This is a genomic window from Streptomyces sp. MMS24-W38, from assembly GCF_059889265.1.
Genome location: NZ_JCBCPP010000001.1, coordinates 1,152,492 through 1,613,864, shown reverse-complemented (window position 1 = coordinate 1,613,864; position 461,373 = coordinate 1,152,492). Strand labels below are relative to the sequence as shown.

Sequence of the window (461,373 nt, the reverse complement as noted above, 5' to 3'; positions counted from 1 at the left end):
TCAACACCGCCCGCCGGCTCGGCATGACCCGGGACGGGGTGCGGCGCGAGGCCCATCTCCACCACGGCGTACGGCACGACCTGGAGGTGTGGTCGGTCCTGGCCCCCGAATGGCGGCGGGCACGCGCGCGCGTGGACCGATAACCTTCCGGCGCCTTGCGATCGCACGCTCCCCCAAGCTCTCGGCTTTGCTCGAGCAGGGGGACCCCATGACGCCGCAAGCCGATCAGGCGCCCATTTTGTTCGGAGCTCTTAAGCCGTCCACGAGCACCTCACGGACGGTCTAAGGCCCCTCACGCGTATCTTCCCGCATGTCTAAGGCCCCGACGGCCGCTGAAGATGCGGAACTCTTCCGATGTGGCCGACCCGCCTGGGAGACGAAGGTGGAGGCATCGCGGAAAGCGATGTCCGACCCCCACTCTCCGAGGGATCACACCATGTACGAGTACGAGATCCACAAGTACCGTTCCACCGAGCTCATCCGCGAGGCAGAGCAGGATCATCAGGCCCGCGAGGCCGTCCGTCTCGAGCGCGCCGCCCGCCGCGGAGCCGCCGCGCGGGGCGCCGAGCCCGAGAGCCATAGCCGCGGCCCACGCCGGCACCGGTTCGCCCGAGCCGTATGAACACCGAGGTGAGCAGAGGGATCCGGCCCGCTCCCGTCGCCGACGGGCGTCGTCCGGTGGTGCTCCACGCGGTGAAAACCGGTGCCGCGATGTCGGACCCTCGTGCGATGCTCGGGGCCGTGGAGACCAGGTCCGTCAGTCCCGTGTTCGTCGGTCGTGCCGGTGAACTCGACGCGTTGAACACCACGCTCGCCCGCGCCACCGAAGGCGCGGGCGATCCGCAGGCGTTGCTCATCGGGGGAGAGGCCGGTGTCGGGAAGACCCGCCTCGTCGAGGAGTTCGCCGCCGAGGCCCGCCGCCGGGGCGCGGTCGTCGCGCTCGGCGGCTGCGTCGAGATCGGCGCCGACGGACTGCCCTTCGCCCCCTTCTCCACCGCCCTACGACAGCTGCGCCGCGAACTGCCCGACCAACTCGCCGCCGCGGCCGCCGGGCAGGAGGAGGAACTGGCCCGCCTGCTGCCCGAACTCGGCACCGTCGCCCCCGAGGCCCGGCGCGACGAACAGGGCATGGCCCGCCTCTTCGAACTCACCGCCCGCCTGTTGGAGCGCGTCGCCGCCGAGCACACCGTCGTCCTCGCCCTGGAGGACCTGCACTGGGCGGACGCCTCCACCCGGCATCTGCTCTCCTACCTCTTCCGCACCCTGCGCACCGGCCGCCTCGTCGTCCTCGCCACCTACCGCTCCGACGACATCCACCGCCGTCACCCGCTGCGCCCCCTCCTCGCCGAACTCGACCGGCTCCGCACGGTCCACCGCATCGAACTCCGCCGTTTCAACCGCGAGGAGGTCGGCCGTCAGATCGCCGGCATCCTCGCCCGGGAACCCGAACCGGACCGCGTCGACGAGATCTTCGAACGCTCCGACGGCAACGCCTTCTTCGTCGAGGAGCTCGCCGTCGCCTCCCACGAGGGCTGCCGCACCGGTCTCACCGACTCCCTGCGCGATCTGCTCCTGGTCAGGGTCGAGCGGCTGCCGGAGAGCGCCCAGCAGGTGGTCCGGTTCGTCGCCGAGGGCGGCTCCACCGTCGAGTACCGGCTGCTGGCCGCCGTCGCCCGGCTCGCCGAGGACGACCTCCTCGACGCGCTGCGCTCGACGGTGAACGCCAGCATCCTCACGCCCGCGCCCGACCGCGACGGCTACCGTTTCCGCCACTCCCTGGTCCGCGAGGCCGTCAGCGACGACCTGCTGCCCGGCGAACGCTCCCGCCTCAACCGCCGCTACGCCGAGGCCCTGGAGGCCGACCCCACGCCCGTGCCCGCCGACGAGCGGGTGACGCGCCTGGCCAGCTACTGGTACCACGCCCACGACGCGGCCAAAGCGCTGCCCGCCGTCCTCGACGCCTCCGTCGAGGCCCGTAGGCGCCACGCCTACTCCGAGCAACTGGGCCTGCTGGAAAGGGCGATGGAACTGTGGGACGCCGTCCCCGACGGCTTGCGGGCCACCCTGCGCCCCGCCGACTACGCCGCGATCTACCCTTCCCCACTGCCTGAAGGGCGTGGGGGGACCCCCAGCGGCAGCGACCCCGAGACCACCCCCCTGCGCTACCTCGACCTGATGGCCGAGGCCGCCGTCGCCGGACGGCTCTGCGGGGAACGCGAACGTGCCATGAAGATCACCAAGCGGGCGCTGCGCGTCCTCGAGGAGGAACCGGACCCGCTGCGCGCCGCCTGGTTCTGGGTGCAGCGCTCCCGGCTGACCACGTCCCTCTCCCGGGGCGACGGCTGGACCGAACTCGGCTTCGCCCAGGACCTGGTGCGCGGCCTGCCGCCCTCCGAAGTGCATGCCGAGGTGCTCGCCTCCGCCGCCGGCTGGTCCATGCTGCACGAACCGGGCCCCGACGCCATGGCGGCCGCCGAACGGGCCGTCGAGTACGCGCGCATGGTCGGCGCCCACGACATCGAACTCAACGCCCGGCTCACCCTGGGGGGCCTCATGGTCGACGCCGGCGCCATCGACGCCGGCCTCGCCGAGATGTACGAGGTCAAGGAGCGGGCGACCGAACTGGGTGTGGACACGGTGGTGGGCCGCAGCCACATCAACCTGCCCTCCGTCCTCGAAGGCATCGGCCGCTCGGAGGAGGCGGCCGGACTCCTGCGCGAAGGCGTGCGGGTCACCCGCAGGCTCGGGCTGCTGGACGCGGAGGGCTGGGTGTGGGGCAACCTCGCCGAGTCCCTCCACTCCCTCGGCCGCTGGGACGAGGCGGCCGAGGCCGCAGCCGGCGCCCAGCACCTGGAGCAGAGCGCCAAGCCGCGGGCCGGGGCCTGGGTACGGCTGGCCCATCTCGCCCTCGACCGGGGCGACCTGGCCACCGCGCACCGTCATCTCGGCGCGGCCCGCGCCTCCTTCGGCACCCACGACTCCATGCCGCAGTACTCCCTGCCGATGGCCTGGGTCGCCGTCGGGACGGCCGCCGCCGAGGGCCGTCTCGCCGACGCCCGAACCGAACTGCTCACCGCTCTCGGCGACTTCGACTCGGGGTTCCCACCCGGCACCCAGCGCTACGGCTGGCCGCTGCTGCTCGCCGCCGCGACCGCCGAGGCCGACGCCCACGGAGACCCGGCCACCGAACCGGATCGCCCGCGGATCCTCGGACGCCTCCGCACGGCGGCCAAGAGCCTGGCGACCGGCGTGCCGCTGTGGCAGGCGTACGAGGTGTGGCTGCGCGCCGAACTGCTGCGCGCCGAGGGCCGGTCGGTGCCGGGGGAGTGGGCCGCCGCCGTCGCCGCGCTGGAACCGCTGGAGCGGCCCTACGACCTCGCGCGGGTCCGCTTCCGGCTCGCCGAGGCGCTGCTCGCCTCCGGGGCGGGCGAGGACGAGCGCGCCCGCGCCACGGAGCTGCTGCGGCTGTCCGGAGCCGTCGCCGAGCATCTCGGAGCCGCCCCGCTGGCCCGGTCGGTCGCCCTGCTGGCCCGGCGCGCCCGCATCACACCGGCCCCCGCCGCCCGTGAGTCCGCCCCGGCGCCCACGGATCCGGCCGACGCCCTCGGCCTCACCGGCCGGGAACGCGACGTGCTGCGCCTGGTGGCCGCCGGCCACACCAACCGCCGCATCGCCGAGCAGCTGTTCATCTCACCGAAGACGGCCAGCGTCCACGTGTCCAACATCCTCGCCAAACTGGGTGTCTCCGGCCGGGGCGAGGCGGCGGCACTGGCCCATCGCCTGGACCTCTTCCCGGCCGAGACCGACCGGCAGGCCGCGGGATAATGGGTGCCACGCCCACGCGGCCCTGAAAGGGGGGGAGCGATGTTCAATTTCTTCGAGGAACTGTTCGCACCCGGCCGCAAACACACCCACGACGAGCAGAAGCGGCTGGAGCTGACCCGGGAGGACGTCGGCGACGCCGACCCCGGACGCGGCCCGATAGACCTCGCCTCCGGAAAGGTCGTCGTACGCCCGTCACCGGCCCACCCCGAACCGGAACCGAACGAGGGGCCTCAGGACCTGTCCGGCGGATCATGCCGCAGACACGGGATCCGGGACGCCCTACCCCAAGCTCTTCGAGCAGGGGCCCCAGCGGCGTTGTCGTCGGTTGCCGACTCCCCCACTCTCGACTTCTCCCCCACTCTCGACTTCGCTCGAGCGGGAGGGACCCCCGTGAGCGGGAGGGACCCCCATTGCCCCCGCTCGCCCGCGCTGACAAGGCGCCGTCGATCTCCTGCTACCTGATCCGCCGGACAAGTACTAGCTCACCCGCACCTCCAGGATGCGGTCGTCGCCCTTCTTCGGGGTGAGGCGGCCGTCCGTGTTGCTGGTGACCAGCCACAGCTTGTCGCCGCCGGCCGACGCCACCGTGCGCAGCCGGCCGTACTCGCCCTCGAGGAAGGCCTGCGGGTCCGCCGAGACCTCCGTTCCCTTGAGCGGGATCCGCCACAGGCGCTCGCCGCGCAGGCCCGCCATCCAGATCGACCCCTCGGCGTACGCGATGCCGCTGGGGGAGGCCTCGTCCGTCCTCCACTGGGCTACCGGATTGTGGAAGCCGCCGTGGTCGGACGAGCCCTCGGCCTCGGGCCAGCCGTAGTTGTCACCGGGCTTGATCGCGTTCAGCTCGTCCCAGGTGTCCTGGCCGAACTCCGAGGCGAACAGGCGCTGTTTGCCGTCCCAGGCCAGGCCCTGCACATTGCGGTGGCCGTACGAGTACACCGGGGAGTCGGGGAACGGGTTGCCCGGTGCCGGCTCACCTTCCGGGGTCAGTCGAAGGATCTTGCCGCCCAGGGATTCCTTGTCCTGGGAGAGTCCGGTGTCCCCGCTCTCGCCCGTGCCCACATACAGCATCTTGTCCGGACCGAACGCGATCCGCCCGCCGTTGTGGACCACGCCCTTGGGGATGCCCCGGAAGACGGTGTCGGGTGCGCCCAACTGCTGACCCGCGGGCTTCTTCTCGTCGTAGATCATGCGGACGATGCGGTTGTCCGAGGCCGAGGTGAAGTAGGCGTAGACCATGTGGTCCGAGGCGAACTCCGGGGAGAGCGCGATGCCGAGCAGACCGCCCTCGCCGGACGGCGCCACCCCCGGCACCTCGCCCAGCTCGGACTTCTCGCCCGTCTTCGTGTCGACCCGGGTGATCGTCGCCTCGTCCCGGGAGGACACCAACAGATCGCCGTCGGCCAGGGGCGCGAGACCCCAGGGGGTGTTCAGGTTCTCGGTGACCGTGCGGAGCACCTTCACCGAGCCCTTCGCCGGGGGTGTCTCCTCGGCGCCGCGCTCCGCAGGCGAGGACTGCCCCGTCGCACGGCTCGACGGGGTGTCGCCTCCACCCGACGCTCCTCCGTCGCCGGAGGAACAGCCGGCCGTCAGCAGAAGTGCGGCGGCGGCCAGCACGGCCGTAACGGCTCGATGGTGCACGATCTTGTCCCTTCGACGCGGCAGGTTCTACCTGTCATACCCCGCTCGCGCCTCACAGGTTCCCGATCACGCGAGTCCGAATCGTCGATCACCGCGCAGCCCTGTCTCAGCCCCGGCCCCGGTCCGGCCTCGGCCCCCGGCCCAGTCCCGCCTCAGTCCCACGACCCCTGCGCCGCGGGCAGCGCCGCGATCTCCGCCAGGTCCGTTTCCGTCAGGCGCAGCTCCGCCGCCCCGGCGTTCTCGGCGACCCACCGCTCCCGCTTGGCGCCCGGCACCGGGACCACCTGCCCGCCCAGGGACAACACCCAGGCCAGAGCCACCTGCGCCGGGGTGACGTCCTCACCGTGCCGACGGGCGATACGGCGCAGGCCGACCACGATCGGCTGGTTCGCGGCCATCATCTCGGCCGTGAAGCGCGGGTGCCGGGCGCGCAGATCGTCCGCCTCGAATCCCTCACCCGGTGTCAGCGTTCCGGTCAGGAAGCCGTTGCCGAGCGGCATCGCGGCCAGGAAGCCCACACCGCGTGCCCCGCACCACGGCAGCAGCGCCTCCACCGCCTCCGGCGACCACACCGAAAGCTCCGCCTGCACCGCGCTCACCGGGAAGACCTGCTGCACCCGCTCCAGCTGCCGGATCGTCGTGTCGTGCAGCCGCGCCCCCGGCCGCCGCGCCGACCGCGCGCCGACCGCGCAGAGCCCCAGCGCCCGTACCTTTCCGGCCCGGACGAGATCGGCCATCGCGCCCCAGGTCTCCTCGACCGGCACCTCCGGGTCCGCGCGGTGCAGCTGGTAGAGATCGATGACGTCCGTCTGGAGCCGACGCAGGGACGCGTCACAGGCTCTTCTCACGTATCCGGGGCGGCCGTTGGCCACGATGTGCTGATCGCCCACCAGCAGACCGACCTTCGTCGACACGAAGGCGTCGGCACGCCGCTCCTTCAACACCCGCCCCAACAGCAGCTCGTTGGTGAACGGGCCGTACATGTCGGCCGTGTCCAGCAGCGTCGAGCCCAGGTCGAGTGCCCGGTGCACCGCCCTGAGCGAGTCCTCGCCGCGCTGCCGCGAGGTGCTGTAGGCCCAGCTCATCGGCATGCATCCGAGTCCGACGGCCCCCACCGCGAGCGCCGTCGCGCCGATCGTCCTGCGCTCCACCTGGTCGTGACCCTCCCTCTCCCGGCCACCAACCTAACCTCTGCCGCCGTACGCCCCTGACATAGCCTCCTGGCCATGACTGCTGACGTATGGCTTCCCCTCCCGCCGGACGAGATCGAGGGCCTTCCCGAGGGGCCCGAATACCGCTTCTGGGACGGCGCCGAGGACTTCCCCGCCGACCCGGCCGACTGCGTGTTCTACGTCGTGCCGTACATGAAGCCCAGCGAGGTCGGGGTGCGCCCGCTGCCGCTGATGAGCTCCGTCCGGGTCGTGCAGACCCTGTCCGCCGGCATCGACCACGTGCAGCCGGGTCTGCGGCACCTGCGCCCCGGCGTGCGGCTGTGCAACGCGCGGGGTGTGCACGAGGCGAGCACGGCGGAGCTGACGCTCGCCCTGATCCTGGCCTCGCTGCGCGGCCTGCCCGATTTCGTGCGGGCGCAGGACAAGGGGGAGTGGCTCGGGGGATTCCGGCTCGCGCTCGCCGACCGGAACGTGCTCATCGTGGGGTACGGATCGATCGGCGCGGCGATCGAGGACCGGCTCGCCCCGTTCGAGCTCGCGCGGGTGGCGCGCGTTGCGCGCTCCGAGCGCACCACGGCGCGCGGCCCGGTGCATCCGTTCACCGAACTGCCCTCGCTGCTGCCGGAGGCGGACGTCGTCGTCCTCGCCACCCCGCTGACCGAGTCCACCCGGCACCTCGTGGACGCCGGCTTCCTGGCCCGGATGAAGGACGGCGCCCTGCTCGTGAACGTGGCGCGGGGGCCCGTCGTCGACACCTCGGCCCTGCTCACCGAGGTGGAGAGCGGCCGTATCACCGCGGCCCTCGACGTCACCGATCCCGAACCCCTTCCCGCGGAACATCCCCTGTGGCGGGCGCCGGGCGTCCTCATCAGCCCGCACGCCGGCGGACCCACCTCCGCCTTCCGGCCGCGTGCCGAGCGGTTGCTGGTGGACCAGTTGAACCGTTTCCTGAACCAGGAGGAGCTCCGCAACGTGATCCTGGTGACGGGGGCGGCAAGCGCGTAGTCCGCTTCGAGCACGGTCCGCGACCGTTCGGGTGCGATGGGTGCTCACGCGTCGGGTGATCGTTACGGAGAGTAGAGAAGCTATGTCCCTGAGTGACGAGACTGGTGTATCGTCCCGACAGGGGCTGCGCCGCCGACCGATCGGCGCGGGGGATTGACATTGCGGACTGTGAGGGGGGCGACGGGCGATGCACGGCCTATGGACGAGCGATCCGACGCGACGGAGCCGCCGTCGGCGACCCTGGCGCACGACTGCGCGCCGCCGGGGTCACCGCGGCGAGTGGCCGCCCCGCCCCGCGCCCCGGAACCCGGGGGGCGTGGAGGTGTCGCGGCATCCGAGGAACGTGGAGGCAGCGCGGACCGGGAGGGACCGGTGAGTGCGCCGGCCTCCACGTCCACGCTAGAGGGGACGGTGCGGACGCAGTCCGCCCCGGGAGTGACGCCGGCCCGCCCGACGGCCGTGGACCGCCGGGCGGGCCTGGTCCCGCAGCTCGTCCTGGCCTTCGTCTGCGCGGTCTATGCCATCGGGGCCGCGCTCGGTTGGGGATCGGACCGACTCGCTCTGGTCATGGGTGACTTCGGGCTGAGCGCCGCCGCGGCCGCGGCGGCCGTGTCCTGCTTCCTCTACGCGCGCGGCCGCCGCGTCAGCTTCCGGCCCGCCTGGTTGCTGTTCGGCATCTCCTCCGCCATGGCGTCCCTGGGCAACCTGGTCTGGGGGTGGTACGAGGTCGTTCTCGGGCTGCCCGTGCCCAGCCCCAGCTACGCGGACCTGTTCTTCCTGTGCTTCGCGCCCCCCGCCATCGTCGGGCTGCTGGTACTCGCCAAACGGCCCGTGACCAAGGCCGGCTGGGTCTGTCTGGGGCTGGACGCCTGGCTGATCGGCGGCTCCCTGCTGACCCTCGCCTGGAGCCTCGCGCTCGCCCAGGCCGCGCAGGTCGGCGGTGAGGACGTGGCGCACACCGCGCTGTCGCTGGCCTATCCGCTGCTCGACATCGCGCTGGTCAGCATGGTGCTCGCCCTGCACTTCCGGCGGTCGGCGGTGAACCGCTCCGCGGTCAACACCGCGATCGGCGCGCTCGCGCTCACCGTGATGTGCGACGCCGTGTTCACCTCCCCGCTGCTGCACGACACCTACCGCTCGGGACAGCTGCTCGACGCGGGCTGGTTCGCCGGCTCGCTGCTCCTGGCGTACGCACCCTGGACCGGATCGAGGGGCGACCGGTCCGAGGACGAGGGGCACACGCGCGTGGTGCGCGAGCACCTGCCCGGACAGCGCGGCGGACCCGGCCACCACCATCTCCCCGGACCCGGCGGTGAGCACGGCCGTTATCCGGTCTCCCGGCCCATCGCCGGTTCCCTCGCCGCGCTCACCCCGTACCTCGCCGCGGCGGTGTGCACCCTGGGCATCCTCTACACCGTCCTCAACGGCCGCAGCGTCGACCGCGTGGTCCTGCTCACCGGTGGCACCGTGGTGCTCGCACTCGTCGTGCGCCAGGGCATCATGCTGCTCGACAACATCACCCTCACCCAGGAACTGGCGTACAAGGAGAACCACTTCCGCTCCCTGGTGCAGGGCTCCAGCGACGTCATCATGATCGCCGCCCCCAGCGGCGTGCTCCGCTACGTCTCCCCGGCCGCCGCCGGGGTGTACGGCCGTCCCGCGGAGGAGCTGGTGGGTACGGAACTGGCCCAGCTCATCCACCCGGAGGACCTGGGCTGCGTCGTGCACGAGGTGCGCCGTTTCCTCTCCGCCAGCCCCGTCGAGGAACCCACCACGCGCATCGAGTGCCGTTTCCGCTCCGGCGGCGGGGGCACCTCCCGCTCAGGGAGGTCCCCCCGCTCGAGCGAAGCCGAGAGTGGGGGAGAAGCCGAGAGTGGGGGAGGCTGGCTGAACGTGGAGTCGACCGTCAACCGGCACCACGGCGGCCTCATCTTCAACAGCCGGGACGTCACCGAGAGAGTGCGCCTGCAGGCGCAGCTCCAGCACAACGCCGAACACGACCCACTGACCGACCTGCCCAACCGCGCCCTGTTCACCCGGCGCGTCCAGCAGGCCCTGTCCGGCCGCCGCGCCTCCGACCGGGGTGCCGCCCTCAGGGGCACGGCCGTGCTCTTCATCGACCTCGACGGCTTCAAGGCCGTCAACGACACCATCGGCCACCAGGCCGGGGACGAGCTGCTCATCCACGCCGCCCGCAGACTCCGGGACGCGGTCCGCAAGGGCGACACCGCCTCCCGGCTGGGCGGCGACGAGTTCGCCGCCCTGATCGTGGGCGACGGAGCCCGTGACCGGGAGGCCCGCGAGCGGCACATCCTGGAGCTCGCCGACCGCCTCAGAGTGACCCTGTCCCAGCCCTACCTCATCGACGGCAACGATGTCCGGGTCAACGCCTCCATCGGTGTGGCCTTCGCCGAACCGGCCCTCGGCGCGGGTGAACTGCTGCGCAACGCGGACCTCGCCATGTACCGGGCCAAGGCCGGCGGCAAGGGCCGGGTGGAGCTGTACCGGCCGCAGATGCAGCAGGACGTCGTCCGCAGGGCGGAGCTGGCCACCCGGCTGCGCGCCGCGCTGCACGACGGGGAGTTCGCGCTGCTGCACCAGCCGGTGGTGTCCCTGGAGGACGGCAGGATCACCTCGGTCTGCGCGCAGGCGCGCTGGCGTTCCGCGCAGGGGGTGCTGTTCACCCCCGCGGAGTTCCTGCGTGTCGCCGAGGACAGCGAGAAGACCGCCGAGCTGGGCCGCTGGTTGCTGGAGGAGGCGGTCGAGCAGGCCGCCGAACGGCAGGCGACGGGGGTGTCGGTACCCGTGGCCGTCCGGCTCGGCGCCCGCAGGCTGCTGGACCGCTCACTGCCGCTCAGCTCGATCGAGGCCCTGCTCACCCGGCACGGACTGCCCTCCGGCTCGCTGGTCGTCGAGGTGGCCGAAACCGACCCGCGGGTCTGCCTGGACGAGCTGGAGCGCCGCCTGACCGCCCTCAGGCGCGTCGGCGTCCGCATCGCCCTGGACGGCTTCGGCGACGGCTACGCGGCGATTACCGCCCTCAGGCGGCTCCCCGTCGACGTGCTCAAACTCGACCGCAGCCTGGTCGAGGGCGTGGTCGAGTCCGCGCGGCTGCACAAGATCACCAGCGGACTGCTGCGGATCGCCGGCGACCTCGGGATGCAGTCCGTGGCCGACGGGGTGGACCTGCCCGAGCAGGTCGTCGCCCTCCGCGCGATGGGGTGCACGCACGGGCAGGGCATGGCCTTCTCCGGCCCCCTGGACGAGTACCGGCTGCGCAGGGCGCTCGGCGCCGGTCACTGTCCGATGCCGCACGGGCCGGCCGAACCCGCGTTCGCGGGCGGCGGCTCCGGCGGGTACACGTCGGGGGTGGCCACCATGCTCAGAGGCGGCACGACTCTACGCTCACATGATGAGACGCCCGTCCCACCCACTTGACAGTCGGTGCACGTCGGGGGGAGGGTCAATGCCATGCGCACCCGAATTCTCGTACTTGGAAAGCGCGTCGGCTGACGCTGAGCATCGACTGCTCGGCGCCCCCGCCCGGCGCGCTCCCCTCGATTGCCTTTTGGCACGAGGGGTTTTTTGTTGCACCAGCACCTGCCGCACCGCCCGCACACACCTCGCAAGAACCCTCAGCATCGAGAAGAGAAGCCGATGACCGAGCAGGCCACCGGGGCCCATCCGCAGCCGCGGCCCCGATCCGGAGGACAGCAGTCCGCCCCCGAGAGCGTCACGGGCGCGCAGTCCCTCATTCGCTCTCTCGAGGAGGTCGGCGCCGACACGGTATTCGGCATCCCCGGCGGTGCGATCCTTCCCGCCTACGACCCGCTGATGGACTCCACCCGGGTGCGTCACGTCTTGGTCCGCCACGAGCAGGGCGCCGGCCACGCGGCCACGGGGTACGCGCAGGCCACCGGCAAGGTGGGCGTCTGCATGGCGACCTCGGGCCCCGGCGCCACCAACCTGGTCACCCCGATCGCCGACGCGCACATGGACTCCGTGCCGCTGGTCGCGATCACCGGCCAGGTCGCCTCCAAGGCGATCGGCACGGATGCCTTCCAGGAAGCGGACATCGTCGGCATCACCATGCCGATCACCAAGCACAACTTCCTGGTCACCAAGGCCGAGGACATCCCCCGGGTGATCGCGCAGGCCTTCCACATCGCCGCCACCGGCCGCCCCGGCCCGGTGCTGGTGGACATCGCCAAGGACGCCCTCCAGGCGCGCACCACCTTCTCCTGGCCGCCCACCATGAACCTGCCCGGCTACCGGCCCGTCACCAAGCCGCACGCCAAGCAGATCCGCGAGGCGGCCAAGCTGATCACCTCCGCGAAGCGGCCGGTCCTCTACGTCGGCGGCGGTGTCATCAAGGCCCGCGCCACGGCCGAGCTGAAGGTCCTCGCGGAACTCACCGGTGCTCCCGTCACCACCACCCTGATGGGACTCGGCGCATTCCCCGACAGCCACCCGCTGCACGTGGGAATGCCGGGCATGCACGGTGCGGTCACCGCCGTCACCGCGCTGCAGAAGGCAGACCTGATCGTCGCCCTCGGAGCCCGCTTCGACGACCGCGTCACCGGCAAGCTGGACAGCTTCGCCCCGTACGCCAGGATCGTCCACGCCGACATCGACCCGGCCGAGATCGGCAAGAACCGCGCCGCCGACGTGCCGATCGTCGGTGACGCCCGCGAGGTCCTCGCCGACCTCGTCCAGGCCGTCCAGAAGGAGCACGCCGAGGGCCACTGGGGCGAGGCCGCCAGGTCGCGGTATGCGGCCTGGTGGAAGGACCTGAGCCGCTGGCGCGACACCTACCCCCTGGGCTACGACCAGCCCGAGGACGGTTCGCTCTCCCCGCAGCAGGTCATCGAGCGCATCGGACAGCTGGCGCCCGAGGACACGATCTTCGCCGCGGGCGTCGGCCAGCACCAGATGTGGGCCGCGCACTTCATCCAGTACGAGAAGCCCGCCACCTGGCTGAACTCCGGCGGCGCCGGGACCATGGGCTACGCCGTCCCGGCGGCCATGGGCGCCAAGGCCGGACAGCCCGGCCGGGCCGTCTGGGCGATCGACGGCGACGGCTGCTTCCAGATGACCAACCAGGAACTCACCACCTGCGCCCTGAACAACATCCCGATCAAGGTCGCCGTCATCAACAACGGCGCTCTCGGGATGGTCCGCCAGTGGCAGACCCTGTTCTACAACCAGCGGTACTCCAACACCGTGCTGGGCTCCGGCCCCGTCGAGACGAACAACGCCCCCACCGGCCTGAACGGCGGCTCCGCCGTGGGACCGGCCACGCAGCGGAGCGTGGGCACCCGCGTCCCCGACTTCGTCAAGCTGTCGGAGGCCATGGGCTGCCACGCGATCCGCTGCGAGGACCCGGCGGACCTCGACAAGGTCATCGAGGAGGCGAACTCGATCAACGACCGCCCGGTCGTCGTCGACTTCATCGTCCACCAGGACGCCATGGTGTGGCCGATGGTCGCCGCCGGCACCTCCAACGACGAGATCATGGCCGCCCGCGACGTCCGCCCCGACTTCGGCGACAACGAAGACGACTGAGCGAGAGAGACCCAAGAGATCATGTCCAAGCACACGCTCTCCGTCCTGGTGGAGAACACCCCCGGCATCCTGGCCCGGATCGCCGCGCTGTTCTCCCGCCGCGGCTTCAACATCGACTCGCTCGCCGTCGGCGTCACCGAGCACCCCGACATCTCCCGCATCACCATCGTGGTGAGCGTCGAGGAGTTCCCGCTGGAGCAGGTGACCAAGCAGCTCAACAAGCTCGTCAACGTTCTGAAGATCGTCGAACTCGAGCCGTCGCAGGCCGTCCAGCGCGAACTCGTCCTGGTGAAGGTGCGCGCCGACAACGAGACGCGTTCCCAGATCGTCGAGATCGTCCAGCTGTTCCGCGCCAAGACCGTGGACGTCTCCCCGGAGGCCGTCACCATCGAGGCCACCGGCAGCAGCGACAAGCTGTCCGCCATGCTCAAGATGCTGGAACCGTTCGGCATCAAGGAGCTGGTCCAGTCCGGGACGATCGCGATCGGACGCGGTGCCCGTTCGATCACCGACCGGTCGCTGCGCGCTCTCGACCGGTCGGCGTAAGACGGAACGGGGCGGTCGGCGACACTCCCGGCCGCCCGTATTCCGAGACCCCGAAACTTCCCGTCCCCTCACCGTCATACGGTGGGACGTGACACCCGCACACAAGGAGAGAACCCAAAGTGGCCGAGCTGTTCTACGACGCCGACGCCGACCTGTCCATCATCCAGGGCCGCAAGGTCGCGGTCATCGGTTACGGCAGCCAGGGCCACGCCCACGCCCTGTCGCTCCGTGACTCGGGTGTCGACGTCCGTGTCGGTCTGCACGAGAGCTCCAAGTCCAAGGCCAAGGCCGAGGAGCAGGGCCTGCGCGTGGTGACCCCGTCCGAGGCCGCCGCCGAGGCCGACGTCATCATGATCCTGGTCCCGGACCCGATCCAGGCCCAGGTCTACGAGGAGCACATCAAGGACAACCTGAAGGACGGCGACGCCCTGTTCTTCGGTCACGGCCTGAACATCCGCTACGGCTTCATCAAGCCCCCGGCCGGCGTGGACGTCTGCATGGTCGCCCCCAAGGGCCCGGGCCACCTGGTGCGCCGCCAGTACGAGGAGGGCCGCGGCGTTCCCTGCATCGCCGCCGTCGAGCAGGACGCCACGGGCAACGCCTTCGCGCTGGCCCTGTCGTACGCCAAGGGCATCGGCGGCACCCGCGCCGGCGTCATCAAGACCACCTTCACCGAGGAGACCGAGACCGACCTGTTCGGTGAGCAGGCCGTCCTCTGCGGTGGCACCGCGGCACTGGTCAAGGCGGGCTTCGAGACGCTGACCGAGGCGGGCTACCAGCCGGAGATCGCATACTTCGAGTGCCTGCACGAGCTGAAGCTGATCGTCGACCTCATGTACGAGGGCGGCCTGGAGAAGATGCGCTGGTCGATCTCCGAGACCGCCGAGTGGGGCGACTACGTCACCGGCCCGCGGATCATCACCGACGCCACCAAGGCCGAGATGAAGAAGGTCCTCGCCGAGATCCAGGACGGCACCTTCGCCCAGCAGTGGATGGACGAGTACCACGGCGGTCTGAAGAAGTACAACGAGTACAAGAAGCAGGACTCCGAGCACCTCCTGGAGACCACCGGCAAGGAGCTGCGCAAGCTGATGAGCTGGGTCAACGAAGACGCGTGAGCCGAGCACTCCGCGACGGCGCCGTGCCCGGGCCGCCCCGGCCCCGCCGACGCCGTCGCGGAGACTTCGCCCCACACCCCCGTATCTCCAAAGCCACAGGGGCTGGATTCTTCGTCGGCAGGCCTGCCCGGCCACTTCCGGATGATCCTTCCGCAGTGACGCAGGACGATGCCCCGGCGCCACTACACTGCTGAGACATACGCGTCAGGCCCACAGCGTCGTGCGTCTTCCACGCGGCTAAGCGACACCGAGGAATGCAGGCCACCCCGGCGCCGCTCCCCTCCACCGCATGCGGCCGTCGGGACGGCCGTCCTCCCCCGTAGCGCCACCCGCGCACGGGCGGTGCCCCCATGGACATGTGAGGACTCACGTGAGCTCGAAACCTGTCGTACTCATCGCCGAAGAGCTGTCGCCCGCGACCGTGGACGCGCTCGGCCCGGACTTCGAGATCCGCCACTGCAACGGCGCGGACCGGGCGGAGCTCCTGTCCGCCGTCGCCACCGTGGACGCGATCCTGATCCGTTCCGCCACCAAGGTCGACGCCGAGGCCATCGCCGCCGCGAAGAAGCTCAAGGTCGTCGCGCGGGCCGGCGTCGGCCTGGACAACGTCGACGTCTCCGCCGCCACCAAGGCGGGCGTGATGGTGGTCAACGCCCCCACCTCGAACATCGTGACCGCCGCGGAACTCGCCTGCGGTCTGATCGTCGCCACCGCGCGCAACATTCCGCAGGCCAACGCCGCGCTGAAGAACCACGAGTGGAAGCGCAGCAAGTACACGGGCGTCGAGCTCGCCGAGAAGACCCTCGGAGTCGTGGGGCTGGGGCGGATCGGCGCCCTCGTCGCGCAGCGCATGTCCGCCTTCGGCATGAAGATCGTCGCCTACGACCCCTACGTGCAGCCCGCGCGGGCCGCACAGATGGGCGTGAAGGTGCTGTCGCTGGACGAGCTGCTCCAGGTCTCCGACTTCATCACCGTCCACCTGCCCAAGACCCCCGAGACGCTCGGCCTGATCGGCGACGAGGCGCTGCGCAAGGTCAAGCCGGGCGTGCGCGTCATCAACGCCGCGCGCGGCGGCATCGTCGACGAGGAGGCGCTGTACGCGGCGCTCAAGGAGGGCCGCGTCGCCGGCGCCGGCCTCGACGTGTACGCCAAGGAGCCCTGCACGGACTCCCCGCTCTTCGAGTTCGACCAGGTCGTGTGCACCCCGCACCTCGGTGCCTCCACCGACGAGGCCCAGGAGAAGGCCGGCATCGCCGTCGCCCGCTCGGTGCGCCTCGCGCTCGCCGGTGAGCTGGTCCCGGACGCGGTGAACGTGCAGGGCGGGGTCATCGCCGAGGACGTCAAGCCGGGCCTGCCGCTCGCCGAGCGCCTGGGCCGGATCTTCACCGCGCTCGCCGGTGAGGTCGCGGTGCGCCTCGACGTCGAGGTGTACGGCGAGATCACCCAGCACGACGTGAAGGTACTGGAGCTCTCCGCACTCAAGGGCGTCTTCGAGGACGTCGTCGACGAGACGGTGTCCTATGTGAACGCGCCCCTGTTCGCCCAGGAGCGGGGCGTCGAGGTGCGGCTGACCACCAGCTCCGAGTCGGCCGACCACCGCAACGTGGTCACCGTGCGCGGCACCCTCGCCGACGGCGAGGAGATCGCGGTCTCCGGCACGCTGGCCGGACACAAGAACGTCCAGAAGATCGTCGCGGTCGGCGACTACGACGTGGACCTCGCGCTCGCGGACCACATGGCCGTGCTCCGCTACGAGGACCGTCCGGGTGTCGTCGGCACCGTGGGCCGGATCTTCGGCGAGGCGGGCATCAACATCGCCGGCATGCAGGTCGCGCGCGCGGCGGTCGGCGGCGAGGCCCTCGCGGTCCTGACGGTCGACGACACGGTCCCCTCCGCGGTGCTGGCCGAGGTCGCGGCGGAGATCGGCGCGACGTCCGCCCGCTCGGTGGAGCTGGTCTGATCCCCCCGCCCCCGGGTCCCCGTTCGGACTGAAAGGCGCCGGGCGGCCGAGAACGTTCTCGGCCGCCCGGCGCCTTTCCCGTCGGCCGGGTGAACGAGACCGTCACCCGGCACCGACGCGCCTCCCGGTGATCACAGGCGGTGCGCCTTCAGCGCCATGTGCAGCAGGAGCCGGTCCTCGCCGTCGTCCAGGTCGAGGCCGGTGAGCTGCTCGACGCGGGACAGGCGGTAGTACAGGGTCTGCCGGTGGACGCCCAGTTCGGCGGCCGTGCGGCCGGCCTGGCCCGCGCAGTCGAGATAGGTCTCGGCGGTGCGGGCGAGTTCCCGGTGTGCCGGGGCGAGCAGCGGGCCGACGACGGGGTCGTGGGCGGCCCGCGCGGGGAGCGCGGTCAGGAGCCGGTAGGGGCCGATCGAGGTCCACCGGGCCGCCGGGCCGAGCCGGGGCTCGGCCAGGGCGGCGCGGGCCGCCGCCGATGCCTCGTCCCAGGCGACGTCGAGTTCGGCGAGGCCGGAGCGGGGCGCGGCGATCCCGGCGGCCACGGCGGGACCGGAACGGCCGCCTTGGCCCTCCCGCGCGCCGACCGCCCCGTCCCGGTGTCCGGGGCCGCTCCCGTGCGCCCGTTCCAGGAGCCGCGAGGCGGCAGTCGTCGCCGGGGTCAGCACGTCGGACGCGCGCAGCCGCAGCAGCAGCGCCAGCGACACGTCCGAGGCCCCCCACGGCAGGGTGCACAGCGCCGTCGCGCCCGGCACCGTACGGACCGACGGGGCGTCCTCGGGGTCGGCGGAGGGCCACGGGGCCACACAGACCATGGTGTGCGGGCCGTCGGCGCGGCCACCGAGGGCGGTACGGAGTTCGGCGACCGCCATGTCGCGCTGCCAGTCGCGTTCCGCACTGAGGACGGCCCGCAGCTCGCGGGTCAGGTCTGCGCCGTGCTGCGCCTCGTCGGCGAGCAGCGCCCCGATCCGGGCCGCCACACCCATGGCCGCGCTCAGCTGCCCCTCGGAGGGGCCCGGGTCGTAGTCCAGCAGCCAGACGTAGCCGAGGACGACACCCTTGTGGCGTACCGGCAGGCAGATACGACCCCGGTGCACGCCGGCCTCCGGGGTTCTCGGGACCCGGACCGGACCGGTCGCGCGGGTGATGCCGAAACCCTCGAACCAGGCCCGGACGGCGGCCGTCGAGCGACGGGTGAGGATCGAGCGGGTCCGCACCGGGTCCAGCACGGACGGATCGAGGTCGCCCTCGCTGTCGTACGCGCCGAAGGCGATCAGCTCGAAGTCACGGTTCTCCAGGGTCGCCGGAGCGCCGAGCAGCTCCGAGATCTCGTCCACCAGCTCCTGGTACTCGCCCCTGCGTTCCGACGTCACCCCCGCATTGTCCCGCAGAACCGCGCGGCCTTCATACAACTGTCTGAGATCGACGGCACGGATGCGTGACAGCTGTCGATGGCTCACGCTCGAAGGAATCCCTAGGTTTCACGGTGGTTCTCCGTGCCGTACCCGAAACGTCGGGCAGCGGCCGTCTCGCAGCTTGTGGAGGTGCCCGTGCTGGGTCCCGTGATTCTCGCCGCGTCGCGCAGCGACCGGATGCGACGCCTGGTCTCGGCGGCCCCGGTGACCAAGCAGGTCGTCGACCGTTTCATCCCCGGGGAGACCGTCGACGAGATCCTGCCCGTCATCCAGGGGCTCACCGGCAGCGGTCTCGAACTGACCATGGACGTCGTCGGCGAGGACATCACGACCCCCGGCCAGGCATCCGCCGCCCGCGACGCCTACCTGGAACTGGTCCGCAGGCTCGCGCCGCTGGAGCTCGGCACCCGCGCCGAGATGTCGGTGAAGCTGTCGATGTTCGGCCAGGCGCTCCCCGGCGGCCATGAACTGGCGCTCGCCAACGTCCGCCCGGTCGTCGAGGCCGCCGCCGCGATCGGCACCACCGTCACCCTCGACGCCGAGGACCACACCACCCTCGACTCGATGTTCGCCATCCACGAGGAGCTGCGGAAGGACTTCCCGCAGACCGGCTGCGTCATCCAGGCCTACCTCTTCCGCACCGAGGCCGACGCGCGCCGCCTCGCCGCCGACGGCAGTCGCGTACGGTTGGTGAAGGGCGCCTACAAGGAGCCCGCCGAGGTCGCCTACCAGCAGAAGCACGAGATCGACAAGGCGTACGTGCGCGTCCTGCGGACCCTGATGGAGGGCGAGGGGTACCCGATGATCGGGTCCCACGACCCGCGTCTGATCTCCATCGCCCAGGAGCTGGCGCGCGGCGCCGGACGCAAGACCGACGAGTACGAGTTCCAGATGCTCTACGGCATCCGCGGCGACGAGCACCTGCGCCTGGCCGCCGAAGGCCACCGCATGCGGGTCTACACGGCCTACGGCACCGACTGGTACGGCTACTTCATGCGCCGTCTGGCGGAGAAGCCGGCGAACCTGCGCTTCTTCCTGCGCTCGATGGTCAGCAAGGGCTGAGCCCGAGCACCACCGCTCACCCACTCACCGCTCAAGTCAAGGAGTACGGAAACAATGGACGCTGTGACCCAGGTCCCCACGCCCGTCAACGAGCCGGTGCACGGCTACGCCCCCGGCTCGGCCGAACGCGCCCGGCTGGAGGCCAAGCTCAAGGAACTGGCCGACAACCCGGTCGACCTTCCCTGCACCATCGGCGGCGAGAAGAGGATGGGCGGCGGCGAGCGCTTCGACGTCGTGCAGCCGCACAACCACAAGGCACGTCTTGGCACCTACGCCAACGCCACCCGGCAGGACGCCCAGGACGCGATCGACGCCGCCCTGGCCGCCGCCCCCGCCTGGCGCGCGATGTCCTTCGACGACCGCGCGGCGATCATCCTGCGCGCCGCCGAACTGCTCTCGGGCCCCTGGCGCGAGACCATCGCCGCCTCCACCATGCTGGGCCAGTCCAAGACCGCCCAGCAGGCCGAGATCGACAGCCCCTGCGAGCTGATCGACTTCTGGCGGTTCAACGTCCACTACGCGCGCGGCATCCTGGCCGAGCAGCCCCCGGCCAACTCGCCGGGCGTGTGGAACCGCATGGACCACCGCCCGCTGGAGGGCTTCGTCTACGCGATCACGCCGTTCAACTTCAGTGCGATCGCCGCCAACCTGCCCACCGCGCCCGCGCTGATGGGCAACGTCGTGGTCTGGAAGCCCTCCCCGACCCAGACCCACGCCGCCGTGCTGCTGATGCGGCTGCTGGAGGAGGCCGGACTGCCCAAGGGCGTCATCAACCTCGTCACCGGTGACGGCATCGAGGTCTCCGAGGTCGCGCTCGAGCACCGGGACCTGGCGGGCATTCACTTCACGGGCTCGACCAAGACCTTCCAGCACCTGTGGAAGACGGTCGGCAACAACATCGAGAAGTACCGCACCTACCCGCGGCTGGTCGGTGAGACCGGCGGCAAGGACTTCGTCGTCGCCCACCCGTCGGCCGACCGCGCGATCCTCAAGACGGCGCTGACCCGCGGTGCCTTCGAGTACCAGGGCCAGAAGTGCTCGGCGACCTCCCGCGCGTACATCCCGGCGTCCATCTGGAACTCCGGGTTCAAGGAGGAGTTCGCGGCCGAGGTCGACGGCATCAAGATGGGTGACGTCACCGACCTGTCCAACTTCATCGGCGCCGTCATCGACGAGCGGTCCTTCGCCAAGAACAAGGCCGCGATCGACCGCGCCAACGAGGACCCGTCCTGCACGATCGTCGCGGGCGGCAGCTACGACGACTCCGTCGGCTACTTCGTCCGTCCGACCGTCGTCGAGTGCGACGACCCGGACAACGAGGTCTTCCGCACCGAGTACTTCGGTCCGTTCCTCGCCGTGCACGTCTACGACGACAGCTCAGCCGAGAAGTACGACGAGATGCTGACCCAGATGGAGGCGGTGTCCGACTACGCGCTGACCGGCTCGGTCATCGCGAACGACCGCGCGGCCGCCGCGTACACGATGGAGAAGCTGCGCTACGCGGCCGGCAACTTCTACATCAACGACAAGTCGACCGGTGCCGTCGTCGGCCAGCAGCCCTTCGGCGGCGGTCGCGCCTCCGGCACCAACGACAAGGCCGGCGCCCCGCAGAACCTGATGCGCTGGACCCTGACCCGTGCCATCAAGGAGACGCTGGTCCCGCCGACCGACTACACGTACCCGCACATGGGCTGACGCCCCCCGGCACCGGGGCCTTCGTACCCGCTGCCGCTGCCCCGTCGGACGGGCCAGGTCGTACGGACCTGGCCCGTCCGGCGTTTTCGCAGGTCGCGGGGGTGTGACGTGGTCCACTGTCTCAGATAGTAGGAAGTCCGAGTAATTGTGCAGACAGATGCCCCGCACGCCCTTAGTTTTGTAGGAGCCGAACGTCTCGCTCGACCAAGCGAACGGCGGTCGTGAGCCGGGCCCCGTGCAGGCAATCCCTGCGGCCCCCGCTCCCCGCCCCTTCCGGTGACGCGTTTCCCCTCCGCATTCCCGTCTCACCAGGCTTGTCGAAGGAGTCGATTCCCATGCCCGAGACCGCTGTCCGCCGCCGCGTCCGCCACGCCTCCCGTACGAGCGAGTCCGACCGCAAGAACGCCGCGGCCGCCCTCCAGCGTGCCCTCGACCGCCGGGACAACGGCGGTTCGACCGGCCACTGAGCCGCTCCGGGCGGTCCCGGTCGGCGATCCCCTCATGCGGGTGTCCGCATCCCGGACGGCTCGTGTCAGAGCATGGGACGAGGAGTAGGGTGCCCGCATGTCTCGCAGCATCAATCTCGCAGTGATCCCCGGTGACGGCATCGGCCAGGAGGTCGTGACCGAAGGTCTCAAGGTCCTCTCCGCCGTCCTTCCGCAGGATGTGAAGCTGGAGACCAGGGAGTACGACTTCGGCGCGCGGCGTTACCACGCCACCGGTGAGACCCTCACCGACGCCGACCTCGACGCGCTGAAGCAGCACGACGCCATCCTGCTCGGTGCCATCGGCGATCCGAGCGTCCCCTCCGGGGTTCTGGAGCGCGGCTTCCTGCTCAAGCTCCGCTTCGCCTTCGACCACCACGTCAACCTGCGGCCGTCGAAGCTCCTGCCGGGTGTGTCCACGCCGCTCGCGGGGCAGCCGGAGATCGACTTCGTCGTGGTCCGGGAGGGCACCGAGGGCCCGTACACCGGCAACGGCGGCACCATCCGCAAGGGCACCGAGCACGAGGTCGCCACCGAGGTCTCCGTCAACACGGCCTACGGTGTCGAGCGTGTCGTGCGTGACGCCTTCGCCCGCGCCCAGGCCCGCCCGCGCAAGAAGCTCACGCTGGTCCACAAGAACAACGTGCTGACCTTCGCCGGCCACCTGTGGACGAACGTCTTCAACAAGGTGGCCGCGGAGCACCCCGAGGTCACCACCGACTACATCCACGTCGACGCCGCGACGATCTACCTCGTCACCCAGCCCGAGCGTTTCGACGTGATCGTCACCGACAACCTCTTCGGTGACATCATCACCGACCTCGCCGCGGCCGTCTCCGGCGGCATCGGCGTCGCCGCGAGCGGGAACATCAACCCGTCCGGCGAGTTCCCGTCGATGTTCGAGCCCGTGCACGGCTCGGCCCCGGACATCGCCGGCCAGGGCAAGGCGGACCCGAGCGCCACGGTTCTCTCCGTCGCCCTCCTCCTGCGCCACCTCGGCCACGACGCCGAGGCGGCCCGCATCGAGGAAGCCGTCTCCGCCGACCTCGCGGAGCGCGGAGATCTACCCGCGCGCAGCACCTCCGAGATCGGCGACGCGCTCGCCGTACGCGTAGCCGGCTGACCGGGCGCGCGCACTCGACACCATTCGAAGCCGCCGGTCGCAACCGCCCGGCGGCTTCCCCATGTCCCCGCCGGGTGCCACCATCGACCACCGGGCCGCATTCACCCCGTGTTCCCTCCGCCGCAGCCCCCGGGCGATAATCGAACTCGGGGCCGCGGAATGAGGGAATGCTCGGACGTCCTACCACTGGCCACCGGCCGTACGGGCGTGAGCGCGGCCCGTCACTACAACCGGTGAAGGACAACCACTCATGACGACGCCCACGATCGAGCTCAAGCCCTCCGCCCACCCCCTCTCGGACGCCGAGCGAGAGGCGATCCTGGCCGACCCGGGGTTCGGCCGTCACTTCACCGACCACATGGTGACGATCAAGTGGACCGAGGGCCGGGGCTGGCACGACGGACAGCTCGTCCCCTACGCGCCGATCCCCATCGACCCGGCGACCCACGTCCTGCACTACGCGCAGGAGATCTTCGAGGGCCTGAAGGCCTACCGCAGGCCCGACGGGTCCGTCGCCACCTTCCGCCCGGAGAAGAACGCCGAGCGTTTCCAGCGCTCCGCCCGCCGCCTCGCGATGCCCGAGCTGCCGGTCGAGACGTTCCTCGAGGCGTGCGACGCGCTGGTCGGGCAGGACAAGGCGTGGGTGCCGGCGCACGGCGGTGAGGAATCCCTCTACCTGCGCCCCTTCATGATCGCCACCGAGGTCGGCCTGGGCGTCAAGCCTGCCAACGAGTACCTGTTCCTGGTGATCGCCTCCCCGGCCGGCGCCTACTTCCCCGGTGGTGTGAAGCCGGTCTCCATCTGGGTCTCCGAGGACCGCGTCCGCGCCGTCCCCGGCGGCATGGGCGACGCGAAGACCGGCGGCAACTACGCCGCCTCGCTGCTCGCCCAGGCGGAGGCCGCGGCCAAGGGCTGCGACCAGGTCTGCTACCTCGACGCCGTGGAGCACAGCTGGGTCGAGGAGCTCGGCGGCATGAACCTGTACTTCGTGTACGGCGACAAGATCGTCACACCGGCCCTCACCGGCTCCATCCTGGAGGGCGTCACCCGTGACTCCCTGCTGAGCGTCGCCCGCGACCTCGGCTACGAGGCCGTCGAGGAGCGGGTCTCGGTCGACCAGTGGCAGCGCGACTCCGAGAACGGCACCCTCACCGAGGTGTTCGCCTGCGGCACCGCGGCCGTCATCACTCCCGTCGGCACCGTCAAGCGGGCCGGTGGCGAGTGGCAGCAGAGCGGCGGCGAGCCCGGCGAGGTCACCCTGCGCCTGCGCCAGGCCCTGCTCGACATCCAGCGCGGCACGGCCGAGGACAAGCAGGGCTGGATGCACCCCCTGGGCTGACGCCCGTCCGCCCCGGCAGGGCCGCCCGGACCACCGTCCGCGGCGGCCCGCTCGCGGCGGCGGCCCGTTCGGCAGGGGCGGTTCGTCCGATCGCCGAAGGGCGGACACCCAGCGCCCGCATCCTGAGACGGACGGTGATCGTCGGGCCGGGTTGTGCCACACTTCCCCCGTGCTCTCGTTCGCCATGATTATTGGCAGCAGGCGCGCCGGTCCGCAGTGACCGCCCTTACGACAACGTACAGGCGGACATCGTCGTCCTCGACCCGCGCGCAGACCTCTCGCACCCGCGAGAGGTTTTTCTGTTTCCTGGCCCACCAGAAGCCGGGGAGCCGGCGCGAGGGACCATGGGGGGACGGTGGAACCGGTCATTCCGGTAGACCGAGATCCAACATCAGGAGCCTTCAGACCATGACCGCAACCAGCGAGCCCGACGACTCGTTCCACGTCTTCGACACCACCCTGCGCGACGGCGCCCAGCGCGAGGGCATCAACCTCACGGTCGCCGACAAGCTGGCCATCGCACGGCACCTGGACGACTTCGGTGTGGGCTTCATCGAGGGCGGCTGGCCGGGCGCGAACCCGAGGGACACCGAGTTCTTCGCCCGTGCCCAGCAGGAGATCGAGTTCCGGCACGCCCAGTTGGTCGCCTTCGGCGCCACCCGCCGCGCCGGCACCACCGCCGCCGAGGACCCGCAGGTCAGGGCGCTCCTCGCCTCCGGCGCGCAGGTGATCACGCTGGTCGCCAAGTCCCACGACCGTCATGTCGAGCTCGCCCTGCGCACCACCCTGGACGAGAACCTGGAGATGGTCCGCGACACCGTCGCCTTCCTCAAGGCCGAGGGCCGCCGGGTGTTCGTCGACTGCGAGCACTTCTTCGACGGCTACCGCGCCAACCCCGAGTACGCCAAGTCGGTCGTCCGCACGGCCGCGCAGGCCGGTGCCGACGTCGTGGTCCTGTGCGACACCAACGGCGGCATGCTCCCCGCCCAGGTCCAGGCCGTGGTCTCGACGGTGCTCGCCGACACCGGCGCCCGGCTCGGCATCCACGCCCAGGACGACACCGGGTGCGCGGTCGCCAACACCCTCGCCGCCGTCGACGCGGGCGCCACCCACGTCCAGTGCACGGCCAACGGCTACGGCGAGCGCGTCGGCAACTCCAACCTGTTCCCGGTGGTGGCGGCGCTGGAGCTCAAGTACGCCAAGAAGGTCCTGCCCGAGGGCCGGCTCCGGGAGATGACGCGCATCTCGCACGCCATCGCCGAGGTGGTCAACCTGACCCCGTCCACCCACCAGCCCTACGTGGGTGTCTCCGCCTTCGCCCACAAGGCCGGTCTGCACGCCTCCGCCATCAAGGTCGACCCGGACCTGTACCAGCACATCGACCCCGAGCGGGTCGGCAACACCATGCGGATGCTGGTGTCCGACATGGCAGGCCGCGCCTCCATCGAGCTCAAGGGCAGGGAACTCGGCATCGACCTGGGAGACGACCGCGAACTGGTCGGCCGGGTCGTGGCGCGGGTCAAGGAACGCGAACTCAAGGGCTACACGTACGAGGCAGCCGACGCCAGCTTCGAACTGCTGCTGCGCGCGGAGGTCGAGGGCAGACAGCTGAAGTACTTCGACGTCGAGTCCTGGCGCGCGATCGTCGAGGACCGCCCCGACGGCACCCACGCCAACGAGGCCACGGTGAAACTGTGGGCCAAGAGCGAGCGCATCGTCGCCACGGCGGAGGGCAACGGCCCGGTCAACGCCCTGGACCGGGCCCTGCGCGTAGCCCTGGAGCGGATCTACCCGCAGCTCGCCAATCTGGAGCTGGTCGACTACAAGGTCCGCATCCTCGAGGGCAAGCACGGCACGCACTCCACCACCCGGGTCCTGATCTCCACGTCCGACGGTGCGGGGGAGTGGTCGACCCTGGGTGTCGGGGACAACGTCATCGCCGCGTCCTGGCAGGCGCTGGAGGACGCGTACACCTACGGTCTGCTGCGGGCCGGGGTCGAACCGGCGGCCTGAGGGGACCGGGCCCGGCGGGGCCCCGCGCCGTCGCGGGGGCCCCTGCCGGGCCCGATGCCCGTTTCCGGTCCGGTTCGGGTAGCTTCGAACATATGAAGGAGGCGCTGACGCGTACCCTCGTACGCCTGCTGATCGTGCCCGTGGCCGCCGCGCTGGCGGTTCTGACGGCCGGGGCGCCGGGCGCTCACGCGGCCACCGACCTCTCGGCCGTGGCCCAGGCCCTGCGCGAGAGTCCCGTCTACGTCGATCCCGAGGCGAGGGACGTCCTTTCCGAATCGGACGCCGAGGCCCTCGCGAACAAGATCGAGGACGCGGACAAACCCGTCCTCGTGGCGGTCCTGCCGGCCGGTTACCCCACCGAGAACCTCTTCCGGAACCTGCGCACCGAGACCGGCGTCACCGGTCTGTACGGCATCCGTCTCGGCGACCGGTTCGACGCGCGCGCCGACAGCAGCGTGCTGAGCCGCCAGGGCGTGCAGAACCTGGTCACGGCCGTGCAGGGCGCGGGGGACGCCAAGGCCCAGCTGAACGACTTCGTCGACGACGCGCTGCGCAACACCGGCGGTTCGGCGCCGAGTTCCTGGAGCGGCGGGTCCGACGGCGTCCCCGTCGGCGGACTGATCACCGTCGGCACCCTGCTGGTCGCCGGCGGCGCGGGCGCGTACGCGGTGTCCCGGCGCAACCGGCGTCGGACCATGGAGCACGCTGCGGAGCAGCGGGCCGCGCTGGAGAAGCTGCGGGTGGTGGTCGACGAGGACATCACCGCGTTCGGCGAGGAACTCGACCGGCTCGACTTCCACCCCGGTGAGCCCGGCGCCGACGACGCCATGCGCGCCGACTACGAGCGCGCGCTGGACTCCTACGAGCAGTCCAAGCGGTTGATGGACGCGGCCGGCAGGCCGGAGGACGTCCGCGCGGTCACCCAGGCCGTGGAGGACGGCCGCTTCGCGCTGGCGCGGCTCGACGCCCGCCGTGCGGGCCGGCCGCTGCCGGAGCGCAGGCCGCCCTGCTTCTTCGACCCGCGCCACGGCCCCTCGGTCGCCGACGCCCTCTGGACACCCCCCGGCGGCACCGAGCGGGAGGTCCCGGTCTGTGCGGCGGACCGGACCCGCCTGGCCGACGGCCACGACCCGGCCGTCCGCGAGGTCGACACCGACCTGGGCCGCCGCCCCTACTGGGAGGCGGGCCCGGCCTACGGCCCCTGGGCGGGCGGCTACTTCGGCGGCGGCCTGCTGCCCGGTCTGCTCCTCGGCACGATGCTCGGCGGCATGATGGCCGGCCCCTCCTACGCGGCCGACTACGGTTCCGGCTACGGAGACTTCGGCGGCTACACGGGCGGAGACGTCTCCGGCGCCGACTTCGACAGCGGGGACTTCGGCGGCGGCTTCGGCGGGGGAGACTTCGGCGGCGGGGACTTCGGCGGAGGGTTCTGAGCGCCGGGCCACGGGGAGACGCAGGACACCGGGTCCGCGCCCGGTTCCGGGGGCAGGTCCGGACATGCCGAGCGCCCGCCCTCCCGTACGGGGGTACCGGGGGCGGGCGCGCTCAGGGGCGGCGGCGGTCAGGGCCGCGCCGTCGGCGGATCAGGCGTTGCGGATCGCCGAGATGTCGAAGTTCAGCTTGATCTTGTCGGAGACCAGGACGCCACCCGTCTCCAGTGCCGCGTTCCAGGTCAGGCCCCACTCGGAGCGCAGGATCTCGGCCTTGCCCTCGAAGCCGACGCGCTGGTTGCCGAACGGGTCGGTGGCGGAGCCGTTGAACTCCAGGTCGATGGTGAGCGGCTTGGTGGTGCCGAGGATCGTCAGGTCACCGGTGATGCGGTAGTCGTCCCCACCGAGGGCTTCGGCCTTGGTGGAGCGGAACGTCATCGTCGGGAACTCGTCGGTCTTGAAGAAGTCCGAGCTCTTCAGGTGACCGTCACGGTCGGCGTTGCCCGTCTCGATGCTCTCCATCACCACGTCGAGGGTGGCGGTGGAGTTGGACGGGTTGGAGCCGTCCAGGTGCAGCGTGCCGGTGAAGTCCTGGAAGCTGCCCTTGACGTTGGTGACCATCGCGTGCCGGGCGACGAAACCGAGGGTGGTGTGCGCCGGGTCGATCGTGTAGTCGCCGGTCAGGGCGGCCAGGGCCGGGCTCACGGCGGCCGGGGCGGCCGCGGTCTCGTTGCTCTTGCGGCTGAAGATGCCCATGGTGTGTTCCTCCTGGGGACGGGGATCGAATGATCCCGTTGAACGTTCAATCACTTTCGACGTGACCCACTGTAGACACATTCCCTTTAAAGTTCAACATCTTTCGGGGGGTGCTTTCGAGGGTGCCGAAGGCGGGTCCCCTCCGACCCCGCCCTTCATGTCCCGTACCGGTCCGCCCTCTCGAGCCGCTACTCTCTGCGGGGGTGGGTCGACCCGAACGGGTGAACCCCGGAAGAACATCCGTGAACGCCCTGGAGTGCGGGCGGAAAACCGCCAGGGGCCCGGCGAATCCCCGGGCGCAGGGCGCCCGGCCGGGGTCGGGCCGCACCCTCCGGGAGGTCCGTGCCGCGCGGGGGTGTGAGGGGTACCCCAGCCTCCAATTTTATTGGAACCCTACAGACAGCAGGCCCTTCAAGCAGTCGGAACGCCTGCATGCCGTCCCGGTTCTGTTCAGTGGCACCAGGAAAACGCCTCGGAGACTGTGAGGAGTCGACGGCTCGCATTCCCGGGTGAGCTTCGTAAGGTCACTACATGACCGTTTTGGATGAGGCGCTGGGTGGGCCTACCGACGCGCGCGGACGCGTGGCCGAACTGCACGAGATTCGCGCGCAGGCGCTGGCCGGCCCGAGCGAGAAGGCGACCCGGGCGCAGCACGCCAAGGGCAAGCTGACCGCGCGGGAGCGCATCGAACTGTTGCTTGACCCGGGCTCCTTCCGTGAGGTCGAGCAGCTGCGCCGACACCGGGCGACCGGCTTCGGTCTGGAGGCCAAGAAGCCGTACTCCGACGGTGTGATCACCGGCTGGGGCACGGTGGAGGACCGTACGGTCTTCGTCTACGCCCATGACTTCCGGATCTTCGGCGGTGCGCTGGGCGAGGCCCACGCCACCAAGATCCACAAGATCATGGACATGGCCATCGCGGCGGGTGCGCCGCTGGTCTCCCTCAACGACGGCGCGGGCGCCCGTATCCAGGAGGGTGTCTCGGCGCTCGCCGGCTACGGGGGTATCTTCCAGCGCAACACCAAGGCGTCCGGTGTCATCCCGCAGATCAGCGTGATGCTCGGCCCGTGTGCGGGCGGCGCGGCCTACAGCCCTGCCCTGACGGACTTCGTGTTCATGGTCCGCGAGACCTCACAGATGTTCATCACCGGTCCGGACGTGGTCAAGGCCGTCACCGGTGAGGAGATCACCCAGAACGGCCTGGGCGGCGCGGACGTGCACGCCGAGACCAGCGGTGTCTGCCACTTCGCCTACGACGACGAGGAGACGTGCATCGCCGAGGTGCGCTACCTCCTCTCGCTGCTCCCGCAGAACAACCGCGAGAACCCCCCGCGGGCCGAGAGCGCCGACCCCGCGGAGCGCCGCGGCGAGAGCCTGCTGGACCTGGTCCCGGCCGACGGCAACCGCCCGTACGACATGACCAAGGTCATCGAGGAGATCGTCGACGACGGCGAGTACCTCGAGGTCCACGAGCGCTGGGCGCGCAACATCATCTGCGCGCTGGCCCGGATGGACGGCCAGGTCGTCGGCATCGTCGCCAACCAGCCCCAGACGCTGGCGGGCGTGCTCGACATCGAGGCGTCCGAGAAGGCCGCCCGCTTCGTGCAGATGTGCGACGCCTTCAACATCCCGATCCTCACCTTCCTGGACGTCCCCGGCTTCCTCCCGGGCGTCGACCAGGAACACGGCGGCATCATCCGCCACGGCGCCAAACTGCTCTACGCCTACTGCAACGCCACCGTGCCGAGGATCTCGCTGATCCTGCGCAAGGCGTACGGCGGCGCGTACATCGTCATGGACAGCCAGTCCATCGGCGCCGACCTCACCTACGCCTGGCCCACCAACGAGATCGCCGTGATGGGCGCGGAGGGCGCGGCCAACGTCATCTTCCGCCGCCAGATCGCCGACGCCGAGGACCCGGACGCCATGCGGGCGCGCATGGTCAAGGAGTACAAGGCCGAGCTGATGCACCCCTACTACGCGGCCGAACGCGGTCTGGTCGACGACGTCATCGACCCCGCCGAGACCCGCGAGGTGCTGATCCGGTCCCTGGCGATGCTCCAGAGCAAGCACGCCGACCTGCCCTCCCGTAAGCACGGCAACCCGCCGCAGTAACCCGGCGGACCCGCCGCGGCAACCCCGCGGACCTCTCTCCCAGGGAGACTGACACCCATGAGCACACCTGACATCCGTGTCGAGAAGGGCCACGCAGAGCTCGAGGAAGTCGCCGCCATCACGGCGATCCTCCTCGCCCGCGCGGCCACCCGCCCCACCTCCGACGCCCGGGTCCACCGCGGCCGCGCCAAGGCCGGCTGGCGCCGCCTCGAACGCGAGCCCGGTTTCCGCGCCCCGCACAGCTGGCGCTGACCTCACACGCGAAGAGGCCCCTCCTTCTCAAGAAGGAGGGGCCTCTTCGCGTGGCACCACCGGGGCAGCCGGCTGTGCGGGGCACGGCACACAACAGCCCCCGGCAGCCCAGTGGCCGCAGGGGGCAGTGCGCAAACCGGCGCGGAGCGGCTACCGCAGCCGCGCCATCAGCGCGTGCTCGACCAGGGTGATCAGCGCGCTCTTGGCGTCCGAGCGGTGCCGGGCGTCGGTGGTGATGATCGGGGCGTCGGGACCGATCTGCAGTGCCTCCCGCACCTCGTCCGGGTTGTACGGCTGGTTGCCGTCGAAGCCGTTCAGCGCGATGACGAACGGCAGGCCGCTGTTCTCGAAGTAGTCGACCGCGGGGAAGCAGTCGGCGAGCCTCCGCGTGTCGACGAGAACGATCGCGCCGATGGCGCCGCGGACGAGGTCGTCCCACATGAACCAGAAGCGGTCCTGGCCGGGTGTACCGAAGAGGTACAGGATCAGGTCCTGGTCCAGGGTGATGCGGCCGAAGTCCATGGCCACCGTGGTGGTGGTCTTGTCCCCGGTGTGGGTCAGGTCGTCGATGCCCGCCGAAGCGGACGTCATGACGGCCTCGGTGCGCAGGGGATTGATCTCCGAGACAGCGCCGACGAACGTGGTCTTGCCCACGCCGAAACCGCCCGCCACCACGATCTTCGCGGAAGTGGTGGAGCGGGAAGGACCGCCGCTAGAGCTTGCGAAGTCCACTGAGCACCCTTTCGAGCAGTGTCACGTCTGGCTGGCCGCCGGCGCTCTCGTCGCCGCCGGGCTGATGGATGGCGACCAGTCCTGCCTCCGCCAAGTCGGCGACGAGAATCCTGGCCACACCGAGAGGGATGGTCAGCAGGGCCGAGATCTCGGCCACCGACTTGATCTCCCGGCAGAGGTGGCAGATCCGCTGATGCTCGGGCAACTGGCCCTGCATCTGGTGCGGCTGCGCGGTGGTGTGCACCAGCGCCTCGATGGCGAGCTGGTACCGAGGCCTGGTGCGGCCGCCCGTCATCGCGTACGGGCGCACCAGGGGATTGTTCGACGCCCCGGAGGGCGTCGGCTCGGGGGTACGGCGCTGCGGCTGCACGGGCTGGATGCGCGGCGCGTGCGGCTGTTCGTACGGCGAAGGGCCGGGGCCCTGCGGCGCGTACGGCTGCCGGTGGTCCGGTGGGGAGGGGTAGTCGTACCGGTTCTGGGAACCGTCGTTGTGACCCTGTGCAGGGTCGTACGACCAGTTGCCCGAAGACGATCCGTCTGGTGGTGTTACCACTTTCTCCTCCTCCGACTGTGCCTGGCACCCATCGTGTGGTAGCCGCGTCCCGAAACCTTACGGCCACGGGACGCCAAACCGCACCGTCCGTCCGTCAGTTGAGCAGGCTCCCTTGGAGTTCCGCACGCAGGTCCGGAGTCAGGACCGTACCGGCTCGGTCGACCAGAAGGGCCATCTCGTACCCGATGAGACCGATGTCCGCATCGGGATGTGCGAGAACCGCGAGGGAGGAGCCATCGGAAATGGACATGATGAACAGGAATCCCCGCTCCATCTCCACAACCGTCTGGTTCACGCTGCCACCCTCGAAGATCCGGGAGGCGCCTGCCGTCAGCGACGTCAGCCCGGAGGCCACGGCCGCGAGCTGGTCCGCGCGGTCGCGGGGGAATCCTTCGGACATCGCCAGAAGGAGGCCGTCGGCGGAGACCACCACCGTGTGGGACACCCCCGGGGTGTTGTCCACGAAGTTGGTGATCAACCAGTTCAGGTTCTGTGCCGCCTGGCTCATCGGGCTCACACTAACGCTCCTGGTTGTAGGTGCTGTCAGGACCACTGCGGTGATTCCCAGTGGCCTGGCCGTTCGTTTCACTGCCTGCGTTGCGGCCTTGTTGGACGCCGCGCCGCAGGTTGCTCAGCCTGCCCCGGATGTCCTCCGGGGCGCGGGAGACCTGGGGGCCTCCCTGAGGGGTGGTCTCGGCGGTGCCCTCGACCAGGTTGGCCTTGGGTACCCGCCGCGGCAGACCGGATGAGGTCACCCCGCCCGCCTTGGGCTTCCGCAGCGAGGACGCCTGCTGCCAGCGCTCGTCGTTCGCCGAACGCCAGTTGTCGCCGTCGCCCTGCGGAGCCGGTGCCGGAGCCGCAGCGGAAGCCGGTGCCGGGACCGTCGGCTCCTGGTTCGGCCGCCGCGCTCCGCCGGTACCGCTCGCGGTGGACCCGCGGCGCGGAAGTCCGGCGTCGGTGAGTTCGTGGGAGGCGGAGGGGGCCGGTCCCGGACGGTCGAAGCCTACGCTGTCCTGCATGCCCGCGTCAGCGGCCGGGGCGGGCTCCGGCTCCGGGGCGGTCGCGGGGTACTGCGCCGGGTAGCCGTTCTGGTAACCGTCCTGCTGCGGCCAGTCGTCCTGGACCGGCTCGGCGTAGGAGGGATCCGGGTAGCCGCCGTTCGGCTGGTAGTACGACTCGTCGTACGCCGGCTGCCGCTGTCCCTCGTACGCGGTCTGCTGCCCGTCGCCGTACCCCTGCTGGTCGTATCCGGCGGGCTGCCGCTGGTCCGGGTAACCGGCCGGACCGCCGTCGAAGCCCTGTCCGTCGCCGTCGTACCGCTGGCCGTTGTCGTAGCCCTGCGGGGCGGCGAACTCGTCGGTGCCGGGCTGCTCCGGTCCGGACAGCGCGGGCTGCGGGCTCTGCGGCTCCAGGGCCGCCCGCCGCTCCTCGCGCATCCGGGAACGGCCGACCGGGTCCAGGCCGCGGATGTCGTCCGGGACCTCGTAGCGGCTGTCGTCGAAGCCGAGTTCCGCCGCGGTGCGCATCGGCTGCTGCTGGCTGAAGTCCTCGCCCGGGTAGTTCTGCTCCGGGATGATCTGGGAGACGGTGAACTCGTCGGGGCCGGTCTGCGCCTCGCCACCACCACCGTGGGTGATCGCGTCCGGCAGCATGACCAGCGAGGTCGTACCGGCCTGCTCGCCCGAGGGGCGCAGCTGGACGCGGATGCCGTGCCGGTCGGACAGCCGGCCGACCACGAACAGACCCATGCGCTGCGAGATCGCGGCGTCCACGGTCGGGGGGTTGGCCAGCTTGTGGTTGATGTCCGCGAAGTCCTCGGCGGTCAGGCCGATGCCCTTGTCGTGGATCTCGATCATCACGCGGCCGTCGGGGAGACGGGTCGCGGTGACACGGACCTTGGTCTGCGGGGAGGAGAACGTCGTGGCGTTCTCCAGGAGCTCGGCCAGCAGGTGCACGAGGTCGGTCACCGCGCGGCCGTGGATCTCGGCCTCGGGAACACCGGACAGCTCGACCCGCTCGTACTGCTCCACCTCGGAGGAGGCGGCGCGGATCACGTCGACCAGCGGCACCGGCTGGTCCCAGCGGCGGCCGGGCTCCTCGCCGGCGAGGACGAGGAGGTTCTCGCCGTTGCGGCGCATACGGGTGGCCAGGTGGTCCAGCTTGAAGAGGTTCTCCAGCTGGTCCGGGTCGGCCTCGTTGTTCTCCAGGCCGGTGAGCAGGGTCAGCTGACCCTCGATCAGCGACTGGTTGCGGCGCGAGAGGTTGGTGAAGATCGCGTTGATGTTGCCCCGCAGCAGTGCCTGCTCGGCGGCGAGCCGGACGGCCTCGCGGTGGACCTGGTCGAAGGCGCGGGCGACCTCGCCGATCTCGTCCGTGGAGGTGATCGGGATCGGGGCGACCCGGGTGTCGACCCGGCCGGGGTCGGTGCGGGAGAGCTGGTCGACCAGCGTCGGCAGCCGCTGCTCGGCGATGCCGAAGGCGGCGTGGCGCAGCTTGCGCATGGAGCGGCTCATCTGGCGGGCCACCATGCCGGCCAGGATGAACGCGGCGAGCAGGGCGACCACGACGGCGCTGCCGGTGACGAAGGCGTCGCGCTGCGCGTCGCCGGCGATGGTGGCCGCCTCGTCCACCGCGGTCTCGGCGAGGTCCGACTCGATCTGGCGGTAGCCGTCGAACTTGAGGGTGTTGAGCGCCCACCAGTTCTCGGCGGTGATGCCGCGGCCGGCTATCTCGGCGCGGGCGGCCGGGTCGGTGGAGTTGAGGCGTGCGACCTCGGAGACCATCGTGCGCTCGTCGGAGGGCGGCGGGACGTAGTCCGGATCCTGGGCCGCGGCCTCCTTGGCCTGCTCCGCCCCGTCCGCCTTGATCTCCTGCTCGAGCTGAGTCAGCTTGGTCTTGTCGGACTCGGTGCCACCGCCGATGTACTCCTGGACGGCGATGCCCTCGAGGTAGGCGTAGGAGGAGAGCGCGACGCGCTGGCTGGCGAGCTGGCTGTCGGTGGGTCCGGGCTTCACCAGCAAGTGCGTACCGATGGACCGCTGCAGCGACACCGCCGCCTTGGTCAGTGAGATCGCGTAGACCGTACGGCCGTAGCTGGTGATGTTGCCGGTGCCCAGACCGAGTTCGTTGGCGAACTGCATCAGAGGGTTGGCCACCTGGACGTAGCCCTCTTCGGTCTCCACGCCCTTGAGCTTGGAGGTGTATGCGGCGGCGCGCAGCGCCGTGAGCTCGGGCTCGGCCTTGCGCAGCACGTCCAGCCGGCGCTGCAGGCCCGGCTTGGACGGCATGTTCTGCGCGGCCGCGTCGAACGCGTCGGCCGCCTCGTCCGTGGCGGCACGGGCCTTGACGACGACCGGATCGTCCTCGCCCTTGCCCTGCAGCAGCGGGGCCGCGGTGAGGTCCCGCTCGCGGTAGAGGGCGTCGGCGTAGGTGAGGGAGGCCTGCACCAGACGCGCGGTGTTCTCCGCGTCCTCGGCCTCCTGCCAGGTGTCGATCGAGCCCTTCACCTGGAAGCCGCCCATGACCAGGCCGACCAGCACGGGTACGAGCAGGATCGCGTTCAGCCTGGTCGCCACCCGCCAGTTGCGCGGGGAGAAGCGACCGCCGCTCGGAGCGGGCGGGGCCGTTGGTTCCGAGTCGTGCACGGGGGTGGGCGCCGCTGCGCGCGGCGGCGGGGTGAAGTTGCCTCGGGCCGACGGCTCGGGACTGCTCGTGCTTCGCCTCACTCGACCAACAACCTCTCGGCGGTCGGCACCAACGTTGTGCCGCAGTGTCTCAGAGCCCGGCATGCCAACGACTACTGAGTGCGTCTTTGACCAATGGGCAGTTCAGGCATTCCAGCATGCCGACCAGTGCTCTTCCAAACAGCGGACGGAGGGGTTCCGGCGTGATGTGAGCCGCAGATAAAACGGTCAAACGGAGCGAGCCCCGCCAAAAGGCGGGGCCTTCGTACGCATAGGGGAACTGGCCGAACGCGTCGAGTGTCGGCATGGCTCGATTCCTCTGCCGAAATGTTATGAATACCGGGGCCGGCCGTGTCCAAGGACACAGCCGGCGCCGGAACATCTACGGCAACTGCCGTATGCAGCTATGGCGTTGACTACCGGAGACGCGCCATGAGGGCGTGCTCGACCAGGGTGATCAGCGCGCTCTTGGCGTCCGAGCGGTGCCGGGCGTCGGTGGTGATGATCGGGGTGTCGGGACCGATCTGCAGCGCTTCGCGTACTTCCTCCGGCTGGTACGGCTGCTGTCCGTCGAAGCCGTTGAGGGCGACCACGAACGGCAGGCCGCTGTTCTCGAAGTAGTCGACCGCGGGGAAGCAGTCGGCCAGCCGGCGGGTGTCCACCAGCACGACCGCGCCGATGGCGCCGCGGACGAGGTCGTCCCACATGAACCAGAAGCGGTCCTGGCCGGGTGTACCGAAGAGGTACAGGATCAGGTCCTGGTCCAGGGTGATGCGGCCGAAGTCCATGGCCACCGTGGTGGTGGTCTTGTCCCCGGTGTGGGTCAGGTCGTCGATGCCCGCCGAAGCGGACGTCATGACGGCCTCGGTGCGCAGCGGGTTGATCTCCGAGACGGCTCCGACGAACGTGGTCTTGCCCACGCCGAAACCGCCCGCCACCACGATCTTCGCGGAAGTGGTGGCACGGCTTTCGGAGACCGCCTCGCCGCTAGAGGTTGCGAAGTCCACTGAGCACCCTTTCGAGCAGTGTCACGTCCGGTGCGCCGGTGTTCTCGTCGCCGCCCGGCTGGTGAACGGCGACGAGACCCGCCTCCGCGAGGTCCGCCACCAGGATCCGGGCCACGCCGAGCGGCATGTTCAGAAGTGCCGACACCTCGGCGACCGACTTCACCTCACGGCACAGATGGCAGATGCGCTGGTGCTCCGGGAGGAGCCCCATGAGCGCTGCCGGGTCGGCCGTCGTACTGATCAGTGCCTCGATGGCCAGCTGATAGCGGGGCCTGGTCCGGCCACCGGTCATCGCATACGGACGTACCAGTGGCTGGTCGCCCTCGTCCTCGTACGGCTCCGCGTACGGATCATGAGAGGCGGTGGGCGGGGTCATGGGTCCTCCGGACGGGACAGCAAGTCGGTCAGTCAAGCCGTCTGACGAGGCCGGTGGGGGGATTGTGGCGGCCGGACGGTGATTTGGTGAGACGGGTGGTGCCGGGGCCGGTCAGTGAAGCAGACTTCCCTGTAGTTCGGCGCGCAGGTCCGGGGTGAGGACCGCCCCCGCACGGTCGACCAGGAGCGCCATCTCGTAGCCGACGAGGCCGATGTCGCACTCGGGGTGCGCGAGGACGGCCAGCGACGAACCGTCCGAGACGGACATGAGGAAGAGGAAGCCCCGCTCCATCTCGACGACCGTCTGCGCGACGCTGCCGCCTTCGAAGATGCGGGAGGCGCCGGCCGTCAGGGAGGTCAGTCCCGAGGCCACGGCCGCGAGCTGGTCCGCGCGATCGCGGGGGAAGCCCTCGGACATCGCCAGAAGGAGGCCGTCGGCGGACACGACGACGGTGTGGGACACCCCGGGGGTGTTGTCCACGAAGTTGGTGATCAACCAGTTGAGGTTCTGTGCCGCCTGGCTCATCGGGCTCAACTAACGCTCCTGCTGGTGAGTGGGTCGAGGGAAGCTACCGGTCTGGGTGGACCCGGCCTGACGACCCTGTGCGATACCCCGACGGAGATTGGTCAGCCGTCCACGCACGTCGTCGGGCGCGCGTGAGACCTGCGGACCACTCTGGTGGGTCTGTTCCTGAGCCGTGCCCGGGACGAGGTTCGCCTTGGGCACCCGGCGCGGAAGGCCGGAGGTGGTGACGCCGCCCGCGGCCGGCTGCCGGACGCGTTCGGCCTGCCGGACCAGCTCGTCGTTGGGCGAGCTGCGCCAGGTGGAGGTGACGGCCCGCTGCGGGCCGGTGGGCCCCTGCGGCTGCTGCTGCTGCGGCTGCGACGGCTGCTGAGGTTGCTGCTGTTGCGGCCGCTGGGCCGGAGCCGGGGGATTGCCCTGCTCCTGTTCCCGGGCACCGTGGAACCAGTTGGTCTCCAGGGTGTCGTAGAGGGGGGTGCGCCCGTCACCGGGACCGGACGCCGGCGGCAGTGCCCAGGCGTCGCTCGGCGCGCGGCCGTCGCCGGGCCGCTGAGGGGCGGGCCGCTGCGGCGCGGGCCCGTGGCCCGGCTGCTGACGGTCCGGCTGAGGCTGCGGAGCCGCGGGACGCTGGGCGCCGAAGTCGGGGCCTGCCCCTCCACGCGGTCCGTTCGGCTGCGGACGCTCGAACTGGCCGGTGGAGGTCGGGTCCGCGAGGTTCGGGCGCTCCGGGAGAGCGTGCCGCGCGGGAGCGCCGCCGTTCCGCTCCGGAGCCGGGTACCGGCCGGCCGAGCCGTTGTCATAGCCCCGCGGGGCGGCGAACTGGCCGGTGTCGGACGGGTTCTGTCCGCTGTACTGGTCCGAGGGAGCGTCGTAGACGTCGCCGCGGACGAACTGGGCGTTGTTCGCGTCGGGTCGGCCGTACTGGCCGGTGTTCTGTGGAGAGCCGGCACCGGGGGCGCCGTAGGAGGCGGGCGAGCCGGGGTTCTGCCGGTCGTCGAAGCGGGGTATCTCGGCCGTCGCGCCGGGGCCCTGGCGGTCGTCGAACCGCGGCATGGCGCTCGTCCGGGAGACGTCCGGCTCCTCGTGCCCGCGCGGGGCGTCCAGCGGGGCCCGGGGCACCGGCGGCTGGGCGTTCTCGTCGCTCCAGCTGGGCACCCGCGGCTGCTGCTGGTCGCCGCCGGGCAGCTCGGCGCGCGGACCACCGCGCGGCGGCAGCTGCGGACGGCGGCCGCGCTCGGCGTTGCCGTTGCCCCGCTGCGGCGGCACGGAACCCCGGCCGCCGAACAGGTCCTGGCCCTGCGATCCGCCCTGCCCCGAGGACTGCAGCCCCTGCGGGGCGCCCGGAGCCTGACCGCCGTAGCCGGCACCCGCGCCCGCGGGGGCCGGACGGCCCTGGCCCTGCGCGGAGGGAGGACCGCCCTGCTCGAACAGCGACGGCGCCGAAGACCTGCCCGGCTGACCCTGCGGGCCACGTGCCCCGCCCGGGGCACCCGGCCGGCCCTGGCCGTCCCGTCCGGGCAGCGCGGCCCGCGGACCCTGACCGGCGGCGAGCCTGCCACCGCCGGGCGCACCGCCACCGAGGGCACCGGCGCCGGACTGACCGCCACCGGCGGACCGCCGCGCCGCCGCCGCACCGGCCGCGGCCTGCGCGGCAGCGGGACCGCCGGCACCCGGCTGACCGGGCTTGCCCTGGGGCTTCTTGCCGCCCTGGGCGACATCGACGGGCAGCATGACCAGCGCGGTCGTACCACCGGAGTCGGACGGGCGCAGCTGGATGCGGATGCCGTGCCGCTGCGACAGCCGGCCGACCACGAACAGACCCATGCGGCGGGAGACGGAGACGTCCACGGTGGGCGGCGAGGCGAGCCGCTCGTTGATCGCCGCCAGGTCCTCCGGCGACAGACCGATACCGGTGTCGTGGATCTCGATCAGCACCCGGCCGTCGGGCAGCGCGTGACCGGTGACCTTGACCTTGGTCTGCGGGGAGGAGAACGAGGTCGCGTTCTCCAGCAGCTCGGCGAGCAGGTGCACGAGGTCGTTGACGACGCGGCCGGCCACTTCGGTGGTCGGTACGGCGGACAGCTCGATGCGCTCGTACTGCTCCACCTCGGACGCGGCGGCACGCAGCACGTCGACCAGCGGGACCGGGCGGGTCCACCGTCGGCCGGGTTCCTCACCCGCGAGGACGAGCAGGTTCTCACCGTTACGGCGCATACGCGTGGCCAGGTGGTCCAGCTTGAACAGCGAGGACAGCTGGTCCGGGTCGGCCTCGCGGGACTCCAGTTCGGAGATGAGCGAGAGCTGGCGCTGGATCAGACCCTGGGAGCGGCGCGAGAGGTTGGTGAACATCGCGTTGACGTTGCCCCGCAGCAGGGCCTGCTCGGCGGCGAGGCGGACCGCCTCGCGGTGCACGTCGTCGAAGGCCGCGGCCACCCGGCCGATCTCGTCCCGGGAGTGCACACCGACCGACTCCACGGACGTGTCGACGTCCTGCGGGTCGGACTCGGACAGCTGCTTGACCAGCTCGGGCAGGCGTTCCTGGGCGACCTTGGTCGCGGTGTCCTCGAGCCGCCGCAGCGAGCGGATCATGGAGCGGGCCACGACGAAGGCGCCGACCAGCGACACACCGAGCACGATCAGGATCAGCGCACCGGAGATGATCGCGTCGCGCTCGGTGGCGCTGCGCAGCTCACGGGCCTTCTGTTCCATCTCCTCGAGCAGCCGGAGCTCGACGTTCTTCATCTGCTGGATCTTGGTGGAGCTGTCGTCCAGCCAGTCCCGGTAGGACCGCTTGGCCATCGACTCCAGGCCGTCGGCCGAGACCAGGGCACGGCCCGCGTACTTGTCGGTGGCCTTGATGATGGCGCTGCCGTCCTCGATGGGCAGCAGCAGCTCGGTGGCCTTGTCCTCGCCGTAGATGCTCTTGAAGCTGCGCAGCTCGGACTTCTGGCTCTCCAGCGCCGACTCGGCGTAGAGCCGGTCGTTGTCGGAGAGGTCGCCGAAGGTGGTGTTGCCGGCGGGCAGCGCCGCCGCGAGGACCGCGCGCTGGATCGACGCGTACTCCTTGGCGGCGGAGAAGGAGGCCAGGGCACGGGTGCGCTGGATCATCTCGGGGTTGCTGGTCGCCTCGGCCATGTCCTGGGAGAGGTCGATCAGGTTCTCGATCAGACGGTGGTACCCCTCGACGGTCTGGGTGGAGTTGCCCTCCGCCACGTAGGCCGTGTTGCGGATCTTCTCGAGGTCGCCCAGGTCGCCGGCGAGCTGGACCAGGTTGTCGCGGATGCCCTTGAGGTCGCCGTCCCGGCTGACGTTGTTGATCTCCTCGGAACTGTCGAGGAAGTTCTTCCGAGCGCGGTCGGTCTTCTCGCGGTGGCCCTTGACCCCGAAGTCGGTGGCCTTGCCGCCGTGCGCCAGCGGGCCGGCCGACTGGTCGCGCTCCTCCTGGAGCGCGGCGGCGAGCTCGGTGGCCTCCTGGGTGATGTCCGTCAGCAGCTTCATGTTGTCGAGCTGCTGGATGTCGTCCATCGACTGGGCGATACGCAGGCCGCCCAGTGAGGTGGCCGCGACCACCGGGAGCGCGAGCAGTGACACCAGACGGGTGGAGATGCGCCAGTTGCGCAGGGCCATGCGCGGTCCCGGGCCGTCGGGACCCTTCGGGGGCTTCGGCGGAACGGGGGGAGTGCCCGCCGGTCCCGCGGGCGTGGCTCCGGGGCGGCCGGGGCGTTCGCCGCCTTCACCGTTCGTGGCCGGGCCCTGGTTCTGGGCGTGCTGGGGCGAGGAGCCGACGGCCCTGGGGCCAGTCCCGCCGTGCTGCTCCGGCTCCGCCGAAGCGCTGCCATCCCTCTTGAAACGTCCCTGCACTAGCGTCGCAACCTCTGGACCAGGCGCCCCTCCGCGCGAACGGCGGGACACGGTGTCGGCGTCATAGGGGCGCCCTGAATACGCCCCCGTGGTGGTCGTGAGTGACCGGCGTGGGTTCCCCCTTGCTCACCGCCACAATGGCGCGTTTGTGCGCCCCCTGTGCGCCGGATCGATAACCGCGGCGGTCCGGGGAATTCCAGCACAGTGCGGGATGCCCCAACAAGGCCCGCGGGTCATGCCGTGACTTACGTGACACCGCGTGAGGGGTGGGTCACCGGGCGTAGGAAGTGATCTCGAACAAAGGGGGCGAATGGGGTTGTTTCGAGGGGGCCCGGAAGGTGTCCCAGTCGCGATGATCAGGAGCGGAATGATGCATTCAGGGGGTCAATGTCCGTTTCGGCGGGGTGGCGCACCGGTCCGGATTGACCCATTTGGCTGTCGATTCGTGAGAAAACTCACACGGTGATCGTGGCCCCTCGCGGCGGTCGGCGGGGAATCAGATGTTTAGCCTGACGCTTTACAGGGATGGCAAAACAGACAACCCGCGCCCGACGGACGGTCTCCGGACCCCGTCGGACGCCCCGTGAACAGGACAGGTTCGAGTAAACAGTGAAGACGACGACGATGTTCCACAAGATCGCCAACCCGCGACGCACGACGCTGGCGCACCTCGACGGCGCCGCCGAACTGCAGACGCCGGTCCACCAGGAGCACACCGTCGAACTCCCGGCCCAGACCGCCAACCCCAGGCGTACCATCCTTATGGAGATCCCGGTCGCGGCCGCCGCCGCGAACTAGCACTTTCCTCAGCCTTTCCGGTACCGCTACCGACCAGTACGCGCGTCGGCCCCGAAACGCTCAGGGCGCACGGGCCCGGCCGGTCCTGTGCCGGCCCCACGCTCACAGGCGGCGCCCCCCTCTTCCAGGGGGGCGCCGCCTGTCATGCGCCAGGCGTGCGTGCCCTGCCGCGTTAGCCTGGAGCGTCAGACTCCAGCCAGCTCAGTCAAGGTCAAGGGGCCAAGAATCCCGTGCGCATCGCCAGATTCTCCATCGACGGGAACGTCGCCTTCGGCGCGGTCGAGGGCGACCAGCAGGACGAGCTCGTCCTGGACATCATCAAGGGCATCCCGTTCGCGGACTTCGAACTCTCCGGCACCAAGGTCCCGGTGAGCAAGGTCAGGCTGCTGCCCCCGGTCCTCCCCAACAAGGTGGTGGCCTTCGGCCGCAACTACGCCGAACACGCGAGGGAGATGGGCAACGAGGTGCCCGACGCCCCGTTCGCCTTCTTCAAGCCCGCCACCTCGGTGATCGGCCCCGGCGACGACATCCAGTACCCCTCCTTCTCCCAGGAGGTGCACCACGAGGCCGAACTGGCCGTGGTGATCGGCAGGATGTGCCGTGAGGTCCCGCGCGACCGGGTCAAGGACGTGATCTTCGGCTACACCTGCGCCAACGACGTCACCGCCCGCGACGTCCAGCGGCGGGAGAGGCAGTGGGCGCGGGCCAAGGGCTTCGACACCTCCTGCCCGCTCGGCCCCTGGGTGGAGACGGACCTGGACCTCGCCGCAGCCGGCGACCTCACCGTCCAGCTCACGGTCAACGGCGAGCAGCGCCAACTCGGCCGTACCAGCGAGATGATCCACTCCATCGAGGACCTGATCGTCAACATCTCCGAGGCGATGACGCTGCTCCCCGGCGACGTGATCCTCACGGGCACCCCGGCCGGCGTCGGCCCCCTCAACGTCGGCGACGAGGTCGCCGTCACCATCGAAGGCATCGGCACTCTCACCAACAAGGTTGTCAAGCGTGGCTAGCGCACCCGGATCTCCTGTACGCGTCCGTTTCTGTCCCTCCCCGACCGGCAACCCCCATGTGGGCCTGGTCCGCACCGCCCTGTTCAACTGGGCGTTCGCCAAGCACCACCAGGGCACGCTGGTCTTCCGCATCGAGGACACCGACGCGGCCCGCGACTCCGAGGAGTCCTACGCCCAGCTCCTCGACTCGATGCGCTGGCTCGGCTTCGACTGGGACGAGGGCCCCGAGATCGGCGGCCCCCACGCCCCCTACCGCCAGTCGCAGCGCATGGACATCTACGCCGACGTCGCCGCCAAGCTCCTCGAGGCCGGCCACGCCTACCGCTGCTACTGCTCCCAGGAGGAGCTGGACAGCCGCCGCGAGGCCGCCCGCGCCGCCGGCAAGCCCTCCGGCTACGACGGCCACTGCCGCGACCTCACCGACGCCCAGGTCGAGGAGTACAAGGCCCAGGGCCGCGAGCCGATCGTCCGCTTCCGCATGCCCGACGAGACGATCACCTTCACCGACCTGGTCCGCGGCGAGCTGACCTTCACCCCGGAGAACGTCCCGGACTACGGCATCGTCCGCGCCAACGGCGCCCCGCTGTACACGCTGGTCAACCCGGTCGACGACGCCCTGATGGAGATCACCCACGTCCTGCGCGGCGAGGACCTGCTCTCCTCCACCCCGCGCCAGATCGCCCTCTACAAGGCGCTGACCGAACTCGGCATCGCGAAGCAGATCCCGGCCTTCGGTCACCTGCCCTACGTGATGGGCGAGGGCAACAAGAAGCTCTCCAAGCGCGACCCCCAGTCCTCGCTCAACCTCTACCGCGAGCGCGGCTTCCTCCCCGAGGGACTGCTCAACTACCTCTCCCTGCTGGGCTGGTCGCTCTCCGCGGACCAGGACATCTTCACGATGGAGGAGATGGTCGCGGCCTTCGACGTCGCGGACGTGCAGCCGAACCCGGCCCGCTTCGACCTGAAGAAGTGCGAGGCGATCAACGCCGACCACATCCGCCTGCTGGAGGTGAAGGACTTCACCGAGCGCTGCCGCCCCTGGCTGAAGGCGCCCGTCGCCCCCTGGGCCCCGGAGGCCTTCGACGAGGCCAAGTGGCAGGCCATCGCCCCGCACGCGCAGACCCGCCTGAAGGTGCTCTCCGAGATCACCGACAACGTCGACTTCCTCTTCCTCCCGGAGCCGGTCTTCGACGAGACGTCCTGGAACAAGGCCATGAAGGAGGGCAGCGACGCCCTCCTCCGCACCGCCCGCGAGAAGCTGGACGCGGCCGACTGGACCTCCCCCGAGTCCCTGAAGGAGGCCGTCCTGGCCGCCGGCGAGGCCCACGGCCTCAAGCTCGGCAAGGCCCAGGCCCCGGTCCGCGTCGCCGTCACCGGCCGCACGGTCGGCCTGCCCCTCTTCGAGTCCCTCGAGGTCCTGGGCAAGGAGCAGACCCTGACCCGCATCGACGCGGCCCTGACGAAGCTCGCCGGGTAGCCCGGTCCGACCGCGGGTGAGGGGCGGCGTCCGGAGCATCCGGGCGCCGCCCCTCACCGTTCTTGGGTACGGTCGGTCCCATGGCGATCCGAGCCGTCGTCTGGGACGTGGACGACACACTCTTCGACTACACCTCCGCCGACCGCGAGGGGATGCGGGCGCACCTGCTGGCCGAGGAGCTGTTGGCCGGGTACGCCTCCGTGGAGGAGGCGCTGGCGCGGTGGCGGGAGGTGACCGATCTCCAGTGGGCCCGGTTCGCCGCCGGCGAGGTCGACTTCGAGACGCAGCGGCGCGACCGCACCCGGGTCTTCCTGGGGCGTGAGCTGACCGACGACGAGGCCGACGACTGGTTCGGGCGCTACGTCGTGCACTACGAGGCGGCCTGGTCGTTGTTCCCGGACGTCCTGCCGGTCCTCGACGCGCTCGCCGCCAGCCACCGGCACGCGGTGCTGTCCAACTCCAGCCTCCACGTCCAGGACCGCAAGCTGCGAGTCCTCGGCGTCCACGACCGCTTCGAGGCCATCCTGTGCGCCGCCGAGCTGGGCGTCTCCAAACCCGAGGCCGGCGCCTTCCTGGCGGCCTGCGAGGCCCTGGCGCTCCCTCCCGCCCAGGTCGCGTACGTGGGCGACCACCCGGAGATCGACGGCCGGGGTGCGGCGGAGGCCGGTCTGCTGTCGGTGTGGATCGACCGGGGCGGTGCGTACGCGACCCTGGAGCCGCCCGTCGGGCCGCGCAGGATCGCCTCCCTCGGCGAACTTCCCGCGATCCTCGGCACGGATACCCGTTTTGGAGCCGGGTCCGGCATCGGGTAATGTTCTTCCTGCGCCGCGGGGGACCGGGCCGGAAGGCCACCAACCTCAAGCGCACTGCTAGAACAAGGACCCTCCGGGGCTTGCGTTCCAGTGGCCTATGGTGTAATTGGCAGCACGACTGATTCTGGTTCAGTTAGTCTTGGTTCGAGTCCAGGTAGGCCAGCTCGCAGAGCTTATCTGCACCTGCGGATCTCATCCGCGAAGCCCCCGTTGTGTAGCGGCCTAGCACGCTGCCCTCTCAAGGCAGTAGCGCCGGTTCGAATCCGGTCGGGGGTACAGATCCATCCCGCGAGGGCGGCCGGGTAGCGCCCACTGTCCTCACGGTGAAACCATCCGGCTCCGGCCGGGTGAGGATCGCCAGGGCCCCCGTTGTGTAGCGGCCTAGCACGCCGCCCTCTCAAGGCGGTAGCGCCGGTTCGAATCCGGTCGGGGGTACTGAACTGGTCTAAACCATCATTGGTCTATGGTGTAATTGGCAGCACGACTGATTCTGGTTCAGTTAGTCTTGGTTCGAGTCCAGGTAGACCAGCTCGGACCTGCGGAAACGCAGAGTCCACGCCCCCGTTGTGTAGCGGCCTAGCACGCCGCCCTCTCAAGGCGGTAGCGCCGGTTCGAATCCGGTCGGGGGTACACAGGAAGAGAGAAGGAAAGCCCTCCACCTCGGTGGGGGGCTTCTTCGTGTCCGCGTACCGAGGCGCGGCGGGACACGAGCCCGGGGGAGGGCCTGCCGCGGCGTTGAGGCGGGCCCGTTCCCGAGGGGGCGGGTGGGGTCAGGAGCGGCGCAGCGCCTCGGAGAGGCGGGCCGCGGAGTCGATGACGGCCTGGGCGTGCATACGGCCCGGGTGACGGGTCAGGCGCTCGATGGGCCCCGACACCGAGACGGCGGCCACCACGCGGTTCGAGGGGCCGCGCACCGGCGCGGAGACGGAGGCGACGCCGGGCTCTCGCTCCCCGATCGACTGAGCCCAGCCGCGGCGCCTGACGCCCGACAGGGCCGTCGCCGTGAAACGGGCGCCCTGCAGGCCGCGGTGCAGGCGCTCCGGCTCCTCCCAGGCCATCAGGATCTGCGCGGAGGAGCCGGCCTTCATCGTGAGCGTGGAACCCACCGGGACCGTGTCCCGCAGGCCCGACAGGCGCTCCGCCGCGGCGACGCAGATGCGCATGTCGCCCTGCCGGCGGTAGAGCTGGGCGCTCTCGCCGGTCACGTCGCGGAGATGGGTGAGCACCGGGCCCGCCGTGGCGAGCAACCGGTCCTCGCCCGCCGCCGCGGCCAGTTCGGCCATGCGCGGGCCGAGGATGAACCGGCCCTGCATGTCGCGCGCCACCAGGCGGTGGTGTTCCAGTGCCACGGCCAGGCGGTGGGCCGTGGGTCGTGCCAGTCCGGTAGCACCGACCAACCCCGCGAGGGTGGCCGGGCCGGACTCCAGAGCGCTCAGGACGAGGGCCGCCTTGTCCAGAACGCCGACGCCGCTACTGTTGTCCATGCAACGATACTTGCGTCTCACTCTGTGAAACGCAAGTTCAGTTTTCGGTGGAACGCGCCACTCTTGACGTACGAGGCAATCGGCACGACGCATTCCGCACGACGCGATCGGTGCTGTGCGCTGATCAGTAGGAAGCACCGTGGCCCGTGTCACCGGGCCTGGCGGCGACGCCCGGGACCAGGGGCGGGGCGCCGTCTCCTCACAGATCTCTAGTTGGGTCGGCGCGTGTGTGCCGGCCGGAGGGAAAGCGATGGGTAGGACACTCGCGGAGAAGGTCTGGGACGACCATGTCGTCCGGCGCGCCGAGGGCGAGCCCGACCTCCTCTTCATCGATCTGCACCTGCTGCACGAGGTGACCAGCCCGCAGGCCTTCGACGGTCTCCGTAAGAGCGGCCGCGGGGTGCGCCGGCTCGATCTGACCATCGCGACCGAGGACCACAACACCCCGACCCTGGACATCGACAAGCCCATCGCCGACCCGGTCTCCCGCGTCCAGCTGGAGACGCTGCGGGCGAACTGCGCGGAGTTCGGTGTCCGGCTGCACTCGCTGGGCGACGTGGAGCAGGGCGTCGTGCACGTGGTGGGGCCGCAGCTGGGGCTGACCCAGCCCGGCATGACCGTGGTCTGCGGGGACTCGCACACCTCCACGCACGGCGCGTTCGGCGGCCTGGCCTTCGGCATCGGCACCTCCCAGGTCGAGCACGTGCTGGCCACCCAGACCCTGCCGATGACCCGCCCCAAGACCATGGCGATCACCGTCGAGGGCGAACTGCCCGACGGGGTCACGGCCAAGGACCTGATCCTGGCGGTCATCGCGAGGATCGGCACCGGCGGCGGCCAGGGCTACGTCCTGGAGTACCGCGGCGAGGCCATCGAGAAGCTCTCGATGGAGGCCCGGATGACCATCTGCAACATGTCGATCGAGGCCGGCGCCCGCGCGGGCATGATCGCCCCCGACGAGACCACGTTCGCCTACCTCAAGGGCCGCCCGCACGCTCCGAAGGGCGAGGACTGGGACGCGGCCGTGGCCTACTGGAAGACGCTGCGCACCGACCAGGACGCCGAGTTCGACGCCGAGGTCGTCATCGACGCCGCCGAGCTGTCGCCGTTCGTCACCTGGGGCACCAACCCCGGCCAGGGCGTGCCGCTGTCGGCCGCCGTGCCCGACCCCGCTTCGTACGAAGACGCCTCGGAGCGCCTGGCCGCCGAAAAGGCCCTGGAATACATGGGGTTGACAGCAGGACAGCCGCTGCGCTCCATCAACGTGGACACCGTCTTCGTAGGCTCCTGCACCAACGGCCGGATCGAGGACCTGCGCGCCGCCGCCGACATCGTCAGGGGCCGCAAAGTCGCCGACGGCGTACGGATGCTGGTCGTCCCCGGCTCCGCCCGGGTGGGCCTGCAGGCCGTCTCCGAGGGCCTGGACGTGGTCTTCAAGGAGGCAGGCGCCGAATGGCGGCACGCGGGCTGCTCGATGTGCCTGGGCATGAACCCCGACCAGCTCGCCCCCGGTGAGCGCTCCGCCTCCACCTCCAACCGCAACTTCGAGGGCCGGCAGGGCAAGGGCGGCCGCACCCACCTGGTCTCCCCCCAGGTCGCCGCCGCCACCGCGGTCCTCGGCCACCTGGCTTCTCCCGCCGACCTCGCCGCCGACACCCCCGCGCCCGCTGGAGTCTGATCAGTCATGGAAGCCTTCACCACCCACACCGGCCGGGCCGTCCCGCTGCGCCGCAGCAACGTCGACACCGACCAGATCATCCCCGCCCACTGGCTCAAGAAGGTGACCCGGGACGGGTTCGAGGACGGGCTGTTCGAGGCCTGGCGCAAGGACCCCGAGTTCGTCCTCAACCGCCCCGAGCGCCAGGGCGCCACCGTGCTGGTCGCCGGCCCCGACTTCGGCACCGGCTCCTCCCGCGAGCACGCCGTCTGGGCCCTGCAGAACTACGGCTTCAAAACCGTGATCTCCTCCCGCTTCGCCGACATCTTCCGCGGCAACTCGCTGAAGAACGGCCTGCTCACCGTGGTCCTCGACCAGCAGACCGTGGACGCGCTGTGGGAGCTGACGGAAGCGGACCCCACCGCCGAGATCACCGTCGACCTCCAGGCCCGCGAGGTGCGCGCCGAGGGTGTCACCGCCGCCTTCGAGCTCGACGAGAACTCCCGCTGGCGGCTGCTGAACGGGCTCGACGACATCTCCATCACGCTGCAGAACGAGGCGGACATCGCCGCGTACGAGGTGAAGCGCCCGTCGTACAAGCCGCAGACGATCACGCCCCCGGCCGCCTGACGCGAAGTCCTCGCGGCAGGTCGACTTTCAGCCACCCCAACCCCCCTCCGTACCCCCGATCGGACCGATCGGGGGTACGGCCGTGCCTGCACCCGTTCGGCCCCGCGCGTCCTCTTGAGGCCTTGCAACTTCCCACGTTATGAAGGTGGTTGCCGGGGTACACGTGTCACGTGCGCGTGATCTCCGAGTGTGCTCGGACCGCCGTCCGAGGCGGCAGTTGCCCCCTGCGCAGGCGACAACTCGCCCCAGATGGCACAATCTGTGCATGGAACGCGACGGCCAACTCGAGCTCTACACGCTGGTCGCGGCCCGGCTCAAAGAAGCGCATGCAAGGGTGCGCGCACTGCAAGTACCGGAGGGCGTACGGATGGCGCTGACCCGGAAGCTGCTGGTCATTACGGCCGCGGCCAAGCACGATCTCGCCAACGCGGCAAGGCGGCTGGAACTGTTCATCGCGGACCTCGACGAGGGTCGATTCCCCGAAGAGGAACGCTGAATCAGTCACGGCAGCCGAGTTCATTGCGGCACAAGGGTGATAAGCCCGTTTCGTGTTTGATTTGCGGTATATATCTGCCTAACGTGCGAAAACGCTTGAACGGATTCGTTCGGGCGATGTCTCCGAAGGGGAAGACGTGAACAAGGCGCAGCTCGTAGAAGCGATTGCCGACAAGATGGGCGGTCGACAGCAGGCCGCCGACGCCGTCGACGCGGTCCTCGATGCCATCGTCCGCGCCGTGGTCGCGGGGGACCGGGTCTCCGTCACCGGTTTCGGTTCGTTCGAGAAGGTCGACCGTCCGGCCCGCTACGCCCGCAACCCCCAGACCGGCGAGCGGGTCCGGGTCAAGAAGACGTCGGTGCCGCGCTTCCGCGCGGGACAGGGGTTCAAGGACCTGGTGAGCGGCTCGAAGAAGCTGCCGCGCGGTGGCGAGGTCGCCGTCAAGAAGGCGCCTAAGGGCAGCCTGTCCGGCGGGGTTTCGGCGACGGTGAAGAAGGCCGCCGCCAAGAAGACCGCGAAGGCGGCCGCCGCGAAGACGGCCGCCGCCAAGAAGGCCGCCGCCAAGAAGACGACGGTGAAGAAGGCCGCCGCCAAGAAGGCCCCGGCGAAGAAGGCCACCACCAAGCAGGCCGCGCCAGCCGCCAAGACCGCCGCGGCGAAGAAGACGGCCGCCAAGAAGGCCCCGGCGAAGAAGGCCACGGCCACCAAGGCGCCCGCCAAGAAGTCGACCGCACGCAAGACCACCGCCAAGAAGACCACCGCCCGCAAGAAGTAACGGCGGCCGAGCGGTACTCACGCGCCGGGCCGGACTCCGTCACGGAGCCCGGCCCGCGGTGTGTCCGGCTCCCCGCCGTGCGCCGCGGCGGGTCAGAACGTGTGGAGCGTCACCAGCGTGATCCGCCGGGCCCCGCCCTCGCCCTCGGTCTCGATGCGCACCCGCTGCCCCGGGCGCAGCAGCCTGAGGCCCCCGGCGTCGAAAGCCCGCGCGTCGAAGGGCACCGGTGTGCCGTCGTCCAGCAGCACCTGGCCGCTGCGGCTTTCGGGATCGTAGGTGTACGCGGTCGCCTGCATGTCGGCAGCCTACTGCTCCGCGATCAGCAACCGTGCGGTGGCGGCCGCCGTGCGGGGCCCCACGCCCAGCGCCAGCGCCGCCCGCAGATCGTCGCCCGTGTCCACGTCCTGCCGTACGGAATCCACCGCGTCGAGGCAGAGTTCGATGGCTCCGAACGCCCGGTGCCGGGCCCGGGAACCGGGGCCGAAGGAAGGACTCAATTCCTCGTTCGGTGCCGCGGAGAGCAGCGTGGTGCCGACGGCCGCGGCATCGGGGAGGAATGCGCGCGGGAATACGGCGGCCCGGTCGAGGACGCGGGCCAATTCGGCCGGGCGCAGCGCCGGGAGATCGGCGTTGAGGGCCGCCACGGGTCCCGCGCCCCGGAAGGCCCGCACGGCGACGGCCGCGTGCGCGAGTGCCGCGTTCAGGCCGCCGCCGGGTTCGTCGGAGACGATGTGGGCACCGAGCGCGGCCAGCTCACGGCCGGCCAGGGCGTCGCCCGTGACGACCACCACTTCGCGCACGGCGCGGCAGGCCAGCGCGGCCGCGACCGTGTCCTGTGCGAAGGCCAGGGCCAGCCCCGGACGCACCGCGTCGTCCGCGGTGCCCGCGAGCCTGCTCTTGGCCTCGGCCAGTGGTTTCAGGGGTACCACCAAGGTCCACTGCACGCGTGTTACGTCCCTCTCTTGTCGTCGCCATTGTCCCCCGTGGCACCCGGTGGCCGGGGGGCCGGGGCGTACGGTGTTCTCGACAGACCGGCGGCCCGGGGCGACACTTGTGCGGCCCGCCTGGCCCCCGGTTCCAGGACTTAGAGGAAGGTGTCCCTGTGCCGCGCCGCAGAATCGGCTTTTGGTACCGCTTCGCCGCGGTTCTCTGTAAACCGCCGCTGGTGGTTCTGCTCAAGCGGGACTGGCGCGGAAAGGAGAACATTCCGGCCGAGGGCGGATTTATCACCGCGGTGAATCACAATTCGCATATCGATCCCTTCGCCTATGCGCACTTCCAGTACAACACCGGGCGCGTTCCGCGATTTCTGGCGAAGAGCGGTCTTTTCAAGAAGGGATTCGTCGGTGCCGCAATGCGGGGCACCGGACAGATTCCCGTCTACCGGGAAAGCACGGACGCGCTCAGCGCCTTCCGGGCCGCGATCGACGCCGTGGAGCGCGGTGAGTGCGTCGCCTTCTACCCCGAGGGCACCCTCACCCGCGATCCGCACGGCTGGCCCATGACCGGCAAGACCGGTGCCGCGCGGGTGGCCCTGCAGACCAAGTGCCCCGTCATCCCGGTCGCGCAGTGGGGCGCCAACGAGGTGCTTCCGCCGTACGCCACCAAGCCCCGCTTCTTCCCGCGCAAGACCCACCGCGTGCTGGCCGGACCGCCCGTGGACCTGGACCGCTTCTACGACCGGGAGATGACTCCGGAGCTGCTCAAGGAGGCAACCGAGGCGATCATGGCGGCGGTGACCCGTCTGCTGGAGGAGATCCGCGGGGAGAAGGCCCCCGAGGTGCCCTACGACCCGCGCCGCGAGCGCTCGGAGCAGGGCCGCAAGACCCGGACCCAGACCCGGCCGAGGCGGCAGGAGGGGTCGCCTGAGCACGGATCGCCGGAGGACTGGCGACAGGAGGAGCGCAGGCCCGGCGAACGGGCCGTCGCGCGGGAAGAAGGGCTGGGCAAGTGAGCAAACCGGTCAAGGCCGCTGTCTTCGGCACCGGATCGTGGGGCACGGCCTTCGGCATGGTGCTCGCCGACGCGGGATGCGACGTCGTGCTGTGGGCACGGCGTCCCGAACTCGTGGAAGCGGTCAACTCCACCCGCACCAACCCCGACTACCTGCCCGGTGTCGAACTCCCGGAGAACCTGCGGGCCACCACCGACGCCGCAGAGGCCGCGCGCGACGCCGACTTCACCGTCCTCGCGGTCCCCTCGCAGACGCTGCGCGGCAACCTCGCCGGGTGGAAACCGCTGCTCGCCCAGGACACGGTCCTGGTGTCGCTGATGAAGGGCGTCGAACTCGGCTCCGCCATGCGGATGAGCGAGGTGATCGAGGACGTCGCCGGAGCCGGCGCCGACCGGATCGCCGTGGTCACCGGACCCAACCTCGCCCGTGAGATCGCCGCCCGGATGCCGGCCGCCGCAGTCGTCGCCTGCACCGACGAGGCCGTGGCCCAGCGGCTCCAGGCCGCCTGCCACACGCCGTACTTCCGCCCGTACACCAACACCGACGTCGTCGGCTGCGAACTGGGCGGCGCGGTGAAGAACGTGATCGGGCTGGCCGTCGGCATCGCGGACGGCATGGGGCTCGGCGACAACGCCAAGGGCTCGCTCATCACCCGCGGGCTCGCCGAGACCACCCGGCTCGGCGTGGCGCTCGGCGCGGACCCGCTGACCTTCGCCGGACTCGCCGGCCTGGGCGACCTGGTGGCCACCTGCTCCTCACCGCTCTCGCGCAACCACACCTTCGGCACCAACCTCGGCAAGGGCATGACCCTCGAGGAGACCGTCGCGGTCACCAAACAGACCGCCGAGGGCGTCAAGTCCTGCGAGTCGGTGCTGGACCTGGCCCGTCGGCACGGCGTCGACATGCCGCTCACCGAGACGGTCGTCGGCATCGTGCACGAGGGCAAGCCGCCGGTGGTCGCCCTCAAGGAGCTGATGTCGCGCAGCGCGAAACCCGAGCGACGCTGAGCGACCACGGGCGGCGTCCGTGCGACGGCGGCGCGGGCGACCCTCCGTTTGCCGCGTTGTGGGCGCTTCATCGTGGCTGTACCACCGGGTACTCTCATCGCCATATGAGCACCGAGAACCTTCCCCAGAGCCCCGAGCAGCCGCCTCGCAAGCCGCGTGTGGCCGTTGTGTTCGGCGGGCGCAGCTCCGAGCACGGGATCTCCGTGGTCACCGCCGGCGCCGTCCTCAAGGCCATCGACCGGACCAAGTACGAGGTCCTGCCGATCGGCATCACCCAGGACGGCCGGTGGGCGCTCACCGCCGACGAGCCGGACCGCATGGCCATCGTCGACCGGCGGCAGCCCAGCGTGGACCAGCTCGCCGACTCGACCGAGGGCGCGGTGGTGCTCCCCCTCGATCCCGGCAACCGTGAAGTCGTCCACAGCGAGCCCGGTTCGGTGCCCAAGGCGCTCGGCGAGGTCGACGTCGTCTTCCCGGTGCTGCACGGCCCCTACGGGGAGGACGGCACCCTGCAGGGCCTCCTGGAGCTCTCCGGCGTCCCCTACGTGGGCTCCGGGGTGCTCGCCTCGGCCGTCGGCCAGGACAAGGAGTACATGAAGCGGGTGTTCACCTCCTTCGGGCTGAAGGTCGGCCCGTACGTGGTGATCCGGCCGCGCGAATGGGAGCGCGACGAGTCCGCCGCCCGCAAGAAGATCATCGATTTCGCCGGCGAGCACGGCTGGCCGCTGTTCGTGAAGCCCGCACGGGCGGGCTCCTCGATCGGCATCACCAAGGTCGACGACCTCTCCGGCCTGGACGAGGCGATCGCCGAGGCCCAGCGGCACGACCCGAAGATCCTGGTGGAGGCGGCCCTGCGCGGCCGTGAGATCGAGTGCGGTGTGCTGGAGTTCGAGGACGGCCCGCGCGCCTCGGTCCCCGCCGAGATCCCGCCGCCCGACGCGCACGCCTACTACGACTTCGACGCCAAGTACATCGACTCCACGCCCGGCCTGGTGCCCGCACCGCTGACCGGCGAGGAGACGGCCGAGGTGCGCGGGCTGGCGGTGGAGGCGTTCGAGGCGGCCGGCTGCGAGGGGCTGGTGCGCGCGGACTTCTTCCTCACCGAGGACGGCGAGTTCGTGATCAACGAGATCAACACGATGCCCGGCTTCACGCCCATCTCGATGTACCCGAAGATGTGGCAGGCCACCGGCGTCGAGTACCCGGAGCTGGTGGACCGACTGGTGCAGGCGGCGCTCCGCCGCCCGACCGGACTGCGCTGAGCCCAGCCGGTACCCGGACGGCGGGGCAGGTTCTAGGAGGCGATCCCCTCGGGGATCGCCTCCTTGACGGCCGGGGCGAGATCGATCAGTACGCCCGTGCTGTCCCGCCCGTCGGTCACCCGCACCTCGACATAGGCTTCACGGCCGGCGGTCGTGAAGCGGTACGTCTCGTCGTCCTGCTGTTCCATCAGCCAGTCGACGCCGTTCACGCCCCCCGCCATCGCGTCCGGGTCGTTGCCGTTCGCCACCTTGGGATCGATCATCTTCGGCGGCTGCCCGACACCGCACCGCAGTATGATCGCCACGCCGCCCCAGCCCGCGGTCAGTTCGGACGCGGGTTCGGGATCGTCGCGATCCTCACCGTCCACCGTCGCCGGCAGGGCCCTGTCCAGGTTCCGGCACAGCTCGGTGACCTTCGCGTCCGGGCTGGGAACCGCCGTCGACGCGCTGTCGTCTGCCGAGGAACAGCCCGCGGTGGTGATCAGCACGACGGCGGCGAGTGCGGGCAGGACTGCGTGACGGTGACGGAAGGAGCTCACCGGCACAGGGTAGACGGGGGCTACAGATGGACGACCGGGCAGGTCAGGGTGCGGGTGATGCCTTCCACCTGCTGGACTTTCGCGACCACCATGCGCCCCAGGTCGTCGACGGTGTCGGCTTGGGCGCGCACGATGACGTCATAGGGTCCGGTCACGTCCTCGGCCTGGATGACTCCAGGGATCTCGCCGATCAGATCGGCGACGGTCGACGCCTTGCCGACCTCCGTCTGGATCAGGATGTACGCCTGTACCACGAAACCTCCAGAGCGGACACGAGGATCATGTGGGGAAAAGGAACGCCACGGTATCGCGTCGCCGCTCTTCGCGGGGAGACCTGCGGGACCCGGACCCCGCGCGCCGGGGTCCGGACTGGACAGAAGGTGACGGTCACTTCGACCGTAGCGAGGACACAGACGACTCGCGACCGGGAACGGGACCGGGAACGGAACCGGGAACGGACAGGGAAAGAAGGGGAGCTGGGAAAATGAAGGGCACTGTTGGTGAGCTCGGGGAGTTCGGGCTCATCAGGGAGCTCACCTCCCGTCTCACCACCACGCCGGCGGTCCGGGTCGGCCCCGGCGACGACGCCGCGGTGGTCGCCGCACCCGACCGCAGGGTCGTGGCCAGCACCGACATCCTGCTGGAGGGCCGCCACTTCCGCCGCGACTGGTCCACCGCCTACGACGTCGGTCGCAAGGCCGCCGCCCAGAACCTCGCCGACATCGCCGCCATGGGCGCCGTACCGACCGCGCTGCTGCTCGGCCTGGTCGTCCCCGCGGAACTGCCGGTGACCTGGCCCTCGGAGCTGATGGACGGCCTGCGCGACGAGTGCCAGGTCGCGGGCGCCGCGGTGGTCGGCGGAGACGTCGTCCGCGGCGACACGATCATGGTCTCGATCACCGCGCTCGGTGACCTGCGCAACCAGGAGGCGGTGACCCGGGGCGGCGCACAGCCCGGCGACCTCGTCGCGGTGACCGGCTGGCTCGGCTGGTCCGCGGCCGGGTACGCGGTGCTCTCGCGCGGCTTCCGGTCGCCGCGCGCCTTCGTCGAGGCGCACCGCCGCCCCGAACCGCCGTACCACGCGGGCCCCGCGGCCGCGGGGCTGGGCGCGACGGCGATGTGCGACGTGAGCGACGGACTGATCGCCGACCTCGGTCACATCGCCGAGGCCAGCAAGGTACGCATCGACATCCGTTCCGGGGCGATCGACATCCCCTCCCAGATGAACGACATCGGGCAGGCCGTCGGTGTCGACCCCATGCAGTGGGTGCTGACCGGGGGAGAGGACCACGCGATCGTGGCCACCTTCCCGCCGGACGTGAAACTGCCCGCCCGCTGGAAGGTGATAGGCGAGGTGCTCAACCCCTCGGCACTGCCCCAGGTGACGGTCGACGGGGCCCCCTGGACCGTTCAAGCCGGCTGGGACCACTTCGGGGACATCGAGTCATGAGCGCCGGGGTCGCTCCACCGAGAGTGCTGACCGTGGCCGGCTCGGACTCCGGCGGGGGCGCTGGAATCCAGGCCGACCTGAAGACGATGCTCGCGCTGGGCACGCACGGCATGAGCGTGGTCACCGCGGTGACCGCGCAGAACTCCCTGGGTGTGCAGGGCGCCTGGCCGCTGCCGGTGGAGGCGGTACGGGCCCAGTACCGCAGCGTCGTCGACGACATCGGCGTCCAGGCGGTCAAGACCGGCATGCTGGCCTCCGCCGAACTCGTCGAGGCGGTGGCCGATCTGATCTCCGGGACCCGGGCGCCGGTGGTCGTCGACCCGGTCGGAGTCTCCAAGCACGGGGACGCGCTGCTGGCGTCCTCCGCGCTGGACTCCGTACGGACGAAGCTGCTGGCGGTCGCGACCGTGGCCACGCCGAACCTGGACGAAGTGGCGCAACTCACCGGTGTGCGGGTGGAGTCGGAGAAGGACTTCCGCCGGGCCGCGGAGGCGCTGCTGGAGTTCGGGCCGCGGTGGGTCGTGATCAAGGGCGGTCACCTCGCCGGGGACACGGGCGAGGCCGTCGACCTGCTGACGGACGGTTCACAGGAGCACTGGCTGCGCGCTCCGAGGTACGACAACCGGCACACCCACGGCACGGGCTGCACCCTCGCCTCGGCGATCGCCGCGCACCTGGCGAAGGGCCGGCCGGTGCCGGCGGCGGTGACGGCCGCCAAGGAGTACGTCACGGGGGCGATCGCGGCCGGATTCGCGCTGGGCGGCGGAATCGGGCCGGTGGATCACGGATGGGCGCTGACGGGGTCCGACGCGGGCTGAGAGCGTCCGCCCGGCAGACGTACGTGCGGCAGGCGTACGTACGGGAGCCGTCCGTGCGGGCACGGCAAAAAGCCGGTCCACCCCGGGTGGACCGGCTCAGTGCGATGGACCAGCTGTGGCCGCGCGCTCAGTGAGAGCGTCAGCGCGAGACCTTGCCGGCCTTGATGCACGAGGTGCAAGCGTTCACGCGCTTCGGCGTCCCGCCCACCACGGTACGCACGCGCTGGATGTTCGGGTTCCAGCGACGGGGCGTACGGCGGTGCGAGTGCGAGATGTTGTTGCCGAAGCCCGGCCCCTTGCCGCAGACGTCGCAGTTGGCAGCCACCGGTCACTCCAAAGACTTCAGATGCACTTACGGTTGATCCCGGCACGGCCGGGATCAGGATGCCGGAGCTCCAAGAGCCCTTGGGAATCTGAGTGGCTTTGCCAGGGAGAGGCCCGATTCGGATCGGGCAACCGGAGCAGCATACAACGGCTGCACCAGCAGAACGAAACTACCATGGCAGCTCAGGGGCCTGCCCCAGCCCGCTTCCGCCGCCCGGCACCCCAAGGTCTACGCTGCGAGCCACGGCCGGCAGCTCAGGGAGGCGCAGGTGGCGCAGGTGCCGCAGACATTCTTCGATGCTCTCGCGGTGCGTGCCTGGTGCGGACTCGCGCTCGACGCCCTCGGCCGGGCGCGTGAGGAGATCGACGCGATCAATGTCTACCCCGTGGCGGACGGCGACACCGGTACGAATCTCTACCTGACGGTCGAGTCCGCCGCCACGGCGGTCGAGGCAGTGTTCGCGGGGCACGAGGCCGAGCGGACCGACCGGGCCCATGACCCCGGCGGGCCCGAGAGGCCCACGCTGGCCGAGGCGGCGCGGGCGATGGCACACGGTGCGCTGATCGGTGCCCGCGGGAACTCCGGGACGATCCTGGCCCAGTTGCTGCGGGGGATGGCACAGGTGCTGGCCGGGTACGAGACGGAGACCCATGCCGACGGGCAGGGGCTGCGGCAGGCCCTGCGCAACGCGGCCGACTCCGCGCGTCAGGCCGTGGCCCACCCCGTCGAGGGCACCGTGCTCACCGTCGCCTCGGCCGCCGCCGACGCGGCCGACGGAGCGGAGGGCGACTGCGGGGCGGTCGCGCGGGCGGCCTACGAGGGAGCCGGCGCGGCCCTCGCCGCGACACCGGGCCAGCTGGCCGTGCTCCGACGGGCGGGAGTGGTGGACGCGGGCGGCAGGGGACTGGTGGCGGTGCTCGGGGCGCTGGTGGAGACGTTCACGGGGGAGACGCCGAGAAGCCCGGCGCCCGATTCCGTGCGCCACGCGCGCGTGGCGCACGGCGCGTCCGCCGGGTCCGCGCAGTGCGCCGACGGTGAGGGTGCGACGGGGCTCACCGGGCCCGCCTTCGAGGTGATCTACCTCCTGGAGGCCTCGGACGCGGCTGTGGAGCGGCTGCGGCAGCGGCTCGACGGTCTCGGGGACTCGCTCGTCGTGGTCGGCGGCGACGGACTGTGGAACGTCCACGTCCATGTCGACGACGCCGGCGCCGCCGTGGAGGCGGGGGTCGAGGCCGGACGCCCGCACCGTATCCGGATCACGCACTTCGGCGCCGGTGACGCACACACCTCCGGTGCCGGGCGTCCGCTCCAGGAACGTGCCCGGCGGGCCGTGGTGGCCGTGGTGCCCGGAGAGGGGCTGGTCGGCCTGTACACCGAGGCCGGTGCGACCACCGTGCTCGCCCGGCCCGGTGAGCCACCGGCGAGCGGTGAGCTCGTCGAGGCCGTGCGGCGGGCGCACGCGCGTGAGGTGGTGCTGCTGCCCAACGACGAGGAACTGCGTCACACCGCCGCCGCGGCGGCCGAACAGGCCCGTGCCGAAGGGCTCCGGGTGGCGCTCATCCCGACCCGTTCCGCGGTCCAGGGCATCGCGGCGCTCGCGGTGCACGAGCCGGAGCGCCGCTTCGACGAGGACGTGGTGGCGATGACCTCGGCGGCGGGTGCGACCCGGTACGCCGAGGTCACCGTCGCCGAACGGCAGTCCTGGACCATGGCCGGCATCTGCCAGGCCGGCGACGTCCTCGGCCTCATCGACGGTGATGTGGCCGTGATCGGCGACGATGTCACGGCCACCGCCGCGGCCGTCCTGGACCGGATGCTCGCCGCGGGCGGAGAGATGGTCACCCTGGTCCTCGGCGACGAGACCCCCCACACCCTCGCCGCCCACCTGGAGGCCCGGGTCCGTGAGGGCTACCTGGCCGTCGACACGGTGCTCTACCACGGCGGCAGACAGGGCGCCCTGCTCCTCATCGGCGTGGAGTGAACAACGGGGCCCTCCCGTCGTGAGCGCGGTCGCTCTGGACCGGCCCGTACGACCGGCCCGTACGACCGGCGCGTGCCGGAGCGCGTCGTCCTGAAGCCCCGGTGACTCGCCCGGCCAGGGATTTCCCGAGACGTCCAGGGGCGTTCCGGCTCCGGCGTTCCCGCTTTGTCAGTGCCTTGGTGTGCAATGGATCTCGTGCCCGCACTGCGAGAACCACTGGAACAGCCGCTGAAGTCGGTGCTCGGCCCTCCCACCGCGAAGGTGATGGCCGAGCACCTCGGCCTGCACACGGTCGGCGACCTCCTCCACCACTACCCCCGCAGGTACGAGGAGCGCGGTCAGCTCACGCACCTCGTCGACCTCCCCATGGACGAGCACGTCACCGTGGTCGCCCAGGTCGCCGACGCCCGCCTGCACACCTTCGCCTCCTCCAAGGCCCCGCGCGGCAAGGGCCAGCGCCTGGAGGTCACCATCACGGACGGCAGCGGCCGGCTCCAACTGGTCTTCTTCGGCAACGGCGTCCACAAACCGCACAAGGAACTCCTGCCGGGCACCCGCGCGATGTTCGCCGGCAAGGTCTCCGTCTTCAATCGCCGACTCCAACTCGCCCACCCCGCTTACGAGTTGCTGCGCGGCGACTCGGAGGAGAGCGTGGAGACCTGGGCCGGCGCGCTGATCCCGATCTATCCCGCCACCGCCAAGCTGGAGTCCTGGAAGATCGGCAAGGCGCTCCAGACCGTCCTGCCCAGCGCCCGGGACGCCGTGGACCCCCTCCCCGGCGCACTGCGCGAGGGGCGCGGCATGGTCCCGCTGCCCGAGGCCCTGCTGAAGATCCACCGCCCGCAGACCAGGGCCGACGTCGAGGACGCCCGCGCCCGCCTCAAATGGGACGAGGCCTTCGTCCTCCAGGTCGCCCTCGCCCGCCGCCGCCATGCCGACACCCTGCTTCCCGCCGTCGCCCGCAGACCGAGGCCGAACGGCCTGCTCGCGGCCTTCGACGACCGCCTTCCCTTCACGCTCACCGAGGGCCAGCAGAAGGTCTCGAAGGAGATCTTCGACGACCTGGCGACGGAGCACCCGATGCACCGGCTGCTCCAGGGCGAGGTGGGCAGCGGAAAGACCCTGGTCGCCCTGCGCGCCATGCTCGCCGTCGTCGACGCAGGGGGACAGGCGGCCATGCTCGCGCCCACCGAGGTGCTCGCCCAGCAGCACCACCGGTCGGTCACCGAGATGATGGGCGAGCTGGCCGAGGGAGGAATGCTGGGCGGGGCGGAGAACGCCACCAAAGTGGTGCTGCTCACCGGCTCCATGGGCGCGGCGGCCCGCCGCCAGGCCCTGCTCGACCTGGCCACCGGCGAGGCCGGCGTCGTGATCGGCACCCACGCGCTGATCGAGGACAAGGTCCAGTTCCACGACCTGGGCCTGGTCGTCGTCGACGAGCAGCACCGGTTCGGCGTGGAACAGCGCGACGCCCTGCGCGGCAAGGGCAAGCAGCCCCCGCACCTGCTCGTCATGACCGCCACCCCCATTCCGCGCACGGTCGCGATGACCGTCTTCGGTGATCTGGAGACCTCCGTCCTCGACCAGCTCCCGGCCGGCCGCTCGCCCATCGCCAGCCATGTCGTCCCCGCCGCCGACAAGCCCCACTTCCTGGCCCGCGCCTGGGAGCGGGTGCGCGAGGAGGTCGAGGGCGGCCATCAGGCGTACGTGGTCTGCCCGCGCATCGGCGACGAGGAGGACGAGCCGAAGGCAGGGAAGAAGAAACCCCCGGTGGCCGCGGGGGAGGCCGATGCCGAGAAGCGTCCGCCGCTCGCCGTCCTCGACGTCGCCGACCACCTGGCGAAGGGGCCGCTGCAGGGTCTCCGTGTGGAGGTCCTGCACGGCAGGATGCAGCCCGACGACAAGGACGCAGTCATGCGCCGCTTCGCCGCGGGCGAGACCGACGTCCTGGTCGCCACCACCGTCATCGAGGTCGGGGTCAACGTCCCCAACGCGACCGCGATGGTGATCATGGACGCGGACCGCTTCGGCGTCTCCCAACTCCACCAGTTGCGCGGCCGGGTCGGACGCGGCTCGGCCCCCGGCCTGTGCCTGCTGGTCACCGAGATGCCCGAGGCGAGCCCGGCCCGGCAGCGGCTGGGCGCGGTCGCCGCCACCCTCGACGGCTTCGAGCTCTCCCGCATCGACCTCGAACAGCGCCGCGAGGGCGATGTTCTGGGCCAGGCCCAGTCCGGCACCCGCTCCAGCCTGCGCATGCTCGCCGTCATCGACGACGAGGAGATCATCGCCGAGGCCCGCGAGGAGGCGGCCGCGGTCGTCGCCGCAGACCCCGCCCTGGAGCGCCTGCCGGGGCTGCGCACGGCACTGGCCGCCCTGCTGGACGACGAGCGGGAGCAGTACCTGGAGAAGGGCTGACAGACTGGAGCCACCCTTCGGGCCCGCGGCACCCAGCCGCGTACGCGAACGCATCCCGAACGCACCGACACACATCTCCCGAACACATTCCGAGCGCACCGACAAGGACGAGGACCAGGACATGACCCGCGTGATCGCCGGCCGGGCCGGCGGGCGCCGCCTGGGCGTACCGCCGGGCAACGGCACCCGACCCACCTCCGACCGTGCGCGCGAAGGCCTCTTCTCCACCTGGCAGGCCCTCCTCGGCGGCCCGCTGGACGGCGAGCGCGTCCTCGACCTGTACGCCGGCTCCGGCGCCGTGGGCCTGGAGGCCCTGTCCCGGGGAGCGGGGCACACCCTCCTCGTCGAGGCCGACGCCAGGGCCGTCCGCACGGTCCGGGACAACATCAGGGCGCTGGGACTGCCCGGCGCCGAAGTCAGACCGGGCAAAGCGGAACAGATCATCCGTACGTCCCCGCCGGCGGCCGGGCCGTACGACATCGTCTTCCTCGACCCCCCGTACAGCGTCTCCGACGACGATCTTCGCGAGATCCTGCTCACACTCCGCTCCGGGGGGTGGCTCGCCGAGGAAGCCGTCGTCACCGTGGAGCGCAGCACCAGAGGCGGAGAGTTCGGGTGGCCGCCCGGTTTCGACGCGATCCGGGCCCGTCGCTACGGCGAGGGAACGTTTTGGTACGGTCGCGCCGCCTCTACGTGCGAAGACGCACGATGACCGGACCAGAGAGCGAGGGATCACAAGTGCGCCGCGCCGTATGCCCCGGGTCGTTCGACCCGATCACCAATGGACATCTCGACATCATCGGCCGCGCCTCCAGCCTCTACGACGAGGTCTACGTCGCGGTGATGATCAACCAGTCCAAGAAGGGCCTGTTCGAGGTCGAGGAACGGATAGACCTGATCAGCCGGGTCACCGCCGAGTACGGAAACGTACGGGTCGAAGCCTTCCACGGTCTCCTCGTCGACTTCTGCAAGCAGCGCGACATCCCCGCGATCGTCAAGGGTCTGCGCGCGGTCAGCGACTTCGACTACGAGCTGCAGATGGCCCAGATGAACAACGGCCTCTCGGGTGTGGAGACCCTCTTCATCCCCACCAATCCCACCTACAGCTTCCTGTCGTCCTCCCTGGTCAAAGAGGTCGCCACCTGGGGCGGCGACGTCTCGCACCTGGTGCCCCCGGAAGTCCTCTCCGCTCTCTCCGAGCGGCTGCGCAGGGACTGAGCGCCGCCGGGGCGGCCGCTCCGGGCCGGCGGGGACCCCGGCAATCCGACGGCCGGTGTTCCCCGCCCGGCCCGGGGCCGTACAGTCGTTGCGTCCGTCTCCAACACAGCTGTAGAGAGTGGCGAGCACACGGTGGACGTGCAGAAGAAGCTGGACGAGATCGTCGCCGCGGTCTCCGGTGCCCGGTCGATGCCCATGTCGGCCTCGTGCGTGGTCAACCGCGCAGAGCTGCTCTCGATGCTCGAAGAGGTGCGCGCGGCGCTGCCCGACTCCCTCGCCCAGGCCCAGGAACTCATCGGCGACCGCGAGCAGATGGTCGAGCAGGCCCGCCAGGAGGCGGAGCGGATCATCGAGGGCGCGCACGCCGAGCGCGGCTCCCTGATCTCCGGCACGGAGGTCGCCCGCCGCTCCCAGTCCGAGGCCGACCGGATCCTCGCCGAGGCCCGCAGGGAGGCCGAAGAGGTCCGCGCGGAGGCAGACGACTACGTCGACTCCAAGCTCGCCAACTTCGAGGTCGTCCTCACCAAGACACTCGGCTCCGTCGGCCGCGGCCGCGAGAAGCTGCTCGGCACCGGGCCCCGCCTCGACGAGCAGGGCTATGCGGACCCCGAGGAAGACGACGCCCCCGAGCGCAGTCACGACCCGGAGACCCTGCGCCGCAGCGCCGACGAGTACGTCGACGTCAAGCTCGGTGCCTTCGAGGCGGTCCTCGCCAAGACCCTGGAGGCGGTGGGCCGGGGCCGTCAGACCCTGCACGGCCGGATCGCCAGCGACGACCTCGGTGCCCTCGCCGAGGACCCCACCACGATCCAGCACTCCAGCGACGCCGACTACCTCGCCGACCTCGCGGCCATGCCGGACATCCCGGCCCAGCGGGCCCCGCAGCAGCCGCAGGAGGCGCCGCAGGTCCCCCAGCAGGCGCCGCACATCCCCCAGGACCCGCAGCAGCAGGACTACGCCCAGCAGCAGGCGGCGTACGGCTACCAGCAGCCCGACCCGTACGGCGGCTACCAGCAGCAGTACGGTGGCGGGCAGGACCCGTACGGCTACCAGCAGCAGGCCGCCGAGCAGGACCCGTACGCCGCCTACCAGGGCTACGAGACCCCGCAGCAGCCGGCGTACGACCCCGGCCAGGCCCAGCAGGGCTACGTCCCGCAGCAGCAACAGACCCCGGCCGTCCTCGACGAGACCAGCCTCTTCGACACCAGCATGATCAGTGCCGAACAGCTGCGGGCCTACGAACAGGACCGCGGCAACGGCTGACCGCCCCTTCGCCGGTCGCCCCGGGGCCGGATTGGGCGGAGAGCCGAAGGTCCAGTATCCTGGCTCCTCGGTCGTGTGCACATCCGCGATCCACGCTGCCCGGGAACTCCACGGGTCGGCGTTCCCCCAAGCTCGAAGATCGAAAGCAGGAATGGCTCTGAACGCCCGCCTCGACCACCGCAATCCCCTCGTGTTCGACACGCACGAGCTGGGACGGAGGCCGGGTGCGCTGCAGCGGCTGACCCGCTCGGTCGAGGCGCCCGGGGAATTCGGTATCCAGGGAGTCGTCGGAGTGCCGGAAGGCGCCCCGGTGGAGCTTGAACTCCGGCTCGAGTCGGTCATGGAAGGGGTGCTCGTCACGGGCACCGCCCGTGCGACGGCCGAGGGGGAGTGCGTAAGGTGTCTGGAGCCGCTCGAGCTGGAGCTCGTGGCGGATTTCCAGGAGATGTTCTCGTACCCTGACGCCGACGACCGGGGCCGTGTGATCGCGGAGCCGGGCGACGACGCCGAGGACGACGAGGACAGGCTCTTCCTCGAGGACGGCATGTTCGACCTCGAGACCGTGCTGCGTGACGCGGTGGTGCTCGCACTGCCGATGCAGCCGGTGTGCCAGGACGACTGCCCCGGCCTGTGCTCCGAATGCGGAGCCCGGCTCGCGGACGACCCGGACCACCACCACGACGCCGTCGACATCCGTTGGGCGGCACTGCAGGGACTCGCCGGTTCACTCGAAGATGGCGAGAAGGACGAGATGAGCGGCGACGGGTCAGGATCCGCGGACGCCGCCGAGAAGCAGGAGAAGTAGCCGTGGCTGTTCCGAAGCGGAAGATGTCGCGCAGCAACACGCGCCACCGCCGGTCGCAGTGGAAGGCTGCGGTCCCCACCCTGGTTGCGTGCGAGCGCTGCCACGAGCCCAAGCAGCAGCACATCGCGTGCCCGTCTTGCGGCACCTACAACAAGCGCCAGGTCCTCGAGGTCTGAGCGGCTGGTGAGAGGCACTGTGTCCACGCCCAAGAAGCAGTCGTCCCGCGTGAGCGGGAGCGGATCGGCGGACAACAACCAGGCCTCGTCCCACACGCTTCTGGAAGGGCGGCTCGGCTACAGGCTCGAGTCCGCCCTTCTGGTGCGTGCGCTGACCCACCGTTCCTACGCGTACGAGAACGGCGGCCTGCCGACGAACGAGCGGCTGGAGTTCCTGGGGGACTCCGTGCTCGGCCTCGTCGTCACGGACACGCTGTACCGCACCCACCCGGACCTGCCCGAGGGCCAGCTGGCCAAGTTGCGGGCCGCGGTGGTCAACTCGCGTGCGCTGGCGGAGGTGGGCCGCGGGCTCGATCTCGGTTCCTTCATCCGGCTCGGCCGCGGTGAAGAGGGCACGGGTGGCCGGGACAAGGCGTCCATCCTCGCCGACACCCTCGAAGCGGTGATCGGCGCGGTCTATCTCGACCAGGGCCTCGAGGCGGCCTCCGAACTGGTGCACCGCCTGTTCGATCCGCTGATCGAGAAGTCCTCGAACCTCGGTGCCGGCCTGGACTGGAAGACCAGCCTCCAGGAGCTCACCGCGACCGAAGGGCTCGGCGTGCCCGAGTACCTGGTCACGGAGACCGGCCCCGACCATGAGAAGACCTTCACTGCTGCCGCCCGCGTCGGAGGCGTCTCGTACGGCACCGGCACCGGCCGCAGCAAGAAGGAGGCGGAGCAGCAGGCCGCCGAGTCCGCCTGGCGGTCCATCCGGACCGCGGCCGACGAGCGTGCCGCGGCGGCGGCCAAGGCCAAGGCCGAGACCGACGAGCCGGCCGCCGACGTCGACGCGGGTGCCGAACCGGCCGCCGACGCACCGTCGGCCTCCGCCTGACACCACACACGCCGAGCGCGACCCGAGCGCCTGCCCCTGACGGGGTGGGCGCTCGGGGCGCGCTCGTGGACCGATCCTCGGAGGGGGAACGATGCCCGAGTTGCCCGAGGTCGAGGTCGTACGGCGGGGACTGGAGCGGTGGGTCGCCCACCGGACCGTCGCCGAGGCCGAGGTGCTGCACCCGCGTGCGGTACGCCGCCACGTCGCCGGCGCCGAGGACTTCACGCACCGTCTGAAGGGTCGTCGTGTCGGTGTCCCCAGCCGCCGCGGCAAGTACCTGTGGCTGCCCCTGGAGGGCACGGGCGAGTCCGTCCTGGCCCACCTCGGCATGAGCGGCCAGCTGCTGGTCCAGCCGCACACGGCGGTGGACGAGAAGCATCTGCGGGTCCGGGTCCGCTTCACGGACGCGCTGGACACCGAACTCCGCTTCGTCGACCAACGCACCTTCGGTGGGCTGTCGTTGCACGAGAACACTCCTGAGGGCCTGCCCGACGTCATCGCGCACATCGCCCGCGACCCGCTCGACCCGCTCTTCGACGACGACGCCTTCCACCGGGCACTGCGCCGCAAGCGCACCACCATCAAACGGGCCCTGCTGGACCAGTCGCTGATCAGCGGCGTCGGCAACATCTACGCGGACGAGGCGCTGTGGCGGGCCCGCATCCACTACGAGCGCCCGACGGAGACCTTCACCCGCCCGCGCTCCCAGCTCCTCCTGGACCATGTGCGGGACGTGATGAACGCCGCCCTCGCGGTGGGCGGCACCAGCTTCGACAGCCTCTACGTCGACGTCAACGGCGAGTCGGGCTACTTCGACCGGTCCCTCGACGCCTACGGGCGGGAGGACCTGCCCTGCCGTCGCTGCGGCACGCCGATACGACGGCGGCCCTGGATGAACCGGTCCAGCTACTTCTGCCCGAGGTGTCAGCGGGCTCCGCGCGCGTCGTAACTCTCTCGCGCCAGGAGCACGTCGTTCATGCTGTCCTCCAGGAAGTGGATGAGGGACAGCACGCGCCGCGCGGCCTCGTGGCCCAGCGGGGTGAGTTCGTAGTCCACCCGGGGCGGGTTGGTCGGCTGTGCCTCGCGGTGCACCAGGCCGTCGCGTTCCAGCGCGTGCAGCGTCTGGGACAGCATCTTCTCGCTCACACCGTCGACGCGGCGGCGCAACTCGTTGAAGCGCAGCGAGCCCTCGGACAGCGCCCCGAGCGTCAGCGCGCCCCAGCGCCCCGTCACATGCTCCAGCGTGCCGCGTGAGGGGCACTCCTTGGCGAACGCGTTGTAGGGAAGCCCCGGATCTCCCGGGTACCGCCGCGTGGTCGTCATGCGATCAGCGTACTTCAGTGCAGCGCTTACCAACAGAATGCACTAACTGGAAGTTAGTGCCGAGAAACGCGGACGGCGGCCCGGGAAGCCCCGAACCGCCGTCCACACCACGCGTACCGCTGAGGCCCGGCTAGTAGCCGAAGTTCTGGGTCCACCACGGGCCGCCCGACCCGAAGTGCACGCCCACGCCCAGCGTCTTGAAGTCGCAGTTCAGTATGTTCGCCTTGTGGCCGGGGCTGTCCATCCAGGCTTCCATCACGGCCGCGGCGGTCGCCTGGCCGCGGGCTATGTTCTCCCCGCCGAGGTCGGCTATCCCGGCCGCCTTCGCCCTGTCCCACGGGGTGTCGCCGTCGGGGTCGGTGTGGTCGAAGAAGCCGCGCTCGGCCATGTCCTGGCTGAACGCCGTGGCCAGGCCCGTCAGTGCGCTGTTCGCGGCGACCGGGCTGCAGCCCACCTTGGCACGCTCCTGGTTGACCAGCTGGAGCACCTGGGCTCCGGCGGCGGCCTCCTCCGAGACGGTCACCGGGCTGCTCGGCGCCTGCTTCTCCGGCTCCGGAGTGGCCTTGCGAGGCGGCGTCGTCTCGGGCTTCTCGCTCGGCGTCACCGTCGGCTTCTGCTGCTCCGGCGCCTTCGTCTCCGGCACCTTGGTCTCCGGCGTCTTCGACTGCTCGGCCGAGGGGACCGACGGCGAGGGCTTCGGCGAGGTGGAGCGTTCGGAGTCGCGGCTGGCGGGGGTGCCGGCCTCCCGGCTCGGGCTCTCAAGACTGCCCGAGGTGCCGCCCTGCTCACCGGGTGTGTTGGTCGGGGTGCCCGCGGCTTCCACCGTCTCGCCGGGAGAGCTGTCGCCGCCGAGCTTGTAGTTCTCGAGGCCCGGCACCGCGCCCGTGGCCACCGCGACCGTGCCGAGGGCCACCGCGGCGGAGACCCCGAGCAGTCCGGTGCGCACCGGCGTCGCGGCCTTCTTCTTCCGGCGCCGCCCGCCCGAGCCGCCCGAGTGCCGGTCGCCGTCGCCGGGCGTGAAGCCGTCGTCGGGGAAACCGCCCCGCGGGGCGTCCCCGGGCGGGAGGCCGTCGCTCGCGAAGACAGCCGTCTCGGCGGCGGCCGAGGAGCGGTCGGGCCTTGCCGGGAAGCCGCCCGGGTGGTCGTTCCCGTGGTCTGCCTGGAAGGAGGTTCCGGAGTGGGCGCCGTACGTGAAGCCGTCCTGCGTGAAGCCGTCCTGGGCGAAGTCGCCGACGGCGTGACCGTCGCCGGGGCCGTCCTCCGTCGCGAAGAGGTAGGCCTCGCTCCTCGCGGACGTCTCGGCGTACGCCTCCGGATTCAGGTAGGGAGCGATACCCATCGTCGGGGCGTCCGCCGCGTGTGCGCTCAGCGGGTCGTGGCTCCCGTCGTACCGGCCGTCGTGCTGAGTGACCTCCGTGGCGGCGCGGCCCGTGGCGGCGCGGCCGGCGGCGGAGCGTCGGTGGCGTCCCATGTCCTGGCCTTCCTGGTCCTTGCGGTCGACCCGTCCTCGCGATCAACATGAAACTCACACGATCGTGTGAGTTTCATATGAGATTCGTTCGATCGGGACGGTACCGCATGGCATAAGGGGAGGGAGTGCCCCGAGTGACATTGTCCGGTTAGGTTGCAGTCATGAGCGAGGATGTGCGACTGGTCGCCTGGGTGCGAGGACGGGTCCAAGGTGTGGGTTTCCGCTGGTTCACGCGGGCCAAGGCGCTGGAGATCGGCGGCCTGAGTGGCTTTGCTCTCAATTTGGGTGACGGACGGGTCCAAGTGGTCGCGGAGGGCTCCCGGGAACGCTGCGAAGGCCTGCTCGACTGGCTCCAGGACGGCGACACGCCCGGACATGTGGACGGGGTCACCGAGATATGGGACACACCCCGCGGTGGCTACGAGGGCTTCGCCATCCGCTGATCCCGCCGCCCTCCCGGAGTCCCCGGGGTCCGGAGAGGGGGCCCCGGTCGGCCCGAAAGCGCGGAAAGTCCCTGGTGATTGCCAAGAACGCCCCCGTCGTGGGAAGCTCGCCCGCACATCCGACCCACCGCGCCCCGGGGGCCGGCACGAGCGGCGCCGCCACCGCTCGACAGTCGTGCACGCTCGGCCATCCGTCGATACGGGGCGTGATCGTGTTGACCGTCAAACTTTTTGGTGAGACGCTGAAAGCCCCGCGCACCTTAGCTGTTTGGCATGGCTGAACGGCAGCACAACTCCAGGTCTGCCAAGCACCGCGGGTGCTCATCCCTCACGACCCACACCGCACAGGTCGGTCACGCATTGTGGAGGACCATCCATCATGGCAAAGGCGCTTCTCGGTTACGTCGGCGGCTCCGACCCTCGACTCCTCGCCGAGATGCGACGGCTCCAGCGGCGCGTCCAGGACCTGGAATCCGAAATCGTACGGATCCAGGCGGAGAACGACGAGCTTGCGGCTGCCGCTTCTCACGACAGGATCATGGAGAGCGTTGACGCACACCAGGCGGAGCCTGCGCTGACCTGATCGCTGCACCGCTCCACCCCGGCAAGGCAGCGGTCGGTTCACCCGTCACCACCGCCACGTTGTCAGAAGTGCAAGGGACGCCCCGGCGTCCCTTCTTTCCTGCCTCCGTACCCCCCCGGCACCCCCTGCGCCGCCCGGTTTCCCCAGTTCCCCCGGTTCCTTGACTCGCGCATCCTTTCACCGTCTTTAACGTTTGGTGTGCCCTGCGCGTTCACCCGTGAAACCGCCGGTTCATGGAGTGGGACATCTCGGGCGGGTAAAGTCCGGCCACGTGCACCTCAAGGCCCTGACCCTCCGAGGCTTCAAGTCGTTCGCCTCGGCGACCACACTCCGGTTCGAACCGGGCATCACGTGCGTCGTCGGTCCGAACGGCTCGGGCAAGTCCAATGTCGTGGACGCGCTCAGCTGGGTCATGGGCGAGCAGGGCGCCAAGTCGCTGCGCGGCGGCAAGATGGAGGACGTCATCTTCGCCGGCACCACCGGCCGCCCGCCGCTCGGGCGAGCCGAGGTGTCGCTGACCATCGACAACACCGACGGGGCCCTGCCCATCGAGTACGCCGAGGTCACCATCACGCGGATCATGTTCCGCAACGGCGGCAGCGAGTACCAGATCAACGGCGACACCTGCCGTCTCCTCGACATCCAGGAACTGCTCTCCGACTCCGGCATCGGCCGTGAGATGCACGTCATCGTCGGCCAGGGCCAACTGGACTCCGTGCTGCACGCCGACCCGATGGGCCGCCGTGCCTTCATCGAGGAGGCAGCCGGTGTCCTCAAACACCGCAAGCGCAAGGAGAAGGCGCTGCGCAAGCTGGACGCGATGCAGGCCAACCTCGCGCGCGTACAGGACCTCACCGACGAACTGCGCCGCCAGCTCAAGCCCCTCGGCCGCCAGGCCGCGGTCGCCAGAAGGGCCGCCGTCATCCAGGCCGACCTGCGCGACGTCCGCCTGCGTCTCCTCGCCGACGACCTCGTGCGGCTGCGCGACGCGGTCGCGGCGGAGATCGCCGACGAGGCCGCCCTCAAGGAGCGCAAGGACGCCGCCGAACAGGAACTGCGCAAGGCGCTCCAGCGGGAGGCGGTCCTCGAGGACGAGGTGCGCCGGCTCACTCCGCGCCTGCACAGTGCCCAGCAGACCTGGTACGAGCTCTCCCGGCTCGCCGAGCGGGTGCGCGGCACCATCTCGCTGGCCGAAGCGCGCGTGAAGAGCGCCACCTCCGCGCCGCCCGAGGAGCGCCGCGGACGCGACCCGGAGGATATGGAGCGCGAGGCCGCCCGCATCCGCGAGCAGGAGGCCGAGCTGGAGGCCGCCCTCGAGGCCGCCGAACACGCCCTGGAGAACACGGTCGCCCACCGCACGGAGCTGGAACGCGACCTCGCCCTGGAGGAAAGGCGGCTGAAGGACGCCGCGCGCGCCCTCGCCGACCGGCGCGAGGGACTCGCCCGGCTCACGGGCCAGGTGGGCGCGGCCCGTTCGCGTGCCGCGGCGGCCCAGGCCGAGATCGAGCGCCTGGCCGCGGCCCGCGACGAGGCTCAGCAACGGGCCGTCGCCGCCCAGGAGGAGTACGAGGTCCTGCAGGCCGAGGTCGACGGCCTCGACGCCGGCGACGTGGAACTCGCCGGACGTCACACGGAGGCCGAACAGCGGCTCGCCGAGGCCGAGGCCGCCCTCACCGCGGCCCGTGAGGCGGTCACCGCCGTCGAACGTGAGCGCGCCGCGACCCGGGCCCGCCACGAGGCCCTCGCCCTCGGCCTGCGCCGCAAGGACGGCACCGGCGCGCTGCTCGCGGCGCAGGACCGGCTGGCCGGGCTGCTCGGCCCCGCCGCCGAACTGCTCACCGTGACCCCGGGCCACGAGGTCGCCCTCGCCGCCGCCTTCGGGGCCGCCGCCGACGCCCTCGCCGTCACCGGCCCCGCCACCGCCGCCGACGCGATCCGCCTGCTGCGCAAACAGGAAGCGGGCCGCGCCACCCTGCTGCTCACCGGCACCGTTGCCGGCGGACTGCGGGAAGTGCCCGCCGACGCACCGCACGAGCCGCGCGCGGATGCTCCCGGCAGTCCCCCGTACGCCGCCGACCTGGTGCGCGGTCCTGCCGAACTCCTGTCTGCCGTAAGCCGGTTGCTGCGCGGTATCGTCGTCGTCGGCACCCTGGAGGACGCCGAGGAGCTGGTGTACGCGCGGCCCGAGCTGACCGCCGTGACCGCCGAGGGCGACCTGCTGGGCGCGCACTTCGCGCACGGCGGCTCGGCGGGAGCCCCGAGCCTGCTCGAGGTGCGGGCAGCCGTGGACGAGGCCGCCGCCGAGCTGGAAGAGCTCGGTGTGCGGTGCGAGGAACTGGCCCTGGCACAGCACACGGCGGCCGAGGAACGCGGCCGGTGCGCGGCCCTCGTCGAGGAACTGGGGGAGCGGCGCCGGGCCGCCGACAGGGAGAAGTCCTCCGTCGCCCAGCAGTTGGGCCGGCTCGCCGGGCAGGCACGTGGTGCGGCCGGGGAGGCCGAGCGCTCCGCCGCCGCGGCCGCCAGGGCGCAGGAAGCCCTCGACGAGGCGCTCACCGATGTGGAGGAACTCGCCGAACGGCTCGCCGTCGCCGAGGAGAGTGCCCCTTTCGGGGAGGGAGAGGAGCCCGACTCCTCCGTGCGCGACCGGCTCGCCGCCGACGGGGCCAACGCCCGCCAGACCGAGATGGAGGCCCGGCTCCAGGTGCGTACGCACGAGGAGCGGGTCAAGGGACTCGCCGGGCGGGCCGACTCCCTCGACCGGGCCGCCCGCGCGGAACGCGAGGCACGCGCGCGTGCCGAGCAGCGGCGGGCCCGGCTGCGGCACGAGGCAGCCGTCGCCGAGGCCGTCGCGGGCGGTGCCCGTCAGCTGCTCGCGCACGTCGAGGTGTCCCTCGCGCGTGCCGAGGAGGAGCGCACCGCCGCCGAGGCCGCGAAGGCCCGCAGCGAACAGGAGCTCGCCCGGGCACGCACCGAGGGACGCGATCTCAAGGCGGAACTCGACAAGTTGACGGATTCAGTTCACCGGGGCGAGGTACTCGGCGCCGAGAAGCGGCTGCGGATGGAGCAGTTGGAGACCAAGGCGCTGGAGGAACTGGGTGTCGAACCGGCCGGACTGGTGGCGGAGTACGGACCGCACCAACTGGTGCCGACCTCGCCCCCCGCCGACGGGGAGGACCTCCCGGACGACCCCGAGCACCCGCGCAACACGCCTCGCCCCTTCGTGCGGGCGGAGCAGGAGAAGCGGATGAAGGCCGCCGAGCGGGCCTACCAGCAGCTCGGCAAGGTGAACCCGCTCGCGCTGGAGGAGTTCGCTGCTCTGGAGGAACGCCATCAGTTCCTCGGCGAGCAACTGGAGGACCTGAAGAAGACCCGCGCGGATCTGCTCCAGGTCGTCAAGGAGGTCGACGAGCGCGTCGAGCAGGTCTTCAGCGAGGCCTACCGGGACACGGCCCGGGAGTTCGAGGGCGTCTTCTCCCGGCTGTTCCCGGGCGGTGAGGGGCGGCTGGTGCTGACCGACCCCGACGACATGCTCACCACGGGCGTGGACGTCGAGGCGCGTCCGCCGGGCAAGAAGGTCAAGCGGCTGTCGCTGCTCTCGGGCGGCGAGCGGTCACTGACCGCCGTGGCGCTGCTGGTGTCGATCTTCAAGGCGCGGCCGAGTCCGTTCTACGTCATGGACGAGGTCGAGGCCGCGCTCGACGACACCAACCTCCAGCGGCTGATCCGCATCATGCAGGAGCTGCAGGAGGCCTCGCAGCTGATCGTGATCACCCACCAGAAGCGCACGATGGAGGTCGCCGACGCGCTCTACGGCGTCTCCATGCAGGGCGACGGTGTCTCCAAGGTCATCAGCCAGCGCCTCCGCTAGACAAGTGCAACCTGCACGCATTCATGATCACCCATCACGCGTCTCACACGCTTGGCTTCGACTTTTGAACCCAACCTCGCGAGATCCGCGGGTATCCGTTCCGTAACCCTCTATTGACTTCAAAACTTGAACGCATAGTCTTCGCCATGTTGCTTTCACCTTCAGGTACCTTCAGGTGGACCTCGAAGGGCTGACCCCACCCGGCGATGTTGCCGGTGGCCCGAGGAGTTACACGTGACCAGCTCAGCGCAGGCACAGAAGTCAGGAGCCGGGACGGCTCAACCCGAGCATCTCGGGCACGTCATCTTCATCACGGCGGCAGCCGCCATGGGTGGCTTCCTCTTCGGCTACGACAGCTCCGTGATCAACGGCGCCGTCGAGGCCATCCGGGACCGCTACGGCATCGGCTCGGCCGCGCTCGCCCAGGTCATCGCCGTCGCGCTGATCGGCTGTGCCCTCGGTGCCGCGACCGCCGGCCGCATAGCCGACCGCATCGGCCGCATCCGGGTCATGCAGATCGCCGCGCTCCTGTTCGCCGTCAGCGCCATCGGCTCCGCCGTCCCCTTCTCCCTCTACGACCTCGCCTTCTGGCGGATCGTCGGCGGCGTCGCCATCGGTATGGCCTCGGTGATCGGCCCGGCCTACATCGCCGAGGTCGCCCCGCCCGCCTACCGCGGCCGGCTCGGCTCCTTCCAGCAGGCCGCGATCGTCGTCGGCATCGCCGTGTCGCAGCTGGTCAACTGGGGCATCCTGAACGCCGCAGGCGGCGAGCAGCGCGGCACGCTGCTGGGTCTGGAGGCATGGCAGTTGATGCTCGGCGTCATGGTCGTCCCGGCCGTGCTGTACGGACTGCTCTCCTTCGCCATCCCCGAGTCCCCCCGCTACCTGATCTCCGTCGGCAAGCACGAGCGCGCCCGGAAGATCCTCGAAGAGGTCGAGGGCAAGGGCGTCGACCTGGACGCCCGCGTCAGCGAGATCGAGACGGCGATGCACAGCGAGGAGAAGTCCCGCTTCAAGGACCTGCTCGGCGGCAGCTTCTTCTTCAAGCCGATCGTCTGGATCGGTATCGGCCTGTCGGTCTTCCAGCAGTTCGTCGGCATCAACGTCGCGTTCTACTACTCGGCGACGCTGTGGCAGTCGGTTGGCGTCGACCCGGCGGACTCGTTCTTCTACTCCTTCACCACGTCGATCATCAACATCGTCGGCACCGTCATCGCGATGATCTTCGTCGACCGCATCGGTCGCAGGCCGCTCGCGATCATCGGCTCCGTCGGCATGGTGATCGGCCTCGCACTGGAGGCCTGGGCGTTCTCCTTCGACCTCGTCGACGGCAGGCTGCCCGCCACCCAGGGCTGGGTCGCGCTGGTCGCCGCCCACATGTTCGTCCTCTTCTTCGCCCTGTCATGGGGTGTGGTCGTCTGGGTCATGCTCGGCGAGATGTTCCCTAACCGGATCCGCGCCGCCGCGCTGGGAGTGGCCGCCGCCGCGCAGTGGATCGCCAACTGGGCCATCACCGCGAGCTTCCCGTCGCTGGCCGAGTGGAACCTGTCGACCACCTACGTGATCTACACGTTCTTCGCGGCGCTCTCCATCCCGTTCGTCCTGAAGTTCGTCAAGGAGACGAAGGGCAAGGCCCTGGAGGAAATGGGCTGACCGCGCCCGCGGACCGACGGTCCACGGACCCGTCCCGCAAAAGCCCGAGGAGAGGGGTTCAAGTCCCCGCTGCCCCTCTCCTCGTACCCTGCCGCCCCGCTCCGGACACCGTCCGGGCCGGGGCGGCGGTGTGTCCGTGCCGTGTGCCGCACGTCCTGACCCGTACGTCGTCGGCCGCCGACCACCAGGTCGCCGGCCCGGGACGGCACGGGCCGTTCCACGGGGGCCGACCTCGGCTCGACCGGGCTGCCCATGGCTGATACTGGACCCGTTATGGACATCGTCATCCTTGCTGTAGTCATCGCCGTGGTCGTGTTCGGTGTGCTCGGCGGGCTCATCGTCGGCAGCCGCCGCAAGAAGCAGCCGCCGCCGCCGCCCACCGCGCCCGACATCACCGCCCCTCCAGCCGAGCCACACGTCGGCGACGAGGCCGAGACGCCGCGGGAGGAACCGCGGCGCACCATCGAGGAGGTTGATCTTCCGGACGGCTCCGCCCCGGTCGTCGTCGAGGAGCCGCCCGCCGAGGCTCCCGCGATCGAGATCCCGGAGCCCACCGCCGGCCGGCTCGTCCGGCTGCGAACCCGTCTCTCCCGTTCGCAGAACGCCCTGGGCAGGGGCCTGCTCATCCTGCTCTCCCGCGAGCACCTCGACGAGGACACCTGGGAGGAGGTCGAGGACACCCTGCTCACCGCCGATGTCGGCGTGCAGCCCACCCAGGAACTGGTCGAGCGGCTGCGCGAGCGCGTGAAGGTGCTCGGCACCCGCACCCCCGCCGAACTGCGCGGGCTGCTCCGCGAGGAGCTGATCACCCTGGTCGATCCCACGATGGACCGCACCGTGCGCACCGAGACCGGGACCGGCGGTCCGGGCGTCGTGATGGTCGTGGGGGTCAACGGCACCGGCAAGACCACCACCACCGGCAAGCTCGCCCGGGTCCTGGTCGCCGACGGCAACACCGTCGTCCTCGGCGCCGCCGACACGTTCCGCGCCGCCGCCGCCGACCAGCTCCAGACCTGGGGCGAGCGCGTCGGTGCCCACACCGTGCGCGGCCCGGAGGGCGGCGACCCGGCCTCCGTCGCGTTCGACGCGGTCAAGGAGGGCAAGGAGATGAGCGCGGGCGTCGTGCTCATCGACACCGCCGGCCGACTGCACACCAAGACGGGCCTGATGGACGAGCTCGGCAAGGTCAAGCGGGTCGTGGAGAAGCAGGCCCCGCTGGACGAGGTGCTGCTCGTGCTCGACGCCACCACCGGTCAGAACGGTCTGGTCCAGGCCCGGGTCTTCGCCGAGGTCGTCGACATCACCGGCATCGTGCTCACCAAGCTGGACGGCACGGCCAAGGGCGGCATCGTGATCGCCGTCCAGCGCGAACTGGGCGTCCCGGTCAAGCTGATCGGTCTCGGCGAGGGCGCGGACGACCTGGCACCGTTCGAGCCCGACGCGTTCGTGGACGCGCTCATCGGGGAGTGACCCCGGGGCGACCCGCCGGACGGCACCCGCACCGACGCGAAGAAGCGCCCGCTTCCGGAAACCCGGAAACGGGCGCTTCGCCGTGCTGCCCCATGTACGGCTCCGGGGCCTGTGCCTGCGGCCTTCGGGGCCTGTGCCTACCCTGCGACCGGTGCACGACGTACGCCAGCGTGCCCAGGACCAGACGGGCCTCGGGCGGGTGGGGAACCGAATCGAGGGCGGGAGAGCGCAGCCAGCGCACCGGACCGAGGCCGCCCCGGTCCGACGCCGGTGCCGTGATGTGCGTACCGGGACCGAGGCCGCGCAGGTCGAGGGCGGCCGGGTCGTCCCAGCCCATGCGGTAGAGCAGCTCGGGGAGCGCGGCGGCGGCGCCGGGGGCGACGAAGAACTGGGCCCGGCCGTCCGGGGTGGCGGCGACCGGGCCGACGGGCAGGCCCATGCGCTCCAGCCGGGCCAGGGCGCGGCACCCGGCGGGTTCGGCCACCTCGATCACGTCGAACGCCCGCCCGACCGGCAGCATCATCGCGGCGCCCGGGTACCCGGCCCAGATCTCCGTCACGTCGTCCAGCGGAGCCCCGGCGGGGATCTCCGGGGCGAGGTCCAGCGGATGCGCCCCCGGCGCCCGGCATCCCGCCCGGCCGCAGGAGCAGGCGCCGGCCGCGGCGCGGGCACCCGGCACCACGTCCCAGCCCCACAGCCCGGTGTACTCCGCCACTCCGGTGCCGTCCGACGCGCGGCCCCGACGGCGTGAGCCGGACCGGATGTCGCGGATGCCCCGGCTGATGCCGATCGTGAAGCCCATGCCCCCTCCAACGGGTCCGACGCACCGACGGTTACGCAGCGGGCGTGACGCGTGACTCTCTGTTTTCGACTTCCCCGTACCGATCGGCTCAGTCGGCGCCCGGAAGCGCCCGGGGTGGTGTGCGGGGCGGCTTGCGCCCCAGAGCGCCTCGCCGCATCCACTGTGGCTGCCCTGTGTCAAGTGAATCGTGAGTCGGCCACCGTGAGTTCATTCGATGGGGTGGCGAATGGTGGCGATTACCGGTTCGCCATGGCTGGACGGGTGATCGTAGCGCTACGTTGTGTGCACGGCTTCTTGTGGCACATGCACACACGGGTATGCCGGAGGCAACTCGGCTTTCCGTTCGGTGGGTGGCATCCGCCGGACGGCGGCCCCGGCAACCGGCATTCTGATAGGGCTTGGCGCACTCAGCGGCGAGTGGTTTCAGGGATGGGGGCGTTCCAGTGAGCGGCAACGGCGGTGGCGGGACGAGCGCTGCGGGTACGGAGAAACGTCCGAACGAGCTGCTCGCCTCGTGGTTCATCCGCAGCGGCTGGTCCAAGGGCGAACTCGCCCGCCAGGTCAACCGCAGAGCCCGCCAACTGGGTGCCAGCCACATCTCCACCGACACCTCGCGCGTGCGCCGCTGGCTGGACGGCGAGAACCCGCGCGAGCCCATCCCGCGCATCCTGTCCGAGCTGTTCTCCGAGCGCTTCGGCGTCGTCGTGTCCGTCGAGGACCTGGGCCTGCGCACCACCAGGCCCTCGCCCTCCGTGACCGGCGTCGACCTGCCCTGGACGGGCCCGCAGACCGTGGCCCTGCTCAGCGAGTTCTCGCGCAGCGACCTCATGCTCGCGCGGCGCGGCTTCCTCGGGAGCTCGCTGGCCCTCTCCGCGGGCCCGTCCCTCATCGAGCCCATGCAGCGCTGGCTCGTCCCCGCACCGTCCGCCGCCCAGTCCCGCCCGGAGTCCGAGCCCGCCGTCCTGGGGCACATCCGCGGCCGGCTGTCCCAGCCGGAGCTGGACCTGCTGGAGGCCACCACCGTGATGTTCCGGCAGTGGGACGCCCAGTGCGGCGGCGGCCTGCGCCGCAAGGCCGTCGTCGGCCAGCTGCACGAGGTGACGGACCTGCTCCAGGAACCCCAGCCCGAACCGACACGGCGGCGGCTGTTCAAGGTCGCCGCCGAGCTCGCCGAACTGGCCGGCTGGATGTCGTACGACGTCGGGCTCCAGCCCACCGCGCAGAAGTACCTCGTGCTCGCCCTGCACGCGGCCAAGGAGGCGGGGGACCGGCCACTGGGCTCGTACATCCTGTCGAACCTGAGCCGTCAGATGATCCACCTCGGCCGGCCCGAGGACGCCCTGGAACTCATCCATCTCGCGCAGTACGGCAGCCGTGACTGCGCGAGCCCGCGCACCCAGTCGATGCTGTATGCGATGGAGGCCCGCGCCTACGCCAACATGGGCCAGCCCGGCAGGTGCAAGCGCGCGGTCAGGATGGCCGAGGACACCTTCGCAGAGGTCGGCGAGTGGGACGAACCGGACCCCGACTGGATCCGCTTCTTCTCCGAGGCCGAGCTGTACGGCGAGAACTCCCACTCCTTCCGCGACCTCGCCTACGTCGCCGGCCGCAGTCCCACGTACGCCTCCCTCGCCGAGCCGCTGATGGAGCGGGCCGTGGAGCTGTTCGCCCAGGAGCGCGCCGACTACCAGCGGTCGTACGCGCTCAACCTGATCGGCATGGCCACCGTGCATCTCCTCCAGCGTGAGCCCGAGCGGGGCGCGGTCCTCGCCACCGAGGCCATCAGGGCGGCCAAGAAGGTCCGCTCCGAGCGGGTCAACACGCGTATCCGAAAGACGGTCGACACGGCCGTCCGTGACTTCGGCGACCTCGCCGAGGTCGTCGACCTCACCGAGCGGCTCGGCACCGAGTTGCCGGAGACCGCCGAAGCGGTCTGACTCCCGAAGCGGTCCGATCCCCGAACTTCGACAGGAACCCCCGAAGGACCGCAGGAACCCCCGAAGGACCGCAGGAACCCCCGAAGGACCGCAGGAACCTCCGGGAAAACCCCAGGCCCCGGCCGCGGCCGGCCCTCCCGAACTGCCCGACTCGGCTCCCCCATGCCAGGTCATCGGAAGGCCCGCCGCGGTCGGTTTTTTTGCGCCCGAGCCGACGCCGCTTTCGCGGACCTGGTGCTCGCCTTCGTGGTTGCTTCATCGATGGCCGCGGTGCCACGGGCAGAGGCCGCGCGAATCCGGCAGTTCACCGACGCTTAACACACCAGGTGCCTTCGTCACGGCGGCGAAACAGCGAGGGGCTTCCACCGAAACGGCGCTGCGCGAATCTCTTGGCGCAGAACCGGCCCACCCCTCACGACCCGCTCGGGTTTCGCCCGCACGGGGCCGTACCGACGACGAGGAGATGCCGATGGCAGCGGCCATCACCCTTGCCGCGGAGACGCCCACGCTCTCTGCCGCCAACACAGGGTTCATGCTCATCTGTTCCGCCCTGGTGATGCTCATGACCCCGGGCCTGGCCTTCTTCTACGGAGGCATGGTCCGCGTCAAGAGCACCCTGAACATGCTGATGATGAGCTTCATCAGCCTGGGGATCGTCACCGTCCTGTGGGTGCTGTACGGCTTCTCCATGGCGTTCGGCACCGACTCCGGCGGTCTGGTCGGATGGAACTCCCACTGGGTCGGCCTCGGCGACATCGGTCTGACCGAGCTGTGGGGCGGCTACACCATCCCCGTCTTCGTCTTCCTGGTCTTCCAACTGATGTTCGCCGTCCTCACCCCCGCCCTGATCAGCGGCGCGCTCGCGGACCGCGTGAAGTTCACCGCGTGGGCGCTGTTCATCGCACTGTGGGCCACCGTCGTCTACTTCCCGGTCGCCCACTGGGTCTGGGGCGCCGGCGGCTGGGCCTTCGAGCTGGGCGTCATCGACTTCGCCGGCGGGACAGCCGTCCACATCAACGCCGGTGCCGCCGCGCTCGGCGTGATCCTGGTGATCGGCAAGCGGGTCGGCTTCAAGAAGGACCCGATGCGCCCGCACAGCCTGCCGCTGGTCATGCTCGGCGCCGCGCTGCTGTGGTTCGGCTGGTTCGGCTTCAACGCCGGCTCCTGGCTCGGCAACGACGACGGCGTCGGCGCGCTGATGTTCGTCAACACCCAGGTCGCCGCCGCCGCCGCCGTACTCGGCTGGCTCGCCTACGAGAAGGTCCGCCACGGCGCGTTCACCACGCTGGGCGCCGCCTCCGGCGCGGTCTCGGGCCTGGTCGCCATCACACCGGCCGGCGGCGCGGTCTCCCCGCTCGGCGCGATCGCCGTCGGCGCCGTCGCCGGTGTGCTGTGCGCCATGGCCGTCGGCCTGAAGTACCGGTTCGGCTACGACGACTCCCTGGACGTCGTCGGCGTCCACCTGGTCGGCGGCGTCGTCGGCTCCCTGCTCGTCGGCTTCTTCGCCAGCGGCAAGGGTCAGTCGGACGTCCGGGGACTCTTCTACGGCGGTGGCCTCGACCAGTTCTGGAAGCAGTGCGCCGGAGTCTTCGGCGTCCTCGCCTACTCCCTGGTCGCCTCCGCGGTCCTCGCCTTCCTCCTGGACCGGACGATCGGCATGCGCGTCTCCGAGGACGACGAGGTGGCCGGCATCGACCGGGCCGAGCACGCAGAGACCGCGTACGACTTCGGCGGCGCCGGCGGCGGTGCCGCCCGCAACGCCGTCCAGGCGCCCCTCGCCCCGGCCGAGAGCAAGAAGGTGGACGCATGAAGCTCATCACCGCCGTCGTCAAGCCGTATCGGCTCGACGAGATCAAGGAGGCCCTGCAGACCTTCGGGGTGCACGGCCTGACCGTCACCGAGGCCAGTGGTTACGGCCGCCAGCGCGGCCACACCGAGGTCTACCGCGGTGCCGAGTACACCGTCGACCTGGTGCCCAAGATCCGCATCGAGGTGCTGGTCGAGGACGACGACGCCGAACAGCTCATCGACGTGATCGTCAAGGCGGCCCGCACCGGCAAGATCGGCGACGGCAAGGTCTGGTCGATCCCGGTCGGGACCGCCGTACGGGTCCGCACCGGTGAGCGCGGCCCGGACGCGCTCTGAGCCGGGCGAACGGAACAGGAGCCACCGGATGACGGGGACGGGCAGGTACGAGGGGACGAAGGGCTCGGGGCCCGGCGGCTACGCGGCGGCCCGGCTGCACCTCCTCACCGAGGAGACGCGGTCCGGGCCGCCGCGCCGCGCCGCCCTCGCGAACCTCACGGACGGCTGGCTCGCCGGGCTCTTCGCGGCGGGTGCCGAGGGGGTGCGCGGGGTGTCTCTGGTCGCCGTGGGCGGCTACGGGCGCGCGGAGCTGTCCCCGCGCAGCGACCTCGACCTGCTCCTGCTGCACGAGGGCGGCGACCCCGAGGCGGTCGCCGCCCTCGCCGACCGCCTCTGGTACCCCGTCTGGGACCTGGGCCTCGCCCTCGACCACTCCGTCCGCACCCCGACCGAGGCGCGCAGGACCGCGGGCGAGGACCTGAAGGTCCAGCTCGGCCTGCTGGACGCCCGGCACATCGCCGGCGACCTCGGCCTCACCGCCGCACTGCGCACGGCGGTGCTCGCCGACTGGCGCAACCAGGCACCGAAGCGGCTCCCCGCCCTCCGGGAACTGTGCGCCGAACGCGCCGAACGCCAGGGCGAGCTCCAGTACCTCCTCGAACCCGACCTCAAGGAGGCCCACGGCGGGCTCCGCGACGCCACCGCCCTGCGCGCCGTCGCCGCCTCCTGGCTCGCCGACGCCCCGCGCGAAGGCCTGGCCGACGCCCGCCGCCGACTCCTCGACGTACGGGACGCACTGCACCTGGCCACCGGGCGAGCCACCGACCGACTCGCGTTGCAGGAGCAGGACCGGGTCGCGGCCGAGCTGGGCATGCCCGACGCGGACGTGTTGCTGCGGCAGGTCTACGAGGCGGCCCGCGTCATCGCCTACGCCGGTGCCGTCACCTGGCGCGAAGTGGGACGCGTCCTGCGCTCCCGTGCGGTGCGGCCCAGACTGCGCGCCATGTTGGGTGGGGGGAAACCGGCGCCCGAGCGCTCCCCGCTGGCCGAAGGGGTCGTGAAACAGGACGGCGAAGTGGTGCTCGCCCGCGCCGCGCGCCCCGAACGCGACCCCGTGCTCCCGTTGCGCGCCGCGGCCGCCGCCGCCCAGGCCGGGCTCCCGCTCTCCCCGCACGCCGTACGGCGCATGGCGGCCACCGCGCATGCCCTGCCCACGCCGTGGCCCGCCGAGGCGCGGGAACAGCTGGTGACCCTGCTGGGCTCCGGCCGGTCCACGGTCCAGGTCTGGGAGGCGCTGGAGGCGGAGGGCCTGGTCAACAGCCTGCTTCCGGACTGGGAACGGGTCCGCTGCCGCCCCCAGCGCAACGCCGTGCACCTGTGGACCGTGGACCGGCATCTCATCGAGACCGCCGTCCGCGCCTCCGAGTTCACCCGGCGCGTGCACCGGCCAGACCTGCTGCTGGTCGCCGCGCTGCTGCACGACATCGGCAAGGGCCGGCCCGGCTACCACTCGGTGGCCGGCGCGGTCATCGCCAGGGGCGTGGCCGCCCGCGTCGGCTTCGACCGGCACGGCGTCACGGTGATCGCCGCCCTCGTACGCCACCACCTTCTGCTCGTCGAGACCGCCACCCGGCGCGACCTGGACGACCCGGCCACCGTGCGCGCGGTCGCCGACGCCGTCGGCGACCGGGGCACCCTCGAACTGCTGCACGCCCTCACCGAGGCGGACGCCCTCGCCACCGGACCGGCCGCCTGGTCGTCGTGGCGCGCCTCGCTCGTCGCCGACCTGGTCGAACGGGTCTCCGCCGTGCTGTCCGGGGACCTCCCGGCGGGCCCCGAGGAGACCGCGCCCACCGTGGAACAGGAACGCCTCGCCATCGAGGCGGTCGCCACGGGCGCTCCGGTGCTGTCCCTGCGGACCCGGACCGAACCGCCCACCGAGCCCTCCGGCGACCCCGAGCCGCTGGGCGTGGAACTGCGCATCGCCGTACCCGACCAGGAGGGCGTGCTGCCCGCGGTGGCCGGGGTGCTCGCCCTGCACCGGTTGACCGTACGGACCGCGGAGCTGCGGGCGCTGGACCTCCCGGCCGGCGTCGGCGGCTCCGCGCTGCTGCTGGACTGGCGGGTCGCCGCCGAGTACGGCTCCCTGCCCCGGGCCGCCCGGCTCCGCGCCGACCTCGTACGCGCCCTGGACGGCGGCCTCGACATCGCCGGCCGGCTCGCCGAACGGGACGCCGCGTATCCGAGGCGGCGGGGCGTGTTCGCACCGCCGGCCCGGGTGACGGTCGCCCCGGCCGCCTCCCGGCACGCCACGGTGATCGAGGTCCGGGCGCAGGACGTGCCGGGGCTGTTGTTCCGCATCGGGCGGGCGCTGGAGGACGCGGGGGTGCGGGTGCGCAGCGCGCATGTCAGCACGCTGGGTGCGAACGCCGTGGACGCCTTCTACGTGACCGGCTCCGAGGGCACGCCCCTGCCCGCCGAGGAGGCTGTGGCGGTGGCCCGGAAACTGGAGGAGACGTTGCGGGCGTGACCTTCTGATCAGGTCATGCGTTCACCTGGTGTGCTCCCGCCGATGCGGGGATGGTCCGATGGGCAGCATCTCCAAGCTGCTTGGGATTCTCTGCTCCCCGCCGATGCGGGGATTTCGTCCCTGACCGCTCTCTGTAGCGGGCAGGGACGATTTGCTTGCCGGGCCGGATACCCTGGAGGGCAGCCCAGTTCCGCCCCCGACCCCGAGGACCGACGCCGCCGTGTTCGATACTCTCTCCGACCGCCTCAGCGCGACCTTCAAAAACCTCCGCGGAAAAGGCCGGCTGAGCGAAGCGGACATCGACGCCACGGCGCGTGAGATCCGCATCGCTCTGCTGGAAGCGGACGTGGCCCTCCCCGTCGTCCGGGCATTCATCAAGAATGTCAAGGACAGGGCTCTGGGCGCCGAGGTCTCCAAGGCGCTCAACCCGGCGCAGCAGATCATCAAGATCGTCAATGACGAACTGATCACCATCCTCGGCGGCGAGACCCGCCGGCTGCGCTTCGCCAAGCAGCCGCCGACCGTGATCATGCTGGCCGGTCTGCAGGGTGCCGGTAAGACCACGCTCGCGGGCAAGCTCGGCAAGTGGCTCAAGGACCAGGGGCACTCCCCTGTGCTGGTCGCCGCCGACCTCCAGCGTCCGAACGCGGTCAACCAGCTCAGCGTCGTCGCCGAGCGCGCGGGCGTCGCCGTCTACGCGCCCGAGCCGGGCAACGGCGTGGGCGACCCGGTGAAGGTCGCCAAGGACTCCATCGAGTTCGCGAAGACCAAGGTGCACGACATCGTGATCGTGGACACCGCCGGCCGCCTGGGCATCGACCAGGAGATGATGCAGCAGGCTGCGGACATCAGGGACGCCGTTCACCCCGATGAGATCCTCTTCGTCGTCGACGCGATGATCGGTCAGGACGCCGTCAACACCGCCGAGGCCTTCCGCGACGGCGTCGGCTTCGACGGCGTGGTGCTCTCCAAGCTCGACGGTGACGCCCGCGGTGGTGCGGCGCTGTCGATCCGTCAGGTCACCGGCAAGCCGATCATGTTCGCGTCGAACGGTGAGAAGCTCGACGACTTCGACGCCTTCCACCCGGACCGGATGGCCTCCCGCATCCTCGACATGGGTGACCTGCTCACCCTGATCGAGCAGGCGGAGAAGACCTTCAGCCAGGAAGAGGCCGCCCAGATGGCCTCCAAGCTGGCGTCCAAGAAGGGCCAGGACTTCACCCTGGACGACTTCCTGGCCCAGATGGAGCAGGTCAGGAAAATGGGCTCGATCTCCAAGCTGCTCGGCATGCTGCCCGGCATGGGGCAGATCAAGGACCAGATCAACAACCTCGACGAGCGGGACGTCGACCGCACCGCCGCGATCATCAAGTCGATGACCCCGGCCGAGCGGCAGGACGCGACCATCATCAACGGCTCCCGCCGCGCCCGTATCGCCAAGGGTGCCGGTGTCGAGGTCAGCGCCGTGAAGTCCCTGGTGGAGCGGTTCTTCGAGGCCCGCAAGATGATGTCCCGCATGGCCCAGGGCGGCGGCATGCCGGGGATGCCCGGGATGCCGGGCATGGGCGGCGGCCCCGGCCGGCAGAAGAAGAAGCAGAAGCAGGCCAAGGGCAAGCAGCGCTCCGGCAACCCGATGAAGCGCAAGCAGCAGGAGCAGGAGGAGGCCGCGCGCCGCGCGGCGGCCGCGGAGGGCGGCAACGCCTTCGGGCTGCCGCAGCAGGGCGGCCAGGACTTCGAGCTGCCCGACGAGTTCAAGAAGTTCATGGGCTGAGAAGTCCGGGACTCACGGCCCCGTCCGTACGGCACGGGGCACCCCTTGGCCAAGGGGTGCCCCGTGACGGCGTCAGGGCGTTCGTGCGATCAGGTACCGGAACACGTTCGGCATCCACACGGTGCCGTCCTGCCGCTGGTACGGGTGCAGCGCCTCAGTCAGTTCCTTGTTCACCTGCACCTGGTCCGTCGCGACGATCGCCGGGTCGAACAATCCCGTCGAGAGCAGTCCCCGTACGGCGCTGTCCACGTCGGCGTATCCGAAGGGGCAGGCCACCCTTCCCGAGCCGTCCGGCCGGAGACCCGCGCGCCGGGCGACCTCCTCCAGATCGTCGCGGTGCGCGGGGCGCCAGTCGCCCGTGCCGCGCACCGGCTCCGCCAGCCTGGTGGCCACCCGGAGCACGGACGCCGTGGCGCAGCGTTCCGGCGGGCCCCAGCCGGTGAGCACCACGGCCGCTCCGCGTCCGGCGAGCGGCGTCGCCTCGGCGAGCAGTCCCCCCAGTTCTTCCGCGTCGCCCGCGAGGCATCCGATCGGTTCGAAGGCGGTCACCACGGTGTACCCGGCGGTGCCCGTTCGGGCCGCCCCGGGGGAGCCGTCCACGATCCGGGTGTCCGTGCGCCCCCGCGTGCGTGGGCCCCGCCCGGCGGGCAGCAACCGTTCGCGTGCGTGGGCCAGTCGGGCGGACGAGGCGTCGACACCGGTGACCGCGGCGCCCCGGGAGGCCGCCATCAGCAAGGCGAGCCCCGAACCGCATCCGAGGCCGAGCAGCCGTGTCGCGGGCCCCACGTCCAGTCGCTCGTAGACGGCCTCGTAAAGAGGTACGAGCATCCTCTCCTGTATCTCGGACCAGTCACGCGCGCGTGCCCGCCGGTCCACGCGAGGACCGTGCCCCGTAGGGCCGTGCTCCGTACGAGGAAGGTGCTGCCCCACGAGCGTAGGTGTCATAGGTAAGCGCCCCAATCAGCCGAGAGTTGCCGCCGTGCCCGATCACTTGACCCCGTGCAGTGCGCTCGCACTCCCCCCGTATGCCAGGAAACTCCGCCCTCGACCCGGCGTCCAGTGGAACGGGGCGGCGGCTTGGGAGTCGCTCGTGCCAGTGGCAAGAATTCACATTCCGGAAATCGCGGGGTGATGAGCCGGTTCCGGCCAAGGTCCGCAAACCCCTGATCGAGGTCGTGTCCGGTCGTGTCCCCCCCATAAGGGCCGGGCCGGTGCCGGGTACCGTCGGCGGACCCGGTAACGTCGCGGTCGCGGCACTCGCCCACCGGGCGTCGTGGCACTCGTCCACAGGGGCCGGGGCGCTCCGCCGTGAGAGAGCGGCCGAAACGCCTCTTGCGTACCGGTGGATCGCAGACGCACCGGCGCGCGGGCCCCGCGTACGCGCCGGACAGGGGGACGGTGTACGTCAGCCTACGCACCACCTTGAGGTGAGCTGCGAGGCTTCTCCGCAGATCAGCGCACCCGCCCGTCGTCGGGACGCATGAGCGGGTACTGACGGGTAAGGGCAAATTATTTGGGATGCCCCGGAATCGGAACACAGAGGCACCCCGGCTCGTTGTCATTACGTGAGCACGACACAGACACCACCTGTACTCGCCGCAGAACTGGCGCAGGCGTGGGCCGACATTCAGCGGTACCACCCCGAGCTGCCCGATCTTGCCGCGCCCGAGTCCCTGATCGGGGAGTCGTCGTCCGCGTGCGGTCACGAACTCTCCTTCGAGCGACTGCTGCACGAGGCAGTCCATGGCGTCGCCGCCGCGCGCGGCGTACGCGACACCTCCCGCGCCGGCCGCTACCACAACCGCCGATTCCTCGCGATCGCCGAGGAACTGGGTCTGGACCATCCCGACGAGCCGCATCCCAGCAGCGGCTTCTCGCTGGTCGTACTCACCCCGGAGGCGAAGCGCCGCTACCGCCCGACGACGGAGCGTCTCCAGCGCGCCCTGAAGGCGCATTCCGCCGCGACCGCGGGTGACACCGCCCGCAGCTTCCGAGGTCCGGCGGCACGGCACGGTTCGTCCGGCGGTGGTGTGCGCGTCAAGGCCGTCTGCGACTGCGGTCGCAATGTGCGCGTCGTCCCGTCGGTGCTGGCCCAGGCCCCCATCGTCTGCGGTGGCTGCGGCAAGCCGTTCAGGATCCCTGAGACGGTGGCCTCGGCGGCGAGCTGACCGCGACCCGGCATCTCGTGGGTGCCGGACGCGTCGGGACGGGCCCCGGAGGCGTGCGGGTGCCGTCCCGCATGCCGCTCCGGGGCCGGTCGTGCCGCAGGGCGGACCCGCCCGGCGCGATGGCGCCGCCGCGCCGGGCGGGTCCGAGCCCTGCCCGCGTGCGGGCCCGCGGTCCCGGGTGCCCCGCGGTGTGTGGCACAATGACTAGCTGTACTCGACAGCCGCACAGGAACCCTCTCGCCTCCGGCTGACGCGTCCATCGGGCAATCGGGTACCGCAACCCCACGCGGCCGTCCCGCCGTGCCCAACCACGTCAAATCCAGGAGAACTCACTCCCGTGGCAGTCAAGATCAAGCTGAAGCGTCTGGGCAAGATCCGTTCGCCTCACTACCGCATCATCGTCGCCGACTCCCGTACCCGCCGTGACGGCCGGGCCATCGAGGAGATCGGCAAGTACCACCCGACGTACAACCCGTCGGTCATCGAGGTCGACGGTGAGCGCGTGGCGTACTGGCTCGGTGTCGGCGCCCAGCCGACCGAGCCCGTGCTCGCCATCCTCAAGAAGACCGGCGACTGGCAGAAGTTCAAGGGCGAGCCCGCCCCGGCCCCGCTGCTGCAGCAGGCCGAGAAGGCCGCGCGCCCGTCGTTCGACGCGCTCGGCGGCGAGGACGAGGGCAAGGGTGAGGCGATCACCCAGAAGAAGAAGACCGAGAAGAAGGACGAGGCCGCCGCTGAGTCCTCCTCGTCTGCGTCGACCGAGGCCTGAGCATGCTCGAGGAGGCTCTCGAGCACCTCGTGAAGGGCATCGTCGACAATCCTGACGATGTGCGGGTCGCCTCGCGCGACCTGCGCCGCGGGCGGGTGCTCGAGGTCCGGGTCCACCCGGACGACCTCGGCAAGGTGATCGGCCGCAACGGCCGCACCGCACGCGCTCTGCGGACCGTCGTGGGCGCCATCGGCGGCCGCGGTGTCCGTGTCGACCTCGTCGACGTGGACCACGTCCGCTGACGCTCAGCGCAACCGGCTCGGGCCGGGGAGGGCCTCAGGGCCGTCCCCGGCCCGTCGTCGTACGACAGGAGATCAAGCACAGTGCAGCTGGTAGTCGCTCGCATCGGCCGTGCCCACGGCATCAAGGGTGAGGTCACCGTGGAGGTCCGCACCGATGAGCCGGAGCTGAGGCTCGGGCCCGGCGCCGTCCTGGCCACCGATCCCGCCACCGCCGGTCCGCTCACCATCGAGACCGGCCGGGTGCACAGCGGTCGCCTCCTGCTGCGTTTCGAGGGCGTCCGCGACCGCACCGGCGCCGAGGCGCTGCGCAACACCCTGCTCATCGCCGAGGTCGATCCGAACGAGCGGCCCGAGGACGAGGACGAGTACTACGACCACCAGCTGATCGACCTGGACGTCGTCACCGAGGACGGGCAGCACGTCGGCCGGATCACCGAGATCTCCCATCTGCCGACGCAGGACCTGTTCGTGGTGGAACGCCCCGACGGCAGCGAGGTGTTCGTGCCGTTCGTGGAGCAGATCGTCACCGGGATCGATCTCGAGGAGCAGCGCGCGGTCATCGACCCGCCGCCGGGCCTGATCGACGACCGGGGTGCCGACGACGAAGTCGCTGATGGACGCGGTGCTTCCTCGCGGGACGAGGCATGATGCGGCTCGACGTCGTCACCATCTTCCCCGAGTACCTCGAACCGCTGAACGTCTCCCTCGTGGGCAAGGCACGCGCGCGTGGACAACTGAACGTCCAGGTCCACGACCTCCGCTCGTGGACCCACGACCGGCACAACACCGTCGACGACACCCCGTACGGCGGCGGCCCCGGCATGGTCATGAAGACCGAACCGTGGGGTGAGGCACTCGACGAGGTCCTGGCGGACGGCTACGAGACCGGCTCGCACACGCCCGTCCTGGTCGTCCCCACCCCCAGCGGCCGCCCCTTCACCCAGGAGCTCGCCGTCCAGCTCTCCGAGTGTCCCTGGCTGATCTTCACCCCGGCCCGTTACGAGGGCATCGACCGGCGCGTCGTCGACGAGTACGCGACCCGTATGCCCGTCCACGAGGTGTCCATCGGCGACTACGTGCTGGCCGGCGGCGAGGCAGCCGTCCTCGTGGTCACCGAGGCCGTGGCCCGGCTGCTGCCCGGCGTCCTGGGCAACGCCGAGTCCCACCGGGACGACTCCTTCGCCCCGGGCGCGATGGCGAGCCTCCTGGAAGGGCCCGTCCACACCAAGCCGCCCGTCTGGCGGGGCCGGGGGATTCCCGAGGTACTGCTCAGCGGGCACCACGGGAAGATCGCCCGCTGGCGGCGCGACGAGGCGCTCAAGCGCACCACCGCGAACCGGCCCGACCTCATCGAACGCTGTGAACCGGGGGCCTTCGACAAGAAGGACCGCGAGATGCTTTCCATCCTGGGCTGGGAACCGGACCCGGAGGGGGAGCCCCACGGCCGATTTTGGCGCAGGACCGGCGGCGTGGAAGAATAGGCCGCTGTTGTGCGCCGTCCGGCGTGCGCCCCTGCCGCAGGGGGACACGACGCCCGCCCCGAAGCGCACGTCCTGGATCCGAACCTCTAGTTGCCGTTGATGACCTGCGGCATCAGCGAAGAAAGCAGACGAAATGTCTCACCTGCTCGACTCCGTCGACTCCGCGTCGCTGCGCAGCGACATCCCGGCCTTCCGTCCCGGTGACACCGTCAACGTCCACGTGCGCGTCATCGAGGGCAACCGCACTCGTGTGCAGCAGTTCAAGGGCGTGGTGATCCGCCGCCAGGGTGCCGGCGTGCGCGAGACCTTCACGGTCCGCAAGGTCTCCTTCTCCGTCGGCGTCGAGCGCACCTTCCCGGTGCACACCCCGATCGTGGAGAAGATCGAGCTCGTCACCAAGGGTGACGTCCGTCGCGCCAAGCTGTACTACCTGCGTGACCTGCGCGGCAAGGCGGCGAAGATCAAGGAGAAGCGCGAGAACTGAGCGCTTTTCCGAGGTGAGCCCGGGGCCGGATAACATCTGGCCTCGATGGACACCGAAGCACAGCCGACGGAGCGCGACCGCTCCTCCCACCCGGCCGGACCCGAGGAGACCTCGGAGGCCCCGGGTCCGGAGGAACGGTCGCGTTCCTCGTTGGTGCCGCGTCTCGTGGGCGGACTCCCCGGAGGGTGGATCACCGCGACCCTGCTGTCGGTGATGCTGCTCCTGTTCGCGCTCAGCACGTTCGTGGCACGGCCGTTCCAGATCCCCAGCGGATCGATGGAGCCCTCGTTGAGGGCCGGGGACCGCGTTCTCGTACTGAAGTCGGCATACCGTTTCGGAGCCGGGCCGCAACGCGGCGACGTGGTGGTGTTCGACGGCACCGGGTATTTCGGGGACACCGACTACATCAAGCGCGTTGTCGGTGTGGGTGGGGACCACGTGGTCTGCTGCGACAGGGAGGGGAGGATCCGGGTGAACGGCCGGTCGGTCGACGAGTCGGGCTTCCTGTTCCCCGGCGAGAGCGCCTCCACCGTGCCCTTCGACGTGGTCGTGCCCGAGGGGCGCCTGTTCGTCCTCGGTGATCACCGAGGCGACTCCAGCGACTCCCGCGACCATCTCGGATCGCCCGGCGGCGGCATGATCCCGGTGAGCGCGGTGATCGGCCGCGCCGACTGGATCGTCTCGCCCTTCGACCGCACCACCCGGCTGCACCGCCCCGACGCCTACGCGCGCGTGCCGGCACCGGGGACGAACGCGGCGCACCCCGGGGAGGGGGCCCATGGGTAACCGCGGCAAACCCCGCGGCGGCCCGGTGAGCGCCGCGGAGAACCTGCTGCCCACCGGCGTGCGCCGCACGGTCAGCGCGGCCGACGGACGGAGCCGGGCCGACCGGCGCAAGCTCCAGCGGAAGGTCAAGCGGCGGCGCAGGCGCGGCGCGGTCAAGGAGATACCGCTCCTGATCGGGGTCGCCGTCGTGATAGCGCTGGTGCTGAAGACGTTCCTCGTCCAGGCCTTCGTCATCCCGTCCGGCTCCATGGAGCAGACGATCCAGGTCGGCGACCGCGTCCTGGTCGACAAGCTCACCCCGTGGTTCGGCTCCAAGCCGCAGCGCGGGGACGTCGTCGTGTTCAAGGACCCCGGTGGTTGGCTGCAGGACGAGCAGACCACTCCCACGAGGGACGACCCGGTCGGCGTCAAGCAGGTCAAGGACGGCCTCACCTTCATCGGGCTGCTGCCGTCGGAGAACGAGAAAGACCTCATCAAGCGGGTCGTCGGAGTCGGCGGCGACCAGGTCAGGTGCTGTGACACACAGGGCCGGGTCACCGTCAACGGCGTACCCCTGGAGGAGGGCGACTACCTCTACCCGGGCAACGCCCCCTCCACGACGCCGTTCGAGGTCACCGTGCCCGAGGGGCGCCTGTGGGTGATGGGCGACCACCGGTCCAACTCCGCCGATTCCCGGTCCCACCAGGACACCGACTACGGCGGCACCGTCTCCGAGGAGGAGGTGGTGGGCCGGGCCATGGTCATCGCCTGGCCGTTCGCCCACTGGAACACTCTGGACGAACCAGAAACCTATGCGTCCGTGGCGGACCCGACACGCGGGTCGACCGCTGCCGCCCCGCTGTCGCATAGGGTTGCCCAGAACCATTCGAACGGAATGGTTCAGCTCCCGAGCCCTGCGGAACTCCCGCTCGTTATGGGAGTGGTGGGCCTGCGCCGCGCATGGGGCAGGCGGCGGCACAGAGTGAGGAGCTGGCGTGGGGGATGTGGCGGTTGGCGCACGATCCGGAGCCGACGGCGAGGAGCATCGCGATCGGCCCGCGGAGCCGGAGGTCCCGGCCGGGGACAGCGCCGCGACCTCCGGGAATGACTCCCCGGCGGTCGAGGAGGACAGCGTGAGGGACGACCGGACGAAGACCGGGGACCAGGGGTCGGGCGATTCGCCCCGTCAGGAGAAGAAGCCACGCTCCTTCTGGAAGGAACTGCCCATCCTGGTCGGTATCGCGCTGGTGCTGGCGCTGCTGATCAAGACATTCCTGCTGCAGGCGTTCTCGATCCCGTCGGACTCGATGCAGAACACCCTCCAGCAGGGTGACCGCGTCCTGGTCGACAAGCTCACCCCCTGGTTCGGTTCCGAGCCCGAGCGCGGCGAGGTCGTGGTCTTCCACGACCCCGACAACTGGCTGGCGGGCGAGCCGACGCCGCAGGCCAACGCGCTGCAGAAGGTCCTCAGCTGGATCGGCCTGATGCCGTCCGTGGAGGAGAAGGACCTGATCAAGCGGGTCGTCGGGGTCGGCGGAGACGTCGTCGAGTGCAAGGGCACCGGGCCGCTGACGGTCAACGGCGCCGCCCTGAACGAGGCGTCGTACGTCTATCCGGGCAACACACCGTGCAGCCAGGACGACCAGGGCGGCCAGTTCAGGGTCGTGGTGCCCGCGGGTCACATCTGGGTCATGGGTGACCACCGGCAGAACTCCCGGGACTCCCGGTACAACCAGGCCGACAAGAACCACGGCATGGTCCCGGTGCAGGAAGTCGTCGGCCGTGCCGTCGTCATCGGCTGGCCGGTCAGCCGCTGGGACTACCTCGAGGTCCCGGCCACCTTCGACCAGCCCGCGCTGAACAACGAGGCGTCGGCCGGGGCGGCCCTGTCGGCGGCGCCCCAGGGGCTCGCGCTGATGGGCGCCGTGCCGCTGGTGCTGTGGCGGCGCAGGACCGGTGGTGGTGGCGAGCGCTGAGCGCCGCCGAGGAGGGGCTGCCCCGGTTCGGTACCGCCGGGTAGGGTGCCGTCCATGACTGGTCGGAGCACGACGCGTACGGCTTCGCGGGGTGGCGGTGCGGGCCGGGGCCCGGCGGGTGGCCGGACCGGGCAGCGACTGTCCTCACTGGCCGTGGCGCTGGGCATGGCGCTCTTCCTCGGCGGGTTCGCGTGGGGAGCGCTCGTGTACCGGCCGTACACCGTGCCCACCACCTCGATGGCGCCGACGATCGGCGCCGGTGACCGGGTGCTGGCCCAGCGCATCGACAGCGGTGACGTCCGCCGCGGTGACATCGTGGTCTTCGAGGACACGAACTGGGCGAACGTACCGGTCCTCAAGCGGGTGGTCGCCGTCGGCGGCGACACCGTCTCCTGCTGCGAGGACGGTCGGCTGAAGGTCAACGGTACGAAGATCGACGAACCGTATCTCTCCGAGGACGAGGTGGCCGGGTTCAGCGGCTTCCCGGAAGTGACCGTGCCGAAGGGCCGACTGTTCCTGCTCGGTGACGAGCGCGCCGGTTCCGTGGACTCCACCTCCCATCTCACCGACGCCGCGAACGGCACCGTCTCGCGCAAAGCCGTCCAGGCCCGGGTCGACGCCGTGGTCTGGCCGATGGAGGGCATGCTGAGGGCCCCCACCGGCTTCGAAGAACTCGGCGCCCTCTCCTCACCGGGGCCGCTGCGGACGGTCGTCGCCCTGGTGATCGCCGGCGCGGTACTCATCTTCGGCGGCGCCGCGTACGGCCCCCTCGCCGAGCGGGCCGGAGCCTCCCGGGCGCGGAAGGCGGACGCGGGGGCGTCCGGTGGCCGCTGAGCCGGTCCGCCCGGCCGAGGACTCCTACGACGGCGGGCTGCGCAGGGTCGCCCGCGTGGTGCTGCTCGACCCGCGGGACCGCATCCTGCTGCTGCACGGTCATGAACCGGACGACCCGGCCGACGACTGGTGGTTCACACCCGGCGGCGGCGTGGAGGGCGACGAGAGTCGGGAGCAGGCCGCGCTGCGGGAGCTCGCGGAGGAGACGGGCATCACCGAGGTGGAGCTGGGGCCCGTGCTGTGGCGGAGGCAGTGCTCCTTCCCGTTCGCGGGCCGCCGCTGGGACCAGGACGAGTGGTACTACCTCGCCCGCACCACCCGGACGGTCACCAAAGCCACGGCGCTGACCGAACTGGAGCAGCGCAGTGTCGCCGGAGCGCGCTGGTGGACGTACCCGGAACTGGCGCGGGCGCATGAGACGGTGTACCCGACCAGACTCGCCGAACTGCTGCGCACGCTGCTCGAGGAGGGCCCTCCGGCCGGACCCGTGACCCTCGACACCGAGATCGTCTAGCGAAAGGTCCCGGGAGCTGTCCGGCAGGGCAGACCGGCTTCAGGGAACGGAGGCCCCTGGGACTGGCGCACAATGGTGGGATCGCACGGGTGAAGGGGAACATGCCATGAGCGCCGAGGACCTCGAGAAGTACGAGACCGAGATGGAGCTCAAGCTCTACCGGGAGTACCGCGACGTCGTCGGTCTGTTCAAATACGTGATCGAGACCGAGCGCCGCTTCTATCTGACCAACGACTACGAGATGCAGGTGCACTCGGTCCAGGGCGAGGTGTTCTTCGAGGTGTCCATGGCGGATGCCTGGGTCTGGGACATGTACCGGCCGGCCAGGTTCGTGAAACAGGTGCGCGTCCTCACGTTCAAGGACGTGAACATCGAGGAGCTCAACAAGAGCGATCTGGAGCTCCCCGGCGGGTGACAGGAGCCCCCGGCGGGTGACAGGAGCCCCCGGCGGGTGACGGAGTTGTCCACAACCGCCGGGTTGTCCACCAAGATCCACTTCGGGCGGCCGACTGCGTGACGGTTGGTGCCGGAGGTGGTGCCGACATGAACACCCAGCAGGCACGCAGCGCACTCGGCAGGTACGGCGAGGCGCTGGCCGCGCGGCGGCTGGCGCAGGCCGGAATGACGGTCCTGGAGCGCAACTGGCGCTGCGGCAGAACCGGCGAGATCGATATCGTGGCCAGGGACGGAGACGTCCTCGTCGTCTGCGAGGTGAAGACCCGCAGGGCCGCGTCCTTCCAGCACCCCATGGCGGCCGTCGACCCGGCCAAGGCGAGCCGCCTGCGGGACCTGGCGCAGCGCTGGCTCCAGGCGCACGGGGGAGCACCGCCCGGCGGCGTCCGCATCGACCTGATCGGCGTCCTGCTGCCGGAGCGGGGCGCGCCCCGGGTCGAGCACGTCCGGGGGGTGGCCTGAGATGGGGTTCGCCCGTACCTGCTCGGTGGCGCTGGTGGGCGTCGAGGGCGTGGTCGTGGAGGTCCAGGCCGACCTGGAACCGGGAGTGGCGGCGTTCACCCTGGTGGGGCTGCCGGACAAGAGCCTGACGGAGAGCCGGGACCGGGTCAGGGCCGCCGTGGTCAACTCCGGTGCGGAGTGGCCGCAGAAGAAGCTCACCGTGGGACTCAGCCCGGCTTCGGTGCCGAAGGCCGGCAGTGGCTTCGACCTGGCCGTCGCCAGTGCCGTCCTGGGCGCCGCCGAGCGGATCGATCCGCGGGTGCTCGCCGACCTCGTGATGATCGGTGAGCTGGGACTGGACGGCAGAGTGCGACCGGTCCGGGGCACGCTGCCCGCGGTCATCGCGGCGGCCGACGCGGGGTACGAACAGGTGGTGGTGCCCGAGTGCGCCGCCGCCGAGGCCTCGCTGGTGCCGGGTGTGTCGGTACTGGGCATCCGCAGTCTGCGCCAGCTGATCGCCGTACTCACCGACGAACCCGTGCCCGAGGAGGAACCCGGCGGCCAGGGGCGGCCCGATCCGCTCCTGGCCGGGCTGCGGGTCCCCGGCACCGGCGCGGCCACCGGCATGCACAGCGCCGGCTCGGCCCACTACGACCCGGGCTGTGACCTTGCCGATCTCGCCGACGTCGTCGGCCAGCTTCCGGCGCGGACCGGGGTGGAGGTGGCGGCGGCCGGCGGGCACCACCTGTTCCTCGAAGGACCGCCGGGCGCGGGTACACACTGAAGGAGACAGACTAGCAGCATGCGCCAAACAGGCCGCTGACCTGCAAGGATGCGCTACAGAACGAAGGTTCCGATGCCTGGTTCGGTCCTCAGTAGTCCAGCCTCGCGGATGTCGACAAGGGCCCGTTGTGCTGTCGAGTTGGCCACGGAGAACTCAGCGGCAATCTCCAGCACGCTGGGAAACTTCGACCCGGCGGGATAGGTGTCGTCTTCGAGACGCTGCAAGAGCACGTCCCGTACTTGCGTCCACGCTGCCCGGGTCCTATCGATCTCCATACGGCGATGATCGGGTTTCGCGGACTTTCAGGCATCCGAGGGTTTCGAGGCTTACGCTGGCTTCGAGGGTTTCGACCCTTGCCACAAAAAAGACCCCGGCAACGCGGGCTAGGCGTTCCGGGGCTGTGGCCGATCACGCGAAGGGTGACCGACATGAGCGAGCGTACCGAGACTTTCCCTGGGCTCCGCCGTCTTCCGTGGCGTACCGAGAGCGGCAATCCCGCATACCTGGACAGCGACGACCCGAACAGTCTCCTGTCCCTCATGGCTGACAGCGTCGAGAACCAGCACATCGAGAGCGCTGAAACCATGCTGGGGCTTGTCCGGCCCATGTACGCGCCTGAGGCACGCCTGACGGCCGATGAAGCTCTCTTCATGCTGCGACGCACGGCGGAGTGCCTGAGCGACGTAATCGACGTGGCGCGGATGCGTGGCGAACGGTTGGGGACAGCGGACTGACCAGACGCAAAGAAGCCCCTACCCGCTGACCATGCCGGGCCAGTAGGTAGGGGCTTCGTTGTGCGGAGTGTGCCTAATGGCTGCAAAGCTAACGCTGTGTCAGAAACCTGTTGTCAAGCTGCCTGAGCGCCCATCAGAAGCGGAGTGAGCACGACGAAGCCCCGTACCGGCCACCAGGAAGGGCAGCGGGTACGGGGCACGGTCATGCGGTCATTGTCAGGTACCTACGGCCGGTCCGTTCGGACACTCCAAAGTGGTCAGCCACCATGCGGCCGGTCACGGGTCGGCCATTCCGGGACTCAAGCACGGCCACGGCTGCCCGAATGTCCTCAGCGGAAGGCGGAGTTACCAGGGACGTGTCCGGCTCGCTGTCCTCAAAGTCCTGCCACAGGTCATCAGTCGGCCAACTGTCCGGCAAGCCCTGTGCGCCGTCCTGAGGGGCTATCACTGTCGCGCTGGGCTCAGGCTTTATCAGGGTGGCCGTAGGGCGCTCAGGCAGGCGCTCAGGGCTTTCCGTGCGATGCATCCGCCAGACGGTCAGCGGGAAGACGGCATGCAGTCCAGCGGACACCCATGTGCCTACGGCCATCAGGGATTCTGTCGTGAGGACACCAGCCACATTCGCGGCCACGGCAACGGACACGGCCAGCGCGATATCCCGCCGTGACCGGACGGCCCAAACCATGAATAGGTCAACGGCCACGGGAACGGCCGGAGCAACGGACTCAGGCACTCCGTGCGCTAGCGCTAGATCCCGCTGTGTCGCATACGAAATAACCATGGCCGCAGCAAGGGCCGCGTACCGGACAACATCAGTGAAAGACAGTCGCTTAGTCATTGGTCACTCTCAGGGCATAGGAAAGCCCCGGCCAGTGAGTGACCAGGGCTCAGGGGTTATCGCTTCGGGTAGTGGCGAATGTCATCGGGCTTCAATGCTTTCAGCCAATCCGGATCACGCTGCGCGAACGGGTCCAGCGCGTTGCCCCAATTGATGGCCCTCAGAATGTCAGCTTCCCGCGCTGTAATGCGCCCAGCGTCGACATGGCGGGCAATCGCAGCGTGGAATGCCTGAGCCGTAGGCCGGTCAATTGAGCCAGCGGAGCGGAAGGCGCTATGCAGCGCATCGAAGGTGCTAGTCGTCAAGGCCAGCCACCAGCCGTAGGGCCGCAGCACTGGACTCCGTAAGGCCAGCATCGCCATAATCCTCGTAAGGCTCACGACCGTTCTTGACCATGGCGCGATTCCTCGCAGCCGCATACGGATTGAGCCCCAGGGAGTTTTGCAGCGCGCGAATACCGGCCGAATACATGTTGATGATGGTTATTGCCGGATGCTTGACAGGTACGCCGTTGGCGCCGGTCAACACCATTCCATCTCGGCTCAGTTGACGCTCAGCCTCAGCTACACGCGCGACCGACAGGCAATAGGTCGTTGCCGCATCCCGCTGACTTGCCGGAATGTCAATATCAGCGGTCATGCGCTGCCATGCTGCGGAAGCATCGGCCGTTGTCTGGGGGTCCGCGCAAAATTCGGCGGACCAATCAGGTTCAATAATCAAGGTTTACACCATCCTTTGTGCCACGAAAAAGGTCTTGACCCCCGGCGCTAGCTTTTTCCCTCCCTGTCGCGCCCGGTCAGAAGGGGCCGGGGGTCCATCCCCAGGGGGTAGGGCTCAGAACGGCGGCTCTTCGGCCTCAGCGTCGCGCTTGCCGGTCCAGTGCTTCCATTCCCGCTGAGCCTGTGTCTGTCTCTGCCGCTCAGCCACGACACCACCAGGCTGTGCACGGCCAGTCTCACGGTTATGACAGCTAACGCACAATGCCCTCAAGTGTGCGTGCGCATTGGGATCAGCGACGCCACGCTTAACCAGTTCCTTCCTGCTCACAGGGAAGTGATCGGCCACACGCGAAGCGCGACCACACAACACACACCATGCGTTTAGGTAAAGGAATGACTCTCGCTTCCGTGGCCAATCCTTGCCGTATGCACTGGTGCCTTTCTCGGCGCGAACGGCAGTCAACATGTGCACATGATCGGCGCATGCCCGCGCCTTGCCGCTGATCAGGTTGGGGCATATGGGGGTGGCAGTGCAACGGCGCCGGGGCAGGCTAGGCATAGGGGGTCCCTTCGGGAGAGGGCAGGGGGCGCAGAGCGCGGGTAGGCGGGGGGCACCTACGGATTTCCGGAGGTGAGGGCACGGAATAGCTCAGCATCGGGAAGGCAGTGGATTGCTGCCACGGTGTCTAGCTCTGCCTGTGCGTCGTCCAATGTGTCTAGCTCATCTTCCGCAGCACACAGCATGTTGCGGATTGCGTGCACCAGTCGCGCGGCTTTCTCAGGGTCGGGCTTTCCCTCTTCGAGCATGCGGCGAATGTCTTCGGAATAGGTGCGCGCGTAGCTTAGGGCTTCCACCAGGGAAGCGGCATGCGAGTTTGCACAGTCGTCAGCGAGCATGGGCAGACTCCTTCACGCCAGCACACGCGCCAGCGAAGTTACGGTGGACTATAAGCCCTGGTCAGAGAATGTGTGGATTCTCGCCGGCTCCGGGTGCCTGGTTGCGTCAGCACACACTGGGCAGGCGCTCTTGACCACGTGCCTTGAAGGCAGCAAGGTTGGCGCCCATGGATGCAGGATTGGCCGCAGTGCTCGGCGCATTGGCAGGGTCAGTAGCGACGATTGGCGCAGCGCTGGCAACAGGATGGGCGCAGCGAGAAGGTGCGCGTATTACCGCGCGGTCGGAACATCGCAGAGAGAGGCGTGAGCCCCGACAAGACATCTACAAGGAGTTCATTTCCTCGGCATACACGATGCGCGCCGAAACTCGCCTTTACGCAGCTGATAGGGAATTTGTTCCCGACGAAGTCAGTGAGGCTGAGTACCGCGGGTTGTTCGGCCTTGCCACAGAAGTAAAGGAGAAGTCGATTGAAGTTGCTTTGGCGGGTCCGAGGAAAGTTACCGAAGCAGCGCTTGAGATTGGAATTTTGAGTCAGGAACTAGCGGCTAATCTTGGGGCCATTGGTCAATTGGTGACGCTCAACGGGGAACGTGACGGCAGGGCACGACAGGGCATGCAGCGTCACATATCAAGACTCGCTAGGAACTTGGACGGCGCCTTGGATAAATTCGTGCTTCAAGCGCAATCCGCTTTGGATGATGACGGCAGCAAGAAATAGGCGCCCTGTGCGGGTGAGACACAGGGCGCTTTCTGCTACTGCGGCAGGATGACCGGCGGAGTAATCATGGCAACGCCGCTGTCTAGTGGATAAGCCTTGCTGCCCTCAATCCGGTAAAGCTCACCGGTAACACCCCGGGCATATCGCGCGGAAGGCGTCAGCGGCTCACCAGTCACAGCATCGCGCGGCCAATTGGGGTAGTTCCACTCAGGGCCGGGGCTCAGTAGGGCCAGGTCAATCGGCTGTCCAGTCTCGAAGTTGCCAGACTCATTAGACATCGGCGTTCCCCTTGCTGATGTGCTTCTCACGCTCAGCCTCAAGAGCGTCGGCAAACTCGCTTACGCGCCGTTCGGCTTCGCCTTCCACAATCCGGGTAATGAACCCAATGACGTCAAGCTGATACGGCCGGTCATCCGGCACGGTGCTCTGAGCGGACGAAATACCTAGCGTGGACTCAGCGCGCCGGGCATGGTCCATCACAATGCGCCGCTTCTCACGGCCAGCGGTGAACCGAATAAGCCCTTCAAGGAACCCCATGGATTCCGGGTCATACTCGACCGCCGTACTGCCCTCAGATTCCTTAGCCTCAGCGGCAATTGCCGTCCAGCGAGCGTGGAAGTCAGCGTCATACTCACGTGCCCGCTCAGCGCGCTGTGCGGCAATCTCAGCCTGTCGGGCAGCCTCAGCGGCCTCAGCCTCAGCCAACTTCGCGGCAGCCGCCTCAGCGGCCTTACGCGCCTTCTCAAGGTCAATCGTCGTCATCTTGCTTCGCATCCCTTCCGGGTCAGTTGGCAGAGCCATAGCCGCGCGCAATGCGCTGAGCGGGGGTCAGGTCATCCGTGCTGACGCTGGTCTCTCGCTGCGGAACGTCGCCTAGCTGGGCAGCCGCCTTACGGGCCACCTGTGCATAGCCCATCTGAATACGCATGGACGGGCTAATCTCAACTCCGCGCGCCTCAGCCGCCTTTAGGTGAACAACCATGGCGTCAGCCTCAGGGCTGGCCATTGAGGCAATGCTTTCCAGGTGCTTGCGCTTAGCCTCAGGGCTGCCCTTCTCGATGGCGCCCGGGTCAACACCACGCATGTACCAGGGGGTATTAGTCATTGGGCTTTCTGCCTTTCTTCGTTGTGGTCACTTACGGAAATCCGTAGGTGGGTTGAGGTCATAGTCATACGCAAGGCCATGCACCCGCTGATGAGGCTTCTGACCGTTAACCGGGTATCCCGCACGGGCAAGTAGTCGCCGGAATGCCGACATTGGCGGGGGCACACGGTTCTGACCCACACACCAGCCAATAACCAGGCCATAGAAGAGGCCGAATGGCAGTGCGTGGCGTTTGTCGTCCCGTGTCAGCGCACGGAGCGCGTCATATACGTTGGCAGTGTGCTGGTGGTCAGCCTCACGCAGCTCAGGCATCAGACTTCTCTCCCAGCGCCATCAGGCGGAGCACAGACAGTGCATCGAACAGCTCAGCGCGCGGAAGCTCATCCCTGGGAACGGTGCAATGCTCTTCGAGAATGCGGAGCGCTTGTGTGAGAGTTATTGTTTCCATGGGTACTCGATTTCCGATAGGGGCTAGCCGGCTCAGATCTGATGGTTTTTCAGAGCACGGCCTAGCGGAATAGGTCAGACCACATCCGGAAATCCGTAGGTGATGGGCCCAAACAAAAAACCCCCGGCAGCGCTAGCCCTTCACTACGTAGGCGGCAAATCCCGCAGTGAAGGAACCGGCGCTGACCGGGGGTTGGTTTATGTGAGAGGTCCGGGGAAATAGGTTGCCGCCTACCCGAACGCTGCCCTCTAAGGTGTTTCTAGAGAGTCGACGGCCCGCAAAGCATTTCAATTCAGACATGCTAGACACGTCAATTTATGTGATTCGCGTCACGCGATGGATTAGGCGGCGTTCTTCTTTGCGGCTCGATAAAAGGCGGTCTTACAGCGGTCCGAGCAGAACCGGCGTGGACGGCCCACACCTTCCCAACCTGTGTTTTCTCCGCAGTGAGCGCACGGCGCTTCCCAGCGTTCTTCGTCCAGCGCAAGTCGGACGGCCGTTCGCTGGCGTTCGCGCTCAGCCTGCATTTCCCGGCATGTGGCGCTGGTCTGCTCAGGGAAGGAGCAAACGCGTTGCTTGCCCCTCAGCGGCCGGAAGGGTGCCCCGCATAGCTCACAGGTCATCTCGGCCGGTTGCGTCGCCCTGGTGGCCCTGTACGCCTTCATACGGCAGCGGGCAGAGCAGTACAGCCGGTCAGCGCGTACGCCTTCCGGGAGATCTGAGCCGCAGCCCATGCAGTCATAGCGTCGCTCAGTCATGGTGTGTTCCTTATCTGAAATGCATCGTGACGGCTCTCCCATTAAAGGCTCTATATATGGGACTCAGTTGGGAGAGTGAGAACATTACATATTGGATTAGGAACAACTAACAGAGAGTAGTTGATTGCCCAACCCATTTCGCTGTCTAGCCCTGCCGACTAGCCCTGTGAGCGGCCTTCCGGCAACGGTCAGAACAGAAGCGCCTGTGTCGACCTATCCCGCTGTAGCTGAGCGCGTTCTCACAGGTAAGAGCCTCACAGCGGGGGCCAGCGGCTTGCATCTCAGCAATGCGTAGGGCGGCGGCAATGGCCTGGTGCACGGCCGTGGCCTTATCGCTGTCGGGCTTCCCTACGGCTTCCCATGCGAGTGATTCGGCGTTACGCAGTGCAGTCATAAGGTCAGTGGTCATGTGTACTTCCTTGAGACGTAATGGGACGGAACCCCATTTCGATGGGACGGAACGGGGACGGAATGCAATACCGGTGAGACGAAACGAGACGAAACGAGGGCAAGGAAAAGCCGCCTGGTCACGAAACCAGACGGCTTACGTCCCCGGGCATAGCCCTAGACCAACGCAAGACCCTTACGGCTCTGCGCTTCCCGCTCCATGTAGACCGACAGAAGACCGATTCGCTGTGCTTGTAGCTCAGCACTGTTACCCATGTTGTTCTGAAACGCGCGTGCCAGTCGTCCACGGTGGGAATCCTCAGACACCCAAGACAGAATGTGCTTGAAAACGTCATCAGCGCTCACGTGGTCTCTCCTCCTGCTGTGTGCCCTCAAGGTGGGTCTAAGGTGTCGACAGCCTGCCGGTCAATGAATCCATGAGAATTCCGCACCAGGGCAGATGACTTTGCCAATCCTTTACTAATCAACAGTTCATGACGGTGCGTCAGTGAAGCCCTGAGTGCCTGTCTGGGTGCCTGTCAGCCTGCCGCCGGTACACAGCGCCACCAGGACGACGAACGGCACTCGCAGGGCCGCGCAGGGCGCTTCGCGGGCATGAGTAAGCCCCGGGGTGCTGGCGGTACCTCCGGGGCTGACTGGCTGTGTCTCAGCGGAACAAGGCCGTTCCTGACCACCTGTCACGTAGCCGCTTGAGCGCCTTACTCCGGGCTGCCGCAACGTGCCCCTTCGGAATGCCCAGCGCTGCCGCTATCTCCGCATCACTCATGCGCCCATGGGCGTCTATGCCGTACGTCATTTCCAATGCTGCCCGCTGTTGCTTGCCCAACCCCAGCAGCATCCATGCCACAGGGCCGCTAGAGCGCTCTGAGGGCTCCGCCGGGGTCCTAGTGCCCACGTCCTCTGATAGGGGCTCAGCGGGGCTCACAGCGGCTCGCACGGCCTTCGCTGTCTCGGCGCTAGCCCGCCATGCCAACTCCCCGGAGCGCATGAGCCGTTCGGCTTCGTCGGCGTTGCCATTCGCGCGTTTGTAGGCAGAGCGCCACAGCTTCGCTTCGTCCAGGCTGATACCCGGATAGCGCATGGTGCAGTGCGCATCCATCATCGCGCCGGTAACCGTGCGGTCAGCGAAGGAAACGAATTGCCCGGCGGACCCACCAGAAAACCGGCTCAGGCAGCGCCACAGGGCTTCGCGGCCTTCCTGTGCAAGGTCTTCCGCGTGCTGCCGGTCAATGCGCCGTGCCCGCGCCCTGATGAGCCGGTCAAGTGCCCGGAGAATGGCCGTGGTGGCTTCCTGGTCACCTTCCAGCGCTGCCCTGAGCTGAGTTTCATCAATGCTCATTCAACTGCCCCCCTTAGTCTCTGCTGAAGAATAAAGAGGATTTCTCGGAATGTCCATTTTCCGTAGGTGGCCTGGATTTTCCGTAGGTGGTCACCCGCTTACGGAAATCCGTAGGCTGACAGCACTGAGCCCCCGCCCGGCAAGTGCCAGAACGGGGGCTCAGTGAATCCGTCAGAATCCGTCGGCTAGCGCCTCTTCGCGGGCAACTGCCTCAAGCGCTACTGCCTCAGGATCATCGAAATGCAGACCTACGCTGACGCGCTCCGGGTCCCACTTACGGCCCTTCGTCGCCGGAGCGATATTCGCCCGAACATGCATGGACAGCAGGAGCAGGCGCCTAGCCGCTGTGTCGGCATTCTCCCAGCGCTGTGCGACCGTTTCGCCAGTCGGTACCCACTTCCATTCAGGTTCGGTCACAGGCTCCGCCTGAGCCTCTTCTAGCGCTTCCTGCCTGGATTCAAGCTGGGAAAGTACGGCTGCCTTCGCTGCACCCCTCAATCCGACCAGCGAAGCGGCAAGCTCCGCAATATCGGATTCGAGTTCTTCGATGATTGCCGCTGTGTCGTTGCCGCCGACCAACACCCGTTCTGAGTAAGGGGTGTTACCGAACTTCGTCAGAAGCCACTTTTCTACTGCGGCTTCTGCCTTCTCGGCGTTCACGCTGATTCCAGCGCACTTGTCACGCCGGTTCTTGTCACGCGCTGCCGGACATGCGTACTGATCCATGCGGCGGCCTTGATAGACCCGCGTGTTGTAGTGCATGACGTCGTTGCACAGCGGGCACCACGCCACGTGCAGAAGCATGGTTGCCTTCTTACGCGGCCTTTTCGTCTCAACTCCGTTTGCGTCCAACGTGGCTTGCAGCGTGCGCCACGTCTTGTCATCTATCAGCGCCGGACCGACCCGGACGGGCTTGCCTTCGCTGTCTCGCACCACGCGCCGTTCATCGCGCTTCCCCTGCACGCGATACCCGCGAAGCACTTCGGATCGAAGATGCTGATACAGCGCGGAATAGGTCCACTGAGCGCGCTTTTCCCCCAACTCTTCCCCGCGCTGCACCTTGCGGTAATCGCCCGGGGAGAGTTCGCCGGAACTATTCAGCCGCTCCACTTCGGCGCTGAGTCTGTGCCCCTCGTTCACACGGTCAATGACTTCGGAGAGTACGGCGGCGGCTTTCTCGTCTATGTCCAGCCGCTTGTTTCCTTCGCTGTCCGGCACGATGCGATAGCCGTAAGGGGCAGCGCCGCCCAACCATTTGCCACCCTGCCGGAGTTCAACCCGGCTTCGAAGAATGCGCTGTTGGATGGTCTCCCGTTCAAGCTGAGCGAAGGCAACCATCAGCGTCACGACGAAGCGGCCGTATGGGCTTGTGAGGTCCGCCTGCCCCTGTACGTCGGCAAGGGTGGTGCCTCGCTTGTCCAGCAATTCGACCAGGGTTGCGAAGTGCGAAGTTACGCGCGAGAAGCGGTCAACGCTGCGAGCGACCACCACATCAATGCCGCTGAGCGCAGCAACGATCTCCCCGAACCCTTCGCGGTCTTCCGGCCGGACACTGCCGCTGACCCCTACGTCATGCCGGACCATGACCACTTCATAGCCGCGAAGCTGGCACCACGCCCGTGCGTCCTGCTCCTGCGTAGTAATAGAGGTAGAGGAGTCGTCGTCGCGAGAGATGCGACAGTAAATAGCGGCACGCATCGGGCGGCTTGCCTGAGCTGGGATCACTGTTCCTCCTGTGTCTCGGACAGTGTGTCCCACCGGGCGCGGGCAAGACCATGCTCGCGGAGCGGCTGCCCTCGCTCCTGCCCCCGCTCGACCGACAGGAGTCGCTGGAGGTCACGGCGGTGCACTCGGTGGCCGGCCTGCTGCCCCCGGGCAAGCCCCTGATCGACACCGCCCCCTACTGCGCCCCGCACCACTCGGCCACGATGCAGGCGCTCGTCGGCGGCGGCCCTGGGATCGCCCGGCCCGGAGCGGTGTCCCTCGCGCACCGGGGTGTGCTCTTTCTGGACGAGACCCCCGAGTTCGGCGGCCGTGCCCTGGACGCCCTGCGCCAGCCGCTGGAGGCCGGGCACGTCGTCATCGCGCGCAGTTCCGGCGTGGTGCGCTTCCCGGCGAGGTTCCTGATGGTACTCGCCGCCAACCCCTGTCCCTGCGGCCGCTTCTCGCCGAAGGAGGCCCTGTGCGAGTGCCCGCCCTCGTTGATCCGCCGTTACCAGGCCCGGCTGTCCGGCCCGCTGCTCGACCGGGTCGACCTGCGGGTCGAGGCCGAGCGCGTCACACGTGCCGAACTGACCGCTGACGGGGCCCGCGGTGAATCCACCGCCACGGTCGCCGACCGGGTGCGCGCGGCCCGCGAACGCGCCGCCGCGAGGCTCACCGGCACCCCGTGGCGCACCAACGGCGACATCCCCGGACGGGAGCTGCGCCGCCGCTGGCACGCGGCGCCCGGCGCGCTGGAGGACGCCGAGCGGAGCCTGGAGCGCGGTGTGCTCAGCGCCCGTGGACTCGACCGGGTGCTGCGGGTCGCCTGGACCGTCGCCGACCTGGTCGGTCACGACCGGCCCGACGCCAGGGACGTCGCCCTCGCGCTGCAACTGCGCACCGGCGTCCCCCGCGGCGTGCCTATGGCCATCGGAGCGCTGACATGAGCCGCGCCGACGAGCCCGCGGGCGGGCGGCCCGGCCGTGAACCGGCCGACGGCCGCGGTGACGAGTTCCTTGCCCGGATCTTCCTCACCCGTGTCCTCGAACCCGGCGACGAGACCGGTGGGCGGTGGGTGCGGGAACTGGGCGCGCGGAAAGTGGTGTCACGGCTGCGGGACGGAGCCGAGCCGCTGCCGGGGGTGAGCGGCCGGCGGTGGGCCGGAATGTTGGCGCGGAGCGCGCGGGCCGAACCGGACCGGGATCTCGCCGTCGCGCGGGACGCCGGGGCGCGGTTCGTGTGCCCCGGGACGGCCGAGTGGCCCCGGCAGCTCGACGACCTGGGGGACGGCCGGCCCCTCGGGCTGTGGGTGCGCGGCCCAGCCGACCTGCGGATGTGGGCGCTGCGCTCGGTCGCCGTCGTCGGTGCCCGCGCCTGCACCGAGTACGGCGCGCACATGGCTGCCACCCTTTCCGCCGAACTCGCCGAACGCGGCTGGGTCGTGGTCTCCGGCGGCGCCTACGGGGTCGACGGCGCCGCCCACCGTGGTGTGCTCGGCTCGGGCGGCGCCACCGTCGCCGTACTCGCCTGCGGAGTCGACCGGCCCTACCCGCGCGGACACACCGGACTGATCACCAGGATCGCGGAACAGGGGCTGGTGATCGGCGAGCTGCCGCCCGGTGATCACCCGACGCCGAGCAGATTCATCCTCCGCAACCGGGTCATCGCCGCGCTCACCCGGGGCACCGTGGTCGTCGAGGCCGCCCACCGCAGCGGCTCCCTGGTGACCGCCAGGGCGGCCCGGCGCCTGGGACGCCACACGATGGGGGTACCCGGGCCGGCCACCAGTGGGCGCTCCGCCGGGGTGCACGAACTGCTGCGGCAGGAGGCGGTGCTGGTCACCGACGCCGCGGAGATCATCGAACTGGTCGGAGACATGGGGGAACTGGCCCCGGACCGGCGCGGCCCGGTACTGCCCCGCGACCTGCTGGAACCGGCCGCCCGCCAGGTACTCGACGCGCTGCCGGCGCGAGTGGCGGCCGGAGTGGACGGGATCGCGCGCGGTGCGCGCACCACCCGCGACGACGCGATCGCGAGACTGTACGAACTGCGAGCACTTGGATACGTCGAACGACATGGCGACGACTGGAAGTTGACACGCCAGGCGGTGATCCCGGTCGGGGACGGTTCCGATGATCACTGACGGAGCGTGTTCGGCCGTCCGGGGGAACGTCCACGCCCCTTGGAAAATACGTCAGTTGGGACACCCGGGTGAACACGCAGAGCGACGAATGCGACCCGGCGGGGCCGGGGTCGGGACACCTCCACGCGCGCCCCGGCCTCACTTCTTCGCGCACCGCGACTCCGCAGTCACGCTACGCTCACAAGCGTCCCGATACGGAAAGACAGCGCGGAAGGGCACCACGGCAGGCGATCCGGGCAGGCACAGACGGGCGGCTCGGTATCGGACAGACAGCTCACGCAGACGGCAACGGTCCGCTGCAGAACGGCACAAGGCGACGAATGCCCCAGCACACCTCCGGGTCCGACCGGGCGGCGATCCCCCCAGCCGCCCGTGACGGTGGCAGCGTGCGGCCGCCCGCTCCCTCGACGCTCGACGAGCTGTGGCGGTCGTACAAGGAGACAGGGGACGAGCGACTGCGGGAGCAGCTGATCCTGCACTACTCGCCGTTGGTGAAGTACGTCGCGGGCCGGGTCAGCGTGGGGCTGCCGCCCAATGTGGATCAGGCGGACTTCGTCTCCTCCGGGGTGTTCGGACTGATCGACGCGATCGAGAAGTTCGACGTCGACCGGGAGATCAAGTTCGAGACCTACGCGATCACCCGCATCAGGGGCGCGATGATCGACGAGCTGCGGGCCCTGGACTGGATTCCGCGCTCGGTGCGGCAGAAGGCGCGCAACGTCGAGCGGGCGTACGCGACGCTGGAGGCCCGGCTCAGGCGCACGCCGACGGAGAGCGAGGTCGCAGGCGAGATGGGTATCGCCGTGGAGGAGCTGCACGCGGTTTTCAGCCAGCTGTCCCTCGCGAACGTCGTCGCCCTGGAGGAGCTGCTGCATGCAGGGGGCGACAGCGGCGACCGGCTCAGCCTGATGGACACCCTGGAGGACACCGCCGCCGACAACCCGGTGGAGGTGGCCGAGGGCCGGGAGCTGCGACGGTTCCTCGCACGGGCGATCAACACGCTCCCGGAGCGCGAGAAGACCGTTGTCACGCTGTACTACTACGAGGGGCTCACCCTGGCCGAGATCGGCCATGTGCTGGGGGTCACGGAGAGCAGGGTCAGCCAGATCCACACCAAGTCCGTACTCCAGCTGAGGGCGAAACTGGCGAGCTTCGGCGGCTGAACCGGCGGCTCGGCAGGCTGCGGGGGCACCTGTCCCACCTGCGGTTTCGGTCTGGGGACTCCCCCCTCGTGCGGGGCGTCCGTAAAGTGGTGGGCGTGCCAAGGATTCGAGCGGCCTCCGTGGCCGAGCACCGGTCGATGCAGCGAGCCGCCCTGCTGGACGCGGCACGCTCCCTGCTGTCCGAGGGCGGTACGGAGGCGCTGACCTTCCCTTCCCTCGCCGAGCGCACCGGCCTGGCGCGCTCCTCCGTGTACGAGTACTTCCGCTCCCGCGCGGCCGTCGTCGAGGAGCTGTGCGAGGTCGACTTCCCGGTCTGGGCGGCCGAGGTCGAGTTCGCGATGGCCGCGGTCGAGGGCGCCGAGGCCAAGGTCGAGGCGTACGTCCGCAAGCAGCTGGAACTGGTCGGGGACCGGCGTCACCGTGCCGTGGTGGCCATCTCCGCGAGCGAACTCGACGCGGGTGCCCGGGAGAAGATCCGCGCGGCGCACGGCGGACTCGTCGCGATGATCGTCGAGGCGCTGGGTGAACTGGGCCACGAGCAGCCCCGGCTCGCGGCGATGCTGCTCCAGGGCGTGGTCGACGCCGCTGTGCGCCGGATCGAACTGGGCGCCGCGGAGAACCCGGAGACGATCACAGAGGCGGCGGTCGCCATGACCCTCCGGGGCGTCCGGCCCTGACCCGTCCGGCCCTGGCCCCCCGCTTCTCCGGTGTCCCGGTCACTCCGGCAGCGGTACGCCGAGGACCGGGAGGAGTCTTGAGGGGCCGCCGAGCAGGTGGGGCGGGAGCAGGGCGAGCGGGTTGAGGTAGACGTCCGCTCTCAGCAGGCCCCAGTGCAGGCAGGGTGCCGTGCAGTGGGAGCCCGTGGCCGCCACCGTGCCGATCACCTCGCCCGGTGCCACCTCGGCCCCTTTCTCCACCGACGGCAGGACCGGCTCGTAGGTCGTACGCAGAGGTGGGGCCCCCGTGCCGGACAGCTCCACCGAGACGACGCCCCGGCCGGCCACCCGGCCGGCGTAGGAGACCCGGCCCGCCGCCACCGCCCGTACCGGGGTCCCCGGCGCCGCCGCCAGGTCCACGCCGCGGTGCCCGCGCCCGTACCTGGTCTCCGGCGGTTCCCAGCCGCGCAGCACCCGGGGCCGTACCCCCACGGGCCAGGCCCGCCCGACGGCCGGCACCCCGGACCCGGGGTCCGCCGCCCCGGCACCGGAACCGGTATCGGCGGTATCAGCATCAGCGGTATCAGTGTCGGCATCCGGCGGAGCCGTGTCACCCGTCCGAGCCACGAGCAACGGCAGCGAAGGCGGCGGTGGTGACAGCAGCACCGTCGAAGTCAGGACCAGCAGGACGGCCGTGCGCGCACACGTCCTCAGAAATCGGCTCACTTGCATGCGGGGAGCCTCCCCGAGATCCGTGATCACCGCCGGGACCTGTGGACCACCGGCCGGTTGTGGACAACGACGTCACCCGGTGCCCCGTGGGTCCCGTACACTTCTGGGTGGCGATCCGGGTCACCGGGTCGACTTCGCACGCCCCGACATCAGGTCCGGTCACGATCGCACGGTCGCGACCGCTCCCGGTGTCAGCGCCCCTCGGTCCTCTGTGGCAACGGCGCGTCGTGGGCGTCAGGCGCGGGAACCGCCGGCTCCCGCGGCACAACCGAGAAAACCAAGGAGATACGGCCATGGCCGTCGTCACGATGCGGGAGCTGCTGGAAAGCGGCGTCCACTTCGGTCACCAGACCCGCCGTTGGAACCCGAAGATGAAGCGCTTCATCTTCACCGAGCGCAACGGCATCTACATCATCGACCTGCTCCAGTCGCTGTCGTACATCGACCGCGCCTACGAGTTCGTCAAGGAGACCGTCGCCCACGGCGGCACGGTCATGTTCGTCGGTACGAAGAAGCAGGCGCAGGAGGCCATCGCCGAGCAGGCCACCCGCGTCGGCATGCCCTACGTCAACCAGCGCTGGCTGGGCGGCATGCTCACCAACTTCTCGACCGTCTACAAGCGTCTGCAGCGCCTCAAGGAGCTCGAGCAGATCGACTTCGAGGACGTGGCCGCCTCCGGCCTCACCAAGAAGGAGCTGCTGGTCCTCTCCCGCGAGAAGGCCAAGCTGGAGAAGACCCTCGGCGGTATCCGCGAGATGCAGAAGGTGCCCAGCGCCGTCTGGATCGTGGACACCAAGAAGGAGCACATCGCGGTCGGTGAGGCCCGGAAGCTCAACATCCCGGTCGTCGCCATCCTCGACACCAACTGCGACCCCGACGAGGTCGACTACAAGATCCCGGGCAACGACGACGCGATCCGCTCGGTCACCCTGCTCACCCGCGTGATCGCCGACGCGGTCGCCGAGGGCCTCATCGCCCGCTCCGGTGTCGCCACCGAGGGCAAGGGCGAGAAGGCCGCCGGCGAGCCCCTCGCCGAGTGGGAGCGCGACCTGCTCGAGGGCGAGAAGAAGGCCGACGAGACCCCGGCCGCCGCCGAGGCCGAGAAGCCGGCCGAGGCTGCCGAGGCCCCCGCGGCCGACGCCGCCCCGGCCGACGCCGACGCCGCCCCGGCCGCCGCCGAGGCCGACCAGGCCTGACCGGCCCGTCCGTGCGGATACGGCGGGAGCGGGCCGCATGAAGTCTGCTCCCGCCGTTCACCCGTAGGTCAGCGGTGAGTCCGCGATCCGCGTCTACACGTAGATCGCGGACCCGCAGATCTCCGAACCTCCAGACTTCGAGAAAGACTCACAGACTCATGGCGAACTACACCGCCGCCGACGTCAAGAAGCTCCGGGAGCTCACCGGCGCTGGCATGATGGACTGCAAGAAGGCGCTGGACGAGGCCGAGGGCAACGTCGAGAAGGCCGTCGAGGCGCTCCGTATCAAGGGCCAGAAGGGCGTCGCCAAGCGCGAGGGCCGCTCCGCCGAGAACGGCGCCGTGGTCTCGATCATCGCCGACGACAACGCCTCCGGCGTCCTCGTGGAGCTGAAGTGCGAGACGGACTTCGTCGCCAAGGGCGAGAAGTTCCAGGGCGTGGCCACCGCCATCGCCGAGCACGTCGCCAAGACCTCCCCGGCCGACATCGAGGCCCTGCTCGCCTCTGAGATCGAGGCCGGCAAGACCGTCCAGGCGTTCGTCGACGAGGCCAACGCCAACCTGGGCGAGAAGATCGTCCTGGACCGTTTCGCCCAGTTCACCGACGGCTACGTGGCGGCGTACATGCACCGCACGATGCCCGACCTGCCCCCGCAGATCGGTGTCCTCGTCGAGCTCGACAAGCCGAGTGCCGAGGTCGCCAAGGGCGTCGCCCAGCACATCGCCGCGTTCGCGCCGAAGTACCTCTCCAAGGAGGACGTGCCGGCCGAGGTCATCGAGACCGAGCGCCGCGTCGCCGAGGAGACCACCCGCGCCGAGGGCAAGCCCGAGGCCGCCTTGCCGAAGATCGTCGAGGGGCGCCTCAACGGCTTCTTCAAGGACGCCACGCTGCTCGGCCAGCCCTACGCGCTGGACAACAAGAAGTCCGTCCAGCAGGTTCTGGACGAGGCCGGTGTCACCCTGAAGCGCTTCACGCGCATCAAGGTCGGCATCTGAGTCCGCACCGCGACGGGCGCGCGACCCCGATAGGGTCGTCAGCAGTCGTTCGGACACGCCGTCACGCACGTGCGCGTGCCGGGTGACAGCAGATCTGACGAGGAGGCCATTGCCGCATGGGATGCGAAGCACACCCCACCGGCAGTGGCCTCCTTCGTATGTGCAACACGTGAAAGAGGCGGGATCCCCATGACCACCAAGGCCGAGAAGAGCGACGACGGCAAAGTACGCGGCCGGTTTCTGCTGAAGCTGTCCGGAGAGGCATTCTCCGGTGGCGGCGGCCTGGGCGTCGATCCCGACGTGGTGCACGCCGTGGCACGCGAGATCGCGGCGGTCGTCCGTGACGGCGCGCAGATCGCCGCCGTCATCGGCGGCGGCAACTTCTTCCGCGGCGCGGAACTGCAGCAGCGCGGCATGGACCGGGCCCGCTCCGACTACATGGGCATGCTGGGCACCGTGATGAACTGCCTGGCGCTCCAGGACTTCCTGGAGAAGGAAGGCGTGGACTGCAGGGTGCAGACCGCCATCACCATGGGCCAGGTCGCGGAGCCCTACATCCCCCTGCGAGCCGTACGGCACCTGGAGAAGGGCCGCGTGGTCATCTTCGGCGCCGGTATGGGCATGCCGTACTTCTCCACCGACACCACCGCCGCCCAGCGCGCCCTGGAGATCGACGCCGAGGCGCTCCTGATGGGCAAGAACGGTGTGGACGGGGTCTACGACTCCGACCCGAAGACCAACCCCGACGCGGTGAAGTTCGACCATCTCGGGTACGGGGAGGTCATCACGCGTGACCTGAAGGTCGCCGACGCCACGGCCATCACCCTGTGCCGCGACAACAAGCTCCCGATCGTCGTCTTCGAACTGCTGACGGAGGGCAATATCGCGCGCGCCGTCAAGGGTGAGAAGATCGGCACACTTGTGGGTGACCAGACGGACCGGAACTGACCGGACCAGAACCACCCGTCCGAGTCAGGACACTCCTGGGGACGGACGGGACGGGCCGGGCCGGGGGATGGACAATGTCCCGCTGGTCGGGAACCGTGCAGGAAGAAGACGCGACGCAGCTGGCCGCCGCCCCGCCAGGGAACCGCGGCTGGGCCTACTCAAGACACGCAGGAGCAAGTGGTGATCGAAGAGACCCTCCTCGAGGCCGAGGAGAAAATGGAGAAGGCCGTCGTGGTCGCCAAGGAGGACTTCGCCGCGATCCGCACCGGTCGTGCGCACCCGGCGATGTTCAACAAGATCGTGGCTGACTACTACGGCGCACTGACGCCGATCAACCAGCTGGCCTCGTTCTCCGTGCCCGAGCCGCGCATGGCCGTGGTGACGCCGTTCGACAAGAGCGCCCTGCGCAACATCGAACAGGCCATCCGCGACTCCGACCTGGGCGTCAACCCGAGCAACGACGGCAATATCATCCGCGTGGTGTTCCCCGAGCTCACCGAGGAGCGCCGCCGCGAGTTCATCAAGGTCGCCAAGGCCAAGGGAGAGGACGCCAAGGTCTCCATCCGTGCCGTGCGCCGCAAGGCCAAGGACGGCATCGACAAGATGATCAAGGACGGCGAGGTCGGCGAGGACGAGGGCCGCCGTGCGGAGAAGGAGCTCGACGACACCACCGCGAAGTACGTCGCGCAGGTGGACGAGCTCCTGAAGCACAAGGAAGCGGAACTGCTCGAAGTCTGATGAACGACTCTTCCTGGGGGGCGCCGCCGCAGGCCGGGTACTGGGGGCCGCCCGAGCAGGGGTCCGCCCAGGGAGCTGTCCCGGCGGCTCCCACGTACGATGCGCACTACGCGCAGCAGACTCGCCCCATGCCCATCGTGCCCGACCTGCCCGAACACGGTGCCGATCAGGACATGGGCCGGGGGACCGCTCGGCTGAGCGGCCCTCTGTTCCCAGACGAGACGACGCGGGCGCGCCCCCATCCGGGGGAGATGCCGCAGAATCCGGAGCCCATGCCCGACGCCCCGCAGCCGGCGCCCCCGCCGCAGAAGAAGAGCGCGGGACGCGACCTGGGCGCCGCCATAGGGGTCGGTGTCGGGCTCGGCGCGGTGATCGTTGTGTCGCTGTTCGTCGTCAAGGCGGTCTTCGTCGGCGTCGTCGCGGCCGCCGTCGTGGTGGGCCTGTGGGAGCTGACCAAGCGGCTGGAGGAGTGCAAGGGGATCCGGGCGCCGCTCGTGCCGCTCGCGTTCGGCGGCGCGGCCATGGTCGTCGCCGGGTACGTCCGGGGCGCCGAGGGCGCGTGGGTCGCCATGGCGTTCACCGCGCTGGCGGTGCTGGTCTGGCGGATGACCCAACCGCCCGAGAACTACCTCAGGGACGTCACGGCGGGGATCTTCGCCGCGTTCTACGTGCCGTTCCTGGCGACCTTCGTCACGATGATGCTGGCCGCGGACGACGGGCACTGGCGGGTCCTGGTGTTCCTGCTGCTCACTGTCATAAGCGACACCGGTGCGTACGCCGTCGGCTGGCGCTTCGGCACGCACAAGCTCGCCCCGCGCATCAGCCCCGGCAAGACCCGCGAGGGCCTGCTGGGCGCGGTCGGGTTCGCGATGGCGGCGGGCGCGCTGTGCATGCAGTTCCTGATCGACGACGGCACCTGGTGGCAGGGGCTGCTGCTCGGCCTCGCGGTCGCTGTCAGCGCCACCCTCGGCGACCTGGGCGAGTCCATGATCAAGCGGGACCTGGGCATCAAGGACATGGGCACCCTGCTCCCCGGCCACGGCGGCATCATGGACCGCCTGGACTCCCTGCTGCCCACGGCCCCGGTGGTGTGGCTGCTGCTGGTGATCTTCGTCGGCAGCTGACCCCGTCGGTCCCGGACCTCTTCGAGCCCCCGCGTCCCGCCGGACGCGGGGGCTCGACCCGTCGAAGGAAGGGCCCGGCCACCCCGAGCACGTCCGCCGCCGTTCCCCCGCCCTGTCCGGCGCGTGCACCCGTGGGTAGGGTTCCGCCATGGCGCAGGCACGGCTGGGGGACGACGGCAGGTACCGGGGTGAGCTGCCGTGCCGATGGTGCGACACCTTGATCGACCAGGGCGGGCGGCGCAAACCGCGTCTGTACTGCCGGATGTCCCACCGCTGGAAGAGCTCGGCTCCTGGGCCGTGGCTCTGGTCGGCGGGTTGTTCTGAGCGCTCCAGGGTGCCCTCGGACGGCTCGCGCGGTCACCCGATTGGATCTGCGACACTGGTACCGCCATGCCTAAGCCCGGAGAACTCACTTTTGTCGCGCCGCGCGGAGCCAAGAAGCCGCCGCGGCACCTTGCCGACCTCACGCCCGCCGAGCGCAAGGAGGCGGTCGCGGCGGCCGGTGAGAAGCCGTTCCGCGCCAAGCAGCTCTCGCAGCACTACTTCGCGCGGTACGCGCACGACCCTGAGCAGTGGACCGACATTCCCGCCGGTTCCCGTGCCAAGCTCCAGGAGGCGCTGCTCCCCGAGCTGATGACGGTCGTCCGGCACCTGTCGACCGACCAGGGCACCACCCGCAAGACGCTGTGGAAGCTGTTCGACGGAACCCTCGTCGAGTCGGTGCTCATGCGGTACCCGGACCGGGTGACGATGTGCATCAGCTCGCAGGCGGGCTGCGGCATGAACTGCCCCTTCTGCGCGACCGGGCAGGCCGGGCTCGACCGGAACCTGTCCACCGCGGAGATCGTGCACCAGATCGTGGACGGCATGCGGGCGCTGCGGGACGGCGAGGTCCCCGGAGGGCCCGCCCGGCTGAGCAACATCGTCTTCATGGGGATGGGCGAGCCGCTCGCCAACTACAACCGGGTGGTGGGTTCGATCCGCCGCCTGACCGACCCGGAGCCCGACGGGCTCGGGCTGTCGCAGCGCGGGATCACCGTCTCGACCGTCGGGCTGGTGCCGGCGATCAACCGGTTCTCCGACGAGGGCTTCAAGTGCCGCCTGGCCGTCTCCCTGCACGCGCCCGACGACGAACTGCGCGACACCCTCGTCCCCGTGAACACGCGGTGGAAGGTGCGCGAGGTCCTCGACGCCGGTTTCGAGTACGCGGCCAAGTCGGGGCGACGGCTGTCCATCGAGTACGCGCTGATCCGGGACATCAACGACCAGGCGTGGCGCGGCGACCGGCTCGGGCGGCTGCTGAAGGGCAGGCCCGTGCACGTCAACCTCATCCCGCTCAACCCGACGCCCGGCTCCCAGTGGACCGCTTCGCGGCCCGAGGACGAGAAGGCGTTCGTGGACGCGATCGCCGCGCACGGTGTGCCGGTGACGATCCGGGACACCCGTGGACAGGAGATCGACGGGGCCTGTGGCCAGCTCGCCGCGAGCGAGAGGTAGCCTGTCCGGCGTAGAAGACGTTGCAAGGACAACAACTTCATATCGGGTAAACATACGTTCATATTCCGACAGGGGAGCGCCACAGCGCTGAGAGTGCGGCATCGGCCGCAGACCCTCCGAACCTCGCCCAGGTCATTCTGGGTAGGGAGATCGGTCATCACTCGAGCTGTTGTGCCCTGCCCGGGGCACCCGTGAGGGGTCCCGGACAGGGCCGCGTCTCTTCCTGGTCACCCCCAGGAGGAATCCGGTGAATCCGGTGAGCATCACCAAGAAGGTCACGATCCTGGCCGTCGGGCTGGGGCTGGTCACCCTGTCCGCCTGCGGCTCGTCCGGCGGCGACGACCGGGAGTCCGGGTCCGGCGGGTCCGGGACCGTGACCCTGGTCAGCCACAACTCGTGGGCCGTGTCGAAGGACGTCATCGCCGCCTTCGAGAAGAAGTCCGGCTACAAGGTCAAGGTCCTGGAGGACGGCGACGCCGGATCGGCCGTGAACAAGGCGATCCTGACCAAGGACAACCCCCAGGGCGACGTCTTCTTCGGCGTCGACAACACCCTGCTGTCCCGCGCTCTCGACAACGGGCTGTTCCAGTCCTACGAGGCCGAGGGCTCCGACCTGATCCTTCCCGAGTACCGCGTCGACGAGGACAAGCACCGGGTCACGCCGGTCGACACCGGCGACGTCTGCGTCAACTACGACAAGGAGTGGTTCAGCGAGCGCGACCTGACCCCGCCGAAGACCTTCGACGACCTGATCAAGCCCGAGTACAAGAACCTCCTCGTCGCCGAGAACGCCTCCACCTCCTCGCCCGGCCTCGGTTTCCTCCTCGGCACCGCCGCGAAGTACGGGGACGAAGGCTGGACGGACTACTGGAAGAAGCTCAAGGTCAACGGCGTGAAGGTGGTAGACGGCTGGGAGCAGGCCTACAACGAGGAGTTCTCCGGCTCGGCCGGCGGCAAGCAGGCGGGGGGCGACCGGCCGCTGGTGGTGTCCTACGCCTCCTCCCCGCCCGCCGAGGTGATCTACGCCGACCCGAAGCCGACGACCGCTCCCACCGGTGTCGTCGACGGCACCTGCTTCCGTCAGGTCGAGTACGCGGGGCTGCTCGGCAACGCGAAGAACCCCGAGGGCGGCAAGGCACTGCTCGACTTCCTGCTCACCAAGGAGTTCCAGGACGACATGCCGCTCAACATGTTCGTCTACCCGGTGCGGGAGGGCGCCCAGGTGCCCGAGGAGTTCACGAAGTACGGGCCGCAGGCGAAGGACCCGGAGACGATGGACCCGGCGAGGATCGCCGACAACCGTGACCAGTGGGTCAAGTCGTGGACCTCGCTCGTACTGAAGTGAGCCGGACCGCCGCCGTGCGAGAGCGCGGGCGAAGGCGGCGGCGCGGGACCGCGGCGCGGCTCGGCCTGATGGCCGTGCCCGTCGCGTTCTTCGCCGTCTTCTTCGCCTACCCCGTCACCGCGATCGTCGCGCGCGGTCTGAAGGCCGACGGGGTCTGGCAGCTCGGGCGGATCGGGGACGTACTGGCGCAGTCCGACGTCCGGCAGGTGCTGTGGTTCACCACCTGGCAGGCGCTGGTCTCCACCGCCCTCACCCTGCTGATCGCCCTGCCCGGCGCGTATGTCCTCGCCCGCTTCGAATTCCCCGGCAGACAACTGCTGAGGGCGGTGGTCACCGTCCCCTTCGTGCTGCCGACGGTCGTCGTCGGTACGGCGTTCATGGCGCTCGTCGGGCGCGGCGGCCTCCTCGACGAGTTGTGGGGTCTGCGGCTGGACACCACCGTGTGGGCGATCCTGCTCGCGCACGTGTTCTTCAACTACGCCGTCGTCGTGCGGACCGTGGGCGGACTCTGGGGGCAGCTCGACCCGCGGCAGGAGGAGGCCGCGCGGATGCTCGGCGCCTCACGGTTCACCGCCTGGCGGACCGTCACCCTGCCCGCGCTCGCGCCCGCCGTGGCCGCCGCGGCGCTGATGGTCTTCCTGTTCACCTTCACCTCCTTCGGCGTGGTGCAGATCCTCGGCGGGCCCACCTTCGCCACCCTCGAAGTGGAGATCTACCGGCAGACCTCGGAGATCTTCGACCTGTCCACCGCCGCCGTCCTGACGATGATCCAGTTCGTCGCGGTGGGCGCGATCCTCGCCCTGCACGCCTGGACCGTACGGCGGCGGGAGACCGCGCTGCGACTGGTGGACGCCTCCGTGACCGCGCGCCGGCCGCGCGGCGGTGGGCAGTGGGCGCTGCTCGCCGGGGTCGTCGCCACCGTCGCCGTCCTGCTGCTCCTGCCCCTCGCGGTGCTGGTGGAACGGTCCTTCGGCGACGCCGGGTCCGGCTACTACCGGGCGCTGACCCGGGACGACGGGGGAGTGTTCCTGGTCGCGCCGATCGAGGCGGTCGGCAACTCCCTGCAGTACGCGGCCCTGGCCACCGTCATCGCCGTGGTGATCGGCTCCCTGGCGTCCGTCGCACTCACCCGGCGGGACGCGGGACGGCTGGTGCGCGGCTTCGACGCCCTGCTGATGCTGCCGCTCGGGGTGTCCGCCGTGACCGTCGGCTTCGGGTTCCTGATCGCTCTCGACGAGCCGCCACTGGACCTGAGGTCCTCCTGGATCCTGGTGCCGCTCGCACAGGCGCTGGTCGGTGTCCCGTTCGTGGTACGGACCATGCTGCCCGTGCTGCGGGCCGTGGACGTGCGGCTGCGGGAGGCGGCGGCGGTGCTCGGGGCGTCGCCGTGGCGGGCCTGGCGCGAGGTGGACCTGCCGATGGTGCGGCGGGCGATGCTCATCGCGGCCGGGTTCGCCTTCGCGGTGTCGCTGGGCGAGTTCGGCGCGACGGTGTTCATCGCGCGGCCGGACCACCCGACCCTGCCGGTGGCCGTGGCGCGGCTGCTCAGCCGGCCGGGGGACCTCAACTACGGTCAGGCGATGGCCCTGTCGACGATTCTGATGATCGTGTGCGCGGTGGCGCTGCTGGCGCTGGAGCGGCTGCGGACCGATCGATCCGGGGAGTTCTAGATGCTGTTGAGCCTCGAGGCCGCCACCGTCCGGTTCGGCGGACGGGCGGTGCTGGACGCCGTCGACCTGGGGGTGGCCGAGCACGAGATCGTGTGCGTGCTCGGGCCCAGCGGCAGCGGCAAGTCCACGCTGCTGCGGGCGGTGGCAGGACTGCAGCCCCTCGACGCGGGGCGGATCTCGCTCGCCGGGCGCGACCAGACGGACGTGCCCGCGCACCGGCGCGGGGTCGGGCTGATGTTCCAGGACCACCAGCTGTTCCCGCAGCGGGACGTGGGCGGCAACGTGGCCTTCGGGCTGCGGATGCGCGGCACGTCACGGACCGAACAGGCGGACCGTGTGGAGGAGTTGCTGAACCTCGTCGGACTCCCCGGAGCGGCCGGGCGGGCGGTGGCGGCGCTCTCCGGTGGAGAGCAGCAACGTGTCGCCCTGGCACGCGCCCTGGCGCCCAGCCCGAGGCTGCTGATGCTCGACGAACCGCTCGGCCAGCTCGACCGGACGCTCAGGGAGCGGCTGGTCGTCGAACTGCGTGAGCTGTTCGGTCGGTTGGGCACCACCGTGCTCGCCGTGACGCACGACCAGGGTGAGGCGTTCGCGCTGGCCGACCGGGTCGTGGTGATGCGGGACGGACGAATTGCCCAGTCCGGTACGCCCCTTGATGTGTGGCAGCGTCCGGCCGACGCGTTCGTGGCTCGCTTCCTGGGTTTCGAGAACGTGGTCGAGGCGACGGTCGGCGCGGACGTCGCGGTGACGCCGTGGGGCAAGGTCCCGGTGCAGGCGGGCACCCCGCAGGGCACGCGGACGCTGCTCGTCCGGCCCGCCGGGGTCCGGCTGGTCCCGGCCGAGACGGGGCTGCGCTGCACGGTGACTGCGCGTACCTTCCGGGGCACCCATGTCGCGGTCCGCCTCCAGCCCGAGGAGGCGCCCCGGCTGGAGGCCGCCTGCGCGCTCCGAGCGGCACCCGAGGTCGGGGACGAGGTCGGGGTGGAGTTCGACGCGGCCGAGGTCGTCGTACTGGACTGACCTGCGGCGGACGCGCGATGGCCCGCCCCGGCGGGGACGGGCCATCCTGCGGTGCGTGAGATGTCAGCTGTCGCTGCTCGTCCCGCGACGGCGCATGCCGAAGAAGACCGCACCGCCACCGACGGCGACCAGGGCCGCCGCGATACCGGCGACCAGACCGGTGTTGGAGTCCGCGCCGGTCTCGGCGAGGTTCGAGTCACCGACGGCAGGCGACGGAGCGTTGTCCGAGGTGTCCGCCGGGGCGGGGGCGGTGGTCTCGGGCTCCGACTCCGACGGGGCCGGCGTGCCGGGCTCGGCGGGCTCCTCGGCCGGGGCCGAGGCGGAGGCCGACGGCGTGGGCTCCGGGGCCGGAGTCTCCGGAGCCGAGGTCTCCTTCTCTCCCTTGCAGGCCGTGGCCGGGGTGGTCAGGTTCGGCTTGATGTCCTCGTCCACGTAGGGCGCGGCCTTGACGTGGATGCGGTACTCGGCGTTGGGCTTCCAGTCCTCCTCAAAGGTGATGGTGACGCCCTCGCGGGAGCCCTTGACCACCTGCTCGCCGATCTTCTTCTCGTCGGCGCCGTTGTTCTCCAGGAACACGGTGACGGTGGCGGGAACGCCGGCCGGGTCCACGTCGGTGACGGTGATGACACCGTTGTCACCGACGCACTTGGCCTCGGCCGAGAACTCGTTGATGTTGCAGGCGGCCGCGCTGCCTGCGAGACCGACGGTGAGCGCGGCCGACGCGGAGGCGACACCGAGGGCGCGCACGGTACGTGCGACGGTACGGCGCGAGGCCGTACGGCGTGATACGGACAGAACTGCCACGTTTGTCCTTTACGGGATACGTAAGTGCGGGGGGTTGAGGGAGGGTTGACGGTACATCAGCACTCCCGTGAGGCTCCCAGGTCTATAAGCGGCGCATAAGTAGTGTCAACGCATATGCCGATAGCAGGACATGGCTTTACCTTCTTATTGCCCATCCGGGCGTTTCAACGTCTCCGAAGCCGCCTCGATCCGCTCCGGGGGTGCCGGGAGGAGGGCGGCATGAGCGGGGAGCGTCTCCACCCGCGCATGCCGGACCGTGCCGTACGGGCTTCTCCTCAGCCCTCCACGACGGACGGGTCCATCCACACGATCTCCCAGGTGTGGCCGTCCGGGTCGTCGAAGGCGCGGCCGTACATGAAGCCCTGGTCCTGGGTCTCGCCGCTGACCGAGCCGCCCGCCGCGACGGCCTTCTCGACCAGTTCGTCGACCTGCTCGCGGCTCTCGGAGCTCAGGGCCAGCAGCACCTCACTGGTCGTGGCGGAGTCGGCGATCTCCTTCTTCGTGAACTCCGCGTAGCGCTGCTTGGTGTGCAGCATCGCCACGATGGCGTCGCTGATCACGACGGAGGCGGTGTTCTCGTCACTGAACTGCGCGTTGATCGAGTAGCCGAGTTCCGTGAAGAACTTCTTCGAGGCGTCGAGGTCGTCGACGGCCAGGTTCACGAAGATCATCTGCTGGTACATGCCGGGTCTCTCCCTGGGGGTGCCGGGTTCCGTGGCGTTCGACGGGGTAGACCGGGGGCTGGCCCGGAACTCATCGCCCGGTGGAGAGCCTTTTGGCGCGCCCCTGCCCTTCAGAGAGACGCGCCCCTGCCCTTCAGAGAGACAGGGGGAGGGCCGACAATCCCGCCACGGTCACGGTCAGCGGCCCGAACAGGGCGAGGAGCGCGCCGGCCCTGAGGGCCGCGGCCCGGCGCGGGGTCGAGGCGGGAGCGCCCAGACGCAGCAGCGCGGCCGTGGTACCGGCGTGCGCGTGCTTGGCCTCGACGGCGGCCGTCAGCAGGGTCGCCACGGTGCACCCCGTCACCACCAGCACTCCGAGCAGGGTGAGCGGCCCTGCCGACAGGTCGTCGGCGTAGTAGTGCCGGCTCATGGCGTACGCGGCCGACAGCACGGCGCAGACCACACCCAGCGGACGGCCGATCCGGACGGCCTCCGTCATGAGGAGCCGACCGGCCAGCAGTCGCAGGGCACCCGGGCGGACCGACTGCAGCAGACGGCCGCACAGATGGGTGAGACCGGGGCCGATCAAGGTGAGGCCGACGACGGTCAGCGCCAGTCCGGCCAGGGCCCCGGGCCGGTCTCCTGGGGAGGCGGCGGCACCGGTCCGGCTCACGTAGGTCTCCACGGCCAGCCCCGCGGCCAGCACGGCGATGCCCCAGGGCAGACCGGAAGGTGCCGAGCGGGCGCCGGCCGGGACGGCAGCCGGCTCCCCGTTGGCCGGGACGCCTGCCGGCTCCCCGTTGGCCGGGACGCCTGCCGGCTCCCCGTTGGCCAGCGCGGGGCCGTCGCTCGCACCGTCCGGCCCGGGCGACCGCACCTGCGTCTCCTCCGGGACGGCTTCCGGTTCCTGTTGCCGCTGGGCTGCGGTCGGCCGTCGGCCGTGGGGCGCCGCTGCCAGATGCCTGCCGAAGCGTCCGTATGCCCCGAACGTCTCCCGTTCCGCCGTACTCCGGTACGCACCGAAGCGTCCGTACGCCCGTCGGGACGCGCCCGTGGCCCGCCCCGCAGGGGACGCGCCCGTGGCCTGCTCCGCACGGGACGCGTCCGTGGCCCGCTCGCGTGGACGCAGCGCCACCGCCACCGCCGCCGACGCGCTCACCGGCGGCAGCGCCAGTAGCATCAGGGCCGCCGGGAGCGGCAGGGGCCTGCCCGTGGCCAGGAACTCGGTGGCGGCCCCGTCGACGGGCATCCCGGTGAGGCCGCCGCGCAGCTGGAGGAAGACGAGCAGGGCGACCACCGACCCCAGGGTGCAGGCCAGAGCCGTGGTCGTCGCGGAGACGGCCATCAGCCGGACGGGGCCGAGGCCGACCGCCGAGAGCCCGGGCCGGGGTCTGGTCCCCGGGTCGGTCCGGGCCACCGCGACGGCGAAGTACACCGTGGCCGCCAGCGGGGCCGCGCACCAGGCCAGCCGGAGCAGTGAGGCGGACGGCGTGCCCGGGTTGCCGAGCGCGTGGCCGAGAGCGCACAGGAGCAGAAAGCCCGTGCCCGCGGAGGCGGCGGCGACCAGAAGGCGGCGCAGCTGGACGGTGGGACGGGCGCCTCGTGTCAGACGAAGAGCGAGCACGTGGCCCGACCCTCCGTCTCGACGGTCTCGGAGACCGGAGGCAGATGCACGGTGCGCACCTGGCGCCCGTCGAGCAGCGAGACGGTGCGGTCGGCGAGGGCCGCGATGTCCGTGTCGGAGGTCGCGAGGAGCACCGTGATGCCGTGCGAACGGGCCGCGGTGGTGAGCGTGCGCAGGACGTGCCGGCGGTCGGTGCGGTGCAGCGGCGCGGTCGGCTCGTCGGCGAACAGCACCGAGGGGGCCGGGGCGAGGGCGCGGGCGATGCAGACCCGCTGGCGCTCCGCGTGCACCAGGTCCGCGGGGCGCTTGCGGGCCTTGTCGCCGATGTCGAGGCGCTTCAGCCACTCCATGGCCGTCGACTTGGCCCGGCGCCGGGCGGTGCCGCGCAGCATCAGGGGGAGGGCGGTGTTCTCCCAGACGTTCAGCTCGGGGACGAGCACCGGTGCAGGATCGATCCAGCCGAAGCGTTCCCGGCGCAGCCGCTCGCGGGCGGCGGGAGTCATCGTGTGCACGGGCAAGCTGTTGAACCAGACCTCGCCGCTGCGCACGGGCACCAGTCCGGAGAGACACCGCAGCAGGGTCGTTTTTCCGCTGCCGTGCGGGCCCCCGACGGCGAGGATCTCGCCCTCCCCGACGCCGAGCGAGACCCCGCTCAGCCCGGGAGAGCCGTCCTTGTGCCGGAAGTGCAGGGCGCGTGTCCAGAGCACGTCGTTGTCCGGTGGGGCCACCATGGCGTACACCTCGGTTCGGATCAGAAATGCCGTGCGAGATCTGTGAAATCCCCCATGCGGGGGAACGAAGGCAAGGCCGATCGGTCACTGGGCACGCTAGGCAGGACGCGGCGGGAGGCCGGACAGCACGCGGCCCCGGACCGCCGTTTCTCACTCGAACGGGCGGCACCGGGGCCGTAATTGATCATTCCAGCCGAAGATCACAGCGGTGGATCACGGCGGTGGATAACGGCGGTGAGTCACAGCTTCGTCCACGCCTCCGACAGCGTGGCGCGCAGGATCTGTTCGATCTCGTCGAAGGTCTCCTGGTCGGAGATCAGCGGCGGGGCGAGTTGGACGACCGGGTCGCCGCGGTCGTCGGCACGGCAGTACAGGCCGTTCTCGTACAGCTTCTTGGACAGGAAGCCGTACAGGACGCGCTCGGTCTCCTCGTCGTCGAAGGTCTCCTTGGTGTGCTTGTCCTTGACCAGCTCGATGCCGTAGAAGAAGCCGTTGCCGCGGACGTCGCCGACGATCGGCAGGTCGTACAGCTTCTCCAGCGTCGAGCGGAAGGCGCCCTCGTTGTCCAGGACGTGCTGGTTGAGGCCCTCGCGCGCGAACAGGTCGAGGTTGGCCACGGCCACCGCGGCCGAGACGGGGTGGCCGCCGAAGGTGTAGCCGTGCAGGAAGACGTTGTCGCCCCGGTAGAACGGCTCGGCGAGGCGGTCCGAGACGATGCACGCGCCGATGGGCGAGTAGCCCGAGGTCATGCCCTTGGCGCAGGTGATCATGTCCGGGACGTAGCCGAACTTGTCGCAGGCGAACGTGGTGCCCAGGCGGCCGAAGGCGCAGATGACCTCGTCGGAGACGAGGAGCACGTCGTACTGGTCGCAGATCTCCCGGACCCGCTGGAAGTAGCCGGGCGGCGGCGGGAAGCAGCCGCCCGCGTTCTGCACCGGTTCCAGGAAGACCGCGGCGACCGTGTCCGGGCCCTCGAAGAGGATCTGCTGCTCGATCTGGTCGGCGGCCCAGCGGCCGAACGCCTCCGGGTCGTCGCCGTGGAGCGGAGCCCGGTAGATGTTGGTGTTCGGGACCTTGTGCGCGCCCGGCACCAGCGGCTCGAACGGGGCCTTGAGGCCCGGCAGTCCGGTGATCGACAGGGCGCCCTGCGGGGTGCCGTGGTAGGCCACCGCGCGGGAGATGACCTTGTACTTGGTCGGCTTGCCGATCAGCTTGAAGTACTGCTTGGCGAGCTTCCAGGCGGTCTCCACCGCCTCACCGCCGCCCGTGGTGAAGAAGACCTTGTTCAGGTCGCCCGGGGCCTCGTCGGCGAGCCGCTCGGCCAGTTCCACGGCCTTGGGGTGGGCGTAGGACCAGACGGGGAAGAAGGACAGTTCCTGTGCCTGCTTGAAGGCGGTCTCGGCGAGTTCGACGCGGCCGTGTCCCGCCTGGACCACGAACAGGCCGGCGAGACCGTCGAGGTACCGCTTGCCCTTGTCGTCGTAGATGTGGGTGCCCTCGCCGCGGACGATGGTGGGGACGGGGGAGTCCTCGTACGAGGACATACGGGTGAAGTGCATCCACAGGTGGTCGTACGCGGACCTGCTGAGGTCGCTGGGATCCTTGGGGCTGTCGGTGCTCACGATCATCGGGTTCCCCACATGTAGGTCTGCTTCTTGAGCTTGAGGTAGACGAAACTCTCGGTGGAGCGGACACCGGGCACGGCCCTGATGCGTCGGTTGATGACCTCCAGAAGGTGGTCGTCGTCCTCGCAGACGATCTCGACCATGAGGTCGAAGGAGCCCGCGGTCATCACCACGTACTCGCACTCGTCCATGGCACTCAGCGCGTCGGCGACGGACTCCACGTCCCCCTCGACGTTGACACCGACCATCGCCTGCCGGCGGAAGCCCACGGTGAGCGGGTCCGTGACGGCGACGATCTGCATCACGCCGTGGTCGAGCAGTTTCTGGACGCGCTGGCGCACGGCCGCCTCCGACAGACCGACGGCCTTGCCGATCGCGGCGTACGGCCGCCGGCCGTCCTCCTGGAGCTGCTCGATGATGGCGAGGGAGACGGCGTCCAGGTGGGGACCGCCGCCGTTCTTGGACTCGCGGGAGTCCCTCGGTTCTGCGCTTCGACTGGCCACATGGTCACTGTGCACGACGTCTCGACTGTTTCGCAAGGCGCATTCGATGAAATCCGTTGTCCTGGGGGTTTCAGTTTGCGGATTTCGCAGGCGTGGGGCGGGTGGGGGTGTTGAAAACGTCAGCGGTCCGTCTAGGGTGGGTGTCTCAGAGGTTGGACACCTCGGACACCCACGAGGAGCACCAGGAGGGCCTGCAGTGAGTACCGAGCTGCGTCGTCTGCGCAACTACATCGGCGGTGAGTTCCGTGACGCCGCCGACGGACGGACCACCGAGGTGGTCAACCCCGTGACCGGTGAGGCGTACGCGACCGCGCCGCTGTCCGGGCAGGCGGATGTGGACGCCGCGATGGCCGCCGCCGCCGAGGCCTTTCCCGGTTGGCGCGACACCACGCCGGCCGAGCGGCAGAAGGCCCTGCTGAAGGTCGCGGACGCCTTCGAGGAGCGTGCCGAGGAACTGATCGCGGCCGAGGTGGAGAACACGGGCAAGCCCATCGGGCTGACCCGCACCGAGGAGATCCCGCCGATGGTCGACCAGATCCGCTTCTTCGCGGGTGCGGCACGGATGCTGGAGGGGCGCTCGGCCGGCGAGTACATGGAGGGCCTGACCTCCATCGTGCGCCGTGAACCGGTCGGCGTCTGTGCCCAGGTCGCCCCCTGGAACTACCCGATGATGATGGCCGTGTGGAAGTTCGCCCCGGCGATCGCGGCGGGCAACACGGTCGTTCTGAAGCCGTCCGACACCACGCCGGCCTCCACCGTCCTGCTCGCCGAGATCCTCGGCTCGGTCCTGCCCAAGGGCGTCTTCAACGTCATCTGCGGCGACCGCGACACCGGCCGCATGATGGTCGAGCACGAGACCCCGGCGATGGCGTCCATCACCGGTTCGGTGCGCGCCGGCATGCAGGTCGCCGAGGCCGCGTCCAAGGACCTCAAGCGCGTCCACCTGGAGCTGGGCGGCAAGGCTCCGGTGGTGGTCTTCGAGGACACCGACATCGCCAAGGCCGTCGAGGACATCTCCGTCGCGGGCTTCTTCAACGCCGGCCAGGACTGCACGGCCGCCACCCGCGTCCTCGTCCACGAGTCGATCCACGACGAGTTCGTCTCCGCGCTCGCCAAGGCGGCGGCCGACACCAAGACCGGCATGCCGGACGACGAGGACGTTCTCTTCGGTCCGCTCAACAACCCCAACCAGCTCAAGCAGGTCGAGGGCTTCATCGAGCGGCTGCCCGCGCACGCGCGCGTGGAGGCCGGCGGCAAGCGCGTCGGCGAACAGGGCTTCTTCTACGCGCCGACCGTCGTCTCGGGCCTGAAGCAGGACGACGAGATCATCCAGAAGGAGGTCTTCGGCCCGGTCATCACCGTCCAGACCTTCGCCGACGAGGACCAGGCCGTCGAGTACGCCAACGGCGTCGAGTACGCGCTGGCCTCCTCGGTGTGGACCAAGGACCACTCCCGCGCGATGCGCATGTCCAAGAAGCTCGACTTCGGCTGCGTGTGGATCAACACCCACATCCCGCTGGTCGCGGAGATGCCGCACGGCGGCTTCAAGAAGTCGGGCTACGGCAAGGACCTGTCGGGGTACGGCTTCGAGGACTACACGCGCATCAAGCACGTGATGACGTCGCTGGACGCGTAGCGCTCCGCTGGGGAGAGCCGGACGAATCGGCTCCTGGGCGCCGTTCGGGTCCCGTTGACCGGAGGCTGCGGGTCGTAGGTGGCTGGTCGCGCGCAGTTCCCCGCGCCCCTTTCGGGGCGGGGGAACTGTCACGGTCGAGCGTTCACGTCGCGCAGGACGTCGACGCGGTTGGTCGTGATCGAGTCGGCGCCCATCGCCAGCAGGCGGCGCATGGAGCGGCGGGTGTCCGGGGTCCACACGGACAGCAGGTAACCGTCACGGTGGACGCGGTCGGCCAGGGCCCGGTCGACCAGGCTGAAGCGGTAGTTCAGCCAGCGCGGGCGGATCGCCTCCAGGAGACCGGTGCGCGGCGGGGCCAGCGTCGTGCGGGTGAGGGCGATCTCGGCGGACGGGTCCGCCGCGCGCACGGCGAGCATGGCGGCGGCGCCCGCGCAGTAGTACACGCGGTCCCGGGCCCCGTGCTCCCGTACGACGTCCACGATCCGGCGCACCGCCCGCGGGTGCGGGGCGCCCGGCAGGTCCAGCATGGCCCTGCTGCCCTCGGTCGCCGACAGCGCGTCCGACAGGGTCGGCACGCCGCCGTCGGTCAGGCCGCGCACCTCCTCCCAGGACAGCGACCGCAGCGGGCGGTCGTGTGCCCAGAGCCGCTTCAGCGTCTCGTCGTGCAGCAGGACCGGCACGCCGTCCCGGGTGAGGCGCACGTCGAACTCGACCGCGTCCGCGCCCCGTTGGAGCGCGGAACGCAGCGAGGCGAGCGTGTTCTCGCGGACGCGGTAGGGGTCGCCGCGGTGGGCCACGGCGGTCACGTCGTGCATGGCAGCCCTTCGCAAGGTCGGTTCGTCACGGGGTGGCCGGTTCGCCGGGGCGCTCAGCGGGCGAGCCAGGACGTGGTGTAGGTGTCGATCTCGGCGGCCAGCCGAGCCTTGGCGGGCCGGTCCAGGAAGGACGCCTCCACCGCGTTCTTCGCCAGCTCGGCCAGGCCCCGTTCGTCGAGGTCCAGCAGCCGCGCGGCGATCAGGTACTCGTGGTTGAGGTCGGTGCCGAACATCGGCGGGTCGTCGGAGTTGACGGTCACCAGGACACCGGCCCGGACGAACTCCTTGATGGGGTGTTCGTCGAGGCTGGCGACCGCGCGGGTGGCGATGTTGGAGGTGGGGCACACCTCCAGCGCGATGCGCCGCTCGGCGAGATGCGCGAGCAGCTCGGGGTCCCGGGCGGCGCTGGTGCCGTGCCCGATCCGCTCGGCGCGCAGGTCGCCCAGGGCGTCCCACACCGTCTCCGGGCCGGTGGTCTCACCGGCGTGCGGCACCGAGCGCAGGCCCGCGGCGATGGCACGGTCGAAGTACGGCTTGAACTGCGGCCGGGGCACCCCGATCTCGGGCCCGCCCAGGCCGAAGGAGACCAGGCCCTCCGGGCGCAGCCGGTCGTCGGTGGCGAGCCGCACCGTCTCCTCGGCGGACTCCAGACCCGCCTCACCGGGGATGTCGAAGCACCAGCGCAGTACCGTCCCGAACTCGGCCTCGGCCGCCTTGCGGGCGTCCTCGATCGCGTCCATGAAGGCACGCGCGTCGATCCCGCGGCGGGTCGACGAGAACGGGGTGATGGTCAGCTCGGCGTACCGCACCTGCTGCCGGGCCAGCTCACGCCCCACCTCGAAGGTCAGCAGCCGGACGTCCTCGGGTGTGCGGACCAGGTCGACGACGGACAGGTACACGTCGATGAAGTGGGCGAAGTCCGTGAAGGTGAAGTAGTCGGCGAGCGCCTCGGGGTCGGTGGGGACCCTGGAGTCGGGGTGGCGGGCGGCCAGCTCCGAGACGATGCGGGGGGAGGCGGAGCCGACGTGGTGCACGTGCAGTTCGGCCTTGGGCAGTCCGGCGATGAAGGCACGCGGGTCATGGCCCGGTGTCGCGGTGGCCGTGACGAGGCGGTCGGTCATTGTTCCTCCCCCAAGCGGCGTCCTCGGCCGGTGTGCGGCGGGACGCGGGTGATCGGCTGATCGGTGGATCGGGGATCATCGTAGGACGGGTGCGCCCGGCGGGGTACCGGGGCCGTAACATGGCGGGACGTTCGACGGAGGGGGTCCAGCGCATGTCCGACGACGCGCAGGCGCCGGAGGCGCGGGGGAGCACGGCGGGCGGTACACCGCCCCGGAGCCCGCACGACCATGACGATGTGTGGGCGGCGCCGGCCGACAGCGGGGCCGCTCGGGCGCAGCCGCCCCAGGCCCCGCCGCGGGACGTGGCGCCCCCGGTGACGCAGATCGATCTGGGCGGGCAGGTCGCACCCGGCCCGCCGGACCCCACCGGAGCAGTCGACCCGTGGGCGCTCCCGGAGTTCGACCCGCCGACCCACGGCGCGGGTACGACCGATGCGTCGGCCGCTCCCTCGGCCCCCGGCGCCCCCTCCGTGCACGATCAGCAGACGATGACGTCCTTCCCCGCGATGGACGACCCCGCCCCGCCGCCCGCTCGGCCCTGGGTCGGCCCCGCCACCCCGCAGGCACCGATACCGCCCGCCGGCCCCGGCGCGGCGGCCTCCAACCCCTTCGCGCCCCCGGTCGCCGACCCGCTCCCGCCACCGCCCATCGCCCCCGACGGCCCCGGCCAGGTTCCGTACGGCTACCCGGGCGGCCCGCAGAGCGGTTACGGCTACCCGGCCCCGCAGCCGCCCGGTTACGGCGGCGCACCCGGTTATGGCGGCGCGCCCGCCCCGGGCTACCACGGCTGGACCGGCATGACGCCCATGCCGAGCAACGGCATGGGCGTCACCGGACTCGTGCTCGGCATCATCTCGGCCGTGTTCTTCTGCCTCTGGCCGCTGGCCATCGTGCTCGGCGTCATGGCTGTGATCTTCAGCGCGCTGGGCCGGGGCAAGGCGGCCCGCGGCGAGGCCACGAACCCGGGACACGCCCTGGCCGGCCTCATCTGCGGTGCGGTCGGCATCGTCCTCAGCGTCGGCTTCGGCGCGCTCGTCCTGTTCACGTCCTCCCACTGACCCCGGACACCACCTCAGAGCCCCGGCCCGTCCCGGTCCTTCCGGAGGCGGGCGCGGGCCCGCACCAGGGCGAAGCCCAGGAGGTTCGGGCCGCGCCACTGCTCGGGGTCCGCCGCCCTCTCGTCGGTGGCCGCGAGTCCGATACCCCACACCCGGTCCACCGGGCTCGCCTCGACCAGCACACGGTCGCCCGTGTTCAACAGGAAGGCGCGCAGGCCGGGGTGGGCCGCGAACTTGTGCACGCTGCCCTCGACGACGACGCGGAACCGCTCCCGCCGCCACATCTCCTCGTCGAAGCCCCGCACCAGCCGTCCTGCCTCCTTCGCCTGCGCCGGGTGCTTCGCGGCCAGCACCCGACGCTCCCCCTCCGGGTCCGCGAACAGCCGGGCCTTGGCAGCCATCATCCAGTGCTCGGCGGTCGCGTAGGTCACGCCGTCCACCGTGAACGGCGACGGCCACCACTGGCTCAGACAGCTCGCCCCGATCCGGCCGTCGGGCAGCGGCCGGTGCCCCCAGAAGTACAGGTACTTGACCCGTCGGCCGGCCCGCAGCGCCTCGACCAGGGTCTCCCTGGAACCGATGGTCCCCACCGTTTCGCTCATCGCCACCCCCGTGAAACCTGCCCTGCCCGCGCGAGTCTGGCACGCACCACCGACACCTCGTCCCGCCTTTTCCGCCGCCCCTCGACGCCCGGTCGACAGATTCCGTCGCGTAACCAAAAGGCAACAACGGAATCACTTGTTGGAGTCCCGTTGCTCTGTCAGGATCGGCACTCAAATCGAGCTGGAGCCACGCCGCCCCCTCGGGGAGACGGAGGAGAGCGACATGCACAACCCGGGCAACGCCACCCCGGAACGATTCCCGGCCCAGGACCGGTTCGCGGACGGGGCGCAGTTCATCGCGGGACGTTCGACGAAGGGCACCTCGGGCCGTACGCACACGGTCGTCGACCCCGCCACCGGGCAGGAGGTCCACACCTACGCGCTCGCCGGCACCGACGACGTGGACGCGGCCGTCGCCGCGGCGCGCGAGGCGTTCCCGGCGTGGGCCGGCGCCACCCCCGGTGAGCGCTCCGACGCCCTGCACCGGTTCGCGGCCGTCGTCGCCGAGCGCGCCGAGGACTTCGCCCGCGCCGAGTCCCTGCAGTGCGGCAAGCCGCTCAAGCTGAGCCGTGAGTTCGACGTCCCGGGGACGATCGACAACATCGCCTTCTTCGCCGGCGCCGCCCGTCATCTGCAGGGCCAGTCCGCCGGCGAGTACTCCGGCGACCACACCTCCTACGTCCGCCGCGAGCCCATCGGCGTCGTCGGCTCGATCGCGCCCTGGAACTACCCCCTCCAGATGGCCGCGTGGAAGATCCTCCCGGCGATCGCCGCGGGCAACACCGTCGTTCTCAAGCCGGCCGAACTCACCCCGCTGACCTCCCTCCTGTTCGCGCGGGCCGCCACCGACGCGGGCATCCCGGACGGCGTGATCAACATCGTCACCGGCACCGGCAAGGAGGCGGGCGAACACCTCGTCGGCCATCCCGACGTCGCCATGACCTCCTTCACCGGCTCCACCGCCGTGGGCAAGCGGGTCGCCGAGATCGCCACCGCCACCGTCAAGCGCATCCACCTCGAACTCGGCGGCAAGGCCCCCTTCGTCGTCTTCGACGACGCCGACCTCGACGCCGCCGTCAACGGAGCGGTCGCGGGCGCGCTCATCAACACCGGCCAGGACTGCACGGCCGCCACCCGCGCGTATGTGCAGCGGCCCCTCTACGAGGCGTTCGTCGAGCGCACGGCCGCCCTGATGGAGACCGTGCGGCTCGGCGACCCCTTCGCTCCCGGCACCGACCTCGGCCCGCTGATCTCGCACGCCCAGCGCGACCGCGTGGCCGGATTCGTCGACCGGGCACGTGCCTGTGCGCGGGTGGTGACCGGTGGTGAGGCTCCGGAGGGGGACCTGAAGCACGGCGCGTACTACCGCCCCACCCTGATCGCCGACGCGCCGCAGGACAGCGAGGTCGTGCAGTCCGAGATCTTCGGGCCGGTGCTCGTCGTCCTGCCCTTCGACACCGACGGCGAGGGCATCGCCCTGGCCAACGACACGCCGTACGGGCTCGCCGCCTCCGCGTGGAGCCGCGACGTGTACCGGACGGGTCGTGCCACCCGCGAGATCAAGGCGGGCTGTGTGTGGATCAACGACCACATCCCGATCATCAGCGAGATGCCGCACGGCGGCTCCAAGGCGTCCGGCTTCGGCAAGGACATGTCCGCGTACTCGTTCGAGGAGTACACCCAGATCAAGCACGTCATGTTCGACAACACGGCGGTGGTCCGCAAGGACTGGCACCGCACGATCTTCGGGGACCGACAGCAGCCGGGCCGCCCGACCCACGGCCACTGACCCGAAAGGGCACCACGCGCATGGAGCAGTACGAGCCCGACCGCCTCTCCCCGGCCCAGACGGCCGCTATGCGGCGCAGCTTCCGCAACGGCAGGGCAGCCCTGACCCGCCGTTCCCTGCTGCACGCCTCCACCGGGGGCGCGCTCGCGGTCGGCGGTCTCGGGGCGCTGAGCGGGTGCGGCATCCCCCCGGCCGGCCGGACCCAGGGCGGCACCTCCGCCGAGGACCGTTCGGCCGAGGAGAAGACCGTCAACTTCTCCAACTGGCCCGTCTACATCGATGTCGACGAGAGCGGCAAGCAGCGTCCCACGCTCGACACGTTCACCCGGCAGACCGGCGTCAAGGTCAAGTACACCGAGGACGTCAACGACAACACCGAGTTCTTCGGCAAGATCAAACCGCAGCTCGCCGCCGGGCAGGACACCGGCCGAGACCTGATCGTCCTCACCGACTGGCTGGCCGCGCGGATGATCCGCCTGGGCTGGGTCCAGAAACTGGACCCGGCGAACCTGCCGCACGCCTTCGCCAACCTCTCCGGGCAGTTCCGCAGCCCGGACTGGGACCCGGGGCGCGCCTACTCCTACCCCTGGCAGGGTGTCTCGGCCGTCGTCGCCTACAACAAGAAGGCGCTCGACGGCATCGAGGTGAAGTCGGTCTCCGATCTGCTGGACAACCCCAAGCTCAAGGGCCGGGTCTCCTTCCTGTCCGAGATGCGCGACAGCATCGGCATGACCCTGCTCGACATGGGCAAGGACCCGGCCAAGGTCACCGACGACGAGTACGACGCGGCGATCGACCGCCTGCAGAAGGCCGTCGACAAGGGGCAGATCCGCCGCTTCACCGGCAACGACTACACGTCCGACCTGACCAAGGGGGACATCGCCGCCTGTGTCGCCTGGGGCGGTGACATCGTCCAGCTCCAGGCGGACAGCGACGACATCGGGTACGTCATCCCGGACGCCGGTTTCGTGACGGCCACCGACAACCTGCTCATCCCCAACAAGGCCCGCCACAAGGCAAACGCCGAGCGGCTGATCGACTTCTACTACCAGCCGCCGCAGGCGGCCCGGCTCTCCGCCTACGTCGCCTTCGTGAGTCCCGTCGACGGCGCGCAGGAGGAACTCGCCAAGATCGACAAGTCGGCGGCGGAGAACCCGCTGATCATCCCGACCAAGGACGTAGCGGCCCGAACCCACTCCTTCCGCGCCCTGAGCGACAAGGAAGAGGCGGCCTACGAAGCGAAGTTCGCGAAGCTCACAGGGGCGTGACGACGATGAAGAAGACGACACAGACCAACGGCGACGTCCGCCTGACGCAGATCGGCAAAACCTACGGGAACTTCACCGCCGTACACCCGCTGGACCTGACCGTGCCCCAGGGCTCCTTCTTCGCCCTGCTCGGCGCGTCCGGCTGCGGTAAGACCACCACCCTGCGGATGATCGCCGGCCTGGAGGAACCCACCGCAGGCACCGTCCACCTCGGCGACCAGGACGTCACCGCGCTCCCGCCGTACAAGCGGCCGGTGAACACCGTTTTCCAGTCCTATGCCCTCTTCCCGCACCTCGACATCTTCGAGAACGTCGCCTTCGGTCTGCGCCGGCGCGGCATCAAGAGCGTGAAGAAGCAGGTCGAGGAGATGCTGGAGCTGGTGCAGCTCGGCGAGCAGGCGCGCAAGAAGCCGCACCAGCTCTCCGGTGGCCAGCAGCAGCGCGTCGCGGTGGCCCGCGCCCTGATCAACCACCCCAGGGTGCTGCTGCTCGACGAGCCGCTCGGCGCCCTCGACCTCAAACTGCGCCGCCAGATGCAGCTGGAGCTCAAGCGCATCCAGACCGAGGTCGGCATCACCTTCGTACACGTCACGCACGACCAGGAGGAGGCCATGACCATGGCCGACACGGTCGCCGTGATGAACGCCGGCCGGGTCGAGCAACTCGGCCCGCCCACCGACCTGTACGAGAACCCGCGCACCACCTTCGTCGCCAACTTCCTGGGCACGTCCAACTTCATCGAGGCCGGCGTCGACTCCAGGTCCGGCGACGACCTCGTGCTGAAGGCGGGCGGCGGCAAACTCGTCCTGCCCTCGGCGCGCAACAGCGGCCCCACCACGACCGGCGGCAAGGTGCTGCTGGGGGTGCGCCCGGAGAAGATCTCCCTCGCCCACGCGGACGACGCCGGGCAGATACCCGAGGGCCGCAACCGGATCACCGGCCGGATCGCCGACTCCAGCTTCATCGGTGTCTCCACGCAGTTCGTCGTCGACAGCCCGGTCTGCACCGCGTTCGAGGTCTACGTCCAGAACATCGACCGCGACGACCGCCTGGTGCCCGGCGCGGAGGTCGTCCTGCACTGGAACCCGGCGCACACCTTCGGCCTGGACGCCGCGCAGGACGCGGACGCGGGCGTCGAGACGGTCGAGCCCGTCGAGGGTGAGGTCGCCTGATGGCCACGGCCACCGAGGCGCCGCCCCTGGCGCCCGCCCCGGAGACGAAGGAGAAGAGACCGCCGCGCAGGCGAGGCCGCTGGACGCCGTACCTGCTCCTGCTGCCCGGCCTGCTGTGGCTGGTCGTCTTCTTCGCGCTGCCGGTGATCTACCAGGCCTCCACCTCCGTCCAGACGGGGTCCCTGGAGGAGGGCTACCGGGTCACCTGGAACTTCGCCGTCTACTGGGACGCACTGTCCACGTACTGGCCGCAGTTCGTCCGCTCGGTGCTCTACGCGGCCTCCGCGACCGTGCTGTGCCTGCTGCTCGGCTATCCGCTGGCGTACCTGATCGCCTTCCGCGCGGGACGCTGGCGGAACCTGATCATGATCCTGGTGATCGCGCCGTTCTTCACCAGCTTCCTGATCCGCACCCTCGCCTGGAAGACGATCCTCGCCGACGGCGGCCCGGTGGTCGACGCCCTGAACACCCTGCACGTCCTAGACGTCACCGCCTGGCTCGGCTGGACGGCGGGCGACCGGGTGCTGGCCACACCGCTCGCCGTCGTCTGCGGTCTGACGTACAACTTCCTGCCGTTCATGATCCTGCCGCTCTACACCTCGCTGGAGCGCATCGACCCGCGGCTGCACGAGGCGGCGAACGATCTGTACGCCAGGCCCTCGACCACCTTCCGCAGGGTCACCTTCCCGCTGTCGATGCCGGGCGTCGTCTCCGGCACGCTGCTGACCTTCATCCCGGCCACCGGCGACTACATCAACGCGGACCTGCTCGGCTCCACCGACACCCGCATGGTCGGCAACGTGATCCAGATGCAGTTCCTGCGCGTCCTCGACTACCCGACGGCCGCCGCGCTCTCGTTCATCCTGATGGCCGCGATCCTCGTCATGGTCACGTTCTACATCCGTAGGTCCGGCACGGAGGATCTGGTGTAAATGGCCTTCGTCAACTGGCTCAAGAGCCGTCTCGTCGTCATCGCGGGGCTGCTGACGCTCGCGTATCTCCTGCTGCCGAACGTCGTCGTCACCGTGTTCTCCTTCAACAACCCGAAGGGCCGCTTCAACTACCAGTGGCAGGAGTTCTCCACGGACGCCTGGCGGGACCCGTGCGGGGTCGCCGGCCTGTGCGGGTCCCTGACGCTCAGCCTCCAGATCGCCCTGTGGGCGACCCTCGGCGCCACCCTGCTCGGCACGCTGATCGGGTTCGCTCTGGTCCGCTACCGGTTCCGCGCCCGCGGCGCCGTGAACTCGCTGATCTTCCTGCCGATGGCGATGCCCGAGGTGGTGATGGCGGCGTCCCTGCTGACCCTGTTCCTCAACATGGGTGCCCAGCTGGGCTTCTGGACGATCCTGATCGCCCACGTCATGTTCTGCCTCAGCTTCGTCGTGGTCGCCGTCAAGGCCCGGGTGATGTCCATGGACCCGCGCCTCGAGCAGGCCGCCCAGGACCTGTACGCCGGCCCGTTCCAGACGTTCTGGCGGGTCACCCTGCCGATCGCCGCACCCGGCATCGCGGCGGGCGCGCTGCTCGCCTTCGCGCTCTCCTTCGACGACTTCATCATCACCAACTTCAACGCGGGCTCCACCGTCACCTTCCCGATGTTCGTCTGGGGCTCCGCCCAGCGCGGAACCCCCGTGCAGATCAATGTCATCGGTACGGCCATGTTCGTCGTCGCCGTGCTGCTGGTGCTGGTCTCCATGGTCTTCACCAAGCACAGCAAACGCCGCTACCGGCAGAAGGCGTAGGTCACCATGAGCCGTTGGACGGCATCCCTCGCCGAGGTCCGGCCCCTCGCGTACTGGCTGGACGACCCCGGCAGGCCGCGGCCCGAGCCCGCCCTCACCGGCGCCGAGACCTGCGACCTGCTGGTCGTGGGCGGCGGCTACAGCGGACTGTGGACGGCGTTGATCGCCAAGGAGCGGGACCCGGACCGGGACGTCGTCCTGGTCGAGGGGCGGGAGGTGGGCTGGGCCGCCTCGGGCCGCAACGGCGGATTCTGCGCCGCCTCGCTCACCCACGGCCTGGCCAACGGCCTGGCCCGCTGGCCCGACGAGATCCACCGGCTGGAGCGGCTGGGCGCCCGCAACCTCGACGCCATCGAGGAGACGGTCGCCCGCCACGCCATCGACTGCGACTTCGAACGCACCGGCGAGATCGACCTCGCCACCGAGCCCCACCAGGAACGGGAACTGCGGGACTGGTACCAGGAGATGGACCGCCGGGGGCTCCGTGACGGCGTGGAGTTCCTGGACGCCGACGCGGTCCGCGCCCAGGTCGACTCGCCCACCTTCCGGGCCGGCCTGTGGGACCGCCGGGGCGTGGCCATGCTCCATCCGGCGAAACTCGCCTGGGGGCTGAAACGGGCCTGCCTCGGCCTCGGCGTCCGGGTGTACGAGCACACCCCCGCCCTCGGCCTGCGCACGTACGGCGCCGGACTGGCCGTACGCACCCCCCACGGGCAGATCCGCGCCCGGACCGCGGCGCTCGGCACCAACGTCTTCCCCAGCCTGGTCCGACGGGCCCGCGCGTACACCGTCCCGGTCTACGACTACGCCCTGATGACCGAGCCGCTCACCGCCGACCGGCTGGCGTCCGTCGGCTGGCGGAACCGGCAGGGGCTCGCGGACACCGCCAACCGGTTCCACTACTTCCGGCTGACCGCCGACAACCGCATCCTGTGGGGCGGCTACGACGCGGTCTACCCGTACGGCGGCCGGGTGCGAGCCGAGTACGACGACCGCCCGCAGACCCATGCGAAGCTCGCGGACCACTTCTTCACCTGCTTCCCGCAGCTGGAGGGCGTCCGCTTCACCCACGCCTGGGGCGGCGCGATCGACACCTGCTCCCGCTTCTCGGCCTTCTTCGGCACCGCCCACCGGGGCAGGGTCGCCTACACGGCGGGTTACACGGGGCTCGGCGTCGGCGCCACCCGCTTCGGCGCCGAGGTGATGCTGGACCTGCTGGCGGGGGAGCGCACCGAGCGCACGGAGCTGGAGATGGTGCGCAAAAAGCCGTTGCCGTTCCCGCCGGAACCCTTCGCCTGGACCGGTATCGCGCTCACCCAGTGGTCCATGGCGCGGGCCGACGCGCACGACGGACGCCGGAACCTGTGGCTGCGCACGCTGGACCGCCTGGGGCTGGGCTTCGACAACTGAGGCCCGTCAGCGGGGGCCGGGGCCGGCGCCGGGAACTCCGGCGGACCGCGGTCGGCTGTCCCCGTCGACCGGACGGCCGACCAGCAGTGACAGGCAGATCAGCAGGACCGCGCCCAGGCACCAGCCGGCCGCCACGTCCAGCGGCCAGTGGTAGCCCCGGCGCACCAGACCGAAGGAGACGGCGGCGACGAGGGCGGCACAGAGCAGCACGAGCGCGCGACGGACAGCTGCCGAGCGCAGCAGCGGAAGGAGGAGCAGGGCCGCCGCGCCGTACGCCACGACCGCGGTGACGGTGTGGCCGGAGGGGTAGTAGCCGACCGCCGGGGGTACGGCCGGGGTGCCGGGGCGGTCGGTCCACGCCTTCAGGGGCACGACGAGCACCGGCACCAGGACCATCGCCACGCCTCCGGCGGCGGGTGCCAGCCACCAGCGGTCCGTACCCGCGGCACGCCCGTGCCACGCGGTGTACCCCAGGGCGATCACCAGGGCGGGCACGGCCACCTCGACGTTGCCGAGGTCGGCGAGCACCTCGGAGGCCCGGTCCGGACGGACGAGGGCCCTGCTCAGCCGCTCGTCCAGGCCCACCAGGGGACCGTCGACGACGACCTGCCAGGTGATCAGCGCGAAGAGGAGAACGGGCGGTCCGAGCAGCAGCATGGTGCACAGCTTCGCAGGCGGGGCCGGTGCGGGCCGAAGGGCGGTGTGTCATGGCAGGCCGAAGGGCCAGTGCAAGGGGGGGTGAGCACTGGCCCTTCGTGGAACGGCCTGCCGTCCGTGATGCGCGGGCGGCCGTCCGGATCGGAACGTCGCGCGCCCCGGGGGGTGTGGGGCGGGCGACCGTCCGATCGGTGAGGAGACCCGGAACCCGAAGGCTCCGGTTGTGTGCGCGAGGGCACGACCAGGTCGAAGCTGGGGAGGCCTCGGCCCGAACCGTTCACAGTCCCCTGTGAGCGGGTGTGTCTCTCATCCCGGTAGAACCTACGGCAGGGGGTGGGCCCGCGACAGGGCCGACGGGCACCTGCCATCCACCCCGCACACGTTCTTCACACGCTCTGCCGTCGGCCGCCCCGGTGGTGGGGAACCGGGGCGGCCCACCCGCTCCTGCGACGGCCCGTATGCGCGCGAACGCCTGGTCAGACGCGTGCGAACGCCTGCTCGATGATGTCCAGGCCCTCGTTCAGCAGGTCCTCGCCGATGACCAGCGGCGGCAGGAAGCGCAGCACGTTGCCGTAGGTGCCACAGGTCAGGACCAGCAGGCCCTCCTGGTGGCAGGCCTTGGCCAGCGCGGCGGTCGCCTCCGGGTTCGGCTCCTTGGTCGTGCGGTCCTTGACCAGCTCGATGGCGATCATGGCGCCGCGGCCGCGGACCTCGCCGATGACGTCGAACTTCTCGGCCATGGCGGTGAGGCGGGCCTTCATGATCGCCTCGATGTTCTTCGCCTTGGCGTTGAGGTCCAGTTCCTTCATCGTCTCGATGGAGCCGAGCGCGCCCGCGCAGGCCACCGGGTTGCCGCCGTAGGTGCCGCCGAGGCCGCCCGCGTGCGCGGCGTCCATGATCTCGGCGCGGCCGGTGACGGCGGCCAGCGGGAGGCCGCCGGCGATGCCCTTCGCCGTGGTGATCAGGTCCGGGACGATGTCCTCGTCCTCGCAGGCGAACCACTGGCCGGTGCGGCAGAAGCCGGACTGGATCTCGTCGGCTACGAAGACGATGCCGTTGTCCTGGGCGAACTTGCTGATCGCGGGCAGGAAGCCCTTGGCCGGCTCGATGAAGCCGCCCTCGCCGAGTACCGGCTCGATGATGATCGCGGCCACGTTCTCCGCGCCGACCTGCTTGGAGATCTGGTCGATCGCCTGCGCGGCGGCCTCCGGGCCCGCGTTCTCGGCGCCGGTCGGCCAGCGGTAGCCGTAGGCGACCGGGACGCGGTACACCTCGGGCGCGAACGGGCCGAAGCCGTGCTTGTACGGCATGTTCTTCGAGGTCAGCGCCATGGTGAGGTTGGTGCGGCCGTGGTAGCCGTGGTCGAACACGACGACCGCCTGCCGCTTGGTGTAGGCCCGCGCGATCTTGACGGCGTTCTCGACGGCCTCGGCACCGCTGTTGAACAGCGCCGACTTCTTGGCGTGGTCGCCGGGCGTCAGCTCGGCGAGCGCCTCGGCCACGGCCACGTATCCCTCGTACGGCGTGACCATGAAACAGGTGTGCGTGAAGTCGGCGAGCTGGGCTGAGGCACGGCGGACGACGGCCTCGGCGGAGGCGCCGACGGAGGTCACCGCGATGCCCGAGCCGAAGTCGATCAGCCGGTTGCCGTCGACGTCCTCGATGATCCCGCCGTCCGCCCGCGCGGCGAACACGGGCAGCACCGAGCCCACGCCCTGCGCGACCGCGGCGGTACGACGGGCCTGCAGCTCCTGCGACTTCGGGCCGGGGATGGCGGTGACGACGCGGCGCTCCTGCGGAAGTGCGGTCATGCGGGGCTCCTGGGGGGTGTAACGGACACTTGCCTTCTTTTCTCGCAGGCTAGGGCGGGGAGGGGGAGCTGGGCATGCTCCATGTGGGCGTTGTTCCGGGGGCGGAGTTGTCCGCGGTGGACATGGCGGGGAGTGACGCCTGCCGGGCGCCACGACGCTGGGCAGGGGTAGGTCTCGTTCACCCGTGTTTGCGGGATGCCTTCCCCAAGCTCTTCGAGTAGGAGGTGCCCCAGCGCTCACCAGTGCCGCCCAGGGGGTGTCGGCCAGGCCTGTGAGGCGTCCGGAGAGGCACAACTGCCCGCAACGGGGCTGTGTACGCGGTGGACTCGCCCTGGCTGGGCGTTAGATTGGCTCACGCTGATGGCGGACGGAGCGGTGGTTCAGGGGGCGAGGGCGATGGACAGCGACGGTACCCAGGACGCGCGGGGCACGCATACCGACCCCGTACCGCGCCTGGCGGGACCACCGGATGTGCCGACGGCGCCACCGCGGCCGAGTCGGGCACCGGGTGTACCGCCCGCGCCCGAACAGGCTCCTCGGTCCGTCTCTGCCGTCGCCGCCTGGCTCGACGAGGCGAGGCCGACCGCCCGGCCCGGCATCTGGCGGTACGGCCATCGTCCGAAGGAGATCCGGGAACGCCTTGCCCCGGTGACTGTCGCCGGCATGCTGATCCCGCTGGCTCTGGCGCTCGTGGTGTGGTCACTCTGGAGCAGTGGCTACTTCCCGTACAAGAGCTCCATCCTGCGAATGTTCACACCGAACGAATGGTGGTATCCGCTCTCGTTGGAGCCCAAGCCGGTCGAGGGCTGGGCGGTGGGGACCCCCGCGCAGCACGCCCTGCTGGTCGCCGACGGCGTCTTCTTCGTCCTGCTCGTTCTCGCCGTCGGCGCGCTCGGCAGCTGGCGCGCCATCGTTCGCCACTACATGAACCGCATGCTCCGGCCTGTACAGGCCCTGGTCGCTGCTGGTCTGGCCCTCGTCGCCCTTGCTCTGGTCTTCCCCGATGCCTTCCCGGGCGTCGGATGGTCCGCGGTGCCGATTGTCAATCCGTTGCTCTCCCTGATCGTGCTGATCACGGACAGCTACGGACTGATGACCTCCCAACTCTTCACGAATACGCTGTACGTGGTCGTCACGCTGCTCGTGGTGTGGCCCTTCGCCCGCCTCGGGTCCTGGCTGCCGTACGCCAGGGAGCGGCTCGCCCCCCGCCGGGAGGAGGCCACACCCAACACCTCCGTCGTGCCCGACCGCCCCCGCTCCCAGTGGCCGGCCCTCCGCGACGCCGGCCAGCACGAGGCCGCCCAGCTGCTCACCGCCGAGGTCACCGGCGGCCGTATGAACGATGTCGACTGCACGCGCGTCGAGCACGCCTTCGCCGCTGCCCGGCGCACCGCCGCACTGGACGGTTTTCGCGACACCGTCCTGAGCCAGGGCGGCGCGGCCTGGACGCACCCCTCCGGGGCCCGGGACCTGCCGCGCCGGACCGCCCGTCACGACCTGCTCGCCGGCCAGGTGTGCATCGGCCGCTGGGTGGCTGCGGAGCGCGCCCCGCAGCCGTACCACGATGCCGGGGCGGCCCTCGGCCCGGATGTGCTCGGCACGTCGCTGCTCGCCATCGGCCCCTCCGGGTCCGGCAAGACCCGTACCCTCGTCGAGCCGGTGACCGAGGCGCTCGCGCTGCAGGCGCTCACCGGGCGCTGTGCTGTCGTAGCCGTCTCTGCCGCTGGCAGCCCGCTCGGCGCGGACGACGCCTTCGACGTGATCGTGCGGATGGGTGACCCGTCCTCGGTGCACGACCTGGACCCGTACGCCGAGTCCGACGATCCGGACGAGGCGGCCGCGATCCTCGCCGAGGCGCTGGTGGGCGATCTCGACGCAGTCGGCGCACAGGGTGCCACCACCGCGCTGGCGCAACTGTTCGGCCCCTTCCGGGCGGTGCACGGCCGCTTCCCCACCCTGCCGGAGCTGCGCGAGCTGCTGGAAGGCGAGGAGAGGGCGCTGACCCCGCTCCGGGAGGCGCTCGCCGCGAGTGGGAACGACATCATGCGCCGCGAACTCGACGCGCGCGTCCGGCAGACCGGCACGCCGGGCGACGTGGGCCAGACCCTGGCCGACCGGCTGGCACTGCTCAACCGGCCGGTGTTCGCGGACTTCCTCGGCGGGGGCGGCCCGGGTAGGCCGTTCTCCCTGCGTGCGGTCGCCCACCATCCCCTGAGGGTGCGGATCGACCTGCCCGAGCGCGGTCACGAGGAGGCCGGCCGGATGATCACCCGGTTGGTCCTCGCGCAGTTCCACGCCATCGTCCGTGAGGGCCGGCGGACCCACTTCGCCTGCCTGGTTCTGGACGACGCGACGGGCACGGTCACGGCGGAGTCGGTGCGCCGCACCCAGCGGCTGCGTTCGCAGAACGCGGGCGTGCTGCTCGCCCTGCGCACCATCGGTGACGTCCCCGAGGCGCTGCACGGCCCGCTCTACGGGGCGGTGGGTTGCCGTATGGCCTTCTGCGGCGTCACCACCTGGGACGGCAGTCGGTTCGCGCAGACCTGGGGCACCGAGTGGGTGGAGACGACGGAGGTCGCCAAGCACACGGTCTTCGCCGATCAGCCGATGACCCGGGCCATCCACGCGCTGCGCAAGCGGCTGACGGGAAAGGCGGTGACGACGGACGCGGTCACCGTGCGGCAGGTCGAGCGGGAGCGGTGGTCGGCATCGGAACTGGCGCACGCGGTGCCGCCGGGACACGCGGTGCTGTCGCTGACGACCGTCGCGGGCGAGCACGCGCCGCCGCTGCTGGTGGACCTGCGGGGGTGAGCTGTCCGGTCGGGGCAACCGGGAACCGTACGGTGGGGCAGAATCGACATAGGTCGTTCATACGCGGCGGCCAAAAATGCACAACGTTCGCCTGATGTCCCGATCTCCGCCGACCTGAAGGCCCCATGCCCCCGACGCTCGCTTCGCTCGTCCACCACTCCACGCTCAAGCTGACCGTGCGTGCGGGCGAGGACGGCCTCGATGTGCCGGTCCGCTGGGCGCATGCCAGTGAGCTGGCCGATCCCGTGCCCTACATGGAGGGCGGGGAACTGCTGCTGATCACCGCCCTGAAGCTGGACGCGGAGGATCCGGCGGCGATGCGCCGTTATGTGAAACGCCTGGTGGGGGCGGGCGTCGTCGGGCTCGGCTTCGCCGTCGGCGTCCACTACGAGGACATCCCCGAGGCGCTCGTGGACGCGGCGAGGAAGGAGGGGCTGCCGCTGCTGGAGGTGCCGCGCCGCACCCCCTTCCTCGCGATCAGCAAGGCCGTCTCCGCCGCCATCGCCGCCGACCAGTACCGCGCGGTGACCGCGGGGTTCGCGGCCCAGCGGGAGCTGACCAGGCAGGGGCTGGCCGGCGGACCCGAGGGGCTGCTGACCGCGCTCGCCTCCCAGGTCGAGGGATGGACCGCGCTGTACGACGCCTCGGGCGCCGTGGTCGCCGCGGCACCGGAGTGGGCGGGCAGGCGCGCGGCACGGCTCACGGAGGACGTGCGGCGGCTGCGGGAGCGGCCCGCGCCCGCCTCGTCGGTGGTGGCCGGGCCGGAGAACCCGGAGATCGACGACCGGGTCGAACTGCACTCCCTCGGCACCGGCCGGCGCCCCCGGGCCGCGCTCGCCGTGGGCACGGCGGCCGCGCTCGGCACCGCCCAGCGGTACGCCGTCCACTCCGCCGTCGCGCTGCTCACCCTGACCACGGAACGCTCCGGCTCCCTGCGCGCGGCCGAACAGCGGATCGGCGCCGCCGTACTGCGCATGCTGCTCGCCGGGGAGTCCGACCACGCCCGCGCGGTGGCCGGAGACCTGTACGGGGGGCTCCTGGACGCGCCTTTCCGGATCATCGTGGCCGAGACGGGAGCGGCACCCGCCGCCCGTGCCCAGGGCGACCCGAACGGCGACGCCCTCGGTGCCCTGGCGGAGGCCGTGGAATCGGCCGCCGCCCGCTTCGGCGAGGCGGTCCTGGTGGTGCCGGAGCGGGAGCGGCTGGTGGTGCTGGCCGCCGACGGCGGCGCGGCGGTGGCCGCGTGCTGCGATCACGCGGCCGGACTGGAAGCGGTACGGAGCGGTGGGGGAGCCCACGAGCCCCTGGTCGGCGCCGACGAGGACGAGTTGGTCGTGGGCCTGTCCGCACCGGCCGGCCCCATCGCCGCGTCCGCCGCCTACAAGCAGGCCGGGCAGGCACTGTCGGTGGCGCGGCGGCGGGGGCGGGTGCTGGTGGAGCACGAGCAGATGGCCGCCGGGTCCGTGGTACCGCTGCTCGCCGACGACGCGGTCCGGGCGTTCGCCGACGGGCTGTTGCGGCCCCTCTACGAACACGACGCGACCGGACGCGGCGACCTCGTCGCCTCGGTGCGTGCCTGGCTCTCCCGGCACGGGCAGTGGGACGCCGCGGCGGCCGACCTCGGTGTGCACCGCCACACCCTGCGCTACCGCATGCGCCGCGTCGAGGAGATCCTCGGCCGCTCCCTGGACGACCCGGACGTACGCATGGAACTGTGGCTGGCTCTGAAGGCGACCTCGTCCGACTGACGGCCGACAGCTGAGGACCGACGATCGACGACCGACGACGAGCCGGGAGGCAGGGCCGGTGCCGGGTGCGGCGGGCATGCCGAGGACCGATCTGCCAAAGCGGCGCGCGTCGGCGGCCGACTGCTACAGCTCGGACAAACGACCCGCTGTCACCCCGGCCCTACCGTGGATCCAGCAAGCCAAGCAACCACCCCCAACGCGGAAGGGCCGGGACTCGCCATGCCAAAGGAAGAATCGGCAGCCACCCACGCCTTCTGGCTCGCCGGCCGTCAGGCCACCGGCGAGGCTGCCTTCGACGTCACCTCTCCGTGGGACGGCCGGGTCGTCGGCACCGTGAGCGTGCCGTCCGAGGCCCAGGTCGAGGAGGCCGTGGCCGCCGCGTACGCCGTACGGGACGAGTTCGCCGCCACCCCCGCCCACGTCCGCGCCGCCGCCCTCGACCACGTCGGCCGGCGGCTCGTGGAGCGCACCGAGGAGATCGCCCGGCTGATCTCCGCCGAGAACGGCAAGCCGATCAAGTGGGCGCGCGGCGAGGTCGGCCGGGCCGTGTCGGTGTTCCGGTTCGCGGCCGAGGAGGCACGCCGGTTCAACGGCGGCGAGGCCCAGCGGCTCGACACCGACGCCGGCGGCCAAGGACGGCTCGCCTTCACCCGGCGGTTCCCCAAGGGCGTCGTGCTGGGCATCGCACCGTTCAACTTCCCGCTGAACCTGTGCGCCCACAAGATCGCCCCGGCCGTCGCCGCCGGTGTGCCGATCGTCCTCAAGCCCGCCCCGGCGACCCCGCTGTCCGGGCTGATCCTCGGTGAGCTGCTCGCCGAGACCGAGCTGCCGGCCGGTTCCTGGAGCATCCTCCCGGTCCCCAACGACCGTATGCCCGCCCTCGTCCAGGACGAGCGGCTGCCGGTGATCTCCTTCACCGGTTCCGAGCAGGTCGGCTACGCGATCATGGACTCGGTGCCGCGCAAGCACTGCACCCTGGAGCTCGGCGGCAACGGCGCGGCCGTCGTCCTCGCCGACTGGGCGAGCGACGAGGACCTGGACCGGGCGGCGAACCGCATCGCCACCTTCTCCAACTACCAGGGCGGCCAGTCCTGCATCTCCGTGCAGCGGGTCATCGCGGACGCCTCCGTCCACGACCGGCTGCTGCCGCGCATCGTCGCCGCCGTGGAGGCCCAGGTCACCGGCGACCCGGCCGACGACGCCACCGACGTCGGCCCGCTGGTCAGCCAGGCCGCCGCCGAGCGCGTCGAGGCGTGGGTGCAGGAGGCCGTCGACGCCGGTGCCACCCTGCTCACCGGGGGCAAGCGCGACGGCGCCTCCTACGCGCCGACCGTGCTCACCGACGTCCCGGCCGATGTGACGATCTCCTGCGAGGAGGTTTTCGGGCCCGTCCTGACCGTGCAGAAGGTGGACGGCGAGGCCGCGGCCTTCGCTGCCGTCAACGACTCCAAGTACGGCCTTCAGGCAGGGGTGTTCACCCACGACCTGCAGGCCGCCTTCCGGGCCCACCGCGCCCTGGAGGTCGGCGGCGTGGTCGTCGGCGACGTGCCCTCCTACCGTGCCGACCAGATGCCGTACGGCGGTGCCAAGCAGTCCGGTGTGGGCCGCGAGGGCGTGAAGTTCGCGATGGACGACTACACCTACGAGCGGGTGCTGGTGCTGACCGGCCTCGCCCTGTGAGGCGGACCGGCCCCCGGTTCCAGCACCGCGGCGGGCGACGTTCGCCCCGTTGCGAGGCCCGGCACGTGCCCCAGGCTTCGGCTTCGCTCGAGCAAGGGCCCCCGGAGCACGCACCGGACGCCGCTCCTTGACGGACGACCGTCGCCCGCCGCGACGCCGGCCGCTCCTGGTCGGCGTCGCGGGGAGACGAGCCCGTCGTACGGAGGGGCCCGGCACCGGTGTCCTCCGGTGCCGGGCCCCTCTTCGCGTCGGCCGTCCCCGGACCCTCAACCGGAGAGGAAGCCGACCCGCGCGAGCCGCAGCGGGCCGCGCAGTCCCAGGCGCAGGTCCTGTACGCCGTGCACGCCGTCGACGGCGACGGGCGCGCCGAGCGTGACGTAGTCGTACGGGCCCGAGGTGGGCGTCCTCGGCGCCGCTGTGGCGAGCACCGGGCCGCCGTCGAGGGACAGTTCGACGGTGCCCCCGCCGGACACCTCGACGGTCACCTCCGTCACTCCGCTCCCGAAGTCGCAGCGGCGGAAGAGCAGCTCGCCCGACTTCCCGGCCACCGGTGCCACCGCGTCGCCCGACTCCCTGGTCCGGTCGACGATCTCGGTGCCGTGCTGCTCGTCGAAGTCCGCCGCGTCCAGGCCGCGTTCGAGGACCGCGCGGGGGACGCCGGGTTCGCCGTCGAGGGTGAGGGCGGTCCGCTGCCGGACGTCCTTGCTGGAGGCACCGGCCAGCAGCTCGTACCGGCCCGGTTCCACCCGCCACCGGCCCACCGCGACGTCCCAGAACGCGAAGGCGGACAGGGGGAGTTCGAAGGCCGCCTCGGCCGTCTCGCCGGGTGCGAGGGTCAGCCTCCGGTGGGCCACCAGCTCGCGGCGTGGACGCGGCACCGACGGGTCCACGGCCCGCGTGTAGAGCTGGGCCACTTCGTCGGCCGGGACGGCACCGGTGTTGGTGACCGTGAAGGAGACGCGCACCGTCTCCGGCCCGACCCGGGACGTCAACTCGCCGTAGGCGAAGGCCGTGTAGGAGAGGCCGTGACCGAAGGGGAACAACGGCGTGCCCTCGAAGTACAGATAGGTCTGGCGGGAGCCGATCACGTCGTAGTCGAGGAGGCCGGGCAGATCGGCGTCGTCGGCGTACCAGGTCTGCGGCAGCCGGCCGGCGGGGGAGACGTCACCGGCCAGCACGCGGGCCAGCGCGGTGCCCGCGGCCTGACCGCCGTGCGCGGTCCAGAGCACCGCCGGCAGGTCCGCCGGATCGACCGCGTAGGGGTAGGCGGAGACCAGTGCCAGCACCGTGTTCTCGTTGGCGGCGCGGGCCGCGCGCAGCAGCAGCTCCTGCTGGACGGGCAGCCGGAGCGTCGTACGGTCCTCGGTCTCACGGCCGTTGATGTGCGGATCGTTGCCGGCGACCACCACGACCGCGTCGGCCCGTGCCGCGGCCCGCGCCACCGTCTCCTCACCGTGCTCGGTGACGATCACCCCGAAGACCTCGGGGCCCGGCTCGTCGGCCGCGTCCTGTGCGGCAACCTTCACGCCGTCGGCGGCGACCAGTACATGGCGTCCTGTTCCCAGGTGCCGAAGGAGGTGACCGTCACCGTGCGGTTCCAGCCGGAACGTCTCCCGCACGATCCAGCCGCCCGGCTGGTCGGCGGAGGCGCGGAGGTAGCCGTCCTCGGCGACCGAGAGGTACCGGCCGTCGGGGGCACGCAGGGTCAGCAGGCCCTCACCCCAGTCGGCCAGGGCGAGTTCGGTGCCGTCCGGGCCGGCGGTGAGCGGGGCCAGGTCGGTGCGGCCCGCGAGCAGCGCCGGGTCCAGCGCGCCCTCGGCGCCGGGCGCCGCGTCGGGGGTGTCGGGTGCCGGCGGGACGTGCAGGAACGTGCCGGCGGAGGTCCGCAGCAGTACCCGGTCCACGCCCTCGGCGAACTCCACCTGCTCGGCGCCGAACCGCTCGTAGAGCCCCTCCAGCGGAGTGGAGCGGTGGATGAGGGTGCCGCTGTACCAGTCGAGCTTGCACTCGTCCGCGAGCAGGCCGACGACGGCGACACGGGTGCCCGCCGGAGCCAGCGGCAGCAGGCCGTCGTTCTTGAGCAGGACGACCGCCTGCTCGGCGGCCTCCTGAGCGAGGGCCCGGTGCCCCGGGGTGTCGAAGGCGTGCTCCTCGGCGGGCGGGTACCGGTCGAACTCGCCGAGCCGCAAGCGCACCGAGAGCTGCCGGCGGACGGCGGTGTCGATGTCGGCTTCCGTCAACAGCTCTTTCCGCAAGGCCGATTCGAGGCGCCCCACGATGACCGAGCTGTCCGTGCCGTGGTCGGTGAAACTGTCCACGCCGGCCCGCAGCGAGGCCGCGACGGCCTCCTCATGGGTGTCGAAGTAGTGCTCGGAGTCCACCAGGTTGGAGGGAGCGCCGGCGTCGGAGCAGACCAGCAGTTCCTGGTCGGTCCAGGTGCGCAGCTGCTCGCGCAGATACGGCGAGACGTGGTTCGGGCGGCCGTTGACCAGGTTGTAGGCCGGCATCACCCCGGCCACCGCGCCCGCCTTGACGGTGTCGCGGAAGGCGCGCAGATCGTACTCGTGCAGCACGCGCGGGCGGACCGAGCTGGAGGTGGTGTCCCGGTCCGTCTCGTTGTTGTGCGCGAGCCAGTGCTTGAGCACCGGGGCCGTGCGCCAGTACACCGGATGGTCGCCGCGCAGGCCGCGGGTGTAGGCAGTGGCGATCGCCGAGGTGAGCCGGGGGTCCTCCGAGTAGCCCTCCTCGTTGCGGCCCCACAGGGGGTGGCGCAGCAGGTTGACGGTCGGGGCCCAGACGTTGAGGCCGACCCGCTCGTCCCGGGCGCGCATCGCGCGGGCCTCCCGGGACACCGCCTCGCCCACCCGGCGCACCAGCCCGGGGTTCCAGGTCGCCCCCATCCCGACCGCCTGCGGGAACACCGTCGCCGGGCCCATCCAGGCGACGCCGTGCAACGCCTCCTGGCCGGTGCGGAAGGCGGCGATGCCGAGGCGCTCGACAGCGGGCGTGAACTGGTGCAGGGCTTTGATTTTCTCGTCGAGGGTGAGCCGCGACAGCAGGTCGTCGACGCGCTTCGCGAATGGCAGACGCGGATCGCGGAAAGGCGGGGTGGGCGGCGTGTGTGCGGTCACGTGGAAGTCCCCTTGCGATGGAGCGGCGAGGCACTTTCGAAGCGCTTCGATGCTGATTCCGGGCAGGGGCGGCTGTCAAGGATGCGGAAGCGCCGGATCGAGCGTTCCGCGGTGCAACCCGGGAATTTCACGTCGGACTCCCGTGAGTTGCGGCCTGCTGGGTCGGCGTCATGCCGCCGAGGAATCTTGGAAGTGACCCTTGTGCGCCCTTGGGCGTTCACCTAACCTCGCACCAACATCGAAGCGCTTCGATTGCGGGGCCGCCTCCCCGGCACGTTCCCTCCGAACGACCGCTTCGGCTCAGCCAGTTCCAGTGAAGACACCGCAGCCGACGGCCACCGCCGGATGCCCTGGTGCGCCATGAAGGGTTGACGCAATGACGCCGAACGCCGCCTCCACCTCCTCCGCCGGGCCCAGCCGGAGAAGCTTCCTCGCCTCCACGGCGGTCGCCACCGCGGCGGTGGCGGGGGGAATGCCGCTGCTCGCCGCGTGCGGTGGTTCGGACGGAGGCTCGCGGGACGGCACCACGTCGGGCAAGGACGCCAGGAAGCTGCTGCCGGCATACGTGGCGAGCGACGTGGTCACCCCCGACATCCCCAGCAGGAACGGCTCCGCGGTCGGCTTCACCGCCAAGCTCGACCTCGCCGGTCTGAAGACCTCGGTGCCCGAGAAGCTCGGCAAGGGGGGCAAGGTCACCGTCATGTCGCCGTTCTGGGGCTCACCGCCCAAGGACGGCAACGCCTACTACAAGGCGATGAACGACCTCATCGGCGTCGACGTGGTCTGGCAGAACCAGGACGGCAACACCTACGACCAGAAACTCGGTGCGGTCCTCGCCTCCAGCGACGTGCCCGACGTGGTGGTCGTGCCCGGCTGGAACATGACGGGCAAGATCCCCAGCGCCGTCATCGGCAAGTTCGCCGACCTCGGCCCGTACCTCTCCGGCGACGCGGTCAAGGACTACCCGAACCTCGCGGCGATCCCCACCGACGCCTGGCAGCGGTCCATTTTCGGCGGCAAGCTGCGTGGCCTGCCCATGCCGTCCTCGTACGTCACCGGCATCGTGCCGCTCTACCGCCAGGACATCTTCGAGCAGGAGGGGTACGAAGTCCCCCGCTCCTGCGAAGAGTTCATGGCGCTGGCCAAGGACGCCACGAATGCCAGGGCCAAGCGCTGGGCCTGCCTGGACATGAAGTGGACCGCCTTCAACGCCTTCGGGGTGCTCTCCGGAGAGGAGAAGTCGCTCGGCTGGAACCAGATCGACGGCAAGCTGCTCTACCGCATAGAGACCGACGAGTACCTCGAAGCCCTGGAGTGGACGCGCAAGCTGTTCGCGGCCGGTGTCGTGCACCCCGATGCCGAACTGGGCAAGAGCAACGCGACCGACCCCGGACCCAAGTTCGCCGCCGGCGAGTTCCTGATCTACAACCAGGACTCCTCGCAGTGGTGGAGCCGCACCGCTGAACAGGCCAATCAGAACCCGGAGTTCAAGATCTGGGGAATGGACGTGTTCGGCCACGACGGCGGTGACCCCACCCTGTGGGCCAAGAACCCGGCCGGCATCTTCGCCTTCGTCAACAAGAAGGCGTCGAAGGCGGTGATCCGTGACGTGCTGGCCGTCGCCAACGTCACCGCCGCGCCGTACGGCACCAAGGAGTACATGCTCACCAACTACGGCGTGGAGGGCACCCACTACGCCGTCAAGGACGGCGTGCCCACCAAGACCGACCAGGGCAACATCGACGTGATGAACGCCTACGTGATGATCGCGAGCCCCGCCGCGACCGTCGCCCACCCCGACTTCCCCGAGGTCGTCAAGGGCCAGGTCGAGTGGCAGCAGCGGATGGGCGCGTTCACCAGGAAGTCGGCCTTCTACGGCATGCAGATCACCGAGCCCTCCCGCTGGACCAACCTCTCCAACGACTTCGAGCAGTTGGAGGACGACATCGTCCGGGGCCGCAAGAAGATCGGGGACATGCAGCAGGCCGTCTCCGACTGGAAGAGCAAGGGCGGGGACAGGCTGCGCGACTGGTACCGGAAGATCCTCGACGAGAACGGCCCGGCGGCCGGCTGACCCCGTACCGAGGCAAGGAGAACCGCCGTGTCGCACAGCACGGTGCCTCGGAGCGAAGCCGAGGCCACTACGCCGGTCCCACAACCGGTGACCTCCGAGGGAGCCGCTACCGCCTGCCCCCGGAGAACACCGCGCCGGGGAAGGCCGAGCCTGCGGCTCGGATACCGGCGCGACCGCGTCCTGCTGCTGATGACCCTGCCGGCCGTGGCACTGGTCCTGGTCTTCAACTACCTGCCGATCCTCGGCAACGTCGTCGCCTTCCAGGAGTACGACCCCTACATCAGCGACAACGGCGTCGTCTCGATGCTGAACAGTCCGTTCGTGGGACTGGAGAACTTCCGGCGGATCATCGAGGACCCGGCGTTCTGGAACGCCCTGAAGAACACCCTGGTGCTGTTCTTCCTCCAGCTCGTGCTGTACTTCCCGATCCCGATCCTGCTCGCGCTGCTCATCAACAGTGTGCTCAGACCCCGCGTGCGGGCCGTCGCCCAGGCCATCCTGTACCTGCCGCACTTCTTCTCCTGGGTCCTGGTCATCGCCGTCTTCCAGCAGTTGTTCGGCGGCGCGGGGATCTTCTCGCAACTGCTGCGCCAGAACGGTCACGACGGCCTGGAGGTCATGACCGACCCCGACACCTTCGTGTTCCTGATCACCGCGCAGAGCGTGTGGAAGGACGCCGGGTGGGGGATCATCGTCTTCCTCGCCGCCCTGGCCTCGGTGAGCCCCGACCTGTACGAGGCCGCCGCCATGGACGGCGCCGACCGCCTGCGCCGGATGTGGCACGTCACCCTGCCCGCGCTGCGGCCCGTGATCGCCCTGCTGCTGGTGCTGCGGGTGGGCGACGCGCTCACCGTCGGCTTCGAACAGATCCTGCTGCAACGCGACGCCGTCGGTCCCGGGGCGGCGGAGGTGCTCGACACCTTCGTGTGGTGGAACGGCGTGCGCAACCAGGACTTCGGTTACGCGGCGGCCGCCGGCCTCATCAAGGGCGTGGTCAGCCTCGGCCTCGTCCTCGCCGCGAACAAGGTGGCCCATCTCATGGGCGAGCAGGGGGTGTACAAGAAATGACCGCCGTGATCGACGAACCCGCGCGCCGGCCCGGACGCCGGCCCGCCCCGTCCCGTCCGGTGTGGGAGGAGGAGCCAGGAAGGGCGGGGCTCGCGGGCAAGGGGATCGTCCTGGCCCTCGCCTGCCTGGCGATCGTCTTCCCGCTGTGGATCGTGGTCGTCACCAGCCTGTCCACCCGCAGGACCATCGACGAGGCCGGGGGCCTGGTGATGGTGCCCCAGGACATCACCTTCATCGCCTACCAGGAACTGCTCAGCGGCGGCCAGGTCACCCGGGCCGCGCTCGTCAGTGTCGGAGTCACCCTGGTCGGCACCCTGTTCTCGATGACCGTGTCCGTGCTGTGTGCCTACGGCCTGTCGCGCACCGACTCGCTGGGCCACCGCTGGATCCTCATGACGCTGCTGGCGACCATGTTCTTCAGCGCCGGCCTCATTCCGACGTATCTGCTGGTGCAGACCCTCGGGTTGACCGACAGCTACCTGGCGCTGATCCTGCCCAGTGCGGTGAGCGTCTTCAACATCCTCGTGCTGCGCGGCTTCTTCATGAACATCTCGCAGGAGCTCGTCGACAGCGCCCGCATCGACGGGGCGGGCGACTTCCGCATCCTGTGGCAGATCGTCATGCCGCTGTCCCGCGCGGTGATCGCCGTGATCACGCTCTTCTACGCCGTCGGCTACTGGAGCGCCTGGTTCAACGCCTCGCTGTATCTCAACGACCAGACCATGCTGCCGCTGCAGAACGTCATGATCCAGCTCGTCCAGAAGCAGGAGGCGCCCATCGGCCTCGGCCAGGCCATCAAGACGGGACAACTGTCGGGCCTGGCCGTGCAGATGGCCGTGATGGTGATCGCCCTGCTGCCCGTCGCCGTGTTGTCCCCCTTCGTCCAGAAGCACTTCAGGAAGGGCATGCTCACCGGCGCCGTGAAGGGATGACGGGCCGGGGACCGCGTGCTCTCCGGTCACCCCCTCACCCCTTCGGCCGGCCCCTTCACCCCGACCCCCGCAGAACGAGGTGGACCATGCACGCGCCCCCCACACCCCGTACGTCCCCCGCCCCGCTCCGGGGGCGCGGCTGATGCCCGGCCTGAGCGACGCCACCCGCGGGCGCATCCTCTACGGCGGCGACTACAACCCGGAGCAGTGGCCCGAGGAGACCTGGCCCGAGGACGTCCGCCTGATGCGGCAGGCCGGCGTCAACTCCGTGACACTCGGCGTCTTTTCCTGGTCCAAGCTCGAACCCAATCCAGGCGCACGGGACTTCGGCTGGCTGGACCGGCTGATGGACCTCATGCACGCGTCCGGCGTCGGCGTCGTCCTCGCCACCCCGACCGCCTCGCCACCGCCCTGGATGGGGCACCTCCATCCGGACACCCTGCCCCGCGACGAGGACGGCCGGACCGAAGGGTGGGGCGGCAGACAGCACTTCTCGCACTCCAGCGCCACCTACCGCCGCCACGCCGCCGCCATCACCGAGGACCTGGCCGCCCGCTACGCCGGCCACCCCGCCCTGACCATGTGGCACATCAACAACGAGTACTGCACCTACGACTGGGGCGACCAGGCCGCCGCCCGCTTCCGCGACTGGCTCCGGGACCGGTACGGCACCCTCGAAGGCCTCAACACCGCCTGGGGCACCGCGTTCTGGAGCCAGGGCTACGGCGACTGGGCCGAGGTCCTGCCGCCCCGCCGCCCGCACCACCTGAAGAACCCCACCCAGGTGCTGGACTTCAAGCGGTTCACCTCCGACATGCTCCTGGAGTGTTACTCCGCCGAACGCGACATCGTCCGCCGGCACACCCCGCACCTCCCGGTCACCACCAACTTCATGCCGTTGTGGGCGGGGCAGGACGCCTGGCGCTGGGCCGAGGAGGAGGACGTCGTCTCCGTCGACCTCTACCCCGACCCGCGCGATCCCTTCGGTGCGCAGGAGGGCGCCCTGGTACAGGACATGACGCGCTCCCAGGCGCGCGGCCCCTGGATGCTCATGGAGCAGGCGGCCGGACCGGTCGACTGGCGCGGGGTGAACCACCCCAAGCCCCGCGGCCTCAACCGGCTGTGGTCCCTGCAGGCCGTGGCGCGCGGCGCGGACGCCGTCTGCTACTTCCAGTGGCGCCAGTCCCGGCAGGGCGCCGAGAAGTTCCACTCCGGGATGGTGAGCCACGCGGGCGAGCAGGGCCGTACGTACCAGGAGGTCGCACGGCTCGGCGCGGACCTGGCCAGGATCGCCCCGCACGTGGCCGGCCGGCACCGCGCCGCCCGGGTCGCCGTGCTGCACGACTGGCACTCCTGGTGGGCGAGCGACCAGGAGGCCCGGCCGTCCCACGAGGTCGACCACCCCGGCGTGCTCCGCGCCTGGCACCGCGCCCTGTGGCAGGCCCACCTCACCGCCGACTTCGCCCACCCCGAACACGACCTGTCCGCCCACCCTCTGGTCGTCGTCCCGCAGCTCTACCTCCTCACCGACGCGGCCGTGGAGAACCTCCTCACGTACGTACGCGGGGGCGGCACCCTCGTCTGCGGCTTCCTGACGGGCATCGCCGACGAGGACGACCGGGTGCGGCCCGGCGGCATGGACGCCCGGCTGCGGGAACTCTTCGGCATCCGCACCCTGCACGAGTGGTGGCCGCTGGAGGCGGGGGAGACCGTCGAGTGCGAGGGCTTCCGCGGCACCCTGTGGTCCGAGGAAATGGAGGCCGACGGCACCGCCGACGAGACGACGCCCTACAAGGGCGGGGAACTCGACGGACTGCCCGCCGTGCTGCGCAAGGGCCGCGCCTGGTACGTCTCCACGCTCCCCGAGCCCGGGGCGCTGCGCGAGCTGCTGACCCGGATCGCCGCAGGGGCGGGGGTGCGGCCGGTGCTCGACGGGCTCCCGGACCAGGTCGAGGCGGTGCGCCGGGGCGAGCTGCTGTTCCTGCTCAACCACGGACGCGAACCGGTCACCGTCGACGTGCCGGGCAGCCACCGCGACGTGCTGACGGAGACGACCGTGACCGACCGGCTCACCCTCGGCCGCCACGGCGTGGCGGTGCTGCGGCCATGAGCACCACACCCGTCCACGGAACCTGGGAGCCACGGCCCGCCGCCCGCTGGGAGGACGGCTTCCTGAGCGGCAACGGCCACCACGGCGCCCTTGTGTTCGGTGACCCGGACGACGAGCGGGTCGTCGTCACGCATCACACCCTGGTCCGCCCGGACGGTGGCGGAGACGAGCAGCGGCTGCCGCCCCGGCTGGCCGACGAACTGCCCGCACTCCAGGACCGGTTGCTCTCCGGCGACCTGACCGCCGCCGATGACTTCACCGACGGCCGTCCGCTCCGGTGGGTACGGTCCTTCCATCCGGCCTTCCAGGTGCGCCTGCGCCGCCCGGACGACGACCGGGGCGACCCGGACGACGACCGGGGCGACCGGGGCGACGACCGGGCCCGGTACCGCCGCACGGTCGACTTCGCCACCGGCGTCACGGAGACGACCCGCGCCGGTCGGACCGGGCGCGTCTTCGTCTCCCGTGCCGACGACGTCATCGTCCAGCACGTCACGGACCCGGGGCCCGTCCTCGGTATCACCCTGGACCACCGCCTCCCCGGCGCCCCCACCGCCCTGGGCATCGGCCACGGCGCCGTCCGCACCCCCGAGGGCGCCCTGCTGAGCCTGCGCGCCCGGTACCCGGAAAGCGACCTCGCCTACACCGGCGTCACCCTGGTCGTCGTCACCGGCGGCAGGACGACGTCGGCCCCGTCGGGGGTGCGCGTCGAGGGCGCGTGGTCCGTGCTGCTGCTCACCCGGGTGCGGCGGCACACCGGGGAGGCGGACGTGGTCGCGGAGGGCCGCGCCCTGCGCGGTCTGCTCGGCGAGGGACCGGGCACGTACGACGACCTCCTGGCCCGCCATCTGCCCCCGCACCGCACCGCCTACGACCGCGTCACCCTGGACCTCGCCGCCGACCCGGCCGAACGCGCCCTGCCGGGATCCGAGTTGCTGGGCAGGCCACACAGCGCCGCGCTGCTCGAACGCCTCTTCGCGGCCGGCCGCTACCATCTGCTGTCCGCCGCCGGACTGTTCCCGCCCCGCCTCACCGGACTGTGGACCGGCACATGGGACACCGCCTGGTCCGGAGCCTTCACCAACGACGCCAACCTCAACCTCCAGACGGCCTCCGCCGCTGTCGCAGCCCTCCCCGAGGTCACCGAGGCGCTGGCCGCACTGATCCACCGCCAGCTGCCCGACTGGCGGGACAACGCCCGCGCGGTCTTCGGCACGCGGGGCGTGGTCGCGCCCGCGCACAGCGACGGCGAGTCCGGACACTCGTACCACTTCAGCCGCGAGTACCCCCTCCACCTGTGGACGGCCGGCGCCGACTGGCTCCTCAAACCCCTCGTCGACCACGACGAGACCCGCGGCGAGCGAGATCCGCGCACCGCGGCGGCGCTCGCCGAAGTCGCCCTGTTCTACGAGGACTTCCTCACCCGCACCGACGACGAGGGCCGGCTCGTCGTGGTCCCCTCCTACTCGCCGGAGAACCGTCCCGCGAACGCCGGCTGGGGCGCGCTCGACGCGGCCATGGACCTCTCCGCGGCCCGGCACGCCCTGCTGACCGCAGCCGCGTACCACTCGGAGCACGCGGACCGCCGGCAGGCGCTCGCCGACCGGATCCCGCCGCACCGCGTCAACGCCGACGGGGCGCTCGCCGAATGGGCCCGGCCGGAGCTGGCGGACTCCTACGACCACCGCCACCTCAGCCACCTCTACGGCGTCTGGCCGCTGGACGAGATCACCCCCTACGACACCCCGGACCTGGCCGCAGCCGCGCACCGCGCCCTGGAACTGCGCGGACCCGAGAACGACTCCGCGCACGGCCATCTGCACCACGCCCTGATCGCCGCCCGCCTCCGCGACGCCGACCGGGTCGCGAGCGCCCTCGGCCGCGTCCTCGAAGGCGACTTCTTCCACGACTCGCTGATGAGCGCGCACTACCCGCACCGCGACGTCTACAACGCCGACGCCGCCCACACCCTCCCCGCCGTGCTGATCGAGGCGCTCGTGCAGTCCACCCCCGGCCGGCTGGTCCTGCTGCCCGCCCCGCCACCGGCGTACCCGCGCGGCTCGTTGCGCGGAGTGCGGACCCGCTTCGGCGCCGCGCTCGACCTCACCTGGGCCCCGGACGGCGCCACCGCCGTGCTGCGCCCCAGCCGCACCGTCCGCATCGAACTCCGGACTTTCGACGGCGCCGAGCCCCTCGACCTCGTCGCCCACGAAGACCGCGTCCTGACCCTGAAGGCGCGGTGACCCCAGCGATTCCCCCCACCCATGGAAGGAACCTCCCATGGCACCAAGCATTCCGAGCAGGATCGGCACGGTACTGACGGCGCCCGCCCTCGCCCTCGGCATCACCGTCGGCCTGGCCTCCGCCCCCGCCCACGCCGCGATCTGGAGCTCCTGCGACCAGTGGGGCAACACCACCCTGAACGGATACACCCTCTACAACAACATCTGGGGCTCCGGCGCCGGCAGCCAGTGTGTCTGGGCCAACTCCGGTACCAACTGGGGTGCGTGGGCAAACCACCCGGGCACCGGCGGCATCAAGTCGTACCCGAACGCCAAGAAGGCGGTCAACAAACCCATCGACTCGCTCCGTTCGCTGACCAGCAGCTACAACGTCACCGTCCCGTCCGCGGGTGCGTACAACACGTCGTACGACATCTGGGACACGGACCACGACTACGAGATCATGCTCTGGGTCAACCAGTACGGTCCCGTCGGCCCGCTCGGCAGTCCGCAGGGCACGGTCAGCCTCGGCGGCCACACCTGGAACGTCCACAAGGGCGACAACGGCGCCAACCAGGTCTTCTCGTTCCTGCGCACGTCCAACTCCACTTCCGGGACCGTCAACATCCTGCCGATCCTCGACTGGATCAAGGACACCAAGGGCTGGATGGGCAACGAGGCCATCGGCGACGTGCAGTTCGGCTACGAGATCACCTCGTCGTCCGGCGGCCTGGACTTCCGCACCGACAACCTGACCGTCAGCAGCAGTTGACCCCTGCCTCCGCCCGGTGGGCGGCCGGCTGTCCACCGGGCGGAGGAGCGGGAACGAGGCGGGGCGGGCTATGCGCGGGCGGGCGCCGGTCCCGAGCTCGCCCGTACCGTCAGCTCGGGCGCGATCAGGACGAGCTCGTCGTCACCCCGCCCGTCGAGCTTGGCGACCAGGTGCTCCACGGCGTACCGGCCCATCTCCTGCGCGGGGATGGCGACCGAGGTCAGCCGCACCGAGGCCTGGACGGCGACCTGTTCGGGGCAGATCGCGACCACCGAGACGTCCTCCGGCACGGCCCGCCCCTGCTGCCGCAGCAGGGCGAGCAACGGTTCGACCGCCGACTCGTTCTGCACGACGAACGCCGTGGTGCCCGGACGCTCGTCGAGGATCCGGGCGAGGGTCACGGCCATCGCGGCGTACCCGCCCTCGCACGGCCGGTGCAGCAGCCGCACCCCCGACTCCCGTGCCTGCGAGCGCAGCCCGTCGAGGGTGCGCTCGGCGAAGCCGGTGTGCCGTTCGTAGACCGCGGGGGCCTCGCCGATGACGGCGATGTCGCGGTGCCCCAGCGTCGCCAGATGTTCCACACAGAGCGCGCCGGTGGCCCGGAAGTCGAGGTCCACGCAGGTCAGGCCGGTGGTGTCGGCGGGCAGCCCGATCAGCACCGCCGGCTGGTCGGCCCCCCGCAGCAACGGCAGCCGCTCGTCATCGAGTTCGACGTCCATCAGGATCATCCCGTCGGCGAGTCCGCTGCCGGCGACGCGGCGTACCGCGTCGGGGCCCTCCTCGCCGGTGAGCAGCAGCACGTCGTACCCGTGGGCGCGGGCCGTGGTGGTCACCGCGATGGCGATCTCCATCATCACCGGCACGTACATGTCCGTACGCAGCGGGATCATCAGCGCGATGACGTTGGACCGGCTGCTGGCCAGGGCGCGGGCCCCGGCGTTCGGGTGGTACCCGAGCCGGCGGATGCTCTCCTCGACCCGCCGGCGGGTGTTCGCGGAGATGGACCGCTTGCCACTGAGGACATAGCTCACCGTGCTCGCCGAGACTCCGGCGTGCTGGGCGACCTCGGCGAGGGTGACCATCCAGCTCTCCAATTGCTGTGAAGCGCTTCGACGATGCGCCGTACGTACAGAGGTGATAGGGATGGTCTGACAGTAGTGCCAGTGGGATCTGGTGTCCATACGCTGTCGAAGCGCTTCGAAAGGCTTGCTTCCCGCTGGTCCGAGAGCGGGGTACGGGCCGTTCCCGCCGCAGCCAGGCTCCCATGAACCTCCCGGTGGGACGCCGAGGGGTCCGGGCCGGCATATCAGCCGAACGGACGCACAAAGGGTGGTGGGGCGGCTGCGCATCAGGTACATACGAACGGGTAGCACCAGTCAGTAGCGCAAGTCGTCCCACAGGCCCCCAAGATCACGCACATCGGTCCCACGGGCCGTCGTCCAGGCACCCCGATTCGCGGCGAGGTGAGCCTCATGTCCGCAACACCCGAGTCACCCCGGTCCCCCCAGACACCCCGGTCTGGGGGTCGCCCCACCGTCACCGAACGTGAGGCCCGCCAGGTCGCGGAGGCCGCCCGGGAACAGGACTGGCGCAAGCCCAGCTTCGCCAAGGAACTGTTCCTGGGCCGCTTCCGGCTCGATCTCATCCACCCCCACCCCCTACCGGCCGACGAGGAGGCCGAGCGCGGCGAGGAGTTCCTCGCCAAACTCCGCGACTTCTGCGAGACGAAGATCGACGGAGCCCGGATCGAACGCGAGGCGCGGATCCCCGACGAGGTGATCACCGGGCTCAAGGAGCTCGGCGCCTTCGGCATGAAGATCGACACCAAGTACGGCGGCCTCGGCCTGACGCAGGTCTACTACAACAAGGCCCTCGCCCTGGTCGGCTCCGCCAACCCCGCGATCGGCGCGCTGCTCTCCGCCCACCAGTCGATCGGCGTCCCGCAGCCGCTGAAGATCTTCGGTACCCAGGAGCAGAAGGACACGTTCCTGCCGCGCTGCGCCCGCACCGACATCTCGGCCTTCCTGCTCACCGAGCCCGACGTCGGCTCGGACCCGGCACGGCTCGCCACCACCGCCGTCCCGGACGGCGAGGGCGGCTACGTCCTCGACGGCGTGAAGCTGTGGACGACCAACGGCGTGGTCGCCGACCTCCTCGTCGTCATGGCCCGCGTGCCCAAGGGCGAGGGCCACCGGGGCGGCATCACCGCGTTCGTGGTGGAGGCGGCCTCCGAGGGCATCACGGTCGAGAACCGCAACGCCTTCATGGGCCTGCGCGGCCTGGAGAACGGCGTCACCCGCTTCCACCAGGTCCGCGTCCCGGCCGGCCACCGCATCGGTGAGGAGGGCCAGGGCCTGAAGATCGCGCTCACCACGCTCAACACCGGACGGCTCTCCCTGCCCGCGATGTGTGTCGGCGCCGGAAAATGGTGCCTGAAGATCGCCCGCGAGTGGTCGGCGGCCCGGGAGCAGTGGGGCAAGCCGGTGGCGCTGCACGAGGCGGTCGGCTCGAAGATCGCGTTCATCGCGGCGACCACCTTCGCCCTGGAGGCCGTGGTCGACCTGTCCTCCCAGATGGCCGACGAGAACCGCAACGACATCCGCATCGAGGCGGCGCTCGCCAAGCTGTACGGCTCGGAGATGGCCTGTCTGATGGCCGACGAGCTGGTCCAGATCCGCGGCGGACGCGGCTACGAGACCGCCGACTCCCTCCGGGCGCGCGGCGAGCGGGCGGTGCCCGCCGAGCAGATGCTGCGCGACCTGCGCATCAACCGCATCTTCGAGGGCTCCACCGAGATCATGCACCTGCTGATCGCGCGGGAGGCCGTCGACGCCCATCTGTCGGTCGCCGGCGATCTCATCGACCCCGAGAAATCCCTGGGCGACAAGGCGAAGGCGGGCGCGAACGCGGGCGTCTTCTACGCGAAGTGGCTGCCCAGACTGGTCGCGGGCCCAGGACAGCTCCCCGGAACCTACGGGGAGTTCAAGCACGGGGTCGACCTCTCCCCGCACCTGCGGTACGTCGAGCGCACGGCTCGCAGACTCGCCCGCTCCACCTTCTACGCCATGTCCCGCTGGCAGGGCCGGATGGAGACCAAACAGGGCTTCCTGGGCCGGATCGTCGACATCGGCGCCGAACTGTTCGCGATGAGCGCCGCCTGCGTCCGTGCCGAACTGCTGCGCCGCCGCGACGACCACGGCCGTGAGGCCTACCAGCTCGCCGACGCCTTCTGCCGCCAGTCCCGCGTCCGCGTCGACGAACTCTTCGACCGGCTGTGGACCAACACCGACGACATCGACCGCAAGGTCGTCAAGGGTGTGCTCTCCGGCACCTACGAGTGGCTGGAGCAGGGTGTCCTCGACCCTTCGGGTGACGGCCCCTGGATCGCGGACACCACGCCCGGCCCCAGCGCACGGAGCAACGCGCACCGGCCGATCCGCTGAGGTGGGCCGGGGCGGGGGCGTCGGACAGGACCCACGAGCTGCCGGGGCGGAGCCCCGGCAGTGCTCGCGACCGGACACAATGGGGTCCATGACCGACGCTCCAGCTCCGCTCGCCGACCCGCACCTGGTGTACGACCCCGTGGCGGGGGACGGCCCCAAGGACGTGGTGATCCTCGGCTCCACCGGGTCGATCGGCACCCAGGCCATCGACCTCGTGCTGCGCAACCCCGACCGCTTCCGGGTCACCGGCCTGTCCGCCAACGGCGGCCGCGTCTCCCTCCTCGCCGAGCAGGCCCACCGGCTGCGGGTGCGCACGGTGGCCGTCGCGCGCGAGGACGTCGTGGGCGCGCTGCGCGACGCGCTGTCGGCGCGGTACGGGCCGGGGGAACCGCTGCCCGAGATCCTCGCCGGAGCGGACGCGGCCACGCAGCTCGCCGCCTCCGACTGCCACACCGTCCTCAACGGCATCACCGGCTCCATCGGACTGGCCCCCACGCTCGCCGCCCTCGAGGCCGGCCGCACCCTCGCGCTCGCCAACAAGGAGTCGCTGATCGTCGGCGGCCCGCTGGTCAAGGGGCTGGCCGAGCCGGGGCAGATCATCCCGGTCGACTCCGAGCACGCCGCGCTGTTCCAGGCACTGGCCGCCGGAACCCGCGCGGACGTGCGCAAGCTCGTCGTCACCGCCTCCGGCGGCCCCTTCCGCGGCCGCACCAGGGACGAACTGGCGAACGTCACCGTCGAGGACGCCCTCGCCCACCCCACCTGGGCCATGGGCCCGGTGATCACGATCAACTCCGCCACCCTCGTCAACAAGGGCCTCGAAGTCATCGAGGCGCACCTGCTGTACGACATTCCCTTCGATCGCATTGAGGTCGTCGTACACCCGCAGTCGTATGTCCACTCGATGGTTGAGTTCACGGACGGATCGACACTGGCCCAGGCGACGCCCCCCGACATGCGCGGGCCCATCGCCATCGGCCTCGGCTGGCCCGAAAGGGTCCCCGACGCCGCCCCGGTCTTCGACTGGAGCAAGGCGTCCACCTGGGAGTTCTTCCCCCTCGACAACGAGGCGTTCCCCTCGGTGAACCTGGCCCGGCACGTGGGCGGGCTCGCGGGCACCGCCCCGGCGGTGTTCAATGCGGCGAACGAGGAGTGCGTGGAGGCGTTCCGCGCCGGCGCGCTGCCGTTCAACGGGATCATCGATACCGTCACCCGGGTGGTGGAGGAGCACGGCACCCCTCGAACGGGAACCTCTTTGACTGTCCCCGACGTCCTCGAAGCGGAGACCTGGGCGCGGACGAGGACCCGGGAACTGACTGCCCGTACGGCGAGCGCGGAGGCGCGTGCATGACGACCTTGATGTTCATCCTCGGCATAGTCGTCTTCGCGGTCGGCCTGCTGCTCTCGATCGCCTGGCACGAGCTGGGACACCTGTCCACCGCCAAGCTCTTCGGCATCCGGGTCCCCCAGTACATGGTCGGCTTCGGCCCGACTCTCTGGTCCCGGCACAAGGGCGAGACCGAGTACGGCGTCAAGGCGATCCCGTTCGGCGGCTACATCCGCATGATCGGCATGTTCCCGCCCGGCGCCGACGGACGGCTGGAGGCCCGCTCCACCTCGCCGTGGCGCGGCATGATCGAGGACGCCCGCTCCGCAGCCTTCGAGGAACTGCAGCCCGGCGACGAGAAACGCCTGTTCTACACACGTAAACCGTGGAAACGGGTCATCGTGATGTTCGCGGGCCCGTTCATGAACCTGATCCTCGCGGTGGTGCTGTTCCTCACCGTGCTGATGGGCTTCGGCATCCAGCAGCAGACCACCACCGTCAGCTCGGTCTCCCCGTGCGTCATCTCGCAGAGCGAGAACCGCGACGAGTGCGTGAAGTCCGACCCCCGGTCCCCGGCCGCGGCGGCCGGCATGGAGGCGGGCGACAAGATCGTCGCGTTCGACGGCGTCAGGACCGACGACTGGGGCACGCTCTCCGACCTCATCCGCGACAGCGCCGGCAAGGCCGTGCCGATCGTCGTCGACCGCGACGGCCGGGAGGTCACCCTCCAGGCGAAGATCGCCACCAACCAGGTCGCGAAGAAGGACTCCAACGGGGCCTACGTCGAGGGTGAGTACGTCAAGGCCGGTTTCCTCGGCTTCAGCGCGGCCACCGGCGTCGTCAAACAGGACTTCGGGGACTCCGTGGTCTGGATGACCGACCGGGTCGGCGACGCCGTCGACTCCCTCGCCTCCCTGCCGTCCAAGGTCCCCGCCCTGTGGGACGCGGCCTTCGGCGACGGTCCGCGCGAGCCGGACTCCCCGATGGGCGTCGTCGGAGCGGCCCGGGTCGGCGGCGAGATCGCCACCCTCGAGATCCCCGCCTCACAGCAGATGGCCATGTTCGTGATGCTGCTCGGAGGCTTCAACCTCTCCCTGTTCCTGTTCAACATGCTCCCGCTGCTCCCGCTCGACGGCGGGCACATCGCGGGCGCCCTGTGGGAGTCGCTGCGCCGCAACCTCGCCAGGGTGCTGCGACGCCCCGACCCGGGCCCGTTCGACGTGGCGAAACTGATGCCGGTGGCCTACGTGGTGGCCGGGATCTTCGTCTGCTTCACGCTCCTCGTCCTCGTCGCGGACGTGGTGAACCCGATACGGATCTCCTAGAGGGACCGGACGGGACCGGACGGACCGGTACGTGCCCCCGTCTCACCACCGGGTGCGAATCCGCCGGACATCTGCCGTTCACGATGGCCTGGAACCCTTTCGTTCCGGGCCATCGCCCTTTGGGTGGGTTTACGGACGGGATGTGCTCGGGCCGATGCCCGTGCCGTAATCTCGGACCGCGGAGCCCGCTGCTCACCGGGAGCCGGACCTTGATCCACGACTTGGGGTTGCACAGCAGATGACTGCGATTTCTCTCGGCATGCCGTCCGTTCCGATCACCCTGGCCCCGCGCCGCAAGAGCCGGAAGATCCAGGTGGGGTCGGTGGCGGTGGGCGGGGACGCGCCGGTGTCGGTGCAGTCGATGACCACCACGCGCACCTCCGACATCGGCGCGACGCTGCAGCAGATCGCCGAGCTGACCGCGTCGGGCTGCCAGATCGTGCGGGTGGCCTGCCCCACCCAGGACGACGCGGACGCGCTGGCGGTCATCGCCCGCAAGTCGCAGATCCCGGTGATCGCGGACATCCACTTCCAGCCCAAGTACGTGTTCGCGGCCATCGAGGCGGGCTGTGCCGCGGTGCGGGTGAACCCGGGCAACATCAAGCAGTTCGACGACAAGGTCAAGGAGATCGCGCAGGCGGCGGGCGAGCACGGTACGCCGATCCGGATCGGGGTCAACGCCGGGTCGCTGGACCGGCGGCTGCTGCAGAAGTACGGGAAGGCCACCCCGGAGGCGCTGGTGGAGTCGGCGCTGTGGGAGGCGTCGCTGTTCGAGGAGCACGGTTTTCGGGACATCAAGATCTCGGTGAAGCACAACGATCCGGTGGTGATGGTGGAGGCCTACCGGCAGCTGGCGGCGCGGTGCGACTATCCGCTGCACCTGGGGGTGACCGAGGCGGGTCCGGCGTTCCAGGGCACGATCAAGTCGGCGGTGGCCTTCGGGGCGCTGCTGTCCGAGGGCATCGGTGACACCATCCGGGTCTCGCTGTCGGCGCCGCCGGCCGAGGAGGTCAAGGTGGGGCTGCAGATCCTGGAGTCGCTGAATCTGCGGCAGCGGGGTCTGGAGATCGTCTCGTGTCCGTCGTGCGGGCGGGCGCAGGTGGATGTGTACAAGCTGGCGGACGAGGTGACCGCGGGGCTGGAGGGGATGGAGGTGCCGCTGCGGGTGGCGGTGATGGGCTGTGTGGTGAACGGTCCGGGGGAGGCGCGGGAGGCCGATCTCGGGGTGGCCTCGGGCAACGGCAAGGGGCAGATCTTCGTGAAGGGCGAGGTCATCAAGACCGTTCCGGAGTCGAAGATCGTGGAGACGCTGATCGAGGAGGCCATGAAGATCGCCGAGCAGATGGAGAAGGACGGCGTCGCCTCCGGCGAACCCCGGATCTCGGTCGCCGGCTGACCGGGTCGACCCGGCTGGTCAGGCCGTTCCTGCCCGGGACGCCCCCGGGCAGGAAACGTTTCCCCACCGCGGGGCGGCAGCACACAAATTCGGCAGGTACAGTGCGGAAACCAGCAGACCCAAATGTGTGAGGCCCCCCGCGCGTGTTGACGCAGACCACTTCTCGGGTCCTCGAACCGAGTGACCTGGACGCCGCCCTCGCCGTCCTCGACCGCGAGCCGGTGGCGAACGCCTTCGTGACATCCCGGGTGCAGGTCGCGGGCCTGGACCCATGGCGGCTCGGCGGTGAGATGTGGGGCTGGTACGAGGGCGGCATGCTCACCTCCCTCTGCTACGCCGGCGCCAACCTGGTCCCCATCTGCGCCACCCCCCGGGCCGTCCGCGCCTTCGCCGACCGTGCACGCCGGGCCGGCCGCCGCTGCTCCTCGGTCGTCGGCCCCGCGGCACCCACCGCCGACCTGTGGCGGCTGCTCGAACCCCAGTGGGGCCCCGCCAGGGAGGTCCGCGCCCACCAGCCCCTCATGGTCACCGACCGGCTGCCCGACACCATCGCCCCGGACCCCTGCGTCCGCCGCGTCCGCAAGGACGAGATGGAAAAGATCATGCCGGCCTGCGTGGCGATGTTCACCGAGGAAGTCGGGATCTCCCCCCTGGCGGGCGACGGCGGCCTGCTCTACCAGGCCAGGGTCGCCGAACTCGTCGGAGCCGGACGCGCCTTCGCCCGCTTCGACGCCGACGGCAAGGTCGTCTTCAAGGCCGAGATCGGCGCCGCCACCGACCGGACCTGCCAGATCCAGGGCGTATGGGTGGCCCCCGAGCACCGGGGCAGGGGCATGGCCGCCCCCGGCATGGCGGCCGTGCTCCGCTACGCCCTCGCGGACGTCGCCCCCGTGGCCAGCCTCTACGTCAACGACTTCAACACCCCCGCGCGCCGGACCTACCGGAAGGTGGGTTTTCAAGAGGTCGGCGCGTTCATGAGCGTCCTGTTCTGAACCGGGGCCGCCCAGGGCCCCGCCCCCTGCGTCCCGGCCCCGAAGTGCGGTCCGTCGCGCAGTCCCGGCCCGTGCCGACGCCCTGTAGTCTCCCCGGCATGCTGCGCTTTCCCGGTCACGGGCACCCCCGTCCCGACGACATCGTGATCGGCCCCCTCGACCTCACCGCCCACGTCGACGAGGCACTGGCGGTCCAGGCGGCGGCGTTCGGTCTCGGCCCCGACGAGGTGGCCGTACGCCGGCAGATCGTGCTGCGCCACATGACCCTGCACGGAGCCAGAGCCCTTGGCGCCACCGTCGCAGGCCGTCTCGTCGGCTTCGTCTACGGCATGCCCAACGACCGCGCCCACTGGTGGTCCACCGTCGTCGAGCCCTACCTGCGCGCCCAGGGCCGGGACCACTGGCTCGACGACTCCTTCGTCATCACCGAACTGCACGTCCACCCGCGCCACCAGAAGCACGGCATCGGCCGCGCCCTGATCACCACGATCACCGACGGGGCCGACGAACCCCGCTCGATCCTCTCCGCCATCGACATCGAGAGCCCCGCCCGCGGCCTGTACCGCTCCCTGGGGTACGAGGACCTCGCCCGCCGGGTCCATTTCCCCAGCGCCCCCAAGCCGTACGCCGTGATGGGAGCACCTTTGCCACTCCGGCGCCCGTAGGGCCTGTCCGGCGGATCATGCCGCAGACGCGGGGTCCGGCACGCACATCTGCCGCGTTGTCGTCACTCGCCGACTCCCCCGAGCTCTCGACGAGCTCGGGCAGGGGGACCCCCCTCGCGTCGACTCCCTCCTCCGCCTTGCAGCTGCACGCTCCCCCTCTCTCGGTTTCTCCCCCTCTCTCGGTTTCTCCCCCACTCTCGGCTTCGCTCGAGCGGGAGGGACCCCCATGAGCGGGAGGGACCCCCATGAGCGGGAGGGACCCCCATGAGCGGGAGGGACCCCCATGAGCAGGAGGGACCCCCATGAGCAGGAGGGACCCCCATGAGCGGGGGCACCCCCATCGCCCCCGCTCACCGGCGCTGATTGAGGGCGCCGTCGCTTTCCTGCGACTTGATCCGCCGGACAGGCCCTAACCGATTTCCACCGCCCCGTCCCACCCGGCTAACCTCCTGTCTCATCACCCTCCCCCACTCCCGGCTGCGCTCGAGCGGGGGGACCCCCATCAGCAGGAGTACGAGAACCATGGCGAACGCACCGGTCCAGCGCATGTCCCAGTTGATGGCGAAGACGCTGCGCGACGACCCGGCGGACGCCGAGGTCCTCAGCCACAAGCTCCTCGTCCGGGCCGGCTACGTGCGCCGCACCGCCGCCGGCATCTGGAGCTGGCTGCCGCTCGGCAAGAAGGTCCTCGCCAACGTCGAACGCGTCGTCCGCGAGGAGATGGACGCGATCGGCGCCCAGGAGGTGCTGCTCCCCGCCATCCTGCCGCGTGAGCCCTACGAGGCGACCGGCCGCTGGGAGGAGTACGGCCCCGAGCTGTTCCGCCTCCAGGACCGCAGGGGCGGCGACTACCTCCTCGGTCCCACCCACGAGGAGATCTTCACCCTCCTGGTGAAGGACCAGGCGTCCTCCTACAAGGACCTGCCGGTCATCCTCTACCAGATCCAGAGCAAGTACCGCGACGAGGCCCGCCCCCGCGCGGGCATCCTGCGCGGCCGCGAGTTCCTGATGAAGGACTCCTACTCCTTCGACCTCGACGACGAGGGGCTGTCCCAGTCGTACGCCCTGCACCGCCAGGCGTACCAGCGGATCTTCGAACGCCTCGGCCTCGACTACCGCATCTGCGCCGCCACCGCCGGTGCGATGGGCGGCTCCAAGTCCGAGGAGTTCCTCGCCCCCGCCGAGGCGGGCGAGGACATCTTCGCGGACTGCCCGAACTGCGACTTCGCCGCCAACACCGAGGCGATCTCCTACGAGCTGCAGCCCGTCGACGGCTCCGCCGTCCCGGCCGCCGAGGACATCCCGACGCCCGACACCCCCACCATCGAGACCCTCGCCGCCTCGCTCGGCGTCCCGGCCTCGGCCACGCTGAAGAACCTGCTGGTCAAGGTCGACGGCGAGATCGTCGCCGTGGGCGTTCCCGGGGACCGCGAGGTCGACATGGGCAAGGTCGAGGCGCACTTCGCCCCGGCCGTCGTCGAGCTCGTCACCACCGAGGACTTCGTCGGCCGCCCCGACCTGGTCCGCGGCTACGTCGGCCCGCAGGGCCTGGAGAAGGTCCGCTACATCGCCGACCCGCGGGTGGCACCGGGCACCGCCTGGATCACCGGCGCCAACAAGGCCGACACTCACGCCAAGAACGTGGTCGCCGGGCGCGACTTCGAGGTCGACGCGTACGTGGACGTCGTGGTGGTCAACGAGGGCGACCCCTGCCCGAAGTGCGGCACCGGCCTCCGGCTCGACCGCGCCATCGAGATCGGCCACATCTTCCAGCTGGGCCGCAAGTACGCCGACGCCCTCAAGCTCGACGTCCTCGGGCAGAACGGCAAGCCGGTCCGCGTCACCATGGGCTCCTACGGCATCGGCGTCTCCCGCGCGGTGGCGGCCCTCGCCGAGCAGACCGCCGACGACAAGGGCCTGTGCTGGCCCAAGGAGATCGCCCCGGCCGACGTCCACGTGGTCGCCGCCGGCAAGGCGCTGCAGACCGAACTCGCCCTCGAGGTCTCCCAGAAGCTCGCCGCCGCCGGGGTCCGCGTCCTGGTCGACGACCGCGCGGGTGTCTCCCCGGGCGTGAAGTTCACCGACTCCGAGCTGATCGGCGTCCCGCAGATCCTGGTCGCCGGCCGCCGCTCCGCCGAGGGCGTCGTCGAGCTGAAGGACCGCCGTACCGGCGAACGCGAGGAACTCACCGTCGACGAGGCCATCACCCGCCTCACGGCCTGACCCACCCGGTGGCCCCGCGCGGAACCACTACCGCGCGGGGCACCCTTCCGGGACCCGTCCCGGCGGCGGGTGGGGCGGCGGGCGCGGGATCAGAGCCAGGTCGCGAACTCCAGGAGGAGTTCGGCGTCCTGGTCGCGGCCCACGCGGCGGGCGCGTACGCCGGACTCCACCGCGCGGAACAGCGTCCAGCCGCGCAGACGTTCCTGATCGACCTCCAGGGACTCCGCGAGACGCTTCACCCGGCGGCGGGTCGTCGCCGCGCCGGAGGTCTGGGCGACGAGGTCCTCCACCCGGTCGCGGACCAGCCGGGCCAGGTCGAAGGCGCACTCCCCGACCAGCGGGTCCGGGCCCACCGCCAGCCACGGCATCCGCTCGCCGGAGAGCACCTTGCTCTGCCGGAACGTGCCGTGCAGCAGCCGGTGCTCGGGCGGTCCGGCCAGCAGCTCCTCGCGTACCGCCAGCGCCGCCGACACCAGCGGTCCCACCTCCGGGTCGACCGCGGCGGACGCCCGCATGGCCTCGGCCTGCCGACCGGTCCGCTCCGCCACCGTCTCGAAGGGATGGGCGGCATCGCCCGAGGGCGGCTCGATCCACAGCCGCCGCAGCGTCCCGGCCGCCTCCAACAGCGCCTTCGCCTCCGGCAGCGACCGCACCGAGACATCCGGATGCAGCCGCTCCAGCAGCAGCGCGCCGTCGGCGGGCGGGGAAGGCTCCAGCAACCGGACCGCGCCCAGACCGTTCCAGTGGGCCAGCGCGGCCCGCTCGCTCTCCGGCCGGGCCCTCGCCGGAGCCAGCTTCAGCACCGCGGGGCCGCCGTCGGACGTCCGCACCAGCACCACCAGGCTGCTGCGCCCCCCGGGCACCTGCACCCGTTCCACGGTCAGCTCGCGCACCGCGACGGCCTCGCGTGCCGCCTCGGGCAGCTTCTCCAGCCACCGGGCACCGTCGGGAGCCGTCTCACCGAGCGCCCTCACCAGGCGCTGCGGCGGTTCGAAGACCATGCGCGAGTAGTTCCCTTCGTGTTGTGAGCGATGCCTGCCGCCGCCTTCGGCCCGCAGCCCCGTCATGCCGCCGGCGTCGGAGCCCCCGAGGCCGGATCGGCCCGCTCGGCGAGCCCAGGGAAGGCTACGCTCTCCCCGCTCCAGCGCACCGCCCGCACCGCGGCCTCCCGCAGCGCCTCGGCCGCCGCACGGCGCCGCTCACCACGGCTCGCGCGCACCAGGTCCGAGTACACCCCGGCCACCCGGTTCTCCAGCTCCGCCGCGAGCCGTACCGCCGTGGCCGCGTCCGGCACCGGGAACGGCAGCGCGTAGCCCGCGGCGGCCACGACCGGCTCGCCCCCCGTGTCCCTCACCTCGCGCACCAGCGCGTCCCGGCGCGCGCGGTGCGCGTCGTACGCCGCGCGCGCCTCCGTACGGCGCTCCTTCGCGATCCGCCCACCGACGACCCCGTAGCCGTACACCGCCGCGTGCTCCGCAGCCAGGGCCGCCTGGAGCACCCGCAGTTCCCGGTCCTTCGCCTCGCTCACCCGTCACCCCTTCGTCAGCAGATACACGTGCGCCGCCCCGGCCGCCGCCACCGAGGCCAGCAGCCGGGCCAGCTCGGCCGGCGCGTCCAGCAGTTCCTCCAGGCGCCGGTCGGCGATCTCCCGCTCCGCGGCGGCGAGCCCGGCGAGGGCGTCCTTCTCCGTCGTGGGCCCGGAGGCCGTCGGTGAGGCGGACTGCTGGGCCCCGGAGGGGGACGGCGCCCCCTGGGCCCCCGGCGACGCCTGCGGCCCCGCCGCCCCCGCCGACGCCGTGGACGTCGCCGTGCTCCCGAAGGCCTTCGCGTGCCGTACGACCGCCTCGCGCAGCGGACGCAGCCGCGGCGCGAGCCCGGCGTGCGCCGCGATCACGGCGTCGTACCGCTCGGCCAGCTCCCTGCTGTCGCCCGCCGCACGCGTGCGTACCCGCTCGGCCGGCGAGGGACGACTGCCGGCGGTGGTGTCGGGCTTCTCTGACCCGGTGGAGCAGCCCGTCACGAGCAGGGCCGTCGAGGCGACGGCGAACAGGCTCCTTCTGCGCGGTCCCGAGCGGGCGCGCGGAGCATGGGGGAACGGCACGGCAGACGTCCTCGGGGGCTCGTACGAACGTGGCGACGGAAAGAACGGAAGGAGGGCCACAGGCCCGTGATCACGGTACCCGTGCATCCGCCCGACGATGGTCAGCGGCACCCTCCGTGAGCGGGTGGACGGCACCACCCCCCGCGACCGGATACCCTTTGACCAGACACGCGCACCGTCCCACAACAGCACACGCGGCCGAGGAGTCACCCGGATGAGCAGCACCCAGAGCGAGAGGCTTCGAGAACTTCTGGAACCGCTCGTCAGCTCGCAGGGCCTCGATCTCGAGGAGATCGCCGTGGACGCGGTCGGCCGCAAGCGTGTGCTGCGCGTCGTCGTCGACTCCGACACCGGTGCGGACCTGGACCGGATCGCCGATGTGAGCCGCGCGCTCTCGGCGAAACTCGACGAGACCGACGCGATGGGCAGCGGGGAGTACACCCTCGAGGTCGGCACCCCGGGCGCGGAGCGCTCCCTCACCGAGCACCGGCACTACGTGCGTGCCACGGGCCGCCTGGTGAGCTTCCGGCTGACCGCGGGCGACGAACTGGTCGCCAGGATCCTGCGGGTCGACGACGAGGGCATCGACCTCGAGGTGCCCGGAGTCAAGGGCCGCAAGGCCACCGCGCGCAGACTCGCCTTCGACGACATCGGCAGGGCGCGCGTCCAGGTCGAGTTCAACCGCAAGGACGACAAGACCGGCGCGACTGACAGGACCGGCGCGAACGACAAGAACGACGAGACGGAAGAGGAGGCGTAACCGTGGACATCGACATGAGTGCCCTTCGGCTCTTGGTACGGGAGAAGGAGATCTCCCTCGACCTGCTGGTCGAGGCGATCGAATCGGCCCTCCTCATCGCCTACCACCGCACCGAGGGAAGCCGCCGCCACGCGCGCGTGGAACTCGCCCGGGAATCCGGACATGTGACGGTGTGGGCGAAGGAGGACCCCGAGGACCTCGAAGAGGGCCAGGAGGCCCGCGAATTCGACGACACCCCGTCCGACTTCGGCCGCATCGCGGCCACCACGGCCAAGCAGGTCATCCTGCAGCGGCTGCGCGACGCCGAGGACGACGCGACGCTCGGCGAGTACGCCGGCCGCGAGGGCGACATCGTCACCGGCGTGGTCCAGCAGGGCCGCGACCCGAAGAACGTCCTGGTCGACATCGGCAAGCTGGAGGCCATCCTGCCGGTGCAGGAGCAGGTGCCGGGCGAGACCTACCCGCACGGCATGCGGCTGCGCAGTTACGTCGTCCGGGTGGCGAAGGGCGTGCGCGGCCCGTCGGTCACCCTGTCGCGTACGCATCCCAACCTGGTGAAGAAGCTCTTCGCCCTGGAGGTGCCGGAGATCGCCGACGGTTCGGTGGAGATCTCCGCCATCGCCCGTGAGGCCGGCCACCGTACGAAGATCGCCGTCCGCTCCACCCGGTCCGGGCTGAACGCCAAGGGCGCCTGCATCGGCCCGATGGGCGGCCGTGTGCGCAACGTCATGGGCGAGCTGAACGGCGAGAAGATCGACATCGTCGACTGGTCGGACGACCCGGCCGAGATGGTGGCGAACGCGCTGTCGCCGGCCCGCGTCTCCAAGGTCGAGGTCGTGGACCTGGCCGCCCGGTCCGCCCGGGTGACGGTGCCGGACTACCAGCTGTCGCTGGCGATCGGCAAGGAGGGGCAGAACGCCCGTCTGGCCGCCCGCCTGACCGGCTGGCGGATCGACATCCGACCGGACACGGAACAGCCCGGGGAATAGATCCGAGCCCCCGCCCGCTGAGATCACGACAGTCTTGCTGGCGGCATCTGTTCGATTCTTGCCCCAAAGGGGTGAGGTCGGTCCGGGGAGGTAGACTGAGGAGTGTCTGGCCGGACACCTATCCGCGCATGCCCCGAGCGAACCTGCGTGGGCTGCCGGGAGCGAGCGGTCAAGAAAGAGCTGCTGCGGATCGTGGCGATCAAGGACGCGTGCGTCCCGGATCCACGCGGTACGCTTCCCGGCCGGGGTGCTTATGTGCACCCCGTCCCGGTCTGTCTTGACCAGGCGGTGCGCCGGAGGGCGTTTCCGCGGGCGCTCCGCGTCCCGGGACCGCTCGACGTAAAGGCGTTGCGCCACTACGTCGAGCAGGCACAGGGTTGTTGAGAGCAATCCGTAAGAAGACATGCCGTGCGGAACCCCCCGTACGGTCTGGTACCTCGCGAGTCGAAAGCAGGTCGAGATTGCGATGAGCACTCGATGAGTACGCGATGAGTACGCCCATGAACTAGCGACGGTCCGGACGCAACCCGGACCTCAAAGGAGCGAAGTGGCTAAGGTCCGGGTATACGAACTCGCCAAGGAGTTCGGTGTGGAGAGCAAGGTCGTCATGGCCAAGCTCCAGGAACTCGGTGAATTCGTCCGTTCGGCGTCTTCAACGATCGAAGCGCCCGTAGTACGCAAGCTGACCGACGCCTTCCAGCAGGGCGGGGGCAACGGCAGGTCCGCCGCGAAGCCCGGCGCCCCCCGGAAGGCGGCCCCCAAGCCCGCCGCGCCCTCACCGGCGCAGGCGGCTCGTCCGGCTGCCCCGAAGCCGCCGGCCCCCAAGCCCGCCGCGGCCCAGCAGCCCGCGGCCCCGTCGGCGCCCTCTCCGGCCACCCCCGGTCCCCGTCCGACGCCGGGCCCGCGGCCCGCGCCGCGTCCGGCACCGGCGGCTCCGGAGTTCCAGGCCCCGCCGGCCGCGCAGGCTCCCTCCCCGGCTCCGTCCGGGCCGAAGCCCGGCGCGCGTCCCGGTGCCCCCAAGCCCGGTGGTCGCCCCGGCGGCCAGGGTCAGGGCGGCCAGGGCGGACGCCCGGCCGGTCAGGGTCAGCGCCCCGGTGGCGGCGGTCAGCGTCCGGGTGCACGCCCGGCCGGTCCGCGTCCGGGTAACAACCCCTTCACCTCCGGTGGCTCCACCGGTATGGCCCGCCCGCAGGCGCCCCGCCCGCAGGGCGCGCGTCCCGGCGGTCCCGGTGCCCCCGGCGCCGGTCCCCGTCCCCAGGCCCCCGGCGGCCAGGGTGGCGGCGGTCCGCGTCCGCAGGCTCCGGGCGGGCAGCGTCCCACCCCGGGCTCGATGCCGCGTCCGCAGGCCGGCCCCCGTCCCGGTGGCGGCCCCGGCGGCCCGCGTCCGAACCCCGGCATGATGCCGCAGCGTCCGGCTGCCGGTCCCCGTCCCGGTGGCGGCCCCGGCGGCCGTGGCCCGGCCGGTGCCGGTCGTCCCGGCGGCGGTCGTCCCGGTGGCGGCGGCGGCTTCGCCGGTCGTCCGGGCGGCGGCGGTGGCGCCGGTCGTCCCGGTGGCGGCGGCGGCTTCGCCGGTCGTCCCGGTGGCGGCGGCGGCTTCGGTGGCGGCGGTGGCCGTCCCGGCTTCGGTGGCCGTCCCGGCGGTCCCGGCGGCCGCGGTGGCACGCAGGGCGCCTTCGGCCGTCCCGGCGGTCCGGCCCGTCGTGGCCGCAAGTCGAAGCGGCAGAGGCGCCAGGAGTACGAGGCCATGCAGGCCCCGTCGGTCGGCGGCGTGATGCTGCCTCGCGGCAACGGCGAGAGCATTCGCCTGTCGCGCGGTGCGTCGCTCACCGACTTCGCGGAGAAGATCAACGCCAACCCGGCGTCGCTCGTCGCGGTCATGATGAACCTCGGCGAGATGGTCACCGCGACCCAGTCCGTCTCCGACGAGACGCTCCAACTCCTCGCAGACGAGATGAACTACACGATTCAGATCGTCAGCCCGGAGGAGGAGGACCGCGAGCTGCTCGAGTCCTTCGACCTGGAGTTCGGCGAGGACGAGGGCTCCGAGGAGGACCTGGTCGTCCGTCCGCCGGTGGTCACCGTCATGGGTCACGTCGACCACGGCAAGACCCGCCTGCTCGACGCCATCCGCAAGACCAACGTCGCCTCGGGCGAGGCCGGCGGCATCACCCAGCACATCGGTGCCTACCAGGTCACGACCGAGGTCAACGAAGAGGACCGCCGGATCACCTTCATCGACACCCCGGGTCACGAGGCGTTCACCGCCATGCGTGCCCGCGGTGCGAAGTCGACCGACATCGCGATCCTGGTCGTCGCGGCCAACGACGGCGTCATGCCGCAGACGGTCGAGGCGCTCAACCACGCCAAGGCGGCCGACGTCCCGATCGTCGTCGCGGTCAACAAGATCGACGTCGAGGGCGCGGACCCGACCAAGGTGCGCGGTCAGCTGACCGAGTACGGCCTGGTGGCCGAGGAGTACGGCGGCGACACCATGTTCGTCGACATCTCCGCCAAGCAGGGTCTGCACATCGACAGCCTCCTGGAGGCCGTCGTCCTCACCGCCGACGCCTCGCTCGACCTGCGGGCCAACCCGGCGCAGGACGCGCAGGGCATCTCGATCGAGTCCCGGCTCGACCGCGGCCGTGGTGCCGTGGCGACCGTCCTCGTCCAGCGAGGCACCCTGCGGGTCGGCGACACGATGGTGGTGGGCGACGCCTACGGCCGCGTGCGCGCCATGCTCGACGACAACGGCAACAACGTCGCCGAGGCCGGCCCGTCGACGCCGGTCCAGGTCCTGGGCCTGACCAACGTCCCGGGTGCGGGCGACAACTTCATCGTCGTCGACGAGGACCGTACGGCCCGTCAGATCGCCGAGAAGCGCGCCGCCCGTGAGCGCAACGCCGCGTTCGCCAAGCGCACGCGCCGCGTGTCGCTGGAGGACCTGGACAAGGTGCTCAAGGCCGGCGAGGTCCAGCAGCTGAACCTGATCATCAAGGGTGACGCGTCCGGATCGGTCGAGGCCCTCGAGTCCTCGCTGCTCCAGCTGGACGTCGGCGAAGAGGTCGACATCCGCGTCCTGCACCGCGGCGTCGGTGCGGTCACGGAGTCCGACATCGACCTGGCGATGGGCTCGGACGCCATCGTGATCGGCTTCAACGTGCGCGCCGCCGGGCGGGCACAGCAGATGGCCGAGCGCGAAGGCGTGGACGTCCGGTACTACTCGGTCATCTACCAGGCGATCGAGGAGATCGAGGCGGCCCTCAAGGGCATGCTCAAGCCGGAGTACGAAGAGGTCGAGCTCGGCACGGCGGAGATCCGCGAGGTCTTCCGCTCGTCCAAGCTGGGCAACATCGCGGGTGTTCTCATCCGCTCCGGCGAGGTCAAGCGCAACACCAAGGCGCGCCTCATCCGCGACGGCAAGGTCATCGCGGAGAACCTCAACATCGACGGTCTGCGTCGCTTCAAGGACGACGTCACCGAGATCCGCGAAGGCTTCGAGGGCGGTATCAACCTCGGAAACTTCAACGACATCAAGGTCGACGACGTCATCGCGACGTACGAGATGCGCGAGAAGCCGCGGGTGTAACACCCCACGGTGCACACCGGCCGGCGGGCCCTTGGAGACACGGTCCCGCCGGCCGGTCCGTGTGTCCAAGGGCCCAGTGCCCCAACAGGCAACGTTCGCCCCGTCGCGACACCCGGCACTCGCTCTCGCCGCACCGCCCGAAAGCCCGAGTACGTCCAGTACGAGGACTTCCGGGCGGCACACCGGGAGCACGCTCCCCCAAGCTCTCGGCTTCGCCAGGGCAGGGGGCACCCCCATGACGCCGCTCCTTGACGGGCAGACGCTGCCTGCCGGGGCACCGGAGCCATGGAGCGCAATATCCGTCGATCGGGCTCGCCCCTTCGTTGTACGGTTCTGATGTCCCCGCCCACCACGGACGGCGGGGACGTCGATCCCGTACCGGCGGGTGAACCGGTTGTACATGTATGTGGGGACGCTGTCCTTCGACCTCCTCCTCGGCGACGTTCGCTCGCTGAAGGAGAAGCGCTCCGTCGTCCGCCCGATCGTCGCCGAGCTCCAGCGGAAGTACGCGGTGAGCGCGGCCGAGGTGGATCACATGGACCTCTATCGCAGGGCGGTCATCGGCCTGGCGGTGGTGTCCGGCGACGCGGCGCACCTGACCGACGTACTGGACCGGTGCGAACGGCTGGTCGCCGGGCGCCCCGAGGTGGAGCTGCTGTCCGTCAGACGGCGCTTCCACGGCGAGGACGACTGACGAATCCAGGCTCCGGGAACCCGGAGTTCCGAGCACTCAGACAGGAAAGAACGGGAGACGGACCAGTGGCCGACAACGCGCGGGCGAAAAGGCTGGCGGACCTCATCCGAGAGGTGGTGGCCCAGAAGCTGCAGCGCGGGATCAAGGACCCGCGGCTCGGCACCCACGTCACCATCACGGACACCCGGGTCACGGGTGACCTGCGGGAGGCGACCGTCTTCTACACGGTGTACGGGGACGAGGAGGAGCGCAAGGCCGCCGCGGCGGGCCTGGAGAGCGCCAAGGGCATCCTGCGCTCCGAGGTGGGCCGTGCGGCGGGCGTGAAGTTCACGCCGACCCTGGCGTTCGTCATGGACGCGCTCCCGGACACCGCGCGCAACATCGAGGACCTCCTCGACAAGGCGCGCCAGTCCGACGCCAAGGTGCGCGAGGCGTCCGCGGGCGCCACGTACGCGGGCGGGGCCGACCCGTACCGCAAGCCGGAGAACCCCGAGGACGCAGAGACGGACGACACCGCCGAATGACCCAGAAGCACACCACGCCCGACGGCCTTGTCATCGTCGACAAGCCGTCGGGCTTCACCTCGCACGACGTGGTCGCCAAGATGCGCGGCATCGCCCGCACCCGGCGTGTCGGCCACGCCGGCACCCTCGACCCGATGGCGACGGGCGTCCTCGTCCTCGGCGTCGAGAAGGCGACCAAACTCCTCGGCCACCTCGCGCTGACCGAGAAGGAGTACCTGGGCACCGTCCGGCTCGGGCAGAACACCCTCACGGACGACGCCGAGGGCGAGATCACCTCGTCCACCGACGCCTCCGGGGTCACCCGCGAGGCCGTCGACGCCGGCGTCGCCAAGCTGACCGGCGCCATCATGCAGGTGCCGTCCAAGGTCAGCGCCATCAAGATCGACGGTGTGCGCTCCTACAAACGGGCCCGGGAGGGCGAGGAGTTCGACATCCCCGCCCGGCCGGTCACCGTCTCCTCGTTCGCCGTGCACGACGTCCGGCCGGCCGTCGCCGAGGACGGCACCCCGGTGCTCGACCTGGTGGTCTCCGTCGTCTGCTCCTCCGGTACGTACATCCGTGCCCTCGCCCGTGACCTGGGCGCCGGCCTGGGCGTGGGCGGCCACCTCACGGTGCTGCGCCGCACCCGTGTCGGTCCGTACAAGCTGGACGCGGCCCGCACCCTCGAGCAGCACCAGCAGGAGCTGACCGTGCTGCCGATCGCCGAAGCCGCGGCCCTGGCCTTCCCGCGCTGGGACGTCGACGCCCGACGCGCCCGGCTGCTCACCAACGGTGTGCGCCTGGAGATGCCCGATGAGTACGCGGGAGCCGGTCCGGTGGCCGTCTTCGGCCCCGAGGGCCGGTTCCTCGCCCTCGTCGAGCAGCACAGGGGCAAGGCCAAGAGCCTGGCCGTCTTCACCTGACGCCGGGACGGGCGGCTGGCGGTGTGTTCCCGCCGTGGAGCGGCGTCACGGGGATGGACATGCCGCCGCTCCACGGTCCCCCTCGGTTCCCCCACCTCAAGGGTCTATCCATCCGGGCCCGTTCATTCACCCGTAAGTGCGGGCGCTCGGAGTGAACCGGGGGAGTGGAAGGGGGCGCGTTCGTCGAGTGAGCTACCCCACTGATCATTCCGGCCTTACTGTCGAGAACCTCAAGAACCTCAAGAACCTCGAGGATCTCGAGGATCTCGAGAACACGGCAGGGCGAGAGCACGGCACGAAGGCACGGCGGGGAGGCTCGACGATGACGTCGCGCAACGGTCCGGTGAGGCGGGGGCCCGTCCGGACGGTGGGGGAGCACCCACCCGGCGACGTCCTCGTCCGCATCCACGACCTCGCCGGCCGCCCGCGCGGTCTCGGTTTCCCCGCCGACCACCGCGGCACCCTGATCACCAGCCACGAGGCCGTCGACGGCCTGCCCCGCCTCGTCCTGCACGCCCCCGGCGACCGCCACAGCGTGGTGAGCGCCGACGCCGTCACCCCGCTGCCCGAACTCGGCCTCGCCCTCGTCCGCAGCGAAGGGCTCGGCGCCGCTCCACTGCCCGTCGCCACGCGGAACCGCGTCGAGAGCGGCACCTATGTGCGGATCGCCGCCGGATACTGGCGCGAGGCACGCGTACTGGGCACGACCACCGTGACGTACACGGCCGCAGACCGCTGCCACCCCCTCGACGACGCGCTGGAGCTCGCCATCGGCACCACCGGCCGCGATGCCCTGCGCCCCGGCGGCGGAGCGGCCGGCGGCCCGGTGCTCGACGCCGCCACCGGCGCCGTGCTCGGCGTCCTCGGCACGGCCCTCCGGTCCGGCAGCCGCGATGTCGGCTTCGCCGTGCCGCTCCGCCCCGCCCGGGGCCCGCTCGCCGAACTGCTCGCCGAGAACGCGGCGACGGTCCCGGCGTACGGCACCGACCTCAATGTCGCCGGCGTCCTGGAACTCACCGCCACCTCGGTCGGGCAGGACGGCCCGTCGGGCGCCCTCGCCCCCGGAGGCGTGGTGCCGGTGGAGCGGGCGGCAACGACCGCGGAGTTCGCCGCGTTCGAGCGCGGCCGGGCCGCGGTGCTCGGCCTCGTCGGACCGCCCGGCAGCGGCCGTACGACGGAACTCGCGGCGCTCGCCGCCCGCCGCCACCGCGCCGGACTGCCCACGCTGTGGCTGCGCGGCGCCGATCTGCGGGACGACGACCTCTCCGTCGCGAACGCGGCCCACCGCGCACTCGACCGGGCCGCCCGTATCGTGGCCGCCTCCCGCACCCCGTTCCCGGGCGGCCCCGAAGGCCTCGGCTACACCGGCCCGGGACGCCTCGCCGCACTGGCCGGAACCGCCGGCCGCCCCCTGCTGGTCCTGCTCGACGGCCCGGAGGAGATGCCGCCCGCCCTGGCCGACCGCCTCGCCCGGTGGACCGACGGGACGGCGCGCTGGCTGCGGAGGACGGGCGCGCGGCTGGTGGTGGGGTGCCGCGCGGAGTACTGGGAGAGTGCGGGCGCGCTCCTCCCCGCGGACCTGCTGCACCGGGGCGGAGACGAACACCGGAGCGAGCGCCGGGGCGGACACCAGGACGAAACCACCGCCGAAAACCTCCCCGCGTGCGTGCGCCTCGGTGACCTGACCGCCGAGGAGGCCATCCACGCGCGTGCCCGCTACGGCATCCCGGAGGGCTCCCCGGCCGATTCCCGGCACCCGCTGACCCTCCGGCTGCTCTCGGAGGTCCGGGCCGCCCTCGCCGACGCCCCCCAGGCCCCGGACGCCCGCGCCGACCGCCACGACGTCCTCTCCGCCCACCTGGACCTGATGTGCCTGCGCGTGGCCGTGCGCCTCGCCGCCGAGAGCGGACTGCGCGGCACCGCCGTACGCCGGCTGGCCGCCAGGGTCTCCGGGCAGGTGCACGAGGCCGCCCGGCGCAGTCTCGGCCCCGGACAAGGCGAGCTGGGCCGGGCGGCGTTCGAGGAGGTGTTCCCGTGGGGGCCCGCCCCGGCCCGGCTCGGCGGTGGCACCGGCTGGGCCCCCGCCGTACTCGCCGAGGGCATCCTCGTCCCGGCCGGGACCGGCTACCGCTTCGCCCACGAGGAACTCGCCGACTGGCTCCACGGCACCCACCTCGACCTGGACGCGGCCCTGCGCGCCCTGGTCCACGACCATCGCCACCACGTCCACGACCACGCTCACGCCACCCGCCCCGGTACCGACCGCCCCCCCGTCCCGCACCACCGGATCGGCCCCGTCGTCCAGGCCATGCTGCTGCTCGCCCGTCACCACGGCACCGGCCCGCTCGCCTCCCGGCTGGCGGACCTGGTGCACGCCCTCGACGCCGACCCCGGCTCCTGGTGGGCCGCCCGGCTGCTCACCGAGACCCTCGCACGCGTGCCCGACGCGACGCCCTACGCCGAGGTGCTCCGGCTGCTGGCCGACCGGACCGTGGCCTGGCGGCAGCAGCGGCGGAGGACGCCGAGGGAGCTGGGACCGGCCTTCTGGACGGCTCTCCCGCTGCCCCTGGAGACCGGCTTCGAGCTGCTGCGCCGACTCGTCCACGCCGACGGCCCCCCGGGCGAGACCGGCCCCCGCTTCCTGGACGCCGCCGCCCGCCTGTTCACCGCCGACCCCGTCGCCGTGCTCCCGCACCTCGTGCGGTGGTTCGAGGACGAGCGGCCGCTGCCCGCCACCCCGCACGCGACCGTCGCCACGGCGGCGCAGGCACTGCTGCACACCCACCGGCACCGCGCCCCGGACACTCTCACCGAGGTGCTCGCCGACAGCGCGCACCGGCGGGCCGGGCAACTGCTCACCGCGCTGGCCGAGGAGGACCCCTCGGCGGTGTGCAGGGCCGTCGACCGCTGGGCGCGCGACGCGCGGCCCGCACGCCGCGCGGCAGCCGTGGCCTACGGACTGCGGGCCGCACCGCACGCCCGTGACGTGACCGACCGCACCCTGCTGCGGTACGCGGCCCTCGCCCTGCTGGTGCGCACCGCCGACCGGCCCCTGCACGGCGGCGCGCTCGCCCTCCTCGTCCAGGACCCGAGCAGCAGGGACCGCCACCTCCCGCGGGCCCTGGAACACTTCGCGGCCGGTGACCCGCACCTTCCGCCGAGCGCGCTGGCCGGCGCCCTCGCCTCCCATCCGGAGCCCGTCCTCGAAGCATTCCGTGCGAGGCTCGCACGCACGGACGCGCGCGAGACGCTGCACACCCTCGCCGACGCCACCACGCCCGCCCTGGCCCCTCGCGTTGCCGCGCTCCTGCGGACGGCGGTGGAACAGCGGCCGGACCTCGCGGGCGAGCTGGCCGCGTACACGGGCCGGCGCCTGGCCCAGGAGCCGGCCGACCACGACGTACTCATGCCATTGCTCGCCGGCCTGCTGGAGGGCGGCCCGCAGCCGTTGCTCGCCGCCCTCGCCGGTGTCCTCGCCGAGCCCGGTACCCCCGCCTCCCGGCCCTTGCGCCGCGAACTGCTGGATCCGCTCCTCACCCGCGCACCCGACCCCGCCGTCCTGGCCGCGGTGCTGGGCGCCGCGGCCCGCTGCTCCGGTGCCACCGCGCGTGAGCTCGTCCACCGCACCGGTCTGCTCCTCGTCCGCACCCCCGACGGCGCCGCCCACTTCGACAGCGGCCTGGTCGATCTGGGGCGGCGGGTGCCGGGCTTCGCCGCCGCCCTGGCCCACTGGCTGGCGGACGCGCCCCAGGAGTGGGCCGCCGTGGTGGGCCCCGGCACCCGCCGGACGATCGAGAACCTGGCGGGTGCGGGCATTCCCGCCTGAGCCGGCGTCGGCCGTGCCGGTCGTGGTTGGCCGTGCCAGTCGGTGGACCCCGTCACAGCACCCATGCCGATGCGGGCCGACGACGGTCGGCATGGCACCCTTAGACCTGCGCGGAAGAAGTCCACGGACTCGGCTCGACAAGGTTTCGACAAGGAGCAGGCACAGTGCAGCGCTGGCGTGGCTTGGAGGACATCCCCCAGGACTGGGGGCGCAGCGTCGTCACCATCGGCTCCTACGACGGAGTCCATCGCGGACACCAGTTGATCATCCGGCATGCCGTGGACCGGGCCCGGGAGCTGGGCGTCCCCGCGGTCGTCGTCACCTTCGACCCGCACCCCAGCGAGGTGGTCCGCCCCGGCAGCCACCCGCCGCTGCTCTCCCCGCACCACCGCCGCGCCGAGCTCATGGCCGAGCTGGGGGTGGACGCGGTCCTGATCCTCCCGTTCACCACGGAGTTCTCGAAGCTGTCACCGGCCGAATTCGTGGGGAAGGTCCTGGTCGACAGGCTGCACGCCAAAGCGGTCGTCGAGGGCCCCAACTTCCGCTTCGGCCACCGGGCCGCGGGAACCGTGGAATTCCTCGCCGAGCAGGGCAAGGTCTACGACTTCGAGGTCGAGGTCGTCGACCTGTACGTCACCGGCGAGGCGGGCGGCGGCGAGCCGTTCTCCTCCACGCTCACCCGCCGCCTGATCGCCGAGGGCGACGTCGAGGGCGCCGCCGAGATCCTGGGCCGCCCGCACCGGGTGGAGGGCGTGGTCGTCCGCGGCGCCCAGCGCGGTCGTGAACTGGGCTTCCCCACGGCCAACGTCGAGACGCTCCCGCACACCGCGATCCCCGCCGACGGCGTCTACGCGGGCTGGCTGCACGCCCAGGGCGAGGTCATGCCGGCCGCGATCTCCGTCGGTACCAACCCGCAGTTCGACGGCACCGAGCGCACGGTCGAGGCCTACGCCATCGACCGCGTCGGCCTGGATCTCTACGGCCTCCACGTCGCCGTCGACTTCCTCGCCTTCGTCCGCGGCCAGGCCAGGTTCGACACCCTGGAGGACCTGATGGAGCAGATGGCCGTGGACGTCAGGCGCTGCACGGACCTGGTGGCCGCCGCCCGGAAGGCGTAGCCTCCGGGCGGCGCGGCCTTCGGTCAGGCTTCGCCCGCGCGGGCCCAGTGGCAGGCCACCTGGCCGCCCGCCCCGCCGCCCCCGCCGTCGAGGATCTCCAGGTCCTGGGTCCGGCACGCGTCCGCCACGCCCGCCCGGTCCGCCTCGCCGCCGAGCAGGATCTGGCAGCGCGCGTGGAACCGGCAGCCCCCGGGGACCCGGGCCGGGTCCGGGGGCTCACCCGTGAGGACCACCGGGTCGCCCGGCGCCTCCGGGAGCACCGACAACAGGGCCTGGGTGTAGGGGTGCCGGGGCGCGGTCAGCACCTGCTCCACCGCCCCGGTCTCCACGATCCGGCCGAGATACATCACCGCGACCCGATCGGCGATGTTCCAGGCCAGCCCCAGGTCGTGCGTGACCACCAGCGCGGACAGGCCCAGTTCGGTGCGCAGCCGGAGCAGCAGCGCCAGGATCTCGCCGCGTACGGAGGCGTCCAGCGAGGCCACCGGCTCGTCGGCGACGAGGAGTTCGGGCTCCAGGACCAGCGCACCCGCGATCACCACCCGCTGACGCTGCCCGCCGGACAGCTCGTGCGGGTACCGCAGGAAGAAGCGCTCCGGTGGCCGCAGCCCGGCCCGGGACAGGGCTCCCGCGACCGCCGCCCGCTCGTCGCCGCGGTAACCGTGGATGCGCAGCCCCTCGGCCACCGCGTCGTACACCGTGTGCCGGGGGTTGAGCGAACCGCTCGGATCCTGCAGCACCAGCTGGACCCGCTTGCGGTACGCCTTGAGGGAACGGCTGGAACGGTCCAGCGGCCGCCCGTCGAAGGCGACGCGCCCCGCGGTCGGCTCGACCAGGCCCAGCAGGGCACGGGCCAGTGTCGTCTTGCCGCAGCCCGACTCACCCACCAGGGCGACGATCTCACCGGGCCGGATGTCGAGATCGACGCCGTCCACCGCGCGAGCGGGCGGGGCGCCGTTCCGGCCGGGGAAGACGACGTGGACGCCCTGGGCGCTCAGCAGCGGCGGCGTGCCGGTGAAGCCGGGGGAGCCGGGGACAACAGCGGGGGAGGCCGTCATGGGGTGGTACGCCTCACTTCCTCCAGGGGCCCGGGTTCCTGCGGACCGGATTCCTGCGGTTCGGGTTCGTGTCCTTCGGGCTCGTGCTCCCGTGCGCTCTCGGACGTGTCCTCCGCGACCACCCGTACACAGGCCGCCCGCCGCCGAGGCCCCGCCGGCCGCAGCGCCTGGTCCTCGACCGCGCAGGGCTCCAGGGCCACCGGGCAGCGCGGATGGAAGGTGCACCCGGCCGGCAGCGCCGACGGGTCCGGCGGGTCGCCCGCCAGCCCCCGCGGCGCGAAGCGGGACACCGGGTCGCCGATACGGGGGAACGCCGCCGACAGCGCACGGGCGTAGGGATGCCGGGCGGCCTCGTAGACCTGCCCGGCCGGGCCCTCTTCCACCACCCGGCCCGCGTACATCACCGCGAGCCGGTCACAGGTGTCGGCGAGGACCGCCAGATCATGGCTGATCATGATCAGACCCACGTCCTGGTCCGCGACCAGCTGCTCGATGAGCCGCAGGATCTGCGCCTGGATCATCACGTCGAGCGCGGTGGTCGGCTCGTCCGCGATGATCAGCCGCGGATCGCAGGCCAGCGCCATCGCGATCATGACGCGCTGGCGCTGCCCGCCGGACAGCTCGTGCGGGTAGTCCGTCGCGCGGGCGGCCGGGAGACCGACGTGCTCCAGCAGCTCACCGGCCTTCTTCCGCGCCCCGGCCGGGGTCGCCCTCCGGTGCAGCAGGATCGGCTCGGCGATCTGGTCGCCGATGCGGTGGACGGGGTTGAGGGAGTGCATCGCGCCCTGGAACACGATCGAGGCCCCGGCCCAGCGGACCGCCCGTACCCGGCCCCACTTCATGGCCAGGACGTCCTCGCCGTCCAGCAGGATCTCCCCACCGGTCCGCGTCCCGGCCGGCAGCAGCCGCAGCAGCGCGAGCGCGAGCGTGGACTTGCCGCAGCCCGACTCCCCGGCGATGCCCAGCTTCTGGCCGGCCTCCAGACGCAGGTCCACCCCGCGTACCGCGGCGGCCCCGCCCGCGTATGTCACCGTCAGGTCCCTGACGTCGAGCAGACTCAACGGGACACTCCCAGCCTGGGGTTGAGGACGGACTCCACGGCCCGCCCACAGAGTGTGAACGCCAGCGCCACCACGGCGATGGCGATGCCCGGCGGCACCAGGTACCACCAGCGGCCGGCGCTGACCGCGCCCGCCTCCCGCGCGTCCTGCAGCAGCCCGCCCCACGACACCACCGTCGGATCACCGAGCCCCAGGAACGCCAGGGTCGCCTCGGCGAGGATCGCCGCGGAGATGATCAGGGTCGTCTGGGCCAGCACCAGCGGCATCACATTGGGCAGCACATGGCGCGACATCACATGCCAGTGTCCACCGCCCAGCGCCCGCGCGCGTTCGATGTACGGCCGGGTCTCCACCGCCAGGGTCTGCGCGCGCACCAGCCGAGCCGTCGTCGGCCAGGTCGTCACCCCGATCGCCACCACGATGGTGACGAGCGAGCGGGACATCACGGTGGCCAACGCGATCGCCAGCACCAGGGTGGGCATCACCAGGAACCAGTCGGTGACGCGCATCATCACCGTCGCGTACCAGCCCCGGAAATGCCCCGCCGTCACGCCGATCAGGGTGCCGATCGCCACCGACAGCACGGCGGCGAGCAGCCCCACCAGCAGTGACACCCGCGCCCCCCAGATCACCAGACCGAGCAGGTTCCGCCCGAACTGGTCGGTGCCGAAGGGAAACTCCGTGCTCGGGCTCTCCAGCGGGCTGCCCGGAGCGTCCGTCACGTTGTCCACGTCGGAGCCGACCAGCAGGGGAGCGGCCAGCGCGAGCAGCGCGAAGAGCAGGAGCGCCACCAGGCCGAAGACGCCGGCCCGGTGGGTGCGGTACTGCCGCCAGAAGCGTGCGGCCGAGTCCCGGCGCCGCCGCCACGCGAGCGCGCGCGGACCTGTGACCGCCTGCTCCTTCCCCGCTGCGGCCGTGGCGGCCGCGAGCGTGTCCGGGGGCGTGTCCGGGGGCGTGTCCGGAAGCGTGCCCGGGGGTGTTCCGGTGCCGCCCGTGGTGCTTTCCGCGGCCGGTTTCCCTGTCGTGCCGTTGTCGGTCGTCATCGGCCCACCCGGGGGTCGAGCAGCGGATAGATCAGATCGGCCAGCGTGTTCATCACGATCACCGCGGCGGCGAACGCGAAGAACAGTCCCTGCACCAGCGGCAGATCGGGCACGCTCAGCGCCTGGTAGAACAGCCCGCCGAGCCCCGGCCAGGAGAACACCGTCTCCACCAGGATCACACCGGCCACCGTCCGGCCGAGGTTGATGAAGATCAGCGTCACCGTCGGCAGCAGCGCGTTGGGCACCGCGTGTCTGCGCCGTACGAGGTCGTCGCGCAGCCCCTTGGCACGCGCGGTGGTCAGATAGTCGTTGCCCATCTCGTCCAGCAGCGCCGACCGGGTCACCAGCAGTGTCTGCCCGTACTCCACCGCGACCAGCGTCAGCACGGGCAGCACCAGATGGTGCGCCACGTCCAGGACCAGGGCGAAGCCCTCCTCGCCGCCCGACTCCATGCCACCGGTGGGGAACAGCCCCGGAATCGGGCCGATGCCCACCGACAGCGTGATGATCAGCAGCAGCCCGAGCCAGAAGGACGGGATGGAGTAAAGCGTCAGAGCCAGCCCCGTGTGGATCCGGTCCCCGAGCCGCCCGTGCCGCCACGCCGACCGGGTGCCGAGCACGATGCCGAGCGCCGTGTAGAGGACGAAGGCGGTACCGGTGAGCAGCAGCGTGTTCGGCAACGCCTCGGTGATCTTGTCGATCACCGGTGCGTTGAACTGGTACGACGTTCCCAGGTCCCCGGTGAGCGCCTTGCCGCAGTAGTCGGTGAACTGCTGCCACAACGGCAGGTCCAGACCGAACTCACGGCGGTAGGCCGCCAGTTGCTCGGCCGACACCTGACGTCCGCCGGTCATGAACTTCACCGGGTCGCCCGGGATCAGTCGGAAGAGGAAGAAACTGGTGACGAGGACGGCCAGGAGGGACACGGCCGCGCCGGCCACCTTGCCCGCCACGTACCGCAGATACGCGGTGGTGGTGCGGGCGCGCGGCCCGCGGGCCGCCGGTCCGTCCTTCGCCGGACCGGCGGTCTGCGTGCCCTCGACCGGAGCGGATGTCGCGTCGGCGGTCATGAGTACCCGTCGCCCGCCCTACTCGCGGTCCTCGGCGGTGGCCCGCCGCCGCATCGCCACGAACACCCCCAGCCCGACGAGGACCACGGCACCCGCGGCGATCCCGACGGCCACACCCGTCGACGACCCGTCCTCGGAGGCCTCACCGGAGCTCGCCGGTACCGCGGACCACCAACTCCAGTAGCCGTCCTGGCCGTAGAGGTTGCCGGCCTTCTTCGGCATCGTGGTGATCGACTCGATCTGGTCGGTGCGGTACGCCTCGACCGCGTTCGGATACGCCATGACGTTCATGTACCCGAGGTCGTACAGCCGTGACTCCATCTGCTGGACGATGTTCGCCCGTTTGGCGGGGTCGTACTCGACCAACTGCTGGTCGTACAGCTCGTCGTACTTCTTGTCGCAGATGAAGTTGTCGGTCGCGCCGGTGTCCTTCGGGGTCGCCGGAAGCGCCCCGCAGGTGTGGATCGACAGGACGAAGTCGGGGTCGGGGTTGACCGACCAGCCGTCGAAGGCCAGGTCGTACTCGCCGGCGAGCCATGGATCGGTCACGTTGTCCAGGCAGTTGAGCGTGACCCCGATGCCGAGGTCGCCCCACCACTCCTCGAGGTACTTGCCGATGGCCTTGTCGTTCGGGTCGGTGGCGTGGCACAGGACCCGGTAGTTCAGCGGCTTGCCGTCCTTGCCGACCCGCTTGCCGTCACCGTTCTTCTTGTAGCCCGCCTGATCGAGCAGTCGGGCCGCCTCCGCCGGGTCGTACGCCAGCTCCTGGTCGGCCGACGGCTCCCAGAAGTACTGCTCGTACCGCGGCGGGATGTAGCCCGCGCCCATCTCCGCGTGGCCCTGGAACACCTTGTCGATGATGGTCTTCCGGTCCACCGCCCTGAACAGCGCGTTGCGGACCCGCTGGTCCAGCAGCGACGAATGCCCGTCCCCCATCTTCTCGCCGTTCCTGGCCTTCGCCCCCGGATTGGTGGCGAGGGCGTAGAAGCGGCGGCCGGGCGCGTCGTTGACCTTGATGTTCTTCTCGTTCCGGAGTGAGGCCGCCTGCGCCGGCGTCAGGGACGGCGATCCGGCGACGAACGACACCTCACCCTTGCGCAGCGCGGACACCGCCGCGTCCTGGTCCTTGTAGTACCGGAAGAGCAACTCGTCGAACTTCGGCGCCCCGCGCCAGAAGTCCTTGTTGGGCACCAGCCGCACATAGCTGTCGGGCTTGTAGTCGGTGAGGACGAACGGCCCGTTGCCGACGATCGGGAAGTCCTTGTCGTTGTTGAACTTCGAGAAGTCGTCGACCTTCTCCCACACGTGCTTGGGCACGATGGGCACGTCCAGCGCCGTCATGGTGGCCTGCGGCTTCTTCAGCCGGATGACCAGCTCGGTCGGGCTCGGCGCGGTGACCTTCTCGAAGTTGGCGACGAAGCTGCCGTTGGCCGTGGCCGCGGCCTCGTCGGTCATCATCGTGTTGAACGTCCACGCCGCGTCCTCGGCCGTGGCCTGCTGCCCGTCCGACCACTTGGAGTCGGAGCGGATGGTGTACGTCCACGTCAACTTGTCCGGGGACGACTTCCACTCGGTGGCCAGGCCCGGGACGACACGGTTGTCCTCGGGGTCGTAGTTGGTCAGGTACTCGTAGGTGAGCCGGTGAATGCTCGTACTGAGCAGCCGCACCGCGAGGAACGGGCTGAGCGAGTCGACGCTCTGCGCCACCGCGACGGTCAGCGTCTGCTTCCCGTCGTCGGCCGCCTGGGCCTGCCGCGGCGCCGGGTCGAGCGGGGTCGCGAGCCCGGCGGTGAGGGCGAGCGCGGCCGCACCGGCCGCCGTGGCGAGCCGGACCCGGCGTGGAACGCCGCTCCCTGCCCGTGGTCTGGACCGTGGCCCGGTGCCCGGACGTCCGGTCTCGTGTTGACCGCCGTACTGATCGTTCGTGTCCATAGGGTCGCTGACCTCGCGTCGTCACTCGCACGGGTAGGACTGGTTGATCAGGTGAGTGGTGAGTGTCTATCAGCGGTATCTGGCGGTCGTCAACGGTGCGCACACCCCATGTGGCCTGCGGAAACAACGAACTGACGAGCATTTCGCGCCCATTGGTGGAGACCACTGAAGCGCTCCTGGCCAGCGACTGAAGCCGTACCGCACCCCGAATACGGGAGAGCCCGCATCCGTGGGCGAACGGTGCGGGCCGGAAACGGGATCGGCCCCTCGAAAGGGGCCGATCGGGTGACATTCCCTACTGCTGCGGGGGTGGAGCCTGCGGAGGCGGTGCCTGCGGGGGAGGCGTCTGCCCCCCGCCGTGCCCGCCGTGCTGGTCCGGGTGGCCGGGCGGGCCCGGGTACGGATAACCGTAGCCGGGCTGGGGGTACGGCAGGCCGGGAGCGGCCTGCGGGTATGCGGGGCCGGGCGGTGCGGGGGGCTGGGGGTGGCCCTGCTGCGGGTGGGGCTGGCCGGGCTGACCGGGAGGGGCGTACGGCTGGCCGGGCTGCGGCTGCTGGGGGTACGGGCCCGGCTGTCCGGGGTACGGCTGGCCCGGGATGTACTGGTTCGGGATGTGCTGGCCCGGCAGCGGCGGGGCGGCGACCGGCGGCGGGTTGCCGTCGGAGGTCCACAGGCCGTGCGACTGCTGGTGCCGGACGAAGTCCTCGGCGACCATCGACGCGAGGTGGAAATACGCCTCCCGCACCTTCGGCCGCATCATGTCGAGATCGACCTCCGCGCCGGCGGCCAGATGCTCGTCGAACGGTACGACGATCACGCCCCGGCAGCGGGTCTGGAAGTGCGACACGATGTCGTCGACCTTGATCATCTTGCCGGTCTCGCGCACACCCGAGATGACCGTGAGCGACCGCGAGACGAGATCCGCGTACCCGTGGGCCGACAGCCAGTCCAGCGTCGTGCTGGCGCTGCTCGCGCCGTCCACGGACGGCGTCGAGATGATGATGAGCTGATCGGCCAGGTCCAGCACCCCGCGCATGGCGCTGTAGAGCAGACCCGTACCGGAGTCGGTGAGGATGATCGGGTACTGCTTGCCCAGAACGTCGATGGCCCGCCGGTAGTCCTCGTCGTTGAAGGTCGTCGAGACGGCAGGGTCGACGTCGTTGGCGATGATCTCCAGGCCGGAGGGGGCCTGGGAGGTGAACCGCCGGATGTCCATGTACGAGTTGAGGTGGGGGATCGCCTGCACCAGGTCACGGATGGTGGCCCCGGTCTCCCGCCGCACCCGGCGGCCGAGCGTACCGGCGTCGGGGTTGGCGTCGATCGCGAGGATCTTGTCCTGCCGCTCACTGGCGAGGGTGGCGCCGAGCGCGGTGGTCGTGGTCGTCTTGCCGACACCGCCCTTGAGACTGATCACGGCGATCCGGTAGCAGGACAGCACCGGCGTACGGATCAGCTCCAGCTTCCGCTGCCGCTCGGCCTCCTCCTTCTTGCCACCCAGCTTGAAACGGGATCCGCCCGCGGACGGCCGAGTGCTCTTCGCCTTCTGCTTCTTGCTGTTGAGCAGCCGGTCCGAGGACAGTTCCACGGCCGCGGTGTAACCGAGCGGCGCGGCACCGGGGTTGGTCTGCTGCCGCTGGTCGTGCCGGATCGGCTGCGGCCAGGCGGCCCCGGCGCGGGGATCGACGGGCGGCTGCGGCGGCTGACCGGCGTGCGGCGGCTGGGGCTGCTGGAGGGGGAACCCCTGCTGGGCGGCCTGCGGCTGCTGGGGCTGCGGCGGTACGGGCTGCTGGGGCTGTGCCTGCGGTGGTACGGGCTGCCGCGGAGGCGCCTGCTGAGCGGGCGGCTGCTGGGGGAAGCCGTAACCGCCCGGCTGGGCCGGGGGAGTCGGGGGGGCCGGCACGGGACCGGCGGGCGGGAACCCGTAACCGGCGGGGGCGCCGGGAGCGGGAACGCCCGGCTGGGGGAAACCGTATCCGGCCTGCGGAGCGGGCGGGGCCGGTGCCTGGTGCTGCGGCGGCGTCGGCCCGTCCGGCGCGTTCCAGGCGGCGGGCGCGGGCTGCGGCGCCTGCGGCTGGAACGGCGGCTGCTGCGCGGGTGCTTCCGCGTCCGTGGGCTGTGCAGGCGTCGGCGTGGGGGCCGCTGCGGGGGCCTGCGGCGGCTGTGCGGGCCACTGGCTCGCGGGTGCCGGGGCAGTGGGGTACGGCGGGGGCGGCGCCACCGGTGGCGCCGGGGGAGTCCAGGCGGTCGCGGCCGGAGGGTCGGAGGGAGCCGGGACGCCATCCTGAGGTGCGCTGTCTGCGTCGTCTGAGTTGTCCGGGGTTTCCGTGTCGTCGGCCGCACCGTCAGAACCGGCCACGCCGCCCCCTGGCGCGTCACCCACCACCGGCTTGGATTCCTCGGGTTCGGGCGCGTCCGCCTCGGCCTCGGCCACGACGACGGCGGCTTCGGAGTCCTCGGCGTCGTCCTCGTCGTTCGCGTCGTCCTGACCGCCCTCCGCGGACGATTCGGAGGCGCCTGCGTCGGCGATGCCCTCGTCCTCGAGACCGTCGGCGGCCTCCACGTCCGCGACGTCGTCGGTCCCGTCCTGAGCGTCGGCCGACTCCAGCCGCTTGTCCGGCGCCGGAGTCACCTCCGCCTCGGGTGCGGTCTCGGTCCCGCGCTCCCGGATCCCCCGCTTCAGGGCGGCGGCGGAGAACCGGATGGTGGCACCGCTCTCGAGATCGCCGTTACCGGAGTCGGGCTCCGGCTCGGGCGCAGCCGGGGGAGTGGGCACGGGCGCCTCGCCCCGCTCATCCCCTTCCGAAGGCTGCTGCGGCTCGAAACCGCTCCCCACCGGAAGCCTGGGCACGGCGCCCGGCCCCCCGGACGGCGGAGCGGGCGGAGTGAACGGGGCTCCCGGCGCGGGAGACGGCGGTGTGAAGGGAGCGCCCGGTGTGGGAGCGGGCGGGGGCGGGGTGAAAGGCGCCCCCGGAGCGGGCGCCGGAATCGACGAAGGTCCCCCGGCACCCACCGCGTGCGGCGGCGGAGTCAGCCCGGGCAACGGCGGAACGGGCCTGCCCGACCCCGAAGCGGGAGCAGACGAAGAAGGTGAAGGGGACGAAGGAGCCGAAGGACCGGCCCCCTCCCCGGAGTTCCCCGACATCGACCCCGGCCCCGAACTCGACCCCTCCGAAGCATTCTGCGTGTACCAGGCCGGCGGTGCGTAGTCGATGGTGAACTCGCCCGTCGCCTCGACGGCGGACTCCGCGTCGGGCTGGTCATCGCCGGGTGTCGCCCAGCCCCCGCGCGTCCCGTCCCGATCGCTGCTCACAGTTCCTCCTGGTGTGGTCGAACACCCTCACGCCGTGCTGAGGCGACCATTTCTCGTCATCCAGACTTGTTCGAGGCCGTTTCGGGGGCGCTGCGATTTCGTCCGATCACGGTCGTCCGACCCACCGGCCCCCCTGGACACCGACGTCCGGTCCACGGGTTCTGGCGTCGCGCCCGGTCCCAGCCTAATCGCCACCATCGGCACACCGGCAGGCCCGTCCTGCGAACACGTTGCACAGCGGCCGTGTCTTCAGTCCATCCGTCGCGGCGTACCCAGCAACCCGACCTCGGCGTCCGTCGGTTGAGTCATCACGTACTGCCGGTCGCGGTCGGCGCACCAGAGAGTGACGCCGTCCGCGAGAGTCGGCAACGCCTCCACGTCACCCCGGGGCAAGCCCATCGAGCGGCCCAATTCCCCGGCCTCGTCCGGCGACACCCGCTGCACACCCACGAGACGCGCCTGCCGGAGCAGCCTGGGCGCGACGGGACTGAGATAGGGCAGAAGCGTCAGCACCGACCTCCAGGGCCCGGAGACCACGCGTCCCCGCGGCGGCCGCATGCCACAGTCGCGCACCACCAGCACCGGCGTGCCGGCCGAGGCACCCAGCGGCGGTACCCGCCCCACGTCGTAGACCGCGAGCCCGTTCTGACCGCCGCCCATGGCGTGGACCATCTGCGTCCACGCCTGCGCCCGCCCGGTCTCCACGGCCACCCGCGCGCCGGTCGCCGCGGCCCGCAGCGCGAACACCTGGGCCGTCCACAGACCGCCGATGAGCACGACCTCGTACGGCGTGGGCCGGTTCAGCCCCAGCACCGCCGACTGTCCCTCGGTGTCCACCCCGATGACGACGCCGTCGTCCCCGATGGGCAGTGACAGCGCGTCCACGTCCTCCGCGGACAGGGTGTGGTGGCCGTGGCGTGGACCGAGCAGGCCGAAACCGGCGTGCAACAGGCCGCGCGCCCGCCGGGCGGCCGACGGCCGTGCACCGCTCGGTACGTCCGCGGCTCCCGGCGCGACGGGCCCGTCCGGCCCGTCGGCGGCCCGTGTCGTCAGTGCGGTCACCGAACACCTCCGAGGGGCAGAGTGGCGAGGACACCCGGCAGTTGCTCCCGGTCGAGCCGCGTCAGCGCCGCGCCGGCCTCCCGTGCGGCGCTCTCCACCGCACGCCGTACTTCGGCCAGTTCCTCGGCGCTGCGCCCGGTGATCCGCAGATGGCCCCGCAGCGACACCTCCCGCCGGTCCGCGCGCGCGAGGGTGAGGCTGACCGTGGTGGCGAGCGCGGGAACCGCCGTGACCCGCGCGACGAACTGGGGCAGGGAGACCCCGCGGTCGCCGCCCAGTTGAGGCCACTTGCGGATCCAGTACGTGGTGTGCCTGCGGTTGTCGCAGCGCCAGCTCCGGCTGGACTCCTCGGTGCGTCTCTCATGCCGGTTCGCCCGTCCCGCTTCGGCCGTCACCAGCGGGTTGGCGCAGGCCGACGTGGCGATGGCCGACGTCAGCTCCTCCTCGTCGAGCACCGTGGCGCGGAACCCGGCGCCGGTCAGCCGGCTGACGAGGTGGTCGGCGACCCGCACGACACACTTCTGCGCACCGGTCAAGCCCCCGCCCCGGGCCGCCACGGCCTCCGGACACAGCTCCGGGGCGACCTTCAACGCGATCCAGGTGATCCGTACCGCGGGAGCGCCGGTCTGCTCCTGCAGCGGCGCGTAATTGCTGACGGCCACGGACTGACGCGGCAGGTGCAGCGCGGGCGCGGGCTGCGTGTGCAGCACGATCTGCGCCGACTCCAGGAGGATTCCGTCCACCTCGAGCGCGTCCCGCACCAGGGCCAGCGGCAGCGGCCGCCGGCTCCGCTCGGCTCGCAGGGCGGTGGCGTCCCCCTCCACCTGCACCACCGCGGTGACGAAGGTCCCGTCCCCGATGATGCCGACGGGCCGCCGCTCCCGGCCACCGTACGCGTACGTGCGCAGGCTCGGATCGCACTCCAGGGCCGGGGCGAGTGCCGGCTCGGTGCCGGGCGCTATCACCAGCTCCGGTGCGCGCTTCCGCCGGACGCGCAGGGCCCGTGCCGTGGCGACCCATTCGGGCAGGGAGCGGTCCCGGCGACGGACGAAGGCCGGCAGGACCAACGCGACGGCGACAACGGCGGCGGGCACCAGTGCCAGGGTGTCGATGGCCCACCCGGTGAGGAGGACGGCGGCCGCGAGCTCCAGCAGTACGATCCGTTGCAGCCGGAACGAACCCGGCCGCCCCGCACGCAGCCTGAGATGGAGACCGCCTCGCGCGGACGGCTGCCGCGCCGCCCGCGACCCCGGCCCGGCGGAGTCGCGTGCCCCCGTCCGGTCACGACTCGAGGCCCGCGTTCCGGCAACCATCACTCCATCCCCCCAATTCGCCCGCAACTCGCTGGAACTCCGGTACCGCACCAGGCTCCGAAGGGCCCAGGCACCCTACCCGGTCCCCAACTCCCCCCTCACACCAGGCATAGTAGGGGCCGCGTCCGACAACGGCGGGCAGGGGACGGCGATCCCCGGCATTGCCCGGGCAGACACGGGCGGGACACGGGCGGGACACGGGGAGAGACACTCACCAATGGCATCTCGGCGGGATCAACTCAACGCCTACACCTTCGCGAAGCGCCGCTTGCTCGCGGCCTTCGTCCAGTCGTTCCCGCACGGCTCCGAGGAAGGTGCGCCGCGCCCCCTGCGGGGCGTGGTGCCCGGACTCGTCATCGGCGTGATCGTCATGGCCGTGTTCGGCGCCTGGGGCATGTTCAAGCCCACCGCGCCCAAGGGCTGGGACACCCCGAACGAGAAGGTGATCATCGCCAGCAAGTCGACCACCCGGTACGTCGTCCTGAAGACCGGCGACGAGGCCCAGTTGCACCCCGTGCTCAACATGGCGTCCGCCAAGCTCCTCCTCGCCCCCGGAAAGGGCGACGTCGTCACCGTGAGCGAGTCGCTCCTGGACAGCGGCAGGATCCCGCACGGCCTCACCATCGGCATCCCGTACGCCCCCGACCGCCTGCCCTCCGACAAGGAGGCGGGCGCCGCCAAGCGGTGGGCGGTCTGTGAGCGTCCGAGCGCGGGCGGCCGGTCCATCCAGAAGGCCGCGCTGGTCCTCGCCGACCGCGAGAAGGAACTGACCGAGGGCAAGCAGAAACTGACCGGCGGCGAACTGCTCTACGTGGTGGCCCCCGACGGCGAACGTTTCGTCGTGGACCCGGGCGGCACGGCGTACCGGGTCGACGAGGTGGACACCGGTGCCGACCTGGAGCTGCTGCTGCGCACGGTCGTCGGCTCCGGGCGCGAACCCCAGCGGGTGTCCCGGGAATGGCTGGCGACCCTCCACCAGGGCGCCCCGATCACCTTCCCGGACGTCGAGGGCACGCCCGGCACACCCGCGAACGCCCCCGGCCGGCTCGGCGAGTCGGCCGACAAGGTCGGCACGGTGCTCAAGGCGTTCGACAACAACAAGGAGCAGTACTACGTCGTGCTGCCCGGCCGGGTCGCGCCGGTGTCCGCCTTCGTCGCCCAACTCCTGCTGTTCAGCAAGGACCTGGCGCAGGTCGGGCAGGCCGGTCAGGCACTGGACATGAGCCCCGGGGCGATCGTCCCGGGCGAGCCCTTCGGCACCGAGTACGACTGGCCGACCGGCACCCCCGAGGCGGTCAACTCGGCGTCGGACGCCAAGGGCAGCCGCAACACGGTCTGCAACGTCCTGCGCGGCGTCGGCGACAAGGGCGCCACCACCCTCAGCACCTGGGCGGGCACCGACTTCCCGGCCGACCTCCCCGCCGGTTCCTCCAGCGCCTACGTCACGCCCGGCTCCGGTCAGCTCTACCGCCAGTTCAAGGGCGCGGAGACGAAGGCGGGCCCCGTCTTCCTGGTCACCGACACCGGCCTCCGCTACGTCCTGCAGTCCAACGCGGACAGCGCCACCGACGACGCCGGTATCGGCATGTCGGCGGAGGAGAAGAAGCAGTTGGAGCAGGAGGCCCAGCAGGCCCAGACACGCCTGGGCTACGCCGACGTGGACCCCGCGCCGATTCCCGCCGCCTGGTCCGCGTTCCTCCCCACGGGCCCCCGCCTGTCCACAGCCGCGGCACGCCAGCCGCAGGGCTCGTAGCGGAGGACGTCACCCACCATGCGACGCAAGCGCCTTCGCCCCCTCCCTCTCCCCATGACAGCCGCCGCGACCCTGCTGACGGCGGCCTCCCTGGCCATCGCGCCCACGGCCGCCGCGGAGGACTCCTTCTCCGGCCAGTGCGAATACCCCAACGCCACCTACCCGGGCCGCCCTTGGTCCCTCCAGCGCGTCCAACTCGACGAGCTGTGGAGCGAGTCCAGGGGCAAGGGCGTACGGGTCGCCGTCATCGACACCGGCGTCGACGTGAAGAACCCACAGCTGAAGAACGCGGTGGACGTGAAGAGCGGCCGCAACTTCCTGCCCAAGGGCCTCAAGGACGAGAACGGCGACCCCGTCGAGCGGGGCAACGAGAACGGCACCACCGACACCGTCGGCCACGGCACCAAGGTCGCCGGCATCATCGCCGCCCGCCCCGCCGCCGGGACCGGCTTCGTGGGCCTGGCCCCCGAGGCGACCATCATCCCGATCCAGCAGAACGACGCGGAGGGCAACGGAGACACCGACACCCTCGCCGACTCGATCGACTACGCCGTCCAGGCCGGTGCGGACGTCATCAACATCTCCCAGGACACCGCGGGCGCCGTCGAACCGGCCCCGAAGCTGGAAGCGGCGGTCAAGGAGGCCCTGGCCCGGGAGGTCGTCGTCGTCGCATCGGCGGGCAACGACGGATTCGGCGGCAACACCAAGAAGACCTACCCCGCCTCCTACGAGGGCGTCCTCGCCGTCGCCGCCTCCGACCGCAACAACGAACGCGCGTCCTTCTCCCAGTCGGGCGACTTCGTCGGCGTGGCGGCACCGGGCGTCGACATCATCTCCACCGTCCCCCGCGGGGGCCACTGCGCCGACAACGGCACCAGCTTCTCCGCGCCGTACGTCGCGGGCATCGCGGCGCTCATCAAGGCCGAGCACCCCACCTGGACCCAGCGCCAGATCGTCGCCCAGATCGAACAGACCGCGGAACGCACCATCGCCCATCACGACCGCCTGGTCGGCTGGGGAGTGGTGGACCCGGTCCGCGCGCTGACGGAGGACGACCGGCCGGTCGAGTCCCCCCGGCCCGACGAAGGCTTGGCCAAGGCCGAGGCGCCTACCGTGGCGAAGATCCCGCTGGGCGAGACCGCCGACGAACGCAACGCCCGCCTCGCGACCTACGTCGCCGTCGGCGCGGCGGTCCTGGTGGCGGGGCTGGGCGGAACGGCGGTGGCGATCCGGGACGCACGCAGACGGCCCCGGGCGGCGGGCGTTCGCAGGGACCGCACTGCAATGTGAGAAAGACCGCTGGACCACGGTCGGGGTGTCCGTGACCGAAGTGAGAGCCATATTGTCCGGTGAACGACGGGTGAGGGTCCGCCGAGTGTCAGTACCACGACTGGATATGGCAGTTGGGACTGTCGGTGCGGATCACTAGAGTGGTTCCGTTGCGATTCCGTTGCGATTCCGTTGTGGTTGCGGCCGTGGTCGCCGCAAGGACGCGAGCCGTCGGGTGACGTGCGCGGATCCGGCCACAGCACGGGGAGAACGGGGAGGAAAGCAGAGTGCTTTTTGCCGACGGGGGCGGAAGCGCGGCGGATCTGCGCCGCGGTGTGATGGCGTTGTCGACGTTCAAGAAGCGGGTGGACGACCTGCTTTCCACCTTCGAGGAATCGCCGGGCGGTCCGTCGAAGGTCCGGGCCCACAGCCTGCCGGAGACGGCCTTCGGCAGCGGCGCCTTCCCGGAGGGAAAGATGCTCCACCTGGAGTACGAGCGCGTCCACGAGCGCATCACCGCCCTCTCCAAGTCGCTGGGACTCCAACTCGAGGCCATGCGGATCGCCGTACACGGCGTGGACGTCACCTTCGACAACCTCGAAGAGGAACAGCGCTACCGGTTCCATGAGATCCGGACCGAGGTCAACCAGACGCGGGAAGAGATGCTCAACCCACACCTCAAGCGGGACAACCGCGCCGACCAGACCGACGCGGGGTACTGATGAGCGGCGAAGAGAACAAGCCGGACCTGCACCAGGAGGAGCGGCAGGAGGCGCTGGCACAGAACAACATGCTCGATGCCGTCACGAGCATGACCAGCCTCGCTGTCAGCCCATTGGGCTCGGTCCGGGGCATCCACTTCGGTTCCACGAGCTTCGAGAACCACGACCTCAACCAGATGATCGACATCGTCGAGTCCGCCAACCCGGAACTCCTGGAGTCCGCCGGCACCGCCCTCGTCGACGCCCGTGACGCCATCCAGAAGGCCGCCGACGAACTCAAGGACAACCTCCTCGGCGACATCGACTGGAAGGGCGAGTCCCAGACCGCCTTCACCACATGGGCCACCAGCCTCGTCAAGACCGCCGAAGGCATCGCCGGCTACGCCGACGTCGTCGGCACCCAGGTCATGGCCGCCGGCTCCGGCCTCGCCTCCGTCCGCAAGTCCATGCCCCCGCGCGACAGTCGCACCGATCCCAAGCGGGTTGAGGAGATCCCCGAGGCCAAGCGGGTCGAGAGCAACGACGAGTACACGGCAGCGGTGAAGGCAGAGGGACACCGCCAGGAAGCCATCAACCAGATGTACCGACTGGCGTCGTTCTACACGGTGTCAGCGGGGACGATGGCGAAGACGGAGGAGCCGGTGTTCCCCAAGATGCCGGACGCGGGGGTGCCGCCGCCGCTTCCTGAGGGAGACCCGATCAGGCGAGGCGCTCCTTATGAGTCATTGGCGCCGCTGGGCCAGCCAGAGACTTCTGTGCGTCACTCAGTAGTGACTGGAGTGAAGGAGCAGGGAGCGGGGGAGCAGTTGCCGACACACAAAGGCGTTGGCGGCCTTCCCACGCAGCCGGTAGGCACGGAGATCAACAGCGTCGGTATGTTGCCTCCCCAGGAGGCCATGAAGCCGACCACCGCCACGCCGCCGTCGACGACTGGCCCTGCTGTTGCCGGAGGAACTGCTCCGCCCGTGGTTCCAAGAACGACCCCACCCAGCTTCCGTGGAACCGCAGGGCGAGCCACGGGCCCCAGCGGCGTGCCCCCGGCCAAGCTTCCCCCGTCGACGCAGGGACGAGTCGGGGGAATGGCAGGCAGCGGACCAGCAGCTCGTACGGGACCTGGTCCCGTCGTGGGCCAGGGCCCGCGTGGCGCCACGCCAGGGCCGGTGGGGAGCCAGGGGGCTGACCCTCTGGGGCAAGTGGGACGTACCGCTCTGCCAGGTCAGGCAGGCAACCATGGGAGTGGTCCTGTAGGACGTGGCATCGTCGGCGGCGTGCCTAAGTCCGGGGGGTCGGTGACCGGACCGGTCGGCGGTGTCCCCCGCGGCCCTGTGGGCGCCTTGGGAGCCACATCGTCCAACCCCAGGAGCCCGGGGCGTAACAGCGATGGCGTTGTCGGCGGGCGGCCTGTCACTGGCGCTGCGCCCGGCGGTAACGGCTCCCGGCTGCCGCGCGGCACGGTCATCGGTGGTGAAAGTGTCTCTGGTCCGCGCGCGACTGGGCAGAGGCCCGGTCAGCACGGGGTGATCGGAGCACCTCCTGCAGCGTCGAACACCGGACAGGTGTCCCGCCGCTCAGGCGGCAAGCCCGACGGTGTCGTCGGAATGCCCAACGGAAGGGCTTCCGGCCCAAGGAACGGCGTACGCACCCCTGAGGCATCTTCCGGGATGCAACGTGGTGCTACAAGCAATCGAGGCTCCGACACGAGCCGTTCACGTCGCGATGAGCGGCGTGGTGACCCGTCGGCGACCGACTGACCAGACTGAAGAAGGACAGACAGAGGCATGGTGTCAAGGTTCGGCCGACGTGTTGAGCGGAGCGCGTCCTTCTCAAGGCGATACAGGAGACGGGGTGTCGGCGTTTGCTCAGTGCTTGGCGCTGTGGCCGTCCTGTCGGCAGGACTGACGCCCGATGCAGCAGCTGCGGACGTTCAATCGAAACAGTGGTACCTGTCGGCAATGAAGGCCGAAGAGATGTGGAAGGTGAGTACCGGCAAAGGCATCAAGGTCGCCGTTGTCGACACGGGAGTGAATGGCACCACTCCCTCACTGGAGGGACAAGTACTCACTGGCGAAGTCCCAAAGAATCTCGCCTACAAGGCCACCGAAGATTACGACAGCCACGGAACCAGTATGGCTGAGCTGATCGCAGGTACTGGTGCCGGCAGCACGCTGAAGGGTCTAGCTCCCGGCGCCAAGATCGTTCCCTATCGGGTCGGGCTGACGGGCCTCAACGAGACGGAAATGAAGAAGGCGCCCCGCTTGGCGGAAGTCATCAGGGCGATCGCCGACAGCGATGTGAAGATCATCAACATGTCCTTCGGTGCGAAAATTGATTCTCCCGAGGTTCGTGAAGCGGTTGAATACGCCCACGGCAAGGGGAAATTGATGTTTGCGGGCACGGGTAACGATGCATTGGAGACACGATTTACCGGTTACCCGGCTGCCTATCCCTACGTGGTCGGGGTTGCCGCTTCGGACGAGTCCGGCGCTGTGGGGGAGTTCTCGCAGCACGGCAACTACGTTGACCTGGCTGCCCCAGGACTCGATGTCCCCACTTGGTGTGACAAGACACTCCGCGCGTATTGCACCGGTGAGGGGACGAGTATGGCCACCGCGATCGCCTCCGCCTCCGCCGCTCTCGTCTGGTCCGCCCACCCCGACTGGACCGCCAACCAGGTCCTCGCCAGCCTCATCGACACCGCCGGCCGCGACTGGGCGAGGGACGACCCGAGCGTTTACCTCGGCTACGGCCTGATCCGTCCGCGCAAGGTCCTGATGAACGAGGACTACAAGCCCGGCTCGCCCGGAACCGACCCGCTTGCCAAGGAAAACGCCATCGGAGTCCTGGACGAATCAGGCGACCCGGTGGCCTCCACCACGTCACCGTCCCCCCACCCCTCGAAGGGTGCGAAGGACACGTCGGACGGCCAGAGCTCAACAGCCGCCTCCGGCACGGGAACTTCCGACAGCACCACCCTCTGGGTGACCCTCGGAGCCGCAGCGGCGGTCCTGCTGATCGGGGGCGGCGCCTTCGCCGTGATCCGCTCACGACGACGCGCATAGGAAAAGCGCACACACCAGCCGGCTCCGGCACAACCGACCACCCACCACCACGCGGTGCCACACCGCACCGCACCACCGCTCTCACGAAAGGGACTGCCGACATGGCTGAAGGCCGCAAGCTTTACGAGGCCCAAGTAGAGAAGCTCCAGACGAACGTCATCGACCGGTACGACTCGATCCGGCAGTCTCTCACCCGACTCCAGGCAACGATCGACATGATCGAGAAGCACTGGACCGGCCAGGGCGCCATCGCCTTCGACAAGAAGCAGACGGAGATCAACAGCCACATGGCCTCGATCGGCCGTATGCTCGACGACTTCCTCGAGGGCATCCAGCTGAACAAGGCCGACAAGCGCAAGCTCGAGGACCAGATCGAGGCCGACGTCGCCAAGATCTCGGTGGAAGACCTCGGTGGAAAGACCTCGGCCCTCAGCAAGTACTGACGCGAGTCCGCGAAGACGATCTACCGGCTCCCAAAGAAACGAGGAAGACATGTCCGCACCCCACTACAGCGAACTCGCCGTCACCTACGGCACCATGGACGCGCTCGCCACCGAACTCGGCGACCAGGCCAAGAAGCTCGAGGAGGACCTCGAGGCGCTCAAGAAGGCCGTGCTGGAAGCGGCCGAGGGCTGGGGTGGTGAGGCGTACGAGGAATTCACCAAGAAGACCAAGGAGTGGGACCGCCACGCCTCCGGTATCCACCAGGCTCTGGTCAGCATCGGCAAGACCGTCGGCGCCGCCGGCGGTGACTACCGCGGCGGCGACCTGAGGGGCGCCGGCTACTTCATGTAGGGCAACCGCGCACAGCGCACGCAGAAAGCGAACAGGGTGGACACGCGCGGGAGGTGTCCACCCTGTCGTACGTCATGACACGGCAGGCATCGCCTCTCAGAGAGGCCTGAACTACTGCACCTGATCTGCGAGCGCCTTGGCGAGGTCGGCGACCTGCTTCCGGCTCGGAGAAGCGGACCCCGCCTCTCCCCTCTCTGTCAGCCTTGAGTGAGACACCCGGCTCTGCCGGGTTAGCCTGAGAGGGCACCGACAGGAGAACCACCTCCCTCATGACCAGCAAGAACCCCGCGTCCGATCCCGCTCCCCGGCCGAAGCGCCGCTCCTTCAGTCCGGAGTACAAGCTGCGGATCGTCGCCGAGTACGACGCGGCCCCGAAGAACGAGAAGGGTGCGATCCTGCGCCGCGAGCGTCTCTACCACTCGCACGTCAAGGAATGGCGGGCCGCGCGGGACGCCGGCGCCCTGGAGAAGCTGGTCGACCGCCGGACCAGTCCCGCGAGGCCGAAGAAGTCGGCCGCCGAGGCGGAGAACGAGAGACTGCGGCGCCAGGTGGAGCGGCTCGAGAAGGAGCTGGCCCAGAACAAGGCCGCTCTGGAGGTCATGGGAAAAGCTTCTGCGCTCTTGGAAATGATCTCCAGGAGCGCGGACTGAAGTCTGCCGCCGCCCCGGTCGTGGACGACGCCTTCCACGGCGTCGAGACCGAGCTCGGTGTCGTTGCCGCGTGCCGGCTGACCGGCCGTTCCCGTGCCACCCACTACCGTCGGCTACGGCCACCGGCCCGGCCCGGGCCCCGCGCGGTCGGCGTCCAACCGTCCGCCCTGAGCGCCGAAGAGCGCCTGACGGTGCTGGAGTTGATGAACAGCGCCGAGTACGCGGAACTGCCGCCCGCGCAGATCTGGGCCCGTGAGCTGGACGCCGGGCGCTACCACTGTTCGGTCTCCACGATGTACCGGATCCTTCGGGAACAGGGCCAGAGCGGTGAGCGCCGCCGCCAGGCGACCCACCCGGCGCGGGTGGTGCCGGAACTGGTCGCCACCGGCCCGTCTCAGGTCTTCTCCTGGGACATCACCAAGGTGGCCGGGCCCGCCAAGGGCGTCTGGTACCACGCCTACGTCATCATCGACATCTTCAGCCGGTACATCGTCGGCCACACCGTCGAGCGCGCCGAGTCCGCCCTACGGGCCGAGGAACTGATCCGCGAGACCATCGCCCGCAACGGCATCGTGCCCGGGACCGTGCACGCCGACCGCGGCACGTCCATGACTTCCAAGAAGGTGTCCCAGCTGCTGATCGACCTGGGCGTCACCCGGTCGCACTCGCGGCCGAAGGTCTCCAACGACAACCCCTACAGCGAGGCTCAGTTCAAGACCACGAAATACATGGCGGACTTCCCGGAAAGGTTCGATTCGCTGGCCCATGCCCGTGAGTGGTTCGACGCGTTCATCGCGTACTACAACCACGAGCACCGCCACTCCGGTATCGCCTGGCACACCCCGGCCAGCGTCCATTTCGGCACCGCCGAAGAGGTCCGCGACCAGCGGGCCGCCACCCTCGCCCAGGCCTACACACACCACCCCGAACGCTTCGGACGCCGCCCCCGGCCACCCGAGATACCCCGGACAGCCTGGATCAACGATCCCGCCAAGCGCCGCGAATCAGCACCACAAACCTCATAGCATCACAACTGTCTCACTGGACTTGAAATCTTCCGTCCGACACCGACCAGGAGGGCGGCGTCTCCCTCGCCGTCGAGCTTCAGGCGTACGGCGGCGACATTGCCGCTGTCGGTGACCGTCATCTCTCCGGCCTTGGCTTCGGAGGCTTTGGTGACATAGTTGATCGAGTTATTGACGGATCCCCCGGTCAGCGGTGAGATCACCGGCGTCAGGTAGAAGATCGCATTTGGCTTTCTGGTAGCGATGGTGTGCACCTGCACGTCGTCCTGACCGATATGGAAAGTGCAGCTCAGCAGTACGCCAGGATTCTCGGCCAATGGATCCCCGGCCTTGGCGCGCTTGCCGCCCTCGGCCGTGGCGACAGGTGTTTCATAGTCCTTCTGCACCGAGCCGGGGCCGATCTTCCCATCCAGTCCCGCGGTCCCCGCGGCCTTGGCCATGTCGTAGGGCAGCGGGCAGGTGTCCGTCCCGTCCTCCGGTACGCCGTCGGCGGTCTCGGTCAGGCCGGCCAGGCTCAGAGGCAGCGCCCCACCGCCGCAGCCGGTCAACAGGGCCGCAGCGGTCAGAACGGCTGCGACCACCGGTCGATGTCGTACGTGTGCCATGTTCCGTTTTCTCAATGTCTTCTGGGGCAGCGTGTGTTACGAGCTCTCAGGCTTCGTTACAGTTCACGGCTGCCATCGCTTTCGGGAGGTAGGCGCGCAGGAGTTGTGTCAGGTCGGACCTGCGCTTCGAGGTCTCTTCGGGGATCTCCTTCTGGAGTTCGATCGTGGTGACGAAGCGCATCGGCTCGCCTTCTCGCGTGCAGTCGGCCACAGCAGTGGCTCCGCGGTCTGCGATGCGTGCCGCATCGCCCACGTCCACGGGGGAGGGGGTGCCGAGCCGCAGAAGCCCGCGGGCCTGTACCTGGATGGGGTCGACGCCTGTCGGGACCACATCGCCGGAGATGTACACGATGAGATGCTTGTCCACGGACACGCGGCACCGTGGGCTGATGACGCCATAGTCGTAGGAGCGTTGGGTGAGTTTCTTGCCAGCGGGCAGGAACGGGGAGATCAGATCGGAGTCCACGGTCACACCGCACAGGTCGCGGGGCACCGAGTAGTCACGGCCGGTTCCCGAGCAGCCGGCCAAGGTGAGAGTGAGCACGGCGGCGAGGACCGCGGTGCCGAGCGCGCGTCTGCTCGGCCGGTGCAGCCGTTTCTGTGGTGGGGAGGTGTTCTCGGTCACTGGTCTCCTGCCAGCCCTTGGGCGCGGGCGTTCCCGTCGAACGCGGCTGCGTTGATCTCGGTTGTGAGGGTGTATCGGCTGCTGCCCCGGTGGTCGGGATTGGCGTCCATCCACACGCCAGCCAGTTGCTGCAGCTGATTCTCCCGGCCTTTGAAGGTCTTGCTGTTCTGTATCCGCCAACCAGACAGGCGGTAGGCGGAATGGCCCCTTACGTGCACCAAGCTTTGGTCAGATTTGGAATGTACGAGCGCAGGAACTATTCGATTTTCGCCCGGCTTTCCGTCGTCCGGGTTGGGGTGGGACTTGGGGTCGCGGAAGGCCGCCGATGTCGCGGGGTCCTTACTCATGATGCCGAGAAGGCCGTCGAGGGGATCGTTGGCGAACCACTCGTCCCGTGACGCGACGAAGCCCTTGGGGCGTCATGCGCACCAAACCTTAAGCAATTCTGGCACGTAAGCACGCAAGAACTTTTCGATATGCGTACGCCGCTCTTCATTTTTTTCAGGTTTCTTGGTCCCGTCTCCGGTGTGAATTTCCAGGACCAAGTGGGTGTATCTTCCTGTCTTTGTTTCAGGCGTCTCGTACTGAGGTTGATTCGGTTTTGGGTTACAAGCCATCCATGCAACAGCGCCGTCATCGGCAACTGCAGCACTTTTTACCGCCCTGCCCAATGAAACCCTTTTCAGATCGACGTAATCATCGTCTGCCTCATGGGCAATGTCAACCTCTCCGGTTTGCCGTGAGAACGAAATCGATAGGTCGACTCTTTCGTCGACTATCACTCCGCAACTTCGACTCTCACCTGGCGTTCCTCTCAAGCTCTCTTTGACCGCCTCACCCTGGGGGAGCAGTGGCTGGACGTCGGACGCTGTAACATTTATTTCGCATATCTTTTTTGGAGTTGCGTACCTGTACTCAGGTCCCCCTTCCGAGCAGCCGGTAAGGAGTAGTACGGGGATAAAAATTGCCGCTAGGTTGATTTGACGCATTATGACCCCTTACTTGCCAGGCGGCGGGCAGCCGAATTTCCGTTGTTAGCTGCGTCATCGATTCGCTCGGTGGACGTCCATGAGCTTTCCTGTTCCTTCATTTGCGGATTTTCATCTCGCCAAAGATCGGCCAGTCCCTTGAGTCGCCCTTCACGGTCGATGCCGGTAGCCAAGTTATCTCTTGCCACACCTTGCTCAATCCGTGCTATCTCTTCCTCGAGCCATTTGGCAGTGATTGCATCGATGCCTCGCTGCACTGCGTCGCCTGCATGCGGAATGAAGTTCACGACACCACCCCATGTGTGATAGTCCCATTTCGCTTCCCAAGTTGCCTCGCTCTTGGCATCACCCGCGTCGATCTGGAGCCCTTGGTACCGGGCTTCTTCCAGGAACCCGACCGTGCGGCCTGCTCTCTTCAGGGGTTCCTCGTCTTCTTCCTTACCTGTGTTGATATCATGGACCATTTCTCGATTTATGCTGTCTTGAAGTGTGCCGTACGCGAACTGATCACGAGATATCTGTTTCGCTACTTCAAGTACTTGTCCCCGGTCCAGAGGGCTTTCTCCTGCGTTGTGAGAACTTGTTGCGGCATGTACCTCGTCTCCGTAGTTGCCCATGACCATCGCCATGGGTGTGCGCAGGCTCGGCGGGAAGTCGTTGCCCTCGGCGGCGAGGTGTTTCAGGGCGTTCTCGAACACACGGTTGTTCGCGTCGGAGTGCTGGACGTAGCCACCGTCGGCGTTGTTCGGGTCGATGCCCGTCGTCCCCGCTATCAGCGCCGCCCCGAAGCCGGCCCTGCCCTGTGCGTCCTCGATGTCGTAGCTGCTCAGGGGATCGCCCCACATGCTGTCGGAGTTGTGCGGGTTGCGCATGGAGGGGTGCCCGTCGACGACATCCCAGTCCCGCTTCCGTGTCAGGTACTCCAGTCGGTTGTTGCCTTCCTTCTTTCCGTCGTCCGGGTTGGGGTCGGACTTGGGGTCGAGGAAGGCCGCCGGTGCCGCGGGGTCCTTGCTCATGATGCCGAGAAGGCCGTCGAGGGGATCGTTGGCGAACCACTCGTCCCGTGACGTGACGAAGCCCTTGGGGAGGTCCCAGTTGTCGTTAGCCTTGTCTGCCTTCTCGGCGGTGATCAGATCGTCACCGAGGTCGTGCATGAACTGGTCCGAGTATCCTTCACCGTGTTGCATCAGGGTGACGAGTGATTGGTATCCACGGATCTTCTCGCCCTGCCAGTCGTACCGTTTCATGCCGACCTCCTTCAGGCCGGTATGAAAGTCCTTGTAGAACTGGGACTTCGGATCCTGCGTAGCAGTGGCCAGTGCGTTGGCGAGCCCTCGCTCGGCTCCCAGGTAGTGCTGCTTGTTCCCCGTGTCCGAATAATAGGCAAAGGTGTTGATCTGATTGGTTATCTTGATGGTTCCCTCGGGACCCAGATGGTTGAGTACCGTCTGACTGAATGCCTTGTCGCCGGAGTTGTCGCGCATGAGCCGCGCCCACTCCTCCGGATCGTCAGGTTTCTCTCCCGCCAGGATCTGGTCCGCGTATTGCTTGGCCTCACGTGCCTCAACGATTTCGATATCTCCGACTGCGCCGGCATTGAAGTCATGTCCGGTGCCGCGGGCGTTGTCCAACATTTCCTCGAGGAGGCCCTTGATGCCGGCGGCGTCCCGGAGTGCCAGCTTGGCCCCTTGGTCGGCGTCATCGACTGCCTAGACGGCTGCAGCCACTGCAGAGGTCCAGCTGGCTTCGTAGATGGCACGCTGAGCATCGTTTCCGAATATGCCACCCTCTGCGCCTCTGAACGTGCTCGTCGTGCTCGTGCCGAGATGCGCCCGGCCCTTGGCATCTATGTGTACATCGGCTTCCTTGGCCGACTCGACCAAATTTTTTACGACCTGTATTCGTTCGGTGAACTGGGCGTGGATGTCTCGCAGAATATCCGCGATGGCTCGGGCCTCGATAGCAGCGGCGTCGAACTGCTTTCGTGTAGCGGTGAAGCCCTTCTTGGCCTCTTCAGCGCTCTGGCCGACCCATGTGCCGTCCGAGGCAACAGCTTGAACACTGTCTCTGTACGCTTCGCCCAGGTCCTCGAAGCCGTCGGCCATCCGGCCCCATGAGACGGCTGCGGTGGTCAGCGGAGCCAACCGGATGGTGACAACGTCCTGATAGGTGAGCATGCCTGCTTCCTTGAGATTTGGCACCGGGCCCACGCTGTGTTCGCGAGTCCGTGAAAGGTCGAGATCAGACGTTCCGGCGCGGATCCGGCGACAGCAAGTCGATCTGGGTCAGGGAACTCTCCACGCCATGGTCGACATACTGAAAGTCCTTCCTCACCTTGCTCAGCGCGGCCTGGTCCCGCGCGAGGCGTGCCTGGAGGCTCTTCACCTGCAGAGCCCATTCGTCGTGTGCGTCCTTCAGGCCGGCGCCGGTTGCCCAACCTGCGAACTCTCGCTCCGCCGCATCGGTGGTCTCGTTGGCCTGGGCACCCGTCTCGTCCAGGCCGGGGCGTATCGTTTTCACGAGTTCCTTGATTGCCCTCTGTTTGCCCTGCGAATTGCTCTTGAGGTCAGCCGTGTCGGCGGCACCACCCGTGCTGTTCAATTGCATGCGGTTTTCTTGACGTGCCGCTACCTCGGCCTTGATCTGTTCCCATTCGTCCCAAGCCATTGGATTTCCCCCGTACTTGTTGCGGTCTTCAATATGCGTTGATTGTCTAGATCGTGACTTTGGGGCACTGCTGGCGCCTGTAGGGCAACAGGGCTGATGTTCTGCGTGCTGGGATCGCCTCAGTCGAGTTCACGGAGTGCGTCACCGCGCGAATGGTAGGAGCTTTCGAGCGCATCCTCCCTCAGGGAGCCCTGCACCTTGCTGCCGAGCTTCAGGGCCTTCCCCCAGTCGTCGACCATATCGGCGCTTTGCTCTTCAAGGGCGATTGAACTGTTCTCGGCGCCGTCTGCGAGCAGAGACCGCCGCCATGAATCGACGAGGTGGTTCACGGGATCCTTGGAATAGGACGGCGGCTTGGAAATCTTCTTAGTCAATCCCTCGAAGACGGAGTGTTCCCACTGGGGTGCCCGGTTCTCACCCAGATCCTCCCGGACACTGGCGGCCACAGCGTCCAGAGCGCCGAGCGTGCGGGCGTTCCGTATCGGTGGCGCGGTGAGTTCAGCGCCAGTGGTGTCATGATCCACTGCGGCAAGCCATTCCGCAGCATGCCGGGTTGCTGCCATCCGCAATACGACGTATGCCGTGGGGTTCTCCGACATCGTTCGCACGGCGCGCAGCAGTGAAGCGCGCGGTACGGCCATGTGAACGCCGTCAGCATCTTCCCAGGGAGGAACGGAAGGGAGGCTGTTGCTGGCATAGTCCGCGTTGCTGATACCCAATATCACATCGGTGTCCGCCGCGTAATCCGCCAGTGATTCTGCGAGCGGCTCACTCAAAAGCGGATCCAGGCGACCGTTTGCACTCTTCAGGTTGTTCTCGACAGCCATGAGGACATCCTTCATGGCCTGTGCCTGCCGAAGTGAGTGCTGCCCCGGCACAGAGCCCACAGTCGTTTTCCTGATCGCCACCCCGAACTCGGAACAGTTCATGTCAGCCGTGTATTTGTCGCCCAGTGCTTCATGGATGCGTTCGTCCTGCAGCAACTCCTCGCAGGTTCCTGAACCCCCGTCGGATCCGAGGAGAAACCATGCCCCGATTCCCCCAGCCGATGCCACGCAAGTAACGACAGCGATCAGCGCAACGAGACGTGAGCGACGAGCCTTCGGCGAAGGAGTTTCGGACATGTTCTTCCTTGCTGCGGGGTGACCCAAGACGGCCGACGTCAGTTCCACATGCCCACCAGGTACTTCTGGACCGCACCTGCTCCTCGGTCGTGGCTGTCGAGGATGTCTGAACTGAATGGCTCCGCCACAGCTCCCTGCCCCCGCGTGCTCGATTGGCGTGCGCTCGCCAGGCTAACAACCCTGCCGACTCGTGCTGCTCAAGGGGCGGCGAAGGCTGAATACCTCCTGTACGACAGAGGGTTGACGCCCTGTTGACTGCAGAGGAGGGGCGGTCGGAAGCCAGGACCTGGCTTCCGACCGCCCCTCCTCTGCAGTTCAGTCGCGCGCTGTCATCCGTACGAACGCGGTCCACTGGTCGGCACCGACAGTGAGAACCGCATCGCTGGGCCGCTTGGAGTCGCGGACCAGCACGGCCGTACCGGCGTCCGCGACCTCGACGCAGTCGCCGCCGTTGCCTGCGCTGTAGCTGCTCTTGAACCACCGCAGTTCAGCCGCGGCCGGCGCGGGGCTGTCTGTCTTCATAGATCCCCCAACAGCTTCTCGATGAAGGTCAGCGACTCCTTCGGAGTCAATGCCTGTGCCCGAAGAACACCGTACGTCGCTTCGAGCGGGCTGACCTTCTTCGGCTCCGCGTACAGAGCGCTCACGTCCTGCACTTCCATGTACGCCATCCTGCGCTGATTCTTCGAGTGGATCAACGTGAACGGCCCTGCCAACCCGGCATGTTCATCGCGTTCCATGGGCATGACCTGCATCTCGACGTTGCGCTGATGCCCGAAGAGCAGGAGCTGTTCCAGCTGGCCACGCCAGACCTCGCGACCGCCCAAGGGCCGTCTGAGTGCCTGCTCTTCAAAGACGAAGCTCAGAAGTGGAGCAGGACGCCGGGCGAACAGCTTCTGTCGTTCCAGGCGCGCTGCCACACCCTGCTCGATCGCCTCTTCGTCCAGGAGGGGCCGCCACATCTGGAACACCGCCCGCGCGTACTCCTCGGTCTGCAGAAGACCCTTGACGATGTGGTTGACGTAGGCATGCAGCTCGACAGCCTCGGCCTCCAGCTCCGCGTACCGTCGGAAGAACCCTGGATACCGAGCCTTCGCCACCTCTTCCTTCATGGCCATCAGCACGCCCCGCGCGTCCACCGCCCGGTCCACGGCGTCGATCAGCTCGGGCTTCGGGATGCGCCGGCCCTGTTCCACTGCCGCGATCTGAGCCTCGCCGTAGCCGACTTGGCTCCCCAGCTGGGTCTGGGTGAGGCCGACGGCCTCGCGCAGGAGCTTCATCTGGCGGCCGAAGCAGCGCAGGAAGTCGGTGCTTGAGTCCGGTTCCGCTCCGCCCGCTCCGGAGTCCGCGCCCGTGTCCATCGCTCCGCACCTCCTCGTGACCGGCCAACTGCACTGTTTTTCGCAGCGTAGGGCGGGCGGGTGCCGATCGAGGGCGGAAGGGCGCGCAATGATCCCTGAGGGTGAACGTCCCGCGCGAAAATCATATTCACTCAACGCATTCACGCGCGCACGCTGTGTGCGGTACCGTCACCGCAAGTCGGCCCCCGCAACGGGTGCAACCGTTCGCGAGGGCCTGAACCACCAGTGGAACAGGACTCCACCCGTGATTTATCGGCACCATATCGCGCTCCCGCGCGCCTTCACCCAGCTCTCTCACGAGATCATCCGGCACCCGCGTCTGACCTCCGACGCCGTCCGCCTCCTGACCTGGCAGCTGTCCCTCCCCGAGGGGGTGCGCGAGTCCCTGTCGCGCACCGCCGAACGCGCCCGTATCGGCGGGAGCGCCTTCACCCGGGCCAAGCGTCAGCTCAAGGACGAGGGCTTCGTCCACGAGCGGCGCGTCCAGGGGCCCGGCGGCCTCTGGGTCACCCAACAGCTCGTCTCCAGCACCCCGTTGAACGCGGCCGAGGCAGCCAAGCTGCTCGCGCGGATGCCCGTGGGTCCGGTCGGAGGAACCGCCCCCGAACGGGTGTCGCCGCAGCTCGCACCGAGTCTCCGGATTCCGGCCGTCGGTGAGCCGACCGGTCCGCCCACCGACGGTCATCCCAAGAAAGACCCATGGGAGAACACCTCCCACCTACCCCCCGACCCCCCCAGCCCGGAGCCGGAGCCGAAGTCAGAGACGGCGACGGCGGAGACGGAACCGCAGTCGGAGACGGCCGCCCCGCCCCTCCTCGAAGAGGCCCGCGCCCTCGTCTCCACGTTCCCCGGCCTCTCCCCCGCCCTGCGCCACATCCCCCGCGCCATGCACGCCGAACTGGCCGACCTCACCGCCCGCTGGCTCGCCGCCGGGCACCCGGCCACCGCCGTGCGCCTGCACATCCTGCGCGGTCTCCCCGACGACGGCAGCCCCGTCCACCGCCCCGGCGGCCTGCTGCGCTACCTCCTGCGCGACGTACCGCCCGTACCGACGAGTCAGGAACCGGAAGCAACCACACCACCCGCAGGAACCGCCCCCGAGCAGCCCCCCGGCCCCCGCCTCTCCGCCCGTCTGGCAGGCGCACGCGAGTGCGCGGGCGACCACATCCAGCCCACCCTCTTCCGACCGGTCGGCAACGAAGCCCTGTGCCGCGAGTGCGCCACCCGGTCCTGGCATCGGCAGCCGACAAGCGGCTGGAGGTGACCCGGCAGACCGCCACCCTGCTGGCGGCCGTGCGGCACCTGGAGGCCGTGGCGGTGGACGACGCGCTCGGTCTGCTGCACGCGCTGATGGCCACCAAGCTGCTCGCGAAGGCCGAGCGAATGGGCAACGACGCCAAGCTCAAGGCCTTTCCTCAGCTGCGGAAGGCGGCGAAGGAGGCCGCCGCGGCGGTCGACATGCTGCTGACCATGCGGCATCCCGCGGGTTCGTCCGGGCCGTCATCTCCCGGTTGCCGCAGGCCGGACCGGTAGACGGCAGCGATGGATCCGCATAGATCATGATGGAGTCCTCAGAATTCCTGAAGTACCGTCATGATTCCTCTACGGATGCACAGGTCGAGGGCGGCGAGGTGCCTGATCGGGCCCCATGCCGGGGAACCGGAGGCATGGCGAACTCGCGGGATGGTGCACAGCCCGCCGGCCGTGGTCCGGGTGAGTATCCGTTGGAGATGGAACAGCCGGGCATAGATCGGGTCTTGAACGGGTGGCCGCGCTCGACCAGGTCCCGGAAAAGACTCACGGGTGCCCCGGAGGGAACGTCCTGGCCAGGGCAGCGGAAGTCGTTGATAGATTCACCCGTCGTGCGATCAAGTGAGTACGACCTCAACTTCCGTGACCGGGCCGGCCGGACCCGAGCCTGAGGCATCGGCCTGCTGGTCGTGGCCGGGCTGCTGTGGACCTGGTGCACGCTGCTGCTCCTCACCCCGTACGAGGTGGACCGCAAGCCCGACGACCGGTACCCCGTGGAATGCGAGTCGCGGCTGCTGACGGAGCGCGGCACGGCCAACAGGGGCCTGAGCCAAGGCGACTACTGCCAGAACGAGCGCGACTGGCCGGAGGCCATGGCCGTGCTGGGGCTGTCCGTGCCGGTGTCCGTGGCCGGAGCGGTCCTGTTCACCAGCGGTAGCGTCAGTCGGCGGATGAGTGCCCACGCCGAGGCGATGCGCGAACTGGACCGGATCGCCGACGAGCGCGAGGCGTGGGCCGCCCGCGCGCGGTGACGCTCGGGGGCATCAAGACCGCACCCGCGCGCGAAGGGTATCGAACTGGTGTCCTCGCGTAACCGGGAGTCGTTTATCCCTCAGCTGCTGAGGGCTCGCGGTCACCGTGACTGGTCACCGAGGCATAGTGGCGCCAAGTGGTGAACAGCGGTATCTCACGAGTGAGTCAAATCGCAAAGAATCATTCACGAATCCATGGACGAGGTGCGCAGCCACCTCGCCGATGTCATCGACCGTGCCCGTCGCGAGGAGACGCCGACGATCATCACGCGGCGTGGAAAGCAGGAAGCCGTCGTGATCGACATCCAGGAGTATCAGCGTCTGCGTCAACTCGCGGAGGGCGCCGAGGAGGCATGGCTCAACCGGCTGGCCGACGAGGCCGGGTCCGAGGGCGTCGAGGGGTCGGTCTCGCTGGAAGAAATGGCCGCCATGCTCCGTGACCGGCAGGGCTGACTTCCATGGGGTACCTCACGCGCTTCACCCTGCATGCCCAGCGGGACATGCTCAAGAGATCCCGCGCCCCGACGCCCTGCGCATCCTGTACCGCCTGACCGAACTCCAGAGGGTGATGGATGCCGGGGACACGGCAGCGTTCGACGTCAAGGCCCTCAGAGGGCACAACGCTCGGTGGCGGCTCAGGGTCGGAGACCACCGGGCGGTCTGCACCGTCGAGGACGAGCAGTTCATCGTGTGAGCCTTGACCGTGGGCAATCGCCGCGAGGTCCACCGCCAGGCTCCGTGAGCCGCCCCGTGCGCGGCTCGCACGGCCGGGGCCGGACGCCGAGGTGTTCGTGGCCGGTGTCGATGTCGGAGAAGCCTGACAGGATGCGCGCCATGGGAACGAGAGACGTCAGTGACGAGGCGTACGTGGTCGGCCTGTGCAACCAGGTCCTCGGCGAACAATCCCTGACCCAGCACAAGTTCGACTGGCTGCTGGGGGACCCGGGGGCGGGAGGCCGGCGCGCCAAACTGCCGGTCGACGCGTACTGGCCCGGCCACCAACTGGTGGTCGAGTACCGGGAACTGCAGCACGACCAGCCCATGCCCCACTTCGACAAGCCGGACAAGCTCACCGTCAGCGGAGTCCACCGGGGCGAGCAGCGGGCCCTGTACGACGCCCGCCGCGACACCGAGATCCCCGCCCACGGGCTGCGACTGATCGTGGTCCGCCCCGCCGACCTCGACGCGGACGGCCGCGGGCGGCTGCGGCGCAACCAGGAGGCCGATCTGGCGGCACTGCGGACGATGCTGGCCCGGGACAGCGACGAGGACCGGATCACCGACACCTTCCGCACCTGGTTGCTCGCCGAGGGCTGGACGCCGGTCGAGCCCACCGACCGCTGGACCGACCTCGAAGCCGTGCGCGGCGACGAGCGGCTGATCTGCGAGGCCAAGGGCCGCACCAGCGAGAAGGGCATCGACGCCGACATCGCCTACGGGCAGCTGCTGCGCCGCATGACGAGCCAGGACTCCCGGACACGGTACGCACTCGTCGTGCCATCCTCGTCCGTGAAAGCCGTCGAACGCGTTCCGGTCCATGTCCGGGCGCTGCTGCGCATCGACGTGTACGAGGTGACGGACGAAGACAGGGTGCGTCCGCTGCTGTCCTAGACATGGCCTGGAACGGGCCGCACGAGGAGCGGGCGGCGGGCGGTCGCCCCGACACGTCCGACACCCTCGTCCGACGCCCCTGCAGAGCACTGCCGTGGGGGCGTCGGGCCTGGTGAACTGGCTGCTGCTACGAGATCTTCGGGGCATGACGAGTTCCCTCCAGCGGCAGCGACCGGCAGCTTCCGCCCTCCCCTTTGCCGAGCGGAGGGCCCTCACCCTCCGCTTCTCCGCCACCCCGCGCGGCGTCCGGTTCGCCCGGCGCCTCGCCTCCCAGCAGATGGACGCCTGGGGCTGGCCCTACGGCAGCCCGGTGCACGATGCCGTCGAGCTGGTCGTCGCGGAGCCGGCCGCGAACGCCGTCACCCACGGCCGGGTCGCCGACCGGGACGCCGAGCTGCGGCTGACTGCCGAATCCTGTGGCAGGCTCGTACGGGTCGAGGTGAGCGACGCCTGTGGAGAACAACGGCCGGTGAGTGCACAGGGCGAACGGCCCGACATGGACGGTGGGCGTGGACTGGCTCTGGTCGAGGCGCTGGCCGGGGAATGGGGCGTCACCGAACGGTCGGGAGGTCCGGGCAAGACCGTCTGGGCCGTCGTTCCCTGCACCGCTCTACACCTCTTCGGCCCGCGTGCCGCTCAAGGCTGACAGCCGAGCTTTTTCTTGTAGGCGTCGAAGTACGAAGGGACGAGCTTCTCCAGAAGATGTTGTGACCTGTCATTCCATCTCATGTCGCTGACCTCTACCGACAGAACGTCACCCTTTTCGCTCACCCCGGGGCACGGGAATACGGTGGCCACTCCGGAATTCCAGGATGCGAAGTTTTCCTTGTGATAGTGCAGACCTTTCACGTCATAGTCCCAGAAGTAGTCGCGCAGTTCGTATTCTTTATCGTGCCACTCGCCGTCACTTATCACGGATTCGTTTCCATCCACGTACATGTGGCAGATCTGTCCCTCCTGCAGAGTGAAGTGTCCGGTGTCCTGTTCCAGCTTGTCGCCGTCATCGAGCAAAGCTTCCAAGATCTTCTTGTCGGCAGAAATTCCGCAGATGTTTTCCGGGGCGGGGTACGAGAGGCCATCGCGTGATGAGCTACAGGCGGTCAGAGTCGATGTGAGAAGGATTGCAGTGACTAGTTTCTTCGCGGACAAAGACGGTTCCTGAGTCCGGCGGGTCGAGTGTTGGAGGAGTCTCATGTGCCGTCCCCTGAGGAGTTCCATTGAGCTCCATCGGAATGGCTCACACCCGCTTGAGTCCGAACCGCGCGGTCGATGGCATCCCGCGTATCAACGTCGATTCCCTTATCGTGTGCGAAGTGGCTTGTGAGGGTGGCCGTTGCCGCATCCTTCGCAGCCTCCCTCCCCCTCGAATATTCATTACCCGCGCCCTGTTCGGCCTCTTTTATAGTGTCCTCCTCAATGCTTTTCGCGACGCTTTCCGTCACATCCTCGGCCAGCCAGTTGATAGGTTCAGCCGCCGCGGAGAATGATGCAGGGATGGATCCCGTCCCTAAACCCACGATCCGGTTCACCCACTTGACGTTGTCTGCTACTGCCTCGTTGTATTCCTTGTTCGAGGCCGTGTGGTAGTCATAGATCGCGTCGGCCCGGGAGTTGCTCATGATTCCCGCGATGGCGGCGCCCGGCGCGACCAGATCACCGACGCGTGCACCGTCCTCCGGGGTGAGATCCGTCCCCTCTGTCTTCAGGAAGTCCTGCACCACGTTTGCGGTGTATGCCTGTTGCGCGGAAGTGATGGCGCTGTAGGCGTCCGGATCCTGCCCGACCAGGCCGAGGAATCTCTGGGCGTCCCCGTATCCGAGGTTGGCAGGCGTGCCGTTGGTCGGGAAGACCTTGCTGTCGGCGCTTTCGCCGTACATCGACCGCTGGAAGTCGCCGATGTAGTCCGCCGAGATGTTGCCCAGGCTGTCCCGCAGGGCGTACAGAGGGCCGGTCTCCTCTTCCTCCAGGTCCCCGTTCATGTTGTGTGTCAGCAAATCCGGGTGCTGAGCGAATTTATCCACGATGTCGTGGACCAGTTTCGCCTGTGCCTCGCTGTGCTTGATCGACGAATCGACGGTGTCACTGTCGTATGGGCGGCCCGTCGTGGCCGCTTCCAGGGCATGGCCCAGAGCGTCCGGGCCGAAGGTGAGGGCCTTGCTCGTCGCCTCCTCATCCGCCAGGACGTTGGCGGTGTTCCTGTCGATCGTCCACTCGAAGTCCTTGTCCGTGAAGAGATCGAGGTAGGACTTGAAGTCCGTCTTGCCCCCGGACTTGATCGTGCCGTCCTCGTTGTACGCCGTGGGCTTCTCCGTGAAGAACCGCTCGGCTGCCTCGGGGCTGTGCCCCAGCGCCTCCAGGACGCTGTTCAGCGGGTCGTTGCCGCTGCCGAGTTTCCCGGAGGGGTTGAACCCGTAGCGGTCGTCGCCGCCGGCGGGCTTGTTGGACAGGAAGCGGTGGGGATCCTCCTGGTGGAGTTGGGTGACGTGCTCCGCGATGGGCGTCAGGAATGCCGGATCGTAGTTCCCGTAGCGGAGCAGGCCACCCAGGACCTGGTATCCGTAGGGCTTGTTCCGCATGCCGCGTTCCCACTCGATCTGCTGAGTGCCCAGCTTGCGGAACTCCGCGCCCCACGACGAGGGCAGGTGCTGCCGGTCCCCTCGAAGGCTCTGCGGGGTGTAGGGGTCGGTCGCGTTGGCCAGGGCGTGGCCCATGTACTTCTGCAGGTCCTGTACGCCGGCCAGACGGGTCTTCGAGGTGTCCTCACCGGTGCCGTCGATCGACAGGGCGGCGTAGAACTCGAGCGTCTGCCTCGGTCCGCCCAGGCCCTCGAAGAACTCGGTCGCGAACTCTCCGTCCCTCTCAAGTCCGTTGTGGCGCAGCAGCCGGTTCAGCTCCGCCAGTTCCCGGTCGGTCATGTCCTCGCGCTTCTTGGCGAGTTCCAGAGCGCGTTCGACCTGTGCGTCGTTGAGGGACCCGTACTTCGCGTGACCGGCGTTGTACGGGTCGTTCCCGTGCGCCCGTCTGAGGGCCAACTTGGTGGAGAGGTCGATGTCGTTGGCACGGGCTACCTTCCGGGTGATGGAATCGGCGTAGTGCTGCCGGTCCTCCTCCGTGGTGTCCTCTCCGCCCTTGCTGTCCTTCGGGTCGGCGCCCGGCCTGGGCCGGACTCCCACACTCACCGTTCCGTCACCGTTGTCCTGAACGGTGTAGCCCTTTTCCCCGGCCTCGCCGATGAGCGTCCTGACGCTCTTCTGCAGCGCTTCGAGTTCGTGGTGAGCGTCGTCGAGGACCTGGAAGATGCTGTCGGCCTCCATGCGGAGGTCGGCTAACTCCTTGGCGGTCTTGTTCACGAACTCCCGTGTGACACCGGCGTTCACGCCTTCCCAGCGTGCGCGGTCGGACTTCTTCTTGAGGCCGTCACGCGCATCGGTCTCGAGCTGTTTCAGGTGGGCGACCGCCTTCTTCCAGTCCGACACCGAGGTGCCCAACTTGCCGAGCTCCACCTGCATGAGGTCGTCGTAGGTGATGGGCATGCCTGAGCTTCCCCCGCGCTACTGGAAGTATTTGTCGAGCTCCGAAACGGGCATCCCGGAGCCGTCTCTCCGCATGATGACGGCGGCGATCTTGGCGTCGTCGTCGGCGTGCAGCTTCTTGCTGAAGTCCAGGTGGTTCGAGATGTGGGCACAGGCCTGACGGACCGCCTTCACCTGGCTCTCCCAGACGGTCAGCGTCGTCATGAGTTCGTCGCCCATGGCGAAGCCGGCCCGGGACAACGCGGACGCCGCCTGGTGGGTGGAACCGGCGTGGTCGGAGTTCAGGCCGGCACCGGCGATGTCCACCTTCTTCACGAGGTCACCGTGCAGGACGAAAGCGTCGTGCCCCACGGCGCCGAGATCGTCCTGCCGTACGACCAGGTCCGGCTTGCCGCCGGGGCTCGGCCCTTGAGCGGGCGCCTGGTTCAGCTGCGTCTGCGTCGACTGCCGGTCGGCAGCCTGAGCCTTCAACTGTTCCCATTCGTCCCATGACATGGGTTCCGCCCCCTCGTCGCAGCCAGTCAGACATGGTCGTACCGAAGGACCGATGCCGGTGAACCGTCAGAGGGCCTCCTCCGCCACCAGTCCCGTCTGTACCAACGGCCGTCCCCGTCGTCGGGACACGAAAACGCCCCGTCCCGTGGGCATCGGCCGCGGCCGGACACCGCCCAGGACGTCGCCCTCGGTCGGGTCGCCCGCCAGCACGACGCCCTGGGCCCCCAGCTCCTTGATGCGCTGCATGAAGGCCTCGTACGAGGCGCGGCTCGCGCCGGCCGTCGAGCGCGCGATGATGAAGCGCACGCCCACGTCCCGGGCGAACGGCAGCAGTTCCGTCAGACCGCTGAGCGGGTTGCCGCTCGACGTGGAGACGAGGTCGAAGTCGTCGATGACCACGTACACCGTCGGCCCCTGCCACCAGCTGCGCTCCCGGAGCTGCCGTGCGGTCACGTCGGCGGTGGGAGTGCGGCGCTTCATCAGATCGGCCAGAGCCGCCATGTGGTGTTCCATGGCGTTGGACATCGGAATGTACTCGGCGAGGTGGGAGTCCGGTGTGACGCCCAGCAGGGAGCGCCGGTTGTCCACGACGAACAGCTTGCACTCGTCACCGGGGTAACGCGTCGTCAGCTGCTTGACCAGCAGGCGGAGCAGGTTCGACTTGCCGGACTCGCTCTCGCCGAAGACGAGGAAGAACGGGTCCTGGTCGAAGTCGACGAAGACGGGTTCCAGGTTGTCCTCGTCGAGTGCGAAGGCGATGCCGCGCTCCGGGAAACGGTCGCCCGGGGGCAGCTGTTCCGCCGCGAACTCACGCGGCAGGAGACGGACCGCGGGTGCGCCCGGCGCCTGCCAGTGCCGGGAGACCTCGGCCGCCAGCGCGGCGGTGGCGTCCGCCAGGTCCGTGTCGGAGGTCAGGCCGTCGATGCGCGGCACCGCCGCCATGAAGTGCAGCTTCTGCGGGGACAGACCGCGGCCGGGCACCCCGGTGGGGACGTTCGCGGCCACCTTGCGGTCCAGTTCGGAGTCCATCGTGTCGCCGAGCCGCAGTTCCAGCCGGTTCAGCAGGCTGTCCTTGAGCGCGGACCGCACCTCCATCGAACGGGAGGCGGACAGGACCAGGTGGACGCCGTAGCCGAGGCCGCGGGCGGCGATGTCGAGGATCACCGGGTCGAGCGCCTCGTACTCGGTGCGGAAGTTGGCCCAGCCGTCGACGACCAGGAAGACGTCGCCCCACGGCTGGTCGGTGACCGGGATGTCGCCGCGGGCCCGCCGGGTGCGGAACTCGGCGATGGAGGAGATGCCCGAGGCCCGGAAGTACTCCTCGCGGCGGGCCAGGATGCCGTAGACCTCCGCCACCGTGCGCCGTACCTTCTCCGGGTCCAGTCGCGAGGCGATGCCGCCGACGTGCGGCAGCCCGGCCACCGCGGCCATGCCGCCACCGCCGAAGTCCAGTCCGTAGAACTGCACTTCGTGGGGCGTGTGGGTGAGTGCGAAGGAGCAGATCAGCGAGCGCAGCAGCGTCGACTTGCCGGACTGCGGACCGCCCAGGACCTGCATGTGGCCCGCGGCGCCCGAGAAGTCCACCCACAGCGGGTCACGGCGCTGCTCGTACGGCTTGTCGACGATGCCGACGGGGACCACGAGCCGTCCGGCGCCCTCGTAGCCGGGCTGGGTGAGACCCCGGCCCTCCACGGCGGTGAGGCCGGGCAGCAGTGCGTCCAGCGACGGCGGGCTGTCCAGCGGCGGCAGCCACACCTGGTGGGCCGCCGGACCCTGGGCCTCCAGCCGGCGGACGACGACGTCCAGCACGGTGTCCGCCAGCGCGTCGTCCACCTCGCCGGTGCCGTCCGCCGAGTCCGCGCGCTGCCGCGGAATCGGCGCGTACCGCACCGGGACCTCGGCCGCCGTGAACAGCACCGGCCGCCGGTCCACCGGCAGAGGGCCGTCCGCGGACCCGGCGCCCTGCGAGCCGGAACGGTAGACGCCGGAGACGTACGCCGCCTTGAAGCGGACCATCTCGTCGGTGCCGAACTTCAGGAAGCCGGACCCCGGCACGTTCGGCAGTTCGTACGCGTCCGGCACGCCCAGCGCCGCCCGCGACTCGGCGGCGGAGAAGGTGCGCAGACCGATGCGGTACGACAGGTACGTCTCCAGGCCGCGCAGCCGGCCCTCCTCCAGCCGCTGCGAGGCCAGCAGCAGGTGCACGCCCAGCGACCGGCCGATGCGGCCGATCTGCACGAACATGTCGATGAAGTCCGGCTTCGCCGTCAGCAGTTCGCTGAACTCGTCGATGACCAGCAGCAGCGAGGGGATGGGCTGGAGCGGCGCGCCCGCCGCGCGCGCCTTCTCGTAGTCGTGGATGTTGGCGTAGTTGCCCGCGTCGCGCAGCATCTCCTGGCGGCGGTTGAGTTCGCCGCGGATGGAGTCGCCCATGCGGTCGACGAGGGTGAGGTCGTCCGCCAGGTTGGTGATCACGGCCGCCACGTGCGGCATCTGCGCCATGCCCGCGAAGGTCGCGCCGCCCTTGAAGTCCGCCAGGACGAAGTTCAGGGTCTCGGAGGAGTGGGTGACCGCGAGCCCCAGCACCAGCGTGCGCAGCAGCTCCGACTTGCCGGAACCCGTGGCGCCCACGCACAGGCCGTGCGGGCCCATGCCCTCCTGGGCCGCCTCCTTGATGTCGAGCATCACCGGACGGCCGTCCTCGCCGACACCGATCGGCACCCGCAGCCGTTCCGCCTGGGACCGCGGCCGCCAGGTGCGCCGGGTGTCGACGGAGGCGGCGTCGCCCAGGTTCAACAGATCCGTGAACTCCAGGTTCGCCAGCAGCGGTTCGTCGTCGTCCCCGCCCGAGACCATGCGCAGCGGCGCCAACTGCCGGGCCAGCGCCTCCGCGGACTCGTACGACAGGACGTCGGGCGTTCCCTCGTAGACGACGCCGTGCGCCGATTCCAGGCGCAGCGAACGCGGCCGTACGAGGACGGAGAGGTCACCGTGGGCGCCGGCCGGCTCGCCCTCGGCCACCTCGACGACCGTCACGCCCTGCAGGCCCTCGGGGTTCGCCAGCATGGAGTCCGGCGGGAGGGACACGCCGTCGAGGACGACGACGATGTGCGGGGTGTCCGTCAGGGGGGCGGCGTTCGGGTGGAAGCGGGGACGGCCGCTCAGCCGTGCAGCCAGGAGGTCCTCGATCTCGTGGGGATCGCCGCTGATCAGACGGCGGGAGCCGGCGCCGTCCGCGACACCGGGCAGCTGCGCGTGCGGCAGCCACTTGGCCCATTCCCAGTGCCGCGCCGCCTCCCGACCCGTCGCGACCGCGACGATCAGGTCCTCGGGGGAGTGCAACGAGGCCAGCGAACCGGTCAGAGCGCGGGCCGAAGAGCGTACGGAATCCGGTTCGCCACCGAGTACGACGTGGTAGAAGGCGCGCAGGGAGACCGCCATCGGCAGGTCGTCCAAGGTGCTGTGGACCGCGACGAACCGCTGCATCGCGCCCGCTGTCAGCGGCTCCAGCTGGTCGACCGGGGCCGTCTCGGGGGCGACCAGCGGGGTGGACAGGGACTGCGGACCCAGGCCGATGCGGACCTGCGCGAAGTCCTCGTCGCCCGGCCGCCGTTCCCACACCCGGCTGCCCTCGGCGACCAGCGCCCACAGTTGCTCCGGGGAGGGGTGGAGGTAGTACTGGGCATCACGCTGCGCCTTCGCCGTCTCCAGGGTGGTCCGGCGGGTCCGTGACAGGTAACTCAGGTAGTCACGGCGCAGATCGGCGAGCTGACCCTGGGAACCACGACGGAAGCGGACCACCATCGCGATCGACATGGCGATCGTCGACGCGATCATCACCATGCCCATGATGCGCATGAACGGCTGCCCGCTCGTGAAGAAGAAGACGACCGAGCCGCCCATGCCGAGCGTCGGCAACAGCTGCATCAACACGCTTTCCTGATGCCCCCGAGGCAACTCGGGCGGCGGCTGCACGACCACCTCGCCCGTGGGAACCTCCGGCGGCAGCGCCCTGGGCGGACGTTTGACGACGATCTGGCTCACTGCTCACCAATCCCCTTGCCGGCCCGCCGGATTGCCGTCCGCCACCCCGTGTCTGGCGGACGAGGGCCGCCGCGCGATCCTACTGATCCCATCACACACCGGCGGGCGGTAGGGTGCCGGATGTTCCCGTGAGCACACGCGAGCCCGTCGGACGCACGGGAATTCCGGGTGATGTGCGCGGTATGGCGACTCCAGGATCCGCTCGACGGTTTCCCGTCCGCCCCGTACAGCCCCGTCCTGCGGCGGACGCCGGGAACGAGGCGCAGGACCATCACACCGCAGACACAGCAGCACTGAGGGGGAGCAGCACGTGAGCATGACGGCCTCCACGGCGGCCACCCGCACGGGCGGACCCGACCAGGCAGCCCCGTCCGGGGCGTTGCCGGGGCTCGGCTTCTGCCGGGTCACCATCGTCGCGCCCGACAGCCGCATCGACGTGGCGCTGCCCGACGACGTGCCGGTCGCAGACCTCTACCCGGAGATCCTCCGGTTCGCCCGGCAGAGCCCCACCGAGGGCGCCCCGGTCGGCTACCACCTGGTCCGGCGGGACGGCACCGTCCTCGACAGTTCCCGCTCCTTCGCGGCGCAACGCATCCTCGACGGCGAACTCCTCACCCTTCGTCCCTTCTCCGAGTCGCTTCCGCCGGCCGTGGTCGACGACGTCTCCGAAGCGGTCGCCTCCGCGGTCACCCGGGACCGAGCCCTGTGGCACGGCGACCTCACACGCGCCGCGGGCCTCGTCGGCGGTGGCGTGCTGCCCGCTCTGCTCGCGTTCGTCGCCTGGAACGCCGATCCGCGGCACGACATGCACGGCCTGCCCGGCATCCTCGCGGGCATCGCCGGAGTCCTCCTCGTCGTTCTGGGCTGTGTCCGCGCCCGCGTCTACGACGACCGGGCCGCCGCCGTCGCGCTGGGCCTCGGCGCACTCCCCAACATGGGGGTGGCCGGCTCCGGCCTGCTGTCGCTCTCCGAGGGGCAGGGCGTCGGGAAGCTCCAGTTCCTGCTCGCCTGCGCGGCCGTGCTGGTGGCCTCGGTGATCCTCGCCCTGGTCTCTCCGCGTGGCGACGGCCCGTTCGTGGCCTTCGTGGCCGCCTCGGGCCTCGCCCTGGTCACCACCTTCGTGGCGCTCCTGAGGGACTGGACGCCGGCCGAGATCGCCGCTCTGTGCGCTCCTGTCGCCGTCGGTGCCCTGGCCTTCCTGCCGGGCCTGTCCATGCGTTTCGCGCGTCTGCCCATCGGCTTCGAGGCGCCGCACACCACCTCGCGCTCCTACGGCACCGACCCCGAGCCCCATGAGCCGGTGGACGCCGAGCGCATCGGGGCCCAGGCCCGCCGCGGCCACGAACTCCTGGTCGGCCTGGTCGGCGGCTGCTCGCTGCTCGCGGTCGGCTCCGCCCTCGTGCTCGGCTTCTCCGACGGCCTCTGGGCGCTGCTGCTCGCCCTGGCCACCGGAATCGCGCTGCTCATGCGCGCGCAGCTGTTCCGCTACACCGCGCAGGTCGCCACCCTGCTGGCCGCGGGGCTCGGCTCCCTGGTCGCGCTCGGTCTCGGCCTGGCGCTCAACCCGCCGGACGCCCTGGTCCGCGAGGCGCTGACGGGGGACCGAACCGGTCTCGACATCCGTACGATCTGGCTGGTCGCGGCCATCGCGGCGGTATCGGTGCTGGTCACCGCGATCGGTCTGGTGGCCTCCCGCAGCGGGTTCACGCCCTTCTGGGGCCGCTTCCTGGAGATCGCCGAGGGCTTCGTACTGCTGACACTGGTGCCGCTGACGCTTGCCGTCTTCGACGTGTACGCGATGGTGCGGTCGATGAGCGGCTGACGCGCGACGTCCGGGAGGGCGCACACGCGCGTGCACGCTCCCGGACGCGTACGGCGGTCACTCCGCCTCGGGACCCGCCGGCTCCAGGTCGAACTCCCCGTCCCGCGCGCCCAGCACGAACGCCCGCCACTCCGCCTCCGTGTAGCGGAGCACGGTGTCCGGGTCGAGAGAGGACCGCATGGCCACCGCGCCCTCGGGCAGATAGGCGATCTCGACCCGCTCCTCGTGCTCCTCGGTGCCCGGCGCGCTGTGCCATTCGACGCCGGAGATGTCGAGGGCGTAGAGCTCGTCCTTCTCCCGCTCCTTGCGTGCCCTGATCTCCTCAGCCGTCTCCGCCATGTCGCAGCGACCCCTTCCCGACGTATGAATGGTCCGATGGCCGGTCCGATGACCGGTACGAGCGCTCACCCTAGTGGCACCCCACGCCCCACCTGGGCGGTTCCGCGGACCGTGGTAAAGGGGTCCGCCACCGGCTGGTATTCTGAGCGACGGACGTATGTGTGCTGTGCGCGCCTCGGAGCCCCGCTCCACAGGCCGCGTCCAGCGGATCCCGCCTTCCGAGTCATGGAAGATCCCCCGAGGTGAAGACCGGGGGCGCTCGGTGGCCATTCACAGACCATGAGGAGTAAGCGTGTCGCTCGACGCCGCCACGAAGAACCAGATCATCTCCGAATTCCGCACCAAGGAAGGCGACACCGGCTCCCCCGAGGTCCAGGTCGCCCTCCTTTCGCGTCGGATCTCCGACCTGACGGAGCACCTCAAGACCCACAAGCACGACCACCACTCCCGTCGTGGTCTGCTCATCCTGGTCGGCCAGCGCCGCCGGCTGCTGCAGTACCTCGCCAAGAAGGACATCCAGCGCTTCCGTGCGCTGGTCGACCGCCTCGGCATCCGCCGTGGTGCGGCGGGCGCCCGGTAAGACGCTGTGACGGGAGCGGTTCCCTGGGAAAAGGGGACCGCTCCCTTTGCTGTACGTGCGGAGTGTCACTCCCTCTTTGTAGTGTGGTAGCACAACGCAAGAGCACCGAATCGCCGTGCCGACCGGTACCGCACCAGGTCACCGCCGTCACGGGCACCACCCCGACGTCTCCCCAGACGTCATGACGTACGAGGAAGAAGCGCACCTCGCCGCCGCCGGTCCTCGGTAGTGGCCCCCGGGAGAGTGAACCCGGGAGCTTCGATCGAAGACCGGCCCGCACCAGAAGGTGTGCTTCTCCGCCCGTCCTTCCCGCCATACGGGCGAGGAGGGACGAAAGACGACAAGTAACGGAGAGAACACTGGTGGAGAACGAGACCCACTACGCCGAGGCCGTCATCGACAACGGCTCCTTCGGCACCCGCACCATCCGCTTCGAGACGGGCCGCCTCGCCCGTCAGGCCGCAGGCTCCGCCGTGGCGTACCTGGACGACGACACCATGGTGCTGTCGGCCACCTCCGCCTCCAAGAGCCCCAAGGACCAGCTCGACTTCTTCCCCCTGACGGTGGACGTCGAGGAGCGGATGTACGCGGCCGGCAAGATCCCCGGCTCCTTCTTCCGCCGGGAGGGCCGGCCCTCCGAGGACGCGATCCTCACCTGCCGCCTCATCGACCGCCCGCTGCGCCCGTCCTTCAAGAAGGGCCTGCGCAACGAGATCCAGGTCGTCGCCACGGTCATGGCGCTCAACCCCGACCACCTGTACGACGTCGTGGCGATCAACGCCGCCTCCGCGTCCACGCAGCTGGCCGGTCTGCCCTTCTCCGGCCCGATCGGCGGCGTCCGCGTCGCGCTGATCCGCGGCCAGTGGGTGGCGTTCCCGACGCACACCGAGCTCGAGGACGCCGTCTTCGACATGGTCGTCGCGGGCCGCGCCCTGGAGGACGGCGACGTCGCGATCATGATGGTCGAGGCCGAGGCCACCGAGCAGACCGTCAAGCTGGTCGAGGGCGGCGCCGAGGCCCCCACCGAGGAGATCGTCGCGGCCGGTCTGGAGGCCGCGAAGCCCTTCATCAAGGTCCTCTGCAAGGCGCAGGCCGACCTCGCCGCGAAGGCCGCCAAGCCGACCGGTGAGTTCCCGATCTTCCTGGACTACCAGGACGACGTCCTGGAAGCGCTGACCGGCGCCGTCCGCCCCGAGCTCGCCCAGGCACTCACCATCGCCGGCAAGCAGGAGCGCGAGGCCGAGCTGGACCGCGTCAAGCAGCTCGCCGCCGAGAAGCTCCTGCCGGAGTTCGAGGGCCGCGAGAAGGAGATCTCCGCCGCGTACCGCTCGCTGACCAAGTCACTGGTCCGTGAGCGCGTCATCAAGGAGAAGAAGCGCATCGACGGCCGCGGAGTCACCGACATCCGCACCCTGGCCGCCGAGGTCGAGGCCATCCCGCGGGTGCACGGCTCCGCGCTGTTCGAGCGTGGCGAGACCCAGATCCTGGGCGTCACCACCCTCAACATGCTCCGCATGGAGCAGCAGCTGGACACCCTCTCCCCGGTGACCCGAAAGCGCTACATGCACAACTACAACTTCCCGCCCTACTCCGTCGGCGAGACCGGCCGCGTGGGCTCCCCCAAGCGCCGCGAGATCGGCCACGGCGCCCTCGCCGAGCGCGCCATCGTGCCGGTGCTGCCGACGCGCGAGGAGTTCCCGTACGCGATCCGTCAGGTGTCCGAGGCCCTCGGCTCCAACGGCTCGACGTCCATGGGTTCGGTCTGCGCCTCCACCATGTCGCTGCTGAACGCCGGTGTGCCGCTCAAGGCCCCCGTCGCCGGTATCGCCATGGGCCTGATCTCCCAGGAGATCAACGGCGAGACGCACTACGTCGCCCTCACCGACATCCTCGGTGCGGAGGACGCCTTCGGCGACATGGACTTCAAGGTCGCCGGCACCAAGGAGTTCGTGACCGCCCTCCAGCTCGACACCAAGCTGGACGGCATCCCGGCCTCCGTCCTGGCCGCCGCTCTCAAGCAGGCCCGTGACGCCCGCCTCCACATCCTCGACGTGATGATGGAAGCGATCGACACGCCGGACGAGATGTCCCCGAACGCGCCGCGGATCATCACCGTGAAGATCCCGGTCGACAAGATCGGTGAGGTCATCGGCCCCAAGGGCAAGATGATCAACCAGATCCAGGAGGACACCGGCGCCGAGATCACCATCGAGGACGACGGCACCATCTACATCGGTGCCGCCGACGGCCCGGCCGCCGAGGCCGCCCGCACCACGATCAACGGCATCGCCAACCCGACGATGCCCGAGGTCGGCGAGCGCTACCTGGGCACGGTCGTGAAGACGACCACCTTCGGCGCGTTCGTCTCCCTGCTGCCCGGCAAGGACGGTCTGCTGCACATCTCGCAGATCCGCAAGCTGGCCGGCGGCAAGCGCGTGGAGAACGTCGAGGACGTGCTCGGTGTGGGCGCCAAGGTCCAGGTCGAGATCGCCGAGATCGACTCCCGCGGCAAGCTCTCCCTCATCCCCGTGATCGAGGGCGAGGACGACGAGAAGAAGGCCGACGCCGACAAGTGACGTCCCACGGCTCCAAGGCGACGGCCCGCACCTCCCCGGAGGCGCGGGCCGTCGCCCGTACCCAAACCCTCATCCAGGGCGAGAACGGCATCGGCATCGTCCGCAAGACCACCCTCCCCTGGGGCCTGCGCATCGTCACCGAGACCCTGCCCTCGGTCCGCTCGGCGACCTTCGGCATCTGGGCGCACGTCGGCTCCCGCGACGAGACCCCGGCCCTGAACGGTGCCACCCACTACCTGGAGCACCTGCTCTTCAAGGGCACGCACCGCAGGTCCGCCCTGGACATCTCCTCCGCCATCGACGCCGTCGGCGGCGAGATGAACGCCTTCACGGCCAAGGAGTACACGTGCTACTACGCACGTGTACTCGACACCGACCTGCCGCTCGCCATCGACGTGGTCTGCGACATGCTGACCGGCTCGCGCATCCTCGAGGAGGACGTCGACATCGAGCGCGGCGCGATCCTCGAAGAGATCGCGATGACCGAGGACGACCCCGGCGACTGCGTGCACGACCTGTTCGCGCACACCATGTTCGGCGACAATCCGCTGGGCCGCCCGGTCCTCGGCACCGTCGACACGGTCAACGCCCTCACCGCCGACCGCATCCGCCGCTTCTACAAGAAGCACTACGACCCGACCCACCTCGTGGTCGCCTGCGCCGGCAACATCGACCACGACCAGGTCGTACGCCAGGTCCGCGCCGCCTTCGAGGAGGCCGGCGCCGTCAAGGACCTCGACGCCGAGCCGATCGCCCCGCGCGGCGGACGGCGCGCGCTGCGCACCGCCGGCCGGGTCGAACTGATCGACCGCAGCACCGAGCAGGCGCACGTCATCCTCGGCATGCCGGGCCTGTCCCGCACCGACGAACGCCGGTGGGCCCTCGGCGTGCTCAACACCGCCCTCGGCGGCGGCATGTCCTCCCGCCTGTTCCAGGAGGTCCGGGAGAAGCGCGGCCTGGCCTACAGCGTGTACTCGTACACCTCCGGCTTCGCCGACTGCGGCCTGTTCGGCGTGTACGCCGGGTGCAGGCCGTCCCAGGTGCACGACGTGCTGAAGATCTGCCGCGACGAACTCGACCAGGTCGCCGAACACAGCCTGTCCGACGACGAGATACGGCACGCCATCGGCCAGCTCCAGGGCTCCACCGTCCTCGGCCTGGAGGACACCGGCGCGCTGATGAACCGCATCGGCAAGAGCGAACTGTGCTGGGGCGAGCAGATGTCGGTCGACGACATGCTGGCCCGGATAGCCTCGGTCACGCCGGACGAGGTCCGCGCGGTCGCCCGCGACATCCTGGGGCAGCAGCCCTCGCTGTCGGTCATCGGCCCGCTCAAGGACAAACAGGCCTCCCGGCTGCACGACACCGTCGCCTAGCGGGCCCCGGCGGCCCCCAACCCTCCACGGTCCCCGGTCCTCCCGGACCCCTCCGGTAAGGAAGCAAGGAAGATGAGCAAGCTGCGCGTGGCGGTCCTCGGCGCCAAGGGCCGGATCGGGTCCGAAGCGGTACGGGCCGTCGAGGCCGCCGACGACATGGAGCTGGTGGCCGCACTCAGCCGGGACGACCGGCTGGAGACCCTCGCCGAGACCGGCGCCCAGGTCGCCGTCGAACTGACCACCCCGGCCTCGGTCATGGGCAACCTGGACTTCTGCGTACGTCACGGCATCCACGCGGTCGTCGGCACCACCGGCTGGACCGACGACCGCCTCGCACAGCTGAGGGGCTGGCTCGAGCAGTTCCCGGAGACGGGCGTGCTCATCGCACCGAACTTCTCCATCGGCGCCGTGCTGACCATGAAGTTCGCGCAGATCGCCGCCCCGTACTTCGAGTCCGTCGAGGTCGTCGAACTGCACCACCCCAACAAGGTGGACGCCCCCAGCGGCACCGCCACCCGCACCGCCCAGCTCATCGCCGAGGCCCGCCGCCGGGCCGGCAGCGCCCCCGCCCCGGACGCCACGGCCACCGCCCTGGAGGGCGCCCGCGGCGCCGACGTGGACGGGGTGCCGGTGCACGCCGTCCGGCTGCGCGGCCTGCTGGCCCACCAGGAGGTCCTGCTCGGCGGCGAGGGCGAGACCCTCACCGTCCGCCACGACTCCCTGCACCACAGCAGCTTCATGCCGGGCATCCTGCTCGGCGCCCGCCGCGTGGTGACCACTCCCGGCCTGACCTTCGGCCTGGAACACTTCCTCGACCTGAACTGAGCACGAGCCGACCCCATGCGCGCGAAGATCTCCTACGCCGTCACGGCCGCCGTCCTGGTCGTCTACTTCGTCCTGGTCGGCAGCCGCGGCGTGCTGCTCATCCAGGCCGGTACGCCCCTCACCGTCACCTTCGGCGTGGCGGTGCTCATCCTGCCGGTCATCGGTGTGTGGTTCCTGTGGAAGAACACCGAGTTCGTCCGCAACGCCAACCGCCTCGCCGCCGAACTCGACGCCCAGGGCGGACTGCCCGTGGACGAGCTGAAGCGTCTGCCCAGCGGCCGTATCGACCGGGACTCGGCCGATGAGGTCTTCGCCCGGCGCAGGGCCGAGACGGAGGACGCCCCCGACGACTGGCGCAGCTGGTTCCGGCTCGCCGTCGCCTACCACGACGCCCGCGACACCGCGCGCGCCCGCAAGGCGATGCAACGGGCGATCGCCCTGCGCAGGGCCACCCCCTGACGCCGCGACAAAAAGAGCCGGGGCCCGGTCCGCATGTGCGGACCGGGCCCCGGCTCTTGGCGACGTGAAGTCCGGTCCCGACGAGCAGGGTCAGTCCCGCCGGTATTCGTCGGCCCAGACCTCCACCGAGTCGGCCGCCCGGTCGAAGGCCGGGCCTCGTCCCAGGAAGTCCGCATTGTGCGAGGTCAGCAGCGGCGGCAGGGCCTCCGCCGACCGCCCCCGCCGGGCCAGCAGCAGCGCCTGCCCCTGCACTGTCCTCGGCAGCCCCAGCCAGCGCACCGGCTGCTGCACCGTGCGCACCGTGACCACCTGGGCCCACGGCGTCGTACGGGTGCTGAACAGACTCACCTGCCGCAGCCCGCGGGCACTCACCCACGTGCCCATGCGCAGCAGTCGCAGCGCCCAGAGTATGACGACCAGCGCGAGGGCGAAGACCACACCGGCCGACGACACCGAGGCCGTCGCAGCGATGATCACCGCCGCGAACAGCACGAACGAGGCGAGCAGCAGCAGTATGGCCGCCGTCCCCACTCGCCATGGCCCCGGACGGTACGGGCGCCGCCAGCGGTCACGGTCGTCGTGCGGCAGTGCGACGTCGTCCGCAGTGTCGAAAGCACGATCGGCCGTCAGGAAGGGCAGGGGCACGGCTGGTCCTCACTTGATCCATGCGTGGGCTGTGCCCGGTGAGGCTACCGATCCGCATGCCCCCTCACCACTCTCGGGGGCCCGCTCGGAGCCGGAACCCCCGCCCCGGGTGGTTCCCCGCGCCTGATTCGGCGCGGGGGCGTTGTCCGGTTCGGCGCTCGGTAAGGCGTCCGGTTCGGGCTCCGGGTCAGCGTCCGTCGGACGCCTGTGACTGCTCGCTCCCCGTGGCCGACTGGTCGATGGACAGCGCGGGCATCCCGAGGACCAGGGCCCCCACCAGACCACTGACGATGCAGAGGCCCAGGAGCCAGCGCCCGGCCAGCTCGCCGGCGGAAGCCCGCTCGCGAGGCGGGGGCGTGACATTACTGCGGAACCTGTCGGCAGTGGCAATGAAGGCGAACGGCACGGATTCCCGTCGACCGAACATCAGTGGTGCTTCTCCCGTCGAACTCTCGAACGAATCACTCTCACTGACACAAACGAGCGACACACTCAAAAAGTGCCCAGATGGGGAAATTCGTCGTGACACGGTCCATCTCCCCGCAACGGAGGGCGCCCCCGTAGAGTGGGCGCTGACCTGCAGATGCGATGTGACGGGAAGTGCCCTCTTGACCTCCGCCGACGAACTCCAGCCGTCAACACCCGATGGCGTCACCCTGCGGAGTGACGTCACCGTCGAACTGGTGAAGTCCAGTGCCTCGGACTCGGACGTCCTGTTCGCCGCCCGCGTATCGACCCTCGGCGAGCAGTCCATCGGGGAACTGCAGAAGGACCCGGAGCGCTCCAAGGGCCTGATCAACTACCTGATGCGGGATCGGCACGGCAGCCCGTTCGAGCACAACTCCCTGACGTTCCTCGTCAGTGCGCCGATCTTCGTGTTCCGCGAGTTCATGCGCCACCGGGTCGGCTGGTCCTACAACGAGGAATCCGGGCGCTACCGCGAGCTGCAGCCCGTCTTCTACGTTCCCGACGCGTCGCGCAAGCTGGTCCAGGAGGGGCGCCCGGGCAAGTACGTCTTCGTCGAAGGCACCCCGGGCCAGCACGAGACCGTCCAGAACGTACTGGGCGACTCCTACCGCCAGGCCTACGAGGCCTACCAGAAGCTGCTGGCCGAGGGTGTGGCCCGCGAGGTCGCCCGCGCGGTGCTCCCGGTCGGCCTGTACTCCTCGATGTACGCCACGTGCAACGCCCGCTCGCTGATGCATTTCCTCGGCCTGCGCACCCAGCACGAGATGGCGAAGGTCCCGTCCTTCCCGCAGCGGGAGATCGAGATGGTCGGCGAGAAGATGGAGGCCGAGTGGGCCCGGCTCATGCCGCTCACTCACGCCGCCTTCAACGCCAACGGGCGCGTGGCGCCGTAGCCCGTGCGGCCGGTGCGGTTCGAGTGGTGCTCACAGCTCCTCGTGTCCGCCGGTGACGGGCCTCGCCCGCAGGGCTGATCGCGCATGGGTGATCAGCCCTGCGATTTGTTCGTATTGCGGTATTTAGGGTAATTCATTTAGCCTGATCGAACGGGCCCGGCACTGCCTGAACCCCCGAGCAGGCAGTGCCGGGCTCCACCTTTGTCCTGCCTTGTCGCCTCCCCGAGGGCAGACCCCGACTCAAGCAGCGAGTAGCGTGTAACCCATGGCTCCGACCTCCACTCCGCAGACCCCCTTCGGGCGGGTCCTCACCGCCATGGTCACGCCCTTCACGGCGGACGGCGCACTCGACCTCGACGGCGCCCAGCGGCTCGCCACCCACCTGGTGGACGCAGGCAACGACGGCCTGATCATCAACGGCACCACCGGCGAGTCCCCTACCACCAGCGACGCGGAGAAAGCAGACCTCGTACGGGCGGTCCTGGAGGCGGTCGGAGACCGCGCCCACGTGGTGGCCGGGGTCGGCACCAACGACACCCGCCACAGCATCGAACTGGCCCGCACCGCGGAGCACATCGGCGCACACGGCCTGCTGGTCGTCACCCCGTACTACAACAAGCCCCCGCAGGAGGGCCTCTACCGGCACTTCACAGCCGTCGCCGACGCCACCGAGCTGCCGGTCATGCTCTATGACATCCCCGGCCGCAGCGGCGTCCCGATCAACACCGAGACGCTCGTCCGCCTGGCCGAGCACCCGCGGATCGTCGCCAACAAGGACGCCAAGGGTGACCTCGGCCGCGCCAGCTGGGCCATCGCGCGCTCCCGCCTCGCCTGGTACTCCGGCGACGACATGCTGAACCTGCCGCTGCTCTCCGTGGGCGCGGTCGGCTTCGTCTCGGTCGTCGGCCACCTCGTCACCCCCGAGCTGCGCTCCCTGGTGGAGTCGTACATCTCGGGAGACGTCCAGAAGGCCACCGAGATCCACCAGAAGCTGCTCCCCGTCTACACGGGAATGTTCCGCACCCAGGGCGTGATGACCACCAAGGCGGCGCTCACTCTCCAGGGCCTGCCCGCCGGACCCCTGCGCCCTCCCATGGCCGAGTGCACGCCGGAAGAGATCGAGCAGCTCAAGATCGATCTTGCCGCCGGCGGGGTACAGCTCTGACAACAGACTTCGCGCGACCGCTCGCGCAACCTGACTCCACAACTGAATAAGCGGCGGGCCACCGGTGCCCGCGCACCACAACGACAACTGCTTCTGCACGAACGTCATGCGCGCCACGTGCCCCACCGGTACGTGGCGCGTGTGGTGAGGAGAGTCTTTTGAGTCATCCGCATCCTGAACTCGGTCCGCCCCCGCCGCTTCCCGCGAGCGGGCTGCGCGTCACCCCGCTCGGCGGTCTCGGCGAGATCGGCCGCAACATGACGGTCTTCGAGTACGGCGGCCGTCTGCTCATCGTCGACTGCGGAGTGCTGTTCCCCGAGGAGGAGCAGCCCGGAATCGACCTGATCCTGCCGGACTTCACGTCCATCCGGGATCGCCTCGACGACATCGAGGGCATCGTCCTCACCCATGGTCACGAGGACCACATCGGCGGTGTTCCGTTCCTTCTCCGCGAGAAGCCGGACATCCCGCTGATCGGCTCCAAGCTGACCCTCGCTCTCATCGAGGCGAAGCTCCAGGAGCACCGCATCCGCCCCTACACCCTGGAGGTCGCCGAGGGGCACCGCGAGCGCATCGGCCCGTTCGACTGCGAGTTCGTCGCGGTCAACCACTCGATCCCCGACGCGCTCGCCGTGGCCATCCGCACCCCCGCCGGCATGGTGGTCCACACCGGCGACTTCAAGATGGACCAGCTTCCGCTGGACAGCCGCCTCACGGACCTGCACGCCTTCGCCCGGCTCAGCGAGGAAGGCATCGACCTCCTCCTCTCCGACTCGACGAACGCCGAGGTCCCGGGCTTCGTCCCGCCCGAGCGCGAAATCTCCAACGTCCTTCGGCAGGTCTTCGCAGGCGCCCGCAAGCGGATCATCGTGGCCAGCTTCGCCAGCCACGTCCACCGCATCCAGCAGATCCTGGACGCGGCGCACGAGTACGGACGCCGGGTGGCCTTCGTCGGCCGCTCCATGGTCCGCAACATGGGCATCGCCCGTGACCTCGGCTACCTGAAGGTCCCGCCGGGCCTGGTCGTCGACGTCAAGACGCTGGACGACCTGCCGGACAGCGAAGTGGTCCTGGTGTGCACGGGCTCGCAGGGCGAGCCCATGGCCGCCCTGTCCCGGATGGCCAACCGCGACCACCAGATCCGTATCGTCCAGGGCGACACGGTGATCCTCGCGTCGTCGCTCATCCCCGGCAACGAGAACGCGGTCTACCGGGTCATCAACGGTCTGACCCGCTGGGGCGCCAACGTCGTCCACAAGGGCAACGCCAAGGTGCACGTCTCGGGCCACGCCTCCGCCGGCGAGCTGTTGTACTTCTACAACATCTGCCGCCCGAAGAACCTGATGCCGGTGCACGGCGAATGGCGCCACCTGCGGGCCAATGCCGAACTGGGCGCCCTGACGGGTGTCCCGCACGACCGCATCGTCATCGCGGAGGACGGGGTCGTCGTAGACCTGATCGACGGCAGGGCGAAGATCTCCGGCAAGGTCCAGGCCGGGTACGTCTACGTCGACGGCCTCTCCGTCGGCGATGTCGGCGAGCCCGCTCTGAAGGATCGCAAGATCCTCGGTGACGAGGGCATCATCTCGCTCTTCGTGGTGATCGACTCGTCCACCGGGAAGATCACCGGCGGCCCGTATGTCCAGGCCCGCGGCTCCGGGATCGACGACTCCGCCTTCAGTGCCGTACTGCCGAAGATCACGGAAGTCCTGGAACGGTCGGCTCAGGACGGCGTCGTCGAACCGCACCAGATGCAGCAGCTGATCCGCCGCACGCTGGGCAAATGGGTCTCCGACACGTACCGGCGCCGGCCGATGATCCTTCCAGTGGTCGTAGAGGTCTGACGACCTGTAGGACAAGCCCGCACGGGTGAACTGGGAGCGGGGCGGCCTCGATTTGCATCGAGCCGCCCCGCTCCAGTACGTTTACGGCTCACCCCGACCGGGAACCCGATCGCTTCAAGCGTCGGAACCAGTTCCTGGAGGGGTGAGGAAATCCGACTCAGAACTTCTGATAAAGTCGGATCCGCCGGAAAGGGAAACGCGGAAAGCGGGAACCCGGAAAGCGAAACCCGAGGAAATCGGATCGGAAAGATCTGATAGAGTCGGAAACGCAAGATCGAAGGGAAGCGCCCGGAGGAAAACCCGCAGGGGTGAGTACGAAGGAAGCGTCCGTTCCTTGAGAACTCAACAGCGTGCCAAAAATCAACGCCAGATATGTTGATACCCCGTCTCCGGTCATCAGGCCGGGACGAGGTTCCTTTGAAGAATCACAGCGAGGACGCTGTGAACCGCCGGACTATTCCTCCGGTGGTTCCGCTCTCGTGTGTGTCACCGGGACATCCCGGAAGCATTCACGGAGAGTTTGATCCTGGCTCAGGACGAACGCTGGCGGCGTGCTTAACACATGCAAGTCGAACGATGAACCACTTCGGTGGGGATTAGTGGCGAACGGGTGAGTAACACGTGGGCAATCTGCCCTCCACTTCGGGACAAGCCCTGGAAACGGGGTCTAATACCGGATACCACCCCCGCCCGCATGGGCGGGGGTCGAAAGCTCCGGCGGTGGAGGATGAGCCCGCGGCCTATCAGCTGGTTGGTGAGGTAACGGCTCACCAAGGCGACGACGGGTAGCCGGCCTGAGAGGGCGACCGGCCACACTGGGACTGAGACACGGCCCAGACTCCTACGGGAGGCAGCAGTGGGGAATATTGCACAATGGGCGCAAGCCTGATGCAGCGACGCCGCGTGAGGGACGACGGCCTTCGGGTTGTAAACCTCTTTCAGCAGGGAAGAAGCGCAAGTGACGGTACCTGCAGAAGAAGCGCCGGCTAACTACGTGCCAGCAGCCGCGGTAATACGTAGGGCGCGAGCGTTGTCCGGAATTATTGGGCGTAAAGAGCTCGTAGGCGGCCTGTCGCGTCGGTTGTGAAAGCCCGGGGCTCAACCCCGGGTCTGCAGTCGATACGGGCAGGCTAGAGTTCGGTAGGGGAGATCGGAATTCCTGGTGTAGCGGTGAAATGCGCAGATATCAGGAGGAACACCGGTGGCGAAGGCGGATCTCTGGGCCGATACTGACGCTGAGGAGCGAAAGCGTGGGGAGCGAACAGGATTAGATACCCTGGTAGTCCACGCCGTAAACGGTGGGCACTAGGTGTTGGCGACATTCCACGTCGTCGGTGCCGCAGCTAACGCATTAAGTGCCCCGCCTGGGGAGTACGGCCGCAAGGCTAAAACTCAAAGGAATTGACGGGGGCCCGCACAAGCAGCGGAGCATGTGGCTTAATTCGACGCAACGCGAAGAACCTTACCAAGGCTTGACATACACCGGAAAACCCTGGAGACAGGGTCCCCCTTGTGGTCGGTGTACAGGTGGTGCATGGCTGTCGTCAGCTCGTGTCGTGAGATGTTGGGTTAAGTCCCGCAACGAGCGCAACCCTTGTCCCGTGTTGCCAGCAGGCCCCTCCGGGGGTGCTGGGGACTCACGGGAGACCGCCGGGGTCAACTCGGAGGAAGGTGGGGACGACGTCAAGTCATCATGCCCCTTATGTCTTGGGCTGCACACGTGCTACAATGGCCGGTACAATGAGCTGCGATACCGCGAGGTGGAGCGAATCTCAAAAAGCCGGTCTCAGTTCGGATTGGGGTCTGCAACTCGACCCCATGAAGTCGGAGTTGCTAGTAATCGCAGATCAGCATTGCTGCGGTGAATACGTTCCCGGGCCTTGTACACACCGCCCGTCACGTCACGAAAGTCGGTAACACCCGAAGCCGGTGGCCCAACCCCTCGTGGGAGGGAGCCGTCGAAGGTGGGACTGGCGATTGGGACGAAGTCGTAACAAGGTAGCCGTACCGGAAGGTGCGGCTGGATCACCTCCTTTCTAAGGAGCACTTCTCACCGATCCCCTCGGGGTGAGGTCAGGGGCCAGTACATCGGCGAACGTCCGATGCTGGTTGCTCATGGGTGGAACGTTGATTATTCGGCCGGCCGTCTCGGGCCGGAGACTGCAAGTACCGCTCCCCGGAGCGTGGAACGCATGATCTCCGGACGGACGCCGGCCGGGCACGCTGTTGGGTGTCTGAGGGCACGGCCGCACGGCCGGGAAGCCTTCGGTGCCGGCCCCGGTGCACCCGAGCCTCGGCTCGGGGTGACGGGTGGTCGGTCGTTGTTTGAGAACTGCACAGTGGACGCGAGCATCTGTGGCCAAGTTTTTAAGGGCGCACGGTGGATGCCTTGGCACCAGGAACCGATGAAGGACGTGGGAGGCCACGATAGTCCCCGGGGAGCCGTCAACCAGGCTGTGATCCGGGGGTTTCCGAATGGGGAAACCCGGCAGTCGTCATGGGCTGTCACCCATACCTGAACACATAGGGTATGCGGAGGGAACGCGGGGAAGTGAAACATCTCAGTACCCGCAGGAAGAGAAAACAACCGTGATTCCGGGAGTAGTGGCGAGCGAAACCGGACGAGGCCAAACCGCAGGCGTGTGAGACCCGGCAGGGGTTGCGCATGCGGGGTTGTGGGATCTCTCTTCCACGGTCTGCCGGCCGTGGGACGAGTCAGAAACCGTATGGATAGGCGAAGGACATGCGAAAGGTCCGGCGCAGAGGGTAAGACCCCCGTAGCCGAAATCTGTACGGCTCGTTGGAGAGACACCCAAGTAGCACGGGGCCCGAGAAATCCCGTGTGAATCCGGCGGGACCACCCGCCAAGCCTAAATATTCCCTGGTGACCGATAGCGGACAGTACCGTGAGGGAATGGTGAAAAGTACCCCGGGAGGGGAGTGAAATAGTACCTGAAACCGTGTGCCTACAAGCCGTGGGAGCGTCGCATGCAGGCTTGCCTGCATGTCGTGACTGCGTGCCTTTTGAAGAATGAGCCTGCGAGTTTGCGGTGTGTTGCGAGGTTAACCCGGGTGGGGAAGCCGTAGCGAAAGCGAGTCCGAACAGGGCGTTTCAGTAGCACGCTCAAGACCCGAAGCGGAGTGATCTAGCCATGGGCAGGTTGAAGCGGCTGTAAGAGGTCGTGGAGGACCGAACCCACCAGGGTTGAAAACCTGGGGGATGACCTGTGGTTAGGGGTGAAAGGCCAATCAAACTCCGTGATAGCTGGTTCTCCCCGAAATGCATTTAGGTGCAGCGTCGCGTGTTTCTTGCCGGAGGTAGAGCACTGGATAGGCGATGGGCCCTACCGGGTTACTGACCTTAGCCAAACTCCGAATGCCGGCAAGTGAGAGCGCGGCAGTGAGACCGTGGGGGATAAGCTCCATGGTCGAGAGGGAAACAGCCCAGAGCATCGACTAAGGCCCCCAAGCGTACGCTAAGTGGGAAAGGATGTGGAGTCGCACAGACAACCAGGAGGTTGGCTTAGAAGCAGCCATCCTTGAAAGAGTGCGTAATAGCTCACTGGTCTAGTGATTCCGCGCCGACAATGTAGCGGGGCTCAAGCGTACCGCCGAAGTCGTGTCATTGCGATATGTACCCCCAACGGGGATCGTGATGGGTAGGGGAGCGTCGTGTGCCGGGTGAAGCAGCCGCGGAAGCGAGTTGTGGACGGTTCACGAGTGAGAATGCAGGCATGAGTAGCGATTCACACGTGAGAAACGTGTGCGCCGATTGACCAAGGGTTCCTGGGTCAAGCTGATCTGCCCAGGGTAAGTCGGGACCTAAGGCGAGGCCGACAGGCGTAGTCGATGGACAACCGGTTGATATTCCGGTACCCGCTGTGAAGCGACAGACATCGAACCAGGCGATGCTAAGTCCGTGAAGCCGCCCCGGATCCTTCGGGTGAAGGGGAGTGGTGGAGCCGACGGACCAGACCTGTAGTAGGTGAGTGATGGGGTGACGCAGGAAGGTAGTCCAGCCCGGGCGGTGGTTGTCCCGGGGTAAGGGTGTAGGACGTCAGGCAGGCAAATCCGCCTGACATGTGTCTGAGACCCGATGCCGAGCCGATTGCGGTGAAGTGGATGATCCTATGCTGTCGAGAAAAGCCTCTAGCGAGTTTCATGGCGGCCCGTACCCCAAACCGACTCAGGTGGTCAGGTAGAGAATACCGAGGCGTTCGGGTGAACTATGGTTAAGGAACTCGGCAAAATGCCCCCGTAACTTCGGGAGAAGGGGGGCCACGCCCGGTGATCCGATTTACTCGGTGAGCTGGGGGTGGCCGCAGAGACCAGCGAGAAGCGACTGTTTACTAAAAACACAGGTCCGTGCGAAGCCGTAAGGCGAGGTATACGGACTGACGCCTGCCCGGTGCTGGAACGTTAAGGGGACCGGTCAGTCAGGATTCGTCCTGGCGAAGCTGAGAACTTAAGCGCCAGTAAACGGCGGTGGTAACTATAACCATCCTAAGGTAGCGAAATTCCTTGTCGGGTAAGTTCCGACCTGCACGAATGGCGTAACGACTTCTCGACTGTCTCAACCATAGGCCCGGTGAAATTGCATTACGAGTAAAGATGCTCGTTTCGCGCAGCAGGACGGAAAGACCCCGGGACCTTTACTACAGTTTGATATTGGTGTTCGGTTCGGCTTGTGTAGGATAGCTGGGAGACCGTGAAGCCGCCACGCCAGTGGTGGTGGAGTCGTCGTTGAAATACCAGTCTGGTCGTGCTGGATGTCTAACCTGGGTCCGTGATCCGGATCAGGGACAGTGTCTGATGGGTAGTTTAACTGGGGCGGTTGCCTCCTAAAGGGTAACGGAGGCGCCCAAAGGTTCCCTCAGCCTGGTTGGCAATCAGGTGGTGAGTGTAAGTGCACAAGGGAGCTTGACTGTGAGACCGACGGGTCGAGCAGGGACGAAAGTCGGGACTAGTGATCCGGCGGTGGCTTGTGGAAGCGCCGTCGCTCAACGGATAAAAGGTACCCCGGGGATAACAGGCTGATCTTCCCCAAGAGTCCATATCGACGGGATGGTTTGGCACCTCGATGTCGGCTCGTCGCATCCTGGGGCTGGAGTCGGTCCCAAGGGTTGGGCTGTTCGCCCATTAAAGCGGTACGCGAGCTGGGTTTAGAACGTCGTGAGACAGTTCGGTCCCTATCCGCTGCGCGCGCAGGAACATTGAGAAGGGCTGTCCCTAGTACGAGAGGACCGGGACGGACGAACCTCTGGTGTGCCAGTTGTTCTGCCAAGGGCATGGCTGGTTGGCTACGTTCGGGAGGGATAACCGCTGAAAGCATCTAAGCGGGAAGCCTGCTTCGAGATGAGTGTTCCCACCCACTTGATGGGGTAAGGCTCCCAGTAGACGACTGGGTTGATAGGCCGGATCTGGAAGCCTCGTAAGGGGTGGAGGTGACCGGTACTAATAGGCCGAGGGCTTGTCCTCAGTTGCTCGCGTCCGCTGTGTTGGTTCTGAAACCACGAACGACCCCGCGCCCGTTGGGTGTGGTGCGGTTGAGTGTTTCATAGTGTTTCGGTGGTCATAGCGTGGGGGAAACGCCCGGTTACATTCCGAACCCGGAAGCTAAGCCTTACAGCGCCGATGGTACTGCAGGGGGGACCCTGTGGGAGAGTAGGACGCCGCCGAACAAATCGTGACAGGGTTGGACCCCGAACTTCGGTTCGGGGTCCAACCCTTTTTTGTTCTGCGTCACTTGAAGTTCACGTTGCGCCACGAGCATCCATCCCATGGGTACTGCTGCACTGCTCAGGGCCGCCGGTGTCGGAGTCGGTGACGAGGTGGTCGTGTCCGCCTTCGGGAACGTGGAAGTCGCCGAGGCCGTCACCCTTGCAGGCGCGTTGCCGGTGTTCGCCGAGATAGATCCGGTGACCTACTGCCTCGCGCCGGCCGCCGTGGAAGCCGCCATAACTCCGCGGACGGCAGCCGTTGTTGCCGTCCACCGCTTCGGCAGGCAGGCCGACATCGCCCGACTGCACATCCTCGGGCAGCGGCACGGCCTGCTGATACTGGAGCGCGGAGAGTCCGAGGGGCCGTACGACGAGATCGCTCGGCGCAGGGCGCGGGCGGCCTATCTCGACGCGAAACTGCGGGGTGTTCGAACCCCCGACGGTGGCGACGGGCACACCTACCAGCAGTACGTCGTGCGAGTGCCCGGGAACGGTCGCCCGGACCGGGACGCTTTTGCGCAAGCCGTACGGGCCAAGGGGGTTGAGTGCAGGGTGCCGGTGAAGACGCCCGTGCACCGGCTGCCCGGATTCCGGCGGTGCGTTTCCCTGCCCGAGACCGAGCGGGCCGCCGACGAGACGCTGGCCTTGCCAGTGGACGCCTCGCTGACCAAGCGGGACATGCAGCGTGTCGCGTCGGCCTGCAACGCGCTGGGCGGGCTGCTTCAGCCGGCTCTCTGAAGCGTGGTTGGGAGCACAGGGCTGGTCAGGGTATGATCTATTCCGTTGCCACCGCGGGAAACCGCAGAGCGGCAACAGGCCCCTATAGCTCAGTCGGCAGAGCGTCTCCATGGTAAGGAGAAGGTCAACGGTTCGATTCCGTTTGGGGGCTCCGACAGAAAGGCCCCGCCCTCCCGGGCGGGGCCTTTCTCATGCCCTGGCTCTCAGTCCTGGTGGAGGCCCGGAACGCGCATGGCGAGGATCGCCATGTCGTCGGAGGGGGCGTCGGAGGCGAAGCGTTCCACGGCGCGCATGATGCGGGCGGCGACCGCGCCCGCGGTGAGGCCCGTGCAGGTCGTCAGGACCTCGGCGAGGCCGTCGTCGCCCAGCATGTTCAGGCCCTCACGGCGCTCGGTGACACCGTCGGTGACGCACAGCAGGACGTCGCCCGGGTCGAGGACGACCGTCTGCTCGTAAAGGTCCAGGTCTTCGAGGACACCGAGGAGGGGCTGCGGTTCGGCGGCGGGTTCCACGGTGCCGTCCTGGCGCAGGCGCAGCGGGAGGGGGTGGCCCGCGCACACCACCTTCAACTCCGCGCTGCCGTCCTCCTGCGGGCGCAGCTCGCCGTACAGGAGGGTGAGGAAGCGGCTGCGGGCGCCCTCGTCGAGGATGGCGGAGTTCAGGCGCTCGAGGACCGCCGGGCCGCTGAGGCCCTCGCGGGCCAGCAGCCGGAGCGCGTGCCGGGCCAGCCCGGTGACGGCCGCGGCGTTCGGGCCCGTACCGCAGACGTCGCCGATGGCGAAGCCGTAGGCGCCGTCGCTGATCGGGAACAGGTCATAGAAGTCGCCGCCGACCTCATTGCCCTCGCCGGCCGCGCGGTAGATGACCTCGACCTCGACGCCGTCGATCACGGGGAGTTCCGGCGGCAGGAGGCTGCGCTGGAGGGACTGGCTGATGGCCGTGCGCTCGGAGTAGAGACGGGCGTTGTCCAGGGCCAGGGCGGCCCTGCGGGAGAGGTCCTCGGCGAGTTCCAGGATCTCCTGCCGGAAGTGTTCGTCGGTCGGTTTGCCGAGCGTCAGCATGCCGATGACGCGGTTGCGGGCGACCAGGGGGAGGACCACCGTCTCGCCGCCCACCGCGGAGGCCGTCGTGAGGGTGGGGCCGATGCCGGAGGCGACCTGGTTGCTCGGGCCACCGCTCAGGCCGAGGCTCCGCATGGAGGTGCGCAGGGCCGCCTGGTGGGCCACCTCGCCGGGCGCCGACCATACGCGGGCGCCGGGGGTGGGGACTGGGTCGGGCGGGGCCATTTTCGAGAGCAGGGACTTGATGCCGTCGATGAGTTCCTCGTCCTCGTGCAGGACGTAGGAGAGATACGGCTCGGAGGCCTGGTCGGCGATCGTGTAGACGGCGCACCAGGTGGCCAGGGTGGGGACGGTCATCTGGGCCATGAGCGCCAGGGTCTGGTCGCGGTCCAGGGTGCCGGCCAGCAGGTCGGAGGCCTCGACGAGGAAGCTCAGTGAGCCGCGGCGCAGTCGTTCCAGCTCGCCCAGGCGGGCCGACTCGACGGCCAGGGCGATGCGGTCGGCGGCGAACTGGAGGCGCAGCGCCTCCTCGTTGGAGTATCTGCAGGCTCCCTCCGCGGCGACGCCGAGGGAGCCGGTGAGGCGGCCCTCCACCTTGAGCGGGACGGTGACGACCGAGCGCATGCCGGTGCCGTTGAGGAGGGGGACCGCGCCGGGCAGAGCGGTGAGGTCGTCGTGGACGGACGGCATCCGGGCAGAGCCGTAGCGGCCGGAGCCGGCCTCCACCGGGACGCGGGCGAAGCGCTGTCGGGCGGAGGGCAGGCCGGTGGAGGCGCGTACCTCGAGTTCGGTCTCGTCGTCGGTGGCGAGCAGGAGGAAGGCGGAGTCGCCGTCGAGCATGTCGCGGGCGCGTTCCACCGTGCGCTGGAGGAGGCTGTCGAGGTCGTCGGGGGCGGGCGAGCCGATGAACACCTCGAAGGGGTCAGTGCTCTGGTTCTCGGAGGTGTCGGAGGCGGTGACTCGCAACGGGGTCTGCAGGACGGCCCGTTCGTGGTCCCTGACGAGGAGGCACACGGTGGACGGGTCACCGTCCGCGTCGCGGACGCGCAGGTGGGAGGCGTAGACGGGGGTCACTCGGCCGTGGGCGTCCCTTATGCCGTAGCTGCCTTCCCAACGGGAGAGTTGGAGCGCCTCCGCGATGCCGGTGCCGGTGCCGGGAGTGTGCGGCCAGGCCGCGAGATCGGTGAGCGGCTTGCCGGTGACCTGGTCGGCTCTGTATCCGAAGAGTTCTTCCGCGTCTTCGTTCCAGGAGGAGATGGCGCCGATCCGGTCGATCTGCACGACGGCGACACGGACCCGGGTGTCGGCGATGGGCAGGAGGTCGGACGGCAGTGCCGGACCGGCCGTGCGCGTGCCCACCGGGCGCTCGGGAATGTCGAGTTGGAACCAGACGGTCTTGTAGGTGGGGCTGTACTCCACGCCCCAGCGGTCGGCCAGGGCCGCGCAGAGCTGGAGGCCGCGTCCCCCTTCGCGGTCGGGGCTGCCCATGGTGGCGGCCGAGCCCTGGAGCGGCACTTCGCGTTCCGGATACCGGTCGGCCACCTCGATCCGTACGCCGTCGTCACTGCGCAGGCACAGGAGGTCGGCGGAGGTGCCGGCGTGAACCACGGCGTTGGTGACGAGCTCACTGGTGAGGACCACGGCGTCGTCGATGACGTCGGCGAACCCCCACCCCTGGAGGGTGTCGCGGACGAAGGCGCGGGCACTCGCGACCGAGCGCCCGACGGGCTCGAAACTGGCGGCCGCGCGCGCGGTGATCACAGAACTCCTCGACCGGTTCTCTGCGTGCATGGTTCCACGGCCGACCGGTTCGTCCCGCTGGTGCGGCAGGCCGTTCGTCGGCCGTCGGTCCGGGGGCTGGTCCCCCGGGATCAGTCCGGTGGTCATGTGTGCGGCCGCCCTCCGATGCCCGCTCGACTCCGTGCCGGCCATCGCCCGGGCCGGACGGACCGGCGTGGCTGGACAGCCGCATGCAAGGTTACTTACCTTCGCGGTCCGAGCGGATGCCGGTCTGCGGTGTTTCCGTCCGGAGGTGTCCGACGCTCGGAAGCTGTGCGGACGATGTGCGAAGCTGCCGAACTGTTATGGCCTGGTTCGGTGGGGGTGAAACACTGGGCAGGCTTGTTGTTGCGAAGGTCCGGACAGGCGGGGTGTCTTCCGTGCCGGGCGGGCAGTGGCTTCGGATGGCCCCCCGGTCGGCCGGGCAGGTATCGCGGCAGTACAGGAACATGCACGAGTAAGCAGAGTAAGCAGTAGGAACAGCTTTCACGGGTACGCCGTGCGGCGGTGCCCGAGCACAAGCAGTAACGGTCGACCCCTGCGGGAGGGACACAGTGGAGTCTGGCGCAGCGACGCGGGGCACGAACACGCGCGCGAAGGGCGGACGGTCCCTGAGTGGGCGGGGCAGGGCGCGGGGCGGGACCACCGAGGTGGACTCGGCGGCCCTGAACCGTTTGATGGCGGCTCTGGTGGCGATGCGGGACGGCAACTTCCGCAAGCGGCTCACGGTGTCCGGTGACGGCCCGATGTCGGAGATCGCCGCGGTCTTCAACGAGGTGGCCGACCGCAATCTTCATCTGACGGGTGAACTGGCGCGGGTGCGGCGCATGGTGGGGCGTGAGGGGAAGCTCACCGAGCGCCTGGAGACGGGGCCCTGCGAGGGCTCCTGGTCGACCGCGATCGACAACTCGAACGCGCTGGTGGACGATCTGGCACGGCCCGTTTCCGAGGTCAGCCGGGTGCTGTCGGCGGTGGCCGAGGGTGATCTGTCGCCGCGGATGGAGTTGCGGACGCAGGTCACCGACGGATCGGGGCAGCCGCTGCGCGGAGAGTTCCTGAAGGTCGGCCGTACCGTCAACAACCTGGTCGACCAGCTGTCGAGCTTCACCGACGAGGTCACCCGCGTGGCCAGCGAGGTCGGTACCGAGGGCAAGCTGGGCGGTCAGGCCCGGGTGCGCGGCATGTCCGGTTCGTGGAAGGACCTCACGGACTCGGTCAACACCATGGCGGAGCGGCTGACGGCGCAGGTGCGCGACATCGCGCTGGTGACGACGGCGGTCGCCCGCGGCGACCTGTCACGCAAGGTCACCGTGCATGTCGAAGGCGAGATGCTGGAGCTGAAGAACACCGTCAACACGATGGTCGACCAGCTCTCGGCGTTCTCCTCCGAGGTGACGCGCGTCGCGCGTGAGGTGGGCACCGAGGGCGCGCTGGGCGGACAGGCGCAGGTGCCCGGGGTGGACGGCGTGTGGAAGGAACTCACCGATTCGGTGAACACCATGGCCGGGAACCTGACGGCCCAGGTGCGTGGGATCGCGGAGGTGACGACCGCCGTCGCCAACGGCGACCTGTCACGGAAAGTGACCGTACCGGCGCGCGGTGAGGTCGCTCGGCTGGCCGAGACGATCAACCAGATGACCGAGACGCTGCGGATCTTCGCGGACGAGGTGACCCGGGTCGCCAACGAGGTCGGGGCCGAGGGGCAGCTGGGCGGGCAGGCGAACGTGCCGGGCGCCGCCGGTATCTGGAAGGACCTGACGGACTCGGTCAACACCGTGTTCCGGAACCTGACCACCCAGGTGAGGGACATCGCCGCCGTGACGACGGCGGTGGCCAACGGTGACCTGTCGCAGAAGGTCACCGTCGACGTGGCCGGCGAGATGCTGGAGCTGAAGAACACCGTCAACACGATGGTCGACCAGCTGTCCTCCTTCGGCGCCGAGGTCACGCGGGTGGCGCGCGAGGTCGGTGTCGAGGGTGAGCTGGGCGGGCAGGCGCAGGTGCCGGGGGCGGCGGGGACCTGGAAGGACCTGACGGACTCGGTCAACACCGCGTTCCGCAACCTCACCGGTCAGGTGAGGAACATCGCCCAGGTGACGACGGCGGTGGCCAACGGTGACCTGTCGCAGAAGGTCACCGTCGACGTCTCCGGCGAGATGCTCCAGCTGAAGAACACCGTCAACACGATGGTGGACCAGCTGTCGAGCTTCGCCGACCAGGTCACACGCATGGCCCGGGACGTGGGCACGGAGGGCCGCCTGGGCGGTCAGGCCCGCGTGGACGGCGTGTCGGGTACCTGGAAGGAACTCACCGACTCCGTAAACTCGATGGCGTCCAATCTGACCGGCCAGGTGCGCAACATCGCCCAGGTCACGACGGCGGTGGCCCGGGGTGACCTGTCGCAGAAGATCACCGTGGACGCGCGCGGCGAGATCCTGGAGCTGAAGAACACCGTCAACACGATGGTGGACCAGCTGTCGAGCTTCGCCGACCAGGTCACACGGGTGGCCCGCGAGGTGGGCACGGAGGGTCGGCTCGGGGGGCAGGCGCAGGTGCCCGGTGTCGCCGGGGTGTGGCGCGACCTCACCGACTCGGTGAACGGCATGGCCGGCAATCTCACCGCGCAGGTGAGGAACATCGCCCAGGTGGCGACGGCGGTGGCCCGGGGTGACCTGTCGCAGAAGATCACCGTGGACGCGCGCGGCGAGATCCTGGAGCTGAAGAACACCCTGAACACGATGGTGGACCAGCTGTCGTCGTTCGCCGAGGAGGTCACACGGGTGGCCCGCGAGGTGGGTACGGAGGGCCAGCTCGGCGGTCAGGCCGAGGTACAGGGCGTCTCCGGCACCTGGAAGGACCTCACCCAGTCGGTGAACGGCATGGCGAACAACCTGACCCTCCAGGTGCGCAACATCGCCGAGGTCACCACCGCGGTGGCCCAGGGCGATCTGTCGAAGAAGATCACCGTCGATGCCAAGGGCGAGATCCTCGCGCTCGTCACCACCGTCAACACGATGGTGGACCAGCTGTCGTCGTTCGCCGAGCAGGTGACCAGGGTGGCGCGTGAGGTGGGCACCGAGGGCATCCTCGGCGGCCAGGCCCACGTACCCGGGGTCACGGGCATCTGGAAGGACCTGAGCGACAACGTCAACCTGATGGCCAAGAACCTCACCACCCAGGTGCGGAACATCTCCGAGGTCTCCGCCGCGGTCGCCAACGGCGACCTGACGCGACAGGTCACCATCGAGGCGCGCGGTGAGCTGGCGCAGCTCGCCGACACCATCAACATCATGGTGCGGACGCTGAGTTCGTTCGCCGAGCAGGTCACCAAGGTGGCCCGCGAGGTGGGTACGGACGGCATCCTCGGCGGTCAGGCCCACGTACCGGGTGTGGCCGGTACGTGGAAGGACCTCACCGAGTCCGTGAACCGGATGGCGTCCAACCTGACCGGTCAGGTGCGCAACATCGCCATGGTGACCACGGCCATCGCCAAGGGTGACCTGACGAAGAAGATCGACATCGACGCGCGCGGGGAGATCCTGGAGCTGAAGACCACCATCAACACCTTGGTGGGCAACCTGTCGTCGTTCGCCGAGGAGGTCACACGGGTGGCCCGCGAGGTGGGCACGGAGGGCCAGCTCGGCGGTCAGGCCCGTGTGCGGGACGTCGACGGCACCTGGCGGGACCTGACAGAGTCCGTGAACGAGATGGCCGGGAACCTGACCCGGCAGGTGCGGGCCATCGCCCGCGTGGCGACCGCGGTGACCCGCGGCGACCTGAACCTGAAGATCGACGTGGACGCGTCCGGGGAGATCCAGGAACTCCAGGACAACATCAACAAGATGATCGCCAACCTGCGCGACACCACGATCGCCAACAAGGAGCAGGACTGGCTGAAGGGCAATCTGGCCCGCATCTCCGCGCTGATGCAGGGCCGCCGGGACCTGGAGGACGTGGCCTCGCTGATCATGAGCGAGCTGACGCCCGTGGTCTCCGCACAGCACGGCGCGTTCTTCCTCTCGATGCCGCTGGTCGACGGGGAGGACGTGAGCGTCACCGAGGACGACCAGTACGAGCTGCGCATGCTCGGTTCGTACGGTTACTCGCTGGGCTCCATGCCGACGTCGTTCCGGCCCGGTGAGGGGCTCATCGGGGCGGCCGCCATGGAGAAGCGCACGATCCTGGTGGAGAACGCGCCCAGTGGCTACCTGAAGATCTCCTCGGGGCTCGGGGAGGCGCCGCCGGCCCAGGTGATCGTGCTTCCGGTGCTGTTCGAGGGGACCGTGCTGGGCGTCATCGAACTGGCCTCCTTCACGCCGTTCACGCACATCCAGAAGGACTTCCTGAACCAGATCGCCGAGATGATCGCGACAAGCGTCAACACCATCTCGGTGAACACCAAGACGGAGCTGCTGCTGGCTCAGTCGCAGGAACTGACCGAGCAACTCCGTGAACGTTCGGCCGAGTTGGAGCAGCGGCAGAAGGCACTGCAGGCGTCCAACGCCGAACTGGAGGAGAAGGCCGAACTGCTGGCGCGGCAGAATCGCGACATCGAGGTGAAGAACACCGAGATCGAGGAGGCGCGGCAGGTCCTGGAGGAGCGCGCCGAGCAACTCGCGGTCTCCATGCGCTACAAGAGCGAGTTCCTGGCCAACATGTCGCACGAGCTGCGGACGCCGCTCAACTCCCTGCTGATCCTGGCCAAGCTGCTCGCCGACAACGCCGAGGGGAACCTCTCCCCGAAGCAGGTCGAGTTCGCCGAGACCATCCACGGCGCAGGCTCCGACCTGCTGCAGCTGATCAACGACATCCTCGACCTGTCGAAGGTCGAGGCGGGCAAGATGGACGTCTCTCCGACGCGTATCGCGCTCGTCCAGCTCGTGGACTACGTGGAGGCCACCTTCCGGCCGCTGACCGCGGAGAAGGGCCTGGACCTGTCGGTCAGGGTCTCCCCGGAGCTGCCGGCCACGCTGCACACCGACGAGCAGCGGCTGCTCCAGGTGCTGCGCAACCTGCTGTCGAACGCGGTGAAGTTCACCGACTCAGGGTCGGTCGAGCTGGTCATCCGGCCGGCTCGGGACGACGTTCCGCAGGCCATCCGGGAGCAGTTGCTGGAGGCCGGTTCGCTGACCGACCCGGACGCCGACCTGATCGCGTTCTCGGTGTCCGACACGGGCATCGGGATCGCCGCCAGCAAGATGAGGGTGATCTTCGAGGCGTTCAAGCAGGCGGACGGCACGACCAGCCGCAAGTACGGTGGCACGGGGCTCGGGCTGTCCATCTCGAGGGAGATCGCGCAACTGCTCGGTGGTGAGATTTACGCGCAGAGCGAGCCGGGCCGCGGCTCGACGTTCACGCTGTATCTCCCGCTGTACCCCAGCGAGTTGCCCCCGCACGGTTACCAGCAGTCCATGCCGACGTTGGAGAGCGGCGGTCCGGCGACGTCGGCGGCGTCCGCCGACCCCGCGGTCGTGACACCGGTCGAGGTGACGTCGTACGGGGAGATCCAGAACGGTCCGGCCGCGCTGTTCCGGCGGCGCCGCAGGCCGCTGCCCCAGCTGGAGCGGCGGCCCGCGCCGCAGGCCCCCGAGCAGGGGTCCGGCATGGAGCAGGAGCAGGAGCCGGTGGCCCGGTCGCACCGCGGTATCCGGTTCGGCGGACAGAAGGTGCTCATCGTCGACGACGACATCCGCAACGTGTTCGCGCTGACCAGCGTCCTGGAACAGCACGGCCTTTCCGTGCTGTACGCGGAGAACGGCCGCGAGGGCATCGAGGTGCTGGAGCAGCACGACGACGTGGCGGTCGTCCTGATGGACATCATGATGCCCGAGATGGACGGTTACGCGACGACGACGGCGATCCGTCGGATGCCGCAGTTCGCGGGGCTCCCGATCATCGCGCTCACCGCGAAGGCGATGAAGGGCGACCGTGAGAAGGCGATCGAGTCGGGAGCCTCCGACTACGTGACGAAGCCCGTCGACCCCGATCACCTGTTGTCGGTGATGCAGGAATGGATGAGGGGGCTGAGGGGGGCTGAGGGGGCGTGAGGGGGCCTGAGGGCGACACCACGGGAGAGGGGGCGCGTGGGCGGCGCCCCCTCGGCGTGCGATGGTGGTGGGAGACTTCGCCGCGCACGGGGAATCGTTGTCGTGGTGTGCGCGAAGTTGTGTAGAAGTACGTGATCCGGGGAACCTTCTGGTCTCCTGCCGCGTTTCCGCTACGTGCACAGTGACATCACGGTGACAGGGTGTGGCGACAGGCGGGGTGCGGCTACGATGACCGGCACAAGGACGGGCGGCGCAAGGGAGTCGTCCCCTGGGGCGGCACCAGTCGGTGCTTATCCAGGTCCTGCGGACAGGGGAGGCCCCAAGCCGGGGCGAGGAGGGCGGGCCATGGTGCAGAAGGCCAAGATCCTCCTGGTCGATGACCGGCCGGAGAATCTGCTGGCGCTGGAGGCGATCCTCTCGGCGCTCGATCAGACGCTGGTACGGGCATCGTCCGGGGAAGAAGCGCTCAAGGCACTGCTCACGGATGATTTCGCGGTCATCCTGCTGGATGTCCAGATGCCGGGCATGGACGGTTTCGAGACCGCGGCGCACATCAAGCGCCGGGAGCGGACCCGGGACATCCCGATCATCTTCCTCACCGCGATCAACCACGGCCCGCACCACACCTTCCGCGGCTACGCGGCAGGTGCGGTCGACTACATCTCCAAGCCGTTCGACCCGTGGGTGCTGCGCGCGAAGGTCTCGGTGTTCGTCGACCTGTACATGAAGAACTGCCAGCTGAGGGAGCAGGCGGGGCTGCTGCGGCTCCAGTTGGAGGGCGACGAGAAGGAGCCCGGGGAGCAGAAGGAGCCTGTCGGCCTGCTCGCCGAACTCTCCGCGCGGCTCGCGGCTGTCGAGGAACAAGCCGAGGCCCTGACCAAGCAGCTCAACGACGAATCGACCGACGCGGCCGCGGTGGCCACGGCGGCCCACCTGGAGCGCAAGCTCACGGGGTTGCGGCGCGCGTTGGACGCGCTGGAGCCGGGCACGGGCCCCGCGTCGCCGATTCCGTCGCAGAACTGACCGGCGGGGTGAGGTTCTTGCCGCTCACCCGGCGCGGTTCCGGGGTGAGGCGGCGTCAGTTCGGCGCCTCCGTCGAAGCGACACGAACGGGTGAAGCATCTGGCGCGCGTGTCCACAGGCGTCTCCACCGGTAACCTCACCCCCATGGCCTCACGTCCCCCCGCCGCCAAGAAGCCACCCGCGAAGAAGACGGCTGCTTCCGCGAAGGCTCCGGCGAAGAAGGCCGCCGCCAAGAAGCCGCCCGCGAAGAAGGCCACGGCCGGGAAAGCCACTACGGCCAAGAAGGCCGCGGCGAAGAAACCCGTGCCCAAGCCGGCTCCCAGCCCGACGGGCGGCGTCTACCGCCTGGTGCGCGCCCTGTGGCTCGGCCTGGCGCACGCCGTCGGGGCGGTCTTCCGCAGCATAGGGCAGGGTGCCAGGAACCTCGACCCCGCCCACCGCAAGGACGGCCTCGCGCTGCTGCTGCTCGGCATCGGACTCATCGTCGCCGCGGGCACCTGGGCCGACCTCGAGGGGCCCGTGGGCGACCTCGTGGAGATCCTGGTCACCGGCGCCTTCGGCCGGCTCGACCTGCTGGTGCCGATCCTGGTCGCGGTCGTCGCCGTGCGCTTCATCCGGCACCCGGAGAAGCCGGAGGCCAACGGCCGCATCGTCATCGGCCTGTCGGCCCTCCTCATCGGGATACTCGGCCAGATCCACATCGCCTGTGGCTCGCCCGCCCGCAGCGACGGCATGCACGCCATCCGGGACGCCGGCGGGCTCATCGGCTGGGGCGCGGCCACGCCACTGTCGTACACCGTGACCGATGTGCTCGCCGTGCCCCTGCTGGTGCTGCTCACCGTCTTCGGTCTGCTGGTCGTCACGGCCACCCCGGTCAACGCCGTCCCGCAGCGGCTGCGGCTGCTCGGTACCAAGCTGGGGCTCGTCCACGACCGGACGCCGGAGGAGTACGGCGATGACGACGAGCGCTACGAGGAGCAGTGGCGCCAGGCGTTGCCCGCCGGCCGCCGCGGACACGGACGGGCGCCTCAGGAGTACGCCCCCGGCATCCCCGGCATCCCCGACATTACGGAGCAGGAAGCGCTCTCCCGGCGGCGCTCCCGCCCGCGCCGGTCCGCGGTGCCGCAGCCCGGCGCGAACCGGCCGATGGACGCCGTGGACGTGGCCGCCGCTGCCGCCGCCGCGCTCGACGGTGCCGTGTTGCACGGGATGCCGCCCTCGCCGATCGTCGCCGACCTCACCCAGGGCGTACGCGTGGGGGACCGCGAGCCGACCACGCCGACACCGGTCCCGGCCACCCGTCCCCAGCAGGAGAAGCCGAGGGGGGACGAGCCGAAGCAGGAGAAGCCCAAGGCGGGCATCCTGGACATGACGAAGGCGCCGCCCGCCGAACCCCGAGACCTGCCCGCCCGCGCGGAACAGCTCCGACTCTCCGGTGACATCACCTACTCGCTGCCCTCGCTCGACCTGCTCATCCGCGGCGGCCCGGGCAAGGCGCGCAGCGCGGCCAACGACGCCATAGTCGAAGCCCTGCGGAAGGTCTTCACCGAGTTCAAGGTGGACGCCGCCGTCACCGGCTTCACCCGCGGCCCGACGGTCACCCGCTATGTGGTGGAGCTCGGACCGGCCGTCAAGGTCGAGCGGGTGACCGCGCTGACGAAGAACATCGCGTACGCCGTCGCCAGCCCCGACGTGCGCATCATCAGTCCCATCCCCGGCAAGTCCGCCGTCGGCATCGAGATCCCGAACACCGACCGGGAGATGGTCAACCTCGGTGACGTGCTGCGCCTCGCGGAGTCCGCCGAGGACGACGACCCGATGCTGGTCGCCTTCGGCAAGGACGTCGAGGGCGGCTACGTGATGGACTCGCTGGCGAAGATGCCGCACATGCTGGTCGCCGGCGCCACCGGCTCCGGCAAGTCGTCCTGCATCAACTGCCTGATCACCTCGGTCATGATGCGGGCGACCCCGGAGGACGTCCGGATGATCCTGGTCGACCCCAAGCGCGTGGAACTCACCGCCTACGAGGGCATCCCGCACCTGATCACACCGATCATCACCAACCCCAAGCGGGCCGCCGAGGCCCTCCAGTGGGTCGTACGTGAGATGGATCTGCGCTACGACGACCTCGCCGCCTACGGCTACCGGCACATCGACGACTTCAACCGCGCGGTGCGCGAGGGCAAGGCCAAACCGCCCGAGGGCAGTGAACGGGAGCTCCAGCCGTACCCCTACCTGCTGGTGATCGTCGACGAGCTGGCCGACCTGATGATGGTCGCCCCGCGCGACGTCGAGGACGCCATCGTGCGGATCACGCAGCTCGCGCGGGCGGCCGGCATCCACCTGGTGCTCGCCACACAGCGGCCGTCGGTCGACGTCGTCACCGGCTTGATCAAGGCGAACGTGCCCTCCCGGCTGGCGTTCGCCACCTCCTCGCTCGCCGACTCGCGGGTCATCCTCGACCAGCCCGGCGCCGAGAAGCTGATCGGCAAGGGCGACGGGCTGTTCCTGCCGATGGGCGCGAACAAACCCACGCGCATGCAGGGCGCGTTCGTGACCGAGGCGGAGGTCTCGGCCGTCGTCCAGCACTGCAAGGACCAGATGGCGCCCGTCTTCCGTGAGGACGTCGTCGTCGGGACCCAACAGAAGAAGGAGATCGACGAGGACATCGGCGACGACCTCGACCTGCTGTGCCAGGCGGCCGAACTGGTCGTCTCCACCCAGTTCGGGTCGACGTCCATGCTCCAGCGCAAGCTGCGCGTGGGCTTCGCGAAGGCCGGCCGGCTCATGGACCTCATGGAGTCCCGGAACATCGTCGGGCCGAGCGAGGGTTCGAAGGCGCGTGACGTTCTTGTGAAGGCCGATGAGCTGGATGGCGTGATCGCGCTGATCCGGGGGGAGTTTGAGGGGTAGGAAGGACGCGGCCGTTGCTCCGCCGCAGCCGGACGGCGGATCGTGACCCACCCGTAAGGCCTCACCGCGCAACCGTTTCCCTTCGGCGTACGTCAACGTGAGGGAAGCGCCAAACCGCAGGTTCGCCATCGGTGTCTCGGGCCATTCCGATGGCGTACAAAGTCCTACCGCCCGGTTGCCCCACCCTTTTGTCATCCCCCTAGACTGAACCTCCAGCACAGGTGGCTACACGCTCGAAAGGCGCCCCCGTGTCCATCGGCAACTCTCCTGAAGACGAGCGTCCGTTCGAAGACGTATCCGAGGAAACCCGCCCCTCCGTCGGTCATGCGCTGCAGCAGGCACGCATCGCCGCCGGCCTCACCGTCGACGACGTCACCACCGCCACCCGGGTCCGCATCGGCATCGTGCGCGCCATCGAGGCGGACGACTTCGAGCCCTGCGGCGGCGACGTATACGCGCGCGGGCACATCCGGAGCCTGGCCAGGGCCGTGCAGCTCGACCCTGCCCCGCTGATCGCCCAGTACGAGGCCGAGCACGGAGGCCGTCCGGCTCCCACCCCGGCCGCCCCCCTGTTCGAGGCGGAACGCATCCGCCCGGAGCGGCGCGGACCCAACTGGACCGCGGCCATGGTCGCCGCGATCGTCGTCGTGGTCGGCTTCGTCGGATTCACCGTGGTCAAGGGCGGTGACGAAGGCGGCAAGGAGAACGTCGCCGACGGCGCCACCCCCAGCACGTCCGCATCGTCCACCCCCGAGTCCAAGAAGCCCGCAGACCCCGAGCCGGAACCCTCGGACAGCGCCATCGCGGCCGCGCCGCAGGACAAGGTGACCGTCATGGTGAGCGCCCCCGACGGGCGCAGCTGGATCTCCGCCAAGGACCACAGCGGCCGGCTGCTCTTCGACGGGCTGCTCAAGCAGGGCGACTCCAAGACCTTCCAGGACAGCACGAAGATCAACCTGGTACTCGGTGACGCCGGCGCGATCGACCTCTTCGTCAACGGCAAGAAGATCGAGGACGACTGGCAGCCGGGGGCCGTGGAGCGTCTCACGTACACGAAGGGCGACCCGCAGGCCGGATAGCCGGAGGCGGACGACGCTTCGCCGACGGGGTCGGTCGGGATCGGTCGGCCCCGGTCGGTCAACCCCGTCGACATAGGGGGTCAGCGGGACGAAGTAGTCTTGAGCCCATGCCTGAACGCCGCACCGTCGCACTCGTCACCCTTGGCTGCGCCCGTAACGAGGTGGACTCGGAGGAGCTCGCAGGCCGTTTGGAGGCGGACGGCTGGCAGCTCGTAGAGGACGCCGGAGAAGCGGACGTCGCCGTCGTGAACACCTGCGGCTTCGTCGAAGCCGCCAAGAAGGACTCCGTCGACGCCCTCCTGGAGGCCAACGACCTCAAGGGTCACGGAAGAACGCAGGCCGTGGTGGCGGTGGGCTGCATGGCCGAGCGGTACGGCAAGGAACTGGCCGAGGCGCTCCCCGAGGCCGACGGCGTGCTCGGCTTCGACGACTACACCGACATCTCGGACCGCCTCCAGACCATCCTGAACGGCGGCATCCACGCCTCCCACACCCCCCGCGACCGGCGCAAGCTGCTGCCGATCAGCCCTGCCGAGCGCCAGGAGTCCGCCACGTCCGTCGCCCTTCCGGGGCACGGCCCGGTGGACCTCCCCGACGGCGTCGCCCCGGCCTCCGGACCCCGCGCGCCCCTGCGGCGCCGGCTGGACGGCACCCCGGTCGCCTCGGTGAAGCTCGCCTCCGGCTGCGACCGGCGCTGCTCCTTCTGCGCCATCCCGTCCTTCCGCGGTTCCTTCATCTCGCGCCGCCCGAGCGATGTGCTGAACGAGACGCGGTGGCTGGCCGAGCAGGGCGTGAAGGAGATCATGCTGGTCTCCGAGAACAACACCTCCTACGGCAAGGACCTCGGTGACATCCGCCTCCTGGAGTCCCTGCTGCCCGAACTCGCCGAGGTCGACGGCATCGAGAGGGTCCGCGTCAGCTACCTCCAGCCCGCCGAGATGCGCCCCGGCCTGATCGACGTACTGACCTCCACGCCGGGGGTCGTCCCCTACTTCGACCTGTCCTTCCAGCACTCCGCGCCCGACGTGCTGCGGGCGATGCGCCGCTTCGGCGACACCGACCGCTTCCTGGAGCTCCTCGACACCATCCGGAGCAAGGCGCCGCAGGCCGGTGTGCGCTCCAACTTCATCGTCGGCTTCCCCGGCGAGTCCGAGGTCGACCTCGCCGAGCTCGAGCGGTTCCTGAACCACGCCCGGCTGGACGCCATCGGTGTCTTCGGCTACTCCGACGAGGAGGGCACCGAAGCGGCGACGTACGAACACAAGCTGGACGAGGACGTCGTCGCCGAGCGGCTGGCGCATGTCTCCCGGATGGCCGAGGAACTCGTCTCGCAGCGTGCCGAGGAGCGGGTCGGCGAGACCGTGCACGTGCTGGTGGAGTCCGTCGACGAAGAGGAGGGCGTGTACGGGCGTGCGGCGCACCAGGCCCCCGAGACGGACGGCCAGGTACTGCTCACGAACGGCACCGGTCTGCGGCCGGGCCGTATGGTCGAGGCGAAGGTCGTCGGCACGGAAGGTGTCGACCTGGTGGCCGAGCCGCTCTTCCAGGGTTCGCCCGCGTTGAGTCAGGAGGCTGGCAGATGACGGGTGTCCCGGCATCCGCGGCGGGAGGCCCCTCCGGCGCGAGGAGGGCGTCGGCGAGTCCGGCGGGCCGCCCGAGGGCTGGTGGGACCGCGGGCGGTGACACCTCCCGGTCCTCGGTTTCCGGCGGCATGACCGAGCGCGTCCCAGGCGGGAACGGCAATGGCCACGGCGACGACGACCGTGACGGGCAGTCGGCGCGGGGCGGGAAGATCACGGCGGCGGCCGTGAACCAGGCCAGCGTCTGGAACGTCGCCAACCTGCTCACCATGCTCCGGCTGGTGCTCGTACCGGCATTCGTCGCCCTCATGCTCGCCGACGGCGGATACGACCCGGCCTGGCGCGCGTTCGCGTGGGCGGCCTTCGCCGTCGCCATGATCACCGACCTGTTCGACGGTCATCTGGCACGCACCTACGACCTCGTCACCGACTTCGGAAAGATCGCCGACCCCATCGCCGACAAGGCGATCATGGGAGCGGCGCTGATCTGCCTCTCCGCGCTGGGCGACCTCCCCTGGTGGGTCACCGGAGTCATCCTCGGCCGGGAACTCGGCGTCACCCTGCTGCGTTTTCTGGTCATTCGCCACGGCGTGATCCCGGCAAGTCGCGGGGGCAAGCTCAAGACCCTCACCCAGGGCGTGGCCGTCGGCATGTACGTGCTGGCGCTGACCGGGTGGCTGGCCACCCTGCGGTTCTGGGTGATGGCGGCGGCCGTCGTGCTTACCGTCGTGACCGGACTCGACTATGTGAGGCAGGCCATGGTGCTGCGCAGGAAGGGAATCATCGAGCGCGAAGCGGCGTTGAAAGAGCCGGAAGCTTGAGTTCCCGGGCTGCCGAAGCAGTGCGACTACTCACCGTCAAGGGTGAGACGCTGGCCGTCGCCGAGTCGCTCACCGGCGGTCTGGTCGCGGCGGAGATCACCTCCGTGCCCGGAGCGTCGAAGGTCTTCCGCGGCTCGGTGACGGCTTACGCCACCGAGCTGAAGCACGAACTGCTCGGCGTCGACGCCACCCTGCTGGCGCAGCGCGGAGCGGTGGATCCGCAGGTGGCGGCCGAGATGGCGGTCGGCGTCCGCAAGGCGCTGGGCGCCGACTGGGGCATCGCGACCACGGGTGTCGCCGGCCCGGATCCCCAGGACGGGCAACCCGTCGGGGCGGTCTATGTGGCGGTGTGCGGGCCGTCGGTGACGGATTCCGTTTTTGCCGGTGGCGGAAAAGTGGAGCATCTGCGATTGAACGGCGACCGGGCGGAAATTCGTATGGAGAGTGTACGGAGCGTACTCGCACTGCTTCTCGGGGAGCTTGCGGGCGAACAGACCGGGAATGAGCGGGCACAGGATACGGAACGGAACGGGGGGTTTTGATGATTGCAGCCCAGAGTGAACACGACATCGCTCCCCGCACGGCCGCAGCGCAAGGCGGTACGGTGGGGCGAGAAGGATCCGGATACACGGCCCGAGGAGGGAGCCACCGATGATTCTGCTCCGTCGCCTGCTGGGTGACGTGCTGCGTCGGCAGCGCCAGCGCCAGGGCCGTACTCTGCGCGAAGTCTCCTCGTCCGCCCGAGTCTCACTCGGCTATCTCTCCGAGGTGGAGCGGGGGCAGAAGGAGGCTTCCTCCGAGCTGCTCTCCGCGATCTGCGACGCGCTGGACGTACGGATGTCCGAGCTCATGCGGGAAGTGAGCGACGAGCTCGCCCTCGCCGAGCTGGCCCGGTCGGCTGCGGCGACCCCCAGCGAACCCGTGCCCGCGTCGGTCCGTCCGATGCTGGGCTCCGTCTCGGTGACCGGCGTGCCACCGGAACGGGTGACCATCAAGGCGCCCGCCGAGGCGGTCGACGTCGTCGCCGCCTGAGCGGTGTGAAGGTGTGAGAGGCCCCGGCCGGGGTCCTTCCGGAAGATCCGGAGGGGCGCTGCCGGGGTTTTCGCCTGTCCGCGGCTTCCCGGTGCGTGCGTTTGCCGGTCCGGTGCGTGACGGCGATGGTTGAGGGAATGAGGGAGAAATCCACACGCGGTGACCAGCCTTGGAGGCGCGGATGTACGTCGTGAAGAGCCCGTTGTCCGACGAGAACCTGAAGACCGTGTCCGAGGCGCTCCAGGGAGCCCTCGTCGACCTGGTGGACCTCGCTCTTGTGGCGAAACAGATCCACTGGAACGTCGTCGGGCAGCGCTTCCGTTCCGTGCACCTGCAACTCGACGAGGTGGTGGCCCTCGCGCGGGCGCACTCCGACACCGTGGCGGAGCGCGCCGCGGCGCTGGGCGTCTCACCCGACGGGCGCGCCGCGACGGTGGCCGTCGGCAGCGGCATCGGGGTGACGCCCGAGGGCTGGGTCGACGACACGGCCGCGGTGGGCGCCATGGTGGACGCACTGGGCGCGGTGATCGAGCGGATGCGCGAGCGGGTCGGTGCGACCGCCGAGCCGGACCCGGTGAGCCAGGACATCCTCATCTCGGCGACGGCGGATCTCGAGAAGCAGCACTGGATGTTCCAGGCCGAGAACGGGTGACGTGACCCCGGGCGCTGTGCTGAGCGGCGGGGTGGGGGTGCGGCCCACGGGGCACACGTGGCGTACGCGGCCTGTGGCGGCATCGGAGCGGCGGCAGGCGCGGGGCGCGGTGCGCCCGTGTGCCGGCGGTGCGCCCTGGCTGCCCGGATGAGTGCCCCTATAGCGTCCGGCTGGAGGTGCCGGAGGTGGGGGCCATGAGGGCGCGGGCAGTTCGCTGGGGTACGGCGCTGGGGCTCGGGACGCTGTGGTGGTGGGCCGTGGCGCGGCTGTTGCTCGTGCCCGACGCGGGAGCGCTGGAGGCGGCGGTCGCGGCCGGGGGATGGGGGCTGAGCGTGCTTCCGGTGCACTGCATGCCGAAGGCGCGGGCGGAAGGAGCCCTGACGGCCGGGCGCTGGCGTCGGGCTTGGAACACGGCCGCGGCCGCGCCCGGGACCGGAACACCGGCCGGCACCACATCCACGGTCACCACGGCATCCCCGCGCCCCCGTCCGGATGGGGAGCCCGGCCGGTGGTGAAGGCCGCTCCGGGGGCCGGGCCCGGCTGGCAGGTGGGGCACCAGTAGGTGGGGCGCTCGCGGGAACCGTCGCCCTGGTCGGCCCGGCGGACCGGGGTTCGGCAGCGCAGACAGGGGCGGTCCGTGCGGCCGTAGACGAACAGGTCCTGGCCGCGGCGGCCGGTGGTGCTGCGGACCGGGCGGTCGCGGTTGTACACCAGCAGCTTCCTGGCGAACTCGGGCAGCTTCGCGGCGCGTTCGCCGGACAGTTCGCCGACGGGGAGCCAGGGCGTGACACCGAGCAGGAAACAGAGCTCGCTCTTGTACACGTTGCCGACACCGGCGAGGTTGCGCTGGTCCAGCAGGGCTTCGCCGAGCGGGCGGGCAGGGTCCTGGAGAAGGTTCGCCAGCGCCAGGCCGGGGTCCCAGTCCGGGCCCAGGAGGTCGGGGCCGAGGTGGCCGACCACGCGGTTCTCGTCGGTGGTGCGCAGGAGTTCGAGGACGGGCAGACGGTAGCCGACGGCGGTGCGGTCGGTGTTGCCCAGGATCGCGCGGATCTGGTGGGCGGGGCCGCCGCTCCAGCGCTGCCCGTGCGCGTACACCCGCCAGGAGCCGTCCATGCGCAGGTGCGAGTGCAGGGTCAGACCGCCCTCGACACGGGTGAGCAGGTGTTTGCCGCGCGGCGTGACGTCCAGGACGGCGCGGCCGGTGAGGTCGGCCGTGGCGAACCTGGGCACCCTCAGGTCGCTGCGGGTCAGCACCGTGCCGACGAGGGCGCCGTGCAGCCGCCGCGCGGTCTGCCAGACGGTGTCTCCTTCGGGCATGGGGCAAGGGTCGCACGCCTCGTACGGCGGGCGGGGGCCGCTGGTCAGGGGTGCAGGCGCAGGCCTCGGGGGGTCGCGACGAAGCCCGCGGCCTCCAGAAGCGCCCCGAGCGGGGACGTCAGGGCAGAAGCGCCGTTGAGGCGCTCCACCGTGACCGTGCCGAGGGAGCCCGCGCGCGCGGCCGTCGCGAGTGCTTCTGCCGCGGCCGGTAGGCGGGGGTCGTCGGCGGGCTCCCCGTCCGGGGCTGCGGGCCAGGCCAGTACCGTCTTGCCGCCGCGCTCCACGTAGAGCGTCAGCTCACCGTCGACGAGCACCACCAGCGAGCCCGCCTTGCGGCCGGGCTTGTGCCCGGCGCCCGTCGGGGGCTCGGGCCAGCTCAGCGCGGCACCGTACGCGTTCGCGGGATCGGCGGCGGCCAGGACGACGGCCCGCAGGGCGAGGTCCGGGCCGGTACGGCGGCCCGCGAAGGGGTCGTACGAGGGACGCACCCCGTACTGCCGGGTACCGGGAGCGAGGTCGCGGGAGCCGTCGGTGGGCGGGGCGAAGCCATGAAGGGCGAAGGGGGCGGAGTCGCCGTCGAGGAGACCGGAGCCGCTTCCGTCCGGGCCGTCCGGGCCCGGGCCGGGGAGGGCCTCCCCCCGCTCGCGGGCGTTGGCCGCCGCGCGGAGGCGGTCCACCGCGCCGTCCATGGCGAACTGGGCGGCCCCCAACCCTTCGACCACATAACCGCGCCGGGCCTGCCCGGTCTCCTCGAAGGCGGACAGGACGCGGTAGACCGCGGAGAAGCCGCCCTCGACGCCCTCCGCCGAGACGGCGCCCCGAGTCACCACGCCGTGCCGGTCGAGCAGGGTGCGGGCCAGTGCGTGGGCGCGGACCGTGGGGTCGGCCTCCCGGTCCGGGAGCAGTGACCAGCGTCCGGCGACGGTCGGTGGGCCGGTGCGGGAGACACCGCGGGCGGCTGCCGTGAGCGAGCCGTAGCGGCCGCGTGGCACCGGGCGCTTCGCGCGGTGGGCTGTCGAGCCCGCGGTACGGCCCGAGCCCAGCAGGGAGCGCATGGGGGCGAGGGTGTCGTTGGTCAACAGGCCGGACCAGACCAGGTCCCAGAGGGTGTCGGCCAGCTGGGGATCGGTGGCCTCGGGGTGGGTGGTGGCGCGGACTTGGTCGGCGATCTGGCGGAAGAACAGGCCGTAGCCGCCGACGAGGGCGTCCAGCACCGACTGGTGCAGGGCGGTCGTCTCCAGAGGCTGTGCGGGCGGCACGAGCAGCGGGGCCGCGTCCGCGAGGTACAGGGAGACCCAGCCGTCCTTTCCCGGGAGGGAACCGGCACCGGCCCACACCACCTCTCCGGCGGCCGTGAGCTCGTCCAGCATCGCGGGGGAGTAGTGCGCGACCCGGGAAGGCAGGACCAGCTTCTCCAGGGCGGACGCGGGCACGGACGCGCCCTGCAACTGCTCGACGGCGCGCACCAGACCGTCGACGCCGCGCAGCGTGTGCCCCTTGCCGATGTGCTGCCACTGGGGGAGGAACTGGGCGAGCGCGCCCGGCGGCACCGGTTCCAGCTCATGCCGCAGGGCGGCCAGGGAACGGCGGCGCAGCCTGCGCAGCACGGTCGCGTCGCACCACTCCTGGCCGATCCCGGCCGGGTGGAACTCGCCCTGGACGACCCTGCCCGCCGCCGAGAGCCGCTGCAGGGCGCCCTCGGTGACCGCCACGCCCAGCCCGAAGCGGGCCGCGGCGGTGGCCGACGTGAACGGGCCGTGGGTCCGGGCGTACCGCGCGAGGAGGTCGCCCAGTGGGTCCTTGACCGGTTCGGTGAACGCCTCCGGCACGCCGACCGGCAGCGCCGTGCCCAGCGCGTCGCGCAGTCGCCCGGCGTCCTCGACCGCCGCCCAGTGCTCGGTGCCGGCGACGCGGACCCGGATCGCGCGGCGGGCTGAGACCAGCTCCTCCGCCCACCCCGGCTCGGCACCCCGCTCCGCCAGCTCGGCCCCGGTGAGCGGTCCGAGTACGCGCAGCAGGTCGGCCACGCCCTCCACGTCCTTGACCCGCCGGTCCTCGGTGAGCCACTGCAGCTCGCGCTCCAGCTCGGCCAGCACCTCGGCGTCGAGCAGCTCGCGCAGCTCCGCCTGGCCGAGCAGCTCGGCCAGCAGCCGCGAGTCCAGCGACAGGGCCGCCGCGCGACGCTCGGCGAGCGGGGAGTCGCCCTCGTACAGGAACTGGGCGACGTATCCGAACAGGAGCGAGCGGGCGAAGGGGGACGGCTCGGGGGTGGTGACCTCGACGAGCCGCACCTTGCGGGACTCCAGATCGCCCATCAGCTCGACGAGCCCGGGGACGTCGAAGACGTCCTGGAGACATTCGCGGACGGCCTCCAGGACGATCGGGAACGAGCCGAACTCGCCCGCCACCTGGAGCAGCTGGGAGGCACGCTGACGCTGCTGCCACAGCGGGGTGCGCTTGCCGGGGTTGCGGCGCGGCAGCAGCAGCGCACGGGCGGCGCACTCGCGGAAGCGGGACGCGAACAGCGCCGAGCCGCCCACCTGGTCGGTGACGACCTGGTCGACCTCCCCCCTGTCGAAGACGACGTCCGCCGCGCCCAGCGGCGCCTGGTCCGCGTCGTACTCGGTGCCCGTCCGCACCGGCTCCTGGTCGAGCAGGTCCAGACCCATCAGGTCGGCGTCCGGCAGGCGCAGCACGATGCCGTCGTCGGCGTGCATCACCTGGGCGTCCATGCCGTACCGCTCGGAGAGGCGGGCACCGAGCGCGAGCGCCCACGGGGCGTGCACCTGGGCCCCGAACGGGGAGTGCACCACGACCCGCCAGTCGCCGAGCTCGTCACGGAAACGCTCCACGACGATCGTGCGGTCGTCCGGGACGTGGCCGCAGGCCTGGCGCTGTTCGTCGAGGTAGGACAGCACATTGTCGGCGGCCCAGGCGTCCAGCCCGGCGGCGAGGAGCCGCAGGCGCGCCTCCTGCGGAGACAGTGAGCCGACCTCCCGCAGGAACGCGCCCACCGCGCGGCCCAGCTCCAGCGGGCGGCCCAGCTGGTCCCCCTTCCAGAACGGGAGCCGCCCCGGCACGCCCGGGGCCGGAGAGACCAGCACACGGTCGCGCGTGATGTCCTCGATGCGCCAGGAGGTGGTGCCGAGCGTGAAGACGTCGCCGACCCGGGACTCGTAGACCATCTCCTCGTCGAGTTCGCCGACCCGTCCGCCGCCCTTCTTGGGGTCGGCGCCCGCGAGGAACACCCCGAACAGGCCCCGGTCGGGGATCGTGCCCCCGGAGGTGACGGCGAGGCGCTGCGCCCCCGGGCGGCCGGTGATCTCGCCCGTGACCCGGTCCCACACCACGCGCGGGCGCAGCTCCGCGAACGCGTCGGACGGATAGCGGCCGGCGAGCATGTCCAGCACGCCCGTGAAGGCCGACTCGGGCAGTGAGGCGAAAGGGGCCGCCCGGCGCACCATGGCCAGCAGATCGTCGAACTGCCAGGTGTCCATGGCCGTCATCGCGACGATCTGCTGCGCCAGGACGTCCAGCGGGTTCGCGGGAACCCGCAGCGACTCGATGGCGCCGGTCCGCATCCGCTCGGTGACCACGGCGGCCTGGACGAGGTCGCCCCGGTACTTAGGGAACACCACGCCCGTGGAGACCGCCCCCACCTGGTGGCCCGCGCGGCCGACGCGCTGGAGCCCCGAGGCCACCGACGGCGGCGACTCGACCTGGACCACCAGGTCGACCGCGCCCATGTCGATCCCCAGCTCCAGGCTGGAGGTGGCCACCACCGCGGGCAGCCGGCCCGCCTTGAGGTCCTCTTCGACCAGGGCCCGTTGCTCCTTGGACACCGAGCCGTGATGCGCGCGGGCGATGACGGCGGGCGCGCCCTGGGCGGCCCCGGAGCCGCCCATGAGCTCGGCCGGGGAGTGGTGCTCGCCCAGCGGCTCCCCGGTGGCCCGCTCGTAGGCGATCTCGTTGAGCCGGTTGCACAGGCGCTCCGCGAGACGGCGGGAGTTCGCGAACACGATCGTCGAGCGGTGGGACTGGACCAGGTCGGCGATCCGCTCCTCGACGTGCGGCCAGATCGACGGGCGCTCCGCCCCCTCCGATCCGTCGGCCACCGGGGAACCTCCCAGCTCACCCAGGTCCTCGACCGGGACCACGACGGAGAGGTCGAACTCCTTGCCGGCCTCGGGCTGGACGATCTCCACCTTGCCGCGCGGGGACAGGAAACGGGCGATCTCGTCGACCGGGCGGACCGTCGCCGACAGGCCGATGCGGCGGGCCGGCCTGGGCAGCAGTTCGTCCAGCCGCTCCAGGGAGAGCCCGAGGTGCGCCCCGCGTTTGGTGCCGGCGACCGCGTGCACCTCGTCCAGGATCACCGTCTCCACGCCCGTCAGCGCGTCCCGCGCGGCCGACGTCAGCATCAGGAACAGGGACTCCGGAGTGGTGATGAGGATGTCCGGCGGGCGGGTGGACAGGGCCCGGCGCTCGGCGGGCGGGGTGTCGCCGGAGCGGATCCCGACCTTGACCTCGGGCTCGGGCAGCCCCAGGCGCACGGCCTCCTGGCGGATGCCGGTCAGCGGGCTGCGGAGATTGCGCTCGACGTCGACGGCCAGGGCCTTCAGCGGGGAGACGTACAGGACGCGGCAGCGCTTTCGGTGGTCCGCGGGCGGGGGTGTGGCGGCCAGCTGGTCCAGGGCCGCGAGGAACGCGGCCAGCGTCTTGCCGGAGCCGGTGGGGGCGACGACCAGCACGTCCGCCCCCTCGTGGATGGCCCGCCAGGCGCCCGCCTGGGCCGCGGTGGGCGCGGGGAACGCCCCCGTGAACCAGCCGCGGGTCGCGGCGGAGAAGCCGTCCAGGGCTCGGTGCGGAGTGCTGACCATGCGTCCATCCTGCACCCGGGCACTGACAACGGGCCTGAGCAGGCCGGACGTGGGCGTCCGGTCTGCTCGGCCTCGGTGCGCAGAGGCCGGGCGGGCCCCTGCGGGTACGGCCAGGGGCCGGGTGACAATGGCCGTGTGACTCCGCTCCCCCTCCCGAAAGAAGGGGGCTTCCGACCCGAGGGTTGCGGTCCAGCCCGAAGCGATCCCTTGCGGGACACAGAAACGTACACCAGGGATTCGGCTCCCCCACCGGCTGAAGCCGGTGGTTCCCTCGAGAGAGGCCCGATGGCGGAAACAGGCAAGGAACGGGCGCGGCACTGGCAGTACGCCGACCTGCCCGGCGTCGATCTGCTCCGGGCCCGCTACATCCACAAGACGTTCGTACGGCACACCCACGAGCACTTCGTGATCGCCGCCATCGCCGACGGCGTGGAGGTCTTCCACCACGGCGGCGGCGACCAGTACGCGGGGGCCGGGGCACTGGCGCTGGTGAACCCGGACACCCCGCACACCGGGCGGGCCGGGGTACCGGAGGGCTGGCGGTACGGCGCGGTGTATCCCTCGCCCGAGGTGGTAGCGGCGATCGCCGCGGAGACCACCACACTGCGCGGCACCCCGGGCTTCGTGCGGCCGGTGCTCGACGATCCGTACACCGTCCGCCTGGTGCACCAGGTACTGCGGGCCACCGACGAGGGCAACGCGCTCGCCGCCGACACGCTGCTGCGGGTGGCCGTGACCCGGCTGCTGAGGCTGAACGGCGGGTCGCTGCCCCGGCGCGAGGTGCGCACGGCCGGCGCCCGGACCGCCGCACGCGCGCGTGCCCTGCTGGAAGAGCGGATGGCCGCCCCGCCGACGCTGGAGCAGCTGGCCGACGAACTGGGCACCAGCCCGTTCGCGCTGCTGCGGGCCTTCCGGGACACCTACGGAATGCCGCCGCACGCCTGGCTCACCGACGCACGGGTACGGCGGGCGCGCCGGCTGCTGGACGCCGGGACCGTGCCGTCGGAGGCCGCCGTCGTGGTCGGATTCACCGACCAGCCGCACCTGAACCGGCACTTCGGCCGGATCGTGGGAGTGCCGCCCGGCGCCTACCAGCGCGAGCGCAAGAACGTACAAGACATCCGAAGAGCGCTCCACGTACCGTCCGGGGTGTGGCAACAGAACAGACAACACTCGCGGACGTCCGGGACGGGGACGCCCGGGGAGAAAAACCGGACGGCGCCGTCGTCCGGGACGCCCTGGGCGTCGGGATAGCCGTCGGACTCTCCGGATTCGCCTTCGGGGTGACCTCGGCCGGCAGCGGGCTCACGCTGCTCCAGACGTGTGCGCTCAGCCTTCTCGTGTTCACCGGGGCGTCCCAGTTCGCGCTGGTGGGGGCGCTCGCCGCCGGCGGGAGCCCGTTCACTGCCGCCGCCGGGGCGTTCTTCCTGGGGGTGCGCAACGCCTTCTACGGGCTGCGCCTGTCCCAGTTGCTGGCCCTCCCGCGCGCGGTGCGGCCGTTCGCGGCCCAGTGGGTCATCGACGAGACGGCCGCGGTCTCCCTCGCCCAGCCCACCCGGCGCAGCGCGCGGATCGGTTTCCTGGTGACCGGGCTCAGCCTGTACGTCCTGTGGAACCTCACCACGCTGCTCGGCGCGCTGGGCGCCGAGGCCATCGGGGACACCGGCGCGTGGGGCCTGGACGCGGCCGGCCCCGCGGTCTTCCTGGCCCTGCTCGCGCCGATGCTGCGGACCGGCACCGAACGGATGGTCGCCGGGCTCGCCGTCCTGCTGGGACTCGGTCTGCTGCCGGTCCTGCCCGCCGGTGTACCGGTCCTGGTGGCCGCGCTCGCGGCACCGGCGGTCCTGTGGGCACAGGGCCGCCGCAGGGGAACACCGCGCGGTGACGTACCGGGGGAGGACCGTTGAACATCTGGATCGCGATCGGCGTGACCGTCCTCGGGTGCTACGCCGTCAAGCTGGCCGGGCTGCTGGTCCCCGCCGGTGCCCTCGAGCGGCCGCTGGTCAGGCGTCTGGCCGCGCTGCTGCCCGTCGCCCTGCTCGCCGCCCTCACGGCCCAGCAGACCTTCGCCGACGGGCAGACGCTGGTGCTGGACGCGCGGGCGGTGGGGCTCGCCGCCGCCGCCGTGGCGCTGATGCTGCGCGCCCCGTTCCTGGTCGTCGTCGGGGCGGCCGTGGTGGTGACGGCGGGGGTCCGGGCCCTGGGCGGCTGAGGCCGGTGCCGGGTCAGCCGACCGGGCGGCCGTACGCCCTGAGCGTGCGCAGCGCGTCGATGGTCACCATGGAGCGTGCCTCCAGGGCCGGGGCCGGCGCCCACTCGCGCCAGCGCACCGGCCAGCCGCCGTCGTCCTCCTGCTCGGCCGCGAGGTGATCCAGCGAGCGTGACATCTCCTCGTCGGTGAACCACCCGCGCGCGAGGGAGCGCGGTGTCTGTGCGTAGTCGTGCGGGAAATGGTGCTCACCCGGGGCGTAGCCGGGCGCGACCGGGTAGGCGTCGAGGTCGTCCGGGTCGAGCGCCGCCAGCCGCTGTCCGCGCACCAGGCGGCCCAGCCGGTCGGCGGCCGCCTTCGCGCGCGGGCGGTCGGGGGCGGAGTCCAGGAAGGCGAGCGCTGCCCGGATCTCGTACGGGTGGCTCCGCTCCAGTGATTCGGCGGCCTGCCAGCAGAAGTCCGTGGCCCGGAACAGTCACGCGTGCCACACGTCGTTGCGGTGCAGCAGCCCCACCACCGGTCCGGTGGCCAGAAGTTCGCCGGGCGGGTCGTCCACGACCGGTACGAAGGGGGCCGACGGGCAGCCGCGCAGGCTGGGGTGGATCGCCGGCAGCGCGCCGTCCGGAGTGGACACGGACGTCAGGTAGTGGCACGCGTGCTCCACGCGCGTGCCACCACAGCGCCCCACGGAGTCCAGGACACGCAGGGCGTGGACGGTGTGCAGCGACTGGCTGACGGGGCCCCGCAGGTCGGGCTCCAGCGCGTGACCGTATCCGCCGTCCTCGTTGCGGTAAGCGTCCAGCGCCCGCTCCACCGGGTCGGCACCGCCCTTCCGGAACTCGTGGGCGAACAGACGTTGTTCGAGCACCCGCGCGGTCAGCCAGACGAAACGCTCCGCGCGGGCGAGCGGGCTGTCGGCCGGGGGTTTCGGGGGCAGGGGGACCGATCCGGTTGGTGACATGGGACAGACGTTAGGGCGCAAAGCGGTGTCGGCAGGCGGTCCGGGCCCGGGCCCACACTCTCGGGCGGGATACTGAGGGCATGCGGTTGACGGTCTTCTGGGAACGGATGGCGGAGTACTTCGGTACGGGCTACGCCGACACCTTCGCGCGCGATCACGTCATGTCGGAACTCGGCGGTCGCACCGTGCACGAGGCACTGAGGGCCGGCTGGGACGCCAAGGACGTCTGGCAGGTGGTCTGCGCGGTGATGGACGTGCCGCGGGAAAAGCGCTGATCGTCACAGAGACGGCCACGGGGCGGACGGCTGCCGGTGGCGTGCGCGAAACTTACTCCGTGGCATCCACAGACGAGACCGGGCAGGCGGCCCGGCATCCCTCGGCGCCCGGCGCGCCGCCGCACCCCGGCCCACCGGCGGATCCCGCCGCCCCGCCCGGCGTCCGCATGCCGCGCTGGCTGCCGCGCGCCATGGTGCTCGCGCTCGCGCTGATCGCCCTGTTCCAGCTGGGCAGCTGGGCCTTCCACGAACTCACCGGGCTGTTGATCAACATCCTCATCGCGTTCTTCCTGGCGCTCGCCGTCGAGCCCGCGGTGAGCTGGATGGCCGGGCGGGGGGTGCGCCGAGGGCTGGGCACCTTCCTGGTCTTCCTGGGGGTGCTGATCGCGGCGGCGGGCTTCGTCACGCTGCTCGGATCCATGCTCGCGGGGCAGATCATCAAGATCGTCGAGGATTTCCCGGCGTACCTCGACTCCGTCATCAACTGGGTCAACACCCACTTCCACACCGAACTGCGGCGGGTGGACGTCCAGGAGGGCCTGCTCCGCTCAGACTGGCTGCGCGACTACGTGCAGAACAGCGCCACCGGTGTCCTGGACGTTTCCGCGCAGGTCCTCGGAGGCCTCTTCCAGCTGCTGACCATCGGGCTGTTCTCGTTCTACTTCGCCGCCGACGGTCCGCGGCTGCGGCGAGCCGTCTGTTCCGTACTGCCGCCCGCGCGTCAGGCCGAGGTGCTGCGCGCGTGGGAGATCGCCGTGAACAAGACCGGCGGCTACCTGTACTCGCGCGGGCTGATGGCGCTGGTCTCCGGCATGGCCCACTACGTACTGCTGGAGATCCTCGAGGTGCCCTACGCGCCCGTGCTCGCTGTGTGGGTGGGCCTGGTGTCGCAGTTCATCCCCACCATCGGTACGTATCTGGCGGGCGCTCTGCCCATGCTGATCGCCTTCACGGTCGACCCCTGGTACGCGCTGTGGGTGCTGATCTTCGTGGTGATCTACCAGCAGTTCGAGAACTACGTGCTGCAACCCAAGGTGACAGCGAGGACCGTCGACATCCACCCGGCGGTCGCCTTCGGCTCGGTCGTCATGGGCACCGCCCTGCTCGGTGCCGTCGGCGCGCTGATCTCCATCCCCGCGGTCGCCACCCTCCAGGCGTTCCTGGGCGCGTACGTGAAGCGCTACGACGTGACGGACGACCCCCGCGTGCACGGCCACCACCGCCCCGGCGAGCGGGGGATCCTCGTCGCCCGTGCCCGGGGCCTCTGGAGCAGCCGACGGGGTGCGACACCACCTCGGAGTGGGGACGCCGGGAGCACGGGGGACATCGGGGACACCGAGGGCTCCTGAGCGACGGCGGAGCCGTTGCCGGAGGGTGAACGCCTTGTGAGGGTGCCGCGTGGTGCACTTGACACAAAAATCGAACATTTATTCCCATGAGCGTGCCGGTGGGGCTCGATGATGGGCGCTATGGTCCGGTTCGTGGGGGAAAGGATCCCAGTTGTCCACAGGGCGGAGGTGTGCCGGGGCGCGTTGTCAGTGGCAGGCGCTAGCGTCGTCGACGTGAAGCGATCGAACCAAGCAAATCGGGTGGAACCCATGGCAGGAACCGACCGCGAGAAGGCGCTCGACGCCGCGCTCGCACAAATTGAACGGCAATTCGGCAAGGGCGCGGTCATGCGCATGGGTGACCGGACGAACGAGCCCATCGAGGTCATCCCCACCGGGTCGACCGCGCTCGACGTGGCCCTCGGCGTGGGCGGTCTGCCGCGCGGGCGGGTGGTGGAGATCTACGGTCCGGAGTCCTCCGGCAAGACGACCCTGACCCTGCACGCGGTGGCCAACGCGCAGAGGGCCGGCGGCCAGGTCGCCTTCGTGGACGCGGAGCACGCCCTGGACCCCGAGTACGCGAAGAAGCTCGGCGTCGACATCGACAACCTGATCCTGTCCCAGCCGGACAACGGCGAGCAGGCGCTGGAGATCGTGGACATGCTGGTCCGCTCCGGTGCCCTCGACCTCATCGTGATCGACTCCGTCGCGGCGCTGGTGCCGCGCGCGGAGATCGAGGGTGAGATGGGCGATTCCCACGTGGGTCTGCAGGCCCGGCTGATGAGCCAGGCGCTGCGGAAGATCACCAGTGCGCTCAACCAGTCGAAGACCACGGCGATCTTCATCAACCAGCTCCGCGAGAAGATCGGCGTGATGTTCGGCTCCCCGGAGACCACCACCGGTGGCCGGGCGCTGAAGTTCTACGCCTCGGTGCGCATCGACATCCGCCGGATCGAGACCCTCAAGGACGGCACCGAGGCGGTCGGCAACCGTACCCGCTGCAAGGTCGTCAAGAACAAGGTGGCGCCGCCCTTCAAGCAGGCCGAGTTCGACATCCTCTACGGTCAGGGCATCAGCCGGGAGGGCGGCCTGATCGACATGGGCGTGGAGCACGGCTTCGTCCGCAAGGCCGGTGCCTGGTACACCTACGAGGGCGACCAGCTCGGTCAGGGCAAGGAGAACGCCCGCAACTTCCTCAAGGACAACCCCGACCTCGCCGACGAGATCGAGAAGAAGATCCTGGAGAAGCTCGGCGTCGGCGTGCGGCCCGAGGAGCCGGCCGCCGAGCAGGGCACGGACGCCGCCGGCATCACCGCTCCGGCCGAGGCGACCGCGGCCCCGGCGGCCAAGACCACCAAGTCCAAGGCCGCCGCGGCCAAGAGCTGACCCGTGACGCGACGAATCGACTGGGCCGAGTACGAGTTCGCCGCCTCCGGCGCCTCATGGGGGAGAGGTACCGGAGACGGCGCAGATCCAGCCGCGAACGTTGACGGGGTGGACGGGGACGCCGGCGGCACGGCCGGCTTCCCAGGTGAGGACCCGGGCGGCGGCCGGCGCCGAGGCGGTGCCGGGTCCCGTCGTGCGGGCGACTCATGGGGGAGCGGCTCGCGTGACGGCGGGCCGTGCGATGGGCGCGGGCGCCGGGCTTTCGGCGAGGCGAGCGCGGCGGACGGGGCTGTCTCCTCCTCTTCGAGGGCCGAGCGGGAGGAGCCCGAGGGGGACCCGGTCGAGCGGGCGCGGGCCATCTGCCTGCGCCTGCTCGCCGGGACCCCACGCACCCGGAAGCAGCTCGCCGACGCCCTGCGCAAGCGGGAGATCCCGGACGAGGCCGCCGAGGAGGTGCTGTCCCGGTTCGAAGAGGTCGGACTGATCGACGACAGTGCCTTCGCGGACGCCTGGGTGGAGTCCCGGCACCACGGCCGGGGCCTCGCCCGGCTTGCCCTCGCCCGGGAGCTGCGGACCAAGGGCGTCGACGCCACCCTGATCGACGCGGCCGTCTCCCGACTCGACTCCGAGCAGGAGGAGGCCACCGCGCGCGAACTCGTCGCCCGCAAGCTGCGCTCCACCCGCGGACTCGACCGCGACAAGCGGATCCGCCGCCTCGCCGGCATGCTCGCCCGCAAGGGCTACCCCGAGGGCCTCGCCCTACGTGTGGTCCGCCAGGCCCTGGAGGAGGAGGGCGAGAACGGCGAGTTCCTGGACGACGGGGGCTACTGAGGGGCCCCGCCCGACGCCCGCACCGGTAGACCCGCCGTGTGCCATGCCTGGAAACCGCCGATCAGGTCGGTGGCCCGGTGGAGCCCCAGCCGGTGCAGGGACTCCGCGGCCGGCACCTCAGCGCGATCCGGCTCCGGCCGCTGCCCGGGCCTCCGCCCCCGTTGTTCCCGCTGTCTCTGTATCTGTTGGTCCACCGACCACCGTTTCGGCCGCCGCGTACAGGTCCGCCGGACGGACTCCGCCGAGCGCCGTGACCAGGTGACCGTCGGGGCGTACCAGCAGCACGGTGTGGGCCGCCGCCCCCGGGTAGCTCTCCGCGACCAGCAGCTCGGCCGGATGCGGCAGCGCCGCCACGGCCGCCGCCAGCCGGGGCATGATCCCGGCGGACACCCAGTGCCTGCGCTCCCACACGCCGGTACCCGGCGCGATCAGCACCACCAGCAGCGCACCCCGGCCGAGCCGGTCCCGCAGCCGGACGAAGGTGCCGTCCTCCGCGGTGACCCGCACATCGGTGACCGGCGCCCCGAGGGGCGTGTCGACGGGGACTTCACCATCGAGGTCCCGGGGCGCGAGGGGCGATCCGGCGTGCCCGCCCGGCGCTCCCAGCGGCCCCCGCCCCAGGTGGCCGTCCACCAGGAGTGCGTCATGACCGCGGGCGGAGCCGGGGACGTAGGAACGCAACCCTCCCCCGCCCCGCAGCAGCGGCAGCGCCTGATCGGCGGCGCGCAGCCGGGCGGAGACGATCGCGCGCCGCTCGGCCTGGTAACTGTCGAGCAGCGCTTCGTGGTGGCCGTGGTGCCAGGCCAGAGCCAGCTTCCAGGTGAGGTTGTCGGCGTCGCGGAGCCCTTCGTCCAGCCCGTGTGTGCCCAGCGCGCCGAGCAGATGCGCGGCGTCCCCGGCGAGGAACACGCGGTCCGCCCGCCAGCGCCGGGCGAGCCGGTGGTGGACGGTGTGGACCCCGGTGTCGAGCAGTTCGTACGGTGGCGTCGGGCCGCCGGCCCAGCCGGCGAGAGTCTCCCGGATCCGGGCCAGCAGCAGCTCGGGGGTGACCAGTTCCTTGCCCGGCGGAAGCAGCCAGTCCAGACGCCACACGCCGTCCGGCAGCGGGCGTGCGGTGATCTCCCCGGCGAAGGGACCGGAAGCGCGCCACGGCGGCATCCGGTGCAGCAACGCTTCGTCCGGCCAGGGAAGTTCCGTACGCAGCGCGGCCACGGCGTGCCGTTCCACCGCTGTGCGGCCCGGGAAGCGGATGTCCTGGAGCTTGCGCACGGTGGAGCGGGGGCCGTCGCAGCCGACCAGATAACTGCCGCGCCACCAGGTGCCCCTGGCGCCGCGGGTGTGCGCGGTGACGCCGGAGGGCTCCTGTTCGAGGGAGTCCAGACGGCTGTCCACGGCGACCCTGACGAGCCGTTCACGGGCGAGGGCCGCACGCAGGGCACCGGTGAGGACGTGCTGGGCGATGTGCACGGGAGCGGGTGCGGTGGCGTCGAAAGCGACCTCGTGTATCACCTGCTTGCGCCGCATCGACCGCCATCCGGCCCAACGGGAGCCGGCCTGGGCCAGTGACGCACCGGTCAGCCGCTCCAGCAGCGCCGTGGTGTCCTCGCGCAGCACCACCGACCGGGCAGGACGCGGTTCGTCCTTGCCCGGCCCCTCGTCGAGGACCACGCACGGCACCTCCTGACGCGCCAGCGCCAGGGCGAGCGTGAGCCCGACGGGCCCCGCTCCGACGATGATCACCGGATCCACGGCGCGGCGCCCCCTGCTCGAAGTGACGTCCCGGAGGACAGGGCGGAACAGGACGATGGAGCAGGGTGCGCGATCACAGAACGTATGCAACCTACTGCCGGTGCTTGCGTCAAGTGACGGGCGCGGTCGGCGATCATGAAACCGGTCCGGTTCCGTCACACCACTTGACTGCTCATCACACAGGCCCGGCCCGTACCGGGATGATTTTCGCGCGCCGCCGATGCCGTTCCGGACCCGACATGGCTGTGGCCCGCCGGAGGGGCGGGCCACAGCCATGTCGGTACAGCAGAGCGTGCGTCAGGTGGCGCCGCCTGCGCCTGTTCCGTGGGTGCCCCCGACCTCGGCCGTGTTGAGTTCCTCGATCTGGGCGCCGCCCACCACCGCGCCCGTGCTGCGCTTACTGCGGCGGAGCCGTGCCTCGAGCCAGGAGGCGAAGGAGGTGAGGGCGAAGTTGAGCGCGATGAAGAGCACCGACACCACCGTGAGGCTGGCGATGACGTTGGCGCCGTAGTAGCCGCTCATCGTGTTGGCCGCGGCGAGCAGCTCGGGGAAGGTGAGGACGGCGCCGCCGAGGGCGGTGTCCTTCACGATGACGACGAGCTGGCTGACGATGGCCGGGAGCATCGCGGTGACCGCCTGCGGCAGCAGGATCAGCCGCATCGCCTGGTTCTTGCGCAGGCCGATCGCCATCGCTCCCTCGGCCTGGCCCTTGGGCAGGGACAGGATGCCGGCGCGCACGATCTCCGCGAGGACGGAGGCGTTGTACAGCACCAGACCCGTGACGACCGCGTACAGCGGACGGTCGTCGGAGCTGACGTTGGTGTACTCGGCGAACAGAGCGAGACCGAAGATCATCAGGACCAGGACGGGGATGGCCCGGAAGAACTCGACCACGATCCCGGCCGGGACGCGGATCCAGGCGTGGTCCGACAGCCGGGCGATGCCGAAGACGGCACCGAGCGGCAGCGCGATGATCACCGACAGCGCGGCGGCCTTCAGGGTGTTCTGCAGACCCGGCCAGATGTACGTGGACCACGGCTCGCCGCTGGTGAAGAACGGCTTCCACAGGAACCATTCCAGCTGGCCCTTGTCGGAGAGGGTGTTGAACACCCACCACAGCAGGGCCGCGAGGACGACCAGGAAGACCGCCGTGAAGACGACGTTGCGTCGCTTGGCGCGAGGGCCTTGAGCGTCGTAGAGAACGGAGCTCATCGCTTCACCGCCACCTTCTTGCCCACCCAGCCGAGGAACAGGCCGGTCGGCAGCGTCAGAACCACGAAACCGAACGCGATGACCGCGGAGATCAACAGGAGCTGCGCCTCGTTCTCGATCATCTCCTTCATCAGCAGGGCCGCCTCGGCGACACCGATCGCGGCAGCCACTGTGGTGTTCTTGATGAGCGCGATCAGCACGTTCGCCAGCGGGCCGACGGACGAGCGGAACGCCTGGGGCAGCACCACGAGGCCCAGCACCTGGTTGAAGCTGAGCCCGATCGCGCGGGCCGCCTCGGCCTGGCCGACCGGCACCGTGTTGATGCCGGAGCGAAGCGCCTCGCACACGAAGGCCGAGGTGTAGAGGATCAGGCCGAGGACGGAGAGCCGGAAGTTGATCGTCTCGAAGTCGTTCGCGCCGAGATTGATGCCCAGCGTCTGGCTCAGGCCCAGCGACGTGAACAAGATGATGACGGTCAGCGGGATGTTCCGCACGATGTTCACGTACGCGGTCCCGAAACCGCGCATCAACGGCACCGGGCCGACGCGCATGGCGGCCAGCAGGGTGCCCCAGATCAGGGAGCCGACGGCGGAGAGCACAGCGAGCTGCACCGTCGTCCAGAAGGCCCCCAGCAGGTCGTAATCTTCAAGAAAGTCGAACACGATCTCCCGCGCTTCCGCGTGTAGGTATACCCGCCCTGGTGCGCCGCCCCGCACTCGGGACGGCGCACCCTGTCAGGCGTGGCCTCAGCTCTTGATGTCGCCGATCTTCGGCGCGGGCTCGTTGTTGTAGTTGGCCGGACCGAAGTTGTCCTTCACGGCCTTCTCCCAGGAGCCGTCGGAGACCATGGCCTCCAGCGCTTCGTTGATCTTCGCCTTGAGGTCGCTGCCCTTCTTGACGCCGATGCCGTAGTTCTCGTTGGTCATCTTGAAGCCGGCGAGCTTGAACTTGCCCTTGAACTGATCCTGGGCGGCGTAACCGGCGAGGATCGAGTCGTCGGTGGTCAGCGCGTCGACGGCACCGTTCTGGAGACCGGGCAGGCAGGCCGAGTACGTCGGGTACGGCTGCAGCTGGGCCTTGGGCGCCAGCTTGTCCTTGACGTTCTGCGCCGAGGTGGAGCCGGTGACCGAGCACAGCTTCGCGCTGTTCAGGTCCTCCGGCGCCTTGATCTTGCTGTCGTCGGCGCGGATCAGCACGTCCTGGTGGGCGAGCAGGTACGGGCCTGCGAAGTCGACCTTCTCCTCGCGTTCCGGAGTGATCGAGTAGGTGGCGGCGATGAACTCGACGTCACCACGCTGCAGCATGGTCTCGCGGTCGGCGCTCTTCGACTCCTTCCACTCGATCTGCTTCTCGTCGTAGCCGAGCTTCTTGGCGACGTACGTGGCGACGTCCACGTCGAAGCCCGCGTAGCCCTGCGGGGTCTTCTGGCCGAGACCGGGCTGGTCGAACTTGATGCCGATCTTGATCTTGTCGCTGCCGCCCCCGGAGGAGGACGAACCGCTGTCCTTGTCGCTGCCGCCCCCGCAGGCGGTGGCGGTCAGGGCGAGGGCGAGCACGGCGGCCGAGGCGGCGGTGACCTTGCGGAGCTTCATGGTGGACTTCCTTTTGACTGGTGAAGTGATGCGGCCCGGTTCATCCGGTGACGCAAGTCGTCAGGGCGCGAGGGCGCCGTCAGTGGTGCAGGATCTTCGACAGGAAGTCCTTGGCACGGTCGCTGCGCGGATTGCTGAAGAACTGGTCCGGCGAAGCGGCTTCGACGATGCGGCCGTCCGCCATGAACACCACGCGGTTGGCGGCGGACCGGGCGAATCCCATCTCGTGGGTCACGACGATCATGGTCATGCCGTCGCGGGCGAGCTGCTGCATGACCTCCAGAACCTCGTTGATCATCTCCGGGTCGAGAGCCGACGTCGGCTCGTCGAAGAGCATGACCTTGGGCTCCATCGCCAGGGCCCGCGCGATGGCGACACGCTGCTGCTGGCCGCCGGAGAGCTGCGCGGGGTACTTCTCGGCCTGCGCGCCCACGCCGACCCGGTCGAGCAGGGCACGGGCCCGCTCCTCGGCCTGCTTCTTGTCCTTCTTGCGGACCTTGACCTGGCCCAGCGTCACGTTCTCGAGCACCGTCTTGTGCGCGAAGAGGTTGAAGGACTGGAAGACCATGCCCACGTCGGCCCGCAGCCTCGCCAGCTCCTTGCCCTCGTGGGGCAGGGGCTTCCCGTCGATCCTGATCGACCCGGTGTCGATCGTCTCCAGGCGGTTGATGGTGCGGCACAGGGTGGACTTTCCGGACCCGGAGGGCCCGATGACCACGACGACTTCGCCGCGGGCGACCGTCAGGTCGATGTCCTGGAGTACGTGCAACGCGCCGAAGTGCTTGTTGACGCTCTTCAGGACGACCAGTTCGCCGGTCGTGGCCACATCTTCCTTGGCCGCCGATACTTCGGTCATCGCTTTCGGGCTCCGTCCTCCTCGGTTTGGGAGGACAGTAGTGATCCTTCAGATCCGCGTCATCACATCTGAGGGGAATCTGAGCATCACGATCCGGTAGCAATCGGATACATGTCGTAGCACTTGTGAGCAGGGCTCATTTCGGCCGGGTAACGGTACCGAAGCGCAACCGGAACCCTCTTGACGCCGCCCCCGTTCATCGGCGTCACTGCAAGGTGCACGCGCGCGTGCACACGTTTTCGTGCACAGACCGTTTTGTACACGGGCGGATCGTACGGCCGATGAACCGAAGGGGGACCGGATGAGACTGCTGCTCGTCGAGGACGACAACCACGTCGCCGCCGCCCTGTCGGCGATTCTGGCGAGGCACGGGTTCGACGTCACCCACGCGCGCAGCGGTGAGGAGGCACTCCAAGCACTCGTCCCCGAGGCCGACGGCTTCGGCGTCGTCCTCCTCGACCTGGGCCTGCCCGATCAGGACGGCTACGAGGTCTGCGGCAAGATCCGTAAACGCACCGGCACCCCGGTGATCATGGTCACCGCCCGTTCCGACGTGCGCTCCCGCATCCACGGGCTCAACCTCGGCGCCGACGACTACGTGGTCAAGCCGTACGACACGGGCGAGCTGCTCGCCCGGATCCACGCCGTCAGCCGGCGCACCGTCCAGGAGGACGCCGTCGCCGCCGGTGAGGCCGAGCTGCGTCTCGGCTCCGTGCGCATCGAGCTGCCGACCCGGCGGGTCAGCGTGAACGGTTCGGTCGTCCAACTGACCCGCAAGGAGTTCGACCTGCTGGCCCTGCTCGCCCAGCGACCCGGGGTCGTCTTCCGCCGCGAGCAGATCATCAGCGAGGTGTGGCGCACCAGCTGGGAGGGAACGGGGCGCACCCTGGAAGTTCATGTCGCTTCCCTACGCGCCAAGTTGCGCATGCCGGCCCTCATCGAGACGGTACGCGGAGTCGGCTACCGGCTCGTCGAACCCGCGGCATAGCGTGGCCGGGTGCACACACGTCTGCTGCCGCTGCTCATCGTCCTGATGGCGGCCGTACTGCTCGCGCTAGGGGTTCCGCTCGCCGTCAGCCTGGCGCGTGCGCAGCAGCAACAGGTCGTCGTCGACCGGATCGACGACACGGCGCGCTTCGCGGCCCTCGCCCAGTTCGTCACCGAGCCGACCGACCCCGTGGCCGGCGACATCGACGAGCGCCGGGAGACCCTCAGCAGCGAACTCCGCAGCTACCACGAGGTGTACGGCATCCGGGCCGGCGTCTTCCACCGCAACGACGTTCCGATGGCGCACGCGCCGGACGACTGGTTCCTGCCCAGGACGGGCGAGGTGCGCGACGCCTTCCAGGAGGCGCTGCTCAGCCGCCGCAGCCATGATCCCGAGCAGGTGTGGCCCTGGGAGCGGCGCAACCTGGTGGTGGCCTCGCCGGTCATCCGGGACGGTGACGTCGTCGCGGTCGTCGTCACCGACTCGCCCACCGGGCAGATGCGCTCACACATCCTCCAGGGCTGGCTGATCATCGCCGTGGGTGAGGGGGCGGCGATGCTGCTGGCCGTCGGTGCGGCCCTGCGGCTGACCGGCTGGGTGCTCAAGCCCGTACGAGTCCTGGACGCCACCACTCACGACATCGCCACCGGGCGGCTGAAGTCCAGGGTCGCGGTGGCCGGCGGACCGCCGGAGCTCCGGCGGCTCGCCCGGTCGTTCAACGAGATGGCGGACAACGTCGAGGGCGTATTGGAACAGCAGCGTGCCTTCGTCGCCGACGCCTCGCACCAGTTGCGCAACCCGCTCTCGGCGCTGCTGCTGCGCATCGAACTGCTCGCGCTGGAGCTGCCCGACGGCAACGAGGAGATCGCCTCGGTCCAGGCCGAGGGCAGGCGGCTGGCGCACGTCCTGGACGACCTGCTCGACCTGGCGCTGGCCGAGCACAGCGAGGCCCAGCTACAGGTCACCGACATCGGAGCCCTGGCCGCCGAACGTGTGGCGGCGTGGTCGCCCACCGCCGCGGCCAAGGGGGTTCTGCTGGCCGGGGACTGCCCGCCGACCACGGCGTGGGCCGACCCGGTCGCCCTGTCCAGCGCGCTGGACGCGGTCATCGACAACGCGGTGAAGTTCACGCCGGAGGGCGAGAGGGTCGAGGTGGCCGTCGCCTCCAACGGTGACACCTCCACCGTCGTCGTCACCGACCACGGCCCCGGCCTGAACGACGAGGAGCTGGCCCGCGTCGGCGACCGCTTCTGGCGCAGCGGGCGGCACCAGAACATCAAGGGCTCGGGCCTCGGCCTGTCCATCGCCCGGGCCCTGCTCACGGCGGGCGGCGGCTCGATCGCCTACGACCGCCACGAGCCGCACGGGCTGACGGTGACGGTGACGGTGCCGAGGAGCGCCCCCACGGGGGCGACCACCGGTCAGGGCTTGACGGACCGGTAGTACCGGCGTGCGCCGTCGTGCAGCCGGAGCGGATCGGTGTAGATGGCGGTGCGCACGTCGACCAACTGGGCGGAGTGGACGCGTTTCCCGATGCCGTCCCGGCTCTTGAGCACGATCCGGGTCAGCCATTCGGTGAGCCGCGGGTCCGCGTCCGCCCGGGTGATCAGCAGATTGGACACGGCCATCGTCGGGACGGTCGCGCCGTGTTGGCTGCCGGGGTAGGCCGACTCCGGCATGTTGGTGACCCGGTAGTAGCGCGTGGCACCACTCTGTCGATGGAGCTGGGCGACCAGCTCGGCCGTTATCGGCACGAACCGCAGACCGGAGTCCTCGGAGAACGTCCGTAGGCCGTCCGTGGGCAGCCCGCCCGACCAGAAGAACGCGTCCAGCCCGTGCCCGAGCCGCCCCGGGCCGGTGTCGATGCCGTCCGCGGAGGGGCTGATGTCCTGCTCGGGATCGATGCCCGCCGCCCTGAGCACCTGGTTCGCGATGAGCCGCACGCCCGACTTGGGCGGCCCGATGGCGACCCTCTTGCCCCGCAGGTCGGCGACGGAACGGATGTCGGAACCGGGCGAGACCACGAGCTGCACATAGTCGTCGTAGAGACGGGCGACTCCGCGCAGCTGGTCGGCACCGGGCTGGTCGCTCAGTCTGTACGTCTCCACCGCGTCGGCCGCCGTGATCGCGAAGTCGGCCTCTCCGGTCGCCACCCGGCGTACGTTCTCCTGCGACCCGTCGCTCGTCAGCAGCCGCACTTCGAGGTCCGGCATGTGTTTGCTGAGCGAGGTGCGCAGAAGCTCACCGTATTTCTGGTACACCCCCGCGCGTGTCCCCGTGCTCAGGGTGACCGTCCCGCGGGGCGGCTCCTCGCTCCAGGGGGCCAGCCACCACAGCAGCAGTCCGAGCGCCACGAAACCGGCGACCGAGCCCCGCAGGACCCGGCGCCTGCCGATACGGGACAGCGCTTTGGACATGGCGCGATCCTGCCAGTCCGTACGCCCCGCTGACCAGGGCAGAGCGCACATATCCGGGCGGAAGTCGGGCAGGGCGACGGAGGTCGAGACTGGCCGAGACGGCCGATATTGAACGCTTGCCCGGTGCTCCGCCCTTCCAGGGGGAAGTGTAGGGCTCCCTCGCCCTGGCGGCCCGTAGGGGTGCAGCGCCACTGCCAGAGTGGCCTTGTCCGACAACGTGGTTGGCGGACCTACCGCCGGAGGGGCGGGAAGTGAGGCTTGTGGAGGCCTTGCAGGACCACCCCAGGGTGGCAGGGGCTTGTGAAGCAGGAACCCGAGGGAGCGCCACGTAGCGGCGCTGACCGGAATCGCTTGCGTTCGTGCAGGTGAGGGCGTCAAAGTCACGGCATGAGCGCTTCGCCCGCCGATCTGGTCCGTGAGTTCCACCGCGCCTTCGGGCTGGACGCGCGCGAGACACCGACCGAGGTCTCCCCGGAACTCGCCGCCCACCGCGGCGAACTGCTCGCCGAGGAGGCCGCCGAGGTCGCGGAGGTGGCGGTGCACGGCCCGCTCGACCGGCTCGCGCACGAACTGGCCGATGTCGTCTACGTCGCCTACGGCACGGCGCTCGTCCACGGCATCGACCTCGACGCGGTGATCTCCGAGATCCACCGTTCCAACATGACCAAGCGTGGCCCCGGCGGCCGGATCACCCGCCGCTCCGACGGCAAGGTCCTCAAGGGGGACCACTACGAGGCTCCGGACGTGTCCCAGGTGCTGCGCCGGCAGGGATGGACGCCGGGCGCGGAAGCCTGAGCCGGAGCCCCGCCGGGAACGCGATCCGGCCCCGGACGCACGGTCGCCGTCGGGCGGGTTCTCCGCCGTCCCGGCGTGTCGTGGCGAGCGCATACCCTGTAGGGCATGAGCAGCATCGACCGGAGCCAGTCAGTGGGCGGCACGCGCACCTACGAAGTCCGCACCTACGGGTGCCAGATGAACGTCCACGACTCCGAGCGGTTGTCCGGGCTGCTGGAGGACGCGGGCTACGTCCGCGCCCCCGAGGGCGCCGACGGCGACGCCGACGTCGTCGTCTTCAACACCTGCGCCGTGCGGGAGAACGCCGACAACAAGCTCTACGGCAACCTCGGCCACCTCGCCCCGAAGAAGGCGCAGCGCCCCGGCATGCAGATCGCGGTCGGCGGCTGCCTCGCGCAGAAGGACCGCGACACCATCGTGAAGCGGGCCCCCTGGGTGGACGTCGTCTTCGGCACGCACAACATCGGCAAGCTGCCGGTCCTCCTGGAGCGCGCCCGCGTCCAGGAGGAGGCGCAGGTCGAGATCGCCGAGTCGCTGGAGGCCTTCCCGTCCACGCTGCCGACCCGCCGTGAGAGCGCCTACGCGGCCTGGGTGTCCATCTCCGTCGGCTGCAACAACACCTGCACCTTCTGCATCGTCCCGGCGCTGCGCGGCAAGGAGAAGGACCGGCGCCCCGGTGACATCCTCGCCGAGGTCGAGGCCCTGGTCGCCGAGGGCGTCTCGGAGATCACCCTGCTCGGCCAGAACGTCAACGCGTACGGCTCCGACATCGGCGACCGGGAGGCGTTCAGCAAGCTGCTGCGGGCCTGCGGGAGCATCGACGGCCTGGAGCGCGTCCGCTTCACCTCTCCGCACCCGCGCGACTTCACCGACGACGTCATCGCCGCCATGGCCGAGACGCCCAACGTGATGCCGCAGCTCCACATGCCGCTCCAGTCAGGCTCGGACACGGTGCTGAAGGCGATGCGCCGTTCGTACCGGCAGGAGCGCTACCTCGGCATCATCGAGAAGGTCCGCGCCGCCATCCCGCACGCGGCGATCAGCACCGACATCATCGTGGGCTTCCCCGGCGAGACCGAGGAGGACTTCGAGCAGACCCTGCAGGTGGTGCGCGAGGCCCGCTTCGCGCAGGCCTTCACCTTCCAGTACTCCAAGCGGCTGGGCACTCCGGCCGCCGAGATGGACGGCCAGATCCCCAAGAAGGTCGTCCAGGAGCGCTACGAGCGGCTTGTCGCCCTCCAGGAGGAGATCTCCTGGGAGGAGAACAAGAAGCAGGTCGGCCGGACCCTGGAACTGATGGTGGCCGAAGGGGAGGGCCGCAAGGACGACACCACCCACCGTCTCTCCGGCCGCGCCCGGGACAGCCGTCTGGTGCACTTCACCAAGCCGGAGCAGGAGGTCCGCCCCGGCGACGTCGTGACCGTCGAGATCACGTACGCGGCCCCCCACCACCTTCTCGCCGAGGGCCCCACCCTGGACGTGCGCCGCACGCGCGCGGGTGACGCCTGGGAGAAGCGGAACGCCGAGAAGGCGGCGCGGCCGGCAGGCGTGATGCTGGGCCTGCCGAAGATCGGTGCGCCCGAACCCCTGCCGGTCGCGGCGGGCGGCTGCGGCTGCGACTGACGGCGACCGGCCGGGGACTCGAGGGCGGCCCGCGCGGGCTACGCTGCCGATCATGATGGTCGCCGCCGCAGTCTGCCCCTGCCCGCCGCTCCTCGTGTCCGAGGTCGCCGTGGGCGCCGCCCACGAGCTGGACGCCGCGCGGGCCGCGTGCGCGGACGCGGTCGGGGTGCTCGCCGCCGCCCGCCCCGACCGGCTCGTGGTCGTCGGCCCGCTGCAGGGCGACGCGGGGCCCGAGCGCTACCCGGAGGGCAGCACGGGGTCCTTCCGCGGCTTCGGGGTCGATCTCGGCGTACGGCTCGGCGCGGACCAGGGCACGGCGACCGAACGGGAACTTCCCCCCGGGCCGGCGGTGGGCGCCTGGCTGCTGGAGCGGACCGGCTGGGCGGACGTTCCGGTCGAGGGTCTCGGCGTGGGGGAACCTCTCGCGGCCGAGCGGTGCGTCCAGGAGGGAAGGGACATCGCCGCCGGGGCGGAGCGGGTGGCGCTGCTGGTGATGGGCGACGCCAGCGCCTGCCGCACGCTCAAGGCTCCCGGCTACCTCGACGAGCGGGCGGCGTCCTTCGACGCGGAGGCCGCCCGGGCACTGGGAGCGGTCGACACGGCGGCCCTGCGGGCACTGGACAGTGGCCTGGCGCGCGAGCTCATGGTGTCCGGCCGGGCGCCATGGCAGGTCCTCGCGGGCGCGGCCGAGGGCACCGCCCTGGAAGGCCGCCTGCTGTACGAGGACGCTCCGTACGGGGTGGGCTACATCGTGGCCACCTGGTCGTAGCCGCCGACCGGGTACGACGTCGGCCTGAAGCCCTGAACCCTGAACTCCTGAACCCCCGAAACAACGAGCGGTCTGAAACGGTGGACGGCCGTGGCGCCCGCCAGGCGCGTCTCGCGCGCCTGGCGGACGCCACCACGGCCGTCCGTCGCTGTACCGCGCCGTACCGCGCTCAGGAAGTGGGCGGCGGCCCGGCCTGCGGCGTGGTGCCACCCGTGTCCGGACCGGGGTGGTCCTTGTGAGCGAGCCGGTCCATGGCGTGCTTGGCCTTGCCCGTGCCCGTCTGAATCTTGTCGCTGTACTTGCCCTTGGTCCGCTCGTCGACGGTCTTCGCGGCCTTGTCCAGCCCGTGCTGGATCTTGCCCTCGTGTTGCTGTGCGAGGTGCGAGACCTTGTCCTTGGCAGGCCCCAGCTTGGCCTTCATGTTCTCCAGGAGACCCATGGTCCACCTTCCCTCGCGGTGCGGTTCATGTGCGAAAACGCCCATATCCACTCCATACGGTACTCGGGTGGAGGCTGTCCCGCCCGGCTGCGGCGTTTGCGAGACTGGACCGGTGAGCAGCGCATCCTCTGACCCCCGGGTCATCGCCGTCGTCGGTCCCACCGCAGCCGGAAAGTCCGATCTGGGCGTGTTCCTGGCCCGGCAGCTCGGCGGTGAGGTGGTCAACGCCGACTCCATGCAGCTCTACTGGGGGATGGACATCGGCACCGCCAAGCTGACGCCCGAGGAGCGCGGGGGAGTCGCGCACCACCTCCTGGACATCTGGGACGTGACCGTCACCGCGTCCGTCGCCGAGTACCAGCGTCTGGCCCGGGAGCGGATCGACGCCCTGCTCGCCGACGGGCGCTGGCCCGTCCTGGTCGGGGGGTCCGGCCTCTACGTCCGCGGGGCCGTCGACAACCTCGAGTTCCCGGGCACCGACCCCGACGTCAGATCGCGCCTGGAGGAGGAACTCACCCTGCGCGGCTCCGGCGCGCTGCACGCCCGTCTCGCCGCCGCGGACCCCGAGGCCGCGCGGGTCATCCTGCCGAGCAACGGGCGCCGTATCGTCCGGGCGCTCGAAGTGATCGAGATCACCGGCCTGCCCTTCACCGCCAATCTTCCCGGCCACGACTCGGTCTACGACACCCTTCAGATCGGCGTCGACGTGGCCCGCCCCGAACTCGACGAGCGCATCGCCCGCCGGGTCGACCGGATGTGGGAGGCGGGTCTCGTGGACGAGGTGCGCGCACTGGAGGCGCAGGGGTTGCGCGAGGGGCGTACGGCCTCGCGTGCGCTCGGCTACCAGCAGGTCCTCGCGGCGCTTGCCGGGGAGTGCACCCTGGAGGAGGCGCGGTCGGAGACCGTGCGTGCCACGAAGCGCTTCGCGCGCCGTCAGGATTCATGGTTCAGACGCGATCCGCGGGTGCACTGGTTGAGTGGGGCCGCGGCGGACCTCAGGGAACTTCCGCAGCTCGCGATGTCGTTGGTCGAACGACCGGTTACAGCCTGATCACGTCATGGCATCGGGACGCCCAGGCCGTCATCCGGGCCTCTGACGCCGTGCCATCATCGAGCTTCGATCGACCAAGTGGAGTCCAAGTTGGGAGGGCGCGTGGCGATGGAGGCCGGCCCTCGCGACACCGCACACGGCACCGAACACCTCATCACCGAGCGGGGTGCGCCGGAGCGGGATCCCGACCGTCTCGACCCCGACCGTCTCAGCCCCGACGGGCCGGACGAGACGCAGGGCGGAGTGACCGACGACGGCCCCGAGCCGGACGAGATGTTCGCGGGCGGCGACGAGGTCGAGGTCGAGCTGCGCCCGCAGCGTCGGCTGCGCATCTGGCAGCTCGCACCCATCGTCGGCCTGGCCGCGGTCGGCTCGCTGATGTTCGCGTTCCCGCTCGCCTTCGACTTCGGTGACAGCGGTGCCGTGATCGCCATGCTGGGCATGCTGATCTGCTCCTGCGCGGCCGGCTGGGGCATGATGGCCGCCCGCAGGGTGGGCCACACCTGGCCGGGGCTGCCGGCCCGGGGTTCCGGACGCAGACCCGACTGGCGGGTCGTGATCGCCTACGCCGTGCTGGTCGCCGCGGTGGTGGCGCTGGCCGTCTGGCGGGTGGCCCGCCTCCGCTGACGCCCGCGCGGGGCCGCGGCGGGACGCGCTGTCGTGGCCACCCCGTACGATCGAGGGATGAGCACGCGGATCGCCTTCCTCAAGGGGCACGGCACCGAGAACGACTTCGTGATCGTCCCGGACCCCGAGAACGCCATCGACCTGCCCCCCGCCGTCGTCGCGGCCCTGTGCGACCGCCGCGCGGGCATCGGCGGCGACGGACTGCTGCACGTGGTGCGGTCCGCGGCGCATCCCGAGGCACGGCACCTGGCCGCCGAGGCCGAGTGGTTCATGGACTACCGCAACGGCGACGGCTCGATCGCCGAGATGTGCGGCAACGGAGTGCGGGTGTTCGCGCGCTACCTTCAGCGGGCAGGGCATGTGGTCGAGGGGGACATCGCGGTCGCCACGCGCGGGGGTGTGAAGACGGTGCACATCGCCAAGACCGGGTCCGACAGCGGCTCCGCCGCGGGTGGCATCACCGTCGGCATGGGCCGGGCGCTGCTCCCCGACGGCGACGTCACCGTGAGCGTCGAAGGGCGCGGCCGACCGGCGCGGAACGTGAACATGGGCAACCCGCACGCCGTGGTTTTCGTGGACGACCTCGCGCACGCCGGTGATCTGTTCACCGCGCCCTCCTTCAGCCCCGCCTCGGCCTATCCGGACGGCGTCAACGTCGAGTTCGTGGCCGACCGGGGCCCGCGGCACGTGGCGCTGCGCGTCCATGAGCGCGGGGCCGGTGAGACCCGCTCGTGCGGCACGGGTGCCTGCGCGGTCGCGGTGGCCGCCGCCCGCCGGGACGGCGTCGACCCGAGCGTCACCGGAACGCCGGTGACGTACACCGTGGATGTACCCGGCGGCACCCTGGTGATCACCGAACGGCCCGACGGCGAGATCGAGATGACCGGACCCGCGGTGATCGTCGCCGAGGGAGTGATCGAGCAGGAGTGGCTGGAGAACCCGCCCCGCTGAAGTCCGGGCCGGCTTGGTATCCCAGACGCACGGGGCAGGAGGCCGACATCCGTGGGGTGCGGGGGCGGATTTCGGCTTCGAGAGCATGGCGCGCCGCCGGTCCCGTGGCGTGAAACCGCCGAAGTGCCGGGCTTCGCTCGATGGGGTGATCCGTTTCACGCTCGGCGGGAGGCGGTCGGTCACACGTGTTGGGGTCGGTAGCATCAAGCACCGGCCCGGACGGGGGACGAACGCCGTCCCCTGAGCCCGAGTCCGCCCTGGGGCACACCGTCCGCCGGTCAACGCAGCCGGAGGTGCCCATGAACGGGGAGGCCGTGAATCCTGCGAGCCCAGGTCCTGCGACATCGGGTCATGTCGCGCCCACAGGGGCCCGCAGGAAGGCCCGCCCCCGGCTCGACCTGCGCCGACTGGGCCGTGCCGCACTGCTCGGCCCCGCCTCCCGCGACAGGCTCCCCGACGCCATCGGCCATGTGGTCGACGCCCATCGCGCCCACCATCCCGACGCCGGTCTCGAACCCTTGCGCCGGGCCTATCTCCTGGCCGAGTCCTCGCACCGCGGCCAGATGCGCAAGAGCGGCGAGCCGTACATCACCCACCCGCTCGCCGTGACCCTGATTCTCGCCGAACTCGGCGCCGAGACCACGACCTTGACGGCATCCCTGCTCCACGACACCGTCGAGGACACGGAGGTGACGCTCGATCAGGTCCGTGAGCAGTTCGGTGAGGAGGTGAGCTACCTCGTCGACGGTGTCACCAAGCTGGAGAAGGTCGACTACGGCGCCGCGGCCGAGCCCGAGACCTTCCGCAAGATGCTTGTCGCCACCGGCAACGACGTCCGCGTGATGTCGATCAAACTCGCCGACCGGCTGCACAACATGCGCACCCTCGGCGTCATGCGTCCCGCGAAACAGGAGCGCATCGCCAAGGTGACCCGGGACATCCTCATCCCCCTCGCCGAGCGGCTCGGGGTCCAGGCGCTCAAGACGGAACTCGAGGACCTGGTCTTCGCGATCCTGCACCCCGAGGAGAACGAGCACACGCGCGAGTTGATCCTCCGCAACGCCTCCCGCGCGGACGACCCGCTCGCCGAGGTGGCCGACGAGGTGCGCAAGGTGCTGCGCGAGGCGGACATCCCCGCCGAGGTCCGCATCCGCCCCCGTCACTTCGTCTCCGTGCACCGGGTGTCCCGCAAACGCGGTCGGCTGCGCGGCGCCGACTTCGGCCGTCTGCTGGTGCTGGTGAACGAGGACGCCGACTGCTACGGGGTCCTGGGCGAGCTGCACACCTGCCTGACGCCGGTGGTCTCGGAGTTCAAGGACTTCATCGCCGTACCCAAGTTCAACCTGTACCAGTCGCTGCACACCGCGGTCGCCCGGGGCGACGGCCAGGTCGTCGAAGTCCTCATCCGGACCCACCAGATGCACAAGGTCGCCGAGGCCGGTGTCGTCGCCCTGGGCAACCCGTACGCCGCCCCGGCCGAGGAGCAGTCCGCGAGCGACGGCGAGCGCGTCGACCCGACCAGGCCCGGCTGGCTCTCCCGGCTCCTGGAGTGGCAGCGCGGCGCACCCGACCCCGACACCTTCTGGTCGACCCTGCGCGAGGACCTCGCCCAGGACCGCGAGATCACCGTGTTCCGCCCCGACGGCGGCACGATCGGCCTGCCCGACGGGGCGACCTGCGTGGACGCCGCGTACGCGCAGTACGGGGAGGACGCGCACGCGTGCATCGGCGCCCGCGTCAACGGCCGTCTGGCGACGCTGAGCACCACCCTGAAGGACGGTGACACCGTCCAGCTCCTGATGGGGCAGGACCCCGCCTCCGAGCCCTCCAGACAGTGGCTGGAACACGCCCACACGCCCGCCGCGCGGATCGCCATTCAGCGCTGGCTGACCGCCCACCCCGAGCGGAGCGACCCGTCGGCCGCCAGGCCCGAGGAAGCCCGGTGGGCTCCCCGCCCCGCCGACGAGCCCGCCGCCCAGGCGCCCGGGGTGGTGCCCGGTTCCTCCACCGGTGCCCAGGTCCTGGCCGACCGGCCCGGCGCGACCGTACGGCTGGCCGGCTGCTGTACGCCCGTGCCGCCCGACGCGGTGACCGGCTTCGCCGTGCGCGGGGGAGCGGTCACCGTGCACCGGGTCGAGTGCGCCGCCGTGGCGCGGATGAAGAACGCGGGGCGCGCGGGGGTCGGCGTGCACTGGGGGGAGGGAGCCGAATGCCGGGTCACGCTCGTCGCCGAATCGTTCGTCCGGCCTCACCTGCTCGCGGACCTCACCGAGGCCATGGCCCTCGAAGGCGCCGAGATCGTCTCCGCGACCGTCGAACCCCCGACCCATCAGCAGGTGCGGCACACGTACACCGTGCAGCTGCCCGACGCCGCACACCTGCCCGCCCTCATGCGCGCGATGCGCAACGTGGCCGGTGTGTACGACGTGAGCCGGGCCAAGCCGCAGACCCAGGGCACCTGACGGCACACGCGCGTGCGGGGCACCGCCCGGCCGTGAGCGCCTGCCGCGCGGCGGGCCCACCGTCCGAATGCCCCTCCGCCGGCCCACCCGATCGGGTGGGCCGGGAGCGCGCCGTCGCCGAGGCGCCCGCGCGCGCTGGTAGCCGTGGGCCATGCTGCTCACTCCCCACGGCCCGACCGCTCCCGGTCAGGCATCCGACCATCCGGCATCCGACCGCCCGGCCGTCCCCGGTCCGTCCGCCCACGGCGCGACCGCCCGCGCGGTGGTTCCTCGTGGCCGTCGACGGCGGACCTCCGCCGCGCTGCTCGCCTCGGCCGTCTCCGTCTGCCTCCTCGCCGCGAGCGCCCCGGCCACGCCGCTGGGCATCGGCGACCGCCTCTTCCCGCACCTGGGCAACCCCGGATACGACGTGGCGTCGTACGACCTCGCCCTCAACTACCCCGGAACCAACGACGAGGCGCTCCGGGCCACCACGACGATCGTCGCCCGGCTGACCGCGGACCTGGACCGGATCAACCTCGACTTCGCCCACGGCACGGTCCGGTCGGTCGAGGTCGACGGGGTCCCGGCCGCCTTCACCACCGCCGGGGAGGATCTCGTGATCATGCCCGAGGGCGGTCTGGAGGCGGGCGAACGGATCCGCATCACGGTGCGGCACACCAGCGATCCGGTGCCGGCCGAGGGCCGCGACGGCGGCTGGGTGCGCACCGCGGACGGCCTCGCCATGGCCAACCAGGCCGACGCCGCGCACCTGGTGTTCCCGTGCAACGACCACCCGTCCGACAAGGCGATGTTCACCTTCCGCATCACCGCCCCCGAGGGGCACACGGCCGTCGCCAACGGTGTGCCGGCCGGTGTCGACCGCACACGCGGAGCGACCACCTGGACGTACCGCACCCGGCACCCCATGGCCACCGAACTCGCCCAGGTGTCCATCGGCCGCTCCACGGTCCTGCACCGCACCGGCCCGCAGGGGCTGCCGCTGCGCGACGTCGTCCCCGCGAAGCACCGCGAGAAGCTCGAACCGTGGCTGGCGAAGACCCCCGACCAGATCGCCTGGATGGAGGCCAGGGTCGGCCGCTACCCCTTCGAGACGTACGGCCTGCTCCTGGCCGACGCCTCCACCGGCTTCGCACTCGAGACCCAGACGCTGTCCCTCTTCGAGAGGGATTTCTTCACCGAGTCCGGCTTCCCCGCGTGGTACATCGAGTCGATCATGATGCACGAGCTCGCCCACCAGTGGTTCGGCAACAGCGTCAGTCCTCGCGCCTGGTCCGATCTGTGGCTCGGCGAGGGCCACGCCACCTGGTACGAGGCGCTGTACGCACAGGAGAAGTCCGGCCCGTCCCTCGACGCCCGGATGAAGGCCGCCTACGAGGCCTCCGACCACTGGCGCGCGACGGGCGGGCCCCCCGCCGCACCCAAGGCCCCGGAACCCGGTCAGAAGATCAGCATCTTCAGGCCGAGCGTCTACGCCGGAGCCGCACTCGTGCTGTACGCCCTGCGCGAGGAGATCGGCCGCACCACCTTCGAACGCCTGGAACGTCTCTGGGTGACCCACCACCGGAACGGCACGGCCACCACCGCCGACTTCGTCCGGCTCGCCTCCGACGTCGCGGGACGGGACCTGACGGAATTCCTGGAGCCCTGGCTCTACGACTCCAAGACCCCGCCGATGCCCGGACACCCGGACTGGAAGTCCACGACCGAGCCTGGCGCCCCGTCCACGAGACCGCTCGCGCCGGTCGAGCATCGACCGGGTGGGAACCGGGAACAAACACGATGACGAGACGCCCCGTGCCGTGTCACCATCGTCAGGTCGCCGCGGCACGGGCGACGGGAATCTCCCGGCGGGCTCGTGCGTTGTGAAGTGTGACGGCCGTATTCCGTCGCCACCTGCGACATCCCATCGACGTAAGGACCCAATGACCTCCTCTTCTTCCCCTTCCCAGGACACCAAGCGCCTCGCGCAGACCTACCCCGAGGGCCTCCGGGCCGATGCCCTGATGGAAGCGGACGTCGCCTGGAGCCTCGAGATCGACGGAGAGCGGGACGGCGACCAGTTCGACCGCTCCGAGCGTGCGGCCCTGCGCCGCGTCGCAGGCCTCTCCACCGAGCTCGAGGACGTCACCGAGGTCGAGTACCGACAGCTCCGTCTGGAGCGGGTCGTGCTCGTCGGCGTGTGGACATCGGGAACCGTGCAGGACGCCGAGAACTCCCTCGCGGAGCTCGCGGCCCTGGCGGAGACGGCGGGCGCCCTTGTACTCGACGGCATGATCCAGCGCCGGGACAAACCCGACGCGGCGACCTACATCGGCTCCGGCAAGGCCGAGGAGCTGCGTGACATCGTCCTCGAGACGGGCGCCGACACAGTCGTCTGCGACGGTGAGCTGAGCCCCGGCCAGCTGATCCACCTCGAGGACGTCGTCAAGGTCAAGGTCGTCGACCGTACGGCCCTGATCCTGGACATCTTCGCCCAGCACGCCAAGTCCCGAGAGGGCAAGGCGCAGGTCGCGCTCGCGCAGATGCAGTACATGCTGCCGAGGCTGCGCGGCTGGGGTCAGTCGCTGTCCCGGCAGATGGGCGGCGGCAAGGGCGGCGGGCTCGCCACCCGTGGCCCCGGTGAGACCAAGATCGAGACCGATCGGCGCCGGATCCGCGAGAAGATGGCGAAGATGCGCCGGGAGATCGCGGAGATGAAGACCGGCCGCGACATCAAGCGCCAGGAACGCCGGCGCAACAAGGTGCCGTCCGTCGCCATCGCGGGCTACACCAACGCGGGCAAGTCCTCGCTGCTCAACCGCCTCACGGGCGCGGGCGTACTGGTCGAGAACGCCCTGTTCGCGACCCTCGACCCGACCGTGCGCCGGGCCGAGACACCGAGCGGACGGCTGTACACGCTGGCCGACACCGTCGGTTTCGTCCGGCATCTGCCGCACCATCTGGTCGAGGCGTTCCGCTCCACCATGGAGGAGGTCGGCGACGCCGATCTGATCCTGCACGTGGTGGACGGCTCGCATCCCGTTCCGGAGGAGCAGCTGGCTGCCGTGCGCGAGGTGATCAGGGACGTCGGTGCCACCGACGTACCCGAGATCGTCGTGATCAACAAGGCCGACGCGGCCGACCCGCTGACACTCCAGCGGCTGCTGCGGACGGAGAAGCGCTCCATCGCGGTCTCGGCCCGCACCGGTCAGGGCATCGAGGAACTGCTCGCCTTCATCGACGACGAGCTGCCCCGCCCGGCGGTGGAGATCGAGGCGCTCGTGCCGTACACGCACGGCAAGCTGGTCGCCCGCGCCCATGACGAGGGCGAGGTGATCTCCGAGGAACACACCCCGGAGGGCACCCTGCTCAAGGTGCGGGTGCATGAGGAACTGGCGGCGGAACTCACGCCGCACCTGCTCACGTCGGCCGCTCACTGAGCCGGCGGCCCGCAGCGACGCGACGGCCCGCTCCCTGCTCCGGCAGGGGCGGGCCGTCGGCGTGTGCGGTCACCGGCCGCCGTCCTTCCACCCGTCGACGTCGATCCCGTGCTTCTCGAGCCTGTCGGTGATGTCAGCGATGTCGGTGTTGTCGGCCGGGACCTTGGTGTTGTCGGCGTCGCCGTCGGCGGCACGTGAGGTGGCCGGCACCGGGCTGCCCGGCGTTCGCCTTGTCGTCCGCGGAACCGCCGCACGCGGTCGCGGTGAGGGCCAGGGTGACGACGAGCCCGGTGGCGGGGAGGACTCCGCGATGCAGGGGCCGTCGTGGCACGGACATACGCGTGGAACGCATGGTGCGAGACCCCCGCTGGACCCCATGAATGCCCTGCTGGACATGTGCCCGTTCCCGGGTGCGCGGAGCACGCGGGAACGGGCACATCGGTCACTGTCCGGCGAACTTGTCGCTGACCGCGTCGTAGACGCCCTTGGCCTCGTCGCCCAGCCGGGGACCGGCCAGCCAGCCCGAGGTCACCGGGCCGATGGAGGTGTTGGACACCAGAGCGGGCTTGCCGTCCGAGCCCGCCGCGACCCAGCCGCCACCGGACGAACCGGCCGTCATGCTGCACCCGATCCGGTACATCGTCGGCTCGGACGTGTTGAGCGAGAGCCGGCCCGGCCGGTCCTCGCAGCTGAACAGCTTCTGGCCGTCGTACGGGGCTCCGGCCGGGTAACCGGTCGCGGTCACGCTCTCCGTGTCGGGCACCGCCGGAGCGTTGAAGTCCACCGGCAGCGCCGAACCGACCGTCTCCTCCAGCGACTTGCCGTCACCGCCCTTCTCCGGCGTCACATGGATGACCGCGAAGTCGTACGAGGCGCCGTCGCCACCGGTCGAACCGCCCTGCTCGATCCACTGGTCGGAGGTCTGCGCCCAGTCACCCCACCAGACGCCGTACGGAGCGACCTCCTCCTGGGCGGCGCCCTCGAGTTCCGCCGTCGGCTTGCCCGCGTCGTTGTACGACGGCACGAAAGCGATGTTGCGGTACCAGCCGCCCTTCTTGCCGGCGTGCACACAGTGGCCGGCCGTCCACACCATGTTGGACTTGCCAGGATTCGCGGGGTCCTGCACCACGGTGGCGGAGCACACCATGGTGCCCTCCGGGGAGTCGAAGAACACCTTGCCGGACGTGGGAGCGCTGGCGTGGTAGGAAGGCGGCACGGCCTGCGCCTGCACCGGCTCCGGCGTCGGGTCGGTCACGCCCTGGTCACCGGAGATGTCGCTCTCGTCGATCTCCTGCTCCGGCTCCTCCGCTTCCCGCATGCGGTCCGGGTCCCACAGGTCCTCGATGATCGGGTTGATGTAGTCGTTGGCCTCACGCAGCCAGTCGTCCCTGTCCCAGTTCTTCCACTCGCCGTTCCGCCACTTGTCGACATCGATCCCGTGCTCCTTGAGCCGGTCCTTGATGTCGTCCGGGATCGTGATCTTGCCGTCGCCGGCCGCGGCGGTCGCGGCGGCGTCGCCGCCCGCGGTGTCGTCACTCGAACCGCAGGCGGTCGCCGTGAGCGCGAGCACCGAGGCGAGCGCGACGGCGGTCAGCACGGGGGAGGTTCCGCGGCGCGCCCTCCCGCCTCGGCGAGTGGTGGACGACGGCCGTATGGATCGCATGATCTGACTCCCCCTGCTGTGGACGAACGTGGTGCTTCGGCCGTGCCCACATCCTGGACTCGAACGGAGTCCGGAGCGAACACACGACCACCGGGAACGGCACCACACACTATGCGCTCGCCGTGGGGGACGACCGACGGAACGGCAACGGTTTCGCTACGAGCGTTCCGACCCGGACGGTCTCCGGACCCCACCACTGTGACGCCTTACCGGACACGGCCTGTCGCCCCTCGTGCGATGAGCAACGACCGCCGGGCCCGCCGGACTTCGCGGTGGGACGGGCTCCGCCGGCCCGGCGTCGGCACCTCCCCCGGCGGTCACGGAGGGCATGATTGTCGGTGCCGGGCCGTAGGGTGGTCGCGCTATGACGAAGCCCTCACTCCCTGAACTCCTGCACGCCGCCGTCACCGCCGTCGGCGGCACGGAGCGCCCCGGCCAGGTGACCATGGCCGAAGCCGTCGCCGAAGCGATCGACGACGCCTCCCATCTGCTGGTCCAGGCCGGCACCGGCACCGGAAAGTCGCTCGGCTATCTGGTGCCGGTGCTCGCCCAGGGGGAGAGAGTCGTCGTGGCGACGGCGACGCTGGCCCTGCAGCGCCAGCTCGTGGAGCGCGACCTTCCGCGCGCGGTGGAGGCGTTGCACCCACTGCTGCGCCGCCGCCCGGAGTTCGCGATGCTCAAGGGCCGGTCCAACTACCTGTGTCTGCACCGTCTCCACGAAGGCGTACCGCAGGACGAGGAGGAGGGCCTCTTCGACCAGTTCGAGGCGGCCGCCCCCAGCAGCAAGCTGGGCCAGGACCTGCTGCGCCTGCGTGACTGGGCGGACGAGACGGAGACCGGCGACCGGGACAACCTCACGCCGGGCGTCTCCGACCGGGCCTGGTCCCAGGTGTCGGTGTCGTCCCGGGAGTGCCTGGGCGCCACGAAGTGCGCCTACGGCGCGGAGTGCTTCGCGGAGATGGCCCGTGAACGGGCCAAACTGGCCGAGGTCGTCGTCACCAACCACGCGCTCCTCGCGATCGACGCGATCGAGGGCGCTCCGGTGCTTCCGCAGCACGAGGTGCTGATCGTCGACGAGGCCCATGAACTGGTCTCCCGGGTCACCGGGGTCGCCACGGGGGAACTCACCCCCGGCCAGGTCAACCGGGCGGTGCGCCGTGCTGCGAAACTCGCCGATGAGAAGGCCGCCGACCAGCTGCAGACCGCGGCCGAAGGCTTTGAACGAGTGATGGAACTGGCTCTCCCGGGTCGCCTGGAGGAGATCCCGGAGGACCTCGGATACGCGCTCATGGCGCTGCGCGACGCGTGCCGGACCGTCATCTCCGCGATCGGGGGCACCCGCGACAAGTCCGTCCAGGACGAGGACGCGGTCCGCAAACAGGCGCTGGCCTCGGTGGAGAGCGTGCACGACGTGGCGGAGCGGATCACCAACGGCTCCGAATGGGACGTCGTCTGGTACGAGCGCCACGAGCCCCGCGGCGGAGCCGCATACCGGCACAGCGGCGCCTCTTTGCGCGTCGCCCCCATGTCCGTCTCCGGTCTGCTGCGCGAAAAGCTCTTCACCGACCGCTCCGTCGTCCTGACGTCCGCGACCCTGAAACTGGGCGGCGACTTCAACGGCGTGGGAGCCTCCCTGGGACTCGGCCCCGAGGGCGCCGAAGGAGACGACCTGCCGCGGTGGAAGGGCGTCGACGTCGGCTCTCCGTTCGACTACCCCAGGCAGGGCATCCTCTACGTCGCGAAGCACCTGGCGCGCCCGGCCCGTGACGGCGACCGCGCGGACATGCTCGACGAACTCACCGAGCTGATCCAGGCGGCGGGCGGCCGCACGCTGGGCCTGTTCTCCTCGATGCGGGCCGCCCAGCTCGCCGCGGAGGAACTGCGCTCCCGGATCCCGGAGTTCCCGATTCTCCTTCAGGGCGAGGAGACGCTCGGCGAACTGATCAAGAACTTCGCGGCCGACCCGAAGACCTGCCTGTTCGGCACGTTGTCGCTCTGGCAGGGTGTCGACGTCCCAGGCCCCAGTTGCCAACTGGTCGTCATGGACAAGATCCCGTTCCCGCGCCCGGACGACCCGTTGATGAGCGCCCGCCAGAAGGCCGTGGAGGACGCGGGCGGCAACGGCTTCATGGCGGTCGCCGCCACCCACGCGGCGCTGCTCATGGCGCAGGGTGCCGGCCGTCTCGTTCGGGCCACGGGCGACCGCGGTGTGGTCGCCGTACTGGATCAGCGGCTGGCGACGGCCCGCTACGGAACCTATCTGAAGGCCTCGCTGCCCGACTTCTGGTTCACCACGGACCGGAACCAGGCGAGGAAATCCCTGGCCGCGATCGACGCGGCGGCGAAGCGGGCCGAGACCGGGGCGGAAGCACCGGTGGAGACGGAGTGACGGCGGGGCGGCCTGTCACGGATCGCGGCCACGAAGCCGGACAGCACAGGACCCCGGAACCGGCGCAGGGGTCCCGGGGCCCAGTCGGAGGGCGGGGCCGGACCGGCCGCCCCGCACCGAACTCAGACGCGGCGCAGGACGGCCACCACCTTGCCCAGGATGGTCGCGTCGTCGCCCGGGATCGGCTCGTAGGCCGCGTTGTGCGGGAGGAGCCAGACGTGGCCGTCCTCGCGCTTGAAGCGTTTGACGGTGGCCTCGCCGTCGAGCATCGCCGCCACGATGTCACCGTTCTCGGCGACGGGCTGGCGTCGGACCGTGACCCAGTCGCCGTCACAGATCGCGGCCTCGATCATGGAGTCGCCGATCACCTTCAGGACGAACAGCTCGCCGTCACCCACGAGTTGCCGGGGGAGAGGGAAGACGTCCTCGACTGACTCCTCGGCGAGGATGGGGCCACCGGCGGCGATACGGCCCACCAGGGGTACGTACGACGCGGCCGGCTTGCCCGCGGTGTCCGTGGGCTGCACGGAGGTGACCTGGTCGGAGCCGCGCACCTCGTAGGCGCGGGGGCGGTGCGGGTCGCGACGCAGGAACCCCTTGCGCTCCAGAGCCATCAGCTGGTGCGCCACGGATGACGTGCTGGAGAGGCCGACCGCCTGGCCGATCTCACGCATCGACGGCGGGTAGCCGCGGCGCTGCACCGAGTCCCTGATGACTTCGATCACCCGGCGCTGGCGGTCGGTGAGTCCGGAGCTGTCCGCCCGGATGCCAGGAGGTCGGCCCGGCAAGGAGCGCTTAGGTCCCTCAGGATGCGTGGCTTCGCTCATCGCATGCACCGGCTCGAGCCGGCCCTGGGAGCGGTCCTGGGCAGCGATGCTGGCGCTGTCGGCGGTGGTGGTCACGTCGGCCCCTCTCGATGGTCTCCCTGCAGGACAACGGTAGTAGCTTTCGAAAGGTTGCGCCAAACACACGTTCGAGTGAAAAATCGCGAATTACGTTATGCGATTGCGTGCTGCGGTGTATTGGCGGCGACGCTTCCGTCGGGCAAGCGCGCCCATGATGTGCTTCTCGCCGCCGAGGTGACGGCCTCCTGGTCGTCGGGCCAGTCTGCCACCGGGTGTCTCGCGGCACGGGGGTGGCCCCGGCTCTCTTCGAGAGCCGCACGCGCCTTCCTTTCCGTGCGCACGGCATCTCCCCATGCGCTGCGGCGGCACCCGGCTGCGAACCTCGGCGACGGGGAAGGCGTCCCGCGCGGGGGCCCGCCGAAGGTCCCGCGGGTCTGCGGTGAGGCGCCCGTACAGGGCCGTCAAGGGGGTCGCGTGGAGGCCGTGCGGGCGCCTGGAAGAGGCCTCGGGCAGGTGTCGGCTGCCCGGATTCGCGTGACACGCGTGCTGGAGTGCATGTATGAGCCAATCCCCCACATCTAGTGGTTGGATTGCACTCGCTACCCAGAAGTTGTGGTCCCCCGGGTCTTGAGGCCCTCGGAGATCGCTTATGCTGGAGCAGCTTCGTGGGGCCGTACAGGCCTTGTGAGGCCATGGAGTCTGCTGTGAGGGAGGGTTGGGATTTCATGCATTGCCCCTTCTGCAGGCACTCCGACAGCCGGGTCGTCGACAGTCGTACGACCGACGACGGCACGTCGATCCGCAGGCGCCGCCAGTGCCCTGACTGCTCCCGTCGCTTCACGACCGTGGAGACGTGCTCGCTCATGGTGGTCAAGCGGTCCGGGGTCACCGAGCCGTTCAGCCGCACCAAGGTCATCAACGGTGTGCGCAAGGCGTGCCAGGGGCGTCCCGTCACCGAGGACGCGCTCGCGCAGCTCGGCCAGCGTGTCGAAGAGGCGGTGCGGGCCACCGGGAGTGCCGAGCTGACCACCCATGACGTGGGGCTGGCCATACTCGGCCCGCTGCAGGAACTCGACCTCGTCGCCTATCTGCGGTTCGCGTCCGTCTACCGGGCGTTCGAGTCGTTGGAGGACTTCGAGGCCGCGATCGCGGAACTCAGGCAGGCGGGGCACTCCGGCGCGGACGACGGAGACCGTGAAGGGGTTGTCGTGGGGAGCCAGGAAGACGGCAGCGGGTCCGGAGGGGCTGCCCAGGTCCCGGAACCCGCTCCGGCCGCCGACTGACCGGCGGTCCCCGCCCGGCCGAGGGCCGGGTGCGGCCGGACGGCGGCGACGAGAAGATCTGTTGCGGGTGATGCCAGTGGGGCGCCCGCAGCGTTGGACAAACACCGTGCCACGGGAACATCGGGGCACTTCAGGGCGTTTTTGCCCGTACAGGGAGGCGGCATGACAGAGACGGCGAGCGGTCCGACACGGAGTTCCCGGGCCAAGAGCACCAAGGCCGGCAAGGGACTGCGTGTCGAGCGCATCCACACCACTCCCGGGGTCCACCCTTACGACGAGGTGGTCTGGGAGCGCCGTGACGTCGTCATGACCAACTGGCGCGACGGCTCGGTCAACTTCGAGCAGCGCGGCGTCGAGTTCCCCGAGTTCTGGTCGGTGAACGCGGTCAACATCGTCACCAGCAAGTACTTCCGCGGTGCCGTGGGCACCCCGCAGCGTGAGACCAGTCTCAAGCAGCTGATCGACCGCATCGTGAAGACGTACCGGAAGGCGGGCGAGGACCACAAGTACTTCGCGTCGCCCGCCGACGCCGAGATCTTCGAGCACGAGCTGGCCTACGCCCTTCTGCACCAGATCTTCAGCTTCAACAGCCCTGTCTGGTTCAACGTCGGCACCAAGCAGCCCCAGCAGGTCTCCGCCTGCTTCATCCTGTCCGTCGACGACTCCATGGAGTCGATCCTCGACTGGTACAAGGAAGAGGGCATGATCTTCAAGGGCGGCTCCGGCGCCGGCCTGAACCTCTCCCGCATCCGCTCCTCCAAGGAACTGCTGTCCTCCGGAGGCAACGCCTCGGGTCCGGTCTCCTTCATGCGCGGCGCCGACGCGTCCGCCGGCACCATCAAGTCCGGCGGCGCCACCCGCCGGGCCGCCAAGATGGTCGTTCTCGACGTGGACCACCCCGACATCGAGGGGTTCATCGAGACGAAGGTCAAGGAAGAGGAGAAGATCCGCGTCCTGCGCGACGCGGGCTTCGACATGGACCTGGGCGGCGACGACATCGCCTCCGTCCAGTACCAGAACGCCAACAACTCGGTCCGCGTGAACGACGAGTTCATGAACGCGGTCCAGCAGGGCGGCCAGTTCGGTCTCCGGGCCAGGATGACCGGTGAGGTCATCGAGGAGGTCGACGCCAAGGCGCTCTTCCGCAAGATCGCCGAGGCCGCCTGGGCCTGCGCCGACCCGGGCATCCAGTACGACGACACGATCAACAACTGGCACACCTGCCCCGAGTCCGGCCGGATCACCGCGTCGAACCCGTGCAGCGAGTACATGCACCTGGACAACACGTCCTGCAACCTGGCCTCGCTGAACCTGATGAAGTTCCTCAAGGACGACGGCAAGGGCACCCAGTCCTTCGAGACCGAGCGCTTCCAGAAGGTCGTCGAGCTGGTCATCACCGCGATGGACGTCTCGATCTGCTTCGCGGACTTCCCGACCCAGAAGATCGGCGAGAACACGCGCGCGTTCCGTCAACTCGGCATCGGCTACGCCAACCTCGGCGCCCTGCTGATGGCCACCGGCCACGCCTACGACTCGGACGGCGGCCGTGCCCTCGCGGGTGCGATCACCTCGCTGATGACCGGCACGGCCTACCGGCGTTCCGCGGAACTGGCCGCGGTGGTCGGCCCGTACGACGGCTACGCCCGTAACGCCGACGCCCACAAGCGCGTCATGAAGCAGCACTTCGACGCCAACGGCGCGGCCGTGCGCATGGACGACCTGGACAGCCCGGTGTGGGCCGCCGCCACCGAGGCGTGGCAGGACGTGGTGCGCCTCGGCGACAGGAACGGCTTCCGCAACTCCCAGGCGTCCGTGCTCGCCCCGACCGGCACCATCGGTCTGGCGATGTCCTGCGACACCACCGGTGTCGAACCCGACCTCGCCCTGGTCAAGTTCAAGAAGCTCGTCGGCGGCGGTTCGATGCAGATCGTCAACGGCACCGTTCCGCAGGCCCTGCGCCGCCTGGGCTACCAGGAGGAGCAGATCGAGGCGATCGTCGCCCACATCGCCGACCACGGCAATGTGATCGACGCCCCCGGTCTCAAGCACGAGCACTACGAGGTGTTCGACTGCGCCATGGGCGAGCGGGCCATCTCCCCCATGGGCCACGTCCGCATGATGGCCGCGATCCAGCCCTGGATCTCCGGCGCGATCTCCAAGACGGTCAACATGCCGGAGACGGCGACCGTCGAAGAGGTCGAGGAGATCTACTTCGAGGCCTGGAAGCTGGGCGTCAAGGCGCTCGCCATCTACCGCGACAACTGCAAGGTCGGTCAGCCCCTCTCCGCCAAGAAGAAGGACGAGAAGGCGGAGGTCACCGAGAAGGCCGAGGAGACGATCCGTGCCGCGGTCGAGAAGGTGGTCGAGTACCGCCCGGTCCGCAAGCGTCTCCCGAAGGGGCGTCCCGGCATCACCACCTCCTTCACCGTCGGCGGCGCCGAGGGCTACATGACGGCCAATTCCTACCCGGACGACGGACTCGGCGAGGTCTTCCTGAAGATGTCCAAGCAGGGCTCGACCCTCGCGGGCATGATGGACGCCTTCTCCATCGCGGTCTCCGTCGGCCTCCAGTACGGCGTCCCGCTGGAGACGTACGTCTCGAAGTTCACCAACATGCGTTTCGAGCCGGCCGGTATGACGGACGATCCGGACGTGCGGATGGCGCAGTCCATCGTCGACTACATCTTCCGCCGGCTGGCGCTGGACTTCCTGCCCTTCGAGACGCGCTCCGCGCTCGGCATCCACTCCGCCGAGGAGCGTCAGCGCCACCTCGAGACCGGCTCCTACGAGCAGTCCATCGACGATGCCGAACTCGACGTCGAGGGCCTGGCCCAGTCCGCGCCGCGGACCCAGGAGCTGAAGGCGGTCTCCACGCCGAAGGCCGAGGCCGAGGCGGCCAGGCCCGTCCCGCAGCAGGCGCACACCAGCGCCGAGCTGGTCGAGATGCAGCTGGGCATCCAGGCCGACGCTCCGCTCTGCTTCTCCTGCGGCACGAAGATGCAGCGGGCCGGCTCCTGCTACATCTGCGAGGGCTGCGGCTCGACCAGCGGGTGCAGCTGAGGCAGGGCCTGACACCGCCGGTACCGGTGCGTCCGGCCGGTGACTGAGCGGAAAAGACAGAGGAGTGGGGCACCAGCCCATGGGCTGGTGCCCCACTCCTCTGTCTTTTCCGCCGATGCTTGCCGAGCCCCCGGGCGACCGAGCCGCTGAGGGTTCGGGTCACGCCCGGCGGATCGCCCCCATCGCGCGGGTGAACGTCACCGGGTCGTCCGGGAAGCCCTCGACGCCGGGGTGGAGGTCCCATGCGCCGGAGTCGTCCCGGGTGAACTCGGCGACGACGGCCGCCGTGGCTCCGGGGACACCGCCGAAGTCGTCCTCGGCCAGGACGGTGTACCCCTGGCGGATGCGCAGACCGGGGCGAGCCACGCCGGAGAAGGTCCGCCGCGTCTGATGCTGCTGAATGACGACGCCGACCACCACGCGCGCGTACCGCGCGTCGAGCCGGTTCAGCTCCAGCGTCATGACCTCGTCGAAGCCGAAGCCCAAGCCGTCCTTGCTGTCCCGGTTCAGCGTGATGGTGCCGTCGGGGGAGCGGCTGTCGAAGTGCACCACATAGGAGGGATCGCCGTGTGGATCGCTTGCCGGGTAGGGCGCGGCGACGAGATCAAGATCGGTGGACGGTTGTCCCGCGGGACTCGGGTCCCACCTCAGCGCGATCTCGACCTTGTCGATGCCCTTGTTGACGCCGTTCACCCATTTCCCCTTCCCTGCGCGACCATCCTGCCCTTTCAGCCCAACTGCCGGGAGAATCCGGCAGGTTGTCCATCCTGTCATGCCCAGCCGGGTAAGTGCGGTGAAGCAGTCCGGACGAGGGTGACCGACGCCACGCTCCGCGGCCTTACGATGGCGCGGTGCTGGTCAAGTGGATTCGCTGCACCGTGGTGGACCGCCGGGGGTTCGAACGGGGACAGCGGAAGTGGGCGGGGCTTCTGGGGGAGCCGGGATTTCGTGGACAGGGCGGAGGGTGGAGCCGTGCACGGCAGGATGTGGCGCACATCTTCTCCTTCTGGGAGAGCCGTGCCTTCTACGACTCGTTCATGGCGCGTTCCCATGATCGGCTCGCCTCGGCTCAGGCGGGCACCTTCAAGGACGCCCAGGTCCGGCTCTTCGACCACCGCTTCGACGTGAAGACGGGCTTCGAACCGCGTTTCACGGACGTGGACCTGCTGAGAGTGGCGCTGTGTCGGGTCCACGAGGAGCGGGCGGAGCACTTCGTGCTGATGCACGAGAAGGTCTGGAACCCGGCGATGGCGGGCTCGCCCGGCATGGTCCGAGGTCTGTTCGGTGAGGCCCCCGGCAACGAGTTCCTGGTGCTGTCGATGTGGTGGTCGGCGGCCGAGCACGGCAAGTACCGCACCGAGCGCGTGGAACGCCTCGCACTGAGGGCGCAGACGGAGGCCGACATAGCGGCCCTGACGGGGGACGTCGTCGACATGGAGCCGGGCTGGACGGTCTGACGACCACGCGCACCGAGAGCGCCGCCCTTTGTGCGACGCATGTGAACCATGCGGCTTGTGTGCCCCGTGGGGTGCGGATCGCGGCGCTGTCCGTGGTGCAGGAAGTGTGTGACCTGTGCCGTACGGGGTGCGTGCGGGTGCTCGGTCGGTCGTCGCCCGTTCTAGGGTTTCGGCATGGCACGACCACGGCGCATCGTCCTTGTCCGGCACGGTGAATCAACGGGCAATGTTGACGACTCCGTTTATGAGCGCGAACCCGATCACGCGCTGGCCCTGACCGAGCGGGGCCGGCGGCAGGCGGAGGAGACGGGTAAGCGGTTGCGCGACCTGTTCGGCCACGAGCACGTCAGCGTGTACGTGTCCCCCTACCGCCGTACGCACCAGACGCTGAGCGCCTTCGGGCTCGACCCGGAGCTCATACGCGTGCGTGAGGAGCCGAGACTGCGCGAGCAGGACTGGGGGAACTGGCAGGACCAGAAGGACGTGGGCCTGCAGAAGGAACGCCGGGACGCGTACGGCCACTTCTTCTATCGCTTCGCCCAGGGAGAGTCCGGCGCCGACGTCTACGACCGGGTCGACGGCTTCCTGGAGAGCCTCTTCCGCAGTTTCGATGCCCCCGACCATCCGCCGAACGTCCTCATCGTGACGCACGGTCTGGCCATGCGGTTGTTCTGCATGCGGTGGTTCCACTGGACCGTGGCGGAGTTCGAATGCCTGTCGAACCCGGGGAACGCCGAGACGCGGATGCTCGTTCTGGGCGAGGACGGCAAGTACACGCTTGACCGGCCCTTCGAACGCTGGCGGGAGCCTGAACCGTATGGGATCACCGGATAGAGTGGCAGGGCGATGACCGCTGACTTCTCCTTTGCCGGGCGCCTGGACCGCGCCCTGGTCAGCCTGCGCGGCCTGTCGGTGGGGGACGCGCTGGGCTCGCAGTTCTTCGTTCCGGGGAACTATCCGCTGCTCATGCGCCGTGAGCTGCCCCCAGGCCACTGGCAGTGGACGGACGACACGGAGATGGCCTGCTCGGTCGTCGCCGTCCTGGCCGCTCACCAGCGGATCGACCAGGAGGCCCTCGCACAGTCCTTCGCCGGGCACCACGACTTCGACCGAGGCTACGGGCCCGCGGTCGGCCGGCTGCTGCGGCTGGTCCGTGAGGGCGGCGACTGGCGGGAGCTCGCCGCCGGGCTCTTCGACGGTCAGGGTTCCTGGGGCAACGGGGCGGCGATGCGCATCGCACCGCTGGGTGCCTGGTACGCGGACGATCCGGAGCAGGCCGTCCACCAGGCCGAGATCTCGGCCTACCCCACCCACCAGCATCGTGAGGCCGTGGTCGGCGCGATGGCCGTCGCCGCGGCAGCCGCGCTCGCCGCCGCCCCCGGGGGGACGCCCGCTCCGGAAGCCCTGCTCGACGGGGTCGTCGCACTGGTGCCCAAGAGGAGCGCGGTCGGTGCGGGGCTGCGCCGGGCCCGGGACATGCTCGACTTCGGTGATGTGGCCACCGTCGCAGCCGTACTCGGTTGCGGACGGCGTACGACGGCCCACGACACCGTGCCCTTCGCGCTGTGGTCGGCCGCGCGGGCCCTGGGCGACTACGAGCAGGCGTTCTGGACGACGGCCCAGGCGGGCGGAGACGTGGACACGACGTGCGCCATCGTGGGCGGGGTGGTCGCGGCGGGGAAGGCCGGGGGGCCGCCTCCCGGGTGGATCGAGCGGGTCGAGGGGCTGCCGAGCTGGATGCCGGTGTCGCTCTAGCCGCCTGTCTGTCCGGAGCCGTCCGTCCGGCCGACACGGCCTGACGGTGGAGGAACTCGTCGAGGCTGCCCTGCGATCGGTGGTTCACGAATGCGATTCCACGCAGGCCGATCGGTTCCATGCCGTGTTCTTCGGAGGGGTGGCGGAGTCGGCCGTCGCGATGCTCCGGGAGGTGATCGAGCATGGGATCGAGCGCGAGGAAGTGCGCCCGGACGCGGCGCGCGGCTACGTCTTCGACGTCATTCCGGCGATGGCGATGTGCCGGTTCACAATGTGCGGAAGCCAATGGCGGGACAGGGACGTGGAGGAGATGATCGGCCGGCCGATGATTTTGCTGCTGCGGCCGAGCGGCTCCTGAGCCGGGTCGTCGTGGACCGTGACATCGTTCGGGGAACCTGGGTGTCGCGGGCCGTTCCGGTCGGCGTACGCTAAGGGCGCCATGCCGTACGAACCACCGACTCACACCGTCGAGCGCTCTCTCCGCGCCACGACCGGGGCGAAGATCGTCGCAGGTGTCGACGAGGTGGGGCGCGGCGCCTGGGCCGGTCCCGTCACCGTCTGCGCGGCGATCACCGGACTGCGTCGGCCCCCTGAAGGTCTCACCGACTCCAAGCTCCTCACCGTCAAGCGGCGCGCCGAACTCGACCGGACGCTGAGGAGTTGGGTGACGTCGTACGCCCTGGGGCACGCGTCCCACGAGGAGATCGACCAGCTGGGGATGACGGCCGCGCTGCGGCTGGCGGCGGTACGCGCGCTCGAGGCGCTGCCGGTCCGGCCCGACGCGGTGATACTCGACGGCAAGCACGACTATCTCGGGGCGCCCTGGCGGGTCCGAACCGTGATCAAGGGCGATCAGTCGTGCGTGGCGGTCGCGGCGGCCTCGGTGATCGCCAAGGTGCACCGCGACAAAATGATGGCCGAACTGGGTGCCGACCATGCAGACTTCGGTTTTGCGGACAACGCCGGGTATCCGTCACCCGTGCACAGGGCCGCGCTGGAGGTCCGGGGGCCCACCCCCTACCACCGGTTGTCGTGGGCGTATCTTGATGCGCTGCCCCAGTGGCGGCATCTCAAGAAGGTCCGCAGCCGGGCGGACGGAAGCGTTCCGGAGATCGAGGGCCAGCTCGGCTTCGACTTCTGACGGTTCCGTTCGCACTCATGTGCCACCCGGTGGCGCGAGCCGTACCAACGTTTGATAAAAATCAGCCCATGCCTCTCATTCCCGAGGAGCCTCAGATTCACGAGAGTGCCCAGGGTCCCCGCGCCACTCCGGCCAGCAGCCGTACCGCGCCGACCCCCCGCCCCGTACCCGGTCCCCGCCCTGTGGCTCCGCCGCGTCCCGGTCGTCCCGGCCCGGCCCGGCCGGCGCCCCCGGCGCAACGCACGCCACGCGATGCCGCTGCGGCGGCCGGGCCCGTCCCTCCGAAGCCGGCCGCCGCTGCCGCGGACGGCACCCAGATCCAGCTCATTCCGGCCTCGGTCCAGGGGGCGCTCGACGCCGCCGAGGAAGCCGTGGACCTGCTGCTGGACTCGGGCCGTTCCCCGGGCGACGTGCTGGTGATCACCACCGGCGAGCCGCATCCGTGGGTCACCCACGAGCTGTCCTTCGGTGAAGCGTCCTACTGGGCTCTGCACGACGCCGGTGACGACGTCTTCCACACGGACGTCGCCGGTGCGGAGCGCGCCGGGGCGCGGCCCGTCGTCGTGGTCGCCGTCAACGGCGGTTCCGAGTCGGTGGCCGCGTCGGCCCTGTCCGTCGCCCACGCCAAGGCCACCGCTCTGCTGATCGTCTGCGGCGACCCGAAGCGGATCAACTCGGTGACGAACGCGGGCGTCTGAGCCGACGCCCTGGCGCCCGTCGGTGCGGGCGCCAGGTCCCGGTCCAGGGGAGCACCGTCGGCCCTCAGCGTGCCGCCGCGCGGCGCAGGACCTCGGACGCGACACCGCCGGTGCGTGGTATCCGCGGCGGTGCCTCGGCCGTGGCGAACGGCTCCGGCGCCGATTCGGCGGTGGGCCGGCGCCCACCGCGCCCCTCTCCGAGCACCTGCCAGCCGTCACGGGTCAGCGTGATGTACGCCCCGCAGCGCAGCCCGTGCAGCGTGCAGGCGTCCCGCAGCCCCCACATCCACGCGCCGTCCTCCTCCGTCCAACGCGCGTCGCCGTCACGGCAGTAGAGCAGTACGGCGGTACGCACCGGGGTACGGCGCCGCAGATCGTGCGGGATGATCCGGCGCAACTGGGACAGCAGCGCGTTACGGAACATCCAGCCGTCCGCCGGGGCGGGACGGCGGGTGAACGAAGCGCTCGCCCGCAGTCGATCGTCCGGGTCGAGCACGGCGACGACCGCGGTCGTCGGCCCGGGACGATGCCGGGCGTGCAGACCGCTGACGACCTCACGCGGGTTGCGCAGCAGCGGAATTCCCGCGGCAGCCCACTCCGCGGGTTCGAGCACACGAGTAGCGGAGGTCGACAGTGATGCGGCCGAGGACGAAGCGAATCCGAAGGTCACGGTCCTCCCTTCGGCTACGCCCGGACTGAGGGCGGGGGCGGATTTCGGGGAGCGCGCACGCAACAGAGCCCAACCTGATCGGCGGACGAACCGTGCGGGTGCGGACCTCGATTCTTCCCGTCGAACCTGGATGCGGCAACGAGCAATCACGCGGGGAGACCGGTATCTCATGATCAGCGGCTTATATCCCTGCCCGGTGTGCCGGACGCGGTCCCCGCGGGGTGTCAGCCCTGTACGGCCAGTACCAGGGGCAGCACCCCCTCGGCGCCGGCCCGCCGGAGCAGGCGTGCCGTGACCGCGAGGGTCCAGCCCGTCTCCGTGTAGTCGTCCACCAGAAGCACCGGCCCCCCGGCCTCGGCGAGGGCCGTGGCGAGAGAGGAAGGGACGGCCAGCGCCCCGTCGAGGGCCTTCAGACGCTGCGCGCTGTTGCTCCGGGACGCCGGCCGGGCCTCGTCCGTGTACTGCACGGAACCCAGCAGGGGCAGGCGTCCGACCTCCGCGATGTGCGCTCCCAGCGAGTGGATCAGGGCGGGGCGGGTGCGGGAGGGGAGGGTGACCACACCGACCGGCCGGGGCTGGGCGTCCGGCGCTCCCGAGGCCCAGCCGCCGGGCCCCTTGGCCCAGCCGGCCAGCACATCCACCACGGCCTTCGCCACGTCGTCGGGCGCAGGCCCGTCCGGGGCCTGGGGCGCGAACATCGGACGCAGCCGGTTGCCCCAGCCGATGTCCGACAGACGCCCCAACGCCCGGCCTTGAGCGCTCTGTTCCCCGGCCGGAATGCGCCCCTTGAGGTCCATGCCGATCGCCGGAAGCCCGGTGGGCCACATGCGCCGCGGTTCCACCTCTACTCCCGCCCGGTCGAGATCCACGCGGGCCGCCTCGAGCGCCGCGGGAGAGGCTTCGGGGATGTAGCGCGCGCCCGCGCAGTTGTCGCAGCGGCCGCAGGGTTTCGCGCCCGCGTCGTCCAACTGGCGCTGCAGGAACTCCATCCGGCAGTCCGCGGTCGTCGCGTACTCGCGCATTGCCTGCTGTTCGGCTCCCCGCTGGCGGGCCACCCACGCGTACCGCTCGGCGTCGTACGTCCATGGCTGGCCGGTCGCGACCCAGCCTCCCTTGACCCGTCGCACCGCCCCGTCCACGTCGAGGACCTTGAGCATGGTCTCCAGCCGGGAGCGGCGCAGCTCGACCAGGGGTTCGAGGGCGGGCAACGACATGGGCCGGTCCGCGTGGCCGAGAACGTCGAGTGTGCGGCGCACCAGTTCCTCCGAGGGGAAGGCGAGGGACGCGAAGTACGTCCAGATCGCCTCGTCCTCCTTGCCCGGAAGGAGCAGGACTTCGGCATGGCGCACACCACGGCCGGCGCGGCCGACCTGCTGGTAGTAGGAGATGGGAGAGGACGGTGAGCCGAGGTGGACCACGAATCCCAGGTCCGGCTTGTCGAAGCCCATACCGAGGGCGGAGGTGGCGACCAGGGCCTTCACCTTGTTGGCGAGCAGGTCCTCCTCCGACTGTTGCCGTTCCGCGTTCTCCGTCTTGCCGGTGTACGAGGCGACGGTGTGGCCGCGCTGCCGCAGGAATGCGGTCACCTCTTCGGCGGCTGCCACGGTGAGGGTGTAGACGATCCCGGAGCCCGGCAGTTCGTCGAGGTGATCGGCGAGCCAGGCCATCCGGTGCGCGGCGTCCGGCAGGCGCAGCACACTCAGGCTCAGGCTCTCCCGGTCCAGCGGACCCCGCAGCACCAGGGCGTCAGAGGTGCCTCCCGTGCCGAGTTGCTCCGCGACGTCGGCGGTCACCCGGGCGTTGGCGGTGGCGGTGGTGGCCAGGACGGGCACGCCGGGCGGGAGATCGGTGAGCATGGTGCGCAGCCGGCGGTAGTCGGGGCGGAAGTCGTGGCCCCAGTCGGAGATGCAGTGCGCCTCGTCCACCACGAGGAGTCCGGTCGCGGCGGAGAGTTTGGGCAGTACGTGATCACGGAAGTCGGGGTTGTTCAGCCGCTCCGGACTCACCAGCAGGACATCGACCGCGCCCGCGGCGATCTCGGTCTGGACGGTGTCCCATTCCTCGCTGTTGGAGGAGTTGATGGTGCGGGCGTGGATACCGGCTCTGGCCGCGGCCTCGACCTGGTTGCGCATCAGCGCCAGGAGGGGGGAGACGATCACTGTGGGACCGCTGCCCCGGGCCCGCAGCAGGGACGTGGCCACGAAGTAGACCGCGGACTTGCCCCAGCCCGTGCGCTGGACGACCAGGGCCCGGCGCTTGTCGGCGACCAGCGCCTCGATCGCTCGCCACTGGTCCTCGCGCAGCCGGGCCTCTCCCGAGGCGTCCCCGACGAGCCGGGCGAGGACGGCGTCCGCCGCCGTCCGGAGATCCGCGTTGTTCGTGTGCTCCATGAGTCCCATACAACAGGACGGCAAGGACAGCCGGGCTGCGGTGCGGGGCGGCGAGAGGATGGGCCTTGTGTGGTAATCGGGTCACAGCGGAAGCGAAAGTGCAGGTCAGGCGGGCGTATGACGTGTTCCTGATGGGAGTTGTCCACAGGGCGGGCAGGGTTTCCCGATCCGCGAAATCTTCTTCTCATGACGAACCGCAGCGAAACGAACGGATCCTCCGAAAACGACGGCATCACCGGGCGGAAGCGGGGCGAGCGCGCCGGCCTTCCGGACCCCGAGGACGTCGTCCACCCCGCCGAGCTCTCACGGCAGAGGAGGCACGACGGCGAGCACACGCACCCACGGCGTACGAAGGACATCGCCTGCACCGCCTACGGCGACCACGGCGACGCGCAGCAGGTCACGCTGCGCACCCCCGCCGAACTCGCCGACGCGCTGCCCTACCTCCTCGGCTACCGGCCCGAGGACAGCATCGTCCTGGTCGCCCTGTACGACAAGGACGGGCGGAGCCGGTTCGGCGGTCGTGCCAGGCTCGGCATCCCCGCGAACAAGGACGACTGGCCCGCGGCCGCCCGGCAACTGGCCCAGGGGCTGGTGACGGGCAGCGAGCGCCGAGGCGCCAAGCCCGAGCAGATGGTCGTCTTCCTCTGCCAGGAACCGGGCAGCCGCGAACCCGGAGCGCGGGTCAAGAAGCGGTTGGGCCCGCTCGCTCACGCGCTGCGCGTGGAGTGCGGTGCCCTCGACGTCCCCGTGGTGGAGGCACTGTGTCTGTCGGACGGCCGCTTCTGGTCGTACTGCTGTGCCGACGAGGCATGCTGTCCGCTGGAGGGGACGCCGATGGGGCTGCCCGGTACCTCGGTGCTGGCCGCCGCCGCGACCTACGCCGGACTTCAGGTCCGGGGCACGCTGCGGGAGCTGAGGGCGAGGTTCCTCCCGCGGGAGAACGCCGCCGTCGAACAGGAAGCCGCCCTGGACGCCGCCAGCAAGGCGCTGATCCCCAGGATCCTCGACGCGGCGGGCCGATGCCAGGTCGCCGAAAGGACGCTGGAACTGGCCGAGCAGATCATGGGCCGGCTCGCCGGCGTCCCGTCCGTGCCCGGCATGCTCCCGGCGGATCTGCGGGACGACGAACTGCTCCGGCACGACGAGGCGGCGACGCTGATCCTCGGTCTGCAGGACCGGACGACCCGGGACCGCGCGGCCGCGTGGATGGAGGGTGAGGAAGCAGGTCCCGCGCTCCGGCTGTGGCGGGCCCTGGCGCGCCGCTGCGTCGGTTCGTACGGCGAACACGCCGCGGCGCCCCTGACGCTCGCCGGCTGGGTCGCGTGGTCCACCGGCGACGAACTGGAAGCCAGGGAGGCGCTTGCGATGGCCCTGGGCGCCGATCCCGACTACCTCTTCGCCCGTCTTCTCCACCAGGCCTGCAACGAGGGCCTCGACCCGGAATCGATCCGCCGATGCCTGCGAGCGGAACGCGAGAGCCGTGGGAAGACGGACCACGGCGGCCCGGCCGCCGCCCCTCCGGTCCCTCCGGCCGCTCCCGCCACCGACCCGGCCACCGGGACCGGAGAGGGGGAGGGCATCGGGGCGCCGGGCGTGCGGGCGCCGGATGCCGGGGAGGGGGCCACGCCTTCCGCGGAGGCGGCATCCGTGCGACACGAGATGTCACCGCGCCGCCGACGGCGCACGCGTGCCTCCGGTACCGGTGACGGGTCCCCGAGTCGGCCGCGTTCGGACGGACGCCGGCCGAGCGCGCGGATCCCGGCTCCCCGTGAGCCGCGTAATCCCCGTACCGCGATCGGTGGCACGCGTCCGGGTGGGGAGCGCCCCGGGCACGAGGGGCCGGGCGGCACGCGTTCTCGTCGCACGGCCTCGCCGGAAGGTGCGCGGCCCCGGGGCCGGGGGAGTGCGGGAGTGGAGTGACCGGGCTCAGTGACTGAGCGGGAGGGCGATGCCGCCGGCGGACGGCGCGCCCTCCGAGCCCCCGCCGCACAGGTGAGCGGGTGAGAGGGTGAACCGGCGAGCCGACGAGTCAGCGAAGAGAGTGTTTATCGTCAGGGAGACGACTATGATCGCCGCATGTCCTACGACCCGTCAGCCTTTCCGCCCTTCGCCGTCACCGTGGACCTGGTCGTGCTGACCGTGCGCCGCCATGCCCTGTGCGCGCTGGCGGTACGCAGGGGCGAACCGCCGTTTCAGGGGCGGTGGGCGCTGCCCGGCGGATTTGTGCGGGCCGACGAGGACCTGTCCCAGGCCGCGGCGCGTGAACTGGCGGAGGAGACCGGGCTGCGGGTGCACGACCCCGCTGCCCCCGCCCAGGCCGACGGCGCACACCTGGAACAGCTCGCCACCTACGGCGATCCCAAGCGCGACCCCCGGATGCGTGTCGTCAGCGTCGCGCACCTCGCACTCGCTCCCGACCTGCCCGCACCCAGGGCGGGTGGCGACGCCAGCAACGCGCGTTGGGCCCCGGTCGAGGAAATGCTGCAACAGGCGGGGTACGGCAGAGGCGACGAGCCGGCGGTGCCCCTCGCCTTCGACCACGCTCAGATCCTGGCGGACGGGGTGGAGCGCGCCCGCTCCAAGATCGAGTACTCGTCGCTGGCCACGGCCTTCTGCCCGCCCGAGTTCACCGTCGGTGAGCTGCGCCGCGTCTACGAGGCGGTGTGGGGGGTGGCGCTGGACCCGCGCAACTTCCACCGCAAGGTGACGGGAACACCGGGCTTTCTGGTTCCGACGGGTGGCACGACCACCCGGCAGGGCGGTCGCCCCGCTCAGCTCTTCCGAGCCGGCGGAGCCACCCTGCTCAATCCGCCGATGCTGCGCCCCGAGGTGTGACACGGGGGGTGCATCACGGATCCCGCACGGCTGATTCCCCATCCCCAACAGGTCTGGTGATGCCCGAAAAATCCGGCATGTCACGCTATCTTGCTTCGGGTGATCCAGGCCTTCGGACTGACCAGCAATCCCCGCAAAGAGCTTCCGCCCGCCGTCGACGACGTCTCCTTCGAGGCGTACGCAGGCCACGTCACCGCGCTGCTCGGGGCGCCGGGCGCAGGCAAGACGACGGTACTCAGACTCATGCTCGAACTCCAACCGGGCCGTGGGACCACCCACTTCAGAGGCCGTCCCCTGCACCGCATCGGCCACCCGTCCCGTGAAGTCGGCGTGCTGCTGGGTGAGGTGCCGGGGCACCCCGCACGCACCGTCCGCGGACACCTGCGCATGCTGTGCGCCGCCGCGGGAGTCCCGGTCCGCCGTGCCGACGAAGTCCTCGAAGTCGTCGGGCTGGTGAGCCTGCGCGAGGAACGCCTCGGCACGCTCTCGCGCGGTATGGACCGACGCCTCGGGCTGGCCTGCGCACTGCTGGCGGACCCGCACACCCTCGTGCTCGACGAACCCGCCCGCGGACTCTCCGCCGGCGAGAACCGCTGGCTCCACGGCATGCTCCGGGCCTACGCGGCCCGGGGCGGCACCGTTCTGAGTACGACGGACGACCCCAAGGAGGCGGCGCGCCTCGCGGACCGGGTGGTCACCCTCGAGCGGGGTCGGGTCGTGGCCGACCAGCCGGCCGCGGACTTCTCGCGCACCCGACTTCGCCCCCGCGTCGCCGTCCGCACACCGCACGCCGCCCGTCTGTCCGCGCTGCTCGCCAAGGAGGCCCGTGCCGCCCGGCGTTCCGTGGAGGTTGCTCAGGAGGGGGGCAACCACATCTCCGTCTACGGCAGTACCTGCGCCGACGTGGGTGAGATCGCGTTCCGGAACGGCGTCGTCGTACACCAACTCGCGGACGAGACGGGGGACATGGGTCCCGGGGCGGGCACGCTGCACACCGAGCAGCCGTCGGCTCCCTCGGGCGAGCCGCCTTCCTCCGCCACGCCAACCTCTGCCCCCACGCCGTCTTCCGTCGTCGAGCCGTCCTCTGCTGTCGAGCCGTCCTCCGACCCGCTGCCCTCCGCCGCTGAGAACCCGGCCGGATCCCGTGCCGTTGGCGGATACCGTCTCCCGGAGTCCTCGGGCGGTCTGCCGCCTCTCATTTCGGTCCGTCCCGCCCCCCGCCCCCTTCGTCCGGTGCGCTACGAGATCCGTCGGGTCACCGGTGTCGGTACCGGGTTCCTCGTCGGCGCCGTCGTGCTCGCGGTGTCCGTGCTCACCGCGGTACTGCTGGCCCGTACCGGGCACACCCCGCAGCCGCGGCTGCTCGCAGCGTGGCCCAGGGAGTTGCCTCTGCCGCCCGCGGCCCTCGGGGCGGGGCTGCTCGGCGCGCTGGCTTCCGGCGACGAGTTCCGCCACCCCGCTCTGGCGGCGGACCGGGGCAGCGTGCCCCGGCGCCTGGGGCTGCTGACCGCGAAACTCCTCGTCGCCTCGGCCACCGCGCTGGTGCTGGCCGTGCTGACGATCGGGTGCGACGCCGAAGTGCTCTATCTCTTGTACGGCCGGGAGCTCGTCGAAGTCCCCGGCGACTGGTTCCCGCTCGGGGTGAGTTGGCTCGGACTCGTGATCGGGTGCGCCTGGACGGGGGTGCTGGCGGCGGGGATCTTCCGGTCCACCACCGCCGGACTCGCCGCGGTCGTCGCCGTGCCCCTCCTCGTGGTGCCCCTGGTGCGGAAAGCGGTGAGCGGGTCGTCGGTGCGGACTGCGGCGGGGTTGCCGCTGCGGCTGCGTGAGATGTTCCCGCTCCAGTGGCCCTTCGGGGGCGAGCGGTACCTGGAGGGCGCGTTGCGGATGTTCGCCCAACCTGTGGGCGGTGCCCTGACGTTGTCGCTGGCGGTGTTGCTCTGCGCATATCTGCTCACATCTTTGCGGAACAGGGCCCGTTGACGACCGGCCGTGACTCAATCGGTCCGTCCGTGCCGACAACTCCCCGGGGAGAGCCCACGTCTTTCCGATAAGGCGTCAATTGCGACGGGGTGAGCGATCACCCTTTCGTGTGCTTTTCACCAAACTCCTCAAGGGAGTTGGGAGCCGCGCCGACAAAAGATGCGTGAGTACCCTTGCGCACACCATGATGACCACCGCCCGCTCCGCAGACTCCGGCCTCGCGAACCCGGGCGAAATCGACCGCTACCCCTATGCCGACACGCCCGTCGGCGGCCGCGCCGGGGCCCCTGTCTGGGACACCGATCCCGAACTGGGCCGCGCGAGCCGCCGCGCCGCGGGCAGCCGCGGACGAGGGCTGCACGGCCAACTCGTTCAGCAGCTGGGTCAGATGATCGTTTCGGGTGATCTGGGAGCCGACCGCCCCCTGGTTCCCGAGGAGATCGGCCAGCGTTTCGAGGTCTCCCGCACCGTCGTCCGTGAATCGCTCCGTGTCCTGGAGGCCAAGGGCCTGGTCAGCGCCCGCCCGAACGTCGGTACGCGCGTGCGCCCGGTCAGCGACTGGAATCTCCTCGACCCGGACATCATCGAATGGCGGGCCTTCGGGCCTCAGCGGGACGACCAGCGCCGTGAGCTCTGCGAGCTGCGCTGGACGATCGAGCCGCTGGCCGCCCGTCTCGCCGCCGGGCACGGACGTGAGGACGTTCAGCAGCGTCTGTCCGACATGGTGGAGATCATGGGCCACGCGATGGGACAGGGTGACGCGCTGACCTTCGCCCGGGCCGACTCCGAGTTCCATTCGCTGCTCATCCAGGTCGCCGGCAACCGCATGCTGGAGCACCTCTCCGGGATCGTGTCCGCCGCGCTGCAGGTCTCGGGTGGGCCGGCCACGGGCTGCGAGCGACCCAACGAGACGTCGCTCGCGCACCACGGCCAGATCGTCGACGCCCTCGCCGGCGGTGACGGCGAGGCGGCCGAGGCCGCCATGAGCCAGCTACTGATGGTCCACCCCGTGGTGCCCGCCCCGCGCGAGCACTGAAACCCTCGCGCGCACCGAACGCCCCCGCGTGTCCTCCGCGCGAGCACTGACCGCGTTCCGAAGGCGGCCAGGTCCGGCGTGCCACCCCCTCCTGTGGCAGCGTCCGACCGGTGAGCCGTCTCCTGCCGGGCCCCGCGGGATCACCTTTGATCCCGCGGGGTCCTACAGTGGTGAAGGGGCCGTAAGGTCCGGCACCGTGCCGCTGTCACCCCCGAGTGCCCGTTTCTGTCCCGGTCTGATCGATTCCGGGCGCTTACGGGATGTGACTCGGGCCACGCGGATTGGGCGTAACACTCCTGGAAAGAACGCGATGACCTAAGAGGTGGCAGTCGCGGAGGGAATACGGACGCCGTTCACGGCGCTGTGCACCTCCCCGGCCCCCGCCCGCACCGTCGGCCCATCCCCAAGTCGGCGGTCGGCTCCTGTCCGTCGTGGACGGGGCCGGAAGCCGTTATTCAACGTTCCGAGAGGTTGTTCGTGTCGGCCAGCACATCCCGTACGCTCCCGCCGGAGATCACCGAATCCGTCTCTGTCATGGCGCTCATCGAGCGGGGAAAGGCTGAGGGGCAGATCGCCGGCGATGACGTGCGTCGGGCCTTTGAAGCTGACCAGATTCCGGCCACTCAGTGGAAGAACGTACTGCGCAGCCTCAACCAGATCCTCGAGGAAGAGGGTGTGACGCTGATGGTCAGTGCCGCGGAGCCCAAGCGCACCCGAAAGAGCGTCGCAGCGAAGAGTCCCGCCAAGCGCACCGCCACCAAGACGGTCGCGGCGAAGGCGACGACCACCCGGAAGACCAGCGCCTCAGCCACACCTGCCGCATCCGCCGCGGACGCCGTCGCCGAGGAGGAGGCGCCCGCCAAGAAGGCGGCTGCCAAGAAGACCACCGCCAGGAAGACGGCCGCCAAGAAGACCACCGCCAGGAAGACGGCCGCCAAGAAGACCGCGGCCAAGAAGGACGACATCGAGGCGACGGACGAAGAGGCCGTCGAGGAGACCAAGGCGACGGAGGAGCCGGAGGGCACGGAGAACGCCGGTTTCGTCCTGTCCGACGAGGACGAGGACGACGCGCCCGCTCAGCAGGTCGCCGCCGCCGGTGCCACCGCCGACCCGGTCAAGGACTACCTCAAGCAGATCGGCAAGGTGCCCCTGCTCAACGCCGAGCAGGAGGTCGAGCTCGCCAAGCGGATCGAAGCCGGTCTGTTCGCCGAGGACAAGCTGGCCAACTCCGACAAGCTGGCGCCGAAGCTCAAGCGTGAGCTGGAGATCATCGCCGAGGACGGGCGCCGTGCCAAGAACCACCTCCTGGAGGCCAACCTCCGTCTGGTGGTCTCCCTGGCCAAGCGCTACACCGGCCGCGGCATGCTTTTCCTGGACCTCATCCAGGAGGGCAACCTCGGTCTGATCCGCGCGGTGGAGAAGTTCGACTACACCAAGGGCTACAAGTTCTCCACCTATGCCACCTGGTGGATCCGTCAGGCGATCACCCGCGCGATGGCCGACCAGGCCCGCACCATCCGTATCCCGGTGCACATGGTCGAGGTCATCAACAAGCTCGCGCGCGTGCAGCGCCAGATGCTCCAGGACCTGGGCCGTGAGCCCACCCCGGAGGAGCTGGCCAAGGAACTCGACATGACCCCGGAGAAGGTCATCGAGGTCCAGAAGTACGGTCGCGAGCCCATCTCCCTGCACACCCCGCTGGGCGAGGACGGCGACAGCGAGTTCGGCGACCTCATCGAGGACTCCGAGGCCGTCGTCCCGGCCGACGCGGTCAGCTTCACGCTTCTGCAGGAGCAGCTGCACTCCGTCCTGGACACCCTGTCCGAGCGCGAGGCGGGCGTCGTCTCCATGCGCTTCGGTCTCACCGACGGTCAGCCGAAGACCCTCGACGAGATCGGCAAGGTGTACGGCGTCACCCGCGAGCGCATCCGCCAGATCGAGTCCAAGACCATGTCGAAGCTGCGCCATCCGTCCCGTTCCCAGGTGCTGCGCGACTACCTCGACTAGGCCGCCCAGGCGGCCGCCGCGCCGCGGCGGACCGCCGTACGAGGCGCGTCCACCAAGGCGTCGAGCCGTGTGTCCGCTGAGGCCCGGTCCCGTTCTCGGGACCGGGCCTCAGCGGTGTTCCGCGGGTGCGCGGTGTGACGAGGTGAATCACTCTGGGTGTCCCATCAACGCCCCAGTGTGAGGAGTGCGCATGCGTCATCGCCTAGCTCGGATTCTGGCCCGACCACTGGTCCTCGCCGCCGCAGCGACCGCGATACCGCTGGCAGCGGCCGCTCCGGCGGTTCCAGCGGTCCCGGGCGGTGTCGTCGTCGGAGGATTCCCGGTCGATGTGTCCGAGAGTCCGTGGACGGTGGCACTGGCCAGCCGTGACCGGTTCGGGGGTACCCGGGCGGGACAGTTCTGCGGCGGTGTGGCCGTCGGCCGGACCACCGTGCTCACCGCTGCCCACTGCATGGACGAGGAGGTCCTGGGGGCGGCGCCGGACCGGGTGCCCGACCTCAGGGTGATCTCGGGCCGTACGGACCTGCTCTCGGACCGGGGTGAGGAGATAGCCGTCCGGGAGACCTGGGTGAACCCGGGCTACGACCCGGTCAGCAACTCCGGCGACTTCGCCGTACTCACCCTGGCCACGGCGCTGCCCTCGGAGTCGGTCATCGGCATGGCCGCCGCGGGTGATCCCGGGTACCAGGTCGGTACGACCGCGACCGTCTACGGCTGGGGCGACACCACAGGCGCCGGTACCTTCGCCGGCGGCCTGCACGCGGCACGTGTGCGCGTCCTGCGCGACACCCTGTGCGAGGCCGCGTACCCGGACGGTGACGAAGGCAGGTATCACGCGGGGACCATGCTGTGCGCCGGCGAGAAGGCCGGCGGGCCGGACGCCTGCCAGGGGGACAGCGGCGGGCCGCTGGTGGCCCGGGGACGGCTGATCGGCCTGGTGTCCTGGGGGAGCGGCTGCGGCTGGGCGGGCAGCCCGGGGGTCTACACGCGTGTGTCCGATGTCGCGCGGACTCTCGGTCGAGCGTCGGCATGACAGTCGCGAGGGGGCGCCTCGAGGCGCCTGGAGGGCCCTGAGCAGGGTTCCGGGCGGCTCGCGGGGAAGCGCGTTCTCGGGCGCATCCCGGGTACTTCTCGCGTACGGGGAGGGCGGCCGCCTCCGAAGCGGAGGCGGCCGCCCTCCCCGTACGGCCCGTGTCGGGCCGTCCCGTCGTGGTGCGCGAGGTGTCAGCGCTCTTCCTCGGCGGCACTCGCCGAAGGCGAGGTCAGCCGCTCCGTCTCGTCCTGTATCTCGGCGGCGATCTTCTTGAGTTCCGGCTCGAACTTGCGGCCGTGGTGGGCGCAGAAGAGCAGTTCTCCGCCGCTCAGCAGGACGACGCGCAGGTATGCCTGGGCGCCGCAGCGGTCGCAGCGATCGGCGGCCGTCAGCGGGCTCGCGGGGGTCAGAACAGTAGTCACGTCGCCTCTTCTCTAGCTCGACGAGCTGTCGTACCAGGGTCAACATCCAACCAGCCCCAAAACGTTCCCGCTCGTGGCTTCTTCTCGAAAAATTCTTTCCGAGGTGGCTGGGTGCTGCCGGTTGGGGGCGAATGTGCCGTATCGCGTGGCTGTGTCGTCGTACGGATTCGCGTCGGATCAGTGGTGGTCGGCCCTCCCGGCTGGGTTGCCGGTTGTTCTTGAGGACGTGCCCGGAGCCTAAATGGTTCATGCCTGGAAGGGAACGTGATGTGTGCTTCACTCCATTGAGGGATCGAACAGGTATACGACTCTCGACTAGTCTACGTTTCAGACGAGGGTGGCGTTACAACGGCTCTACCAGGCCTCGGTACCCTCTCACCGGTGACAAGTGACGTGCCCTTACCCATGAGGGCCCCATCTGAAATTCAGCGAGGAGCGAACCGCGTGACCGCCGAGACGTCCGTGCCGTCCACAGCGCTGCTGGCAGGAGCAGACCGGGACGGTTCCAACTACACCGCGCGGCACCTGCTCGTCCTCGAGGGGCTCGAGGCCGTGCGGAAACGCCCCGGGATGTACATCGGATCGACCGACAGCCGCGGTCTGATGCACTGCCTGTGGGAGATCATCGACAACTCGGTGGACGAGGCCCTCGGGGGCCACTGCGACCACATCGAGGTGGTCCTCCACGACGACGGCTCGGTGGAGGTCCGGGACAACGGCCGCGGCATCCCGGTCGACGTGGAACCCAAGACCGGCCTCTCCGGTGTCGAGGTCGTCATGACCAAGCTGCACGCCGGCGGCAAGTTCGGCGGCGGCTCGTACGCCGCGTCCGGCGGACTGCACGGCGTCGGCGCGTCCGTCGTCAACGCGCTGTCCGCGCGGCTGGACGTCGAGGTGGACCGCGGCGGGCACACCCACGCGATCAGCTTTCGCCGTGGGGTCCCCGGCGCCTTCGCCGCCGCCGGCCCCGACGCGAAGTTCGAGGCCGGGAGCGGACTGCGCAAGGCCAAGAAGATCCCGAAGACCCGTAGTGGCACCCGTGTGCGCTACTGGGCCGACCGCCAGATCTTCCTCAAGGACGCCAGGCTCACCCTGGAGACCCTGCACCAGCGTGCCCGCCAGACCGCATTCCTGGTGCCGGGGCTGACCATCGTCGTCCGTGACGAGTACGGGCTCGGCGACGGCGACAGCAAAGGTGAGGAGTCCTTCCGCTTCGACGGCGGCATCAGCGAGTTCTGCGAGTTCCTGGCCACCGACAAGGCCATCTGCGACACCCTGCGCTTCACGGGGCAGGGCACCTTCAAGGAGACGGTCCCGGTTCTGGACGAGCACGGCCAGATGACACCCACCGAGATGACCCGTGAACTCGGTGTCGACGTCGCGATGCGCTGGGGGACCGGCTACGACACGACGCTCCGGTCGTTCGTCAACATCATCGCCACCCCCAAGGGGGGCACCCATGTCGCCGGATTCGAGCAGGCCGTCGCCAAGACCGTGAACGAGGTGCTGCGCGCGAAGAAGCTGCTGCGCGTGGCCGAGGACGACATCGTCAAGGACGACGCCCTGGAGGGCCTCACGGCCGTCGTCACCGTCCGCCTGGCCGAGCCGCAGTTCGAGGGCCAGACCAAGGAGGTCCTCGGCACATCGGCGGCCCGCCGCATCGTGAACACGGTGATCTCCCGAGAGCTCAAGGCCTTCCTGACCTCCACCAAGCGCGACGACGCCCAGCAGGCCCGGGTCGTCCTGGAGAAGGCCGTCGCCGCGGCCCGTACCCGTATCGCCGCCCGCCAGCACAAGGACGCCCAGCGCCGCAAGACCGCACTGGAAACCTCCTCCCTGCCCGCCAAGCTGGCCGACTGCCGCAGCGACGACGTCGAGCGCAGTGAGCTGTTCATCGTCGAGGGGGACTCCGCGCTCGGTACGGCCAAGCTCGCCCGGAACTCAGAGTTCCAGGCGCTGCTGCCGATCCGCGGCAAGATCCTCAACGTTCAGAAGTCGTCCGTGACGGACATGCTGAAGAACGCGGAGTGCGGCGCGATCATCCAGGTCATAGGGGCTGGATCGGGGCGGACCTTCGACATCGACACGGCCCGCTACGGCAAGATCATCATGATGACCGACGCCGATGTGGACGGCTCCCACATCCGCACCCTGCTCCTGACGCTGTTCCACCGCTACATGCGGCCCATGGTCGAGTCCGGCCGTGTGTTCGCCGCGGTGCCGCCGCTGCACCGCATCGAACTCGTCCAGCCCAAGAAGGGGCAGGAGAAGTACGTCTACACGTACTCGGACCGTGAGCTGCGCGACAAGCTGTTGGACTTCCAGACCAAGGGCATCCGCTACAAGGACTCGATCCAGCGCTACAAGGGCCTCGGCGAGATGGACGCCGACCAGCTGGCCGAGACCACCATGGACCCGCGTCACCGCACCCTGCGCCGGATCAACCTCACCGATCTGGACTCCGCCGAGCAGGTCTTCGACCTGCTCATGGGCAACGACGTCGCTCCGCGCAAGGAGTTCATCTCCAACTCGGCGGCGACGCTCGACCGGTCGCGCATCGACGCGTAGCGGGCACACCGTCACCTGATGGGGTGAAGTGGAACGGGAAGAAGAGTCGGGGATCTTCCCGTTCTGTCCATCCTTGGGCATGCAGCAAAGCAATGATCGTCCCCACCCGGGTGGAGGCGGTCCCGCAGACGTGGGTTACGACGATCCCTGGTACGACGCCCTCGCCTCGGGCTGGGGTGAGCCGGCCGGCACCGGAGCGCCGACGGCGGTGCACCCGGCGCTTCCGGCGGTGAGGCCGGCGGCGGAACCGGCGGCACGCCGGCCGGAGGGGGTCGCGGACGCGGCCGACGTGTACCTCCAGGTGCAGCGCAGCGTGGCGTTCCAGGAAGTGCGCAGCCGCTACCGGAGGTTCGTGGTCCCGGCGGTCGTCGTCTTCTGCGCCTGGTACGTGGCGTACGTCGTCACCGCCACGGCCGCGCCGGACCTCATGGCCCGACCGGTGGCCGGCGCCGTGAACGTGGGGCTGCTCGCCGGGCTCGGCCAGTTCCTGACCACCTTCCTGCTCACCTGGGCCTACACCCGGCACGCGCGGCTGCGCAGGGACCGGGCCGCGCTGGAACTCCGCTGGGAAACCCAGGAGTTGGCGCGGGAGCAAGGCGGTGCCTCATGACGGGGGATCACCAGACGCTGGCACTGCTGCTGTTCAGCGTGTTCGTCGCGGTCACACTGGGGATCACCACCTGGGTGAGCCGCAGACGACAGGGATCGGCCGAGGAGTTCTACGCCGGTGGCCGGCTCTTCTCGCCGCTGGAGAATGGTTTTGCCATCGCCGGCGACTACATGTCGGCCGCCTCCTTCCTCGGTATCTCCGGGCTGATCGCGCTCTTCGGCTACGACGGGATGCTGTACTCGGTGGGCTTCCTGGTGGCCTGGCTCGTGGTCCTGTTCCTGGTCGCGGAACTGGTGCGCAACTGCGGGCGGTTCACCCTCGCCGACGTGGTGGCGGCGCGGATGCGGGAACGGCCCGTGCGCATCGCCGCGGGAACTTCGTCGGTCACCGTGTCCGTGCTGTATCTGGTGGCGCAGATGGTGGGTGCGGGCAGCCTGGTCGCGCTGCTGCTCGGCGGCCAGAGCGAGGCGGCGCAGGCCTGGACCGTCGTCGGGGTCGGCGCGCTCATGGTGGTCTACGTCTCGATGGGAGGGATGCGGGCCACCACCTGGATCCAGATCGTCAAGGCAGTCCTGCTGCTCGGCGGCACCATCGCGCTGACCGTCCTCGTCCTGCTCCGGTTCCACGGCGACTTCAACCGCCTGCTGCTCACGGCGGCCGAGCGCAGCGGTCACGGGGAGGCGTTCCTGGCCCCCGGGCTCGCCTACGGCGGGGACTGGACCTCCCGGTTCGACTTCGTCAGTCTGGGGCTCGCCCTGGTGCTGGGTACGGCGGGGCTGCCGCACATCCTGTCCCGCTTCTACACCGTTCCGACCGCGCGGGCGGCACGGCGCTCGGTCGTCTGGTCGATCGGGCTCATCGGCGGGTTCTACCTGATGACGATCGTCCTCGGGTTCGGCGCGGCCGCCGTCGTCGGACCGGAGGCCGTGCGCGGGTCCAACGCGGCCGGAAACACGGCGGTTCCCCTGCTGGCGCTCGACCTCGGCGGCGGCGCCGACTCCACCGGTGGAACAGTTCTGTTCGCGATCGTCGCAGCGGTCGCCTTCGCCACGATCCTCGCCGTCGTCGCCGGGATCACGCTCGCCTCCTCGGCGTCCGTCGCCCACGACCTGTACGCGTCCCTGCGCCGCCGCGGAAAGCCGCACAGTGAGGTGACCGTGGCCCGGGTGGCAGCCGTCGGCATCGGCGTGCTCGCGATCGCGCTCGGCCTGCTGGCCCGCGACCTCAACGTCGCCTTCCTCGTCGGGCTGGCCTTCGCCGTGGCCGCCTCCGCCAACCTGCCCGTGCTGCTCTACTCCCTGTTCTGGCGGGGGTTCACCACCAGTGGTGCCGTGTGGGCCGTCTACGGCGGCCTGGTCCCGGCCGTGGTGCTGGTGCTGCTGTCCCCGGTGGTCTCCGGCAGCCCTGACTCCCTGTTCCCGGATGTCGATTTCCAGCTCTTCCCGCTCCAGAATCCCGGCCTGGTCTCCATCCCGCTGGGCTTCCTGGCGGGCTGGCTCGGCACGGTCACCTCGGCCGAGGCCCCCGACGAGGCCAAGCACGCGGAGAGCGAGGTACGGTCGCTGACCGGCGCGGGGGCGGTGTGACGCCCGGGCCCCGGGGTCTCCCGTGTCCTCAGACGCGGCCCGCCCACACGTAAAGGTGTTCCGGGCGGCCCGCGTCGCCGTACTTGAGGGTCATCGTGGCCCGTCCCGTGCGCTCCAGGAGCTTGAGATAGCGCTGCGCGGTCTGGCGGCTCACCCCTGTGCGGTCGGCGAGCTCCTGGGCCGACAGCGGGCCGCCGGCGTTCAGCAGGCTCTGGCGTACCAGTTCCGCGGTGGTGGGGGAGTGCCCCTTGGGCAGACCGGGCTCCGCCGGCGCCGACGCCGACGGGATGCTGAAGATGCGGTCCACTTCGGCCTGTTCCGCCTCGCCACCGCCGTCCAGGGTGCGGCGCAGTTCCGCGTAGGCCTCCAGCTTGGCGCGCAGCCCGGCGAAGGCGAACGGCTTGACCAGGTACTGCAGTGCGCCCTGCCGCATCGCCGCCTGCACGGTGGACACGTCCCGCGCCGCCGTCACCATGATCACATCGGTCTGGTGGCCGCGCCCGCGCATCTCCTGGAGGACCTCGAGGCCCGTCCGGTCGGGCAGACAGTGGTCCAGGAGCACCAGATCCAGCCGGGGGAGCGTCTCCAGCAGTGTGAGCGCCTCGGCCGCGCTGTGCGCCTCACCGGCCGCGTGGAAACCGGGCACCTTCTCGACGTAGGCGGCGTTGACGTGCGCGACCCGGACGTCGTCGTCCACGACCAGGACCTCGATCATCACGGCTCCTCCTTGGTGGTCTGCGGGACGGGCAGGGGGACGAACACGGGGACGGGCGCCCCGGTGAGGGCGGCCGGCGGGCCCGGCTCGGTCAGTGCCTCGGGCAGGACCACGGTGAACTCCGCGCCCCCGCCGTCCGCCTCGTCCACGACCGCGGTGCCGCCCTGGCGTTCGGCGAGCCTGCGGACGAGGGAGAGCCCGATGCCCCGCTCGCGGTGGTCCGGCGGCTTCTTGGTGGACCAGCCCTCAGTGAAGATCAACTCGCGTTGCTCCGCGGGAATTCCAGGTCCGGTGTCGCGCACGCCGAGCACCGCCGTACGTCCCTCGGCGCGCAGTTCGACCTCCACGCGCGCGTGCGGTGCGCCCGCGACGGCGTCGAGCGCGTTGTCCACCAGGTTCCCGACGACGGTGACCAGGCCCCTTGGGTCGATCAGCCGGTCCGGCAGCCGGGTCCGGTCCGAGATCCACAGGGCCACGCCCCGCTCGGCCGCGACCGTCGCCTTGCCCACCAGCAGGGCGGCGAGCAGCGGGTCGCGGATCTTCTCGGTGACCTGCTCCGCCGTCGCCCGGTGGTCGCCGACGACCTCGCCGACGAACTCCGCGGCGTCGTCGTACATCTCGAGTTCGAGCAGCCCGAGCAGGGTGTGCATGCGGTTGGCGTGCTCGTGGTCCTGGGCGCGCAGCGCGTCGATCAGCCCGCGCGTGGAGTCCAGTTCCCGGCCGAGCCGGTCCAGCTCGGTACGGTCGCGGAAGGTGGCCACGGCGCCGCCGTCGCCGGTCGGCATGCGGTTGGCGACCAGGACGCGCTGCCCGCGGACGGTGAGCAGGTCGGTGCCGGTCACCCGGCCGGCCAGCACGTCGGCCGTCCGGCCCGTGCCGAGCGCCTCGTCGGGGGAGCGGCCCACGGCCTCGTCACCGAGGTCCAGCAGGCGCCGGGCCTCGTCGTTGAGGAGGCGGACACGGCCGGTGCGGTCGAGGGCGACGACGCCCTCACGGATGCCGTGCAGCATCGCCTCGCGTTCCGCGAGCAGCGCCGCGATGTCGGAGAAGGCCAGGTCCCTGGTCTGCCGCTGCACCCGCCGGGAGACGAGCCAGGCCGCGAGCGCGCCCACGGCCAGCGCCCCGCCCGCGTACGCGAAGAGCCCCGGGATCGCGTGGATCAGCCGGGCCCGGACACTGTCGTAGGCGATGCCGACCGAGACCGCCCCGATGATCTCGCCGTCGCCGTCGCGCAGCGGGACCTTGCCGCGTGCGGAGCGCCCCAGCGTGCCGTTGTCGATCTCCATGACCTCGCGCCCCGCCAGGGCCTCGCCGGGATCGGTCGAGACCGGATCGCCGATCCTGCGGGGGTCGGTGTGCGACCAGCGCACGCCCCGGCGGTCCAGCACCACCACGTACTCGGCGCCGGTGGCCTTCCGGATCCGTTCCGCCTCCCGCTGCACCGGCCCGTCCGGCGTGGGCGACGTGCTCCGCAGGTCCCGCGCGATCTGTGACTGCTGGGCGGTGGTCTGGGCGATGGCGAGCGCGCGGCGCATCGCCTGGTCGTCCAGCTGGGCACCGAGCGGGGCGAGGAACAGTCCGGTCGCGAGCACCGCGACTCCCGCGGCGATCGCCAGCTGCATCAGCAGGACCTGCGAGAAGACCCGCCGCGGCAGGCGCAGGCGGCGGGTGAGGGGGGTGGTGCGCATGTCCATGACGGTACGTGGGTGGGCGCCGGGGCAGCGCGGATGTGGCGCGGATCGCCCCGCACCTGCGAGGAGGACCCGCGAGGAGGAGCCGTCGTCCGTGAGGAATCGCGCGCGGCCGGTCAGCTCGCGAGTGCCGCCACGGTCACCTCGCGCACCGCCACCACGTCCATCCGCGCGGGTGAGCCCAGCACCGACGCCCCGCAGCTCTCCGCGCGGGGCGGCAGGGACGCGCCCTGCGCCACCTCCACCCGCCACCGACGCCCGTCGACGTGCGCGACGAGCACCTGCCAGCGCGGTGCCGCGCCGTCCGTCCGTACGACGGTCAGTGCCTCGGCGGCGTACTCGCCCACCTCGGTACGCACGGCCAGCTCGGCCGCCTGGCCGGGGCGCTCCCAGGCGGAGCTCCCGCGGCACCCCTTCACGACGATCCGGCCCTCCTGAGCGCCGTGCAGCGCCTCCTTGACGGTATGCGCCCCGGCCCTGCCGTACGCGTAGCCGTGGGGCAGCACGAGCACCGTCGGTGCGAACCGGTGTCCGCCCAGATGGGTGACCTCCCAGACGCCCTGGACCCCGGAGGCGGTGAGTTCGGCCGCCAGGGGCCGTCCGAGGAGCGCGCAGCAGCGATCGCGTTTGCCGTTGGTGCAGACGAGGGCGAGCGGGTCCCCGTCGTGCGGCCGTCCGCCGAGCGCCGCGTCGAAGGTGCCGCTCTGCCCCCTGCCGAGAGCGGCGAAGTCGAGGTCGAGCAGCCGCTCGGGGGCCGTGGTCGCGGCGGCGTGCAGCCACGTGTTTCCCGGAACGGTGTGGGCCGCGTACACCCGGCGGGTGGCGGGCGTCCGGGGGTCCGCGTGTCGTCCCGGGCGCCGGATGAGGGCGATCCGCACTCCGGTGCCCTTCGTGGCGGCCTCCAGGGCGCGGCCCAGAGCGGGGTCGAGGTGGCTCGACGTGAGCGCCTTGGCGCCCCACGGGCCGGGCTGCTCCAGCAGGAGCCAGGTCCTCGCGGTGGCCGCGGTTCCCGCGACGGGCTCGTCGAGCTCGCGGGACAGGGTTGAGCACGTACTCACAGAGGTGAGCCTAACCTGAGTTGTTCCGAGGGGGCTTTCCGGCTCACGGGTACCCCGTTCCGGCGGCGGAGCACGAGCCGGTCGGCCGCGCATATCCTGGCGGGTCAGTCGGTTCGCGGACATACGCCGAGGCGCGAGCCGGTGTACGCGAGGGTGTGAGAGGGGTCGCGGAGTGGAGCGCAGCAGCGGTCGGCAGATTCCGGTCGTCGTCCTGGCCGGGTTTCTCGGATCCGGAAAGACCACCCTGCTCAACCACCTCCTCCACCACAGTGGTGGCAGCCGTATCGGGGCCGTCGTCAACGACTTCGGTGCCATCGAGATCGACGCCATGGCCGTGGCTGGCGCGCTCGGCGACTCGACCCTCTCGCTCGGAAACGGGTGTCTGTGCTGCGCCGTCGACGGCAGCGAGCTGGACGTCTATCTCGAGCGGCTGGCACGGCCGTCCGCCGGGATCGACGTCATCGTCATCGAGGCCAGCGGTCTCGCCGAGCCGCAGGAACTCGTACGGATGGTGCTCGCCAGCGAGCACCCCGGCATCGTGTACGGCGGGCTCGTCGAGGTCGTGGACGCCGCCGAGTTCGCGCGGACACGCGCCGGGCACCCCGAGATCGACCGGCATCTCGGCCTGGCCGATCTGGTCGTCGTGAACAAACTCGACCGGGCAAAGGACGCGGAGCGCGTGCTCGACGTCGTGCGGTCGCTCGTCGACCGCGCCGCCGTCGTTCCCGCCACGCACGGCCGTGTCGATCCGGAGTTCCTCTTCGACTGCAGGCCCAGTGAGGAACGCGTCGGGCAGCTCTCCTTCGACGACCTGCCCCGGCACGGCCCCGCCGACGCCGACGAGCACCCCGGGCACCTGCACGCCGCATACGACAGCCTGTCCTTCGCCTCCGCCGCGCCCCTCGACCCCCGGCGACTGATCCGGTTCCTCGACAGCCGGCCGGAAGGGCTCTACCGGATCAAGGGGTACATCGACTTCGGGCCGTACGACACCGGGAACCGGTACGCCGTGCACGCCGTCGGCCGGTTCCTGCGGTTCTACCCGGAAGCCTGGCCGGCCGGCGCGGAGCGGCTGACGCAGCTGGTGCTCATCGGGACCGGCATCGACGCAGCCACGCTCCGCAAGGAGCTGGAGGCCTGCGTCGCCGACGCCCCGCACGCCGACGAGCAGGGCATGTGGGGCGTTCTGCGCTACGTGCGGGAGCCCGACGACCAGCGGGGTTAGGGCGCCCCGCCGGTGCCGGTGCCGGTGGGCGGGGTCAGGACGGTCCCGCCACCGCCGCCGCCGTCTGCGGCAGGGGCACTCCCGAGCCGTCGCGGCGCGGGTCGGGCTGCGGCAGGTCGACCGGAGCGCCGTTCTTCTGTGAGGCGCGGGCCGGAGCGGGACCGGCCCAGGCCAGGGACAGGCAGTCCTCGCCCTTGAGGAACCGCTGGCAGCGCACCCCGCCGGTGGCCCGGCCCTTGCGCGGATACTGGTCGAACGGGGTCTGCTTGGCCGTGGTCTGGACGGAGTCGTCCAGCGTGCCGCGTGAGCCCGCGACCGTGAGCACCACCGCGTCCACCGCCGGATCGACCGCCGTGAAGGCGATGACCTTCGCGCCCTCCGCGAGCTTGATGCCCGCCATACCGCCGGCGGGACGGCCCTGCGGACGGACCTGCGCGGCCTGATAACGCAGCAGGTGCGCGTCGTCGGTGATGAAGACCAGGTCCTCCTCGCCCGTGCGCAGTTCGACGGCGCCGACGATCCGGTCGCCCTCCTTGAGCGCGATGACCTCCAGCTCCTCCTTGTTGGAGGGGTAGTCGGACACCACCCGCTTGACGACGCCCTGCTCTGTACCGAGAGCGAGGCCCGGCGACGACTCGTCGAGCGTCGTCAGACAGACCACCCGCTCACCGTCCTCCAGGGAGACGAACTCCGAAACCGGCGCCCCACCTGAGAGGTTCGGGGTCGGCATCGACTCCGGCAGCTGTGGGAGGTCGATGACGTTCACCCGCAGCAGGCGCCCCGCCGAGGTGACCACCCCCACCTCGCCGCGGGCCGTGGCCGGTACCGCCGAGACGATCAAGTCGTGCTTGACCCGCTTGGCGTGCGCGCCCTTGGGGAACGGCTCCGCGTTCGCCGTACGGGCGAGCAGGCCCGTGGCGGACAGCAGCACCCGGCACGGAGCGTCCTCCACCTGCAGCGGCACGGCGGCGACCGGGGCGGCGGACGCGTCCAGCAGGACCGTACGGCGGTCGTTGCCGAACTTCTTGGCCACCGCGGCCAGTTCGGCCGAGACCAGCTTGCGCAGCTCCGCGTCCGACTCCAGGATGCGGGTCAGCTCCTCGATCTCCTTGTTCAACCGCTCCTGCTCCGCCTCCAGTTCGATGCGGTCGAACTTGGTGAGGCGGCGCAGGGGGGTGTCCAGGATGTACTGCGTCTGGATGTCGCTCAGGGAGAAGCGCTCCATCAGACGCTGCTTCGCCTGCGCGGAGTTCTCGCTGGAGCGGATGAGGCGGATGACCTCGTCGATGTCCACCAGGGCGGTGAGCAGGCCCTCGACCAGGTGCAGACGGTCGCGCCGCTTGCCGCGGCGGAACTCCGAGCGGCGGCGTACGACCTCGAAGCGGTGGTCGAGATAGACCTCGAGCAGTTCCTTGAGGCCCAGGGTGAGCGGCTGGCCGTCCACCAGGGCCACGTTGTTGATGCCGAAGGACTCCTCCATGGGCGTCAGCTTGTACAGCTGCTCCAGGACCGCCTCCGGCACGAAGCCGTTCTTGATCTCGACGACCAGGCGCAGACCGTGCGCGCGGTCGGTGAGGTCCTTGACGTCGGCGATGCCCAGGAGCTTCTTCGAGCCGACCAGGTCCTTGATCTTGGAGATCACCTTCTCCGGGCCGACCGTGAACGGCAGCTCGGTGATGACCAGGCCCTTCCTGCGGGCCGTCACGTCCTCCACAGTGACCGTCGCACGGATCTTGAAGGAGCCGCGGCCCTTCTCGTACGCGTCCCGGATGCCCGGGAGGCCGACGATCCTGCCCCCCGTCGGCAGGTCGGGGCCCGGCACATGGCGCATCAGGGCGTCGAGATCGGCGTTCGGATACCGGATCAGGTGCCGGGCGGCCGCGATCACCTCGCGGAGGTTGTGCGGCGGCATGTTGGTGGCCATGCCGACCGCGATGCCCGACGCCCCGTTCACCAGGAGGTTCGGGAACGCGGCGGGCAGGGTCACCGGCTCCCGCTCCTGGCCGTCGTAGTTGGGCGCGAAGTCGACCGTGTCCTCGTCGATGGACTCGGTCATCAGGCTCGTGGCCTCGGTCATCCGGCTCTCGGTGTACCGCATGGCGGCCGGCGGGTCGTCGTTGCCCAGGGAGCCGAAGTTGCCGTGGCCGTCGACCAGCGGGACCCGCATCGAGAAGGGCTGCGCCATGCGCACCAGGGCGTCGTAGATCGACGCGTCGCCGTGGGGGTGCAGCTTGCCCATGACCTCGCCGACCACGCGCGCGCACTTCACATAGCCGCGGTCGGGGCGCAGGCCCATCTCGTTCATCTGGTAGACGATGCGGCGGTGCACCGGCTTCATGCCGTCGCGCGCGTCCGGCAGGGCGCGGGAGTAGATGACCGAGTACGCGTACTCGAGGAAGGAGCCCTGCATCTCGTCGACGACGTCGATGTCGAGGATCCGCTCCTCGTACGAGTCGTCGGGCGGCGGGGTCTTCGTGCTGCGGCGGGCCATCGCTGCCGGCTCCTTGCTGAAGCGTGGGACGGTATCTGACGCGGACCATTGTGGACCGCCGCACCGACAACCGGGACCAGGACCCCGCCGCGGCCCTCCGTCGGGGGCCGGGGCCGGTGGCGCGAGCAGAGTACGCGCACGTGCCGTCGGCGCCGCGGGCGGGCCGGGGCCTCGGCCGGCGGAGGGGCGCGGCGCCGGGGGAGACCCACACGCCACACGGACCACGTCCGCATCCTCCCGCCCCACCCGGCGCCCGCGGTTCTCGCTCTGGGCGAACCCGGTCCCCGTCCGGGAACTCCACCGGTGCCCCGGACGCTTGCATACAGTGGCAGGACCGGCACAAACGGCGGATGCGACGACCGCCTCCGCGATCGAAGGGACGTACATGCCCATGGGTCACACGGCCACAGCCCAGGCAGGCTCCGGCGGCCTGACAGCGACCGAGCACCGTTTGGCCAACGGCCTGCGCGTGGTGCTCTCCGAGGACCACCTGACCCCCGTCGCGGCGGTGTGCCTCTGGTACGACGTCGGCTCGCGCCACGAAGTCAAGGGACGCACCGGCCTGGCTCACCTTTTCGAGCACCTGATGTTCCAGGGGTCCGGGCAGGTGAAGGGCAACGGTCACTTCGAGCTGGTCCAGGGCGCCGGAGGCTCGCTCAACGGCACCACCAGCTTCGAGCGGACCAACTACTTCGAGACCATGCCGGCCCACCAGTTGGAGCTCGCCCTCTGGCTCGAGGCCGACCGCATGGGCTCCCTGCTGGCCGCCCTGGACGAGGAGTCCATGGAGAACCAGCGGGACGTCGTCAAGAACGAGCGCCGCCAGCGCTACGACAACGTCCCCTACGGCACGGCCTTCGAGAAGCTGACCGCCCTCGCCTTCCCGGACGGCCACCCGTACCACCACACGCCCATCGGCTCGATGGCGGACCTGGACGCGGCCACCCTGGAGGACGCCCGCGCCTTCTTCCGCACGTACTACGCGCCGAACAACGCCGTGCTCTCCGTCGTCGGTGACATCGACCCGGAGCAGACGCTCGCCTGGATCGAGAAGTACTTCGGCTCCATCCCCTCGCACGACGGCAAGCCCGAGCCCCGCGACGGCTCGCTGCCCGAGGTCATCGGCGAGGAGCTGCGTGAGCTCGTCGAGGAGGAGGTCCCCGCGCGTGCGCTGATGGCCGCCTACCGGCTGCCCGAGGACGGCACGCGCGCGAGCGACGCCGCGGACCTGGCGCTCACCGTCCTCGGCGGCGGCGAGTCCTCCCGGCTCTACAACCGGCTGGTGCGCCGGGACCGTACGGCCGTGGCGGCCGGATTCGGCCTGCTCCGGCTGGCCGGGGCGCCCTCCCTGGGCTGGCTGGACGTGAAGGCGTCCGGCGATGTGGAGGTGCCGGTCATCGAGGCGGCGATCGACGAGGAGCTCACCCGGTTCGCCGAGGAGGGCCCCACGGCCGAGGAGATGGAGCGCGCCCAGGCCCAGTTGGAGCGCGAGTGGCTGGACCGGCTCAGCACCGTCGCCGGCCGGGCCGACGAACTGTGCCGGTACGCCGTCCTGTTCGGCGACCCGCAGCTCGCCCTCACCGCCGTCGGGCGCATCCTCGACGTGACCGCCGAGGACGTCCGGGAGGTCGCCGAGGCCCGCCTGCGCCCGGACAACCGCGCGGTGCTCGTCTACGAGCCCGTCGCCCCCGAGGCAGGGGAGTCCGAAGAAGCAGCGGCCTCCGGAACCGAAGAAGCCGCGGCCGCCGGCACCGACGAGAACGAGGAGACGGCGAAGTGACCGAGCTTGCCACGATGGACTTCCACCCCCAGCCGCAGGCGGGCGAGGCCAAGCCCTGGGCCTTCCCGGCCCCCGAGCGCACCACGCTCGGCAACGGTCTGACCGTCCTGCGCTGCCACCGTCCCGGCCAGCAGATCGTCGCGGTCGAGGTGCTGCTCGACGCGCCCCTGGAGGCCGAGCCCGACGGTCTCGACGGGGTCGCCACGATCATGGCGAGGGCGTTCTCCGAGGGCACCGACAAGCACTCCGCCGAGGAGTTCGCGGCCGAACTGGAGCGCTGCGGCGCCACCCTGGACGCCTACGCCGACCACCCCGGCGTGCGCCTGAGCCTCGAGGTGCCGGCCTCCCGGATCGCCAAGGGGCTCGGGCTGCTCGCCGACGCCCTCAGGGCGCCCGCGTTCGCCGACAGCGAGGTCGAACGCCTCGTCCGCAACCGTCTCGACGAGATCCCGCACGAGCTGGCCAACCCCTCCCGTCGTGCCGCCAAGGAACTCTCCAAGGAGCTGTTCCCGGCGACTTCGCGGATGTCCCGCCCGCGGCAGGGCACCGAGGAGACGGTGGCCGGCATCGACTCGTCGGCCGTGCGCGCCTTCCACGAGAAGCACGTCCGTCCCGCGACCGCCACCGCGGTGGTCGTCGGTGACCTCACCGGCATCGACCTGGACGAGCTGCTCGGTGACACCCTCGGCTCCTGGACCGGATCGGCCGCCGAGCCGCGGCCCGTTCCGCCGATCGTCGCCGACGACACCGGCCGGGTCGTGATCGTGGACCGCCCCGGCGCCGTGCAGACGCAGCTGCTGATCGGCCGGGTCGGAGCGGACCGGCACGACCGCGTGTGGCCCGCGCAGGTGCTCGGCACCTACTGCCTCGGCGGCACCCTCACCTCCCGCCTGGACCGCGTCCTGCGCGAGGAGAAGGGCTACACCTACGGCGTACGGTCGTTCGGCCAGGTCCTGAGGTCCGCGCCCCCTTCTTCCTCCGGAGGGGCCACGGGCGCGGCCATGCTCGCCATCAGCGGCTCCGTCGACACCCCGAACACCGGACCCGCGCTCGAGGACCTGTGGACGGTGCTGCGCACGCTCGCCGCGGAGGGCCTCACGGACGCCGAGCGTGACGTCGCCGTGCAGAACCTGGTGGGGGTCGCGCCGCTCAAGTACGAGACCGCCTCGGCCGTCGCCGGCACCCTGGCCGACCAGGTGGAGCAGCACCTGGCCGACGACTACCAGGCCGAGCTGTACCGCCGACTCGCCACCACCGGCACCGTGGAGGCCACCGCGGCCGTGGTGAACGCCTTCCCGGTGGACCGCCTCGTGACCGTGCTGGTCGGCGACGCGGCGCAGATCAAGGCGCCCGTCGAGGCGCTCGGCATCGGCGAGGTCACGGTCGTGCCCGCCGAGTAGCCGGCGCGCGCAAGCGGAGCGCACGCGCGTGCGGGCCCTGGTGGCACGAAAGTCACCAGGGCCCGCCTATGCCCGAATTGGGGTGGAGAGGTCCTGTCTGCCCTGTGGGATGCGCTACAGAAGGCGGGATCCGTTTGGGGATGGGAAGACGCCCCGCTTAGCGTCATCCGGGCTGTTCGTCGGGCAGTGCGCCGCACCCGCGGCACCGGACAGCCATCGCCGAGTCCCCGCACGGCGCGAGCCAGGGGAGCCGGGGACCCAGCCGTGCAGTCCCTGGGGTGAATCGGACGCCCGCGCCTGTCGCGAGGGGCCCGTAGGAGACCTTCCTGCTCCGAACCCTTCAGCTAACCCGGTAGGCGAGAGGGAAGGAAAGGACCACCCACTGCATGGCGTTCACACGCGCCACCGGGAAGCACCGTCGTCCCGGCCGCATGCACCGCGGCACCGCCAGGGCGGCGGGCGTCGCGGCCCTCACCACCACCGGCGTGGTCGGCTCCCTCGCGGCCCCGGCGTCCGCCGCCGGTCCCGCCGCGCAGCAGACCGGCCTGACCCCCGTCATCGCCATGGGCGAGGAAGTCGCCGCCCGGGTCGACGCCCAGGCGGCCGCCCAGCACGAGGCCGCGCGGGAAGCGGCCCGGGCCGCCGCGCGCGAGGCCGCGGAGGAGGCCGCACGGGAGAGGGCGGCAGAGGAGGCCGAGGAGGCCCGCGAAGCCGAGGAGCGTGCCGCGCGGGAGGCCGAGCGCAAGCGCCTCAACACCTTCGTGTCCCCGATCGCGGGTTCCTACGTCTCGACCGGTTACCTGTCCGGCGGCGCCGTCTGGTCTTCAGGCAGCCACACCGGTGTCGACTTCCACGCCGCGAGCGGCACCCCCGTGCTCTCGGTCGGCGCGGGCACCGTCGTGGAGGCCGGCTGGGGCGGCGCCTACGGCAACCAGGTCGTCATCAAGATGCACGACGGCACCTACACCCAGTACGGCCACCTGTTGTCCGTCGCCGTCTCGGCGGGACAGCAGGTCACCCCGGGGCAGCGGATCGGCGTCTCCGGCGCCACCGGCAACGTCACCGGCGCGCATCTGCACTTCGAGGCCCGTACGAGCGCCGAGTACGGCTCCGACATCGACCCGGTCGCCTACCTCCGCGCGCACGGCGTGAACCTCTGACCCGAGGTGCTTCTGACCCGAGGCGCCTCTGGCCCGAGCCGCGAACCCTGACGCCCGGCTCGGCTCCCGAGCCGGGGCTCTCCGCGTGCCGAGCGGCCGGATGTCCACGGCGGCGTCCTTCCCGAAAGGACGGAGCCGCGCCGCCCGGGAAGGGCGACGCGGCTCCACTCGCTGCCGGAGAAGCCGGAGAACCTGTCAGACGGTCTCGGGGAGCTCCTCGAGACCCTCGGAGACCAGCTTCGCCAGACGGTCCAGGGCGGCGTCGGCGCCCTCGGCGTCGGAAGCGAGGACGATCTCCTCGCCGCCCTGGGCGCCCAGGCCCAGGACGGCCAGCATGGAGGCCGCGTTGACGGGGGTGCCGTCAGCCTTGGCGATCGTCACCGGGACGCCTGCGGCCGTGGCGGCTCGGACGAAGATGGAGGCGGGACGGGCGTGAAGGCCCTCGGCCCAGCCGACGTTGACGCGGCGCTCAGCCATGTGTTGCTGCCCTTCGGTGTTCAGGTTGTCTAGACCAGTTTCCCATATCGGGAACCACGCCGGGAGCGGCACTCGTTCCCGCTCCCGGCGACACCGGACCGCGGCCTCGGTCCGGCTCGTGCACCCACAGACTGCCTCGCGCCGTTGTCGTACGCGAGCCGTACTCTGGGGCCCATGCAGATCTCGTCGGACCGGCATGAGTATCCCGCCCACTGGGAGGCCGACGTGGTGCTGCGCGACGGCGGCACCGCGCGCGTGCGGCCCATCACCGTTGACGACGCCGAGCGCCTGGTCAGCTTCTACGAGCAGGTGTCGGACGAGTCGAAGTACTACCGCTTCTTCGCGCCCTACCCTCGCCTGTCCGCCAAGGACGTGCACCGGTTCACACACCACGACTTCGTGGACCGGGTGGGACTGGCGGCCACCGTGGGCGGCGAGTTCATCGCCACCGTACGCTATGACCGGATCGGCCCCGACGGAACACCCGCCGCCTCCCACCCGTCGCCCGCCGGAGCGCCCGTCCCTGCGGTCTCCGACGAGGCCGAGGTCGCCTTCCTGGTGCAGGACGCCCACCAGGGCCGGGGCATCGCCTCCGCCCTCCTCGAACACATCGCCGCCGTCGCACGCGAGCGCGGCATCCGCCGGTTCGCCGCCGAGGTGCTGCCCGCCAACAGCAAGATGATCAAGGTGTTCACGGACGCCGGGTACACCCAGAAGCGCAGCTTCGAGGACGGTGTGGTCCGCCTGGAGCTCGACCTCGAACCCACCGACCGTTCGCTGGCCGTGCAGCAGGCGCGCGAACAGCGTGCCGAGGCCCGTTCCGTGCGGCGTCTGCTCACTCCCGGCTCGGTCGCCGTCATAGGCGTCGGCCGCGGGCCCGGCGGCGTGGGCCGCAGCCTCCTCGACAACATCCGGGACGGCGGATTCACCGGCCGCCTGTACGCCGTGAACAAGGCCTTCCCGCCGGAGCAGAAGGAACTCGGCAGCCCCGATGGGAGCGACGGGGGCGCGAGGGTGCCCGCCCACCGTTCGGTGCGGGACATCGACGGGCAGGTCGACCTCGCCGTCGTCGCGGTACCCGCCGAGCAGGTCCCCGAGGTCGTCGCCGAGTGCGGCGAACACGGGGTGCGGGGGCTCGTCGTGACGTCCGCCGGATACGCCGAAGCGGGCGCCGAGGGCCGTGAGCGCCAGCGCGCCCTCGTCCGGCAGGCGCGTACGTACGGCATGCGGATCATCGGGCCGAACGCGTTCGGGGTCATCAACACATCCCCGGACGTGCGGCTGAACGCCTCGCTCGCGCCCGAGATGCCGCGCCCCGGCCGCATCGGCCTGTTCGCCCAGTCCGGAGCCATCGGCATCGCCCTGCTGTCGCGGCTGCACCGGCGCGGCGGAGGCGTCACCGGCGTCACGGGCGTGTCCACCTTCGTCTCGTCCGGCAACCGCGCCGACGTCTCCGGCAACGACGTCATGCAGTACTGGTACGACGACCCGGACACCGATGTCGCCCTGATGTACCTGGAGTCCATCGGCAACCCCCGCAAGTTCACCCGCCTCGCCCGCCGGACCGCGGCGGTGAAGCCACTCGTCGTGGTCCAGGGCGCCCGCCACGGCGCCGGGCCCCGCGGGCACGCCGTGCGCGCGACGCGACTGCCGCACGAGACCGTCTCCGCGCTGCTGCGACAGGCCGGGGTGATCCGGGTGGACACCATCACGGAACTGGTCGACGCGGGTCTGCTGCTCGCCCGCCAGCCGCTGCCGGCCGGGCCCCGGGTGGCGATCCTGGGCAACTCCGAGTCCCTGGGGCTGCTCACCTACGAGGCGTGCCTCGCCGAAGGACTGCGCCCGGACCACCCGCTGGACCTCACCACCGCGGCGTCGGCGGCGGACTTCCACGCGGCCCTGTCCCGGGCGCTGGCCGACGACACCTGCGACGCGGTGGTCGTGACCGCGATCCCGGCACTGGGGGAAAGGACGGCCGGTTCCGTCGGCGACGCAGCGCTCGCCGAGGCGCTGCGCTCGGCCGCCGCCGCGACCCCGTCCAAGCCGGTCCTGGTGGTCCACGTGGAACTCGGCGGCCTGGCGGAGGCCCTGTCTGCGGCGGCGAGCACGGCCCCGCAGGCGGAGCCGTCCGCCCGGCCCCGCCCCGCGCCGCCGGCCGGGGAGTCGGCGGCCCCGCCCCGCCCCACCCCGCCGGCCGGGGAGCGCGCACCCGCCGACAGCCCTCCGCCGGCGCCCGTGCCCCTCCCCGAGGACGCCCACCTCATCCCCGCCTACCCCGCCGCCGAACGCGCCGTCCGCGCCCTCGCCCACTCCGTCACCTACGCCCAGTGGCGGCGGGACGCCGCCGACCCCGGCAGGGTGCCCGAGCACGAGGACATCGACGAGAAGGGCGCCGCCGGACTCGTCCACGCTCAGCTGACCCGCGGGCAGGGCCTGACCCTCGGCACCGAGGAGACCTGCGAACTGCTCGGCGCCTACGGCATCCACGTCCACCGCGCCCTCCCGGCTCCCACGCCCGACGCCGCCGTCGAGGCCGCCCGCACCCTGGGCCACCCCGTCGCCCTCAAGGTGACCGCCCCGCACCTCAGGCACCGCGCCGACCTGGGCGGCGTACGGCTGGACCTGGCGAACGAGGAACAACTGCGCCGGGCGTACGCCGAACTGACCCAGCAGCTCGGCACGCCCGAGGAGCTGCGCCCCGTCGTGCAGCGGATGGCGCCGCGCGGCGTCGACACCATCGTCCGCGCGGTGATCGATTCCGCGGCCGGTGCCGTGCTGTCCTTCGGGCTCGCCGGACCCCCTTCGCAACTGCTCGGCGACATGGCGCACCGGCTGATCCCGGTCACCGACCGGGAGGCGACCTCCCTGGTGAGGTCGATCCGCACCGCGCCCCTGCTGTTCGGCTGGCGCGGCTCGACCCCGGTCGACACCCCCGCGCTGGAGGAACTGCTGCTGCGGGTGTCGCGGCTGGTCGACGACCACCCCGAGGTCGTCGCCGTCAGCCTGGAGCCGGTGGTCGTCGCCACCCACGGCGTGAGCGTCCTCAGCGCCTCCGTACGCCTGGCCCCGCCGCCCGCCCGCGACGACCTCGGCCCCCGGACGCTCCCGGCGTACTGAGGAGCGCAAGCCCTCGAGGGTCCGATCCGGCAGGCCACCGGTTGTTTGGCGGCGCGTCGGGTGGGCACCTGTGCCCCGTCCCGCCCGCCCGACGAACGGAGAGAACGGCATGCGCCTCGGGGGCATCGACGCCGGCAGGACCGGATCCCCCTCGCCCGGCACACCACCCGCCCGGGGGAGGAGCACCGGACTCCCCGCCGAACCCGCCGCCGTCCCCCGGCGCGCTTTCCGCCGTCCTCCGGCGTGCTCCCGGCCGATCCACCGATCGGCCGCACGCGCGTCTGCCGCAGCCTGACGCGGGTCACCGACCCCGTACGCGCACCGTGTGCCGACCCTGAACGGGATGACGTGCGGCTCGGCCGAGCCGCACGCCCGGCTCCGTGTGGCGCGGCGGCGCCCCTCCGGACGGCTCCCCCTGCTACACAGAGCACTGAATATCGGCGAACCAGACATAATCCCCAAGGCTCGAGCGGAGGCCGCTCGCGCGTCAGCGGTCGGGCCACCGTGAAGGAGTAGGTGCCGACGTGCTGGTCCTGCTGGCCGCCTACGCGACGGTCGCAGCGTCGATCCCCTGGTGGGAACGTCGGCTCGGCCGTGGGGTGTGGGCCGTGGCGGCCCTGGTGCCGTCGGCGACGGTGGCCTGGGCGGCCACGCGGACGGCGGGCGTCCTGGACGGCGGCGCGTACGAGGAGTCCCTGCGGTGGGCTCCGTCGCTCGGTCTGACGATCGATCTGCGCCTGGACGCGCTGTCGCTGCTGATGCTGTGGGTGGTGGCCGGTGTCGGGGCACTGGTGCTGCTGTACTGCCGGTACTACGTCGAACATGACGCCGGCCCGCTGGCCGCTCTGCTGCTGGCCTTCGCCGGGGCGATGATCGGACTGGTCCTGGCGGACAACCTCATCGTCCTGTACGTCTTCTGGGAGCTGACCACGGTCGCCTCCTTCCTGCTGATCGCAGGCCCCGGAAAGCGGGCCGAGCAGCGCCGGGCCGCCCGCCAGGCCCTGCTGGTGACGGCGGCCGGCGGCCTGGCGATGCTGCTCGGCTTCATCCTGTTGGGCCAGGCGGCCGGCACCTACCGCGTCTCGGCGATCCTCGCGGACCCCCCACGGGGCGGCGCGGTCTCCGCCGCCGTGGTGCTCGTCCTGGCCGGCGCGTTCACCAAGTCCGCGCAGATGCCGCTGCACGGCTGGCTGCCCGCGGCGATGGTGGCCCCCACACCGGTCAGCGCCTTCCTGCACGCGGCGGCGATGGTCAAGGCCGGGGTCTACCTGATCGCCCGCCTGGCGCCCGCCCTGGCCGACGTGACGCCGTGGCGGCCGATGGTGCTCGGCGTGGGGCTCGCCACGATGGTGGTGGCCGCGTGGCGGGCGCTGCGCGAGACCGACCTGAAGCTGCTCCTCGCCTATGGGACCGTCAGCGAACTCGGTCTGCTGACCGCCCTGCTGGGCGCCGGAACCCGGACGGCGGCGCTGGCCGGCGTGGTGATGCTGCTGGCGCACGCGGCGTTCAAGTCGGCGCTGTTCCTGTCCGTCGGGATCGTGGACCACCACACCGGTACCCGCGACATCCGGGAGCTGTCGGGACTGGGCCGCCGGCTGCCCGTGCTCTTCGGCGTCACGGCACTCGCCACCGCCTCGATGGCCGGTCTGCCGCCCCTCATCGGCTTCCTGGGCAAGGAAGCCGCCCTGGACGCGTTCCTGCACGGCACCGAACTCACCGGCCACCAGCAGCTGACGGTGGTGCTCGTGTGCGGCTCCACGCTGACCGTGGCGTTCGCGGCACGGTTCCTGCACGGCGCCTTCGGCGGGCCGCCGACGGGGAGGGCGGTACGGTCCGCGCGGAGCCCGGAGGCGGGATTCGTCGCACCGGTGGCCGTACTGTCCGGGGCGGGCCTGGTACTGGGCGTGGCGTACCCCGGCACGGCGGCCCTGACCACCGCCTACGTCGACGCCTACCCGCCGGGAGCCGGCGGACCGTACGAACTGTCCCTGTGGCACGGCTTCACCCCGGTACTCGGGCTGTCCGTGCTGTCGCTCGTCGCCGGTGCCCTGATCCACGCGCTCCGCCGCCGCGCCGCCGCGGTGAACCGCCTGCCGCGCCTGACCGACGTGCAGCACGCGTACGACCGCGCGGTCGAGGGCGTGGACCGGCTGGCCGTGACACTGACCCGGCACACCCAGGTCGGCTCGCTGCCCGTCTATCTGACCGTGCTGCTCACGACGGTCGTCGCGGTGCCCGGCGCGGCACTCATGGCGGCGGCACCGTCGTTGGGGGCACCGCCCCTGTGGCGGTATTCGCTCGAACCGGTGCTGGCCGTGGTCATGCTGGCGGCCGCCACGGCGGTGGTGGCCGCCCGGCACCGGCTCACCGCCATCCTGCTGACCGGGGCCGTCGGGTACGGCGCTGCGGGCCTGTTCCTGGTACGCGGAGCCCCGGACCTGGCGCTCACCCAGTTCCTGGTCGAGACGACGACGCTGGTCGTCGTGGTGCTGGTGCTGCGCCGGATGCCGGCCCGGTTCGATCCCGGCCGCAGGTCGGTGCCGGGGCGGGTGCTGCGGGGCGCGGTGGCCGTCGGGGTCGGCGCCGTCGTCACCTGCTTCGCGCTGGCGGCGGCCTCCGCGCGTACGGCCCCGGTGATCTCGCCCGGATACCTGCGCCGGGCGGCGGAGACGGGCGCCCTCAACGTCGTCGACGCGATCATCGTCGACTTCCGGGCCCTGGACACGCTGGGTGAGATCTCGGTCGTGCTGGTGTCGGCGGTCGGAGTGGGCAGCCTGATCCGGTTCCGCGACCGCGACGCGGTGCGGGGCACCGACGAGGAGCCGCCGACCCGCTTCCCCACGACGCACTGGGACGAGCCCCGGCAGACCTGGCTGCCGGGAGCCGGTGAACGGCCCGGCGGCGAGCGCTCGGTCCTGCTGGAAGTGGCCGTCCGGCTGCTCTTCCCCTCGATCCTGGTGCTCTCGGTGTTCCTGCTGTTCTCCGGGCACTACCGACCCGGCGGAGGGTTCTCCGGCGGACTGGTCGCGGGGCTGGCGTTCGTCCTGCGGTACCTCGTCGGCGGCCAGGCCGACCTCGGCGCCGCCGTACGCCTGCGTCCGGTCGCGGTCGCGGGCACGGGCCTGGTGATCGCGGCGGTCACCGCCCTGGCGCCGCTGACCGTCGGCGGTGCGCCGCTGGACAGCCGCCTGGTGACCTGGCACCCGCCGCTGCTGGGCGAGGTGAAGTGGGCGACCAGCCTGTTCCTCGACGCCGGTGTCTACCTGCTCGTGGTCGGTGTCGTCCTCAAGCTCCTGTCGGCGGTGGGCGTCTCGCTCGGCGAGGCCGGTGCGGCGGCGGCCCGGGAAGAGGAGGGATCCGTCCGGTGAACGGCGCGGTGGACAACACGGTGAACACCCTCGACGTGACGATGGCCGTCGTGGTGGGCGGCCTGTTCACGATCGGCTTCCACCTCATGCTGCAACGGTCCCTGATGCGGGTCGTCCTCGGCTTCATCCTCCTGGGCCACGGCACCAACCTGCTGCTCCTGGTCGCCGGCGGCACCCCCGGCCGGCCCCCGGTACTGGACGGGAAGCCGGTGAACCCGGCGGAGCCCGCCGACCCGCTGCCCCAGGCCATGGCACTGACGTCGATCGTGATCACGTTCGGTCTCACGGCGTTCCTGACGGCCCTCGCCTACCGTTCCTGGCGGTTGTCCGGCAGCGACGAGGTGCGCGACGACGTGGAGGACCGGCGCATCGACATCGCCCTGCAGCGCGCCGGGTCCGACGAGGTGAGCGGCACACACGAGGAAACCGACCTCGACGACGGCGACGGACCCGACGACGACAACGAACCGGACGACGGCGGCGAACCCGGCGACGGCGACGAGCCGGACCACCGCGACCACGGCACCACCCCGGGGGACCACCGATGACCGCACTGCTGCTCGTCCTGCCCGTGGTACTGCCGGTCCTGGCCGCCGGTGTGACCCTGCTCGGCCTGCCCGGCCGGGTGGTCCGCGCGATGAGCACCCTCGTACTGGCGGGCGTCCTGGCGGACGCGGCGGCTCTGCTGGTCCTCGCCGAAACCCGCGGTCCGCAGGCCGTGCACGTCGGCGGCTGGCCGGCCCCGCTGGGCATCACGCTCGTCGCCGACCGGCTGTCGGCGCTCCTGCTCATGGTGTCCCTCCTGGTGACCCTGGCCGTGCTGCTCTTCGCCATCGGCCAGGGCACCGCCGAGGACCGCCGCAGCACGGCGGAGGTCTTCCACCCCGCCTATCTGCTGCTCGCCACCGGGGTGAGCCTGGCCTTCCTCACCGGCGACCTGTTCAACCTCTTCGTGGCCTTCGAAGTGCTGCTCGCCGCCTCCTACGTCCTGATCACCCTGGACGCCGACGGGAACCGCACCCGGGCGGGCATGACGTACACGATCATCAGCCTGACGTCCTCCCTGCTGTTCCTCACGCTCGTCGGCCTGGTGTACGCGGCCACCGGCACGGTCACCCTGGCCCAGCTCGGGCCGCGGCTCGCCGAACTCCCCGACGGCCTGCGCGGCGCGCTCGCCCTGCTGCTCCTGGCCGTCCTGGGCATCAAGGCGGCGCTCGTCCCCCTGCACTTCTGGCTGCCCGACAGCTATCCCACCGCGCCGGCGCCGATCACCGCCGTGTTCGCCGCACTGCTGACCAAGGTCGCCGTCTACGCCCTGCTGCGCACCCAGACGCTGCTCTTCCCGCGCTCCAGCGTGTGGATCCTGCTGGCCTGCGTGGCGATCGCCACCATGATCGTGGGCATCCTCGGCGCCCTCGCGCAGGACGACGTCAACCGGCTGCTGTCCTTCGCCCTCGTCGGCCACATCGGCTTCATGCTGTTCGGGCTCGCGCTGTTCGACACCCTCGGGCTCACCGGCACGGTCCTCTACATGGTCCACCACATCGTCGTCCAGGCCGCGCTCTTCCTGGCCGCCGCCCTCGTCGTACGCCACACGGAGACGACGGGCCTGGAACGCATGGCACAGCGGCCGCCCCCGACGCCGGTGGTCGCCGTGCTGTTCGCCCTCCCCGCCCTGAGCCTGGCCGGGATCCCGCCGTTCTCCGGGTTCGTGGCCAAACTGACCCTGCTGCGGGCCGGCGTGGGGCAGGGCGGCACCGCGGCGTACGCCCTCGCCGCGGCCGCCCTGCTCACCAGCCTGCTGACGATCTACGCCATGACCCGGGTGTGGACCAGGGCCTTCATGCGGCAGAAGCCGTATCCGGACCGCCGCGACGCGGACCGTCCGGACCCGCACCGCCGCGAAGGCGACCGCCGGACCCCGGCACCGCGGGACGAGCCGACGGCCTCCGACACCGTCCGCAGCCCGGAGCCCCGCGCCGGCCGGTACGGGGCCGGGCTGATGACCGCCGCCACCGCCGTCATGGTGGTGACCAGCGTCGCGGTGGCCGTCTGGGCGGGCCCGCTCGCCCACGTCGGCGAACAAGCCGCACACGAGCTCCTCGACCCGCAGGCCTACCGCTCCGCCGTCATGACCGGGGAGGACCGTTGACCCTCCGGGAGAACGCCCGTCGCATCCGGCACCACCTGCCCATGACCGGCTGGCTGTGGCTGCTGTGGATCCTGCTGTGGGGGTCGGTGAGCCCGGTGGTCCTCGTCGGAGGTCTGCTCGTCGCCACGGCCGTCGTCGGGACCTTCTCCCTGCCGCCGGTCCTGCCGGGGGCCGTGCCCCGGCCCCTGGCGATCGGGCGTCTGCTGATCGCCCTGCTCACCGACCTCATCGGGTCCGGGGCCAGCGTCGCCTGGCAGGTCCTGAGATACGGGGGAAGGACGTCCGCCGCGATCGTCGAAGTCCCGCTGCGCGTCGACAGCGACCTGCTGATCACCGCCGTGGCCGAGTTCACCACCATCGCGCCCGGCACGCTGGTGGTGGAGATCGACCGGCGCCGGCAACGGCTGTACGTCCACACGATCCCGGTCCACGACGAGGCCGACATCGCCCGCCGCAGAAAGGCGGTGCAGTCCGTGGAGCGCAGGGTCGCGCGGGCCGTCGGCACGGCCCGCCGCCGCACCGGACCGCCCGGAGACGAGGGTCCCGGGCCACCCGGAGACGACGGCTGCGGGCCTTCCCCCGACCCCGATCGAGGAGGCAGAACGCCATGACCGTCATGTACACCGCCACCCTGGCCGTGGTGGCCGCGGCCGGACTGCTCACCCTGCTGCGGCTCGTGCGCGGTCCGGACGCGCTCAACCGCATCGTGGCGCTGGACGTCCTGCTGACGATGATCATCGCGGGGACCGCCGTGGGCATGGCCGTGCGCGAGGACACCACGCCCCTGCCCGTGCTCGTCGTCCTCGCCCTGCTCGCCTTCACCGGATCGGTGACGGCCGCCCACCTGATCGAGAAGCGGGCGGGCCTGCGGTGACCGCCGTGTCCGACGTGATCACCGCCATCCTGCTCCCGGCCGGTGCGGTCTTCTGCCTGCTCGGCTCCGTGGGACTGCTCCGCTTCCCGGACATCGGCAGCCGCCTGCACGCGGCCGCCAAGGCCCAGACGCTCGGCCTGCTGCTCATCCTGGCGGGAACCGCCGCGCAGATGCCCCTGCGCTACGCGCCGGTGCTCCTGCTCGTCATCCTGTTCCAGCTGCTCACCGCGCCGATCACCAGCCAGATCGTCGGCCGTACCGCCTACCGGGTCCAGGCCCTCGACCGCAGCAGGCTGTTCCGGGACGAACTCGCCGACCGCCTCGCGCGGGACGGCACCCCGGTGGACGAGCAGCCGTCGGGCGAGGACGCGGACCGGTGAAGCGGATCGGTGACACCCCGCCGCTCGAACACCCGGGCGGCTCGACCGGGCAACTCCCGGCGGACCCGGACCGACGCGAGCGGGAGTGCCGCGACCGGTGCTTCGCAGTCAGCGGTCCCCCGTAGGATGGGCGCCATGGCCAAGACCAGTACGACGACCCAGGGGCTGCGGGCGGCGATCGAGCGCAGCGGCTACTACCCGGCCCTCGTGGCCGAGGCGGTGGAGGCCGCCGTGGGCGGCGAGCCCGTGCGCTCGTACCTGGTCCACCAGGAGACGACGTTCGACCAGAACGAGGTGCGGCGCCATGTGACCGTGCTCGTCCTCACCGGCAACCGCTTCATCGTCAGCCACACCGACGAGCAGGCCGCCGACACCACCTCCCCTACGCCCTACGCCACCACGTCCACGGAGTCCGTGAAGCTCGGCCGGATCTCGTCGATCGTGGTCAGCCGCGTGGTCGCCAACCCCGAGTCGTACAAGCCGGGCACCCTGCCCCGCGAGATCGTGCTCACCATCGGCTGGGGCGCGGTCTCCCGCCTCGACCTGGAGCCGGCCGCCTGCGGCGACCCCAACTGCGAGGCCGACCACGGCTACACCGGCAGCTCGACCGCCGACGACCTCAGCCTGCGGGTCAGCGAGGCCGGGGACGGCCCGGAGACGGTGCGCCAGGCGCTCGCCTTCGCGCAAGCCCTCTCCGAGGCGACCGCGGACCCTACGAACTGATGACAGACACCTCCCGGACCCCGCACACCCCGAACCCCGCGCAGGCCGCCCACACCACCGCCTGGCCCCTCACTCCCGGGGCCTACCCCGAGCCCCTCGCCCCGGCCTCCGCGCCCCGGCCCGAATACGGCACCGGATCACTGGCCGACCTGCTGCCCACGCTCGCCGCGGGCATGGGCGTCCCCGGCCTCACCGCCGCGATCCCGGAACTGCCCCCCGCCGACCGGAACTGCGTGTTCCTGATCGACGGCCTCGGCTGGGAGCAGCTGAAGGCGCACCCCGAGGAAGCCCCGTTCATGGCGTCCCTGCTGCCCGCCTCGCGCGGCGGCACCGGACGGCCGATCACCACGGGCTACCCGGCCACCACCGCCACCTCCCTCGCCTCCGTCGGCACCGGTCTGCCGCCCGGAGCGCACGGCCTGCCCGGGTACACCGTGCGCAACCCGGACACCGGTGAACTGATGAACCAGCTGCGCTGGCAGCCCTGGACCCGGCCCGACACCTGGCAGCCTCACCCCACCGTCTTCGAGCTGGCCCACCGCGCCGGGGTGCATGCCGCCCAGGTGTCCTCGCCCGCCTTCGCCCACACGCCGTTGACGAAGGTCGCGCTGAGCGGTGGCACCTTCCACGGGCGGCTGTCCGGCGAGGAGCGCATGGACCTCGCGGCCGAACAACTGGCCGCCGCCGACCGCTCCCTGGTCTACACGTACTACGCCGAGGTCGACGGCGCCGGACACCGCTTCGGCGTCGACTCCGACACCTGGCGCGGCCAGCTCATGTACGTGGACCGCCTGGTCCAGCGACTGGCCGAACAACTCCCGCCGCGCAGCGCGCTCTACGTCACCGCCGACCACGGGATGGTCGACGTGCCCTTCGACGAGGAGCACCGCATCGACTTCGACCACGACTGGGAGCTGAGCGCCGGGGTCGCCCTGCTCGGCGGCGAGGGCCGCGCCCGCCACGTCTACGCCGTCCCCGGCGCCGAGAGCGACGTACTGACCTGCTGGCGCGAGGTGCTCGGTGAGCAGTTCTGGGTGGCCTCGCGGGACGAGGCGATCGCGGCGGGCTGGTTCGGCCCCCGCATCGACGACCGCGTGTACCACCGCATCGGCGATGTGGTCGCCGCCGCGCGGGACGACGTGCTGGTCATCGCCTCGGAGCGGGAGCCGAAGGAGTCGGCGATGGTCGGCAACCACGGTTCGCTGACCCCTGCCGAGCAGCTGGTCCCGCTGCTCGAAGTACGCTCCTGAGGCTCCCGCCCGCCGACTCCCGGCCACCGTCCCGACCCAGCCCGCCCCCACCGAAAGGTGCCCAACCTCCCATGCCCGAGCTCGTGTTCTTCTCCGGAACGATGGACTGCGGGAAGTCGACGCTGGCTCTCCAGATCGAGCACAACCGCTCGGCGCGCGGCCTGGTGGGCATGATCTTCACCCGTAACGACCGTGCCGGGGAGGGCAAGCTGTCCTCCCGCCTCGGCCTGGTCACCGACGCGGTGGAGGTCGGGGACCGTGCGGACCTGTACACACACCTCGTCGACCACCTCACGCAGGGCAGGCGCGCGGACTACGTGATCGCGGACGAGGCACAGTTCCTGGCACCGGAGCAGATAGACCAGCTCGCACGTGTGGTGGACGACCTGGAGATCGACGTCTACGCCTTCGGCATCACGACCGACTTCCGCTCCAAACTGTTCCCGGGCTCCCAGCGCCTGGTCGAACTGGCCGACCGGGTCGAGGTACTTCAGGTCGAGGCCCTGTGCTGGTGCGGCGCCCGCGCCACCCACAACGCCCGCACCGTCGGCGGAGTCATGGTCGTGGAAGGCGCCCAGGTGGTGGTCGGCGACGTCACCGACTCCGCGGACGAGGTCGGCTACGAGGTCCTGTGCCGCCGCCACCACCGCCGCCGCACGACGGCCGCGACGGCCCGCGCGGCGGCACTGTCGCCGGACGTGCTTCCCGTCTCCTCCGCCTGACGCACCGGTCGAGACCTGTGTGCGGGTGGCGCACAGAAAACCTCAGTCGAACAAGTGATCGGCAGCGCGGCGAACCTCGCTATGATCTTCCACGGCAAGGCCGTAGCGCAGAGGTCGTCGCGCCCTAGCATCAAGCTGGAGGACGTCGGTTCGAATCCGACCGGCCTTGCCGCCCTTGTCGTGGAGGAGAATCGATTGGCGTCGGTCCGCCCTGGGCGCGCGGAGGGCGATGCCGCCCTTGGCGAGCCGGGCACCGGCGATGGACCGGTGGAGTGGTGATGACGCAGCCGACACCCGTGCGCTGCCCGGCGATCGAGCACCCGGACATCCCGGTCAGCGATCCCTCGGCACTGGATCCGCTGCTGGCCCGGCTGCGGTCGGAGCGAGCGGTGGAGACCGACGAGGCTTTCCCTCTGGGTACCCTGCGCGCGGACGGCCGTGTCGACCTGTGCAAGCAGGGGCTCGGAGCGGCCGGCGCCGCTCGGCTGCTGCCCGTCGCTGCTTCCTCACCGCACGCCCGGCACGTTCTGCTCGGCACCAACGCCATCGGCGACGAAGGGGCGTTGACGGTCGCCCGAACGCTCGGCGACGGCCACGGCCTGCACACGCTCTACCTCGGCTGCAACCGCATCGGCCCGGAAGGCGCCGTCGCGCTCGCCGACGCGTTCTCGGCCGACGACACCGTCCGCGCCCTGTGGCTCAAGCGCAATCCGGTGGGCGACGACGGTGCCCTGGCCCTCGCCGCGATGCTCCGCCGCAACACCACGCTGCGCACCCTCGACCTGGTCAACACCGGTGTCACCACCGACGGCCTGCGCGCGCTGCTCGACGCTCTCACCCACCGCCCGCGTCCGGTGGAACGCCTCTTCCTCGGCGGGAACGGCCTGACCGCCGATGCCGCCGGCCTGCTGGCGGCGTTGATCCGTGAGGCGGGCGTGCGCGAGTTGTACCTGCCCGCCAACCACCTCGGCGACGAAGGCGCCGCCGTCCTCGCGGCAGCCGCCGCCGAATCCGGACGGCCGGTGCGCCTCGGCCTGGGCGGCAACGGCATCGGCCCCGCCGGGGCGCGCGCCCTCGCCGACGCCCTGGGCGCCATCGAGGCGCTCGACCTGGGACGGCCGATGTCGGAGCGGAGCCTCGGCGCCCCCGCCAACGCCACCGGTGACGAAGGCGCGCACGCGCTGGCCGCCGCGCTTCCGGGCAGCCCGCTGCGCCGGCTCGAGCTGTGCCACACGGGGCTCACCGGGCGGGGTGCCAAGTCCCTGCTGGCGGCAGTGCCGGACGACTCACCGCTGGAGTACGTCGGCCTGGGGCCGGGATTGCCCCGGAGGGTGAAGCGGTCCTTCATCCAGCGCCTGCGGCCCGCGACCGGGGCCCACCCCGACCTGCGCGCGATAGGAAGTGTCTACCGTTGAGCCGCCGCCCCGAACTGCCTTGCTTCCCGCCCGAGGAGGCGGCGAGTTGGCGACGGATCCGTCGCTACGCGGTACCCCGGCGCATGATCGAGCGTGCGACCGAACACCGTACGGCCGGTGACTGGCGGGCGGCGTGCGCGGCGGCCCAGGTGGACGTCGCCATCGACCTGCCGGAGGTCGCCGAGCACTGCGGCCACGACGTCGCCACGGCGCTGGAGGACGACCTGCGCCACCTGGCCCCGGACCTCGTGCGCTGGCACCTGCCCCGGGTACTGGGCGGGTGGACCACCCTCGACACCGATCGGACCGTGGTCCTCGCCCGCTACCGGCCGGTGCGAGCGGGCGAAGGCCCCCGTTCCACGCCCTACCTGCACATCACCACGCCCGCGATGCTGGAGGGCCCGCAGCGGATCACCCTGCGTTTCCGCACCGTCGCGGACGAGAGGACCGCCGGCGTCTTCGGGCGCCCGACCGAGGACTGGCGGTACGCCCGGCACCTGTGGGACGCGCGCCACACCGCCGAACTGCGCGAGCGGTGCGGCGGCACCGAACGGCCCCCCTTCTTCCACGCCGACGGCCGCCCACGCCGTACGGACGAACTGCCCACGGCCGATCCCGGCCCCGACGACGCGTCGGCCCGGGCCGAGTGGATCACCCTGCTGCATCAGAGGGGCGAGGTCGAGGCGGCCTTCACCGCGGCCGGGATCGAGATCGACCTGACACCCCCGGCCGGTGGCCCCGCCTGGTACCGGGCCGATCCGACGGTGCTCCTCGGCAGGCTCGCGCTCGACCACACCCGCCTGGAGGGGGAGGTCCGTCGGCTGAAGGACGAGGGCGTCGGCGACCGGTTCCTCATTGTCGGCGACTGGCGCATGTGCATCCTGCTGGAGCCGAAGACCACCGGTCTCGGGGTGAGGGCCGTCGGCCGCGAGGAGGCCAAGGAGGTGCCCTTCCTGGCCGAAGCGCTCTGGCGCAGGCTCCCTGACCTCGACCTGCTGCGCGTCGGTGGAGTCGAGTCGCAGCACCTGCATCCGCTGGTCCGCGAGGCGCTGTTCCCCGCCCTCCGGGTCACCGGCGGGACCGTCGGCCCACCGGGCCCCGGCCTCCCCGTACCCGTTCGGGTGAGATGCCGAGGTGAATGGCACGAGGTGGGCTTCCGCCCCGGCGGTCTGCTCCGCATGCCGCACAGCGACGAGGAACAGCAGCGCGAGCGCGCCCTGCGTGCGTTCGGCGGAGCCGTCGCCGGGTGCTTCGCCGTCGAACAGACCTGGGCATCGGGAAGCGGCCGGCTGCCGAAGGCGCTCCGCGCCCAGCGGCAGGACCTGTTCCTGCGCGCCCAGCACGGCGACACACACGGCGTGCTCGAACTCCTGGACGCGGGCATGGACCCCCGGGTGCGCGACGCCTCCGGACGCTCGCTGCTCCACGTACTGCACCTGCTCGACCACGAACCGCTCCTGCCCCGGCTGCTCGCGGCGGGGCTCGACCTCGAGGCCCGGGACCAGCGGGACCGCACACCGCTGGTCGTGGCGGTCAACGACGGTGGTTCCAGAGCCCTCGTGGAGGCGTTCCTCGCCGCCGGTGCCCGGATCGACGTGGAGGATCAGTCGGAGCTGTCGCTGGCCCAGATCATCCGCCGCTACAAGCGTTCCGACCTGGCCTTCCTCCGGCAGCGCGTACGGGAGGAACACCCGGGCATCGGCGCCGACTGGTGGGACGAGTGGATGGACCGCAAGGAGCAGGACGACGCGGACGACCACGAGCCCGACGAGCCCGACGAGCCCGACGAGTTCGGTGAGTACAGCAAGGAACCACCCTTTTGAACACCGCACCCACCCCCCGCACCGCACCGGGCCCGCTGGCCGCCGCGGACGACCTCGTCGCCAGGCTGCGCGCGCGGCGCACCGAACCCGCCGCCAATCCCCAACTGGAGGCGCTTGCCCTGGCCGTGACGGCCAACCAGCCGGTCCTGCTCTGGGGTGAACCGGGCATCGGCAAGTCGGCCGGACTGGAGCAGCTCGCCGCCGGACTCGGCCTCCCGCTGGAGACGGTCATCGCCAGCGTGCACGAGCCGTCGGACTTCGCGGGGCTGCCGATCGTCGGGGACGACCCGGCCGTGACCGGCGTGCCGATGGCCCCACCGGACTGGGCGGTCCGGCTCACCCGCGCCGGACAGGGCCTGCTCTTCTTCGACGAACTGTCCTCAGCGCCCCCGGCCGTGCAGGCGGCACTGCTGCGAGTCGTCCTCGAACGCCGGGTCGGCAGCCTCGTCCTGCCCGACGCGGTGCGCATCGTCGCCGCCGCCAACCCGCCGTCGAGCGCCGCGGACGGCTGGCACCTCAGCCCGCCGCTGGCCAACCGCTTCGTCCACCTCGACTGGACCCATGACCCGGCCACGGTCGCGCGCGGCATGGCCGGCACCTGGCCGGAGGTGGCCATTCCCGCGGTCGATCCGGCCAAGGTGCCGGGTGCCGTCGCGCGGGCCCGCGGTGCCGTCTCCGGTTTCCTCACGGCCCGGCCGGGACTGGTCCACCACATACCTGCCGACGCCGAGAGCCGGGGCCGCTCCTGGCCGTCCCCGCGCACCTGGGAGATGGCGCTGAGGCTGCTCGCCACGGGATACGCGACCGGCGCCGGCCGCGAGGCGACGGCCGCCGCCCTCACCGGCGCAGTCGGGGACGGCGCGGGCATCGAACTGCTGTCGTACCTGGAACACCTCGATCTGCCCGACCCCGAGCGGGTTCTTGCCGACCCCGACGCGTTCGCCCTGCCCGAGCGCGGCGACCGGCAACTGGCCTTCCTCATCGCGATCGTCGCCGCCATCCAGAGCGATCTCACCCGGCCCCGCTGGGAGGCCGGCTGGGCTGTCCTGGCCAAGGCGGTGGACGCGGGCGTACCGGACGTGGCCGCCCGGGCCGCCACCGACCTCGCGTCGATGCGTCGGCTCGACTGGCCCGTACCTCCCGGCATCGACGGGTTCCTGGACCTGCTGCAGATGTCCGGGGCCCTGCCCGGCAGCCGTTGAGGCCCACGGGCATGACGAAACCCGGCAGCGGCCTGGATACGACCAAACTGCTCGCAGCCCGCTACCGCGCGGCGAACGACCGCCCTTATCTGGCGTCGGCCCTGTACGCCCTGACAGTCGTGGCGAGCCAGGACGTCCCGACGATGGGCGTGGACCGGCACTGGCGCTGCTACGTGTCACCCGCCTTCGTCGACGCGACGCCCGTGGAGGAACTCGCGGGCGTCTGGATCCACGAGGTGGCGCACCTGCTGCGCGACCACCACGGCCGGGCCGGCCGGCTCCCCGCCGCCGAGCAGCGCGACCGGTACCGCGTCAACGTCGCCCAGGACTGCGAGATCAACGACGACCTCCTCGCCGACGGCCTGCGCCTGCCCGCCGGACGAGTCGAGCCCCGCCTCTTCGGCCTGCCCGACGGGCAGCTGTTCGAGGCGTACCTGGCCGGACTGCCCCCGCACGTACGGGAACACGACTGCGGATCGGGCGCTCACGGCCGCCCGGCGCCCTGGGAGCTCCCCGGTTCCGCCGGCCCCGCCGCGCTGGGAGAGGTCGAGGCCCAGGCACTGCGCCGGCACACCGCCGACGCGATGCGCGCCCACCAGCGCGCCCGCGGCACCCTGCCCGCGGGCTGGAAGCGCTGGGCCGAGGAGGTCCTGGAACCCACCGTGGACTGGCGGCAGGCGCTGTCCGGCGCGGTCCGGGAAGCCGCCGCATGGGCTGCTGGGGCCATCGACTACACCTACCGCCGCCCGTCGCGCCGCACCCCGGCCCTGCGCGGGGTCGTCCTCCCCAGCCTGCGCCGTCCGCTGCCCCGGGTGGCCGTCGTCGTCGACACCTCGGGCTCGATGGGCGACGAGGAACTCGCGGCCGCGCTGGGGGAGGTCACCGGTGTACTGCGCGAGGTCGGCGTGCGGGGTAACCGCGTCACCGTCCTCGCCTGCGACGCCGACGTGCACGCCGTGTCCCGGGTGACGGCCACCGACCAGATCACCCTCGGCGGCGGAGGCGGCACGGACATGCGCGTCGGCATCGACGCCGCCCTCGCGGCACGCGACCGCCCCACCATCGTCATCGTCCTCACCGACGGCTTCACCCCCTGGCCGGACGAAGTCCCGTCCTGCCGCCTCATCGCGGCCCTGATCGGCCCCGACGCACCACAACCCCCGCACTGGGTGGAGACGGTGCGTGTCCCCGGCGGTTCTCCCCAAGAGCACCGCCGGTAGTGGCAGCGGACCGGCGACCTCGTCACCCGGGCCGGGCAAGCCGGGCCTGCCCCGAGCCGCGGAGAACAGCCGCCGCACCCTCGGCGAGCTCGGAAAGGTCATCGCGCACTCGAAGCGCCGGAAGCCGGTGATCCGGACTCCGGGTGTCGACGGTGACGCCCCGAGCCGCAGGGCATCGGCAGACAGCCGGACCAGCAGGTTCCCGGTCGGGGCCGGTCAGCCGGTACGGGGTTTGCCGAACTCCTGATTCAGCACGGGATACTGCTCCCCACCGTGTCCGGCGGCGATCGCCAGGTCGGCCAACGTCTTGATCAGCCGCGGCAGTTCGGCGTTGACGCCCATTGCCTCGCTCTCCTCGATCAAGTGTGCCATGGCCCGCGCGTCGGTCTCCAGAGCCGACACCTCGGCCGGGAAGGAACCGCTGTCGATCTGCTGGCCGTAGCCGGGAAGCCATTCGGCCACCCCGGCCGCTATCTGCCGCGCGAACGGCGCATATGTCGCGGCGTCGACACCGGCCGCCAGGAGCAGAGCGGTGCCCTGGAGCCAGGCGTTGAGGACGCTCCACATCATGGCCAGGTCGGCCACGTCGTACAGGGACGCCAGACCGTGGTCCGCGCCCAGGTAGGTGACGGTGCCGAGCGCGTCGAGTGCCGACTTGTGCGCATCGAGGTGAGCCTGTGGCCCGCTGTACAGCATCACCCCTCGGCGGTGCCGACCGCCGGAGGAACGGCCATGATGGCGCCGTCCAGATAAGGGGCGCCGTGCGACTCGGCCCACCGGGCAGTTTCCCGGGCCTGCGCCGAACTGCCCGAGGTCAGGTTGACCAGCGTTGTTCCGTCGAGTTCGACATCGCTCGAGCCGAGCAGCTCGTGCACGGCCTGGTAGTCGGTGACGCAGACGACCATCAGGGAACTGGCCTTGAGCGCGTCGCCGACCGTCGGCGCGAGCCGCGCACCATCGGCCACCAGTCGGTCGGCCTTGGAGGCTGTGCGGTTCCACACGGCCGTGGGGTGACCGGCTTTCAGAAACGCGCCGGTGAGCGCCTGGCCCATCAGACCGAGTCCGATGACTGTCACGGGGGTGTCGGGTGTGTTCATGGCAGCATCGTCAACGTTGATACCGGTGTGAAGGTCAAGCGAGGGTGCTCGCCCGTAAGGGGAACTTCACTCACTCCGTCCCCCTGTCTCATGGACACCGTGCCCGGGAACTTATGCGGATCATCTCCAACTGCCCGGGGAAGCGGCCGGTATGGCCAGGGCTGCCGAGGTGGCAAACGGGGGGTGGGGTGATCTGCTGCCGGGCTGTTGCGTGGTACCAAAACGTTCTCATCAAGCCGGTTTGACCTGAGCAAGACCACTTGGTGGCACTCGGTGCCCCCGTGTCCCCTCTGTGAAAGCTGCCGTCACTTGTCGTCCGCTACCTCGTACTCTCCGAGCCGCCGGCCGAATCCTGGATGGTGTTCCTCCGGGGGATGCAAGGGATCTGAAGATGGCGTTGTGGGTCGAGCCGGTTGCGCTCTCGGCGGGAGGAGGATCGAGTGGCGACGTGTCGGACCTTGCCGGGGCGGTCAGCTGCTCGTGCGGGCGGTTTTCCGTGACTGCCCGGTGGGACGGTGGCCTCGACGTGGGCGATGCCGGGGCACTTGCCCATGCCCCGGGGAAGACACGCCGTCTGAAAACCGTGAGCACTTTGGCTGTCACTGTCCTGATGCCGCTCGTTTGAGCGCTTGTGTGACACATCTCCGCCGATTGCTCACGGTTTTCGGCACAGAACCCGTCTCCGGCTCCGCAGCGCCGGGACCTCGGAGGTCCCCCATACCACCCGCTGGGACACCATCCGCCACCTGCGTCACAGCAGCGTCGGCTGCCGGCTTGAACAGACGGGAAGGACCCTGGACACCGAGCTCAGCGGAGCGCTCCGGCCTGGCCGCGCAGTTGTGCGCGGTTCGCGGCGGCCGTACCGTGCGCCCAGCCCTCCTGGTCCCGGACGTGCGTCTCACCGAGGTTGTAGGACAGGTCCGTGAACCATTCGTCCATCCGGCCGTCCACCGCCCGGGCCCGGGAGGCCGGCACCGGCAGCAGCCCGGGCCCGTGGTCTTCGCGGGCCGCATCGGTGGTCTCGTCGGTCGCCCGGGTCAGCCGCTCGGCGATCCGTGTTCCTGGTTGCGTTTGCCCACTGCCGTACCTCATGACCACGGAGATCTCGCCGTATCCGCGCCCACCGTAGTGGCTCCGGCCGTCCGCTCGCGGAGCCCCTCAGCCGTACGCTTGAATGATCGAATGGCTGTGGCAATGGACGAGGAAACCGTGTGCGCGTTCGCCGACGACACCGAGGTCACCGAAGGGCGGATCCTGCTCGCCGACGGTGCGGTGATCGAGGCGGGGAGCGAGTCCCGAGGTATCGGCGGTCTGGTGCGGGACGGCTCGGGCGCCGCCTGCGGGGTCCGGGTGCAGGTCGTGGGGCGGGAGCTGACGGCGGAATGCGACGGTGCGTGCGCTCCGACATCAGGACGTTTGTGCCGGCATGCCGTCGCACTCGCCCTGCACGCCGTAGAACGGCGCCTGCCCTGGCACGCCACGCCTGCCGACGGCGCTCGCCGTGTCCTGGGTGAAGCCCTGAACACACTCACCGCCGTGGAGAAGGCCGCAGTGCTGGACCGGCTGTTGGACGCCCGGCCCGAACTGCGCGCGGAAGCCGACCGGTTGGCCGTACGCGTGCTGGACCCGCGGGCACGCGCTGAACTGACGGCCCTTCAGGAGAGGATCGCGGCCGAGGTCGAGCACGCCCTGCGCGCCCTGGACGTCGACCAGTTGAGCACCGGCCATCGCCCGGGTCTCGGGTACACCGACGTCCATGAGGCCGCGAGCCGCCTGATCGAGCCGGTCATCGAGCAGTACGAGGCCGATGTCCGTCGCCGCCTGGAGTTGGGCATGCTCGACGCGGCCGAGGCCGTGGCCCTCGGCGTACTGGACGGCCTGGACGCCTGTGAGGGCGACTACGACGGCGACGAGGTGCTGTGCTACGCGGGCGAGGACCTCGCCGAGACCTACGGGTACACCATCCGCGAACTGATGCACACCGCGGGCCGGGCCGTGGAGTAGCTCCGAAGTGTCCGGCTCCGCCGGGAGATGGCTGCCCCAGAGAGGGGTCCGGTCCATGACCTGGTCGAACATCGCCCGCCGGCGGGGTCAGGATCTACGCCACGGTGTGCGGCCACCGTACGACCTCCAGGAGTCCGCACAACCCCCGATGACGCTTGCGGTCCGGTACCCCGCCGCGGAACGCCCTGCGCCCGGGTCCGTCGGGGGACCCCGACGGACCGTCGCCGGTCACCGGCCGTGCCACCACCTGGCCAGGGGGTTCGACGTCCAGCGCCCGGTCCCTTCCCGGGAACCGGGCTCCCCGCCCACGGAGTCCGCGCCCTCGCGTGCCGAGGACGGGGGAGCGGGATCGGGAGCCGGGGCAGGATCAGCGGCTCGCCGGACGTCACCGCTCCCTCCGTCGCGGGGAGACGGGGAGGCCGGGACGGGCATGCCGGTGGGCGCGGGAGTGGCCCGGGACACGGGCGGGAAGACCACCGGCAGGGCGGTGAGGCCCCGGGTGAAGGGGCTGGGCCGCCAGGTCAACTGTTCTGCGGGGACCGCGAGGGAGAGGTCCGGGAGCCGGTCGAGGACGCACTCGATGGCCACGGAGGCGATCACGTGGGCAGGTTCCCGGGCGGGGCAGCGGTGCGGTCCCGCCCCCCAGGCCAGGTGTGCGCGGTTGCCGGTACGTCGGCTGCCGGCCAGGGCGGGGTCGTTGTTGGCGGCGGCGAAGCTGATCACCACGGGCTCCCCCGCCTGCAGCGGGACCCCCTCCAAGGTGGTGTCCACGTACGGGTAGTGCACCGCGTAGTTGGCCATCGGCGGGTCGGTCCACAGGACCTCGCTCAGGGCGTCCTCGACCAGGAGTCTGCCGTCGCCGACACTGCCGGCGAACCGCTCGTCGGAGAGCAGCAGCCGCAGCGTGTTGGCGATCAGGTTCTGTTCCTGCTCGTATCCGGAGACCATGATGAGGATGAGCTGGTGGATCAGCTCCTCGACGCTCAGCTGGACCCGGTGCCGGACGAGCCAGGTGGTCACGTCCTCACCGGGCCGTGCGCGCTTGAGAGCGATCATGTCGGCCATGCAGCGCACCAGTTCGTTGTCCGCCTTCCCGGGTTCCACTCCGTCGAAGAGGTCGGTCGTGGCGGCGACCACTCGGTCGCTGTACTCGGGCGGGCAGCCGAAGAGGGCGGTGAGGAGGTACGCGGACAGGGGTTTGGCGTAGTCGTTCAGGAGATCGGCCTCACCCTTCGTCGCGAAGCCGTCGATGAGCAGGCCGGCGGTGCGTTCGACGTACTCGCGCAGGGCGAGGACGTCCACGCGCCGGAAGGCGTCGGACACGGCAGCGCGCAGGCGGGCGTGTTCGGCACCTTCGGTGCGCTGGCAGTTCGGACGCGGCGCCATCGCCTGGAGTGCGAAACTGTCGGCCGGGACGCGCCCCTCGTTCAGGGCCCGCCAGCGACGCGAGTCCTTCCCGTACCTGTCCGTGGTCCGCAGGACCTGGAGGGCGGCGCGGTAGCCGGTGACGAGCATGACGTCGACACCGGGGAGGATCTCCGCAGGGGCCACGGGGCCCTGCCGGCGCAGCCGCTCGTAGACGTGTGCGGGGTCGGCCGTGAAGTCCGGCCCGTACAGGGGGAGGCCCCCGCCGCTGTGTGCCGGGCAGCCGGGGGGCGGTACGGCTGTGGAATCCGGGTGGGAGGTCACGCAAGCTCCTGGGCGGTACGGGTCTGCAGATACCGGACGAGGGCGATCAGCGCCGCGGAGGCGGATGCGCGGTCCCGGGCGTCGCAGAGAACGAGAGGGGTCTCGGGGAGGAGGTCGAGCGACTCGCGGATCTCCTCCCCGGCGAAGTGCGGCGAGCCGTCGAAGTGGTTGACGGCGACGGCATAGGGCAGTCCGCGTTCCTCGAGGAGATCCATGACGGGGAAGGACGCATCGAGGCGGCGGGTGTCGGCAAGGACCAAGGCACCCAGGGCCCCGCGGGTCATGTCCTTCCACAGCGGCAGGAACCGCTCCTGACCGGGGGCGCCGAACAGGTAGAGCACGAGGCTGTCACTGACGGTCAGCCGGCCGAAGTCCATGGCGACGGTGGTGGTGCGCTTGCCCCGGGTGCCCGTCAGGTCGTCGATGTGGGCGCCGGCCTGGGACATGGTCTCTTCGGTGCTCAGCGGGCGGATCTCCGAAAGGGTGCCGACCATGGTGGTCTTGCCGACACCGAAGTGGCCGGTGACCACGATCTTCACGGCTTTGGTGACGGTGTCCCTCAGATAGCGGACGTCAGAGGAGGGAACGGAGTCCATTGAGGAGTTCTTCCAGGATCTGTGCGTCGTGGAGCTGGGCCGGGGGTACGGGGACGCGGGTGGTGACGTGCCCGGTGTCGACGAGGTCGGAGACCAGGACCTTCGTGACGCTGACCGCCAGGCCCAGGTATCCGGCGATCTCGACGACCGACAGCGGGCCCCCGAGGCACAGCTCCAGGAGGCGCCGTTTCTCGGGGGTGAGGCCGTCGGTCGGCAGGTCGCGCGCGGCGACCACGAGGGTGACCGGGTCGAGGGTGTTGCGGGTGGGCCTGGCGCGGCCCTCCGTCACCACGTAGGGCCGCACCAGGCCTCGCTCCCGTCTGGGCGGGTTCATGCGGAGTGGTCCGTGTCGCCCCGCGGCGGGCTGGTCATCTCCTTGCCCAGACGGTCCACCAGCTTGTGCATCCGGTAGGTCACCGCCTCCATGTCCACGGTGCTGTCCGCCGAGACGGCCAGGTAGGTGCTGTCTCCCGCCGCCACGACGAAGACGTAACCGGCGTCGAACTCGACGAGCGTCTGGCGCCAGGGGGCGTCCGAGGAGCCGCAGAACTCGGCAGTGCCACGGCTGATGGACTGCAGACCGGACAGGCCTGCGGCCTGCCGCTCCGCCTCGTCGCGGTCGATGTTCTGGGAGTGGGCGCGCAACAACCCGTCGGCCGACAGGAGGATCGCGTGGAGCGCTCCCGGTACCTCCAGGGCGTCCTCGAGCATCCAGTCCAGATTCCCGTTCACTTCTACTTCCCTTCTTCGTCCGAGGTGTTGTCCGCGCGCGCGGAGCGGGCTCCGCGCTGCCAGGCACCCATGGTGGAGGCCGTCTCCTCGGGAGGACGGCTTTCCGGTGCGGGACCGCGGTCGGGGGCGGCAGCCGGGGCGGGCTCGGCCGGACCGGCCTGCGGCAGGCGCCGGCGGCGTCTGGGAAGCCCGTTGGCCGTGGCCAAGGGAGCTCGGAAGCCTGTGCCCGGCGCGGGCGTATGCGGAGCCCCGGTCCGTGCGGCCAGGTCCGGGTGCCGCGTCGCCCCTGGACCGGCGGTCCTGGACGGCGCCGGGGTGAGGTCGTCGACGATGCGGGTGAGGAGCGCGTCGGGCAGGAACACCACGGCGCGAACCCCGCCGTAGGGGGACTGTGTGTCGACCGAGACGCGGAAGCCGTACCGTGCGGCGAGCACACCGGCGACGGGCAGGCCGAACTGCGGCGGTTCCCCGAGCCGGGTGACGTCGACCGGGTGCCTGCCGGACAGGACGGCCGAGGCGCGCTCGACCTCCTCGCTGTGCATGCCGACACCGGCGTCGTCGATCACGACGGAGGTGCCGTTGTGCGCCGGTTTGACCCGTACCTCCACGGAGGTGTTGGGCTCGGAGTGGCGCGCCGCGTTGTCCAGCAGCTCGGCAAGGGTGAGAACGACCGGTTCGACGGCCTGGCTGACCACGGCGATGCCGGCATGGCCGTGGACGACGACACGGCGGTAGTCGCGGATCCGGGAGGTGGCACCGCGCACGACGTCGCTGAGCGTGGAGGCGTCGCGCTGTCGGCCCGGCCACGCCCCGCACAGAACGGCGATGGCCTGGGCACGCCTGCCGAACTGGGAGTTGGTGTGGTCGATGTGCAGGAGGTCCTGGAGCACTTCGGGGTCGTCGTGCCGGTTCTGCATCTCAGAGATGGCCGACTGCTGTTCGTTGGCCAGCCCCTGGACGGCGCGCATCGCGCCCTTCAGGGCACTGCGGGCGGATCGGTCGGCATGTTCCCTGGCCTTCTCCCGGACGCCGGTGAACTGTTCGAGGATCCCGTCCAGGTCCCGGCCGAACTGCGTCACGGCGAGCTTCTCGTCCAAGGGCTCCGGGGGCACGGTCGGCTCGGGGCGCTGTGCGTCCGCCAGGGCGGGCAGCCGTACGGTGGCGAAGTGGCGGATCTCCGCATCACGGACCCGTACGGCGTCCTCCAACGCGGAAACTCTTCTCCGGGCGTTGATGGTGACGTTCCGCTGACGTGCCAGCAGTATCAGCACGCCGACGAGTCCGGCGGAAAGCCCCCAGAAGGCCGCCTCCGAAATGTGTCGGATCATGAATCCCTCGTGAAATGTGCGAGCTCCGGTTCGGCGGTTTCCCGCGGTCCGTGGACAATGAAGTCGGTCGGAGTCCGCAGCGCCCAACTGGAACTTTTTCTACACTTGTATAGGGGCCGGCGGGCGACTTCCCCATCACGTCAGCTGTAATGGACGACCGGCTGGGAAATCAGGGGAGGCGTGTGCCATGTCCGTCCTCAATGAGTGGATCTTGGGCGCATCATACAAGCAGTTTCGCTCCATGAGAATGCCTTCCAAAAAACGCCCTCGGCCCCCGGTTTATCCTTCAGTCTGCCCGTTCCTGACTGTTGGACGGCTGCCCTGAACCGGATCACGGTGATCAGCCGCGAGAAGATCCCCGCTTCGGCATCGTCCTGTGAGTCGACGGCCTGCCCCTCGAACCCGCACGAGCACTTCACCCCGTGATACCGCAGGAGTCGGGTCCAGAAGCGTCTGCGTTGTGGTCGACGAGGGTCACATCGGACAACGGCGCGCCACTGTCGCCGACGGCCGTCAGCGCGGCTTCGGCCTCGGTCGCAGCCTGTGCCGGAACGGTGAAGTCACCGGCTTACGGACAGGGTTCAGACGGGCCCGCTCGGCGGGCGGGGCGCGCAGAGTTCTGCGCCGACGTGCCGGACACGGTCAGAAGCAGAAGGTCCAGGGTTTTGCCGCAGTCGCGTGACAACGGGGTCGGCGTTCGGGCTTCGGTGAAGCCCGGGCTTCACCGCGGGTGTTGCATCAGGACGAAGCGGGCGCCCTCCGGGTCCGTCACCGTGGCGGTGCGGCCGTGGGCGCCGGCGCGGGACTGTCTGAGGATCTGGCCGCCCAGGTGCAGGACACGGTCCACCGCGTCGTCGAGGTCGGCCACGGCGAAGTACGTCGTCCAGTGCGGTCCACGGTCCCGGAGCAGGGTGTTGCCCACCCCGTGGACGGCGGCCACGGGGTGGCCCTCCAGGTTCAGGGTCACGTGGTCGACGTCGGTGGAGATCTCCGGTGCCACGGTGTAACCGAAGACCGACGCGTAGAACTTGGCCGCCCGTTCCGACTCGAAGGTCGTCAGCTCGTTCCAGGCGGGCGCGCCGGGCACCCCGGTGACGGACGTGCCGAGGTGCGCGGACGCCTGCCAGATGCCGAAGGCGGCCCCCGAGGGGTCGGAACAGATCGCCAGCCGCCCGGCGTCGGAGGCGTCCAGCGGGCCGACCCCGACCGTGCCGCCGCAGGACCGCACGGCCTCGGCCGTGCGGTCCACGTCCGCGGAGGCGAAGTAGGGCGTCCAGGCGATGGGCAGATGACGGTCCGGCGGCAGCAGGCCGATGCCGGCCACCTCGCGGCCGTCGAGCAGCGCGCGTGCGTACGGGCCGGGTTGCTGCGGGCCGGGCCGGAACTCCCAGCCGAACAGCGCTTCGTAGAACCTCCGGGCCGTGTCCGGTCCGTGCACCATGAGGCTCACCCAGCAGGGTGTGCCGGGCGCGTGCCGAAAGGGCGCTTCACCGTCTCGGTGGGCGGACCCCCGTGTGTCGGTCATCGTCGCTCTCTTCTCGACCCGGGCGAGGGTCGTGTCGCGTCCGCTGTGCGGATCGTCGCCGTGCTGCTCCAGGCATCGGTCACGGTGCCGCGCGCTCCGGGCCCGCCCCGTACGGCGGTTCCGCCTCCGGAGGATGCCCGATGCGCGGGTATCCGCCCGTTTCGACGCGCTTGCCGGATGATGTCGATCGGTAGTACAGCATGTGCCCGATCCCATACGCCTCGTGATCGGGTCTGCCCGGCCGAGCAGATTAGCCGGACATGGGCGACTCGGCCACCCCGTGCGCGAGGATGGTGACCATGAACGCCATCATCTCCGCATCCGAACTCGCCGGTGAGCTGGCGGGCGGTGGCCCGCCGGTGCTGCTCGACGTCCGCTGGCAGCTCAGCACGCCCGCGGCGGCCGGTCAGCCGCCGTTCGACGGCCGGGCCGCCTACCTGGCCGGACATCTTCCAGGTGCCGTTTTCGTCGACCTGGACCGGGAGTTGGCCGCCCCGCCGGCCGGGCGGGGACGTCATCCGCTGCCCGATCCGGAGGAGTTCGGTGCCGCGATGCGCCGCGCGGGCGTGTCGGCGGGCCGACCGGTGGTCGTGTACGACGGCGGGCTGGGCTGGGGGGCCGCCCGCGCGTGGTGGCTGCTGCGCTGGACGGGTCACCCGGACGTGCGGGTCCTCGACGGCGGGTTGTCGTCCTGGGGCGGTCCGCTCGAGACCTCGGTGCCGCAGCCGGACGAGGGCGACTTCACGCCGGTGCCGGCGGCGGCCGGGCTGCTCGACGCCGACGGCGCGGCGGCGCTGGCCCGGTCCGGGTTGCTGCTGGACGCGCGGGCGGGGGAGCGCTACCGGGGCGAGGTGGAGCCGATCGACCGGGTCGGCGGGCACATCCCGGGCGCGGTCTCGGCGCCCACCACCGGGAACGTCGACCCGGACGGCCGACTCCTGTCCGCCGGTGAACTGAGCGCGCGGTTCCGGGCGTTGGGCGCGTCCGAGGACACGCCGGTCGGTGTGTACTGCGGTTCCGGTGTCTCGGCGGCGCACGAGGTGCTGGCGCTGGCGGTGGCGGGCGTCCCGGCGGCGCTGTACGTCGGATCCTGGTCGGAGTGGTCGTCGGACCCGGAGCGGCCGGTCGCGGTGGGGCCGGACCCTCAATAGGCGCGTGGCGGAAGCGGAAAGGGGGTGCTCGCCCGGGCGAGCACCCCCTTTCCGTACCGACCGACGCCGGATCACCTCAGTGCCGGGTCCCGGTCACTCCTGCTTCTTGCGCCGCGTTCCGAACACGATCTCGTCCCAACTCGGCACCGCGGCGCGGCGGCCCGGCCGGACGCCGTCCGCCTCCGCCTGGCGGTCGGTGGAGCCGACGAGACGGTCCCGGTGACTGCTGACGGCACGGGGCATCAGGACGTCCGCGTAGGCGGAACCGGCCGAGGCCGCCGGGGCCGGGGGCTCCTCCGCCTCGGGTTCGGAGTCGGGCTCCTCGGGGACGGGCTCGGGCGCCCGCTCGGGAACCACCAGGTCGCCCCGGAAGCTCGGCACCGCCTCCAACAGGCTGGTGAGCGAGTCCCGTTCACCACCTGCCGGGACCGCAGACTCCTCGTCGTACTCGGGTCCGTGGCCGGGCGGCGGGCCCTGCCGCTCGCGCTCACCGGGCCGGTCGCGGGGCAGTCTGGCGATGCGCGGCACGAACGGGAAGCTCGGTTCGGGCGCCGCGGCGAGGTCGTCGGACTCGCCGATCAGCGAGCGCGCCTCGTCGTCGACGGCCTGGACGAGCCGCCGGGGCGGGTCGTACGTCCAGCTCGCCGAGTGCGGTTCGCCCGCGACCCGGTAGACCAGCAGCACCTCCCAGGTGCCGTCGTCGCGGCGCCAGGAGTCCCACTGCACGGTGTCCTTCTCGGCGCCGCGCAGCAGCAGCCGCTCCTGCACGGCCTCGCCCAGCGGCGGGCCGGAGTTCTCGCCGGGCCGGCGGACGGGGGTCTTGCGGGCGCGCTCCGCCATGAAGGCGCGCTCGGCGAGCACGGGGCCCTCGAAGCGCCGGACGCGGTCCACGGGAATGCCGGCCATCTGTGCGACCTCTTCCGCGGTCGCGCCGGCACGTATACGCGCCTGGATGTCGCGGGGGCGGAGATGGCTCTCCACCTCGATCTCGATCTGGCCGAGGCGTGGACGGTCGCCCCGTACGGCGGCGCGGAGTCGTTCGTCGATCGGAAGCGTGTACTCCGTGCTGTCCGCAGCCTTCAGCACCAGCCGTGTGCCGTCATTCGAGACGGCCACGACACGCAGTTCGGGCATGGGGACCTCCCGGGTGGTGCCTGCCGACGTCACGTGCGTCGCTGCTTCCGCTAGTCGAGTGTGGCCTGCCCGGGTGCAGCCTGCCACAACCTTGCCGAGTTGCCCGGCGTGTCGGGCATGGGCCCTGGATCGCCGTTATGGCACGGTTACCTATTCGCAACGCTGAGTGACCAACCGCGTCACCCTGTGCAACTGGCCCCCTCCCGGCGGTCCTCAAGGGCCGGAGCGCCCTGATGGGCGTCCGGACCCAGGGCTCGCAACAGTACTCCATTCGGGCCAAGTGCGTGGATCGGCGCGCCGCCCGGCTTCTGGCAAGAGGTGCTGCTCGGCCGTCATCGTGCCGCCGTGGCCGGGGTTCCTCGATCTCGGCGTGGCGTACTTCACGTAATCGCCAGAAACGGAACTAATGGTTTCGTTCGGACGTCGACTTGGTGTGCGTTGTCATGCAGTTGATGGCTCATGTGAGGGAACGTGTGGGAAGGCGGGCAAGGTCCGAGGATGCGTGAAAGGCCGAATGTCGCGGGTGAGCCGGGTGGCACCGGGGAGGTGAGTGCCGCGGGGGAGACGAAGAGCCCTCGGATCGACCTGAACATGGCGCAGGTCGCCGGCAGCGCGGTGGCCGCGGTGCTGGGCGCCCAACTCGCCTCGTCCTTCGGCGTCTACGGGACGATCATCGGCGCCGGAGTCATGAGCATCGTCGCCACCTGCGGCGGAACGCTCTTCCAGCACTTCTTCAAGCGCACCGGCGAGCAGTTCCGCGTGGCCGCCGTGGGGTCCGGCCGCCCGGCCGCCACAGCGGCCGGGCGACGGACCGTGCCCGCGCCCGGCGAGTTCACCGAGGGCACCGTGTACCGGGGCCGGGCCAGGGGAGTGCGGTGGAACGGGAAGCGGATGCTGGTCGCGACCGCGCTGGTGTTCGGGGTCACGATGGCCGGAATCACCACCTACGAACTCGTTGCGGGCCAGAGCCTCAGCGGCGCACCCAGCACCACCATCGGCAACGCCGTCACCGGTCAGCACACATCCGGATCCGGGGGTTCCGGCAGTTCGGACGACCAGTACTCCGGTGACCCCGACGGCTCCGGGACGTCGAACGACCCCGGTACCCCGGACGGTTCCGAGGACTTCGGCGGGGACGGACCGGCGCCCGCGCCCTCCGTGACGCCTCAGGACGGAGGTGCCGCCACCGGCTCCGGCGGCGACACGCCGGACGGCGTCGACGCGTCGGCGGGCACCCCGGACGGCATCGGGAGCCAGGGCTCCGACGCCCCCGTGAGCCCGGAACCGGACGCGTCCGCTACGACCCCAGAACCCTCCGCAGATAGTCGTTCCGGAAGCGGCGTTCAGGATCAAGACGGTCCCGCAGTGCCGTGAACTCGGCGAAACGCGGATACACCCGGGAGAGGTAATCGGCGTCCCGCGTGTTGATCTTCCCCCAGTGGGGCCGCCCCTCGTGGGCGGTGAAGATGCGTTCCGCCGCCGTGAAGTACCCCTGATAGGGGGTGCCCCGGAACATGTGGACCGCGATGTACGCGGTGTCGCGGCCGGAGGCCGTGGACAGGGTGATGTCGTCGGCCGGGGCCGTACGCACCTCGACGGGGAAACTGACCCGGAGGGGTGAACGGTCGACCATGGTCTTCAGCTCGCGCAGCGTGTCCACCAGGGCCTCGCGCGGCACCGCGTACTCCATCTCCACGAAGCGCACCCGGCGCGGCGAGGTGAACACCTTGTACGGGATGTCGGTGTAGGTCCGCGCGGACAGGGCCCTGCTGGAGATCCGCGCGATGGCGGGGACGGTCGCGGGCACCGCGCGGCCGACCCAGTTGGCCGCCTGGAAGACGCCGTTGGAGAGGAACTCGTCCTCGAGCCAGCCCTTGACGGGATGCACCGGCCGTTCCGGGCCCGCGCTGCGGTTGTTCCGCTTGGTGTTGGTGTTGCCGGTGTGGGGGAACCAGTAGAACTCGAAGTGTTCGTTCTCGGCGTGGAGCTCGTCGAACTCGGCGAGGACGCGGTCGAGGGGCATCGGTTCCTCGCGGGCCGTCAGCAGGAAGACCGGCTCGACGGCGAAGGTGATCGCGGAGACGATGCCGAGGGCGCCGAGGCCGATCCGGGCGGCCGCGAAGACATCGGGATTCTCCTTCTCGGAGCAGGCGAGTACCGAGCCGTCGGCGGTGACCAGCTCCAGGCCCCGGATCTGCGCGGCGACGGAGGCCGAGTCACGGCCGGTGCCGTGGGTGCCGGTACTGGTGGCCCCGGCGACGGTCTGCTCCATGATGTCGCCCATGTTGGTGAGCGACAGCCCCTCCCGCGCGAGAGCGGTGTTGAGCCGCTTGAGCGGGGTGCCGGCCTCCACCGTGACGGTGCCCGCCGCCCGGTCGATGTCGCGTATCCCCGTCAGCAGACGGGGGCGGATCTGCACGCCGTCGGTGGCGGCTATGGAGGTGAAGGAGTGCCCGGTGCCGACCGCCTTCACCGGGAGGCCGTCCTCGGCGGCACGGCGCACGGCCGACGCCAGTTCCTCGACGGAGGCCGGCGTGACCTCCCGCGCGGGGCGGGCGAGGACGGTGCCTCCCCAGTTACGCCATGTTCCGTTCCTCGTGCTCGCCGTGCTGCTCAACGGAGCCTCCCCGACCCGGAGCCGGCCGCTCGAGCCGGCGGTACCCGAGGAAACCGACCACGACCGCGACGGCTCCGGCCACCGCCGGAACCCCGTACCCGGCACGCGCCCCGGCCGCGTCGATCACCCAGCCGGACGCGGCGGAGCCGAGCGCGACCCCGACCGCGAGCCCGGTGCTCACCCAGGTCATGCCCTCGGTGAGCTGTGCGCGTGGTACGTGCTCTTCGATGAGGGACATCGTCGTGATCATCGTGGGAGCGATGGACAGACCCGCAACGAACAGCGCCACGGTCAGAAACGGCAGGTTCCCGACCAGTAGGAGGGGGATCATACTCACGGCCATGGCACACACGCCCAGCAGCCAGCGGCGCTCGGGCGCTCCGGCGAAACGCATCAGCCCGAAGACGACCCCCGCCGTGCAGGAGCCCAGCGCGTACACGGCGAGCACCACACTGGCGGCGGCCTTGTGCCCGCGCTCCTCCGCGAAGGCCACGGTGACCACGTCCACACCACCGAAGATCGCCCCGGTCGCCGCGAACGTGGCCACCAGGACCCGCAGTCCCGCGGAGCGCAGCGCCGTGCCGCCGAGCACCGACGCACGGCCCTCGCCCGTGCGTTCGCGCGGGTGCGGGGCGGGTTCGGTGGCGCGCTGTGCCGTCAGCCAGAAGACGCCGACCGCCAGGAAGCAGGCCGCGAGCAGCGGACCGGCCTCCGGGAACCACGCCGTGGAGAGCCCGATGGAGACGATCGGCCCGAAGATGAAGCAGAGTTCGTCCACCACGGACTCGAAGGAGTACGCGGTGTGCAGCTGCGGGGTGCCCCGGTACACATCGGCCCAGCGGGCCCGGACCATCGCGCCGACGCTCGGCACGCAGCCGATGCCGACGCAGGCGACGAAGAGCACCCAGTCCGGCCAGCCGTGGTGCGCGGCGAACAGCAGCAGCGCCGCCGCGGTGAGTGAGACCAGCGTCGCCGGGCGCAGGATCCGCCGCTGCCCGTACTGGTCCACCAGGCGGGAGACCTGGGGGCCGGCCACGGCGGCGGCCATGGCGATGGTGGCCGCCAGGGCGCCGGCCAGACCGTACCGTCCGGTCAGCTGGGAGACCATCGTGACCACGCCGATGCCCATCATGGACAGCGGCATCCGGCCGAGGAACCCCGCGGCCGAGAAGCTCTTGCTGCCGGGGGCGGCGAACAGGGCGGTGTAGGGACTGGGCACGAGGTCTCCGAAAAACTCGGCAAGGGACGACCGCGGGAGACCGGACTCCCAGTAAGGCGCGACCGCAGTGGATACAGCTTACTGGTTAGGCAACCCTAATACATCCCGCGCGCCGTCCCATGGTCCGGTCGGCCCCCGCCGTTACCCGGCTGTCGGTGCCTGATGGCAGGATCAAGGCATGCCTGACGAGCTCGATCCCACTCCCTACGACGCCCTGCTGCTGCTCTCCTTCGGAGGCCCCGAAGGCCCGGACGACGTGGTCCCGTTCCTGGAGAACGTGACACGCGGGCGCGGCATCCCCAAGGAACGCCTGGAGGAGGTCGGGGAGCACTACTTCCTGTTCGGTGGGGTCAGCCCCATCAACGAACAGAACCGCGACCTGCTGGGCGCGCTGCGCAAGGACTTCGCCGACCACGGGCTGAACCTGCCGGTCTACTGGGGCAACCGCAACTGGGCGCCGTATCTCACCGACACCCTGCGCGAGATGATCCGTGACGGCCGCCGCCGCATCATCGTCCTGGCGACCAGTGCCTACGCCTCGTACTCCGGCTGCCGCCAGTACCGCGAGAACCTCGCCGAGGCCCTGGCGACGCTGGCGGCCGAGGGTCTGGAGCTGCCCGAGGTCGACAAGCTGCGGCACTACTTCAACCACCCCGGCTTCGTGGAACCCATGGTCGACGGGGTCCTCCGCTCGCTCGCCGAGCTGCCCGAGGAGGTGCGTGACGGCGCGCACATCGCCTTCTGCACCCACTCGATCCCCACCGCCTCCGCCGACACCTCCGGCCCCGTCGAGGAGCACGGCGAGGGCGGCGCGTACGTACGGCAGCACCTGGATGTGGCCCGGCTGATCGCCGACGCCGTGCGGGAGCGCACCGGCGTGGACCACCCCTGGCAGCTCGTCTACCAGTCCCGCTCCGGCGCCCCGCACATCCCCTGGCTGGAGCCCGACATCTGCGACCACCTCGAGGAGCGGCACGCGGCCGGGGCCCCGGCCGTGGTCATGGCCCCCATCGGATTCGTCTCCGACCACATGGAGGTCATCTACGACCTCGACACCGAGGCCGCGGCCAAGGCGGGGGAGCTGGGACTGCCGGTGCGCCGCTCGGCGACCGTGGGCGCCGACCCGCGCTTCGCCGCCGCGATCCGCGATCTGATCGTGGAGCGCGCGGCCACCGAGCGCGGTCAGGACGACGTCGCCCCCTGCGCCCTGGGCGCCCTGGGGCCGAGTCACAACCTCTGCCCGGTGGGCTGCTGCCCGGCCCGCGCCCCGCGTCCCGCCGCCGCGGGCGCCGACAGCCCCTACGCGTGAGGAGCGCCGTGACCGACCCCCTGCACGCGGAACTGCTGGAGCTGGCCCGCGAGGCGGCGCGGCGCGCGGGCGAGCTGCTGAGGGACGGACGGCCGGCCGACCTGGAGGTCGCCGCGACCAAGTCCAGCCCGATCGACGTCGTCACCGAGATGGACATCGCGGCCGAGAAGCTGATCACCGGTCTGATCGCCGAGCGCCGGCCGGACGACGGAGTCCTCGGCGAGGAGGGCGGCACGACCGAGGGCACCAGTGGCGTCCGCTGGGTGATCGACCCGCTCGACGGCACGGTCAACTACCTGTACGGGCTGCCCACCTGGGCCGTCTCCATCGCCGCCGAGCAGGACGGCGAGACCGTGGTCGGGGTGGTCGCGGCCCCGATGCGCGGCGAGACGTACCACGCCGTCCGCGGCGGCGGCGCCCGTGCCACCGGTGCCTGGGAGGGCGAGCGCACGCTGACCTGCCGTCCCGCGCCGCCCCTCGACCAGGCCCTGGTCTCGACCGGCTTCAACTACGTCACCGAGGTCCGCACCCATCAGGCCGGCGTCGCGCAGCGGCTGATCCCGCTCCTGCGGGACATCCGGCGGGGCGGCTCGGCCGCGGTCGACCTCTGCGACCTCGCCTGCGGCCACCTCGACGGCTACTACGAGCGCGGACTGCACCCCTGGGACCTGGCGGCGGGTGACCTGATCGCCCGGGAAGCGGGCGCACTGACCGGTGGACGGCCCGGTGAGCGCCCCTCGTGGGATCTCGCGGTCGCGGCCACCCCGGGCGTCTTCGAGCCCCTCCAGCGGCTGCTGGAGGACTTCGGCGCCTGGCACGACTGACGGACGGACGACCGGGGGAGGATCCCGCGGGAGACGGTGAAGCGGTCCCCGGCGCTGGATTCGCCGGGGACCGCTTCGAACGCGCTCATGCGCAGGTGCCGACGCGCCGGTCCTGACGCGATCGGGCTGATCAGGCTCGGGACGCGCCGACCTCCACACCGTGCTCGGCGGCGAGCCGGCGCAGGTCGTCGAGCTCGCCCTGCTCCACCTCGACGAGGAAGTCGTCACCCTCGTCGCGGGCCCGGGACAGATCGGACTCGGTCGTCCTTATGCGCTGCAGAAGTCCTGCGGTGAAAGCGTCCATGCTGCGCCCCCTCGTCCTGGGTCGTGGGTCGACGGCACGAAGGTGTGCCGTTCGAAAGGGACGATCACGTCTGCGGTGGATGACCGGCGCCGCTCGGCCTGGGGCTACGGCGTCGGACACCCGGGTCCGCTCTGCGGGAAACGGACTGATGCGCACCGCGGTGTGGCACGGTGCGAGCAGAGCGTGATCGCGGGATGTAAACCCGTCCTCCCCAGGCTCCCTTCCGCGGAAACCTCACCGCACGAGAAAATCTCGTATTCCCGTGCCGTTCGTCCGGACTTTCCCCTGTCCCATGCCCCCGCGCCACCCCCGTTCCCGGTGGCGGACCCCGCCTTGGAGCTCCGGACGAAATGGGCGTCCGATCAGCCCGCGGCGTCGTGGGATCCCCGCTCATGGGGGTCCCTCCCGCTCGAGCGAAGTCGAGAGTGGGGGAGGGCCGAGAGCTCGGGGGAGTGCGTGCCGGGCGTCGTGTGCCGGGCGCCCATTTCGTCCGGAGCTCTTACAGCCGACTTATGGCCGAAAAGGGCAGGATGGAGGCAACGCACCCACCGGCACCCCGCCCGCATGCGCTCCGAAGCGCTGCCCGGCGGGACTTGAGGAAGGACAAGCGACGTGCGCGTACTCGTCGTCGAGGACGAGCAGCTGCTCGCCGATGCGGTGGCCACCGGACTGCGCCGGGAGGCCATGGCCGTCGACGTCGTGTACGACGGTGCGGCCGCCCTGGAGCGCATCGGCGTCAACGACTACGACGTGGTCGTCCTCGACCGCGACCTCCCCCTCGTGCACGGCGACGACGTGTGCCGCAGGATCGTCGAACTCGGCATGCCCACGCGCGTGCTGATGCTCACGGCCTCCGGCGACGTCAGCGACCGGGTCGAGGGCCTGGAGATCGGCGCCGACGACTATCTGCCCAAGCCCTTCGCGTTCAGCGAGCTCATCGCGCGCGTGCGCGCTCTGGGGCGGCGTACCAGCGTGCCGCTCCCGCCGGTCCTGGAGCGCGCCGGGATCAAGCTCGACCCCAACCGCCGCGAGGTGTTCCGCGACGGCCAGGAGGTCCAGCTCGCGCCCAAGGAGTTCGCCGTCCTCGAGGTGCTCATGCGCAGCGAGGGTGCCGTCGTCTCCGCGGAGCAACTGCTGGAGAAGGCCTGGGACGAGAACACCGACCCGTTCACCAACGTGGTGCGGGTGACCGTCATGACCCTGCGCCGCAAGCTGGGCGAGCCACCGGTCATCGTGACCGTCCCCGGCTCGGGCTACCGGATCTGATCCCGTGGCCGCCACCCCCACGCCCGCCCAGGGGTCCCCGCAGGCACCTCCGAAGCCCACCTGGGACCCCCACCACAGGCCGGTACCGCCCTTCCCCTGGCTGCGTCCCACCATCCGGATACGGCTCACCCTGCTCTACGGCGGCATGTTCCTGATCGCCGGCATCCTGCTGCTGTCGATCATCTACCTGTTCGCCGCGAACGCGCTGAGGGTGGGCAGCGACCTGCCCTTCGAAATCCGCTCCGGACGGGTGGCCAGCGACATCTGCCATCTGCGCAGCGCGCAGCTGCCCGCGGAGGAGCTGAACAGAGCGCTGAACGAGTGCGTCAACGAGCAGCGCCAGCATGCCCTGGACAACCTGCTCAGCCGCTCCCTCCTCGCCCTGCTCGGCCTCGCGATCATCGCCTTCGCCTTCGGATACGCGATGGCCGGCCGCGTGCTGTCGCCGCTGGGCCGGATCACCCGCACCGCACGCGCGGTGGCGGGCTCCGACCTGTCCCGCCGGATCGAGCTGGACGGCCCGGACGACGAGCTCAAGGAGCTGGCCGACACCTTCGACGACATGCTGGAGCGGTTGCAGCGGGCCTTCACCGCCCAGCAGCGCTTCGTCGGCAACGCCTCGCACGAACTGCGCACCCCGTTGGCGATCAATCGCACACTCCTCGAGGTGCACCTCTCCGATCCGAACGCGCCGGTGGAGCTCCAGCAGCTCGGCAAGACGCTGCTGGCCACCAACGAGCGCAGCGAACAGCTCGTCGAGGGCCTGCTGCTGCTCGCCCGCAGCGACAACCAGATCATCGAGCGCAAGCCGGTGGATCTCGCCGAGGTGGCCTCCCAGGCCATCGACCAGGTGCATGCGGAGGCACAGGCCAAGGGCGTGGAGATCCGCGGCGACCGCAAACCCGCGGTCGTCCAGGGCAACGGCGTACTGCTGGAGCGGATCGCGCTGAACCTGGTGCAGAACGCAGTGCGCTACAACGTGGCCGAGCGGGGACGGGTGGAGGTCACCACCCAGGTCCAGCACGGACAGGCGGTCCTGGTGGTGAGCAACACCGGTCCGGTGGTTCCGGCGTACGAGATCGACAATCTGTTCGAGCCTTTCCGGCGGTTGCGCACCGAGCGGACGGGCAGCGACAAGGGGGTCGGACTGGGGCTCTCCATCGTCCGGTCGGTGGCGCGGGCGCACGGCGGGCACATCTACGCCCAGCCGCGAGAGGGGGGCGGACTCGTGATGCGGGTCACCCTGCCGATCTGACATCATGTCGCCGACACACGGGGGTGTTCGCTTTCGGCGGAATTTTCGAAGGGTGTCCCCGCCGCCCCCCTGTGGGATCGCTCACAAGAGCGTTTCTCGATTCATCCACCCTCTGTGATCACGAACTTGCCGAAAGGCCGGGAAAGTCCTGGTTTTCGGGAGCCTTGATCACGGGAAGTACACGGTGGGGCGGCTTTGAAGTGCCGTGTGGGAACCGTGTACGGTCCCCATCGCATCCAAGCCGATCACTCGTGAGGAGTTCGGTTGGGTGTCGATTGAGTAACAGACCTTGATGTGAGGCAAAATCTCCGCCTCAGGTCGGGCACAAGTCCGGCCTCTCACGCGTTAGTGCGCTGGAGACACCGCATACACCCAGAGGGGGAGAGCGACAATGGCAACCGATTACGACACTCCACGCAAGACCGACGACGACGTCGACTCGGACAGTCTTGAAGAGCTGAAGGCCCGCCGCAACGACAAGTCGGCCTCGGCCGTGGACGTCGACGAGTTCGAGGCTGCCGAAGGCCTCGAGCTGCCCGGAGCGGACCTTTCGAACGAGGAACTGGCCGTCCGGGTCCTGCCCAAGCAGCAGGACGAGTTCACGTGCATGAGCTGCTTCCTCGTGCACCACCGCAGCCAGCTGGCCCGGGAGAAGAACGGTCAGCCGATCTGCCGCGACTGCGACTGAGGACGGGTCGGCCGTGACCGGCTCGACCCCTCCTCGGAAGCGCCGCCTCCTCGCGAGGGGAGCGGACTCGGGGCCGCAGGACGGCCCTCAGTGCGACACGCGTGACCACGAGCGAGGCTCAACCGACACCGGGGCGGCCTCGCTCGAACCCGCGGTCGACCGGGGTGACCTCCCGGTATCCGCGGAGGTCACCACCACCGCACCGGTGGCTCGCCGACGGGCCGCGGAGTTCCGGGACAAGGCCAGGGAAGGCGTCCGCAGGGGCGGTGCCCGCGCGCGTGCGGGCCTGGCGTATCTCACGGACCGGATCATCGAGATGGCCCCGCGGGTGCCCGTGAGGGACCTGCGGACGCTGCGGGGGCAGTTCCCCGGGCTCGGTCCCGAGGAGCTCGCGGACAAGCTCGTGGCGGGCGCGGCGAGGGCCACGGCGACGGTCGGGGCCGGAGTCGGCGCGGCGGCGATGATGCCCGTGCCGCCGGCGATGCCGACGGAGCTGGCCGCCGAGGTCACCGGCGTCGCCGCGATCGAACTGAAACTGATCGCCGAACTCCACGAGGTCTACGGCGTACGACCCGCGGGCAGCCTCGCACAGCGCAGCACCGCGTACCTGAACGCCTGGTCGCAGGAGCGCGGAATCGAGGCGACCAAGCCCTCCACCGTGAGTGCGGCGATGAACAGCCGCATGAAGCGCGAACTGCGCCAGCGGATCATGAAGCGCACCGTGCGCAATCTGCCGAACCTCATGCCGTTCCTGGTGGGAGCCGCCGTCGGTGCGGTCATGAACCGCAGGGACACCAGAAAGCTCGCCGCCCGTGTCCAGGCCGACCTGCGCAGGATCCAGGTTCCCTGGGACGCCCTGCCCGAGCTCCCGGCCCTCGAGACCCCGGCCGACGCCCTGCACCTGGACGCGTTCACCGGAGAGAAGGGCGGACGCGGAGCCCCTTGAACCCCGCCCCGGCCTGTGCAGCCGTTCCGCCCCGGAGAGGCCCTGCCCAGCCGTGCTAGGCGGCGGCCTTCGCCGCCCGCAGTGCCTCCGCCAGCCGTTGCGGCTCACGCGTCGACAGGAAGGCGTACGGCGTCGGGTCCTCCGGGTCGGTGATCTCCACCCGGACCGCCCCCGGGATGTAGGCCCGCAGCAGCATGAAGCAGCGCGGGTCCGCCCGGTGGGTGCGCCAGGCGCGGGCTTCCTCGGCGTCCAGGACCTCAGCCTCGCCCAGTGCCGTCACCGGGATCCTCGCCTCACCGGCGATCAGCAGGCCGCCCACGACCCGGATGCGCACCGAGCCGTACGCGCTGACCACGACCGCCGCCGCGGCGCTGCCGACGGCCAGGCCGCCGAGCATCGGCAGGGTGCCGAGCGGCAGCACGATCAGGGCCAGCGAGACACCCGCGAGCAAGGAGATCAGCCACCAGGAGCGGGGCGCGGTCAGGCGTTCTTCGTACGGGGCGGCGGAGAGCTGCATGGATCCAGCTTGGCAGGTGTCGGAGGATGGCCGACGCGCGGGTAAGGTCTGCGCCTGTGAGTGGTACTTCCTCAGTTCTTCAGCCTCCCGCCGACGCCGTGAAACCGGTGCGCCACCCGGACGCGCCCGCACCCGGCGAGCTCCTGGGCGCGCACTACGGCCAGTGTTTCGGCTGTGGCGGCGAACAGCCCCACGGACTGCACCTCGAGGCGCGGGCCGGCGAAGGGGTGTCGGTCACCGCCGCGTTCACCGTGCGGCCCGCCCACCAGGGTGCCCCCGGCCTGGCGCACGGCGGGGTGCTCGCCAGCGCCCTGGACGAGACGCTCGGCTCGCTGAACTGGCTGCTGCGCACGATCGCCGTGACCGGCAGGCTCGAGACCGACTTCGTCCAGCCCGTGCCGGTCGACACCACGCTCCATCTGGAGGCGGAGGTGACCGCGGTGGCGGGCCGGAAGATCTACTCCACCGCCACCGGACGCATCGGCGGCCCCGGCGGCCCGGTCGCCGTCCGCGCCGACGCGCTCTTCATCGAGGTCAAGGTCGACCACTTCATCGACCACGGACGCCCCGAGGAGATCCGGGCCGCCATGGAGGACCCGGACCAGGTCCGCCGCGCCCGTGCCTTCGAGGTGAACCCGTGAGCGAGCCCCGCCGCGGCGAACTCCGGGTACTGCTCCGGCGCGTCGACCCGGACGTACCGCTTCCGGAGTACGAGCACCCCGGTGACGCGGGAGCCGATCTGCGCACCACCGAGGCGTGCGAACTGGCGCCCGGCGAGCGGGCCGTTCTGCCCACCGGAGTGTCTGTGGCCCTGCCCGAGGGGTACGCGGCCTTCGTGCACCCGCGATCCGGTCTTGCCGCCCGCTGCGGCGTCGCCCTGGTGAATGCCCCGGGGACGGTTGATGCCGGGTACCGTGGGGAGATCAAGGTGATCGTGGTGAATCTCGACCCGCGCGAGGCCGTGCGGTTCGAGCGCTTCGACCGGATTGCCCAACTGGTCGTCCAGCAGGTCGAGCGGGTCCGTTTCGTGCCGGTCGCGGAGCTGTCCCGCTCGGCACGGGCCGAGGGGGGCTTCGGGTCCACCGGCGGCCATGCCGCGGTGGAAAGTAAGAGCGGCACAAGCGTTCAGGCCGCCGAAGGCGGCGCAGCGGGTGGGAATCGATACGCTTCGGTCGTATCCGACCGGGAAGGACAGTGACGTGTTCGGACGTCGCAAGAAGAGGGATGCCGCCGAGGACGCGGCCGGCGAGGCCGAGCAGGTCGTCGACGGTGTCGACACGGAGGCGGAAGGCGAGCGCGAGCGACTGAGGCTCGAGCCCGCACCACGGCCCGACGGGCCCTGGGACAGTTCCGAGGTGAGCGCGCCCGGCGAGGGCCGGGTCGACCTGGGCGGTCTGTTCGTGCCCGGCGTGGACGGCATGGAACTGCGGGTCGAGGTCGCGGGCGACGCGATCGTCGCGGCCACCGTCGTGGTGCACGACAGCGCCATCCAGTTGCAGGGCTTCGCGGCCCCCAAGCGCGAGGGCATCTGGAGCGAGGTCCGCGAGGAGATCGCGTCCGGCATCACCCAGCAGGGCGGCATCATCGACGAGGTCGAGGGTCCGCTGGGCTGGGAGCTGCGCGCCCAGGTGCCGGTGCAACTGCCGGACGGCACGGGCGGTTTCCAGGTCGTACGGTTCGTCGGCGTGGACGGCCCGCGCTGGTTCCTGCGCGGGGTGATCTCGGGTCAGGGCGCGGTGCAGCCGCAGGCCGCCGGGCTGCTGGAGCAGATCTTCCAGGACACGGTCGTGGTGCGCGGGGACGGCCCGATGGCGCCGCGCGACCCGATCGTCCTGAAGCTGCCGAACGACGCCCAGATGGTCCCCGAGGGCGTGCAACAGGACGAGGGCTCCGAGGGCTCCCGCTTCGCGGGCGGCATGGGACAGCTGGCGCGCGGCCCGGAGATCACCGAGGTCCGCTGAGCCCGTTGGGTCAGCTGAGTCAGTCGAGCGGAGCAGGGGCCGCACCCGACCGGGTGCGGCCCCTGCCCGTCCCACCCGTTCCGACCTGTTGATCGACAGGGTGCCCGGCAGCGATACTGGCGGCCCGGTCCGGCGGCGACGCGCGCGACCGGTACCCGGGGGAGGGCGGGCGAATGAGCCAGGCGGTCGGCCAGGTGGTCACCGAGACCATGGTGCGCGTCGAGAACGTGCACAAGTCCTACGGCACCGGAGCCGCCGCGGTCCACGCCCTGCGCGGTGTCTCCTTCGACGTACCACGCGGTGAGCTGGTCGCCCTCAAGGGGCGCTCGGGCTCCGGCAAGACCACCCTGCTCAACATCGTCGGTGGTCTCGACACCCCGGACGAGGGGCGGGTCACCGTCGACGGGCTCGCCATCGCCGACCTGGACGAGAACGGGCTGCTCGCCCTGCGCCGGGACCGGATCGGCTTCGTCTTCCAGTCCTTCGGGCTGATCCCCATCCTCACCGCGGCCGAGAACGTGGGGGTCCCGCTCCGGCTGCGCCGCGCCGACCCGCGCGAGCGCGAGGAACGCGTGGACCTGCTGCTGTCCCTGGTGGGCCTCGCCGACCACGCGGCACAGCGGCCGGGCGAGCTGTCCGGCGGCCAGCAGCAGCGGGTCGCCATCGCCCGCGCCCTCGCCAACAACCCGGCCCTGCTCATCGCCGACGAGCCGACCGGTCAGCTCGACGCGGAGACCGGGCACTCCGTGATGGAACTGCTGCGCGCGGTCGTACGCAGTGAGCAGGTCACCGCGGTCGTCGCCACGCACGACGCGACCCTGCTCGACCTCGCCGACCGCGTCCTGGAACTGGGCGACGGCGAGATCGTCGAACCCTGACGGCCGACCGGCGGCGTCCAGCCGAGTCCGTCAGGGTTCCGTCAAAGACGCTCTTCCTGCCCCGACCAGCGCCTTTCGCCACGCCGGACGACCGTAGGGTCGACTCTGCACGGGCAACAGGGGTCACCCGGACAGCGCTGCCCTCAGACCGGAAGACAATGAGGGCGTGACTGCGCTCCCCCTCCCGAAGGAAGGGGGCTTTCAACCCGAGGATTGCGGTCCAGCCCGAACCGATCCCTTGCGGGACACCAGAAACGTACATCAGGGATTCGATTCCCCCACCGGCTGAAGCCGGTGGTTTCCTCGAAAGAGGTCCGATGGGACGCGGCAGACTTCGGATCCATCTCGGCGCGGCACCGGGCGTCGGCAAGACGTACGCGATGCTGTCCGAGGCGCAGCGCCGTGTCGAGCGGGGCACCGACTGCGTGGTGGGGTTCGTCGAGCACTACGACCGGCCGCGCACCAAGGCGTTGCTGGACGGTCTCGAACAGGTACCGCGCAAGGAACTGGAGCACCGCGGCGCCGTCCTGCCCGAGATGGACCTCGACGCCGTCCTCGCCCGCCGCCCCCAGGTGGTCCTCGTCGACGAACTCGCCCACACCAATGTGCCCGGCGCGCGCAACGCCAAGCGCTGGCAGGACGTGGAGGAGCTGCTGGCCGCCGGGATCGACGTGCTGTCGACCCTCAACATCCAGCACCTGGAGTCCCTCGGCGACGTCGTGGAGTCGATCACCGGCGTACGGCAGCGGGAAACCGTGCCGGACGAGGTGGTACGGCGGGCCGAACAGATAGAACTGGTCGACATGACGCCCGAGGCGCTGCGCCGCCGGATGGCGCACGGCAACGTCTACCAGCCGGACAAGGTCGACGCGGCCCTGTCGAACTACTTCCGCCCCGGCAACCTCACCGCGCTGAGAGAACTCGCGCTGCTGTGGGTGGCCGACCGGGTCGACGAGTACCTGCAGCGGTACCGCAGCGAGCACGACGTCTCGGCCATCTGGGGCTCACGCGAACGGATCATGGTCGGCCTGACCGGCGGGCCCGAGGGCCGCACCCTGATCCGCCGTGCCGCGCGGCTCGCGGAGAAGGGCGCCGGGGGCGAGGTGCTCGCGGTCTACATCGCCCGCGGCGACGGACTCACCGCTGCCTCGCCGGGGGAGCTGGCCGAACAGCGGACCCTGGTGGAGAACCTGGGCGGCACCTTCCACCACGTCGTCGGGGACGACATCCCGGCCGCCCTGCTCGCCTTCGCGCGCGCGGCGAACGCCACCCAGATCGTGCTGGGCTCCTCGCGCCGCAAGGCGTGGCAGTACGTCTTCGGTCCCGGCGTCGGCGCGACCGTCGCGCGGGACTCCGGTCCCGACCTGGACGTGCACATCGTCACCCACGAGGCGATCGCCAAGGGACGCGGACTGCCGGTGGCCCGGGGCGCCCGGCTCGGACGGTCACGGGTGGTGTGGGGCTGGGCGGTCGGGGTGGCGGGTCCCGCGGTGCTGGCCCTGCTGCTCAACGCCTTCGACCCGGGCCTGGCCAACGACATGCTGCTGTTCCTGGCGCTGACCGTGGCGGCGGCCCTGCTCGGCGGCCTGCGGCCGGCCCTGGCCTCGGCGGCCTTCGGCTCGCTGCTGCTGAACTACTTCTACACCCCGCCCCTGCACCGCTGGACGATCTCCGACCCGAAGAACATCGTCGCCATCGTGATCTTCGTCGCCGTCGGTGCGGCGGTGGCGTCCGCCGTCGACCTCGCCGCCCGCCGTACCCATCAGGCGGCCCGGCTGCGCGCCGAGTCGGAGATCCTCTCCTTCCTGGCCGGCAACGTGCTGCGCGGCGAGACCGGTCTGGAGGCGCTGCTGGAACGGGTCCGCGAGACATTCGGCATGGAGTCGGCGGCGCTGCTGGAACGCGCCGGCGACGTCGAGCCCTGGACCTGCGCCGGGCGGGCCGGTACGGGACCGGTCCTCGAACGGCCCGACGACGCGGACGTGGACGTTCCGGTCGGGGACCACATGGCGCTCGTACTGACCGGCCGGGTCCTGCCCGCAGAGGACCGCAGGGTGCTGGGCGCCTTCGCGGCCCAGGCCGCCGCCGCCCTGGACCGCCGGCGGCTGCGCGCCGAGGCCGACCGGGCGCGCACCCTCGCCGAGGGCAACCGCATCCGCACCGCCCTGCTGGCCGCCGTCAGCCACGACCTGCGCACCCCGCTCGCCGGGATCAAGGCGGCGGTCTCCTCGCTGCGCTCCGAGGACGTCGACTGGTCGCCCGAGGACCGGGCCGAGCTGCTGGAGGGCATCGAGGGCGGCGCCGACCGACTGGACCACCTGGTGGGGAACCTGCTCGACATGTCCCGGCTGAACACCGGCACGGTCACCCCGCTGATCCGCGAACTCGACCTCGACGAGGTGGTGCCCATGGCCCTCGGCGGTGTCCCCGAGGGAAGCGTCGCCCTGGACATCCCGGAGACGCTGCCCATGGTCGCCGTCGACCCCGGACTGCTGGAGCGGGCGGTGGCCAACCTGGTCGAGAACGCCGTCAAGTACGCTCCGGCCGGCACCACCGTCCTGGTCGCGGCGAGCGCGCTCGCCGACCGGGTCGAGGTGCGGGTGGTCGACCGCGGCCCCGGCGTCCCCGACGACGCGAAGGACCGCATCTTCGAGCCCTTCCAGCGTTATGGTGACGCCCCGCGCGGTGCCGGTGTCGGCCTCGGCCTGGCGGTGGCGCGCGGCTTCGTGGAAGCCATGGGCGGCTCGCTGAACGCGGACGACACCCCCGGGGGAGGCCTCACCATGACGCTGACCCTCCGCGCGGCGGGAACACCGACGGAACCCGGCCGCCCCGCCGAAACGGAACCCGGCCGCCCCGCGGAGTCGGCGGAGCCGGCCCGTCCCGCAGAACCGGAAAGACCTGAAAGGCAGTCCTCATGACCCGTGTGCTGGTGGTCGACGACGAGCCGGCGATCGTGCGCGCCCTCGTGATCAACCTCAAGGCCCGCTCGTACGAGGTCGACGCCGCCCAGGACGGTGCCGAGGCCCTCCGCCTGGCCGCCGCCCGCCACCCCGACGTGGTCGTCCTCGACCTGGGCCTGCCCGACATGGACGGTGTCGAGGTGATCAGGGGACTGCGCGGCTGGACCCGGGTGCCGATCCTGGTGCTCTCCGCCCGGCAGGCCTCCGACGAGAAGGTGCAGGCGCTCGACGCGGGAGCCGACGACTACGTCACCAAGCCCTTCGGCATGGACGAGCTGCTGGCCAGGCTCCGCGCCGCCGTGCGCCGGGCCGAGCCCTCCGGCGAGGACGACCTGAGGGTGGAGACCGACGGGTTCACCGTCGACCTGGCCGCGAAGAAGGTGCACCGGGACGGCAAGGACGTGCGGCTGACCCCCACCGAGTGGCATCTGCTGGAGGTGCTGGTGCGCAACGGCGGCCGCCTGGTCGCGCAGAAGCAGCTGCTGAAGGAGGTCTGGGGGCCCTCGTACGGGACGGAGACCAACTACCTGCGCGTGTACATGGCGCAGCTGCGCCGCAAGCTGGAGGCCGACCCGTCCCACCCGAAGCACTTCATCACCGAGCCTGGCATGGGTTACCGCTTCGAGCGGTGAACGCACGCCCCCGGCGGTTCGAGCCGGGTCACCTGGGGGTACGTAACCGTCGGGGCACCCCGGTACGCTTTCAGACATGAGTGCTGTTCCTCGCTCGGACAAACCGGCGGGCCGGTTCCGGCGTATGCTCGATCGGCTCTCCTCGTCGCAGGAGGACCTGGAGTCCGAGGAGCTGCGTGAGGACACGGAGACCGCCGGCTGTACGCCGATAGACGACTGTCAGGACCGGCAGATCGTCACGGTTACTGGTACGTTGCGCACGGTCACGCTGCGGCCGCGCGCGGGAGTCCCGGCCCTGGAGGCCGAGTTGTTCGACGGCTCCGCCGCGCTGGACGTGGTGTGGCTCGGTCGGCGCTCCATCGTCGGGATCGAACCGGGGCGCAAGCTGATCGCATCGGGCCGTATCGCCATGAGCAGGGGTCGCCGGGTGCTGTTCAATCCGAAATACGAACTGAGACCCCTCGGACGGGAGTAGCCGGTGACGTCGCTCGACAAGCCGACAACCGAAGACACATCCGCCGACGACGCCAAGGCGGTGACCGAGGCCGCCCTGTTCGAGGCGTTCGGCGGAGTGCGGGGCATGGTCGAGACGGTGCTGCCCGGACTCCTCTTCGTCAGCATCTACACGATCAACAAGGATCTGCACATGTCGGCGATCGCGGCGCTCGCCGTGTCGCTGGTGATGGTCGTGGTCCGGCTGGTGATGAAGGACACCGTCAAGCACGCCTTCAGCGGCGTCTTCGGCGTCGGCTTCGGTGTGGTCTTCGCGATGATGACCGGCAACGCCAAGGACTTCTACCTGCCCGGCATGCTCTACACCCTGGGCCTGGCCCTGGCGTACATCATCACCGCGATGGCCGGTGTCCCGCTGATCGGCCTGATGCTGGGTCCCGTCTTCCGGGAGAACCTCTCCTGGCGCACCCGTAACCCGGGCCGCAAGAAGGCGTACACCAAGGCCAGTTGGGCCTGGGGCCTGATCCTGCTCGGCAAGAGCGCGATCCTGTTCCCGCTGTACTGGTGGGCGGACACGACGCAGCTGGGCTGGGTCCTGGTCGCCCTGAAGATCCCGCCGTTCCTGCTCGCCGTGTACCTGACGTGGGTGTTCCTGGCGAAGGCGCCGCCGCCGATCGACGTGTTCGCGGAGATGGAGGCGGAGGAGCGGGCCGAGGAGGAGCGCAAGGCCGCCCGCGAGGCGAAGACGGCGGAGAACGGCGGGGCGACGACCGGCCGGCACCGCCGCCCCTGAGTTCCGCACCCGAATACGTGAGTGGGGGCGCCCGGAGATCACCGGGCGCCCCCACTCACGTACGGCCGTCGGCCAGGGCCTGTCCGGCGGATCATGCCGCAGACGCGGGGGCCGGCACTTCCTCCCCCGAGCTCTTCGAGCAGGGGACCCCCATCGCGTCGACTCCCTCCTCCGCCTTGCGGCTGACCGCTCCCCCACTCTCGACTTCTCCCCCACTCTCGACTTCGCTCGAGCGGGAGGGACCCCCATGAGCGGGAGGGACCCCCATGAGCGGTAGGGACCCCCATCGCCGCCGCTCACCCGCACTGACAAGGCACCGCTGATTTCCCGCAGCCTGATCCGCCGGACAGGCCCTAGCGCGCGGCGTCGTTCCGGCGTACCGACAGCAGGTCCTCCAGTTGCTCCTCGCGGGACTGGGCGGCCACGAAGAGCAGCTCGTCGCCCGCCTCCAGGGAGTCCTCCCGGGTCGGCGTGAGAACGCGCGTCCCACGGATGATCGTGACCAGCGAGGTGTCCTGGGGCCACTGGACGGCGCCGACCTGGGTGCCCGCCAGCGCCGACTCCTCGGGCAGGGTCAGCTCGACCAGGTTGGCGTCACCGTGGCTGAAGCGCAGCAGCCGGACCAGGTCGCCGACGCTGACCGCCTCCTCCACCAGGGCCGACATCAGGCGCGGGGTGGAGACGGCGACGTCCACGCCCCAGGACTCGTTGAACAGCCACTCGTTCTTGGGGTTGTTCACCCGGGAGACGACGCGCGGGACGCCGTACTCCGTCTTCGCCAGCAGGGACACGACCAGGTTGACCTTGTCGTCGCCGGTCGCGGCGATGACGACGTTGCAGCGCTGGATCGCCGCCTCGTCCAGGGACGTGATTTCGCAGGCGTCGGCGAGCAGCCACTCGGCCTGCGGAACGCGCTCGACCGAGATGGCGGTCGGCGCCTTGTCGATGAGCAGAACCTCGTGGCCGTTCTCCAGCAGCTCACCCGCGATCGAGCGGCCGACGGCGCCGGCTCCGGCGATGGCGACCCTCATCAGTGACCGCCCTCCTCTTCGGAGCCCTTGGCGAACGCCGCCTCGACCCGGTCGATCTCATCGGTGCGCATCATCACGTGCACCAGGTCCCCCTCCTGCAACACCGTCTGGGAGCTGGGCAGGATCGCCTCGCCGAGCCGGGTGAGGAAGGCCACGCGGACGCCGGTCTGGTCCTGCAGTTTGCTGATCTTGTGCCCCACCCAGGCCGGGGAGGTGTGCACCTCGGCGAGCTGGACCCCGCCGGTGGGGTCGCGCCACAGCGGCTCCGCGCCCGAGGGGAGCAGCCGGCGCAGCATCTGGTCGGCGGTCCAGCGGACCGTCGCGACCGTGGGGATGCCCAGGCGTTGGTAGACCTCCGCGCGGCGGGGGTCGTAGATGCGGGCGGCGACGTTCTCGACGCCGAACATCTCACGGGCCACCCGCGCGGCGATGATGTTGGAGTTGTCCCCACTGGAGACGGCGGCGAAGGCGCCGGCCTCCTCGATGCCCGCCTCGCGCAGGGTGTCCTGGTCGAAGCCGATCCCGGTGATCCGGCGGCCGTTGAACGCGGAGCCCAGACGGCGGAAGGAGGTCGGGTCCCGGTCGATCACGGCGACCGTGTGCCCCTCCTCTTCCAGGGTCTGGGCCAGGGCGGAACCCACCCTCCCGCAACCCATGATGACAATATGCATCGCCTCACACCGCGCTTCCTGCAGGCCCGTCGATCTTCATGGCCATCGTGCTCATGTCTCTCTTTCGGCTCGCCGGGCAACCCGTGGCGGCCTGAGTGCGGACCGCCGGGCAACATCATGCCGGGGTGGCGCGCTTCCGGTGCCCTCCGGGGCTCCGGCCGCAGCGTGCGGGTGCCGCGTCCGGGCGCCCGGGTCCAACGTATCGGCACGGCGGGGCGATCAGCGGCGGGTGATGCTGCGCACGCTCGCCAGGGTCAGAACCCCGAGGCCGAGAAGCGCGGCCAGGGCACCGATCAGTTCGGCGGACGCGTGCATGGAACCTCCACGGAGGGGCAGCGGACGGGGCCCAGTCATATAGGCATGGAACCGTCGCCTCCCGCGGAACCCGCAGCGCCACCATCCCGTGTTTTCACCCGGAGAGCAGAGGCGCCCGCCCGTGTCGCGCCCCGCGACACGGGTCCCGTACGGAACCCGTTCGGAAGCCGTATGGATGTGAGCGGCGGACGGGTGTCCCTGTGTTCGAAGGCATACGATCCTCAGTTGTGTCCAAACTGACCGACGTGCCCAAACGCATTCTCATCGGGCGCGCGTTGCGCAGCGACCGCTTGGGCGAAACGCTTCTGCCCAAGCGCGTCGCACTCCCCGTCTTCGCCTCCGACCCGCTGTCGTCCGTGGCGTACGCGCCCGGCGAGGTCCTGCTGGTCCTCTCCGTCGCGGGTCTGTCGGCGTACCACTTCAGTCCCTGGATCGCGCTCGCGATCATCGCCCTGATGGTCACCGTGGTCGCCTCCTACCGGCAGAACGTGCACGCCTACCCCAGCGGCGGCGGTGCCTACGAGGTGGTGACCACCAACCTCGGTTCCAGGGCCGGCCGGACCGTCGCGAGCGCCCTGCTGGTCGACTACGTCCTCACCGTCGCCGTGTCGATCTCCGCCGGCGTCGAGAACCTGGGCTCGGCGATCCCGTTCATGGTCGAGCACAAGGTGGCCTGCGCCATCGCCGTGATCGTGCTGCTGACGCTGATGAACCTGCGCGGCGTCCGGGAGTCGGGCACGCTCTTCGCCATCCCCACGTACGTCTTCGTGACAAGTGTCTTCATCATGATCGCGTGGGGCGCGTTCCGCGGCGTGGTGCTCGGCGACGAGATGCGGGCGCCGACGGCGGACTTCGAGATCAAACCCGAACACCCCGGCCTGGCGGGCTTCGCCCTGTTCTTCCTGCTGCTGCGCGCCTTCTCCTCCGGCTGCGCCGCGCTCACCGGCGTCGAGGCGATCTCCAACGGTGTCCCGGCCTTCCGCAAGCCCAAGTCCAAGAACGCGGCGACCACGCTCGCGATGATGGGACTGCTCGCCGTCACCATGTTCTGCGGCATCATCGTCCTGGCCGGCACGACCCGGGTGCGCCTGGCCGAGAACCCGGCCACGGACCTCTTCCACGACGGCGTACCGCTGGGTCCGGGCTACGTACAGCATCCGGTGATCTCGCAGGTGGCCGCAGCCGTGTTCGGCCAGGGCAGCCTGCTGTTCCTCCTGCTGGCCGCCGCCACGGCGCTGGTGCTGTTCCTCGCCGCGAACACCGCCTACAACGGCTTCCCGCTGCTCGGCTCGATCCTCGCCCAGGACCGCTACCTCCCGCGTCAGCTGCACACCCGCGGCGACCGGCTCGCCTTCTCCAACGGCATCGTGCTGCTCGCCGGTGCCGCCAGCGTGCTGGTGTGGGTGTACGGCGCCAGCACGACCCGCCTGATCCAGCTCTACATCGTCGGTGTCTTCGTGTCCTTCACCCTCAGCCAGATCGGCATGGTCCGGCACTGGAACCGCCTGCTGGCCACCGAGAAGGAGCAGGCCAAGCGCCGCCACATGATCCGCTCCCGGGCCATCAACGCCTTCGGCGCCTTCTTCACCGGCCTGGTCCTGGTCGTCGTGCTCGTCTCCAAGTTCACCCACGGCGCCTGGGTCGCGCTGCTCGGCATGTGCGTCTTCTACGTGACGATGACGATGATCCGCCGGCACTACGACCGCGTCGCCGAGGAGGTCGCCGCACCGGAAGAGCCGAGCGACGACATGGTGCGCCCGTCCCGGGTCCACTCGGTCGTCCTGGTCTCCAGGATCCACCGCCCCACCCTGCGCGCCCTCGCCTACGCCAAGCTGATGCGCTCGGACAGCCTCGAGGCGCTCAGCGTCAACGTCGACGCGGCGGAGACGCGGGCGCTGCACGAGGAGTGGGAGCGGCGCGGCATCGATGTGCCCCTGAAGGTGCTGGACTCCCCGTACCGCGAGGTCACACGGCCGGTCATCGAGTACGTCAAGAACCTGCGCAGGGAGTCGCCGCGGGACGTGGTGTCCGTGTTCATCCCCGAGTACGTGGTCGGCCACTGGTACGAGCAACTGCTGCACAACCAGAGCGCGCTGCGGCTCAAGGGCCGGCTGCTGTTCACCCCGGGAGTGATGGTGACCTCGGTGCCGTACCAGTTGGAGTCCTCCGAAGCGGCCAGGCGGCGCGCACGCAAGCGGGCGGACTGGGCGGCGCCGGGTTCGGTGCGGCGCGGTCCGGCGGAGCGGTCGAAGGACTCCTCCCCGCACACGTAGACTGGACGGCTGTTGTCGCGGGCCACCGCCCGCATCTTCGCCCCCGATGTTGTGGAGTCACCCCGCCATGCAGGCAGAACCGAGGAAATCGCTGGTGGGGGAGGAGTACGAGGTCGAGGTCGGCCCCGTCGCCCACGGCGGCCACTGCATCGCCCGTACGTCCGAGGGACAGGTGCTGTTCGTCCGGCACGCGCTGCCCGGCGAGCGGGTCGTCGCGCGGGTGACCGAGGGCGAGGAAGGTGCCCGCTTCCTGCGCGCGGACGCGGTGACGGTGCTCGACGCCTCCAAGGACCGGATCGACGCCCCCTGCCCGTACGCCGGGCCCGGCCGCTGCGGCGGCTGCGACTGGCAGCACGCCAAGCCGGGAGCGCAGCGGCGGCTGAAGGGCGAGGTCGTCGCCGAGCAGCTGCGGCGGCTCGCCGGGCTCACGCCCGAGGAGGTCGGCTGGGACGGCACGGTGGTACCCGCCGAGGGCGACAAACTCCCCGCCGGCCAGGTCCCGGCGTGGCGCACGCGCGTGCAGTACGCGGTGACCGCCGACGGCCGCGCGGGACTGCGGCGGCACCGCTCGCACGAGGTCGAGCCCATCGACCACTGCATGATCGCCGCGGAGGGCGTCAGCGAGCTGGGCATCGAGAAACGGGACTGGACGGGCATGGACTCCGTCGAGGCGATCGCCGCGACGGGCTCGCAGGACCGCCAGGTCGTCCTGACCCCGAAACCGGGCGCTCGCCTGCCCCTGGTCGAACTGGACCGCCCCGTCTCCGTCCTGCGCATCGACGAACGCAACGGCCAGGTCCACCGTGTCCACGGCCGCCCCTTCGTCCGCGAACGCGCCGACGGCCGCACCCACCGGGTCGCGAACGGCGGCTTCTGGCAGGTCCACCCGAAGTCGGCGGACACCCTGGTCACCGCGGTCATGCAGGGCCTGCTGCCCCGCAAGGGCGACACGGCCCTCGACCTGTACTGCGGCGTCGGCCTGTTCGCGGGCGCCCTGGCCGACCGGGTCGGCGAGCAGGGCGCGGTCCTCGGCATCGAGTCCGGCAAGCGAGCGGTCGAGGACGCCCGGCACAACCTCGCCGACTTCCCCCGCGTCCGCATCGAGCAGGGCAAGGTCGACTCCGTCCTGCCCCGCACGGGCATCACCGAGGTCGACCTCGTCGTCCTCGACCCGCCCCGCGCGGGCGCCGGCCGCAAGACGGTGGAGCACCTGACCTCCCTGGGCGCCCGCCGCATCGCCTACGTCGCCTGCGACCCGGCCGCCCTGGCCCGCGACCTGGCGTACTTCCGGGAAGGGGGGTACCGGGTACGGATGCTCAGGGTGTTCGACCTGTTCCCGATGACGCACCACGTGGAATGCGTGGCGATTCTGGAGCCTGCGGGAAAGAGCCGCTGACCTGCGGTTCAGCAGTAGCGCTGGTGGGTCTCGACCTGTTTCGCGATATCCAACAGGTCGAGCTCTTCGGACCCCTCTCACCTGCGGACTTGTGCTGGAGTGACGGGCGGGAGCGGCTGCGTCATGCCCAGTTGCCGGGGCTCTTGACGCTCATATGACGCTCGACTCCCGTCGGTGAGGCCGACTGGAACAGTGTGTTGCGATGCCCCTGACGGCCTTGTCGGGGAGCCGCTGACACGGCTCTGTAACGATCACCGTGAGTGACTGCTGTTGTCGGTCGTCAGGAAAGTCGGGCTGGACGGATTCTGTCTAAGTAGACTTAGACATGTCGTGGTCGATCCAGGCTGATGGGGAGTTTCCGGTGGACGAGGGCATGCTTGCCAAGCCCGAAGACGTGGTCGACCGCGATCGTGAGTGGGACCTGCTCACCGAGTTCGTCACCGACCCGGATCCGGCGATGCGGCTCGGCATCGTGTCCGGGCGCAGGCGGCACGGGAAGTCGTATCTGCTGCAGGCGCTGTCGGAGCGGGTCGGGGGTCTGTACGTCACCGCGGTGCGGGAGGAGGGGCGGCTGCCGGCGATCCAGCGGTTCAGCGACGCCATCGCGGTCCACGCCGGTCTGCGGCCCGGCACGCTGCGGCTGGGCGACTGGCGGGAGGTGCTGTCCAACGCCCTTGACGTCACTGCCCGTTCAAAGCATCCGCTGCTGGTGATCGACGAGTTGCCGTATCTCCTTCAGCACTCGCCCGAGATCCCCGGCCTGCTCCAGCAGCTCTACGACGAGCGCCAGCGCGGCACCGGTTCGGGTCCCGGGCCCCGGCTGATCCTGTGCGGGTCCGCGATGAGCGTCATGCACGAGTTGCTGTCGGGGACGAAGCCGTTGCGCGGCCGTGCGGTGATCGATCTGCGGCTGGGGGCCTTCGACTACCGGGCCAGCCGCGCCTTCTGGCAGATCGAGGATCCCCTGACCGCCCTGCAGGTGCACGCCGTGCTCGGGGGCGCTCCCGGTTACCGGCCGGTGGCGGCCCGCCCGCACCCGAACGACGGCTTCGCCCCCTGGCTGACGCGGACGCTCCTGGACCCGGGGCGGGCGGTGTACTCGCGCACGGAGACCGAGTACCTGCTGCGCGAGGACCCGCGCATCACCCAGCACACCCTCTACTACGACATCCTCACCGCGATCGCCCGGGGCGCCACCACCCCCACCAGGATCGGCGCGGCACTGGAACGACAACGCAACGCCGTCACCCACCCGCTCGACGTCCTGGAGTCCACCGGCTACATCCAGCGCGAGCAGGACATCCTGCGCCCCCGCCACCCCGTCATCACCCTGGCCGACCCCGTCATCCGCTTCAACCAGCTGATCACCCTGCCGCAGGCGGCCACCGTCGAGCAGGGCTTCGCCGAAGAGGCTTGGCAGGCCGCCGCGCCGACCTTCAACTCCAAGATCCTCGGCCCGCACTTCGAGGACCTCGCCCGCACTTTCACCCGCCGCTACGCCCACGCTCTGCTCCCCGGCGGCCTGCCCGGCCCGGTCGGCACCACCGAGGTGGCCGACCCGGCGGCCCGCACCAAGCACGAGGTCGACGTCATCGCCCTGGCCCTGGGCGAGCGCCCGCAGGCCCCCCGCGCCCGGATCGCCCTCCTCGGCGAGGCGAAGGCCACCGTCGCCCGCCGAGGCACCGGCGACCTGCAACGCCTGGAGCACATCCGCACCCTGCTCACCGGCCAGGGCCACGACACCACGGGCACCACCCTGGCCCTGTTCTCCCTGCACGGGTTCTACCCGGACCTGATCGAGGCTGCGGCCGGTCGCGAGGATCTGCTCCTGGTCGACCTGCCGGGCCTCTACGGGGTCGGGTAGCTACCACTCCTGTCGCGATGACAACGCGGCGAACTCAGCGGCGCGGTGGGGCGTGTCCGCGCACAGCAGTGGCGCGCCGCGGGTTGTCAGGCGCGGCCGGTTCAGGACGGCCGCGGTGACGCCGATGCGGATGAACAGTCAGCCGGGTTGTCAGCACTCGTCGAGATCGTCGGCGACTGCGCCGTCGATGTCGTGCTGTGCCCTGTCCACCAGAGACTTGTAGAGGAGGTCAACGGCAGAGCCCCAAGACCACGGAGTTAGGGCCGATCCGCGACTGTCAAGTGGCTTGAATCCGAAGGCCAGTGGAGGTCGGGCGTGATCCACTCATGTTCGAGGGCGTAGATTCCTCGTCCGGTGCGGCGGAGAATGCCTTCACGGACCCAGCGTCCCAGTTCAGCGCGTAGGCCGCGGGCGTCCTCCAGTCCGATACCTCTGGCGATTTCGCATGCGCGCCAGGTGCGGAACGGGTCAGTACGCAGGAGTTGCAGCGTGCGGTCACGACGCCCGTCGGCGCCCAGTCCGGCGGCCGAGTGCACGGTGATGTCGACGCTGTTGATCCTGGAGGCGCCCAGGACCTGCGCCTGGTCAGGCGGGGCGGCGTAGCGGGAGATCGGGCACTTGACGCGGCGGGGGTTGATACGCGCCCGGCGGGGCGGGAGCAGATTGTGCAGCACTGCCGATGCGATCCGGCCCGGTCCGGTCTCGGGTACTACATCGGCGGCGGCGATGACCTGGTCCTTCGCGGTCTCCAGGGCGACGGTGAAGGAAGCACGGTCCGGGTCGGCGCCGGGGACTGTTTCGACGGCCTCGACCATCGCCCGACGCAGTGCCTGGTAGACGGTCAGGTGAGCCCATAGCTCCTGCTGGATACCGGCCGCGTCCTGGGAGCGCAGTACCAGGCCGCACTGCAAGGTGTGACGGAGAGAATAGAACGCTGATTCGATCTCCCATCGTTCGTGGTAGAGCTCCACGAGCTCGGCGGCGGGGTAGCGCCGGTGATCGGTCAGTGTGGTGGCCAGTCGGTAATGGCCTTCCAGCCGCAGCCCCTTAGCGGTAGTCACCGCGATGCGCGCGTCGATGATCCTCAGCCGGGTCCCGTTGATCCTGGTCAGGAACGACCCGTCCGGCAGTAGTGTCCAGCGGGCAGGTGTCCGGTTCCCTTGAGCCGCACCAGTAGCTGCGCGCCGGTGGCCGCGGCCTTCGCGAGGAAGTCGTCGGAGTCGAAGCCCGGTCGTTGAGCAGCAACATCCCGTCGTCCAGCAGCGGCAGCAGTTGCTCGGCGTAGCCGGTTTCCTTCTCCGGGGTCGGCCCGAAGACCGCGCCGAGCAGGGCCCGGGTCCCGGTCTCGCACAGCACCATGATCTTCAGCATCGGATATCCGTCCGTGCCGTAGCGGTGCTTGTGTTTGCCCAGCCACGCAAAGACTCGCGGCCGGTCAGGGGCCTTGGTCGAGCTGCACCCGTCGAAGGCGACTGTGCGCCAGCATCGGTAGCGCACCCCGGGCGTGTTCGGCTGTGCCACGGGGCCGGCCAGCGTTTCGAACAGCAACCGAAGCGGCGCGACCCCCAGCCGCCGACGGACCTCTCGCAGCGCCTTCTCCGAGGGGTTCTGGGAAAGAAGCCCGCGCAGCCCGGCGGTGAGCTTGTCCCACACGCGCACGTACCCCAGCGTCGGGAAGAGGACCAGTGCCAGCACGAAGTACACGCCCACCCTCGACGGCAGCAGCCGCAGCCTCCGCTGGGCACCGCCGACGCGTTCCAGCACGTCATCGATGAGCTCGAAGGGCAGCTGCCGGGTCAACTCGCCGAGATGCCCCGGAGCGAAGATGCCATCGGCGACGGTAATGGACGACGTGAGCGTGACGGTGGAACACTGAGCGGGCAACGGGGCTCCTTCGAGTGGGAAGACCTTGGTCGGCTTCCCTGCTCTACCAGGAGTCCCGTTGCCCTGACCTGCGCTTCCTCGAAATACCCCGATCCGGTTGACAGTCGCGGATCGGCCCTAACTCCGTGGTCTTGGAAGTACACCGTCGCGCAGGCCGCGACGGCCCTGGTCGAGGCGTTCCCTGTCCCCACCGTCGGTAGAGAGGACGCCTGCCGTGTCTACACGCCCATCGGCACGCCGGATTTCGATCTCAGAATCACCTGGAGGCTGGTCGACGGCGCCCCGACGGACGGCCCGGCGGCCCCGAAGTTCACCGTGCTGAAGATGGGGGAGGAGGCCCTGGCGGCGGCGGACACGGCGTACGTCCAGTTTGCGTGTAGGAGCGAGAGGTTGCTCCGTTCGTCGAGAGTGGGCCACATCGTCATCGGTGTGGAGCATTGGGCCGTGCCGACGGAGCCCGAGGGAGACGTCGAGGCGTTGAAGGACGCCTACGCGACCGTGGCCCACTCCGTCTCGCTGGCCATGGCCAAGGAACTGCGCTGCGAGAAGAACGGCGGGCTCCCCGAGCGGGCCGTGCTGGACCCCGCGTAGCCGCCGGCGTACGCCGGGAACGCCCACGAGCAGGCGGCCCTTCCCGTCCGGTGGAGGAGCCGTCTGCCGTATGCGGTGCGCCACGGCTGGCGTTCCGGCTGCATGCGCTGGTGGGTGGGACCCCGGCCTACAAGGAGATGTGCGGGGGAGTGGGCCCGAAGGGTCTGGCGGACTTCGACCGGTGGGTGGCGCGCCGGCTGCTGAATCCGGCCTCGGCCATGTTCCGGGAGGGTGGGTTGCTGTTGCGTGAGGAGCCCTCGATCTCGGATCCGACCTTGCACGCGGCGGTTCTGGCGGCGGTAAGTGCCGGGCATCATCGGCGGTCGGAGATCGCGGGAGCGTCGGGACGGCCGAGCGGCGTCCTGGCGCACCTGCTCTCGGGACTTCAGGACATCGGGCTGCTGGAGCAGGTCGAGGACGTCATACGGGACAAGCGCAGCGTCTTCCGGATCGCCGAGCCGGTGGTACGACTGCACCAGCCGCTGATCCAGCGGTACGAGCCGGAACTGGTCGTGGGCCGGGCCGACCGGGTGTGTGAGGAGAACGCGGACACCGTTGCCGGGAAGATCTACGGCCCGCATTTCGAGGAGCTCGCCCGCCGATGGTGTTTCGAACATGCCGCGCCTGAGAGCCTCGGGGGGCAGCGCGAGCTGGGTACGCCCGACCGAGATCGCCTGCCGGGAACATCGGCGCGGTCACGAACTGGACCTGGTGGTGGCGGAGTCGCCGGCCTTCAGAACCGAACGGATCACCGCGATCGGTGAGGCCGAGGGAACCCTCACGCCCGTCGGCCTGCCACAACCGCCAAGGGTGCCTGACCTGCGGGTTCTTCTGGCCCGCCGGTCACGGGGTTGACCTTGACACGGTGACAAGGTGTCCCCTGGGTGCAGGAGGTGGTTTCGATCAACCCGACCAACGGAACCCCGCAGAACGTCCGTGTGGCCGACGCCCTGAGTGCCGAGAACTCGTCGGTCCGGCTGCAGGCGGCCCTGGCGGCCGGCTCGAACCCCGATCCCGGCTTCCTGGAGGCGCTCGTCGAGCGGTGCGCGGTCGAGCCGGACTTCTTCGTGCGGGACATGCTGTCCTGGGCGCTGACCCGCCTCCCGCCGGAGAGCACCCTGCCCCGGATCCGCCGGGAACTCGCCTCCGAGCGGACTCAGGCCCGCAGTCAGGCGTTGCACACACTCTCCAAGATCGGCGACAGCAGCGCGTGGGACTGGATCACGCGCGACCTGTTGCGCGACGCCGACGAGGAGGTCGCGCGGACCGCGTGGCGGGTCGCGGTCGTCCTCGTGCCCGAGGGCGAGAAGGGGGACCTGGTCGACGAACTGGTCATGCAGCTCGGCCGTGGCGACCGCGATGTGCGGCTGAGCCTGAGCCGGGCCCTCGTCGAGCTCGGCGACGTGACCGAGCCCGCCCTGGAGAGGGCCGCGGCGAGCCCCGACCCGGCGGTGGCCACACACGCCCGTGCCACCGAGCTGCTCCGGCAGAACCCGGAGACCGGTTTCGACGCGGCCGTCGAGGAGGCGAAGCGGGTCGTCGCACTCGGCCCGGAACGAGCCGCTGCCGCTGCCGTTGCTGCGGCTGCGCCGGGAGTCGCGGAGACTGCGGAGACCACTGACGCCGCGGAGAGCGCCGAGCCTGCGGGGACGACCAGGGCGATGGAGGTTGCCGAGGCCGCGAAGGTCGCCGCGGAGGCCGCGGAGTGCTGATCGGTGAGGTGGCCCGCCGCTCGGGGGTGAGTACCCGGATGCTCCGGCACTACGACGCCCTCGGGCTGGTGCGGCCGACCGGTCGCACCGTCGGCGGCTACCGCGAGTACTCCGCCGAGGACGTCCGCAGGATCTTCCACGTGGAGAGCCTGCGGTCCCTCGGGCTCTCGCTCAAACAGATCGGGCGGGCGCTGGAGGACCCGGCCTTCACGCCGTCCGCCCTGGTCAGCGACCTCATCCGGTGGACGGAAGACCGCCTGGAGCGGGAACGGGAGCTGCTCGAGCGGCTCCGCGCCGTCGACGCGTCGGCGCCCACCGGCTGGCAGGACGTCCTGCGCATCGTCGAACTCATGCAGGGGCTCGACTCGACCAGCGCCGCGCGCAGGCAGCAGGCCGTCCTGGCCCGGCCGGGGAGCACGCCGGTTCCCGCCGAGCTGCTGGCCGGGGCGGTCCTGGCCGAATCCGACCCCAACGTCGCCGGCGCCCTGCGCTGGGCGCTCGCCCGGTCGGGCGGCGACGGCGTGGCGGCACTGGCTGACGGCGTGCGCTCGCAGGACGTCGACATCCGGAGACGCGCGGTGCTGGCGATCGCCGAGATGGCCGAGGCCCCGGGGGCGACCGCGGTGCTCACGGACGCCCTCGGGGACCCGGACACGACGGTGCGCAGGCACGCCGCTCTGGCTCTGGGCAGGCGTGGGGTGACCGCGACCGTGCCGGCACTCGTCGGCATGGTGGTCGAGGGTTCCCACGACGTGGAAGCGGCGGAGGTTCTGGGAACGCTGTCCCGGGACCCCGGGTGCGCGGACCTGATCATGACCGCACTGGTCGACGAACTCGCCGCGCCCACCGCGGACTCCGCGAAGCGGATACGTCTGGCCCAGGCGCTGGTCGAGCTGTCGGGGACCGCCGTGCGGGAGGTCCTGCGCCAACTGGCCCGCGACGACGACCCCGCCGTCGCCCTCGTCGCCTCGGCCTTCGTCACGGTTCTCGACGAGCGGTCCCCCGAAGACCGAGGCGACGAGGAAGCCTGAAGACGCGCGACCGAGGCGCTGCGGCACCCTGCCCCGACAGGTACGCAGCCGCGGGATCGGAGACGGCGACCACTTCCACGCGGTCATCACCCACCCCTTTTCGGCGACGGCTCTTGGTGACTCACCCTCGTTGCTCCGGGGTACACCTCACGTCACGGGCGCGTGCTACTACTCGCCCCGGCTGCGATCCGAGCAGTCTCAAAGGGGAAGGCACACAGGCGTGTCAGCAGGCAAGACGGCACTGGTGACGGGTGCGAGCAGGGGGATGGGGCGGGGCATCGCGCAGAGGCTGGCGCAGGACGGTGCCCTGGTGGCGGTGCACTTCCGCGAGGACGAGAGCGCGGCCGAGAAAACCCTCGAGACGATCCGGGACAGCGGCGGACGCGCTTTCGCGGTACAGGCGGACCTCGGCGAGCCGGGGGGAGTGGAGAGTCTGTACGCCCGGTTCGACGCCGGAGTGACACGGTACGGCACGAGTCCGGGTCTGGACGTACTCGTCAACAACGCCGGAGTCAGCGGGTCCGCCCGTATCGGCGAGGTGACGCCCGAACTCTTCGACCGGATCTTCGCGGTGAACACCAAATCCCTGGTGTTCATGGCGCAGCAGGCCCTGAAACGCATGCCGGACGGGGGCCGCATCATCAACATCTCATCCGCGGTGACCCGCGTCGCCTATCCGGAGTCCCTCGTCTACTCCATGAGCAAGGGGGCGGTCGACACCTTCACCCTGGCGCTGGCCAAGGAAGTCGGGGCGCGCGCCATCACGGTGAACTGTGTCCGGCCCGGATTCGTCGAGACGGACATGAACGCGGAAAAGCGGCGTACGAGGGAAGCGGCGGCGGACCTGGCGTCCTTGTCCGTCTTCGGACGGCTGGGACAGCCGTCCGATGTGGCCGACATCGTCGCCTTCCTGGCATCCGAGTCGTCGCGGTGGATCACCGGCCAGTGCATCGACGCCTCGGGCGGATCCCGGCTGTGAGGATTCCTGACGCTCGTGTTGAAGGCGGTGGTGGCAGTGCCGGACGTGGCCCCGGTGAGCCGGCCGCCCATGGAGGTCGCCCGGCTGCCGGACACGACGTCGGCGTGGCAGAGGGCGCGGTGGAGGCGACCGAGTCGGTGTCGGTGTGCGGTGCCGTCGACGCTCGCCGCGCTCACCGTCGTCCGACGGCGCTGCCCTGCACCGGGCCATCCCGTGGCGCTCACCCGCATGGCCGTCCCGGATGCGGACGGGACGGCCATGCGATGCTCAGCTCGTCGGTACGGCGGCCCCGAGTACCGGAGGTTCGGTTTTCGCCCTGACCTCCTCGACGGTGACGTCCGGGGCCAGTTCGACCAGGCGCAGGCCGTCGGGGGTGACGTCCAGGACGCACAGGTCGGTGATGATCCGCTGGACGACTCCCTTGCCGGTGTAGGGCAGGGAGCACTCCTCGACGATCTTGAAGCCGCCGTCCCGGGTCACGTGTTCCATGAGGACCACGACCTTCTTGGCGCCGTGCACCAGGTCCATGGCCCCGCCCATGCCCTTGACCATCTTGCCGGGGATCATCCAGTTGGCGATGTCGCCGGTCGCGGAGACCTGCATCGCGCCGAGGACGGCCGCGTCGATCTTGCCGCCGCGGATCATCCCGAAGGACAGGGCGGAGTCGAAGAAGCTCGCGCCGCGGCGTACGGTCACGGTCTCCTTGCCGGCGTTGACGAGGTCGGGGTCGACCTCGTCCTCGGTCGGGTAGGGGCCCGTGCCGAGAATGCCGTTCTCCGACTGCAGCACCAACTCCACGTCGTCCGGCACATGGTTCGGGATGAGGGTCGGGAGGCCGATGCCGAGGTTGACGTAGTCGCCGTCCTCGAGTTCCCGGGCCGCGCGTGCGGCCATCTGCTCACGCGTCCAGCTCATGCGCGTGCACCTTCCTCACTCATGCCCGTACCGTCCTCTTCTCGATGCGCTTCTCGGCGGCCTGCTCCGGGGTGAGGGCGACGACCCGGTGGACGTAGACGCCGGGCACGTGGACCTCGTCGGGGTCGATGTCGCCGGGTTCGACCAGGTGCTCGACCTCGGCGATGGTGGTCCGGCCGCACATCGCCGCGAGCGGGTTGAAGTTGCGGGCCGCGTCCTTGAAGACGAGGTTGCCGTGCCGGTCGCCCTTCCAGGCCCGCACCAGCCCGAAGTCGGCCACGATCGCGCGCTCGAGCACATGGTCGAGGCCGTCGAAGGTCGCCACCGGCTTGGCCGGAGAGGTCAGTTCGACGCTGCCGTCGGCCGCGTACTTCCAGGGCATGCCGCCCTCGGCGACCTGGGTGCCCACGCCGGTGCGGGTGTAGAACGCCGCGATGCCGGAGCCTCCGGCCCGCATCCGCTCCGCGAGCGTGCCCTGCGGGGTCAGCTCGACCTCCAGCTCCCCGGAGAGGTACTGCCGGGCGAACTCCTTGTTCTCCCCGACGTACGACGCCACCACCCGGCGCAGACGGCCCGCGCCGAGCAGGATGCCCAGTCCCCAGTCGTCGACGCCGGCGTTGTTGGACACCGTCTCGAGCCGGTCGGTGCCGGTCTCCAGCACTGCCTGGATCAGCACGGCCGGGATGCCGCACAGTCCGAAGCCGCCCACCGCGAGGGTGCTGCCCGAGGGGATGTCGGCGACCGCCTCGGCGGCCGAGGCCACGACCTTGTCCATCACGCCACCACCCCTGCGGCCGGAGCGAGATGGTCGCGCAGCGCCCCGGGGACCGGTGCCGGGCGGCCGGTGGCATCCACGTGCACGACGGCGTGTGCGCCGCGTACGCAGACACCGGCCGGGCCGGTGACCGTCCAGGTGTAGGTGATCGAGCTGTTCCCGATGCGGTCGAGTTCGAGGTCGACCGTGTACGCGTCACCGGCCGTGAGCGGTCGCTCGTACGTGGCCGACGTGGAGCGGCGGGGGAACCGGCCGATGTCGACGTCCGGGAGCACCGAACGGTAGAACGCGTGCTCGGTGTTCTCCGCCCACCGGTACGCGGCGGTGTGGTGGAACCGGCCGGAGGCGTCGGTGTCGGAGAAGGCGACGACGCCGGACGTGCTGTGGACGCTCATGCCGGCACCTCGTCGAGCTGCCCCAGCCCCAGCATCTCGCGCGCCTCGCTCGGGGTGGCGATCTCGTAGCCGAGTTCGCGGATGATCCGCACGGCGCGCTCGGCCAGCTCCAGGTTGGTCGCGAGCCGGCCGCGCGAGTAGTAGAGGTTGTCCTCGAGGCCGACCCGCATGTGGCCGCCGAGCAGCAGGCCGTGGGTCGTCGCCGGAAGCTGGGTCGGCCCGATGCCCGAGACTCCCCACACCGTGCCCTCGGGGAGGTGCTCCACGAGCATCTGGAGGATCTTGGGGGTGTACGGCAGGGCGCCCTGGAAGCCGCGCTGGCCGCCGAGCACGATGTTGCAGTAGTACGGCCGGGAGTCCAGGCCCTCGGCGGTCAGGGTGGTGAAGTCGGACAGGATGTGCCCGAGGTCGAAGACCTCCCACTCCGGTTTGATGCCGCGCCTGGTCATCTCCTCCAGCAGCCAGCGGGAGCGCTTCGGCGTCGTGGTGACGAGGTACTCGCGTTCGGCGGTGCTGGCCGTGATCGTGTGCGAGTCGAGGGTGGCCATCTCGCAGCCCGTGCCCTCGATGCCCTTGATCCGTTCGTTCCAGTCGAGTTCCCAGAGCTCGTCGCTCAGCCGCACCGGCATGTCGCCGTGGATGCCGCCGCCGGTGGAGTTGTTGATGACGATGTCGGTCCGGGCCCGGATCAGTGCGTTGATCTCGGAGTAGACCTCGGGGTCGCAGGTGGCCAGACCGTCCGCGCGGCGGGCGTGGACGGCCACGACGCTTGCGCCGACCTCCCAGCAGCGGGCCACGTCGTCGGCGATCTCCTGCGGTGTGACGGGCAGGTGCGGACTCTGCTCCTTGGTGGCCATGCCACCGGTCGGGGCGATGGTCAGGATGATCTTGCGGCTCATCGGGTGTCTCCAGCGGTGGTGCCGGTGTGTTCGAGTGCGGCGAGGTCGAGTGCGGCGAGGTCGAGGTCGAGGTCGTGGAAGGGCTCCTGGTCGCTCAGGTGCACGTCGACCGCGAGCAGGGCGCCGGTCCGCGGGCAGGCCCAGCCGGTGACCGCCAGATCGGCGTGGAGGGTCGCGCCGACGGACGGCGGCAGGGACAGGGCGAACCGGTGAGCTCCCTCGCGCCATCTGGTGGAGCCGGAGGAGAGCAGGACCCCCTCGGGGGTGCGCACCTGGAACTGCCCGGTGGCCTCGTCCCGGGCGAGGAGGAGCCGGTCGCCCAGCCGTACCGCGTCGTCGGGAACCGCCTCGGTGACCGCCGACGGGTCCGTGACGGTGGCCGGTTCGACGCCCAGCCGGGCGGCGCGCCGCTCTCTGCGAGCGGCGATGGTGGCGGCCGCGTCGACCGACGCGCCGGTCGCGCCGGTCCCGCCGTCTCCGGAGAGGACCACGCCGTAGGTCTCCCGGGCCTCCTCCGGTGTGACCAGGCCGTAGTGGATGTCGTCCAGGACGTCGGCGGGGTCGCGGTCGAGCGGGTCGCCGATGCCGCCGCCGCCCTGCCAGGTCACCTCGAACAGGTCCGCCGGGGTGATCGGGAAGGAGCCCGGCTTGGGCCCGAGGCCCCGGGGCTGCTCCCCGCCGGCCCGGAAGCGCTGGCTGACCATGGCTCCGGGCAGGCCGCCGCCGAGCCCGACGGAGTTCGGCACTTCGGCGCCGTGCGTCATCACGAGTGCCTCGGCTTGAGGCACGGAGACGGTGATGCCGACCTCGGCCGCGAGACCGCCGCGGCGGCGGCCGGCGCCACCGGTGCCGGGGGCGAGACGCCGGTAGTGGTAGAAGAGCGGGGTCTTCTGCTCGTTGACCTCCACGTCGGCGATCGACGGGCACGGGGCGTTGATCGGTCCGGCGGCGTTCTGCCCGTCGTGGTCGGCGAAGGCGCCGAAGCCCCCGGCGAGCGGGTCCATCAGGTGCAGGCCGAACACCTTGCCGTGCCGGTCGCGGCCGGAGAGGTTGAAGGTCGCCATCGTGCCGCTGCTGACGGCCTGGGCACGGTGCGCGTACTTCGGCGAGGCGAGCAGCAGCCGGTTCAGCGCCGCGGAGACCACGTTGCTGACCGTCCAGACGGCCTCGACGGTGGCCGACCCCACCGGCGCCGGTGGTACGGCGGTGCAGACCAGTCCGTCCGGCGCCGAGATCTCCACCGGGCGCAGCAGGCCCTCGTTCCACGGGATGCCGAAGCCCAAGGTGGGGATCACCGCGCCCGCGACACCGCCGGCGAGGCCCGCGCGGGAGGAGTTCACGAAGCCGCCTGCCTGCGGTGAGGAACCCGAGAAGTCGAAGTGCAGGCTGTCACCGCGCTTCGTCAGCACGCAGTCGATGACGAAGAGGAGGTTCTGCTTGCCGTCGTGCTCGAGGAAGTCGCGGGTGTGGACGACTCCGTCGGGCAGTTCGCGCAGGCGTGCGCGCACCAGGGCCTCGGCGTCGTCGACCATGGTGTGCATCACCGACAGCACGGTCGACTTGCCGTACCGGTGGGAGAGTTCGGTGAGGCGCTCGGCCGCGACGTTCAGGGTGGCGATGAAGGCCCGGATGTCGAGGCCCACTTCGGCCGGAAGGCGCGAGGCGGTGAGGATCATCTCCAGGACGTCCTCCCGCAGTTCACCGCCGTCGACCAGCTTGACGGCCGGGATGCGCAGTCCCTCCTGCCACACCTCGGTGGCCTTGGGCGACCACGAGGCGAAGTCCATGCCGCCGATGTCGGTCTCGTGCGCCATCACACCGGCCCACCCGAGCAGTTCGCCGTCCACGATCAGCGGTGCGCACATCTGTACGTCGTTCTGGTGCAGCGCGCCGATGAACGGGTCGTTGCCGATGATGCGGTCGCCGTCCTTGAGCTTGGTGCCGTTGCTCAGCAGGTGCCGGATCAGTGATCCCACGGGGGGCGCCTCGAAGGTCACCTGGTGCCCCATCGTGACGAACGAGCCGTCCGGCAGGTAGATGCCGGTGAAGAAGTCGCTCGCCTCGGTCACCGTCGGGCTGCCGCTGACGGACTGCAACGCGAGCCGCATCTGGTCGGTGATGGCGACGAGGCGGCTGCGCACGACCTGGCGGATCACCGGGTCCGTGGCGGCGCCGTCCAACGAGACGGGGGCGACGTCGATTGCGGCGGTCATGTCAGTTCACCTTCACGTGGATGAGGCCGAGTGCGTCGGTGGTGGCGACCCCGCCCGGGGGGACCACCACGACGCAGCCGGGGAGCTGGACGAGCGCGGGACCGGCGATCTCCTGGCCGGCGGCCGGCCGACGGACCTCGTACACGGCGGTCTCGTCGGGCCGGTCGGCGTCGTCGAACACGACCGGACGCGTGCCGAGCCGGGTGAAGGGCTCGCCCGTGCCGGGGCCGGCGATCCCGGCCTCGGGCAGTGCCGCCACCGAGCGGACCGAGAGGATCTCGAACCCCGCCTCCCGGAAGCCGGATCCCTTGCCCCACAGCTGCTCGTACTCCTTCTCGAAGGTGAGGAGGAGATCCGCGACGGCGTCCTGGTCGGGGCGGGCGGCCACGGTGACGTCGACGTGGTGGGCCTGGCCGAAGTAGCGGATGGACGCCGTGTGGGTGACCGTGGCGCCATCGCGGCCGGGGTCGCGGTCCGGGCCGGTGTCGTGGTCCGGGGCGGGAAGGGTCGCGAGGGCGCGTGCACGGGTGTCGGCGAGTGCCTCGGCGATGACCCGCGCGTCCTCGGCGCTCGGGCCGGCCTCGGCGAGCACGCGCCGGTAACAGGTGCGGGAGGCCGTGGTCTTGAGGTCGGAGGTGCCGGCGCCGAAGGCCGACTGCGCGGTCGCGGTCGGCGGCACGATGAAGCCGGCCAGGCCCGCCTCACGGCACAGGGCCCAGGCGTGCGCCGGACCCGATCCGCCACCGGCGACCAGGGTGAACTCCCTCGGGTCGTGGCCGCGTTCGATGGTGACGGCGCGCAGCAGGTCGGCCATCGCGTTGTCGAAGACGACCCGGATCGCCCGAGCCGCCTCGACGGCGGTCAGCCCGAGGGGCGTTCCGACCTTGTCCGCGATGGCCTGCTTCGCGGCCTCGCGGTCCAGGACGATGCCCCCGCTGCCGAACTGCTCCGGGTCGAGCACCCCGAGGACGAGATCGGCGTCGGTGGTCGTCGGCTCGGTGCCGCCCTTGCCGTAGCAGACCGGGCCGGGCTCGGCACCGGCGCTGCGCGGCCCGACGCTGAGCACGCCGCCCTCGACCGCGGCGATCGAGCCGCCGCCGGCGCCGATCGAGGCGATGTCGATGCTCGGCACGCGCATGTCGGCGCCGCCGAAGGTGACCTCGTCGCTCATCAGCGCGACGCCGCCCGCGATGACGCCGACGTCGAAGCTGGTGCCGCCGACGTCCATGGTCAGGACGTGCGAGGTGCCGAGTTCGGCCCCGAGCTTCTGGCCCGCCACGACGCAGGACGCCGGACCGGAGAGCAGGTTCGACACGGGCCGCTCGGTGACCGTCCGCGCCGGGACCACGCCGCCGGCGCTCGTCGTCATCATGATGGGGGCGGTCATGCCGAGGGCGGCCAGCCGCTCCTCGAGAAGGGTGAGGTAGTGCCCCTGGACCGGCCCGAGTGCCGCGTTCGCCACCGTGGTCGAGGCACGGGCGTACTCACCCACCGAGGGCGCGATCTCGTGGGAGAGGGAGACGAAGACGTCGGGCAGCTCCCGCTCCACCAGCCGGGCGACGGCGAGTTCGTGGGCGGGGTTCTCGGTCGCCCACAGGAGGCAGACGGCGACGGCCTCCACCCCGAGGTCCCGCAGCCGGCCGATCGCGTCGAGCACGCTGCCCTCGTCCAGCGGCGTGCGCACGACGCCGTCCGAGTCGATCCGCTCCACGATCTCGACGACCTGGGTGCGGGGCACCAACGGCGGTATCTGGCCGCGCAGATGGTAGTCGCCCAGGTCCAGGCCCTGCAGGCCGGCCGTGCCGCGACGCAGCCTGCCGATCTCCAGGACGTCGCCGAACCCGGCGGTCGTGATGAGCCCGGTCCTCGCCGAGCGTCCGGTCAGCAGCGCGTTCAGGCCGACGGTGGTGCCGTGCCCGAACCGGGTCACCCGGGAGCACAGTTCGCCGGTGTCCAGGCCGACGGTCTCGGCGGCCAGGTGCACGGCGTTGACCACACCCGTCACCACGTCGGGCGTGGTCGGGGACTTGCACACCCAGGACTCGCCGTCCGGGGACCGGAGCCACAGGTCGGTGAACGTGCCACCGACGTCGGTGCCGATCACCCAACCGGAGGCGGGGGATGGAGTGTTCATGGCTCCCTTTCAGAGTCGGTCGGCGACCCAGTCGGCGATGTAGTGCGCGGGCACGGCCTCGTTGTCGGCGCCGGCGTGCGACGATCCGCCCTCGGCGCGGCTGAACACCTTGAAGTGGCGGTCGGGACTGCCCACGGCGTTCTCGTACTGGGGCACGGCGAAATCCATCGGGATCTGCCGGTCGTCCTCGCCGTGGGTGACGAGGAAGGGGACGGTGATCCGCTCGACCACGCCCTGAAGCGTCATGTTCGGGGCGAAGGCCATGAAGTCCTCGAGGCTGTCCTTGCCGAACACCCACTGGACGTGGTCCCAGTAGTGCGGCACCGGGTTCTCGCCCTCGCGCTGGAGACGGCGCTTCTGGAGTTCGCCCCAGTTGTGGTTGGCCCCCCAGACGGCACAGAGCTTGAACCGCTTCTCGAACGCGGCCGCGCGCGGGGCGTAGTAGCCGCCGAGCGAGACCCCGCTCATCCCGATGCGCGTGGCGTCGACGTCCGGGCGCGTCTCCAGGTAGTCGACCGCGGCGCTCGCCCAGCGCTCGCTGTCGTGGACCGCGGGCAGTCCGCGCTCGCGGAGCGAGGCGCCGGTGCCCGGCTGGTCGACGCAGAGCGTCGCGATGCCGCGCCGCGCCAACTCCCTCGGCAGGCCCAGCCGGAACAGCATCTCCTTCATCGAGTCCAGGCCGTTGCAGAAGACCATCACCGGGTAGCCGCCTGCCGGGGGTTCGTTGTCGGCGGGGACGAACAGCGCCGGGTACGAGGCGCCTTCGTAGGGGACCTCGACGAACTCGGCCCGCTCCTGCCCGTGTTCGATGGCGAGCCGGCAGGCCTCCACGGACTTGCGGTAGGCGGCCTCACGGGGCGCGTAGTGACGGCTCTGCATGCGCTCGGCGACCAGGTAGTAGACCGAGGCACGGGAGTAGCGCGCGGCGGCCGACAGCGGATGCCCCTCGGCGAGATCCCGCTCGGCCTGCCGGACGAGCCCGTCGGCGAACGCGCACCACGATTGGAAGAACTTCTCGGTGCCGGCGTCGTCGCCGCCCTTGGCCGCGTCCACCAGCGGGGCGCAGATCTGCTCGATCTCGCCGATCTGGCCACCGCAGTTCATGGCGATGCTGACCGACAGGCTCCAGACGTAGTTGGTCGGGAAGTAGCGGAACACGGTCACTTCCCCACGCGGTCGGCGGCGCCGTTGCTGATCACGGCGCGGTTGAACACGCCCTGGTCGGCGATGATCGTCTGGCCGGTCATGGTGGTGTTGTGCCGGGAGGCGAGGTACGCGTAGAGCGGCGCGTAGTCCTCCGGGGTCGGCAGGGTGGGCAGGAGGGCGAGGGTGAGGAACTGCGACTCGAAGTCCTCCTTGGGGATGTCGGACTGCTTGTTGTTCTCCAGGCCGAGCGCGCGGGGGCCGCGGAGCTGGCTGTTGGCGATGCCCGACGGGGCGACGCCGTTGACCCGCACCTTGGGCGCGAACTCGAACGCGAGCTGGTTGACGACGCTGCGCACCGCGCCCTTGGCGGCGGTGTAGAAGAGGCCGCCGCCGTCGGCGGCGTAGGCCGCGGTGGAGGAGGTCAGCACGATGGAGCCGCCCGTCTCCTCCAGATCGTCGAGGAAGACCTTGGCGGCCAGGACGTAGCCGAGGACGTCGACGTGGAACACCTCGTCGAACAGCGACGTGACCCGGTCGAGGGGAACGTCGCGCAGCGGGATGTTGCCGTCGAAGATGCCGTGGGCGCCGACGAGGGAGTCGAGGCGGCCGAAGCGGTCCAGGACCGCCTGCCGGCAGGCGAGGAGGTCCTCGGTGCTGGTGACGTCACCCTGGACGAGCAGTACGTCGTCGCCGAACTCGGCCTTGAGGTCGGCGAGTTTGTCCGCGGAGATCTCCAGGACGGCGACCTGGGCGCCCTCGCCGAGGAAGTGGCGGCCGATCCCGAGGCCGAGGCCGGAGCCGCCGCCGGTGATGAGGACGACATGGTTGTCGAGCATCTGCATGGTGGGTCCTTGCTGAGGGGGAGTCGACGAGGGGATCAGGCGGACGCCGCGGTCAGGGCGTCGTTCAGGGTGGCGCGGGAACGGAGCAGCTTCCGGTACGTCCGCAGGGCGCGGACGCGTCCGCAGACGGTGGCGCCGTGCAGTTCGTCGCCGGTGCCGTGCAGGACGACGAACTCGCCGGTTTCGAGGGAGCCTTCGACGACGATGTCGGTGTCGCCGGGCCGGCGCTCGCCGAGCATGTGGAGGGTCAGGCCGTACTGTTCGGTCCAGATGTACGGCACGGCGTCGTAGGGGGTGGCTTCGCCGCGGGCGATGTCGAGACCGACCCGCCGCCCCTGCTCGATGGCGTGGGTCCAGTGTTCGAAGCGCCGGGGGCGGCTGTGGAGCGGGTCCTGGAGGGCGGCGACGTCACCGGCGGCCCACACCCCCTCGACGTTCGTCCGCCCGGCGGCGTCGGTGACGACACCGTGGTCGAGCTCGACGCCCGAACCGATCAGCCAGTCGGTGGCCGGCTCCGTACCGACTCCCGCGAGGACGCTCGTGGCCTGCCGTGTCCGCCCGTCGGCGAGATGGATGTCGTAACCGTGCGAAGTCTCCTCGACGATGGTGACGGCGCTGCCGAGGCCGAAGGAGACCCCGTTCGCGAGGTGCAGTCCGTGCAGCCACCGGGCGACCTCGTCCCCGAGGACCGCGGCCAGGGGCAACTCGGTCGCGCACAGCAGGGTCACCTCGACACCGCGCGAGCGGAGGGCGGCGGCCGCCTCCAGACCGATGAACCCTCCGCCGATCAGTGTCACCGGACGCCCGCTCGTGGCGAGCTGCCGGGCGGTGGCCAGATCGGCGCGGGTGCGCAGGGTCGGCAGGGCGGTGCCGCCGGCCGTCACGACCGGGCGGGCCGTGACACCGGTCGCGACGACGACGTGCCGCCAGCCGATCGCCTCGCCCCAGTTGGTCACCACGAGGCGGCGGTCGATGTCCAGCCCCATGGCTCCGTGACCGGCGAGAAGACCGATCTCCTTGGCGGCCAGCTGCTCCTGGGTCCGCAGCGGGGCCGGCACGGCGTGTTCCTCGGCGGCCAGCAGGCTCTTGGAGAGCATCGGCCGGTCGTATCCGGGCTCGGTCTCCTCGTCGAGCACGGTGAGGGGGCCGGTGTAGCCGCCCTCGCGCAGTCCGTCGGCGGCGGAGAGCCCCGCCGCCGACGCGCCGACGATCACGATGCCGTCGTTGACACGAGTCATCGATCAGCCCTCGACCAGCCGCAGGGCCTGCGCGGGGCAGGCCCGTACGGCCTCCTGGACGTCCTCCAGGTCGTCCTCGGTCAGCACGTCGCGGGTGACGACCGCGACCGGACTGCCGGGCGGAACGGCGAAGACCTCGGGGTGGATGCCGACGCAGATCCCGTAGGCGGTGCAACGCGCGGGGTCGACGGTCACACGGGTCACGCTGGTCACAGGAAAACCCCCAGGTTGGCGGTCTTGAGGCTGGTCTCGGTCAGGATCACTTCGCGGGACAGGAGCCGCGGACCGGCGGCCGTGAGCCGGATCCGGTCGTTGCGGCGGCACGGGATCAGGTCGAAGTGGACGTCGATCCCGCGCTGCCGGTAGAGCAGCAGCGAGCTGTGGGCCTCGACGACGCCGGGCTCGGACTTCGTCCGTACCTCGACGCTGCCGACGAGCCGCATGGTGCGCGACGGGGGCACCTCGGAGTAGGCGTGACCGGTGTTCTGCCGGTCGATGCGGGTCCGTATGTGCGCCTTGGTGTCCCGGATGCGCCATGCGGCGCGGTCGACCTCGATGCTGCGCGGTTCGGTCGACTGGCGCGACGGCACGGTGTAGAGCAGGTCGTCGTCGAGCAGCGCGAACCACTCCTCCTCGCGCGCCTCGTCCAGCAGACGCGCCTCGTGCGCGAGGAACTGCGCGACCAGGGCGTACGTCGTGGGGTCCACCGCGAGGGTGTCCGGGGCTTCGGCGGCGGTCATGACTGCGTCCCTTCGGTGGCCTGGTCGTCGGTGGTGGTGCCCTTCATCTGGCGCAGCCACTGGCGGAGGAAGTTGAACTGCACGTGCTCGCCGTAGCCGGTGTTGCGGTGGACGCCCGGTCCCCTCCAGTCCGGGTCCGGAGCGTCGTCGACCGGCGAGTTGTGGCCCTGCTGGTAGTTGAACTTCAGGCCTTCCTTGCGCATCCAGGGGCTGGCGGCGGCACGCGCCACGCCCTCCCAGGCGACGGTGTCGTCCTGCTCGTAGAGCCCGGCCGAACCGAAGCAGTACTGGCCGCCGACGTAGTCGCGCTGGGCGGACTCCTCGTCCTGGAAGTTCCACACGAACTGCCAGTTCCACAGCTCGAGCTTGCCCGGGGCGACGGGCTGCCACTGCCGGAAGCTGGTCATCACGGCCGGCGGGCCGTCCGGGAGCGGCGAGAAGATCCGGATGAAGCTGAGGTTGGGGAAGATCGTCCCCACGGTGGGAGGCTCGTGGTCGACCACGAAGCGCTGGGTCTCGTCCAGGCCGCTGAGGTCGAACTTCTCCTTGTACTCGTCCGGGTAGCCCCACAGCGTGAAGCCGGGGTGGATCGCCTGCGTCCAGGCGTGGCCGACGAAGGTGTGCCCGTTCTCGAACTCGTAGGTCCGGCCGATCTCGCAGGTGCCCTGGACGCCCTGGAGCAGGTCGACCTCCTGGACGCTGGCGTGCAGCGTCGGCAGGTGGTAGACGTCGCCGGCGAAGTTCTCACCGGCTGTCTTCCAGTCGCCGTTGACCGTGTAGCGCTCGGGCGGACCGGCCACGCGCATGCCGTCGGGGTGGAGCTGGGTGATCAGGTCGAGCATCCAGGCACCGCCTCCGAGCCACTCCTCCAGCTCGGGCACGTCCTCGGACAGCGAGGCGAAGACGAACCCCTTGCGGTTCTCGACGCGGGGGGCGCGCTTGAGGCTCCACAGGTCCGGGTCGAGCGGCTCGCCGTACGCGCGGTGCATCAGCGGCGTACCGACCAGCCGTCCGTCGTTGGCGTAGGTCCAGCCGTGGTAGGGGCAGGTGAAGAAGCGGGAGTTGCCCGCGTCGGTCTGGCAGACCTGGGTGCCGCGGTGCCGGCAGTAGTTGGACAGCACGTTGACGCCGCCCTTGCCGTCGCGGGTCACGATGACCGGGTCGAGCCCGATCCTGCGCTGGACGAAGTCACCGGCCTCGGGTATCTCGCTCTCGTGGGCGACGAAGACCCAGGTGTTGGTGAAGATCCGCTCCATCTCGGCCCGGAAGACCTCGTCGCTGTTGAAGATCTCGGCCGGGACGAGATCCTCCTGCATGTCCTTCTCGACCCGGTCGAGCAGTACGTCCAGCGGGGTCGAGAACGGCGCCGACGACCGGGGTTCGTTGGTGAGAGTCATCGTTGACTTCCTGTTCACGGAGGGGTCAGCGGAAGGGTCAGAGCGGGGGCGCGGTGAACACGCCGCGGTCGGGGTCGTTGAACTGCTGCTTGGCCACGAACTCGTTCATCTGGTTCGCGGTGCCCCACTGGTCGATGAAGTCGGGCTTGGTCACGTCGTAGACGGACGGGTGGTGCCGGTCCCAGTCGACGGTCTCGAGCTCGGTGGTGTACTCGACGCAGTTCCCGACCCGGTCCAGGAAGTAGGAGTAGGTGTTGTCGCCGGCCTTGTGACGGCCGGGACCCCAGATCTGCTGGACGCCCTCGCGCAGCATGCGGCCGGTGCCGCGCATGAACTCGTCGACCCCGCGCAGCTCGAAGGAGAGGTGGTGGATCGCGACGTGCGGCCCCCGGGCGACGGCGAAGGAGTGGTGCCAGTCGTTGCAGCGCAGGAACCACATGAAGTCGCCGCGGGCGCCGAGGCACAGGGTGTCGGAGAGCTTGAAACCGAGGTGCTCGACGTACCACTCGACGGTCGCCTCGGGGTGGTCGGAGTTGACCACGAAGTGCGAGAGCCGGACGGGGATCGACTCACGGGCCTTGATCGTCCGGAACTCCCGGGAGGCCACGTCGGCGGAGACCTCGACCACGCGGCCGTCGCCGTCGAAGAACCGGAAGCCGTAGCCGCCGCCGGGGGTGTCGAGCTTCCGCGGCTCGTGCACGATCCGGACACCCTGCTGGGCCAGTTGCGCGGCGAGGGTGTCGACGTCCTTCGCCGAGCCGGCTCCGAACGAGACCAGGTCGAGCCGCTTCCGGTCGTCCTTGCGCAGACGCACGACGTACTGCTCGGGGGACCCCTCCGCGGCCAGGAACTGCACGCCGGTGTCGGACTCGACGGGGGTCAGCCCCCACAGGTCCCGGTAGAACGCCAGCTGGCGGTCGAGGTCCGGGGCCGCGATCGCCACATGGCGCAGATGGGTGATCAGTGGCTTCGTCACGTTTTCTCCTCGTTGAGCGGCGACGACAGCGGTGACGAGACGCGCGTTCACGCGCTGTTCAGGTGAAGGTAGTGACGCCGATCACCGTTCACAAACAATTCCTGACAATGCTCGGCATCGATGAAATCGATTAATGTGGGGCCGTGGACCTCCGACGCGTCGACCTCAACCTGCTCGTGGCCTTCGACATGCTCATGATTGAGCGGAGCGTGACCCGCGCGGCACAACGGCTCTCGATCGGACAGTCGGCGATGTCCTCGACCCTGTCCCGCCTGCGGAAACTCTTCAACGACCCGCTCCTGACCAGGGAAGGGCGCGGTCTCGTGGCCACGCCGCTGGCCGAGTCGCTCGCCGGACCGGTCCGCGAGCTGCTCACCGGCATCGAGATCGTGCTCGCCCAGCGCGAGGCGTTCGACCCGGCCACGGCCCGGCGGACCTTCTCGGTGATAGCCAACGACTACCTGACGATGACGTTCCTTCAGCCGCTCATTGCCCGGTTGTCCGTCGAGGCGCCCGGTATCCGCCTGAACATTTTCCCGACCGGCGACGACTTCGCCGATCAACTCCGCGGACACCGGGCCGACTTGCTGGTGATGCCGCGGGAAGCCTTCGAGGAGCACGAGCAGTTCCCGCACCGGGTGCTGTTCCAGGACCGCTATCTGGTCGCCGTCGACAGGGACCATCCCGAGGTGGGCGACGAGATCACCCTGGAGCAGTTCACGACCCTCCCGTACCTGGCCGCGTCCTCGGGGCACCTGAGAGGGCTGTCGGAGATGCAGCTCGACTTCCTGGGTGTGCCGCGCAACGTCGAGATCACCGCCGGATTCGGCATGGCGCCCTTCCTGCTGAGCGGTACGCGGCTGATCACGCTGGTCCACGAACGGCTCGCGTGCAAGATCGGAGAGGCTGCGGGGATCCGCCTGCTGGAACCGCCGATCCCCCAACTCCAGCCCATCACCGAGATCATGGCCTGGACCAGGCGGACCGACCGCGATCCCGGACACCGCTGGTTCCGCCAGTGCCTGATCGACCTCGCCGAGGAGGAACCGGTGAGCCGACCCTGACCTCCTGCGGGTTCCGGACAGCGCTCGCCATCCCGGATCGGGCCCACTGCCGACCGTGCCTGGCGGGCGGTCGATCATCGAGGCGAAGGAACAGCCGTGGAGCGGGGCGGAGGCCGGAACGGGTGTTGTGGGGTGGAGGGCATGACTCCCCTGCGGCGACCGGAGAAGCGGTGCGGCTCCTTTGGTCGAGTCGGCGCCCGGAATGAGCGGAGCGGACCATGCCGGGAGAGGTGGTTGTGGCGGCCTGCTCTGCTCCGAGCAGGAGGGACGGACTGTTGGCCATGACGCTCGTTTGACGCTCTGGACGTCCGCGTGCGGGGCGTCGAGCCGAGAAACAGACTCTGCCCTGGACTTTTCCGTGAACAGTATCCGGTGGGGCATCCGGCGGGCGGCGGGTCCGCCGGATGCTTGCGCGAGTGGAGGGGAGCGAGTCCGACGAGGGCGTGTGGCCGCAGGCCGGCTCCGGCATCACGTGCACGATCGGGCTGGGACGGTGGCCAGGGGAAGCATCGCCGTCCGGCGTCGTGAGGCCGGGGTCCTGCACATGCTTCCCCCTCGCCCGGCTCGGATCCCTCGCCACCGGGACGCGATATGGCGTTGCCAACGTGTTTGATCCGTTGGACAGTTGGTGACCCCAGTACCGAGTTGCGTCAGAGTGGGGGCAGAGATGAGAGTGACACTGGCCGTCGATTCCGCCGACGGGGAGGCGGCCGGAGCCTCCGAGGACCTGTACCAGTGGCTCCGCCAGGACCCCGATCTGCGCGGCCTCGTCCGCCGGGAGGTCCCCGCCGTGCCACCGGGCGGTGCCATGGGGGCCCTGGGGGAGCTGGTCTCGCTGCTGCTGGCCCCCGGCGGCCCGACGGCCGCCGCGGGCGCGGCGGTCGTGGTGTGGCTGCAGGGACGCCGGGGCAACCAGACCGTCACGCTCACCCTGCCGGACGGCACCCAGGTCGCGGTCTCCTCGGAGAAGGTGCGCGGGCTGACCGCGGAAGGCGCCGGTGAACTGGCCGAACGGGTGGCCGCGGCGCTCCGGGAGGAGCAGGAACGGGAGCCGCAGGCAGAACCCAGAGCACCGGAGGGCGGACGGCGGCAGGGCACCCGGGACGCCGGGGCCGCCGGGGACACGCCGCGCACCGCGGAGGACGACGGTCCGGACCGGCCGTCCGGGAGAGCGCACTGACGATGGCTCCGGAGGACATACCGGAACCGTCGGCGGGGGCGGATCTGGCGGCGGAGGGCTGCCACGCACTCGTGGTCGGCACGGGGGGCCATCAGGGACGGCAGCTGCCCGGCCTGCCGTCCGCCCTCCGGTCGGCGCGGGACGTGGCGGAGACCCTGAGCACGGTGTGCGGCATGGGTGACCGGGTCACGTTGCTCACCGATCCGGCCTCACCGAGCGAGGTTCTGGAGGCGCTGGCGACGGTCATCGCCCGGGCCGAGCCCACCGAGCAGCGGTACGCGCCCGGGACCCTCCTTCTCTACTTCGCCGGGCACGGCCTGCGCGGCCCCGGTCAGCGGCTCTACCTGGCCACCACGAGCACCAAGTCCCAGACCGACCTCGCCCACTCCGTCCCCTATACGGAGATCGAGCGCTACCTGAGCGACGCGGCCGCCGACCCCGTCGTCATCCTCGACTGCTGCTTCGCGGGCAACGCGCGGGAGCCCGGCCGGAAGGCGCCCGCGGATCTCTTCGCCGGTGCGCGGCCCGCCGGCAGCTACCTGCTCGCCTCGGCGATGCGCAACGCCCTGGCGTATGCCCCGCCGGGTGATGAACACACCCTGTTCAGCGGCAAGTTGCTCAGTCTGCTGCGGGAGGGGGATGCGGGCGGCGCCAAGTGGCTGAGGCTGGGCGGCGTCTACCGGCTGCTCGACCAGCGGCTCCAGGGCGGTGCCGCCCGCCCCTACGGGAGCGGAACCGCACGCATGGGCGAGCTGATCCTCGCCGCCAACCGGCGGTACGCACCGCCGCCTGACACCGGGACCGGACAGACGGCGCCCGACGCCCCGGACCCGGACGCCGTCTGTCCCTACCCCGGCATCGTCCCCTTCCTCCCGGAACAGCACCGCCTCTTCTTCGGCCGCGAGGAACTGACCCGGGGCCTGCTGCGGCGCATCGAACAGTCGCGCCCCGGGGAGCCGGTCGTCCTGGTCGGCCCCTCCGGGGTCGGCAAGTCCTCGTTGCTGCGCGCCGGACTCGTCGTGGCGGCCCAGGAGGCCGGGCTCGGGCCCGTACGGCTGATGTCCGAGCTGGGGGAGCGGCCCTTCCGGCGGCTCGCCGAGGAGTGGGCGACGGCGGTGGGCGGAGCCGCCTCCGACGTTGTCCGGGAGCTGGAACGCGGGCACTTCAGCCGGCCACCGGACGCGGACTCCGGGACCGGGCGGGTACCGCGTCTCCTCGTCATCGACCAGCTCGAGGAGTACTTCACGCTCTGCTCGGACGAGGACGAACGCGACCGGTTCGCCGCCGCCCTCACCGTCGGCGCGGACGCGGAGGACGACGGGGCCGGGGCGCCGGGCCCGCGGCTCGTCCTGGCGCTGCGCGCCGACTTCTACGGCGACGCCCTGAGCGACCCCCGGCTGGCGCCCGTGGTGCGCTCCGGCCACTTCGCCGTGCCCGCCCTGGCCGACGAGGAGGTCGAGGCGGCGATCGTGGGCCCGGCGGAGTACGCGGGCCTGCGGTGGGAGAAGGGCGTCCCGCAGCTCCTGCGGCGCGACGTCAACGAGGAACGCCGGTCCACGGGCGACGCGGCGGCGCTGCCCTTCCTGGCCTACGCCCTCCCCGAGATCTGGCTGCGGCGCCGGGGGACGACCCTGACGTACGCCGGGTACGCGGCTGCCGGAGGCATCCGGGGTGCGGTGGCCACGGCTGCCGACCGGATCCACAACTCCCTGGACGACACCGGCCGCGCGGCTCTGCGGAGTCTGCTGCTGGCCATGGTGCACGTCGCCGACGGGGAGGGACGCCTCGTCCGCCGCCGGGCACTGCCCGGGGAACTGGCCGGGAGTGAGGTCCTGCTGCGCCGGCTCGTGGACGCCCGGCTGGTCGTCGTCGACGAGGAGGGCGGAGCGCAGCTCGGCCACGACGCGCTGCTGCACGGGTGGTCGAGACTGAGCGGCTGGATCGACGAGGTGCGGGACGACCTGCTCAGGCTCCGCCGGCTGACCGTGGCGGCGGAGGGCTGGGCCGAGGCGGGACGCAGACCGAGCGGCCTCTACGAGGGCGCCGCACTGGCGGAGGCGGGAAAGCTCACCGCGGAGCCCGCCGGACCGGTGGGCGACACCCCGCCCGTCCGGCCCCGGGGACGGTTACGCTCCGGCCGCGCGCTCTGGAAGGCCGGCGGGGCGGCCGTCGCGGGGGCGGCCGAGGAGGCTCCCCCGACGGCCGCCCGGGTGCCCGTGCCGCCCGTCGTGCGGGACTTCGTCGCCGCGGGTGAACTCGCACAGCGCCGCCGTCGCCTGGTCACCCGGGCGTGGATCGCCTCCCTTTCGGCCCTCGCCCTGGTGGCGACGTCCCTCTTCGGGTGGGCGCTCCACGAGAACGGGCAGGCCGCGAGCCGGGAGAAGCGGCTGATCGCCAGGGAACTGGCCGCCAAGGCCGACGCCCTGCGCGAGGGCGACCCGCGGACCGCGCTCGCCCTCAGTCTGGCCGCCTACCGCACGGCGGTCATCCCGGAGACCCGGTCCAGCCTGTACGCGGCGTCGATGACCCTCACCCCGGTCCACCTGGCGCCGGCCGCACCGCACCGTACTCCCGTTCTCGAAATCGACTACAGCGCTGACGGCAAGGTCCTGGCGGGCAGTCACCGCGACGGCCGCGTCCAACTATGGGACGTGTCCGCGCCGACCCGGCCGGCCGAGGCGGGCCGGATCGAGGTGGGCAGCAGTGCCGCCGTCGCCTTCCACCCCCGCTCACGCGTCCTCGTCGCGCAGTCGGAGGACGCCCTGACCCTGTGGGACACCACGGATCCCCGTGAGCCGGAGCGCCTCGCCGAGGTGCCGCTCGCACGCCGGGGGACGTACACGCTTGCCTTCAGCGGGGACGGCCGCACCCTCGCCGCGGGCAGCGACGGAGGGCTGCTGCGGCTGTGGGACGTGAGCGATCCCGCCCGGCCCGCGCTGCGCGCACAGCGCACGGTCGCCGGGGAGCCGCTGATCTCCCTGGACTTCACCCGCGACGGGCGGCACCTGATCACGGGCAACGGCAGTGGCGACGGCAACGGCAACGGCGAAGCGGACCCGGGCGAGGCGCCCGCCCAGGTGCGGCTGTGGGACGTCGGCGACCCGGACCGGCCCGTGCTGCAGGACACGGAGGAGGCCGAGACGGTCATGGCGGTGGCCGCCCACCCCCGGCGCGACCTGGTGGTCGCCACCGGCGTGGCGGGGAAGATCGCCTGGTGGGAGGTGGCCGGCGGCCGGGAGCTGCGACGCGTGGAGGTGGAGGACTACGGGGACTCCTGGGGCGACGACCTGGGGGGCATGCCGTCCCTGGCCTTCAGCGAGGACGGCAGGTTCCTGGCGGGAGCGGACCGTGCCCGGGGTGCCAAACGCGGTGAGGCGACCGGGAAGGCGTCCGATCTGGCGAACCGCATGCCCGGGGGGACCCTCCCCGCGGGGGAGCCGGCCCAGTCGGTCGCGTTCAGCCCGGACGGCGGGTACCTGGCGGTCGGCGAGGTGGGCGGCGGGATACGGGTGTGGTCCGACCGGGCCCGGGGGCCCGCTCTGCCGGGCGGCATCCAGGACTCGCCCCAGGCGGGCACCAGCGCCTTCAGCGCCGACGGTGAGCTGGTCATCATCAGGCGGCCCGGCGAAGCGAGTGACACGACGAGCTTGTGGGACGTCAGCGACGTCAAGCGGCCGAAGGTCCGGTACACCCTGCCGGAGGGATGGGGCGCGCCCTACTTCCTGTCCCGCCGCGAGAAGCCGATGTTCCTGGCCCAGCACTGGGACGGAGGACCGGACACCACCCTCCAGGTGTGGCAGTGGGAGGCCGGCGGAACCGTGCGGAAGGGCTCCGGCATCCGGGTCGCCGGAGCGTACCCGGACATCAGGGTGAATCCTGACGGGACGCTGCTCGCGGTGGGTGCGCAACAGGAGGCCGGGATCGCGCTGTGGGACATCCGGGATCCGGCGAGGCCCGTGCGCCGGGGGATGCTTCCGGTGGGGGCGGACGGAGAGGCCGGGAACTCGGTCAACCTGTGGTTCGCCGGGAACGAGACGCTGGTGACCACGGAGGAGGACTGGCACCTCAGGTTCTGGGACGTCACCGACCCCTCACGTCCGCGTAGGGGCAGCCGTATCGACGAGGCGGCTCTGGGGGGCGGGGCGATGTACCTCGACGACTCCCGACTGGTCGTCACCGAGCTGTCGGGAGACCGGATCCGGCTCTGGGACCTCCCCGAGCCCGCCCGCCCCGTCGAGCGCGGCCTGCTGCCGGCCGCACCCAGGGGCTACTTCCCCACGGGTGAGGGGCAGTTGGCGGTGACCCTGGCCGACGGGAGCATCGAGTTCTGGGACATCTCCGATCCGGCACACCCCGAGGAGACCGGCCGTCACAATCTCCAGTTCGAGCAGAAGGTCGAGTCGATCACCATGGCGGCCGGCGGCCGTTACGCGGTGACCAGCGCGCCGCACCGCCTCTGGCCCGTCGGAGAGGACGGGCAGTGGCACACGCCCGAGTTCCTCACCCTGCGGTACGCGGACGCGGTGCACGTGCCTCCGGTCGGATCAGGCGGTACCCTCCCGTGGCTGGCCGTCAGGGACAACAGCCCGTCCGGCATGACGTCGACGGCGACCTACGTCCTTGACTTCGACACCGACGGCCTCTACGCGGACCTGTGCGAGGCGTACCCCGCGGATATCCCCGGGAAACGGTGGAAGGAGCTGTTCCCGCACCTGGAACGCCGGTCGCCGTGCGGCTGACGAGACGGCGCCCGCCTCAGGTCGGGCAGGGGCCCGGTGGGCGAGGGCCTGCCGCACCGCGCTCACCTCACCGGGTCCGCCGTGGGGCGCAGCGCGGTGACGACCTGCCGGAACACCGCACCGCGTCCGGTGGCTGCTTCGGCGCGCAGGAGCACCACGGTGGCCGGGTCCACGGTGAAGTGACAGGTCAGGGCATCGTCCGTGGCCCGGGAACTGAAGGGAAAGGTCCGCAGGGGCCGGACGGTGGCCCGGACGGAGGTCGGTGAGGTGGCCTCGACACGAGCGAGGTGGGAGACGATGCGGGCCGGGGTGAGCAACTCCGCCAGGCGGGCGGCCGCCGGTCTCGTCCGGTCCGGCGCATAGTCTCCCGTCATCGTCAGGGTCTCCCCGCCGCACGAAACCGTCCAGGTCCGCATCGCCCGGGTCCACGCCGAGGTCCGCCTCGGTGTCCCGCGCCGCGTACTCGATGTCGACGGCCGCGTCCACGCGCGCGTCCTCGGCCGCCGTCGACGCGATCCGGGCCAGAGCCCGGGAAGCCGGCTGTTCGCTGCCCGCGGGCGGGCCGCCCGGCCGGTGGGTGACTGCCACGAACCCCAGGTCTCCTCATCGCCAGGCCGGTTCGGCGCCCACTGTACGTAGTGGAGGCGGCGCAGAGGGAGCACGGACTTGCATAGACTGACTCCGGTGCGGGCCGGCCCACATTCCGGAGCAGCGGTTGCAGGCCGCACAGGGGGAGGCACAGCACCGTGGAACCACTGAGAGACGACGACCCGAAGACGGTCGGGGGCTTCACGCTGGTGTGCCGGATCGGGGCCGGCGGTATGGGCCAGGTGTTTCTCGGCGAGTCCCCGGCCGGTCATCAGGCCGCCGTGAAGGTCATCAAGCCTTCCGTCCTCGACGAGGACACCCGCGCACGCTTCCTGTCCGAGGTGGACAGTCTGCGCACTGTCTACGGGCCGTTCGTCGCGGCCTTCGTGGGAGCCGACGCAGACGCCGATCAGCCCTGGCTCGCGGTGGAGTACGTCCCCGGACCGGATCTGCGCACCCTTGTCGCCGGGCACGGGCCCCTCCCGCTCGTCGAGACCGCCAGCCTCGGGGCGCTGCTGGCCGAGGGCCTCGGCACGGTGCACGATGCGGGGCTGCTCCACCGCGACCTGAAGCCGCAGAACATCCTGCTGTCCCGGTACGGCCCCAAGGTGATCGACTTCGGTCTCGCCGTGCTCGCGGAGCGTCGCACCACCCTGACGGCGACCGGCTTCGTCGTCGGCAGCGTGCTGTGCATGCCGCCGGAGCAGGCCCGGGGCGAGCAGCGGCTGGACCGGCCGGCCGACGTCTACGCGCTCGGTTCGGTGCTGCTGTTCGCCGCGACCGGGCACTATCCGTACGAGGGGCCGACCTGGCAGGCCGTCGCTCTGCGGATCGAGGACCCGGCGACTCCTCCCGACCTGACGGACCTGCCACCGGAACTCGGGCCCCTGATCACGGACATGCTCGCGCCGGACCCCGGCACCCGGCCGACTCTGCCCGAGGTCATCGAGCGGCTGGTGCGGGTCATCCGCGACCAAGGCCTGACCGCCCTCCAGGCCAAGCGCCGCCTCACCGACCTGACGCCCGAGATCGTCGTGCCCCAGCTCCCCGCCCCGGCCCTCGAGCCCGCGCCTGGAGCCGGCGTTCCCGCTTACACGCCCACCGACGTCGATCCTGCGGCGGTGGAGGACGACGAGCAGACGGGCGCGCCGGTACCGGCCGGGGCAGGGCAGCACGCCGTCGACGACGAACCCGGCGGGGAGTCCGGGAGCAGCGCCGGCCCTTCTGCCCCGCGGGACATCGTCCTCGGACCGGACGGAACCCCGTCCACAAGGGGCAGGACCACCGGAGTCCGCCCCTCGGCGCCCCTGCGGATCGCCGAGAAGATCCGTGCCGGGTACGCCCGGGAGGCACTCTTCTGAGCAGCTCCGACCCGTCCGCGGGAAGCCCGCACGACCCCCGGTCCCCTCTCCACCCTCCGTGACAGACTTGCCGTCGCAGGACCGCAGGACAAACAGGAAGACTAAGGGGCCGCAGGTGACCGATCAGGGGGCGACGCAGGACGGGACCCGGTTCCCGCCGGGGGCGCAGATCCTCGTACGGGACGAGGAGTGGCTGGTCCGCAACACCACCACGACCGACCACGACGGGGAGCGGATCGAAGCCGTCGGCCTCTCCGAGTTCGTCCGGGACGAGGAAGCCGTCTTCTTCAGCGGGATCGACGAGGTGGAGCTGCTCGACCCGGAGAAGACTCTCCTGGTTCCCGACACCTCCTCGTACTTCCGGCGCAGCCGCCTGTTCCTCGAAGCCGTCCTGCGTAAGACGCCGCTGCCCCAGTCGGAGCGGGGCCTCGCCCTCGCCGACCGCTTCCTGCTGGACCCGCTCGTCTACCAGCAGCGCCCCGCCGAGCTCGCCCTGTCCATGCGCAACCTCCGCCCGCGGGTGCTGATCGCCGACGTCGTCGGTCTCGGCAAGACGTTGGAGATCGGCCTGACCCTGGCGGAGCTCATCCGCCGCGGCCGCGGCGAGCGCATCCTGGTCGTCACCCCGCAGAGCATTCTGGAGCAGTTCCAGCATGAGCTGTGGACCCGTTTCTCGATCCCCCTGGTACGGCTCGACTCCCTCGGCATCCAGCGCATCCAGCGGGAGATCCCGGCGGGCCGGAACCCATTCACGCACTACAAGCGCGTGATCATCTCCGTGGACACGCTCAAGAACATCGGCCAGTACCGGCACCACCTGGAGCGCATCCGCTGGGACGCCGTCGTCATCGACGAGTCCCACAACCTGATCAACCCCGGCAGCCAGCGCCGTGCCCTCGCCGAGATCCTCGCCCCGCGCACGGACGCCCTGCTGCTCGCCAGCGCCACCCCGCACAACGGCGACAAGCGCTCCTTCGCCGACCTGATCTCCCTCCTCGACCCGGCCGCCATCGCCGACCGCGACCACTACGATCCGGCGCAGGACCTCGGCCACCTCTACATCCGCCGGACCAAGATCAGCCCCGAGGTGCGCGAGGAGATGGGCACCGAGTGGCCCGACCGCGGCCCCACCGTCTCCCTCCACTGCGCCGCCACCGAGGCGGAGGAACGGGTCTTCGCCGAACTGGCCGAGCACTGGATTCCCGCCCCACCGACGAGTACGGAGTTCGGGACGGCCGACCAGGAGCCCGTCTCGGTCGCCGTCGAGCCGGTCTTCGCCTACAACCTGCTCAAGACGTTCCTCTCCTCGCACGTCGCCCTGGGCGAGACGGTCACCAACCGCATCGCCTCCCTCGCCGACCGGGTCCGCAAGGCCGAGGAGAAGGGACTGCGACCCGACCCGGCCATCGGCCCCGAGCAGGCTGCCCTCGCCCGGCTGCGGGAGATCGTCGCCGGCATGGGCGACGGCACCGCTCCCGGTGACTCCGCCAAACTCGACGCGCTCGTCGAGCAACTGAAGGAGATCGGCATCGGCCCCCGGTCCGCCACCCGGGCCGTGGTCTTCTCCGAACGCGTCCGCACGCTCATGTGGCTGGCCGAGGTCGTCCCCGCCCGTCTGGGCTTCCCGGTCGCGGCTGACGGCACGGCGAAGGCCGTCACCGTCATGCACGGCGGCCTCAGCGACGACGAACAGGCCAAGGTCCTGGAGGCGTTCGGCCTCGCCGACACCCCGGTCCGGTTGTTGTTCACCGGCGATGTCGCCTCCGAGGGTGTCAACCTGCACCGCCAGTGCCACCACCTGATCCACTACGACATCCCGTGGTCGTTGATCCGCATCGAGCAGCGCAACGGCCGTATCGACCGGTACGGGCAGAAGCACGAGCCCCGGTTCAGCGCCCTGATCCTCACCTCCGCCGTCCCCGGGGCCAAGGACGACCGCACGGTTGCCGAGAAGCTGCTCCGCCGGGAGGAGGAGGCGCACAAGCTGGACGGCACGGCCGAGGCCGTGTCCGGTTTCTACCGGGCCGAGGTGGAGGAGCGCCGGCTCATCGACGAGCTGGTTCGCGGCAGCACGGTCGAGGACTTCCTGGACGCCGCCCCCGGCGCCGACGACACCGCCCTCGCCGACCTGTTCGGCCAGGTGGACTCGATCACCGAGCAGGAGCTGCCCGCACGCGCCGAGCTGATCTCGCTCTTCGAGGGTGACACGGCCGCCTTCGTCGACACCGCCCTCGACGTGGTCTACGAGGAGCGCGCCGAGGACCTGATCGGCCTGTCGTCCGGCACCGACGCCAAGGGCGGCGCGTACTTCTCGCTCTCCCCGGTCAAGGCCCCCGACCTGCTCCACCGCCTCAAGGCCCTGCCGCCCTCCTACCTGAAGGAGCAGCGCGTCGCCGAGCGGATGCTGGTCACCTTCGACCGCACCCTCGCGCAGCGGAAGCTCACCGAGGCCAGGGACAGCAGTACCACCATGTGGCCGGAGGTCTCCTTCCTCACCGACATCCACCCGGTGGTGGAGTGGCTGACGGACAAGGTCCTCGTCGAGTTCGGCCCACAGGAGGCCCCGGTCATCACCACACCCCACGTGGACGGACCGGTGTTCCTCGTTCAGGGCATCCACTCCAACGCCCTCGGCCGTCCCACCGTGGTGCGCTGGATGGCCGTGACCGGGCTCGGCGCCGACGGCTCCGGGACGCCCGAGGTGCGCCCCATGGCGGACGCGTTGCGCGACGCGAAGGTCGGCCCGAGGCTCGCCCGCACCGGCGGGCCGCGCGTCCGGGACGGGCTTCAAGCCCTCGTCCCGGCTGCCGTCGCCGCCGCCCGCGCCCACCTGGACGCGGGAAGGGCCGCGTGGGAGGAACAGATCAGCGAGCCCCTCGCTGCTTACCGCGACCATGTCGCCCAGTGGCGCGCTGACTCCCTGCTGCCCGGCATCACGGGCCGCCGTGAACGCCTCGTCGAGGAGACCGCCGACGAACTGGCCCGGCTGCTGGACCAGTTGCACACCTCCGGCCACCCGTTGCTGCGCGTCCTGGCTGTCCTCGACCACCCTGGCGACGCGGACGCCCCCGGCACCGAGGGCGAAGCCGACGCCGCGGGCGGCCCCTTCGCATCCGACGCCCACCCGTCCGACGCCCAGGCGGAGAACTGACGTGACGTACGACTCGCTGGTCAACCACGGCGACTACCTCTCGGCCCACTACCTCGCCGAAGTCCTCCCCAAGGACCTCAAGGCCAAGGACGGCCTCCTCACCCGCTGGGCCGCCTTCGAGGAGGAGGAACGCCGCCGCCACGCCGACGCCGTCGCCGAGGCGAAGCGCCAGGGCCTCGACCCCGCCGCCGTCCCCCCGCGCGCCCGCACCCCCCGTGAGGGACTGCGCGCCCTGCACGGCCCCTACTTCGCGGGCCGCGCCGCCCTCGCCCAGGACGCGGAAGCGCTCGCCGACCCCGACGCGCCCGAACCCGAGGGCTGGCGGAAGCGGTTCACCGAAAGCCACCTGGACACCCTGCACGCCCTCGGCTACACCGCCGCCCACGAGCAGACCGTCACCGTCCACCGCGCCGACCACGCCTACACCCTCCAGGTCCTTCACGCCGAACCCGGCCTGTACGCCGTCTCCTGCGGCTGGACCACCGAGCCTGACGCCGCTCTCGACCCGGACGGCGCCGGCCGCCTGCTCCACCCCGTGGACCTGGAGGCGTCGGCGGCTCCGCTCGAAGACGCCAAGGCTCTCACCGACTTCCTCTTCGCCTGCGACACACCCCCGCGCCACGTCCTCCTGCTCGTCGGCGGCGTCATCGTCCTCGCCGACCGCCTCGCCTGGCCCGAGGGCCGCTACCTGGCCGCCGACCTCGACGTGGCCCTCAACCGGCGCGACGACCGTCACGGCGGTGAACTCGACACGCTGGCCGCCCTGTTCGGCGCTGACTCGCTGCGCGTCCCCGCCGAGGGCGGCACCGCACCGCTCGCCGGCTTCCTCGACAAGTCCGGCAAGCACGCCGTCGGTGTCTCCACCGAGCTGCGCGAGGGCCTGCGCCTGAGCGTCGAGTGGATCGCCAACGCGGTCCTCGCCCGCCTGCGCGACCCGGAGAACGGCGTCGCCCCGGCCGACCTCGACGACCCGGCCCGCCTGGCCAAGGAGCTCAGCCGCGAATCGCTGCGCTACCTGTACCGGATCCTGTTCCTCCTCTACGCGGAGGCCAGCCCCGCCCTCGGCATTTTGCCCTCCGACTACCCCGAATACGAGCAGGGCTACGGCCTCCAGCGTCTCGGTGACCTCGTCCTGCGCGACCTCGTCGGTGAGCGCTCCCGGCGCAGATTCCACCTGTACAAGTCGCTGGACCTGCTCTTCGACAAGGTCGAGCACGGCCACCGCCGCTACGGCACCGAGCCCGAGGACCTGGCCGCCGAGGCCGCCGCCCGCGAGGCCGCTGAGGCGGAGCGGGAGGCGGACGGGCTGCTCGCCGCCGGGGCCATCACCCGGGCCGAGCACACCGAGCGCGTCCGCGAGGCCGACCGCGCCCGCCGCGCCGCCGCCCGCAGCACGAGCGCGGGTCTGCGCTTCGAGGCCCTGCGCTCCGAGTTGTTCACCAAGGAGGCCGTCCGCCTCATCTCGGACAAGCAGATAGAGAACCCGGCCTACCGGGGCGGCGAGGGCGAGAAGCGCCTCCCGTTCCTGGACACCCGGCTGCGCAACGAGACCCTGCACAAGGTGTTGCGCCGCCTGATGCTCACCCAGGGCCGGGGCCGGGAGCGCGGCGGGTTCATCTCGTACGCCCAGCTCGGCATCAACCAGCTCGGCGCGGTGTACGAGGGCCTGATGTCCTACACCGGCTCCATCGCCGAGGAGGACCTGTACGAGGTAGCCAAGGGCGGCGACCCCTCCGGCGGCAGCTGGACCATCCCCGCCTCACGCGCCCAGCACTACGCGGACGACGTCTTCGTCACACGGACCAACGAGGAGACCGGCCGCCAGGAGCGGGTGGTCCACCCCAAGGGCACGTTCGTCTACCGCCTGGCCGGCCGCGACCGCCAGACCTCCGCCTCGTACTACACCCCGAAGTCCCTCACCGAGGTCACCGTCGAACTGGCCCTCAAACACCGGCTGGACCAGCACGACACCGTCACCGAGGCCAGGGAACTCCTGGAGTGGAAGATCTGCGAACCGGCCCTCGGCTCGGGCGCGTTCCTCAACGAGGCCATCGACCAGGTGGCCGCGGAGTACCTGCGGCGGCGCGAACACGAGCTGGGCCGCCGGGTGGACCCCGAGCTGCGGCAGATCGAGCTCCAGAAAGCCAAGGCGTACATCGCCCTGCACAACGCCTACGGCGTCGACCTCAACGCCACGGCGGTGGAGCTGGCGGAGGTCTCCCTCTGGCTCAACTCCATGCACCCGGGCATGCGGGCCCCCTGGTTCGGCCTGCACCTGCGGCGCGGCAACTCGCTCATCGGCGCGGGCCGCAAGGTCTACAAGGCCGATGTCCTGACGGATGGCCAGTGGCTGGCGAAGAAGAACACCCTCCCGCCGACCGACCTGCCGTTCCGGGAAGGCCCGCTGCCCGAGGGCGCGGTGCACCAGTTCCTGCTGCCCGCGATCGGCTGGGGCGCGGTCGCCGGGGAGCCGGAGGCGAAGAAGCTCGCGGAGGACGCGGCGAAGGCGCTGGGGAAGTGGCGCAAGGGCGTGCAGAAGGCGCCGAAGGGGCCGAAGCCGTTCCCGGAGACCGCGACCAAGGTGGTCAAGGACCCGAGGACCGGCGAGAAGATGCGACGGCCGGAGACCGAGGACGAGAAGCGAGCCCGCTACGCGCGCTGGCACAAGGCCGCCGAGAAGACCGAACTCTGGCGGCTCCAGGGTCTCGCCCGTCGTGCCGAGTTCCTGTGGTCGCTGGTCGCCACCCGCCTTGAACTCTCCGAGCGGGCGGTCGCCCGCCGCATCGACGTGTGGGGCGCGGACTGGCTGGAGCAGTCCTCGGAGGCGGAGGACAAGCAGAAGGTTCTCGACGACCTGACGCGCCACGGCACGCCGTACTGGCGGCTGAAGACCGTGATGGACGCGTGGTGTGCCCTGTGGTTCTGGCCGCTGGACAAGGTCGGCGAACTGGACGGCGCGGACCCGGTGTATGGGACGGGCGGCGCGCTCGTCGATGAGTCGTCGGTGGCGGGGCTGCTGGGCGGGGGGCGTCCGGCGGTCGCCACGGCGGCGGTGGCGGAGCCGGCCGGCCCCGCGCCCGGGGACCAGCTGTGGCGGAAGCCGGATCTGTTCGACGACCCGGACGGCGAGCAGGAGGAACTGGGCGCGGGCTCCGGACCGGAGGCCAGGCCCAGGCGGAGCGCGCCGCGCCGCAGGACCGATGGTGGGCAGCCGGAGAGGAAGACCGTCCCGCTCCAGAGCCTCGGTGACTGGCTCGACTTCCTGGAGAGCGTCCTCGGGAAGGTCGACATGCCCGAGAACTCGCTGCTCTCCGGCATCGAGAACCTCAGCCCGGACGACGCGCTGGACCTGCTGACCGACGTCGAGGACCGCCTGGAGGGCTTCCTCGGCATGGAACCGGCCCGGCTGCTGCCGTTCCGCTACCCGTGGCTCAACACGGTCGAGGACATCGCCGGCACGACGGAGAAGGACATAAAGGCCGAGGACGGCCACGGCTTCTTCCACTGGGAACTGCATTTCGCGCACGTGTTCCGGGGGCCGGGGGGCGGGTTCGACCTTCAGGTGGGGAATCCGCCCTGGGTGCGGCCGGAGTGGCTGGAAAGCCAGGTACTGGCGGAGCTTGATCCCTGGTTCATGCTTGCCGAGCAGCCTTCGGCGACGGAACGGCGAGAGAAGAAGGAGTCAGTGCTGGGGGACGCCGGAGCACTCGGGTACTACCTGCGTGAGCTGGCAGCAATCAGCGGGATTTCGGAGATGCTGGGGTCACCTGCCGCCTACTCGGTGCTTGCCGGTACTCGCCCAGACCTCTATCGAGCTTTCATGAGCCGGGTCTGGAGCAACCTTGGCCAGGGCGGCATGGCGGGCCTCATCCATCCGGACACCCACTTCGGAGGAGTGAAGGATGGGCGGCTTCGTGGCGCGGCCTACCGGCACTTGCGGCTGCACGCTGGCTTCATCAATGTCGGGAACTGGGCCTTCGAAGCAAGCCGGAACACTGAGTTCGGCGTGCACATTTATGGCAACTGTCAAGAAGCGGTCCGTTTCGACAACCTCAGTCGCTTGTACGGCGTCGAGCCGCTGTTGGCGTCTCTGGGCCATGACGGTCAGGGCGAGGTACCCGGTATGAGGCATGCCGGTACCTGGGATCTGCGCCCCCATAAGGCGCGAGTGATCGAGGTCGACGAACCCGTATTGGCGGAATGGCGACGACTGACAGGGGACACGGACATTCCTGAGTCTCAGGCTGCGCTGCTCCAACCGACCACTACGGGGGAGCAGGGAGCGATTGAGGTGCTGTCGGTTGTTGGCGCGCGACTTGGGCAGCACAAGCCGAGCATCAGCCAGGGCTACAACGAAACGAACGGCAGGAAAGACGGGTTCATTGCCTGGTCCACGTCACAACCAGCCTCGCTGTCCGAGTTGGTCATCCAAGGCCCGCACTTCGGCATTGCCACTCCGATCAGCAAACAGCCCAAGGTGCCGTGCCGAGGCAATCACGACTGGACGAGCTTCGACCTGACAGCGCTTTCGGTGGACGCAGTGCCACGGACGAACTACGTCCGCCCAGAGACATGTTCGCTCAAGAGGTATGAAGACGAGCAGGACTCCTGGTTGGATCGATCGCGGCTTGAGGTCGACTGGCAGCCGAGCGCCGAGGAGTGGGCAGGCCGCAGCGATGTCCTGACTGAGGACGAGCTGAAGTTGGATGAGGGCGAGCAGCGAGAGCTGCTACGTCAGCGGTTGTGGTTCTTCCGGCCCTACACCCGGTTCTACCGACTGGCGTGGCGTCGGATGATCCCGTTCAACACGGAGCGGAGTCTCTTTGCGTGCATTGTCCCGCCTGGTCCGGCACATGTAGACGCAGTCAACTCCATGGCCCTTGCTGATAACCGAACCACGTCATTGAATGCGGGATTCTGGGCGTCTCTTCCGATCGACTACTTGCTCCGCATTACTGGCAGATCTGACCTCCGGGTCACCGAAGCCCACAAGATGCCCTATGCCGACCCTGCCCACCCCCTTTCTGGACCTCTCCTCCTCCGTACACTCCGACTCAACTGCCTTACCAAGGCATACGCGCCCCTCTGGGCCGAGCTTTACGACGAAACCTGGCCTGGCTATGAGGGCTGGGCCGTGAAGTGGCCTGACCTTCCGCCGCTCGCCGGCGGCATCACGAAGGAATGGGGTTACGGCACTCCCCTCCGCACCGAGTACGAGCGTCGCGCCGCCCTTGTGGAGATCGACGCCCTGGTGGCGGTGTGGCTCGGGATGAGCGCGGACGAGCTGATCGCCATCCATAAGGCGCGGTACGCGATTCTCGCTGATCGGGAGTCACATATGTGGTTCGATTTCAACGGACGTCAGTTGGCCAAGGACCCGTATGCCCACGGTCACGGTCAGACCAGGGAGCACTACGAGCAGCTCCTTGCCTTCCAGGAGAACGAGCGTCCTGAGCCCCCCGAGGGCTACACCGCCCCCTTCTACAAGGCGGACCGGGAGAGGGAGATGCGCGAGGCGCACGCTCACTTCTCCGCGCGGCTTCAGGAAGCCGTCGACCAGGGCAAGTGGATGCTGCCTGCCCGGTGAACAACAGCGCCCCGTGCCGGATGTATCCGGCACGGGGCGCTGGTCTTGCAGTGTGAGGGTCAGCCCTGCGCGGTGTAGGTGATGAAGTCGCTCCACGCGGTGGGGGAGAGGGCGAGTTCAGGGCTCCGCCGGTCCTTGGAGTCCCGGACGTGGATCGCCTGCGTGCCCTTCGCCACCTCGACGCAGTCGTCACCGTCGGAACCGCTGTAGCTGCTCTTGAACCAAGCCCGTTCGTCGATGCTGCTCATAGCGCTCCTCGAAGTCGCTTCAGCAGGCTCCTGGAGTCCTCGGAGGTGAGAGCCTGTGAGCGCAGTCTCGCATACCGCTGGAGCATGATGCTGACCTCCTTCGGGTCCGAGATCAGCAGGCCGCCGCGCTGTCCCTCCGCGTAACCGAACCACTTGTTGTCCTGTGCTTCGAGGAGCCTCAACGGCCCGTCGAACCCGGCGTGATCCGGCTGGTATCGCGGCATGATCTGCAACTCGACGTTGAACTGCAACGACCGCTCCAGGAGGCTGTCGAGCAACTCCCGCATCACGTCAGGGCCTCCCGTGCCGCGTTCGACAAGTGCCTGCTCGATGATGAAGCTGAACGAGATGGGTGGCCTGCGCTCGAACAGTTGCTGGCGTTCCAACCGGGCCGCAACCTGCTTGGCCACCTGCTCCTCGTCCTTCACAGGCGGCACGCTCTCTGTCACGGCTCGCGCGTACCGCTCGGTCTGGAGCAAGCCGGGAATCACTCGGCACTCGTAGGTCCACAAGGTGACCGCATGCGCCTCCAACCGGGCCCACTGCCGGAACCAACTCGCCAGTCCCGCCTGCCGCGACAGATGCGGCGCGGCCCTCCGCAGCGCCCCCGTGTTACCGAGGGCTGCCTCCGCGCCCTCCACGAAGTCGCGGTCCGGCATCCGGCGGCCCTGTTCGACGGAGGCGACCGTGTGCTTCGAAAAGCCGACCAGGCCGCCGAACTCCTCACGGCTCAGGCTCGCGTGCTCCCGTAAAGCCTGGACGAACGCTCCGAAGGTGCGCAGACTGTCCGACGCCCCCGGTTCCGCGCCGCCCGCCCCTGTGCCGCTGTCCGTGCTCTCGTAGGCCACCGCCGGTCACCTCCCGTGCCACCCGCCCGCCGTACCACTTCCGATTCGGCCATCGTCACTCACCGTGAGGCGTACTGTCCACAAAATGTATGCGTACGCTGACTCAGCGTACGCAGGGTGGCTCTGGCGAACCCCTTCTTTTCGGCACCACAGTGGGCATAAGATGCGACCGCCTATCCCAACGACCTGCCAAGAACCCGTCACCGTAAGTGTGTTCACCCAGCGGCTTGCGAAGGGCGTGCCGCCAGGGCAGGGCGCTCCAGAACCGCCGACTCAGCCACTGCCCCACAGATCGGCGAGCCACCGGGCCACCCCGGGTGCGCCCGCCAGCAGAACCGGCGAGTCGAAGGAGAAGGCCGTGCCGTCGGCGCCGAGGACCGCCCGCCCCCGTTCGCGGCACAGCGCCACCCCGGCCGCGACGTCCCACGGCTTGGGGGCGATGCACACACAGGCGTCCAGCCAGCCCTCCGTCACGCCCGCCAGGTCCAGTGCCATCGAGCCCTGCATGCGGACCCGGTAGGCCTCGTCCTGGACGCGGTCGAGGACGCGTCGCGCGCCGCTGCGCCCCGAGCCGGTGCCGGAGACACCCACGACCGCGCGGCCCACGTCCTCGGCCACAGGACGTGCTTCCTCCGGGTGGCCCGGCGTCGTCCACCGCCGGCCGAGGGCAGGCGCCTCCACCACGCCCACCAGCGGGACGCCGTCCTGCACATAGGCGAGCGACACGGCATGCATCGGCGCGCCCCGGGCGAAGTTCATCGTCCCGTCGATCGGGTCGAGCACCCAGCAGCGCGCGGGCAGCGGGGCTCCGGGAGTCGACGACTCCTCGCCGACGACCGGGATACGCGGTGTCCGGGCGGCCAGCACCCGCGTCACCCGGGACTCCACCTCGATGTCGGCAGCGGTGACCTCCTCACCGGAAGCCTTGAACCGCGCAGTCGACCAATTCCCTCCGGCCGTCGCCAACCAGGTGGCAGCCTCGTCCACGGCCGCCTCGGCCACCGTCAGCAGCTGCTGCCGGTCCGTCACGTCCGGCTCAGCGGTCGCTCCAGCAAGGTCTCCGCGTGGGCACCGTGCTCACCCATGACGTAGAAGCTGAGCCGGTCGAACACCCACTCCTTGGGGAGGCCGGTCCGGTCCCGCGCGGTGCGGACCAACTCCAGGGCGGTCTCCTCCTCGGTACGGCCCAGTGTCACGTGCGGTGCGTACGCCTCACCGGTGTACCGGTAGCCGTAGCGCTCGTAGCTGGCCCGCTCGGCGGCGGTGAACCGGGAGACGTCCTTGTCGCCGTCGAAGGACGCCCGGTCGAGATGCCGGTCCAGCGCGGCGAGCGCGGCCTCCTGCAGCGCTTCGAGCAGCGGCGGACGCTCCAGTGCGAGGAACAGCCAGCCGGTGGGCTGGTAGACCACACCCGTGGTGGACAGGGACACCTCGCCGTGCAGACCACTCTCGACCGCCGCCGTGCCGATCAGCTCCAGTGCCTCCGCCGGATCGAGGGTGTCCTCGAACGGGCCCTGGAAGAGCGTGACATGGGGGAGGTTGCCGTCCGGATGCAGCGGAGGCTGCAGACGCACCTCACCGCCGATGTCTGCCTGAAGCCGGACGGCGGCACGCAGGTGGTCCGCTCGCGGAAGCAGTGCAACACCGAGCCATCTCGTCACGGGTGAGCTCCGGTTCTTGCTGTCGGCACGCAACCGATAAAACGGCAGATTCCGCGCCAAGTACACACCGTTCACTGCCGGAATGTTCACCACGTGTGTGCGTACGCTGGCTTTGCGTACGCGGGTCGTTGCTGGTGAACGGTCCTGATTCCCCGCCAGATTGGGCACATGACACCACCGTCCACTCCCACAACCGGTCAAGAGACCGCCATCGTGCGTGTGTTCACCCAGCGGTTCAGCTCCACCCCGCGCGGCGCCCGCCTCGCCCGCCGCCTCTCACTGCACCAACTCGACGTCTGGGGCGTGCCGCACGACAGTGAGGCGTCCGACACCGCGGCCCTGCTCGTCGCCGAGCTGGCGGCCAACGCCGTCACGCACGGCCGCGTCCCCGGCCGGGACTTCGAGGTCACCGTCAAGCTCCTCGGCCGGACCCTGCGCATCGAGGTCTCCGACACCCGGGGCGAGCTCCGGCCCCCTGCCCCCGGCTCGGCCCGCCCCGCCCTCGGGCCGCTCGCGGAGACCGGCCGGGGCATGCTTCTCGTGGAGGCGCTCGCCGACCGGTGGGACGTCCTCGACCGCGTCCCCGTCGGCAAGACGGTCGTCGCCGAGCTGGACCTGCCCGGCTGACGCGGACGGCGCGGGGGGAGTTGTCCACAGGGCGGGCGTCAGCCGGGCGCGGTGGCGATGATGGCCCCATGGATGGCTCGATGGAGAGTCCGGTGGATGGCCCGCTGTGGGAAGACCTGACCCGGCTCACCCGCGGCGGCGTGCTGCTCACCGCCCACGCCCTGGCCGTCGGCTGGCCCGCCCGTCGGCTCACCCGGCGACTGCGCCGCGACGGCTGGAATCCGCTCCTGAGGGGCGCCTGGTCGGAGCCGGGCGTGACGGTGGACTGGCTCCTGCGCGCCCGCGCCGTGCAGATACTGCGCCCCCGCCTCGTCTGCAGCCACGGCACCGCCGCCGCTCTGCACCGGATCGAACTGCTGGGGAAGGGCCCCGCTTCGGCCCCGCTGGAGTTCTCCGTCCGCACGGCGTGCCGTGGCTCGACCGACCGGACGCCGGGCGTCCGCGTGCGGGCGGTCACGCACCTCACCGACGACGACCTGACCGCACGGAAGGGGCTCGTCGTGACCACGCCCGCGCGGACCACCGCCGACCTCCTGCGCGCCGGCCCCCGGGACGCCGCTGTCGTCGCCGCGGACTCCGCCCTCTCGCCGCGCCGCGTGGCGGGCGTCTCCCGCCCGGCCCTGGTGACCCTGGCGTCCCTGACAGCCGAGCTGGCTCTCCCCCTCCACGGGGCGCTCCGCGGCCGGCGCTGGCTGTCCCTCGCCGACCCGGCCGCCGGCTCCCCGGCCGAGACCTACGCGCGCCTGCGTCTGCACGACGCCGGGCTCCGTCCGCTCACCCAGCCGACCCTCCGGACGGCCTCCGGACGGCTCCTCCGCCCCGACTTCTTCTTCCCGGAGGCGGGCCTGGTGGTCGAGGTGGAGGGCTACGCCTTCCACGGGACCCGTGAGGCCCACGCCCGGGACACCCGGCGCTTCAACGACCTGGCCACCTGCGTGGGCGTACGCCGAGTCCTGCGCTTCACCGCGACGGAGGTCTTCCAACACCCCGACTCCCTGGTCGACACGACCAGGGAGGCCCTGGCTGCCCTGGCCGGCTCGTCGGTTCTGTAAGAGGTTGGGCTTTTCAGGACACTTGGGCCAGAGGGAAGCGCACGTACGGCTGTCCTGAAGCGCCGCAAAACGGATGAGGGCTATAGGGTGCGGGGCATGGTGGAGACGGAGGGTGGCGGGGGTGGGGCGGGGCGGCGGGGGTACGCCGTGGCGGGGGACGTCGACGAGCCGGATGCGCTCCTTCTTCCCCTCGGAGTGCCCCTCGAGATCGGGTCCGACGGCCGGCCGACCGGTGTGGAGCTGGAGCTGCCTTCCGACGAGGAGGACGAGGACTACGGCGACGCCGACGGCATCTCCGCTTCGTTCCGGCCTGACGACATCAAGATTCACACGGAGACCACCACCGTGGACCTGCTGCTGTCCCGGCTGCGGGAGGGCATGATCGATCTGGCGCCGGACTTCCAGCGCCGGGCCGGGATCTGGACCGACAAGGCGCAGAGCCGTCTGATCGAGTCGCTGCTGCTGCGGATTCCGATCTCCAACTTCCACATGGCCCAGGGCGATGAGGACAAGTGGGCTGTGGTGGACGGAGTCCAGCGGCTCACCGCCGTCGCGCGCTTCATGGAGCCGGGGCTCACGGGGCTGGGCCCGCTGGCCCTCCGGGACCTGGACTACCTGTGGAGGTTCAACGGCAGCACGTACCAGGACCTGACCGGTCGGCTGAAGATCAGGCTGCGTGAGACCCAGCTCACTGTGCACATCCTGCAGCAGGGCACGCCGGAGGCCGTCAAGTACAACGTGTTCTCTCGGATCAACACCGGCGGTGTGCCACTGAAGCCGCAGGAGCTGCGGCACGCGCTGGTGCGGGGACCCGTCCGGGGCTTCCTCGCCGACCTGGCCGAGGACCCGGCGTTCGGTGAGGCAACCCGCTGGAGCGTGTCCAACGAACGGATGGCCGACCGGGAGATGGTGCTGCGCTTCCTCGCCTTCCGTCTGAACAATACGGCCGAGCACACGGAGAAGGACTTCGACAAGTTCCTCATCGGTGCGATGGAACAGGTCAATGCGCTCACCGACTACCGACGGGAGCTGCTGGCACGGGAGTTCCGGGTGGCCATGCGGTGTGCACGGGACCTGTTCGGCGAGCACGCTTTTCGCAAGTGGCGTGGAGGGGAGCGCAGCTCCCCCGTTATCAATAAGGCGCTGTTCGAGACGATCTCCGTCATTCTCGCGCTACTCGACGATCACGAGCGAGACCGGCTGGTAGCGTCCCGGGAGAAGGTGCTCGACAGGTTCGTCGAGCTCATGGGCGACTGGGACTTCGACCGGTCGATCTCCGTGGGCACCGGGAACCCGGCGAAGATCCGCACCAGATTCCAGCACGTGGCACGACTGTTCCGAGGGGTGGCCGAACAGTGATCGACTGTATGACGCTGCACAACTTCAAGGCGTTCCAGCACGTGGAGTTATCCCTCGGCCCCCTCACCCTTCTCACCGGACTCAACTCGTCCGGCAAGAGCAGCGTCCTCCAGGCGATCGCCCTGCTGCGCCAGTCCTACGAGGCGGGCGACCTCGCCGTCTCCCAGTATCTGTCCGAGGCGCGCCGGGCGGGACTCCAGGGGAGCGTCGCCAACCAGGGTTTCCTGCTCAACGGCGAACTCGTCGGCCTCGGCACGGGAGAGGACGTCCTGCACGAGGACTTCCCGGGGGGTGACGATCCCCTGATCGGTCTCGGTGTCGACGAGGGGCCGTACCACTACACCTGGCTCGTCGAGTACGAGGCCGAACAGAACCTGCTGCCGCTGTCCCGCGTGGATCTGCCGTACACCTCGGAGGGGGTTGCCGCGCCCACCGGGTCCGAAGCCATCAGGCCGTCGTTCCTCACCGCACCCTTCCAGTACCTGCACGCCGATCGGATCTCCCCCAGCGAGTTCTACCCGCGTGACCACCACGCCGTCATCGGCCGTGGCTTCCTCGGCGTACGCGGCGAGCACACCGTCAACTTGCTGCGTCACCACGCGGGGGACCCGGTCCCCGTGGGGCCGTTGCATCATCGGGGTGCCGAGTCCGATCTGCTGCGCGACCAGGTCGCCGCCTGGATGGGAGATCTGTGTCCCGGGGTGCACATCCGGACAGACCTCTTCGAGGGCGCCGACGCCGTGCGCCTCTCGTACGAGTTCGAGGGTCCGCTCGGCCGTACCAATCGCCGCCGCCCCAGCAACGTCGGTTTCGGCCTCACCTATGTCCTGCCGATCGTGGTGGCCTGCCTCACCGCCCGCCCCGGCTCCCTGGTCCTCCTGGAGAACCCGGAAGCGCACCTCCACCCCCACGGGCAGACCCGGATGGCCGCGCTCGCCGCCGCGGCCGCCGCACAGGGCGCCCAGGTGATCATGGAGACGCACAGCGACCACGTCATCAACGGCGTGCGACTCGCCGTGAAACAGGGACACATCGCTCCTGAACAAACGGTCTTCCACTACTTCCGCAGTGACGGGACCGGCGTGGAGGTCGTCAGCCCGCGAGTCGACACGAGCGGCAAGCTCGACCAGTGGCCCGATGGGTTCTTCGACGAGCTGGAGAACACGCTCGACCAGCTCATCGGCTGACACCTGCCTGGGGAGGGCGGGGACGAGACGCACACCATCGCGGAGGGGGAGACGTGCCGCAACTGTTCCTGAACGAGAAGTCCTGTGAGACGACGGCCGAACCGGACCGGGTCAACCGCGCCATGACCGAGATGGTCGAGGCCGTCCTCGCCATCGCCAAGGAGGACCCCAAGGCCACGGCACTGGTCACCCATGCGGGCTCCCTGATGGCGTTACAGCTGGCCCAGGGGCACCCCATCAGCAAGTGGATGGGGACCCAGGGCACCAAGGACCTGCGGGTGCGGCTGAAGACCCTGGAGGACAAGTCGCCCTACGAGACGGTCTTCCCCGAGGGCGAAACCTTCTCCGACATCGCGTACCGCCACGACGGTGTGTCCGTGAAAGGGCTGGGCTTCGCGCATCTGCTGGGCGGGGTCGGTATCTCCCTGCCCTTGGAGGCCCGTTGGAACGCCGACCGGCTCACCCTGGTCCAGGAACAGCTCGTGGACGACGAGGACGTGGGCTCCGTGCTCACCGAGGTCGAGGTCAGGCACGCCGCCGGTACCGAGCATGTCGCCCCCCACCTGCCCTGGATCCGCGAGGCGGCCAAAGTCGCCCTGCGCGGCGACCTGAACGCCATCCGCACCGGCTCAGAGCTGTGGGACCGCTGCGCCGACCTCTTCCCCCACCTCAGGTTCCTGCCCCGCGTCGAAGCACAGCTGCGGGAGCTGGAGCAGCATTGGCTGCACCCGGTCCGTAAGCGGCTCGCGGAGATGGACAGCGCGGTTCTGCTCTGGGACGCCGCTGTCCAGCTCGACGGGCCACAGTGGGGTTCGAACGTGACGCCGGAGCGCCAGACCCGCAAGCGTGACCACTGCCTCTTCACCGACCTGGATGGCGAGCCCCGGTACTTCGACACCCACCTGCGCTTCACACCCGACGAGGGACGGCTGCACTTCCGGTTCCTGAAGGAAACCCGAAGGGTCCACATCGCCCATATCGGACGCAAGCTCGGCATCTGAGCCGCCCCGGAGCCCCCTCGCCCACCCCCGATACCGTAGGGCGGTGAACGGGCACTCTCGGCCTGCCCGACTCTCACCAGCCCCACCAGCACCAAGGAGGACCGCGCGTGCGTCCCACCCTCGCCGCCGACCAGGTACGGGCCAGCCTGAGCCAGTACCTCGCGACGACGTACGCGCTGGCCGACGAGAGCACCCGCCGCGCCCTGGAGAACTTCCTCGGCGACGCCGAGGACGGTATCTTCCGCGGCCCCTACCTCCGCATGCGCACCCCCTTCCGGAGCGCCGAGAGCGACGACTGGCAGCGGCACCTGACCTGGTGGCCCCGCGACCGTGACTTCACCCCGTACCGGCACCAGGAACTCGCCTGGGAAAGGCTGTCCACGCTGCACGGTCCGGCCCGGCCCACTCTGGTCACCACCGGCACCGGGTCCGGCAAGACCGAGTCGTTCCTGGTCCCGCTGCTCGACCACTGCCTCCGGGAGCGCGAGGCGGGCCGGGACGGCGTCAAAGCGGTCCTGCTCTACCCCATGAACGCGCTCGCCACCGACCAGGCCCACCGCATCGGCAAGCGGCTCGACGACGCCAAGGACACCCGGCTGCGCGACGCCGGAGTCCGGGCGGCGCTCTACATCGGTGACACGCCGTCCCAGGAGTTCAAGCGGGCCAACCCCGCGATCGCGGTCGACCGGGACGAGATCCGGCGCACCCGGCCGGACATCCTGATCACCAACTACAAGATGCTCGACCTGCTCCTCCAGCGGCCCGAGGACCAGCGGCTGTGGCAGGACTCCGCGCTCGCGTACGTCGTCCTAGACGAGTTCCACACCTACGACGGCGCCCAGGGCACCGACGTCGCCATGCTGCTGCGCCGCCTCGGATCCGTCACCGGGCTCGCGGAACCCGGCCGACCGCTGGGGCCGGTCTGCCCCGTCGCCACGTCGGCCACCCTGGGCGAGAACGGCCCGGAAGCAGCCGCTCGGCCGGACGGCGCCCCCGGCATGCTGGAGGTCGCCGAGCAGGTCTTCGGCGTGCCGTTCCCGCCCGACTCGGTCGTCGGCGAGGACCGGCGCTCCACCAAGGACTTCACCGGCGAGAGCGACTTCACCCTGCCGTTCCCCGCGCCCCAGGAGGTCGCCGACCTCGGCGACCCCACCCGCGACCCGGGCGCCATGGACGAACTCGTCGCCGCGTTCACCGGCCTGAGCGGACCGAGCCCCGAGGAACTCGGGGCCGTCCTGCGCCGCCACCGGCTCACCGCCGCCGTCCTGGAGATCCTCGACGGCGCCCCCAGGACCCTCGACGAGATCACCGAGGTACTGCCCCGCTACGCCTACCACTGGGGCGTGGCCGTGCAGCAACGGCCGCGCCTCGCCGCCCAGGCCCTCGCCCGCTACGTCGCCCTCCTGTCGTACGCCCGCGACCCGGAACACCCCGGACGGCCGCTGCTGTCCATCGAGATCCACCACTGGGTGCGCTCGGTCTCCCGCGTGCTGCGGGGCATCAGTGCGGCCCGCGCCGAGTTCCGCTGGGACGACGAACGGGTGACCTCCGGCGGCGCACTGGCCCGCAAGGACCAGAGCCCGGCCGCCCGGCCGTCCCCGTACGACGGGGAGGGCCCCGCCGTACCGCTCGACGCCGCCGAGCAGGCCGCGGTACCGGCCGGTGACAGCGCCCCGCCGCCCGCCGAGATCTTCCTGCCCGCCGTGTTCTGCCGCGAGTGCGGACGCTCCGGCTGGGCCGCGTACTCACCGGAGGTCGACCCGGCCGAACTCGACCTGACCGCCACGAAGATCCGCCGCGCCTCCATGAGCCGGGACAAGCGCCGGGTGCGCAACATGATCGCCGCGACCCCGCAGGAAGTGCACGAGGCCGCCTTCGGCGCCGGGGAGGAACGCCGGCGCGGCGGGCCCGCCGTCATGGTCCTGGAAGGCGGCGGCGGACGGCTGCGCCCGCTGTCGCCCGAGGCCGACTTCACCGGCTCGGCGGACGGCGGGGCACCGCGTCGGCCGAGGCCCCTGCACAACGCCGCGTTCGTCCACGTCGACCTCGACGGCGACCGGGCCGCGGAACGCGACCAGTGCCCCGCCTGCCGCACCTTCAACTCCATTCGCTACCTCGGCACCGGGCTCGCCGCACTCGCCGCCGCCGCCGTCACCCAGCTCTTCACCGGCGGCGAACTGGACAAGAACCTGGGCGAGAACAAGACCCTCCTCTTCAACGACTCCGTCCAGGACGCCGCCCACCGCGCCGGATACGTCGCCAGCCGCTCGTACACGTTCTCGCTGCGCGCACTGCTCGCCAGCCGCATCGACGAGGACGAACCGATCACCCTCAACGACCTGGCCGCCGACCTGATCGCGGACGTCGTCGACAGCAAGGCGGTGCAGGCCGCCGTCATCCCGCCGGACCTGCACCTGATCCGCGGCGTGGACACCCTGCTCTCCGGCCGCAGCCGCGGTTCGAAGCCCACCTGGGAACTGATCGCGCAACGCCTGGCGTTCGCCACCGTCATGGAGTTCGGCCTGCGGTCCCGGCAGGGCCGCACCCTGGAGTTCACCCGCACCGTCGCCGCCGACGTGCCCCTCCCGGACCCGGACGGCGTAGCGGACCTCGTACAGGAGATCCTCCTCACCACCCCGGGAGAGATCGCCCTGCCCGACGGATCCGCACCCGGCCCCGACCAGCACGTCGGCTTCGTCAAGGGCCTGCTGGAACGGCTGCGCATCCGGGGCGCGATTCGGCACGCCTGGCTGGACCCCTGGCTCGACCAGGCCGGGGTGCGCCGGTGGGCGATCTGGGGCGGACGCGAAACCGGCATGCCTGCCTTCCCCCCAGGCGTCTCCGCGCCCTCTTTCCTGCTCGGCTCACCCAAGCAGGGCAGCGACGACTTCGACGTGCTCACCGGCCGACTCGGCTGGTACCAGGACTGGGCCGTGCGCGCCCTCGGCCTGCGCCGGGAGGCCGCCGCCGGTTTCCTGGCCCGGCTGCTGCCCGCGCTCGCCGACACCGGGATCCTCTCCGTACGCACCGCCCTCGACGGCGCCACCCGCGTCTACGGACTCCAGCCCGGCCACATCCAGGTCCGCAGACTCGCCGACGACGTGCTGCCCGACGCCACCGCGCACTGCCCGCGCTGCTTCTGGGAACAGACCGTCCACCCCGACCTCGCCGACCAGTGGCACGGACAGCCGTGCCCCCGCTACCGCTGCGGTGGGACCCTCGGCACCGGCCGCGATCTGGACAGCGGACTGCGGCAACGGGACTTCACCGACGACTTCTACCGGCGCATGTACCGCGAGGCCGGCGTCTTCACCATCAACACCGCCGAGCACACCGGCACCCTCAGCCGCGCCAAGCGCGAAGCCGTCGAGAAGGCCTTCCGCGAGGGCACCGACGTCCACTACGCCAACCCGCAGGTACTGTCCTGCACCCCCACCCTCGAACTCGGCATCGACATCGGCGACCTGTCGGCCGTCGTCCTCGCCTCCCTGCCGAAGGGGCCGGCCAACTACATCCAGCGCGTCGGCCGGGCGGGCCGCTCCACCGGCAACGCGTACCTGCTCACCATGGTCGACCGCGGCCCGCGCGACCGCTACTACCTCGAAGAACCCCGCCTCATGATCGCAGGGGACGTCCTGCCGCCCGGCTGCTACCTCTCCGCGGCCGAGATCCTGCGCCGCCAGTACCTCGCGCACCTCCTCGACCTCGCGGGCGCCGGCCGGCTGACCGCCCCCGACGGGACGCCCCTGCGGCCGCTGCCCGGGCGCGCCACCGAGCTGTTCGGCGCCTCCGCCTGGCAGGCCGAGTTCGCCGAAGCCGCGCTCGCCGACGGCGAGCGGCTCGTGGAGGGCTTCCTGGACCTGTTCCCCCCGTACGACGAGAGCCGCGGCACCGGCGTCAGCCCGCAGGCCCGCGCCGCCCTCGTCACCTACGCGACCGACCCCGGCGAGGAGGGACTGAAAGGCGCCCTGGAAGCCGCGTGCCGGCGCTGGGAGGACCGCCGCGCCGACCTGCAGCGCCGGACCGAGGCCATCGACCGGGCACACGGACTGCTCGTCGTCGGCGACCCCGACCACGAACGCCAGGGACGCGAACTGCGCGCCGAGCGGCGCGATGTGGCACGCGTATCCCGCGAGATGAGCCGCACCACCGCGCACGGCGCCCTCGTCGACCTCGGCCTGCTGCCGAACTACAGCCTGATCGACTCGGCCACCGAACTGGAGGCCACCCTCACCTGGACCGAGAAGGCCGCCGACGGTGCCCGCGAGAACCACAGCAAGACCCTCCGCCACAGCCGCCCCGCCCGCCTCGCCCTCTCCGAGTTCGCCCCCGGCAACCACTACTACGCCCAGGGCTACAAACACCGTGTCACCGGACTGGACATCGGCAGCCCCGGCCGCCCGGCCTGGACCTGGTGGCGCGTCTGCCCCGACTGCGGACACGTCCGCACCCACCGCGCCGAGGACGACTCCTCGCCCTGCCCCCGCTGCCGGTCCGCGGCCATCGGAGACGTCGGCTGCCTGCACAAGGTCCTCGTACCGCGCCGCGTCACCTCCCGGGACGAACGCGACGACGTACGCGTACGCGACGACAGGGACGACAGGGACAAGCGGCACTACACCGTCGTCCCGGCCGTGGACATCGACGCACGCGACGTCGAGCAGGCGTGGAAACACGAACACGCCACCTTCGGCTGGGAGTTCACCCGTCAGGCACACGTCCGCCACATCAACGTCGGAGCCGTCCGGGTGGACGGTGGCACGGACACGGCCTTCGCCGGACAGGAGGTCCGCCTCAACCCCTTCTGGGTCTGCGACGCGTGCGGCTTCGCCGACCCGGACGGCGGGCCCGCCGCGCACGACACCGGCGACCCGTCCGCGTACGGCAAGTACCACCGGCCCTGGTGCCGCAGGCGGCGCGCCGGAGCCGACACCGCACGACGCGGCGAGAGGGTGCTGCTCGCCCACGAGTTGCGCACCGACGCACTGCGCATCCTCATCCCCGCCGTCACCGCGCACACCCGGGAACGGCTCGCGTCCTTCAAGGCGCTGCTGCTGGCCGGCATCGCCCGCAGCTACGGCGGGGACCCCGACCACCTCGCGGTCGTCACCGACTCCATGCCGGAGGAACGCGGCGAGAGCGCGCACCGCCGCCACTTCCTCGTGCTGTACGACACGCTTCCCGGTGGTACCGGCTATCTGCACCGCCTCGCCGGCCGGGACGGCCTCAAGGGCGTCCTGGACGACGCCCGCCAGGTGATCGAGACCTGTGTGTGCGTGGGGCAGGGCCGGCCCGCTTGCCACCGCTGCCTGCTGCGGCACGTCACCGACAACGAGTACGCACTCGTCTCCCGTGAGCACGCCCTCGACATGCTGGGCGACCTGTTCGGCCGCACCCCGGACCGGTGGAGCGTCGTACCGGTCGCCACCACCGGCGACATCACCCTGGTGCACCAGGTGGAGAGCGAACTGGAAGCGCTCTTCCGGCGCGGGCTGCTGGAATGGGCCGAGCGGATGGACGAGGTCAGCGTCCGCACGGCACTCACCGCCGACGGCACCAGGGACACGACCCTGCGCTTCACCGCACCCGACGGAACCGTCCGCGGCTGGCAGATGGACACCCAGGCTCCGCTCGGCTTCACGCGGCCGGACGTGGTCTTCCGCAGCACCGACGACGACCGCCGAGTCGCCGTCTACCTCGACGGATACCGCTACCACGCGAGCCCCGAGCACCTCATCGCCGAGGAAGACGCGGCCAAGCGCACCCGACTGCGCGCGGAGGGCTGGCAGGTCTTCCAGCTCACCTGGGACGACGTACAGGCCTGGACAGGGCAGACCAGGCCGCAGGCCGACCCCGTGTGGAAGCCGTACCCGAACACCGCGCAGAAGACGGCCATGGACGTCCACCGGCGCATGCACGCCGGAGACACCCGTGACCTGCCCCGCCTGGTGTGGGCCAACCCGGTCGAGACGCTGATCGGCTACCTCACCGACCCAAACCCCGACGCGTGGCGGCGCCGCACCCAGAGCGCGCTCGCGGGTTTCGCCGCCGTGTCGGCGACCAGCAGGGCCCTGGCCGACGGCGAGGAGATCGGGCACAGGATCGGCGAGGCGCTGCACGGGCGGCGGCTGGCCAGAGGGCAGGGCGCCGTCCAGGTCATGGCGACCCGGGACGCGTCGGGCTGCCCGCTCACCATCGCTCTCGACCTGCGCCGGGGACAGACCGGGGCGGTCTGGACGGCGCTGACCGTACTGGACGACAGTGCGGACGCCGTCACCGCCGACGAGGCTGCCCATCGCAGACGCTGGCAGGCGTGGCTCTACTGGAGCAACCTGCTCCAGTTCCTCGACGCGGGCGAGGGGGACGGGGTCCAGCTCACGGCTGGCCTGCTGCCCGGGTTCGACCTGGCCGAACTGGCGGTCACCGGCGGAGCAGGCTGGCTCACCTCCCAGCGGCGGGCGCACGAACCCGCGGCGGACGGGCCCGTGATGGACGGACGTGAGCCGTCAGTGGACCGGCAGAACGCCGAAGAGGCACCCGCGACCGTACGCGACCCCGCCTGGGACGAGGTCATCGAGTTCCTCATCGACGATCCCGGTCTGCCCGTTCTCGCCCGGACCCTTGCCGACCGGGGCCTGCCCGCGCCGGAGGCCGGATACGAACTGGGAGCAGCGGCTTGGCCCGCCGAACTCGCCTGGCCCGCCCGGCGCGTCGGCGTCGTCCTGGCGCACCGCCCCGATCCGATCAGTGAACGGGACATCGATGCCGAACAACGGGATCAGGCTTACCGGGAGGCGGGCTGGCAGGTCCGCACTGCGACGGAATGGGACGCCGACGAACTCGCCGGGCTGGTGAGCGGCGATGCCGACGCCGACAAGGCGGCGAACGACCACGAGGGGAACGAGCGATGACGGTCACCGGCGCGCCCAGGACGGGCGTGACTCTGCGCCTGCTGGACAAGGCCGACAAGGAAATCGTCAAACTGGACCGTGCGGTCCTCGGGGCGTTCTACAAGTTCCAGCACGACTTTCGCCGCAACCCGGACGCCGGCGGGTTCGACCTCAAACAACTGGAAGGCCACGACCGGCTCTGGTCGGCACGCGTCAACCGCGAGTGGCGGGCCCTGATGATCCGCCTCGGCGGTGACGACTGGCTTCTCGTCTCGGTCAAGCACCGCAGCCACGTCCACAAGAACCTGGACCGGTTCAACTACGGCATCAACCACGTCACCGGCGCCATCGAGTACGTCGATCTCCAGGTCGTCGAGGAGAGCGTGCTGCGCCGTGAACTCACACCGCACGCCGCTCCCGCCCCGGCTCCGACACCCCTCCCTGCTCCTGCTTCGGAACCGGCCCGGCCGGAGCCGCTGGAGGAACCCCTCTTCGCCGCGTACACCGATGAGCAGCTCGCGGACCTCGGCGTCGCCGCAGCGCTCCTTCCGATCGTCCGGAAACTCACCACGGACGACGAACTGCTCGGCCTCGCCGAGTACGCGCCCCGCCACACCGGGGAGGTGCTCCTCCGGCTGCGTGACGGCGTTCCGTACGAGACGGTCATGGAGGAGGTCACCGTGCCCGTCGCCGTGACCGCACCGGAGGAGAACCTCGACACCGGCGACTGGCAGGCGGCCGTCGACCGCTCCCAGACCGTAGTGATCACCGACGACGAATCCCTGCAGAGCATCCTGGAGGAAGGCGACTTCGGGCGATGGAAGATCTTCCTCCACCCCACCCAGGAGAAGCTGGTCCACCGGCGCTACTCCGGCCCCGCCCGGGTCGGCGGAGGGCCGGGGACGGGCAAGACGATCGTTGCCCTCCACCGCGTGTGCCATCTGGTGCGCCGGCTCCCTCCTGGTCGCAACAAGCCCGTCCTGCTCACCACGTTCAACAGGAACCTCGCCGCCGACCTGCGGGCCCGGCTCCTCTCACTCGGCGGCCCCGACGTGCTGGCCCGGGTCGACATCACCCATGTCGACCAGCTCGCCACCCGCATCGTCAGCGAGGCCGACCCGGGCCACCCGAAGCGGCGGATCGACGACACGGCGGCGCTCCGCGAGTGGCGGGAGCTGCTGATGGAGGTGGGAGAGACCCGCTGGAGCGCCGAATTCCTCAGCGACGAGTGGAACCAGGTCATCCTCGGCCAGGCCGCGACCTCCAGGAGCGACTACTTCGCCGTCCGGCGCGCCGGACGGGGACGCAGCGTCACCCGTGCCGAGCGCGCCGGTATCTGGCAGCTCGCTGAACGCTTCACCCAGCGGCTCGAGACCAAGGGGCTGGAGACCCACCGCCAGGTCGCGGAGCGCGCCGCGCGGCTGGAGACGGCCCGCAAGGCCAGGATCGACAAGCGGTCGCAGGAACGCGAGGAACGGGGAGGCCTGGACAACCTCCATGCCGAGGCCGGCTCCGGTGCCTGGCTGCGCTACCGGTACCGGCACATCGTGGTCGACGAGGCCCAGGACCTCAGCGCCGCCCACTGGAAGATGCTGCGCGCCATGACGCCGTCCGAGCCCGACGACATCTTCCTCGTCGGCGACACGCACCAGCGGATCTACGACAACCAGGTCACCCTCGGCAGCCTGGGCGTCCACATCCGCGGCCGGTCCTCCCGGCTGACCCTCAGCTACCGGACGACCCGGGAGATCCTCCGGGACGCGATCCGGGTCCTGGGCGACGCCGACTACGACGACCTCGACGGAAACACCGACACTCTTGCCGGATACCGCTCCGTCCTCCACGGCCCGGCCCCGTTGCTGCGCGGTGCGCGGAGCTGGGACGAGGAGATGGACCTCGTCGTGGAGCAGCTGCGGGCCTGGCACGACGTGCCCCGTGAGTCCACGGCCGTCTGCGTCCCGACCAATGACATGGTCACCCAGCTCGCCGACCGCCTCGCCCGGCGCGGCATCACCCCGACGGAGATCACGCAGGACGGGCCGCGCGGCGACCAGGGCGTCCACATCGGCACCATGTACCGCTTCAAGGGACTGGAGTACCGCTGTCTGATCATCGCCGGGGTGGCCGAAGGACTCGTTCCCCGCGCCTCCGTGGACGCTTGGGAACACACGGACCCGAGCCGCCACCGGCGAGAACTGCACCGGGCGCGATCGCTGCTCTTCGTCGCGGCGACCCGCGCCCGTGACGCACTCGCCATCACCTGGCACGGCGAGCCGAGCCGCTTCCTGACGCGTGTCCGCGACTCCCACGGGAGGTCGTGAAGGTGGTGGAGGAACGTGCCGAGATGACCTCCGCCGACTACGCCCCCTTCGCCCACCTCACCGCCCCCAACGCCCCCCTCTACCGCCAGGTGATGAGGGCGTTCCTCGCCGCCAAGGAGCGGTTCGCGGTGCATCTGCGGCCGGAGGACGTGTACGCGGCCCTGGACGCGGGGAGCCGGCCCGCCGACCTCGAGGCGGTGACGCAGGCGCTGGACAAGCTGGTGGAGTGGGGCAACCTGCGGGCCGATCCGGACCACGCGCGGGTGACGGCGGTCGAGGACTTCTACCGCAGGCGGTTCATCTACCAGCTCACCCGGGCCGGTGAGGCCGCCGAGGCGGCGCTGGGGACGTACGACGAGGTGCTGGGGCGGCGCGGGGAACTCCAGGCGGTCGCGCTGCACGACATCGTCACGCAGCTGCGGGCGCTGCTGGTGATCGCCGCGGAGGACGAGCCCGACCCGGCCAAGACGTACGTCGCCCTGTCCGTGCTGACGGCGCGGTTCACCGACCTCGCGGACAACGCCCGCGCCTTCATGGGCTCGCTCCAGCGCACCATCGACCTGCACGACATCGAGGTCGAGGCGTTCCTCGCGTACAAGGACCGGCTGATCCAGTACCTGGAGCGGTTCATCCAGGACCTCATCACCCTCGGCGGGAGGATCGCCCTGCTGATCGGGGAGCTGGAGGAGCGGGGGAGCGTGAAGCCGCTGCTCTCGCTCGCCGCCGCCCGCGAGGCCGCTGACGCCGCTTTCGAGGACGCCGAGCGCGCTCAGGCGGTGGCGTACGAGCGGTGGGCCGCCCGGTGGTCCGGGCTCGCCGAGTGGTTCGTGTCGGGGGAGGGGCGGGAGTCGCAGGCCAGGCTGCTGCGCGGGCGGGCGCTCGGTGCGATCCCGCAGCTCCTGGCCGTCGTACGGCAGCTCAACGAGCGGCGGGCCGGGCGTTCGGACCGCTCGGCCGACTTCCGCACCCTCGCGCGCTGGTTCGCCCAGGCACCGGACGACGCGGCGCGGCACCGGCTGTGGCGGGTGGCGTTCGGGCTGCACTCCTCGCGGCACCTCACCGTCGACGCCGACACCCTGGCCGAACGGACGGCCTCCCCGGAGCCGGCCTCCACCCCGTGGGGCGAGGCGCGACCGCTGCGGATCAGCCCCCAGCTGCGCCGCACCGGCAGCTATGAACGGCGCGGCAAACCGCGCAAGGTGGCCGACCGGGGCGAGGCGAAGCGCCGGCTCGCCGAGATCGCCGCCCGGCAGACGGAGGAGACCAGGCGGGCACGGGACCGACTCGTGACGGGCGGGCCGGTGCGGCTGTCCCGGCTCGGCGAACTCGACCCGCTCGCCTTCCAGTTGTTCCTGCGGCTGCTCGGTGACGCGCTCGCCACCTGGCGGCCGGACACGACCACCACCGCGGCCACCAGCGGGGACGGTTCCATGGAGATCCGGCTGACCGCGCTCGACGACGGAGCGAGAGCCGAAGTGCGCACACCGGACGGAGTGTTCAGCGGCCCCGACCATCTGATCGACATCGTCGACCTCACGGCGGGGCGCGGTGACCGCGTCGCACCCGCATCCGTCCTCGCCCCACGAGAGGGAGTCCCTCCCCGGCTCACGGAGGACCGATGAGCAGCGGCCCCCTCGCCGAGGTTCTGGACGGCCAGCGGCAGGCAGACCTGCAGAAGGCCGCACGCGCCCTGCTGAAGGAGCCGCTGCTCACCGCCGACGGACCGTACGCCGACGAGTTCCGGCTGGTGCGCCGGCACGCAGCCGAGCTGCGGGAGTGGTTCGAGCGCAACGTCGGCTGGACGCTGCGCACGGACGCCGACGCCGCACGGCTGCGCAAGACGCCGGGCACCCTCACCGACGCCACGCACCCGGCGCGGGAGGCCGCCCGCAGTGCCCTGCCCTTCACCCGCCGCCGCTACGTCCTGCTCTGCCTGGCCCTGGCCGCGCTGGAGCGGGGCGAGTCGCAGGTGGCGCTCGGACGCCTCGCCGAACAGGTCGTGCTGGCCGCCGCCGATCCCGAACTCGTCGCCGCCGGCATCACGTTCACCCTGGAGCGGCGCGACGAACGCCTCGACCTCGCGGCCGTCGTCCGCCTGCTGCTGCGGCTCGGGGTGCTGCGGCGGGTGGCCGGAGACGAGGACGCCTACGTCAGCGGATCGGGCGACGTGCTGTACGACGTGCGGCGGCGCGTGCTGGCCGGGATGCCGGCGTCCCTGCGGGGCCCCTCCATGGTCGAGGCCGAGGGCTTCGAGGAGCGCCTGACGGAGATGACCGCGCGGACCGCGCTCGACAGCGACGAGCTCAGGTTCCGGGCGATCCGCTGGAAGCTGACCCGCGTCCTCCTGGACGACCCGGTGCTCTACTACGACGACCTCGCCGACGACGAACTGGCCTACCTCACCCGGCAGCGCGGCTTCATCACCGCGCGCATCAACGAACTGACCGGACTGGTCCCGGAGGTCCGGGCCGAGGGCGTCGCCATGGTCGACCCCCTGGACGACCTCACGGACGTGCGCATGCCGGAACAGGGCACTCACGGCCACATCACCCTGTTGCTGGCGGGGCACCTGGCACGGGCGACCGGGCCCGTCGAACCGGCGGAGCTGGCGGCCCGCGTACGGGAACTGGCCGTGGAGCACGGCGGGTTCTGGTCCAAGTCGGCGCGGGAGCCGGGAGCGGAGCCCGAACTCGTCGAGCGGGCGCTGACCAAGCTGGTGGCGCTGGGACTCGTCGAACGCACGGAGCGGGGCGTCGTCCCGCGGCCGGCCCTCGCGCGGTACGCGGTCGGCGAGCCCGTCGTCCGAGAACCAGAACCCGGACGGGCCCGCCGACCCGCCACGACCGCGCAGACCGCAAAGGCAGCGCAGACCGCGCAGACCGCGCAGGCAGTGCAGAACATGCAGGACGAAAGGTGAACCGCCCCGTGACCGCGCTCCCCGGCCCCGGAACCCCCGGCCCCGCGCTTCCCGCTCCCGCCCCCGGCCGGTGGCGCCCCCTGCGCATCGGACTCGTCGACCTCTTCCACTACGACGTCGAGGAGTTCTGGTTCCGCGACGGCCGGCTGCTGCTGCGCGGAAACAACGGCACCGGCAAGTCGAAGGTGCTCGCCCTCACCCTGCCGTTCCTCCTGGACGGCGACCTCTCCGCCCGCCGCGTCGAGCCCGACGGCGACCCGGGCAAGCGCATGGAGTGGAACCTCCTCCTGGGCGGCGCGCACCCGCATCCCGAACGGCTCGGCTACACCTGGATCGAGTTCGGACGGCTCGACGGCACCACGGGCGAGGCGCACTTCCGCACCCTGCTGTGCGGGCTGAAGGCGGTCGCCGGACGCGGTATCGCCCGGCACTGGTTCGCGGTCACCGACCAGCGGATCGGCGCCGGCCTCGCCCTGCTGGACGCGACCGGGACCGCCCTGTCCCGGGACCGGCTCGCCGAGGCCGTCGGTGACCGCGGCATGGTGTACGACACGGCGAAGGCCTACCGCAGGGCGGTCGACGAAGCACTCTTCGGGCTCGGGGAGCGGCGCTACGGCGCCCTCGTCGACCTCCTGATCCAGCTGCGCCAGCCCCAGCTGTCCAAGCGCCCCAGCGAGGCCGCCCTGTCCCGGGCGCTGACCGAGGCGCTGCCGCCGATGGACCAGGCGGTTGTCGCCGACGCGGCGGAGGCGTTCCGGTCACTGGACGAGGAGAAGGAGGAACTGCGGGCGGCCCGCGAGGCCGAACAGGCGTCCTCCGCCTTCCTCGACCACTACCGGCGCTACGCCCGCCTCGCCTCCCGGCGCCGCGCCCGCCTGCCCCGCCGCGAACACGCCCGGTACGAGAACCTCCAGCGGGAGCTCTCCAAGGCGCAGGCGGACCGGGACCGGGCCGCGGCGGACCGCGAGGAGGCCCGGGCGAGGGGCGCCGCCCTCGACGAGCGGGCCGCGCGGCTGGCCGCCCAGGACGCCGCGCTGCGGTCCGGGCCCGAGATGCGCGACGCCCGCGCGCTCGACCGGGCGGCGGACGACGCCTCCCGCACGGCCGGTGAGCTGAAGCGGGCCGAGGCGGACCGGCGTACGGCGGCCGAGGCGCACACCCGGGCCCTGGGCCGGCTCGCCACCGCGGACAACCGGCTCACGGCCGCCCAGGAGGTTCTGGACGACATCCGGGACCGGGTGGCCCGGAGTGCCGCGGCCGCCCGGCTCGACGTCCCCCGGACGGAGGGCGCCCCCGAGGCGGTCCTGCGCCGGGAGGCGGACGGGGCGACGGCGAGCAGGCGGCGCGCCGTCGAGCACGTGGCGGAACTCGCCGTGCGGGCCGAGCGGGCCGAGGAACAGCACCGGGCCGCCCGGTTGCGCGCCGACGAGGCCGACGAGGAGGCCGTGCACGCCGAGGAGCGGCTGGCCGAGGCGGAGGAGGGCGTCGCACGGGCGGGGCGGGCGCTGGTCACGGCCGTGCGGGAGCACCTCTCCGGGTGCGGGGAGCTGCGGGTGCCCGGGCTGCCGGGGGTCCTGGACGCGGTACAGGACTGGGCGACCTCCCTGGACGGCCCGCTGCCGGCCCGTACGGCGGCGACCGAGGCGCATCGCGCCGCCGCCTCCCGCCTGGCCGACCGGGCGGCCCTGCTGGCCCACCGCGAGGAGGCGGCGGCGGAGCGGCAGCGGCTGGCGGCGGCGGAACTGGCCGCCCTGGAAACGGGAGGGGAACGCGGCCCGGCGGTCCCCCGCACCCGCACCCCCGGTGTACGGGACCGGGGCCCCGGCGCTCCGCTGTGGCGGCTGGTCGACTTCCGCCCGCACGTCACCGAGGCCGACCGAGCGGGACTGGAAGCAGCGCTGGAGGCGTCGGGGCTCCTCGACGCCTGGGTGCGGCCGGACGGCTCCGCGGTCGCGGCGGACGGCCACGACGTGCTGCTCGACCCGGTCGAGCTGCTCGGCGGGGCCGGTCTCGACCGCGCGCTGTGCCCGGCGGTCGACCCCGCGGACGCGGGAGCCGCCGCCGTGGGGGAGGAGACGGTCGCGCGCCTGCTCGCCTCGATCGGGCTGGCCGCGGACGACGGCGACGGGCTCGGGGAGACCTCCTGGGGAGCCGGCGGCCACGACACCTGGGTCCGCACGGACGGACGCTTCCGCGTCGGGGCGCTCACCGGAAGCTGGGCCAAGGACAGCGCCCAGTACGTGGGAGAAGGAGCGCGGGAACAGGCGCGCCGTGTCCGGATCGGAGAACTGCGCGCCGAGATCGACGACTTGGCGGCGGAGCGGGAACGGCTGACCGAGGAAGCCCGCTCCGTGGCCGAGCGCCGCGCCGTACTGGACGCCGAACTCGCCGCACTGCCGGGCGACGACGACCTGCGGCACGCCCACGCACGCGTCACCGCCGCGACCGAGACGGTCCGCCGCGCCCGCGCCCGGCGGGACGAACGGGCCGCGGAACTGGCCCCGGCGGCAGAACGGGCCGATCGCGCGGCGGCCGAACTCGACGACACCGCGACCGCCCTGAACCTCCCCACCGAGTCCGCAGCACTGGGCGCCGTGCGCCAGGCGCTCGCCGACCACACCGCCCTCCTGGCGGCCCTGTGGCCCGCACTGCGCGAACGCACGGAGGCCGGGCGCGCGATGACCGGCGAGCAGGAGGAGACCCACCGGGCCGAACTCCTCGTCTTCGAACTCGCGAAGCGTACGGCGGAGTCGGCCCGGATCGCCGCGGCTGCGGACGAACATCTCGCGACACTCCGCTCCACCGTCGGAGCGGCCGTCGCCGAACTCCAGCGGCAGCTGGGGGAGACGGCCGAGGCGGTCCGGATCTGCGCGCACGAACAGGAGCAGGCCCGGGCGCAGTACGGTGACGCCGACCGGCGGGCCAGCCGCGCCGAGGGACGTATGGAGCGGCTCGCCGAGGACGTCACCGAGGCGACCACCGCACGTGAGGAAGCCGTCGCGGCGCTCCAGCGGTTCGCCGCGACGGGACTGCTCGTCGTCGCGCTGCCCGACCTCGCCGTACCGGACGACGACGGCAGCACGTGGGCGGCGACCCCCGCCATCTCCCTCGCGCGGGCCGTGGAGTCCCGGCTCTCCTCGGTCGACGACACCGACGCGGCCTGGGAACGCGTGCAGAAACGGCTGAGCGAGGAGTTCGGCAGGCTCCAGGACGCGCTGTCGCGGCACGGCCACACCGCCACCGCCCGTCCGAGCGAGGACGGCATGCGGGTCGACATCGTCTACCAGGGCCGGGAACGGGCCGTGCCCGAACTCGCCGAGGCGCTGGCGGTGGAGGTCGAGGAACTGACCCGCATCCTGTCCGCACACGAGCGCGAGATCCTCCAGACCCACCTGATCACCGAGGTCGCCGGCACGCTCCAGGAACTGATCGGGGCGGCCGAACGGCAGGTGGCCGCCATGAACAGGGAACTGGAGGAGCGCCCGACCTCCACGGGGATGAAACTGCGGCTGGTGTGGCGGGCGTCCCGCCGGGCCCCGCAGGGACTGGCCCAGGCCCGTGAACGGCTGCGCCAGTCCGCCGACGCCTGGTCGCCCGAGGACCGGGCCGCGGTCGGCGCGTTCCTCCAGGAACAGATCGCCCGCCGACAGGCCGACGACAGCGCCGGCAGCTGGCTGGAGGACCTCACCGCCGCCCTCGACTACCGGGCCTGGCACGAGTTCGGCGTCGAACGCCACCAGCACGGCAAGTGGGTGCCGGCCACCGGGCCCGCCTCGGGCGGGGAGCGGGTCCTGGCCGCGTCCGTGCCCCTGTTCGCCGCCGCGTCCTCCCACTACGCGAGCGCGGGCGGCGCGTACGCCCCGCGCCTGGTCACCCTGGACGAGGCGTTCGCCGGTGTCGACGACGACTCGCGCGCCAAGTGCCTCGGCCTGCTGCGCGCCTTCGACCTCGACGTCGTCATGACCAGCGAGCGCGAATGGGCCTGCTACCCCCAGGTGCCGGGCATCGCCATCGCCCAGCTCTCCCGCGTCGACGACGTCGACGCCGTGCTGGTGACGCGGTGGGAGTGGGACGGCAACGAACGGCGGCGCGGCCCGGAGCCCGGCGCACCGGCGGACGCGTCGAGGCTGGCTCTCCTCGCCGACGGGCCCGGCGAGGCGGCCGAGGGACCGGTGGGTCCCCCCGGTGAGCCGGGGCGGGCCGTCGTCGAAGGCGCTGGAGATGCCGCAGGAGCCGGAAGCCAGGAGTCCTGGTGGACGTGAACCCTGCGACGAACCCGTCCGCCCGCGACGGTCGTGTTCCCCCGGTCCACGCGGCGGCCGGGCGGGAGGCACTGGTGGACGGCACCGGCGCGGACACGGTGCCGGCCGTGCCGCCGGAGGCCGGGGGCCGGGCCGGCATCGACACCGGGCGTCTCGGCCGTCTGCTCGGGGACCCCGACCTCGCCTGGCTCGTGGACCGCGCCCGGCAGCGGATGGCCCGTGGGCGGCCGCTCACCGGCTCCGTCACCCTGTCCGACCCCGACGCGTCCCAACGCCGCTCCGTCGAGCGCCTGTTGGGGCGGGCGCCACGAGCAGGCGGTTCCCTGAGCGTCCGCCTCGACACCGTGGACGCGGTCCTGCGCCGTTCCGGTGTCAGCCCCGACGGACTGGCGGCCGCCGTGGTGGCCCTCACCGGCCCCGTCCCCCTCCGTGCGGAGACACGGGACAGGGAGGAACGGGCCTGGGCAAAGGCGTACGCCCCGCTCGACACGCTCGGTGCCGGACTGGCGCCCTGGGCCGAGCGGGTCCGCGGGGACGGTCTCATCCGGCGCCTCGCCCGCACACCGGAAGCCGCGGGCCCCCTGGTGCAGGCTGCCGTACGCGCGTTGCGTGCGCTGCCCGCGTCACCCCCGATCTCGCGGGCGACCTTCGCGGCAC

The 461,373-nt window shown here is 70.6% G+C and carries 366 protein-coding genes, 6 tRNA genes, 3 rRNA genes, 9 pseudogenes and 1 riboswitch (2 of these 385 running past the window's edge); of the genes and pseudogenes, 253 read left to right on the top strand and 131 right to left on the bottom strand.

Translation table 11 applies throughout. The annotated features are described in order from the left end of the window. The 4 genes and pseudogenes from AC6F7H_RS05975 to AC6F7H_RS05960 all read left to right on the top strand — a co-directional run. Positions 1-143, top strand: the end of a protein-coding gene (locus tag AC6F7H_RS05975) for a GNAT family N-acetyltransferase (protein ID WP_500755674.1). The gene continues 424 nt to the left of window position 1, outside the view; the window shows 143 of its 567 coding nt (coding positions 425-567); its start codon lies off the left edge, out of view; it ends in the stop codon at positions 141-143. Positions 144-436: 293 nt separating this feature from the next. Next, a complete protein-coding gene (locus tag AC6F7H_RS05970; RefSeq protein WP_500755673.1) occupies positions 437-622 on the top strand; it encodes a hypothetical protein in 186 nt (61 codons plus the stop codon). A 107-nt stretch (positions 623-729) separates the two neighbouring features. Then, complete coding sequence (locus AC6F7H_RS05965) at positions 730-3,825, top strand: helix-turn-helix transcriptional regulator (protein WP_500761674.1); 3,096 nt, start codon at positions 730-732, stop codon at positions 3,823-3,825. Positions 3,826-3,864: 39 nt separating this feature from the next. After that, positions 3,865-4,059: pseudogene (locus AC6F7H_RS05960) on the top strand (DUF6191 domain-containing protein); the annotation flags it as partial. A gap of 243 nt (positions 4,060-4,302) precedes the next feature. Here the strand turns inward: AC6F7H_RS05960 and AC6F7H_RS05955 are convergent. Beyond that, complete coding sequence (locus tag AC6F7H_RS05955) at positions 4,303-5,463, bottom strand: PQQ-dependent sugar dehydrogenase (RefSeq protein ID WP_500755671.1); 1,161 nt, start codon at positions 5,461-5,463, stop codon at positions 4,303-4,305. 152 nt (positions 5,464-5,615) lie between these two features. Next, positions 5,616-6,614, bottom strand: a complete 999-nt coding sequence (locus AC6F7H_RS05950) for an aldo/keto reductase (protein ID WP_500755670.1) — start codon at positions 6,612-6,614, stop codon at positions 5,616-5,618. Positions 6,615-6,689: 75 nt separating this feature from the next. Between AC6F7H_RS05950 and AC6F7H_RS05945 the strand changes: the two genes are divergently transcribed. The 6 genes from AC6F7H_RS05945 (at position 6,690) to serA (ending at position 16,829) form a co-directional block, all read left to right on the top strand. Continuing rightward, complete coding sequence (locus AC6F7H_RS05945) at positions 6,690-7,640, top strand: 2-hydroxyacid dehydrogenase (protein ID WP_500755669.1); 951 nt, start codon at positions 6,690-6,692, stop codon at positions 7,638-7,640. A 372-nt stretch (positions 7,641-8,012) separates the two neighbouring features. Beyond that, positions 8,013-11,078 (top strand): putative bifunctional diguanylate cyclase/phosphodiesterase, encoded by a 3,066-nt coding sequence (locus AC6F7H_RS05940; RefSeq protein ID WP_500755668.1) that lies wholly within the window; start codon positions 8,013-8,015, stop codon positions 11,076-11,078. 219 nt (positions 11,079-11,297) lie between these two features. Further along, positions 11,298-13,205 (top strand): acetolactate synthase large subunit, encoded by a 1,908-nt coding sequence (locus AC6F7H_RS05935; protein ID WP_500755666.1) that lies wholly within the window; start codon positions 11,298-11,300, stop codon positions 13,203-13,205. 21 nt (positions 13,206-13,226) lie between these two features. Further along, entirely contained in the window at positions 13,227-13,751 is a 525-nt protein-coding gene (gene ilvN, locus AC6F7H_RS05930) for an acetolactate synthase small subunit (RefSeq protein WP_202276102.1), read from the top strand. Positions 13,752-13,870: 119 nt separating this feature from the next. After that, entirely contained in the window at positions 13,871-14,869 is a 999-nt protein-coding gene (ilvC, locus tag AC6F7H_RS05925; RefSeq protein WP_500755665.1) for a ketol-acid reductoisomerase, read from the top strand. A 370-nt stretch (positions 14,870-15,239) separates the two neighbouring features. Then, complete coding sequence (serA, locus tag AC6F7H_RS05920) at positions 15,240-16,829, top strand: phosphoglycerate dehydrogenase (RefSeq protein ID WP_500755663.1); 1,590 nt, start codon at positions 15,240-15,242, stop codon at positions 16,827-16,829. Between the two features lie 131 nt (positions 16,830-16,960). Here the strand turns inward: serA and AC6F7H_RS05915 are convergent, their stop codons facing one another. Beyond that, positions 16,961-18,196 (bottom strand): PucR family transcriptional regulator, encoded by a 1,236-nt coding sequence (locus AC6F7H_RS05915; RefSeq protein WP_500755662.1) that lies wholly within the window; start codon positions 18,194-18,196, stop codon positions 16,961-16,963. Between the two features lie 177 nt (positions 18,197-18,373). Between AC6F7H_RS05915 and AC6F7H_RS05910 the strand changes: the two genes are divergently transcribed. From AC6F7H_RS05910 to AC6F7H_RS05880, 7 genes are all read left to right on the top strand, one after another. Next, positions 18,374-19,300: a proline dehydrogenase family protein gene (locus AC6F7H_RS05910; RefSeq protein ID WP_500755661.1), complete on the top strand. Its 927-nt coding sequence runs from the start codon at positions 18,374-18,376 to the stop codon at positions 19,298-19,300. Positions 19,301-19,354: 54 nt separating this feature from the next. Further along, positions 19,355-20,995, top strand: a complete 1,641-nt coding sequence (gene pruA, locus AC6F7H_RS05905) for an L-glutamate gamma-semialdehyde dehydrogenase (RefSeq protein WP_500755659.1) — start codon at positions 19,355-19,357, stop codon at positions 20,993-20,995. Positions 20,996-21,330: 335 nt separating this feature from the next. After that, on the top strand, positions 21,331-21,462 hold the full coding sequence (locus AC6F7H_RS05900) for a hypothetical protein (protein WP_272932900.1): 132 nt from the start codon (positions 21,331-21,333) through the stop codon (positions 21,460-21,462). A 97-nt stretch (positions 21,463-21,559) separates the two neighbouring features. After that, on the top strand, positions 21,560-22,603 hold the full coding sequence (locus AC6F7H_RS05895; protein WP_500755658.1) for a 3-isopropylmalate dehydrogenase: 1,044 nt from the start codon (positions 21,560-21,562) through the stop codon (positions 22,601-22,603). A gap of 250 nt (positions 22,604-22,853) precedes the next feature. Continuing rightward, entirely contained in the window at positions 22,854-23,942 is a 1,089-nt protein-coding gene (locus AC6F7H_RS05890; RefSeq protein ID WP_500755656.1) for a branched-chain amino acid aminotransferase, read from the top strand. A gap of 408 nt (positions 23,943-24,350) precedes the next feature. Then, on the top strand, positions 24,351-25,955 hold the full coding sequence (cimA, locus tag AC6F7H_RS05885) for a citramalate synthase (protein WP_500755655.1): 1,605 nt from the start codon (positions 24,351-24,353) through the stop codon (positions 25,953-25,955). Positions 25,956-26,047: 92 nt separating this feature from the next. Further along, positions 26,048-27,388 (top strand): hypothetical protein, encoded by a 1,341-nt coding sequence (locus AC6F7H_RS05880; protein ID WP_500755654.1) that lies wholly within the window; start codon positions 26,048-26,050, stop codon positions 27,386-27,388. A 150-nt stretch (positions 27,389-27,538) separates the two neighbouring features. On the opposite strand, the gene AC6F7H_RS05875 is transcribed toward AC6F7H_RS05880, so the two are convergent. Beyond that, positions 27,539-28,141, bottom strand: a complete 603-nt coding sequence (locus tag AC6F7H_RS05875) for a YceI family protein (RefSeq protein ID WP_500755653.1) — start codon at positions 28,139-28,141, stop codon at positions 27,539-27,541. 531 nt (positions 28,142-28,672) lie between these two features. Between AC6F7H_RS05875 and AC6F7H_RS05870 the strand changes: the two genes are divergently transcribed. Both AC6F7H_RS05870 and AC6F7H_RS05865 read left to right on the top strand, forming a co-directional pair. Beyond that, positions 28,673-30,256: an acyl-CoA carboxylase subunit beta gene (locus tag AC6F7H_RS05870; RefSeq protein ID WP_500755652.1), complete on the top strand. Its 1,584-nt coding sequence runs from the start codon at positions 28,673-28,675 to the stop codon at positions 30,254-30,256. Positions 30,257-30,313: 57 nt separating this feature from the next. Further along, entirely contained in the window at positions 30,314-30,508 is a 195-nt protein-coding gene (locus AC6F7H_RS05865) for an acyl-CoA carboxylase subunit epsilon (RefSeq protein ID WP_500755651.1), read from the top strand. A 150-nt stretch (positions 30,509-30,658) separates the two neighbouring features. Here AC6F7H_RS05865 and AC6F7H_RS05860 read toward each other — a convergent pair whose 3' ends face one another. The 9 genes from AC6F7H_RS05860 to AC6F7H_RS05820 all read right to left on the bottom strand — a co-directional run bounded on the left by AC6F7H_RS05860 (position 30,659) and on the right by AC6F7H_RS05820 (position 41,242). Beyond that, complete coding sequence (locus AC6F7H_RS05860; protein ID WP_109381174.1) at positions 30,659-31,240, bottom strand: GTP-binding protein; 582 nt, start codon at positions 31,238-31,240, stop codon at positions 30,659-30,661. Further along, entirely contained in the window at positions 31,221-31,793 is a 573-nt protein-coding gene (locus AC6F7H_RS05855; protein ID WP_500755649.1) for a DUF742 domain-containing protein, read from the bottom strand. Before AC6F7H_RS05855 ends, AC6F7H_RS05860 begins: the two co-directional genes overlap by 20 nt. Positions 31,794-31,887: 94 nt before the next feature. Next, positions 31,888-32,301 (bottom strand): roadblock/LC7 domain-containing protein, encoded by a 414-nt coding sequence (locus AC6F7H_RS05850; RefSeq protein WP_055493648.1) that lies wholly within the window; start codon positions 32,299-32,301, stop codon positions 31,888-31,890. Between the two features lie 10 nt (positions 32,302-32,311). Beyond that, positions 32,312-35,518 carry a sensor histidine kinase gene (locus tag AC6F7H_RS05845; RefSeq protein WP_500755647.1) on the bottom strand — a complete coding sequence of 1,069 codons (3,207 nt, stop codon included), beginning with the start codon at positions 35,516-35,518 and terminating at the stop codon, positions 32,312-32,314. Positions 35,519-35,567: 49 nt separating this feature from the next. Beyond that, complete coding sequence (locus tag AC6F7H_RS05840; protein WP_500755645.1) at positions 35,568-35,783, bottom strand: hypothetical protein; 216 nt, start codon at positions 35,781-35,783, stop codon at positions 35,568-35,570. A 109-nt stretch (positions 35,784-35,892) separates the two neighbouring features. Further along, positions 35,893-36,483: a GTP-binding protein gene (locus AC6F7H_RS05835; protein ID WP_109381171.1), complete on the bottom strand. Its 591-nt coding sequence runs from the start codon at positions 36,481-36,483 to the stop codon at positions 35,893-35,895. Continuing rightward, a complete protein-coding gene (locus AC6F7H_RS05830) occupies positions 36,464-36,859 on the bottom strand; it encodes a DUF742 domain-containing protein (protein WP_109381170.1) in 396 nt (131 codons plus the stop codon). Before AC6F7H_RS05830 ends, AC6F7H_RS05835 begins: the two co-directional genes overlap by 20 nt. A 111-nt stretch (positions 36,860-36,970) precedes the next feature. Beyond that, positions 36,971-37,384, bottom strand: a complete 414-nt coding sequence (locus AC6F7H_RS05825) for a roadblock/LC7 domain-containing protein (protein WP_003993189.1) — start codon at positions 37,382-37,384, stop codon at positions 36,971-36,973. A 9-nt stretch (positions 37,385-37,393) separates the two neighbouring features. Then, entirely contained in the window at positions 37,394-41,242 is a 3,849-nt protein-coding gene (locus tag AC6F7H_RS05820; protein WP_500755643.1) for a sensor histidine kinase, read from the bottom strand. A 609-nt stretch (positions 41,243-41,851) separates the two neighbouring features. Here AC6F7H_RS05820 and AC6F7H_RS05815 point away from each other — a divergent pair. The 9 genes from AC6F7H_RS05815 (at position 41,852) to AC6F7H_RS05775 (ending at position 45,975) form a co-directional block, all read left to right on the top strand. Next, positions 41,852-42,040: a hypothetical protein gene (locus AC6F7H_RS05815; protein WP_500762194.1), complete on the top strand. Its 189-nt coding sequence runs from the start codon at positions 41,852-41,854 to the stop codon at positions 42,038-42,040. 230 nt (positions 42,041-42,270) lie between these two features. After that, on the top strand, positions 42,271-43,056 hold the full coding sequence (locus AC6F7H_RS05810) for a fumarylacetoacetate hydrolase family protein (RefSeq protein WP_500755642.1): 786 nt from the start codon (positions 42,271-42,273) through the stop codon (positions 43,054-43,056). Beyond that, positions 43,049-44,533 carry a glutamate--tRNA ligase gene (gltX, locus tag AC6F7H_RS05805; RefSeq protein WP_500755641.1) on the top strand — a complete coding sequence of 495 codons (1,485 nt, stop codon included), beginning with the start codon at positions 43,049-43,051 and terminating at the stop codon, positions 44,531-44,533. Before AC6F7H_RS05810 ends, gltX begins: the two co-directional genes overlap by 8 nt. A gap of 80 nt (positions 44,534-44,613) precedes the next feature. After that, entirely contained in the window at positions 44,614-45,345 is a 732-nt protein-coding gene (locus tag AC6F7H_RS05800) for an HAD family hydrolase (protein WP_500755640.1), read from the top strand. Between the two features lie 91 nt (positions 45,346-45,436). Then, positions 45,437-45,508: transfer RNA gene (locus AC6F7H_RS05795), tRNA-Gln, on the top strand. 40 nt (positions 45,509-45,548) lie between these two features. Further along, a tRNA-Glu gene (locus AC6F7H_RS05790) sits at positions 45,549-45,621 on the top strand. A gap of 86 nt (positions 45,622-45,707) precedes the next feature. Further along, positions 45,708-45,780, top strand: a tRNA-Glu gene (locus tag AC6F7H_RS05785). A 22-nt stretch (positions 45,781-45,802) separates the two neighbouring features. Then, a tRNA-Gln gene (locus AC6F7H_RS05780) sits at positions 45,803-45,874 on the top strand. A 28-nt stretch (positions 45,875-45,902) separates the two neighbouring features. After that, positions 45,903-45,975, top strand: a tRNA-Glu gene (locus AC6F7H_RS05775). A 140-nt stretch (positions 45,976-46,115) separates the two neighbouring features. On the opposite strand, the gene ndgR is transcribed toward AC6F7H_RS05775, so the two are convergent. Further along, positions 46,116-46,829: an IclR family transcriptional regulator NdgR gene (ndgR, locus tag AC6F7H_RS05770; RefSeq protein ID WP_109381164.1), complete on the bottom strand. Its 714-nt coding sequence runs from the start codon at positions 46,827-46,829 to the stop codon at positions 46,116-46,118. Between the two features lie 250 nt (positions 46,830-47,079). Between ndgR and leuC the strand changes: the two genes are divergently transcribed. From leuC to AC6F7H_RS05750, 4 genes are all read left to right on the top strand, one after another. Next, on the top strand, positions 47,080-48,507 hold the full coding sequence (leuC, locus tag AC6F7H_RS05765; protein ID WP_500755639.1) for a 3-isopropylmalate dehydratase large subunit: 1,428 nt from the start codon (positions 47,080-47,082) through the stop codon (positions 48,505-48,507). Between the two features lie 6 nt (positions 48,508-48,513). Further along, complete coding sequence (gene leuD / locus AC6F7H_RS05760) at positions 48,514-49,116, top strand: 3-isopropylmalate dehydratase small subunit (protein ID WP_500755637.1); 603 nt, start codon at positions 48,514-48,516, stop codon at positions 49,114-49,116. Between the two features lie 265 nt (positions 49,117-49,381). Then, on the top strand, positions 49,382-49,612 hold the full coding sequence (locus AC6F7H_RS05755; RefSeq protein WP_500755635.1) for an SCO5555 family protein: 231 nt from the start codon (positions 49,382-49,384) through the stop codon (positions 49,610-49,612). Positions 49,613-49,748: 136 nt separating this feature from the next. Beyond that, positions 49,749-50,387: an HU family DNA-binding protein gene (locus AC6F7H_RS05750; RefSeq protein WP_500755634.1), complete on the top strand. Its 639-nt coding sequence runs from the start codon at positions 49,749-49,751 to the stop codon at positions 50,385-50,387. A 92-nt stretch (positions 50,388-50,479) separates the two neighbouring features. Here AC6F7H_RS05750 and AC6F7H_RS05745 read toward each other — a convergent pair whose 3' ends face one another. Beyond that, positions 50,480-50,683, bottom strand: coding sequence for a hypothetical protein (locus AC6F7H_RS05745; RefSeq protein ID WP_500755631.1), 204 nt, complete (start codon positions 50,681-50,683; stop codon positions 50,480-50,482). Between the two features lie 9 nt (positions 50,684-50,692). Further along, positions 50,693-51,331, bottom strand: a complete 639-nt coding sequence (gene cofC, locus AC6F7H_RS05740) for a 2-phospho-L-lactate guanylyltransferase (protein ID WP_500755629.1) — start codon at positions 51,329-51,331, stop codon at positions 50,693-50,695. 158 nt (positions 51,332-51,489) lie between these two features. Here cofC and AC6F7H_RS05735 point away from each other — a divergent pair, with 158 nt between their 5' ends. The 3 genes from AC6F7H_RS05735 (at position 51,490) to AC6F7H_RS05725 (ending at position 54,610) form a co-directional block, all read left to right on the top strand. Continuing rightward, the gene (locus AC6F7H_RS05735; protein ID WP_500755627.1) at positions 51,490-52,341 is read left to right on the top strand and encodes a lysophospholipid acyltransferase family protein; all 852 of its coding nucleotides are present in this window, start codon (positions 51,490-51,492) and stop codon (positions 52,339-52,341) included. Then, on the top strand, positions 52,338-53,348 hold the full coding sequence (locus tag AC6F7H_RS05730) for an NAD(P)H-dependent glycerol-3-phosphate dehydrogenase (protein WP_500755625.1): 1,011 nt from the start codon (positions 52,338-52,340) through the stop codon (positions 53,346-53,348). The genes AC6F7H_RS05735 and AC6F7H_RS05730 overlap by 4 nt, the downstream gene beginning before the upstream one ends. Positions 53,349-53,452: 104 nt before the next feature. After that, positions 53,453-54,610 carry a D-alanine--D-alanine ligase family protein gene (locus tag AC6F7H_RS05725; protein ID WP_500755623.1) on the top strand — a complete coding sequence of 386 codons (1,158 nt, stop codon included), beginning with the start codon at positions 53,453-53,455 and terminating at the stop codon, positions 54,608-54,610. Positions 54,611-54,642: 32 nt separating this feature from the next. Here the strand turns inward: AC6F7H_RS05725 and AC6F7H_RS05720 are convergent, their stop codons facing one another. Together AC6F7H_RS05720 and AC6F7H_RS05715 are read right to left on the bottom strand one after the other, a co-directional pair. Beyond that, on the bottom strand, positions 54,643-55,149 hold the full coding sequence (locus AC6F7H_RS05720; protein ID WP_500755621.1) for a DUF3515 domain-containing protein: 507 nt from the start codon (positions 55,147-55,149) through the stop codon (positions 54,643-54,645). 20 nt (positions 55,150-55,169) lie between these two features. Then, positions 55,170-55,403 (bottom strand): Lrp/AsnC family transcriptional regulator, encoded by a 234-nt coding sequence (locus AC6F7H_RS05715; protein WP_500755619.1) that lies wholly within the window; start codon positions 55,401-55,403, stop codon positions 55,170-55,172. Between the two features lie 230 nt (positions 55,404-55,633). Here AC6F7H_RS05715 and AC6F7H_RS05710 point away from each other — a divergent pair, with 230 nt between their 5' ends. Continuing rightward, a complete protein-coding gene (locus AC6F7H_RS05710) occupies positions 55,634-56,599 on the top strand; it encodes a thiamine-phosphate kinase (protein WP_500755617.1) in 966 nt (321 codons plus the stop codon). Next, positions 56,596-57,417, top strand: a complete 822-nt coding sequence (thiD, locus tag AC6F7H_RS05705) for a bifunctional hydroxymethylpyrimidine kinase/phosphomethylpyrimidine kinase (protein ID WP_500755615.1) — start codon at positions 56,596-56,598, stop codon at positions 57,415-57,417. Before AC6F7H_RS05710 ends, thiD begins: the two co-directional genes overlap by 4 nt. Before the next feature lie 139 nt (positions 57,418-57,556). Here the strand turns inward: thiD and rpmB are convergent, their stop codons facing one another. Next, positions 57,557-57,742 (bottom strand): 50S ribosomal protein L28, encoded by a 186-nt coding sequence (rpmB, locus tag AC6F7H_RS05700; protein WP_004924906.1) that lies wholly within the window; start codon positions 57,740-57,742, stop codon positions 57,557-57,559. A 268-nt stretch (positions 57,743-58,010) separates the two neighbouring features. On the opposite strand from rpmB, the gene AC6F7H_RS05695 reads away from it, so the two are divergent. The 9 genes from AC6F7H_RS05695 (at position 58,011) to mutM (ending at position 67,423) form a co-directional block, all read left to right on the top strand. Beyond that, positions 58,011-59,723, top strand: a complete 1,713-nt coding sequence (locus tag AC6F7H_RS05695; protein ID WP_500755613.1) for a DAK2 domain-containing protein — start codon at positions 58,011-58,013, stop codon at positions 59,721-59,723. A gap of 186 nt (positions 59,724-59,909) precedes the next feature. Then, entirely contained in the window at positions 59,910-62,138 is a 2,229-nt protein-coding gene (recG, locus tag AC6F7H_RS05690) for an ATP-dependent DNA helicase RecG (protein ID WP_500755611.1), read from the top strand. A 121-nt stretch (positions 62,139-62,259) separates the two neighbouring features. Continuing rightward, entirely contained in the window at positions 62,260-62,850 is a 591-nt protein-coding gene (rsmD, locus tag AC6F7H_RS05685) for a 16S rRNA (guanine(966)-N(2))-methyltransferase RsmD (protein ID WP_500755609.1), read from the top strand. A 26-nt stretch (positions 62,851-62,876) separates the two neighbouring features. Continuing rightward, entirely contained in the window at positions 62,877-63,356 is a 480-nt protein-coding gene (coaD, locus tag AC6F7H_RS05680) for a pantetheine-phosphate adenylyltransferase (protein ID WP_109381738.1), read from the top strand. Positions 63,357-63,488: 132 nt separating this feature from the next. Beyond that, positions 63,489-64,619: a cell division initiation protein gene (locus AC6F7H_RS05675; protein ID WP_500755607.1), complete on the top strand. Its 1,131-nt coding sequence runs from the start codon at positions 63,489-63,491 to the stop codon at positions 64,617-64,619. Positions 64,620-64,770: 151 nt separating this feature from the next. After that, positions 64,771-65,424 (top strand): YceD family protein, encoded by a 654-nt coding sequence (locus AC6F7H_RS05670; RefSeq protein WP_500755604.1) that lies wholly within the window; start codon positions 64,771-64,773, stop codon positions 65,422-65,424. Positions 65,425-65,426: 2 nt separating this feature from the next. Next, positions 65,427-65,600, top strand: coding sequence for a 50S ribosomal protein L32 (gene rpmF / locus AC6F7H_RS05665; RefSeq protein WP_003951102.1), 174 nt, complete (start codon positions 65,427-65,429; stop codon positions 65,598-65,600). 19 nt (positions 65,601-65,619) lie between these two features. Beyond that, complete coding sequence (rnc, locus tag AC6F7H_RS05660; protein WP_500761672.1) at positions 65,620-66,474, top strand: ribonuclease III; 855 nt, start codon at positions 65,620-65,622, stop codon at positions 66,472-66,474. A gap of 91 nt (positions 66,475-66,565) precedes the next feature. Beyond that, entirely contained in the window at positions 66,566-67,423 is an 858-nt protein-coding gene (mutM, locus tag AC6F7H_RS05655; protein ID WP_500755602.1) for a bifunctional DNA-formamidopyrimidine glycosylase/DNA-(apurinic or apyrimidinic site) lyase, read from the top strand. On the opposite strand, the gene AC6F7H_RS05650 is transcribed toward mutM, so the two are convergent. Together AC6F7H_RS05650 and AC6F7H_RS05645 are read right to left on the bottom strand one after the other, a co-directional pair. Further along, positions 67,399-67,797 (bottom strand): winged helix-turn-helix transcriptional regulator, encoded by a 399-nt coding sequence (locus AC6F7H_RS05650; protein WP_500755600.1) that lies wholly within the window; start codon positions 67,795-67,797, stop codon positions 67,399-67,401. The genes mutM and AC6F7H_RS05650 overlap by 25 nt on opposite strands. A 130-nt stretch (positions 67,798-67,927) precedes the next feature. Next, a complete protein-coding gene (locus tag AC6F7H_RS05645) occupies positions 67,928-69,268 on the bottom strand; it encodes a CAP domain-containing protein (protein WP_500755598.1) in 1,341 nt (446 codons plus the stop codon). A 161-nt stretch (positions 69,269-69,429) separates the two neighbouring features. On the opposite strand from AC6F7H_RS05645, the gene AC6F7H_RS05640 reads away from it, so the two are divergent. From AC6F7H_RS05640 to ftsY, 5 genes are all read left to right on the top strand, one after another. Continuing rightward, positions 69,430-69,711, top strand: coding sequence for an acylphosphatase (locus tag AC6F7H_RS05640; RefSeq protein WP_279333675.1), 282 nt, complete (start codon positions 69,430-69,432; stop codon positions 69,709-69,711). A gap of 379 nt (positions 69,712-70,090) precedes the next feature. Continuing rightward, positions 70,091-70,294, top strand: a complete 204-nt coding sequence (locus AC6F7H_RS05635) for a hypothetical protein (protein ID WP_500755596.1) — start codon at positions 70,091-70,093, stop codon at positions 70,292-70,294. A gap of 271 nt (positions 70,295-70,565) precedes the next feature. After that, positions 70,566-74,162, top strand: coding sequence for a chromosome segregation protein SMC (gene smc, locus AC6F7H_RS05630; protein WP_500755594.1), 3,597 nt, complete (start codon positions 70,566-70,568; stop codon positions 74,160-74,162). A gap of 234 nt (positions 74,163-74,396) precedes the next feature. Then, entirely contained in the window at positions 74,397-75,815 is a 1,419-nt protein-coding gene (locus AC6F7H_RS05625) for a sugar porter family MFS transporter (RefSeq protein ID WP_500755592.1), read from the top strand. A 273-nt stretch (positions 75,816-76,088) separates the two neighbouring features. Continuing rightward, positions 76,089-77,285, top strand: a complete 1,197-nt coding sequence (ftsY, locus tag AC6F7H_RS05620) for a signal recognition particle-docking protein FtsY (RefSeq protein ID WP_500755590.1) — start codon at positions 76,089-76,091, stop codon at positions 77,283-77,285. A gap of 142 nt (positions 77,286-77,427) precedes the next feature. On the opposite strand, the pseudogene AC6F7H_RS05615 reads toward ftsY, so the two are convergent. Continuing rightward, positions 77,428-78,087: pseudogene (locus AC6F7H_RS05615) on the bottom strand (bifunctional DNA primase/polymerase); the annotation flags it as partial. A 443-nt stretch (positions 78,088-78,530) separates the two neighbouring features. Here AC6F7H_RS05615 and nsdA point away from each other — a divergent pair. The 5 genes from nsdA (at position 78,531) to ffh (ending at position 86,410) form a co-directional block, all read left to right on the top strand. After that, entirely contained in the window at positions 78,531-80,024 is a 1,494-nt protein-coding gene (nsdA, locus tag AC6F7H_RS05610) for a transcriptional repressor NsdA (RefSeq protein ID WP_500755588.1), read from the top strand. A gap of 469 nt (positions 80,025-80,493) precedes the next feature. Continuing rightward, positions 80,494-81,834: an ammonium transporter gene (locus AC6F7H_RS05605; protein WP_500755585.1), complete on the top strand. Its 1,341-nt coding sequence runs from the start codon at positions 80,494-80,496 to the stop codon at positions 81,832-81,834. Further along, positions 81,831-82,169 (top strand): P-II family nitrogen regulator, encoded by a 339-nt coding sequence (locus AC6F7H_RS05600; RefSeq protein ID WP_500755583.1) that lies wholly within the window; start codon positions 81,831-81,833, stop codon positions 82,167-82,169. The genes AC6F7H_RS05605 and AC6F7H_RS05600 overlap by 4 nt, the downstream gene beginning before the upstream one ends. A 28-nt stretch (positions 82,170-82,197) precedes the next feature. Then, the gene (locus AC6F7H_RS05595) at positions 82,198-84,639 is read left to right on the top strand and encodes a [protein-PII] uridylyltransferase (protein ID WP_500755582.1); all 2,442 of its coding nucleotides are present in this window, start codon (positions 82,198-82,200) and stop codon (positions 84,637-84,639) included. A 220-nt stretch (positions 84,640-84,859) separates the two neighbouring features. After that, positions 84,860-86,410: a signal recognition particle protein gene (gene ffh, locus AC6F7H_RS05590; RefSeq protein ID WP_500755580.1), complete on the top strand. Its 1,551-nt coding sequence runs from the start codon at positions 84,860-84,862 to the stop codon at positions 86,408-86,410. Positions 86,411-86,482: 72 nt separating this feature from the next. Here the strand turns inward: ffh and AC6F7H_RS05585 are convergent, their stop codons facing one another. Then, the gene (locus AC6F7H_RS05585; RefSeq protein ID WP_500755578.1) at positions 86,483-87,355 is read right to left on the bottom strand and encodes a methyltransferase domain-containing protein; all 873 of its coding nucleotides are present in this window, start codon (positions 87,353-87,355) and stop codon (positions 86,483-86,485) included. 620 nt (positions 87,356-87,975) lie between these two features. Here AC6F7H_RS05585 and AC6F7H_RS05580 point away from each other — a divergent pair. From AC6F7H_RS05580 to AC6F7H_RS05515, 14 genes and pseudogenes are all read left to right on the top strand, one after another. Further along, complete coding sequence (locus AC6F7H_RS05580; protein ID WP_500755576.1) at positions 87,976-88,578, top strand: hypothetical protein; 603 nt, start codon at positions 87,976-87,978, stop codon at positions 88,576-88,578. Positions 88,579-88,915: 337 nt separating this feature from the next. Continuing rightward, a complete protein-coding gene (gene rpsP / locus AC6F7H_RS05575) occupies positions 88,916-89,344 on the top strand; it encodes a 30S ribosomal protein S16 (protein ID WP_109381757.1) in 429 nt (142 codons plus the stop codon). 2 nt (positions 89,345-89,346) lie between these two features. After that, positions 89,347-89,586, top strand: coding sequence for an RNA-binding protein (locus tag AC6F7H_RS05570; protein WP_109381758.1), 240 nt, complete (start codon positions 89,347-89,349; stop codon positions 89,584-89,586). A gap of 81 nt (positions 89,587-89,667) precedes the next feature. Beyond that, positions 89,668-90,234, top strand: a complete 567-nt coding sequence (gene rimM, locus AC6F7H_RS05565) for a ribosome maturation factor RimM (RefSeq protein WP_363036689.1) — start codon at positions 89,668-89,670, stop codon at positions 90,232-90,234. After that, the gene (gene trmD / locus AC6F7H_RS05560) at positions 90,234-91,067 is read left to right on the top strand and encodes a tRNA (guanosine(37)-N1)-methyltransferase TrmD (protein WP_500761670.1); all 834 of its coding nucleotides are present in this window, start codon (positions 90,234-90,236) and stop codon (positions 91,065-91,067) included. Before rimM ends, trmD begins: the two co-directional genes overlap by 1 nt. Before the next feature lie 133 nt (positions 91,068-91,200). Further along, positions 91,201-91,551, top strand: coding sequence for a 50S ribosomal protein L19 (rplS, locus tag AC6F7H_RS05555; RefSeq protein WP_363036691.1), 351 nt, complete (start codon positions 91,201-91,203; stop codon positions 91,549-91,551). Between the two features lie 45 nt (positions 91,552-91,596). After that, complete coding sequence (gene lepB, locus AC6F7H_RS05550) at positions 91,597-92,337, top strand: signal peptidase I (RefSeq protein ID WP_500755575.1); 741 nt, start codon at positions 91,597-91,599, stop codon at positions 92,335-92,337. Further along, positions 92,330-93,424: a signal peptidase I gene (gene lepB / locus AC6F7H_RS05545; protein WP_500755574.1), complete on the top strand. Its 1,095-nt coding sequence runs from the start codon at positions 92,330-92,332 to the stop codon at positions 93,422-93,424. Before lepB (AC6F7H_RS05550) ends, lepB (AC6F7H_RS05545) begins: the two co-directional genes overlap by 8 nt. Then, a complete protein-coding gene (gene lepB / locus AC6F7H_RS05540; RefSeq protein ID WP_500755573.1) occupies positions 93,312-94,292 on the top strand; it encodes a signal peptidase I in 981 nt (326 codons plus the stop codon). The genes lepB (AC6F7H_RS05545) and lepB (AC6F7H_RS05540) overlap by 113 nt, the downstream gene beginning before the upstream one ends. A 54-nt stretch (positions 94,293-94,346) precedes the next feature. Beyond that, on the top strand, positions 94,347-95,126 hold the full coding sequence (gene lepB, locus AC6F7H_RS05535) for a signal peptidase I (protein WP_500755571.1): 780 nt from the start codon (positions 94,347-94,349) through the stop codon (positions 95,124-95,126). Further along, a complete protein-coding gene (locus tag AC6F7H_RS05530) occupies positions 95,116-95,640 on the top strand; it encodes an NUDIX hydrolase (RefSeq protein WP_500755570.1) in 525 nt (174 codons plus the stop codon). The genes lepB (AC6F7H_RS05535) and AC6F7H_RS05530 overlap by 11 nt, the downstream gene beginning before the upstream one ends. 106 nt (positions 95,641-95,746) lie before the next feature. Beyond that, positions 95,747-96,055 (top strand): DUF2469 domain-containing protein, encoded by a 309-nt coding sequence (locus AC6F7H_RS05525; RefSeq protein WP_003965949.1) that lies wholly within the window; start codon positions 95,747-95,749, stop codon positions 96,053-96,055. Positions 96,056-96,153: 98 nt separating this feature from the next. Continuing rightward, on the top strand, positions 96,154-96,555 hold the full coding sequence (locus AC6F7H_RS05520) for a YraN family protein (RefSeq protein WP_363036703.1): 402 nt from the start codon (positions 96,154-96,156) through the stop codon (positions 96,553-96,555). 1 nt (position 96,556) lies between these two features. Continuing rightward, positions 96,557-97,309, top strand: a pseudogene (locus tag AC6F7H_RS05515) (magnesium chelatase domain-containing protein); the annotation flags it as partial. A 62-nt stretch (positions 97,310-97,371) separates the two neighbouring features. Here the strand turns inward: AC6F7H_RS05515 and AC6F7H_RS05510 are convergent. Then, entirely contained in the window at positions 97,372-97,593 is a 222-nt protein-coding gene (locus tag AC6F7H_RS05510) for a GntR family transcriptional regulator (protein ID WP_500755569.1), read from the bottom strand. A gap of 153 nt (positions 97,594-97,746) precedes the next feature. On the opposite strand from AC6F7H_RS05510, the gene AC6F7H_RS05505 reads away from it, so the two are divergent. Further along, positions 97,747-98,052, top strand: coding sequence for a hypothetical protein (locus tag AC6F7H_RS05505; RefSeq protein ID WP_500755568.1), 306 nt, complete (start codon positions 97,747-97,749; stop codon positions 98,050-98,052). 202 nt (positions 98,053-98,254) lie between these two features. Here AC6F7H_RS05505 and AC6F7H_RS05500 read toward each other — a convergent pair whose 3' ends face one another. From AC6F7H_RS05500 to AC6F7H_RS05490, 3 genes are all read right to left on the bottom strand, one after another. Next, entirely contained in the window at positions 98,255-98,833 is a 579-nt protein-coding gene (locus tag AC6F7H_RS05500) for a DUF2637 domain-containing protein (protein ID WP_500761668.1), read from the bottom strand. 351 nt (positions 98,834-99,184) lie between these two features. Then, positions 99,185-99,610, bottom strand: a complete 426-nt coding sequence (locus AC6F7H_RS05495) for a P27 family phage terminase small subunit (protein ID WP_500755567.1) — start codon at positions 99,608-99,610, stop codon at positions 99,185-99,187. 614 nt (positions 99,611-100,224) lie between these two features. Further along, positions 100,225-100,506, bottom strand: a complete 282-nt coding sequence (locus AC6F7H_RS05490) for a hypothetical protein (protein ID WP_500755565.1) — start codon at positions 100,504-100,506, stop codon at positions 100,225-100,227. Positions 100,507-100,673: 167 nt separating this feature from the next. Here AC6F7H_RS05490 and AC6F7H_RS05485 point away from each other — a divergent pair, with 167 nt between their 5' ends. Further along, the gene (locus tag AC6F7H_RS05485; protein ID WP_500755563.1) at positions 100,674-101,225 is read left to right on the top strand and encodes a hypothetical protein; all 552 of its coding nucleotides are present in this window, start codon (positions 100,674-100,676) and stop codon (positions 101,223-101,225) included. Between the two features lie 270 nt (positions 101,226-101,495). On the opposite strand, the gene AC6F7H_RS05480 is transcribed toward AC6F7H_RS05485, so the two are convergent. The 4 genes from AC6F7H_RS05480 to AC6F7H_RS05465 form a co-directional block, all read right to left on the bottom strand. Next, a complete protein-coding gene (locus AC6F7H_RS05480; protein WP_500755562.1) occupies positions 101,496-101,987 on the bottom strand; it encodes a hypothetical protein in 492 nt (163 codons plus the stop codon). Between the two features lie 22 nt (positions 101,988-102,009). Continuing rightward, the gene (locus AC6F7H_RS05475) at positions 102,010-102,309 is read right to left on the bottom strand and encodes a hypothetical protein (protein WP_500755560.1); all 300 of its coding nucleotides are present in this window, start codon (positions 102,307-102,309) and stop codon (positions 102,010-102,012) included. A gap of 2,281 nt (positions 102,310-104,590) precedes the next feature. After that, positions 104,591-105,283: an RNA polymerase sigma factor gene (locus AC6F7H_RS05470; protein WP_500755559.1), complete on the bottom strand. Its 693-nt coding sequence runs from the start codon at positions 105,281-105,283 to the stop codon at positions 104,591-104,593. A gap of 171 nt (positions 105,284-105,454) precedes the next feature. After that, positions 105,455-107,008: a recombinase family protein gene (locus AC6F7H_RS05465; protein WP_500755558.1), complete on the bottom strand. Its 1,554-nt coding sequence runs from the start codon at positions 107,006-107,008 to the stop codon at positions 105,455-105,457. A gap of 29 nt (positions 107,009-107,037) precedes the next feature. On the opposite strand from AC6F7H_RS05465, the pseudogene AC6F7H_RS05460 reads away from it, so the two are divergent. From AC6F7H_RS05460 to AC6F7H_RS05445, 4 genes and pseudogenes are all read left to right on the top strand, one after another. Next, a pseudogene (locus AC6F7H_RS05460) lies at positions 107,038-107,934 on the top strand (ATP-binding protein); the annotation flags it as partial. After that, positions 107,931-109,130: a DNA-processing protein DprA gene (gene dprA / locus AC6F7H_RS05455; RefSeq protein WP_500755557.1), complete on the top strand. Its 1,200-nt coding sequence runs from the start codon at positions 107,931-107,933 to the stop codon at positions 109,128-109,130. The pseudogene AC6F7H_RS05460 and the gene dprA, both read left to right, overlap by 4 nt. Before the next feature lie 320 nt (positions 109,131-109,450). Further along, positions 109,451-110,293, top strand: coding sequence for an RNA polymerase sigma factor WhiG (gene whiG, locus AC6F7H_RS05450; RefSeq protein WP_500755555.1), 843 nt, complete (start codon positions 109,451-109,453; stop codon positions 110,291-110,293). Positions 110,294-110,412: 119 nt separating this feature from the next. Next, positions 110,413-110,970 (top strand): TetR/AcrR family transcriptional regulator, encoded by a 558-nt coding sequence (locus tag AC6F7H_RS05445; protein ID WP_500761666.1) that lies wholly within the window; start codon positions 110,413-110,415, stop codon positions 110,968-110,970. A 39-nt stretch (positions 110,971-111,009) separates the two neighbouring features. Here the strand turns inward: AC6F7H_RS05445 and AC6F7H_RS05440 are convergent, their stop codons facing one another. Then, positions 111,010-111,681, bottom strand: a complete 672-nt coding sequence (locus AC6F7H_RS05440) for a M23 family metallopeptidase (protein ID WP_500755554.1) — start codon at positions 111,679-111,681, stop codon at positions 111,010-111,012. Between the two features lie 293 nt (positions 111,682-111,974). On the opposite strand from AC6F7H_RS05440, the gene rpsB reads away from it, so the two are divergent. The 9 genes from rpsB to AC6F7H_RS05395 all read left to right on the top strand — a co-directional run bounded on the left by rpsB (position 111,975) and on the right by AC6F7H_RS05395 (position 122,214). Then, a complete protein-coding gene (rpsB, locus tag AC6F7H_RS05435; protein WP_500755553.1) occupies positions 111,975-112,877 on the top strand; it encodes a 30S ribosomal protein S2 in 903 nt (300 codons plus the stop codon). A 158-nt stretch (positions 112,878-113,035) separates the two neighbouring features. Further along, positions 113,036-113,872, top strand: a complete 837-nt coding sequence (tsf, locus tag AC6F7H_RS05430; protein ID WP_500755551.1) for a translation elongation factor Ts — start codon at positions 113,036-113,038, stop codon at positions 113,870-113,872. Positions 113,873-114,061: 189 nt separating this feature from the next. Beyond that, on the top strand, positions 114,062-114,820 hold the full coding sequence (gene pyrH / locus AC6F7H_RS05425) for a UMP kinase (RefSeq protein WP_202276293.1): 759 nt from the start codon (positions 114,062-114,064) through the stop codon (positions 114,818-114,820). Positions 114,821-115,000: 180 nt separating this feature from the next. Beyond that, entirely contained in the window at positions 115,001-115,558 is a 558-nt protein-coding gene (gene frr, locus AC6F7H_RS05420; RefSeq protein ID WP_109381790.1) for a ribosome recycling factor, read from the top strand. Then, complete coding sequence (locus AC6F7H_RS05415; RefSeq protein WP_500755550.1) at positions 115,558-116,682, top strand: phosphatidate cytidylyltransferase; 1,125 nt, start codon at positions 115,558-115,560, stop codon at positions 116,680-116,682. Before frr ends, AC6F7H_RS05415 begins: the two co-directional genes overlap by 1 nt. Before the next feature lie 390 nt (positions 116,683-117,072). Beyond that, complete coding sequence (gene rlmN, locus AC6F7H_RS05410) at positions 117,073-118,179, top strand: dual-specificity RNA methyltransferase RlmN (RefSeq protein ID WP_500755548.1); 1,107 nt, start codon at positions 117,073-117,075, stop codon at positions 118,177-118,179. 256 nt (positions 118,180-118,435) lie between these two features. Further along, complete coding sequence (locus AC6F7H_RS05405) at positions 118,436-119,524, top strand: thiamine ABC transporter substrate-binding protein (protein WP_500755547.1); 1,089 nt, start codon at positions 118,436-118,438, stop codon at positions 119,522-119,524. Then, positions 119,500-121,194: an ABC transporter permease gene (locus AC6F7H_RS05400; RefSeq protein ID WP_500755546.1), complete on the top strand. Its 1,695-nt coding sequence runs from the start codon at positions 119,500-119,502 to the stop codon at positions 121,192-121,194. Before AC6F7H_RS05405 ends, AC6F7H_RS05400 begins: the two co-directional genes overlap by 25 nt. After that, on the top strand, positions 121,195-122,214 hold the full coding sequence (locus AC6F7H_RS05395; RefSeq protein WP_500755545.1) for an ABC transporter ATP-binding protein: 1,020 nt from the start codon (positions 121,195-121,197) through the stop codon (positions 122,212-122,214). 63 nt (positions 122,215-122,277) lie between these two features. Here the strand turns inward: AC6F7H_RS05395 and AC6F7H_RS05390 are convergent, their stop codons facing one another. The 6 genes from AC6F7H_RS05390 to AC6F7H_RS05365 all read right to left on the bottom strand — a co-directional run bounded on the left by AC6F7H_RS05390 (position 122,278) and on the right by AC6F7H_RS05365 (position 128,178). Further along, complete coding sequence (locus AC6F7H_RS05390) at positions 122,278-123,018, bottom strand: LAETG motif-containing sortase-dependent surface protein (protein ID WP_500755544.1); 741 nt, start codon at positions 123,016-123,018, stop codon at positions 122,278-122,280. A 275-nt stretch (positions 123,019-123,293) separates the two neighbouring features. Next, complete coding sequence (locus AC6F7H_RS05385; RefSeq protein ID WP_500755542.1) at positions 123,294-123,701, bottom strand: VOC family protein; 408 nt, start codon at positions 123,699-123,701, stop codon at positions 123,294-123,296. Positions 123,702-123,834: 133 nt separating this feature from the next. Beyond that, a complete protein-coding gene (locus AC6F7H_RS05380) occupies positions 123,835-125,304 on the bottom strand; it encodes a hypothetical protein (protein WP_500755540.1) in 1,470 nt (489 codons plus the stop codon). Further along, positions 125,286-126,035, bottom strand: coding sequence for an ABC transporter ATP-binding protein (locus AC6F7H_RS05375; RefSeq protein ID WP_500755539.1), 750 nt, complete (start codon positions 126,033-126,035; stop codon positions 125,286-125,288). Before AC6F7H_RS05375 ends, AC6F7H_RS05380 begins: the two co-directional genes overlap by 19 nt. 239 nt (positions 126,036-126,274) lie before the next feature. Beyond that, positions 126,275-127,663 (bottom strand): aspartate aminotransferase family protein, encoded by a 1,389-nt coding sequence (locus tag AC6F7H_RS05370; RefSeq protein ID WP_500755538.1) that lies wholly within the window; start codon positions 127,661-127,663, stop codon positions 126,275-126,277. Further along, entirely contained in the window at positions 127,660-128,178 is a 519-nt protein-coding gene (locus tag AC6F7H_RS05365) for an Lrp/AsnC family transcriptional regulator (protein WP_181383412.1), read from the bottom strand. The genes AC6F7H_RS05370 and AC6F7H_RS05365 overlap by 4 nt, the downstream gene beginning before the upstream one ends. Before the next feature lie 181 nt (positions 128,179-128,359). On the opposite strand from AC6F7H_RS05365, the gene AC6F7H_RS05360 reads away from it, so the two are divergent. Then, positions 128,360-129,799 carry a gamma-aminobutyraldehyde dehydrogenase gene (locus tag AC6F7H_RS05360; protein ID WP_500755537.1) on the top strand — a complete coding sequence of 480 codons (1,440 nt, stop codon included), beginning with the start codon at positions 128,360-128,362 and terminating at the stop codon, positions 129,797-129,799. 128 nt (positions 129,800-129,927) lie between these two features. Here the strand turns inward: AC6F7H_RS05360 and AC6F7H_RS05355 are convergent, their stop codons facing one another. Both AC6F7H_RS05355 and AC6F7H_RS05350 read right to left on the bottom strand, forming a co-directional pair. Further along, positions 129,928-130,614, bottom strand: coding sequence for a glycerophosphodiester phosphodiesterase (locus tag AC6F7H_RS05355; RefSeq protein ID WP_500755536.1), 687 nt, complete (start codon positions 130,612-130,614; stop codon positions 129,928-129,930). A gap of 53 nt (positions 130,615-130,667) precedes the next feature. After that, entirely contained in the window at positions 130,668-131,735 is a 1,068-nt protein-coding gene (locus tag AC6F7H_RS05350; RefSeq protein WP_500755535.1) for an adenosine deaminase, read from the bottom strand. A gap of 152 nt (positions 131,736-131,887) precedes the next feature. Here AC6F7H_RS05350 and AC6F7H_RS05345 point away from each other — a divergent pair, with 152 nt between their 5' ends. Then, positions 131,888-132,793, top strand: a complete 906-nt coding sequence (locus AC6F7H_RS05345; protein ID WP_500755534.1) for a DUF4190 domain-containing protein — start codon at positions 131,888-131,890, stop codon at positions 132,791-132,793. 14 nt (positions 132,794-132,807) lie between these two features. Here the strand turns inward: AC6F7H_RS05345 and ybiA are convergent, their stop codons facing one another. Beyond that, positions 132,808-133,395 carry a riboflavin biosynthesis intermediates N-glycosidase gene (gene ybiA, locus AC6F7H_RS05340; protein ID WP_500755533.1) on the bottom strand — a complete coding sequence of 196 codons (588 nt, stop codon included), beginning with the start codon at positions 133,393-133,395 and terminating at the stop codon, positions 132,808-132,810. A gap of 223 nt (positions 133,396-133,618) precedes the next feature. Here ybiA and AC6F7H_RS05335 point away from each other — a divergent pair, with 223 nt between their 5' ends. From AC6F7H_RS05335 to AC6F7H_RS05310, 6 genes are read left to right on the top strand one after another with little or no spacing between them, the layout of a single operon-like run. Further along, the gene (locus AC6F7H_RS05335; RefSeq protein ID WP_500755532.1) at positions 133,619-135,184 is read left to right on the top strand and encodes a gamma-aminobutyraldehyde dehydrogenase; all 1,566 of its coding nucleotides are present in this window, start codon (positions 133,619-133,621) and stop codon (positions 135,182-135,184) included. Positions 135,185-135,204: 20 nt separating this feature from the next. Next, positions 135,205-136,452 carry a polyamine ABC transporter substrate-binding protein gene (locus tag AC6F7H_RS05330; protein ID WP_500755530.1) on the top strand — a complete coding sequence of 416 codons (1,248 nt, stop codon included), beginning with the start codon at positions 135,205-135,207 and terminating at the stop codon, positions 136,450-136,452. A gap of 5 nt (positions 136,453-136,457) precedes the next feature. Next, positions 136,458-137,624 (top strand): ABC transporter ATP-binding protein, encoded by a 1,167-nt coding sequence (locus tag AC6F7H_RS05325; protein WP_500755529.1) that lies wholly within the window; start codon positions 136,458-136,460, stop codon positions 137,622-137,624. Beyond that, positions 137,624-138,556 carry an ABC transporter permease gene (locus AC6F7H_RS05320; RefSeq protein ID WP_500755528.1) on the top strand — a complete coding sequence of 311 codons (933 nt, stop codon included), beginning with the start codon at positions 137,624-137,626 and terminating at the stop codon, positions 138,554-138,556. Before AC6F7H_RS05325 ends, AC6F7H_RS05320 begins: the two co-directional genes overlap by 1 nt. Next, positions 138,557-139,366: an ABC transporter permease gene (locus AC6F7H_RS05315; RefSeq protein ID WP_500755526.1), complete on the top strand. Its 810-nt coding sequence runs from the start codon at positions 138,557-138,559 to the stop codon at positions 139,364-139,366. A 6-nt stretch (positions 139,367-139,372) separates the two neighbouring features. Further along, positions 139,373-140,776 carry an NAD(P)/FAD-dependent oxidoreductase gene (locus tag AC6F7H_RS05310; RefSeq protein ID WP_500755525.1) on the top strand — a complete coding sequence of 468 codons (1,404 nt, stop codon included), beginning with the start codon at positions 139,373-139,375 and terminating at the stop codon, positions 140,774-140,776. A gap of 6 nt (positions 140,777-140,782) precedes the next feature. On the opposite strand, the gene AC6F7H_RS05305 is transcribed toward AC6F7H_RS05310, so the two are convergent. Beyond that, on the bottom strand, positions 140,783-141,433 hold the full coding sequence (locus AC6F7H_RS05305) for a phosphatase PAP2 family protein (RefSeq protein ID WP_500755524.1): 651 nt from the start codon (positions 141,431-141,433) through the stop codon (positions 140,783-140,785). 476 nt (positions 141,434-141,909) lie between these two features. Continuing rightward, the gene (gabT, locus tag AC6F7H_RS05300) at positions 141,910-143,244 is read right to left on the bottom strand and encodes a 4-aminobutyrate--2-oxoglutarate transaminase (RefSeq protein ID WP_500755523.1); all 1,335 of its coding nucleotides are present in this window, start codon (positions 143,242-143,244) and stop codon (positions 141,910-141,912) included. 396 nt (positions 143,245-143,640) lie between these two features. Here gabT and AC6F7H_RS05295 point away from each other — a divergent pair, with 396 nt between their 5' ends. From AC6F7H_RS05295 to AC6F7H_RS05285, 3 genes are all read left to right on the top strand, one after another. Next, a complete protein-coding gene (locus AC6F7H_RS05295) occupies positions 143,641-146,055 on the top strand; it encodes an ATP/GTP-binding protein (RefSeq protein WP_500755522.1) in 2,415 nt (804 codons plus the stop codon). 125 nt (positions 146,056-146,180) lie between these two features. Further along, positions 146,181-147,803, top strand: coding sequence for a PucR family transcriptional regulator (locus AC6F7H_RS05290; RefSeq protein WP_500755521.1), 1,623 nt, complete (start codon positions 146,181-146,183; stop codon positions 147,801-147,803). Positions 147,804-148,022: 219 nt separating this feature from the next. Next, positions 148,023-149,483 (top strand): aldehyde dehydrogenase family protein, encoded by a 1,461-nt coding sequence (locus AC6F7H_RS05285; protein ID WP_500755520.1) that lies wholly within the window; start codon positions 148,023-148,025, stop codon positions 149,481-149,483. Between the two features lie 266 nt (positions 149,484-149,749). Here AC6F7H_RS05285 and AC6F7H_RS05280 read toward each other — a convergent pair whose 3' ends face one another. Beyond that, on the bottom strand, positions 149,750-152,614 hold the full coding sequence (locus tag AC6F7H_RS05280) for a glycoside hydrolase family 3 C-terminal domain-containing protein (RefSeq protein WP_500755518.1): 2,865 nt from the start codon (positions 152,612-152,614) through the stop codon (positions 149,750-149,752). 376 nt (positions 152,615-152,990) lie between these two features. On the opposite strand from AC6F7H_RS05280, the gene AC6F7H_RS05275 reads away from it, so the two are divergent. The 6 genes from AC6F7H_RS05275 (at position 152,991) to AC6F7H_RS05250 (ending at position 161,792) form a co-directional block, all read left to right on the top strand. Further along, positions 152,991-154,688: an extracellular solute-binding protein gene (locus tag AC6F7H_RS05275; protein ID WP_500755517.1), complete on the top strand. Its 1,698-nt coding sequence runs from the start codon at positions 152,991-152,993 to the stop codon at positions 154,686-154,688. Between the two features lie 27 nt (positions 154,689-154,715). Beyond that, positions 154,716-155,756 carry an ABC transporter permease gene (locus tag AC6F7H_RS05270; protein WP_500755515.1) on the top strand — a complete coding sequence of 347 codons (1,041 nt, stop codon included), beginning with the start codon at positions 154,716-154,718 and terminating at the stop codon, positions 155,754-155,756. Next, positions 155,753-156,688: a carbohydrate ABC transporter permease gene (locus AC6F7H_RS05265; protein WP_500755513.1), complete on the top strand. Its 936-nt coding sequence runs from the start codon at positions 155,753-155,755 to the stop codon at positions 156,686-156,688. The genes AC6F7H_RS05270 and AC6F7H_RS05265 overlap by 4 nt, the downstream gene beginning before the upstream one ends. A 142-nt stretch (positions 156,689-156,830) precedes the next feature. Beyond that, complete coding sequence (locus AC6F7H_RS05260; RefSeq protein ID WP_500761664.1) at positions 156,831-158,798, top strand: beta-galactosidase; 1,968 nt, start codon at positions 156,831-156,833, stop codon at positions 158,796-158,798. Then, positions 158,795-161,041, top strand: a complete 2,247-nt coding sequence (locus tag AC6F7H_RS05255) for a glycosyl hydrolase family 95 catalytic domain-containing protein (protein ID WP_500755511.1) — start codon at positions 158,795-158,797, stop codon at positions 161,039-161,041. The genes AC6F7H_RS05260 and AC6F7H_RS05255 overlap by 4 nt, the downstream gene beginning before the upstream one ends. A gap of 37 nt (positions 161,042-161,078) precedes the next feature. After that, a complete protein-coding gene (locus AC6F7H_RS05250; protein WP_500755510.1) occupies positions 161,079-161,792 on the top strand; it encodes a glycoside hydrolase family 12 protein in 714 nt (237 codons plus the stop codon). A 68-nt stretch (positions 161,793-161,860) separates the two neighbouring features. Here the strand turns inward: AC6F7H_RS05250 and AC6F7H_RS05245 are convergent, their stop codons facing one another. Beyond that, complete coding sequence (locus AC6F7H_RS05245; protein ID WP_500755508.1) at positions 161,861-162,874, bottom strand: LacI family DNA-binding transcriptional regulator; 1,014 nt, start codon at positions 162,872-162,874, stop codon at positions 161,861-161,863. A 390-nt stretch (positions 162,875-163,264) separates the two neighbouring features. On the opposite strand from AC6F7H_RS05245, the gene AC6F7H_RS05240 reads away from it, so the two are divergent. The 7 genes from AC6F7H_RS05240 to AC6F7H_RS05210 all read left to right on the top strand — a co-directional run bounded on the left by AC6F7H_RS05240 (position 163,265) and on the right by AC6F7H_RS05210 (position 173,163). Continuing rightward, on the top strand, positions 163,265-165,235 hold the full coding sequence (locus AC6F7H_RS05240; RefSeq protein ID WP_500755507.1) for an acyl-CoA dehydrogenase family protein: 1,971 nt from the start codon (positions 163,265-163,267) through the stop codon (positions 165,233-165,235). Positions 165,236-165,323: 88 nt separating this feature from the next. Further along, complete coding sequence (gene dxr / locus AC6F7H_RS05235) at positions 165,324-166,586, top strand: 1-deoxy-D-xylulose-5-phosphate reductoisomerase (protein WP_500755506.1); 1,263 nt, start codon at positions 165,324-165,326, stop codon at positions 166,584-166,586. After that, positions 166,583-167,887, top strand: coding sequence for a M50 family metallopeptidase (locus AC6F7H_RS05230; protein WP_500755504.1), 1,305 nt, complete (start codon positions 166,583-166,585; stop codon positions 167,885-167,887). The genes dxr and AC6F7H_RS05230 overlap by 4 nt, the downstream gene beginning before the upstream one ends. Positions 167,888-168,125: 238 nt before the next feature. Then, entirely contained in the window at positions 168,126-169,283 is a 1,158-nt protein-coding gene (ispG, locus tag AC6F7H_RS05225) for a flavodoxin-dependent (E)-4-hydroxy-3-methylbut-2-enyl-diphosphate synthase (RefSeq protein WP_500755502.1), read from the top strand. Positions 169,284-169,426: 143 nt separating this feature from the next. After that, the gene (locus tag AC6F7H_RS05220) at positions 169,427-170,275 is read left to right on the top strand and encodes a GNAT family N-acetyltransferase (protein WP_500755501.1); all 849 of its coding nucleotides are present in this window, start codon (positions 169,427-169,429) and stop codon (positions 170,273-170,275) included. Between the two features lie 98 nt (positions 170,276-170,373). Then, entirely contained in the window at positions 170,374-170,940 is a 567-nt protein-coding gene (locus tag AC6F7H_RS05215; RefSeq protein WP_500755499.1) for a GNAT family N-acetyltransferase, read from the top strand. Between the two features lie 522 nt (positions 170,941-171,462). Next, positions 171,463-173,163 (top strand): proline--tRNA ligase, encoded by a 1,701-nt coding sequence (locus AC6F7H_RS05210; RefSeq protein WP_500755498.1) that lies wholly within the window; start codon positions 171,463-171,465, stop codon positions 173,161-173,163. Positions 173,164-173,252: 89 nt separating this feature from the next. On the opposite strand, the gene AC6F7H_RS05205 is transcribed toward AC6F7H_RS05210, so the two are convergent. The 3 genes from AC6F7H_RS05205 to AC6F7H_RS05195 form a co-directional block, all read right to left on the bottom strand. Further along, complete coding sequence (locus AC6F7H_RS05205; protein WP_500755496.1) at positions 173,253-174,164, bottom strand: aminoglycoside phosphotransferase family protein; 912 nt, start codon at positions 174,162-174,164, stop codon at positions 173,253-173,255. A gap of 62 nt (positions 174,165-174,226) precedes the next feature. Then, the gene (locus tag AC6F7H_RS05200) at positions 174,227-174,691 is read right to left on the bottom strand and encodes a ferritin-like domain-containing protein (protein ID WP_500755494.1); all 465 of its coding nucleotides are present in this window, start codon (positions 174,689-174,691) and stop codon (positions 174,227-174,229) included. A 3-nt stretch (positions 174,692-174,694) separates the two neighbouring features. After that, a complete protein-coding gene (locus AC6F7H_RS05195) occupies positions 174,695-175,264 on the bottom strand; it encodes a hypothetical protein (protein ID WP_500755493.1) in 570 nt (189 codons plus the stop codon). Between the two features lie 214 nt (positions 175,265-175,478). On the opposite strand from AC6F7H_RS05195, the gene rimP reads away from it, so the two are divergent. The 9 genes from rimP to AC6F7H_RS05150 all read left to right on the top strand — a co-directional run bounded on the left by rimP (position 175,479) and on the right by AC6F7H_RS05150 (position 187,663). Beyond that, positions 175,479-176,024 carry a ribosome maturation factor RimP gene (gene rimP / locus AC6F7H_RS05190; protein ID WP_500755492.1) on the top strand — a complete coding sequence of 182 codons (546 nt, stop codon included), beginning with the start codon at positions 175,479-175,481 and terminating at the stop codon, positions 176,022-176,024. A gap of 2 nt (positions 176,025-176,026) precedes the next feature. After that, complete coding sequence (gene nusA / locus AC6F7H_RS05185) at positions 176,027-177,013, top strand: transcription termination factor NusA (RefSeq protein WP_363043944.1); 987 nt, start codon at positions 176,027-176,029, stop codon at positions 177,011-177,013. A 102-nt stretch (positions 177,014-177,115) separates the two neighbouring features. Beyond that, a complete protein-coding gene (locus AC6F7H_RS05180; RefSeq protein ID WP_500755491.1) occupies positions 177,116-177,397 on the top strand; it encodes a YlxR family protein in 282 nt (93 codons plus the stop codon). A 163-nt stretch (positions 177,398-177,560) separates the two neighbouring features. Continuing rightward, positions 177,561-180,599 carry a translation initiation factor IF-2 gene (gene infB / locus AC6F7H_RS05175; protein ID WP_500755490.1) on the top strand — a complete coding sequence of 1,013 codons (3,039 nt, stop codon included), beginning with the start codon at positions 177,561-177,563 and terminating at the stop codon, positions 180,597-180,599. Positions 180,600-180,999: 400 nt separating this feature from the next. Beyond that, entirely contained in the window at positions 181,000-181,293 is a 294-nt protein-coding gene (locus AC6F7H_RS05170; RefSeq protein WP_109377392.1) for a DUF503 domain-containing protein, read from the top strand. A 65-nt stretch (positions 181,294-181,358) separates the two neighbouring features. Beyond that, the gene (rbfA, locus tag AC6F7H_RS05165; protein ID WP_500755488.1) at positions 181,359-181,817 is read left to right on the top strand and encodes a 30S ribosome-binding factor RbfA; all 459 of its coding nucleotides are present in this window, start codon (positions 181,359-181,361) and stop codon (positions 181,815-181,817) included. Beyond that, positions 181,814-182,719, top strand: coding sequence for a tRNA pseudouridine(55) synthase TruB (gene truB, locus AC6F7H_RS05160; RefSeq protein WP_500755486.1), 906 nt, complete (start codon positions 181,814-181,816; stop codon positions 182,717-182,719). Before rbfA ends, truB begins: the two co-directional genes overlap by 4 nt. Positions 182,720-183,041: 322 nt before the next feature. Next, positions 183,042-186,545: a trypsin-like peptidase domain-containing protein gene (locus tag AC6F7H_RS05155; protein ID WP_500761662.1), complete on the top strand. Its 3,504-nt coding sequence runs from the start codon at positions 183,042-183,044 to the stop codon at positions 186,543-186,545. A 164-nt stretch (positions 186,546-186,709) separates the two neighbouring features. Then, positions 186,710-187,663: a bifunctional riboflavin kinase/FAD synthetase gene (locus AC6F7H_RS05150; protein ID WP_500755485.1), complete on the top strand. Its 954-nt coding sequence runs from the start codon at positions 186,710-186,712 to the stop codon at positions 187,661-187,663. A 23-nt stretch (positions 187,664-187,686) separates the two neighbouring features. On the opposite strand, the gene AC6F7H_RS05145 is transcribed toward AC6F7H_RS05150, so the two are convergent. The 8 genes from AC6F7H_RS05145 to eccE form a co-directional block, all read right to left on the bottom strand. Beyond that, the gene (locus AC6F7H_RS05145) at positions 187,687-188,721 is read right to left on the bottom strand and encodes an ABC transporter ATP-binding protein (RefSeq protein WP_500755483.1); all 1,035 of its coding nucleotides are present in this window, start codon (positions 188,719-188,721) and stop codon (positions 187,687-187,689) included. Next, positions 188,718-189,782: an ABC transporter ATP-binding protein gene (locus tag AC6F7H_RS05140; protein WP_500755482.1), complete on the bottom strand. Its 1,065-nt coding sequence runs from the start codon at positions 189,780-189,782 to the stop codon at positions 188,718-188,720. Before AC6F7H_RS05140 ends, AC6F7H_RS05145 begins: the two co-directional genes overlap by 4 nt. Then, positions 189,779-190,825 (bottom strand): ABC transporter permease, encoded by a 1,047-nt coding sequence (locus AC6F7H_RS05135; protein WP_500755481.1) that lies wholly within the window; start codon positions 190,823-190,825, stop codon positions 189,779-189,781. The genes AC6F7H_RS05140 and AC6F7H_RS05135 overlap by 4 nt, the downstream gene beginning before the upstream one ends. After that, entirely contained in the window at positions 190,822-191,895 is a 1,074-nt protein-coding gene (locus AC6F7H_RS05130; RefSeq protein WP_500755480.1) for an ABC transporter permease, read from the bottom strand. The genes AC6F7H_RS05135 and AC6F7H_RS05130 overlap by 4 nt, the downstream gene beginning before the upstream one ends. Before the next feature lie 18 nt (positions 191,896-191,913). Further along, on the bottom strand, positions 191,914-193,827 hold the full coding sequence (locus AC6F7H_RS05125) for an ABC transporter substrate-binding protein (RefSeq protein WP_500755479.1): 1,914 nt from the start codon (positions 193,825-193,827) through the stop codon (positions 191,914-191,916). Between the two features lie 295 nt (positions 193,828-194,122). Continuing rightward, positions 194,123-197,137 carry an SCO5717 family growth-regulating ATPase gene (locus tag AC6F7H_RS05120; protein ID WP_500755478.1) on the bottom strand — a complete coding sequence of 1,005 codons (3,015 nt, stop codon included), beginning with the start codon at positions 197,135-197,137 and terminating at the stop codon, positions 194,123-194,125. Positions 197,138-197,386: 249 nt separating this feature from the next. After that, positions 197,387-198,199: a hypothetical protein gene (locus AC6F7H_RS05115; RefSeq protein ID WP_500755477.1), complete on the bottom strand. Its 813-nt coding sequence runs from the start codon at positions 198,197-198,199 to the stop codon at positions 197,387-197,389. Further along, positions 198,196-199,512, bottom strand: a complete 1,317-nt coding sequence (gene eccE / locus AC6F7H_RS05110) for a type VII secretion protein EccE (protein ID WP_500755476.1) — start codon at positions 199,510-199,512, stop codon at positions 198,196-198,198. Before eccE ends, AC6F7H_RS05115 begins: the two co-directional genes overlap by 4 nt. A 217-nt stretch (positions 199,513-199,729) precedes the next feature. On the opposite strand from eccE, the gene eccB reads away from it, so the two are divergent. The 9 genes from eccB to AC6F7H_RS05065 all read left to right on the top strand — a co-directional run bounded on the left by eccB (position 199,730) and on the right by AC6F7H_RS05065 (position 208,785). After that, complete coding sequence (eccB, locus tag AC6F7H_RS05105; RefSeq protein WP_500755475.1) at positions 199,730-201,265, top strand: type VII secretion protein EccB; 1,536 nt, start codon at positions 199,730-199,732, stop codon at positions 201,263-201,265. A gap of 54 nt (positions 201,266-201,319) precedes the next feature. After that, a complete protein-coding gene (mycP, locus tag AC6F7H_RS05100) occupies positions 201,320-202,555 on the top strand; it encodes a type VII secretion-associated serine protease mycosin (protein ID WP_500755473.1) in 1,236 nt (411 codons plus the stop codon). 266 nt (positions 202,556-202,821) lie between these two features. Beyond that, positions 202,822-203,256: a DUF2563 family protein gene (locus AC6F7H_RS05095; protein ID WP_500755472.1), complete on the top strand. Its 435-nt coding sequence runs from the start codon at positions 202,822-202,824 to the stop codon at positions 203,254-203,256. After that, complete coding sequence (locus AC6F7H_RS05090; RefSeq protein WP_500755471.1) at positions 203,256-205,007, top strand: hypothetical protein; 1,752 nt, start codon at positions 203,256-203,258, stop codon at positions 205,005-205,007. The genes AC6F7H_RS05095 and AC6F7H_RS05090 overlap by 1 nt, the downstream gene beginning before the upstream one ends. 123 nt (positions 205,008-205,130) lie before the next feature. Continuing rightward, the gene (locus AC6F7H_RS05085) at positions 205,131-206,315 is read left to right on the top strand and encodes a S8 family serine peptidase (RefSeq protein WP_500755470.1); all 1,185 of its coding nucleotides are present in this window, start codon (positions 205,131-205,133) and stop codon (positions 206,313-206,315) included. A gap of 101 nt (positions 206,316-206,416) precedes the next feature. Then, a complete protein-coding gene (locus AC6F7H_RS05080; protein ID WP_500755469.1) occupies positions 206,417-206,758 on the top strand; it encodes a WXG100 family type VII secretion target in 342 nt (113 codons plus the stop codon). A 49-nt stretch (positions 206,759-206,807) separates the two neighbouring features. Next, a complete protein-coding gene (locus AC6F7H_RS05075; RefSeq protein WP_202281515.1) occupies positions 206,808-207,110 on the top strand; it encodes a WXG100 family type VII secretion target in 303 nt (100 codons plus the stop codon). A 269-nt stretch (positions 207,111-207,379) separates the two neighbouring features. Continuing rightward, positions 207,380-207,760: a transposase gene (locus tag AC6F7H_RS05070; RefSeq protein WP_500754603.1), complete on the top strand. Its 381-nt coding sequence runs from the start codon at positions 207,380-207,382 to the stop codon at positions 207,758-207,760. A 20-nt stretch (positions 207,761-207,780) separates the two neighbouring features. Next, positions 207,781-208,785 carry an IS3 family transposase gene (locus tag AC6F7H_RS05065; RefSeq protein ID WP_109382741.1) on the top strand — a complete coding sequence of 335 codons (1,005 nt, stop codon included), beginning with the start codon at positions 207,781-207,783 and terminating at the stop codon, positions 208,783-208,785. Positions 208,786-208,787: 2 nt separating this feature from the next. Here AC6F7H_RS05065 and AC6F7H_RS05060 read toward each other — a convergent pair whose 3' ends face one another. The 10 genes from AC6F7H_RS05060 to AC6F7H_RS05015 form a co-directional block, all read right to left on the bottom strand. Further along, complete coding sequence (locus AC6F7H_RS05060) at positions 208,788-209,366, bottom strand: hypothetical protein (RefSeq protein WP_500755467.1); 579 nt, start codon at positions 209,364-209,366, stop codon at positions 208,788-208,790. Between the two features lie 70 nt (positions 209,367-209,436). Beyond that, positions 209,437-210,015 carry a hypothetical protein gene (locus AC6F7H_RS05055; protein WP_500755465.1) on the bottom strand — a complete coding sequence of 193 codons (579 nt, stop codon included), beginning with the start codon at positions 210,013-210,015 and terminating at the stop codon, positions 209,437-209,439. Next, complete coding sequence (locus AC6F7H_RS05050; RefSeq protein WP_500755464.1) at positions 210,012-210,362, bottom strand: hypothetical protein; 351 nt, start codon at positions 210,360-210,362, stop codon at positions 210,012-210,014. Before AC6F7H_RS05050 ends, AC6F7H_RS05055 begins: the two co-directional genes overlap by 4 nt. Before the next feature lie 72 nt (positions 210,363-210,434). After that, positions 210,435-211,004 carry a hypothetical protein gene (locus tag AC6F7H_RS05045; protein ID WP_500755463.1) on the bottom strand — a complete coding sequence of 190 codons (570 nt, stop codon included), beginning with the start codon at positions 211,002-211,004 and terminating at the stop codon, positions 210,435-210,437. Beyond that, positions 211,004-212,638, bottom strand: a complete 1,635-nt coding sequence (locus AC6F7H_RS05040; protein ID WP_500755462.1) for a hypothetical protein — start codon at positions 212,636-212,638, stop codon at positions 211,004-211,006. Before AC6F7H_RS05040 ends, AC6F7H_RS05045 begins: the two co-directional genes overlap by 1 nt. Positions 212,639-212,713: 75 nt before the next feature. Beyond that, positions 212,714-213,181: a hypothetical protein gene (locus tag AC6F7H_RS05035; RefSeq protein WP_500755461.1), complete on the bottom strand. Its 468-nt coding sequence runs from the start codon at positions 213,179-213,181 to the stop codon at positions 212,714-212,716. Positions 213,182-213,245: 64 nt separating this feature from the next. Further along, positions 213,246-213,671, bottom strand: a complete 426-nt coding sequence (locus tag AC6F7H_RS05030; RefSeq protein ID WP_500755459.1) for a hypothetical protein — start codon at positions 213,669-213,671, stop codon at positions 213,246-213,248. Between the two features lie 119 nt (positions 213,672-213,790). After that, a complete protein-coding gene (locus tag AC6F7H_RS05025; RefSeq protein WP_500755458.1) occupies positions 213,791-214,654 on the bottom strand; it encodes a hypothetical protein in 864 nt (287 codons plus the stop codon). A gap of 456 nt (positions 214,655-215,110) precedes the next feature. After that, the gene (locus AC6F7H_RS05020) at positions 215,111-215,317 is read right to left on the bottom strand and encodes a DUF397 domain-containing protein (RefSeq protein ID WP_500755457.1); all 207 of its coding nucleotides are present in this window, start codon (positions 215,315-215,317) and stop codon (positions 215,111-215,113) included. After that, on the bottom strand, positions 215,314-216,156 hold the full coding sequence (locus AC6F7H_RS05015; RefSeq protein WP_500755456.1) for a helix-turn-helix domain-containing protein: 843 nt from the start codon (positions 216,154-216,156) through the stop codon (positions 215,314-215,316). Before AC6F7H_RS05015 ends, AC6F7H_RS05020 begins: the two co-directional genes overlap by 4 nt. Before the next feature lie 244 nt (positions 216,157-216,400). Here AC6F7H_RS05015 and AC6F7H_RS05010 point away from each other — a divergent pair, with 244 nt between their 5' ends. The 6 genes and pseudogenes from AC6F7H_RS05010 (at position 216,401) to AC6F7H_RS04985 (ending at position 220,695) form a co-directional block, all read left to right on the top strand. Next, positions 216,401-217,420 (top strand): hypothetical protein, encoded by a 1,020-nt coding sequence (locus AC6F7H_RS05010; RefSeq protein ID WP_500755455.1) that lies wholly within the window; start codon positions 216,401-216,403, stop codon positions 217,418-217,420. After that, entirely contained in the window at positions 217,417-217,689 is a 273-nt protein-coding gene (locus AC6F7H_RS05005) for a hypothetical protein (RefSeq protein ID WP_500755454.1), read from the top strand. Before AC6F7H_RS05010 ends, AC6F7H_RS05005 begins: the two co-directional genes overlap by 4 nt. A 329-nt stretch (positions 217,690-218,018) precedes the next feature. After that, positions 218,019-218,438: pseudogene (locus tag AC6F7H_RS05000) on the top strand (hypothetical protein). Positions 218,439-218,633: 195 nt separating this feature from the next. Further along, entirely contained in the window at positions 218,634-218,891 is a 258-nt protein-coding gene (locus AC6F7H_RS04995) for a type II toxin-antitoxin system Phd/YefM family antitoxin (RefSeq protein WP_500755453.1), read from the top strand. Positions 218,892-219,272: 381 nt separating this feature from the next. Continuing rightward, entirely contained in the window at positions 219,273-220,049 is a 777-nt protein-coding gene (locus tag AC6F7H_RS04990) for a hypothetical protein (RefSeq protein ID WP_500755452.1), read from the top strand. A 145-nt stretch (positions 220,050-220,194) separates the two neighbouring features. Beyond that, positions 220,195-220,695 carry an ATP-binding protein gene (locus AC6F7H_RS04985; protein ID WP_500755451.1) on the top strand — a complete coding sequence of 167 codons (501 nt, stop codon included), beginning with the start codon at positions 220,195-220,197 and terminating at the stop codon, positions 220,693-220,695. On the opposite strand, the gene AC6F7H_RS04980 is transcribed toward AC6F7H_RS04985, so the two are convergent. The 4 genes from AC6F7H_RS04980 to eccCa form a co-directional block, all read right to left on the bottom strand. Next, positions 220,686-221,198, bottom strand: a complete 513-nt coding sequence (locus AC6F7H_RS04980) for a hypothetical protein (RefSeq protein WP_500755450.1) — start codon at positions 221,196-221,198, stop codon at positions 220,686-220,688. The genes AC6F7H_RS04985 and AC6F7H_RS04980 overlap by 10 nt on opposite strands. 41 nt (positions 221,199-221,239) lie before the next feature. Further along, the gene (locus AC6F7H_RS04975; RefSeq protein ID WP_500755449.1) at positions 221,240-223,582 is read right to left on the bottom strand and encodes a hypothetical protein; all 2,343 of its coding nucleotides are present in this window, start codon (positions 223,580-223,582) and stop codon (positions 221,240-221,242) included. Between the two features lie 18 nt (positions 223,583-223,600). Beyond that, positions 223,601-224,077 (bottom strand): hypothetical protein, encoded by a 477-nt coding sequence (locus AC6F7H_RS04970; protein ID WP_500755448.1) that lies wholly within the window; start codon positions 224,075-224,077, stop codon positions 223,601-223,603. Between the two features lie 66 nt (positions 224,078-224,143). Next, positions 224,144-228,121, bottom strand: coding sequence for a type VII secretion protein EccCa (eccCa, locus tag AC6F7H_RS04965; protein WP_500755447.1), 3,978 nt, complete (start codon positions 228,119-228,121; stop codon positions 224,144-224,146). Between the two features lie 316 nt (positions 228,122-228,437). Here eccCa and eccD point away from each other — a divergent pair, with 316 nt between their 5' ends. Further along, the gene (gene eccD / locus AC6F7H_RS04960; protein ID WP_500761660.1) at positions 228,438-229,943 is read left to right on the top strand and encodes a type VII secretion integral membrane protein EccD; all 1,506 of its coding nucleotides are present in this window, start codon (positions 228,438-228,440) and stop codon (positions 229,941-229,943) included. A gap of 57 nt (positions 229,944-230,000) precedes the next feature. On the opposite strand, the gene AC6F7H_RS04955 is transcribed toward eccD, so the two are convergent. Further along, positions 230,001-230,282 (bottom strand): DUF397 domain-containing protein, encoded by a 282-nt coding sequence (locus tag AC6F7H_RS04955; protein ID WP_500755446.1) that lies wholly within the window; start codon positions 230,280-230,282, stop codon positions 230,001-230,003. A 292-nt stretch (positions 230,283-230,574) separates the two neighbouring features. Between AC6F7H_RS04955 and rpsO the strand changes: the two genes are divergently transcribed. The 5 genes from rpsO (at position 230,575) to AC6F7H_RS04930 (ending at position 236,098) form a co-directional block, all read left to right on the top strand. After that, on the top strand, positions 230,575-230,862 hold the full coding sequence (gene rpsO, locus AC6F7H_RS04950) for a 30S ribosomal protein S15 (RefSeq protein WP_109377366.1): 288 nt from the start codon (positions 230,575-230,577) through the stop codon (positions 230,860-230,862). 362 nt (positions 230,863-231,224) lie between these two features. Continuing rightward, positions 231,225-233,438 (top strand): polyribonucleotide nucleotidyltransferase, encoded by a 2,214-nt coding sequence (locus AC6F7H_RS04945; RefSeq protein ID WP_363045170.1) that lies wholly within the window; start codon positions 231,225-231,227, stop codon positions 233,436-233,438. Further along, a complete protein-coding gene (locus AC6F7H_RS04940) occupies positions 233,435-234,814 on the top strand; it encodes a M16 family metallopeptidase (RefSeq protein WP_500755445.1) in 1,380 nt (459 codons plus the stop codon). Before AC6F7H_RS04945 ends, AC6F7H_RS04940 begins: the two co-directional genes overlap by 4 nt. A 72-nt stretch (positions 234,815-234,886) precedes the next feature. Continuing rightward, entirely contained in the window at positions 234,887-235,639 is a 753-nt protein-coding gene (gene dapB, locus AC6F7H_RS04935; RefSeq protein ID WP_500755444.1) for a 4-hydroxy-tetrahydrodipicolinate reductase, read from the top strand. A 15-nt stretch (positions 235,640-235,654) separates the two neighbouring features. Then, positions 235,655-236,098, top strand: coding sequence for a hypothetical protein (locus AC6F7H_RS04930; RefSeq protein WP_500755443.1), 444 nt, complete (start codon positions 235,655-235,657; stop codon positions 236,096-236,098). 90 nt (positions 236,099-236,188) lie between these two features. Here AC6F7H_RS04930 and AC6F7H_RS04925 read toward each other — a convergent pair whose 3' ends face one another. Together AC6F7H_RS04925 and AC6F7H_RS04920 are read right to left on the bottom strand one after the other, a co-directional pair. After that, entirely contained in the window at positions 236,189-236,743 is a 555-nt protein-coding gene (locus AC6F7H_RS04925; protein ID WP_500755442.1) for an SCO5741 family PH domain-containing membrane protein, read from the bottom strand. A 187-nt stretch (positions 236,744-236,930) separates the two neighbouring features. Continuing rightward, a complete protein-coding gene (locus AC6F7H_RS04920; protein ID WP_500755441.1) occupies positions 236,931-237,170 on the bottom strand; it encodes a hypothetical protein in 240 nt (79 codons plus the stop codon). A 181-nt stretch (positions 237,171-237,351) separates the two neighbouring features. Between AC6F7H_RS04920 and thyX the strand changes: the two genes are divergently transcribed. The 8 genes from thyX (at position 237,352) to AC6F7H_RS04880 (ending at position 247,722) form a co-directional block, all read left to right on the top strand. After that, positions 237,352-238,104: an FAD-dependent thymidylate synthase gene (gene thyX / locus AC6F7H_RS04915; protein ID WP_500755439.1), complete on the top strand. Its 753-nt coding sequence runs from the start codon at positions 237,352-237,354 to the stop codon at positions 238,102-238,104. Between the two features lie 265 nt (positions 238,105-238,369). Next, complete coding sequence (gene dapA, locus AC6F7H_RS04910) at positions 238,370-239,269, top strand: 4-hydroxy-tetrahydrodipicolinate synthase (RefSeq protein ID WP_500755438.1); 900 nt, start codon at positions 238,370-238,372, stop codon at positions 239,267-239,269. Between the two features lie 158 nt (positions 239,270-239,427). Then, positions 239,428-241,113 (top strand): ribonuclease J, encoded by a 1,686-nt coding sequence (locus tag AC6F7H_RS04905; RefSeq protein WP_202281874.1) that lies wholly within the window; start codon positions 239,428-239,430, stop codon positions 241,111-241,113. A gap of 508 nt (positions 241,114-241,621) precedes the next feature. After that, positions 241,622-243,149, top strand: a 16S ribosomal RNA gene (locus AC6F7H_RS04900). 321 nt (positions 243,150-243,470) lie between these two features. Next, positions 243,471-246,591, top strand: a 23S ribosomal RNA gene (locus AC6F7H_RS04895). Positions 246,592-246,677: 86 nt separating this feature from the next. Beyond that, positions 246,678-246,794 (top strand): 5S ribosomal RNA (gene rrf, locus AC6F7H_RS04890). Together the 16S, 23S and 5S rRNA genes form the textbook arrangement of a ribosomal RNA operon. 114 nt (positions 246,795-246,908) lie before the next feature. Continuing rightward, positions 246,909-247,571 (top strand): DegT/DnrJ/EryC1/StrS family aminotransferase, encoded by a 663-nt coding sequence (locus AC6F7H_RS04885; RefSeq protein WP_500761658.1) that lies wholly within the window; start codon positions 246,909-246,911, stop codon positions 247,569-247,571. Positions 247,572-247,649: 78 nt separating this feature from the next. Then, positions 247,650-247,722: transfer RNA gene (locus tag AC6F7H_RS04880), tRNA-Thr, on the top strand. Positions 247,723-247,774: 52 nt separating this feature from the next. Here the strand turns inward: AC6F7H_RS04880 and AC6F7H_RS04875 are convergent. After that, complete coding sequence (locus AC6F7H_RS04875; protein ID WP_500755437.1) at positions 247,775-250,519, bottom strand: SpoIIE family protein phosphatase; 2,745 nt, start codon at positions 250,517-250,519, stop codon at positions 247,775-247,777. A 446-nt stretch (positions 250,520-250,965) separates the two neighbouring features. Here AC6F7H_RS04875 and AC6F7H_RS04870 point away from each other — a divergent pair, with 446 nt between their 5' ends. The 10 genes from AC6F7H_RS04870 to AC6F7H_RS04825 all read left to right on the top strand — a co-directional run bounded on the left by AC6F7H_RS04870 (position 250,966) and on the right by AC6F7H_RS04825 (position 266,073). Further along, a complete protein-coding gene (locus AC6F7H_RS04870; RefSeq protein ID WP_500755436.1) occupies positions 250,966-256,458 on the top strand; it encodes a HAMP domain-containing protein in 5,493 nt (1,830 codons plus the stop codon). A gap of 345 nt (positions 256,459-256,803) precedes the next feature. Beyond that, positions 256,804-257,481, top strand: a complete 678-nt coding sequence (locus tag AC6F7H_RS04865; RefSeq protein WP_500755435.1) for a response regulator — start codon at positions 256,804-256,806, stop codon at positions 257,479-257,481. A gap of 144 nt (positions 257,482-257,625) precedes the next feature. Further along, positions 257,626-260,394 (top strand): DNA translocase FtsK, encoded by a 2,769-nt coding sequence (locus AC6F7H_RS04860; RefSeq protein ID WP_500755433.1) that lies wholly within the window; start codon positions 257,626-257,628, stop codon positions 260,392-260,394. 248 nt (positions 260,395-260,642) lie between these two features. Beyond that, positions 260,643-261,473 carry a helix-turn-helix domain-containing protein gene (locus AC6F7H_RS04855; RefSeq protein ID WP_500755432.1) on the top strand — a complete coding sequence of 277 codons (831 nt, stop codon included), beginning with the start codon at positions 260,643-260,645 and terminating at the stop codon, positions 261,471-261,473. 107 nt (positions 261,474-261,580) lie between these two features. Further along, on the top strand, positions 261,581-263,056 hold the full coding sequence (gene rimO / locus AC6F7H_RS04850; RefSeq protein ID WP_500755431.1) for a 30S ribosomal protein S12 methylthiotransferase RimO: 1,476 nt from the start codon (positions 261,581-261,583) through the stop codon (positions 263,054-263,056). Next, complete coding sequence (gene pgsA / locus AC6F7H_RS04845) at positions 263,053-263,874, top strand: CDP-diacylglycerol--glycerol-3-phosphate 3-phosphatidyltransferase (protein ID WP_500755429.1); 822 nt, start codon at positions 263,053-263,055, stop codon at positions 263,872-263,874. The genes rimO and pgsA overlap by 4 nt, the downstream gene beginning before the upstream one ends. Beyond that, positions 263,871-264,416 (top strand): CinA family protein, encoded by a 546-nt coding sequence (locus tag AC6F7H_RS04840; RefSeq protein ID WP_500755428.1) that lies wholly within the window; start codon positions 263,871-263,873, stop codon positions 264,414-264,416. Before pgsA ends, AC6F7H_RS04840 begins: the two co-directional genes overlap by 4 nt. 109 nt (positions 264,417-264,525) lie before the next feature. Then, on the top strand, positions 264,526-264,906 hold the full coding sequence (locus tag AC6F7H_RS04835; RefSeq protein WP_109380085.1) for a helix-turn-helix domain-containing protein: 381 nt from the start codon (positions 264,526-264,528) through the stop codon (positions 264,904-264,906). Positions 264,907-265,087: 181 nt separating this feature from the next. Then, a complete protein-coding gene (locus tag AC6F7H_RS04830) occupies positions 265,088-265,558 on the top strand; it encodes a Dps family protein (protein ID WP_500755427.1) in 471 nt (156 codons plus the stop codon). A gap of 194 nt (positions 265,559-265,752) precedes the next feature. Further along, positions 265,753-266,073, top strand: coding sequence for a hypothetical protein (locus AC6F7H_RS04825; RefSeq protein WP_500755426.1), 321 nt, complete (start codon positions 265,753-265,755; stop codon positions 266,071-266,073). Here AC6F7H_RS04825 and AC6F7H_RS04820 read toward each other — a convergent pair. After that, on the bottom strand, positions 266,021-266,875 hold the full coding sequence (locus AC6F7H_RS04820) for an Fpg/Nei family DNA glycosylase (protein WP_500755425.1): 855 nt from the start codon (positions 266,873-266,875) through the stop codon (positions 266,021-266,023). The genes AC6F7H_RS04825 and AC6F7H_RS04820 overlap by 53 nt on opposite strands. Before the next feature lie 44 nt (positions 266,876-266,919). Beyond that, a complete protein-coding gene (locus AC6F7H_RS04815) occupies positions 266,920-271,755 on the bottom strand; it encodes an ATP-dependent helicase (RefSeq protein WP_500755424.1) in 4,836 nt (1,611 codons plus the stop codon). A 285-nt stretch (positions 271,756-272,040) separates the two neighbouring features. On the opposite strand from AC6F7H_RS04815, the gene AC6F7H_RS04810 reads away from it, so the two are divergent. Genes AC6F7H_RS04810 through AC6F7H_RS04800 form a run of 3 tightly spaced genes read left to right on the top strand, consistent with a single transcriptional unit; the run spans position 272,041 to position 273,967 of the window. Next, positions 272,041-273,009: an AraC family transcriptional regulator gene (locus AC6F7H_RS04810; protein WP_500755422.1), complete on the top strand. Its 969-nt coding sequence runs from the start codon at positions 272,041-272,043 to the stop codon at positions 273,007-273,009. Further along, a complete protein-coding gene (locus AC6F7H_RS04805) occupies positions 272,907-273,662 on the top strand; it encodes an AzlC family ABC transporter permease (RefSeq protein WP_500755420.1) in 756 nt (251 codons plus the stop codon). The genes AC6F7H_RS04810 and AC6F7H_RS04805 overlap by 103 nt, the downstream gene beginning before the upstream one ends. Then, complete coding sequence (locus AC6F7H_RS04800) at positions 273,659-273,967, top strand: AzlD domain-containing protein (protein ID WP_109380092.1); 309 nt, start codon at positions 273,659-273,661, stop codon at positions 273,965-273,967. The genes AC6F7H_RS04805 and AC6F7H_RS04800 overlap by 4 nt, the downstream gene beginning before the upstream one ends. A gap of 13 nt (positions 273,968-273,980) precedes the next feature. Here AC6F7H_RS04800 and AC6F7H_RS04795 read toward each other — a convergent pair. After that, positions 273,981-274,925: pseudogene (locus tag AC6F7H_RS04795) on the bottom strand (hypothetical protein). Positions 274,926-275,005: 80 nt separating this feature from the next. Here AC6F7H_RS04795 and AC6F7H_RS04790 point away from each other — a divergent pair. The 4 genes from AC6F7H_RS04790 (at position 275,006) to recX (ending at position 278,745) form a co-directional block, all read left to right on the top strand. Then, the gene (locus AC6F7H_RS04790) at positions 275,006-275,200 is read left to right on the top strand and encodes a DUF3046 domain-containing protein (protein WP_109380094.1); all 195 of its coding nucleotides are present in this window, start codon (positions 275,006-275,008) and stop codon (positions 275,198-275,200) included. Positions 275,201-275,259: 59 nt separating this feature from the next. Then, the gene (locus AC6F7H_RS04785) at positions 275,260-276,549 is read left to right on the top strand and encodes an AI-2E family transporter (protein ID WP_500755418.1); all 1,290 of its coding nucleotides are present in this window, start codon (positions 275,260-275,262) and stop codon (positions 276,547-276,549) included. Between the two features lie 249 nt (positions 276,550-276,798). Further along, entirely contained in the window at positions 276,799-277,914 is a 1,116-nt protein-coding gene (recA, locus tag AC6F7H_RS04780; protein WP_500755417.1) for a recombinase RecA, read from the top strand. Positions 277,915-277,917: 3 nt separating this feature from the next. Continuing rightward, on the top strand, positions 277,918-278,745 hold the full coding sequence (recX, locus tag AC6F7H_RS04775) for a recombination regulator RecX (protein WP_500755416.1): 828 nt from the start codon (positions 277,918-277,920) through the stop codon (positions 278,743-278,745). Here the strand turns inward: recX and AC6F7H_RS04770 are convergent. The 6 genes and pseudogenes from AC6F7H_RS04770 to AC6F7H_RS04745 form a co-directional block, all read right to left on the bottom strand. Beyond that, positions 278,739-278,855 (bottom strand): annotated as a pseudogene (locus tag AC6F7H_RS04770) (rhodanese-like domain-containing protein); the annotation flags it as partial. The gene recX and the pseudogene AC6F7H_RS04770 sit on opposite strands and share 7 nt — an antisense overlap. A gap of 7 nt (positions 278,856-278,862) precedes the next feature. Further along, on the bottom strand, positions 278,863-280,494 hold the full coding sequence (locus AC6F7H_RS04765) for an FAD-dependent monooxygenase (RefSeq protein WP_500755414.1): 1,632 nt from the start codon (positions 280,492-280,494) through the stop codon (positions 278,863-278,865). 297 nt (positions 280,495-280,791) lie between these two features. Continuing rightward, positions 280,792-281,706 carry an amino acid ABC transporter permease gene (locus AC6F7H_RS04760; RefSeq protein ID WP_500755413.1) on the bottom strand — a complete coding sequence of 305 codons (915 nt, stop codon included), beginning with the start codon at positions 281,704-281,706 and terminating at the stop codon, positions 280,792-280,794. Next, positions 281,703-282,368 (bottom strand): amino acid ABC transporter permease, encoded by a 666-nt coding sequence (locus tag AC6F7H_RS04755; protein WP_500761656.1) that lies wholly within the window; start codon positions 282,366-282,368, stop codon positions 281,703-281,705. Before AC6F7H_RS04755 ends, AC6F7H_RS04760 begins: the two co-directional genes overlap by 4 nt. An 84-nt stretch (positions 282,369-282,452) precedes the next feature. Next, on the bottom strand, positions 282,453-283,298 hold the full coding sequence (locus AC6F7H_RS04750) for a glutamate ABC transporter substrate-binding protein (RefSeq protein ID WP_500755411.1): 846 nt from the start codon (positions 283,296-283,298) through the stop codon (positions 282,453-282,455). A 79-nt stretch (positions 283,299-283,377) separates the two neighbouring features. Beyond that, positions 283,378-284,154, bottom strand: coding sequence for an amino acid ABC transporter ATP-binding protein (locus AC6F7H_RS04745; protein ID WP_500755409.1), 777 nt, complete (start codon positions 284,152-284,154; stop codon positions 283,378-283,380). A 301-nt stretch (positions 284,155-284,455) separates the two neighbouring features. Between AC6F7H_RS04745 and AC6F7H_RS04740 the strand changes: the two genes are divergently transcribed. Next, positions 284,456-285,142, top strand: a complete 687-nt coding sequence (locus tag AC6F7H_RS04740) for a response regulator transcription factor (protein ID WP_457461938.1) — start codon at positions 284,456-284,458, stop codon at positions 285,140-285,142. Positions 285,143-285,151: 9 nt separating this feature from the next. Further along, positions 285,152-286,585, top strand: a complete 1,434-nt coding sequence (locus AC6F7H_RS04735; protein ID WP_500755408.1) for a sensor histidine kinase — start codon at positions 285,152-285,154, stop codon at positions 286,583-286,585. Here AC6F7H_RS04735 and AC6F7H_RS04730 read toward each other — a convergent pair. Further along, complete coding sequence (locus AC6F7H_RS04730) at positions 286,564-287,559, bottom strand: TAXI family TRAP transporter solute-binding subunit (RefSeq protein ID WP_500755407.1); 996 nt, start codon at positions 287,557-287,559, stop codon at positions 286,564-286,566. The genes AC6F7H_RS04735 and AC6F7H_RS04730 overlap by 22 nt on opposite strands. Before the next feature lie 387 nt (positions 287,560-287,946). On the opposite strand from AC6F7H_RS04730, the gene AC6F7H_RS04725 reads away from it, so the two are divergent. The 3 genes from AC6F7H_RS04725 (at position 287,947) to AC6F7H_RS04715 (ending at position 290,746) form a co-directional block, all read left to right on the top strand. Next, positions 287,947-288,354 (top strand): pyrophosphohydrolase domain-containing protein, encoded by a 408-nt coding sequence (locus tag AC6F7H_RS04725; protein WP_500755406.1) that lies wholly within the window; start codon positions 287,947-287,949, stop codon positions 288,352-288,354. Between the two features lie 105 nt (positions 288,355-288,459). Next, entirely contained in the window at positions 288,460-289,977 is a 1,518-nt protein-coding gene (gene miaB, locus AC6F7H_RS04720; protein WP_500755405.1) for a tRNA (N6-isopentenyl adenosine(37)-C2)-methylthiotransferase MiaB, read from the top strand. Between the two features lie 52 nt (positions 289,978-290,029). Further along, entirely contained in the window at positions 290,030-290,746 is a 717-nt protein-coding gene (locus tag AC6F7H_RS04715) for a class III extradiol dioxygenase subunit B-like domain-containing protein (protein WP_500755403.1), read from the top strand. A gap of 169 nt (positions 290,747-290,915) precedes the next feature. On the opposite strand, the gene AC6F7H_RS04710 is transcribed toward AC6F7H_RS04715, so the two are convergent. Further along, positions 290,916-291,185 (bottom strand): antitoxin, encoded by a 270-nt coding sequence (locus tag AC6F7H_RS04710; RefSeq protein ID WP_500755402.1) that lies wholly within the window; start codon positions 291,183-291,185, stop codon positions 290,916-290,918. Positions 291,186-291,297: 112 nt separating this feature from the next. Here AC6F7H_RS04710 and miaA point away from each other — a divergent pair, with 112 nt between their 5' ends. The 6 genes from miaA to hflX all read left to right on the top strand — a co-directional run bounded on the left by miaA (position 291,298) and on the right by hflX (position 299,698). After that, entirely contained in the window at positions 291,298-292,236 is a 939-nt protein-coding gene (miaA, locus tag AC6F7H_RS04705; RefSeq protein WP_500755400.1) for a tRNA (adenosine(37)-N6)-dimethylallyltransferase MiaA, read from the top strand. A 108-nt stretch (positions 292,237-292,344) separates the two neighbouring features. Continuing rightward, complete coding sequence (locus AC6F7H_RS04700) at positions 292,345-292,863, top strand: hypothetical protein (protein ID WP_500761654.1); 519 nt, start codon at positions 292,345-292,347, stop codon at positions 292,861-292,863. Between the two features lie 57 nt (positions 292,864-292,920). Next, a complete protein-coding gene (gene dapF / locus AC6F7H_RS04695; protein ID WP_500755399.1) occupies positions 292,921-293,814 on the top strand; it encodes a diaminopimelate epimerase in 894 nt (297 codons plus the stop codon). Between the two features lie 299 nt (positions 293,815-294,113). Continuing rightward, on the top strand, positions 294,114-296,276 hold the full coding sequence (locus AC6F7H_RS04690; protein ID WP_500755397.1) for a RelA/SpoT family protein: 2,163 nt from the start codon (positions 294,114-294,116) through the stop codon (positions 296,274-296,276). Between the two features lie 151 nt (positions 296,277-296,427). Beyond that, a complete protein-coding gene (locus tag AC6F7H_RS04685) occupies positions 296,428-298,062 on the top strand; it encodes a M1 family metallopeptidase (RefSeq protein WP_500755395.1) in 1,635 nt (544 codons plus the stop codon). A 139-nt stretch (positions 298,063-298,201) separates the two neighbouring features. Continuing rightward, entirely contained in the window at positions 298,202-299,698 is a 1,497-nt protein-coding gene (hflX, locus tag AC6F7H_RS04680; RefSeq protein ID WP_500755393.1) for a GTPase HflX, read from the top strand. Positions 299,699-299,767: 69 nt separating this feature from the next. Here the strand turns inward: hflX and AC6F7H_RS04675 are convergent, their stop codons facing one another. Both AC6F7H_RS04675 and AC6F7H_RS04670 read right to left on the bottom strand, forming a co-directional pair. Continuing rightward, entirely contained in the window at positions 299,768-299,908 is a 141-nt protein-coding gene (locus AC6F7H_RS04675; protein WP_500755392.1) for a hypothetical protein, read from the bottom strand. A 232-nt stretch (positions 299,909-300,140) separates the two neighbouring features. Then, positions 300,141-301,361 (bottom strand): trypsin-like serine peptidase, encoded by a 1,221-nt coding sequence (locus AC6F7H_RS04670; RefSeq protein WP_500755390.1) that lies wholly within the window; start codon positions 301,359-301,361, stop codon positions 300,141-300,143. Between the two features lie 364 nt (positions 301,362-301,725). Between AC6F7H_RS04670 and AC6F7H_RS04665 the strand changes: the two genes are divergently transcribed. Next, on the top strand, positions 301,726-303,750 hold the full coding sequence (locus AC6F7H_RS04665; RefSeq protein WP_500755388.1) for an ATP-dependent DNA helicase: 2,025 nt from the start codon (positions 301,726-301,728) through the stop codon (positions 303,748-303,750). Between the two features lie 122 nt (positions 303,751-303,872). On the opposite strand, the gene lexA is transcribed toward AC6F7H_RS04665, so the two are convergent. Beyond that, positions 303,873-304,652, bottom strand: a complete 780-nt coding sequence (gene lexA / locus AC6F7H_RS04660) for a transcriptional repressor LexA (RefSeq protein ID WP_500755387.1) — start codon at positions 304,650-304,652, stop codon at positions 303,873-303,875. A 668-nt stretch (positions 304,653-305,320) separates the two neighbouring features. Between lexA and nrdR the strand changes: the two genes are divergently transcribed. Both nrdR and AC6F7H_RS04650 read left to right on the top strand, forming a co-directional pair. Beyond that, positions 305,321-305,878, top strand: a complete 558-nt coding sequence (gene nrdR, locus AC6F7H_RS04655; protein ID WP_500755386.1) for a transcriptional regulator NrdR — start codon at positions 305,321-305,323, stop codon at positions 305,876-305,878. 162 nt (positions 305,879-306,040) lie between these two features. Continuing rightward, positions 306,041-308,938, top strand: a complete 2,898-nt coding sequence (locus tag AC6F7H_RS04650; RefSeq protein WP_500755385.1) for a vitamin B12-dependent ribonucleotide reductase — start codon at positions 306,041-306,043, stop codon at positions 308,936-308,938. A gap of 159 nt (positions 308,939-309,097) precedes the next feature. Here AC6F7H_RS04650 and AC6F7H_RS04645 read toward each other — a convergent pair whose 3' ends face one another. After that, positions 309,098-309,631 (bottom strand): TerD family protein, encoded by a 534-nt coding sequence (locus tag AC6F7H_RS04645; protein WP_500755384.1) that lies wholly within the window; start codon positions 309,629-309,631, stop codon positions 309,098-309,100. 158 nt (positions 309,632-309,789) lie between these two features. Here AC6F7H_RS04645 and AC6F7H_RS04640 point away from each other — a divergent pair, with 158 nt between their 5' ends. The 6 genes from AC6F7H_RS04640 (at position 309,790) to AC6F7H_RS04615 (ending at position 313,989) form a co-directional block, all read left to right on the top strand. Next, positions 309,790-310,395 carry a YdbC family protein gene (locus AC6F7H_RS04640; protein WP_500755383.1) on the top strand — a complete coding sequence of 202 codons (606 nt, stop codon included), beginning with the start codon at positions 309,790-309,792 and terminating at the stop codon, positions 310,393-310,395. A gap of 174 nt (positions 310,396-310,569) precedes the next feature. Continuing rightward, the gene (locus AC6F7H_RS04635) at positions 310,570-311,229 is read left to right on the top strand and encodes a histidine phosphatase family protein (RefSeq protein ID WP_500755382.1); all 660 of its coding nucleotides are present in this window, start codon (positions 310,570-310,572) and stop codon (positions 311,227-311,229) included. A 12-nt stretch (positions 311,230-311,241) separates the two neighbouring features. Then, positions 311,242-312,150 carry an ADP-ribosylglycohydrolase family protein gene (locus tag AC6F7H_RS04630; RefSeq protein WP_500755381.1) on the top strand — a complete coding sequence of 303 codons (909 nt, stop codon included), beginning with the start codon at positions 311,242-311,244 and terminating at the stop codon, positions 312,148-312,150. A 46-nt stretch (positions 312,151-312,196) separates the two neighbouring features. Continuing rightward, positions 312,197-312,508 (top strand): TetR-like C-terminal domain-containing protein, encoded by a 312-nt coding sequence (locus tag AC6F7H_RS04625; protein ID WP_500755380.1) that lies wholly within the window; start codon positions 312,197-312,199, stop codon positions 312,506-312,508. Positions 312,509-312,589: 81 nt separating this feature from the next. Beyond that, positions 312,590-313,291: a ribonuclease HII gene (gene rnhB / locus AC6F7H_RS04620; RefSeq protein ID WP_500755379.1), complete on the top strand. Its 702-nt coding sequence runs from the start codon at positions 312,590-312,592 to the stop codon at positions 313,289-313,291. 68 nt (positions 313,292-313,359) lie between these two features. Further along, positions 313,360-313,989: a hypothetical protein gene (locus AC6F7H_RS04615; RefSeq protein ID WP_500755378.1), complete on the top strand. Its 630-nt coding sequence runs from the start codon at positions 313,360-313,362 to the stop codon at positions 313,987-313,989. Between the two features lie 64 nt (positions 313,990-314,053). Here the strand turns inward: AC6F7H_RS04615 and AC6F7H_RS04610 are convergent, their stop codons facing one another. Continuing rightward, positions 314,054-314,659 carry a hypothetical protein gene (locus tag AC6F7H_RS04610; RefSeq protein WP_500755377.1) on the bottom strand — a complete coding sequence of 202 codons (606 nt, stop codon included), beginning with the start codon at positions 314,657-314,659 and terminating at the stop codon, positions 314,054-314,056. A gap of 224 nt (positions 314,660-314,883) precedes the next feature. Further along, positions 314,884-317,049 (bottom strand): RecQ family ATP-dependent DNA helicase, encoded by a 2,166-nt coding sequence (locus AC6F7H_RS04605; protein ID WP_500755376.1) that lies wholly within the window; start codon positions 317,047-317,049, stop codon positions 314,884-314,886. A gap of 186 nt (positions 317,050-317,235) precedes the next feature. Between AC6F7H_RS04605 and AC6F7H_RS04600 the strand changes: the two genes are divergently transcribed. The 6 genes from AC6F7H_RS04600 (at position 317,236) to AC6F7H_RS04575 (ending at position 325,946) form a co-directional block, all read left to right on the top strand. Further along, the gene (locus AC6F7H_RS04600) at positions 317,236-318,972 is read left to right on the top strand and encodes a DUF4192 domain-containing protein (RefSeq protein ID WP_500755374.1); all 1,737 of its coding nucleotides are present in this window, start codon (positions 317,236-317,238) and stop codon (positions 318,970-318,972) included. Between the two features lie 156 nt (positions 318,973-319,128). Continuing rightward, positions 319,129-319,887 carry an NUDIX hydrolase gene (locus tag AC6F7H_RS04595; RefSeq protein WP_500755373.1) on the top strand — a complete coding sequence of 253 codons (759 nt, stop codon included), beginning with the start codon at positions 319,129-319,131 and terminating at the stop codon, positions 319,885-319,887. Positions 319,888-319,986: 99 nt separating this feature from the next. Continuing rightward, positions 319,987-321,870, top strand: a complete 1,884-nt coding sequence (locus tag AC6F7H_RS04590; protein WP_500755371.1) for an ABC transporter ATP-binding protein — start codon at positions 319,987-319,989, stop codon at positions 321,868-321,870. 163 nt (positions 321,871-322,033) lie between these two features. Then, positions 322,034-322,906, top strand: coding sequence for a FadR/GntR family transcriptional regulator (locus AC6F7H_RS04585; RefSeq protein ID WP_500755370.1), 873 nt, complete (start codon positions 322,034-322,036; stop codon positions 322,904-322,906). Positions 322,907-323,383: 477 nt separating this feature from the next. After that, positions 323,384-324,913, top strand: a complete 1,530-nt coding sequence (locus AC6F7H_RS04580) for an RNA polymerase sigma factor (protein WP_500755368.1) — start codon at positions 323,384-323,386, stop codon at positions 324,911-324,913. Positions 324,914-325,103: 190 nt separating this feature from the next. Further along, a complete protein-coding gene (locus AC6F7H_RS04575; RefSeq protein WP_500755367.1) occupies positions 325,104-325,946 on the top strand; it encodes a S1 family peptidase in 843 nt (280 codons plus the stop codon). Between the two features lie 191 nt (positions 325,947-326,137). On the opposite strand, the gene AC6F7H_RS04570 is transcribed toward AC6F7H_RS04575, so the two are convergent. Continuing rightward, positions 326,138-326,368, bottom strand: a complete 231-nt coding sequence (locus AC6F7H_RS04570) for a DUF7455 domain-containing protein (RefSeq protein ID WP_109380133.1) — start codon at positions 326,366-326,368, stop codon at positions 326,138-326,140. Between the two features lie 444 nt (positions 326,369-326,812). On the opposite strand from AC6F7H_RS04570, the gene AC6F7H_RS04565 reads away from it, so the two are divergent. The 3 genes from AC6F7H_RS04565 to AC6F7H_RS04555 all read left to right on the top strand — a co-directional run bounded on the left by AC6F7H_RS04565 (position 326,813) and on the right by AC6F7H_RS04555 (position 331,132). Further along, positions 326,813-328,936 (top strand): DNA gyrase/topoisomerase IV subunit B, encoded by a 2,124-nt coding sequence (locus tag AC6F7H_RS04565; RefSeq protein WP_500755365.1) that lies wholly within the window; start codon positions 326,813-326,815, stop codon positions 328,934-328,936. Positions 328,937-329,015: 79 nt separating this feature from the next. Continuing rightward, positions 329,016-329,546 carry a DUF485 domain-containing protein gene (locus tag AC6F7H_RS04560; protein WP_500755364.1) on the top strand — a complete coding sequence of 177 codons (531 nt, stop codon included), beginning with the start codon at positions 329,016-329,018 and terminating at the stop codon, positions 329,544-329,546. Then, entirely contained in the window at positions 329,543-331,132 is a 1,590-nt protein-coding gene (locus AC6F7H_RS04555; RefSeq protein WP_500755363.1) for a monocarboxylic acid transporter, read from the top strand. Before AC6F7H_RS04560 ends, AC6F7H_RS04555 begins: the two co-directional genes overlap by 4 nt. A gap of 28 nt (positions 331,133-331,160) precedes the next feature. Here the strand turns inward: AC6F7H_RS04555 and AC6F7H_RS04550 are convergent, their stop codons facing one another. The 3 genes from AC6F7H_RS04550 to AC6F7H_RS04540 all read right to left on the bottom strand — a co-directional run bounded on the left by AC6F7H_RS04550 (position 331,161) and on the right by AC6F7H_RS04540 (position 334,596). Next, the gene (locus AC6F7H_RS04550) at positions 331,161-331,847 is read right to left on the bottom strand and encodes a response regulator (protein WP_500761652.1); all 687 of its coding nucleotides are present in this window, start codon (positions 331,845-331,847) and stop codon (positions 331,161-331,163) included. Next, positions 331,847-333,535 carry an ATP-binding protein gene (locus tag AC6F7H_RS04545; RefSeq protein WP_500755361.1) on the bottom strand — a complete coding sequence of 563 codons (1,689 nt, stop codon included), beginning with the start codon at positions 333,533-333,535 and terminating at the stop codon, positions 331,847-331,849. Before AC6F7H_RS04545 ends, AC6F7H_RS04550 begins: the two co-directional genes overlap by 1 nt. A 119-nt stretch (positions 333,536-333,654) precedes the next feature. Continuing rightward, the gene (locus tag AC6F7H_RS04540) at positions 333,655-334,596 is read right to left on the bottom strand and encodes a ferredoxin family protein (protein WP_500755360.1); all 942 of its coding nucleotides are present in this window, start codon (positions 334,594-334,596) and stop codon (positions 333,655-333,657) included. A gap of 172 nt (positions 334,597-334,768) precedes the next feature. On the opposite strand from AC6F7H_RS04540, the gene AC6F7H_RS04535 reads away from it, so the two are divergent. Beyond that, positions 334,769-335,821 (top strand): CobW family GTP-binding protein, encoded by a 1,053-nt coding sequence (locus AC6F7H_RS04535; RefSeq protein WP_500755359.1) that lies wholly within the window; start codon positions 334,769-334,771, stop codon positions 335,819-335,821. A 34-nt stretch (positions 335,822-335,855) separates the two neighbouring features. Here the strand turns inward: AC6F7H_RS04535 and AC6F7H_RS04530 are convergent, their stop codons facing one another. After that, positions 335,856-338,312: a DNA gyrase/topoisomerase IV subunit A gene (locus tag AC6F7H_RS04530; protein ID WP_500755357.1), complete on the bottom strand. Its 2,457-nt coding sequence runs from the start codon at positions 338,310-338,312 to the stop codon at positions 335,856-335,858. Positions 338,313-338,703: 391 nt separating this feature from the next. Here AC6F7H_RS04530 and AC6F7H_RS04525 point away from each other — a divergent pair, with 391 nt between their 5' ends. From AC6F7H_RS04525 to AC6F7H_RS04515, 3 genes are all read left to right on the top strand, one after another. Continuing rightward, positions 338,704-340,092: a M16 family metallopeptidase gene (locus AC6F7H_RS04525; protein ID WP_258308503.1), complete on the top strand. Its 1,389-nt coding sequence runs from the start codon at positions 338,704-338,706 to the stop codon at positions 340,090-340,092. Beyond that, complete coding sequence (locus tag AC6F7H_RS04520) at positions 340,089-341,492, top strand: M16 family metallopeptidase (protein ID WP_500755354.1); 1,404 nt, start codon at positions 340,089-340,091, stop codon at positions 341,490-341,492. Before AC6F7H_RS04525 ends, AC6F7H_RS04520 begins: the two co-directional genes overlap by 4 nt. 207 nt (positions 341,493-341,699) lie before the next feature. Continuing rightward, a riboswitch (cyclic di-AMP (ydaO/yuaA leader) is annotated at positions 341,700-341,866 on the top strand. A 12-nt stretch (positions 341,867-341,878) separates the two neighbouring features. Beyond that, positions 341,879-342,652, top strand: coding sequence for a M23 family metallopeptidase (locus tag AC6F7H_RS04515; protein ID WP_500755353.1), 774 nt, complete (start codon positions 341,879-341,881; stop codon positions 342,650-342,652). Positions 342,653-342,847: 195 nt separating this feature from the next. On the opposite strand, the gene AC6F7H_RS04510 is transcribed toward AC6F7H_RS04515, so the two are convergent. Next, a complete protein-coding gene (locus AC6F7H_RS04510; protein ID WP_114255742.1) occupies positions 342,848-343,129 on the bottom strand; it encodes an HPr family phosphocarrier protein in 282 nt (93 codons plus the stop codon). Between the two features lie 174 nt (positions 343,130-343,303). On the opposite strand from AC6F7H_RS04510, the gene AC6F7H_RS04505 reads away from it, so the two are divergent. The 14 genes from AC6F7H_RS04505 (at position 343,304) to AC6F7H_RS04440 (ending at position 361,375) form a co-directional block, all read left to right on the top strand. Continuing rightward, the gene (locus AC6F7H_RS04505) at positions 343,304-346,246 is read left to right on the top strand and encodes a bifunctional acetate--CoA ligase family protein/GNAT family N-acetyltransferase (RefSeq protein ID WP_500755350.1); all 2,943 of its coding nucleotides are present in this window, start codon (positions 343,304-343,306) and stop codon (positions 346,244-346,246) included. A gap of 524 nt (positions 346,247-346,770) precedes the next feature. Continuing rightward, complete coding sequence (locus AC6F7H_RS04500; RefSeq protein ID WP_500755349.1) at positions 346,771-349,614, top strand: Na+/H+ antiporter subunit A; 2,844 nt, start codon at positions 346,771-346,773, stop codon at positions 349,612-349,614. Beyond that, the gene (locus AC6F7H_RS04495) at positions 349,611-350,162 is read left to right on the top strand and encodes a Na(+)/H(+) antiporter subunit C (RefSeq protein WP_500755347.1); all 552 of its coding nucleotides are present in this window, start codon (positions 349,611-349,613) and stop codon (positions 350,160-350,162) included. The genes AC6F7H_RS04500 and AC6F7H_RS04495 overlap by 4 nt, the downstream gene beginning before the upstream one ends. Then, positions 350,159-351,766: a Na+/H+ antiporter subunit D gene (locus AC6F7H_RS04490; RefSeq protein WP_500755345.1), complete on the top strand. Its 1,608-nt coding sequence runs from the start codon at positions 350,159-350,161 to the stop codon at positions 351,764-351,766. Before AC6F7H_RS04495 ends, AC6F7H_RS04490 begins: the two co-directional genes overlap by 4 nt. Further along, positions 351,763-352,377: a Na+/H+ antiporter subunit E gene (locus AC6F7H_RS04485; protein ID WP_500755343.1), complete on the top strand. Its 615-nt coding sequence runs from the start codon at positions 351,763-351,765 to the stop codon at positions 352,375-352,377. Before AC6F7H_RS04490 ends, AC6F7H_RS04485 begins: the two co-directional genes overlap by 4 nt. Continuing rightward, positions 352,374-352,640, top strand: coding sequence for an MrpF/PhaF family protein (locus AC6F7H_RS04480; RefSeq protein ID WP_500755342.1), 267 nt, complete (start codon positions 352,374-352,376; stop codon positions 352,638-352,640). The genes AC6F7H_RS04485 and AC6F7H_RS04480 overlap by 4 nt, the downstream gene beginning before the upstream one ends. A 5-nt stretch (positions 352,641-352,645) precedes the next feature. Beyond that, positions 352,646-353,020, top strand: a complete 375-nt coding sequence (gene mnhG / locus AC6F7H_RS04475) for a monovalent cation/H(+) antiporter subunit G (protein WP_500755340.1) — start codon at positions 352,646-352,648, stop codon at positions 353,018-353,020. A gap of 126 nt (positions 353,021-353,146) precedes the next feature. Then, positions 353,147-353,743 (top strand): DUF5998 family protein, encoded by a 597-nt coding sequence (locus AC6F7H_RS04470; RefSeq protein WP_219933639.1) that lies wholly within the window; start codon positions 353,147-353,149, stop codon positions 353,741-353,743. Beyond that, positions 353,743-354,993 (top strand): alkaline phosphatase family protein, encoded by a 1,251-nt coding sequence (locus tag AC6F7H_RS04465; protein WP_500755338.1) that lies wholly within the window; start codon positions 353,743-353,745, stop codon positions 354,991-354,993. The genes AC6F7H_RS04470 and AC6F7H_RS04465 overlap by 1 nt, the downstream gene beginning before the upstream one ends. 71 nt (positions 354,994-355,064) lie before the next feature. After that, positions 355,065-355,715 (top strand): thymidine kinase, encoded by a 651-nt coding sequence (locus AC6F7H_RS04460; RefSeq protein WP_500755336.1) that lies wholly within the window; start codon positions 355,065-355,067, stop codon positions 355,713-355,715. 278 nt (positions 355,716-355,993) lie between these two features. Further along, positions 355,994-357,130 carry a leucine-rich repeat domain-containing protein gene (locus AC6F7H_RS04455; protein WP_500755335.1) on the top strand — a complete coding sequence of 379 codons (1,137 nt, stop codon included), beginning with the start codon at positions 355,994-355,996 and terminating at the stop codon, positions 357,128-357,130. A gap of 83 nt (positions 357,131-357,213) precedes the next feature. Continuing rightward, a complete protein-coding gene (locus tag AC6F7H_RS04450; protein WP_500755333.1) occupies positions 357,214-358,953 on the top strand; it encodes an ankyrin repeat domain-containing protein in 1,740 nt (579 codons plus the stop codon). After that, entirely contained in the window at positions 358,950-360,155 is a 1,206-nt protein-coding gene (locus AC6F7H_RS04445; protein ID WP_500755331.1) for an AAA family ATPase, read from the top strand. Before AC6F7H_RS04450 ends, AC6F7H_RS04445 begins: the two co-directional genes overlap by 4 nt. Before the next feature lie 11 nt (positions 360,156-360,166). Beyond that, the gene (locus AC6F7H_RS04440) at positions 360,167-361,375 is read left to right on the top strand and encodes a vWA domain-containing protein (RefSeq protein ID WP_500755330.1); all 1,209 of its coding nucleotides are present in this window, start codon (positions 360,167-360,169) and stop codon (positions 361,373-361,375) included. A gap of 216 nt (positions 361,376-361,591) precedes the next feature. Here the strand turns inward: AC6F7H_RS04440 and AC6F7H_RS04435 are convergent. Beyond that, positions 361,592-362,472: pseudogene (locus tag AC6F7H_RS04435) on the bottom strand (NAD(P)-dependent oxidoreductase). An 807-nt stretch (positions 362,473-363,279) separates the two neighbouring features. Beyond that, on the bottom strand, positions 363,280-363,564 hold the full coding sequence (locus tag AC6F7H_RS04430) for a hypothetical protein (RefSeq protein WP_500755328.1): 285 nt from the start codon (positions 363,562-363,564) through the stop codon (positions 363,280-363,282). A 90-nt stretch (positions 363,565-363,654) separates the two neighbouring features. Here AC6F7H_RS04430 and AC6F7H_RS04425 point away from each other — a divergent pair, with 90 nt between their 5' ends. Beyond that, entirely contained in the window at positions 363,655-364,476 is an 822-nt protein-coding gene (locus AC6F7H_RS04425) for a hypothetical protein (RefSeq protein WP_500755327.1), read from the top strand. A gap of 228 nt (positions 364,477-364,704) precedes the next feature. On the opposite strand, the gene AC6F7H_RS04420 is transcribed toward AC6F7H_RS04425, so the two are convergent. The 6 genes from AC6F7H_RS04420 to AC6F7H_RS04395 form a co-directional block, all read right to left on the bottom strand. Beyond that, positions 364,705-366,165, bottom strand: coding sequence for a cytochrome P450 (locus AC6F7H_RS04420; protein WP_500755325.1), 1,461 nt, complete (start codon positions 366,163-366,165; stop codon positions 364,705-364,707). Beyond that, positions 366,162-366,761, bottom strand: a complete 600-nt coding sequence (locus tag AC6F7H_RS04415) for a GTP-binding protein (protein WP_500755324.1) — start codon at positions 366,759-366,761, stop codon at positions 366,162-366,164. Before AC6F7H_RS04415 ends, AC6F7H_RS04420 begins: the two co-directional genes overlap by 4 nt. Continuing rightward, a complete protein-coding gene (locus AC6F7H_RS04410; protein WP_500755323.1) occupies positions 366,739-367,095 on the bottom strand; it encodes a DUF742 domain-containing protein in 357 nt (118 codons plus the stop codon). The genes AC6F7H_RS04415 and AC6F7H_RS04410 overlap by 23 nt, the downstream gene beginning before the upstream one ends. Then, on the bottom strand, positions 367,092-367,472 hold the full coding sequence (locus AC6F7H_RS04405) for a roadblock/LC7 domain-containing protein (RefSeq protein ID WP_500761650.1): 381 nt from the start codon (positions 367,470-367,472) through the stop codon (positions 367,092-367,094). Before AC6F7H_RS04405 ends, AC6F7H_RS04410 begins: the two co-directional genes overlap by 4 nt. 23 nt (positions 367,473-367,495) lie before the next feature. Continuing rightward, positions 367,496-368,821 (bottom strand): ATP-binding protein, encoded by a 1,326-nt coding sequence (locus AC6F7H_RS04400; RefSeq protein WP_500755322.1) that lies wholly within the window; start codon positions 368,819-368,821, stop codon positions 367,496-367,498. A gap of 721 nt (positions 368,822-369,542) precedes the next feature. Beyond that, positions 369,543-370,346: a VOC family protein gene (locus tag AC6F7H_RS04395; protein WP_500755321.1), complete on the bottom strand. Its 804-nt coding sequence runs from the start codon at positions 370,344-370,346 to the stop codon at positions 369,543-369,545. Positions 370,347-370,645: 299 nt separating this feature from the next. Here AC6F7H_RS04395 and AC6F7H_RS04390 point away from each other — a divergent pair, with 299 nt between their 5' ends. Beyond that, the gene (locus AC6F7H_RS04390) at positions 370,646-371,497 is read left to right on the top strand and encodes a sulfurtransferase (protein WP_500755320.1); all 852 of its coding nucleotides are present in this window, start codon (positions 370,646-370,648) and stop codon (positions 371,495-371,497) included. 93 nt (positions 371,498-371,590) lie between these two features. Here AC6F7H_RS04390 and sepH read toward each other — a convergent pair whose 3' ends face one another. Next, positions 371,591-372,631, bottom strand: a complete 1,041-nt coding sequence (gene sepH / locus AC6F7H_RS04385) for a septation protein SepH (protein ID WP_500755318.1) — start codon at positions 372,629-372,631, stop codon at positions 371,591-371,593. A 498-nt stretch (positions 372,632-373,129) separates the two neighbouring features. On the opposite strand from sepH, the gene AC6F7H_RS04380 reads away from it, so the two are divergent. Beyond that, on the top strand, positions 373,130-374,005 hold the full coding sequence (locus AC6F7H_RS04380; protein WP_500755317.1) for a hypothetical protein: 876 nt from the start codon (positions 373,130-373,132) through the stop codon (positions 374,003-374,005). Here the strand turns inward: AC6F7H_RS04380 and AC6F7H_RS04375 are convergent. Together AC6F7H_RS04375 and AC6F7H_RS04370 are read right to left on the bottom strand one after the other, a co-directional pair. After that, entirely contained in the window at positions 373,929-375,248 is a 1,320-nt protein-coding gene (locus AC6F7H_RS04375; protein WP_500755316.1) for a D-arabinono-1,4-lactone oxidase, read from the bottom strand. The genes AC6F7H_RS04380 and AC6F7H_RS04375 overlap by 77 nt on opposite strands. Next, positions 375,208-376,467, bottom strand: a complete 1,260-nt coding sequence (locus tag AC6F7H_RS04370; protein ID WP_500755315.1) for an MFS transporter — start codon at positions 376,465-376,467, stop codon at positions 375,208-375,210. Before AC6F7H_RS04370 ends, AC6F7H_RS04375 begins: the two co-directional genes overlap by 41 nt. 178 nt (positions 376,468-376,645) lie before the next feature. Here AC6F7H_RS04370 and AC6F7H_RS04365 point away from each other — a divergent pair, with 178 nt between their 5' ends. Both AC6F7H_RS04365 and AC6F7H_RS04360 read left to right on the top strand, forming a co-directional pair. After that, complete coding sequence (locus tag AC6F7H_RS04365; RefSeq protein WP_500755314.1) at positions 376,646-377,776, top strand: ferrochelatase; 1,131 nt, start codon at positions 376,646-376,648, stop codon at positions 377,774-377,776. An 8-nt stretch (positions 377,777-377,784) separates the two neighbouring features. Then, positions 377,785-378,600: an inositol monophosphatase family protein gene (locus tag AC6F7H_RS04360; RefSeq protein ID WP_500755313.1), complete on the top strand. Its 816-nt coding sequence runs from the start codon at positions 377,785-377,787 to the stop codon at positions 378,598-378,600. A gap of 130 nt (positions 378,601-378,730) precedes the next feature. Here the strand turns inward: AC6F7H_RS04360 and AC6F7H_RS04355 are convergent, their stop codons facing one another. Next, positions 378,731-378,904, bottom strand: coding sequence for a hypothetical protein (locus tag AC6F7H_RS04355; RefSeq protein ID WP_363041424.1), 174 nt, complete (start codon positions 378,902-378,904; stop codon positions 378,731-378,733). A gap of 612 nt (positions 378,905-379,516) precedes the next feature. Here AC6F7H_RS04355 and AC6F7H_RS04350 point away from each other — a divergent pair. The 4 genes from AC6F7H_RS04350 to AC6F7H_RS04335 all read left to right on the top strand — a co-directional run bounded on the left by AC6F7H_RS04350 (position 379,517) and on the right by AC6F7H_RS04335 (position 383,059). Further along, the gene (locus AC6F7H_RS04350) at positions 379,517-380,170 is read left to right on the top strand and encodes a response regulator transcription factor (RefSeq protein ID WP_406725090.1); all 654 of its coding nucleotides are present in this window, start codon (positions 379,517-379,519) and stop codon (positions 380,168-380,170) included. Positions 380,171-380,174: 4 nt separating this feature from the next. Then, positions 380,175-381,425, top strand: coding sequence for a sensor histidine kinase (locus AC6F7H_RS04345; protein WP_500755311.1), 1,251 nt, complete (start codon positions 380,175-380,177; stop codon positions 381,423-381,425). A gap of 391 nt (positions 381,426-381,816) precedes the next feature. After that, entirely contained in the window at positions 381,817-382,113 is a 297-nt protein-coding gene (locus tag AC6F7H_RS04340) for a DUF4193 domain-containing protein (protein WP_003993510.1), read from the top strand. Positions 382,114-382,126: 13 nt separating this feature from the next. Then, a complete protein-coding gene (locus AC6F7H_RS04335; protein ID WP_500755309.1) occupies positions 382,127-383,059 on the top strand; it encodes a hypothetical protein in 933 nt (310 codons plus the stop codon). 55 nt (positions 383,060-383,114) lie between these two features. Here AC6F7H_RS04335 and AC6F7H_RS04330 read toward each other — a convergent pair whose 3' ends face one another. Then, entirely contained in the window at positions 383,115-383,576 is a 462-nt protein-coding gene (locus AC6F7H_RS04330; RefSeq protein ID WP_363041417.1) for a DUF3093 domain-containing protein, read from the bottom strand. A 56-nt stretch (positions 383,577-383,632) separates the two neighbouring features. Here AC6F7H_RS04330 and AC6F7H_RS04325 point away from each other — a divergent pair, with 56 nt between their 5' ends. The 8 genes from AC6F7H_RS04325 (at position 383,633) to AC6F7H_RS04290 (ending at position 391,256) form a co-directional block, all read left to right on the top strand. Continuing rightward, on the top strand, positions 383,633-384,217 hold the full coding sequence (locus tag AC6F7H_RS04325; protein ID WP_500755307.1) for a PaaI family thioesterase: 585 nt from the start codon (positions 383,633-383,635) through the stop codon (positions 384,215-384,217). Then, positions 384,214-384,774, top strand: a complete 561-nt coding sequence (gene dut, locus AC6F7H_RS04320) for a dUTP diphosphatase (RefSeq protein ID WP_500755305.1) — start codon at positions 384,214-384,216, stop codon at positions 384,772-384,774. Before AC6F7H_RS04325 ends, dut begins: the two co-directional genes overlap by 4 nt. Position 384,775: 1 nt before the next feature. Beyond that, positions 384,776-385,537, top strand: coding sequence for a DUF3710 domain-containing protein (locus AC6F7H_RS04315; protein WP_500755304.1), 762 nt, complete (start codon positions 384,776-384,778; stop codon positions 385,535-385,537). 173 nt (positions 385,538-385,710) lie between these two features. Next, a complete protein-coding gene (locus tag AC6F7H_RS04310; protein WP_500755303.1) occupies positions 385,711-386,415 on the top strand; it encodes an ABC transporter ATP-binding protein in 705 nt (234 codons plus the stop codon). A 317-nt stretch (positions 386,416-386,732) separates the two neighbouring features. Then, positions 386,733-389,336, top strand: a complete 2,604-nt coding sequence (locus tag AC6F7H_RS04305; RefSeq protein WP_500755302.1) for a sensor histidine kinase — start codon at positions 386,733-386,735, stop codon at positions 389,334-389,336. Then, positions 389,333-390,010, top strand: coding sequence for a response regulator (locus AC6F7H_RS04300; protein WP_109380174.1), 678 nt, complete (start codon positions 389,333-389,335; stop codon positions 390,008-390,010). Before AC6F7H_RS04305 ends, AC6F7H_RS04300 begins: the two co-directional genes overlap by 4 nt. A gap of 76 nt (positions 390,011-390,086) precedes the next feature. Continuing rightward, positions 390,087-390,485, top strand: coding sequence for an OB-fold nucleic acid binding domain-containing protein (locus tag AC6F7H_RS04295; protein WP_363041406.1), 399 nt, complete (start codon positions 390,087-390,089; stop codon positions 390,483-390,485). A 3-nt stretch (positions 390,486-390,488) separates the two neighbouring features. Then, positions 390,489-391,256, top strand: a complete 768-nt coding sequence (locus AC6F7H_RS04290) for a DUF3159 domain-containing protein (protein ID WP_500755300.1) — start codon at positions 390,489-390,491, stop codon at positions 391,254-391,256. A 353-nt stretch (positions 391,257-391,609) separates the two neighbouring features. On the opposite strand, the gene AC6F7H_RS04285 is transcribed toward AC6F7H_RS04290, so the two are convergent. Both AC6F7H_RS04285 and AC6F7H_RS04280 read right to left on the bottom strand, forming a co-directional pair. Further along, a complete protein-coding gene (locus AC6F7H_RS04285; protein ID WP_279333371.1) occupies positions 391,610-392,287 on the bottom strand; it encodes a potassium channel family protein in 678 nt (225 codons plus the stop codon). Then, positions 392,287-392,958 (bottom strand): potassium channel family protein, encoded by a 672-nt coding sequence (locus tag AC6F7H_RS04280; protein ID WP_500755299.1) that lies wholly within the window; start codon positions 392,956-392,958, stop codon positions 392,287-392,289. The genes AC6F7H_RS04285 and AC6F7H_RS04280 overlap by 1 nt, the downstream gene beginning before the upstream one ends. 542 nt (positions 392,959-393,500) lie before the next feature. Between AC6F7H_RS04280 and AC6F7H_RS04275 the strand changes: the two genes are divergently transcribed. The 3 genes from AC6F7H_RS04275 to AC6F7H_RS04265 all read left to right on the top strand — a co-directional run bounded on the left by AC6F7H_RS04275 (position 393,501) and on the right by AC6F7H_RS04265 (position 398,806). Then, positions 393,501-395,546, top strand: a complete 2,046-nt coding sequence (locus tag AC6F7H_RS04275) for an APC family permease (RefSeq protein WP_500755298.1) — start codon at positions 393,501-393,503, stop codon at positions 395,544-395,546. Positions 395,547-395,613: 67 nt separating this feature from the next. Continuing rightward, on the top strand, positions 395,614-396,942 hold the full coding sequence (locus AC6F7H_RS04270; protein WP_500755297.1) for a class I SAM-dependent RNA methyltransferase: 1,329 nt from the start codon (positions 395,614-395,616) through the stop codon (positions 396,940-396,942). A gap of 373 nt (positions 396,943-397,315) precedes the next feature. Further along, complete coding sequence (locus AC6F7H_RS04265) at positions 397,316-398,806, top strand: AAA family ATPase (protein WP_500761648.1); 1,491 nt, start codon at positions 397,316-397,318, stop codon at positions 398,804-398,806. 257 nt (positions 398,807-399,063) lie between these two features. Here AC6F7H_RS04265 and AC6F7H_RS04260 read toward each other — a convergent pair. Beyond that, positions 399,064-400,690 (bottom strand): annotated as a pseudogene (locus tag AC6F7H_RS04260) (IS4 family transposase). 444 nt (positions 400,691-401,134) lie between these two features. Here AC6F7H_RS04260 and AC6F7H_RS04255 point away from each other — a divergent pair. From AC6F7H_RS04255 to AC6F7H_RS04235, 5 genes are all read left to right on the top strand, one after another. After that, positions 401,135-401,281 (top strand): hypothetical protein, encoded by a 147-nt coding sequence (locus tag AC6F7H_RS04255; RefSeq protein WP_500755296.1) that lies wholly within the window; start codon positions 401,135-401,137, stop codon positions 401,279-401,281. Positions 401,282-401,466: 185 nt separating this feature from the next. Beyond that, the gene (locus AC6F7H_RS04250) at positions 401,467-402,045 is read left to right on the top strand and encodes a hypothetical protein (protein WP_500755295.1); all 579 of its coding nucleotides are present in this window, start codon (positions 401,467-401,469) and stop codon (positions 402,043-402,045) included. 120 nt (positions 402,046-402,165) lie between these two features. Beyond that, positions 402,166-402,993, top strand: a complete 828-nt coding sequence (locus AC6F7H_RS04245; protein WP_500755294.1) for a HEAT repeat domain-containing protein — start codon at positions 402,166-402,168, stop codon at positions 402,991-402,993. Further along, complete coding sequence (locus AC6F7H_RS04240) at positions 402,987-404,024, top strand: MerR family transcriptional regulator (RefSeq protein ID WP_500755293.1); 1,038 nt, start codon at positions 402,987-402,989, stop codon at positions 404,022-404,024. Before AC6F7H_RS04245 ends, AC6F7H_RS04240 begins: the two co-directional genes overlap by 7 nt. Positions 404,025-404,244: 220 nt before the next feature. Then, positions 404,245-405,003 (top strand): SDR family oxidoreductase, encoded by a 759-nt coding sequence (locus tag AC6F7H_RS04235; RefSeq protein WP_500755292.1) that lies wholly within the window; start codon positions 404,245-404,247, stop codon positions 405,001-405,003. 267 nt (positions 405,004-405,270) lie between these two features. On the opposite strand, the gene AC6F7H_RS04230 is transcribed toward AC6F7H_RS04235, so the two are convergent. The 13 genes from AC6F7H_RS04230 to AC6F7H_RS04170 are packed head-to-tail and all read right to left on the bottom strand — an operon-like array spanning position 405,271 to position 418,673. Further along, a complete protein-coding gene (locus AC6F7H_RS04230; protein ID WP_500755290.1) occupies positions 405,271-405,918 on the bottom strand; it encodes a CoA transferase subunit B in 648 nt (215 codons plus the stop codon). Between the two features lie 19 nt (positions 405,919-405,937). Further along, positions 405,938-406,693, bottom strand: coding sequence for a CoA transferase subunit A (locus AC6F7H_RS04225; RefSeq protein WP_500755289.1), 756 nt, complete (start codon positions 406,691-406,693; stop codon positions 405,938-405,940). Next, positions 406,693-407,088, bottom strand: a complete 396-nt coding sequence (locus AC6F7H_RS04220) for an acyl-CoA thioesterase (RefSeq protein ID WP_500755288.1) — start codon at positions 407,086-407,088, stop codon at positions 406,693-406,695. Before AC6F7H_RS04220 ends, AC6F7H_RS04225 begins: the two co-directional genes overlap by 1 nt. Then, positions 407,085-407,987: a beta-keto acid cleavage family enzyme gene (locus AC6F7H_RS04215; protein WP_500755287.1), complete on the bottom strand. Its 903-nt coding sequence runs from the start codon at positions 407,985-407,987 to the stop codon at positions 407,085-407,087. Before AC6F7H_RS04215 ends, AC6F7H_RS04220 begins: the two co-directional genes overlap by 4 nt. Then, entirely contained in the window at positions 407,984-410,200 is a 2,217-nt protein-coding gene (locus AC6F7H_RS04210; protein WP_500755286.1) for a hydantoinase B/oxoprolinase family protein, read from the bottom strand. The genes AC6F7H_RS04215 and AC6F7H_RS04210 overlap by 4 nt, the downstream gene beginning before the upstream one ends. Before the next feature lies 1 nt (position 410,201). Beyond that, complete coding sequence (locus tag AC6F7H_RS04205; RefSeq protein WP_500755285.1) at positions 410,202-412,334, bottom strand: hydantoinase/oxoprolinase family protein; 2,133 nt, start codon at positions 412,332-412,334, stop codon at positions 410,202-410,204. Positions 412,335-412,343: 9 nt separating this feature from the next. Continuing rightward, positions 412,344-413,492 carry an alpha/beta hydrolase family protein gene (locus AC6F7H_RS04200; RefSeq protein WP_500755284.1) on the bottom strand — a complete coding sequence of 383 codons (1,149 nt, stop codon included), beginning with the start codon at positions 413,490-413,492 and terminating at the stop codon, positions 412,344-412,346. A 2-nt stretch (positions 413,493-413,494) separates the two neighbouring features. Continuing rightward, positions 413,495-414,322 carry an SDR family oxidoreductase gene (locus tag AC6F7H_RS04195; RefSeq protein WP_500755283.1) on the bottom strand — a complete coding sequence of 276 codons (828 nt, stop codon included), beginning with the start codon at positions 414,320-414,322 and terminating at the stop codon, positions 413,495-413,497. A 35-nt stretch (positions 414,323-414,357) separates the two neighbouring features. Next, on the bottom strand, positions 414,358-415,560 hold the full coding sequence (locus AC6F7H_RS04190) for an NAD(P)/FAD-dependent oxidoreductase (RefSeq protein WP_500755281.1): 1,203 nt from the start codon (positions 415,558-415,560) through the stop codon (positions 414,358-414,360). 3 nt (positions 415,561-415,563) lie between these two features. Then, positions 415,564-415,764 (bottom strand): ferredoxin, encoded by a 201-nt coding sequence (locus AC6F7H_RS04185; RefSeq protein ID WP_500755280.1) that lies wholly within the window; start codon positions 415,762-415,764, stop codon positions 415,564-415,566. A 5-nt stretch (positions 415,765-415,769) separates the two neighbouring features. Beyond that, entirely contained in the window at positions 415,770-416,300 is a 531-nt protein-coding gene (locus AC6F7H_RS04180) for an aromatic-ring-hydroxylating dioxygenase subunit beta (protein WP_500755279.1), read from the bottom strand. After that, on the bottom strand, positions 416,297-417,697 hold the full coding sequence (locus AC6F7H_RS04175) for an aromatic ring-hydroxylating oxygenase subunit alpha (protein ID WP_500755278.1): 1,401 nt from the start codon (positions 417,695-417,697) through the stop codon (positions 416,297-416,299). Before AC6F7H_RS04175 ends, AC6F7H_RS04180 begins: the two co-directional genes overlap by 4 nt. A gap of 37 nt (positions 417,698-417,734) precedes the next feature. Next, positions 417,735-418,673 carry a VOC family protein gene (locus tag AC6F7H_RS04170; protein WP_500755276.1) on the bottom strand — a complete coding sequence of 313 codons (939 nt, stop codon included), beginning with the start codon at positions 418,671-418,673 and terminating at the stop codon, positions 417,735-417,737. A gap of 143 nt (positions 418,674-418,816) precedes the next feature. Between AC6F7H_RS04170 and AC6F7H_RS04165 the strand changes: the two genes are divergently transcribed. The 3 genes from AC6F7H_RS04165 to AC6F7H_RS04155 all read left to right on the top strand — a co-directional run bounded on the left by AC6F7H_RS04165 (position 418,817) and on the right by AC6F7H_RS04155 (position 425,656). Beyond that, positions 418,817-419,737 (top strand): LysR family transcriptional regulator, encoded by a 921-nt coding sequence (locus tag AC6F7H_RS04165; RefSeq protein WP_500755275.1) that lies wholly within the window; start codon positions 418,817-418,819, stop codon positions 419,735-419,737. A gap of 667 nt (positions 419,738-420,404) precedes the next feature. Further along, on the top strand, positions 420,405-420,917 hold the full coding sequence (locus tag AC6F7H_RS04160) for an effector-associated constant component EACC1 (RefSeq protein ID WP_500755274.1): 513 nt from the start codon (positions 420,405-420,407) through the stop codon (positions 420,915-420,917). 2 nt (positions 420,918-420,919) lie between these two features. Beyond that, positions 420,920-425,656 carry a caspase, EACC1-associated type gene (locus tag AC6F7H_RS04155; RefSeq protein ID WP_500755273.1) on the top strand — a complete coding sequence of 1,579 codons (4,737 nt, stop codon included), beginning with the start codon at positions 420,920-420,922 and terminating at the stop codon, positions 425,654-425,656. Between the two features lie 62 nt (positions 425,657-425,718). On the opposite strand, the gene AC6F7H_RS04150 is transcribed toward AC6F7H_RS04155, so the two are convergent. Then, a complete protein-coding gene (locus AC6F7H_RS04150) occupies positions 425,719-426,030 on the bottom strand; it encodes a hypothetical protein (RefSeq protein WP_500755272.1) in 312 nt (103 codons plus the stop codon). 372 nt (positions 426,031-426,402) lie between these two features. Here AC6F7H_RS04150 and AC6F7H_RS04145 point away from each other — a divergent pair, with 372 nt between their 5' ends. The 3 genes from AC6F7H_RS04145 to AC6F7H_RS04135 all read left to right on the top strand — a co-directional run bounded on the left by AC6F7H_RS04145 (position 426,403) and on the right by AC6F7H_RS04135 (position 436,343). Next, a complete protein-coding gene (locus tag AC6F7H_RS04145; RefSeq protein ID WP_500755270.1) occupies positions 426,403-427,605 on the top strand; it encodes a serine/threonine-protein kinase in 1,203 nt (400 codons plus the stop codon). Positions 427,606-427,720: 115 nt separating this feature from the next. Then, positions 427,721-430,756 (top strand): SNF2-related protein, encoded by a 3,036-nt coding sequence (locus tag AC6F7H_RS04140; protein ID WP_500755269.1) that lies wholly within the window; start codon positions 427,721-427,723, stop codon positions 430,754-430,756. 1 nt (position 430,757) lies between these two features. Next, positions 430,758-436,343 carry a DNA methyltransferase gene (locus tag AC6F7H_RS04135; RefSeq protein ID WP_500755268.1) on the top strand — a complete coding sequence of 1,862 codons (5,586 nt, stop codon included), beginning with the start codon at positions 430,758-430,760 and terminating at the stop codon, positions 436,341-436,343. A 59-nt stretch (positions 436,344-436,402) separates the two neighbouring features. Here AC6F7H_RS04135 and AC6F7H_RS04130 read toward each other — a convergent pair whose 3' ends face one another. From AC6F7H_RS04130 to AC6F7H_RS04115, 4 genes are all read right to left on the bottom strand, one after another. Continuing rightward, positions 436,403-436,591 (bottom strand): DUF397 domain-containing protein, encoded by a 189-nt coding sequence (locus AC6F7H_RS04130; RefSeq protein ID WP_500755267.1) that lies wholly within the window; start codon positions 436,589-436,591, stop codon positions 436,403-436,405. After that, complete coding sequence (locus AC6F7H_RS04125) at positions 436,588-437,439, bottom strand: helix-turn-helix domain-containing protein (RefSeq protein WP_500755266.1); 852 nt, start codon at positions 437,437-437,439, stop codon at positions 436,588-436,590. The genes AC6F7H_RS04130 and AC6F7H_RS04125 overlap by 4 nt, the downstream gene beginning before the upstream one ends. A 273-nt stretch (positions 437,440-437,712) precedes the next feature. Further along, on the bottom strand, positions 437,713-438,468 hold the full coding sequence (locus AC6F7H_RS04120) for an inositol monophosphatase family protein (protein WP_500755265.1): 756 nt from the start codon (positions 438,466-438,468) through the stop codon (positions 437,713-437,715). Further along, positions 438,465-439,013, bottom strand: a complete 549-nt coding sequence (locus AC6F7H_RS04115; RefSeq protein WP_500755264.1) for a 2'-5' RNA ligase family protein — start codon at positions 439,011-439,013, stop codon at positions 438,465-438,467. Before AC6F7H_RS04115 ends, AC6F7H_RS04120 begins: the two co-directional genes overlap by 4 nt. Before the next feature lie 255 nt (positions 439,014-439,268). Between AC6F7H_RS04115 and AC6F7H_RS04110 the strand changes: the two genes are divergently transcribed. From AC6F7H_RS04110 to AC6F7H_RS04060, 11 genes are all read left to right on the top strand, one after another. Next, a complete protein-coding gene (locus AC6F7H_RS04110) occupies positions 439,269-439,727 on the top strand; it encodes an ATP-binding protein (protein ID WP_500755263.1) in 459 nt (152 codons plus the stop codon). Positions 439,728-439,795: 68 nt separating this feature from the next. Beyond that, on the top strand, positions 439,796-440,779 hold the full coding sequence (locus AC6F7H_RS04105; RefSeq protein ID WP_500755262.1) for an endonuclease domain-containing protein: 984 nt from the start codon (positions 439,796-439,798) through the stop codon (positions 440,777-440,779). 96 nt (positions 440,780-440,875) lie between these two features. After that, positions 440,876-442,138: a GmrSD restriction endonuclease domain-containing protein gene (locus tag AC6F7H_RS04100; RefSeq protein WP_500755261.1), complete on the top strand. Its 1,263-nt coding sequence runs from the start codon at positions 440,876-440,878 to the stop codon at positions 442,136-442,138. Between the two features lie 8 nt (positions 442,139-442,146). Then, the gene (locus tag AC6F7H_RS04095) at positions 442,147-443,325 is read left to right on the top strand and encodes an AAA family ATPase (protein WP_500755259.1); all 1,179 of its coding nucleotides are present in this window, start codon (positions 442,147-442,149) and stop codon (positions 443,323-443,325) included. Between the two features lie 53 nt (positions 443,326-443,378). Further along, complete coding sequence (locus AC6F7H_RS04090) at positions 443,379-444,326, top strand: hypothetical protein (RefSeq protein WP_500755258.1); 948 nt, start codon at positions 443,379-443,381, stop codon at positions 444,324-444,326. Between the two features lie 107 nt (positions 444,327-444,433). Next, entirely contained in the window at positions 444,434-451,237 is a 6,804-nt protein-coding gene (locus tag AC6F7H_RS04085) for a DEAD/DEAH box helicase (protein ID WP_500755257.1), read from the top strand. Then, entirely contained in the window at positions 451,234-453,537 is a 2,304-nt protein-coding gene (locus tag AC6F7H_RS04080) for a UvrD-helicase domain-containing protein (RefSeq protein ID WP_500755256.1), read from the top strand. Before AC6F7H_RS04085 ends, AC6F7H_RS04080 begins: the two co-directional genes overlap by 4 nt. 23 nt (positions 453,538-453,560) lie before the next feature. Further along, entirely contained in the window at positions 453,561-455,159 is a 1,599-nt protein-coding gene (locus tag AC6F7H_RS04075) for a TIGR02677 family protein (RefSeq protein ID WP_500761646.1), read from the top strand. Further along, positions 455,156-456,454, top strand: coding sequence for a TIGR02678 family protein (locus AC6F7H_RS04070; RefSeq protein ID WP_500755254.1), 1,299 nt, complete (start codon positions 455,156-455,158; stop codon positions 456,452-456,454). The genes AC6F7H_RS04075 and AC6F7H_RS04070 overlap by 4 nt, the downstream gene beginning before the upstream one ends. 8 nt (positions 456,455-456,462) lie before the next feature. Next, positions 456,463-460,716, top strand: a complete 4,254-nt coding sequence (locus AC6F7H_RS04065; RefSeq protein ID WP_500755253.1) for a TIGR02680 family protein — start codon at positions 456,463-456,465, stop codon at positions 460,714-460,716. Continuing rightward, positions 460,713-461,373: the 5' portion of a TIGR02679 family protein gene (locus AC6F7H_RS04060; protein WP_500755252.1), read on the top strand. 707 nt of this gene lie beyond the right edge of the window; 661 of the gene's 1,368 nt are visible here — the first part of the coding sequence; the start codon lies at positions 460,713-460,715; its stop codon lies off the right edge, out of view. Before AC6F7H_RS04065 ends, AC6F7H_RS04060 begins: the two co-directional genes overlap by 4 nt.

Coding starts and splice junctions, on each gene's coding strand:
- AC6F7H_RS05970 (WP_500755673.1), top strand. CDS start 437: ATGTACGAGTACGAGATCCACAAGTACCGTTCCACCGAGCTCATCCGC.
- AC6F7H_RS05965 (WP_500761674.1), top strand. CDS start 730: ATGCTCGGGGCCGTGGAGACCAGGTCCGTCAGTCCCGTGTTCGTCGGT.
- AC6F7H_RS05945 (WP_500755669.1), top strand. CDS start 6,690: ATGACTGCTGACGTATGGCTTCCCCTCCCGCCGGACGAGATCGAGGGC.
- AC6F7H_RS05935 (WP_500755666.1), top strand. CDS start 11,298: ATGACCGAGCAGGCCACCGGGGCCCATCCGCAGCCGCGGCCCCGATCC.
- ilvN (WP_202276102.1), top strand. CDS start 13,227: ATGTCCAAGCACACGCTCTCCGTCCTGGTGGAGAACACCCCCGGCATC.
- pruA (WP_500755659.1), top strand. CDS start 19,355: ATGGACGCTGTGACCCAGGTCCCCACGCCCGTCAACGAGCCGGTGCAC.
- AC6F7H_RS05900 (WP_272932900.1), top strand. CDS start 21,331: ATGCCCGAGACCGCTGTCCGCCGCCGCGTCCGCCACGCCTCCCGTACG.
- AC6F7H_RS05895 (WP_500755658.1), top strand. CDS start 21,560: ATGTCTCGCAGCATCAATCTCGCAGTGATCCCCGGTGACGGCATCGGC.
- AC6F7H_RS05890 (WP_500755656.1), top strand. CDS start 22,854: ATGACGACGCCCACGATCGAGCTCAAGCCCTCCGCCCACCCCCTCTCG.
- cimA (WP_500755655.1), top strand. CDS start 24,351: ATGACCGCAACCAGCGAGCCCGACGACTCGTTCCACGTCTTCGACACC.
- AC6F7H_RS05880 (WP_500755654.1), top strand. CDS start 26,048: ATGAAGGAGGCGCTGACGCGTACCCTCGTACGCCTGCTGATCGTGCCC.
- AC6F7H_RS05875 (WP_500755653.1), bottom strand. CDS start 28,141: ATGGGCATCTTCAGCCGCAAGAGCAACGAGACCGCGGCCGCCCCGGCC.
- AC6F7H_RS05870 (WP_500755652.1), top strand. CDS start 28,673: ATGACCGTTTTGGATGAGGCGCTGGGTGGGCCTACCGACGCGCGCGGA.
- AC6F7H_RS05865 (WP_500755651.1), top strand. CDS start 30,314: ATGAGCACACCTGACATCCGTGTCGAGAAGGGCCACGCAGAGCTCGAG.
- AC6F7H_RS05850 (WP_055493648.1), bottom strand. CDS start 32,301: ATGAGCCAGGCGGCACAGAACCTGAACTGGTTGATCACCAACTTCGTG.
- AC6F7H_RS05840 (WP_500755645.1), bottom strand. CDS start 35,783: ATGCCGACACTCGACGCGTTCGGCCAGTTCCCCTATGCGTACGAAGGC.
- AC6F7H_RS05830 (WP_109381170.1), bottom strand. CDS start 36,859: ATGACCCCGCCCACCGCCTCTCATGATCCGTACGCGGAGCCGTACGAG.
- AC6F7H_RS05825 (WP_003993189.1), bottom strand. CDS start 37,384: ATGAGCCAGGCGGCACAGAACCTCAACTGGTTGATCACCAACTTCGTG.
- AC6F7H_RS05800 (WP_500755640.1), top strand. CDS start 44,614: ATGGCGATCCGAGCCGTCGTCTGGGACGTGGACGACACACTCTTCGAC.
- ndgR (WP_109381164.1), bottom strand. CDS start 46,829: ATGGACAACAGTAGCGGCGTCGGCGTTCTGGACAAGGCGGCCCTCGTC.
- leuC (WP_500755639.1), top strand. CDS start 47,080: ATGGGTAGGACACTCGCGGAGAAGGTCTGGGACGACCATGTCGTCCGG.
- leuD (WP_500755637.1), top strand. CDS start 48,514: ATGGAAGCCTTCACCACCCACACCGGCCGGGCCGTCCCGCTGCGCCGC.
- AC6F7H_RS05755 (WP_500755635.1), top strand. CDS start 49,382: ATGGAACGCGACGGCCAACTCGAGCTCTACACGCTGGTCGCGGCCCGG.
- AC6F7H_RS05745 (WP_500755631.1), bottom strand. CDS start 50,683: ATGCAGGCGACCGCGTACACCTACGATCCCGAAAGCCGCAGCGGCCAG.
- AC6F7H_RS05725 (WP_500755623.1), top strand. CDS start 53,453: ATGAGCACCGAGAACCTTCCCCAGAGCCCCGAGCAGCCGCCTCGCAAG.
- AC6F7H_RS05710 (WP_500755617.1), top strand. CDS start 55,634: ATGAAGGGCACTGTTGGTGAGCTCGGGGAGTTCGGGCTCATCAGGGAG.
- thiD (WP_500755615.1), top strand. CDS start 56,596: ATGAGCGCCGGGGTCGCTCCACCGAGAGTGCTGACCGTGGCCGGCTCG.
- recG (WP_500755611.1), top strand. CDS start 59,910: ATGGATCTCGTGCCCGCACTGCGAGAACCACTGGAACAGCCGCTGAAG.
- rsmD (WP_500755609.1), top strand. CDS start 62,260: ATGACCCGCGTGATCGCCGGCCGGGCCGGCGGGCGCCGCCTGGGCGTA.
- AC6F7H_RS05670 (WP_500755604.1), top strand. CDS start 64,771: ATGGCTCTGAACGCCCGCCTCGACCACCGCAATCCCCTCGTGTTCGAC.
- mutM (WP_500755602.1), top strand. CDS start 66,566: ATGCCCGAGTTGCCCGAGGTCGAGGTCGTACGGCGGGGACTGGAGCGG.
- AC6F7H_RS05650 (WP_500755600.1), bottom strand. CDS start 67,797: ATGACGACCACGCGGCGGTACCCGGGAGATCCGGGGCTTCCCTACAAC.
- AC6F7H_RS05645 (WP_500755598.1), bottom strand. CDS start 69,268: ATGGGACGCCACCGACGCTCCGCCGCCGGCCGCGCCGCCACGGGCCGC.
- AC6F7H_RS05640 (WP_279333675.1), top strand. CDS start 69,430: ATGAGCGAGGATGTGCGACTGGTCGCCTGGGTGCGAGGACGGGTCCAA.
- AC6F7H_RS05635 (WP_500755596.1), top strand. CDS start 70,091: ATGGCAAAGGCGCTTCTCGGTTACGTCGGCGGCTCCGACCCTCGACTC.
- ftsY (WP_500755590.1), top strand. CDS start 76,089: ATGGACATCGTCATCCTTGCTGTAGTCATCGCCGTGGTCGTGTTCGGT.
- AC6F7H_RS05605 (WP_500755585.1), top strand. CDS start 80,494: ATGGCAGCGGCCATCACCCTTGCCGCGGAGACGCCCACGCTCTCTGCC.
- AC6F7H_RS05600 (WP_500755583.1), top strand. CDS start 81,831: ATGAAGCTCATCACCGCCGTCGTCAAGCCGTATCGGCTCGACGAGATC.
- AC6F7H_RS05595 (WP_500755582.1), top strand. CDS start 82,198: ATGACGGGGACGGGCAGGTACGAGGGGACGAAGGGCTCGGGGCCCGGC.
- AC6F7H_RS05585 (WP_500755578.1), bottom strand. CDS start 87,355: ATGACACCTACGCTCGTGGGGCAGCACCTTCCTCGTACGGAGCACGGC.
- AC6F7H_RS05570 (WP_109381758.1), top strand. CDS start 89,347: ATGCTCGAGGAGGCTCTCGAGCACCTCGTGAAGGGCATCGTCGACAAT.
- trmD (WP_500761670.1), top strand. CDS start 90,234: ATGCGGCTCGACGTCGTCACCATCTTCCCCGAGTACCTCGAACCGCTG.
- rplS (WP_363036691.1), top strand. CDS start 91,201: ATGTCTCACCTGCTCGACTCCGTCGACTCCGCGTCGCTGCGCAGCGAC.
- lepB (WP_500755575.1), top strand. CDS start 91,597: ATGGACACCGAAGCACAGCCGACGGAGCGCGACCGCTCCTCCCACCCG.
- lepB (WP_500755574.1), top strand. CDS start 92,330: ATGGGTAACCGCGGCAAACCCCGCGGCGGCCCGGTGAGCGCCGCGGAG.
- lepB (WP_500755571.1), top strand. CDS start 94,347: ATGACTGGTCGGAGCACGACGCGTACGGCTTCGCGGGGTGGCGGTGCG.
- AC6F7H_RS05525 (WP_003965949.1), top strand. CDS start 95,747: ATGAGCGCCGAGGACCTCGAGAAGTACGAGACCGAGATGGAGCTCAAG.
- AC6F7H_RS05510 (WP_500755569.1), bottom strand. CDS start 97,593: ATGGAGATCGATAGGACCCGGGCAGCGTGGACGCAAGTACGGGACGTG.
- AC6F7H_RS05505 (WP_500755568.1), top strand. CDS start 97,747: ATGAGCGAGCGTACCGAGACTTTCCCTGGGCTCCGCCGTCTTCCGTGG.
- AC6F7H_RS05500 (WP_500761668.1), bottom strand. CDS start 98,833: ATGGTTATTTCGTATGCGACACAGCGGGATCTAGCGCTAGCGCACGGA.
- AC6F7H_RS05490 (WP_500755565.1), bottom strand. CDS start 100,506: ATGCTCGCTGACGACTGTGCAAACTCGCATGCCGCTTCCCTGGTGGAA.
- AC6F7H_RS05485 (WP_500755563.1), top strand. CDS start 100,674: ATGGATGCAGGATTGGCCGCAGTGCTCGGCGCATTGGCAGGGTCAGTA.
- AC6F7H_RS05480 (WP_500755562.1), bottom strand. CDS start 101,987: ATGACGACGATTGACCTTGAGAAGGCGCGTAAGGCCGCTGAGGCGGCT.
- AC6F7H_RS05475 (WP_500755560.1), bottom strand. CDS start 102,309: ATGCGTGGTGTTGACCCGGGCGCCATCGAGAAGGGCAGCCCTGAGGCT.
- AC6F7H_RS05470 (WP_500755559.1), bottom strand. CDS start 105,283: ATGAGCATTGATGAAACTCAGCTCAGGGCAGCGCTGGAAGGTGACCAG.
- dprA (WP_500755557.1), top strand. CDS start 107,931: ATGAGCCGCGCCGACGAGCCCGCGGGCGGGCGGCCCGGCCGTGAACCG.
- whiG (WP_500755555.1), top strand. CDS start 109,451: ATGCCCCAGCACACCTCCGGGTCCGACCGGGCGGCGATCCCCCCAGCC.
- AC6F7H_RS05440 (WP_500755554.1), bottom strand. CDS start 111,681: ATGCAAGTGAGCCGATTTCTGAGGACGTGTGCGCGCACGGCCGTCCTG.
- rpsB (WP_500755553.1), top strand. CDS start 111,975: ATGGCCGTCGTCACGATGCGGGAGCTGCTGGAAAGCGGCGTCCACTTC.
- tsf (WP_500755551.1), top strand. CDS start 113,036: ATGGCGAACTACACCGCCGCCGACGTCAAGAAGCTCCGGGAGCTCACC.
- pyrH (WP_202276293.1), top strand. CDS start 114,062: ATGACCACCAAGGCCGAGAAGAGCGACGACGGCAAAGTACGCGGCCGG.
- AC6F7H_RS05415 (WP_500755550.1), top strand. CDS start 115,558: ATGAACGACTCTTCCTGGGGGGCGCCGCCGCAGGCCGGGTACTGGGGG.
- rlmN (WP_500755548.1), top strand. CDS start 117,073: ATGCCTAAGCCCGGAGAACTCACTTTTGTCGCGCCGCGCGGAGCCAAG.
- AC6F7H_RS05395 (WP_500755545.1), top strand. CDS start 121,195: ATGCTGTTGAGCCTCGAGGCCGCCACCGTCCGGTTCGGCGGACGGGCG.
- AC6F7H_RS05385 (WP_500755542.1), bottom strand. CDS start 123,701: ATGTACCAGCAGATGATCTTCGTGAACCTGGCCGTCGACGACCTCGAC.
- AC6F7H_RS05375 (WP_500755539.1), bottom strand. CDS start 126,035: ATGGTGGCCCCACCGGACAACGACGTGCTCTGGACACGCGCCCTGCAC.
- AC6F7H_RS05370 (WP_500755538.1), bottom strand. CDS start 127,663: ATGATCGTGAGCACCGACAGCCCCAAGGATCCCAGCGACCTCAGCAGG.
- AC6F7H_RS05355 (WP_500755536.1), bottom strand. CDS start 130,614: ATGCACGACGTGACCGCCGTGGCCCACCGCGGCGACCCCTACCGCGTC.
- AC6F7H_RS05350 (WP_500755535.1), bottom strand. CDS start 131,735: ATGACCGACCGCCTCGTCACGGCCACCGCGACACCGGGCCATGACCCG.
- AC6F7H_RS05345 (WP_500755534.1), top strand. CDS start 131,888: ATGTCCGACGACGCGCAGGCGCCGGAGGCGCGGGGGAGCACGGCGGGC.
- ybiA (WP_500755533.1), bottom strand. CDS start 133,395: ATGAGCGAAACGGTGGGGACCATCGGTTCCAGGGAGACCCTGGTCGAG.
- AC6F7H_RS05335 (WP_500755532.1), top strand. CDS start 133,619: ATGCACAACCCGGGCAACGCCACCCCGGAACGATTCCCGGCCCAGGAC.
- AC6F7H_RS05330 (WP_500755530.1), top strand. CDS start 135,205: ATGGAGCAGTACGAGCCCGACCGCCTCTCCCCGGCCCAGACGGCCGCT.
- AC6F7H_RS05325 (WP_500755529.1), top strand. CDS start 136,458: ATGAAGAAGACGACACAGACCAACGGCGACGTCCGCCTGACGCAGATC.
- AC6F7H_RS05320 (WP_500755528.1), top strand. CDS start 137,624: ATGGCCACGGCCACCGAGGCGCCGCCCCTGGCGCCCGCCCCGGAGACG.
- AC6F7H_RS05315 (WP_500755526.1), top strand. CDS start 138,557: ATGGCCTTCGTCAACTGGCTCAAGAGCCGTCTCGTCGTCATCGCGGGG.
- AC6F7H_RS05310 (WP_500755525.1), top strand. CDS start 139,373: ATGAGCCGTTGGACGGCATCCCTCGCCGAGGTCCGGCCCCTCGCGTAC.
- AC6F7H_RS05305 (WP_500755524.1), bottom strand. CDS start 141,433: ATGCTGCTGCTCGGACCGCCCGTTCTCCTCTTCGCGCTGATCACCTGG.
- gabT (WP_500755523.1), bottom strand. CDS start 143,244: ATGACCGCACTTCCGCAGGAGCGCCGCGTCGTCACCGCCATCCCCGGC.
- AC6F7H_RS05295 (WP_500755522.1), top strand. CDS start 143,641: ATGGACAGCGACGGTACCCAGGACGCGCGGGGCACGCATACCGACCCC.
- AC6F7H_RS05290 (WP_500755521.1), top strand. CDS start 146,181: ATGCCCCCGACGCTCGCTTCGCTCGTCCACCACTCCACGCTCAAGCTG.
- AC6F7H_RS05285 (WP_500755520.1), top strand. CDS start 148,023: ATGCCAAAGGAAGAATCGGCAGCCACCCACGCCTTCTGGCTCGCCGGC.
- AC6F7H_RS05275 (WP_500755517.1), top strand. CDS start 152,991: ATGACGCCGAACGCCGCCTCCACCTCCTCCGCCGGGCCCAGCCGGAGA.
- AC6F7H_RS05265 (WP_500755513.1), top strand. CDS start 155,753: ATGACCGCCGTGATCGACGAACCCGCGCGCCGGCCCGGACGCCGGCCC.
- AC6F7H_RS05260 (WP_500761664.1), top strand. CDS start 156,831: ATGCCCGGCCTGAGCGACGCCACCCGCGGGCGCATCCTCTACGGCGGC.
- AC6F7H_RS05255 (WP_500755511.1), top strand. CDS start 158,795: ATGAGCACCACACCCGTCCACGGAACCTGGGAGCCACGGCCCGCCGCC.
- AC6F7H_RS05250 (WP_500755510.1), top strand. CDS start 161,079: ATGGCACCAAGCATTCCGAGCAGGATCGGCACGGTACTGACGGCGCCC.
- AC6F7H_RS05245 (WP_500755508.1), bottom strand. CDS start 162,874: ATGGTCACCCTCGCCGAGGTCGCCCAGCACGCCGGAGTCTCGGCGAGC.
- AC6F7H_RS05240 (WP_500755507.1), top strand. CDS start 163,265: ATGTCCGCAACACCCGAGTCACCCCGGTCCCCCCAGACACCCCGGTCT.
- dxr (WP_500755506.1), top strand. CDS start 165,324: ATGACCGACGCTCCAGCTCCGCTCGCCGACCCGCACCTGGTGTACGAC.
- AC6F7H_RS05230 (WP_500755504.1), top strand. CDS start 166,583: ATGACGACCTTGATGTTCATCCTCGGCATAGTCGTCTTCGCGGTCGGC.
- ispG (WP_500755502.1), top strand. CDS start 168,126: ATGACTGCGATTTCTCTCGGCATGCCGTCCGTTCCGATCACCCTGGCC.
- AC6F7H_RS05215 (WP_500755499.1), top strand. CDS start 170,374: ATGCTGCGCTTTCCCGGTCACGGGCACCCCCGTCCCGACGACATCGTG.
- AC6F7H_RS05210 (WP_500755498.1), top strand. CDS start 171,463: ATGGCGAACGCACCGGTCCAGCGCATGTCCCAGTTGATGGCGAAGACG.
- AC6F7H_RS05205 (WP_500755496.1), bottom strand. CDS start 174,164: ATGGTCTTCGAACCGCCGCAGCGCCTGGTGAGGGCGCTCGGTGAGACG.
- rimP (WP_500755492.1), top strand. CDS start 175,479: ATGAGCAGCACCCAGAGCGAGAGGCTTCGAGAACTTCTGGAACCGCTC.
- AC6F7H_RS05170 (WP_109377392.1), top strand. CDS start 181,000: ATGTATGTGGGGACGCTGTCCTTCGACCTCCTCCTCGGCGACGTTCGC.
- truB (WP_500755486.1), top strand. CDS start 181,814: ATGACCCAGAAGCACACCACGCCCGACGGCCTTGTCATCGTCGACAAG.
- AC6F7H_RS05155 (WP_500761662.1), top strand. CDS start 183,042: ATGACGTCGCGCAACGGTCCGGTGAGGCGGGGGCCCGTCCGGACGGTG.
- AC6F7H_RS05145 (WP_500755483.1), bottom strand. CDS start 188,721: ATGACGGCCTCCCCCGCTGTTGTCCCCGGCTCCCCCGGCTTCACCGGC.
- AC6F7H_RS05135 (WP_500755481.1), bottom strand. CDS start 190,825: ATGACGACCGACAACGGCACGACAGGGAAACCGGCCGCGGAAAGCACC.
- AC6F7H_RS05130 (WP_500755480.1), bottom strand. CDS start 191,895: ATGACCGCCGACGCGACATCCGCTCCGGTCGAGGGCACGCAGACCGCC.
- AC6F7H_RS05125 (WP_500755479.1), bottom strand. CDS start 193,827: ATGGACACGAACGATCAGTACGGCGGTCAACACGAGACCGGACGTCCG.
- eccE (WP_500755476.1), bottom strand. CDS start 199,512: ATGGTTGCCGGAACGCGGGCCTCGAGTCGTGACCGGACGGGGGCACGC.
- eccB (WP_500755475.1), top strand. CDS start 199,730: ATGGCATCTCGGCGGGATCAACTCAACGCCTACACCTTCGCGAAGCGC.
- mycP (WP_500755473.1), top strand. CDS start 201,320: ATGACAGCCGCCGCGACCCTGCTGACGGCGGCCTCCCTGGCCATCGCG.
- AC6F7H_RS05090 (WP_500755471.1), top strand. CDS start 203,256: ATGAGCGGCGAAGAGAACAAGCCGGACCTGCACCAGGAGGAGCGGCAG.
- AC6F7H_RS05080 (WP_500755469.1), top strand. CDS start 206,417: ATGGCTGAAGGCCGCAAGCTTTACGAGGCCCAAGTAGAGAAGCTCCAG.
- AC6F7H_RS05075 (WP_202281515.1), top strand. CDS start 206,808: ATGTCCGCACCCCACTACAGCGAACTCGCCGTCACCTACGGCACCATG.
- AC6F7H_RS05070 (WP_500754603.1), top strand. CDS start 207,380: ATGACCAGCAAGAACCCCGCGTCCGATCCCGCTCCCCGGCCGAAGCGC.
- AC6F7H_RS05050 (WP_500755464.1), bottom strand. CDS start 210,362: ATGAGTAAGGACCCCGCGACATCGGCGGCCTTCCGCGACCCCAAGTCC.
- AC6F7H_RS05045 (WP_500755463.1), bottom strand. CDS start 211,004: ATGCGTCAAATCAACCTAGCGGCAATTTTTATCCCCGTACTACTCCTT.
- AC6F7H_RS05040 (WP_500755462.1), bottom strand. CDS start 212,638: ATGTTGGACAACGCCCGCGGCACCGGACATGACTTCAATGCCGGCGCA.
- AC6F7H_RS05035 (WP_500755461.1), bottom strand. CDS start 213,181: ATGCTCACCTATCAGGACGTTGTCACCATCCGGTTGGCTCCGCTGACC.
- AC6F7H_RS05030 (WP_500755459.1), bottom strand. CDS start 213,671: ATGGCTTGGGACGAATGGGAACAGATCAAGGCCGAGGTAGCGGCACGT.
- AC6F7H_RS05020 (WP_500755457.1), bottom strand. CDS start 215,317: ATGAAGACAGACAGCCCCGCGCCGGCCGCGGCTGAACTGCGGTGGTTC.
- AC6F7H_RS05015 (WP_500755456.1), bottom strand. CDS start 216,156: ATGGACACGGGCGCGGACTCCGGAGCGGGCGGAGCGGAACCGGACTCA.
- AC6F7H_RS04995 (WP_500755453.1), top strand. CDS start 218,634: ATGGACGAGGTGCGCAGCCACCTCGCCGATGTCATCGACCGTGCCCGT.
- AC6F7H_RS04990 (WP_500755452.1), top strand. CDS start 219,273: ATGGGAACGAGAGACGTCAGTGACGAGGCGTACGTGGTCGGCCTGTGC.
- AC6F7H_RS04985 (WP_500755451.1), top strand. CDS start 220,195: ATGACGAGTTCCCTCCAGCGGCAGCGACCGGCAGCTTCCGCCCTCCCC.
- AC6F7H_RS04975 (WP_500755449.1), bottom strand. CDS start 223,582: ATGCCCATCACCTACGACGACCTCATGCAGGTGGAGCTCGGCAAGTTG.
- AC6F7H_RS04970 (WP_500755448.1), bottom strand. CDS start 224,077: ATGTCATGGGACGAATGGGAACAGTTGAAGGCTCAGGCTGCCGACCGG.
- eccD (WP_500761660.1), top strand. CDS start 228,438: ATGACGGCCTCCACGGCGGCCACCCGCACGGGCGGACCCGACCAGGCA.
- AC6F7H_RS04955 (WP_500755446.1), bottom strand. CDS start 230,282: ATGGCGGAGACGGCTGAGGAGATCAGGGCACGCAAGGAGCGGGAGAAG.
- dapB (WP_500755444.1), top strand. CDS start 234,887: ATGAGCAAGCTGCGCGTGGCGGTCCTCGGCGCCAAGGGCCGGATCGGG.
- AC6F7H_RS04930 (WP_500755443.1), top strand. CDS start 235,655: ATGCGCGCGAAGATCTCCTACGCCGTCACGGCCGCCGTCCTGGTCGTC.
- AC6F7H_RS04920 (WP_500755441.1), bottom strand. CDS start 237,170: ATGTTCGGTCGACGGGAATCCGTGCCGTTCGCCTTCATTGCCACTGCC.
- dapA (WP_500755438.1), top strand. CDS start 238,370: ATGGCTCCGACCTCCACTCCGCAGACCCCCTTCGGGCGGGTCCTCACC.
- AC6F7H_RS04875 (WP_500755437.1), bottom strand. CDS start 250,519: ATGACCACCGGACTGATCCCGGGGGACCAGCCCCCGGACCGACGGCCG.
- AC6F7H_RS04865 (WP_500755435.1), top strand. CDS start 256,804: ATGGTGCAGAAGGCCAAGATCCTCCTGGTCGATGACCGGCCGGAGAAT.
- AC6F7H_RS04860 (WP_500755433.1), top strand. CDS start 257,626: ATGGCCTCACGTCCCCCCGCCGCCAAGAAGCCACCCGCGAAGAAGACG.
- rimO (WP_500755431.1), top strand. CDS start 261,581: ATGCCTGAACGCCGCACCGTCGCACTCGTCACCCTTGGCTGCGCCCGT.
- pgsA (WP_500755429.1), top strand. CDS start 263,053: ATGACGGGTGTCCCGGCATCCGCGGCGGGAGGCCCCTCCGGCGCGAGG.
- AC6F7H_RS04835 (WP_109380085.1), top strand. CDS start 264,526: ATGATTCTGCTCCGTCGCCTGCTGGGTGACGTGCTGCGTCGGCAGCGC.
- AC6F7H_RS04830 (WP_500755427.1), top strand. CDS start 265,088: ATGTACGTCGTGAAGAGCCCGTTGTCCGACGAGAACCTGAAGACCGTG.
- AC6F7H_RS04825 (WP_500755426.1), top strand. CDS start 265,753: ATGAGGGCGCGGGCAGTTCGCTGGGGTACGGCGCTGGGGCTCGGGACG.
- AC6F7H_RS04820 (WP_500755425.1), bottom strand. CDS start 266,875: ATGCCCGAAGGAGACACCGTCTGGCAGACCGCGCGGCGGCTGCACGGC.
- AC6F7H_RS04815 (WP_500755424.1), bottom strand. CDS start 271,755: ATGGTCAGCACTCCGCACCGAGCCCTGGACGGCTTCTCCGCCGCGACC.
- AC6F7H_RS04810 (WP_500755422.1), top strand. CDS start 272,041: ATGGCGGAAACAGGCAAGGAACGGGCGCGGCACTGGCAGTACGCCGAC.
- AC6F7H_RS04790 (WP_109380094.1), top strand. CDS start 275,006: ATGCGGTTGACGGTCTTCTGGGAACGGATGGCGGAGTACTTCGGTACG.
- recA (WP_500755417.1), top strand. CDS start 276,799: ATGGCAGGAACCGACCGCGAGAAGGCGCTCGACGCCGCGCTCGCACAA.
- AC6F7H_RS04760 (WP_500755413.1), bottom strand. CDS start 281,706: ATGAGCTCCGTTCTCTACGACGCTCAAGGCCCTCGCGCCAAGCGACGC.
- AC6F7H_RS04750 (WP_500755411.1), bottom strand. CDS start 283,298: ATGAAGCTCCGCAAGGTCACCGCCGCCTCGGCCGCCGTGCTCGCCCTC.
- AC6F7H_RS04745 (WP_500755409.1), bottom strand. CDS start 284,154: ATGACCGAAGTATCGGCGGCCAAGGAAGATGTGGCCACGACCGGCGAA.
- AC6F7H_RS04740 (WP_457461938.1), top strand. CDS start 284,456: ATGAGACTGCTGCTCGTCGAGGACGACAACCACGTCGCCGCCGCCCTG.
- AC6F7H_RS04730 (WP_500755407.1), bottom strand. CDS start 287,559: ATGTCCAAAGCGCTGTCCCGTATCGGCAGGCGCCGGGTCCTGCGGGGC.
- AC6F7H_RS04725 (WP_500755406.1), top strand. CDS start 287,947: ATGAGCGCTTCGCCCGCCGATCTGGTCCGTGAGTTCCACCGCGCCTTC.
- miaB (WP_500755405.1), top strand. CDS start 288,460: ATGAGCAGCATCGACCGGAGCCAGTCAGTGGGCGGCACGCGCACCTAC.
- AC6F7H_RS04715 (WP_500755403.1), top strand. CDS start 290,030: ATGATGGTCGCCGCCGCAGTCTGCCCCTGCCCGCCGCTCCTCGTGTCC.
- AC6F7H_RS04710 (WP_500755402.1), bottom strand. CDS start 291,185: ATGGGTCTCCTGGAGAACATGAAGGCCAAGCTGGGGCCTGCCAAGGAC.
- AC6F7H_RS04700 (WP_500761654.1), top strand. CDS start 292,345: ATGGAGGCCGGCCCTCGCGACACCGCACACGGCACCGAACACCTCATC.
- dapF (WP_500755399.1), top strand. CDS start 292,921: ATGAGCACGCGGATCGCCTTCCTCAAGGGGCACGGCACCGAGAACGAC.
- AC6F7H_RS04690 (WP_500755397.1), top strand. CDS start 294,114: ATGAACGGGGAGGCCGTGAATCCTGCGAGCCCAGGTCCTGCGACATCG.
- AC6F7H_RS04685 (WP_500755395.1), top strand. CDS start 296,428: ATGCTGCTCACTCCCCACGGCCCGACCGCTCCCGGTCAGGCATCCGAC.
- hflX (WP_500755393.1), top strand. CDS start 298,202: ATGACCTCCTCTTCTTCCCCTTCCCAGGACACCAAGCGCCTCGCGCAG.
- AC6F7H_RS04670 (WP_500755390.1), bottom strand. CDS start 301,361: ATGCGATCCATACGGCCGTCGTCCACCACTCGCCGAGGCGGGAGGGCG.
- AC6F7H_RS04665 (WP_500755388.1), top strand. CDS start 301,726: ATGACGAAGCCCTCACTCCCTGAACTCCTGCACGCCGCCGTCACCGCC.
- nrdR (WP_500755386.1), top strand. CDS start 305,321: ATGCATTGCCCCTTCTGCAGGCACTCCGACAGCCGGGTCGTCGACAGT.
- AC6F7H_RS04650 (WP_500755385.1), top strand. CDS start 306,041: ATGACAGAGACGGCGAGCGGTCCGACACGGAGTTCCCGGGCCAAGAGC.
- AC6F7H_RS04635 (WP_500755382.1), top strand. CDS start 310,570: ATGGCACGACCACGGCGCATCGTCCTTGTCCGGCACGGTGAATCAACG.
- AC6F7H_RS04630 (WP_500755381.1), top strand. CDS start 311,242: ATGACCGCTGACTTCTCCTTTGCCGGGCGCCTGGACCGCGCCCTGGTC.
- rnhB (WP_500755379.1), top strand. CDS start 312,590: ATGCCGTACGAACCACCGACTCACACCGTCGAGCGCTCTCTCCGCGCC.
- AC6F7H_RS04615 (WP_500755378.1), top strand. CDS start 313,360: ATGCCTCTCATTCCCGAGGAGCCTCAGATTCACGAGAGTGCCCAGGGT.
- AC6F7H_RS04605 (WP_500755376.1), bottom strand. CDS start 317,049: ATGGAGCACACGAACAACGCGGATCTCCGGACGGCGGCGGACGCCGTC.
- AC6F7H_RS04600 (WP_500755374.1), top strand. CDS start 317,236: ATGACGAACCGCAGCGAAACGAACGGATCCTCCGAAAACGACGGCATC.
- AC6F7H_RS04595 (WP_500755373.1), top strand. CDS start 319,129: ATGTCCTACGACCCGTCAGCCTTTCCGCCCTTCGCCGTCACCGTGGAC.
- AC6F7H_RS04575 (WP_500755367.1), top strand. CDS start 325,104: ATGCGTCATCGCCTAGCTCGGATTCTGGCCCGACCACTGGTCCTCGCC.
- AC6F7H_RS04560 (WP_500755364.1), top strand. CDS start 329,016: ATGCAGCAAAGCAATGATCGTCCCCACCCGGGTGGAGGCGGTCCCGCA.
- AC6F7H_RS04555 (WP_500755363.1), top strand. CDS start 329,543: ATGACGGGGGATCACCAGACGCTGGCACTGCTGCTGTTCAGCGTGTTC.
- AC6F7H_RS04550 (WP_500761652.1), bottom strand. CDS start 331,847: ATGATCGAGGTCCTGGTCGTGGACGACGACGTCCGGGTCGCGCACGTC.
- AC6F7H_RS04545 (WP_500755361.1), bottom strand. CDS start 333,535: ATGCGCACCACCCCCCTCACCCGCCGCCTGCGCCTGCCGCGGCGGGTC.
- AC6F7H_RS04530 (WP_500755357.1), bottom strand. CDS start 338,312: ATGGCCCGCCGCAGCACGAAGACCCCGCCGCCCGACGACTCGTACGAG.
- AC6F7H_RS04525 (WP_258308503.1), top strand. CDS start 338,704: ATGGGTCACACGGCCACAGCCCAGGCAGGCTCCGGCGGCCTGACAGCG.
- AC6F7H_RS04515 (WP_500755353.1), top strand. CDS start 341,879: ATGGCGTTCACACGCGCCACCGGGAAGCACCGTCGTCCCGGCCGCATG.
- AC6F7H_RS04510 (WP_114255742.1), bottom strand. CDS start 343,129: ATGGCTGAGCGCCGCGTCAACGTCGGCTGGGCCGAGGGCCTTCACGCC.
- AC6F7H_RS04505 (WP_500755350.1), top strand. CDS start 343,304: ATGCAGATCTCGTCGGACCGGCATGAGTATCCCGCCCACTGGGAGGCC.
- AC6F7H_RS04490 (WP_500755345.1), top strand. CDS start 350,159: ATGACCGCACTGCTGCTCGTCCTGCCCGTGGTACTGCCGGTCCTGGCC.
- AC6F7H_RS04480 (WP_500755342.1), top strand. CDS start 352,374: ATGACCGTCATGTACACCGCCACCCTGGCCGTGGTGGCCGCGGCCGGA.
- AC6F7H_RS04470 (WP_219933639.1), top strand. CDS start 353,147: ATGGGCGCCATGGCCAAGACCAGTACGACGACCCAGGGGCTGCGGGCG.
- AC6F7H_RS04465 (WP_500755338.1), top strand. CDS start 353,743: ATGACAGACACCTCCCGGACCCCGCACACCCCGAACCCCGCGCAGGCC.
- AC6F7H_RS04460 (WP_500755336.1), top strand. CDS start 355,065: ATGCCCGAGCTCGTGTTCTTCTCCGGAACGATGGACTGCGGGAAGTCG.
- AC6F7H_RS04455 (WP_500755335.1), top strand. CDS start 355,994: ATGACGCAGCCGACACCCGTGCGCTGCCCGGCGATCGAGCACCCGGAC.
- AC6F7H_RS04450 (WP_500755333.1), top strand. CDS start 357,214: ATGATCGAGCGTGCGACCGAACACCGTACGGCCGGTGACTGGCGGGCG.
- AC6F7H_RS04440 (WP_500755330.1), top strand. CDS start 360,167: ATGACGAAACCCGGCAGCGGCCTGGATACGACCAAACTGCTCGCAGCC.
- AC6F7H_RS04430 (WP_500755328.1), bottom strand. CDS start 363,564: ATGAGGTACGGCAGTGGGCAAACGCAACCAGGAACACGGATCGCCGAG.
- AC6F7H_RS04425 (WP_500755327.1), top strand. CDS start 363,655: ATGGCTGTGGCAATGGACGAGGAAACCGTGTGCGCGTTCGCCGACGAC.
- AC6F7H_RS04415 (WP_500755324.1), bottom strand. CDS start 366,761: ATGGACTCCGTTCCCTCCTCTGACGTCCGCTATCTGAGGGACACCGTC.
- AC6F7H_RS04410 (WP_500755323.1), bottom strand. CDS start 367,095: ATGAACCCGCCCAGACGGGAGCGAGGCCTGGTGCGGCCCTACGTGGTG.
- AC6F7H_RS04405 (WP_500761650.1), bottom strand. CDS start 367,472: ATGCTCGAGGACGCCCTGGAGGTACCGGGAGCGCTCCACGCGATCCTC.
- AC6F7H_RS04400 (WP_500755322.1), bottom strand. CDS start 368,821: ATGATCCGACACATTTCGGAGGCGGCCTTCTGGGGGCTTTCCGCCGGA.
- AC6F7H_RS04395 (WP_500755321.1), bottom strand. CDS start 370,346: ATGACCGACACACGGGGGTCCGCCCACCGAGACGGTGAAGCGCCCTTT.
- AC6F7H_RS04390 (WP_500755320.1), top strand. CDS start 370,646: ATGAACGCCATCATCTCCGCATCCGAACTCGCCGGTGAGCTGGCGGGC.
- sepH (WP_500755318.1), bottom strand. CDS start 372,631: ATGCCCGAACTGCGTGTCGTGGCCGTCTCGAATGACGGCACACGGCTG.
- AC6F7H_RS04380 (WP_500755317.1), top strand. CDS start 373,130: ATGCGTGAAAGGCCGAATGTCGCGGGTGAGCCGGGTGGCACCGGGGAG.
- AC6F7H_RS04365 (WP_500755314.1), top strand. CDS start 376,646: ATGCCTGACGAGCTCGATCCCACTCCCTACGACGCCCTGCTGCTGCTC.
- AC6F7H_RS04355 (WP_363041424.1), bottom strand. CDS start 378,904: ATGGACGCTTTCACCGCAGGACTTCTGCAGCGCATAAGGACGACCGAG.
- AC6F7H_RS04340 (WP_003993510.1), top strand. CDS start 381,817: ATGGCAACCGATTACGACACTCCACGCAAGACCGACGACGACGTCGAC.
- AC6F7H_RS04330 (WP_363041417.1), bottom strand. CDS start 383,576: ATGCAGCTCTCCGCCGCCCCGTACGAAGAACGCCTGACCGCGCCCCGC.
- AC6F7H_RS04310 (WP_500755303.1), top strand. CDS start 385,711: ATGAGCCAGGCGGTCGGCCAGGTGGTCACCGAGACCATGGTGCGCGTC.
- AC6F7H_RS04305 (WP_500755302.1), top strand. CDS start 386,733: ATGGGACGCGGCAGACTTCGGATCCATCTCGGCGCGGCACCGGGCGTC.
- AC6F7H_RS04300 (WP_109380174.1), top strand. CDS start 389,333: ATGACCCGTGTGCTGGTGGTCGACGACGAGCCGGCGATCGTGCGCGCC.
- AC6F7H_RS04295 (WP_363041406.1), top strand. CDS start 390,087: ATGAGTGCTGTTCCTCGCTCGGACAAACCGGCGGGCCGGTTCCGGCGT.
- AC6F7H_RS04285 (WP_279333371.1), bottom strand. CDS start 392,287: ATGAGGGTCGCCATCGCCGGAGCCGGCGCCGTCGGCCGCTCGATCGCG.
- AC6F7H_RS04280 (WP_500755299.1), bottom strand. CDS start 392,958: ATGCATATTGTCATCATGGGTTGCGGGAGGGTGGGTTCCGCCCTGGCC.
- AC6F7H_RS04270 (WP_500755297.1), top strand. CDS start 395,614: ATGCAGGCAGAACCGAGGAAATCGCTGGTGGGGGAGGAGTACGAGGTC.
- AC6F7H_RS04265 (WP_500761648.1), top strand. CDS start 397,316: ATGCTTGCCAAGCCCGAAGACGTGGTCGACCGCGATCGTGAGTGGGAC.
- AC6F7H_RS04230 (WP_500755290.1), bottom strand. CDS start 405,918: ATGAGCTGGACGCGTGAGCAGATGGCCGCACGCGCGGCCCGGGAACTC.
- AC6F7H_RS04225 (WP_500755289.1), bottom strand. CDS start 406,693: ATGGACAAGGTCGTGGCCTCGGCCGCCGAGGCGGTCGCCGACATCCCC.
- AC6F7H_RS04220 (WP_500755288.1), bottom strand. CDS start 407,088: ATGAGCGTCCACAGCACGTCCGGCGTCGTCGCCTTCTCCGACACCGAC.
- AC6F7H_RS04215 (WP_500755287.1), bottom strand. CDS start 407,987: ATGAGCCGCAAGATCATCCTGACCATCGCCCCGACCGGTGGCATGGCC.
- AC6F7H_RS04210 (WP_500755286.1), bottom strand. CDS start 410,200: ATGACCGCCGCAATCGACGTCGCCCCCGTCTCGTTGGACGGCGCCGCC.
- AC6F7H_RS04205 (WP_500755285.1), bottom strand. CDS start 412,334: ATGAACACTCCATCCCCCGCCTCCGGTTGGGTGATCGGCACCGACGTC.
- AC6F7H_RS04195 (WP_500755283.1), bottom strand. CDS start 414,322: ATGCAGATGCTCGACAACCATGTCGTCCTCATCACCGGCGGCGGCTCC.
- AC6F7H_RS04190 (WP_500755281.1), bottom strand. CDS start 415,560: ATGACTCGTGTCAACGACGGCATCGTGATCGTCGGCGCGTCGGCGGCG.
- AC6F7H_RS04180 (WP_500755279.1), bottom strand. CDS start 416,300: ATGACCGCCGCCGAAGCCCCGGACACCCTCGCGGTGGACCCCACGACG.
- AC6F7H_RS04175 (WP_500755278.1), bottom strand. CDS start 417,697: ATGACTCTCACCAACGAACCCCGGTCGTCGGCGCCGTTCTCGACCCCG.
- AC6F7H_RS04160 (WP_500755274.1), top strand. CDS start 420,405: ATGAGAGTGACACTGGCCGTCGATTCCGCCGACGGGGAGGCGGCCGGA.
- AC6F7H_RS04155 (WP_500755273.1), top strand. CDS start 420,920: ATGGCTCCGGAGGACATACCGGAACCGTCGGCGGGGGCGGATCTGGCG.
- AC6F7H_RS04150 (WP_500755272.1), bottom strand. CDS start 426,030: ATGACGGGAGACTATGCGCCGGACCGGACGAGACCGGCGGCCGCCCGC.
- AC6F7H_RS04130 (WP_500755267.1), bottom strand. CDS start 436,591: ATGAGCAGCATCGACGAACGGGCTTGGTTCAAGAGCAGCTACAGCGGT.
- AC6F7H_RS04110 (WP_500755263.1), top strand. CDS start 439,269: ATGACACCACCGTCCACTCCCACAACCGGTCAAGAGACCGCCATCGTG.
- AC6F7H_RS04105 (WP_500755262.1), top strand. CDS start 439,796: ATGGATGGCTCGATGGAGAGTCCGGTGGATGGCCCGCTGTGGGAAGAC.
- AC6F7H_RS04100 (WP_500755261.1), top strand. CDS start 440,876: ATGGTGGAGACGGAGGGTGGCGGGGGTGGGGCGGGGCGGCGGGGGTAC.
- AC6F7H_RS04095 (WP_500755259.1), top strand. CDS start 442,147: ATGACGCTGCACAACTTCAAGGCGTTCCAGCACGTGGAGTTATCCCTC.
- AC6F7H_RS04080 (WP_500755256.1), top strand. CDS start 451,234: ATGACGGTCACCGGCGCGCCCAGGACGGGCGTGACTCTGCGCCTGCTG.
- AC6F7H_RS04075 (WP_500761646.1), top strand. CDS start 453,561: ATGACCTCCGCCGACTACGCCCCCTTCGCCCACCTCACCGCCCCCAAC.
- AC6F7H_RS04070 (WP_500755254.1), top strand. CDS start 455,156: ATGAGCAGCGGCCCCCTCGCCGAGGTTCTGGACGGCCAGCGGCAGGCA.